Consider the following 461,373-nt stretch of genomic DNA (forward strand, 5'->3'; position numbering starts at 1 on the left):
TGGGGCTTGTATATCGGCGACGGTTAACGACATTTTCTGGTTAATAAGTGCATAAGTCAGTACCAGGAAAACCACATGGGCTCCAGTAAGGTTCTGGCAACGATCCGGGTAATTACCTACGAATATACCTTACTAATTCCGGCTCGTACTGACCGAATTTCCGGCAAGTATAGCAAGGAATGAGCAGACCGAAAAAAGCCGCTTAGAAAAGGAATGACCATACCATAAACCCTTAATCGATTTCACTTTGTTTATACAACAATTTGCTACAACTTACTGACTGTATACCATCGTTCAATCATCGATGATCAATAATCCAACGCCCCCCGTTCCGCACCCTTCCGTTGTTGCAGAACCTACTCAACCACCCACCAAAGCCCTTGTGCTTGGCGGTGGTTCGCTCAAAGGAGCGTTTCAGGCCGGCGCTACACTGGCTTTGCTTGAAAGCGGATTCGTTCCCGATCGTATTTATGGCATTTCGGTGGGTAGTCTTAACGCTACCTTTCTCGCTAACGAAGCGGCTCGTCAGTATGCCGAGTCTGGACAGGTAGACTGGATTCGGGCTGGTAAGTTTCTGATTGAGTTCTGGATACGAAATATAACCCGGCCGCAGGACGTAGCTGTGATCCGGTCGCGGTTTCGTATGGGCTACAACACGCTGATGAGCCGTTTCGACGGCTTTCTGGACAATGCGCCGATCAAAAATCTCATCCGCAATCACGTTGATCTGGAAACGCTCAGAAATGGCCCGGTAGTACTCAAAGTGGGGGCAGTGGATATTGTGGAGGGCGACATGCTCTACGCCGAAGCCACTGATCCTAACTTTCTGGACTACATCTATGCGAGTAGTGCACTGCCGTTCCTGATGCCGGCCGTTCAGATCGGGGGCGATCACCGGAAAGCCTTTCTCGACGGTGGTCTTCGCGAAGTAGCCCCCCTGCGCGTTGCCATCGAAGACGGCGCTACGGAAATTGTTTGTGTGGCCTGCCACGCCCGTAAGATCTACAACGAAAAGTTCAACTACCGGAACTTGCTGAACCTGGCCGACCGAATTAAAGACATAACGGTCAATCAACTGGTTAACAACGACATTGCCTGGGCCGAACGCTTCGCCGAACGCGAGCAGCTCCACGGGCGGCAAATGCACCTCACGGTGGTTCGCCCGCACGAACCGCTGTATCTGAATCTAATGAAGTTTACTTCCGACGACATCGGCAGAGTAATCGTGGCCGGCTATCAGGCGGCTACGGACGAACTGAAGCGAAGAGGGGCCGAATCAATGGTGCTCGCCCGCTGAGTATAAGTCGTCAAAATAGTACCCCAAACCCCTTCAGGGGCTTGGGGTAATAGGCAGCACTAATGTAAAACTGTAAAACACACCGTCAATTATGCTGAACCGTACCGACGCTCAGGCTTCGGTTCCGAAGCAGGCCGGCCGCATAGATGGTGTAAATTTTCCCACCGGCCAGCGTTACGTTCGTCGTTGTGGAAGCTGGTGACGAAACCTCTGACGGAATCGTTGCCTGCGTATACACTTGCACGGTATAGTTACCGGCCGGTACGTTTGAATACCGCAGGTTTTGCCCAGATACGTTGCTGTACGCCCGATTCAGGAACGTTGCAGCGCCCTGATTCGTGGTCGGATTGACGAGTCGTATTGAAACCGGGGATACATCCGGTGCAAAGTTAAACACCCGCACCCGGGCCGTATTGGCCGCCGGAGCCGTCAGCGTATCCGTAACCACTACGAACTGCGGTCCACCTAAGTTGGTCGCGTTGGTGGTTGTCGGTCTGGGACGATTTAGTGTATCCGTCACGAACACGGTATAACTCGTATTCGCATTGGCGCTGAAATTGTTCTGGTTGGTCGCTCCGGCCCGGTACACGATGTCGTTGCTGCCCAACACGCCCCCAATCTGGCCAGAAGCCGCCCGTGCCCGTAGCTGGATTGATCCGGCCTGAGCGGGCGCATAAGCGCTCGCACTTTGGCCAAACTGCAGCGACTGTCCCACCTGATTATTCTCAATAAAAAAATTCAGCGCCGGTACACCTGGAGCGGCATTTACAAACAGAAAACGCGCCTGGTTGGTCGAAGGCCCCGTTGCAGGCTGCGGATCCGGATAATCGGTATCCTGGCACGCCGTAAACAGCGCCGTCGACAGGAACGCGACTGTTATTACGACGCTCAATTGATTCCATGTATATTTCATGCGGTATCGTATCGTTTGATTACCTGTTGCGCCATTAGAAAATGTACCGTAAGCCCAGTTGAAGCTGCCAGCGCGAACTCAAGGTCAGGTTGTTGGTGAACGAGCTGGTCAGCGCCTGACCCGGCGAAACCTCCGTAAACGTGTAGATGGGCCGTCCCGTCGTGGCTGTCGTGTTGGTATTCGGCGTTTCGTAGCCTACGAAGTTCAGCAGGTTAGTCCGCTGGATTGACTGTGCGAGGCCCAGATTAGAGCTAACCAGGTTCAGCAGGTTAACCACCTCGGCCGAGAACTGAAGCGTATGCCGACGATCACCGGCCCGGACGTAGAAATCCTGTAGCAAACGGAAGTTAACCAGATTTTGCCACGGCAGGAAAGCGCCATTTCGCTCGGCATATTGCCCCCGGCGCTTGCTCAGATACGGGTCCTGCTCAATGTACGCATTCAACTGATCCCAGATTTGCTGCGGTGTACGGGTATCCTGCGCGTTGGTCGTCACCAGCACGATCTCGTTCTGATTACGCGGTACGTAGATCAGGTCATTGTTGCTGATACCGTCGCTGTTTGGGTTACCGCCATATACGTACGAGAAGTTACCCGTCGACTGCCCGGTATACGTCAGCGCAACCGTAGTAGCCAGGTTATTCAGGTACTCGAAGCGGTATTGCAGATAACCGACCACGCGATGCGGCACCAGGTTATTCGAGTAAGACAGGTTCGGCTGGTTGGGGCTCGTGACAATGGCCTGGCCCGTGTATAAACTACCCGCCGTTGATGCCGACTGAGCGTTTACGTCTTTCGAGTCTGTGAAGGTATACGCCAGTGACGCTTCCAGACCGCGCGTTAGTCGCTTTTGAATCTGTGCCGTTAAACTGATCGAATACCCACGCTGGATATTGTCCAGCACCAGTGCCTGCACGATTCGATCGTTGATCCGACGGTCGAAGGGCGGATTTACGTTTGCCACCCCGGCTGCATTACCAAATACCGGCCGACCATCGCCCGCCAGCGTACCGACCGGATCCGCCAGGTTTGCGTCCCGGATATACACGGCGTTGATATCCTTAGAATAAATAGCGTCCAGCGTAATAATCCAGTTTCCGGGTAGCGTCTTGTCAATGCCTAAGCTTGAACGCCACACCTGCGGAAACTTGAAATCACGCGTCGTAGCATTGATCGTAAATGTTTGTGCCAGCGGGTCTCCCGGACGGCCCACCAATTCAGGCACATAGGCGTTTGAATTAGGCGTGAAGCTGATGCCATTGGTAAACGTATTGGCCTGACCTTGTTGCAATACGGTTCCAAAGAATACCCCGTTGTTGCTCACCTGATTCGACAGCCACACGAAGGGAACGCGACCGGTGAAAACACCCGTACCACCCCGTATCTGCAGCGAACGATTACCTAACACATCCCAGTTAAAACCAATCCGGGGCGAAAACAGGAAGTTTGTTTTAGGTAGCTGGCTGACAAAAATTTGCTCTCCACGTGCAAATCCTTCTGGCCGGTTCGAAAGCGAGTCTATATAGCGGTTTTCCAGCAGTTTACTGTCGTTATACGTTGGAATGTCAAGGCGTAGACCAGCGGTAAGGCGAAAATTCTTGGCTACGTTAAAAACATCTTGTACGTAAAAACCCAACTGGGCTGCGTTGAACTCGGCCACTGGAACCGGCGTCCCCGGAACGGCTGAATATTGTAGTGCATACTGCGTGGGGGCATTGGCCTGCGTTGGATTCGTTGCGTTTGCAATGAAATCCTGAACACTATTGTATTGATAAACACCCCGAATTTGAGGAGTAAAGCCGTTATAAAAGTGGTAAAATTCATTAGCCGTACCAACCGAAACGGTGTGCTTACCCAGAAAGATGTCAAACTTGTCGTTCAACTGCACGACATCCTGATTCAGCACGTTGTTGGGCGTAAACGGTTCCGCCCCAAACGTAGTCAGCGTGTTGCCATTCGGCCCGACAATATCGACCGTCGGGAAACTGGGCGTTGGCACACCGCCCCCGCCTTCGCGGAAGTCGCGGAAAGCGGTATAACCTAACTGCAAATTGTTAGCGAATTTATTGCCGAACGTTGAGTTCAACTCGCCAATAATCGAGCGCAGGTTCTGGTTGATCCGATACCAGGAGTACGAAAACGGCAGCGCGTTGACATTGTTCTGCCGACCACCCGGAGGAGCCGACGTAAACCCACCGGAGTTGCTGGGTGGTACGTCGCTGAACGAATTTAACTGGTTATACCGTACGGTCAGCTTGTGCTTATCGCTGATGTTCCAGTCGATTTTGACGAGGAACTTCAGGCTTTGGTTGAGCTGATCGAAGTTATCAAGGGACCCCGGGTCAAACGTCCAGCTTTTGCCGTTGTTGGGCGTAACGAGAAAGTCACGTAGTGTCCGTAGTTGCTCCGCCTGTTGCGTTTGCTGCGTTGGGCGACCCTGTGAATCAGTGCTGCCGATTGGAAACAGAACGGCCGGGTTGGCCTGGCGCTGCTGCTCAACGTTTGCGAAAAAGAACAGCTTGTTTTTGATGATTGGGCCACCCAACCGAGCCCCGACGTTATAGAAACTGAAGTTGCCCTGCGGCTGCTCCTGCCCTTCGACCCGGCGCCCGACAAAGCTCTGGTTCCGGTAGAAACCGTAGGCCGACCCCTCGAACCGGTTGGTACCACTACGGGTTACGGCGTTCACCCCGGCCCCTGTAAATGAACCCTGGCTCACATCGTAGGGCGAAATCGATACGTTCAACTGGTCAATAGCGTCGATGCTCACCGGCGTCGTACCCGACTGCCCACCCGGCAGTGCCGTCAGACCAAACACGTTGTTGGCCGTTGAGCCGTCGATCGAAAAGTTATTATACAGGCTCGAACGACCGCCAAACGAAAAGCCAGGCCCGGCCTGGGGTGTCAGGGTACTCAAGTCCGTGAAGTTCCGGTTAAGCGCCGGTAACCGTTCGAAGTTCTCGCGACGCAGGTTCGTTGATACGCCCGTCCGCTCAGAGTCGATGACCCCACCCCGCTGTGAGGTTACCACCACTTCTGACAGCTGCTGACCTTCTTCTGCCAGGGTAAAATTGGCTGATATTGGCGTATTCAACTCAACAAACGCAATTTCCCGTATTTGCTCCTGGTAGCCGACGTAGGTGACCGTAATCCGGTACGGTCCTCCAACGCGAACGGCCGGTAAGTTGTAGCGGCCCTGCGCATTGGTTGTCGTACCATATCGGGTTCCGGATGGAACAAAAACGGCCACCACTGTAGCTCCGGGCAATTCCTCCCCTTTCTGATCAGTTACTACTCCATTGATTGATGAAGTTGTCACCCCTTGCCCCATGACCATACTGCTACATAGTACAGCCGGCAGCATACTGCCAAACAACACCAAGACCGTTCGAAAACGCCGTAATTTTTTGTACATAACCGATACGTTTAGTTGTTAAACAGATCGACAGAGTCTGATTCAAATGACAACTGATGCAGTTTTTATGTTTATTATTCTTATTCTATAGAATAACTTACATCCAGATTCTCAAACGCTCCTAACAGCCTTAAGGTCATTTAGATGCTTATTGTTTACGACAAGGTTTCTTAACTTATGGAGAGGGGGTAAGTTTTTGTCAACATGTTCTGTGACCTAACTATGTTAATAAATTAAATCATTGATTACTAATTGCTTCTTAAGTACGTGTAGTGTTGTTAGTATAACCAATAAACCACCCTTCATATAGCCTTAGCGCGTATCAAAAAAAGAAGCCCGCCGGAGTTAACCAGCGGGCTTCTTTTCTACGTGGAATATACTTAGTTGAAGATATACCGCAGACCAAGTTGTCCTTGCCAAACCGCATTAACGTTTACGTTAGGCGTGAAAGAATCCCGCAGCAGGATAGTTCTGCTCTGGTTGCCTTCAGTGATCTGCTGGGTCGCTAACCGGTAGGTTGGAACACCGGCCGAATTGAGTCCGGCAAACGCTAATGGGCTAAACGTAGTTGCTTGATTTCCAACACCAGCCGCGTTGTTAATCAAGTTACCTATGTTAAGAATGTCGGCACGCAACTGAATAGTATTCCGTTTGCCTTTTGAACCAACGGCAATGTAAAACTCCTGAATAAACGTAAAGTCGATACGGGTCAACCAAGGGAATTGCCCACCATTACGCTCAGCATACTGGCCACGACGAGTACTCAGATAATCGTTTCCGTTTATGAAAGCATCAAACGCAGCTTGTTGTTGCTCTGGTGAATAGGTAACAGAAGAAGGACCTGTTCCTACAACCAAAGGTACAAATGTCAGATCTGAAGCTCTATTGGGTACGAAGAGCAAGTCATTACTCGTCTGGCCGTCACCGTTCAGATCCTGATTAAATGTGTACGAGATTTTAGAACCACTATTTGATACTACGCCCAGCGTGAACGTTGACGAACCGCCGATTTTACGACCATAGTTTAACCGGTAATTCAGCAACCCGACTATACGGTGACGAAGGTCGTTGTCTGAAAACGTAAGTGGCAGATAGTTCTGACCAACCGTTGTGGGCACGTTGGCCTGCACTGTGCTGCCTACGAAAGCAATATCCCGTGCCTGTCCGTAGGTATACGATACAAATCCACCAACACCGCGCGTTGCTGGTCGCTCCAATTTAACTGTGGCGATGTACGAATTGCCCTTGTCTGTATTTTTCAGCACGAAGGCATTACCAATTTGCGGATTATAGTAACGAGCAGCATTGATAGCAGCCGTGCCGCTTACACCAGAAGCCGGGAAGCGTGGGCGATTGTCAGGCCCTGCAAACGTACGATCTGGAGCTTTCAGGTTAGCATCGATGTAACGAAGCGCATTCAACGTCTTGTTGTAGATGAATTCAACCGTACCAATGAAGCCACCGGGTAGTTTCTGATCAACGGCGATGTTGGTCTTCCAGATTTGTGGATATTTTAAATCGCTATCCGAAGCGTTGACCGCATAACCCGTCAAACTAGCTGGATTAGTCGCTGCGGGCAGGATACCAGCGGGCAGCTTACTTGGATCTGTAACAAACGGAACCCGTGTATTTGTCAGGTTAAACACAGCAGTGTTTACGCCATTGTTACCCAACTGGTTTGAAACGAGTACTTCAGGAATCCGTGACACAAAGAAACCTGAGCCACCACGAATCTGTGTAGACTTGTCACCTTTTACGTCCCAGTTAAAACCAAGGCGGGGCGACAGCAGTAAACGTGTTTTTGGAAATACGCCCGTACTGATTTTATAAGGATTGTTATCCTCATCGCGCCACGTTAAACTTTCCACGAGTGGGTTGTTAAAAGCCGATGCGTTCGAATTATCGTAGGCAAAAACATCCCCACGTAAGCCCAATGTCAGCTTAAAGTTGGGCGTCGCCTGATACTCGTCCTGAATATAAGCACTGTACAAGTCACGATCCAGACGCTGTAGCGGTTCAGCCCCACCAGGCAGAAGCGAATAACGCAGATTGTAGCGGTTTACGACAACAGGAGATGTGGTACTACCTGGGTTACTGATTGACGCCAACGCAGCCGCTTTGAAATCAGCAATCGAGTTGTACACATACACACCATTAGACGACGGGAAGAATACGTTATTGGAGGTAAAATGCTCGTACACAAGGCCAGCCGTCAACGTGTGCTTACCAGCAAAGTAGCTAAAGTTGTTGGTGACGTTGAACGTCGAATAATTTAGCTTATTGTTCGGCGTGAAGGGATCAAATCCGATTGACGTGTATGTACTGCCGTTTTGCAGAATGTCGATCGTTGGAAAAATATCAGTCTTGTAGGTCCGGTCTTCAATTTGCTTATTGTACGTAACAATCAGATCATTAGCAAATTTACTACCGAAGTTAGACGTCAATTCAGCAGCAATTGAGCGCGTATTGTCGGCAATGATATAGCCAGTGTTCTCGGGAGATATGGCTTCTACCCGGTTCGTACGGTTACCATTACCGGCCGTATTGCTACTGTTACTGTCACTAATCCGTTGCCCTGATTCTGAATTGTGGTGTGAATAACGAACCGACAGTTTGTGACGATCATTGATGTTATAATCAAGACGAATCAATCCTTTCGTACTCGTTACGTCATTATTGAAGTTATCATACGCACCCAGACTACGACCAAAATTCGTTTGCATGAACTGGTCCAGGTCCGCAATGTCCGAATACAAAACACGCGAGATATTTCCCTGCGCTCCGTCATTACGGTTCAGTGACCACGTAAGGGCGGGTGTACTACTTGTGAAGCGCTCCCCGTTGATGAAGAAGAACAATTTATTCTTAACAATGGGGCCACCCAGCCGGAAGCCGTATGTGTCTTCGCTGATGTTTGGCGCCGGCGTGATGGTTATCCCGTCGACTTTCTTACCAACCAGGCTATTGCCACGGGTCAGACCGTATAAAGAACCAGAAAACTCATTTGTACCTGAGCGCGTCACCGCGTTGATACCTGCGCCGGTAAAACCCGACTGGCGAACATCGAACGGCGCTACGTTAACCTGTATCTGGTCAAGTGCATCCAGAGAAACGGCTGTTGTACCCGTCCGGCCACCGGCTTGCGCTGAACTACCCAAACCGAAACCGTTATTAAATACGGAACCGTCGATAGTAATGTTATTAAAGCGCGTATCCTGTCCAGCAAACGATTGACCGTTACCGTAAGGATTGTAACGGGTGATATCATTAATGGTACGACCAATTGTCGGCGTCGTATTGATTGTTTCCCGGCCGTAAGAAATTGCAGCCCCCGTGCGTTCAGAGCTGAAAATATCGCTCCGACTTGTTGACACTACGACTTCACTGAGGTTGGTACCTTCTTCAATCAGCTTGAAATTAACATCAGCAGTAGTACCAAGGTTGGCCGTAACGTTGTTTGTTACCTGCTCCTTAAATCCTACGTACGTTACGGTGATCGTGTAGGGTCCACCTACCCGAACGTTTGGCAAATTGTAAAAACCTGACCCGTTTGTAACGGTACCGTAGCGACTACCTGACGGCGTGTGTACAGCTACGACAGTAGCCCCAGGCAATCCCTCACCTTTCTGGTCTGTTACGAAACCGTTAATCGACGCAGAAGTAACCTGCGCTACGGCTACGCTACTTCCCAACACGGCCAACAGCATACTGCAAAACAACACCAGAGCTGCTCGCAATTGCAGTAGATTTTTGTACATAGATTTGGTTGGTTTTATTAAGTTTAGTTTGGAGAGTGTTTGTTAGGTTACGGTCCAAAACGGCCGCAAAGATGACACTTTTTCTTGTCACTGCAACGTACTCTCTCTTAAAAAAATACTATCCTGAACAGCGCATTAGCCAAATATCCCAGAATAAGTAAATTTCAAGCCATTTAGGTACTATTCGGTAATGTTAAGTTTTTGTTAAGTCATTTGAAGGCCGCTCTATGTCCCCTAAGTACATTCGAACCATTCGGCTCATTTGTGCGTAATTAGAAAGTTTACAGGCGATCCTTTGTTACTTTTATGCCACTATGATATTGACTGAGACAACTCCCATCCGACTTACGCAATACAGTCACGGAGCCGGTTGTGGCTGCAAAATATCTCCCAAGATTCTGGATCAGATATTACACACGAATGCCACGGCTTTCCAGCCACGCTACGAAAAACTGCTGGTCGGCAATGATTCCCGTGATGATGCGGCCGTGTTGGACCTTGGCAATGGCGAAGCTGTCATCAGCACCACCGATTTTTTCATGCCTATTGTCGACGATCCATTCGATTTTGGTCGGATCGCTTCGGCCAACGCCATCAGCGACGTGTATGCTATGGGGGGCGAACCCATCATGGCTATCGCGATTCTGGGCTGGCCGCTCGACAAATTGCCGCCCCACGTAGCGGGTCAGGTGCTGGAAGGTAGCCGGGCCATTTGCCTGGAAGCTGGCATTCCACTGGCCGGTGGTCACAGCATCGACTCGCCAGAGCCCATTTTTGGCCTGGCCGTTACGGGTAAAGTCCGACTTGACCATCTTAAACAGAACAATACGGCTACCAACGGCTGTCAGCTTTACCTGACCAAGCCGCTCGGTGTTGGTATCCTGACCACCGCGCAGAAAAAAGGCATCCTCAAGCCTGAACACGCTGACCTGGCCCCGGCGCAGATGGCCCAGCTCAATCGCTTTGGCGCAGTATTGGGTCGCCTGCCCTACGTTAAGGCCCTGACCGACGTAACGGGCTTTGGGCTACTCGGTCATCTTACGGAAATGGCTGAAGGCAGCGGCCTTAGCGCCATTGTTACTTTCGACGCCGTGCCGAAATTGCCGACCATTGAGGAGTATCTGGCTCAGAAAAGCTTTCCCGGCGGTACGGTCCGTAACTGGGATAGTTATGGCCATAAAATTGCAGAACTGACTGAAATCCAGCGGTACGTACTCGCAGATCCTCAGACATCAGGTGGCCTGCTCATCGCCGTCGATCCGGGCAGCACGACCGAATTTGAGCGTGTTGCTGCCGAGAACGATTTGGTACTGCAACCGTTCGGCGAACTGGTCGCGAAACGCGAAAAAGTAGTGTATGTGAACTGAAATTAAACGCAGAGGGCGCAAAGACTACGCAGAAAACTCAATTAAAACGCTGCGACCTTTGCGCATTCTTTGCGTCTTTGCGGTTAAACAAAAATGAAACTTTACCACCGTCTGGTCGGTGACACCGGCCCTGCTATTCTTATCCTTCACGGCGTTTTTGGCTCTTCGGACAACTGGCTGACCGTTAGTAAAACCATTGCGGCCCAGGGATACCGTGTTTTCATGCTCGATCAGCGTAATCATGGACAATCGCCCCACAGCGATGATTTCAGTTACCTGCACATGGCCGACGATCTGCGTGAATTCATCACAGATCATGCTATCCAGCAACCGATTATTATTGGTCACTCGATGGGTGGCAAAACGGTGATGCAGTACGCCATGCTGTATCCCGGTACGTTCCAGAAGCTGGTCGTAGTGGACATTGCGCCAAAATTCTACCCGGTTCATCATGCCGAACTCATACGCGGATTGAAGGCCATTGACCTGATGGGCATTACCAGCCGAAATGATGCCGACGCCGTGCTAAGCCAGTATGAACCCTCGCTTCCTGTACGTCAGTTTCTGCTGAAAAATCTGTATCGCAATCAGCAGGGGCAATTCGACTGGCGGCTGAATCTGCCGGTCATCGAGCGGGAACTGCATGGGATTGGTGAAGAGTTGACCAATCCGCGAATCGTCGAAGAGCCGACGCTGTTTATCCGTGGCCGGAAATCGCCCTATATTCTGGATGAGGATATCCCTGCCATCCGTCGAATTTTCCCCAACGTCGCTGTGGAGACCATCGAAGACGCCGGACACTGGGTACAGGCCGAAAAACCGGATGAGTTCGTGGACGTACTGATGAATTTTTTAACCGCAAAGACGCAAAGTTGACCGCAAAGACGCAAAGAAACGTTAGCGAACATTGCGCTTATCTTTGCGTCTTTGCGGTTAAAAACCATGCCGACGCTTTATTTAATTCCTGCTACCCTCGCCGACGACACTGCCGAACAGGTACTGCCTGCGCAAATCCGGGAAGTTATTAGCCAGACCGACGTCTACTTTGTGGAGAACCTCCGGACAGCCCGGCGCTTTATCAGCAGCCTGAAAACCGGCCGCGTGATTGATGAAACCCTCTTTTACGATCTCCATAAGGATACTCCCGAAGCCGAGACCCGGCAACAGTTGCAGGAGCTGACCAAACAACAGCGCAACGCGGGCGTTTTGTCTGAGGCCGGTTGCCCGGGGGTTGCCGATCCAGGCGCCGTGGCCGTAGCCATTGCTCATAAACTGGGCTGGCAGGTGATGCCGCTGGTTGGCCCCTCGTCGATTCTGCTGGCTTTGATGGCGTCGGGCATGAGTGGTCAGTCGTTCGCCTTTCACGGCTACCTGCCTATTGATCGGCATGATCGTTCGCGGGCCTTAAAGCACCTCGATAAAGAAGCGCATCAACGTCGGCAAACCCAGATTTTCATGGAAACGCCCTATCGCAACAACGCCCTCTTTGCCGATGTGCTGGTCAATTGCCAGCCCGACACGCGCTTGTGCGTAGCCTGCAACCTAACGGCCCCCGACGCCTTTATCCGAACGATGACCATCCGCGAATGGAAAAGTCAAACGCCCGATCTACATAAAAAACCGACGGTGTTTCTACTTTTGTGATAATGATTCAGGTCTTCGAATTTTCTCCGTTTAGCGAAAACACCTACGTAGTCGCCGACGACACAACCGGTGAGGCCGTTGTGATCGACCCCGGCTGCTACGATCAGTCCGAAAAAGAAACGCTGAGCCGGTTCATCGACGAGCAAAAACTGACGGTAAAGTATCTGTTGCTTACCCATGCGCATCTCGACCATGTATTCGGCTGTGCCTACGTGAAGCGTAAGTACGGTGTCAAGCTTTACCTACACGAGCAGGACATGGTCATTTTCAACGACGTACCGACCCGGTGCGCCCTCTACGGACTGCGGGGCTACGAACCGACCGACGTGGATGCATTTCTGAAAGAAGGGGATCAGTTCAGGTTTGGAAATATAACACTGGACGTCGTTTTCGTACCCGGTCACGCACCCGGCCACGTTGCGTTTATCAACCATGCCGAACGGTACGTGATTGGGGGCGATACCTTGTTTCGGGGCAGTGTCGGGCGAACGGATTTTCCTTATTCAAACCACGCCGATCTGATGAACAGCATCCGGACTCAGTTATATACGCTTCCTGACGATTATACGGTTTATCCCGGCCACATGGAACCGACGACCGTCGGACACGAGAAACAGACAAATCCGTTTGTGCGGGCATGAGATCACTGCTCAAACACCTGCCCAATGCCATGACCTGCGGCAACCTGCTCTGCGGTTGCATCGGTCTGGTTATGGCCATGCGGGGGTACCTGGACGTATCGGCCTGGCTGATTCTGCTGGCCGGAGCGCTCGATTTCGGCGATGGCTTTGTTGCCCGTATGCTAAAAGTATCGGGGCCGTTCGGTAAAGAACTCGACTCCCTGGCCGATGTCGTTACGTTTGGTGTGCTGCCGGCTACGATCGTCTTTCAACTGATGTGGTTCGAGGGGCTGGGAAACATTTCGTTTCTGGCCTTCCTGATTGCCGTCCTTTCGGCACTACGGCTGGCCAACTTCAACATCGACACCCGCCAGTCCGATCAATTCATTGGTGTTCCAACGCCGGCCAACTCAATTTTTATAGCCGCATTTCCGCTGATGAGCCGCTACCAGCCTTCGTTGGATGCTTACTGGAAAAATGACATTGTGCTGGGTATGATCGTCGGTTTTTCATTTTTGCTCGTGGCCGAATTGCCCCTCCTCGCATTCAAATTCAAGTCCTTTGGCTGGCGCGAAAATCAGGTCAAATACATTTTTTTGATCGTATCGGCGCTGCTCCTGCTATTTTTGCAGTATGCAGCCATTCCGCTGATTGTATTATTATACATCCTAATTTCTGTCATATTTAATGAACGAAAGAGCGAAAGCGTGAGAGAATGATGGTAACAGTTACCTTTTGCTCTTTCGCTCTTTCACTCTTTTGCTTTTCACCCATGAAATACATCGCTGAAATTGACATTATGCCCCAGAAGGAAATTCTGGACCCGCAGGGCAAGGCCGTTAAACTCGGTTTGCATAACCTTCACATGGACACAATCGACAACGTCCGCATTGGAAAGCACATCCGGCTGGAAGTAGAAGCCGATAGTGAAGTTCAGGCCCGCGAAACGGTCGATTCGGCCTGCCGTCAGTTGCTGGCGAACCTCATTATGGAGGAATACTCGTTTTCATTGCATACGGCCTGATTGTCTTTTTTTTCTGTTTACAGGACAGTCGGCCCGGGCTATACAAACCCTGCCAAAAAAAGTGCTATTTTTGCCGACTTTTTGACTTCATCCAATGGAGAAAATGTATTCAGCCATTACTGGGCTAGGCTTCTACGTGCCGGAAACGGTCGTTACGAATGATGATCTGACCCAGTATATGGAGACCTCCGACGCCTGGATTCAGGAACGGACGGGGATTCAGCAACGGCGCTTTTTTACGTACGGCAAGGATACCAATGCCAGTATGGCCACCGCTGCGTCGCGAATGGCGCTCGAACGCGCCGGTATTGATGCCGGTCAGGTCGATCTCATTGTTTATGCCACCATCACGCCCGATTATTATTTCCCCGGCTCAGCGTTTCTGATGCAGCGCGAGCTGGGCCTCGAAGGCATTGGGGTAATTGACATCCGCAACCAGTGCTCAGGTTTTGTGTACGCGCTGTCCATTGCCGACCAGTTTATCAAAACCGGCATGTACCGGACTATTCTGGTAGTAGGGTCGGAAGTGCAGTCTTCGCTGCTCAATAAAAGTACCGAAGGCCGTAACGTCGCCGTTATTTTCGGCGATGGCGCCGGAGCGGCCGTGTTGCAGGCCACTACCGACCCCGAGCATCGTATCCTGTCGACTCATCTGCACGCCGACGGACGCTACGCCGAAGACCTGTACGTGAAAGATCCCGGCAGCAGCCGCGATGGCCGGTGGATTTCGGAAGCTACTATTACCCAGGGTGACTACAACGTGACAATGAACGGCAATGCGGTGTTCAAACACGCTGTGGTACGGTTCATGGAAGTCATCAACGAAAGCCTGAACGCCAACGGCTACCAACCCGACGACCTAGCGCTGCTGGTGCCTCACCAAGCTAATATTCGAATCTCAGAATACGTCCGGCAGCAGATGAATCTACCTGAAGAAAAGGTGTTTAACAACATTCAGTACTACGGCAATACGACTGCCGCTTCGATTCCAATTGCCATGACCGAAGCGTTTGAGCAAGGCCGTATCAAATCCGGCGATTTAATCTGTCTGGCGGCTTTCGGCAGCGGTTTCACCTGGGCCTCAGCATTGATAAAGTGGTGAAAAGGAAGAAAGGGGAGGAAAGGAAAACAGAAAATCCTTTATTCCTCTCCTCCCCTTTCCGCCCTTTCGTCAATACGTCCCGATGGATAACATCACGAGCGTACAGGCTTCAATGGGTTCGATACCCGCTCGCTGAAGATCACGTTCCAATTCGGGATTTTCAGTGCCGGGGTTGAAAATTACCCGGCGGGGTTTCAGCCGCTTGATGTATTCCCCCAGGCCTTGCTGGTTAAGTGACCCAACATACAAGGTTACCGTGTCAACATCGTCCAGTTGGGGTTGTCCCGTCTGGATGGGCCGCCCCTGAATCTGGCCCGCCCGTAAACCAACCAGTTCCACCTCGTGGCCATGTCCAAGCAGACTATGGGCCGCCCGGTTGGCGTAACGGTCCGGATTTTCGCTGGCTCCAATTACTACTGTTTTCTTCATTCCGTATGTATGCTTCTTGCAGTCCTTTCTGACTGCGATCTTCTCTAGACTGTCAACATACGGAAGAGGATTCTGGTTTAAAACAGTTGAACTTGTGTAATCTTTGATTATTTTTCATCGCTTTTTGCGAAATCAACGTATGAAGTATGTAGGTATATACGTTGCCATTCCCACAAAATCAATTGACAATCAGCTAGTTTTTACAAAAAAATATATAACTTTTTTGTTTTACATTTGTTAAACAATTATTCGGTACTGTGATGTACCAGGGCACACAACCACAACCAGCAATGAGCGACAAAAAGAGCCAAAGTTTCTGGAACGAGAAGTGGGTGCCAATCGTCTTCGACGGCGTTGAGAACCCACCTCGCTATGACGTGTCGAATTATGGGCGGGTACGTAGTTTCCAGGCTGGTGCAGAAGGTACGGTCATAAAAGGGTCCGTCATTCAAGGGTATCGGTCGCTGAACATTCGTTCGGGCGGAAAGACATTCAACCGCTACGTGCACAAATTAGTAGCCGAGCATTTCGTTGAACGCGGAACGCCCGATCAAACGTTCGTGATCCACCTTGATCACGATAAGCAAAATAACCACTACCAGAACCTGCGGTGGGTTACAAAGGACGAAATGATTGATCACAACCGGGAAAACCCGAACCTGAAAAACAGGGCTACTCCCCGGCGCACCCGTAACTACAAGCTTACGGAGAGCAAGGTGAAGATCATCAAGAAACTACTGCGTAACGACAAGAATCGGTTGAAGATGATTGCTAAGCAGTTTGGCATTACGCATACCCAACTAAACCGCATTCGGTCCGGTGAAAACTGGAAACACGTGACTATCGACGACGATACGGCATAAAGGCTAGTTATCAAGCCTTTACGACACGGCCGCTTGGATCAAATCCAAGCGGTTTTTTTGTGCCTCTCCAACTCTGTTGATCGTGATTATGTGCCGGTGCCGACGGTTCGTTGTCCGTTCAGCACCATCGACATATTGGCCAGGGGCAACGACAGAAAAAACGATGTCCCAACGCCCTCGGTCGTTTCGAACCAGATGCTTCCGCCGGCATGCTCAACCCCTCGCTTGGCAATGGCCAGACCTAATCCCGACCCCCCTCGCTTGGTGCTGAAATTAGGCAGGAACACTTTCGCCCGGATAGCCTCCGGAATCCCTACGCCGTTGTCGTGAATTTCGATGTGAACGTTATCGTCGTCGGTGTAGAGCTTCAGGTCAATCACTGGCTTGCGTTCAGCCGGAACCGACTGAATCCCGTTGATAAGCAGATTAGTGACAATCCGTCCCATCAGTTGTCGGTCTCCCGTAATCATCACCGGTCCCGGTTCAATCTGCCGCCGGAGGGCAATTCGGTTGTCGTCGGCGTACAGATCAGCCGCCTTGTTGAGCACCCCGGTTACCTCAAAAATTTCGCTTTTAGGCATCGGCATCTTGGCGAAATCAGAAAACGAGGTGGCAATATCGCTGAGGTTGTCGATCTGATCGAGAAGCGAGTCAAACGTCCGCTGAATAACGCGACGCGTAGCCGCATCGCCCGTACCATCCGGCGAGTTCGGCCCTGGAAAGGTTCGCTGCAAATGTTGCAGGGTCAGCTTCATGGGCGTCAACGGATTCTTGATTTCGTGCGCTACCTGCTTGGCCATTTCGCGCCAGGCTGACTGCTTCTCGTTCTGGGCCAGTTCGAGCTTACTTTCCTCCAGCTTCACCAGCATTCGGTTGTACTCCCGAATCAGCAGGCCAATTTCGTCGTCCGACCGCCAGGGCAACGGCTCATTATGCCGGTCGAGGTTCGTTTTACGAATTTTCTGGGTCAATAATTTCAGCGGCTTGGTCAGCACATTCGACGCCAGATACGACAGAATCAGGAAGAACAGGAATAGCCCGGTAAAAATGCTGAGTGCCGACGCAATGACTTCAATGATCTGCCGGTCAAGTTCCGGCCGGGCGTAGAAGTAAGGAACGCTCAGTACACCCAGCAACCGCCCATCGTAGGACTTTATGCCCGTGTAGGCCGTTCGATACTGTTTGTTACCCAGCGATTCGTTCAGGAGTTTTTGATTTTCTTTATCCTCAATGACGTGGATGTAGGCTTCCGGATTAATAAATTTTGAGAGATGACCACTCTCATACATCAGCGGCCGGGTCGCTGCGTATAGCCGTCCTTTTGTATCAAACAGGTTGATGTCGATGTCGGCATCGCGGGCAATCTTGCGCAGTTCTTCTTCCATCGACGCTTTACTACGTCGGCCCTGCAGGTGCTCATCCAGATACGTCAGAAAATTAGCCGCGATATTACGGGTATTGCTGATGTAAGCGTTTTCCTGGTTAGTGATGTAGTTAGCACTAATCACGCTCAGAATACTGACAATCACCAGCAATAACGGCAGAAAGAAAGCTACGTTGAGCAGTATCTGAATACGGGTCGAATAGTTGATGCTGAACTGCGACAAGCCGTAGTTGATGGCATAGGCCACAATGACCATCAGAACAGTTAATACCAGCAGTAGAAACAGGAACGAGAAGTTGGAGAAGATATTCTTAAACGGATAAGCCTCCGACGACACCACCACGACTCGCCCGTTGACGCCACGCTGACCAACATGCCGGTAGCCATTGCCGATCAGCCCGGCGTTGTACAATTCCGGATTAACCAGAAACGACGCCGGCAGTTTTCGCTCGTAGTTATAGCTGCCGGTGCTGTATAATAGCCGGTGCTGGCTGTTATAAATGGCGTAACTGTACTCCTGGGTTTCGGGTCGCTGTATGAACTTGGTGTCCACCAGCAACTCTGGATACACGCTTTTGGGTCGCTCGTTACGGAGTTTGAGATCAAGCACTACGTGCCCGATGGTATCAGCCCCCGCAGCGGTCGGCTGACGGATAACCACAAATCCTACATACTGCTTAATGAACTGGTTACCTACTTCATTGATAAAGTAAATACCCGGATAGGCCGTCCTGTAGTTAGGGCGCTGGTATCGGCTCGTCAGATTATCCAGCCCTGTCCCCAACTGGCTAATATCGAGGGAGCGACCGTTCGCGTCATACGATGCTACGTCGATATCGTATTTATCGAAGTATTTGTCGAGGTAAATATTTTTAACCCGTTGCTGAATACGCTCACGAACCAGCAACGTATCGTTACGAAGCGCCCGGGCAATCTCCGCGTCGCGACCAATCGATTCCAGGGCCTTGTTGAGTAAAAACTCGCCGAACTCGTCATTTTCGGCCAGCAGTTGTGTCCCAAATTCCCTCACCCCGACCAATTGCTTGTGCACCTCCTGCCTATAGACCACATAAGCCGTAGTGAGCGCACAGAAGAAGGCTCCAGAAAACAGATAGACCGACGTTTTGTAGCGGAATGTGTACAGAACACGGGGAAACTGAGCCAGGTAGATGATAAGAAAATACAACCCGTTGATCAGCAGAATCGGCTCCAGCGGTAAACCGAAAATAAACCAGCCGATCACGGTTAACCCCGTCCCGACTCCAAACCAGGTCAGCCCCAACGACCGCTTCCGATTGAACCGTAAAAAGAAACTGGCCAGCAGGTGAGTGAGCAGAAAATAGATGAACGAGACCGTAATAAACACCAGCAGACACGCCAGTTTCAGCATCGAAAACCGGATGCTGAGCGTAATGTCGAGGGTAAATTGTGACTTCTCGTAGATGTTGTTCAGTTCGGTGTAACACGCGTAAAAGACAACGTAGCTGAGCACCACCAGTATCACCGACAGGATGGTTTTGACCCCGCCTGGCAACTGAATCAACAGCGTATAAATTCGGGAGCGGTAGTAGTTATTAACCCAGTAAAAAGCCAGAATAGCCACTACTAAGGCGTTCAGCAACAGGTCGCCCAATGAGGGTACCAGCATCGACGACGCGTAATACTTGGGGTTAAACAGGTCCCACTCTACAAACAGGAACGGAACCCCGAAGTATAGCATCACAGCCCGCAGAATCAGCAGATAGCCGGCCAGCCAAAGAAAACCGACTTCGTACGACCGTCGCCGTTTCAGCCGAATCATCATCTGGATTACGTACAGCCCCAGAAAAATAACGCTGAGTGTGGCCAGAATGACCGTATTGACCGGGGTTGAATGATTCCGGTAGGCATCCACTTTGGGGGGATTCACCGAAAACAGAAAAGTCGAGTTGTTATCGTAGATTGCCTGGCCTCGTTCTCCTTTATTCGTAGTAACGGATTGCGGATCAAGCGCAAACAACTCCGGGTTGTAGCCGGACTGGAGATAGGTGTTCGTATTCCGGTAATACCGATACACATTGATCAGCGAATAAATATCCAGCGAATCACGGCCGGATGTTACGCGCTTGTGGCTGACGATGTATTTACCCTGCTCAAAACTAACCAGTTGCGGCAGCGTAACGGAAGCGATGCGAGGATAATCGGGGATGAATCGATAGTCAGACCAGAACAACAGTTGCGGCTCTTTCAACACATCCGCATTGTGGTAAAAGATGTAGTATGGATACCGGGTTGGCAGATTAAGATCGGCAAACGTAGGCGTAATAACTTCCTTAAGCCGATCGGCAACGGCCTCCAGTTCATCTTTACTGACGCGGAGTTCCTCTTTTACCCGTTGCTGTACCGACAGGATGTACTGCTCGTCGGTAGCGCCAGGTGCGTGTCGTTCAAGCAGCAGGTAACACAGCACCGACAGGCCCAGTGCCAGTGCGGCCAGCCACAGGAAGATATGTCGTTCAATTCGCTTCACAGTCCCCAAGGTGGGTTTGATCAAGAGTTCACAGACCTAAAATCATGCCAAAAAGCAGGTCTGTTAATTTATTTGCCGCTTAACCAGATCGCTTTTCGACCAAAAACAGGCTGGCTCAGCATAAACCCTCAGGATAAGTAGCTGTTACTGAGCGGGCACGGGCTTATCGACCGTGAAGCCGCGGGCTTCTTCGCTGGTTTCGTAGCCAATTTCAGCACCCAGCACGTAGAGCAAATGCTTTCGATCAATAATGATGCGCACCCCTTCGACGTTATATACCTCGTCGGTGGGACCGGGCAGGTCAAAGCCCAGCAACCAGGATGAGCCACACCCTCCTCCGCGGATACCGACCCTCAGACCATATTCGGCGGGTATTTTGTTGGCTTGTAACGTATCGACTATTTGCTGACGCGCTTCAGGACGGAGGTATATCGGATTATCAAGTGATGTCATAACTGAACCTCCGGTCTGATCGCAGAAAGTTGCTGCGTCACCTGTTTCGGTGCCGGACGTTATTTTCAAAGTTACCTAAATTTTTAACAAACCTCATTGTTACTACCTGATGGAATTACTTGGCGATTTTCTGAAGTTGATCGTGCCGGCTGGTCTGGTGTTGTACGGTATGTACCTGACTGTTAAGCTGCTCCTTGAGCGCGATGCCGACCGCCACCGCTTTGAAGTCAAAAATCAATATACCCAAACTGTCGTTCCGATTCGCCTGCAGGCCTACGAACGCATGGTATTATTTTTAGAACGCATCAGCCCCAACAATTTATTGTTACGGCTGAGCGGCAGCGCTACGTCCGTTCTGGAATTTCAGCAGCGACTGCTCCAGGAAATTCGGGATGAATACAACCACAACCTGTCGCAGCAGGTATACATGAGCCAGGCGGTCTGGGACCAGATTCAGGCCGCCATGAACGACGTTATGACGCTCATTAACCAGGCATCGGGTGATACCAGACCTGATGCACCGGCGCTGGAACTTTCCAAACGCGTTTTCGAGCGAATTATTCAGAAAGACAAGCAACCCACGGCCGATGCACTCCGGGCTGTGAAGGAAGAAATTCAGGCTATGTTTATGTAGAACAGCCTTTATTGGCTGTTCTACGCAAAGACCGCTGCCGAAAGTGTCATGGCTTCCTGCCAGGCAGTTTTGTTCAGTGTAATCGATATACCTTCATCGGAGAGCGCTTGTACAATCTCCTCGGTTGGCAGGTTGCCCGTTAACTCATCGGCCGCCATCGGGCAGCCGCCGAACCCCCGCAACGCCCCGTCGATTCGCCGGACACCAGCCCGGACGGCGGCTTTAACTTTTATTGGTGCATCGCTGGGTCGGGCGTGCAGATGTGCCCCAAACTCAACCTCGGGAAACTGCCGAAGCAGGTGTCCGAAAAGGGCTTCAATCTGGGTTGGGGTCGAACTGCCGACCGTATCGGAAGGCGCAATGATTTTTACACCAAGCCGGACAAGTTGTTCGGTAAACTCACCGACCACTTCGGGGCTGTAGGGATCTCCGTACGGATTCCCAAAACCCATAGACAGGTACACAACCAGTTCCTTACTAAGCCGATTGCACAGATCCTGCATGGCCGCTACGTCGTCGAAGGCCTCGGCAATGGATTTGTTGGTGTTCCGCTGCTGAAACGTTTCCGACACCGACAATGGGAACCCCAGATACCGAATGGCGCCATAGCCGGCGGCTTCTTCGGCTCCTCGTTGGTTGGCGACAATAGCCAGTAGTTTCGTCTGCGTTTTCGTCAGATCAAGGCCGGCCAGGACCTCGGCCGTATCGCGCATTTGCGGAATAGCTTTAGGCGAAACAAAGCTGCCAAAATCGAGGGTATCAAACCCAACGCGCAGCAGGCTGTTGAGGTACCGGATTTTAAGGTCAGTCGGCACGAAATGGCTTAACCCCTGCATGGCGTCGCGGGGACATTCAACGAGTTTCATACCGTGGGCGCGTTAGAAAAGCCAGTCCCAGCATAACCACCGCGCAAATACCCAGTCCACCGGCTTCGCGGGCCAGTTCGATGTTCACCGTCTTCATCCCCATTTCGTCCAGCAGAAACCCTTCAAACACCGGCGGCCACTGGTAATAGGCTGCCACGAGGTAGATCACGGCCATCAGCCCGAAGAACCACGGACGACCTACTCCGGCAAAGGCCATGAAACAGGCGACGGCCGCAAATCCGTAGATTGGAACCCAGATTTCCGGATCGGGGTCATTATACTGAAACGCAGCAAACAGCAGAAACAGCAGAGCGAAAATAATCGACAGAATTTTACGCATTGTGGGTATAGGGTTAATCAGTTACAAGGGTCAGCTTGCAGCACCGACAGGGTTTATTGGCAGTAACTCGTAATGGCATTGACGGCGTCGCCATATCCCAGCGCCTGCGCCTGTTTCAGACTCAGGCATCCTTCATCCCGTCGGTTTTGCAGGATCTGAGCGAGCCCCAGGGCATAAAAGGCTTTACCAAACTTGGAATCGGCCTTCACGGCCTGTTCAAAATCGGCGGTGGCCCCAGTCAGGTCTTTCTGCTGGTAGCGCAGATTTCCCCGGTTATAGAGGGCCTGGGCATTTTCCGGATTCAACGTAATGGCCTGCGTAAAATCGGTCAGCGCGGGCTGAATCTGCCCCTGAGCGGCAAATAACTGCCCGCGGTTCAGGTATACATCAGACCCGGCCTGCTTACTCGTATCAGGCAACAGCCGAATAGCATCCGAATAGTCTTTTAACGCGCTGGAAAGATTGTTCTGGGCCACTTTCAACAACGCCCGATTGTAGTACGGCCGATACGAATTGGGTTGCAGTTGGATGGCCTTGTCGTAGTCCTGGGCCGCGTTTGTATAATCTTTCAGTTCAAAATAGGCCACCCCACGGGTATTAAACGCTTCGGCATTATCAGCATCGGCTTCGATAGCCTGGTTCAATACCTGCACAGCCTCCCGAAACTTACCATCTTTCATCAGATTTCGGCCTTGTTCTACGTATGTATCCGACGACGTGCAGGCCAGCGGTAAAACCAGTAAGCACCAAATTACTATGCGTATTCCGGTTACGTTTCGGCTTCTCAAAAAATCAACTTCAATCATGCTCAGTAAATCAATTCTTCACAAAAGTAGCCGTTCCCCCTTTACGTTTCGGTAAAATCTGCGTAATATTGCAGTGGCAAATCGGTGCTACCAGCTCCCGCTGAATCCCCCAGGTCTTGACCGAAGCAAGGGTAGGTGGTCGTAGCGGTGAGACATTGATTTGCCTTTTTTTATTTCCTTTCTTTCCGGAGTTTCTATTCCTCGCCCGTATGGAGCTACCCCAGTTGCTCGACGCTACGTTTCAGCAGACATTTCAATCCAAACCGCTCCTTATTTGTTCTCCCGGCCGGGTCAACCTTATTGGTGAACATACCGACTACAACCAGGGGTTTGTGTTACCTGCAGCCATCGATAAAGCCATTTATCTGGCTGTTGGCCCCCGTCAGGACGACGAACTGCATTTTGTTGCGCATGATCTTGACAAATCGTTCAAGGGTTCGCTTCAATCCCTGAGCCGCACAAAAACGTGGGCCGATTACCTGCTGGGTGTGCTGGCGCAGTTTCAACAGGCCGGTCACCAACTGAGCGGCCTGAACTGCATTTTTGCCGGTACTATCCCGATGGGAGCTGGCTTGTCGTCGTCGGCGGCCCTGGAAAACGCCGTTGGCTTTGCTCTCAACGAACTGTTTGCCCTCGGCCTGGACCGGCTTGATCTGGTCCGGCTTTCGCAGCGGGCCGAGAATGACTTCGTCGGGGTGAAGGTGGGGATTATGGATATGTTTGCCAGCATGATGGGCAAAGCGGATCACGTTATCAAACTGGACTGTCGGTCGCTGGATTATCAATACGCTCCTTTGCGGATGGATGGTTTCCGGGTGGTGCTCTGCGATTCGCGGGTGAAGCACTCACTGGCCTCGTCGGAGTACAATACGCGCCGGGCCGAGTGTGAAAAAGGTGTTCAATTGCTGAAACCGTATTACCCGGAAATCGATAGTTTGCGCGATGTAACGATGGCTATGCTCGACGAACATTTGAAAGATACAGAGCCGCTGATCTATCGCCGATGCGCCTACGTAGTGCAGGAAAACCAGCGTTTGCTGGACGGATACGCTGACCTACAGGCCGGCGACCTGGAAGCGTTCGGGCAGCGCATGTTCGGTTCTCATGAAGGACTGAGCAAGTGGTATGAAGTCAGTTGTCCCGAACTTGATACACTGGTCGATATTGCCCGCGAGCAGCCGGGCGTGTTGGGAGCCCGGATGATGGGGGGCGGTTTTGGCGGCTGCACCATCAACCTGGTTCGGGAAGAGTCGCTTGATAACTTTACGCAGGTTATAACGCAGCAATACAAAGCCAGAACCGGAAAAGAGACGCAAATTCACGTCTGTCGATTAATGGACGGGACACATACCATTTAAGTTAGTAAGTTTGCACGTTGGTAAGCGAATACTCATAGCAAACCTTCCAACGTATTAACTTACGACCAAATCACAAGGAATCATCATGAAATTTTTCATTGACACGGCCAATCTGGCCGACATTCGCGAGGCTCAGGACATGGGCATCCTCGATGGCGTAACGACGAACCCGTCATTGATGGCCAAAGAAGGCATTACGGGCAAAGACAACATTATGTCTCACTACAAGCAGATCTGTGAGATTGTTGAGGGCGACGTAAGCGCTGAGGTTATCAGCACCACCTTCGACGAAATGATTCGGGAAGGCGAAGAACTGGCCGAGCTGAACGAAAATATTGTCGTGAAAGTGCCGATGATCAAAGACGGCGTTAAGGCAATCAAATACTTCACCGAGAAAGGCATCCGCACCAACTGCACGCTGATTTTCTCGGCTGGTCAGGCGCTGCTGGCGGCCAAGGCCGGTGCTACCTACGTATCGCCATTCGTAGGCCGCCTGGACGACATCTCGACGGACGGTATGGCGCTGATCGAGCAGATCGTTACGATCTTCACCAACTACGGCTACACGACCGAAGTACTGGCCGCATCCGTTCGTCACCCGATGCACATCATCCAGTGCGCTGAACTGGGTGCCGACGTTATGACGGCTCCGCTGAGCGTTATCAAAGCGCTGCTGAATCACCCGCTGACCGACAGTGGTCTGGCTAAGTTCCTGGCCGACCACCAGAAGGCTGGTGTTCCGGCGAAATAAAAATACCCGGCCGGCTCGTTAGTAAGCTGACAGGTCTGTGGTTAACCAGAAACCGGTTTGCCAGATCTATCAGTTTACTAACGAGCCGGCCTATTACTTCTTTTTACTGCATGTTTTCCAGCGAACCCGTTCTTACCCTCGATCATGCTGACATCTACCAGGGCCAAAAGCTGGTGCTGGGAGATGTATCGTTTCAGATTGACAAAGGTGATTTTGTGTACCTGATTGGCCGGACGGGCAGCGGTAAATCATCGCTGCTGAAGACGCTGTACGCCGATTTGTGGCTTCAGAACGGAAAAGGGCATATTGCAGGGGTTGCGCTGGACAAAATCAAACCGCGCGACGTACCGTTCCTCCGCCGAAAAATAGGCATCGTGTTTCAGGACTTTCAGCTCTTCTTTGACCGCAACGTGGAGGAAAATCTGAAGTTTGTCCTGAAAGCAACCGGCTGGACGGACAAGAACAAAATGAACACCCGCATGGCCGATGTGCTGATGCAGGTGGGCCTGGGAACAGCTCAGAAGAAAATGCCGCACCAACTCTCCGGTGGTGAGCAGCAACGGGTCGTTATCGCCCGCGCCATGCTGAACGAGCCGCTGATTCTTCTGGCCGACGAACCCACGGGTAACCTCGATCCGGCCGTTTCGGACCAGATTATGAAGGTGTTTCAGGCCATCAACAACGCCGGAACCGCCATCCTTATGGCAACTCACAACTACGATCTCCTGAACAAGTACCCTGCCCGCGTCCTACGCTGCCAGGATGGGCAGGTAGTGGAGTTAAAGGGATAGAAAAGGAGGAAAGGAGCAGGGAGAAAAGGATAAAAGCACTTATTTCCTTTTCTCCCTCCTCCTTTCCTCCCTTCTTTTAAGCCTTAGCCCGCAGGTACGCAAACGGGATAATCATTTCCTCCAGCGATACGCCCCCGTGCTGGAACGTATTGCGGTAGTGGTTCACGTAATAGTTATAGTTGTTTGGATACGCGAAGAAGTAATCTTCCAGCGTGAATACGTAAGCCGTCGAAACGTGTGGCTTCGGCAGGAAGAACCGCTCCGGCTTACGGCCCACAAACAAGTGATTCTCCTCGAAACCCAGGTTTTTCCCCTGTTTATAGCGCAGGTTCGTATTGGTCTCGCGGTAGCCAACAATCTTGGCTGGTTTCTGCACACGGATCATACCGTGGTCCGTCGTGATGATCAGCCGGCCGTTTTTGTCGGCAATCTTACGAAGCAGTTCCAGCAACGGTGAGTGCTGAAACCACGACCGCGTGATCGACCGGTATGCCGACTCATCCGGAGCCAGTTCCTTGATCATGGCCATGTCGGTCCGGGCGTGCGACAGCATATCGACAAAGTTGTAGACAATGACGTTAAGCTGGTTTTGCAACAGATTGTTGAAGTTATCAGCCAGCGACTTGCCCTGGTTGATGTTCAAAATCTTGTGGTACGAAAATTTGATATTCAGCCGGCTCTGATCCAGTTGACGACGTAGGAATTCATCCTCGTGGTTGTTCAGACCTTCTTCGTCGTTGTCGTCGTTAACCCACAGGTCCGGGTGACGTTTTTCCATTTCGCTGGGCATCATCCCCGAGAAAATGGCGTTCCGGGCAAACCCAGTCGTAGTCGGCAGAATGGAGTAGTACGATGATTCCTCCTCAACCGTAAAGAAATCAGTCAGTAGCGGCTCGATTACCTTCCACTGGTCGTAGCGCAGGTTATCGATCAGGATGAAAAACAGGGGCGAGTTCTGATCCAGCAGCGGAAACACCTTCTTGCGCATGAGCTGGTGCGACATAAGCGGGTGGTCGGCTTTTGAATCGTTGAGCCAGTCTTCATAGTTGTCCATCACGAACTTACAGAAGTTGGCGTTGGCTTCGCTTTTCTGCATATTCAGTACCTCAGACATGCTTCGGTCCTGCGCCCCATCGAGTTCCAGTTCCCAGTAGATCAGCTTCTTGTAAATCTCGGCCCACTCCTCAAAGTCAATACGATCATTGTATTGCATGGAAATGTTCCGGAAGTCCTGCTGGTAGCCAATGTTCGTACGTTCGGTCACCAGGCGTTTGTTGTCCAGGATTTTCTTAACCGACAGCAGAATCTGATTAGGGTTAAGGGGCTTGATGAGGTAATCGGCAATTTTCGAGCCGATAGCCTCTTCCATAATATGCTCCTCTTCGCTTTTGGTAATCATCACCACCGGCAGGTTCGGACGCATCTGCTTGATCTGCGAAAGCGTTTCGAGCCCCGTCATACCGGGCATCATTTCATCCAGGAAAACGACGTCGTATTTTTCCTGCTCCACCTTCTCGATCGCATCAGCTCCGCTGTTCACGGGTGTTACGTCGTATCCTTTTCCTTTTAAAAACAGGATATGCGGCTTTAGCAGGTCAATCTCATCGTCGGCCCACAGTATCGAATAGTTTTGCATAAGTTGTCTAGTTTGAACAGATTATTGGTCATTCAACCGATCATACAGATCAGATACGTACCACACTGAGATTAAACTTCAAACGCCCGGTTGTGTTCGGGTGGTTCAGAATTAACAGTTTTTAACAGCAGTGCACGGTCCGTTGGCGGCAGTAAAGCCATTATGCCATGGCGCGCAAAATAAACGAAAAGCCGATAACCGACCGTTTTCTACGTAAAGCCGCCGGATTTTACGTTATTTTTACGTCAAATGCCTGTACACTCGTAAAAGCCACTCTGTTGCCATACTTCATGAAACGAATCCCCTGCCTTATCATCCTTGCCCTGCTGTTGAGCGTTGCTGCGTTGCGCGGTGTGGCTGAGCCGGGTCGAGTCCGATTCAGCATCCCGGCCAGCGCCCAGGATTCGGTTGGCATCGAGAAAAAAGACGGCAAACGCTTCATCGTGCATCGGGTGAACGAAGGCCAGACACTTTATTCCATCGCACGTCGGTACCGCAGTACAGTAGATGCCATCAAGGCGGCCAATCCGAACCTGAACGGAAACGTTCGGTACGGTCAGGTAATTCGTGTACCGCTGTCAGAAGCCTCCATGTCGCGCAAGGAGAAGAAGGCTATCGACAAGGCTATTAAAAAGGATGAAAAGGAGAAGGAACGCAGCGCCAAAACTGAACCGACTCCGTCTAAACCGGCAAAAGCAACCCGTAAGGGCGAAGATCCGGCAAAGGCGGGTATCCATGTAGTCGAGCCAGGTCAGACACTTTACAGCCTGGCGGTCCGCTACGGCGTTTCGCAGGCCGACATCCGGCGCTGGAACGACCTCAACAACGACAACGTATTGATTGGCCAGGCCCTGATTGTTTCCGAGAAAGCGCACCAGTCCCGGATGCCTAGCCCTTCGAATCCGGCCGCAGCCACCCGCACCGATACTCCTGCCAAGACAACCGTAACGCGCCCGGAGGTTTCACGACCTGAGCCCAGAAACGAACCCGAACGTACTGAAACCCCCGTTGCCCGGACCGAGCGCCCGGCCCCCAAACGGACGGAAGAAACGCCGAGCCCTTCGCCCGAGGAGGTCAGGAACGTACCGCTGCCCCGCCCGGCCGACGCTGAAATTCTCTTGCCCCGCCCCGGTAATGACGCACCCATGCCGACCCAGGGCCGACGTATTTCGGAGAACGGTGTAGCTGAGTTGATCGATGGAGCCAGCGATTCCAACAAGTATTTAGCCCTGCACCGGACGGCCCCGGCCGGAACGCTTGTGCAGGTCAGAAATGAGTTCAATAACCAGAGTATCTGGGTAAAAGTAATTGGTAAACTGCCCGACACGGGTATCAATGATAAAATTCTGATCAAGCTTTCGGCCCGGGCTTTTGAGAAACTTTCGCCCCAGGACCGGCGTTTTCGAGCTGAGGTAAGTTACCTCGTTCCCTAACGGTATGAGTCAAGAAACCAAAGAAGAGCGAATTGCCCGGCGGCACCGCGAACGCGAAGCGAAGATGAAAGCAACGCCGGGTTATAAAGTGTTCAACGTTATGTTTACGCTGGCGTATCCGTTTATCGCAGTCTTTACCTTCCTGTTTTCAGGAATACTGGCCTTCTTCTCGGGCATCTCCCGCGCTATGGCGTGGCTGGTGAGCGGAGGCCGGGCGAAATAAGTTACCTGTACCTGTGAGCAGCCCGTCCATCTCTCCTGCTGTCGTCGCATTATTGAACCAAAAGGCCGATCAGTACAATCGGCCTTCGTTTATTGACCGTGACCCGATCAGCATTCCTCACCGGTTCAGTCGTCGGCAGGATATCGAAATCATGGGATTCTGGGCGGCCGTGCTGGCGTGGGGGCAGCGGCCGGTCATTCTCAAAAAAGCAAATGAGCTGATCGATCTGATGGACGGCGCTCCTTATGACTTCGTCCGGAACCACCAGGAAACTGATCTGAAGCGTTTTCTGGCGTTCAAGCACCGAACGTTCAACGCAACGGATGCGCTTTATTTCCTGCATTTTTTTCATAGCTACTATCAGCAGCATGATTCGCTCGAAGATGCGTTTCTGACGAACGGCGTATCGAGTACCGATCAGTCCTTCAAACCGGTAGAGGAAGGTTTGATTGCTTTTCACGACCGCTTCTGTTGCGATCCATACTTTCCAGAACGCACCCGCAAACACATCGCCACACCCGCTCGCAATTCGTCGTGCAAACGCCTGCTGATGTTTTTGCGCTGGATGGTACGCCAGGACGACCGGGGGGTAGATTTCGGCTTGTGGACACGTATCCGATCCAACCAGTTGCTCATTCCCATCGACGTACACGTGAACCGCGTAGCCCGTAGCCTCGGTTTGTTAACCCGTCCGCAAACGGATTGGAAAGCCGTTATTGCACTAACCGAAACCCTTCGTACACTTGACCCTACGGATCCGGTTCGGTACGATTTCGCCTTGTTTGGATTAGGCGTCGAAGGCGAAATGTGACCGGCTGCGCCAGGCCAAGCCTGTTCAGTAGAGTGAGCAAACAAATCGGTAGTTTCTGTACTTATACTCGCTGAACCATCGTGTTAAAACCGTTTCGCCGAACTGAACATGCCGTTTACGATCACCACACAACCCTTTGGCCCTTTGGCCGAGGACACGACCCCGATTACGGAATATTTCATCCAGAATACGGATACCAACGAAGGATTTTCTATTCTCCCGGAAAGGGGCGGTATGCTTCACCGGCTCCTGCTTCGAAAAGGCCAGAATTTATTTTCCATCGTGAAATCTCCTGACTCGCCACAAGCACTGCTGGCCGATGAGCGCTACTCAAGTGCCCTGCTGTTTCCGTTTCCGAGCCGAGTACATCATGGAATCTATTCGTTCGATGGCGAAGCGTATGCGCTGCGAATGAATGAATTCAGGCACGAAAACGCGCTGCATGGCTTTGTGTATAACCAGCCATTTCAGGTTGTTCACCAGGAGGAGACGCCAACGCACGCCAGCCTGACCGTCCGTTACGATTATACGGGTGACCAGCCCGGCTACCCCTTTCCGTTTTCACTGGCGGTTCTGTATGGCCTCGACCGGCCGGAAGGATCAGCGTCGTCGGTACTCCACGTTACCTACCGCGCCGTCAATACCGGTACTACCCGCTGCCCGATTGCCTTTGGCTGGCACCCGTATTTTACACTCAGCGAAGAACCGATCGACCACCTGCGCCTAACCTTACCCACCAATACAGCCATTACGTTGAATGACAACCTGCTGCCGGTCGGACAGGAGCCATTTGCGAACGCAGATGACATTTCGCTGAATGAACGGACGTTTGATACGCCGTTTCTGGTCAACTTTGATGATCAGGAATTTGCGGAAACAACGTTATGGTCGCCAGGATTTGATACTACGTTGCGAATCGGTCAGGATAAATCGTTCCCGTATCTGGTCGTATTTACCCCACCCCGTCGCGACAGTATCGCCATCGAACCCCTGACGGCCAACGTTGATGCGTTTAATACCGGCGAAGGGCTTCAGATTCTCAATCCCGGCGAATCAGCATCGGGAAAAATCTGGGTAGCGTTGAGCTAAGCAGAACTGACGAAAATTGTGACGTAACCATAAAAACCGCCTGTGTTTGTTAGCACAGGCGGTTTTCTTTCAGCCGGTTCGATCCGACCTTTATAACTCGAACGTAATTCCCTGCGCCAGGGGCAGGGTTGTGCCGTAATTGATCGTATTGGTCTGCCGACGCATGTACGCTTTCCAGGCGTCAGAGCCAGACTCACGACCCCCGCCGGTTTCTTTCTCGCCCCCGAAGGCCCCTCCTATCTCAGCTCCCGACGTACCGATGTTAACGTTGGCAATACCGCAGTCGGAGCCAACTACCGACAGGAATCGTTCAGCCTCACGCAGGTTCAGCGTGAAAATTGCCGACGATAAACCCTGAGGGACGCCGTTCTGTAGTTCGATGGCTTCGTCCAGTGTTGTGTACCGAATCAGGTACAAAATGGGCGCAAACGTTTCGCGCTGGACCACCGGCCAGTGGTTCTCGGCTTCGGCAATGCACGGCCGCACGTAGCAGCCTGATTCGAATCCGGGTCCATCCAGTACGCCCGGCTCCACAACAAATCGCCCACCCGCCGACCGGATTTCCTGCACGGCAGCCTGGTAACCCTGGACGGCCTGCCGGTCGATCAACGGCCCAACGTGATAAGACTCGTCTAATGGGCTGCCGATCCGGACCTGTGCGTAGGCGTTGGCCAACCGTTTCTTTACGTCGTCGTATACCGTGTCCTGTACAATCAGTCGGCGCGTAGTAGTGCAGCGCTGCCCTGCCGTACCAACAGCCCCGAACACAATGGCCGGAATGGCCAGATCCAGGTCCGCATGTTCCGTTACAATGATAGCATTGTTACCACCCAGTTCGAGCAGGCTTCGCCCGAGTCGTCCGGCCACGGCCTCCGCTACGGCTTTTCCCATCCGCGTTGATCCCGTAGCCGACACCAGCGCAATCCGTGGGTCGCGGGCCAGCCATTCGCCCGCTTCACGACCACCTGTGATCAGGCACGAAACGCCCTCCGGTACGTCGTTGTTGCGCAGCACTTCCGTGATAATCTGCTGACAGGCCAGCGCCGTCAGCGGTGTTTTTTCCGACGGCTTCCAGATACATACATCTCCGCAAACCCAGGCAATCATGGCGTTCCACGACCAGACCGCCACCGGGAAATTAAAGGCCGAGATGATGCCTACCAGCCCCAGCGGGTGCCACTGCTCCATCATGCGGTGAGCCGGGCGTTCGGAGTGCATTGCCAATCCATACAACTGCCGGGAAAGGCCCACGGCAAAATCGCAGATGTCGATAATCTCCTGTACCTCACCCAGCCCCTCCTGAAGCGATTTACCCATTTCGTAACTGACAAGCGTACCAAGTTCGCGTTTGTATTGCCGGAACTGCTCGCCCATCTGCCGGACCACCTCACCCCGGCGGGGCGCTGGCACGAGACGCCACTCCTGAAAAGCCGCCTGAGCCGTTTCGATCACCCGGTCGTAATCACTACGTGTCGACGGGTACACCCGGGCAATAAGCTGCCCATCGGCGGGTGAAAATGAATCAATGATTTTCTCCGAACGATCCGTCGTAGCGGAATGCCAGAACTGCTGACCTGTACTGGTGCCGGGCTTAACGGACTGCGTCGGCAGAGGAAGAATAGACTGCATACGATATACTAACGATTGGATGAAATGTGGACAAATCTACCGGGCTACGGATAAATAAGCCGCACCCGGCCATAAACTTTTTGGTCTTTTTCCGGTTAAAACAGGGTGTTATCTACCGATAAACGCTCAACGTCAACGTTATGAAAATCAATCAAACCATTAGCCTGTTAGCACTCGGGACGGTGCTATCGACTGTAACCGCAAACGCCCAGACCAACACGGGGTCCGGCACAATTAATAACTCAGCGTCAACGTATCCACAGGGCGCTGTTGTAACAGACTCGCTTCCGAAAGGCCGCAACAACAACGACCGCAATACGGATCGCCGACGCAACCGCCGAAACCAGAACTCGCGGGACAATACATACGGTAACGCGCCCGGCACTCAGGACGACCGCTATCGCCAAAGTTCAAGCGCCAGCGGTACCAGCGTCAACAGCAGCAATACGCAGAATTACAACACCAATAACGCTACGAATCCGCCGACCGGCGTAGGTAGCACACCGTCAACTGCCAACAACCCGGCGGTGGTTCCTGGTCAGCAGATCAGTAATGGGCAGAACAACAGCACCAGCCGCGGCTCAGTAGGCAACAGTTCACAAAGTGTTCCATCGGGCAGTACGGCAACCAGCGGTTCATCATCGGGTAGCACTACCCCGCCCGAAGAATCGATGTCTGGTACGAACAGCAGCACATCCGGTGTTACCACCAATCGTCAGCTAACGACCACCCCGGGAGCAACGGGTACGGGCATGGCTGTCGCGGGTGGCTCAACTGGCAGTAACCCGAACGCAGCGCCCGGCCGGGCCAATAATGAAAGCGTTGGCGATTACGTTGCCTCTGCCCCCGATTATTCGACCTTGCAGAACGCACTGCAATCGACCGATCTCGACAAGACCCTGATGGGTTCGGGTACGTTCACGGTGTTTGCGCCGTCTAACAGTGCATTCAAAAAACTACCGGTCAAGATGCAGAATACGCTCCTGGAAGGTGAGAACATGGCTTCGCTAAAGAAACTGCTGAGTTACCATATGATCGAAGGGACAATGGATGCCAAAGAACTGGCTCGTCAGATCAACGCCGGCAAAGGTAAGGCACAACTCAAAACAATGTCGGGAGGTATGCTGACGGCTCAGATCGGTTCAAATGGTCGTGTCATGCTTACGGATGAACAAGGCAGCGTGGCATACGTTGATGCCGCCGACCAGTACCAGTCAAACGGGATAGTTCATGGAATTGATAAAGTATTGTTACCCAAAGGAGTTGCGGCCACATTTAAGTAAGACCCCGAATTACTGCCGACAGATACGAAGCAGGACAACCAGGCTATCTGTACAAAAATACAGGTCTGGTTGCCCTGCTTTTCTGTCTTTATGAATGACTGACACCCTTGCACCGTTCGTAGTATTGTTTTTTTGATATATTTGAGCCACTTAATCCTTACCGTGTGAAACGACAGTCATCAATGGTTTCTGAAAGCGTTCTGATCGAGAAGCTTAACCAGCGCGATCAACGAGCTTTCCATTGGCTGTACGATCAATACTCGCCGGCTCTCTACGGCGTGGTTCTTCGCATCGTGCGCGACGAAGAACAGGCCCAGGATCTGCTCCAGGACATATTCATTAAAATTTGGAAAAATTTAGACGCTTACGATGCGCAAAAAGGCCGTTTATTTACCTGGATGTTGAACGTAGCCAGAAATACGGCTATTGATGCACTCCGCTCCCGAAAAACGCAACCAGCCAGCGCAATCCGAACCGACGAGGAGAACGTACATATTGTTGACCGTCAGCACAACACTGAACAGCCTAATCCCGAACACATTGGCGTGAAGGAAGTGGTAAGTCAACTGCGTCCCGAACGTCGAGAGCTGATTGACTTGGTTTATTTTAATGGTTATACGCACGAAGAAGCAGCGGAGGCTTTGAACATGCCGCTTGGAACGGTAAAAACCCGGATCCGGGCCGCATTGCAGGAGCTTAAGCAACTATTTAAATCATGAACGTAACGGAGTACATAGCGTCCGGTATTTTAGAATCTTACGTCATGGGTGCAGTAAGCGACCAGGAACGACGTGAGGTCGACTGCCTGTCGTCTATTTACCCAGAAATCAAACAGGAACTCGAGCAACTATCGGCTTCTCTGGAAAACTATGCGCTGCTGCATAGTATCGAACCACCCCCTCAGCTAAAAGCAAGTCTGCTTCAAAAGTTAACCTTTGAAGAACAGGAAGATCGGCCGGAGCCAATTGTTCGGCCAATGCCGGTCGAGCCTACATCGCGCCCTACGTTTCAGGTAACCTGGATTGCCGCGGCTGCTGTGGGGTTACTCCTGTTAACTTTCTCGTTCTTTCTGGTATCCCGGCTGAACAATGAACAACAAACCGTAAGCTCATTACAATCGACTAATAGCAGCCTCCAGACTGAACTTCGGCAGTTGCGCGACCGCCAGCAGCGCGATGAACAGGTACTGGCATTACTGCGGCAGCCCGGCACGCGTACGCTTGAACTCCGAGGCAACGAAAAAGCACCCAACGGGGACATCCTGCTCTATTGGAACCCACAGAACCAACAGGTAGCCGTTGAGGTACGTTCGCTTCCCTCCTTGCAGCCCGACCAGCAATACCAGCTCTGGTCACTGGTGAATGGCAAGCCTATTGACGCGGGTGTATTCGATGGCGGAAACGCAGCCCCTTATTTACAACGCCTGAACCGACCGATTGGTCAGGCTGATGCGTTCGCTATTACGGTGGAGAAGCGCGGTGGTAGCCCTACCCCAACGCTCTCAACGCTCCTGGCCATGACTCCTGTTGGAAGTTGAACTATGGCCAGACTACGTTTGTTGTTTTAGAACAATCACTTGTTAATCACTGCGATTATGTCGAAAAGCATTGCTGTTTTTCTGGTATCCTTATTGCTCATTGGAAGTGGTTTTATAGCCCTTACCAGATTCAACAAACCAACACCCACCCCACAGCACACGGCCGACGAAAAACCGCCCGGAGGTCGTCGGGTTATCAAATCCAACGCCGAGTGGAAAAAAATCCTGACGCCGGACCAGTACGCCGTTCTACGTGAACACGGTACCGAACGCGCTTTCACGAGCCCACTCAATGATGTGCATGAGAAAGGTACATTTTACTGCGCGGCCTGCCATAATCCTCTCTTCAAGACCGACACAAAATTCAACTCCGGTACCGGCTGGCCAAGCTTTTACGCACCAATTGCCAAAAACGCAGTCCGGGAAGAAGTAGACAAAAGCTATGGCATGGTACGCACCGAAGTTCTCTGCAATGTGTGTGGGGGGCACCTGGGTCACGTTTTCGACGATGGTCCCAAGCCAACCGGCCTGCGTTATTGCATGAACGGCGTCGCTATGACATTTGAAAAAAGCAAATAATGAGCTTTCAGGGACGAGTGACCTAAACACTCAGTCTATATAAGAACTATTCTATTTATCAATGGGTTAATGAGAAGCCGGGCCACCTAGCCCGGCTTCTTTATATTACATCGGCCGAAAATGCGTTATATTTGGCGGCCATTCAGGAAGATTAATCAAGTGGGGAAGGGTAGGCAGGCCGCGATGTACAGCGCAATTTATTGCGTAACCTTATCCAGTTTTTACCGAATTAGAAACGCATGAGTGAGTTTAGGGAACGATTCCGCGCCGTCCGACACGCCTATGGAGCGTTTCGGCAACGAATCAGGCAACGCCAGGCTCATCTTGGCCATGTCAGGCGCGGAGTTGGTCGTCGATTATACAAACAAACCGTCCGGATTGCCGGCGAAGAGCGAACGAATGCCGTAGTCAGGTCTTACCGTCAGGCACGCGGTCAACTACGTTCATTTATCCACCGTTACATTGATCCTGACGCGTGGTATTACCCCTACGTCAAGAATTCCATCAACGTTCTTTTATGGCTGGCGTTGTTAACAGGTCTTTATGTTTTCACGCTGAATTACAACTTCCTGTACCTGACCGGCGAGATGCCGAGCGTGGAAGAACTACGTAATCCCAAGCTGAACCAGTCGTCCGAGATTTATTCGCTCGATGGCGTACCCATCGGGAAATTTTACGCCGAGAACCGAACCCCGATCAATTACGAGGATATTCCCAAGCAACTCATTAATGCCCTGATCGCAACGGAAGATGTCCGTTTTTACGACCACGGGGGTGTGGATATGCGCTCGGTCGGCCGGGCCGTAGTGGGTGTGTTGACGGGTCGAAGTAATACTGGTGGCGGCAGTACCATTACGCAGCAGCTTGCCAAAAACCTCTTTAAAACCCGTCGTCAAGCCCAGTCGGGGCTGTTGACGCGCGTTCCTTTCATCAGGACGATCATTTACAAATCAAAGGAATGGTTAATGGCCCTGAAGCTGGAGCGGAACTTTACGAAGGAAGAAATTATCACGTATTACTTCAATACTGTTGATTTCGGCAAAAACGCTTTCGGCTTGAAAACGGCGGCACGGACGTATTTCCGTAAGCAGCCCGATAGTCTGAACATCCAGGAAGGAGCCGTACTGGTTGGCTTGCAGAAGGCAACAACAGCTTACAACCCCGTCAAAAATCCCAAACGCTCGAAGGAACGTCGGAATGTGGTACTGGCGCAGATGGCCAAATACGGGTATCTGACCCGCCAGCAGGCCGACTCGATTAGTAAGCTACCGCTGCTGGTTCGTTATACCCCCGAAAATCCGGCATCGGGTCCGGCCAGTTACCTTAAGAATGCCGTTGAGGATTTTGTTCAGAAATGGGCGGAACAATACAACGAGGAAAACCCCGGTTCTGAAATCAATCTGTATACGGGTGGTCTCAAAATTTACACGACCATCGACTCCCGCATGCAGGAATATGCTGAAGCAGCTACGCAGGAGAAGATGAAACAGCTCCAGCGCACCTTCGATAACCACTGGGGCAACCGCCCACCGTGGACGGACGAAGACGGGCGCGAAATTCCCGGCTTTATCGACTCTGTGGCAAAGCGTACGGAGCGGTACAAATCGCTGGTTCGCCGGTTTCCCAACCAGCCCGACTCCATCAATTACTACATGAAAGTTAAGAAGTATAAGATGCGGGTCTTCAGTTGGAAAAGCAAAACTGGGTACGATTCCACCCAGATGACGCCTTTCGACTCCATCGAGTACTATAAGCATTTTCTGCAAGCCGGCATGGTGGCGATGGACCCGCACACGGGCTACATCCGGGCGTGGGTAGGCGGCCTGGACTACGATTTCTTCAAGTACGATCACGTTAAGCAGGGTAAGCGCCAGCCTGGGTCCACCTTCAAGCCATTCGTCTACACAGCCGCTATCGACGATACGCTCATCAACCTCAGCCCCTGCGACCGGATTCAGGACCGGCCGTTCCGCAAGGAATTTATCAACAGCGAAGGCGAAGAGGACGTTTGGGAACCGCGCAATTCGGTCGGCTACTACACTTATTCGAACATGACCCTTCGCCGGGCGCTGGCCCGTTCCGTCAACTCCATCACGGCCCAGTTAACGGACCGCGTAACGCCGGAGCGAGTGGTTCAGTACGCCAAACGGATGGGAATTAAAAGCCGGCTGGCTCCTGTACCATCCATTGGTCTGGGTTCATCGGATGTATCCTTGTACGAACTGGTTGCTTCGTACTGTACGTTTGTCAACAATGGTCAGTATACCGAACCGCTGATCGTGCAGCGTATTGAAGACAGCGACGGCAAAGAAATTGAAACGTTCACGCCGGAGCGTCGACAGGCCATCAGCCCAGAAACGGCTTTCCTGATGATTCACATGCTCAAAGGAGGCTTACAGGAATCCGGTGGAACATCGCAAAACCTGTGGTCGTTTAACCTGTTCAAGAACCGCCATGAAATGGGTGGTAAAACCGGTACGACATCCAACAACTCGGATGGCTGGTTCGTCGGAGTATCGGATAAGCTGGTTGTTGGGGCCTGGGTTGGGGGCGACGACCGAAGTATCCACTTCCGATCCACTGATTTAGGCGAAGGAGCCAAAACGGCCCTACCCCTGGTCGGTAGTTTTCTTGAAAAGGTGTATGCCGACAGTAAGTTTAAGAACTTACAGGGGCCTTTTCCGAAACCGACGGTGCCTATCACCAAAGAATACCTGAACTGCGGCTATGACCCCTCAGAAGAAGAGGAAAAATCAGACTCGACAGACACATCGTCGGAGAGTATAGGTGACTCTCTCTTTATACCCGCCCCGCCCTTGCCTGACCCCAGTGCATCGCCGGATTCGACCAATACATAACAAAAAAGGCTGCCAATCTCATGGCAGCCTTTTTTGCTGGCTTCCCAGCGATCATAGGAATTTCGTTTACCGGTTGTAAAAGCTATTTTGACGTAGTATCAATTCGCTTTTACACCTGTTGCCGCTTTGATAGCCGCTACTTCCTGAGGATCGATGGGCGTACCATCTGTTCGGAACACTTCATGAAACCAGACAGCCGGCTCCCGACCATTTACATACGGTTTCTGCCAGCTATCCCACGGCAGGAACGTCTGTGTTTTACCGGCCACGAAGCCCCAGTTAATCATACCAACTTTGTGTTTCTTAGCAATGGGCAGGTGCGTCTGAAACTTGCTGTTGGCTCCCCGGGCCATGTACTCCGTGCAGATAACAGGCCGACCGTATTTCTGGAGCGTCGGAATGATTTTTTCCAGTTCATCGGCCGAAGCGTACTGGTGGAATGTGATCACATCAGAGTTGTTAAACTGCACTCTTTCCATAGGCGTCCACTTTTCAGGATTTCCCCAGTCATGATCGCCCGTAAAGATCCAGACGCCTGATGTCAGCGGTTGGCTTGGACTGACTGACCGAACCCACTGGAATACCTGAGGCAGCAGATTCGTCACGATCTCGATTTTGCGCTGCTTGGGCAGTTCGGTCTTGATCGTGTGGTTCTGGCCGTAGCTGTTATCGTTGGCGTTGTCCGGCTCGTTCCACATATCCCACATCAAAATGCGATCATCGTTTTTGAACGCGCTGACGACTCCCTTCACGTAGGCCTCCAGACGCGGGTACTGGGAAACATCCGACAGCGCATCGGCACCGGGGCTCTGCACCCAGCCCGAGTTATGAATACCCGGCACTGGCTCGTGTTGCTTTCCTAACTTGGGAAGCGGGTCCCAGCAGGAATCGAACAGCACCAGCATCGGCCGAATTTTATGCTTTTTGCAGATGTCCAGAAATTGGCTAAGCCGTTTTTTAAATCCTTCGGCGTCCTGTTGCCAGAGCAGATCGTGCAAAAACACGCGCATTGTATTCATGCCGATACTTTCGGCCATGGCTAATTCTTTATCAATCATTTGTGGATCGAATGTTTCGGCCTGAAACATTTCCAATTGATTGATCGCGCTGGCGGGTGCGTAGTTGGCCCCTACCAGAAAGGGTTGCTTTTTGTACCAGGCGTTAGCCTTATCTGCCGACCATCGCCCGGGGGCATCTGTCGTTCCAGTACTCTGCTGAGCGATAGCCACTGTTGAAAACAACAGCAGTATCACAAACGAAATACGTTTCATAAACAATAGGATGAGTTATCTATGTATTATTGATAAAAGCGGAGAAGGTTGCATTTTATCCCTATGCAAACCGACTCTACGTTTAGTTAACCGTTGAAAATTGATACGTTGTGGTCTGTCTGTAGGTCTGCCCCGGCTTCAGGATAGTGCTTGGGTAGGTTGGGTGATTGGGCGAATCAGGATAATGCTGGGCCTCCAGTGCGAAAGCCTCGCGGTAGTTGGTGGCTTTGCCGTATTTACCCGTATCATTACCGGTGAAGAAGTTACCGCCGTAAAACTGTATGGCGGGCTCGGTTGTCAGCACCTCCATTTTGATCCCCGATTTATCGCCCACAATTTCAACCGCCTTCTCAACACCGGCTCCCTTCCGGTTCAGAACAAAATTATGATCGTAGCCACCGCCAAAGGTCAGTTGTTCGTTTTTCTCGTTCACCCGGGCGCCAATAGCGGTTGGCTTCCGGAAGTCGAACGGTGTCCCTTCCACAGAAACCGGTTCGCCCTGCGGAATAAGTCCCTTGTCCACCACCGAGTAGCGATCGGCATTGATCATCAATACGTGATTATTGATGGTTCCGCTCGCTGCACCATTCAGGTTGAAAAAGCCGTGACTGGTTGGGTTGTAGGGCGTCGGTTTGTCGGTAGTAGCCGAGTAGTCAATCTGTAACCCATTGTCGTCGGTCAGTGTGTAGGTTACGTTTGTCGTAACGGTACCAGGAAAACCACCCTCGCCATCCTTTGATACGTAAGTTAGTTGGATCGACTTGTCGTCGGCCTGTTTTACGTCCCAGACCTGGTTGTGAAAGCCCGACGGCCCGCTGTGCAACGTATTGCCGTTGTTGTTGAGTTCGGTCGAGTAGGTTTTGCCGTCGAGCGTGAATTTTCCTTTCGCAATCCGGTTGCCGAATCGACCAACAATCGGTCCGTAGAATGGCTCATTGGCCTTCTGATAGGCCTGAGCCCTAGCAAACCCCGGTACTACGTCGGTCGGCACGCCATTTTTATCCGGCAAAATCAACCCTACGATCCGTGCACCGTAGTTCGTAATCGCCACCTGCATATCTTTATTTTTCAGGATGTGCAGGCTTACTGGTTTACCTTTAATCGTATCGGCAAATGTTGCCGGTTCGGGCAGTTGAGCGGCCGCCATCGCCGTTGTATCGGAAGCCATTGCCGTTTCGGTTGAATCCAGCGCAGCAGATTCGGTTTTGTTAGCTTTCTGGCAACCATTCAGAAACAGCATGGCGGCTACCGCCACTGGAACAAGGGTTCTATACATGGGTATAAGGTTAATGATCTGTTAGTAGTTACTTATCGCCTGTTTGTGAAGCCGACACGGATACGGTTCGCATCGGCCGACCGAAGTTGGGCGTTCCGTCGGTGTTCCAGGTAAAGGGTTGTATATGCGGAGCCCGTTTGTTACCGCAACCATCCGTAGCACTCGGATTAGCGTGGTAGATCATCCAATCCTGCCGCCCGTCCGGCGACCGGAAAAAGCCCCCGTGACCAGGCGCATAGATCCCCTCCTCGAGCGATTGGGTAAAGACCGGCTGTGCGTGTTTACGCCAGTTTCCGGCCTTCAGCAGGCTACCACCCGTATGCGTCAGCAGCCCGTAGCAGTAGTCCAACCAGCAGGCATTGGCGGAGTAAATGATGAAACGGTGCTTGCCGTTCTGCAAAAACTCCGGCCCTTCGTTGACGTAGATCTTCGGTACTTCACCGTTTTTCTGCCACTCCTGCGGCACGTCGCCATGTTTTTCCCAAGCCAGTTCAGGCTGCGAAATCAGAACCCGGTCGCCTTTCATTGTCCAGGGGTTTTTGAGTCGGGCAATGTAAATATTCTGCTGGCCGTTGGTGGCTCCCTCCCAGCCCGACCAGATGGCGTATAATTTACCTTTGTGCTCAAACGTAGAGAGGTCAATGGCCCAGTGGTCGCCGGGGTCAGCCAGTTTTCCTTTCAACGTCCATTCGCCCTCCATAGGGTCGGCCGACGCGTTTTCCAGTACCCAGATACGGTGTCCAATGTTGTTGAGGCTGTCGGCCGCGAAGTACACGTACCACTTTCCGCGCAGGTGATGAATCTCGGGCGCCCACAAATCCCGGGAATACGCCTTACCCTTTGGTGGCGTGTAGATTACTTTCTGCTGAGCCGTAGCCAGATCAGCCATGTTACGTGTTTTCCAGAGCCTGAGATTACTGCCGGTCGTATTCATGTAATAATACCAGCCATCTTTCTGAAACACCCACGGATCTGGGCCCGACGACTTCACGGGGTTGGTAATGGTTCGTTGTGCCAACACCAGTTGGCCAAAGCTGATCAGCACAAACAGCGTGAGCAGGCAGGTTCTCTTCATGTGCAAATAGACGTCCGAACTAAGGCAAAGCAAATGCATTACAAACCGCGGAAAATCGCGCTCAGCATACAGATCGGTTTACCTGTTAGGGAGAAAAGAACAATTCGGCTGATTTTACCCCTTCCGTGACGATTAGAAACTGCCGCGGCCGTTTCCACTCAGCACTGGTGCCGTTCCCGCTCCCGGCGCCGTGAGCGACTCAGTTGCAGTCGTGTTGGGTACCAGACCGGGTGTGGTGCGGTTGCTGCTGCCGAACAACCGGTTAAACGAGCGGGTGTAAAGGAAGCTCAGCCCTCCGCCCGTCGTGATTGAGTTCGAGAGGTTATACTGGTTCAGGATGTTCTGCTGATTCCGGTTGTATACTTTTGCCCGGAAACGGCCATCGGGTGTGATCCAGTACTCCAGCGTCCACTCACCCAGCAAACTGGCCGCGTTGTACTGGCTCTGGCCGTACGTAAATCCGCCGTCGCGGCTGATGCGCAGCCGATCGTTCAGCAGCCGGTACGAGAACCGGAGTTGCAGGTTGTTGAGCAGGTTTTCGTTCTGCGTTCCACTTGTAAAGCCCCCGAACGATACCCCCACATCCAGGTTTTCGTCCAGCGTCGACGCCAGTCGGCTGATCTGGTTAGAGAGCAGTTCACTTACGCTGTTGGCTACGCCGGTGTTCACCTGGTTCTGTTCAAACAGGCTGGTCCCTTCCGGCAGTAACTGGTTGAAGAGTAGTATACTGCTCACCTGCCGGGTCATTTCCTGTTCGTTGCTCTGTATCCGCGACTCGAATGCCGTTACAGCCTGTCGGAAATCCGACGATGCCGGGTATTCTTTTACGTCCAGATCATAGCTGATAGCCGGTAAGCCCAGTTCGCCGTTGAGCTTAATCAGCAAATCAACCGGATACCGACGGCTTTGATCAGCACTCGCGCTTTGGACTGGCAGCAACGGCTTCAGCGAGGTGTACTGCGTATAAGCCGCCGTTACGTCGAGCAGAGCACCGTATGGGTCGCCAGTCCACGTAATGCGGCTGTTGGGCTGAATCTGGAAGCGTTTATTGATGATATTCTGAAACGTGAACGTGTAATCTCCTTCAGTGATCTCGTAATTACCGGTCATCGTGAAGTCACCCTTCGTATCAATCCGCATCCCAAGCCGACCGCGACCGTAGGCTTTGATGATGTCGCCCGTCTGCCGATCCAACTGGATTTCGCAATAGGCATCGGGCGTAATATCAAAATTGAAATCCATCTGAATCCGCGACAGATCAACTGCCGGCTGATTAGTGGCTGCGGCCGTACTGGTCGTGTTTGTGACAGATGAGGGCTGCGACGTACCCTGGCTCCGATTCACGAACCGAATCGTGTTCTCATCAGCCACTGACGTAGCACCATCGAGCGGAATATAGATGCGGGTACCTTTGTTACTGGCCAGATCGGCCTTGATCGTCAGGTTGTCGAGCGGCCCGTATAATTCGGCCTTCCCGGTCACCACCGCCTGACCGTAGAACAGATCATTGTCTTTTACGCCCGTATTGAGAATCTTGAAATTCTTAAAATCAGCATCGAAGCCGAGCGTAAAGTAGCGGAAACCATCGTGATAAACGCCCCCCCGCAACTGCGCTGTGTTGCCCTCCGGATCGTGGAGTGTCAGGCGACGGGCAATGATTTCATTTTCGCCGAAATATACTTTATCCTCGAACGACAGGTCCGCCTTGAGGTAGTCGAACCGGGCTCGGCCACGCTGTACGTCTACTTCTCCGCTTAGGATAGGGTAGCTGGGCGTACCAGTAATAGCAATTGTTCCTTTGGCAGTGCCGCCGATGTTCGAGAACAAATCCTGGGTGAATGGTTCCAGCAGGTTCAGTTCTACGTCGTTCAGCGTAGCTTTGAGATCAAATGAGTTATCTTTTTTCTGGGGTGTATAGGTTCCCCGCAGCGTCATTACATCCGCGCCACTCCGGTTAATACCGGCATCCACGTTTAACCGCTGCCGGGCCTGGTCCCATTCGCCTTTGCCCTGTACATCGCCGATCAGCACTTTGTTATAGGCCAGATCACGCACCGACAATTCGCTTTCCAGAATAGGCGTCTGGTACACATCGCGCACCGACAGAACTCCGTTCAGGACACCGGACATCGACGTATTGAGCAGCGGATTGAGGGATTCGAGCAGGAAATTGCGGGTTTCTAGTTCAAGCCGTTCCAACGAATCGGGGGCCAGTTTCCCCGACGCCAGAATGTATTGGTTCTGGTTCGAGACCATTACGTTCCGGATCGTGTACGTATCGCCAACATTACGAATCAGGCTTTGTGGATTGAGGGTCCAGTCAGCATCCAGTACGCGCACCTTCGACTGGCGGAACGTCAGATCGATAGCATCCCCCTTAAAGCGCAGTTCGCCATTCAGATCGGCCCGGTTCGGCAGCCGCTGCCCTTCCGTATTGGTTGCAACCTGCTCCAGACTGCTCGTGAAATCAATGTGATCGACATCCCACGATGCCTCGACCTGCAGGTTTTTGGTTGGAATTTGCCGGGAAAATTCCTGGCGTTGCGACGACAGCACCGCCGAGGCAAGCACTTCCTGACCGAACGTAAATTTCGACGTAGTCAGATCCAGTTCGCTGGGGCCAAAAGAGATCGTGCCGATCTGAAGCGAATCGGTTTTGACGTCTGCTGTGAAGAACGAAGTATTATCAATCGTAAACTGTCCTTCGAGCCGCGTATTTGGTGCTACAAATACAGAGGGGCTCAGGAACGTCACCAGCGGAGCTATGTTCCGCGCCACCAGCACGTAATCAATACCGTAACGCGGCAGGGGCCGGGCTACCAACGGACGATTTGGCACGGGATTGATGATGCTGATGAACGGGCTGTTCACAGGAGGTACGTAGCCAAACTCCCGCTGCTTGCGTTGATAATACGTTGTCAGTCCGGCCGCATCGCCCGCAAAATACAACTGATATTCTTTTGCCAGCCGGGTCAGGTCATCCACGGCCTGCTGCGGCTGAAAATTACCCTGAAATCGGGCGGTCAGGAAGTCGGAGATCAGGTCGTAGTAGCGCGTAGACTGTTGCGGCTGGGTTTGAATCACCGACGACACTACCGAAACCGTATCGATGTTCAGGTTACGGCCGTTAAGCGTAAGCGTTGCATTCCGGAAGTTGGCTGTACCAACCAGGTTATCGACCGTATTACCCTCCAGCTCAACGTCAAGCGCCGTCTGAACCGCCAGCGAATCGCTTAGGTAACCAAGCGCCCGGAAGTCGGCCTTTCTAACATTTCCCCGAACGTCGAAGCGGTTCTGAGGACCGCGCAGGTCAAACTCCCCATCGAGCATGAACGCCAGGTTGGGGTCGTTTAAACTAAGCTGTCCGTGAAAAAACGCCTTCTGTAGATTACCACGTACGACTACGTTGCGATAATCGTAACCCTGCAAGCCGAAACGCGATAGCCGACTGTCTACATCGATGCTGGCCCGATCAAGTGACAGCCCTGTTCCGACGATGCGTCCCTGCCCATCGATCTGCTGAATCAGTTCGGGTCGGTCGATCAGTTGGCCAACCGCCAGGCGGGTAGCTGTCAGATTTGCCGTGTAAGCTGTCAATGCCGGATTAGCCGCCAGTTTAAGTTTCAGATCGCCCGATACGGCACCGATAGCCGTACGAAAATTACCTTTCGTGACAAAATCATCAAAGGCCCCGGCGAAGGTGGCGTTGAATGTTACGGTCCCCAGTTTCCCAATGGTCTTGTTAAAGCTGGAATCAGGGTAATATTGCCGAATGTCGGCCATGTTGACGAGCGACGGCGTAAAGTTGAAATCGACCGTTATTCGATCCACATCCGGCAACCCCTTAAACGCAATATCACCGGTCAGTTTGCTGCGACCACTCGGGCCAAAGCGAAGATCGGTGCGGCTGAGCCGGAAATCCTTGACCGTACCCAGAAAATTACCGGTCAACAGCCACGTTTCCTTCAGCCCGCGCAGATAACTCGAAAAATACCCCAGGTCCTTCGACTGCACCCGGCTGTTGCGCAAACGCCCCTGCATAACTACGCGGCTGTTAAAATCACTGAAAGCCGATGGTTTGTCGTACAGAAACGTAATGCCTTCGCGGACAATGGAATTGTTGATGTGCGCGTGCAGATCAGCCATTTCCATCTTGGTAGCGCAGTATAGAAAGCGCGTATCAAGTCGACGGATTTTAATGTCCGTATCGCGGTCATACCCACGAAGCCGCTTCATATCCAGCGCAATGGTATCGCCCAGGATCAACAGATCGCGCACGTCGGCGTTGAGGTTCAGCAACCGGAAGTGATTGTAGTCGAAGCTATTGCGATCACGCATGTACGGCTCCCGCGGATCATCAAGCGAGAAAGCGCCCTCCGCCAGCGTCACGTGACCGACCGTAAAGGGAATGTTCTGGTTAGGAATACTGGGCTTGGTCGAATCGGCCAGCAGCTCGTTGATACGGGCAATAAACTCGTCGATATTCAGATCGCCCGTTTTCGGATTTTTTATCAGCCGGACGTCAGGTCGATACAGCACCACTTCGTCGAGGTGAATATTATGCGCCGATGAATCGATCAGGTTACGCAGGTTGTAATCGACCTCCAGCCGCCCAACCTGGATCATATCCCGCTGCTGCCGATCCTGAATCCGGACTCCTTCGAGCGTCAGTGAATCAAACCATTTGATAGATACCCCCTCAATATCGACCGGGAACTGTAGCGTTTTTGAAACGCGATCGGCAACCTCCTGCACCAGCCGCGTCTGAACGGCCGGTAGCTGCAGGAGCAACATGACTCCCACCAACAACCCCACGACCACGATGGTCAGGTAGAGTAGCGTTTTCAGGAATATGTTGACAAATGAGCGCATCAATTATTGGCTAACAGATGGGTAGTATGGGGTTTGTAAGGGTTAGACAACGGAGCCGGGCACTTGGTTTACTCAGGTGGGAACCAATGTCGGCTCTACGCCATTTTGTAAGCATTCCCCACCTGTAACGTAATTTTACCAAATTAATGCCTAATTGCGCATGAACATTTTAGCGATTGAATCATCCTGCGACGAAACATCGGCCGCTGTTTTATCAAACGGCCAATTGCTGTCCAATGTTATTGCCGCGCAGTTGATTCACGAACAATACGGGGGAGTTGTACCGGAACTGGCCTCCCGCGCTCACCAACAGCATATTCTGCCGGTTGTGGAGCGAGCATTAACAGATGCAAATATACCGAAAAACGCGTTATCGGCGGTGGCTTTCACCCGGGGGCCCGGCCTGCTGGGATCGCTGCTTGTCGGCGCTTCGTTTGCCAAAGCGCTTGCCCTGGGACTGAATATTCCGCTGATCGAAGTAAACCACATGCAGGCCCACGTACTGGCCCATTTTATAGAAAACCCCGCTCCGGCGTTCCCGTTTCTGTGCCTGACCGTGAGCGGAGGGCATACGCAGATTGTACTGGTACGTAGCCCACTCGATATGGAAGTTATCGGCCAGACGCAGGACGACGCCGTTGGGGAAGCCTTCGACAAGTCGGCCAAGCTGCTGAATCTCCCCTATCCCGGCGGCCCACTCATCGACCGCTACGCAAAAGACGGGAATTCCTTGGCGTATCGGTTTCCGCTGGGCGAAATGCCCGGTCTCGACTATTCGTTCAGTGGTATCAAAACGGCCATTCTGTATTTCCTGCGAGATCGAACATCAACCAATCCAGCCTTCATTTCGGAAAACATAGCTGATATTTGTGCCAGCATTCAGCACACGCTGGTTCAGATGCTGCTCATTAAACTTAAGCGGGCGAGCCGCGAAACGGGTATCAAGGAAATTGCCATTGCCGGGGGCGTATCGGCCAACAGCGGCCTGCGAACGGCCCTGACTCAACTCGGTACCGAACTGGGCTGGAACGTGTACATTCCGCGTTTCGAATACTGTACCGACAATGCGGCCATGATTGCCAAAGCGGCTCAATTTAAGTTTGAGCAAGGGGATTTCACCTCACAGGAGGTCAGCCCATTACCACGAATGGCTATGTGAGCCAACCCGTATCAGCCACTGACAGAACGCATGTTGACTATTCAGAACCTATACCTCTATCCCATCAAATCGCTCGGCGCGGTTTCGGTCACCGAAGCCATTGTTGACGAAAAAGGCTTCCGGTATGACCGGCGCTACATGCTCGTCGATCCTGCGGGTCAGTTTATTACCCAACGGAGCAACCACCACATGGCTCTGATCGACGTAACACTAGCCGACGACACCATACGGGTCTGGCACCGCGCCCGACCCGACAACGTACTGGAACTGCCAGTAACGCCCCGGCAACCGACCGGAACGATGCTGGTCAACATCTGGGGTAGCCACGGGGTGCAGGCTGTTACGGTCAGCGACGCAGCCGACCGCTGGTTTTCGGAAGCCCTCGATCTGCCCTGCCGACTGGTGTATATGCCGGAAACAACCCGACGCGCAATTGACACCGACTACGCCCACAACGGCGAAGCGGTCAGTTTTGCGGATGGCTATCCGTACCTGTTCATTGGCCAGGCTTCCCTCAATTACCTGAATCAGCAACTGGATGAGCCACTGTCGATGGCGCGGTTCAGGCCGAGCATCGTCGTAGCGGGTAGTACAGCCAATGAGGAAGATGCCTGGGCGCACATTCGCATCGGCGACGTGGATTTTTACGGCGTAAAACCCTGCGCCCGCTGCGTACTGACCACCATCGACCCGGCAACCGGCGAGAAAGGCAAAGAACCCCTGAAAACTCTGGCAACTTACCGGCAGTGGAAACATAAAATTCTGTTCGGCCAGAACGTACTGGTTCGGCCGGACACCACCGGTGTTGTACGGGTTGGGCAATCGATTGATGTCATTAGTCGCCGGGAGCCGTGGCTGTCCCCGCCCGAATCCATTCCTACTGTTTCGTAGATCTTTGAACATTTCGACCTTTACCCTTGTCCTGCTCAAAGAGCCCGGGTTCCCCGCGGCTATCAGATGTTCGTTAAGGTGCCAATTTCTGCTGCTTTGCTTACTCCGCTACGTAACGCCTATTACCTGAGCTTCCCGGTTGTGCTGGGGGCCGTATTGTCGAACCGGATGGCCGCCCGGTTGTCTGACGTAGTGCCGGTTCACTGGGCCACGCCCATTGTGCTGGCGTTGGTGGTCTGGATGATTTACACGATCGATCGGCTCCTCGACGTACAGAAGGTAACGCCTGCTTCGTCCAGCAGTCGGCTGACACCGCGCCACGCTTTTCACCGGCAACACGCCACCGACCTATGGCGCGGTGTGCTGGCAGCCGCTTTGCTGGCATTGATCCTGTGCTTCTTCCTGCCGGGCAGTGTCATTCGGTTTGGGCTCGCTCTGGGGGCTGTCTGTGCAGGGTACGTTTTTATGGTTTTCCGACTCCCGAACCGACATTCAGCCCTCCTGCTGAAAGAACCATTGGTTGCCGTTCTGTTTTCGGCCGGCGTTTGGGGGAGCGTCTGGGTACAGCGCCCAACAGTAAGCGGTGTCGAGATCACCCAAGCCCTTATGTTCACGGTTATTGCCTTTCAGAACCTGATTCTGTTTTCAGTAATGGAACAGTGGGAGCGGCCCGAACAGCCCCAGTTTTCGCTGGCAACGGCCTGGGGCCTGGAGCGCTCCATTACTCTGCTGGGTTGGCTAACGCTCGGCGTTGTATCGACCGGACTGACGCTTTGCTTCATCACCAGCGATCGATTTGCGCAGCGGGCTTCGCTGATGCTGGCCATAATGAGTCTGGTACTGTACGTTATTCAGCGGTTTCCGGCTTATTTTTTGCGCAACGAACGGTATCGCTGGCTCGGAGACGGAGTGTTCTGGCTTCCTGCGCTGGTACTATAAGCTGCAATGCGGTAATGAACTGCTGATTTCGGCCAATGAAGACTCAGCAAGTATCAGAATAGCCCGCCATCTTTGCCCCATGCGAATCGAACACATTGCCGTATGGGTCCGTGACCTGGACACCATGCGAACGTTTTACGAAACATATTTCGGTGCCCAATCCGGCGAAAGATACGTAAACCCCACCAGGCAATTTAGTTCTTATTTCCTGTCTTTTGATGATGGATGTCGGCTGGAATTGATGACTATGCCGGGCATTAACGACCGACTTTCCGACCCACTGATCCAATCCATGGGTCTGACTCATTTTGCCGTATCGGTTGGCAGCGAAAGCGCTGTTGATAAACTGACTGCCCGGCTTCAGGTCGATGGTTATGTTATTGTCGGTCAACCCCGCCGGACCGGCGACGGCTACTACGAAAGCGTGGTACTCGACCCCGAAAACAACCGGATTGAAATTACCAGTTGAAGCACTACGGTCTTTTAGAAAAAAACCGGAGACACCATCTGGGACGCTTGTATACGCTACCCATGAGTGCCTCCGGCGCTGTCTGTTCGTGATGCGTCGCGGCCGACCGCTCAGGGCTGTACGGCCAGTGAGTTGGTCTTAACCTGTTCTTTTACGTCGCGTCGAGTCAGGATGTCGAGCAGAATCTCGGTCATATATTCCCGCTTGTAGAGCACAATGTCATGCCGGTTTTCAGGCAACAGAAACTGTTTAACTTTTGCGTTGACCAGATGTTCCTGCGCAAACGTTACGTTCGTAGGATACACCAGTTCATCACGCTGCCCGTGCAGCATGGTGATACCCGCCTTGATTTTTGGCCAGTCGGGCAAAATTGCCTCCAGTGCCCGTCGGTGTGATAGCTTTTCGTCATTAGCCAGCCGCAACAGGGGTGGAATCAGCCAGCGCAGGGGTGGCTTATCAAGGTAATAACTGATTGGGTATGTATACTCCAGCCCCGGTCCCAGCGCCGACGATACGAAAACGACATGATCGACCAGGTTGGGATTATTCATTGCCAGCCGAGCCGATACCGAGCCGCCGTACGACGAACCTACCAGCATCAGATAAGGTGCATTACGGTAGCGCTCAATTAGAGGCTGCAAAAATTTGGCCTGCCGGATGATCGAAGTTTCCACCCAGCCGAAATCGGAATAGCCATAGCCGGGCCGATCAACCGCAACCAGCCGGGCCCGATTCAGCAGGGTCGTATCCTTGAAAAATTTATTGAAAAACGACAGGGAGCTTGGCGCACCGTGAACAAAAATGACCACCGGCAACGAATCATCAGCCGGCGTTTCAATGAATCGGATAGTACGCCAGGCCGCATCTGGATCATTGGCCCGGGTTGGTACCCGATACCGGTGAATAGTTGGCCGGATTCGCTGTCCTTGAAACTCCTCCGTTAATTCTTCATCAGTCTGCCGGAAATTAACCAGCCAGGACGCTCCCACCCCGCCGACCAGCAGCAACAATAAAACCAGTAACGCCCAGCGAAGGGCACGCTTAAACGATCTCATAACACAATCTTCTGCTCATATAACTACAAATCATCGGCCAAAGGTTTTACCGATCGACTGGAAACGAGCGTATACAGTAAACATTTTACGGAAGGGGGCGTTTCGAGGAAAACAAGTATTGAAACGCTATGAAAGAGAAAGCAGACAGTCCGGCGCAGGTGAGCGAGATTGATGTGAGGCAGCCAAACCGCCAGGATCCGGGTAACACGAGCATTGATTCGTTTGCAACCCGCGATGAAACCAAAGAAGCACTTCAGGCAAATGATGCCGAAAAAATGACGCCCGATGAGGCTAATGAGCTAAGCTCAGATGAAGGCAATGAGTAGAAAACGGTTGAGTAGATGAGCACAGCAATATCACTGTATTGGTCTACTCAGCCTTTACTTCACATTCTACGGCCAGAAAGTGCGTTAACTCGCCCTCCCCGTTGTAAAGCGGATCGATGGCCACCCGGCAAATGTACGATTCGCCGTCTTTCCGGTAATTAAGCAGGTCAGCCTTGACCGATTCTTCCCGCTGCAACGACTCCCGAACACGCCGTAAGGTCCGTGCATCTGTATCAGGTCCCTGTAAAATGCTGGGAGTCTGACCAAGCACTTCACCCGGGATATAGCCCGTCATACTCAGAAAGTTATTACTCGTCCAGAGAATCGTTTTGGCAGGATCGGTCAGCACCAGTGTAAACCCAAGGCGCATGCTTTTCAAATACCCGTTTCGCTGCCGACGACTCATCTGCCAGTCAAAAATATCGCCCAGTTTCCGGAACAGGTCAGCCTCTTTGCGTTTTGCCCGTTCCTGCGCCTGGCTCAACAGAAATACTTCGTACGAAGCAACGGGATACGACCGGCTCCCTTCCTGTCGCGACCGACTGTACACCCGGTTGATTAATTCGACATATGATTCTGACGTGGTCATGATACCCTTCGTTAAGTTGCTATTCTCTTAGAAAGTAAGAACAAGTATTGGACAAAAACAAATCCATTTCCGGCTAAATAGGCTGTTTCCTATTATGAAATTATAAATTTTTTAAGAAGCATAAGCGTATGACAGTCAGGCGAAAAACGTATAGTGTCGCGAAAGTCAGAAAGTTTTTTTCAGAAAAAAGTTGCGCAGCATAACCATTCCGCCTACTTTTGTGCCACGATTTCGGAAACGCAGTCGCACAGTGGTCCGGTAGTTCAGTTGGTTAGAATACCTGCCTGTCACGCAGGGGGTCGCGGGTTCGAGTCCCGTCCGGACCGCAAACGAAGCCACAGAAAAGCCTGTATATCAATGATATACAGGCTTTATTTTTGGTTGTTGTTGACGGATTTGTTGACGGTTTACTTGCCTTTCCTTTGAATTACCTGTACAAGTAATCTTCTAAACTTCTTGGTTCACGGACCTTTGCCTGTTCTTCAGCTTTTTCCCACTTCATTACTTTCTTAGCCTTTGGGGTTGGCTTTCCTCGATAGTGGGTCTTGGCGTAAGGTTTAAGAAGTTCGTTGTATGCCCTTTCAGCTTTAAATGTTGGGCCAAACGTCTTGTCATACCAACGGTATTGCTTAGAATACGTCTGGCTTTCGTACAACGTCCCTTTAAGCGTTTTACGGGACGCAAAGTATTTTCCAGCCTGGTACAAGGTTCGACAGCGTTCGCCCGTTAGTGGGCAAATAAAGTACCATACATGCCCCTTCCTTAAGTTGCTTGGCAGTTGCACTAACTGAACTCTGTAGTTCATCTGCTCTTGGCGGTTGTATGTGTAATCAAACTCAACATACCCGCTTGTTTTGAATAAGCTAACAAGGACGCTTATCTCGCCGGTTGTTTCACCTCGTCGGGTCCATTTGATTGTGCTTGAAGCCTGGTGCTGAGGAACCATCAAGCCAAGCCGTTTCAGGTCAGCTAGAGTCAGCTTCTTTAAGTCGTCGTAATTGTTACGAAGTGTTGGCAGTCGTCCCATAACGCTGTAGTGAAACCTAAATAATTAGAGAAAACCCGGTACTAATCTTGGTTGCTGGCCTTATACAATACTTAGATCTAAAATTCAATACTTTTCTGCCTAGGAGTTTTCGCGGTAAGCTTTCGATAAGCCTCCGAAGCAAGCCCTGCCGTAACTGCCTTCTGAAATGCGTTATCGTTCATAAAACGGGCAAAAATGTCTTCATTCTGATCAATTCGTTCAATGAAGAGCTGTTGGAGCACATTTTTAAAAACCAACTCAAATTTTTCTTCCGGGTTGGTTTCAGCAGCGGTAATGATGTTTTCGTCCAAAACAGCGATTTCCACAATTTGATCAAAGAAATATTGATCAGCCTGATTAAAATCTGTGCCGAATCGTTCGTTGATCTTATCAACCAGCCGTGAAAGCGGAACAGCCTCTTCATGAACCATTCCGGTGCCTACTTCCGTGGGGCCGTCGAGTGGAGAGGGGTAGCTATTCTTAAGGTTGATTGAGCCTTCACTAATTTTCTCCAGTCGATAGTATTCAAGACGTACGGAATCATCAAAGTTATAAGTTGGGGCGCTGTTACGGCGCGGTAGCTTAGGCGACAGATGGCGCAGAAAGATGAATAGCTTTTCGAGGTCGGAATCCTGATACGGTATAATTTGGCTCAGGAAGTTGTACAGATTCCGAAACGCCTGAACTTTGCCCCGCCATAACTCTGCCTCGTCTGGATTGTCCTTTAGTAATTCGGTAAACCGGGTAACAGCCGGGTCTAAGGCGGCATTCATGGCCTGATGATCGGCGGGGCTTTGCTTTTGCTTAGGTTTGAAGTAGATGAAGCTAAACTCCTCAACTTCTTCGGGTTCGTAAATACCCGCAATATTCAATTCCGTTTGAATGCGATAAAGCTGTGCCGGGTCGGCTCCATCGCCCATCACCGCTCCCTGATAATACGCGCCGAATGCCTCCTTGATTTCCTCCCGGTCATTAACAAAATCCAGCACGAACGTATCGTTTTTGAGGGGATGCATCCGGTTCAGGCGCGACAAGGTTTGCACAGCCTGAATACCTGCCAACCGCTTATCGACATACATGGTGTGTAACAAGGGCTGATCAAAACCGGTCTGGTATTTTTCGGCTACGAGCAATACGTGATAGTCAGGGGTAGCGAACGTCTCGGGCAGTTCTTTTTCTTTAACGCCTTTGTTCATACCCTCTTCGGTGTAGGTCACGCCCGGCACTTTGTCATCGTTGACCACCCCCGAGAAGGCCACCAGCGATTTGATGGAATAGCCTTTTGCCCGAATGTACTGATCGAAGCTTTGTTTATACCGAACGGCTTCCAGCCGCGAACCCGTAACGACCATTGCTTTGGCGTGGCCACCAATCTTATGGCGAGTAGCAGCCTGAAAATGCTCCACCATAATTTCGGTTTTCTGAGCAATATTGTGCGGATGCAACCGCAGAAAACGCGCTAAGGCGCGGGCGGCATTTTTGCGCTCAACCTGCGGGTCGTCTTCGGCGGCTTTCACCAGTTTGTAGTATGTAGCGTAGGTGGTATAGTTTTTCAGCACATCGAGAATAAAGCCTTCTTCGATAGCCTGCCGCATGGTGTATTTGTGAAACGATGTCTTGTCTCGTCCGAAAATGGATAGTGTCGGGTGCTTGGGCGTGGCCGTAAAGGCAAAGAAACTGACATTGGGCTGTCGGCCGCGTTTGGCCATATTTCGGTAAAGCTCTTCCAGCGAGTCTGCTCCTTCTTCGGTGGCAATTTCTTTGGCCCGGTTGTAAAGGTCTTCTCCACCCAAAACGCGCTTTAGTTCCGTGGCCGTATCTCCACCCTGCGAACTGTGCGCTTCGTCGATAATAACGGCGCAACGGCGGGTAGGCAGGTCGCCGGTTGACGTCTCTCCGCGCTTTTCGGCCAGCTTTTTGAGTTGGTCTGACACGAACGGGAATTTTTGCAAGGTGGTGATAATGATCGGCACGGCGTTTTCCAAGGCCTCGGCCAATTGGCGCGAGCTTTCGTCAATCTTCTCAACTACGCCCCGCTTGTGCTCAAACTGGTAGATGTTGTCCTGCAACTGTTTGTCGAGCACTACCCGGTCGGTGATGACAATGACCGAATCGAACACCTTGTTGTTGGCCTGATCGTGCAACGACGCCAGCCGGTGTGCCAGCCAAGAAATGGTATTGCTCTTGCCGCTCCCGGCCGAATGTTCGATGAGGTAGTTATGCCCCGGTCCTTCAATTTCCGCGGCCCGCACCAGCGACCGGACAGCCTGTAGCTGATGGTAGCGGGGAAAGATCAACGATTCTTTCTTGATCTTCCGCCCTTCGTCGTTCAGTTTCTCGTCTACCTGTAGGTGAATGAAACGAGCTAGCAAATCTAAAAAGCTGTCGCGCTGCAATACTTCTTCCCAAAGGTAGCCAGTACGGTAGCTACGACCTTTGGGGGCTTCGGGGTTACCAGCATCACCGTTAACGCCTTTATTGAAGGGCAAAAAATGTGTAGCATTACCGGCGAGCCGGGTGGTCATGTACACCAGTTCGGTATCGGCGGCAAAGTGGACGAGCGCTCGGCGTTTAAACTCAAAAATAGGGTCACGCGGGTCGCGGTCCTGTTTGTATTGGGTAATGGCGTCCGTTACGGTCTGTTGGGTAAGCGGGTTCTTCAACTCCACGGTAGCCACCGGAATGCCGTTCAGGCTGATGGTGAGGTCGAGCGAATGGCCGGAGCGAGCCGAATACCGAAGCTGCCGAGTGAGGCCGAGGCAGTTGGCCGCGTAGTTGGCGTCCAGCTCAGGGTTCATGGTGTGGGCGGCTTTGAAGAAGGCTATATGCACCAGCCGCCCGTAGCACTTGAAGCCGTGCCGCAGCGTAGCCAGCGAGCCGTAATCGTCCATCCACTTGCAAAGGTCACGCAGAAGTTGCTCCCCCGTGCGGTCGCCCAACAGGGATTCCAGCTTGCTCCAGGTAATGGGCTGGGTTTGCCGGATAAAGGCCAGCGCGGTTTCGGGGAAAATAGCCCGCTCTTTGTCGAAGCACTGCCGGTCAACAGATTGATAGCCGTGTTGGAGCAAATGGCTCTCGATGACGGTTTCAAAGGCAGCTTCAGAGGTGCGGGCTACATGTGCCATCTTACTTCTTTTTTTGTTGGGCTTGAATGTGTTTCTTCTTTTTGGCGGCTTTCTTTTGTTGACGGGTGTATTCCATCAATGCATGTTTAATAGCCACACAATACTCACGAAACTGCCCGCTTTTGTTACGTTCACAAACTGCCCGAATAGCTTGATCTACTTTTTTGGGTGACAAAGGACTATCGCCGGCTGGACCGAAAATAAACTCTTTGATAGCCCGTTCTCGGTCTTCAATAAGGCTATTATGGTCAAGTTTAAGAACCTCAATAGTTTTTTTTGCCTGATGGTCACCCTTAAAAGGTGCTACTTCTCCTTTCAAGTTGAAGATGAATTTTGGCTCACAATTTTTATGCAGTGGCGATACAAAATCTCTACCATCATCTTCCCACCAATCGCCTTTTTCCTGAGCACCATATCGAAATGGATTTGTCATTCCTTCCTTCGGGAAACAAGCAACCAAGTTATTATAATCCAAATCTGACCCTCTCAATTCAGCACGACAGAGCGTTTCAGGCTTGATATGCTCAATATGCGATGAACTGACAGCAATTCGTCGCATGGTGTATGCGCACAAGCCTCCTTGCTCTTTTATCAGGGTTTCGTGCAAACTGGCTTTTTCGGGGTTCTGTAAACAGCGATAATCTTCGTTATTCAATCCCTCGTTGGCTTTGCACCAGTCAAGATAATTGCGGGGGGCGCCCTGCTTGGTTATGTACTTCATTCTTCATCAAACATTTCAAGACGGGCAATACGAGCTTCTAGCATCGCCCACTCAGGAAGGTCAAAACCTTTATCTTGTCTAAAATTAACCATTGCCTCGCGGGCAATTTCATAGTCGCCCTCGGTTATTAAGTCTTCAACTTGCCTGATGGCTTCAGCAGCCCCCTCGGGTCGTTCATCTGTCTCCATTAGGTTCCGTAGTATCCAGTTAGTATCCATACCTAATGTTCGGTCTGGCCGGATTATCTCGTTATCTTTAATTAACTGAACCTGTTCTGGTTCAACCGCCGGAATAATCTGTGGAGAATGAGTTGTAGCAATAAATTGACAGTTAGGGAATGTGCGGGTTAAATTCTCAACTATAGACCGTTGCCACTTAGGGTGAAGATGTAAATCCAGCTCATCAATGAGAACTACAGCCTCACCCTCTTTCACGGGGTCTTCCAAATCAGGATTGGCTTGAGAGAGACGACGAGCTAAATCAAGTACCAGAGCTAAGACACCCCGCTGTCCATCCGACAACTTTGGAATACGAAGAGACGCTCCATCTTTTGTAATTCTAAAGAATGGAGTTCTATCATTACCTGCTACCTGTAGCTCGCCAAACTCTGGCAAAAACTGCTTTACAACGGATCGGATAACCTCAATGTGCTTCAAAGCTTTCGGCGATTCTTGCCCTAGTGCTTCTTGTGCTTTGAACCACTCAGCTATGGGCTGTAACCTTGACTCTCTTTTTTCAGCTAATGCCCTGTCATATGCGGCTGCTCGACCACTGAGTACGCTACGGCCTGCAATTGTTAGCTCCCTTTCAAAAATTACAGCACGACGGGTTGAAAAGTAAATAGCTAATGGTATCTTTTTATCTGCACTAAAGTTAGCCTCCTTTAAAGAGGGATATAGATCATCCTTGTATTGAACAACGGAAATGCGGTTCTTTAAATCACTTTCATTGGATTTATTAACGTATCGTGGTGACCTTTGAAAGGAATAGCTAAACTGCCTCCCATAAATTTCCAATTCACAAAATAACAGTGTTGCCTTAAAACCTAAATTAATGTCGTCAGGAGTAAGAGTTACCCGTTGATTTGGCATATTTTCAATTTCAGATAAAACCTTCGACAGGCAGACACGCAGAGCGTCCAACACTGTGGTTTTACCCATACCATTTATCCCAACCAGCAAGTTCATACCAGGTTGAAAAGTAAATTCAGCCCTTTTAATACACCTAAGCCCAGCGATTTGTAGTTTCTTAATCCACATAGTCTTTCACTATTCCTATTTGCCCCGTCACCGCTGCTGTTATCAACGCTGACCGACGCTCTTTTAACAGGTCAATGCTATCTTGCGTTGCCATTTGTAGTTTGTCCAACTTACTTAAATCACGCGAAATATAATCAGCAATATTCGTTTGCTCTTTAATTGGCGGAACCGGAAGAGATAGGTTCTTGATAACTTCAACGGATAAGCCTGGTTGAGCCGCAGATATGGAATACTGATTTAAATTCATGATCCTCAGTAATTCGCCAAGCCAAGTAACATTATCATTTCCTAACATTCTGCATACAACTGCATGTTCAGAAGCCCAAAAGTCTCCATAAGCGTAATTTATGTTCCCACACAAAGCTCCCTGTCTTCCTATAAGTACAAACTGACCGGAGTGAGTCTTTTCAGATGTATATCCCCGTAAACCATTACCACCGTATACAGGATACATTCCCTCTTCTGCAATAGATTCTGCGGTAATAAACTCCCCACTTTTTAAGTCGGCCACATATTTTAGTTTTTTCACCTCCCAATGTTCCGGCACTTCCCCCAACCAATCCACGCCCGACGGTTTCAGCTTTACAACCGGGTTAAGTCCCTGCGTAACAGCTTGTGTAATCAATGCCTGTCGCTTTTCGGCTAACACAACCAACAGATTTTTTTTCGCCTGAATCAGGCTGTCGATGTGGGCGGTTTCACGGTCGAGGTAGTTGGCTATTGCTCGCTGATATTCAAGAGTAGGATAATATATATATTGGCTACCAATTGAGTCCCAATCTGCACGTGGCATTTTAGAGCCGAAAGTCATAGCGTCAACAGCTTTGATAAAATCTTCTGATAAGAAAACATATTTGAGGTAAGTTGGCTCAAAATTTACGGGTTTCATCACTAACAATTCCGTTGTACACCGACCTTCAAAATTAGCAACCCAAGTTTTAGCTAAATAAGGACGTAATTTCCCAAAAAGTACATCATTAGGTTTGAACACATTGCAGAGTGACTCACCAATTAGGGTGTTTTCGCCTTGTTCCTCCACTTCTGCTATCAGCCTACCTGTACCCGATTCAATGTGCTCAAGGCCAATATATGGCCGGACGTCTTTATCTCCTTCAGCTCGTTCTCCCCGAAGCTGAACCGCATATTTTAACCTAATCTTCGACGCAGTTCCCTGTATCATCTAACTACCTCCTTCAACAGTTTTAAAATCTGCTCTTCTGCTTTCTTCAGCTTGTCATCAATCACGCTCAATTCCTTTGGCGGCTCGTACTTAAAAAAATACCGGTTGAAATTAATTTCGTATCCTACCTTGTCCTTCGTGCGGTCCATCCAGGCATCCGGTACGTGTGGGTACACCTCCCGCGCAAAGTACCCGTCGATGTCCTGTTTTAGAGGAATGTTCTCAAAGTCTCGCAGGTCGGCATCCGGCTCAAACTCGTTTTTACCTTTCCGCACTGCTTCGGCGGCCGGGTCTTTGGTCGTAAACACATCACGGAAAAGCTTCCATTCTGTAGCTTTCCATTTGGAGCCGCGGTTTTTTAGTAACCTGCGGATGCTTTCTTCTACGGCGTTCCAATCAAATTGAGGTTCGCGGCCCAGCTTTTTATCAATTTCCTGAATGTCGTCCAACAACCAAGGGCAGGCATCCAGGAAGCGGGCTTTGTCGTCGTAAGTCATTTGGTAACGTAACCGAAGCGGACGCTCTACCGTCACGCGGGTATAGCCAAAGTCTTCTTTGTCGAAAATTTTCGAAACTGTACTTGTTTGAAAACGCTCGTATTCTCGTACAATGCTACCAATCTGATCGGGCTCTCCTTCGTTTTTATCTCCAATTTTTCGGCGTTTGTTGCCCAGACTCCGACGCATAGGCACGTAAGTTTCACGGGCATCGAATAACTGTATTTTACCTTGGCGCCAAGGCTTTTTACGGTTAGTTACAATCCAGATGTATGTACCAATACCCGTATTATAAAACATCTGTTCGGGCAAGGCGACCACCGCTTCGAGCCAGTCGTTTTCAATAATCCACTTCCGGATGTTGCTCTCACCCGAACCGGCCCCGCCCGTAAACAAGGGCGAGCCGCTGAAGACCACCGCTAACCGGGAGCCATAGCGTTGGTTGGCTTCGTCTACCGGCTCAAACTTGCTAATCATGTGTTGCAGGAATAGCAAGGCTCCATCGTTTACGCGGGGTAGCCCGGCCCCAAAGCGCCCGGCGAAGCCAAGTTTCTCATGTTCGCGAATAATTTCTTTCTGCTGCTTTTTCCAGTCAACACCAAAGGGTGGGTTGGCAATGAGGTAATCGAATGTAGCATTGGGAAACTGATCCCCATCCTTAAGGTCATTACTTAAGCTATCGCCATACTTGATATTTTCACCCATACCATTATGGCTTACTTCCTTAATAAGCATGTCGGAAGCCGCTGTGGCAAATGCCCTCTTGTTGTAGTCCTGCCCATAGGCGTAAAGTTTGGCCTGTGGGTGATGATCCTTAATGTATCGCTGCGCTTCGGCCAACATCCCGCCCGTGCCGCAAGTGGGGTCCAGCATCCGCCGAACGGTACCCGGTTTGGTCAGAAGTGCATCATCGTGCATGAACAACAGATCAATCATTAGCCGGATGACCTCGCGGGGCGTAAAGTGATCTCCGGCGGTTTCGTTGGCTAATTCGTTGAACCGGCGAATGAGGTTTTCAAACAGCAAGCCCATTTCGATGTTTGATACGTGGCCGGGATGCAAATCCACAATGCTAAACCGCGTAACGACGAGATAGAGTATATTGGCCTCATCCATTTTTTCAATTTCCTTCTCAAACTCGAAGTATTCGAAAATCCGCCGGACATTGGCTGAGAACCCGTTGATATAGCTGACTAAGTCTTTTGCAATCGAATTTGGGGCTCCTCGCAGTTTCTCAAAGTTCAGGGGCGAGTGATTATGAAATTGCTGACCGGATATTTTGTTGAGCATGGCGTCAAGGGCTTCGCCATCAAACCGCTCATGGTAAGTTTCGTATTTGGCCAGTACAGATTCTTTAGTCGATTGAAGTACGCAGTCAAAACGTCGCAGGACCGTCATGGGTAGCATAACCCGTTCGTACTGCGGTGGACGGTAAGGACCGCGTAAAAGGTCGGCGATTTGCCAGATAAAATTACTATGCTCTTGGTGGTTGGCCATTCTATGTACTTCCTTGGGAAGTTAAATGAGAAAAAGTGTTTTAGGTATGCAATATCTTCTTTTTTGCTTTAGCAGCGAATGATGCCCTGTCAGGTAAATAGGTAACACAACAGCTTAGTGGCTGGCAACCAAATACTAATTTATCACCACAAGCATTATTTACTTATACACTACTTCAGTTTGCCATACGCTGAATCCATGATGACCCGATAAGCCATCGTGTCGCCTTGTATAGCTTTTGCCATAATCGCTAGTGTGATTAGCTCTTCTACGCTTAGCTCTGTCAATTCGCCTGTTACTGGGTTGTCGGCTTTTGTTATTAGGTTCAAACAACGCCGTATCAATTTGGCTTTGCCTTTACTGCCTTTTGGTCGGCCGTTCGGGTTTCCGCTTTGCCCTTTCTGAAACCGGGTTTCTATTCCATCTTTAAAAATATCGTCTCGCATACCCTGTTAATAGCCTGTTATTGAACTTCTAGACGGAACGGTTCGCCGGTTTTAGGGTTGACCAAATCAAGTGTTCTAATGAGTTTTTGTAGAACCGGGTTGCGTTGATTCATTCGTTGTAACGTCCGTTCGGTCATGCTTAGCGGCAAAGTCAGAACGCTTGGACAGTCATCAACTTCTATTAGTTGTTCATTTTGTGTATCGGTCGTTGCCGGTGCTTTTGATGCAGTCGGTTCGTCGTTTGACTCAACAGAAATCGTAAAAGGTTGATAATCCCAAAACAGCGGGTATCCGGCATCTGTCAACGCCCAACCTGCTACCGGGTCGCGGTTACGTATCAGATAGTCGGCTAAATCGTAGCCTTTCTTTCGGTCATACTCAGTAGCTCGTTTTTCCAATACGTCCGAAACAGCAAGCCGTTTGCCAATGACAGGCCGTAGCTCCTCAGCTTTCTGGCTCCATTTTTCAAAGCCGTTCAGGTCTGGAAACAGCGTAACAGGGCGTCCGGATAAGGGTAATAGCTTCTCGGTTGTTAAATTGCTTAGACTACCACAAGCTAACCAGATATATTCAGGTAAATAGACGGTTGCCAGAATAGCCGTCTTTTCACTTTCTACGATAGCAATTGGCCGGTTAGTCGGTTGGTCTTTCAGTTGATGTAAGCCAAATAAACATTGGCTTAACTCGAAGTCTGTTAAACGCCCCTGCTTTTTAAGAACGCTATGTACCCAATCTATGTGATTGAAAGGTTGCTTAATACGTTTCAGTGTCAGTGGATCGTACAACATAATTTTACCCGTTCGGATACGGCCGTAGTGGTCAATCTGCCAAAAGACCGTTGCCCCTGGCCAATGCTTTGACGTGCCGATATAAAACCGGCTAATCAGATCGTTCGTGATTTCATCATTGAACAGGCCATACAAGCCGTTGACAAATTCGTTTTGGTCGTAATGATTCAAGCTCTGTTTGAATAGCTCAAAAGGCAGGTACGACGGCGGCAGGCGATCCGGTTGAGGAACTGACTGAACTTTTGCTTTTAGCGTTGAGTACGTTGCCCGGTCTTGTTGGCTCATATCATCACTCTTCCAAATTTTGTTATCCTCAAAGTATTGGCGGGGGGTATAGTGGTAGCCGCAATTTGATTCCCGATTGCAGCGGCCAACGTGATCCGGTAACAGTTCGCCCGTTTCCGTATCTACATATCGGCTCAACTGCCTGGGTTGCTCACAGGCTGGGCAAGTGTGGCGGCTGGCTGGTCCTTTGTAGGGTTGCAGGGTGTAACGGTGCTGATTCATTTTTTTGCAGAATTAACCCCGTTTCCATTTGGAAACTGGAAACGGGGAAACCCATTTTCACGCTTTTAGCCATTTCCAGATTGTACCTTTCTTTTTGGCATCGCCTAACACCTCAGCCGCAATTTCAGCGTAGTTCTTGCCCTGGCTAAACAGTTGCCGGGCTTTGGCTAATTGATCTGCTTTGACGGCGTATTTATTGCCCGTGTTCCCTTCTTTGGGCTTTGGTAGCCGGTAGAATACCCGTAGCGCATGACGTTTCAACGTTTCAACAATTCGTAAGGCATTATCAAAGTCCAGATCATTGCAGGTTAGTACGGCCGTTATTTCGCCCGTCTCAAAGGCTCTGAGCGTTGTAAGAATCGTTGCTACGCGAAACGCAATCAAGCCTAACCGATTTACTGAACCGTCTAAATCTTCACTGACGTATTCTCGAATTTCATCTTTCCATTGCTGGAACAACTGAACAAATTGGCGTTGTTGGTCAGTCGTTAGTTGGATGGTCAACGGCTCAGCCAGTCCCGACAAGTGATCGTAGATTTCGGCAAACTGCTCACCTAATCCGTTGAAGAAAGCCGGATATTCACTTTTTCGGGAATCGAATACGTCCTTGAATTTTGGGTTAGGGGTCAATTCGTAGAAAAGGAACCGGCTGAACAGTCCGTTTTGAACGGTCGGTATTAGGCTTAGTAGCTGATCGAACGTACTGCTAAGGACAACCGATAGTTGAGGGTTTTCAATTTCACAGTACTCTTTACTGGTTCGGCGGTAGTAGGTGATCGGTTCGTGATGAAATGCTTTACGTAACCCGTCACTGTAGTTCCCGTAGTCCTGCTTTACGGTTTCGGCCAACGTATCGCCCTCAGTTTCAAAAATGATACCCCGTCCTTCATTATTGTTGAGCATTTCAAACGCCCCTGTTCGGCTGTTGTTGGCTGGAATGAACAGGACGGTTAATGGCGGTTCGGTTGGCTCAATAGGTTCCTCAACATTGCCGGTCTTATCCTGCTGATAGCGTTTCAGGTCTTTACGATACCGGGTTAGATCGGCTTTGTAATGAGTCAAAGCCTGCTGATATTTTTCCTTCTTACGTCGATGTACAACAGCCCCCAACCAATACGAAAGATTCAGTGAACCTTTACCAGAACCGTAACGGGCTAAGATGTAGCAGTACAGATTAGAACTATAAAACCGGGTATCGTAGAAACCTCGAACGTTGGGCAGCAAACCACTGACAACGCCCAACGAACCCACCAAGAAAACTTCTTTCTCAATTCGATCAGTAAGGATTGAACAGCCATTTTTTAGTAAGTCGGGTAAGTTGTTGTAAATATCCTGGGTGAAGTATTCGGTTTCAGATGTTTCCGTTTCCATTTGGAAACCATTGGCACTTTCAGTTGAATCTGGCTCAGTAGAACCGGGTTCGGCATCCCGTCGCAGATCATCAATTGGTATAGATGTTTCTGGTTGGTTGGCCTGCCAAACATCAAAGTCGAAGTTGGGTCGCTGGGCGGTTGGGCCAATATCGGGTGTACGTTTCAATCTCGTATATTTGTCCCGTGAAGCATCGTTTGTCATAGCCTTGCTTTACTGTTTGAGGTTAGAAATAGGGCTTGTGGGGACAAGCCCGTTTCTATTTTGGTCCTGTTAGATTAGCCCCGTTGATACTTCACAGAATTGATTTCCTTTAAAGCAGCGTCAACGTCTTCAGGACGATACAGCACACGACGACCAACCCGACAACCGCGAATGATTCCGCGTCGGGTATAGTCATCAAGCGTAGGCAGACTAATTTTTAATTTTTTGGCCGTTATTTTACGGGTGTAGTAGTTCTCAATATTAATTAATGAGAACGGGGGAACAGGCGGTCGTTCCTTGAAGAACTGCTCAAGCTCTTGCCGGAACAGTTGCCGGACTTCCGGAATTGATAGTTGGGTGAAAACAACGTTTTCCATTGGCTCAACGGTTTATTGGCGTTTCGTTGAGCCAAATATTTGCTGACAGTAAAGTGTTGTAGTAACTACAAGAAACTACTACAGATTTTTACAATTCATCTAAATCATTATCTATCAATGTAATAGCGCCCTTTAATTTCAGCCGTTCAAACCAACCCCTAACAAACTTCAAATCTTGTTCTCTAAGATTACCAGCCTTCGTAGTAAGTGGGTCGCAGACTAAATCATATATATTTTTTTCATTCTTTCCATTCATAAAATGGATAAAACGGGCAATTTCGGTCTTATCCACATCTTTTAAATTCAACAACTTGAACAAGTAATGCATTGCCAACACTTGCCGGGCGGTTGTGTGATCTTGTGGATGATTGGGTGTATCTGGTTGAGTTTGCTCAGTAAATGTGTATACCTTTCGCTCGTTTATCCGTCTTTCGAGAGCATTGATTACCTTTTCTCCGTCCATCAGTTGCCTACAATGTTCAGGATTTTGGCATCTTTTTTTGTGATCCTCCAACACTTGAACTACTCCTTCAAGGACAAGTTCATAGAAGCGTACGGCTTGATCATCAGTTAGCTCCAAGATAGTATCATCCAACTTGTTAAAATCATCCTTGCTAACCATACCTTGACCCAATTCGTGGGCAAAATATTTAGCATCCTCAATGTAAGCTCGTGGTAATTCATTACTCATATTTAAGCAGCCGTTAAGACATTGTTTATCTGAGATTGTTTATTCCAATGCGTTTTAAGCATTTTAGCGTGTTGCTTAGAATCTACTTTGATGTAGCTCAAAAAGGCTTTTTCTGTCCGGTGGCCAGTAATAGCCCGAATAGTTATCGTAGGAACACCCTGTAGATAAAGATTTGTGGCAAAGCTACGCCGTTGGGTATGGGTACTTACTAACTGCCATTTCTCAAAGACTTCTGCAATGCGCTCTTTACCTCGTTTGCGATTCACGATAACAGGGCCGTCAATCTCAGCCAGCTTTGCAACTTCTTTTAAGTACTCGTTCGCTTTCTGATTGCTTAAAACCCTGGGTAAACGGCCGTCGTACTTTTCAATGATTGATTCAACCGTTGGATGAAGAGGTATGTACACATCATCGTACATCTTCTGGGTACGTATCTTGATATACGCCGTTCCTTCTTCTCGAACAAAATGTTCGGGTCGTAATTCGGCTAAGTCTGAATAACGAAGGCCAACCCAGCAACCTACAACAAACATATCCCGCACCCTTTCAAGCCGGGCGTTTCGGGATAGGTCCAGATTGTACAGCCGGTTAATCTCTTCTTCAGTAAGGTAAATACTGTCTGTATCGTCAACCAGTGTTTTAAACCCTTTCTTCTTGTAGGCTAAGTTTTGATGCAGTTCTTTTTCAGCGGCATCGTTCATCAATGACTTAACTGTCTTAATGTACTTACCCACCGTGTTATTGAAAAAGCCGCAATCTTTTATTAGGTAGTCCGTGAACTGATAGTAGAAATCGAGATTGATCGTATCAAAATCAATATGCTGTTTACGGGCCTTGGCGTAGTTGCGTAGGTGGCTGAGTGTCGTTCGTTTGACTTGTAACGTAGAAGGCTTTTGCAGCGTAGCGTTTTCGTCAATGTACCGTTCGATGAAGTCAAAGAACGTCAGCTTGCCTACTTGCTGTTTTGGAAAGAGAAAGGAAAGAAAGCGTTCCCGCACCTGGTCAACGGTTGGCCGTTGGATACCTTCGTTAATCAAGCTACTGTAAGCATCCTCAGCAGCCTGGCTTATCTGCTCTAACCGATTGTTGAAATCGGTGTAGCCTGGAAAGTATTTTGTTTCCCTTGCCCGTTGGGTTTTCGGATTCCAGTAAAGCGGGTGAATTTTCTTTTCAGTTGGGTAGACCAACCGTTGATTGTTGAAACGAAAAATGAGGTGAACTTTCGTTTCTTCGTCCGCGTCGGGGTCACGCAAGACAAACGAAGTGCTTGCCATTATGTATATATTATTTGTTTGAGGTATTACAAATATAAATAATTCTGTTGACGGATTTGTTGACGGGTTTTCTTTATTTAGATTATTTTTTCTTTGTTTTACTTAGTTCCATTTTAGATATAACTTATTGACTTTCAGACAAAATAAGCATGTTAAAGTAGCATGAAATAATATAAGCGTTGGTCCCGTCCGGACCGCCACTAAAAATCAAAAGGTTACGATATAAAACATCGTAACCTTTTTTTGTTGGTGTACATTTTAGCGTACAAAAGGCGCCTGTAAGCTCTACGTACGCCTTTACTTCCTGTCTTGTACGCTTGATGACCGGCCCTCTTCACTTCAGGGTATTTGCATCGCTTTTGGTCGCTCTTACAGCGTGTAAACGTAGCGCAGACTCAACCCGTGCGATATCAGAATACTGGGTAATCCCGACGGTGCTAAGCCGCATTCATTTAGCAATACCTACCAATAGTACACGTACTAAATGTCTATGCAGGCTTTTGATTGAATTGGGTAATTTTGCTTTATGAAAAAGCTTGAAAGTCTTGACGAGTTTTACCAGCATAATTTTCATCCGATGTCCCAAACACACCAACCGTCCATGGGTCAGGTCAATGTGTTTCGAATGGAAGATGCAATGGCACCGAATGCTAAGCCTATTCCTTATAGCCGACGAGATTTTTACAAGATTACCCTCATTCGTGGTCGAAATGTTTATCACTACGCCGACAAAAGTATCCAGATTGATGGGCCTACGCTTTTGTTCTTCAACCCTCAAGTACCCTATACGTGGCAGCCGCTCTCGGAAAATACAACTGGTTTTTTCTGTATTTTCCGGGAAGCATTCTTCAATGGTCGCTTTAACGCCGGTTTGACAGAGCTGCCTCCGTTCCGACCCGGCAACAAATCGGCCTACCCCCTGAATGACAGTCAGGACGCTGAAGTCAGTACACTATACGAGAAAATTATTGCTGAGATTAATTCAGACTATGCCCTTAAGTATGATCTGGTTCGCAACTACGTTTCCGAATTAATTCATTACGCCCTTAAGCTACAGCCTTCCGAAACACTTCATCAACAATCCAGTGCCCGCTTTCGGTTAACCGCCGTGTTTATCGAACTGCTGGAACGACAGTTTCCGATCGAGTCACCGGATCGGCGGTTTGCCCTACGCTCAGCGAGTGATTTTGCCGAGCAGCTTTCGGTCCATATCAACCATCTCAACCGTTGCGTGCGCGACACAACGGGCAAAACGACCACTGATCATATCGCTGACCGGCTGGCCAGCGAAGCTAAAGCCCTACTTCAGCACACGGATTGGAGCATTGCTCAGATCGGCTACAGTCTGGGGTTCGATGAACCTGCCCACTTTACCTATTTCTTTAAGAAGCGAACCGGCCTATCTCCCTCGGCTTTCCGATCGGTTTGAATTTGGTAAGTATTGGCTTGGATTTGGTAAACCCCTACCTGGTCTGCGCGTCTACTTTTGCAACAGTTAACGGAGCAAATGACTAGACAAACAAATCAGTATGGACAAGCAACAAGTATGGTTTATCACCGGAGCTTCTAAAGGCTTTGGCCTTGAATTAGTCAAACAGTTACTGCAACAGGGGCATCAGGTAGCCGCTACCTCCCGCGATGCAGCCGAGTTACGCCGGGTTGTTACTATTGGATCAGCCAATTTTCTGCCTATGGCGGTTGATTTGACGACCGAAGCCAGTGTTCGTGAAGCAATCCAGGCTACGATTGACCAATTTGGACGAATTGACGTCGTGGTCAATAACGCGGGTTTCGGTCAGTTGGGTAGTCTGGAGGAACTGAGTGACCAAGAAGCGCGGTCGAACTTCGAGGTCAACGTGTTCGGAACCCTGAATGTGATTCGGCAAGTGATGCCCCATTTGCGTAAGCAGCAGTCGGGGCATATCCTCAACTTCTCGTCGATTGCCGGTATCATAGGCAGCTTTCCTGGCTGGGGTATCTATTGCGCTACCAAGTTTGCCGTTGAAGGTTTATCCGAAGCGTTGGCGGCCGAAGCAGCGCCGTTCGGCGTGAAGGTAACTATTGTGGCACCCGGTTATTTCCGAACCAATTTCCTGAAATCTGGCTCCATCCAGTTGGCTAAGGATAAACTGGATGAATACACCCTGGTACGAGAGTCAGAAGCTTACCATGACCAGTTACAACGCGCCAACACACAACCCGGCGATCCGGTCAAGGGAGCATCGGCACTGATTCGAATTGCGGCCGAAGCGAATCCGCCCCTGCACCTGCTACTGGGCGACGATGCCTATAGCTTGGCGGAGATGAAGATCAAGGCATTGCAGGAGGATATGACACAGTGGAAAGCCTTATCGCAGTCTACGGCCGTTGAGGAAACGAGCAAGCCGTAACAGGCTATGAACCTGAGTGTCTCTACCTTACTGTTCGGCAGGAGACACTCAAGGACACATGAAGTTGAGATACTCCTAATACGACCAGATGGCCCACAATCAAAGCAACAGTTGAGTATGAAGCGGCTAAACAGGGATATACAGACGTTTCTCTTCGTAGGTATGACGGCTATCGGTAGCACAATAGTACCGCTTACTGCGCTAGCCCAGGCACGTGCCGTTTCAGACTCCGTGCTTCGGGGTGTCATCGACACCCACGTTCATTCAGAGGAAGAGTATGCTGTTCTGGAGGACGGCTCAATGGACATTATTGAACTGGCCAGACGAGCCAAGGACAAAGGCATGCGTGCCGTCGTTGTCAAATCATTGAAGTTTGAAACGGCTACCCGTGCCTACCTTGCCCGCAAGCAGGTATCGGGTATTGACGTCTTTGGCGGGCTTTCGCTCGATTTGAGCGTGGGAGGTGTTAATCCTGACGCGGTGGAAGCTTTAGCCAAGCTCAAGTTGTCTACAGCTAAGGTCATTTGGATGCCCGTCTTCGATTCCAAAGCCAGCGTGCTGGCAAGCGGTGAAAACCGACACTTTGTCAACATTTCCGAAAACGGTAAGCTGACGTCCAACACAATGGCCACTCTCGACGCCGTTGCCAAGCATGGTTATTCGCTGGCCACTTCGCACTTAGGAGCAGACGAAGCCCTTTTGGTCGTGCGGGCAGCCCGTACCCGCAACATTCCGGTGGTGGTAACCCACGCTGCTCAGCAGCCGGTGTCCATGACGATTGAGCAAATGAAAGAAGTAGTGCGGCTGGGCGGATTCATTGAACACACTGCTTTTGGCCATTTCAAGGGTCCCCAATCCCATTTTTCAATTCCATTCTACAAGAACGCCCGACGGGTAACGGTCGAAGATGTAGTACGCTTAATTCGGGAAATTGGCGTCGAGCAGACTATTTTAGCTACGGACTTAGGACAAGCCTATAGCCCAATCCCACCAGACGGTTTCAAATGGTTTATTTTAAGCCTGAAACGGCTGGGCATCACCGATGCTGAGATGGATATCATGACGCGTCGCAATCCAGCGCGCTTCCTCAGGCTGGATTCATCTGAGTCGCCTGCCAATAAAGTCAACCAGCGGTGATAGCGTTGACGTTGCCCAGTAGGCCTATTTGAGGTTTTCAGGCCCCACATTACGTTATTGCTGACTATTTGTTGCTACGCTTAACACTAATCTTCAATAACGCCCGCGGCCTGTATCCTGGAGAGGATACTTCCCCGATCATACCTCACTAAAGCTGCGAAGATTTGTAATACCAGCGGGTTGGCATACTACTATCAACGCCCAGATCCAGCGCTTTCAAATGGCCATTCTTTTGGACAACCTCATTAAGAAAAAGACCCGGCGCACCGCGCCGGGTCTTTTTCTTAATGAGGTTACTCCTGAGTTTAGGTGATCTTGATATCGTCCTGGCAACAGCGATCTGTTTAGTCTTTCAGGAATCGGCCACCGTACTGCCGCGACGCGGTGCCAACACGCAGCAGGTAGATGCCCTTGCCCAACTGACCAACTGGTATGCTCAGCTCACTGGCGGGCGTGCTGGCCGTATGACGACCCAGCTCGCGACCATTGCCATCAACAATGCTCACCTGCTCAATCAACTCTTCGTTACTCAACCGAACCACCAGTTGATCCGTGGCCGGCGAAGGATACGCCCGCACAAGCACCACCGCTGACTCGGCAGCCGCCACAGCTTCACTTTTCACGCCCTGACGAGCCCCCGACTGACCGCTTTCATAAGCCCCAATGTCGTAGGTCCCACCCTGCGGACGAGCCCTATCGTCAAGGTCCGTCACCACGCCATAGCGGCTTGTGTTCTGGCCGGTATTGATCAAGGGAGAGCCACTAGCTACTCTCAGATCGCCACCTGACGCATTCACAAACTTGGCTTCCCCGGCACTGGCTGAAGTATAGTTGTTCAGTGTAGTGAAACGCACCTTGCTATTGAGCGTGGAAAGGTACTTGTTGCCAGCAACCATCACGACCGCGTTGTTTATGATCGTCGTTGTCTGTGTTTCGTTGTAGAGCTTGATGCCTTCCTCACGGGTTGAAAATATTGTGTTATTGACCAGCGCTACTTCAACGTTGGCCAGCGACCCGGGCCGCTCATCAACGAAGATACCGTTCGAGCCAGTCTCAGCGATGGTGTTGTTATAAATTCGGTTAGGCCCAAGATGACCTACAATGATCAACCCAATGCCCTTGGCTTTCTGGATGGTGTTGTTGTAGAAGCCGCCACTTACACCACCCCCAATCTGCACACCATTGTCCTGGTAAGGATCAAAGGGATCAATGCCCGAGTTATACACCGTGTTGTGGTGCACCTGCGATTCCGGGGCACAGGCATACTGGATGCCCTCACAGCCCGTGTTGACCGTGCGGTTGTAGCTGATCTCCAGCCCATAGATGTTGTGAGGCAGCACTTTCACACTGGCACCGTTACAACTACGACTCTGACCCGAGTTCCAGAACGAGTTGCCAATGTAGAGCCCTTCGCCCTTGACATCATGGACGTAGTTGTGGTGCACCTTCACATTGTACATGGCAAAACTTGACCGCTGGGTGGACACATCGCAGGTGGGGTCGGTCTTGATCATGATGCCGGCAAAGCCCGCGTTGGAGACCTCCAGGTGGTCCACCTCACAATCTGAGCTCTTACCGGTGATGTTCAGCCCGGAGATACCGCTGCCGGTAGCCGAGATGCGGATGCCGTATTCCAGTCCGGGCGTACCGGTTCCGGTGATCTGGAAGTAGCGGCTGCCCTGGATGGCGATGCCGGTGGTAGAACCGGTGGGGTAGTTGACGTCGACCAGGCCGCCACAGTTGACGAACTTGATGGGGTTGTCAGGTGCACCGACGAAATTATTGAGTCGGAGGTAGTTGTACTTGCCGGCCTGGATGCAGACGGTGGCGCCAGGTCCGATCTTGAGGGTTTTGCCGTCGTAGGAACCCGTTTTTGTGATAGTGTAGGTACAATTGCAAACCTGAGCGATTGACATTTGCACGTACATAATGCAAAAGATAGATATAAATATCCTCATAGCCATTAAAAGAAGATAAGTTAGATATTCAATTACAAATATAGTAACAATTCATCTATCAATAGGTTTATTATAGCATGGCATTGTATTTTTTTGATATAAATAGATGTTTATGAGTATGTATTATGTTTATATATGGTATATAATATAGACTTAACAGCTATCATTTAACCAAATGATAATCATCGCACGATTACGGTTTAATTACTATAATTTTGCTATACTCTAATAAACAAAAAGATCTTGACCTTTATAAATATGATAAAAGTTTATATGAAGCAACCCTAGTTAAAAACTAAAAATTTATGCTCAAAAATTGTTTGCCGGAAAAACCAGGTTGCTGAATAACAGGAATTTCTCTTTCAGAAATGGGATGAGGCTCTTCGGATAGGCTTTCGTTCATTATTACTACTGCTCGATAGCAATGCCCACTTACAAGAAAAACCGTGAACTTTTCCTTGTCGGATTGTTGGCACAGCAAGTAGATAAAAAAGTAGACAAATGATACTACGGTTTAGCGCAATTGATCAACAGGGTGAGATTCGTAACTTTTCGTTTCAGGTAGAAAAGCTTGAAGCAGCTTTCGCCTTCCTGACTTATGTAGTCGAACAAGGTCATTCGTTACAAAGAGCCTCTATTCTGGATGGAACTAGTCTGACACGGTTACCCATAGAGGCTTTCGATGGACGGCCTTTCTCAGACGTTCTTGACCAGTTGGAAGCTAGCTGGCAACACGTATTGAACCAACCCTCTGATCAATCAACCCCTTTGTCTAATGACCATTGTATCGTCTACTTCAGTACTGCTGTGAGGCCTTTCAATCAAGCCGACCTGATGGCCTTGCTTGCAAAAAGTCGGCAGCGTAACGCCCAGGTAAACATTACCGGTGTATTGCTGTACGTTCATGGCAGTATTATTCAGGTGCTGGAGGGCGAACAGGCCGTATTGACAGCCTTATTTGACCGCATCAAGCAGGACACCAGACATACTCAGGTCAAAGAGGTGTTCAATAGGCCCGTTCCCCAACGGCTCTTTTCTAACTGGAGTATGGGCTTTGAAACCCTCACGGCCCTGCAGTTAACACAGATCGAAACCACTATCGGCTTAGAATCTAACCCCGCCATTACTTCCCCTCCTCTGTTAGCTACCATCAGCGCGATATGCAAGAACAACCCTACGGAACCGCTTTGAAACTGAGAAAGACCGTAATGAGAAGCATAACTTATTCGCCAACATGCCCTAATACGTACTTAAAATAAGAGTTCTCTTGGTCGATCGTGAGTTGACCTCAATCTTTGCAGTATATCAATTGGCAGTCACTCATCAACTCTCGGTATATTATCCTGTTATGACCAAAACCATCCTTATCACCGGCGGTAGTCGGGGCATTGGGGCGGCTACCGCCCTGTTAGCAGCCGCTAAGGGTTATTCAGTTTGTATTAGTTATCAGCGCAACCACACGGCGGCTGCCGAAATAGTTGACCGCATCCGGGAAGAAGGCGGTCAGGCCTGGGCGTATCAGGCTGATGTAGCCAACGAGGAAGATGTTCTGGCCTTGTTCCAGACGATAGACCGTGAAGTGGGATCGCTGAATGCTTTAGTCAACAACGCTGGCATACTTGAGCAACAATGCCGGGTGGAGGACCTGGACACAGCCCGACTCCAACGAATTCTAATGACTAATGTAGTCGGCACTATCTTGTGCGCACGGGAAGCCGTACGACGGATGTCAACACAACGAGGAGGAACGGGCGGAGCAATCGTCAATGTTTCGTCCATTGCGGCACGAACCGGATCGCCGGGCGAGTACGTTGATTATGCTGCCAGCAAGGGAGCGATCGACAGTTTCACCCGTGGCTTAGCTCAGGAAGTGGCTGGTGAGGGAATTCGGGTCAACGCCGTTCGGCCGGGTTTTATCTATACGGATATTCACGCAAGTGGTGGAGAGCCCGATCGGGTTGACCGTATCAAGGCGAACTTACCCCTTCGACGTGGTGGGCAACCGGCAGAGGTCGCTCAGGCTATCCTATGGCTTTTATCCGAAGACTCATCGTACTCGACTGGTATTTTCATCGATGTGACGGGTGGCCGGTAATAGCTGTTGAAAAACCAGTTGTTCAGAGGCAGTATACTTTTCTGAACCAACCAGCTCATGCTGACGCGATTCCTGTTTTACATTTTGCTAAGCTCAATAAAGAACCGGCCGACCGTAAAATATGTACCGTTAATAATCAGTTTGGTGTATATTTAGGGTGGCAAAGCCAGGACAGACTCCGGTAAAGAACCGCATTCACACGCTTCGCGTACTTGCTCTTCTCCACGTTGACAACCCTGACTAGATCCATTCGTACAAGGCAAACTTTCCGAGTCGTTTATGGATACTGTGGATTGGTTCTCTGATCATTCCTCCGATGAACAATTGTGGCAACGCTTCCGGGATGGAAACCGAGCCGCTTTTGAGCAAATTATTACGTTGAATTACAATAGCTTGTTCCGGTTTGGTACCCGGTTTACCAAAGACGTTGGTCTGATTGAGGATTGTCTCCACGATCTGTTTATTTATCTGTGGGAAAAGCGGCTATCAATCAGCCATACCGATTCCATTCGGAAATACCTGTTCAAATCCTTTCGCCATAAAATGCTCCTTGAACTGCAGCGCGTGTACCGCCGGGGCTGGGTCGATGAGGAAGAAGCCGCGGCACTACCTTCCGAGCAGAATTTTCAGGATGTATTGATGCACCTGGAAAGCGAACAATTGGCCGCTTACCGTGTCAAACAGGCGATCCATCAACTACCGGCCCGCCAGCAGGAAGCGCTGTATCTGCGGTATTTCGAAGGCCTCGATGTCGATCAGATTGCTCATATCATGAGTATCAATCGGCAGTCGGTTTCCAATCATCTGCATAAAGCGCTGACGTTTCTTCGTGACCATTGGGACGACTCAAATCTATCGCTTCTCATTTTGCTGGTTTTCAGTCAGACTATTTAATTCCCTGAAAAAAGTGTAAAAAAAGTTGGCTTCAGGAGGGTATGTAGAGCAACTCAGCTAATTGTCAGTATAAAGGGGCTGACAAATAGCGTTTTTTAATGAAAACATTTCACCATTCCGAGCTACAGGACTTTCTTGAGGATGAGTCGTTTCGAAGCTGGTTAGCGGGAACGGCTGATGCCGATTTAGCCCAGGCATGGGAGCAGTTTCCGCTCCGGTATCCGGATAGAGCCGATGTTTTCTCCAAAGCCCGTGAAACGCTGCTGACGCTCCAGGGCGATACGTTTATTCTGCCTCCGTCGCGGGTTGCCCAAAATATCCGACAGATCATGCTGGATACCCAACCTGTTGTTCAGCCTACCGTGCACTGGTATCAGACGCCTGTCTGGCGGTGGGCCGCTGCCGTACTGCTGGTTGGCGGGCTTTGGCTGGGTTGGCGACTTAAGCACCTCGGGCATGATCCGTCCGCCAAAATTTACCGGCAGCTTGTCGTCGAAGCGCAGACGCCCCTTATCGAAGTAGCGAATACATCAACCCAGCAGCAACTGGTCTTATTGGCTGATGGTAGCTCGGTACTGCTTATGCCCAACAGTCGCGTCAGTTATTCCAAACAGTTCAATCAGTTTGCCAAACGAGAGGTGTATCTGACGGGCGAAGCTTTTTTTGAGGTCGCTAAAAATCCGGAAAAACCATTTTTCGTTTATGCCGACCACCTGATTACTAAAGTACTGGGCACCAGTTTCACGGTTCGGGCGGATGGCAAAAATGAGGTGAATGTTATTGTCAAAACCGGAAAGGTGTCGGTTTTCACCCGATCCGACAAAGAACGGGTCGAAAAACAGCAGTCCCCTCAACTGATTGGTCTGGTGCTGACGCCCAACCAGCGAGTCCACTTTAACCGGGATGAAGGCCGTCTGGTTCGCTCACTGGTAGAGTCGCCGGCGCTGCTGGACATGCCCATTCAGCGGGCCATGTTCGAATTTAATGACACGCCCATCGCTCAGGTGTTTGCGTCGCTGGAAAGGGCATACGGCGTCGAAATCATTTTTGATACCGACGTAATGAAGAACTGCTACCTGACCGCATCGCTGGACGACGACCCTTTGTTTGAGAAGTTAAATATGATCTGCCGAACCCTGGATGCGCAGTATGAGCAGATGGAAGGAAAAATCTTAATTGCCAGTAAAGGATGCCCGTAAAATTACTCAAACCCATTAAGCTAGCCTATGCATTAAACCAAGTCATCTTAACCCCAAAAAAAGAGTCAGCAATGCTGCCACATTACTGACTCCAAGGATATTCCCTCTTCATGCGCTCTGCAAAGCGCCCCTCTGCCAGGGGTAGGGAATTTTATTGCCGATTTAAAACCGACAACCCATTCAAAAGTATGACAATTCGAATACAAATGCAGCACCAGCTGCTTAAAATTATGCGAACCAGTTTATACCTGTTTATTGTAGTGACCGCGTTTGCTACGATGGCACGGGCGCATAACACCTACGGTCAGGAATTACTCAATCGGCGGGTAAGTCTGCAACTGGCGAACCTGACCCTTGAACAGGCGATCAGCCGCATTGGTCAGGAAGCGGATGTGAAGTTCATGTACAACCCCCGCATTCTGCCTTCGCAACGTATCAATTCGCTGTCGTTTACCAATCAAAAACTCTCGGATGTGCTCGATACGGTGCTCGGTCCGGCTTCGATTACGTATGAGGTCGGCGGAAAAACGATCATCCTGAAGCGGGCCGACAACCAATCGCAACCGACCAATCGCGCTGTCGGCCCAAACGCCGACCAACTCGTTCCGCCCATCACCGTCACGGGGCGAGTTCTTGACGAAAAAGGCCTGGGTTTGCCGGGAGCGACGGTACTGCTAAAAGGATCAAATAACATTGGTACAGCAACGGACGCCGACGGCCGCTTCACGCTGAACGTACCGGATGGAAACGGAACGCTGGTGATCTCATCGATCAGCTACACAACGCAGGAAGTTGCCATCAACAACCGGACAACCCTGCCCGATATCCAACTGGCTTCCGACGTAAAATCGTTGAATGAAGTGGTTGTGGTCGGTTATGGTACTCAACGGAAAAAAGATTTGACCGGCGCCGTTTCGGTCGTCAACGTTGCTGAACTCCAGCAGCAACCAACTGCCCAGATTACAAACCAGCTTCAGGGACGGGCATCGGGCGTTACGGTTCTGGGTTCCGGCCAGCCGGGTGAAGCCCCGCAGGTACGTATTCGGGGGCTGAACACGTTCGGAAACAACCAGCCGCTCTACGTAGTGGATGGAGTTCCGACCCAGAACATCAACGATATCAACCCCAACGACGTAGCGACGATGCAGGTGCTGAAAGATGCCGGTTCAGCGTCCATCTACGGGTCTCGGGCCGCCAACGGGGTAATCATCATCACGACCCGGCGTGGTTCGGGTAAGGTAAAGGTGCAGTACGATGCCTACTACGGCATGCAGTTTCCGAAGGGCGGCAACGTATGGGATCTGCTGAATCCGCAGGAAACCGCTCAGTTGAAGTTCAACGCCCTGCGTAATGCTAACCCGAACGCAGTGATCAACGATCCGCTGTATGGTAGCGGTCCGACCCCGGTACTGCCGGATTACATTGCCCCGCAGGGTGCCAAGGAAGGAGATCCGTCGGTAGACCCGTCGAAGTACAACGTTAACCCGAACTACACGAGCGCCGATCAGTACAATTCGTTCTACCGGATCACGCGGGCCAATAAGGCAGGGACGGACTGGTTCCACGAGATTTTCAAACCGGCACCCATTACCAGCCATAACGTGGCCGTCAGTGGCGGTGGCCCGCAGGGCAACTATTTGTTCTCCTTCAACTATTTTAACCAGCAGGGAACGCTGATCAATACGTACTTGAAGCGGTATACGATCCGTTCGAACAGCCAGTACAACATTCGGGAGAATATCCGGGTGGGCGAAAACCTGGCTTTTTCGGTATCCGACAACCCGCGGATCAATGCCTTGCAGGAAGGGAGTGCCATTGGTATGGCTTTCCGTCAGCAACCGATTATTCCAGTCTATGACATCCGGGGCAACTACGCAGGTGGTTACGGGCAGGGGCTGGGTAACGCCAACAACCCGGTTGCCATTCAGCAACGGACCGCCAACAACCGTGGGCAGAGCAACCGCCTGTTCGGAAACATGTATGCCGAAGTTGACTTCCTGAAGGATTTCACGGCTCGGACGAGCTTCGGGGGTGAGTTGTTCATGGGTAACTTCCGGTCGTTCTCGTTTCCGGCCTACGAAAACCAGGAAAATACCACCACTAACTCCTACACGGAAAATACGTTCAGCGGGTATAACTGGACCTGGACCAATACCGTCCAGTACCAGCACACCTTCAATAATACGCACGACGTGAAGGCCGTAGTGGGCACGGAAGCGTACCAGAACCAGGGACGTAACGTCGGCGGGTCGACGCAGGGCTACTTCTCGTTTGATCCCAATTTCACCAACCTCTCGACAGGCTCCGGTACGCCGACAAACTACAGCAGCCGCTATTCAGACGCGCTGTTCTCGCTCATCGGTCGGGTCGATTATGCCTTCAGAGATAAATTCCTGCTGGGGGCAACTATTCGGCGCGACGGCTCATCGCGCTTCCTGAACTACCAGTACGGCTGGTTCCCGGCGGTTAGTGCGGGCTGGCGAATTTCGCAGGAGAGCTTCATGAATGGCCTGACGTGGCTGAATGATCTGAAAATTCGCGGTGGATACGGCGTGATGGGTAACCAGTTGAACGTTGACCCGGCCAACGCGTACACAACCTACGGGGGCGATCGTACCTCGTCGTACTACGCCATTACCGGCTCAAACTCGGCCAACGTACTGGGCTTCCAGCGGACCCGTATCGGTAACCCCGACGCGAAGTGGGAAAAGAACATCAACGCCAACATCGGTTTCGACGCCAGCCTGTGGAAAGGTAAGCTCGACCTGACCGTCGACTACTACCGCAAAGACGTACGTGATCTGCTGTACACGCTTGAGCTGGCCGGTACGGCCGGTTTGGGTACGGCCCCGGCGGTCAACGTAGCCCAGATGCGCAACCAGGGGCTTGACCTGGCTGCTTCGAGCAATTTCAACGTAACGAGCGACCTGAAACTGAACGCAACGCTGACGTTCACGACGTATAACAACAAGATTGTGTCGCTGGCCGAAGGCATCGACTATTTTGATCAGGAAGGTCGCCGGTTCAACGGTAGCTACATCGTCCGCAACGCCGTTGGTCACTCAATCGGCCAGTTCTACGGCTACAAAGTGGCAGGGTTCTGGAATTCGCAGGAGGAGATCAACGCAGCCAATGCACAGGCGCAGCAGGCTACGGGTAATACCGGAGCGGTGTATCAAAGCGACGTAGCGGTTGGTCGCTTCCGCTACGACGACATCAACGGCGACGGACAGATCACAGACGCCGACCGCACGTTCCTGGGTAATCCTAACCCCAAATTCAGCTACGGCCTGAACCTGGGGGCTACGTACAAGCAATTTGACTTCAGCCTTTTCCTCTACGGTACGCAGGGCAACGACATCTGGAACAACGTCAGATGGTGGACCGACTTCAACGCCAACTTCCAGGGGGCCAAGAGCCGGACAGCGCTGTATGATTCGTGGACGCCGGAAAATCGTGATGCCAAAGCACCGATTCAGGAAACGGTGGGTTCGTTCAGCTCGGCCAACGTACCAAACTCGTATTTCGTGGAAAACGGATCGTACCTGCGGGCTAAAAACGCGCAGATCGGCTACACACTGCCGGCGGGTTCACTTAAGAAGCTGGGCGTCGAGCGCCTACGCGTCTACGTGCAGTCGGCCAACCTGTTCACGATCACCAAATACTCGGGGCTCGATCCGGAGATTGGCACCACGGCGAATACCAACAACAGCTCGGGCGGCAGCTTAAACCAGTCGTTTTCGACGACCACCTCGTTCGGTATCGACGAAGGGGTATATCCTAACCAGCGCCAGTTCCTGTTCGGTTTGAATGTGACGTTCTAAGTTTTTATTAAATCAACGATGAAAATACCTCAGTATATAACAGCTCTGGCAATTATGGCGGTCAGCCTGACCGTTTCCTGCCAGGAGAGTCTCGATATTCCGGCTCAGGGAGCGCTGAGCGATCAGGTACTGGCTAACCGCAGTGGTGTTGATGCCCTGCTGGTGGGTGCCTACGCGGCTCTGGACGGTCAGTTTAACAACGGGGGCGCATTAAACCTGGCCGGTGGAAACGCCTGGGAAGCATCGCCCAGCAACTGGACATACGGCAGTATAGCCGGTGGCGAAGCGCATAAGGGCAGCGATGGTAGTGACCAGCCCGCCGTCGATGCAATTGCCAAATTTACGGCGGATGCCAGCAACGGCTATTTCAACAGTAAATGGCGGACCGTTTATGAAGGCGTGAACCGGACGAATTCCGTACTACGTCTGCTTGCCCAGGCCCAGGATGTGAAAGACGCTGACCGGGCCGTTCTGGCGGCACAAGCGCGGTTTTTGCGCGGCCACTACTACTTCGAACTGAAGAAAATGTGGAACAAAGTGCCCTGGATTGATGAGACGATTGATGCCTCAACCGCCAATTCACAGCCGAACACGGAGGACATCTGGCCGAAGATCGAAGCGGATTTCAAATACGCCATGGACAACCTGCCCACTACCCAGTCGGAGATAGGACGGGTAAACAAATGGGCGGCTGCTACGTATCTGGCCAAAACGTACCTCTACGAACATAAATACGCGGAAGCTAAGGCGATATTCGATCAGGTAATCGGTCAGGGGGTAACCAGCAACGGGCTGAAGTACGCGCTGGTCACCAAGTATCACGACAATTTTGATGCGGCCACCGAAAACAACTCGGAATCGGTCTTTTCCATCCAGATGGTAGCCAACGACGGTACCGGTACCATTGCCAGCGCTAACCAGGGGGACATGCTGAACTTCCCGTACGGCAACAGCCCGTTCCGCTGCTGCGGCTTCTTCCAGCCGTCGCAGGATCTGGCCAACTCGTACCGGACTGATGCTAACGGCCTGCCTTTCCTGGATGACTACAACAGCCACCCGGTTAAGAACGATCAGGGCGTTGCGTCGAACCAGCCGTTTACTCCCGATACTGACCCGCTGGACCCTCGCATCGACTGGACAATCGGTCGTCGGGGCATTCCGTATCTCGACTGGGGCAATCACCCGGGTGCCGACTGGATTCGGAGCCCGGGCCAAACCTACGCCGGTCCGTATTCGCCCAAGAAGAACATATACATGCAGGCCACGCAGGATCAATACGCCGATCAGCACTCCTGGGCACCCGGTACTGCGATCAACCAGAACATCATTCGCTTTGCCGACGTACTGCTCATGGCTGCCGAAGCCGAAGCGCAACTGGGCAATCTGGAACAGGCTCAGACCTATGTGAATCAGGTACGTGCCCGGGCGGCCAACCCTGTTAACTTCGTCTATAAGTACGCAAACGAAGCTACTCCTCTGGCGGGTTACACGACCACACCAGCCGCTAACTACAAGATTACGGTGTATCCGGCCGGGCGGTTCGCCAGCCTGGGCAAAGCCGGTGCGTTGAAAGCTATCTATTTTGAACGCAAGCTGGAGCTGGCTATGGAAGGGCATCGGTTCTTCGATCTGGTACGCTGGGGTACGGCCGAACCAACGCTGAACGCGTACTTCGGCTATGAAAGCACCATCACGACCGACATCCGGGGTGGTCATTTTACGGCGGGTAAGAATGATTATTACCCCATTCCGCAGCGGCAGATTGACCTCAGCCGCTCGGCCGGTAAATCATCCTTGACGCAAAACCCGGGTTATAATTAATGTATCTGAACCCTCGAAAAAGAGGCAGTTGACTAGCTGTCTCTTTTTCGAGGGTTTTCTTTGCAAAGACGTTCCTTTCGGTTTGTCTCCTAGTGCTATTCCTAACTCCTACCTTAATGATTAAGCCATTGATAGCCGACGGATCTGATCCGGCTCTTCACTTACGTCATGCACTTGACAAGCGTTATACGCATTGCATTTTACGGAGGCATTTTCGCCATTCTGGGTAGTATTGCCATAAATTGCCAATCGGCGAACCCCCAGGACGAACAGGCGGCAGAAGGTCAGCGGCTAGCCCAGCAATACTGCGGTACCTGCCATCTGCCGGTCGACCCTCAGGCCCTTGACAAACAGACCTGGCACAAGCGCGTTTTGCCCACAATGGCCCCTAAACTAGGGTTGGAAGTCTGGCAAACCAACCATTATTACCAGCCGCCCTCTGCCACAATCTCCCTGAACGACTGGAACAAGCTGGTCGCCTACTACGAGGAGAATGCCCCGGCAAAACCCCGTTCGACTAAACCGCAGAAGTCCTCACCGGACTGGGCTGTTTTTGAGCTGGTCAAGCCCACCACAAAAGCCAACCCCGGTAGCGAAGCCACAACAACGCTGGTCGCCATTGACGCTACGAGCGGTCAGATTTATTCCAGCAGCGAAACGGCCCCTGCTCTAACCGGCTGGAATGCATCCCTCTCCCCCTCACGTCTTGCCGCCTTGCCTTCACCCGCCGTGCAGGCAGTCAGAACCACGACTACTGGTGGTACGTCGGAGCTGGTATTGACCTGCATTGGTACCATGCTGGCAGTTGATCAACCTATCGGCGAGGTCATGGCGCTTAACCTTAATGAGCCAACCCGCCCACCTGTTTCCCTGGCTCGGCAGTTCCCCCGTCCTATCCAGTCCGTTCCGGGCGATTTCAACCGCGATGGCCGTACCGACTGGATCGTTTGCGGGTTTGGTCATAATTCGGGCGGTTTGTATTATCTCAAACAGCGGCCGGACCGGCAGTTCGAGCGGGTCACGATCAAAAACGTACCCGGAGCCACCCAGGTCATTCCCGGCGACTTTAACCGGGACGGCTGGCTGGATTTCATGGCGCTGTTCGCTCATGCCGACGAAGGCATCTGGTTGTTTACCAACAATCAACAAGGTGGTTTTACGGAAGAAAACGTACTACGATTTCCGCCGGTGTACGGGTCAACCAGCTTTCAGATGGTCGACTTTAATCGGGATGGCAAACTCGATATTCTGTACACCTGTGGCGATAACAGTGATTATTCGCGGGTGCTGAAGCCGTTCCATGGTATCTACCTCTTTCTGAACAAAGGCAGCCATCGCTACGAACAAGCTTTTTTCTATCCGCTGAATGGCTGCACAAAAGCCGTGGCGACTGATTTTGATCTGGATGGCGACCTGGACATAGCCGCCATTGCTTTCTTCGCGGATTTAAAAGAAGCCGCTCCGCAAACGTTCATATATCTGGAGCAGCAGAAACCATTAGCGTTTGCTGCGCATGCCGTACCGATTCACGCTTACGGACGATGGCTTTGCATGGATGTCAATGATTGGGATCAGGACCACGATCCGGATATTGTACTGGGCAACTACGCCAAAGGATTCCTCAATGAAGCTGGTTTACGACCAACGTGGAACAGTCACGTACCGCTGATTGTGTTGAGAAACCAGACGCGTAATCCATCGGCAAAAACGCTCGCTGACCTGACAAATCATCAATAAATGAAATCGTCAATGAACACGGAAAACGACAAAGACACGTACCTGCGGCTTTACAACCGGCTGCGGCAGTTGCGGGACGCGTTGGTTGAGTTCTACGGCCTCAACGGCGACCTGAAGCAACTCGATCCGGATAAATACCAACAGTGTCAGAAACAGATCAATGAATTGAATCGCCAATTACGATCGCTGCGGCTGCAATTACTGATGATGAAGGTTGAGCTTCCTTCAGGCTAAAACACCATGCTGTCTCCGTTACGTTTTAAACCTGCTGCCCGGCCATTCGGCCTGTAGATAATCCGACGTTTTCAACCACGATTCTCACATAATTTTCCGGATTGCGGGCCACTCTCTGCTGGTACGCCCGGCATTACGTACCGAGTCAATCTATCTCCTTTACCTAGCTACTCTTCTAAAAAATCACTACGATAACTTCCTTATATTGCTAACATTATAACCCCATTGGTCAATTAACGCCGAATAAAGTATATATTTTTTTGTTATCGTTAATTTATTTATGTTTGTACAACTATCTTATACTAATTCTACCTCGATACTATTCTGTTAACCCTCTACCGTAACTTATGAAGATTGGACAGGTTAGGTTTGCAAACGGCAACTGGGAAGCGGCCTTGCAAGCGGATGAATTTGATCCAGATAAAGCGCATTTAGTACTGGCATTCGGTGGGCGTAGCCTGTTGGATACGCTTAAACCATACCCCTACCTTCGCCAGATATACCCAAACGCTCAGATTGTCATCAACTCAACATCCGGCGAAATCTTTGCCGACCGGGTGCATGATGAAACCGTTGTGGCAACCGCCATTGAGTTTGAGAAGACAACCATTCGAACGAAGCTGGTCGACATCACTAACCATACGGAAAGCTACGAAGCCGGCCGAACCATCGCCGATGCCCTCGACGACGACGAACTGGCAGCTATCCTGCTCATCTCCGACGGCGGCATCGTGAACGGCAGTGACCTTACTGAGGCCATTAATCAACGTTTAAGCAGACCCGTTCCCGTAACGGGCGGTATGGCGGGCGATGCCGATCGTTTTGAGCGTACGCTCGTTGGCCTGAACCAGGAACCTGCCCCCGGCCGGATCGTTGGCATCGGCTTCTACGGGGCGGCCCTGAAAGTGGGGCACGGCTCCATGGGTGGCTGGGACGTATTCGGGCCGGAGCGCGAGGTAACCCAGTCGAATTACAACACGCTATACCAACTGGACAATCGCCTGGCGCTTGACCTTTACAAGGATTATCTCGGTAAATACGCCGATGAACTGCCCGGTACGGCCCTGCTCTTTCCGCTCTCGATTCGTGCCACGAACGATTCGCCCATGCTGGTACGAACCATCCTGACGATCGACGAAAACCAGAAGAGTATGACCTTTGCCGGCGACATCCCGCAGGGGGCCTGTGTGCGCTTCATGCGGGCCAACCTCGATCGGCTGATTGACGCATCGGCCGTGGCTGCTCAGCGGGCCATGCAGCATACCGAATCTCCGCCGGAGCTAGCCCTGCTCATCAGTTGCGTAGGCCGCAAGCTGGTGCTGGGGCAGCGGACCGAAGAAGAAATTGAAGTTGCCCGTGACATTTTCGGTAAGACGCCCATCATGACAGGCTTCTACTCCTATGGCGAGATTGCTCCGGTCGAGCAGGATTTGCGGGGGGAATTGCATAACCAGACCATGACCATCACTACCCTTTCGGAACGCTAAGGCCCCACTATGGACACCCATTCCCTGCACAAGATTTTAAGTCGTCAGATTAACAAGCACCTGACCGAAGACTGCCTCAAGCACGAACGCTTCCAGCAATTTATTCGGGCTGTGAACGATTCCTATCACAATTTCGACCGCGACAAGGAGCTTCTCGAACACTCGGCTACGATGAATGATCGGGAATATGCCAAAATCAACCAGCAGTTGAAAGAGGAAATCAAACAGCGCCAGGAGTCGGTTGAAAAATTGATGCAGGCCATTCGGGCAATTGAAATTCCGGCAGAGGAAGACATACCTGATTTTGCTCCAGACAATACGGTGCCGCTGGTAAACTACCTGCGAAAGCAGATTGAGTACCGCAAAACGATAGAAGCCGAACTCCGCCAGGCCAAAGAAGTGGCCGAAAGCGCAACCCAGGCCAAGTCAGAGTTTCTGTCGATGATGAGCCATGAGATACGGACACCGCTGAACGGAATTGTCGGCATGACGTACCTGATGATGCAGGAAGAGGTACCTGATCCACTCCTCGAAAACCTGAAGACCCTCCAGTTCTCCATCGAACACCTCCAGGCGCTGATCAACGACGTATTGGATTTTAGTAAGATTGAAGCCGGACGAGTAGAGCTGGAAGAGACCCCTTTTAACTTCAAGCATCTGGTTTCGAACATCAAGCGGGCGCAGCAGGCCAAGGCCCACGAAAATGGCAACCGGATTCGGGTTATGATCGACGACGATATTCCGGAAGTCCTCATCGGCGATTCGCTGCGCATCGGGCAGGTGCTGACAAACCTGACGTCGAATGCCATCAAGTTTACGCGCCAGGGAACCATTACCATCGAGTTGGCGCTGCAACACCGAACCGACAAACGGGCCACGATCTACGTATCGGTTCAGGACACGGGTATCGGCATCGCTCCTGACCGCCACGCGGCTATCTTCAATATGTTTACCCAGGCCGACTCAGCCACCACCCGGCAATTCGGCGGAACGGGGTTGGGACTGGTGATTACCAAAAAATTACTGGAACTTTATGGCAGCCGAATCCAGGTCGAAAGCGAACTAGGCAAAGGTGCTCAGTTTTACTTTGAACTGGATCTGGCCATCGGGCACGAGATTACTGAAACCCCGCTGGCTACCGATACGGTTGATACTGAAACCCTGAAGGGCGTACGCATCCTGCTCGTCGAAGATTATCCGGTCAACGTGAAAGTAGCCCTGAAATTTCTGTACAAGTGGGGTATTGACGTCGATACCGCCGAAAACGGCCAGATTGCCCTCGATAAGTTCGTTGGCGGTCGCTACGACATCATTCTGATGGATTTACAGATGCCGGTTATGGATGGCTACACCGCAACCCAGGAGATCCGGAAAGTAAGCAGTACAATTCCGATCATTGCTCTGACGGCCTCGGCCACTTTCAGCAATAAAGACCGGGCCCTGAGCGTAGGGATGAATGATTATCTCACGAAACCTTTCAATCCAAAGGATCTTTTTAATAAAATTGCCCGATACACCCAACGTCAACTGCCGGTCTGACCTCGGGGCTTTTTCATTTTCAGCCATTACTATGTTCACGACACCTACCCCCATAACGCATACCATTGACCACGAACGACTGAACAGACTGCATGGGGGCGACCAACGGCAGATTGTCAACGTACTGACCATTTTCATTGATGAAGTCATGCCTGATTTCGATGATCTTGAGGGCAGTATCCAGCAGGAAATGTGGCCGGACGTAGCCGATAAAGCCCACAAAATCCTACCGTGGATGGGCATGGCCGGTCTGACCTCCCTGGAAAGTGAACTGCGCTCGCTTGAACAACTGGCGAAGACTAACCCGGCACCCGACGTACTGATAAACCACTGGAAACAGTTCAGACAAGCGCTTGGCGAAACGCTCCCCCTTGTTATTCAGGAACGTAACCGGCTCGCCTAGGCAAACACCCCCGGCAACCGATTCCTCAGTAGAAAACATTCTCATCCCACCGTTTTGTGCGCAGAGCCGTCCGGATACGTATCCGGACGGCTTTTGTGCGATTAAGTGGCCTGGTTTTGTGCCCATCTAAGCGCTAAATCGAGTAGATTCGCGCAGCTTTTACCAACAATGACTATGGTTCAGGTTCGTTCGCTTGCCCGCTATCTGGAAGCCTTTGCCCCCCTCGCCTATCAGGAATCGTACGACAATGCCGGATTGATCGTCGGCGACCCCGATATGGAAATAACCGGTGTCCTGGTTGCGCTCGATGCCACCGAAACCGTTATTGACGAAGCCATTGCCAAAGGCTGCAACGTAGTGGTAGCCCACCATCCCATTATTTTCAAGGGGCTTAAGAAACTGAACGGGAAGAACTACGTAGAGCGGACTGTCATTAAAGCCATCCGCAACGATGTAGCCATCTACGCAGCCCACACCAACCTTGACAACGTAGCCGGCGGAGTCAATTTCAAGATTGCCGAAAAGCTGGGATTGCAACACGTTCGCATTCTAGCTCCCAAAACGCAGGTCCTTAGCAAGCTGGTTGTCTTTGTGCCGGACAGTGATCTCGAGGCCGTATTAACTGCGATCTACGACGCCGGGGCGGGTCGAATCGGTACGTATGAACACTGCTCGTTCCGCGTGGGTGGCACCGGTACGTTCAGGCCGCTCGATGGAGCTAACCCAACCGTGGGTGAGATTGGCCTGGACGAAACCGTCGATGAACACCGGCTGGAAGTTATTCTCCCCGCCTACCTCGAAAACAGTGTGGTAGCTGCCATCCAGAAAGCTCATTCCTACGAGGTCCCCGCCTACGATGTTTACCCGCTCAATAATGCCAATCAGGAGGTTGGGTCAGGGGCCGTTGGTGAACTTTCCGAAGCCATGAACTTACCGGACTGGCTGGCGTATCTGAAGCAACAGATGCACCTCAATGTCATTCGTTACACTCCCTGGCGGGGCACGCCGATCAGGCGAATTGCCGTTTGTGGTGGTGTCGGAAGCTTTTTGCTCAACGACGCCGTTCGGGCCGGGGCCGATGTGTTCGTAACGGCGGATTACAAGTACCACGAGTTTTTTGACGCCGACGGCCGGATCGTGATCTGCGACATCGGTCATTACGAGAGCGAAGTTTTCACGAAAGAGCTGATTATTCAGCAATTGTCAAAACATTTCCGTACTTTTGCGGTAATTTTATCTGATACGGTCACTAACCCCGTTCAGTACTTCACGTAGCACCAAATATACTCCGAATGGAACTAACGATTGCGCAAAAGTTAGAGGCTCTTCTGAAACTGCAATCTCTTGATTCTCAATTAGACGAACTCATAAAAATCCGTGGTGGCCTGCCCGAGGAAGTGCGCGACCTGGAAGATGATATTGCCGGTTTTGAAACCCGGATCGGGAAGTTTAACGCCGAAATCAAGACGCTGGAAGAGGAAATTGAGCGCAACCGCATGGTAAAAAAAGACGCTGAAAAGCTGATCACCAAATACAAGGATCAGCAGATGAACGTCCGTAATAACCGCGAGTACGACGCCATTTCAAAAGAGATCGAACTTCAGTCGCTGGAGATCGAACTGGCCGAGAAACGCATCAACGAAGCGTCGTTCCGCATTCGTGGCAAAGAAGAGGAGATCAAAAACACGCAGAACGCCCTCAACGAACGGAAAGAGGATCTGAAAGCCAAGAAGCAGGAACTGGATCAGATCACGTCCGAAAGCCAGGAAGAAGAAAAAGCGCTCAAAGATCAGCGGGAAGAACAGTCTACTCAGATTGAACCGCGGCTGTTGAACTCGTACAACAAAATCCGCGGTAACGCGCTCAATGGACTGGCTGTGGTGATGGTAAAACGCGGAGCCTGCGGTGGCTGCTTCAACGTAGTGCCGCCCCAGCGTCAGGCCGATATCAAAGACAAGAAGAAAATCATTGTTTGCGAACACTGCGGCCGGATTTTCGCCGATGTAGAAGGCGTACCCGAGCCGGCACCGGTTGGCCGCGGTCGGTAAGTCTTTCGACGTAGTAGCACACGGATGATACAGTTTATATCGGATCGGCGCGGATTTACCTCCGTGAGTATCCGTTTGATCTGTATCATCCGTGTGCTTTTTTTTACCCTAACGGCCAACGCACAGGACTTCGTCTGGACACCGGGTTTACAACGGGCTTACTCGGATTGGCAGAAACTCAACGTACAGCCCGCTCGTCGGCTGATGGCGAATGAACCATCCTCGACGAATGGCATCCGGATCTTCGTCGACGACTTTGCCGACATGGTGACGCTCCTTGTGTCCGACGACGACAAAGCGTTTGCAAAAGTCAAAAACCGGGAAGATGCCCGGCTCGACGCCCTGCGAAAGCTCAGCGACCAGTCGCCCTGGCAACGATTCGCGCAGGCCGAAGTACGTTTACACTGGGCATTTGTTAAGCTGAAGTTCGGCAAGGAAGTCAGCGCGTGCTGGGATGTGATTCGGGCGTACCGACTGCTGGTCGACAATCAAAAACGCTTTCCTGACTTTCTGCCAACCTATAAATCGCTGGGTACGCTCCATATCCTGATCGGCTCGGTCCCCGAGAACTACACCTGGGTCACAAATCTGCTTGGCTTACAGGGCACCATCCGGCAAGGTCAGCAGGAGCTGGCCAAAGCGCAGCAGGACCCACTCATGCGCACCGAGGCTCAACTGATCGATCTGCTCGTCCGGGCCTACATTTTGAAGTTTACCGATGCCGACGGACGCAATTTGCAGGAACTGGTGCGCAACAACCCGGACAACCTCCTGATTCATTTCCTGGCCGCTACGACCGAACAGAAGAACGGCCACGGTGCCAAGGCGCTGGCTTACCTGGCGGCTCGCCCGGTTGGGGCCGACTACCTACCTATGCCCATCATAGACAACATATTGGGCGATATTTACCTTCAGCAAGGTCAGTATGGCCGGGCAAGCGACCATCTCCGGCAGTTTCTCCGAATGTATAAGGGTCAGAATTTTCTGAAAGACGCTTATTATAAACTCTTCCTCTGCCACTGGCTCGTCAACCAGGACGATCAGGCCCGATCCTACCTGCAGAAAGTCACTACGGTTGGGCAATTGGTCGTCGAGGCCGACAAAGCCGCACAAAAATTTGCGGACGTGTATTTCAGCAAAGGTTCGTCGCCCAACCAGAAGACATTGATGCGGGCGCGGCTGGCGTCGGACGGAGGCTTCACCGACAGCGCCCTGGCGTATCTGCGGCCTTATTCCGAAGCTCGCTTTACGCTTACCGCCGAAAAGGCAGAGTACAACTATCGCCTGGGCCGTATCCACCAGCACCGGAATGAGCCGGAAGCCGCCATACCGTATCTCAAACGAGCCATCTCGCTGAGCGAAGCGGGTCAGTTGTCGTTCGGAGCGACGGCCTCGCTTCAACTGGGTTATATCTACCAGCAAAAAAATGACCGGGACACCGCCCGGTCGTATTTTCAAAAAGCGCTCCGCTACAAGAATCACGAATACAAAAACAGCGTCGACAACAAGGCGCGGGCGGCTTTGAATAGTTTGTAGTTCGTGGTTTGTGGTTCGTAGTCAGACAACAACTATTAACCACCAACCACTAACTAAAAATCCAACCTTACTCCAGCGCAGCTACACCCGGCAGTGTCTTGCCTTCCATGTATTCCAGCAGAGCACCACCACCGGTCGATACGTAGCTGACGCGGTCGCCGTAGCCGGCCTGGTTCACCGCCGAGGCTGAATCGCCCCCGCCGATCAGCGAGAAAGCCCCGTTCTCTTCGGTGGCTTTCACAACGGCTTCGGCAATGGCGTTCGTTCCTATAGCGAAGTTTGGAAACTCAAACACGCCCATCGGGCCATTCCACAGAATAGTTTTCGATTGCAGAATGACGTCCGAGAAGATCTTAATCGTTTCCGGTCCAATATCCAGCCCCTCCCACTCATCGGGAATGCTGCCGGTTTTCACTACTTCGCGGTTCGCGTCGTTCTTGAAATCGTCGGCAATAACGTTGTCGACCGGCATGTAAATCTTCACGCCTTTTTCCTCAGCTTTTTTCAGCAGGTCCAACGCCAGGTCCTGCTTGTCGGCTTCCAGCAGGGATTTACCGATGCTGCCGCCCTGCGCTTTAGTAAAGGTATACGTCATGCCCCCGCCGATGATGAGGTTATCGACCTTATCAAGCAGTTGCTCAATGATCAGAATTTTGTCTGAGATTTTCGCTCCTCCCATGATCGCCGTGAAAGGCCGCTCGGCATTGTTAAGAATTTTGTCGGCGTTGTCAATCTCGGCCTGCATCACGTAGCCGCAAATACGGTCCTGAAAGAACTGCCCCACAACGGCCGTGGACGCGTGCGCCCGGTGGGCCGTACCGAAAGCGTCATTGACCCAGACGTCACCGCGTTTCGACAGCTTTTCAGCAAACGCTTTATCACCTTTCTCTTCTTCCTTGTAAAAGCGCAGGTTTTCGAGCAACAGGATTTCGCCCGGCTGCAAGGCGGCTGCCTGATCAACGGCCGATTGGCCAATGCAGTCGTCGGCAAACTTCACCTCCCGCCCGAACGTCTCCGACAACGTAGGAACCAGGTGCTTCAGCGAATATTTTTCTTCGGGGCCGCCCTTAGGCCGACCGAGGTGCGACATCAGGATAGCCGATCCACCGTCGTTCAGGATCTTCTGGATGGTCGGGATGGTGGCTTTGATGCGGGTATCATCGGTGATACGGTACTGGTCGTCGAGGGGTACGTTGAAATCGACCCGGACGAGTGCCTTTTTACCGGCGAAATTGTAGGAATCAACCGTTTTCATGCGATGGAAGTATCGTCGTTGGTTTGCGGGGCCAAACTTAGCGGTTTTTCGGTAGATGGGACACTAAAACTAGCAGGTGAAACCATTCTGTTTGGTCGGGTACCATAAAGCGCTGCTTTGTCGGGCGTCTGGGTGGCTTCGTCAACCTTTATTGGCCTGCCCTTGAGGGCCACCGTAGTTTTGACGTATTCATCAAAACCACGAACCCTTATGAACAGAATACCTGGCTTGATGCCCCTGCTGCTCGCGCTTCTTTTGGGCAATGCCCCTCTGGTTGCGCAAAAAAATCCCGATCAGAAAGCCGCCTATTACTACATGCTCCGGACGATGGTGGCTCAATTACAGGGTGGGCACACGGCCGTAATAACACCGGAGGTGTTGAGCCAGAAGAGTAAGCCAACAAAACTATGAGCCAGCAGTCACTTGACTGATATTTCGGGTTGGGTACCGAACGATCGGGGTGTGCCTTACCTCGCTGTAAAGGATTGGCTACACCTGCTTATTGACTGTGCAGAAAATCCTGTTTCAATCCTGCGCACGTCTGCCGTAAAGCTTTGTCAATGGGCTTGCCGTTATACCATGCGCGACCAGCGATGCACAAACCAAGAGGCTCCCAATTCCCCAGATAGCCTCCTGGTTTGTGCGTTTCATGGCCAGCACAGCATAAAAAATGGCGGCTACCCCAATCGGCCCGAACCAGCCCATAAACAGTGCATCTCTGGTTTTTCTTAGCTGAGGTGTCCAGGACCTCAGGAGTAAAATAAAAGGTAGCCGACGCAGCAACAATACGGCTATTGCCAGGGCAACTCCTGCCCAACCCCACTCCCGCCATTGTGCCCAGGGCAGCATCAATCCCAGCAACGTAAAGATAGGGAGGGTAAAAAACTGATTGACTGTTTCCTGAACCCGCTCTTCCTGATGACGTTCATTGGCGTTGGCTGTCCGGTCGAGCGCAACACCAGTCGCGAAAACCGCCAGAATCCCATCGGTACCCAGCAGTTTGGCAGCACCCAGCACCACCAGCGTCAAGGCAAGACTGAACGCCAGAAACGAATGCTGTCCGACCGTTTTCCTGGCTTCGGCCCAGCGGAGCAGATGCCCGGCGGCTACGCCAAGCAGAATACCAAACAGTACGGCGATCCCCACCTCCCACAGCACAGTATGGACCAGCCAATGTTCCCAGACTTCACCCTCCGGTTTTGTCAGGAGCAGAATGGGTAACAGCACAATCGGATAGGCCAGCCCGTCATTGGCCCCCGACTCGGCGGATATCGTATGCCGGACCCGGTCGGGCAGGTTATCCTCCGCTAGTTCACCGGTCACGATCGAACTGGCCACAATGGGATCAGTAGGTGATACGACCGCACCTGCCAACAACGCCACCAGTATCGGCAGATCGAGCAGCCAGTAAGCCAGCAGACTACTCGATAACCACATCAGTGGCATCCCGAGCCCTAATAAAACGCTCAGTGAACGCCAGTGCTGACGCAGGAAGCCCGGGGGCAATCGCAGCGCCACGCCCATCAGCCCGATCGCAATGGTCAGTCGGGCGGCTTGTTCGAGGATCGCTTCTGGCCTCCCCCACTGCTCAGGATGAAGCAGGCCCAGTCCTTCCGGGCTTATTAGTATACCGAACACCAACGCCAGCAGAGGAATCGAAAAAACGGTTGCTCTCAGGGAACGGGCGAATAGCCCCAGCCCCAACACAATACCCCCAATTGCCACCAACGCTACGTTGAATTCATCCATTTCCTGAACGCAGGCTTTTATGATCGTTACAGCCAAAACAGAGGGCGTCCAGGTTTGTTCAGTTCTGCTTTTTCAGACTCGTCACCATTAGTCAATACGTTTCAGCACCTTCACCAGTTGCCGGGAGATCAACGCGTACCCCCTGTCGGACGGATGCAGACCGTCGTACGTCATCCGAATGGATTCAACCGGATACGGGTATTCGTCGGTTTCGGGGTTGAACGGTACGTCTATGAACGTAGGATACGGGTAGTTCACGTATTGGCCTGTCTGCGGATCTTTCAGCCGTTTGAATTTGACTAACTTGCTCATCGCTAACCCTTTGAGGTGGTACAGATCCACAACGGGTATTTTCTCATAACGGCCGATGGAATCAATCGCCGTGGCAAACGACTCAAGTGACTGACCGTTTTTGGGCCGGTACGAACCGTAGGCGTTGTTTTTCAAATTAGCGATGTACACAAAATCCACCCGCTGCATAGGCGTAATGAGGATGATGGGTGCCTGCGGATTCAGGCTCCTGACTTTATCAATGATCTGCCGGAAAGCCCCGTACACGGTTCCATTGCCCGTGTTGGTCTGGTAGTCCTGGAAGCGACCCAATGGCCGACCTCCCCACCAGTCGTTAGTGCCGAGAAAGATTGAATACAGATCGGCTTTCACTAACCCCAGGTTCTCGATTTGCTGCGCGATCCGCACCGCCGTCCAGCCATTATGGCCCTGATTGACGTAGCGAAGATGAGGCAACTTCTCGACCACGCGGGTCATATAGCCTTTGGTGATTCGGTTGCCGGTTTCGTTTTGATGGTCGTTCAGATACGTAATGGAGTCGCCAATAGCCACCCAGGTTAACGCACGGGGCTCGAACGAACCGAACAGGCAGAGTATCGCCACCAGTAGAACCCCTTGTCTTAGTATGGTTTGTTTCATAATTCGGTTGTTGTCATAAAATGGAAACGACCGACCGGTTCTACTGCATGAACGGCTGGATGCCTGAAGCCAGGAGGTAGATCCATTTTCCTACGGCTCCCGGGAACCTCTGGCGGCCAGGATTCAACAGGCTATCCTATAGCGTCACCTTGAAGCGAGAGGAATCTTAACGGAAGAAGAAGGCGACCGGTGGCAGGACGAATAGAATCATTTGGTTATATTGAGCCAATAATTGTCTCTCAATCCGTGCTATGAATTACAAACTGGTCATCTTTGATTTCGACGGCACCCTGGCAAATTCCTTTCCTTTTTTCCTGAATAACATCAACGTTCTGGCCGCGACCTACAATTTCAAGCGGGTCGAACCGGACGACGTTGATACGTTACGAGGTCTGGATGCCCGGCAGATGATCAGTCTGGCCGGCTTACCCGCCTGGAAGATTCCGTTCATCGCCCGGTCGTTCATTCGGTTGATGGCTCGGGATATTGACCAGATTACGTTGTTCGACGGCATCTCCGGGCTGCTGAAGCAGTTGTCGGCCAATGGTGTTCAACTGGCAATTGTTAGTTCCAATTCGAAAGACAATGTCCGGCAGGTGCTGGGTCCTGACAACGCGGCCCTGATCCGATTCTATGAATGCGGAACCGCCCTGTTCGGAAAACAGCGAAAGTTTAGAAAGGTAATTTCGAAAAGTGGTGTAGCGCCATCTGAAACGCTTTGCGTCGGCGATGAACTGCGCGATATTGAAGCCGCCCGACTCGTCAACACCGCTTTTGGTGCCGTTTCCTGGGGTTTCACCAAGCCCGACGCCCTACAGGTGCAGCCGGATATTCTGTTTTTTCAAACCGTTGGGGATATTGCATCGGCCGTGCTGGGAAATCAGTTTGCCGACAAACCGCAAAGGGCATAAACGATAGGGCTACATTGGCTGGGCTTAGTTATACCCTCCACCGGCTCCGCCCCCACCGAATTTCCCCCCGCCAAATTTTACGTTGTCGTGCTGATCGTGGCCCGACGTACCAGCCGCTACCTGAGCGGCCGTAATAACGTCTGAGCTAATCAGAAACTCGTCCGGCGAATCCTCATCCGGAACGTCGGTAAAACCGTATCGGGACGACCGCAGGTAGCGAATACCTCCTACAGCGATGCCAATCAAAAACAGTCCGCAGAGCGTAAGATGTACATTCAACGGCAGGATTCCGACGTAGTACCGGATGGTAGCTACGGCTGCGGCAACACCCAGCACCCCCAGGATGATCAGCATCCGGTTCTTCCGGACGAATCCCTGCCATAGATACCCGATCGGGAGCCCTACCGTCAGCAGCCAGAACAGCCACGGCAGGTCAATCTCCGGCGGTGACATCACCCCCGATCGCCGTAGTGTAGAGCGAATGAGCAACCAGTTCGTTTCGCGCACCACGTAGTAGTTTACACTGACCAGCAGCATAGCCAGCGCCACCCACTGCGTCAGGCTCACGGCATCGTCGTAGTACGCCCGCTGTCGGATCATCCGGGTAGCCTGCATCAACAACCCCGATACCACCATCCCTACAAACGGCAACAGTGTCCGGCCGAAACTGGCTTCCAGCGTCAGATCAAACAGACACGTATACAACACGGCCAGCGCAATAAACGTAATGAGCGTATCGCCGTAGTACCACACTACGGCCGCCAGCAGCGGCAACGCGACCAGACACCACTGCCACAGTGAACCGTCGTCCAGAAACTGGCTGTTGAAACCACCTACCATCAGCGCCGTGGTGGCCATCACCAGGGCGTTATCAACCCCGTTGCGGTAGAACTGCCGTCGCCGAATCAGGACATTGTTCAAGATAGCCAGCCCGATGCCGAAAAGCAGGCAGTACAGACCGAAAATGGATGAGTCATCGATCGAAAGTAACTCAACAAACAGCAGAAACACGCCCCCCGTGGCAATGATGGTGAAGATGAACAAACCAATTTCGAGAAAACCGTTCATGGTTTGAAACCCCACCGGATACGCCTTGCGAACGGCCGTTAGCTGATCGTCCGTCAGCAGGCTCCGCCGGTGCCAGCGTTCGGCCTGGCTGACAACGTTCTTATTTTCAATCCACGTTTCGTTATACGCTCTCATGCAAAACTGATCGCCGTTGATACAGCAGGTATGCGATTAAAACAATGCCTGACACGATGAAATACACGTAGTCGGCCACACTACTTGCGGGATGCAGGTACTTGAAATATAGGTACGTCAGGCCAATGTAGCCGTAGATAGCACTCATCAGCAGAAACAAAAACGACCCGGCCCGATTACGCTGCTCCTGCCGGGCGTAGCGATCGGCCAGCCAGCAGCCCGCAGCCAGTCCGGCTATGAACCACGGCAGAAGTTCGTCAAAATTGAACAGCCCCGCCAGCAGTGCTACCAGCAACAGATTGCCGGCAAAGGTGAGGTGGGTCAGCGTAAAATGCGCTTTAATGCGCTGCCGCTCCAGCACCAACGCTACCGCTATAATCACCAGGGCGAGCCCAATGGCCGAAAAAACCACTCTCTGATCAAAGAAGTTGGTTTTAAAGTAAAAGGTTAGCGGCCGAACCGTCACGCCCACCCAGGAAATGAGCGCCGTGAGGGCCATACTCAGTACGCCCTGGTGGTCAAAGCGATAAGCCAGCGCCAGAAACAGCATGGCTGGTACGAACGTAACCAACCCGTAGCGAGTCCCGAATACGTTGTACTGATATTGCGCGTAGCCTTCGAGCGTCAGAAACAGCAGACAGGCCAGCAAGAGAGCATACGCTCCGAAGGCCGACCGGCTGCTGGCCTGCTCGGTTGTCCAGGGGGGTCGATTAAGCCACGCAAACACAAACGACACGACGCAGGCCGCAGCTATGATCAGCAACAGAATGCCGTGCCCAACGTGATCAAAATTGTCGTATACGAGCAGCCCCAATCCCGAACTTAGCAGCAGAATACCGGCGTAAAGCATGGCACGCAACTCCCAGTGCAGCGAAAACGGCCGAATACGTTCGGTGGCTGCGATGCGCTGACGCTGCTCGTCGTTTAGAATGGACCGTTGGCGTAAGTCGTTCAGCAGGTCATCCGGGGACATAATTGTCTGTTTTTTTGTTGTACTAACGGGTCTTTGGCTGTTGATAAACCAATAACGAGCCAATACCCCTTCATACGTATGGTCGGTCGTCAGCAAGTTATTTTAACCCCTCGCTATTACCTTAACAATTTCCGCTATGTGCTGGATTTTGTAAAACGACTGTACGGCAGTCTGCTCAACGAAGCCGAGTGGAGCTTTGTTCGTCAATTTGACGCCCTGAGCATTGACGCACAGTGTCTTTTTGTCCGGCTGAGCAACCGAAAAGGGCTTTTCTTCCGGATCAACAAGCTACAGTACAATGAGATTACGGACTTGCCGGCGGCCCTGGGCCAATTGTTGCAGCAAGGATTCGCTGAGCGGCTTACTCCGCACCACGAAGTCATGGGCGACGATGCCCTGGGTGTATTTACCAAACCTGAGTTGCTCGAACTGCTCCCCCTCGAGCCCGAAGAGCTTAAACCGTTATCGAAGCAAAAGAAAGAGGAAGTCATTCGGTACGCTCTTCACGAGCTTGATTTTGGTGAAATCGTGACGAGTCTGACCACGCGTGAAACGGTCGTAAAGACAAATTTTGAGGCTGAAGTCATGATGGTGAAGTACCTCTTCTTCGGCAATCGTTCGTCGGACATGACCGAGTTTGTAATCCGCGATCTGGGTATGGTCAACTTTGAACGCTACGACGAGTCGAAGCTCACCGCCCGCTTCCGCACCCGCAAGGAGGTAGAAGATAAGCTGCTTATTTCGCTGACCAACGAAGAATTTTACGAACTGAAAGAAGCCGAAACACCCGCTGAGGATATTTACAACTGGTTTCTGAACTGGAACGAGACCCGCCCCGAACTGACCGAAATTGCGATTCCCGGCTATCAGAAACTGGTTTGCCGCGTTGGGGCATATCTGGAACGCCAGAAACATCCGGACCAGGCCATGGCCGTGTATCAGTTATCGGATCGCGTTCCCGCCCGCGAACGGCGCGTTCGGCTGCTGTTCAAAAACGGCCTGATCGACGAAGCCCTGGCCCTGTGCGACGAGATTGCAACCAGTCCACAAAACGCCGATGAACGTTATTTTGCGCATGACTTCCGGGAAAAGATTCTGAGCGCGGGCGAGAAGAAACGGAGTAAAAAAACCACAACGCGCTTCCTGTCCGATGCCGAGAGCGTGAACATTCCGGCGGCCTACCGACACCATGTCGAAGCAGGCGTAATGAACCATTACCTCGAACAGGACTTCGACGCGGCTTTTACCGAAAACTACCCGTGGCGCGGGCTCTTCGGGCTGGTGTTCTGGGACATTATCTACGATGCCAACGTGCAGGCCATCCACCACCCGCTGCAACGCGCCCCGTCGGATTTTTACCTGCCTGATTTTTACCTGAAGCGCGAAGACCTGCTCCGGAAGCGCCTGGCCGACCTCGACACCAAAGAAGCCTGGCGGTTGCATACTGGCCGGATGTTCAACGCCAAATACGGCATTACAAACGTACTGGTCGACTGGAGCGATGAACTGCTCGGGCTGGTTCACCGGCTTATCGACCTCATCGACGTAGAGCAGTTGCGGCTGATTCTGCTCGAAATGGCCCGCAACGTCCGGGAGCATACCCGCGGTTTTCCGGACCTGCTGATCTGGAATGAACAGGGGCAGTATGAATTTGTGGAAGTTAAATCCCCGACCGATCACCTCGGGCCCCAGCAATTACACTGGTTGCAATTTTTCCAGACCATCGGCGTACCGGGCAAAGTCGTTCGGGTGATCTGGGAAGCTTAACTACCGCAAAGCGTCATCAAATCCGGCCGATACGCAGGAATATAGGAAATTGAACGTCCTGCTCGTCGGCCGTCCACAGCGGTTTCAGCCGGTCGCCCAGCGCCGTTACGGGGTCCTCTTCATTTTCATAGAGGTATTGACGCACCGCCGACCACGTCCTGAGGTAATTCAGAAACCGATCCAGCGACCATGATCGCCGGGCGACAAAGTTGTGGTGTTCTGCCTGATCGAAGGGAAAGGGCAGCGTGGCATACGCTCCGTCGACGTATCGACGCTGAGGGTCCCAATACGGACCAATAACGTTTCGATAGAAATCCAGTATGATCGGGTCCAGTTGCGCCGATACCTGAACCATACCGTAGCCCCATTCGGCAATCGCGGCTCCCGGCTTCGCTACCCGCCGTACCTCTTCATGAAACGCAGGCACATTAAACCAGTGCAGTGCCTGCGCTACGGTAATCAGGTCGAAGGTCTGATCCGAAAACGGTGTCTGTTCGGCCATGCTGACCTGATAGTGTATGTTGGGTTGGTGTACCGCCTGCGCCAGTTGCTTTTCGCTAATGTCGGTAGCTTCTACGCGGTCAAAATAAGCAGCCAGTGCCCCGGCAACCTGTCCATTGCCCGTAGCACAATCCCAGGCCACATTACGCTGAGTTACCCTCGACAGCACAACGTCGTATAAATCAGCGGGATAATCAATCCGGTACTGAGCATACAGGTCAGCATGACCGGAAAAACGATCGACAGGCATCATTTTTTACAAAATTGGATCGCTAATTTTAAACGTTTTCCATTAAATTCTGTCATACAAAGGATTTAGGTAGTAAAAAGCTAAGCTACAATTGGCTTATGTTGTGAATCAGCCTAATTTTGTAGAACTAGATACAACCTGCTTTTCATTGTTTTACCCATTTATTGATTACCCGTTTGTCATGAAAAAAACGTTTGGATTTCTCTTCGCTACGGCTTTGGTGACTGTAGCTTCGTACAATGCCAACGCTCAGGCGTCTACCGACGAAATTCCGGCCGACATGAACGCTCTGATGCAAAAATATACGTGCATTGCCTGCCACCGTCCGAATCAGCGACTGGTTGGCCCGGCCTACAAAGACGTAGCTAAGAAAAACTATACAAACGAAAAAATCGTCGAACTGATCTATAATCCGGTACCGAGCAACTGGCCTGGTTACCCTCCGATGGCTCCAATGAAGCAGGTACCGAAAGAGGATGCCCTAAAACTGGCGACCTGGATCAATTCACTGGATGGTACGCCGGGTGGCGGTGCCAAGAAGCCGGCGGCTAAGAAACCCGCGACCAAGAAATCATAATCTGAGTGTTTCTGTGCCTAGCAAAAAGCCCCGCCATGGCGGGGCTTTTTGCTAGGCTTTGCTTTGTCGCTTCATCGTCGGGCCACGAAAGGGTAACCTGAAAACGTACCTGACAAACCTGTAAACATACTCCTTCCAACCGCCCCATTTGCAGGAATTTTGTGTGGTCTTCAACGCACTTAAATACGACAGGGCAAAACCCCAACCGGTTTTACTTTCCTGCGGCTCAGCCTTTAGAGCACCAGGGTACCCTAAACAAATCAGAAAAAAATAACAACCATGAAAGCCATCATCATTGACGAGCCAGGCGGAATCGACAAACTGATTTATACTGAAATTCCCAGGCCAACTATCAAACCAGATGAAGTACTGGTACAGGTAAAGGCCATCAGCATCAACCCGGTAGACGTAAAAACCCGCGCCGGCAAAGGTACTTACGGCCGCATCAAGCAGGAACGCCCTTTGATAATCGGCTGGGACATTAGCGGTGTAGTAACCGAAGCCGGAAGCGACACGAATTTCAAACCCGGCGACGACGTATTCGGTATGGTCAACTTCCCGGGTCACGGCAAAGCTTACGCGGAGTACGTAGCCGCCCCCGCCAACCAACTGGCCCTGAAACCGTCGGCCATTACCCATGCCGAAGCGGCAGCCGCTACGCTGGCGGCCCTCACTGCCTACCAGGCGCTGCTCACGAAAGCACAGGTGCAGCCGGGACAAACCGTTCTGGTACATGCAGCCGCCGGCGGTGTTGGCCATTTTGCGGTGCAGATAGCCAAACACCTCGGTGCGCATGTAGTGGGGACATCCTCAGCCAAAAACAAAGATGTTGTTATGCGCTTAGGGGCCGATGAGCACATCGACTACCACGGCTACGACTGGGCCAATAGCCCATACGAATTCGATTTCATTCTGGATACCATCGGGGGCGATAACATCGACCGATCGCTGGATGTGGCAAAACCGGGCGGTACCCTTATCAGCATTCCTTCAGGATTGAGTGAAACAGTGACAGAAAAGGCTAAAGCCAGAGGGGTGAATGGTTTTTTCTTCCTGGTGTCGTCTAACGGCGAAGACATGAAGGTGCTTGCCGATTGGCTGGAGCAGGGTATCATTAAATCCCACGTATCGGAACTAGTTGCGTTTGAAGACATGGGGAAAGCCCACGCACAGGTCGAGAGCGGCCGTACTATCGGGAAGGTGATCGTGGCACTGTAAAGCTTTTTCTCAACCAAGCACCTTCTGCCGAGTCCTGTTGTTTATAACCATGCCGGGCAAATCGGCCCTCACAGAAAAAAGCAACCCTGTTCTATGCAGATTGAGCATACCGCACAGCCTTTCACTATTCAGGAAGAAGTGTTGCAGGTCTGGACGAAACGGCCGCATCAGCACAACTTTTTTGAACTCGTTTTCATAAAAAACGGCACGGGAAGTCAATGCATCAACGGCAACATGCTGCCGTACGGGAAAGAAAGTATATTCCTGCTGCCACCCTACGATTGCCATTCCTTTCAGATCAGTTCGCCAACGTCATTTGTCTTTATCCGCTTCAACGCTCTGTTCTTCCAGGAAGACAAACGGCAGATGATGGACTACAGCCAGTGGTTCAAAAACCTGCATTACGTACTGAGCAGTTACAATCGGATGCCCGGCGAAATCATTCGTTCGGCGTCGGACAAGGCGCTGATGGTTAGTCTGATTACCAGCATAGTTCATGAGCAGCAAGAAACGAACCCCTCCGAATCCATCATCCGAACTAATATGGTGGCCATGCTGAACGTACTGGTGCGCAACCTTGAAAACAGCTTTCGGGACAGTCACAAAGCCCAGAATAATCAGACAAAAGACCTTCTGCAATACATTCAATACAATCTGTTCGACAACGATAAGCTGAAGGTCGAAGTTATTGCCAGCGAATTCAACCTGGCACCGACGTACGTGGGCGAATACTTCAAGAAAAAAGTAGGGGAGAACCTAAAGGAATATATTCTGAAAGCCCGGGTGAACGTAGCCCAAAGCCGTCTGCAATATTCCGGACAGAGCATCAAAGAGGTTGCTTACGATCTGGGCTTTACTGATGCCAGCCACCTGACAAAGGTCATCAGGAAATATTATGATGCAGCGAAGCAGCCAATGTGCAGCCTGTAATCATTTACCAGCATAGTACAATCAAAAAGGCCTCATTGAGTAAATGAGGCCTTTTTGATGATGTCTATTCCTTCACTACTACGACAGCTATCGGCCGCTGCTCCGTTGCCGAACGGCTTCGTATAAAACTACCCCCGTTGCAACGGATACGTTCAGCGAACCTACCTCCCCCAGCAATGGTATCCGGACGTGCGTATCGACCATTCGGAGCAACTCGGGTGAGATACCGTCTTCTTCCGAACCCATGATTACGGCCAACGGCCCCGTCATATCAGTTGCGTACAGGTCGCGGTACGTTTTTTCCGTACACGCAATCACCCGAATGCCTGATTCCTGCAAGTACTTCACTGTATCGGCCAGATCGTACTCCCGACAAACAGAGATATGGTTCAAAGCCCCCGAAGAGGTTTTCATCGCGTCGGAGTTGATGGCGGCTGCCCCCCGGCCTGGAATTACGATGCACTGTACCCCGGAACACTCGGCCGTCCGGGCAATAGCTCCAAAATTGCGCACATCTGTAATTCGGTCAAGGAGCAGCAGGAACGGTGTTTCGCCCCGCTCGTGTACATCAGCGATCACGTTGGATAGCTTGACGTAGTGAATTGGTGACACCATGCAGATAACCCCCTGGTGATTTTTGCGCGTCATCCGATCCAGTTTCTCCACCGGTACGCGCTGAATGGTTACGCGATTTTGGAACGCCAGGTTCTGGATGTCGGGGTTACTGAGCCCCTTTTCCATGTACAGCTTGTCGATCTGCTGATCGGACTTCAGCGTTTCGATTACCGACTGTATGCCAAACACCATCTCTTCGGGTGCTGGCTTAAACTGCGGTCGCGGGCCGCCCGGCCGCCCACCTCCAGAACGATTATAGGACTTGCGGTAAGGCTGGTCCCGATCTGGCCTGTCCCGGTCAGGCGTGACCCGGTCAGGCGAGACCCGGTCAGACGTATCGTCAGACCTGTAGTCGCGGTCAGGCCTGTCCCGGTCAGATGATTCCTGATCTGACGGTACGTCTGTCCGATCCTCACCAGAACGGGTCACGCCTGACCGGGTCTCGCCAGACCGGTTTTTATTAAAACGATTTATTCGCGGATTGCGCCGGTTCTCCATGCTTCTACGATCGGGTACCAAATCGGCTGGTACTCGATGTAGCGCACCAGTTCATAATGATCCTCGACAAATTGGTTTGGTTTTTTCGTAAAGGTAAAGGTAATCTCCGACACGTTGGCCCGTCGATTATACACCCATACCTCGCGTTCGCGGTTGCGCTGTACGCGATCGGGCGGACCAAGTACGATGTAAATCATACCTTTGTCGGTTTTCCAGCCCTCCTTATAACTCGTAAACAAGCGGTTAGCTTCTTCTACGCGGTCGAAATACGCTTTAATGGTCCGCTTGGCCACATCCTCATTACCTGACATCAAACTCAGCCAGTACCGATCAAACGCTTTCTTGGTATCCTGCGCCTGATTCAACTCACTAATCTCCGACCCCGTACTCATGTATAGCACGGGCTTGATGAGCTTGTCAGGACGGGTCATTTTCGGGAACCGCTTGTCCGTTACAACCAGCCCAATGCCATAGGCATCGGTAGTATCCTCCATGAAATAGTATAACCCTTCTTTAGGCAAGGTAAACGGCTGGTTGGTCGTAACCCTCAGGGTTGTATCGACATCCAGTGAACGCGATGCCGGGCGCGACGACGTATTCATTGGCGAAGAGGCTGCGTCAAATTCATGCTTGTATCGGAAAACGAACAACGGCTTGCTGTTCCCCTCTACGCTTCGGATCACTACCGTATCGCCCTGGTTAACATAGTTGCGGAGTTGCGGCAATCGTCCATTCTTATCGAAAAGCGCATACCGATCACTCAGTTTCACGGCTCTGAAGCGTACCGGCAGGTCATTACGGGCTTTGGCGCCGGTACTAACTTCGGTCATTTCGGTTAACAGCACTGCACTGGCTACGTCTTTCGGTCGCTTGATGTCAAATGTCAGCGTCAGATGATCGCCGTCACGCACCAGTGTCTGGTCGTTGAGCGGTACGTTGCCATAGCCCAGCCGATCGCGATTGTTATAGTCGGGATACAGTACATAGGCAATCTGGAAGCGGCTCGACAAATCGGATGGATTCGTAACGGGACTGCCGTCGGGTTGCCGGGCCGTCAGATTCAGATACACCCGAACGGACGAACTGTCAATAATCAGGTATTTCCCTTTTACGGACGTAACGGTCCATTCACCTGCGGCTTTGGCGGCATTCTGGGCGGCTGCCGGCGAAGACGATACAGGAGCTACCTGCCGCGAACTGGTCTGTCGGGAACCGGAATCCTGCGGATCGGCCTGTCGACTACCCCCTTTTTCTCTGACGCGTGCATCGTATTCCTGCGTCGGTTTTGTTGTGGAGCAGGCCGACAGCACACTAATCATCACTAAAGCATATAGTAAACGCATAAACAACGATCAATAACGCTATCCTTAAGTTGTTTATATCTAACGAAAAACCGGCGACAGTTTGGTTATTGTCACCTTCATTTTTCTTTAGCTCTGCAAAAGACTAATTTTACTGATTGTTTTGCAAACCAGTTATTAGATAATAGATGCCGACGGACAGTCGTTGGATTTCTGGTCAATACGTTAGCATCCGACATCCCGAATATGTACAAAACCACCGAAATAACCTCGGCCGAAATCGCGTCTGATAATCCTGTTCACCAGCGGCTGCTTTTTCCGTACGTTGAAGCGGCCAATCTGGTCAGCGGAAAAGTGCTTGAGATCGGCTGTGGCTGGGGTCGTGGCCTGCAGCTACTAACGCAGGCCGCCAGTCAGTATACCGGCATTGATAAAAATACTGACCTGATTGCCGCCCTGCGTCAGGAATACCCTCAATCGACGTTCATTGCGGCCAACATTCCTCCGCTTACCGATCTGGCCGATAATACGTTCGATTATATCGTTACCTTCCAGGTTATTGAGCATATCGAAAACGATGACCTGTTTATCAGGGAAGCGCACCGGGTGCTGAAGCCGGGCGGAAAACTCCTGCTGACGACTGTCAACCGAAAATTTTCGCTCACGCGCAATCCGTGGCACGTTCGGGAATACTACGCCGATGAGCTGAAAAACCTGATGGGCAAGTACTTCAGGAGCGTCCAAACGCGGGGTATCCACGGTAACGACAAGGTGATGACGTATTATGAGCAAAATAAAGAATCCGTACGCAAACTGACCCGCTTTGATATTTTCAACCTGCAATACCGCCTGCCACGTCGGCTGCTACAGGTCCCTTACGACCTGATGAACCGACTGAACCGTAACCGGCTGCTGCAACAGGATGGTCTGGCGACCGAGATTCATTACACCGACTATCTGGTCAGCAACGACCCGGCCGGTAGCCTCGATTTCTTCTACGTAGCAACAAAATAACGTGGGCGTTTATCGACCCATGCGCTACGTCGATGGTGTCACCGTAATTACAATCGATTTCGAGGTCGGAGTATGACTTTTATCCGCTATGGAATCGATAGGCACCAGCACGTTCGTTTCGGGGAAGTAAGCGGCTGCGCAGCCACGGGGTATTTTATACGGCACGATGATGAATCGGTGAGCCGTACGCTGCTGATTGTCATAATGGCTGTGCAGATCGATCACCTGCCCGGCCGACAACCCACGGTCGGCTATATCATCGGCATTCAGAAACACGACGCGTCGTTCGCCGTAGATGCCCCGATAGCGGTCGTCGTTGCCATACACGGTTGTGTTGAACTGGTCGTGGCTTCGTACCGTCATCAGGAGCAGTTCGCCCGGCCTCAGGTCGTGGCCAATTGGTGTGTTGACCGAGAAATGAGCTTTACCGTCGGATGTGGTAAATGTGCGCTTACGAGGGCCGTTCGGCAGGTAAAAACCACCCGGTTGCCGTACCCGCTCATTATATTGCTCAAAACCTTCGACGGTCTGCTCAATCAGATTGCGGATATGGTCGTAGTTGCTGACAAGGGCATCCCAGTCGACCGTCGATTTGCCGGCCAGCGTCGCTTTAGCCACCCCAGCTACGATTGCCGGTTCACTCAATAACTGCGGAGACACCGGTTCCACCACACCTTTCGAGAGCTGAACAACCCCGGTGGTGTTTTCCATGCTGACAAACTGCTCGCCGGATGCCTGCCGGTCGATGTCGGAGTGGCCGAGACAGGGCAGAATCAGGGCCGTTTCGCCGTGAATCAGGTGACTGCGATTCAGCTTGGTCGATACGTGTACGGTCAGTTTGCACCGACGCAAAGCCTCCGCCGTGTAGTTGGTATCCGACGTCGCCATCGCAAAGTTGCCGCCCATGCCGAAGAAAACGGTAGCCCGGCCTTCGTGCATGGCCTTGACGGCCGCTACCGTATCATAGCCGTTTTCGCGGGGCGGTTCAAAGTTGAAAACTGTTGCCAGTTTATCCAGAAAGGCCGGTTTTGGCTTCTCATAAATGCCCATTGTCCGGTCGCCCTGTACATTGCTGTGGCCCCGGATCGGCGCGGCTCCTCCACCCTCAATACCAATACTTCCTTTCAGCAACAGAACATTGATCACTTCCCGGATTGTCTCGACGGCGTTACGGTGCTGGGTGAGGCCCATTGCCCAGCAGATAATAATCTTCTTTTTAAACTTCAGAGTATCCACTACAGCCTGCACATCGTCGCGCGACAGGCCCGTCTGGTCGATCAGCTCATCCACATCGTATCGGGCGAGATCGGCAAGGAAAGCCTCGTAGCCAGCGGTTTGCTGCTCAATAAATGGTTTGTCGAGTACCTGTCCCGGCGCTTTCTGCTCCTCCTCCAGCAGCAGTTTCGCAATGGCTTTGAGCAGGGCCAGATCGGTGTTGATGCGTATCTGGAGGTAAATATCGGTCAGTTTCTGTCCGCCCAGCAGCATATCGCGCGGGCTTTGTGGATACTTAAACGCCAGCAGTCCTGTTTCGACCAGCGGGTTAACGGCAATGATCGTGGCACCGTTCCGTTTGGCTTCCTCCAGCGGAGTCAACATACGAGGGGCATTGGTGCCCGGATTCTGGCCCATAATTATGATGACGTCGGCCTTCTCAAAATCGTCATAAACAATCGAAGCCTTGCCTAAACCAATGGTTTCGCCCAGTGCCACGCTGGTTGACTCATGGCACATGTTCGAACAGTCGGGCAGGTTGTTGGTACCAAACATCCGCACGAACAACTGGTACAGAAAGGCCGTTTCGTTGGCCGCTCGGCCGGAGGTATAGAAAATCGCTTCGTCTGGTGATGCCAGCCCGTTCAGCGTATTGCCAATGAGTTGAAACGCTTCGTTCCACTCAATAGGAACGTAATGGGTATCGCCCGGCCGGAGGATCATCGGTTGGGTTAGCCGACCCTGCTGCCCAAGCCAGAAGTCCGTTTTTTGCAGCAATTCCGCCACCGAATACCGCTGGAATAGCACCGGTGACGCCGTGTGCTTGGTCATGATTTCGTCGGCTACAGCTTTGGCCCCGCTCTCGCAGTATTCAGCTACGGACGACCGGTGGCCATCCGGATCGGGCCAGGCGCAGGACGGGCAGTCGTAGCCGTCTTTCTGGTTCAGGTTGACCAGCGCCTTCCAGCCCCGCCCAATGTCGGTACCACGCAGGACGTGCTCAAATGATTTCACAACAGCCGTAAGGCCGGCGGCTTCAGTTTTAGGCTGACCAACGTTCAGCTTACCGGTCAGTTCTTCAGGTGGGGTGTTTTGCTGCATGATAGTAGGCTCAATAGGCAAAGCCTTGGTTCAGGAGTTCCACTAACTGCCTTGTCAGTTGGCCGTTAGTATCTAATTTAGGGTTGAAAATGGTGATCGTGACGCCTACGGACCTTGGGTCAGCAATTACTTTTTGGAGCAGATAAACCCACTCATCAAACGTTAATCCCCCCGGCAACCGGTAGTCAACAGCAGGCATGTTTTCATCGTCCAGTGCATCTACGTCCAGGTGTGTCCAGTATCCATCAAGTTCTGCCTTTTGCAGATAGTGTAAGGCGTTGGTTATGACGTTGCTGATATCCTCTTCCCGAAGCCGTTGCAGATCAAAACAAGTAATGGCTGTATCCTGAATGCGTTGGCTGTGATTCTCCTCCGCTTCGTCCTGATCACGCTGTCCAATATGCACTACGTCCGTATCCAGCACATACGGCTTCCGGTTGTTAATATTGGCAACAATATCCGGCCCGCGTCCCGTCACAATGGCAAGATCCATCGAAGCCACCTCGCCGTTGAGTTCAGCCTCCGGCTGGTAAAAATCAGCGTGGGCATCCACAAACAGCAATCCATACCGCCCGCGTTGTTTGAGAGCAAGCATAGGTCCAGGGAGGATGCTACAGTCGCCCCCCAATACGATCGGAAATTCACCAGCCTCGAGTACTGGGCGTAGCGTATCCGCTAACCGCCGGGCGATCGTAGCGATTCCCTCCCCGTTGAGCAGCTTTGTTTGCGGATCACGCACCGGGTTGTAAGCTATATCATGGGTAGGAACGGATATTGCTTTCCGAAAGGCTTCCGGCATAAAACCGTTTACGCGCAAAGCAGCCGGCAGCAGTTCCACCCCGGTCGTTTTTAACCCAAGGTTCGATGGCACTTCAATGATTCGGTACCGCTTCATCGTTTACGTGTGTCATCAGGTCAATACGTTCCGGAGACGTGTACAGATTGAAACGTTCGTCGCGCAGGAATCCAACGAGCGTCATACCGGCCTCAAACGCCATTTGTACCGCAAGGCTCGATGGTGCGCCTACGGCCGCCAGCAGGGGTACACCCGCCATCCAGCTTTTCTGCACCAGTTCAACCCCAATGCGGCCGCTTAGCAATACACCGTACTGCGTAAGTGGCAGCCAGCCCTTCCAGAAAGCAGCGCCGATCAATTTATCCAGTGCGTTATGCCGACCAATATCTTCGCGGACCAGTAGAAGTTGTCCGGCTTTGTCAAACAGAGCGGCCGCATGAAGCCCACCAGTGTAGGCAAATGCCCGTTGCGCGTCGCGTAACTGATGGGGCAGGGCCAGTAGCTGATCCGCCGATAGTTGAAAGGAAGAAGCAAGCCGCCCGGGAGTCAGTGCCTGTACCGCTTCAATAGTAGCCTTACCGCACAGCCCACAGCTCGACGAGGTAAATGTGTTTCGTTCCAGCCGCTGCCAGTCGACGACTACCGCAGGATTAAGCTCAACACGCAATACGTTTCCCTGTTTAGTTGCGTCCTGAACGCAGTGTCGACAGGAGATAATATCGGCAGGTTGTTGAATGATGCCTTCGGTCAGCAAAAAGCCAAACGCCAGCTCTTCGTCGTGCCCGGGCGTTCGCATCGTTATGGCCAGACTACGCTGTTGCCGGGCATCGACCGGACCAAACCCGAGCCGAATTTCCAGCGGCTCTTCTACAGCCAGCAGATCGGGCGTTTCGGCGACGGTATTACACTGTACCTTATAAACGGTGACGGGAGCGACCAGAGCCATACGTCGGGTGGGGGTTGTTTATAAGATAACGATCTGTGCAGCAAAAAAGATTAGCCTACTAGCCAGATCCGGTCAGCTTCGGCACCCTGCTCAGTCCATTCGACCAGAACACGCTGCGACTCCAGGGTGTTGACGCGCTTGCCGGTATAATCCGGTTTTATGGGCAGATCGCGGTTATACCGCCGGTCGATCAGGACCAGTAACTCCACTTGGCGGGGCCGCCCGAAGGCCGCCATGGCATCCAGTGCCGCCCTGACCATACGCCCTGTAGCCAGTACGTCGTCGATCAGAATAACGCGCTTATCCTCGATCAGAAAGGGCACATGGGTTGTGTTGGGCCGTAGCGGAGAGTCCCGCCGGCGGAAATCGTCGCGGTAGAACGTAGCATCAAGGTAGCCCAGTGGTATATCGCGGCCCATCGCCCGGTTCAGTTCCCGGCTCACCCGTTCGGCAAAGAAGATACCGCGGGGCTGCATACCCAACAAAACGGAGTTGGCAAAATCCTGGTGTTTTTCAATTAGTTCCTGCGTCAGCCGGCTAATGACAATCTCCAGCAGCGGACTGGAAAGGATAAGGCGTTGTTGATTCATGAGGTAAAAATAGTCAATCAGTTAGTCAATTAGTTCGTTCATGTATAGGAAGACAAGTAGCAGGTTCGCGCGGCTTGCGTTGAAAATAGTACGAAGTTTGCGGCAGCTTAGGTACAGATTAACGTATTGACTGGTCTGGTTTATGACTAAATTTTTGATTGTGGGCCTCGGAAACATCGGCCCGGAATATGCGCTCACCCGCCACAACGCCGGTTTTATGGTGCTCGACCGCCTGGCCGCTCAGCATGGTTTTGACTTCTCGATGACTCGCCTGGCCTATACCGCCAAATGGCAGCACAAAGGTCGGCAGTTGTTTTTTGTAAAACCCACTACGTATATGAACCTCAGCGGCCGGGCGGTTCAATACTACATGAAGCAGGAAAACATTCCGATCGAAAACCTGCTGGTTGTCACCGACGATAAAGATTTGCCGTTTGGCAAGTTACGTCTGAAGCCCAAAGGTTCGCCGGGTGGGCATAATGGGTTGCGCAACATTGACGAAGTACTGGCTACTCAGGAATACGGTCGACTTCGGGTCGGAATCGGCAATAATTTCTCGAAAGGTCGTCAGGTAGATTTCGTTTTAGGGCAGTTTCCTGAGGATGAAATGATCCAGTTGCCGGACTATCTGGACCGGGCAGGTAACGCAGTCATTTCATTTTGCACTATGGGAATACAATTTGCTATGAACAATTTTAACCAATAATATAATCTTTTAAAGAACTTTCAAACTTTGCAAATAAATTTTTTATACAAATCAACAACTCTTTGTGTAAAATTTTATTCTGTCAAATTTAAAATTATAGTTTTATATTTTAGATTATATGGAATAATCAATCTAATTTTCAAAATAAAATTCCGTATCGACCCATTACAAGTTTTGCATCCAATGAATTTATAGAGATATTTGTGCGTTCAATAACTGAAAGCAAAATAGAACAAAACAATGAAATCGCGTGTTATCTTTGTGTCGCTGGTTCTTGGATTAGGACTGGCGGCCGAACAGGCAACCGCGGCTACCACCTTCACTGATGATAGCCCGGCAGCAAATAAGCCGGCAACCGCACTGCTGGTCAATGGTACTGAGAAGCAATTTGCTTCCTACGTTGAACAGCGAGTAAGTCGTTTCGCTCGTAAATCTGATTGGCAAAACTACATTAAAGTAGTTTCGTTGTATAACCAGAATCCGGTTGCGGTGTTAAGCCTCAACAAGGCTACCCGGGATTCATTTAACAATGCCGCTAATCAGGTAAATGAGCAACTGGCTAAACGGAGTGATTCCGAAGCCAGCCGCTGGTTGACTCAGGCCAATTACACAACCCGGATGATCAACTTCCTTTGGGATACTGATCGGAGAGCCAGCGAACCACTTGAGCTAGAGTAGTATAAAATTATACCAAATTGCTCAGGTTTTTTGGAACAGAAATGGGTAAAAGTTAGTTTTTCATGTAGAAAAGGTTAAGGGTTTAGGAATAGTCAGTATAGGGTCCTCTGCTTCGATCAGGGGACCTTATCTTTTTTATGGGTATTTTGCCCCATGACTATTCAGGATCTGCGCGAACGCAACCTTATTCTGTTCGAATGCATCAGTGGCAGCAAGGCCTACGGTACCAATCTTCCCACCTCAGATACTGATATTCGGGGCGTCTTTGTGATCCCTCAGGATGATTTGTATGGCCTGCACTACATAGAGCAGGTCAACGACGACCGCAATGATGTAGTGTTTTATGAACTCCGCCGATTTGTGGAGCTGCTCGCTAAAAATAATCCGAACATTCTGGAACTGCTCTGCGCACCCGACGACTGCGTGCTGTATCGCCATCCGCTCATGGATCGGCTGCAACCGGGCGATTTTCTGTCGCGTTTGTGCAAAGACACCTTTGCGGGTTATGCGGTGAGTCAGATCAAAAAAGCCCGCGGTCTCAATAAGAAAATTTTAAATCCGGTACCAAAGGATCGGAAATCGCTGCTTCACTTCTGCTACGTGATGGCCGAACAGAACAACCCGTCATCGGCTTCTCGTCCCCTTCTCGATTACTTAGCCGAACGGCACTGGCATCAGGCGCAATGTGGACTGGTCAGTATTCCACACGCCCGCGACGTGTATGCGCTCTATTACGATACCACCGCTACCCTCAAATTTCCGGGCATTATTAAATACCCCGAAGCCGACGAAGTTTCGCTCAGCAGTGTTCCGAAGAAGATGAATCCATCGGCTTTTCTCTACGTCAACCACGACGGCTACTCAAGTTATTGCAAAGACTACCGGGAGTACTGGGAGTGGGTAGAAAAACGAAACGAAACCCGTTATCAGAACACGCTCGAACACGGCAAAAATTACGATGCCAAGAATATGATGCATACGTTCCGGCTCCTCGACATGGCCGCCGAGATTCTGCAAACCGGTCAGGTGATTGTCCGGCGGCCCAACCGCGACGAGTTGTTACGTATCCGGGCCGGTGCCTACGAATACGACGACCTGATCGCGCAGGCGGAGCAGAAAGTAGCGGCTGTTGAAGCAGCCGCTACCGCAAGTCCCCTACCCGCCCGCCCGGACCTGGTACGTATTGAACACCTACTGATTGAGATACGGAAAGCGTGGTACGCTCAGCTCTAAGAACGTGGGGCTTGCCTCAAGCCTCACCAGTTTACTTCACTTCCGGCATATCGGCGGGGTCAATCAGTAAATAACCAGGGTTGATACGAGCCCCGTGCCAGCGGGCACCAAGGTGCAGGTGTGGCCCTGTGGTTCGTCCGGTAGCCCCAACAACGCCAATTTTCTGGCCTTTCGTGACGGTCTGCTGCGGCTTAACGTCGTAACTTTTCAAATGGAAATATTCGCTGATCAGGCCATTTCCGTGGTCGATGTATACCGAGTTACCACTGAAAAAGTGATTAGCTGCCAGTAGTACCCGCCCGTTTCCAACGCTTAGCACAGGCTTCCCGGCACTGACTTCGTAGTCCTGGCCCGTATGCCGGTCGCGGGGTTGACCGTCGAAGCTGCGACAGGCCCCAAAATTCCCCTGGCCTTTGGGCAGCGGATTGGTCGGCTTACCAACCGGAATATCAAACACGGCCGGGCGCACATCAGCTTTATAAGTTAACAACGGTTCCACAACGGCCATCTCCTTCCGGTGCCGCGTCTGGTTTTCAGTCGATACGTTGACATACTCTTTCTTTGCAAAGTCTTTGATATCTTCCTGAACGCAGGGCTTTTCGGTGACGGTAAGTTTTGCGCTCTCGAGTCGTCCACCGGTTGTCCGGCGCGAGATGGTATACGTACCGGGCTTCATTTCCATATCGACGGGATAATAGCAGGTTCCATTAACAGCCTCCCAGGCCCGCTTTTCAAAGCTGCATCGTTTGCAGTTTCCGGCCCAGCGAGCTACAGCCCCCTGTGCTACGCTTACTGACTTAGGCGCGGCATTCGATGCCTGCTGCGCCTGACTTTCGATGGTGATTAACGTGAGTGTACTTACAACCAGAACGATGGTTTTCATAGCGTTGGTAATTTGTCCGCTATGCTAACTGGAAGTATCCTTAAATGTTCAAACACAAAAAAGCCAGCCCTCAATGCGGGACTGGCTTTCACGTTTTCTTAACCTAAACTAAACTCTATGCTCTTTAGTATCTGTGTCCGTCTGTTCCAGCAGGCTTAGTTGCTGCCGCCACCGGCCCGGTTGCGCTCAGCTTCCGTACTGGTGCTACGCTGGCGGGCAGCTTTTACGTTCTGGTTACCGAAACGGTAGGTGAACGTAGCGCGGGCTACCCGGCTCTCCCAGCGGGATGTTATCCGGAAATCAATGTCCTGGTATTTGGCGTATCCTTTGAACTGATTCAGCCAGAAAGGATCGTTTACGTTCAGTTTCAGCGTACCCTTCTTGTTCAGGATCGTCTTTTGCAGACCGATACTGAAGGCGCCCTGCGGCTGGTAGCGATAAAAACCATATAGCCCCTTTGAGTTGTACCACCCCGCCAATTCGGCCGAGAATCCTTTGCCCAGCGTGAAGGTGTTTGATGAATACAGGTTGTAGGCTACGAAGTCTACGTTGTACTGCGCACCAAGGTAGGGCGAATCGAACTTGTTGTAGAACACCGTAATGTTGTTCTGCATATTCCACCACTTCCGGATCGGCAGCGGGAAACTCATCGTCAGGCTCACGTTATCCTGCGTCGCCAGGTTGTCGGACGTTACGTAGGTAATGTTCTGCTCCGGAATCTGGCCCGGCACTTCGTTTACGATCACGTCCGTGGTCCGGCTGTACGACAGTGACGTCGAGAACGATCCCTTATACACGTGCGTCAACTGGAACGAGTTCGTGAACTGTGGTTTCAGATACGGGTTGCCCTGCTGGTACGTGTACGGGTCGAGGTAGAACCGGAACGGGTTCAAATTCTGGTAATTCGGGCGGTCGATCCGGCGGCTGTACGAGAAGTTCAACACGTTGTTGGTATCGAGTTGGCGCGACAGGAACAGCGTCGGAAACAGGTTGGTATAGTTCCGGTCTACGATGCGGTTCAGCGTTACGGAATTGCCTTTTGAGTGCGTCTGCTCAACCCGCAGACCGAACTGCAAACTCGTTTTCTTGTCCAGCTTACCCGAGTAGTTGGCATACACTGCGTTGATATTTTCCTGGTATTTGAAGCGGTTGCTCTGGTTTTCGTTCAGTACCCAGCGGCCATCGAGCAGATTCTCGAACACCAGGTTATTGTCTGACTGTACGTAGCTGCTCTTGATACCGGTTTCCCATTTTCCTTTCTTCGTCGGGTGCACGTAGTCTGATTTGAACGCCCAGATGTCGATTACCGACGGCATGTCGTTGCGAACGGTTTCGGTTGGTTGCGCTGGCTCATTCTGGGCATTGAGGTACGTCGTCACCAGATTATTATACGAATCACCGTTGTAGCGAGAGTAATCCATGTCGGCAGTTAGCTCGCGGCCTTTGCCGTTGAATTCGTACTTGTAGTTCAGGTTGCCGGTCAGGTTCGTCCATTTGTTCTGCACCGTCACGGCCGTTGTCGGCTTCAGCGTAATTTCACCGGCAGCGTTCCGAATGATGGTGTTATTGACGGCATTGTACTGATTCCAGTCGTTGATAAATCCCGTAGCCAGTACCCCAATCGTGCTTTTCTTACTGATGAAGTAGTCCAGACCAGCGCGGTAGTTATGCCCGTCGAAGCGATTCGGCCGGTACGATTTCTGGTCGAAGTACGTAACCGTGCCGTTAAACGGAATGATACGGTTCAACTCATTTTCCTGAAAGCGCCGGTTGTGGAAGTAGCTGTAGTTACCAAATACGTTGATCTTTCCTTCGCGGTGGTTCAGGTTCAGGCTCGTATTATACTTCTCGAAGCGGCCCATACCCAATCCGGCTACCCACGTACCATTCGTACCGAAGTTTTTGTTCTTCTTCATCTTGATGTTGATGATCCCCGAGTTACCAGCCGCGTCGTACTTAGAGCCGGGATTCGTAATGATCTCAATCTTCTCGATGTTATCGCTCGGCGTATTTTTCAGCAGGTTAGCTACCTCCTGGCCTGACAGGTACGTTTGTTTGCCGTCGATGTAGACGATTACTCCCGACTTCCCTTTTAATTGTATCTGATCGTTCTGGCGGTCGATGGTTACACCAGGCGCTTTTTCGAGTACTTCCAGGGCTGTGTTGCCGCTGGCCACGATGCTGTTTTCAACGTTTACGACCGTACGATCTACCTGCTGTTCAATGAACGGCTTCTTAGCTACGACTTTCACTTCCGACAGGCTTTTGGTTTCGTCAGTCATAGCCAGCGCCGGTACCTCAATTGCCGGATGAGCCTCGTCTACCGAAAACCGCTGGCTGTACGTCTTACGGTAGCCAATCTGCTGCGCAGCTACTACGTATTCGCCAGCGCCTACGTTTTCAAATTCGTATTTACCGCCGGCGTCGCTGACAGCCCCTTTCACCAGAGTAGAGTCTTTCGCCTTCAGCAGCATCATGGTCGTAAATTCAAGAGGTTTACCGGCTACTGTTCCAACCTGTCCGGAAACTTTGCCGCGGGTTGGAATTTGTCCGAATGTGGTTGTTACCGTTACCAGAATAACCGCTAAAAAAGTATATATCGGTTTCATACGTGCTGCTTTGTTAGAGAAAGGTTCTATTAGATCTGCTGCGTAAGTACATTGCAAAAGTAGGTAGTATGCATCACAAAGTACCTGTTCTTACACAAGCGGTCTATTGAGCTGTATGAACGGATTATGCAACGGGCTTATTGATTGATGAAGGGAATGCGAGCTAAAGAGTGAAGTCAGTTGCTCAATGTTGCATACCGCTACAATTATTTTTCAATAAATTTTAAGACCGTTTGCTACAGGTACCAGGTGATAGAAGAGTAGGCGCTGAGGAGGCTTATCCATTGGCATCTTGAAGCCGTTTTCTGATGTCCGCAGGATGTAGAAATCCTGCGGACAATTCATCCTTGGCTTTTGGGCGCTATTGGCAAATTACAATTTGATGCCAGCCGACCAGACGTTCATGTCTGGTCCTTCCCCTGCTCTGAACAGGCTGTTCGGCTCGTAGCGGACAAACAGGCGGGTATGCCGGCAGAAACCAAGTTCGGTAGTCAGGCCCCAGCGCAACGGATTCAGGTTATAGGAGCCGTGGGTTCGGACAGCAGAGCCACTAACCGGCTTCACTTTGGTGTAACTATCGAGTCGCAGCCCGGCGTATGCGCCGACACCCAGCGACAGTCCCGACCGAAACGTTACGTTCAGAATAACCGGCAGGTTGAGTTGCGCCGTGGTTAACTTTGACTTTTTCAGTTCTTCGGCGGCTGGTTCCACAACAAGCTGATTGTCTCGCTCGACCAGCTTGTTCTGCCCGTCAAACATAAAGTTGTTCCAGGCTACCTCGGGTCCCGTAAAAAGCCGGAGCTTGGTGCTACCCTTTACAGCCAGCGGCACCCGGTATTGCCACGATAAAGCGACGAAGCGGGAACCAACCGGCCGAAATTCGTAGTCAGCCGGAACCGAGCCACCCACGTTGTTGAAGCCAACGTAGATGTGGAGATCGTCGGCGATGCGTTCAACAGTTCGCGAGGGTTTTGCTTTAACGTTGATTTCGGCCCTGGTGGTGTCGCTTTGCTGAGCAAAAGCAACGGTTGAAGCAATCAGGAAGGATGCGGTCAGGATGTGTTGTACGGCTTTCATGATTCAGTTGTATTTGTTGTTTACTGTTGTCGGTATGAATACGAAAAGTAAGGGTTTAGGAACGGGTCTCACTGTGTATTCTGACCAGTAGATGATAAGCAGGCCGGGGCTGGTTGCACGGCGTACCTGATTTTTTTTGATGACTCAAAATCATTGTACCGAAACCTGACCTACAATTGAATCTTGAAGATGGGCCTATCGCCTGGGAGCACACCGGCCAAGCAGTAACCGTGCATATTCAGCGAACACAGCAGGGAACATATTGGGGCAGCTACATTGGGGGCGATAACGGTGGACAAGGTGGTGGCACACCTGTTTGGATGTTGGACCAAGCCCCCCTGATCCAGGTGGGGGTGGTGGAGAGCCGATCTATGATGCGGTTCCTAAACAGTTATTAAATGCAAAAAAAGTTAGTAGAGATTATTGTCAAAACAGCAAAACTGTATTTTACAATATGTATCGTGCGCAAGAGACACGACACAAAGAGCAGGTCGCTTTTGTAACAGACAAAGGCATCTTTTGGCTTGATGATAGTGAGAATACAAATACTACCTATTATGTGGGTAAACCTAGTGACTATCCTGTTGGCCCAGATGGAAAGCGTTATTGTAAGTACCCCTAATCTCAGACAGTACCAATTAGAGTTTCTTCGTTTTCAATCACCCTGCTTTTCCACTCTTCGGGCGTGAGATTACCCAATGACTCATGGGGTCTTCTTAGATTATATTCCTCTATCCAATCGCTCGTCAATTGCCGGACCTGTTCAAGGTCAAAAAATAGGTAAGCATCCAAAATAGCCTCCCGGTATAGTCGATTGAACCGTTCAACGTACCCATTTTGCATCGGTTTGCCTGGCTGGATGTATTGAATCTCAATCTTCTCGCCCCTACACCAAAGCTCAAAATCACCCGAAGTAAATTCCGGGCCATTGTCGGTTCGAATGGTCTTGGGCTTTCCTCGTTCTTTTATCACCCGTTCCAACGTTCGGATGATCCTTTTGCTGGAAAGTGAGGTGTCGATCTCAATCGCCAGCACCTCCCTCGTACAATCATCGATGACGTTGAACGTCCGGAATTTACGGTTACCTACCATCGTATCACTCATGAAATCCATACTCCAACTGCTGTTAATTGCGGTCTGTTGTTGCAGCGGATGCTTCACTCGAGTTGGCAGCCTACGCTTCCCCTTACGTTTTCTATTCAGCTTGAGCAGTTTATAAATCCTATACACCTTTTTATGATTCCAGGTCTGGCCAGATCTTCGGATATAGGCAAACAGTTTCCGGAACCCATACGAAGGATGGGCAAAAGCCAAATCCTGCAATACCTCAATCACAGCCGTATCATCCTTCCTGGTGTTATAATAGAATTGCGAACGCGGTAAAGACACTAGCTGACAGGCCCTGCTCACGGGAATAGCGTGCTCCTGAACAATCTCCTCGGCTAATTGCCTTTTGGTGGCAGGGCCCAACCTTTTTTTGTGAACAGATCCTTCAGGATTTGATTGTCCATCGCCAGATCAGCGTACATCTTCTTCAAGCGAGCGTTCTCCTCTTCGAGGTCTTTGAGCCGTTTGACATCGGAAGCTTCCATACCACCATACTTGCTCTTCCAATTATAAAAAGTAGCTTCAGAAATGCCATGTTCGCGGCAAATTTCCTTGGTGGGGATGCCATTCTCCTGCTGCTTAAGGATTTTGACAATTTGGGATTCGGTGAATCGGGTCTTTTTCATGGGAATCAGTTTAAAATTAGCATTTTTCTCTAATTCAAAACTGTCCGAATTTTAGGGATACTTACATTATTTCTATATGAATGGAGAGCTCGCTACCATACAAGCTATTATTCATACTCATCCACCAGGTACGCAACATGATAACATGTCAAGCGATGATGCATTTAATGGTGTGACGTTCAATGTACCTAACTATGCGATAACAAGTGAGGGTGTTTGGAGAGTCAATCCTGGCGGAACGCCCAGTAAGATTGATAACAACAGAAGTAATGCGTACGACTGTATTTTAGCAAAAAATCTTTTCGAGCTAAATTGATATGATAATGTGGACTTCAGTGGCTTTAACTTTTTTAAGCACATTGGTTGATGTTTCTCAACAATTTAACAAAAAAGCAGAGCATACTTTTCAGCCATGCTATATGTCTAAATTTGAGTTGAAAAATAAAGACTTAGATAAATGCCTGAAAAAGTATATTGGCCAAGTAGAAGAGCATGCATTACCTATAGTGGCCATTCAAAGGATGAAGGATACAACCTTTGTCTTTGTAAGTGCTACTATTTCTGCTAATTCAATTAAGGGTGGACTACCGACTTACATAACAACTATTGGCAAGCGCGAGGTTGCTGTTTATAATGGCGGTGAGTCCTTTCTCAAAGGAGAAGAAAAATGTGTAGATAATATGATTAATCATCTTCGCGAATTTTTGCTTGTTGACAAAATTAATGCAAAAAAGGGGTATCCACCTGGCACAGAAGCTATTTATGGATATGACCCTGTCTGGGCAAAAATCACACTAGTAAACAATACAGTTGTAAATGTAACTGACGACGGAGTAGCTCTTCGGGCAATTCCGTATTTCAAACCACACTTATAAAAACAATAAGCAATCATTACCAATGGCTGAAGCTCAGTTATAAAAAAAAGCAGTGGCGGGTAAGCTGTAAAAGCCTACCCGCCACTGCCTGCAAATCGTGACTTATATCCGCGACATCATACTGGTCCGGCGCGAATCGAGCTTCAGAAAGATGAACAGCAGAATGGAGAACGACCAGAGCGATGAACCGCCATAACTAAAGAACGGCAGCGGAATACCGATTACGGGCATCAGGCCGATGGTCATACCGACGTTGACCAGTACGTGGAAGAAAATAATGCCCACCACGCAATAGCCGTATACCCGGGCGAATTTGCTCCGCTGTTTTTCGGCCAGAATGACAATTCGACACAGCAGGCCGACGAACAGCCCAATTACAATGGCACTGCCGATAAAACCATGCTCTTCGCCGATGGTACAGAAAATGAAGTCGGTGCTTTGTTCCGGTACGAAGTCAAACTTTGTCTGCGTACCTTCCAGAAAGCCTTTCCCCTGGAGCCGCCCGGAACCGATGGCAATTTTTGCCTGCGTTACGTTCCAGCCCACGCCCAGGGGATCGATGGTCGGGTCGAGTAACACTTTGATACGGTTGCGCTGGTGTTTTTCCAGCACATTCTCCACCAGAAACTCCGTACTGGTAGCGTAGGCCATAGCCAACATGCCGATACCGCCGATAATCAGCATGTTGCGCGGAGTACGGTTGTAGCGAGGCAACAACAGGATAACCAGTCCGCACAAACCCACCAGTCCAACAAACAGCACCATATTTGGAAGCGCCAGGCCCAAAATCAGCAGGGCAGCCGCGGCAATCACCGTCATCGGAATCCAGCCAGGCAAACCCTCGCGGTAAAGCACCACCAGAAATGACGCAAAAACGAGCATCTGCCCCGCTTCGTGCGACGCCAGAATGAGCAGGCAGGGCAGCACAATCATTCCGCCGATATACAGCAAATCTTTTTGTTTCGTCAGATTGATCGTCGGGCTGTCGAGGTACTTGGCGATGGCCAGTGAGGTAGCCACTTTGGCAAACTCGGCTGGCTGGATTGTAAACGACCCCAGTTTGAACCACGACCGCGACCCGTTGATATTGCTACCGGCTACCAGCACCAGCAACAGCATCAAAATCAAAAAACCGTAGATAATGTACGCAAACGAATCGTAGAAGCGGTGGTGAATAACCAGGACACAGATAACCAGGATCACCGTGGTACCGATCCACATAAGCTGCTTACCGGCGTTAGTCGATAAATCGAACAGGTTGGTATGATCCTCGGGACTATACACGGCCGCGTAGACATTGAGCCAGCCGATCATGACGCAGCCCAGGTACAGAATCAGCGTCAGCCAGTCAATATTGCGGGCGAAGGGATCTGTACGATTCATATTAATTACCACTCGCGACTGCGGGCGCGGTAACCGATTTCGGTTTAGTGTTCGTCATCAGTGGTTTAGCCGAATCCACCGACTTGCGACTCGAATCTTTTTTCGGGGCAGGTACCTTGGTTTTGGGGGCCTGATTAATAGGCGGCAAACTGGCGGTGGCCATTACCCGTTCTTCGAGTTTTTTGGCCTCCGTCCGGCGTTTCAGATACCGTTCAGCCACCAGAGCCGCCACGGATGCGGCAGCGCCCCCACCCCAGCCGGCACGCTCAACGAACACGGCAATTGCAATCTTAGGGTTATTCATCGGAGCAAATCCGACGAAGATGGAGTGGTCATATTTATGGCCGTATTTTGCGTTCTGCGACGTACCCGTCTTTCCACACAGATCAATATTGGTTGTGTTGACGAGAGGGGTCACCGTACCGGCTACCACCGCCCGGCGCATCCCGTCAATGACGGGCAAATAGTATTCCCGTTCGATCCCAATTTCGTGGTGTTTGACGTATTCGGCCGGTACACCAGCGCCCTCTTTCCCGAAACCCTTGATGTAGTGGGGGGTGATGTAGTAGCCACGATTGGCAATAATAGCGGCCAGGTTAGCCAGCTTCAGCGGGCTGATGAGTAACTCACCTTCGCCGATACTGAGCGAATACACGTTAGAAAACTTCCAGCGATTCTGACCACCGTACACCTTATCGTAATAGTTAACCGTGGGCAGATTACCCTTCAGTTCGCTCGGCAGATCGACACCCAGCCGCTGCCCAATACCAAACTTTTCGACCCAGTCGTGCCACTCCTGCAAGCCAATGGCCGAAGCCCGGAACGTGTTCCGTTCGCCGTTGTTGTAGATCATTCGGCGGAATACGTTGTAGAAATAGGGGTTACACGAGTACTGCACGGCTCCGCGCAGGTCCTGCCCTCCGCGGCAGTGGCAGCGCATGGGAGAGCCGCCGTGACCGTAAACAGTATGGGTCGAGAGCGTTCCCTGCTGCTGTGCCACCAGGGCCTGAATAAGCTTGAAAGTTGACCCCGGCCGGTAGCTCGCCATGATTGGTCGGTTAATCAGCGGCTTATGCGGATTTTTCATTAACGCCCGGTAGTTCTTCGAAAAGAACCGGCTCGACAGCATATTTGGATCGTAGCTCGGAGCCGACACCGACACCAGAATTTCGCCCGTCGATGGTTCGATGGCGATTACGCTGCCCACTTTGTTTTGCATCAGGCTATCGGCATACTTCTGAGCTTCCAGATCAATACCGGTAATGAGGTTCTGCCCAGCCACGGCCAGTGTATCAAATGCACCATTCTTCCATGAGCCTTTGTTGACGCCCCGCACATTCTGCATGATGAACTTCACGCCCCGCCGACCCCGAAGCTGTTCTTCATACTGCTCTTCAAGTCCGTTATGTCCAATGTAATCCCCCTGGCGGTAATAGGGAATTTCCTGCTCGTCCAGTTGTTTTTTGGTAACCTCACTGACGTACCCGAGAGCATTGGACAACGTCTGGGCCGGATACGTTCGCATGGAGCTGATGACCGGCTCAAAACCCCGGTAATCAACCAGTGCATCCTGAATGCGGGCAAAATCTTCCTTGGACAACTGCCGTAGAAACAGCGACGGTTTAACCGGCGAGTAGTTTTTAGCCAGCCCCATGATGCTGTCGAATTCCGACAGGGTGATATCCATCATCCGGCAGAAAGCCAATGTATCCGGAATCCTGACTTTTTTGGGCGTGACGTACAGGTCGTAAACGGGCGTATTGTAAACGATCAGCTTCCCGCTTCGATCATAAATCTGTCCGCGGTACGGTATTTCAATAACCCGCTTGATTGAGTTCTTCGACGACCCAAGCGAATAACTATCATCCAGTACCTGCAGGTAAAACAAACGAGTCAAATACGTCAGTCCGACGAGGCAGAAGACGCCGATGATGACATACTTACGATTCTCCAACATGAGAATATATATCCTAAATCCAAGCTACGCAGCTCAATCCCTTACAAAGATAGCAAAAGCAAAGACGAATGGTTCGTGCTGTTTCTTAATGTTAGGGTAATCCAGTAATTCATTCAATACTTGCAATTTACATGGCCAGGACGTTACCAGCCTTTCGCCGTGGTTCTGACCCGGCAGAGGTACATATCGGCGGTGATATAAAGCGTAGACCCATCGTCTCCCCAGGCGCAGTTGGCCGTAGCACCCCCGATGTTGATATGTCCCAGAAATTCTCCCTTTGGTGATAGTACCAATACCCCGCCCGGCCCGGTCGTCCAGATGTTACCGTCGCGGTCAAGTTTCAGGCCATCGAAACCGCCCTGTAGCCCCTGTTTCTTTAATCCGTCGGGGCCAAAAATCATTGTACCCTTACCGATGGCTCCGTCTGCCTGAATGGGGTAAGCCATTATAACGGGCTTCTCAGGGTCTGACTGCGCTACGTAAAGTGTCTTTTCATCAGGAGATAAGGCAATGCCGTTGGGGCGGGTCAGGTCATCGACCAGCCTCGATACGTTGCCGTTGGGCGCTACACGATAGACACCGAATTTGTCAATCTCGCGCGTAGGATCTTTTTCTTTCCTGGGCAGGCCGTACGGTGGATCAGTAAAGTAATAGCTTCCATTGGAATGGGCCACTACGTCGTTAGGGCTGTTAAATCGCTTACCCTCGAACGTATCGGCCAGCGTTTTTTTGCCACCTCCCCCACTAAGCGGCATGGCCGTTACCCGTCGGTCGCCATGCTCACAGGCAATGAGCCGTCCCTGTGCATCAATCGTCAGTCCATTGGAGCCGGGTTCATCGCCGTAGGGGAGCAGGCCGGTATATCCGGAAGGTTTCAGAAACGGCCGACAGCCTTCCTTCTCGGTCCATTTGTATATGGTGTTGGCCGGTACGTCGGAGAACAGCAGGTAGTTGCCGTTTTTGATCCAGACCGGCCCCTCCGACCACTCGAAACCGGTAGCCAGCACGTCAATCTTCGCGTCTTTGGGAATAAGTTTATCGATTCGGGGGTCGGCGCGCACAATCTGACCGATTGTGGGATAATTTGGCGTCTGGGCCGATGCCCCTGCCGCAGCCAGGAGGAAAACCGGAATCAGTAGGTTAGCGTTCATAAGGTCAATTGTAGGAATGTACAACAACATTACAAACGTTTGACCGGCCACGCAAACCACAAAAGTTCTGGCACCGCCAACGCTCAGGGAGGGGCAGTGCCAGATACTGCATTATTAGCTATAAAGTCTATTCGCGCCGGATTAGCCGTCCGGCGTGAAGAGCACGCTTTACCGCCAATACGGCATTTCTGCCTGGGAAAGTACCTGCGTCCGGTTACCGCCGGTGATGTCCAGAATGAACACATTCCGCTGACCGGTGCCGGTATTATCGGTATTGGTAAAAATGACACGCGAACCATTCGGTGAGAATCGCGGATCAAGGTCGTTTGTACCCGTTGGCTTTACGTTGACGTTCTGGTTGTTGACCCGTAAGGTCGACAGATCCACCACATCACCCGTGGCAAGCGTCAGAAGCGTCATTCGCGCATCGAGTTGCCGCCCCTGCTCATTCGAAAAGTTGCTCACGTCGTACGAGAACAGCACCTGCCGACCATCCACTGAAAAGACCGGATTGCTGACCCGACTGGTCGGTCTGCTGAAGACCAGTTCCGGCGTACCTCCATCCGGTGAGAACAACAGGAGTGTATTGTTATAGATGCTGCCGTTCGTCAGTCGCGCTATGATGCGATTGCCGACGCCGGTCCAGTCGCAGCCTGCAAACGCCTGCCCGGGCGCAGCCTGCCCTACCACCCGGAGCCCGGTCCCGTCGGTACGTACAGCATATAATTTATCGTTGCTCGGGTATACTAGTTGCGTTCCATCCGGAGACCAGCAGAACGACAGGTCCGTTGCCGACAACCCCGCGATCGGTACGTTGGTCACCCGGCGCATGTTACTACCGTCGCGATTCATGACGTACAGGTGAAGCTCCGTTTCAGCGTTCGAGATGAACGCAATCTGCTCTCGGTTCGGACTTACAATGGGCCGCCAGTTGCTGCCGACGCTGGTCAACTGAATGGCATCGCGATCCGTGTTCGCCGTAAAAATCTGGTAGCGTCCGTCGATACGTCGGGCAAATACGTAGGCAAAATCCGGGAACGGCACCGTCCGAAACGACCAAACATCGCTGTTGACCATGTTGACGCCGTCTTTGACGATGACCTGCCAGTAGTACGTAGCGTTGTAGGCCAGGTCGTCGACTACCAGCGTATCCTGCCGAACGCCCGTGTACGATCGCGTTGGTGTCGTGCTGCCTTCGCGGAACAGCAATACGTCGTACGTCAGGGTATCTCGGTTAGGGTCAGTTGCTTTCCACCGCAATATTGGCCGGATGGGCACCTGCGTGGCACCGGGTGCCGGACTGGGCTGCGAGGCCGCCGTTGGCGGGCGATTCTGCGCCCGGTCGTTCACCAGCAGCACTGTCACGACGGCAATCAGCGACTGATCGGATTCGACCGTAGCAACCTCGGTACGATACCCTTCTTTCGATACCTGAATAGTGTATTTACCAGCCAGTACGCTGTCAAAGCGAAAGTTACCCGTTGAGTCGGTTTCGGTAATCCGACCAGATGGACTAAGCCGCACCAGCGCATCACTGACCGGCTGGCGGTCGGCGTTGAGCAGTACCTGGCCCCGAATGGACCCAACTTGTCGCGGCTCAACAAATGTATCTTCTTCGCACCCCCATAGGAGTACCAGGCTGGCAAGAATACCAAGCACTACAACCAAATGTCTCATTTATAGCTAATAGATTAGTAGACGGCCTGAGCCGGAATGATTGTGGATGACGTGTTTCAGAACCGGTTTACTTTTTCGGTTTATCGTCTTGGACATGATTTGAGAACCGTAAACCGTAAATCTGCCCCTACTTTTTCGCTGCGTTATCAGGTTTAGGGGACGTAAAACGACCCAGGTTCAACACCAGCCCCAGCGATGCCCGCAGGTAATAGTCATTAAAGCGCCCAGCCGTAATGCCGTCGAGGTCGTCGGTCAGGGGTTGTGCATATTCCAGCGTTGTCCGGATGCTGAAGGCCTTGGCGGGTGTGTACTGAAGCCCGATGCCGCTGTTGATTTTGTAGTAGCGGCTGCCCTGCAACTCGAAGGCTGAATTACCGCGCCGGGAAATCATTCCCGCCCCAACGTAAACAAACGGAGTGGTACGCTGGAACGGCAGCATCCGGAAAAAGAGGTTGGCGTCCAGCGTACTGACGTTCGAACGAAACGTTTCTCGGCTGGCCAACGTACCAACTCCGCCGTTGATCTGAATAGCAACAACCGGCGTAATATGAAAATCGAACGAAGCACCGTAGCCCGTTTCCAGCACCCGCCGACCGTAGTCACCCGAGTACCGCCAAACCGACCCGTAAGGTTGCAGGCACCAGAACGGCGCGTTCATCGCGTACTTCCGCACACCATACACGTCCGTTTCGCTCATCTCGGTCTTTTCCTTGTCGTAAGCATCGAGCAGGGGTTTTGTCTGGGCAGCCGCTTTGTCGCTCACCGTCCAGAGTCCATCCCGAATGCCCTCGATTACCAGCGAATGAACGGCCTTTTCGATGGCTTCCGTTACGGCCATCTGCGCCGGTTCGTTGGTCGTGAAACCCGTTTCGGCCTCCAGCAACCGCTTGAATCGGACGTATCGAAAAATGCCGGCATCGACCGACTGAGACAGAATGGTTTTCGACGTGTAGACCGTTTTAAGAATTTTGCCCGACCGGGTGGCCACCGCCCGCAGGTACACCGTTACACGGTCCTGCCGGTACTGCGTCGAACCACCCGTGGCAAAATATTTCAATCCGGCCCCCCCCGTAATGATGTTGGCATCGTAGGAAACCACGCCCCCTTCGAGGATTACGCCGGCGAACAGCAGCGGTGGCAGGTTCTCGCCGTCTTTGTACTGCGCTACGCTGGAGCGCACGATTTTCCGTTCGTTGAGGAGGTTACCGACGTTTTCACGCTCAATGGGTGTAAACCAGCCGCTTTCTTCCAGCGCCTTCAGCAGAATGTTGGTCGTGCCCTGCGATACGGCAGTTGAGAACGTAGAGCCGACCTCCGATTGCTTGTACTGACCGGTCTGATCGCGGAATTTATATACGGCCGCTACTACCTTTTCCTTGGCGGGTGGCAGTCGGCGGAGTTCAGACGTAATGGCGGTTTCTTCGCCCAGCCGGGCGGCCCGGGGGCGGGTTGGTTGTTGAAAGTACGGACTGCACCCGGTTAGTACCCAGCCCAATGCCGATACTATTACCCAGGGCATAGCTCTTCCCTGTAGGAATGTCATGATGTAATACGAAAAAGATGTGGATAGAAAAGACCCCGCTTAGAAATAAGGAACCGTAACGGTAGTTTCGCCCCCCCGGCCATCCGTGATGCGGATGATGATGCCGTCGGTTCCATTGGTGACATCGACCTGAAAATCACCGAAGCGATACGTTCCCTCCTTGATGTCCTCCTCGCCAAATTGCTGATTAACAAGGCTGGTGGTAATCCGGCTTAATAACTGCCGCTGCAAACTTTCGGCAAAGCTGTTGAGGGTATTCTGGCTGGTATTGGTCGACGTTGTCGTGCGCTGAACGCTGGGGTCTTTAAGCTTATCCTGCGCCTGGGCTGAGCTGAGCATCCAGGCGTAATTGAAGGTGTTACCGCCGAACGAGGGGTTCACCGGGCGGTAGATTAACTGCTGACCGTGGGCCATCATGGGCAGGCCCAGCAGGAGCCAGCAGCTCCACTGTAGAACTCGTTTCATGGATAGAAAATTTAAACTTTATAGCTATTGTTGGCACTTAATTCATCAGAAAATACCGGAGCCTTTCTGGTCTTCGTCGCCCAGTTGCTGCTGGGTGTCCCGGTAACTGATTATGTACTGACGGATCGTTTCGACCGCATTCAGCGCGTACTCTTCGATGATGTCCTGGCGAGCCTGGACGAACTGCTGCCAGAGCAACTGATCGTTGACCGATACGGATACAATGTTGCCGATACCCGATGTAGAGGGCAGCTCATCAATGGTGACCAGAAACACGTCCAGTTCAAAATCGAGGGGTTTTCTGGCCAGTTGGCTCGTGTCGGCCGGGGCCGAGGGCGGAGCATTGACGTAGGCTTTGTAGAACGTTTCGTAGAAATCGCGGCCGATTTTGCTGCGGGTGTTGTCGAGCAGCAGGCTCTCGGCGCCTTCTTCGGTGAGCGTTTCCTCCTTCAGCACCTCGTTCAGATCGCCCAAGCCTTCTACCTCCGGGTCCTGCGCCAGACAGACTCCGCTGACGAGCATCCCCAGCAGAAAGGCTACGAACCGGACGTACTGGCGTTTCATCGGACGTTGGTGATTTGTAACTGCATCCCGCCCGACTGTTCCACTTTGATGGGCACGCCCGTCGCGAACGGATAGCCGTCGCTGGTCAGTCGGTTGCCGTCGCCCCGCTGGGTGATCTCAAGCTGCTCGTTGCTGACCCGTACGTTGCGCAGGTCCAGCGTGTTGCTGTTGCCCAGTTGCCCGAGCGTGAAGGTGTTCTGATCGCCGACCAACTCCAGACCAAGCTGATTGCTGTTCCCGCTTTGCGTAAAGCTCAGGCGGTTACCAGTTCCCGAACCGGACAGGCTTACGCCATTGCCCGCGCCCGTCTGGCTGATGGCAATCTCCGGTGAGCCGCCCGTGGTGGTCTGTCCCGTAAATTGCGACAGCACAGCCTGTGTCTCGTCGGAGAGTTGCGTTCCCGGACGCCACAGAGCTTCCGACTGGGTCTGGACCTGTCCGGATTGCGCCCACGCGCCGAACGGCACGAAAGCGATTAGCCAAAGTAGATTACGTTTCATGGTTTACCCTTGAAGTTTTAGGGTTAAAACGGCCACCGAGCCTGAATTCTGCAACACAAACCCGATGAACCGTTTAACCATCCACACTGGTTACCTGTTTTACGCTTACGGGTTAGCTTGCTGCGACATTACCACGTTCCCGGCTCCGGTCTGGTTCAGCAGCATGATGTTGCTTGATACAGCAGCACCAGTCTGCGTAATATCAGCGGTATTGTTTCCCCCGTTCTGCGTAGCAAACGTATCGACACCACCAAGGCCACCGACTTTGTTACCATTCCCGTTTTGGGTGATGGTTGCAATCTGGTTACCGGTACCCTGATCGATCAAGACGCGGTTAGTAGTGCTGGTAGCACCATTCTGCTGCTTCACGGTAAGCTGATCACCACCGTTCTGCTTGGCCTTGGTTTCATCGCCACCATCCTGCGTGATGTCCACTTTGTTCGAGTTACCCGAAACGTAAAGACCCCGTGCTGAGTTGAGATCAACGGTTGTGCCACCACCGCCACCGGTACCAACTTTGTTACCATCGCCAGTCTGGGTGAGTTTAACCTCGTTCTTGGTAGCCGAGCTTGTTGCATCACTCTGGATGGCTATGTTGGCCTCGTTTACAGTAGTAATGCCACCTGTTTGTGCTATAGTGACCTCGTTATAATCGCCACCAATAAAAAGTCCTCTAGAGGTGTTGTTAATCCCTGATCCCGAGCCATCTTCAGCCTTTCCGACCCAGTTACCAGCGCTACCAGCTTGTGAATCCTGATTAATTATCACTGTATTATTATCTCCATTCACGGCCGCATTAACACGGTTTCGGAATTGTGAACTTGCGTTCTGACCAACCTGAGAGATTAGCACTTTGTTATCTACGCCAGGCGCTCCGGTGGGCGATCCAGCATCCCCGAACACCTGAACACCGGCCCATTGACGGTTACCATTCTGCGTGATAGAGAAATTCGGGTCCGTTGGCGCATTTACCCCTGAATTAGCTGCTCTCAGATTGAAAGTACCGCGGTGATTACCATTCCCTTTCTGATCAATTAAGATATTATTATTGTCATTACCTGTTCCGCGCAATGGCGACATACGAATAAAAGCAATGTTCGCATTACCACTCGCCTGCTTAACATTTATGATATTATTGTTACCAAAGGCTTCAATCTCGTTGGCCTGCTGCCCATTTCCGCTTTGGATAACGGTAGTTCTATTTCCGTTACCAACCTGAATAACCCCTAACGCATCTACCGTTGCCGTATTTGGATCCGTTGCCAGACTAGAGGGAGCGGCTGAGTTGTTATTACCAGTTTGTGAGATGGTAATTTCATTCGACATCCCCTGCTGAGTAGCAACCGCTCTGTTATTGTTTCTCGCTGCTCCTGCTGCACCCTGCGTTACCGAAATCGTGTTGTTTTTCGTTTCAATACCGGTGGCACCATTTTGATACGTGATTACCGTATTGGCGTTGCTACCCGAACCGTACTGAGTAATCGTCGACGTATTGCCTGAACTGTTGTTATTCTGGTTAACAGTCGCCGTATTGAGCGTACCCCGCTGTGTGGTGGTAGCCGTATTACCCGAGCTGACACCAAGTGCACCGGCGTTCTGGTTAGTAGTTGCCGTCTGGCTGGTACCGGTCTGATCGATGGTTAACGTATTACCAGAACTGGCGTTACCCCCGAAAACACCATTTTGGTTGGCCATTGCGGTGTTGCCAGTTCCTCCCTGAGTCACGGTTGCGTTGTTGGTCGAACTGTTGTCCTGTTGCTTAACCGTAGCGGTATGTGAACCACCCCCTGTCTGATCGACTGTCGTCGTGTTATCAACCGAGTTATTGTTCTGATCTACGGTTGCGGTAGAACCGGCTGATCCAGATTGCGTTACCGTCGCACCATTCCCCAGCATACCGGCACCACCACTGCCGTTGTTCTGATTAACCGTTGCGGTGTTGGTGTTGCTGCTTTGCGTAATAGACGCTTCGTTACCCTGGCTGGCTCCGGCAGCACCTCCCTGTTGGTTGACCGTAGCGGTGTTTTTGTTAACAGTTGTTCCAGGAGTACCTCCCGTAAAGCCCTGGTAAATATCAGCTGTGTTGCCCGACGAGTTGTTCGATTGGTTGATAGTACCGGCATTGGCAGTAGTCGAACCACCGTTACCGTTCTGGCGTACCTCGGCGTTGTTGCTTGTGCTACCACCCAACACGCCACCGTTCTGATTGATACTAGCCGTGCTATAGGTGCCCTGCTGCTGCGTTCCGGCAAAGTTCCCTGATCCGGCCGCGCCCCCCTGAGTAGCGCCAGTCCCTGACGTCAAACCACCACTTAAACCGGTAGCGGTACCGTTCTGGTTGATCTCCGACGTATTGTTGGCTCCATTCTGAGTAGCACCCGCCCGGTTACCCTGCGAACCCTCTTTCTGGTTCACTGTTGCCGTATTGGGCCCAGTCGTATTTCCGTTCTGAAACGTACCCGCGTAGTTACCGTAGTTTGTCTGGGCGCCCTGCATCTGCTGAATGTTGGACGTTTGACTATTACTACCAATCTGTTCAGCCTGGGCTTGCTGGCTGGAACCATTCTGGTTAACCGTTGATGTATTTTGCGCGGAAGCCGCGGCTGCCATAAGCAACAGCGCCGACCCGGTTAGTATGATTTTCTTCATAAATAGCAAAATTTACAAGTATGAAAAACCAAGACAAGCCGCCTGCTGATACAGGCGGCTTTTACGAATCAAGCCTATTACGGATTGGGTACGCCAGTCTGGGTAATAGTAGCCGTGTTGCCGGTTCCGTTCTGATAAACGCTGGCAGTATTGGCAGCGCCGTTATTAGTCTGGCTTATAGTCAGCGTGTTATCAACGCCTAATTGCGTAGCGAAAGTGGGGTCTGTGCTGTTCTCGCCAGTCCCTTGAACTACGTTACCATTACCTGTTTGCGTAATTGTAGCCTCGTGCAAATCACCTGCCTGATACAGTTTAGCCGTGTTGGAACTTCCATCCTGAGTAAGTGTAGCGACGTTACCGCTGGCAATATCACCACCAATGGCTTCACCAACTTTGCCCTGTACAATTTCAGCCGTGTTTCCAGAACCGTTGCGCTGATTGATCGTTGCCTGGTTTCCACCATTACCATCATTATAGGCGCTTTGCTGCGTAATTTTGGCTGTGTTAATTCCACTTAGCGTTGCCTCCTGATTAATCGTAGCCGTGTTGTTAGCTGTTTCATAAACCTGATCAATCGTAGCTTGATCTGATCCAGCACCAAACTGGTTAACAAATGCCTGGTTGTCGTGGCTGTTCGTCGTTTGGTTGATTGTAGCAGTGTGCCCGCCGGTTGATTGCTGCACTGCGGCCAGGTTGTTATAAGAAATATTCGTCTGATTAATTGTAGCCGCTCCCGATGCTCCGCTTGCCTGCGAGATGCTGGCTTCATTGCCAATACCCGCACCGCCACTATTATCTATCTGGTTGATAGTTGCTTCAGCGCCACTAGTTAGCTGTGTGATGCTGGCTTCGTTTTCTGTACTGTTATTTGACTGGTTAATCGTTGCTACGTTATCGGAAACGGTTGCGCCTGAGGCTCCCTGATTTACAGTCGCTATGTTAGCAGTTGAACCATTGTTTTGGTTTACAGTCGCTCCATTACCAGTTCCAACGCCATACTGGAAGACTGTTGCCTGGTTCCTTACGCTGTTGGCATTTTGATTAACTGTAGCATCGTTGCTGGAACCATCCTGCAGAATGCCCATGAAGTTACCATCACCGCTGGCGGCAGCATTGTCATCCGCTACTACGTTTGCGTTACCACCACTATTGTTGCTTTGGCTTACGGTTGCGGTATTATCAGTTCCGTTTTGCTGCGTAACACCTGCCCGGTTCGCTTTTGAACCATTGTCTTGGCTGACAGTGATGGTGTTAGTACCACCCGACGCATTCTGGACTGTAACAGCGCGGTTACCGTAGTTTTCGCTACCACCTTCATTTTGACTGATATTCACCACTTGTGAGTTACCAGTTTGAGTTGGGGCAGCCGTCTGTTGCTCACCCACCTGATTAACCGTTGCCTGATTAGACTGGGCGAAGCCCGCTGCTGCGAAGGCCATCAGGGCCACGCCAGTAAGAATAACTTTTTTCACTGTGAATAGAGATTTGAGAGGTTATACAAAAGAATGGAGGACGATAAACGTGAGTGTATTACGGCCGGTTACGCCGTCTAAATGGGCGGGTCTTTCGCGTCGGTTGCGTCTTGGCTGGCTCCGTTTGGCGCAGTTCGATCGTGTTCTCGTTCGTTCCCGACGACTGGTTGATCGTCGCCGATGAATTACCTTCCTGCTGCAACTCGACCGAATTGGGGCCACTGTTGTGCTGGTTGATCGTAGTTTGGGTGTTGGCTCCCACCCGCAGGCTTACCTGGTTTCCTTCGCTGGAGCGGCTTTTCGATTCGGTTGTTTTACTGCTGTCGTCGGTATTATCGCTACTCTGGTTGATTACGATGGAATTACCTGAACCCGACTGCGATACCACTGCCCGGTTACCCGACGAGCCCCCTGACTGGTTGATGGATACGGAGTTCTGCCCAAAGGCGGCTGATACCGAGAGCATGGCGAGTCCCGCCAGTAATGGCTTTTTCATCACTTCGACTGGTTGATCGTAATGGTATTATTCATGCCGTTCTGATACACCTGGGCCATGTGGCCACCCGCCTGATTCAGGAAAAGCTGGTTGCCGCTCCCGATCTGCCGGGCGGAGGCATCGCCGTTCATTCCCATCAGTACGTTATTCCCGCCGGTCTGCGTGATATTGGCCCTGTTGCCGTTGCCGTCCTGGATCAGGCTAAGCTTGTTCTCGGCTGCTTCCTGAATGGCCATTACCTGATTACCGCTACCCATTTGGCTGATGGTCATACGGTTATCATCACCATTCTGCGTTGCATCAATGACATGGTTGCTACCTGTCTGCCCGAGGTTCATGATGTTCCCCTCGTTCTCCGTAATCCGGAACGTTCCCCCCTGCTGTGTGCTGGTGATTCGGTTATTTGTACCGTCCTGAGAAATGGTCAGTGTGTTGCGGCTCTGATTGTAATCGGTGGTCGTCTGCTTTGCATTTACGTCATTCAGACTGCCTTTCTGATCAATTTTAGCCCAGTTTGCATCACCATACTGGCTGTATGTATCACCATTCTGACTAACCGTGGTCTGGTTGTCGTCGCCATCCTGCATGATGTACACCCGCGATTCGTCGATCCGCTCAACCTGATCGTAGGTCGTTACGGTCGCCTTGTTACGGTTCCCTTTCTGATCAATGTAAGCCTCGACACCTGCGCCTAAATGAGTGTGTTGATAAAGTGTAATGATGTTGTCGTCGCCGTCCTGCTTAGCCTTTACGTAGGATTGGCCTCTGGGTTTAGCTACCCCATTCTCTACTACATCACTTCCCGTTTGTGTAATGGTAGCTTTGTTCTGGTTCTTAAGCTGCTCAAGGTCAACACCATTCTGCGTTCCTGTCTGCTGGATATCGGTGTTGTTGCTGGCTCCCTCCTGCTGCACCCTCGAAAAACTAGCGCTCCCATTCTGATTGATAGTAGCTCCATTGGTATTTCCTTTCTGGCTTAGTGCCACCTCATTTTGCTGAGCATAAAGTTGACCTATAGAGCAAATCATCAAAAAGGAAAGCAGAAGTAATTTCATCGTTCGAGTGAGTGTTCATAGAACCGGTTACGGGCGGCTCAAAATCAAATAAACTTATCAGAATAATATTCTATGTTCACCTTTTAGCGTATAGAGACACAAGATTCCGGAACCGGCTAAACCGCTCGTTCGAAATGATGTCAGGCTATGGCAAACTGGGAAAGAAAGTCGCATTACCGCGAAACGCAGTAAGGACTACCGTACGGCCGATGCAGCGCAGAACGGCTATCTACGTACAGGGTAAAGAAAGAACTGGGAAAAGGAATTTTACAAGGCGATGCAAATCGCTGAAGAGGGTGTCGCGATTAAGCGAAGTGGCTTGTGGCCAGTAGTCGGCCGGCAGGCCCGGAGCCAGGGGCAAGACAATCCGGCGGGTAACGGGTTGAGTAAGCATTATAGTAAAGTTGTCAGTGTGGATGTTTTCTTCAGATTAACGTTTCTCGACTAACTCAAATTAGAATCCTGTCGGCCTGCTTTCTGAATTACGCTTCAAATATAATAGCGTTAATTCACTTGTCAAGTCACTCAGTTGGCCTTCTGTTAACCTTAGTAGCGACAAATGACAGTAGTACCAAGATAAAATACAGTGAAGATCTATTGTATATACAAATCTTTATAACCCACTACAGATATACGGTTTGCTAAGTGCGATAACTAATGTTACTTAAAAGTTTTCGATTTCGAAATTTCTTTATTCGCTACTTCTTTATTTTACGGTCATCTGACTGAGTTTCCTCATATTCTATATTCTAGCGAAGTGATTAAACGGTAGCAAAATTTTTACAAATATTCCAGCTATTCTTCTACGTTTATAAAATCAGCCAGTAAACTGTACAGATTAAATTCCTTTTTTCAAATGACATATTCTGTTGTCTCTATAGTATACAATAGAATTAATGAGATTAAACGTTTAGTATGCAGCGTACCGACTAACTTAGGGCGTAACCGCTGCCAATGTATGACACCAATTAATACTAAAACGGCCCTTGTGCTCGGTGCCACCGGCCTTATCGGCGATCGGCTTACCCACCGACTCGTCGATTCAATGGTTTATGAGAAGGTGAAGGTTCTTGTACGTAAATCGTTACCGTGGCAGCACCCTCGACTGCAGGAAATTTTGTTTGACTACGAGCATCCTAACGGCTTGCTCACCCAGGCCGACGATATTTTCTGTTGCCTTGGCACGACCATGAAAAAAGCCGGGTCTAAGGAAGCGTTTCGGAAAGTAGATTACCAGTACCCGCTCACTATCGCTCGTATGGGTCTGGAGAATGGGGCCCGGCAGTTTGCTATTGTCACGGCAATGGGAGCCGACACAAACTCAATGTTCTTCTATAACCGGGTCAAAGGAGAAGTCGAACGTGACCTGACGGCGCTGAACTACCCTACGCTACTCATCTTCCGACCGTCGCTCCTGCTGGGCGATCGATCGGAAAGCCGCCTTGGCGAGCGCTTGGCTGAAGGAGCCATGCGGCTGTTTAACCCACTCATTCCGGCAAAATATAAAGGCGTGAATGCTGATAAGGTAGCCAACGCTATGCTGGCCACTACGCAGCAGGGGCTGACAGGTAAGCATGTGTTTGAATCTGATGCGCTCCAGGCCTATTAAACCGTTGCAGGGACACAGCTTTTACTATGCCCTGCAATGGTTTTTAGCTTTTAGGTTGTAGCGAACCGCTTATTTTTTCAGTCTTTCAGCAAGCATCTTGATAAAATACCCTCCTACTACCGAACGAGCACGAAAATCAATTTGTCGTCCATCGGTCGTTTCGTGCCAGTCGCCAAGTGGAATGCGATCGGGCCCTTCGTTGACAAACCGGATGATAGGCTCAATCAGCGCCCTGAACTCCGCGGGATTATCCGTCATGGTTGCCGTCCAGACAATCCAGTCCGACTTGGTATACGTCCGGCGACTATCCAGCGACAAACCGAATCGCTGCTGTTTGGTCAGGTAGTAAGCTATCTCCTTCTCAATGACCTCACCTGGAAAAATCCGTAATCCCAGCAGCTTATCCCACACCAGATTGTACTTTTGACTCCAGGTACCTGGCTTCTCAAACGTTAGCGAGTAATGGTCGCCATCGTCGGCCAGTTTCATCCATTTACGAGCCAGTACCCGCGCTAACTCCATGTATTCGGCTTCCCGCCAGCTATCTCCAAGACGACCAGCCAGGTACCCATAGCAGGCAATACCCAGAATAGCCTTGGCCGATAGGTTCGCGTTACGGGCGATGTGGCCGGCAAAATCGTCGGTACAAAGCTGATTGGCCGGATCAAAACCGTCGCGGGTCAGGTAATCGACCCAGTTGCTCAAAACCGTCCAGTGCTTACGCGCATAATTGGCATTGCCCTCCACAGCCGCGATGGCCGCTGTCAGAATCAGCATGTTGCCGCACTCCTCAACGGGCATATCTTCCCCATAGGTCTGTCCATTCGCAATGGGGTACGTACCAACGTCGTGTGCCGCGAAGGGCTTGGTCCATCTGCCGCTTTCGGAATAATAAAAGATGGGTTCCATCATACCTTTCAGCAACACGGGATTGTAGAGCAGGAACAACGGTGCTGAAGGGTAGGTAACATCAACCGTACCAATGGACCCATTACTGAAATTCTCTTTTGAAAAGAACAACGGCGTACCGTCGGGGCCGGCCACCAGCTTATGAGCTGCAATGGCCTGCCGGTAGCCCAGCACACACAGATCGGCGTAGGCAGCGCCACCAGCTTTTAAAGCATCGTTATACAACCGCTGATCAAAGGCATCACACTGCACGCGCAGCCGGGTATAATCAGCCTCTGCATCCTGAAGCGCCTGTTCCATAGTCGCCGTTTCAGTATCAGGCTGGCTGTAGCGTCGCCACCAGGCGTTGAGCGGCTGACCAAAGTATTCGATTGACTTGACATCGTCGTATCCAACTAGCAGATGGCGTTCCACAGACCGGGAGCTTATCAATCCCAGATCCATACTCGTAGCCAGCACCGGCAACGTATCACTCACCAGCCGGGGCATCTGTTCGTGCAGATCCGTTACACGTCCGTCGCGCTCAAATTGATTCAGCGCACTGGCTAACGACCCGATTCGTCGGCTGGTTTTCGCTTCAGCCGGTGATGCTACGTAAAGGTAGCCCCAGTCGATGCGTACGTCATCGCCTTTGCGACCCAGAACGTTTTGCTCAACCGTTCCAACCCGCATGAAATCGAGCTTCCCGGCCCGCCCCCGTCGCCACGTTACCAGTTGGTCGGGCGAGTTGACAGCAACTTCGGCAGATACGTCGGTGTACAATTGTACATCGTGATGAGTACCATCCGTTGCCTGAACACGATACGTAACATACTGTACCGGCCTCGACAATACGTCGAGATTATCCATCAGAAGCGGAGCTGTAAACGTTACGGTCAATTCAACGCCCTCAACCACAAACGTATAAATGGACTGCGTAGCCGTGATTCGATGGCTGGTTTGCCGGGCAGTTGGGTAATTGAATAGCCGCTCTTCCATAAGACCTACGTCTACAAAGCCAGGCCCCGATTGTTGCCGACTATGAAAAGCAATCAGGTTCTGGCCTTTCCGTAGCACTTCCGAAGCTTTTAAATTGGTGGGCGTCACTCGATAAGTAGGCGCTGCTCCACCTACTTCGGCCACCGGAACGCCGTTGATGTACAATTCATACGTATCATGTTGAATGGCATTAACCAACAGGCGCCCTTCCGGTACGTTGTGAAGGGTAACCGTACGGCGAACATATATGTCGGATGTATCCCAGCGTGTAAGATCCTTATCGCGGCTTCCGAACACCCCCTGGCCAGTTGTCCATCGGCTATCGTCAAAATCAGGCTGTACCCAGGTGTCGTTTGGTTGCTGGGTTGTCTCATAACGAGCCTCATATGGATTGCGCTGGGCCGACGGAATAATGGTTTCGCCCGCAAAAGACGGATTCCCCATGAAACGATACACACAGCCGTCGACACGAATGAGGCCATTCAATTGATGTGGCCGTCCCGTCCAGTGGCGGGTCGTATCCGTACTGAGTTGATCACCAAACGACCAGATACTTGTGTATGGATCTATGGTGATTAATGGTGTCGCCGGTGGATTGAGGGCTACTGTCGAAACAGCTCGCCCATCAGGAGTTAACATGGCTATTTACAAGTTACGGTTCTACGGTAATACAAAAGTAGTTTCAAGCAAATAACAATTTGCATCTATATAACATATTTTTTTACTATTTTAATATACTCGAAGTGTAATGTGTTGAATGAATGGTTGTAATTGCTGCAATACACAAGAGTTTTATGTAGATAAATTAATTCTATTGAATGCTATGGTACCCAAAAGATTGCTGTCAAATCACAACAAGAAATAGCTACTATATATTTCAAGAACGATTTTCTAAAAGCAGGAAAGATTACAACAGGAATTTGACGAAATTGATGGCTGAATTCTAACTATATCGAACCTAACGCCTTTAGAAACGCATGCAAATCTTAGCCGAAAGCCCGATGGCAGTTGTCATACGGTCGGCAACCCAGCAGGACGGGGATGCGATTTATAACTTTCTCTGTGATTTGGAGGATACAACGCTGAATCCAACAGCGTTTCGGGCTATTTTTCGGCATAACCTAACTAATCCGCTGATTCATTATCTGGTGGCTGATCTAAATAATAAAGTGATTGGTTTCGTCAGTTGTCATGTCCAGTACTTACTGCATCATACAGGTAAAGTGGGTGAAATTCAGGAATTATACGTTCGGCCGGAGTTCCGTGGCCAACGAATTGGTAAACAGCTAATGGCTGCTGTTGATGATCTGGCTCAGCAGCACGGGTTTATCAATCTTGAGGTCACGACCAATCAACATCGAACGGCTACTGTCCAATTTTACGAACAGCTGGCCTTCCACCCTACTCATTGTAAGCTTGTTAAATCGCTTAGCTCCTGATGCGTGTATCATACATCCTGGCTTTTATAACCTACTGTCTGTCATTTTCTGTTATTGCACAACCTTTACAAGTTCAGCACAGCAACGTCCGTCGTGGAAACGTCCGGCGTACCGACGTTAAACTTGAGCGAAAATTGGCCAGCCTGCTGGATGGCTTTCAGGGTGATGTTGGTCTCTACGTACGCCATTTGAGAACTGGCCGAACCGTAGCAATCAACGCCGACACACTTTTCCCAACGGCCAGTACCATAAAAATACCGATACAATGTGGACTATTCGCTAAACTGGCAGCGGGGGAACTAACTTACCAGCAGGAACTTATATACCGCGATTCGCTTCACTACGACGATGGCATTGTAGGGTCCCTGAAAGATGGGGCTAAGATTCCACTTAGCCAGGTAGTCATGCTTATGGAGACTATCAGCGATAATACAGGAAGTCTTTGGTGCCAGGCGCTGGCTGGAGGAGGCCAGACCATTAATACCTGGCTCGACGCAAACGGCTTCCGGCAAACCCGCGTCAACTCCCGGACACCAGGTCGGGAAGCTTACCGAAAGCTATACGGCTGGGGCCAGACAACGCCCCGCGAACTGGCCGAGCTTCTCGTTTATATTCGTGAAGGCCGCGCTATCAGCCCTGATGCCAGCGAACGCATGTACCGCAACCTCAGTCGCCAATACTGGGATGGCGACGCTTTATCCCAGATTCCTCCCGACGTGAAAGTTGCTACAAAAAACGGTGCAGTTAATCAATCCCGCTCGGAGGTGGTTCTGGTTCATGCTCCCCACGGCGAGTACGTTTTTTGTCTGATGACCAAGAACCAGAAAGATGAACGCTGGATACGTAGTAATGAAGGCGCTACGTTGCTCCGTCATGTATCGGCTTTGATCTGGCAGCATTTTGAGCCCCGTTCGACGTGGAAACCGGTTGCGGGCTATGAAAAGTGGTGGTAACAAAAAAGCCCTTCCCGTTGGGAAAGGCTTTCATTTAAAGACGTTACAGGCTTAATTCAGAAAACGAAGCCGAAGCTCGTTCAACTGGCTGCGGATCGAACCGTCGATCTGCTGGTCACCAACTCGTAGAACATAGCCGCCGATCAGTCTCGAATCGATTTTTTCGTCAAGCTCAACCAGTTTACCGCCCGTCATTTCGGCCACCGTCGTTTTGAACCGCTCACGAAGTTCATCTGTCAGGGGAACCGTCGTCACGACTGTAGCCCATTCGATCCCTTTCATTTCGTTGTACAGCCGAATGTATTCATTCGCGATGGCATCCATGATCGCTTCCCGGTTTTTGCGGGTAATGATCTGAAAGAAGGTCATCGACACTGGGTTGACGCGGCTTGCAAACACAGCGTTCAACACGGCATATTTTTTCTCGGTCCGAACGATGGGATTTTTCAGCATGACCATCAAGGGGCGGCTTTCTTCCACCGTACCCTTGAAGAGCATCATGTCTTTATAAACCACATCCGTTAAATTCATTTCCTGGGCCAAATCCAGCAGCGACTTGGCGTACCGAAACGCAACTGTAGATACTGCCATGGCTTAGTTCAGGCGTGAATTAGTTACCAGTTCTTTCACCAGTTGCTCCTGCGACGCTTTATCGCTCAGCTCTTTCCGCAGTACTTTCTCGGCAATATCCAGCGAGAGCATCACCACTTCTTTCTTCATCTGAGCTACCAGTGCCTGCCGTTCGTTCTGCATGCTTTCACGGGCCAGCTCCAGCATACGCTGCCCTTCAGCAGCCGCTTTATCGCGAGCATCAGCCACCATTTTATCAGCGGTTTCTTTAGCACCCCGCAGAATAGTATCGCGCTCAATCCGAGCCTGCGCCAGCAGTTTTTCATTATCGGCCTTCAGAGCCGCCATTTCAGCGCGGGTTTTTTCGGCCAGATCCAATGCGCTCTGGATGTTGTCCTCCCGCTCTTTCAGACTAGCTGTAATGGGTTTCCAGGCAAAGGCACGCAGGATCAGGAAAATACCAAGGAAAATAACTACTTGCCAGAACAACAGGCCAATGTCGGGGGTAAGCAGATCCATACTGTTTTACTGTTTTTATACTAGTTCGCTATATCCAATCTTTTGTTTGGGATGGCCCGTTCGCTGGCTATTCCAAACGAACGGACTCTCACCGATACAGTTGGGTCTGATGCCGTCGCCTAATGCAGACAGCGACCCAAGTGCTGATTCGTTCGCCTAATTACAGGTTGAACGAGATCAGCAGACAAATTACCGCTGCAAACAGGGCAACGGCCTCGATCAGGGCCGCGATGATCAGCATGGCAGTCTGAATACGACCGGCTGCTTCCGGCTGGCGGGCGATACCTTCCATCGCGCTGCCACCGATCCGACCGATACCCATTCCAGCACCAATAGCTGCCAGACCAGCACCGATACCAGCACCCATTACTGCCAGGCCTACGCCGTTACCACTCTCGGCTGCCTGCAACAAAATTGATAGCAACATTGCTAACATGTCAATAAACGATTATATAGTGAAACAAAAGATTGCATTTTCTAGGGCATTAGATACCGGCTACGAGTCGTTAAACTTTTCACCCGAAAACTAACGTCGTTTACCGTCCAGCATCTTAATGATGCGGGTCAGTACCTTCGTAGCCGATTCCATGGTCGGCTTCGTGATGTTCTTCAACGGCACTACCGATGTACATAGACGTCAGCAGGGTGAAGATAAAAGCCTGCAGAAAGGCCACCAGTAATTCAATGCCGTTCATGAACAGGGCAAACACGGTTACCAGCGGGCTGACCGCGAGACCAGTACCGGTACCGCCAAGATTCCGGGCAATGAAAATCAGACCAAGCAAGCTCAGGATAATGATGTGACCTGCCGTAATGTTCGCAAATAACCGGACCATGAGTGAGAACGGTTTCATGAACACGCCGACGATCTCAACCGGAATCATGATCGGCAACAGCGCGATGGGTACACCCGTTGGCTTTATAATGTGGGCCCAGTAATGTTTATTACCGCTGAAATTGGTGATCAGGAATGAAATAACAGCCAGCACGAGCGTTACCGCGATGTTACCCGTCAGGTTGGCCCCCCCCGGCAACAGCCCCAGCAAATTGTTGATCAGAATAAAGAAAAATAAAGTCAGCAGATACGGCAGATAGCGTTCGTATTTCGGACCAATATTCGGCTTGGCAATCTCGTCGCGTACAAAGAGGATGATCGGCTCAAGAAACGACTGAATACCCTTCGGCGCCCGCCCTTTGTTTTTCTCGTATCCGTTACGAACCGAAAAGAAAACAGCCAGCAATATGATGGCACTCAGGAGCAGGGAAGCAACGTTTTTGGTAATGGAAAAATCCCAGACTTTTACACTTTCGTCAATCTCACCGGTAGCCGTTACACGGTGAATGTCGCCCTCGTGCTCTTTATAGCCATTGTAAACCTCATCGTGCATGATGTGTGACGATGAAAACACTTCCAGTCCACGGTCCTGGGTATACAAAATAACTGGTAGCGGAACAGTCAGACCATGAGCCAGTTCCCAGCCATGTTCATCCTTAATGTGGTGCATAATCATGTCGCCCACATTAAATTCGCCGTGCTCAGCACTCTCGTGCGTTTCCTGCGCCTTAACAGCAGGTAACGTACTGACAAACAGGGCAAGGCAAAGACTTATTTTATAGATTAACGAGCGCATCATATATGAAGTACTTTTCGTTTCTACGAATCGCGTCGCAAGTTACGACTAAGGCCGTAGATTTCAAAACAGGTATATAAGATATACAACATCAGAAAATCCACAACGAATGCTTGTCGATTGTCGATACCGCGGTACAAAAATACACCCACAAATCCTGCACACAGCAGTAAACGGGCTACTGTAAAGATCAGGTAAAACTGTACAAACCCCTGACTGCCACGTTGATTACCAATATCCATTAATCGGGACAGCAGATACGACAGGCTGAGAAAGAACAAAAGCATGTAGGGCCAGGCTGTATGCAGCCAGGGGGTGGGTATTGTTCGTTCGGCTACAAAAAATACAATTGCCAGCCCTGCGGTAAAAAGAATGGAACGCAGCATCAATATTTGGGCAACTGGCGAATAAACAGATATAACGAAGCGCCGATAGCGGTTAGTGACAGAACAATCGTCCAGATTGGCCGTTCGTTGCCTTGCCATTCGTCGAGCTTCATACCGCCCCATACTCCCAGTCCGATGGTGCCAAGCATCTGGAAAGCAATGCTGCTGTACTGGGCATACGACGTTGTTTTTTCGGTTGCCTTTTCTATGAGATTCCGCTGGGTCTCATCGTCTGGCTGTTCGGGGTTATTTTCGGTAGTTTCCGCCATGTTCGTCAATCAAGAATCCAAAATTCGTTAATTTGGCATTACGTTCCATACGGTCAGCCCGGCCGCGGTCGTTTGATTAATAAGTGCGTACGTGTATCCGTTTAAATGCCACGTTATTTTACTAACCGCCCCATCCTGCTTCTGACGGCAGTAATCATACTGACCGGGGCGCTGGCTTCTTGTTCTCAATACAGTAATCGACCGGTCAGCAAAGGTTACCATAACCTGACGGCTCACTACAACGCGTATATTATCGCCCGTGATGAGATAGCCGCCATTGAGCAGCAATTGTTTAAAACCCGCCAGGAAAACTATAACCAGCTACTGCCAATTCTGTTACCAGTAGACTCGATGCTGGTGATGCCCATGAAGGCGCAACTCGACGATGCGATCAAGAAAGCGTCTATCATTGCTGAGCGGCATCAGAACAGCAAATGGCTTGATGATGGGTATAATTTGATTGGTAAAGCCCGGCTACTGAAACAGGATCTACCCAACGCCATTGAGGTATTCAAATACGTCAACACAAAAGGGCGGGACGAAAACGACAAGCACACAGCCCTCGTAGGATTGATGCGGGCCTATGTGGAAGCGAGCGACTATACCAACGCGCTGAATGTGGCTGAATACCTGCGTACCCAGCCGCTCAACAAAGAAAATACGCGTGATTTTTACCTGACAAAAGCGTATCTGCACGAACGCAAGGGCGAATATGCGACGGCGGCCGGTATTCTGGAGGCTACATTTCCTCTTCTGAAAAAAGGAGAAGCTACGGCGCGGTTGTATTTGATTGCCGGTCAGTTATATGACCTGATTGGTCAGCCAGCCAAAGCCGCGGAAAACTACCGAAAAGTGATACGTTCCCGGCCTTCGTACGATCAGTCGTTCTACGCCAACCTGTATGCTATTCAGAGCAATGGCCTGATGGGTGATAAAAGCCGCGTAGCCGAAGCGATGGGTTCGTTCGATCGGATGCTTAACGACCGTAAGAACTCGGATCTGAAAGACAAGATTTACTATACCATGGGGCTGCTCGAAGCCCGCAACGGTCGGGTTGACCAGGCCATTACGTACTACAGCCGCTCCATTCAGGCGGCTGGTGGCAATTCAACTCAGGTACCTTACACGTACCTGGAAATGGGCCGGTTGTTTTTCGATAAGAAGTCCGACTACAACAAAGCCAAAATGTATTACGACAGTGCCCTGGCGCTGTTGCCTCAGCAATCGCCGGACTATGCGGCTGTGCTGACCAGAAAACGTACCCTCGACGAATTTGTACGGCACCAGAACACCATTCATACGCAGGATAGTCTGCTTGGGTTGTCGAAGATGAACCCGGCCGCACTGGACAGGCTGCTGGACGACGTAATTACCCGTAAGGAACGCGAGGAGCAGCAGCAAATAGAACTGGCCCGCCAGATCGTCGAACGAGCGTCGGCCGGTAATCTTAATTCGGTGCCCGGGGCTACCAATTCCAACCTGGAACCTGCTCAGCGCTGGATCTTGTATAATCCGGTAGCTTCGAGCCAGGGACGGCAGGAATTTGGATCTCGCTGGGGTAATCGCCCGCTGGAAGACAACTGGCGTCGGAGTAATAAGGAGGCTTCGGAAGCCGTAGCGGGAGCAAACAGTCCGCTCAATGGCGCAACGCCTGCTAATGCCGTCAATCCAAATGCCCCCCTGACTCAGGATGCCGGCAATACGGCAGCAACAGGTCCGGCGGCTGGGCGAAAGGCTCAGAAAGACGCCATGCTGGCCCAGATTCCATTCTCTCCCGAAGCGCAGAATCGGGCTAATCAGCAGATTGAAACTGCATTGTACAACCTCGGAAAGCTGTACAAATTTCAGCTAAACCAGCCTGCTGATGCAATTGCTACGTTTGAACAACTGCTGAGCCGGTATCCCAACACGCTCCAGAAGCCGGAAGTGTACTACCTGCTGCATCTGTCAACTGAACAACTGGCCAAGCAGTCGGGTTGGAAAGATAAGCTGATGGCCGAATTCCCAAATACGTCCTATGCACGATTGGTCGGTAAATCGGCAAATCAGGGCAGCAATGCCGAGTCGCAGGCTCAGCGCGCCTATTCTGAAATTTATGATTTGTACAAAGCTAACAACGTAACCGAAGCCCTGGCTCGGGCCGAGAATGCGCTGAGCAGTTTTTCGGGTACGCAGATTGAAGACAAACTGGCGCTTCTGAGAGTGATTCTGATCGGCCGCGTTCAGGGAGCTGACCCCTACCGACAGGCCTTGTCGGAGTTTATCCGGGACTATCCGTCCAGTTCGCTCCTGCCCCGCGTTAAGGAGCTTCAGGCCGCGGCTGATCAGCCAACGGCTAAGCGTAAGTAAATTTTCGCGGCCATAATTGCCTCGAACCGTAACTTGATCTGTCAACAAAAGTTACGAATAACTATAACTTGTAACAATGTTCGAACTTGCCCCCGGTGCATTCCGGAAGATTATTCGAAACCTCTGGCGTTTTTCACTGCTTGGTCTGGTACTCCTGGTTGTGTACATCCTGGCCGTTCAGTTTAACTTCCTTTGGCTTTTTGGAGGCATGCCCAGCCTGAAAGCCCTCGAAAACCCCAAAAGCGAACTAGCTTCAGAAGTGTATACAGCCGACAATCAGCTGTTGGGTAAATATTATCTCGAAAACCGTACGCCCATCGAAATCACGCAGGTTTCGCCCAACGTGGTTTCGGCTCTGCTGGCAACCGAAGATGCCCGCTTTGTTAAGCACTCCGGCATCGATCCGCGCTCGTTTTTCCGGGTGATCAAGGGTCTGCTGACCGGCGACAGTGGTTCCGGTGGTGGTAGCACGCTGACGCAGCAGGTAGCCAAAAACCTGTTCGATACGCGTGGGGAAGAGCTGAAGGGAACCCTCGGCGACATTCCCATCATTAAAACCGTTATTGCCAAAACCAAAGAATGGATATTATCGATTCGGCTCGAACGCAACTATACGAAGCAGGAGATCATGATGATGTACCTGAACACGGTATCGTTCGGCAACAATACGTTTGGGATTAAAACGGCCGCTAAGACGTACTTTAACAAGGAGCCGTGGAGCCTGAACATCGAAGAAGCAGCTCTGCTGGTCGGGATGCTTCAGAATCCGTCGCGCTATGATCCGCGCATTTTCGAAGACCGTGCCCTCCAGCGCCGGAACGTAGTCCTGAGCCAGATGAACAAATACGGCTTTCTCTCGGCCGAGCAGTTTTATACGTATAAGCTTAAGCCGCTCAAGCTGGATTTCAGCATCGAAAACCAGAATACAGGCATGGGCGCTTACTTCCGATCGGTGATTAAAGATGACATCAAAAGGTGGCTGCAACAGTATAATGAGGAGAATCCCGGTGCTGAACTGGATCTCTACACCAGTGGCCTGAAGATTTACACAACGATCGATTCGCGCATGCAGACGTACGCCGAAGAAGCCGTCATGCAGAATATGCGCGATCAGCAACGCAAATTTTACGAACACTGGCGGGGTCGCAATCCCTGGGTTCGTAAAGATGACCGGACGAACAAATACGTCGAAATCTCGGGTTTCATTGAAACGGTAGCGCGCCGTACTGGCCGATACAAGCAACTTAAGGCGGCTTATGGCGACGATGAGCAGGCGATCTGGCGTGAAATGCGCAAGCCGGTCAAAATGAAGGTGTTTGTGTATGGCGGCCGGCGCAATGAGAAAGACACAACGATGAGCCCGCTGGATTCCATTAAGTACTACAAACGGTTGCTTAATACTGGTTTTATGTCGATGGACCCGCGTTATGGCTACGTCAAAGCCTGGGTGGGTGGTATCAGCTTCAAGTACATGAAGTTCGACCACGTGCGGCAGAGTCGTCGGCAACCGGGTTCTACGTTTAAGCCCTTTGTATACCTGACTGCTCTCGACCAGAGCTTTGTAACGCCCTGTACGCACATTACCGACCAGCCCACTACGTTTGCACCGTATGAAGACGGCGGTGGCCCCCGCTCCTGGACACCCAAAAATTCGACCGGACGATACAGCTACCGGTCTCTGTCACTGCGAGAAGCCCTGGGCCAGTCGATTAATACGGTTAGTGCGCAGTTGATCAAGAAAACAAGAGCCAAAGAGGTTATCAAATACGCACATGACCTGGGTATTACGAGCAAGCTGTACGAAAACCCAACGCTGTGTCTGGGAACCAGCGATGTGTCCGTCTTTGAAATGGTTGGTGCCTATTGTACATTCGCAAACGGAGGTATTCGGGTGAAACCGATGATGATTACGCACATTACCGACAAAAACGGGAACGTACTGAAACGTTTTCATCCCGAAGCCAATCAGGTAATCAGCGCGAACCGGGCCTACGAGATGCTGCACCTCATGCGGGGAGCTGTTGAAGAACCGAATGGAACGGCTCAGCGGCTGCGGTCGCAGTATAAATTAACGGAAGGTGGCAACGAAATTGCCGCTAAAACCGGTACGACGTCAAACTACTCCGACGCCTGGTTCATGGGCATGACACAGCACCTCGTATCGGGCCTGTGGGTTGGTGGCGACGATCGTTCTATCCACTTCCGGACTATCGAACTTGGACAAGGTGGCCGCATGGCCATGCCTGCCTGGGCTATATACATGCAAAAGGTCTACGCCGACCCGACGCTGACACAGTACCGGCCGGAGCCTTTCCGTAAGCCTAACAACTTTAAGATTGACTGTGGTGGCTTCTATATCGATTCGTCGCAACGTTACGTGCCGCCAAAGGTCGTTCCAGAAGAAGACGAAGAAATCTTACAATAATGCCCGGGCCAAGCTCCAGCTTGGTCGTAATAAACGTTAACATGGTCAGGCTGGAGCTTGGCCCAGACGTAATGCGTGTCGTTCTTGCTCCCGATAAATTTCGCGGCTCACTAACGGCTCGGCAAGTTGCCGACGCTATGGCAGAGGGGGTACGGTTAGCGTATCCGAATGCTGATGTAGTTACGTTGCCTTTGGCGGACGGGGGCGAAGGTACGGCCGAGGTGCTAACTGAAGCGACTGGCGGCAACTGGTATACCGCACCGGTTCATGATCCGCTGGGTCGATCCATTAGCGCCGGGTATGGCATCTCGGGCGATGGGCAGGCTACGGCGTTTATTGAAATGGCTCAGGCGTCAGGTTTACGGTTACTGAGTGCAACGGAACGTAATCCGCTTCATGCCAGTAGTGTTGGCACTGGTGAACTGATACAGGCGGCTATCGCTTCGGGAGCCCAGCGCATTATTCTGGGCATTGGCGGAAGTGCAACCAACGACGCCGGAATTGGTATGGCTTCGGCACTGGGCTGGCGTTTCCAGGATGAAAATGGACAGGAACTTCCTCCGACCGGCAGGTCATTAGCCCACATTTCCCGGATTATTCCGCCGACCAATCCCATTCCAGACGGTATTTCAATTTCTGTAGCCTGCGACGTAACCAATCCACTCGCCGGACTTAATGGAGCGGCCTTTATTTATGGTCCTCAGAAAGGGGCAAATCCCTCAATGGTTGCAGAACTGGACAATGGACTGGTTCACTTCGCCAATTTGGTCAAGCAGCAGTTTGGCGTTGATCTGGCAGATGTTGCGGGTGCTGGGGCGGCTGGGGGCTTAGGAGCCGGGGCGATGTTCTTCTTACAGGCTGATCTGAAACCCGGCGTTGACGTAGTATTGGATGCCGTTGCTTTTGAGCAGCACGTTGCCCAGGCTGACCTGGTGATTACCGGCGAAGGAAAGATGGACGAGCAGACGTTACAGGGCAAACTGCTCATGGGTGTTGCCAGCCGGGCACAAAAGGCCAGGGTTCCAACCATTGCGCTTTGCGGTACCCTCGATATTACGCCGGCCGATATGGATACGTTAGGGCTGGTTGCCGCCTTCTCCATTCTAAATCGACCTCAAACACTTGATGAAGCGGTAACGCATGCTTACACGGATCTCCGTCAGGCAACCTTTGCCGCCGTTCGATTGTTTTTTAACGGGGCTTATTGACTTCCATCAGTTCTTCAAAGCACCTAAAAGACCGTTGTCTTTTTGCTAATCTGTATATTCCAGAACGACAGCAGAGAACCTGCATAAATCCGTGAAATCTGTGGCCGAATTTGACTATAAGAAGGAATTGGCGAAAATTCCGCATGAACCGGGGGTTTACCGGTACTTCGACGCATCCGGCGAAGTAATTTATGTCGGTAAAGCCAAAGACCTTAAGAACCGCGTCAGCAGCTATTTTGTCAAGTCGAATCAACATGACCGCAAAACAACCCGGCTGGTCAGTCAGATTCGCAAAATTGAATTTACCATTGTCCATACAGAGTTTGATGCGCTCCTGCTCGAAAATCAACTCATCAAACGCTATCAGCCCAAATTCAATATTCTGTTACGTGATGACAAGACGTATCCGTTTGTATGCGTAACGAACGAGCATTTTCCACGCGTCATCACAACCCGCCGTATCGATCGTAGCCAGGGTACGTTTTATGGCCCCTTCGCGAACCTGAAGCCGATGTACACGGTGCTGGATATGTTCAGCCAGTTGTTCACGATCCGAACCTGTAACTACAACTTGGCGCCGGAGAATATTGAAGCGGGTAAGTTTAAGGTGTGTCTGGAATACCACATCGGCAACTGCAAAGGTCCCTGCGAAGGAAAACAACCGGAAGCTGATTACGATAAGGATATCGAACAGGTGCATCATATTCTGAAGGGCCACTTAAAGCCTGCGCAGGATTATTTTAAAAGCCGGATGATCGAAGCGGCTCAGGATCTTGCGTTTGAGCAGGCGCAGCACTACAAGGAGAAAATGGATCTTCTCCAACGTTTCCAGAGTAAATCGACGGTCGTAAACCCGAAAATTGCCGACGCTGACGTATTTACCATTGCCTCCGATGAAGCCTGCGCCTACATTAATTTCATGAAGGTGGCCAATGGTACCATCATTCAGACGCACACGGTAGAGGTAAAGAAAAAGCTGGACGAAACCGACGCTGATCTGCTTACAATGATGATCATTGAATTTCGCGAGCAATACGGTAGTCAGGCGAAGGAGATTATTTCAAATATTCCGCTCGACGTTGATCTGAAAGCCGAAGTGACTGTACCGCAGATTGGCGACAAAAAGAAACTGCTGGATATGTCGCTGAAGAACGTACTGTACTTCCGGCGCGAACGGCAGGAACGCGCGGCTGCTGAAGCCACGGCCAATGCCAGCAAAAAAGATCGCGTACTGATACGGCTGAAACAGGATCTTCAGTTAAAGAACATCCCTAACCGGATTGAGTGCTTTGATAACTCCAATATTCAGGGTACCAATCCCGTATCAGCAATGGTCTGTTTTATTGGAGGAAAGCCTGCCAATAAGGAATATCGGCATTTTTCGATAAAGACCGTAGTTGGTCCTAATGACTTCGCCAGCATGCACGAGGTTGTGACTCGGCGCTATACCCGGGTACTGGAAGAAGGTACTGATCTGCCCGATCTGATTGTGATCGACGGTGGTAAAGGGCAACTTAGTGCCGCCTGCGACGCGTTGAAGGATCTGGATTTGTACGGCAAAATCCCAATCATTGGCATTGCGAAACGGCTGGAAGAGATCTATTTTCCCGAAGATAGTCTGCCTCTTTATATCGACAAGAAGTCTGAATCGCTGAAATTGATCCAGCGAATTCGTGATGAAGCCCACCGTTTCGCTATTACGTATCACCGCGATAAACGGAGCCGTAATAGTTTGATCAGTGAGTTGGAGAACGTAGAGGGAATTGGCAAGAAAACAGCCGCTAAGTTGCTGAAATACTTTAAAGGCGTAAAGAAGATTCGGGAAGCGCCGATTGACCAGATCGCTGAAGTTGTTGGTAAAGATAAAGCCAATAAGCTGAAACAGTATTTTGAAGCCATGGAGCAGTGACTCTTTACTACTATCAGTTATGCCATAACGAAAAAGGCGGCCATTGGGGCCGCCTTTTTCATAACACAAATTCTTAGTACTCCCAGAGGCTGTGCTCCGTTTCCATCAGTTCCTGCTCCAGTTGGTACGACTTCAGCAAGCCTTCCCGCTCACCACCGTACATACCGATCAGGTCCTTATCTTCCGGATTGGCTACTTTGTAGATCCGTCCGTAGAACAAACGCAGATCGAAGGCATCGGCCAGGTTTTTGTGCTGGGCCTGGTTCTGGGGGTTATACCAGATAAACTTCTTCGGGTCACTACGGAAGAGCTTGTCCAGATCTTTCCACTTGAAATACGCAATAGGTACCTCAAATCCAGCCGGGTTTTTATCAGCAGGAAGAATCAGGCCAACCGATTGAATATCGTAATACAGGCGTGAACGCTTCCGATCAAAAACCCAGTCCTCCTTAATCTCCAGCAGATTGATTTCTTTGGCGAAGAACTCATCACCAGAAAGTGCTGTCGTTGAAGCTAGTGCCGATGAATCAACCTTAGGCTCTTCCACAACCGGCTGGGTTGGCTTAGCCTTACCTTTGCCTTTGCTGTTTTTAGCCGTTGCGGTCGACTTTTTCTTTACTGGAGCCCCCCAGCCATCATCGGCCGGCTCAGGTGCGGCAGCTTTCTTAGGAGCCGGTGCCCCCCAGCCGTCATCAGCCGGCTTTTTGGCATCTTTCTTGGGCGTTCCCCAACCATCATCTTTACCGGCTGCACCTTCTTCTTTAAATCCAGCCGCGATTTCTTCTGCCGACAGACCACCGCCCGAATTAGGCACCAGTAGTTTCTCGTGTATCTTTTCGAGTGGAATCTTCGTCGTCAGGGAGTCAGTCGTATACGCATCAATCAGACCGGCTTTCACCGCTTCGATGAGGTACTTCGAGATCTCATTATTTTTCGAGAACATTGACTGATTCTGTTTCTCCTTCAGGTCAACCCGACGCCAAAGGGTCTTCTTCATCATAATGTCGTTCTCGTTGATGGGCCGAACCGATAAGTCGTTGGTGCCATTGCTGGCCTTTTCCTGCGCCACCGAATCTACACTACCCAAGGCCAGCGTAGCGAACGCCAGCACACCGGCAAACCGAATCGTTCCTGTTTGTTTCATGGCCACTGTCTGTGTTATCAATCTTCTTCTTAACGGATTAGTATCCGCTTTAGTACCTTAATACAACGAAACTTGCTGAAGCGGGCTACCCATCGGGACCTCACTAATTTCGCCCCGGAAATTCTGACGCTGCACACCGTCCACCTGAATTACCAGACGATCGCCCGGTTGAGCTTCAGCCGCTAGTGCCGAGATTGAACCACCACCAGCACCAAGCTGCACCCCCTGTACCCGCCGTGTACCGCGTACAAGGCTGACCGTCATCCCTGACACCCGGAACCGGGCATCATTCGGTGCATAGTTAGCAAAGCTCGGATCAGCCACTGCTCTAACGCTAACACTACGAGCCGCCGTAACCGGTACGCCACGTGGATCCGTAGCCGGACGACCACCGACAACGTATTCCAGGGTCGGGCGCGGTACTCGGTTTACGCGGAAAGGCTCCGTACCAAGCAGGTTACCTCCATTGCTGATATTCAACCGAAGCGAGGCTGCCGAAGGAACAATCGTAATTTTTCCTTTCTCACCAGACTGAATAACCGATCCACCATCAGCCGAAAACGAAGGGTTCCACAAAGCGCCTAACTGTGGGCTCTGAATGCTCAGTTTGTTCTCGCAACCCAGGTACAGCGGAGGCATAGTACCCGTTTCGATCTGATACGATGGCTTGGCAACAAAGTATTCCTGGTTGAAGGTTACCGTCTTGCTTTCGCCATTCGGCTGCTGGTACGAGATGTTACCCGTCAGCACCCGGCGAGCCAGACCATTCTTATCATAAGCGCCACCCTGCGCCGTAAATTCGATGATACCACGGCCATCCTGTACACGTACCGGGCCACCATTCAAGCTCATCCGAGGCTGGATACCCGACGATGAAGCGGCCAGGAACATTTCTCCTTTGAACTTGGTACCCGCCACAACGACTTTTGACTCCATGCTCAGCATCGCCAGAATCTTGTCGAATTTAACGTCCTGTGCACCGACTTTCGTCGCCAGGTAGTTCAACGTTTCGCCTTCAATCCGGCGGATGTCCGATTGACGCTGCGTCAGAACCGCCAAAGCTGCCGGAACCGGCGTTTGGGCAAAGTTCAGTTCCGCAAAATCTTTACGGCGTTGCTCCGGTGAGCGAACCGCAATTGGGTCTTCCTTTCCGTCCAAAGCCAGTGATCCGTATTTTGTTGGCGTATACTTCGACAGGTTCTGAATATACTGATCCAGTTGCTGCTTCAGCTTATACGCTTCGCCGTTACGGTTAGGGCCAACCATAATCCCGGCTACGCCTTCTTCTTCGCTCGGGTTCTTGATGTTACCAGATTCGTCGAGGCCGCCACCGGCTTCGGTAATAATCCGCTCTTTCAGGGCGTCCAGGTCAGCAACAATGGTTGCCGTCATTTTACGAACTTCTTCGGCCTGACGAACAACGGCCAGATCAGCCGCGCGATTACCGGATTTCTCAACCGTTTGCTGAATGCTCGCGAATGTGTTTTGATTGACTTTGTTAGCCGCCCCTGTCGATTGCTCCAAACTGTTATTCAGCAGGATGAATTTCTCCAGCAAAGCCGAACTGACTTGTAAAGCCAGCATAGCGGTCAATACCAGATACATCATCCCGATCATTTTCTGACGGGGTGTCTCTTTTGCGCCTGCCATAAATTATGGTAGAATACTGTAAGTGAAGTTGTTAAGCCTACGGTTTACAGTTTACTGGTTTCTGTTACATTCTCTACGGAACGCTAACCGAACCGAAAACAGTAAACCGCAAACCTATAACGAATAATTATTGACCACGCATGGCCGTCAACATGCTACCATATACGTTGTTCAACGATGCCAGGTTGCCGGTCAGCTTAGCCAGTTCGTTCTTAAACTGTTGCGTATCGCGGCTCGCATCGGCCATGTTTTCCATTGCTGATGTCAGGCTACCATAGAACGCGTTCATGGCTTTCAGGTGCTTGTTCGTGTCCTGAAGCTCCAGTTCATAGACAGCGTTCAGCGCCCCCATGTTTTTCGTTACTTTCTGGAACTGATCGCGGTAGTCTTTAGCATCGGTCGTTGCATCAGCCATTGAGTTCATAGCCGAGATAGCCGTACCATACGACTTGTTCATTTCAGTAATCGACTGAGAGGCTGATTTTACGTTACGAGCGTAGTCGTTAGTAGCCACCGTAGCCTCAGTCAGGTCCGATAGTTTCGATACCGTATCGTTCAGGCTGCGGAAACCCGTACCCAGTTTCTCAAACACATCAGGCGTAACTTTAGCCTGTGCCAGCATCTGATCCATATTGGCTGTCAGGCCGTTGGCCTGCGGAGTTGCCTTGCGCTGAGGCAGCTCACCTTTGTAATCGTCGGCCAACTCAGGATAAACGCGGGTCCAGTCATAATCGTCTGAGACCGCTGGGCGAACGAAACTTTGAATGGCGTAGATGGCAAAAATGACGGCTTCCACAATCAGACCGACCGTAAGCAGCCAACTCAATGAATTAATATGCTGAATCTTTGCCATTGCGCCCAGGACGACAACAGCGGCACCTGCACTGTAAATAGTTGGTATTAAACGATCCCAAAGGAAATTTGCTTTTCCTGCTGCCATGATAAGCGATTGTTGTGTTAAACGGGTAATTGATTTTCGTGTATAGTCAGGGGTATTGTATTAGCGACGACGGCTCCGGCTACCACCACGAGCTGAAGCGGTACGGCCTTCCAGGTTATCCATCACACAACGGAAACCGATGTAAGAACGCTTCTGGTCCTCGTATTCATAGTAGCGAGTACCCGTTTCCAGATAATAGGCAATGTCTTTCCACGAACCACCCCGTACTACCTTGCGCGGCTCATCCTGGTTCTGGTTGTCAGGGTTCATATCCCACACAATGGCGTTCGAGTTGTCAGCATAGGCATCACGGCACCATTCCGCTACGTTACCGGCCATGTTGTAGAGACCGTAATCATTCGGACTATACGCATTGCCAGGCGCAGTGTATGGGTAACCGTCGGCATCGAAGTTACCCCGCTGTGGCTTGAAGTTAGCCAGATAGCAGCCCTTCCCATTGGCTACGTATGGGTTGCCCCACGGATACTTAGCACCTTGTTTACCACCACGGGCAGCCCATTCCCATTCAGCTTCGGAAGGTAACCGGAAACCGAATGACTTGTAGCCACCTTCTTTCGTACGCTGGTCATCAAGGATGTTTGTGCGCCACTTACAAAAGTGCTTTGCAGCCAGCCAGCTAACACCAACTACCGGATACGTATCGAAAGCCGGATGACCGAAGTAGTGTTCTAGCATCGGGTCGCCATTGTGGTAAGTAAAGTCGTTTTTCCAAACAGCTGTATCAGGGTAAAATTTCGCCATGATTTCTTCCTCACCCAGTACGGAAACTGAGTCGGCCAGCAGCGCATTGACGTACTGCCGGTATTCATGGTTCGTAATCTCCGTATCGTCCATGTAGAACGAACTGATCGTTACCTGCCGGTTCATATTGATTTGCGTCGCGGCTACGTCTTCATCGGCCTGACCCATAATGAACGACCCGGACGGTACGAGCACCATTCCGTACGGTGTCGGCTGCTTCCAGCCTTTACGGCCCGTAGCCGTGATTTCACCGTTCGTAACACCTACTTCACCATTCCCTTTGCCGCCTTTACCGCCAAATTTGGACTTAACAAATCCGCAGCCTTGCATTAACAGAATCACTGCCGCGACCATCCCCACCCGGGCTGCATTGACTGTAAACCAGTTGTACTTCATCATTGTATGGCTTTTAAACCTTCTTCTTGTGCGAGACCAGACTAAAAACGAAAATCCGTTTGGATATTGTATGCACTGTTTTTTTTCCTTACAAATTCTTTGGCTTATTCATCAAACGGTTGATTGATATACCGTTTACGACAATACAATGCCACTATTTTCAAAATTACGGTGCCCGATGCAAACTGCCTAACAATAAACAGGCCAAAATGTTAGCCTTTATTAAACGTATATCGAAAGACTCCTGTTTCTTAGCGAATTAGTACCGAAAACGTGGTGTTCGAATAATCGGACGCTTTCGGGCATCGGGTGCAGGCAACGAATAAGCCAGCTGAACTTCATGCGACGTTGGGCTTTTTGCCTCCTGCGAACCAACCACAAAATCAAACGCGTACCCAAAACGGAGGGCGTTATTCGGCAGCAGATGAATACCAAGCATAGCGGTCAATGCATCCTGCAGCCGGTACGAAAGACCACCAAAAAAACGATTATCGTAGGTAGCCAGCAGGTTCACATTAACGGTTGTACCACCAGCTACAGGGGTTGCATACTGCACCAGCACGGAAGGCTGCACATCAAGGTTGTAGCCAACGCCCAGCCGGTAGCCGGCCGTCAGAAATAAAGAGCGATATACTGGATCAGTCGACCGATCGGTCACCAGCGAATACGTCGGCTGATTCAGGTGCTTCGCACTAACCCCTATCCAGTAGTCAGTGGTGTTGTAATAAACACCTACCCCAATATCAGGTCTGGCCTGATTCACACGACCGGTTGGGATGCTTGGATCGCCGGGTTCGCCCGGACGGTACTGCCCACCGTCAAAACCCCGGTTCAACAATCCCCCCTGCACACCAAGTGAAAGCGTTCCATTTTTCAACGCCAGTCGATAAGCGTAGGAAACCTGAACCGCCTGGCTTGTGGTTGGGCCAAACCGGTCGTTGAACGCGTATATGCCCACACCTCCTTTAATCTTAGCCAGTGGTACATTAAACGAGAACAATTGTGTACTCTGTCCGCCACCTTCGTCAATCACTGTGGGCTGATAGCCGGCATATTGCGTGCGATGCGTCAACTGAAACCGGGATACTCCTTCTGATCCGGCAGCACCCGGATTGTAGTACACCGGATTAAACATATACAGACTGAACTGTGGATCAGTCGTCTGTGCTGAAACTGTCAGCGCCGAAACCGTTAGAACAAAAGCAAAAACGTAGAATGTGCGAATCATACAACGGAAGCAAAAAAGCTGGGACCTTCACCAGCGCTTCTATTCCGAAGTCTGGCGGGCTTTGCAGTTTACAAGTAAACGCCGAATGGCACAAATTATTGAACCAAAATAACAAAGGTTGGACGGGCAAAACAGACTTTTCAACCTGCGTTTGCCCGTCCAACCTTTGTATAACGGCGTTCGTTTATTGATTGTTAGCCTTTTTGATGTACAGTTCCAATGCGCCGGTCATTGAGGGTGCATTGGGTAGTGGCGCTTCAATGTCGAGCGTCAGGCCTGCGTCTTTAATCGCTTTGGCAGTTGTTGGTCCAAAAGCAGCCAGCCGGGTACCATTCTGCTTAAAGTCCGGAAAGTTTGTCAGCAGCGACGTAACACCCGATGGGCTGAAAAACGCAATGATATCGTAACTCTGAATATCCAGATCTGACAAATCCGTTGAGACCGTCTCATACATCACGGCCTCCGTAAAATGCAGACCGCTTGTATCCATAAATTCCGGAATGTCGTTCCGCCGGATGTTGGAGCACGGGAACAGAAACTTCTCGTTCTTATGCTTTTTGATCAGGTCGAATAGCTCGGCGGCTGCTTTAGTACCGGCAAAAATCTTCCGCTTCCGGATCACAATGTATTTCTGCAAATAATTAGCTGTTTGTTCAGAAATACAGAAGTACTTCATATCGGCCGGCACTTCGATTCGTCCCTCCTGACAGATGCGGAAGAAATGATCGATTGCATTACGGCTGGTAAAGATGATTGCCGTGTGATCAAGGATGTTGATCTTTTGTCGACGGAAATCTTTATACGAAACGCCTTCGATTTGAATAAACGGCCGGAAATCGATCTGAATGTTGTACTTGCTGGCTAAATCAAAGTAAGGGGATTTATCGTCGGCAGGTCTGGATTGCGTTACCAGAAGCCGGTTTACCTTAGTGAGCCGGTCCTGGACGGATTGCATGCTGGTCTCGTTCATTGAATCTACCTCAATTTCAGTTTTTTGCTTTCAGTTCTCGGTAACCAATTTGCAGAGCAATGGTTGCAAACAAGCGTACAGAAAACTTAATAACTCTCATCACAGTGCGAAGCGAACACCAATGATGAGTGGAATCAATTCAACGATACAAAGGTACGAAAATAAATATAGATTCTTGATAGGCACGCTCCCCCGAATCACAAAGAAGAGAAAGGTCAGCCGGGCAGTGTAGAAAGCCATCAGCGGAAACAGGACCACCCGTTCAGACCACGACGTGCTTGTGGTGTTAAACGCTACAATGGCCAGCAATATGGCAAATCCTGTAAAAAACAGTAATGATGACTGTAATAATTTAAAATAATGAACATTCACAATCTCCCGCAGCTTATACAACCCGCCCACGATTTCCAGTGCTACGTACTTACCTACCAGGGCCATAAAAGCAGCGCCGGATAGCAGAGCAAATTGCCCCAGTAGCGCGTTCAATCGTTGTGTGCCGAACAACAGCGATCGGGATGCAAATACGTCGAGATTGCGGCTTTGCACAAACAGAATGAGGTAAGCGAGTACAAAACTGAGGTTGAGCGTGAATAGTAGATTGGTACCGCTCAGCGGCCGGTTGATCAGAAATGATTCCTCCTGCGCCCGGAGCGACAGTAAATCACGAAGGTTATAGAAGCGCAGAAATGCCCGCCGGTAGAAAGTATACAGAAACGCATGGGTAGCCAACAAAAACAACAGGCCCAAGCCAGCAAAATCATCGTAAACGGAAAATGACCGGGGGCGAAGACTCAGGTTATCATCGCGGAGCACAACCGGTTTCTGCGTTGCCGATTTGGGATACCCAATAAACAGCGACTTATTTTCGACGCCGGGTGCGCCATAGAGGGTAATAAAAATTTCGGAACGGGCTGCGTTGGAACGACGGTAAGCCCGGTACAGGCTATCAATATCAAGCACCTGCCATTGTCCGGCAATCAGTTTGCGCTTGAGGGCTGCGTTGATGAACAGATAACCATCTTCTTTGGTAGAAATGAGGAGCTTGTAGTGACGATTGCTTTCCAGGTCGACATAGGCGCTGACGGCCGTCATGTCGCGGTGCTGCTCGTCAATGTAGGGAACGTAGGCTTTAGCGGCTTCGTCGTATACCTGAAAGTCGTCGCGGTAGTCGTGTACACGGTAATATCGGCCACCTGGTCCAACGCCCTCTCGGTTCTGCGCGAAGCCTACCGTGGCTACGAGTAATAGAATAAGCGAATGAGCGAATCGACCTGCCAGCGCAGGGTTAATAAGCGAATACCAACAGGCCCAGGCTACTTTCTGCTTTACACGGTACCTCATTCGCTCATTCACTAATTCACTCATTCGCTCTTTTTATCTGCCCAGCGCTTTCAGCATGGTGTCGCCGATGAGGGCGGGGGATTCTACGACGTGGATACCGCACTCGCGCATGATCGCCATCTTGGCAGCCGCTGTGTCGTCGGCACCACCCACGATAGCTCCGGCGTGACCCATCCGGCGACCTTTCGGGGCCGTCTGGCCGGCAATAAAACCAACTACGGGTTTGCGGTTCCCATCGGCTTTAATCCAGCGGGCGGCTTCGGCTTCCATACCACCACCGATTTCACCGATCATGACGATTGCTTCCGTATCAGGATCGTTCATGAGCAGTTCAACAGCTTCTTTGGTTGTAGTACCGATGATGGGGTCTCCGCCGATACCGATAGCCGTTGACTGACCCAGACCGGCTTTGGTCAACTGATCAACCGCTTCGTAAGTCAGGGTACCCGACTTCGATACAATACCGATGGTGCCTTTTTTGAAGATAAAGCCCGGCATGATGCCTACTTTGCACTCTTCGGCGGTCATAACGCCTGGGCAGTTCGGACCGATCAGGCGAACCCCCTTGTCGGCAATGTAGTTTTTCACGGCTACCATGTCCTCGGTTGGAATACCTTCGGTGATGCAGATAATGACTTTGATGCCCGCATCGGCAGCTTCCATGATCGCATCGGCGGCAAAGGCCGGTGGCACAAAGATAATCGACACATCAGCGCCCGCTTCATCAACGGCTTGCTGAACGGTGTTGAACACGGGCCGGTCGAGGTGGGTTTGTCCTCCCTTACCGGGCGTTACGCCCCCAACCACGTTGGTGCCATACTCGATCATTTGCTGGGCATGAAAACTACCTTCTGAACCGGTAAAACCCTGGACGATAACTTTGGAGTCTTTGTTGACTAAAACACTCATGATGGTTGTTATGTAGAAGAAGATGCTGGATACTGGACGTTTAACCTTGAATAAACCCGTAGTACAAAGTAGTTCGGGACCAGTGTTTAACGTCCGGCATCAAGCGTCCATCACCTTGTTAAAAGTTGGGCAAAAGTAGCCGAAACTTCGTAAATTACGAGATGATTTTTTCGCACATTCTCTCTGGTTCAGTACTTGCCGGAACAAGCGTAGGGGTATTCTGGCATTTTTTCCAGCGCATGAACTTATACAACCGATTGCTCTGGGGCTTCTTTCTATTATCCATTGCCCTGGCTGCGCTTGTCGGTATTACTATTTTCTGGGGTGACGAAACTATGCAGCGACTCCATCACTCTATGCTGGTTCTATCCGACACCCTTGGCGTTGTTTGCGTCGTGATGGGGGTCTGGTCGCTGCTAAATCGGCAGACCGTCAATACAGCAACCTTCATGGCTACGGTCGTGCTGGGCATATCGCTATTTATCGTATTGCTGTTGCCCGAAGTCAGCGCTTTTACTCCTATTGTTCCTTCATTAGGTATTCTGATCCTGATGCTGCTGGCTGTTTTTGCCCTCCTCCGACGCGACCGGCACGCAATCTGGATCGTACTGGCGGCTATGGCGATGGGACTCGCGACTAAAGCAAACGCGTTTGGTAATTACATCCATCCAACGGATTTTGACCACTACGCCAGCGCACTGGCGCTGTGGTTTTTCGGTAAGGCTACAGAACAGTAAAAACCGCCGTACCACATTTGGTGTTTTAGATCAGCGTCGGTCTCAGCTACGTGCCCAACCGACACCGATCACAAACAGCTATGGATCTATTAGAGTTAGTACACGACCCGGTCAAAGCAGCTAAAGCCGCTCGACTGGTCTACGTAAGCGATACCATGCCGGGTCTGAGACGCCAGTCAGCCGGCGATCATTTTATCTACCTGGATGCCGACGACAATGAAGTAACCGACGAAGCTACGCTGACGCGAATTCGCAGCATGGCCCTACCACCAGCCTGGGAAAACGTCTGGATTTGTGCTAAAGCGAACGGCCATCTGCAAGCAACCGGCATCGATACAAAAGGCCGCAAACAGTACCGGTACCACGCCAAATGGAATGCCGTACGTAGCGAAACTAAATTTTTCCGGATGATCTCATTCGGTGAAAAGCTACCGCAGCTACGGGCACAGATTGCCAAGGACCTTAAGGCCCGCGAACTCACCCGTGATAAAGTGATTGCCATTGCGCTCAGCGTAATGGAGCAAACGCTCATTCGGGTAGGCAACGCTGCGTACGAAAAGGAATATGGTTCGTACGGCCTGACGACTCTCAAGGACCGGCATGTTAAAGCGCAGGGCGATCAGGTTCGGTTTAGTTTCAAAGGCAAGAAAGGCATCTATCACGATATAACCTTGCATGATCGGCGACTGGCCCGACTGGTGAAAGCCTGCCGCGATATTCCGGGTAAGGAACTGTTTCAGTACTATGATGCTCAGGGAAACCGCCACCCGATCGATTCAGGTATGGTTAACGAATATCTGCATACTATCATGGGGGAGGATTTTTCGGCCAAGGATTTTCGCACCTGGGCTGGTACCGTTAACGCCCTCCGGCTGCTGGTCGATCTGGAACCCTGTAGCACCCAGAAAGAACTTAAGAAGAATATCAACACCGTACTGGATGAGGTATCGCAGCGGCTGGGTAACACCCGAACGGTTTGCCGAAAACATTATGTGCATCCGCAGATTCTGGAAGCGTACGAGTGCCAGGACCTCAATCCGTACATCGAACACAAAAACCGTTTCCGCCAGACCAGCCCCTACGGACTCGACAGTGTTGAAAAGCTACTGATGAAGTTTCTGAAGGATCAGGTCAAACAAGTGGTTAAGACGTAGTACGTACCGGGAACTTCCTCAAACTGTAATCATAAAAGGGGCCAGTTGTGTGGCCTCTTTGTGTTATCGTTTGGCTTCTTCTTTGGCTCGCTTGGCCGATTTAGTTTCGGGTGCGTTGTCTTTCCGGAGTTTCATTCCCCGTTTCGTAGCCCAGTCCTCGGCCTGGGCTGTAGCAATGGCGATGGATTTCTGTTCGTCGTTTCCATCAGCCAGCAGGGCGTTGGCAATATCAATTGCTTTGTTCCGTACCGGCGCCATAAAGTTTTTCAACGAGGCCGGATACTCTTTCTTCGTGTAAGGCATGACGTTGAGCGTTAACTAATTGAGTTGTTGAGTGATTGAATCAAGAGTGGGACGACTAATTCAATCACTCAACAACTCAATTAGTTAATTGTTAGCGCAACTCCTGCGAGATCGTACTACTCAACCGTAATAGTTCAATTTCGGCCGCTTTGGCGTTGAACTCCGCGTCGATCAGGCGCGTCTGGGCGTTGATAGCGTTGCGCTGTACGTCCCGAAATTCAACGAAATTTGAATTTCCGATACGGTAACGATCATAGGCAATATCGACGTTCTGGTTTGCCAGTTGATTATTCTGCGCTTCCAGATTAACCAGCGTCAGGCTATTCTGATACGTCTGAAATGTCTGGCTGAGCGTCGATTGCAACTGCAGCCGCTGGTCGCTTTCCTGCGTCCGGGCAATTTGCGTGTTAATCTTGGCATTCTGAATCTGCCGCCGGAGGTTGTACCCATTGAAGATGGGAATCGACGCCTGTAGGTTATACGTCATACCATTGTTCCGGCCAGTACGAATACCAAAACCACCCTGGTTATCAATTCGCTGGTAGTTATACCCGGCTGTGGCCGTAACGAGCGGTAACTGTAAGGCGTTAACCTGCCGGGTGTTAATATCGGCCAATGTCCGGTTAATAACGGCCGCGGCTAGTTGTGGGTTATTTGCCGTCAGGGATTGCTGCAATGGCGCCAATTGCAGGTCATTCCGTACAAGAATGGTATCTCGAACAGTAAATTCAGTCAGAGGATCGCGGACCAGCAACGTATTCAGGAAAATTTTGGCGTTACGAAGGGCCTGTTGCTGCGAGACCAAAGCCGCACTGTCCGTATTATAATCCACCTGAGCACTCAGAAAATCAACTTTCGAGCGGGTTCCGACCTCAAACGTTGCCCGGGCCAGTTCCAGTCGCTCGCGGGAAATGTCGAGTGCCTGACTAAAAGCAATCAGTCGTTGTAGTTGCCGGATCACGTCGTAATACCCAGTTGCCACGTCGGCCATTGTGGCTTCGATATTGGCTCGGGTATTAACTGAGCTAATCTGTAACAATTGACGGAGCTGCTCATACGTGGCTGCTCGGTTAAAACCATTGAAGATGGTATAGTTGGCGTTAATGCCAAAGTTGTTGGTCCGGTTAAAGATCCCTCTTATTTGCTGCGGAGGTCGAAGCGCATCCAGAAACGTTTGCCGAATGGTTTGTATGCTTCCCTGTGAGTTAACATTGCCCGTAATGGTAGGCAGGTATCCCGCATTTCCGCGAGTGTAGTTGTTCCGGGCGACTTCCTCCTGCGACCGGTTAATCTGAAGCTGATAGCTTTGCTCAACAGCAATACTGATCGCCTGAGGCAGCGTCAGCAACTCACCGGATTGCGGAATAGTAGCAATTGTGAACGCACGTTCCTGAGCACGTTGAATTGGATTTTTAGGCTGCTGCGCAATCGCAGTGACTGAGATAAAAAAGAAAAGAATGCAGCAACTGTGAGACTTCATCGAATTGATGTTAGCGGAAAAATCGATCAAAATTACAAGAATCTGGCATTGAACGGTTGACTTACTGACTTTCCTTATATTGCGTACTTTACCCGTTATCCATGAAACGCACACTACCTGCAATTTTAACTATGCTAATCGGCCTGGCCGGTTGTTCTTCCAAAGAAAAAGCAGACGTACTCGTAACTAACGCACTCGTTTACACGGCCGATTCGGCATTCTCGACGGCCAGCGCATTTGTTGTCAAAGACGGTAAGTTTCTTGCGGTAGGATCGGCCGATGAACTTTCCGGAAAATATGACGTCGACAGCACCGTCGATCTGGCTGGTAAACCCGTTTATCCGGGCTTTTATGACCCCCACGCCCATTTTATGGGTCTGGGTCAGGTACTCGATCAGGCTGATCTGGTCGGCGCAGTTTCTTACGACGAGGTTATTGATCGCCTGAAAGCATACGCCCAGAAACACCCCGATGCCCTGTGGATTACGGGTCGGGGCTGGGACCAGAACGACTGGCCGGGTAAGCAGTTTCCGACCAAAGAGAAATTAGACGCAGCCTTTCCCAACATACCTGTTGCACTCATGCGGGTTGACGGACACGCCCTGCTGGTGAATTCCAAAGCCCTACGGCTGGCCAACGTAACGGCCGGCTCAAAACTGTCCGGGGGCGAGGTTCTATTAGCCAACAACGCGCCGACGGGTGTGCTGGTCGATAACGCCATGAATCTCATCAAACGGGTCATTCCAAAACCTACCGAAGAGGACCGGGAACGGATGCTGCTAGCGGCTCAGCGAGTATGTCTGTCACAGGGACTAACGTCGGTGTCGGATGCCGGACTGAACCGTCCCGACATTGAACTCATCGAACGGCTACAGAAAGAAGGTAAACTCAAAATTCGCGACTACATCATGATCAGCCTGGGCGAGCCGAACCTGGAGTATTATCTCAAACGCGGTCCCTTCCAGACCGACCGGCTGACGGTTCAGTCGTTTAAACTATACGCCGATGGTGCACTGGGTTCGCGGGGAGCCTGCCTGCGTCGGCCCTACAGCGACCGTCCCGAAACGGCCGGTTTCTTGTTATTGAATCCCAAGGAACTGGAACGGGTTCTGACGTTATTAGCCAATAGCAAGTTTCAGGCAAATACGCATTGCATCGGCGATTCGGCCAATCATTTGATCCTGGATCTATACGGTAAGTTACTGAAAACGAAGAACGACCGTCGGTGGCGTATTGAACATGCACAGGTTGTTTCGCCGGACGATTTTTACAAATTCGGTCGGTATTCGGTAATTCCATCCATTCAGCCTACGCACGCTACGTCGGATATGTACTGGGCTGGTGACCGCCTGGGGCCGGTACGTGTCAAAGGGGCCTATGCGTTCAAAGACCTCATGAAACAAAACGGCTACCTCATTGCCGGCAGCGACTTCCCGGTTGAGGCCGTGAACCCACTTTTTGGCTTCCATTCGGCCGTGGCCCGGCAGGACGACAAGGATTTCCCGGCCGGTGGGTATCAGATGGAGAACGCCCTGGATCGGCGGTCGGCATTGCTGGCCATGACACGCTGGGCGGCCTACGCCAATTTTGAAGATAAGTTGCGCGGCAGCATTGAACCAGGCAAACAGGCCGACTTTGTGGTATTGGAGCAGGATATTATGAAAGCCGCCAATCCGCAGCTACGTAACGTGAAAGTACAACAAACCTGGATTGGCGGGGAGCGGCTTTTCTGAGCAAGTCCATGACAATAGACAACCCGCACGACAAAGCATTTCGACCAAAACTGGAGAGTTAGCCATGCCACCAGCAGAAGCCTAAATTAATGAAGGTGTTGAGAATGGAATTGAAAGATAGCCTGAGAAAGCCGTTAAGGAATACTTAAGCTTGGTATGATTCCGGAAACCATTTCCACTGCGCTTGAGATCTTCTTGGCGCGACGTTCAAGGGCTTATCAGGAAAATTCAGGCGAATAAATAATAGCTTTCGATCCTATTCCGGCACAACGGCCAACTGACCATGCTACTCAGTTGGCCGTTGTGCTACTGAATTTCCAAAATCCGATAGGTTACGGTATTGAACGTTAGCTCGTCGCCCGGTGCTTTACCCAGCAACTTACTTCCAATCGGTGAGGCCGGCGAAATAGCAAAATAATCAACGCCATCCAGGGTTATCTTTCCGGCACTAATACTCAGGAAGAAAGCCCCCCGACTGGTCGTTACCAGGCTTCCCGGCTGAACAGTTGTGACCGGTTTCTCCACAGAAAGCTGTTCAAGTTCTTTCTTCACTTTCAACGCTTCGGCCAGTTGCTGGGCGTGGCGGTCGCGTTCGATCTGGGCCATTGCCCGGCCGGTTTCGTACTTATCGCCCGCGCTGCTTTTCGATTCGGAATTGGCCGACTCCTGCGCGGCCTCCATAGCTTTCTGAGCGGTCTCGATACGCTGCTCAACGTATGTCTGGCATTGGGCAAACAAGCGTAATTTAACTGTGTACGCGTCAGACATGTTACAGGCTTTTCTTCTTCATTTCTGACACCGCATAGTCGGCCGCCCGGGCTGCCAGCGCCATGAACGTAATCGACGGATTCTGTGTCCCGGTTGACGTCATAGCCGCACCATCCGTTACGAATACGTTCTTGACCAGATGAAGCTGGTTGTGGCTGTTCAGTAGGGACGTTTTCGGATCGCGGCCCATGCGAACGCCCCCCATCTCATGAATATCCAGCCCGGGATTACGCTTGTCGTCAGACGAACTGATGTGCTTACAACCGGCTTTGTCAAGCATTTCGGCTCCCTGCTCCAGGAAATCCTTCATGGATTTTACGTCGTTGTCATCGTAACCGACAGACGTAACCAACTGCGGAATCCCCCAGGGGTCTTTCTGATCTTTACTCAGTCGAACGTGATTATCGTACTTCGGTATGGTTTCGCCCTGCATCATCATGTAGACGTGCCAGCCACCCGGATCGCTGAGTTTATCTTTAAATTCGGCACCGAACCCTTCCATGCCAGCGCCCCGTTGCCAACCCGACCGCGATGCACTGAACGCCACCATGTAGCCGCGCTGAAAGTCCATTTCCTGCTTCTGTACGTTCCGGAAGTTCGGCATAAAAGCCGTCGTCGGCCGACGACCGTAGAAATAACCATCTGGAAAGCCTTCGTACGTAGCGTTCAGACTGCCCCGGTAGTTGTGAAAAGCAACGTAATGACCCAGCATGCCGTTGTCGTTGCCCAGACCGTTAGGAAAACGTTTAGATGTCGAATTCAGTAGGATCAGATTTGTGTTCAGACAGGCAGCGTTGACGAAAATGACGCGGGCATAGTACTCCGTCATCTGCTTCGTATTGGTGTCGATCACCCGAACGCCCGTCGCTTTTCCTTTAACATCGTCGTAGATGATGGAGTGCACCACCGAAAACGGCCGCAGGGTCAGATTGCCGGTTTTAGCCGCCCAGGGCAGCGTCGATGAGTTTGAACTGAAATAGCCACCATAGGGGCAGCCCCGGTAGCATAGGTGCCGCGCCTGACACTGCGCCCGGCCCTGATCGTAGTGAATCTGCTGCGGCTCCGTCAGGTGTGCACACCGGCCGATGATGACGTGTCGATCCTTATAGTTTTCGGCTACGCTTTTCTGAATGTGTTTTTCCAGACAGTTCAACTCCCACGGCTTCAGAAACTCGCCGTCGGGTAAGGTTTCCAGTCCGTCCTTATTGCCGCTGATACCGACAAATTTCTCAACGTGGCTGTACCAGGGCGCAATGTCCTCGTAGCGAATCGGCCAGTCGACGGCAACACCGTCGCGGGCGTTGGCTTCGAAATCGAACCGGCTCCATCGCTGGGTTTGCCGGGCCCAGATCAACGATTTTCCGCCGACCTGATAGCCCCGAATCCAGTCAAACGGCTTTTCCTGAACGTAGGGGTGTTCGGCATCCTTCACAAAAAACTGCTTCGTTCCTTCGTCCAGGGCGTAGCACTTGGTGGCAATCGGGTTTTCCTGATCAAAAGCATCCGGCATTCGGTTGCGGTGTGGAAAATCCCAGGGGTTCAGCGTAGCAGACGGATAATCAACAATGTGTCGTACATCCCGCCCGCGCTCCAGCACAAGGGTTTTCAAGCCTTTTTCGCAGAGTTCTTTAGCAGCCCAGCCCCCGCTGATGCCCGACCCAATCACAATAGCGTCGTAGGATCGAACTGCTTTTGCGTCACCGTTGATGTACATAATAAAAAAAGGATGCTTTTGACACAGAAGAACCGACAAGTTACGATAGAATCTGCACAAAATAATTCACTACTAGATCAATAGATTTTTGCAAACAACCGCCGTCGCTTTTGGCTTAACTAAAGGAAGAATTCAAAGCGACGTTATGGAAACTCAAATTCCACCTCAGCATCAGGACGTTCAGCCGGGTATACAGGCCGAACTGGTCCCTCAGCCCAAAATAATCCGCCCCAGCTACCGCGGAACCGGTAAACTCAAAGGAAAAGTGGCGCTCATTACCGGGGGCGACAGTGGCATTGGTCAGGCTGTAGCCGTGCATTTTGCCCGAGAGGGTGCCGACGTAGCCATTGTCTACACCGAGCGCGAAGAAGTAGACGCCCAGCAAACCAAAGAATTGGTTGAAGCCGAGGGACGCCAGATTCTGCTGATCCCCGGCGACCTCCGCGATCAGGCATTCTGTGAAGAAACCGTGGAAAGAACCGTTGGGAAGTTCGGCAAGCTGAACATCCTGGTTAATAACGCAGCTCTGCAGCTTCAGCATAAGTATTTTGAAGAGATGCAGGACGAAGACCTGGTCAAGACCTTCGAAACCAACATTTACTCGATGTTCCGGGTAACAAAAGCGGCTCTTAAGCACCTCCATGAGGGAGATTCTATTATCAATACAACTTCCGTTACGGCCTACCAGGGGCGCGCCGACCTACCGGAATACTCGTCGACAAAAGGGGCCATTATGGCCTTTACCCGAGCGCTGTCCGATAATCTGGCGCAGAAAAAAATCCGGGTCAATGGCGTAGCACCCGGCCCTATCTGGACACCACTGAATCCGGCTTCGGTGTCGGCCAAAGAGGTAGCTATGTTTGGCAAAGACGTACCCATGAAGCGCCCCGGGCAGCCCGCCGAAGTCGCTCCGGCTTATGTGTATCTGGCCTCAGAAGATGCTTCGTATGTGACCGGGCAGGTCGTTCACCCAAACGGCGGTACAATTGTAAACGGATAAACTTGTCAGTTTTCGGTATACTGTTTCCAGGATGCTGCCTGGTCGTTTAACCGAAAACCGTAAACAGAAAACCTCATTCGTTATGGAACAAATGGAAATGGAGATTCCGGCGCAGAAACAGGACGCACAACCCGGAATTGAATCGCAGATGAACCCGCAGCCGATCTATATCCGCGACGACTATCAGGGATCGGGTAAGCTGCAGGGTAAGCTGGCGCTCATTACCGGGGGCGACAGTGGCATTGGCCGGGCCGTGGCGGTGCATTTTGCCCGCGAGGGTGCCGACGTAGCCATTATCTACCATCCCCGGGAGGAAGAGGACGCTCAGAAAACAAAGCAGTTAATTGAAGCCGAAGGCCGTAAAACACTGCTGCTCCCCGGCGATCTGCGTAGTCTGTCGTTCATCAAAGAGTCAGTTGGTAAGGTCATCAGCGAATTTAAGCGGATCAATATTCTGGTCAATAACGCGGCCGTTCAGTATCCGCAGAAAGAACTGACCGACATCAAGGATGAGGATATGGTCGCTACGTTTGAAACGAACATCCTGGCTATGTTTCGCCTGACGAAAACAGCACTGTATCACATGAATGAGGGTGACTGCATTATCAATACAACCTCTATCACGTCGTACCGGGGCAGCGAAACCCTGCTCGATTACTCCTCGACAAAAGGAGCGATTACGGCCTTTACCCGATCGTTGTCGCAGCACCTGGTTGATCGGGGTATTCGTGTCAACGCAGTGGCTCCAGGCCCCATCTGGACCCCGTTGATTGTGGCATCGTTTGACCCGGATCGTGTGGCCTCGTTTGGCAAGAATACGCCGATGGAACGGCCCGGTCAGCCAGCCGAGGTGGCCCCGGCCTACGTTTTCCTGGCTTCAGAAGATGCTTCCTATATGACTGGGCAGGTCATGCACGTAAACGGCGGGGAAGTCATCAACTCGTAATAAACCCAACGTCGTTCTTACGCAGATATGACGGGGAGTTCGTGGCAATAAACAGCCCTGCATACGTATCTTTACAACCGTCTGGTCTCGTTGGGCCGGGCGGTTTTTTTATGGAAACGATCATCTCGCCTACCCGTCCTGTTCCCGTACATCCTGGCCTGCCTTTCATAGGCAATACGCTCGAATACGTACGCGGTCCACTGCCCTTTCTGAACCGACTTCAGGAGCAGTATGGCCAAAGCCGGGCCGTGCGGATTGCACTGGGCGGTCTGACAACTATCCTTCTCCTCAAGCCGGAGGAAACCCGGTACGTGTTGCAGGAGAACAACCGGAACTATGGTCGTGGACGGTCGTTTGCCGTATTACGGCAGTTTCTGGGTAACGGCCTGCTCACCAGCGAAGGTGATTTCTGGCGACGACAACGGCGCCTGGCGCAACCGGCTTTCCATAAACAAAAACTGGCGATTCTGGCGGAAACCATGATCGACGAGGCCGTTGCCTGGGCCGACCGCCTGCAACAGGCCGACCACAAAGGGCCTGTCAACGTCACCAGCGCTACAATTGATGCTACGCTTCGGATAGTCTCACGCACCCTCTTTGGCAGTGTGTTGACCGACGGCGTCGATAACCTGTCGAATGCACTCGCGTCGCTGAATCATCTGGCGAATAACACGCTGATCAATCCAATACGATTACCCAAATGGATACCTACGCCAAACCAGCGCGCTTTTCGTCGGGCCACCGAAACCGTTGACAGGCTCATTCATCAAATCATTCAAACCCGCCGGGCATCGGCCGAGAGCCACGACGATCTGCTCGATATGTTGCTACGGGCCGAAGACGAAGAAACCAGCGAACGGATGTCGGACCAGCAACTCCGCGACGAAGTAGTCACGCTTTTCATCGCGGGCCATGAGACCACGGCTACGTCGCTGGCCTGGACGCTGCACCTGCTCGCAAACCATCCCGACGTACAGGCACGGGCAAAGGCCGAAGTTGAAACTGTGCTGGCGGAACGTGACCGCCCTTCTCCTGAAGACCTCCGGTCGCTGACGTATCTGATGCAGATCATTCAGGAATCGCTCCGGATGTACCCACCGGCCTGGGCCATGACCCGCCTGTCGCTCGGTCCTGACCAGCTCGGCGACTACGCGATCAAGGCCGGTGACGGCATCCTGCTCAGTCCATACGTACTGCACCACGACCCCGCATCATGGCCGGAACCGGAGCAGTTCAATCCTGATCGGTTTCTGCCCGAACGGGTTAAAGAACGGCACCCCTACGCTTTTCTGCCCTTTGGCGGAGGGCCTCGTCTGTGCATCGGAAATCAGTTTGCCCTGATGGAAATGCAGGTGATGCTGGCCGTTCTTTTACAACGGTTTATCATCAAACCAACTGGCCAACCAATTGACGCTCAACCGCTGATTACGTTGCGTTCTAAGCAGGCAGTTACCGTTTTTCTGAGTTAGACAACAAACGAAATTAGACTTTACCAGGAATTTTTACAGAAACCCGTTCCACGGATTAGATTAAATAACGGTAGATCAGTTGTGTTCTAGCTTGCAGCCCTGAAACGCGTGAAACACAATTGTACCTTTCTTAGCCGCTCTTGACATTGTCATTCGTTTACCCAAACTTAGATAGTCCATTGATGTTCTGATAATTTCTCACTTAAAAAGCGACACAATGAGACTACAGATTAACGCCGTGCACTTTACGGCCGACCGGAGTTTGCTGGATTTCATCCAAGCCAAGTTCAACAAGTTAGATACTTTCCACGACCGTATCATTAGTGGGGAAGTATTTCTTAGATTAGACGGTGCTGACACGCACAAAGTCAAACAAAAAATTGTTGAAATCCGCTTGAGTATTCCCGGCAAGGAGTTATTTGTTAAAGAAAGCGATAAAACCTTCGAAAATGCGACCGACCGGGTGCTGGACGTATTGAAGGATAAACTGGTTCGCTGCAAGCAGAAACGTAGTGATTTTTCGAGCCAGGCTATCGTTGAAGCTAAATCACGAATGAAAGAAGACGAGGTTTTTGAACCCGATGAATTATAAATTCATGCAATGAACAAGCAAAAAGCCCACCTCGCGAGGTGGGCTTTTTGCTGCAATCAGACTTGTCTTACAGACCAAAGGCTTCCTTGACCTTGTCAACGTAATCGAGTTTTTCCCAGGTGAACAGTTCTACTTCAATCTCTTTAGCGCTACCATTCGAACCGAACACTTTCTTCACAATTTCGTTTCGCCGACCCATGTGTCCATAGGCAGCCGTTTCGGAGTAAATCGGGTTGCGGAGTTTCAGGCGCTGCTCAATGGCGTATGGACGCATATCGAACAGCTCTTCGATTTTCTTCGCAATCTCACCATCAGTCATGTCCACCTTGGCCGAGCCATAAGTGTTTACGTACAGGCCACACGGCTTAGCGACACCAATGGCGTATGACACCTGTACCAGCACCTGATCGCACAAACCGGCCGCTACCATATTCTTGGCAATGTGGCGGGTAGCATAGGCCGCCGACCGGTCCACTTTCGAGGGATCTTTGCCGGAGAAAGCACCACCCCCGTGTGCTCCTTTACCGCCGTAGGTATCAACAATAATTTTGCGACCGGTCAAACCCGTATCGCCGTGCGGTCCGCCAATTACGAACTTACCGGTTGGGTTGATGTAGTAGGTAATGGTATCGGTGAACAGGTCCTGGAGTTGCGGCTTCAGTTTGGCCTTTACCCGCGGAATCACGATGTTGATAATATCTTCCCGGATACGGTCCAGCATCGTGGCGTCGTCGGCAAAGTCATCGTGCTGGGTCGATACGACGATGGTATCAATCCGGATGGGCCGATCGTCATCGCTGTATTCAATGGTCACCTGCGACTTGGCGTCGGGGCGCAGATACGACATCAGGTTCGTGTCGTGGTTACGGATATACGACAGTTCCTGCAGGATTTTATGTGCCAGATCGAGCGGCAGCGGCATGAAGTTTTCGGTCTCGTTGGTTGCATAACCGAACATCATTCCCTGGTCACCGGCCCCCTGATCTTCGGGGTTTGTGCGCTCTACGCCCTGGTTAATATCGGGCGACTGTTCATGCAATGCTGAAAAGATACCGCATGAGTTGGCCTCGAACATGTACTCACTCTTGGTATAGCCAATCCGGCGAATTACCTCGCGGGTAATCTTCTGAACGTCGAGGTACGTATCAGTTTTGATCTCCCCGGCCAGTACCACCTGCCCGGTCGTTACAAGGGTCTCGCAGGCTACCTTGCTGGATGGGTCAAACGCCAGAAAGTTATCAATCAAAGCGTCGGAAATCTGATCGGCGACTTTGTCGGGATGTCCTTCAGAGACAGACTCGGAAGTGAATAAATACGGCATCGATACTCGGTTGACTTAGTTTTATCTGCAAAGCTAACGGATTATCGCCACAGGGCCAATAGCTGTCTGGCGGCATTGCCTTCCCTGTTGTTCATTATCAACCTTTTCCCAATTGCCACCTGAGGTGCCGTCGTTGCTTTTAGTAATCGGTATGGCCGGTCGTTCAGTTTCTCCAACAATCGCCCGGATGTGCTTATTAAAGCCATATGCGAAAACTCAACATTCTCATCTGGCATATTCACGGGGCATACCTGACCGCCCTCGCTCAGGCGGAACATAATTGGTACCTACCTCGTAAAGCAGATCAATCGGAAGGGTACATTGGTCGGGGCGTCGGCTCGTCCATGCCCGACTACGTTCGGGAAGTCCCCGCCGATCAGATCAAAAACCTTGATCTGGATCTGATCATTTTTCAGACCCCCAGAAATTATCAGGAAGACCAGTACGAAATTTTGTCGGCTGAGCAGCGGCAATTACCCCGTATTTACCTCCAGCACAATAGCCCCGAACCGCACCCGACGGATTCGCGCCACTGGGCCGCCGATGACCCGAATACGCTGCTGGTTCACGTTACGCACTACAACCGGCTGATGTGGGATAACGGCACAACACCTACAGCCGTGATTGAACACAGTGTGGCGATTGACCCGTCGCTCCGCTACAACGGTAGTCGCCCGGAAGGCATTTTTGTGGTGAATGAGATGAAGCGCCGGGGGCGGATGGCGGGGTATGACCTTTACGAAAGTCTGCGCCAGGACCTGCCTCTCACTACGGTCGGCATGGGGTCGGCCGAGATCGGTGGTATTGGCGAGATTCACTATACGCTGCTTCACCGCCGGGTGGCCGAATACCGGTTTCTGTATAGCCTGATGCGTTATAGCAGCCTGCCCCTGGCCATCATCGAAGCCCTGACGATCGGTATGCCCGTGGTGGCGCTGGCAACAACCGAGTTACCGACAGTCATCGAAAACGGCGTTCACGGATTCATCTCCTGCAACCCCGATGAGCTACGTGAGCACATGCAATTCCTGCTCGACAACCCTGTTGAAGCTCGTCGCATGGGTAATAACGCCCGAAAACTAGCGCAGGAACGGTTCAGCATTGAGCGATTTGTGCAGGACTGGAACCGCGTTTTTGCCGAAGTGGTGGGTCGGCCGGTACCTGCTTAACGTATGGCCGAGGTTGTACGGATGGCGTTACCACCGTACCTGTCCGTCGCCTACGACAACCCACTTTTCCGTAACGAGCTTTTCAAGTGCAAACGGTCCACGGGCATGAAGCTTCTGGGTTGAGATACCGATTTCGGCTCCCAGCCCAAAAACGGCTCCGTCGGTAAAGCGGGTGGACGCATTTGCATACACGGCGGCTGCGTCTACCTCATTCAGAAAGCGCTCGATGATGGATGGATTCTGCGACACAATAGCCTCGGAATGCCGCGACGAATACGTTTGAATATGCGACAACGCATCGTCTGGACCAGACACGACTTTGACAGCGCATTTGTAGTCCAGAAACTCGCGGCCGAAATCTTCGGGTTGGGCGGCCTGTAATTGAGGATAGCCGGCATCGGCCAGAATCGCATGGGCGGTTGTATCGGCAAAAACCTCGACGTTCCACTTCGTAAAATCTGCCGTCAGCATAGGCAGGAATGATTCGGCAATGGTTTCGTCGACCAGTATGCAGTCGAGGGCGTTGCAGACCGACGGCCGCGACACTTTGGCGTTGACCACGATAGTCCGGGCCTTCTCCAGATCAGCCGATGCCTCAACGTAGGTATGGCACACCCCTGCGCCCGTCTCGATTGTCGGCACCAGCGAATTTTTACGCACAAACTGAATCAGCGATTCTGAACCGCGGGGAATGATAATGTCAACGTATCGCGTGGCTGTCAACAGTTCGTTCACAACAGCCCGGTCGGGAGGCAGCAGCGATACGGCCGCTTTCGGTACGTCGAATTCGGTCAGTACCTGCTGAATTAACTCCACTAATTTCCGGTTCGAACAATCGGCCTCCTTCCCTCCTTTCAGCACGCAGGCATTGCCCGAGCGCAGGCACAACGACGCCACATCGATCGTTACGTTCGGCCGCGACTCGTAAATTACCCCCACCACACCCAGCGGCACGGCGACCTTACGTAGTTGCAGTCCCTGGTCGATGGTACGCTCCAGCAACACCGCCCCCGCCGGATCAGGCAACGTAGCAACCGCCCGAAGACTCGCAGCCAAGTCAGCAACCCGGCTTTCGGTTAGTTTCAACCGGTCTTTCTTGGGATCGCTATCCGGCATGCGGTCGAGATCTTTCTGGTTCTCGGCCAGAATTTCGGCTGAATGCGAAGCCAGTACGTCGGCCAGCCGGTTCAATAAGGCCGTTTTCTGCTCACTGCTTAGTCGCCGAACGACAGCAGCGGCCTGTTGCGTGGCCTGGAGGAGAGGGGTTATGGTGTTCATAACTGAAAAAGGAGGAAAAGAAGAAGGGGGAAGAAGGGGAAAAACTTACGACCTTTCGTCGCCTTCCTCCCTCTTGTTCCCTCTCTCCCTACAAAAGTACAATATCATTCGCATTTGCGACTTCAACATTTTGGAGTTGAAGCTGTTGTGTCAGACTATCGGACGAAAGCCGCGCCCGGGCAATGGCAACGGCGTCCTGCTGTTCGTCCAGCACTTCGATCATTTCGCCGGCGGCAAATTCACCCAATATACTTCTAACGCCTACCGCCAGCAGGCTGCGTCGTTGTTGCAGCGCCCGCACAGCGCCCGCGTCGACCTGCAACCGGCCAACCACCAGGCTACCACTGGCCAGCCAGCGGTTTCGGGCCGATAGGGATGTTGGCTGGGGAACAAAATTCGTCCCGGTTTCGCTACGTAATGCTTTCTGAATACTCTCGGGCTCGTTCAATCCAAAAATGACCACGCGAATGCCCATGCGGGTTGCCAGCTTGGCAAACGTCAGTTTTGAAGCCATCCCGCCCAATCCCAGCGATGATTTATCCGTTCGCACAACACCGAATACGGATTCATCAAAAGCGGCTACGTGACGGATAATCTGGTTGTTGGCATCGAGCAACCCGCCGACAGATGTGCAGAGCATCAATACCTCCGCGCCAAAACCGACGGCGATCAGGGTGGCCAGTTCGTCGTTATCCGAAAACTTCAGCTCCCGGTTGCTTACTACGTCATTTTCGTTGGCAATGGGAATGATGCCGTTGGCCCAGAGTTCTTCATACGTCTGCTTAAGTTGCAGAAACTGATCGCGGTTGGCAAAGTGATGCCGTTCGCACAGGCTCTGGGCGATTGAAATGCCGTAGATGGAAAAAAAGCGGGAGTACTGATTCAGCAACAACAGGTTTCCGATAGCCGCGGCTGCTTTGCGCTGGGTAATGTCGCCCCGATAATCACGGATCGATGCCTTCCCAGCCCCCACGGCCCCCGACGATACCAACACGATTCGGTACTGGTCATGCAGGGCCGCAACCTGCCGGGCAATGTCGACCATAACCGGCTCATTGGGCTCGCCGGTAGCTTTTGTGATGGATGCGGTACCAAATTTTAAAACAAGAACAGGCTTTGCCATGCGGCAAAGATAGGAAGTGCGGCTGCGTCGATAAACACGGTTGAGGGTGCTACCAGAAATTTTGGCTAATCGCCGGCATGGTTCTTAAAGAGGTGCTCCAGCACGGGCTCTGTAAAGCGGGCTTTTTTACGCAGCGCCGACTTGAGCAGCCTGATGTACTCAGCTTTTGGTATTTCAACCGCGCCAAACCGCCGAACATTGTCGTTTATAAACTGAGTATCAAGCAATTCGAACTGTTGTTCCTGCAACATCATCATCAGGTAATGAAACGCTACCTTGGAGGCATTACTGACCTGATGGAACATAGACTCGCCAAAAAAAGCAGACCCGAGCGCCACACCATAAAGGCCACCAACCAAACGTCCATCTATATACGTTTCTACACTGTGGGCTAGCCCCATCCGGTGAAGCTCAGTGTAGGCTTCGATGATTTCGTCGGAAATCCAGGTGCTGTCGAAGTCAGAGCGAGGTATGGCGCAGTTACGCATCACTTGCTCAAAATCGGTGTCTACACGTACTTCAAACAGCTTTTTGTTCAGGATTGGCCGCAGCGAATGAGACGGTTTGTAGGAGTGAATCGGAATGACGGCCCGGGGGTCCGGCGCATACCAATAGAGCGTACCGTCCGCGTCGGCCATCGGAAAGATACCGTTGATGTACCCGTAGATGAGGTCGTCGGCGGTTAGTTTGCTCATGAAAGTGCTGGATGGATCTGTACAACAAAGGTATAGAAAAAATTTGGCTAATTTGCAAACTTCACAATTGCATAAAGAACCTGAAAAGCAAACTGATAACAGTCTCACTCACAACATTCTTTCAGGGATACATCAAAGTCACGCTTGCTATATACGTTATCATTTTGATCTAAACTTACGACTAATAACAGGCCCTCAGCGCCTGTCCATCATCTCATCAACCGTAGCCTAAAAGAGCACGAAACGCATTCGTATCAATCCCGTACATTGCCGGTAGTCAACTCACCCTTCCTCGATCATGAATACGCCACAACGCTTAGCTGATCTCGACTTTACGAGCCTCACCAATCGAACGTTTCATCCGTCTCCTGCCGCCTGGGAAGATCAGGTCCTGTATTTTCTGATGCTCGACCGTTTCTCTGACGGTCAGGAACAAAGCTTCGTCGACAACGATGGTCATGTAGTGGCTGGTGGCACTACGCCGTTGTTTCAACTGTCGGATGCAGGAAACGCAACTCAAACGGCTGAGCAGGCGGCTCAATGGCGTGAAGCGGGCATTCGATTCGTAGGTGGTACCCTCAAAGGCCTCCAAAGCAAAATTGGCTACCTGAAGCGGCTTGGTATCACAGCTATCTGGATCAGCCCGATTTTTAAGCAGGTGGCTTCTCAGGAAACGTACCACGGCTATGGTATTCAGAACTTTCTGGATGTTGATCCACGCTTCGGCACCCGCGATGACCTACGAGCAGTTGTCGATACGGCCCATGCTAACGGCATTTACGTTATCCTCGACATTATCTTCAACCATGCTGGGGATGTTTTTGCTTATGCTACCAACGGCCAGCCGGTTTTCAACGGTACTACTTTTCCCGTGGCCGGTTACCGCGACGCAGCCGGTATACCCTCCCTGCCTTTTCGGGAGCTCGATCTTACCCTACATAACAGTGCCTGGCCAGACGGAGCAATCTGGCCGCGTGAGTTTCAGCGACCGGATACGTTCACCCAGAAAGGTAAAATTCAGCACTGGGACAATGATCCGGAGTTTCTGGAGGGCGACTTCGAAAGCTTAAAAGATATTCGGCATGGAACAGGTTCGCTGGATACGTATCAGCCCTCTCCTACCCTCAAAGCCATTGCCGACGTGTATAAGTACTGGATCGCCTATGCTGATCTCGATGGTTTCCGCATTGATACCGTCAAACACATGGAACTGGGCGCAACCCGCTACTTTTCGGCGGTTATCCGGGAGTTTGCGATGGCTATCGGTAAGGAAAATTTTTACCTGATCGGCGAGATCACCGGTGGGCGAAGCCGGGCGTTTACTACCCTCGAACTGACCGGCCTGAACGCAGCCCTGGGTATCGACGATATCCCCGACAAGCTGGAATACCTGGTGAAGGGGTTTCGCAACCCGACCGAGTATTTCGATCTGTTTCGGAATTCGGAGTTGGTCAACAAAGGATCACACACCTGGTTTCGCAACCGGGTTGTTACCCTCTTCGACGATCACGATCAGGTTCGTAAAGGCAACAACAAGGCGCGGTTCTGCGCCGACCCAGGCGCCTATCAGCAAATTGCGGCCGTGATTGCCCTGAACGTACTGACGCTGGGCATCCCGTGTTTGTACTACGGCACCGAACAGGCCTTCGATGGAGCTGGAGGTAATGATCGCTACATTCGGGAGTCGATGTTTGGGGGTGATTTTGGCGCGTTCCGATCGGCGAACCGACACTTCTTTACTGAGAGTAATCCGGCTTACAGGGTCATTGCTCAACTGCTCGCTCTTCGACGGCAGCACATCGCCCTTCGGCGGGGGCGTCAGTATCTACGTCCAATCTCCGGCAATGGCTCACAGTTCGGCCTGCCAATGATGCTGGGTGGCCAGATCCGCTCGGTAGTGCCCTGGTCGCGGCTGTTTAACAACGAGGAGGCCCTGTGCGCTATCAACACCGATCCGCAGAGCGCCCGAACCGCCTGGGTTACCATCGATAATGAACTACACCCAGCCGGCAGCGAGCTAACGTGCCTGTTTTCGACCGATCCGACGCAACTCAACACACGGGTAACGGTTGAGGCCCGAAACGGAAAAGCCGTGAAGCTGACCGTACCGGCGGGCGGGGTTGTGGTATATAAATGAATGAGTCGACGGGTAAGAGGATAAAGGCCGTTCAATCAATACCAGGGCACTTGATCGCCGATTAAACCAAACCCTTTACCGGTTGTCGAACGTTTATAGACAAACGATTTGAAATCAGCCATGAAAAAAGGATTTGTTTTGCTGTTGACACTGGCGTCTTTGCCGTTGTTGTTCAGTCAATGCAGCGTCAATAAACAACTGGCTCAGGCAAAAGCCCTGGGCGACTGTCGTTACTCCATTGCCTCGGCCGACAGTGTGTATCTGGCGGGGGTCGACATTCGGCAGTTCCGCAAAATTGAAGACCTCAATCCAGCTAAGTTCCCGCGTCTGGCGGCTGGCTTGCTCACCCGCAACGTACCGCTCGACGCCCGGATCAACCTCGATATTACGAACCCCACCAACCGGCTGGCAGGCATTGACCAGTTGGAATATAAAATTCTGCTGGCTGGTCAGGAACTGTTCACCGGTTTCCTGAACCAGCGCATTGAAGTACAGCCCGGTGGCGGTCGCGCCCGCGTACCGGTACGTATCAATGCCAATGCCTATCAACTGTTCACTGACCCGAAAACGCGTGATGCTTTTGGCCAGTTGGTGCAGAACCTATCGGGGGCACAGGATACCAAGCCGTCGAAGCTGACGATCAAGATCAAACCGACGCTGGCCTTGGGCAATAAGCAGATCAATTACCCCGGCTACATTACGATTGATCAGGAAGTAACGAACAAAATCCTGCTCGGACAGTAAATTACAACCTCTGCTTTCTTTATCAAATTGCCCGGTAAATGTATCGGGCAATTTGCTTTTACCCGCGTTGCCGAGACGTATTTCTTAAACGACAACCGACCATGAACCGGCTTATTATACCGTTCCTTTTCATTGCCCAGCTTACGTTTGCCCAAAGCAAGCAACGTATTCAGCTCACCCACGACGAAGCGCAGAAACGTGTGTCGGTGACGGTAGATGGCAAACCGTTCACTGCTTACATCTATCCCGGCCCATCCGTGCTGAAGAAGGCGGTGCTGTATCCCATCCTATCGGCCGGCGGCAATCCCATTACCCGCGGATGGCCGATGGATCCGCGTCCGGGCGAACGCGTTGACCACCCGCACCACGTAGGGATGTGGTTCAACTATGGCGACGTGAACGGTCACGACTTCTGGAACAATTCAACCGCCATTGGACCAGAACATAAAGGACCGTTCGGTACGATCGTTCATACGGGCGTGAAAAGCATGAAAAGCGGCAAAGATCAGGGCGAACTGGTCGTTACGGCCGACTGGCTGGATAAAGACGGTAAACCCATGTTGCAGGAAACGACTACGTACCTGTTCCGGGCCGGCGCAAACGACCGTACGATCGATCACATAACCACACTGAAGGCGCTGGATAAAGATGTCGTTTTCAAAGACAACAAAGAGGGTATGATTGCCATCCGCGTAGCACGGGAACTCGAGCATCCGTCGAATAAGCCCGAAGTCTTTACTGATGCCCAGGGTGTGGCTACCAAGGTCCCGGCCCTGAACAATGCGGGGGTAACAGGCAAATACGTTAGCAGCGAAGGCATTGAAGGCGATGCCGTCTGGGGAACGCGCGGCAAGTGGGTCAATCTAACCGGAACCATCAATGCAGAGCCGGTGTCGGTGGTTCTCTTCGACCATCCGCAGAACGTAGGCTATCCAACCTACTGGCACGCTCGCGGATACGGTTTATTTGCTGCCAATCCGCTGGCTCCATCAGTTATGTCAAGCGGCAAAGCCCCTGCGATGAATTATACCCTGCCGGCTGGGCAGTCGGTAACGTTCCGTCACCGGGTGCTGATCACGTCGGGTAATACCACCAATCAGACGGTAAGCGAACAGGCCATGAAATTTGGACGCTGATCCGATTTATCAGCCTGCAATACAAACAAAAGACGCCCGCAAAGGCGTCTTTTGTTTGTGTATGGATAGAATCAGTTAGTTCAGGTGTACTAAAGCCGACCGGTACACGCGCCCTTCGAGCGATTCGACCCAGGCACGGAGGGTCTCATTTTCGGTAGCGGCCCGCTTTAATTCGGTGTCAATCTGACGTAGCAGAAAAAAAAGCTGGTGAACATGCAGCCACTGCTGCTGTAGCCCATCAACATCGTCAACCTCCTTCGCCTGACGACGGGCCTCCTGTGTTAGCTGTCGTAAGCTCATGCGCAGGTGGTATCGTAGAATCATCAGACGGCTGGCCATCGGCAGTTCAGAAGGCGAACGTTCGAGGTGTGAAATACCCTTCGACAGCATGTTGTTGCGTTGCTGCAACTGATCGGAGACAACCATCCAGGCGTGTTCGGCCCGAAGCGATGCATATGTTATGGTTTTCATTCTATTTTAGTACAATACGGTTTGCAAACAAATATACATAAGTCACCAATTATTCCGAGTGCCATTTCTTAGATTAGGCAAATTTTAATCTGCCTAATACCATTTAAACCAACTCTTTGACAAGCATAGTACAATTTGGTTTAATCTGCTTCTAAAAATCGTTAAAGATGGTAATCCCGTATCTTTCCTATATTCGTTCGAGTCTGAAAATGTTAATCATCTCGTTGCAGGTTGCATCTTCACTACCTGAATTTAGAACTGTTTTCCAGGCTTCTGGCTAGCAACGAGCCATCCGAAATGTAGTATGGGCTAATTACGTTGACAGTGTCATAGGCTCAGCCGTTTATCGCAAAGACTGTAATTGGATCTGGAAACCGGCCTGATCGCATTGCGGAACATTTAGTTTCCGTTCCGGCGTTTGATTTATAGCGTGAAAGTCTGAACTTCAAGCATTGAACGTTATACCTGCATATGGACCCTACCTACAAAGCACTCATTGTTTGTACGAATCATACCGACTACCCGACAAAGCCGCACAAGACGGGCCTGTGGTTAAGCGAGGCTACCCATTTTTATGATGAACTGGCCGATCGCAACATTCCGTACGACATCGCGAGCCCGAACGGAGGCTCTGTTCCCATTGATGAGAAGAGCTTCGACCGGCGCGACAATGTCAACGAGAAATGGTACAACGACCCTACGTTCCGCCACAAGTTGGAGCATTCGCTTAAGCTTGAGGATGTCAATCCATCTGACTATCAGATTATTTATTTCACGGGTGGACACGGAACGATGTGGGATTTTCCGAATAACCAGCAGCTACAGGAAATTACCCGGCACATCTATGAGAACGGCGGCATGGTAGCGGCCGTTTGCCACGGCGTTAGCGGTCTACTGAACGTCCAACTGTCCGATGGTTCTCCCCTGATTGATAATCGGCAGATTACCGGTTTTTCCAACATGGAAGAAAAACTGGTGCGGCTTGATGAGGAAGTACCGTTTTTGCTGGAAGATGCCCTGAAGCAAAAGAATGCGCTTTACAGCAAAAGTCTGATTCCGTTCCTACCCTACATTGAAGTGGATGAGCGTATGGTAACAGGGCAAAACCCCCTGTCGGCCAGAAAAGTAGGCCGGAAAGTAATTGAAGAAATGTACGAAAAGTAAGTGGCTGATTTCAAATTCGCCGTTTCAGGTTCCAGGTCTGCATTTAATTTTAGTAGAACCTGGAATCTGAAACGGCAAACGCTTAGACCACCAGATGCGGGAATAATTCACGCAGCGGCTTCAGTTGCTGATCTTTTTCCGACACAATCGGGTCTTTGATTCCCCAGTTGATGTTCAGATCCGGGTCGTTCCAGACGATGCCCGATTCAGCCGCCTTGTTGTAGATGTTCGTGCACTTATAGCTGAAGATGCTGTCCTCCAGCGCCACGAATCCATGCGCAAACCCTTCTGGAATATACGCCATATTAGCCAGCTTCGCATCCAGCAGAAAGGTCTCATACTGCCCGAAGGTAGGAGAATCCTCACGGAGGTCAACGGCGATATCGAGCACCTGCCCCGTGATCACACGTACTAATTTCCCCTGAGCAAACGGCTCATTCTGTAGGTGCAGGCCGCGCAGAACCCCTTTCACCGAAAAAGACTGATTGTCCTGCACAAATTCCATTGGCAAGCCCAGTGATGTGAACAGCGGTTTGTTATACGATTCAAAGAAGTACCCGCGTTCATCGTCAAACACTCGCGGAATCAATTCTATCAGGCCCTCAATAGCCGTTTGCCGGACTTGCATGCCGTAGTTTGGTTAATTACAGTTGGACTCTGTACGCAAATTTATGAAAGCGAACTGCTAGTTCGTAATTTTGACCCGGTTCTATTTATTATGTGGGTGTAACCGGATCGTATGACATACAACGAATTATCGCAGCAAATTTTCCGTAAACAATCGTATTTATGTGTTGGACTGGACACAGACCCACGTAAAATTCCTCACTCACTGCAAAACGAGCCCGATCCGGTTTTCGCTTTTAACCGACAAATTATCGATGCTACGGCCGATCTCGCCGTGGCCTATAAACCTAACATTGCCTTCTACGAAGCCCAGGGCCCAAGGGGTTGGGAGAGCCTGCAAAAAACGCTCGATTACATTCCTGCCGACTGCTTCACGATTGCCGATGCCAAACGGGGCGACATCGGCAATACGTCCGGCTTGTACGCCCGCACGTTTTTTGATCGGTCGGCAGCCGGACTTGATTTCGATTCCGTGACAGTAGCTCCTTACATGGGTCATGATTCCGTAACGCCGTTTCTGGATTATGCCGGTAAGTGGGTTATCCTGCTTGCGCTAACATCGAACCCGGGTAGCGCTGATTTCCAGCGGCAGTCGATCAATGAACAGGAATTGTTTGAAGTGGTGATCGAGACCGCCAAAACCTGGGCCGGTCCTGACCGACTCATGTTTGTTATCGGCGCAACGCAGGCCGACGAATTGAGTCGCATCCGGGAACTGGCACCCGATCATTTTCTGCTTGTACCAGGCGTAGGCGCACAGGGGGGTAACCTTGCCGAGGTATCTAAACGGGGCCTGACGCCCAATGGCGGACTGCTGGTCAATGCTTCGCGCAGCATTTTGTATGCTTCCGGCGGGACCGATTTTGCGGAAAAAGCAAGGGCCGAAGCACAGGCGCTGCAACAGGAAATGGCATCTTATTTGTAAAAGTTTTCGGCACAATCGTACACTTCTACGCCAATGCGCGTATATTTCACCACTCGCGGCATGAAAAGCTCCAACCGTTCACTGACCACCCAAAACAAGATGCCGTCCCGTGCCCGAAGCGTTTCTATATTTTCTCTGGCAATACCAATATTTTGACCGAGCCCACCTAACTACAACCGCCGGCGAAACAGTAGAGGTTTTACAGCCGGGTTTTCGCAACCATAATGCTGGTCCTGATTTTATTAATGCCCGTTTGCTTATCAATGGCGTCGAGTGGATAGGCACGGTTGAAGCTCATTGCCGAACATCCGACTGGCTGGCTCATCGCCATCAACACGATAGGGCCTACGATAACGTCATTCTGCATATCGTCTGGGAGAATGATACGGTTGTTGATCGGGCCAAAGGAGCCCCTTTACCAACGCTGGAACTCGGCCCCCGTACCGATACCAGCCTCTTGACGCGCTACCATCAACTGCACGACTCAGCCGATGCTATTCCCTGTGCTGGTCAGTTCCGGTCTGTGCAACCCCTTCGGCTGACTGCCATGCTCGACAAAGCCATGCTGCAGCGGCTGGAACGAAAAGCCGCCGGTGTCAGAACGTTGTTTGAGCAGTCAGACCAGAACTGGGAAGAAACCGCTTATCGGTTGCTGGCGACCAATTTTGGGTTCAAAGTTAACGCCGATCCTATGGCGCAATTGAGTCGGGCCGTGCCGCTGAAGTCTCTACAAAAACACCGTGATGCATTGATTCAGGTGGAGGCCATCTTGTTTGGTACGGCCGGGCTGCTGGCCAATGTGGAAGAGCCGGACGCTTACACGCAATCGCTTCAACGTGAGTATCGGTTTCTGGCCGTGAAATATAGCCTGGCTGATAAACAGATGCAGGCTCACGAATGGAAATGGGGACGCCTGCGCCCCGCTAACTTTCCAACCCTGCGGTTGGCGCAATTTGCACGTATCGTAACGTATCACGCCAGCTTATTTTCGCTTTTTGTAGGGACCGACGACGTAGCCGGACTTATTCGTTCGTTGCAGTTAGCGCCAGCCGATTACTGGCAAACGCACTATCGTTTTGGCAAGGTTACGGACAAAGCGGCAGCGATACCGGGGCAAACCACTGCTGAGAATATCATCATCAATACGGTAGTACCGCTACTGGCTGCCTATGCCCACCACCGGGGTCAGTCGGCCTACATTGATCGAGCCATTGCCCTGCTGGAGCAGCTTCCTGCCGAGCAAAACCACTTGATGGATGAATGGGACGCACTAGGTTTAGGTATCAGAACGGCCTTTGATTCTCAGGCGGCCATTGAATTATACAATGAGTTCTGTGTAGTGAAGAAATGCCTGAGCTGCCAGATTGGAGCGGCACTCCTGCAAAACCGGGTCGGCTAACACATCTGTAATCATTTCATTCGTTAATCGTTAACTTTAAATCAATTCCACCGTAATCCATGTCAAAATTTACCGCCTTGCAAAAACAGGGTAGATAAGAGTTAGCTAACGCCATTGCTGATTTTATGGAAGCGCAGTAAGAAGCGTTTAAACAGTTAGCGACGAAGGAAGACCTATTGTCACTCAAGCAGGAGTTGCTCAAAGAATTGAGTAAAATGCGAGAGGATGCGGCTAGGACTGAGGCTACATTAGTCAAAGAAATATCAGGTAAATACAACTGGCTCGTAGCTGTGCTGACGGCGCTGTGGTCTTGATTACCTTGATTAACAAATACTTACAAACAAATAAGCCCCGCCAGATTGGCGGGGCTTCGTATATCGCGTGACTTGTTCAGCAATTAGCTGACAACAACATCCTGCTTGGTTGAATCCCATGTTACGCGCTTACCAGTGTGCAGGGCCATGGTCGCCATGATGTTGGCAACAGAGTGGTTAAAGCCTGCTTTCGCTGGCGCATTAGGCTCCTTCCGGCTCCGAACGCACTCCATCCAGTTCCGCATGTGCAACGACGTCATCGGGTCAGCGCCGGTATTAGCCGATGTTTCCACCCGAGCCGCTTCACCCAGCTTCATGGCCGGTAGCAGGTTGGCCTCCATACCCATTTCTTTGGCTGCGTTAGCCTTCAGACCACCTTCGGGCGAGATCGTGTTCGTATCGAGGTTGATCATACCACCGTTTGAGTAGTAGTACTCTTTCGTGCCGCCCGCTTCGTTGTGCATCCGCGACGAATACAAAACCTGGAAACCCTTCGACTTATCGTTGTCCGGGCCGTAATCAAACACAGCCGTGAACGTATCTGGATTCACACGACCATCTTTCCAGACGTACACCCCCCCGTTGGCCACTACGCTACGTGGATGCTCCAGTCCGCTGAACCAGTGAACGGTATCGATCTGGTGCGACATCCACTGCCCCGGAATCCCCGATGAATAGGGGTAGAACAGGCGGTACTCCAGGTATTTGCGTGGGTCCCACTCCACCTTCGGGCGATTCAGCAGGTAGCGATTCCAGTCGGTATCCTCTTTTCTGATTTCGGCAACCAGTTTTGGCCGGCGCCAGCGCCCCGGCTGGTTGACGTTCCAGGTCATTTCAACCATGGAGATATCGCCAAACTTACCCGAACGGATGAAATCGTTAGCCTGGTGGTAGTTCGGTGCACTACGACGCTGCGAACCTACCTGCACAATCTTCTTCGTCTTTTCAACGGCTTTCAGCGCTTTCCGGGCATCTTCGAGCGATTCGGCAAAGGGTTTTTCAACGTACACATCCCGACCCGATTCAACGGCATCAACGCAGTGCAGCGCATGTTGAAAATCAGCCGTACTGATAATTACCGCGTCAACGTCCTTGCGGTCCAGCAGTTCGTCGTTATTACGGGCTTTGAAAAAACTGTCGTCGATCAGACCCTTTCCTTTCAGATATTGTTCTGCTTCGTCGCGACGGCGGTTCCAGATGTCGGATACGCCCACGAATGCGAAGTTCATTTCTTTGTTGTGGTTAGCGAAACTCGGCGCCAGCGAAGCCCGGAACCGATCCGAGAAACCAATGATCCCAACCCGAACACGGTCGTTTGATCCCAGGATGCGGGCATAACTGCCTGCGGAAAAGCTCATGCCCAGGCCGGCTAAGGCCGATTTTTTTATAAACTCTCTGCGGGTATCCATGCGAGAATAGGATTTAGACAGTTAGATTCACTACGTTAGTTGATCAGAAAAGGCATTGGTCTCAAAAGCTTACTGCTTCGTTTCCAACGTCTTTATTTTGATGTTGCGAAAAGAAACCCGGTCGCCGTGGTCCTGCAGCAGGATGTGCCCCTTGGGTGCTTCGCCGAAGCGGCCGTTAGAATTATACGACGGAGCGGCATACTTGCTCATGCCTACCAGCTTCCGAAAGTCTTCGCTGCCCCGTTCGAATTCTACTACTTTTTTGCCGTTGAGCCAATGCTCTACGTGATTGCCACGGGCGAGTACGCGGCCCGTGTTCCACTCGCCGATGGGATTTACCTGCTTATCCTTCGCCGGAATCAGATCGTACAGTGAGCCGACCTTGCGGTTACCGTCGCGGCCCATCTTGGCATCCGGGTGCTTCGCGTCGTCGAGCACCTGAAACTCAAGGCCATAAGCTGACCCCTTGGGCTTTGGCTGCTGCTCCACAACGAAGTATTTTACTCCGCTGTTGGCCCCATCGGTTAGTTTGAAATCAAACATCAGATCGAAGTTGCCGTATTCGTCAACCGTCACGATATCGCCAAAGCTTTGTGATTCCGAGCCGTCTGATTTCTGAATAGTCAACGTACCGTTTTCAACGCCCCAGCCTCTGTCGGGAAACTTGTCTTTGTAAGCACCCCGCCAGCCATTGGTTGTTTTGCCGTCGAACAGCAGTTTCCAGCCATCTTTGCGCTCTTTCGCCGTTAAAGTGTTCGGCGTTTGTGGTTTTTCGGCTGCTACGAACATTAGCAGCAACCCTGATAAAACGAGTCCTTTCATTTGTCGTCAATTGTTGAGTGCTTGACTTACTGAATGGCATGTTTGTTTAACTCACGCATTCAGTATTCTATCAGTCAAAGTCAGATTGGATGGTTGAGGGTTTTTGTGATGTATTCCTTATTGATGGCTGCGCATTGAGCTGCTGTTTTATCCCGCTCCGGCACACCGTCCAGTTCGATAATCCCCCAACCGTTGAACTTAATATCTTTCAGGGCCTGGAACACAGCCGGTACGTTAACGTTACCCCGGCCCAGTTCAACGAACTTGTACGCCTTCGGATTGTCGGGTTTATCGGGCAGCGGACTCATCGTATCCTTCAGGTGCAGCGCATACAGAATGTCCTTGTACTGTTTCACCGCTTTTTCCGGCTCCCCACCGCCCTGTTTATAGTGGGCGATATCCAGCAGCAGTTTTATGTACTTAGGATTCATTGCCTGCACAATTACATCAACCTCTTCGGGCGTTTCGCCCAGTTGATTCATGTGATTGTGGTACGCAGCCTGAATGCCCATGGCCGCCGTTTGCTTACCGATTTCGTTCATGACGGCCGCCAGCCGTTTGAGTTCCTCCGTAGTTGGCATCCGATCTTTAGGCCGGGCGCTGTTGGTCAGTTGAATGGCAGTGCCACCGAGCGCTTTCACAAAGCTTGCGTGGGCGACGTGCATGTCGATCGTGCTCTGTTCCTTGGCAGGATCAATTTCAACGTTGCCGCTGGAAAACATAGCCAGTGTCAGCTTGTACTGATCGAGCAGGGCTTTGAGTTCGGAGGGCTTAGCGCGGTAGGGGCCGAAGGTATTGGCTCGTAGCTGAATACCGTGATAGCCCAGGTTTGCCAGCTCTTCAATCGCTTTGGCGTCGTTGCCACCCCATGTAATAGAGGAATAGGCAATCCGAATCCCTGATTTTTGCGGTGAAGCCAGAGAACCAGCCAGTGAGTCAACTCCGGCGCCAAACGCCAGAGCCGACAGACCAGCCATAGTTAGAAACTGTCTTCTGTTTACAGTTTCCTGTGAAGAGGGTTCGGGAATAGTCAGTGGCGATCGTTTTGCCGACGACTGCGTGCTAAAGTTATTATTTTTCACGGTAAAATGATACTGTTCAAGCCAAAAAATTAACGTTACTTATTGAACGGGCTTATCATACACCCTTTACAGACACTTCACCGAATAAAGGCAATTGGTCAGCACTTTTTACCTATACGGCTAAAAAATGCTGACCAACTAATAAGCTGACCGACTGATAATTAATAGCCTGGGTTCTGCGGATAGGATTGGGGCCCTCCAGCCGTCCGGTCAATCTGGTCCTGCGGAATTGGCCGCAGATTGTGGAATTCTTTTACGTTCGGAGCTCCATCGGGGTTATATTTCTTCACCCGATCAACCAGTATGCCCCAGCGCTTGAGATCAAACCAGCGGTGCATTTCGCCCGCTAGTTCCCGCTCACGCTCCTCGTAAATAAACTCCATTGTTGCCTGCGCTGCCGTGATTTCCATATCCTTTTCTTTACCCGGCCAGGCAGCCCGGCGCCGAACAGCATTGATGAACGGAACAGCTTCGGCAGCTTTACCCTGCTTGATGAGCGCTTCTGCAGCAATCAAGTGTGTTTCGGCCAGGCGGAACATGATGAAGTCGCGGCTGCCAGCCTCATACGTACGGTCAGGGCGCAGCGGATCCAGGAATTTTTGCAGAACCGGGAACAAGTTGGGCCGGTAAAGACTCGGCACAAGTACCTGATACTTCTTGGCGGCTCGCTGCTCCATCGTCCATTCAACCCCAGGGATATAAATCGTAGTATCGCCGGAAGCAAACGTCACTGACTTTTTCGAAGTATCGAACAGGTTGGTGTAGGTGCCGGGGCGATTGCTCAGCCACGTATCTTTAAACGTCTTCTTGTAACGGGAATCAATCGACCGCTTGGCCGGATCGAACACGGTGTTCAGCATGTACGTAGTCGGCATAAAACGCTTGAACGGACGGCCATTCAATACGTCGCGCTGCATACCGGCCTGCACGTCGTATTCCATGCCAAAGTACAGGTGCGTCTGATTTCCGTTGATCGTTACGTTACTGGTAGTCGTGCTATTGAAGCCTGAGCCAATATTCGTGATCGGATCAGACGTATACTGCGTTGCAAAAATTACCTCGTCGTTTATCTCACCGCCCCCCTGCGCAAAAACACTCGAAAAATCAGGCAGCAGCTTGTACGTGTAATTTTTGATTACGTTCTGGGCATACGTAGCGGCTTTATTGAAGTCGTCGGCAGCAGCAGCATCTTTATCAGTTCCTTTGGTCAGGTAGACCTTAGCCAGCAGGTGCTCAGCGGCTCCTTTCGTTACCCGGCCGTACTCAGATGTCGGCGTTCCGAGGTCGGTCAGAGATGATTCCAGATCCGCGATGATCTGCGTATAAATGTCCTTCACCGGCGCTCTGGTAAATTCTTTGGTCGGCACCAGATTACCCTTGGTCAGGAGTGATACCGGTCCAAACATCTGCACCAGAATGAAATAGTGGTGTGCCCGCAGGAACTTTAGTTCGGCTACCCGGCGCTTCTTGATCGTTGCGTCAAGTCCGCTGATACCATCCGCGGCATCGAGGGCTACGTTAATCGTGTTGATACCCTTGTAAAACGCATTCCAGATGTTGTTCGTGATAGACAAACGCCCGTCAATCTGTGACGTGTACTGATTTACAAACTTGAAGCTGCCGTCAGCCCCCATTGTATAGGTATCGGTTCCAAATACCGTCAGCGTCATGGCATCTTCTCGACCGTAGTATTCACGCAGCGACGAATATGCAGCCTTAACGACGGCTTCAAAGCCGGATGGGGTGCTGGCGTACTGACTACCTACCTGCGATACCGGCACTTCTTCCAGCAGGTCCTTACAACCTGTTGTGCTGAGCAGCAATGCGCCCACCACCAGTATGGATTTAGTGAAGGAGCGAATGAGCGAATTATGTTGGTTCATGGTTATTGTATGTTTTTCGTCGACACGATAGAACCTGGATTGGTTTATCGATGACTGTTTAGAATTTCAGGTTAATGCCAAAGGTGGTCTGACGAACGGCCGGTGACTGATCGGCGTTTACATCGCCGTCGGTTTCGCTGTCGATGCCTTTGTATTTCGTACGGTATTCCGAGAAAATAAACGGCTGCTGAATACTTGCGAACACCCGCAGCGAAGAAACGCCCAGCTTCTGCGTAAATTTAGATGGTACGTTATACCCGAAGTTGATATTCCGGATTTTAACGAACGTACCGTCAAAATACAGCAGCGTTGAGCGGAACGGCGGGAACTCCTGGTTCTGGTTTGGCCGGGGAAATTCGTTGGTCGGGTTGTTGGGAGTCCAGTAATCCACGTCCAGGCTGTTGTACCGGCCGGCCAGCGTCAGGAAGTCCTGATGGAACAAGCTCCGGAACATATAGCCAATACGGGCAAACACAAAGAACGACAGGTCAAACCCTTTATACTCGAAGCGGTTGGTGATACCGGCGCTCCACTTCGGCACCTGTGAGCCAAGAATTACCCGGTCAAACGGATCAATCTTGCCATCGCCGTTGGTATCCTGAATCTTGATTTGCCCCGGTACGCTCTGGTACCGCTTTGCCTCTTCAGCTTCTGAGGTTTGCCAGATGCCAATTTTCTTGTAGTCAAAGTAAGCTGTCAGCGGCTGACCAATGAAGCGGGAGTTACCTACGTCGTCTACTTTACCGTTGAACAGCTCCAGGATCGACTCGCGGTTGCGGGTAAACTGGAGGTCGGTTGTCCAGCGGAAACCACCGGTGGCGTCTACGTTCACCGAAGATAACGTCAGTTCGATACCCTGGTTACGGGTTTTACCAACGTTACGTAGTACCCGGTCGAAGCCACTCGTCAGCGGTAACTGATCAAATAGCAGCAGGTCGCGGGTATCGGCGCGGTAATATTCCAGCGAACCGGCCAGCCGGCCTTTGAAGAAGCTATAGTCCAGACCGATGTTTCCGGTCGTGGTGGTTTCCCACTTCAGGTCGGGATTACTGATCGTGAACGGCCGGTACCCGAACGCGCCCACCGTACCGAAGGCATAGGCCGTACGAGCTAACTGAGCCTGTGTCTGATACGGGTCGATGGCTGTACTACCGATCGTACCGTAGCTGGCCCGCAGTTTCAGGTTATCCACCCACGTAACCGTTTTCATGAACGACTCATTGCTGATGTTCCAGCCGACAGCCGCTGAGGGGAAGAAACCGTACTTCGTGTTCTCACCAAACCGTGACGAACCATCGTAGCGGGCGGTCAGCGTCAATAGATACTTGTTGTTGTAGTCGTAGTTGACCCGGCCCATGTAGGAGTTCAGCGTCCATCGGCGTACGTCACTACCAACGCTGTTGATCAGCGAAGCCTGCCCCAGGTTGTAGAATAACTGAGTTTCTGCCGGTACGCCTGTTACACTAATCTGGTTAGTTTCATAATCATCTTTCTGCACTGATTGCAGCGCTGTAAAATTCAGGTTGTGAACCTGATTGAACGTTTTGCTGTACGTCAGGATGTTCTCGAGCGTCCAGTTAAATTGGTACTCGTTGAACGAAAAGGCCGTTGGATCGGCTCCCCGGCGAGCGTTAGTCTGGCTACCTACGAAACGGCCAATGCGCCGGTTAGTAAGGTCAGGTCCAAAATTCACGCGGTAGCGCAGCCCGTCGATGATGTTCCACTCACCGTAGATGCTGTTGAAAAGCCGCATCCGCTTGGTCAGGTCCACCTGAGCCCCCGGAATGATTTCGGCAATCGGGTTCGTCCGCAGCCCGTCCGACGTAGGCAGGAAGATCAGGTTGCCATTGTCGTCGTAGGGCTTACCCAGTGGGTTTTCAGCGTAGGCACCGCCCAGTGGGTTGAAGTTTTCGCCGTTTCGAAGGCTGTATACACCGAGCGTAGAGATCCCCACTTTGATCTTGTTGCTGATCTGATGGTCAATATTCACACGGAAGGTGTAGCGGGTGAAATCCTGATTCTTGACAATGCCGACATCCTTGAAATAGTTGCCTGAAATAGCAAATTGCGTTTTTTCATTACCTCCCTGTACACCAACCTGGTGGCTTTGAATATTACCCTGCCGGAGCAGAAAAGACTGATAGTCAGTAGAACGACCAGTGGCAATACCATCCAGTTCGATCGGCTCAAAAATCTTGACATCTGCATCATTCGTAGCCGGACCGGCCGGATAGTTGCCTACTGCCCGGCGTGATTCGCGCTTATATTCAGCAAATTCGGCACCATTGAATACGTCAATCTGGCCCAGCCGATCGGAGAAACCGTAGTAGCCGTCGTAGCTCACTACCGTTTTGCCCGTCTTACCGCGTTTAGTCGTGATCAGGACAACCCCGTTTGAGCCGCGTGACCCGTAAATTGCCGTAGCCGACGCATCTTTGAGCACCTCCATTGAGGCAATATCATACGGGTTGATATCATCAATACCGCCGGCGAGTGGAATTCCGTCCACTACGTACAGCGGATCGTTACTGGCATTAATTGACCGACGACCTCTAATTCGGACAGTGGGTCCAGCACCTGGTTTGCTACTGTTTTGAACAACGTCAACCCCTGCAGCCCGCCCCTGAAGAGCCTGCCGTGCGTTCGTAATAGGTAGTTCAGCGATTTCTTTTGAGCCCACCGACGAGATAGCTCCCGTCAACTGGCTCTTTTTCTGCGTACCGTAACCAACGACGACGACTTCGCTCAGTGTTTTGTCGTCGGCGGCCAGCGTAATGTCCACTGTTGCCCGGGTACCAATCGTTAGTTCCTGGCTGATAAAACCGACGGACGAAAACACCAGTACTGCGTTGTTGTCCGGAACGCTGATCCGGTACGTACCATTTGCATCGGTTGTTGTTCCGCGGGTTGAGCCTTTAACGGCCACGTTTACGCCGGGCAGTGGCGTGTTGTCTTCACCGGACAATACCCGACCGGAAACCGTGCGGTCCTGAATAATTCGGGTAGGCGTTTTTCCGGGGGAAGTGGCTAGGGCGGGAGCTCCAATCAGCGTGAGGGCAATCAGCGCCATCCAAAGATGACCATTGCGGGTTACCCTGCAATTAGTAGAGATAAGAAACATAGGTATAGAGTAAAGATTAAAGGTAAAACAGCAATTAAATCTACGCTGAGTGCAATCAAAAGGAATTATTCTGTGATTTTTACTTAAAAAATTTGTCTAATAATCATAAAGTTAGCCGTCGACCTGCATGGTAATGCAATCGATACAAACTACTTAAGGGAGCTAAATGAGGGTTTGTCGTCGGTTCGACTAATCCAGATAGACTGGCCGGGGTGCAGGGGTACGGGGTGTACCTGATCGCCTAAAATGAGCCGCAGACGGCCCTGCATCAATTGAACGTGGGTACCATCGGTGTTTTGGGTAACCCGAAAATCAGTTCCGAGCGATTCGGCCGTGAGGTCGTTGGTGTGCACCCGAAACAGGTGAGCCGATGACGTATCATTACGGTGCACAACCGAAAAATCAGCTTCTCCCTGCAGCCACACGGCGTGGGGAGCTTCGTCGGACCATTGGCGAGCGTAACGAATCTGGCTGTTAGGCTGAAGACGTACCGTTGTGCCATCGGGCAATTTCAGGGTACGAACCTGCCCGTCCGACGTCCGGACGGTCTGAATGGCCGATCCGTTGCCATATTGCATCCATAGAGCCCAGCCAATAAAGACCACTACGCCTATGGCAGCCGCTACTGTCCGAAAGAAATACCACCAGCCTACAACCGATCGCACATCGGGCTGAAGCGGCCGGACGTCCTCCATAGTTTGCAGCGATTCGCGGATACGCCCCCACACGGACGATACCTCGTCGGAGGAAAGCGACGGCAACGCGGGTTGACTTCCCGTCTGAATTAGTTCACGGGCGATTTCAACCGTATCGACACACTGAGGATGCTGGGCCAGCCATACCTGCCAAAACGCCACAACCTCCTCGTCGTCGGGGTGTTGCACCCAACGTACAAACAGGTCATCGAGCGCAAATTCCTCAGCGCTATAACTGGCGTACGGTTTCATTAGGTATAAGAAAGCTGATCGCTGTGTTGGGAGAAAAGTGACTGGTCGACTACTTCTACTTGTTTACTTTGAGAGGCCAAACGCTTGCTGAAGGAAGTAGTCAGCCAAATAACTACTTCATAAACAACCACTTTTCAACACAATTCATACAAAACAGGTCACTGAAACTTAGTTGCTGGTCGGATACAATTAATGACAAACGGCACGTCGTTTTCGTACTAATCCGATTCAGAAAGATTTTATTCCGCAACGTGATAATTAATAACCTATAGTTGCGAATATGGTTGAAACTTTACAAAAATAACGAGCATATGCCAGCGACTCTCCATTAAATCGCTGGTCTATGCATCGGCAATGAGGTTTACAGCTTACCGCTCCAATTTAAAATCCTTCACCAAATCTGGCCGCTCGGCACGGTTGGCAACGGTCCAGCCGGTTAAGTACATCCAGCGAGTCATGTTCGTTAATTTCTGGATGTTGATTCGTTCGGGCTCGTCCTTTGGCGTATGGTAGTCGGGGTGGAGCAACGACGTAAAACAGATGGCCGGAATGTTGAGCCGGGCGTAGGGCAGATGATCGCTTCGGAAATACCAGCCCTCCGGATGGTCGGCTCTGTCCCAGAGCGTATCAAGTTTGAATTTAGTTAAACTCTGATTAGCCGCCAACGCACTGTTAACCAGCGCAACCGAATTTAGATGTGGAGGCTGAGAGCCTAGCAAAGCAGCACTGTCGGGGGCGTTACGGCCCATCATTTCACCGTTGAGCACAGCCACAATGGATTCCCGCGGCACCGTCGGGTTTGCCGAATAATAGCGCGACCCAAGCAAGCCACGCTCTTCGGCTCCGTGGAAAACAATCAGCGCCGACCGTTTTGCGGGTTTTTGCGCAAATGCCCGGCCAATGGCCAGCACAGCCGCGCAACCGGTGCCGTTGTCGTCGGCCCCGTTCCAGATAGAATCGCCCGCTACGGCCCGACGAACGCCGTCGTGGTCCTGGTGCGTACTGAACAGGACATATTCGTTTTTCAATTTAGGGTCTGTACCGGGAATTTTGCCGACGATATTAACCGACGGATAATTGAAGCTTTCGACATTGACTACGTTCGTGAACTGTTGGCCGGGCTGTTTGATCCAGTCCAGGACATCGGCCGGTAGCCAGACCGTAGGAGCCTGCGAAAACACCCGTGTATTCGGCCCACCGGGCAGGTCATAGCGTCCGCGTTCCAGCCCGGTTGTCCACCGCTCGAAGTAGAATTGAGCATCTTTGTTCGACACCCAGATTACGGCCAGCGCACCGGCCTTAATGAGCTCGTTGGCCCGGCGTGTCATGGTACCGAACAGAAAGCGCCGATAGCTCAGCTCGGCCGGGGCCGTTCCAGAAAACTCCAGCGCCACAGCTTTGCCCTTAATGTCCACTTTGGCCAGGTCTTCGGGAGTGCCCTGCCCCACAAATACCAACGGCGCATCGACCGAAGCAATGGCCGGTGCCAGAATAAACGCATCCTGACCGTGTGTCAGCTTATGGTTACCAATGCTGAGTCGGCTGGTTTCAGTAATGCGTGTGCGCTGAATATGAAAAAACTGGAAGTACGTCCCATCGTCGCCGGCGGGTTCAAGGCCCATGGCCCGCATCTGTTCGGCGATCCAGACCGAGGCTTTTAGCTCATCGAGCGTTCCGGCTTCGCGGCCCCGGAAGTGATCGCCCGCAATGGCGAACAGGTCCCGCTTGATGTCGGCCTCGCGGATGGCTGCCCGGTTGTCGGCAGGTATGGCACTACGTTGGGCGTAGGTTAGTCCGGTTAGTAGTGTTAGGCTGAAGAGCAGTTGCAGAAAGCGTACTGTATGAGCTGAGGTAAATTTCATAAATCAGAAATGGTACAACAGCACAAGATAACGATTTAAGCGCTATTTCATGGTATTTGTCCTAATTCCTGCCGCTATTGAACGGGGCGATATTGCGTGATACGTACTCCATCGTTAAGCTCTAACAGGGAGTTGCTTAACTTTGTAATGGTTGCGCTATTTGGCTGAGCACACAGGACATAATTACAAGGATTCCGTTCCGAATACCGTAAGAGATTATCCGCCTTCCGAAACTTGCTAGGGAGACAACAAGGATTAATTACCTGTCCATTCTGGCGATAAACAAGTGTACCATCCGGGCGGTACTCTGTATCGTAGAAAGCATCCAAATCGTACACCATCCAGGCATTATCTCCAATCCGCTTCGTTTGATACATATTCCAGCGTTGATACAGTAAGTTATCCGGCCCGATAGCCTGATCTTTCTGACATGCTGAAAGCAGAAAAGCTACGGTTGATAACAAGTAAAATAGTTTCATCTTACGGATAAGGTTTATAGACGTAGTTACCCAAATAAGGGGTTTTCAACACCAGGCTATCTTCAGTTAATGTTACAATCTCCCAGAAGTCTCCCTGCAACTGGCAGTCAACCAAAGTACACTCTTCTCTATTATCAACCTCCGGCACCGGAACTGATTTTACGTCGACGAAGTCCAGTACGTTATCCTTACGTTTGAACCGATTCGGCGAGCAACAAGCCGCATACCGGCCATTAGCACCGTAAAGAATCATACCGTTTGGCCGAAACGTAACGATAGCCCATTCCGAATTTGATACAGCTACCGTCCGGCCATCTGTATTGTCGATTTGCGTCAGTTGCCACGTCCGATACAGCAGATCGTTCGACACCTCCGGCTCAACCGGCTGGTGGCATCCGGCCAGGGCGATTAGTATCCCTAGTCCCATGAGCCAATGTTTCATAACTTTCGCCCGATTTTGAGTAGAAGATCCGCGAATGACTCATTTCGTTGGAATACGTACCATTAACTCCTATGCCTACTTCCCTTCGCATTGCCCTCATCGGCCCTGGTAAAGTTGCCCACCTGCACGCCAAAGCGGTTTTACAAACACCCGATACCAAACTTGTCGCCGTCTACGGCCGGACGTACCAGAAAGCCGAAGATTTCGCCAATCAGTATAACATCCGGGCGTACAGCGATATTTATGATATGGTCGATCGCGAAAACGTGGACGTTTGCGTTGTCTGCACCCCGCACCCCGCCCACCGCGAACCGACCGTTGCGGCCTTCGACGCGGGGGCTCACGTACTGGTCGAGAAGCCGCTGGCGTCGTCACTGGCCGATTGCGATGCGATGCTGGAAGCTTCCCGACGTAATGGGCGGCAACTCGGCACGATCAGCCAACGGCGGTTCTATGCACCTTCGCTGCGGGTTCGAGAGGCCATTGATACGGGCAAGATCGGCAAACCCGTACTCGGTACGGTTCAGATGCTGGGCTGGCGGGATGAAGCCTATTACAAGAGCGATCCGTGGCGCGGCAACTGGGCCGGCGAAGGGGGCGGTGTACTTGTCAATCAGGCACCCCACCAACTGGATCTACTGCTGTGGTACATGGGCGAAGCCGAAGAAGTGTACGGCCTCTGGCGGAACTTGAACCACCCTTACATTGAGGTCGATGATACGGCACTGGCTATCGTCAAGTTCAAAAGTGGGGCCATTGGCAATATTCTGGTGAGCAACAGCCAGAAGCCGGGCATCTACGGCAAGGTGCATATTCACGGCGAAAACGGCGCTACGGTAGGCGTTCAGCCCGATGGAGGAGCCATGTTCATTGCCGGTATGTCGTCGATTCTGGAACCACCCATCAATGATCTGTGGACCGTACCGGGTGAAGAAAATCTGCTGGACCAATTCAAAGCCGAGGATACGGAATCGTTTAACCAAGTCGATGCGTCGACGTACTTCTTTTCGCTGCAACTCGCCGATTTCTGCGACGCCATCCGGAACAACCGGCCTCCGCTGGTTACCGGCGAAGATGGTCGGCGCGTGGTAGAACTGTTCTCTGCGATCTATGAATCGACGCGGACGGGGCTGCCGGTCAAACTTTGACGTAATACCCCAATGGAAATTGAGGCAAGACTCTACGCCGGGCGCGTATCACAGGCGCATCCGGCTCACGTCCGGCGTACCGACCAGCTCATCACCATTCGCTACACCGACGAAACCGGAACGGAGCGGATAGTCGACTGGCCGGTCAGCGCCACCCGACTGGCTGACTGGAGTCCTACCGGGCACACCCGTCTGCAATTCGGGCCGTTTCCACACCAGTACCTCGACATCCCGGCATCGGCTTACGGGGCCTTTATGCAACAAGGCGCTTTACAACCGAAACCCATACGGCCCGGCGTTGCGCTCTATGCGTTTATGATGAGCCGGGTGTTTATGTGGCTGCTCGTCGTGGGCGGTTTCCTGGCCGTAACGGGTTGGCTGATCTACGCCTACGCCCTTCCCTTTTTATCATTACGGGCGGCCCGGCTGGTTCCGATTGAGCAGGAAGTATCGCTGGGAAACGTCATGAGCGAGAACCTGTTCCGAACGAACAGTTTTGCCGTTGATTCCAGCCGAAGCGAAGCCATCAACCAGTACTGGCGGGCCGCGGGTATCCCGACCCGGTTTCCAATTCGGATTGCGGTCGTACAGAGCAAGGAGGTCAATGCGTTTGCCATACCCGGAGGCCAGGTTGTTGTGTATTCGGGTATTTTTGAGCGAATGCAGCACCACGAAGAGCTGGCCGCCCTATTGGCCCACGAAACCGCCCATATCGAGCAGCGGCATACGTTACAGCAATTGATCCGCAGCGTGCTGACCTGGGGTAGTGTGTCCTTGTTGTTCGGTGATATCAGTGGAATTTCGGCTGTCCTGATCGACAATGCCGACAAATTGCTGTCCCTCTCCTATTCCCGTCAGCACGAATCCGAGGCCGATGCGTTTGCGGTCGCCGAACTAGCCCGGTCGGGCATTGATCCCCGGGGAACAACCTGGCTAATGGCGCATTTGCCGACCGAAGGCGATGTGGTCCCGTCGATACTGCGGTCGCACCCACAAACGGCGGCACGTATTGAGGCAACAAAAACGCTGGTAGAGCGAACACCCTACCAGCGCGTTGAGAAGCCGGAACTGAACCGATTGTGGCAGTCGATCAAGTGAGAGCTACACTACGTCAGATGGCCGAATCCGGTATGGCCGGTGCTGGCTGTTGAGTAGGGTTTTGCGGCTGCTGTTGCGGATACCCCTGGGGTTGCTGTTGAGGTTGCTGCTGTGGGTACCCCTGCTGATACCCCGGCACACCGGTTGCATCACCATACGGCCGTTGCCCTGGCCCAATGATATCGACTGATGTAATGTAGTACTTGGTATCGCCGTTCCAGGGTAGCCGAAACAATTTCTCTTCGTAATGCAGTGTGACGCGCTGCCCTGTCCGAACAGCGTCGGTGATCTGCTTGGCCACGGCTTCATCCTTGACAGAAAAGTCGAAGTACTGGGGAGTCAGCGAACCAGTCTCGCCCGAAAAGCCGCCAACGTTCAATACGCCTTCGTACGTTTTAAAGACATAGCCACGACGGCTGAATTTTGAGACCGTACCGGCGCGTTCGCCATCGCTGTAGCTCCAGCCGGTCATTACGTATAAAACACCAAAAACGACAAGCAGGAACAGTAGGAAATATAATAACCCTCGCATGGAATCAGTTAGTTTGTTTGCGGAATGGAACGCACAAATGAACAAAAAATGCGTTGATGTTCGCCAGGATAAACCGCGAACGGGCCGATTTGTTGGCTACGTATGTCTCCGGAGTGTTCCCGTTAGTGCCTCACTTTGCCCGAATGGCAATTACCGGGTCCATTCGGGCGGCCGTGAACGCCGGGAGTATCCCGGAGATTACGCCGATGATGCTCGATACGCCCAGGCCCAGCATAATATTGCCGATTGACAGTTGAATATCCAGGCTACCTAACTGCACAAACGACAGCAGATACACCAGGAAGATGCCGACCAGTCCGCCAACCAGGCTCAGCAGCACAGCCTCAAACAGGAACTGAAACAGGATAAAGTAATTCTTGGCCCCGAGCGATTTCTGGATGCCAATGATGTTGGTGCGCTCCTTCACGGACACAAACATGATGTTGGCAATACCAAAGCCGCCAACCAGAATAGAGAAGCTGCCAATGACCCATCCTGCCAGCGAGAGTACCGCGAAGATGCCGCCGATCGCTTTCACAATGGCTTCCGGGCGGTTAATGGCAAAATTGTCATCCTGAGCTGGTTTCAGGCTTCGCCGGGATCGCATCAGCCCCCGTATTTCGCCTTCCAGATCCTGCAGCCCTTCGTCCTGCTCGTAGCCTTTGACAACGATGGTGATGCTTGGGTTAAACGACTGGAACAGTTTGGCGTATGTACCGTAGGGAATGATACACCGGCGATCGGGTGGAATCCGGCTGAATTCGACCAGACCGGTTCCCCGCTTTTCCTGAACCCCGATGACCACAAAGTTCAGTCCGCCAATCTTGACCGTCTGCCCAATTGGATCCTGGCCGGGGAACAGGGTCTCGCCAATCTCGTACCCAATGATGACTACGTTACGGGCTCCCTCCTGCTCCTGCGGGGTGAAGTAACGGCCCTGCTCAACGGCGACTTCGCTGGTCTGGTTGTATTCGTAGGTTACGCCGAGGATTCGGGCGGAAATACTGCTGTTGGCCCGTTTGACCGTAATGCCATCCCGACCGCTCATGGCCGCCACCGCCCGCGCATTTTCCAGCCGTTCGGCCAGCGCCCGGTAGTCTTTGTAGGTGGGCTCGGGCCACTGAAAATACTTCCACCAACGGTACTCACCGCTGAATTCGAACGGCCACTTTTGTACGTAGATTACGTTGCTGCCCAGAAAATTCAGGCTGCCCCGGATGTTGCGTTCCAGCGAATCGACCAGCGTAAAAACGGCGATAATGGCAAAGATACCGACCGTTACGCCCAGCAATGAGAGCGTCGTACGGAGCAGGTTGGATCGGAGTGCCTGCCAGGCAAACCGAAAACTTTCCAGAACTTGTCGGAGCAATCTCATCTGAACTTTTTTACTGACTGAACGACGCGTGGTACAGCCACATGACAAAAAAAATGCTTTATTCGTTTCAGTCCATATTCTTTCGGACAGAAAGCCAATATGGAAGGATGGATGGCAGGTATCTTAGCGTTGGCAATACATTCTTTCGCTAGACGCTACAACAACCAGTTAGTTAAAAAATAAGTACGTATGGCAGAATCGCGTAGCTTAGTGGATTCAAAACCTAACCAGTAGCCAGTTCCAATTTACGTTAAAATCTGATTTCGTCTTCCCTCATCTTACGGTCGACAGCTCTTACGTAGCCCAACATAGTATGCAACGAATTATCGTTTATTGCTTTTTCTTTCTTTTACTCTTCGGGTGCCGGACCAAAACGCCGACCCGCTCTGCAACCATCCGCGAAAGCCAGGGCGTTTATCAATACACCAACGAAGACCCGCTCGTCAAGCCTTTTTACTCCGACCGGCAGGGGGTTATCGGACGGAACGGCATGGTTGCGTCGGCTCACCCGGAAGCCTCGCAGGTTGGGCTGAACATCCTGAAAGCGGGCGGTAACGCGGTCGATGCGGCCGTGGCGGTCCAGTTTGCACTGGCGGTGGTTTATCCGGCTGCCGGCAACATTGGCGGGGGCGGTTTTATGGTCTACCGCGACCAGGCCGGGCAGACGTTCACCCTCGATTACCGCGAAAAAGCACCGGGTCAGGCCAGCAAAGACATGTACCTCGATTCGGCCAAAAACGTCATTCCAAATCTGAGCATATTGGGTCACCTGGCGAGTGGCGTACCCGGTTCTGTCGATGGGATGGTGCAGGCCCACCAGCGATTCGGCAAACTTTCATGGGCGCAGGTGTTGCAACCAGCCGTCGATCTGGCCGAGAAAGGTTTTGCCCTGACCGAGCGCGATGCCACCGGCCTGAACCGTATTAAAGCTGATCTGCTACGTATTAACCCCGGCAAAACCTATTTTCTGAAAAGCGCAACCCCTACCGACACCACAAGCTGGCACAAAGGAGAACTGCTGATCCAGACTGACCTCGCGGCTACCTTAAAACGCATCCAGGCGCAGGGCCGGGCTGGCTTTTACGAAGGTGAAACGGCGCGGCTGCTGGCTGAGGAGATGAAGCGGGGTGGCGGACTGATTACGGAAGACGATCTGAAAAATTACCACGCTGCCTGGCGCGACCCCATTCGGGCAACGTATAAAAACTACACCGTGCTGACTATGCCGCCCACCTCCAGCGGGGGCGTAGCGCTGGTACAACTCATGCGCCTGACGGAGCCGTATCCGCTTCGGCGCTGGGGCTGGAACCGCGACTCGACCGTCCAGGTCATGATCGAAGCCGAACGACGCGTGTATGCCGACCGGGCCAAATTCCTCGGCGATCCGGACTTTGTTAAAGTACCCGTAGAACAGCTCATCAGCCCTGAGTACCTGCGCAGCCGTTGGGCTGACTTTAGTTTCGCGCATGCTACAGACAGCAAGGCCATAAAAGGGGGTGCTATCCCCGGCTACGAAAGCCTGGAAACCACCCATTTTTCCATCGTTGATAAAGACGGAAACGCCGTATCGATCACCACGACCCTCAACGGCGGCTACGGCAGCCGGGTGGTCATCGGTGGGGCCGGCTTTTTCATGAACAACGAAATGGACGATTTCAGTATCAAGCCGGGCGTACCGAATATGTTCGGGCTGATTGGCAACCAGGCCAACGCCATTGCGCCCAACAAACGGATGCTGTCGTCGATGACCCCAACCATTCTGGAAAAAGACGGAAAGCTGTACATGGTCGTCGGTACGCCGGGCGGGTCAACCATCATTACGTCGGTATACCAGACGATTCTGAACGTAATCGAACACGGCATGACGATGCAACAGGCCGTCAACGCCCTGAAATTTCACCACCAGTGGCTCCCCGACAAGACAATCTTTGAAAACGGCGCGTTCTCCGAAGCAACCATTCAGGCGTTGCAGAACCGCGGCTACGTCCTTGAGAAACTGACCAATACGCTCGGCCGGATGGACTGCATCCTTATTCGCCCGGATGGTTCGTACGAAGGAGCCTCCGATCCACGGGCTGATAATACGGCAAGGGGATATTAAGGAAAGGGAGGAGGACGAAAGGGATAAAGGGGAGCTGACGCGGCAAAATTCCTTTTCCTCCCCTTCGTCCCCTCCTTTTCTTCGCTTAATCCAATACATTCCGCAACTGCTTCGCCTGGTCGCGATGAGAACGATCGTCGGCGAGGAGTTTCTCTGCCAGTTTTTTTACTGCGTCGTTGGGGGCGTTGTCTTCCAGATCCTCAGCGATATCGGCTGCCTGATCGTTTACATCCGCCATTTCCTTCAGATACTCCAGATCGAACGCCGTACCGGTCTGTTTCTTAAGGTCTTCCAGCCGGTCTTTCCCATCGTCCGACAAACCGGCGGGTAGTGTCAGCGTCAGTTGAGAGGCCAGGTTACGAAGTTCCCGTTCGTCCTGCTGGTGCTTCGTCATAACCTGCAGCGCATACCCTTTCACCTGCGGGTTGGCTGCGTTCTGCACCGCCAGCCGACTCATCTCCAGTTCGGTCATTCCCATGCTGGTCAGTTCCACCATGGCCTTGGCCACTTCTTTCGCGTCGGCTTTCGCATCATCGCTGATTGCGCCCGACTGGCTGTCGATCTTCTTCTCGTTTGCCTTTTCGGCCGCGGTTTTGGTATCGCTCGAACAACCGTACGATGTCAGCAGACCGGCTAGGGCAACGTATATTATTGTCTTTTTCATGCCAATACGTTTGGAACTATAACCCCGGTCGTTGGGCGGTTGTTTGGAAGCCGGGTAGTCGGCAATGGCTAAAACTTGCCGTGTGTTTTGGCCGCCTGGAGCAAAACTCGTACGGCGGGATTGTCCACCTGGTCGGCAGCGTCAAACTTGATGTGCCGAAGCAGCCGGCCTGTCCCCCGAAGTAACCCATTTGGATCGGGGAGCTGCGTACCGTAGTGAAAACCGAGGTTGACGCTCGACGAAAGCGGGGCAATATAGCAGATCTCGTCCGACATCCGCGGGCCGGTGCCATACGTAATGGTCCGATAACCTGTCTGAACGGATTCGTGGGCGTCGGGCAGTACGGCGCGTACTAACTCACGGATTTTCAGGGCTATATCACGGACTTCGGGTTTGTAGGTTTCTAAAAAGGTTTCGGGGGTTATCATATCTGGGCAGGATTGAACTGCCCAAAAACTACAAAAGTTGCCAGATTAGGGCAACTATTTTATTCATATTTCTACGGTACCACCTTGTTCTGATTGACCTCCGTTTGCAACAGAACCAGCCAGGCTTCCGGCGTTTTTCCGGCCTTCAGCAACTCTTTAGCGCGCACATGCAGCAGATCAGGCAGGTATTGGCAGCCGTAGCGGGCTTCGTCGAACAGCTCGTCCAGGACGCCGGATGCCCGGTAAGTGGCTACTTCATGGGCGGTGGGTAGGCTTTCCACGCTGCCCAGTTTTCCAAGATCATTCCCACTCAGAATGTTACTGTTGCGAACAGCCGGAGGAATCCGGTCAACGCCAACGCCCGGTCGGGGCCGCCCTACTTCGAACAATGCATCGCCATGAGCCCGGGCGTACCAATCGGCCCCCATCCGGCCAATCAGATCAATCTTATGCGGATCGATCAATCCCTTCTCATTAAAAATATCGTCGTGAAAATGGCCCATTACCACTTCACAAACGATCAGGTGAGCCGCGCCGGGTCCAGTGCCAGTTTCAATGATCTGCTTCACTATGCACTCAAACGACGCGGGCGATTCGGCCACCCTCGGCGGGCGAACTTTCTCGGACGGGAGGGGCGTAAAACCGGATTTTTCGAATTCGTTGATGCCACGTTCGTATTCGGCACTGGCCAGCGACATCTGCTCGACCATGGCGTAGTTTACGACGTTGATCACCACTTCACCTACTTCCTCCAGGTTCAGCAGTGTATGTTTCTTATGCCCATGCCGGTTGATGTTCGGCGCAAAAACAAGCGTTGGCGGATTTGAGCCGAATACGTTGAAAAAACTGAACGGGCTGAGATTCACGTGGCCCTGGGCGTCAAGGGTACTGGCAAACGCGATGGGCCGCGGGCCAATGGCGCCGATGAGGTACCGGTAAAATTCGACTTGCGACAAGTCCTGTGGGTTGATGCTTTTCATGTTTTATTGAACCGCAAAGACGCCAAGCTATCGCCAAGTACGCTACGATCATTTGCGGTCTTTGCGACGGCTTGGCGTCTTTGCGGTTATGAAAAAATTGTACCTTTTACTTCACCCAATTCGACCGTGTGGCCATGTTTCGTTGAGATGCCGCGTATCACCACCGTATCGCCATCCTGCAGGAACGTACGTTTACTGTCAGCAGATTCGTCCAGGCCGGGCAAAACAAGCGGTCGTTCGCCATTCCACGACAGTTCTAATAATGAGCCGTAGGAACCGGGTTCCGTGCCCGAAATGGTACCGGTTGCCAGTACGTCGCCGACGTTCAGGTTGCAGCCGTTGACGGTGTGGTGGGCAACCATCTGGGCAAAACTCCAGTAGAGGTATTGCGCATTGGTCCGGCTAATGACCACGTCGTTCAGCATCACCTCGAGCGTCAGGTCGAAATGCCCTGGCGACGATGCCTGCAAATACGGCAACGGCGTTGGTTCCTGAACCGGACCACCAACCCGAAATGGCTCCAGGTCGTCGAAAGGCACTACCCAGGCCGACATTGACGACCCAAAGTTTTTACCTAGAAATGGCCCCAGCGGCTGATATTCCCAGCGCTGAATATCCCGCGCCGACCAGTCGTTAAACAGCGTTACGCCGAAAATGTAATCTTCGGCTTCCTCGACCGTTACGGACTCACCTAATCTGGAATTACGTCCGATCACCAATCCCAGCTCCAGTTCAAAATCCAGTGCCTGCGAGGACCCAAATTCAGGCGTTCCTTGTTGCAGAAACTGGCCTTTTGGCCAACGAATCGGCGTACCCGACACCACAATGGATGACGACCGGCCGTGATAAGCCACCGGCATGTGTCTGTAGTTCGGCAGCAGTGGGTCCCCATCCGGCCGAAACATCCGCCCTACGTTTTCGGCATGGTGAATGCCCGCGTAAAAATCAGTGTAGTCGCCAATCCGAACCGGGAGGTGCATTGTAGCCCGCGACTCGTGGATTAACACCTGGTCGTGAACGCCCTCAAAAGCGGTCTGTTCGTTACTCAGCAGTTCCTTCACGCGCCGACCTACAGCCTGCCAGACGGGTTTGCCCAGCTCAATGAAATCGTTGAGGACCGGCTTCGCAAAAACGGCAGGATCAACATCCAGTTCGTTGAAATAGCCGAGCAGCCCAACAATCTCGAGGTCAAGGATGTGGTCGTGGTGTTTTACACCCACGCGTGGGCTGGCGATATCGTAGCTAAAAATTCCAAACATGAGGGGGAAAAGAAGAAGGAAAGGAGGAGGGAGGAAAGGACACTCAACAGCACCCCTTTCCTCCCTCCTCTCCTCCTTTTTAGTTTAATCACTAACGTTCGTATAAATCGAATCCATAATCCGCACAAAGTGCTGATAGTCTTCTTCGCTGAGGGTACCCCACCCTTTCCGACGCATGGCCGATACGATAGGCAGTGCTTCTCCGTATTTCAGTTCACCGGCGGTAGTGAGATACAGCAGGAATTTACGGCGGTCGTTATCGGCCATTCGACGTTCGGCCAAGCCTTTCTGACTCAACAAATCGATGATACGCGTAACGGTTGGGGCATCTTTCGTCGTCATCTCGGCCAGTGTATTCTGGCTTATTCCGGGGTTCCGGAACAAATGATCGATCACCACCCACTGGTCGACGGTTAAGTCAAACCCGGCGTCGTTGAATTGCTTCTGAAGCGCATTGCGGATTTTCTTGATCGTTGTATCGATCTTGAAAAAGTAAGCCCGCTGGTCGGAAGGGTGTGTCATTTTAGAGTTTTGTTAGGTTAGGCATTGCTTAACCCCAAAAGTAACAGTTAACTCACTAACAGGCCCTCTAATCGCTCCTCAATTTCGGAAACGGAATAAAAAAGTTGCTCGTATGACTCAATCACAAAATATTGTTCTTGAAAGCGATCGATGATATACGGCGTTTTTAACAGCGTTTCGACGTCGTACGGAATCCGCTGTGGTACGTCGCTTTCGAGTGCATAAACCGTTTCGCCGGGCGACGACAGGATACCGCCACCGTAGATACGCAGCCCGTTGGCTTCCCGGATCAGCCCGAACTCGACGGTATACCAGTAAAGCCTGGAAATCATCTCGATTGCTTCTTCGTGATCCACAAACTTGAGCGCGATACGGCTCAGAGCCGCCAGAAAATCGCAGAACGACTGGTTGGTCAGCACCGGTACGTGCCCGAACGTATCGTGGAACATATCAGGTTCGGGCAGGTAGTCCAACTGATCGCGCCGACGCAGCCAGGTTGTTGCCGGAAACTGCCGATCCGCCATTAACTCGAAAAACTCCCGATTGTCAATCAGGCCCGGTACCGCCACAACTCGCCAGCCCGTCAGGGGCAGCAGCCGTGGGTTCAGGTCAAGCTCAAAATTCGGGATCTTATCATTCGGAAAACCCGTGGCCAGAATCCCGTCCATGTAGGCCTGACTGGCCCGGCCGGGCAAGCGCTCCATCTGCCGTTCGAAAAGCAGCTTCCAAACGGCCTGATCGTCGGGGGTGTATTTTGAATAATTCTGGATCATAAAGGGGAGGGAGGAGAGGGAGGAAGGGGAGAAAAGGGACGAAGGGGAGCCGTCACTTCCCTTTTCTCCCTTTCTTCCCTCTCCTCCCATTCCTCCTTTTTTACAACGTTCCTCTCAGTTCCTGTTCACGCTCGATGGCTTCGAACAACGCTTTGAAATTGCCTTTGCCAAACGATTTCGCGCCTTTTCGCTGGATAATCTCAAAGAATAACGTCGGGCGAGGACAAACCGGTTTGCTGAACAGTTGCAGCAGATACCCTTCGTCGTCGCGGTCGACCAGGATACCCAGCGGACGTAGCGTTTCGATCTCCTCGTCAATCTCACCGACGCGCTCCTTCAGATCGTCGTAGTACGCATCCGGCACTTTCAGAAACTCCACCCCGCGGTCGCGCAGCATGGTCACCGTTTCCACAATGTTGTCGGTTGCTACGGCAATGTGCTGAATACCCGAACCACCGTAGAAATCCAGGTATTCTTCCACCTGCGACCTCTTCTTGCCCTCGGCGGGCTCGTTGATCGGGAATTTAATACGGCCGTTTCCGTTGCTCATAACCTTACTCATCAGCGCCGTGTAATCCGTCGAAATATCGTTATCGTCGAACGAAATAAGCTGTTTGAAGCCCATTACGTCGGCGTAAAAGTTAACCCACTGGTTCATCTCATTCCAGCCGACGTTGCCGACCATGTGGTCGACGTACTTCAACCCGACTTCCGACGGCCGGTAACGCGGATTCCAGGCTTTAAAACCGGGCAGAAACACGCCGTTGTAGTGACTACGCTCGACGAAAATATGCACCGTATCGCCGTACGTATGAATACCCGACCGCACAACGTACCCGTCCTCGTCTTCCACGCGGGCAGGCTGCATGAAGGGTTTCGCACCCCGGCCGGTTGTTTCTTCAAACGCTTTGGTGGCATCGTCGACCCAGAGGGCTACTACCCGCACTCCATCGCCGTGCTGGTCAATGTGCCGGCCGATGTCGGTGCCGCCCACCAGCGGTGACGTCAGCACGATCCGAATTTTATCCTGCACCACTACGTACGATTCGCGGTCGCGCAGACCCGTTTCCAGCCCGGCGTGGGCCAGCGGCTGAAATCCGAAAGCGGTTTGATAATAGTGAGCCGCCTGTTTGGCGTTGCTCACGTACAGTTCGATGTAGTCTGTGCCGTTGAGCGGGAGGAAGTCCGCTACCTGAGGCTCTATGGTTTCTACTGCTTCCATGTTATTTGTTGATGTTATTGTAGGCTGTAGAGACCGGTCCGCCGGTGCGGCAATATTTTGCTGCACCGGCGGACCGGTCTCTACGTTAGCCAGGATTTATAATACTTGCCGTCGTCAAGTTTCATTGCCTGTTCAGTCACCATCAGCGGGCGGAACGTATCCACCATAACGGCGTACTCCTGCGTTTCTTTCTTACCAATGCTACGCTCCATGGCCCCCGGAGCCGGGCCGTGCGGAATACCGCCCGGATGCAGCGTAATATGGCCCTGCGCGATGTCGTTCCGCGACATGAAATCACCGTCGACGTAATAAATCACCTCGTCGGAATCAATGTTCGAGTGGTTATACGGGGCCGGAATGGCCTTCGGATGGTAATCGAACAGCCGTGGCACAAACGAACAGACCACGAACGTATCCGTCTGGAACGTCTGGTGAACCGGTGGTGGCTGGTGAACCCGGCCCGTTATCGGCTCAAAGTTGAAAATCGAGAAGCCGTACGGGAAGTTGTACCCGTCCCAGCCCACTACGTCGAACGGATGACTGGCATACACCAGTGAGTGCAACGAACCCTGCTTCTTGATCTTCATCAGAAAATCACCGAGTTCGTCGTGCGTTTCAAGATCCTGCGGGCGCTTGATGTCGCGTTCGCAGAACGGCGCGTGCTCCAGTAACTGCCCGAAATGATTTCGGTAGCGCTTTGGCGTGTAAATCGGCGAGTGCGATTCGACGTACAGTAGTCTATTGTCGGTCGTGTCGAACTCGATCTGGTAGATCATGCCACGGGGAATGACGAGGTAATCGCCGTATTCGAACGGAATGGTTCCGAGCAGCGTCCGGAGCCGACCCGAGCCTTTGTGAATGAACAGCATCTCGTCGGCGTCGGCGTTCTTGTAGAAATAGTCGGTCAGCGATTGCCGGGGAGCGGCCAGCCCGAAAATCAGGTCGTTATTGATCAGCAGGGGCACCCGACTTTCCAGGTAGTCGTCGGCAGGGGCAATATTGAACCCCACCAGCTTCCGCGCCAGCATATTTTTTTCCACCGCCAGTTTCGGTGTCATGTCGACGCTCTCCAGTACCTCCCGGACCATCGTGGGCCGGTGAATGTGGTACATCAGCGACGACATACCGTCGAAACCGATGGTCCCGAACAGTTGCTCATAGTAAAACGGTCCGTCGCTACGGCTGCCCCCGGGCTTCTCGAACTGCGTGTGCCGCTTGGGTGGTATCTGGCCAAGTGAATGATAAAATGGCATAGCTAATCAACAATAACTGGCCTTGCCAAAGCCGCAACTTTGACAAGGCTGTCGGTTCATTGATGAAATGCAATTAGTTGCTTTAACAATTATTGTTTGGCATACAATTATAAAAACAATAATTATAATATTGAACATTTATGAGAAAATTTTTACCAATAATGTGATTTAATGGCTGTGGGGCCGATCAGATAGCTTTACGTCGCCGTGCATCAAGTTTTCTCTAATTTTGAGCACTCAATTGATTTACTGACCTGATTCATGAAACCTACGCTTCTGATTTTAGCCGCCGGCATGGGCAGCCGCTACGGGGGTATCAAGCAACTCGACCAGTTTGGACCGAACGGCGAAACCATCATTGACTATTCACTTTTCGACGCCATTCGGGCGGGTTTCGGCAAAGTAGTCTTCATCATCCGGGAAGAACTTCGGGCCGATTTTGAGGAAATCTTTCTGCCAAAGCTGAACGGAAAAATTGAGGTGGATTTTGCCATCCAGGCCCTGACCTCCTATGTACCGGCCGAACTGGGCGAAGTGAACCGCACCAAACCCTGGGGAACCGGCCACGCCATGCTGTGCGCCAAAGACCACGTCAGCACGCCGTTTGCGGTTATCAACGCCGACGATTTCTACGGCCTGGAAGCGTTCGAACTGATCAGCAATTTCCTCCGGAATGATACCGACGATCAGCTACATGCGATGGTAGCCTACGAAGTGAAGCGGACTTTATCGGAAAACGGCTCCGTATCGCGGGGCGTTTGTGCCGTTGGGGAAAATGGCAACCTGGCGTCGGTGATCGAGCGGACCAAGATTTACGAAAAAGATGGACGGATCGTGTACGAAGAAGCCGAAGGGTTAACACCAATCTCGCCCGACACACCCGTATCAATGAACTTCTGGGGCTTCAAGCCGTCGGTGTTTCCGCTGGTACAGCGCCAGTTTGAGAGCTACGCCATCGCTAATATCGACTCGCCGAAAGCCGAATTTTACATCCCGACCGTCATGACCAACCTGATTCAGACCAACACGGGCCACTGCAAGGTGTTCCGCAGCCGGTCGGAGTGGTTCGGCGTTACGTATCCCGAAGATAAGCCCACCGTTCAGGCCGAATTGAAACGCCTGCACGACGACGGGAAATACCCGGACAAGTTGTGGTAATCGCTCCTTAAAAAATACCGTCCATCCTAAAAACACGCTCCTACTCAATCGGGCGTGTTTTTTTATTCCTATATTTCATCAACCAGTCTTTGGCTGGAATTACACTAACCAATTTTTATACACCTATGATGCACAATGGTTTACTTAAACCACCCACCGTCCGTGCCGTCTGGATGCTGTGTCTGGCTCTGCTGTTCTGCGCCGAAAGTATGGCGCAGAGTCAGCGCTTTACTTTACGAGGCCGCGTAACTGACGCAAACGGTCAGGCGGTGCCCGGCGTAACGGTCCAGTTACAGGGTACGTCGCTCGGCACCTCCTCCGACGCTGACGGCAATTACCAATTTACACCCAGCGTTGCCCCGGGTACCTACACGCTCAACTTCAGTTCCATCGGCTATGGCGCTACCACGCAATCCGTTTCGCTCGGTTCGCAGGAGACCGTAACGACAAACGTAACCCTGCGCGAAGACGTGGCCAACCTCGACGAAGTGGTAGTGACTGGCTCTACCATCACCACTACCCGGCGCGAACTTGGCAACGCCATCAGCACCATTCGCGGCAATGACCTGGTCCAATCGGGTTCGGGCGGACTGCTCAACTCCCTCCAGGGTAAGGTACCAGGGGCGCAGATTACCCAGAACTCCGGCGACCCGGCCGGCGGCATCACCGTTCGGCTACGGGGGATCAAGTCGCTGTCCGGCGCTTCGGACCCGCTGTATGTCATCGATGGAGTTATTGCCAGCAACAACAGCCAGAACGTATCGCAATTGGCCGTATCGGACCAGGTCGGTATTGCTAATGCCGGTACAAACCGCCTGGCCGACATCAACCCGGCCGACATTGCCAGCATCAACGTCATCAATGGCGCTGCTGCCGCGGCTATCTACGGCTCGCGGGCCATCAACGGCGTTGTACTGATTACGACTAAACGCGGCCAAACCGGAGCACCCCGTATCACGTTCACGGCCAGCGCCAATATCAACGAGCTCCGTAAGAGTGTGCCGCTTGGTACGTACAACAAGCAGTTTGGTTTTGCCGGCCTACGGCTTCACCCTATTGCAGGCATCTCACCGGCGCAGATTGCCGCTAACCCGGGGGTAACGACAGTGGGCATTACTCGCGACGGAGTAATAACGCAGTTGGCGACCAATCTCGTAGATGTGACCCGGTACAACTACTTTGACCAGATTTTCCGCACAGGGTATGGTACCGACAATACGCTTTCCATATCGGGCGGCCGTGAGAACACAACGTACTACGTTTCGTTCGGTTATCTCAGAAACCAGGGTATTATTCGAAACACCGATTTCACCCGCTATAACCTTCGGGCGCGTGTCGACCAGCGATTAACCAACTGGGCCAAACTGTCGGTGGGGTTGAGCTACGTGAACAGCCTGGCTAACGAGAAAGCCAACGGCAACGTATTCTACAGCCCCATCAACTCCGTCAATATCACTAACAACATCTACGACATTACCCAACGCGATGCAGCCGGTAATCTGCAGGCTGTAGAGCCGACGCGCGTGAATCCCCTCTCGACCATCGAGGACATGAACTTCACGCAGGCGGTCAGCCGGACGATTAACGACGTACAACTTAACCTGACGCCGTTGAAGGGGCTTAGTGTCGACGCCATCCTGGGGGTTGATACGTATGGCCAGGTGGGGCGCAGCTACATTCGGCCGTACCCGTATCAGGCCCAGGCGCAGTTGCCGCTCGAACGCTATCCGTTTGGCTATGCAGCAACGGCCAACAATACGGTGCTGCAATTCAACGCCGACGTGAACGCTACGTATCAGCGCGACCTGACCGAAGCCCTCAATCTGAAAGTCATTGCCGGCTTCAGCTACCAGTACAACCAGCAGGACCTGAGTTCGTCGAACGGGCAGAATCTGGCACCGTTTATTGAAACCGTTAGTGGAGCCGCCAGTACAACCGTTCGGGCCGGGTACGGCCTCAGCCGCTTTAACCTGAGCGGTCAGTTCATTCAGGCCACGGTAGGTTACCGCAATCTGGCTTTCCTGACGGGCGCCATCCGGCAGGACCGCTCAACGGTATTCTCGCCATCGGAGACGAATCAGCTATACCCAAAAGTGAGCGGTTCGTTCGTTGTATCCGATCTTGGTTTCTGGAAAAACGCTTCGTTTAACAGCGTTTTCAACAGCCTTAAGCTACGCGGTTCCTACGGCGATGCGGGTGGTCTGACAGCGCTGACCCCCAACGACCGGTTCTATCAATTCCTGCCCATTGCCTATCTCGGCCGCAACACCATTACCCCAAGCCAGACGTTAGCAAACCCGGCCGTTCGGCCCGAACGCATGACTGAACTGGAAGGCGGTGTTGATCTGTCGTTCTTCCAGGACAAAATCAATCTGGGCGTTTCACTGTATAGCCAACGAATCAGGGATTTGACGGTTAACCGGGTACTGGCTCCTACAACGGGCGGTACGGGTATTGTTAACAACGTTGGTGAAATGGAAAACCGCGGGGTTGAAATCCTGCTAGGCATTACACCCGTGAAAACGAAAGATTTTACGTGGGACCTGACGTTTATCTACAACCGGAACCGCAACAAGGTGCTGTCGCTGGCCTCCCCTCGCATTGAACTGGCGAACGTAGCAGGGGCTCCGGTATTCCAGTTGGTTGGTCAGCCGGCCAGTCAGTTCTTCGGTACGTTCTACGCCCGGAACTATGAGACAGGGGATCTACTGCTGTCGCGTCAGGGATTGCCGCAGCAGGAACGGGGTGATACGTACACCGCTACGGCTACCAAACCCATTGAGCAGGTACTGAGTGAAGCCGGTCTCAACATCAACAGCCTACCGGCGGGCTCGTATGAAGTGGCTGGTACGTACTACGTGCCTCGTCGTAATGCCGACAACCAGCCGGATTTAAGCAAACCCGTTCTACGCAAAGTGATCGGCAACCCGAATCCGAAATGGACCGGGTCTATCAGCAGCGAACTGACGTACAAACGGGCCTCGCTCCGTTTCCTGTTTGATGCGGTGTATGGTAACCAGGTGTTCAATGCCGACAAACGCACGCGTGAAAACGTAGGTATTGGTACCCTGGCTGAGCAGGAAATGCGGGGTACGCTCACCCGTGGGTACATCTTTGCCATTGGCCCAATCGAAGAATTCCGGATCGACGACGGCTCGTTTGTCAAACTGCGCGAAGTAGCCCTGAGCTATCAGCTTCCCAGCTTTGTCAAAGGGCTGAGCGGGCTGAACATCTCGCTTATCGGCCGGAACCTGATTTCGTGGGACAACTACAATGGATTCGACCCCGAAACCAACGCAGGCGGCAACTCCGATCTGCTCCGGGGTGTTGACTTCGGCAATGTACCCATACCACGTACCTATCGTTTGCAACTAACAGCGACATTCTAACATGAAAAAATACATCCTTACTACGGCGCTGCTGACGGTACTACTCACCCAGAATGCCTGCCGCGAAGAATACCTGAACCCCAGCATTGCCACGGAACAACAGGTAATTAATTCGACTGATGGCCTCATTACGCTGGCCAACGGACTTGCTTATCGCTACACATTCGGCCGACTCGGTGTTATTTACAATGCCGTAGCCGCCGGTGGATTAACGACCCGTGAATTCCGCGTTCTGAATGCCGGAAACACCGATGAGCAGAACCTGGAATTAGGCTTTCAGAACGTAACCGGCGGCAACGCCGTGGTGCGGAACCTGTGGGCCACGAGTCAGATTGTTCGGTCGAATGCCGACGTCATTCTGGCCAATGCGAGCCGGGTCATTCAGGAGCCTGGTACGCGCAGTGGCGTTGTGGCCTACGCATCGATCTACAAGGCCCTGGCCTTGGGAACGCTGGCGCAGTTCTTCGAGCAAACGCCTATCACGACCGGCACGAACGCCCAGTTTGTACCGCGGGCGCAGGCCTTACAGCAGGCAATCACTCAACTGGAAGCGGCTGCCACGCTGGTGGCCGCAACAGCCCCGTCGGCGTCGTTTAATCAGGCGATTGCGCCGGGGATCGACATTCCCAATACCCTTCAGGCGCTCATTGCCCGATACGCCCTCTTCGCCGGCGACTATGACAAGGCCATTGCTGCGGCTGGTCGCGTCGACCTGACCAGGCGGTCGTTTTTCTCGTTCGATGACAACACCCGCAACCCGGTGTTCGAAACGGCGTTCAGCAACATCAACGTATTTGCGCCCCAGAACGCGACGCTTGGTCTGACCGGCGAACTGGCACCGAATCCGGCCGACAGACGACTGTCGTTTTACCTGCGCAGCAACCCAACGGCCTCACAAAACCTCGGCACTGGCTTTTACACGGCCAACAACGCGCCGATTCCGGTGTACCTGCCGGGCGAAATGCTCCTGATCCGCGCCGAAGCGTACGCTCGAAAAGGCGATCTGGCCAATGCGGTTACCGAGTTGAACAAGGTGCTCACGAAAACGACGGATGCGTGGGGATTAGGCGCGGGGCTACCGGCCTACAGCGGTCCGCAAACGGCGCAGGCTATCCTGACCGAAATTTACCGCAACCGCCTGATCGAACTGGCGTTCCAGGGATTCCGGTTAGAGGACAGCCGACGATTTAACCGCCCCGGACCAGGTACTACGCCGGCGACTAATGCGGAACGGACGCGGAATTTCCTGCCGTATCCGTTCACGGAGCGCGATAATAACACCAATACCCCGTCCGATCCGGCCAACTGATCGGCGGAGGTTTTACGGATTGCCTGAATATATTTGCCATGCCGACCCATTGTCGCTCTAGCCGACCGGGTCGGCATGACTTTTTTCCGCGCATCAACCTCATCCCCGGCACTATGAAAAGGCTGGCGTTCCTGGCCGAACGACTTCCAAACGGGTACCCGTACCGTACGCACCTGCTGCTGGCGTCGGTGGGAGTAGCCATACTAATTGGGGTCATTCAACAGGGTCTTGGCGAACCATCCATGCACGATCTGGCCATCGCCTATGCCCGCACCGGTGCCAACGTGGACGGTATCATCAGCACCTGGCGACAAACAGACAACCGCCTGGTCTGGGCCTGGCTGGAGGTACTGGTCGATATTTTTTTGTTCATTCCGGCCTATACGGCAACGGTAATGGTCTGGTGCTGGTTCTGCGCCCATGAGACGCTCTACGTTCGCAACCCGGCCCATCCTCGGCTTGGTCGGCTCATGAACGTAGCCGGTCGGTTGCTGGCCATTACGATCTGGTTTACGGTGCTGGCCGATCTGCTCGAAAACACGACCATGCTGCAATGGTTGCTTGGTCATGACGGTTTCCTGTCGCCGGGTGCAATGCGTCTTATATGGTGGCTGAAAATAGGGCCTATCGCTACGGCTTTTTGGTATGTAGCCCTCCACCCCATCGCCATCGCCTTTTCGGTCTGGGATACCGTTCGACGCTGGTTGTTTGGCCGCCGGGGGTTTTATACCACCACGCTGACCCGGCTCGTCAGGCACATGATCCGGCGTCGGCAGCAACGGCTGCGGGTAGTCGACGCCGTCAGCGATCGCTGTGAACGCTTCCCACCCAGCCAGGCGACCCTCCGCGACCGATTGACGGGACTTTGGAAAGGTTTTCTGAACGTTCAGATCATCGTGTACTTGCTGGCGGCATCGGCGCTGGTGTTTCAACTCGGGCAGTTCGATGAGATTTTCTACCTCCTTCTGACCCAGAAGCAGGGCATCGGTACTGTATTGTTCAGCACGGGATTATCCTTAGCGTGGTGGAGCCTGACAGTGTACATCTGTAGTAAGGTGATGCTTTACATCCAGCCCAGCTACTACGGTGCATTGAACCCGGCTCATCCTGAGGCAGCCGCCCGGCAGATTGTCCGGTTCCGGAACGAACTCCAGGTACTACGGCTAATGCCACTGATACTGGCCGGCCTGCCGTTTGTCATTGCCATCGTAACGGTGCTGGCTAATTACTATCAACTGCATTTCCCCTGGACGTTCGAACCCATATCGCCGGATGGGTTCGGGCCTGCCGTACGTTTTTACAGCGTGCTTCTTACGTTGGTTTTAATTGCTGTCGGTCTGCTATGGCTGCTACGCCGGTTTGATCGTCGGTTACAGTATACCGACATTGTCCTGTTCGGCTCCGAATCGCCGGTACGGGACTATGCCATGCTGGTCGATCTGGCGCCACGCAGCATTCTGTTCGGCCAGGGAACAGTTGTGGGGCTGCTGATGGTGTTTCTACCCAGCGCGGGCCTCGCATTGGCTCAGGGTATCGGATTGTATGCTGTGGTGCTGTTCTGGCTCTGCGGCTTTGCCTTTCTGATCACCATTCTGTACCAACTCAACCAGCTACCCAGGTATCCGGTTCTGGTCGTTGCAGGACTGCTCGTATTGATATTTTCCCGTTGCAACGATAACACCAGTATCCAGGAGAGTCCGCTGCCGGCACCACCGCGCGAAGCGCTGGAAACGTACTACCGGCGCTGGCTCGACCACCGGCCGCCAACCGGCAAAGGGGATACGCTTCCTTTGCCCGTGGTGGTCGTTGCGACGGCCGGTGGCGGCATCCGCGCTACCAACTGGACCACCGAATGCCTTGTATCCCTCCGCGACAGTATTCCCAATTTCGACCGCTACGTATTCGGTATTAGTGGCGTGTCGGGTGGGGGCGTTGGGGCCGCTACGTACATTGCTTCGCTTAAGGGTTTCATTGAGCCCGATTCAGCGTTCCGGATCCGGCTACGTTCAGTGGTTACGCAAGATCTGATTTCACCGGCGGTGGCTTCGGCGCTGTTTCGCGGGGGCGTCAATAACTTCTCACCGGTCCCCATACCCGACCTCGACCGCAACCGCTGGATTGAAGATGCCTGGCAGAATGCGCTATTCAGCCAGCCACTGGATACGGCCGTGCAACAAACCCTGAGGCAGTCGTTTCTCCGGCTCTGGACACCCGGCAGTACGGGCCTCCCCTGTCTGTTTTTAAATACAACCATTGCCGAAACCGGCCAGAAAGGAATATTGGCCAATGTATCGCTGGGGCAGACATCGGATTCTTTGAACGCGTTTTTCGACGTAGCCGACCTATTCAGTTCCTTCGGACATGATGTTCCTTACAAAACCGCTACGTTTTTGTGCGCCCGTTTTCCCTTCGTAACCAGTGGCGGTAAGGCAACGGGTCCACTGCCCAATATTGAGTCTGGTGCACCTATTACGTACCACATGCTGGACGGCGGCTACGTTGAAAATACGGGGATTGTTACGGCCGTTCAGGTCATTCGTACGTTACAACGGGTAACGCCCGGAGGTCGCTGGCGCGGTCGGCCCGTCCAATATTACCTGCTCTTTCTGCGCAACGGGTCGGTGTCGGAGCAGGCGGCCAATGTCAGCCTGTTCAAATTTGCCAATGAGCCACTCAAGGGGTTCCTGCAAAGCTGGGAACGGGCTGGTGTCGGCCTCGACCAACTCGTGCGTTCGACGCTCAACGGCGAGGCCGGGCAACTGGATTTTCAGTACACGAGTCTGGGGCTGGAAAGTGGCAATCACAACTACCCATTGGGCTGGTATATCTCGCCGACAGCCGCCGATACAATGGGCATTCAGGCCCGCTCAGCGGTAAGCAATGCCCTCAAAGACAACACCTCTGTTCTGAGCCGGTTAAGGCAACGGACCAAGCGGTAATTTAAGACAACTTTAATGGGCGCATAAGTCAACTAGAAAGCCCTTCCAATAAAGCATAAACCACTCACTGCCAAACAGTTAATAATACAACAAACCAACCCCTTTCTCCCTTCCTCCTCTCCTCCTTTCCTGCCTTTCTTCCCCTCCAAGTATTTTCAAAATCCACTTGGTATTCTGGCCGAAAATCGCTAATTTTATCTGCTTAAACAACCACTAAACATGGCCAAATCTGACATGGCACAAGCTACGGCAAATGCTAATGACAACAAATTAAAAGCCCTTCAAACCACGATTGAGAAACTGGACAAAGCCTTCGGGAAAGGCACCGTTATGCGGCTGAGCGAAAGCAAAGTTGTGGACGTTCCGGTAATCTCAACCGGCTCGCTGGGCCTTGACCTGGCATTGGGTATCGGCGGTGTGCCGCGTGGACGGGTCGTTGAAATCTACGGACCGGAATCGTCGGGTAAAACAACGCTGACGATGCACTGCATCGCCGAAGCACAGAAAGCGGGCGGTATGGCGGCCTTCATCGACGCCGAGCACGCTTTCGACCGTGTGTATGCCGAAAAGCTGGGTATTGACACCAACAACCTTTTGATTGCTCAGCCGGACAACGGCGAACAGGCACTCGAAATCGCCGAGCATCTTATCAGCTCCGGTGCTATTGATATCATCGTTATTGACTCCGTTGCTGCCCTTGTCCCCAAAGCTGAGATTGAAGGCGAAATGGGCGAAAGCAAGATGGGTCTACAGGCTCGTCTGATGTCGCAGGCACTGCGGAAACTGACGGGCGTGATCAACAAAACCCAGTGCTGCTGCATTTTCATCAACCAGTTGCGCGAGAAGATCGGTGTGATGTTCGGTAACCCCGAAACCACAACCGGTGGTAACGCCCTGAAGTTCTACGCATCCGTTCGTCTGGACATCCGCCGGATTGGTCAGATCAAGGAAGGTGCCGACAACGTAGTGGGTAACCGCGTGAAGGTAAAAGTCGTGAAGAACAAGCTGGCGGCTCCATTCAAAGTTGTCGAATTTGACATCATGTACGGTCAGGGTATTTCCAAAGTCGGCGAAGTGCTCGACCTGGCTGTTGAGATGGAGATCGTGAAGAAGTCAGGCTCGTGGTTCTCTTACGACGGCAACCGTCTGGCACAGGGCCGCGACGCGGTGAAAGACCTGCTGCTCGATAACCCTGAGCTAATGGCCGACATCGAAAACAAAATTCGTGCGAAGATCAACGAAGACGAAAACGCGCTGCTTGATCCAATCGGCGGCACAGAAGACGACGACGAAGGAGCCATCGAGGATTAATATCCTGATAACCTTTCGACGATTGTGCTTAAAGCAAACAGCCCCGGCCATCTGGCCGGGGCTGTTTGCCTTCGTATCAGGACACTACGTTGATCTTTGTAAGAACGACGTAGCAAGCTTTATCGATTCTCCATCGGAACGAACTCGCGCATGGTAGAGCCCGTGTAAATCTGACGCGGCCTACCAATCGGCTCTTTCTGGGCGCGCATTTCCAGCCACTGAGCAATCCAGCCCGGCAGACGACCGATGGCGAACATCACCGTAAACATATTGGTTGGGATACCGAGCGCCCGGTAAATGATACCCGAATAGAAGTCCACGTTCGGGTATAGTTTCCGCTGAATGAAATAGTCATCGTTCAGAGCGGCTTCTTCCAGTCCTTTGGCAATCTCCAGCACCGGGTCATTCACACCCAGTTTGCTCAATACATCGTCGGCGGCTTTCTTAATAATTTTGGCCCGCGGATCGAAGTTTTTGTACACCCGGTGACCGAAACCAAACAGCCGGAAACCGGTTTGCTTGGCATTTTTAGCCATCTCAACGTATTTGGCCACATCCCCCCCATCGTTGCGAATGTCCTCGAGCATCTCAATCACTTCCTGGTTTGCCCCACCATGCAGCGGTCCCCATAGTGCATTGATGCCCGCCGACACCGACGAGTAGATGTTGGCCCGCGATGAGCCAACGAGCCGTACTGTCGACGTAGAGCAGTTCTGTTCGTGATCAGCGTGAAGAATCAGCAGTACGTTCAACGCATCAGCCACAACCGGATCAACTGTATATTCTTCGACCGGCAGCGCGAACATCATGTGCAGGAAGTTAGGAATATAGTCGAGCGTATTTTTGGGATAGTTGACCGGATGCCCCTGCGACTTCTTGTACGACCAGGTAGCCATCGTCGGCAGTTTGGCCAGTAGCCGAATGATATGCAGGTCGGTTTTATCCTCAGCTTTGTCGTCGTACGAATCGGGGTAGAACGTACTCATCGCACTCACCAGCGACGACAAAACACCCATTGGGTGAGCATTAACCGGAAAGCCTTCAAAGATTTTACGCATGTCTTCGTTCACCAGCGTATGGCGACGAATTGCGTTTTCAAACGTGGTGTACTGTTCGTTGGTGGGCAGTTCACCGTAGATAAGCAGGTACGCTACCTCCAGGAACGACGCCTTGGCAGCCAGCTCTTCAATGGAATAGCCCCGATACCGAAGGATTCCCTGTTCGCCGTCGAGGAAGGTGATGGCGCTCTGCGTGGCACCGGTGTTTTTATAACCTTTATCGAGGGTAACGTAGCCCGTGTGGTCACGGAGGTTCGAGATGTCGATGGCTTTTTCGTGTTCACTTCCCTCTACCGTGGGGAATTGAAACGATTTACCATCAACGGTTAGCTCAGCAGTGTTTGCCATACAGAAAATCAGGGTAGAGTATTCAGAAATAACGGATTATCCGTTGGTTAGAAACCATAAAGCGAATCCAGTGTACCGGTCAACCGGCCCGGCGAATCCATGCCGGGCGAAATTAAACCAAAAACATAAACGACGGATAAAACCATCGCAAAAAAGCCATATCTGGCAGGCATTTATTTTGTAACCCAACAGCTACGCAATAAGTTTACCCTTAACGCTGGTATAGCGTTCCGCCCTTCATAACCAGTCTGATACGTCGGATATCCGCAATAGTCGTTACCGGATTTCCCGTAACAGCCACCAGATCGGCCAGCAGGCCCGGCCGGACACGTCCGCGGTCAGCCAGGTGAAATACATCGGCATTGATCGACGTAGCTGATCGTAATACATCCAGCGGTTTCATCCCATACTGAACCATCATCTCCAGCTCGCGGGCGTTATCGCCGTGGCTAAACACACCTACGTCGCCCCCAGCGCAGATCGTTACCCCCGCATCCAGCGCCTGCCGGAACGTAATCCGCTTTTGCCGAATGCGCTCGGGTTCGGGCTCCTGGCCTTTCTTCCAGCCCCGGTACTGGCTTACGGCATCACCTGCGGCCAGTGTAGGACACAGAGCGGTACTGTGTTGCTTCATCAAGTTGAAAATCTCCGGCGTCCCGACATCACCGTGTTCAACCGTTTCACAACCAGCCAGAATGGCACGGCGCATTCCTTCGGCGCTTGCCGCGTGGGCCACGACGCCCCTCCCGCTGCTTTTGGCTACTTCCACAATCAGTTTCAACTCATCGAGTGTGAACGTCGGGCGAGCTTCTGCCATGAGACCCCACCGGTAATCGGCATACACCTTGATGACATCAGCCCCCTTGCCGATTTGCCGTCGAACAGCCTGGATAAGCGCATCATGTCCATCAGCCTCTTCGGCCCCTTGTGGTACGTTGATGTCGGGACTAAAACCTTTAGGGGCATAGCTACCGGTGGCGATAAGTGCTCGCGTAGCCACGACCATCCGCGGACCGGCAATAATGCCCTGATTGATGGCCTGTTTTAAGCCTACATCATCGTAATCGGCCCCTTCAGTACCCAGATCACGTACCGTCGTGAAACCGGCCAGCAAGGTTTTCTGCGCGTGTACGGTTGCGCGGGCTACCCGCAATGACCGGGCTTCTTTCAACACCTGATCATCCCAGGGTGTTTCGTTGTAGGGGTGCAGCAGTAAATGAGAATGGCCTTCGATCAAACCGGGCATCAACGTAGTGCCTTTCAGATCGATAAGTTCGGCACCAGTTGCACTGACAGAACCCGCCGGCCCGGCAGCCTCGATCTTATCACCTTTTACACGAACCACCCAATTTTCGTGAACGGTTTCGCCATCGAACACCCGATCAGGCCGCAGCAGATACGTCTGGGCCAAGCTCCCGTTTGGTCCTAGCAACTGAATAAACAGGCCAAGCAGGAGCCTGGCCCAGACAGTTAACTTCTTACTCAAAGTCATTATAGATCGCTTTAATGTAAGTCCACTTCCAATCCTGCCAGTGCTTACACAAGCCAGCTTTTACAGGGTTGTTCAACACGTATTGCACGATACGATACAGCTCTTCTTGATTACGCACCAGTCGATCATAGTTTCGGTCTGACCAAAAAGCCCCCTCCCGACTAAGCAAGCGATTACATTTTTTGGCAGAAAAACTTTTCACGCTTTGAACAACCTGCTGTAACGACCGTACTTGATTGCCGGATTTTTCATCGAACAACGTGAACACAACATGAATATGGTTCGACATGATGGTGTAGGCGATTAATTCATAGACTTTTCCGTCCCAATACTGGAAGGCATCGGCTACAACCTTTGCTGCTACATCATCCGCCAGCCATCGTGGTCCAAAATCAGCTTTATCCAGTAGCGCTTCATATTCAGCAAAAAAGTCCCTTTCTAATCGATCCAGGTCAGCGGAGAGTTTCGGTGAATTGGCCAGCACCTGACGTTTCTTCAGCGCATAGTCTTCCGCCAACCGCTTCTTTTCAATCTGAGGCACGGAGCCTGCCAATCGGGTTGTCAGAAAAAAGGTGCCGCCAAGTGGTTGTAAATGAGGAAGTCCTTTGTAAATGTATAAGTCACGGTGCATATATGTCCTGGCCAAGCTCCCGCTTGGCCTTATTGTAACAGATTTTAACAAAGGCCAAGCGGGAGCTTGGCCAGGACTTAACGGCGCTTGGTACTGACCGAATCAAACAAACCCTTACCGAACACCAATACCACCAATCCGGGCAGCAGGATGGCGCCCGCCCGGAAGCCTGAGCCCGTCAGTTTATAAACGCCGGAATTGTATTGCGTGAAGCTTTGAAAGAGGTAAAACGCCGAAGCGGCCAACAATACGGCCATCAATACTATATTCAGCGGCCGGCTTACCCGACTGACGATCCAGCTCAGCAACAAAGCCGCACCCACGACAATGGCGACCGTACTGATCGCACGGGGAAATGTTTCGAGGTAGGTGTAATCAAAGAAAAACACCCCAGCCTGACCAATCAGATTGGGGTGTGATAGCAGCCAGCCGTCAAGAACGACCAGTACCAGCAGAAGAATGTAGAAAAAGGGGTTACGCATAAACCTTAGCAAACGTAATTACTGAATGGCTAAGGTAGCGAATTTTGCGGCTGAGCCGCGTCTAATTCCATTTTTAGAAACTTTCCGGTGTAACTGCCCTTTACCTCGGCCACCTTTTCCGGTGTTCCTTCGGCGATGATTTTACCGCCTTTGTTACCGCCTTCCGGACCAAGGTCGATCAGGTGATCGGACACTTTGATTACGTCCAGATTGTGCTCAATGATCAGGACCGTATTACCCTTGTCGGCCAGTTTATTCAGGACATCAAGCAGGTGCGAAATATCCTGGAAGTGCAGACCCGTGGTCGGTTCGTCCAGAATGTAAAGCGTCTTGCCGGTATCTTTCTTCGACAGTTCTTCGGCCAGTTTGACGCGCTGCGCTTCTCCGCCCGACAACGTAGTGGCGTGTTGACCCAGCGTAATGTAGCCCAGCCCAACGTCGTTCAGCGTCTGAACTTTCCGCAGGATTTTCGGCTGGCTGGCAAAGAACTCTAATGCCTGCTCAACGGTCATATCCAGTACGTCGGCGATGGATTTACCCTTAAACCGTACTTCGAGGGTTTCGCGGTTAAAGCGCTTGCCTTTGCAGGTTTCGCAAACGACATGCACGTCGGGCAGAAACTCCATTTCGATCTTTTTCATACCAGCCCCTTCGCAATCTTCGCAACGGCCCCCTTTCACGTTGAACGAGAAACGCCCCGGTTTGTAGCCACGAATCTTGGCTTCTGGCAGTTCGGCGAACAGCGTCCGGATCTCCGAAAACATGCCCGTATACGTAGCGGGGTTTGAGCGGGGCGTCCGACCAATAGGCGACTGATCGACTTCGATCACCTTGTCCAGATGCTCCAGACCCTCCACCGACTTGAACGCCAGTGGCTCCCGCTTCGACTTGTAGAAATGCCGGTTCAGAATTGGGAACAGCGTTTCGTGAATCAGCGACGACTTGCCGCTGCCCGATACGCCCGTAATCGTCACCATCTTGCCCAGCGGCAGTTTGAGCGTTACGTTCTTGAGGTTATGCCCGGTTGCCCCCTTGATGATCAGAAACTTGCCGCTGCCTTTCCGCCGTTCGGCGGGAATTTCGATGGCCCGCCGACCGCTCAGGTAATCGGCCGTGGTGCTGCCGTTCTGCAGAAACTCGTCGGGTGTACCGATACCGACAACCTGTCCACCGTGCCGACCAGCGCCGGGACCAATGTCCAGAATGTAGTCCGATTCGAGCATCATGTCCTTGTCGTGTTCCACCACCAGTACCGTATTGCCCAGATCGCGCAGGTTCTTCAGCGAGTCGATCAGTTTTACGTTATCGCGCTGGTGCAGACCGATGCTCGGCTCGTCCATAATATAGAGGACACCTACCAGTTGCGTACCAATCTGGGTAGCCAGCCGAATCCGCTGGGCTTCTCCGCCCGAGAGTGTACGTAGCGGTCGGTCGAGGGTGAGGTAATCCAGCCCAATATCGAGCAGGAAGCCGATCCGTTTCCGAATCTCTTTCAGCACTTCCTTAGCAATTACGTTCTGCCGCTCCGACAACCGGCTTTCCAATCCATTGAACCAGGCCGACAACTCCGAAATGTCCATCTGGGCGAGTTCGGAGATATTTTTGCCATCAATGCGGAAATACAGCGACTCCTTTTTCAAGCGGGCACCGTTGCATTCCGGACAGGTCTTAACGACCATGAAGTCTTTAAGCCACTCCTGAATTTTGTCGGTACCGTTTTCCTGCTGGCGTTTCAGGAAGTTGACGATGCCCTCAAATTTGAAGCTGTAATAATCCTCTCCCGGGTATTTCTTCGACGGTACGGCCGCTTCTTCGTCGGTGCCGTACATCAGCGCATGAAGCAGTTCGGGAGGATACTTTTCGACCGGTGTCGTCAGACTGAGTTTGTATTTTTTCAGTATGACTTCAATCTCCTTAAAGAACCAAAGCTCCCGATATTCACCCAGTGGAGCAATAGCTCCTCGACTCACACTCAGCTTTTTATCCGGAATAACTGATTCTTCCGTAATTTCTTCAATGGACCCGAGACCGTTACAAACCGGGCAGGCACCGTAGGGTGAGTTGAACGAAAACGTGTTCGGCGAGGGCTCGTCGTAGCTGATACCCGACTCCGGGTCCATCAGGTTCTGCGAAAAGTAGATCAGTTGTCCCTCCTGATCGAGTGCCTGCATGGCTCCCTTACCCTGCTTCAGGGCCGTTTGTACGGACTGACTCAGGCGATAGCGATCTTCGGGTTTGGGCACAATCCGGTCGATCACGATCTCAATGTCGTGAATTTTATACCGGTCAAGCTGCATTTTCGGTACGATTTCCTGCACTACGCCATCCACCCGAACTTTCGTGTAGCCAGTTTTGGCAATCTGCACGAATAATTCGCGGTAATGTCCCTTACGTCCCTTCACGACCGGAGCCAGCAGAGTCATTTTCTGTCCGGCGTATTGCTGCAGGATAGTATCGATGATCTGGTCCTGGGACTGCCGTTCCATCTTCCGGCCCGTTACGTACGAAAACGCTTCGCCGGCGCGGGCGTAGAGCAGCCGCAGAAAGTCGTAAATCTCGGTCGTGGTTCCGACGGTCGAGCGGGGGTTTTTGGAGGTCGTTTTCTGCTCGATGGAAATCACCGGGCTTAACCCGTTGATTTTGTCCACGTCGGGTCGCTCCATATCGCCGATAAACGAACGGGCGTAGGCCGAAAAGCTCTCCATGTAACGCCGTTGACCTTCGGCGTAAATAGTATCAAACGCCAGCGACGACTTGCCGCTGCCACTGATACCGGTCACGACTACCAGCTTGTTGCGGGGAATCGTGACGTCAATATTTTTCAGGTTATGTTCGCGGGCACCGAGCACTTCAATCTGCTCATAGCCGGTAAGTTCTACGTCCGTGAGTCCAGTATGAGACACGGTAGGCTGATGATCAACGGGCTTGTTTTCTGTCACGTTGCAATATACCGCCGAAGCGGTTGGGTTATTCTTTAGGCTAACAGCAAAACAGCCGGGGTAGTTTCCTGAAAACAGGGCAACTTATGAAGGCTCAGCCAATTCGCTGATTAATTCGTGGGCCGTTCGGGTACGGGTGCCGATGCGTGGAATTCCGTGTAAATTCGCTGCATATACGCATCCAGCAACTGCAACACCCGCGCTTGATCCGACGACTGCACAATAAGTCCTACGTGGTATTCTTTGTTGATACGCCACCAGATTTCCGGATCGTCGAACAGGCTCAGGTCAGGCCACTGCTGCCGGGCCAGCGACACGATCAGACCGGCGTAATTATGCTGTTCTTCCGGCAACTCATACGGCTGATTCAGGGCAAGGGCCGTTTCGAGTCGCGCCCATTCTCGCCAGAGGCTAATCCCCGAAGCCGCTTCAACCATTTCGGCAATGTGTGCGCCACCGACCCGCGATGCCGTTTCCAGAAAGTACAGTTCGCCATCGTGATCACAGCGAATGTATTCGGAATGTGACGCGCTGTGGCGCATACCAAACGCGGCCAGTACCTGATCGTTTATTTCGCGCAGCGCCGTAGTCTCAGCACTATCGAAGGGCAACACCATCGTCCGGAAAATCCCGCCCCCGTGCGCCACCTCCATGGGCGTTGCCAGATACTGACTGGCTCGCGTGAACACCGATTTGCTATCGACCGACAGCGCATCAACGTGATAAACCCGGCCCGGCTTGAATTCTTCAATAAGATAATTATGCCGCAGATCTCCCAGCGAGTGAATCACCTGCCAGGCCTCCTCCAATGAGTAGACTTTGCGAATACCCGTGGCCGAAGCCTCCGTGCGGGGCTTGATGACCCAAGGTGAATCGGTCGTGCGGAGGTATTCCGTAATGCTTTCATCGTGAAACAGGGGGCTGAACCGCGGGATTCGAATACCCGCTTTCTGCGCCCGGAGCCGCATGGCGAGCTTGTCCCGGAAATACCGCGAGGTAGTCTGACCCATACCTGGCACCCGGAACACCTCGCGAATCAGCGCTCCTTTTTCCACGTCAAAATCATCGAGCGCAATGACCCGGTCAATTTTCCGCGACCGCATTACGTGTGCCAGACCCAGAATCATCCGGTCCAGGTTCTCACTCGAATTGCTTTGCGCGGGCAGGTAAAAGGTTTCATCAATGGACTCGAACGGCCACGGGCTGTCGCGTAGTTTTTCATACGTCAGCAGGTATACCGTATTGCCAAGTTCTTTGCAGGTTTTCAGAAACGCTTCGCCTTTAAAGTACGTCGCAACGCACAGGAATGAGAGTTGACTCATAGACAGATGAGGTTATGGTTGGGAATATACAAATTAACTACGCAGGTAGTCAATCAGCAGGCGGATTCCATATCCTGTGGCATTTTTCTGCGAGCCAAATTCGGTGTCGGCAAAGGCCGTTCCGGCAATATCGAGGTGCGCCCAGGCTGGATGTTCATCCGTAAACACTTCCAGAAATTTGGCCGCCGTGATCGCTCCGGCCAGCGGTTTGCCGCTGTAATTTTTCACATCGGCCACGTCTGACTTAATATCCTCCTTGTAAACATCCCAGATCGGTAAGCGCCAGAGCCGTTCGCCGGTCTTGTTGGCGGAAGTCAGCAGATCAGCCGCCAGTTCGTCGTTCTGGGTGAACAGGCCAGCCGCATGGTATCCCAGCGTAGCAATAACACTACCCGTTAATGTGGCCAGATCAATCAGTACGTCGGGCTGGAAATTGCGCACCATATAGCTCAACCCATCGGCTAGAATAACACGTCCTTCGGCGTCGGTGTCAATGATCTCGATGGTTTTCCCGCTGTACGACCCCACTACGTCGCCGGGTTTGGTAGCCCGGCCGTCGACCATGTTTTCGGTAGTAGGCACAATACCGATCAGGTGAACGGGCAGTTGCAGTTTGGCTGCTACGTCGAGCGTTCCTAATACGGCAGCGGCCCCGCCCATGTCGCTTTTCATCAGGTGCATGTTGGCCGATTGCTTGATCGAAATGCCACCCGTATCGAACGTAATCCCCTTGCCGACAAGGCCCACTTTTTTGAGTCCTTCACCGGCCGGTTTGTATTCAGCGATAATAAAGCGGGGAGGCAGGTCGCTGCCACGGTTCACGCTCAGCACTGCCTGTAGGCCCTGCCGCTCCATCTCGTCTTTATCAAACACGGTAACTGAATAGCCGTACCGCTCACCCGACGTTGCAGCCCAGTCGGCCAGGGTCTGCGGAGTAACGTAGTTCGACGGGGCGTTCATCAGGTCAAGGATTTCACGCTGGGTTTCGGCCATGGCTTCGGCCCAGCCCAGAGCGTCGTCGGCGGCTGCCAGTTGATCCTCCGCAACCTGTATGGTTAACTGCCCTGCGTCAGAGTAAAACACCGGTCCTTCGGCTTTGTCCGTCTGATACAAGCGCAGGTCGTAGCCACCCCCCCGAATGCCGAGGACTACGTCTTCAACCACCGCAGCATCGAAGCTGGTTAGATCGACATGAACCGACTGCGGCAACCGATCTTTCTGCCGGAAGCTAAACTCACGGAAGGTTTTCAACCAGTCCATAGAACCCGGCTCCTTACCAAGTCCGAGCAGGTACATTTTTCGGCCATCGGGATGATAGAGCGGCAGGACTTCTTTCGCATTGGCCTTAAAATCGTTCTGCAAAACCGCAGCCGGAATACCGGCGGTTTCCGACAGTGTTGCTAAGGTATCTGATAATGTATCGGTTTGAACAACCGGTACAATGTGTGCTTCTGATGAGGTTTGCCGGGAAACTAATGTGATGTTCATAATTTGAATTCAAGCGCAGAGGAGCAGCGTCTGTAGCATTAACTAAGCAAGTATGCTTAATAATACAACCACTCCAGCGCTTTAGGAAATTCTTTTCCCCATGTTTCTTCATTATGTTCCCCGAGTGGATCAACTGATACCTGTAGCTCAATGGGATACCCGCCGTATTTTTGCTTGACCAGCGCGTTTTCGAACCGCTTGATATTCGGCACCATATACGCCGATTCAGCCTCGCCCCCATACGCATAAATCTTCATTGGCACGGCGGCCTCAAACTTGATCGCATCGAAGTAGATTTTGGGAGTTGTCCAGAGCGCCGGTGAGAACAACATCAGCCGTCCGAATACGTCCGGGTAAACCAGACCGGCATAAATACTGATCAGCCCCCCCAGCGAACTTCCTCCGATACCCGTGCAGCTAGGTTCGGGCAACGTCCGGAACGTTTTGTCGATATATGGTTTGAGTGTCTGCGTGATAAATTGCAGATAGCGGTGCCCACGGCCATCGCCGATCCTGGTTCGCCCGAGGGTATACTCCCGGATGCGCTCCTCCACGCCGTGGTCGATAGTAACGAGCATAACTTCATGATGCCCGCGCCCTGCCAGAATGGCCATTTTCTCTTCTACATTCCAGCTACCGTAGCCAACGCCTTCGCCGATCAGATTCTGACCATCGTGCAGGTATAACACAGGGTAGCGTTTCTCAGGATTAGTGTCGTAATCGTAGGGAAGCAGCACATTCACCCGGCGGGTGGTATCAAGCTGGGGCAGATACACATCGTTACTAATCAGCGTAGGTCTGAGGTCAGGATTGAAGGGCCGACCGTACCAGCGCCAATGCGGTACGTGATTACGCTCAATGCGCTGGTCCCGAATACTGATCCGATTGGGGACCCCGCCACCGGACGCCCCCAATTCGACATGCTCCCAGCCACCTTTGTTATATTTATATTCCAGTTCCTCGGGTAATGGCACCCCGGCTGGCCAGTCGAGTACGTATTCACCCGCTCCAACGGGTTGCATCTGAAACAATTCGGGGGCAGGTGCCCAATCGCAGAAATTACCGGACACAAAAACCGGACGGTCGTCAATAACAGGGGTACTTAATTCAAATCGAAACGCTTTAGGCATAAAGTAATAATCTCAATATCCAATGGGCACGGATTGCTGCCCACTCCACCTTTATAAACACAAACGGACCGTTCACCGTTTCAGAAAACGGCAAACGGTCCGGTATATGAACTTATATTATTTTATTTAGCTTTATCGCCTTCCTGAGCCAGCGCCAGTTTCACGGCTTCGTAGAGGTTCACAACCCCGCCCGTTTTCGACAGCGTTGAGAAATCGACCATTTCATTACTCTCCGGTTTTTTCACCTGGGTTTTGTACGGGACGGCTGACTGCACAATGATCCGCTTCAGATCCGCGTAGGTCAGCTTCGGAAAGTATGATTTCAGCACCGCAGCTACGCCGGCTACGACAGGAGCGGCCATACTCGTTCCATCGCTGTTCTGATACTGGCTACCGGGAACGGTCGAGAATATGGTTTTACCCGGAGCAAACACATCGACTGAGCCTTTGCCGTAGTTAGAAAAACTAGCGGCTAGTTCGTCGCCGGTTGAGCTACTGCTTGCTCCAACCGTAATCATGTTCGGAATCTCCTTGCCGTCCATGAACTTATCGGCCGGGTAACTCGCCGTGGTATCAAGGTTTTTTCCGTCGTTACCGGCTGCGTGTACGAGCAGCACTCCCTTCGACAAAGCGTATCGCTCAGCCTCCTCAACTGCCTGGCGCTGGGGCGAGTAGTCTTTACCAAAGCTCATGTTGATGATCTGAGCGCCGTTATCGACCGCATACCGAATGGCGTTTGCTACGTCCTTGTCGCGCTCGTCACCATCCGGCACGGCCCGAACCCCCATAATCCGAACGGCGTCCGACACGCCCAGAATACCCAGCGAATTGGTGCGATCAGCACCAATGATACCGGCTACGTGCGTACCATGGAAAGGATCAGGCCCCATGATATCAGCGTTTCCGTAGTTACGCTCGTTCACGTTTTCGGGCTGGTCGCCAACCACGGCGCGTCCGTCGAAGTCCGGATTGTAAGCGTATTCGGCCCGGGCTTTCAACTCATCCAGAATTTTGTCCAACTGCCCTTTCATGGCATCGGTATCGGCTACATCCTGTTGTTTCAGCACCCGGTAGATGGCCCCGGCCTGCCGCGACGACGAAGCCGCCTGCCGAAGATCGGTGGTATCGAGGTTCTTTTTCTGAAGAGATGTTTTCAGTTCATCGACAATGGTGGTGTACTGCTCGTAGAACTGCTTGATACCCTGATACTGCGTCTGGTATTCGAGCCGCTTCGACTCAACCTCAGCTTTGGTCTTTACGTACAGATCGTATTCTTTCTGCTGGTCTGGCTTAAGCGAAGCGCGGTTTTTTCCTTCGTACTGAGGTCGTAGTTTTCTGTAGAGACGAGTTACCTCGGCCGTTTCGTACTGAACGTTTTTACCATCCTTCCCACCAATAAAATTCCAGCCGTGGATGTCGTCCACGTAGCCGTTCTTATCATCGTCTTTGCCGTTGCCGGGGATTTCTTTTGGATTGACCCACAGCACCCGACGCAGGTCTTCGTGAGTAGAATCGATGCCCCCGTCGATTACGGCGACTACCACAGGAGTTGGCTTACGGTCTTTCAGAAGTTCGCGGTATGTCCGGTCAGTAGCGATACCCGGTATATTATCTGCTTTGGGATCGCGATGATACCACTGTAGGGTATCCTGCGCCGAAGCTGCCATCGACAGCAGGCAGATCGACGCACTTAAAAGGAGTTTCTTCATATAAAAAGTAAAACAGACCGGCGTCGGAGATGGAAGCTTGACGTTGATTTAATAACCACGCCGGGCCGTCAGTGTTTATTCTGACAAGATACAAAGAAACAGCTAATCGAGTGACTTAAAAAAACTTAAAACTATGCAGCGTGTACTTCGGTGTGTACTACCTGCTTACTTCGCTTTGTGCTGGCTCTCATAATGTTCGCGAAGCAGATCCTCCCCAAAATCGTTGGTCAGATCACGCACCACCGTATGGATGTGATTTGCGTTCGTTTGTGTGTTGTCGTACTCAATCAGAATCGTTGGGCCGTGGATACGGTAGTACCAGCCTTTCCCCTCGCCCAGTTCCGGTGTCAGGTCGCCCGCCCAGGCGAAGCGCAGCTTATCCAATCCGGCTTTTTCCAACCGGGCAAACTGCTGCTTAGCTAGCGTAATGCGGTAGTTGTTGAGGTACACCTGCAGGAGTTCCAGAAAGAGTTTGCGCTGATCGGCCTTCATATCGGTCAGCGTCAGGCCTTCCATCTTTTCGAGTGATGCCTTCCGCTTGTTACTAGTAATGATTTCAGGATATGCCACGGTGCCAATAACCGCCTGCTTGCGCTGTTCATCCGAGAGCGTTTTCAGCAACGCAAAGGCCAGATCGGTTTCCTGTTTCAGCACGCGTTTTCCTTTCTGAGGAACATCGGCCCGCACTTCGCCCGGATTGCTGCCGAAGAAAGTCGGCGTTTGCGCCAGCACCCGTCCCGTCAGCGACAGGAATTGCAGCGAGATGTGGTGCCCTTCAATACGCCAGCTCCACGGCTCGCGGCCGCCCGGTTCGCCAAATACGGTGAAAGAGTAATTCTCCGGATCACGATAGGTATCATTCGGAGGTCGGTTTTCAACCACGCGCAGTACATTCTCCAGGTCCATGATGGCCGTCGCTTTGTCGTATCCCTGATCACTGAGGCCGGTTTTCAACAGGGCCATCGCTGCCTTACGCTGTTCATCGGTCATCTGTTTCAGGGGCAGGCCTTTACGCGTACGCGGCACAAAGTGCCAGTTGAAGCGTTCCTCATTATCAAAAGGATACGTAGCCTGCGCCCGCTGCTCCGGCGTGAGCAGTTGCAGGAAACGCTGGGTAACCGCTGCCATCTCATTTTTAACCTGCTGCTGGGCAGGCTTTGACGGTGCAACCGTCTGTGCGGCAACCTGTGTGGCCAGCAAACAACCAACGACAAAACGAAATGGGCCCATAGTTTTTCTGATTTATCAATGACTAAAGCGGCCCCTGAAATAGATATACTATGTACGTCGATTTTGTTCTGGTGAGTGCCCATGACCTATCATGAAATTGCTAACAAGAGCCCGCTTTTTTTAGTTGTGGAGATAGTTCCACTGTCTCTGCTGACTATGTCAACCCTGCCTCCAAATGAAAACCGCGGCCCGCTCGACCATCTGGCGTTACGCTACCTGCGGCAGGCCCTCAACGATCCTCACCCGCACGACGAACCCTATGTACTGAGTGAAGCCGAACACCGCATTATCCGGCACGTCCGACGGCAAACGCTGGTTGCTGCCGCGCTGATTGGCGTATTGGGTGTGGCTTTAATGTACTTACCACAGTATGGCTGGCCCGAACTGTTTGTCGAACTTCCCTTGTCTTTTTTCGGTCAGACCTATTCGCTCCCTATCACGGCGCTGCTCTACGGACTGATACTGGTTTATCTGGAAATCACTTTACTAATCAGTATCAACCTCCGGGCAACGAAACTGATAATGGCAGCCTGCCAGTTTCCCCGCGCTCATGATGCCCGCTACGACCATCACCTTAAGGACATCGCTATGGCCTCGCACCGACGTCGGCGTTCGACCCGTGTGGTACCGAGGCTGGGCATCGACCCGTATCTGAACCTGCCTCGCTGGGGATTGGCTACGTTTTTCCTGCTGAATATCCTGAAAGCGGTATTCAGTGCTCAGATACTACGGTATGCCCTGAGCCGCCTGTTCAGTCGCGTTCTTCGGCCGGTTATTGATCTGGCTGGCATGCCTATTTATGCATTCTGGAATGCGTATGCGTCGTGGCAGGTGGTCCACGAAGCGCAGATTCGGGTAATGGCCCCAACCACCATACGGGAGTTTGTAGGCGAACTACACGACGAACTGGGGAAAAACGAGCAGTTCCGGTCTATGATTCTCGATGCGTTACAATACATCGCTGTGCTCAAGCGACAATACAATTACGCTCATTTTCTTTTCACGGAAACCCTGCTCGACCGGTTTAATCTTCGCACCAGCACTCCACAACCCGGCGAATTTGCGGAACGCCTGACGCAGGCCCCTCCCGAAGTCCGTCGTGGTTTAGAGCGCCTGCTTGTCTTCGGAGCCGTGGTTGACGGACGCCTGTCATTACTTGAAAAATGGCGGTTTCGGCAATTGCGTAGAAAAGGGCTGCTCACGCATTCACGGGCAGCGATCGGTCGTATGAGTGCTGATTATAACCACGGTCGGGGCCTTTGGGTCTGAAATGCGACTAACTACTCAGCCGTTTTTACAGGAAAGTACCGGGCCATAGCCAGCATGAACAACGACATCATGACTAAGCCTACAGCCGCTAACAGTTGCAGCCACGATCCGCCCGGAACCGCCCACAGCGCCTTGATCAGATCGTCCATGTTTTTCACCCAATCCGGGTCTTTGGCCAGAGCACCTTTCACGAGATACCCGCCAACGCCACCCAAAATGCCACCCACGGTTAGGAAACCGGCAAGACTACTTACCCGCAACATTACCTTCCAGATACGATTCAGCCGATCAATTTTCAAGGCGTTGTACACATTGCCCGACAGCCCTTTGTAAACCTGCATGCCTGCCCAAATTAGCATAACCCCACCGACCAGCATCACAATCCAATCACCCCCTTCGATTTGCAGGAGTTTAGCCACCCAGATCTTCTTACCGTTGCCATCGCTCTTCTCGTTTGTCACTACCAGTTTAAAGGCCGTAACCCCAAGCGACGCGTAGGTGATAGCACTCATCAGGTAGTTGAGCCGGTATAGCCAGCCTCCTACCCCTTTCCCTTTTTTATACGGGTCATTCCAGATTTCGTACAGGCGCCACAACGTATGACCTGCCAGCGATATAACGATCAGCCCGATCAGAATTTTTCCAAATGGGTTTTCTGTTAATTGTTTTAATACCTCATTCCGGTTTGGTTCGGGAGCGCTTAAACCTGCCCTGTATCGGAATATAAACGTGGCAATACTGCCGTAGAAGATGGCTTTTGCTACATAACTTGCCCTGGCCAATAGCTCAACCGCCCGGTTCGATCGCTGGGCAATCTGTTTGTTAACTACCATTCGCTGAATTATTTAACGGCTTAACTGCCCGGAAAGCCTTACCTTTACAGGCTAGTTGATTCTGTAGTTCGATAATGTCCAGCTTGATTAAACCGTTACTCATCATTTGTTGTTATGTTTTCTTTTCATTGCATGCGTTCGCGCAGTTAACCATTTCGTATCCCCTACCCCAACTTGTTATACAGCGTAACCAGCACAATACAGCCCCGCTTTCTATTGCTGGTACGTTTTCTGTCCCTGTTGATCGCATTGAAGCGCGGCTTGTCCCAATCAATTCCTCAACCAGCCGCCCCACCGACTGGAAAGTGGTTCAACAAACGCCCCGGAATGGACTGTATCAGGGTACCATTACGGCCCCCTCTGGCTTGTTTCAATTGGAAGTTCGGGGAATCAGGACGAACAAAACCGTGAGCCAGGCGACGGTATCACGCGTGGGCATCGGTGAAGTGTTTCTGATTGCGGGACAGTCGAATGCAATGGGGCTACCTAAACTTGGGGCAAAAGGAGCCTCCGACCGGGTAGTATCGTTCAATGCCTGGAACCGGTTCTGGAACAAAAACAACGTACTGGAATCCTCGGACAAGCCGTTTCCCGTACCCATGTTCTCCCAACTCGAGGCTAATAACCTAATCTTTCCGACCGGCGAAACAGCCTGGTGCTGGGGTGAACTGGGCGACCAGATTGCCGACCGTTACCACGTACCAGTCGCTTTTTTCAACGTGGCTATTCCGGCTACGGTGGCCGAGAATTGGAGCGCCACGGCCAATGGCATTCCTGCCAAAAACATATTTAACAGTACATACTGGCCGTTTTTACAACCCTACACCAACCTACGGAATGCATTGCAATATTACCATAGTTCGTTCGGCATTCGGGCGATACTATGGCATCATGGCGAGTCAGATGCTGTGCCGCTCCACACAACCAAAGACGATTACTGCCGCTTGGTGCAGGAGTTGATTGATCACAGCCGGGCTGATTTTGCAGCGGATCTGACCTGGGTTATATCCCGGTGTTCTATAACCCCGGCGGGGCCTGTTCCCAATCAGGCTATCCGGGCTGCCCAGGATTCGTTGATAAACAGGGCTGACAACAATGTGTGGGCAGGTCCCGATACGGACACCATCCAGTCGCCACGTCCCGAACACGGTCATTTCGAAAACATCCCAAATGGGGTACAGGGGGTATCTGTTTTTGCCCGCTCCTGGAACAATAGCCTGACCGATAGCTTTTTCGACCGGTCAAAACCTCAGCAACCGCGTCAGTTTATTCAAACAGGCCTGGTGCCGACTGAGCTGTCGGCCGGAGAAACCCTTCGTGTTCCGTTTGCCACAATCGGCTTTGAGAGTTCTCCCGATGTCTCGGTACAGTTGCTCAACGATCGGGGCTGGTACGTAATGGAAGTTGGACAAGGACAAGGATTTGGGCCGGTAGAGGTACACTTGCCTGATACATTGAGTGCTGGAACGTACCGGCTTCGGGTGGTAGCAATTAATCCAGCCATGATCGTTGGAAACCCCACCCCTGCTTTTCGTGTAACCACCCCTGGCAAGTCCGGGCGTTTTTTTGTTGATCAGCAAACCGAGCAGGACAGCGCTTTCTCATACGTTTACTGGCTCACCACCCATGAACCCTCAGGCAGCCGCTTTTTTGTTGAACGTCAGGAAAGGTCAGGATCTTTTCAGACAATCGGCCAGGTAGAAGGTATAGTCGACGGGCAGTTTTCGCATCTGTATTCGTTTGCGGAGCCACTTGACCAGTCCGGTAGCCGTATTTATCGCGTTCGGCTGGAATTGCCCGATGGCTCAGTGCAGTACAGTACTCCGCTCATACTGGCGGTACCCGACGAAGCGTTACCACAACCCCTCGTGTATCCAAACCCGAGCGACGGTACGTCTTTTACCGTTCAGTTACCACGCAGCGGTACGTGGACATTATCATTAACCGATCTCAACGGCCGTATGGTCTGGCATCAAACGCATGAGGTGCGCGCTGACCAGCCGCAAACCGTATGGTTGCCGATGGGGCTTGCCGATGGGCTGTATATTCTGCAATGTCAATGGAATAACCAGCGCCACAGCCAGCGGTTATTGATTCGGCACTGAATCCGCTACTTTCGTAACCCGGACTTCATTGATCCGCTTATCATCGGCCGACAGCACAAGAAACGTAAAGCCAGCGCTGGTTACCTCTTCACCAGCTTTGGGCAACCGGCTGAACAACTCCAGCAGCAGCCCACCCAACGACTCGCTCTCACCCCGAATTCCCTCGAACGTACTGGCGTCCACATTCAGGATTCGACAAACATCAGTTAGGGGGACTTTTCCTTCAAACACCACCGTACGTTCATCTTCCCGCCGATAACCTACAGGGTCTTCCTCATCAAATTCATCGTTGATGTCGCCGAAAATTTCTTCGATTATATCCTCCAGCGTAACGAGCCCACGCGTTCCGCCATACTCATCCACGACAATGGCCATATGAACCCGTCGTTTCTGAAAATCCTGGAGCAGATCGTCCACTTTCTTGGTTTCCGGAATGAAAAACACCGGTCGCAGCAAAGCCTGCCAGCGGAACGAATCATCATTGTGCAGGTGGGGCAGGAGATCCTTAATGTACAGAATTCCCTCAACCTGATCCAGCGACTCATGAAAAACCGGCACCCGGGAATAACCCGACGCATTAATCTGCGCCATCAGTTCCGAAAACGACAGATCGTCTGACACGGCCGAAATGTCGAGCCGGGCGCGCATCACCTGGCGGGCCGTCAGGTTACTGAAATTAACAATGCCCTTAAGAATCTCCCGTTCTTCGGAGGTGGCGTCGGTACCGGTTAATTCAACAGCCTGACTAAGTTCCTCGGCCGAAAGCCGATACCCACGGCGTTGTATTCGTTTATCGACCTGGTTGCTAAGCGTTACGAGCAATTTGGATAACGGCAGAAAGACAAACAGCCCAATCTGAGCCAGCGGAGCTGTACGACGAGCCACAGTCAGATTATTCTGGCTGGCATACACTTTAGGAATTATTTCGCCGAACAGGACAATAGCAATCGTTGTGAGCAGCGTAACACCTACCAGCAACCCAACCGAGGCATGAGTAGCCTGAGAGAACTCCCAGGTCAGGTACGTTACGATAACGACAATGGCAATATTCAGCAGGTTATTGAAGATAACCAGCGAAGCCAGCAACCGTTTGGGGCGGTCGAGCAGGGTGGAAATACGCTGGTATTCAGCCCGGTCACTTTCCCGGCAACGGCCCCGTTCTTCGGGAGATAGAGAAAAGAAAGCAGCTTCAGAAGCTGACACTAAACCGGCCAGCGTCATCAGCAGCAGAATCAATGCCACATACGGGGCATATAAATCAAAATAGGTGCCCCAGCCGTCACCGGCCAGGAGCACCTTTCGAGGAAGAGGATCACTAAGGTCCATGCAACTTAAATCAGGTTCAACAATTGCCCCAGCGGCTTAGAATGGTAAATCATCATCGCCACTGTTGCTTTCGAACGACACCGGGTCGGGCTCCCGCTTGGCTGGTTGCGGGCGGGGTGCGGCCTGCTGACGAGGAGCCGGCTGAGACTGGGGTTGAGGGGTTGGAGCAGCCTGCTGACGCGGCCGTTCCGGCTGCGCGGCCGGGGCCTGCTGATATGATTCCTCCTGACCATCCGGACGGCCACTGCTCAAAAACTGAAAGGTGGTAGCCCGAACACCCAGCGAAAAACGTTCTTTACCATCACGATCGGTGTACGTCTCAGTCCGGAGACGGCCCTCAACGTAAATTTGCTGACCCTTACGAAGGTATTTCTCAACTGTTTTGGCCTGTTCATTCCAAACCTCTACGCGGAACCACTCCGTCTGCTCAACCTGCTCGCCGGTGCGCGTGGTATAACGCTCGTTGGTGGCAACGCTGAAACGGGCTACTACACCTCCTCCATCGAAATAACGGACTTCAGGATCGTTACCCACGTTACCAATTAAAATCACTTTGTTAAGGCTTGCCATGCTAAATTTTTTGTTTGGATTGTCTAAAATGTACGGTGGCTTAAGGAGGATAAAGATACTGAAATGAAACCACTTATCCAAGTGATCGTTGCAAATAGTTAGTGATCAGAACGGGCTTCGGAAGTTCATCAATTTCGGCCGTCAAATACCATTGTAAGCCTGTCGGCAAGGGTGTATCCACGTTGTCGGGCAGCTCAATTTCATAGAACCAGGCCCGAACACGCTGGTGCGAAAGCAACTGCATCATGTCAACGGGAACGCCGGTCTGAACACCCTTTTTCAGTAACGCTGCTATGGGATCGGGAAACGCTAGTCTGGTCAACGGAACGGCCGGTTCTTCGTCTTCAACGAGAAAAAATTCGTACAAATTCTGCCAGATGTCCCGGGCTATTCGCTCCTGCATCGCAACCTTTCCGTTCTGCCTGAATACTATATACGTAAAATAACGTTCCCGAACGGGGGCCTTCTTACTCTTAACCGGCAACAGATGCTGTCGTCCGGTCAGGTAAGCCTGGCACTGCTGCTGGAGTGGACAAAGTAAACAATCAGGTGCAACCGGCGTGCATTGTATAGCCCCAAACTCCATAATGGCCTGATTATACGTAGCCGGATTATCAGCCGCCTGAATAAGCTCTACCGCAAGGGTTGCAAAGGTTTTTTTGGCCTTTGTGGTTGTGATATCCTCAGTGATACCGAACACCCGGGCGAGTACCCGATAAACATTCCCGTCTACAACCGGTACTCGTTCTCCAAAGGCAAATGAAGCAATGGCTGCGGCCGTATACGAACCTATCCCTTTCATTTTCAGTAACTCATCATACGTTTCAGGAAACTTTCCATTCAGTTGAAGGGTTACATAACGGGCAGTCTGGTGCAGGTTTCGGGCCCTGGAGTAATAACCTAATCCCTGCCAGAGTCGAAGCAATTCGCGCTCATCAGCCCGGGCCATGTCCGACACGGTTGGGTAGGCGGCTACAAACCGTTCGTAGTACGGTCGGCCCTGGGCAACCCTGGTCTGCTGAAGAATAATTTCTGAAAGCCAGATTCGATACGGGTCATTTGTGTGTCGCCATGGAAGATCGCGCTTGTGGTGTTCGTACCAACGTTCGAGCGTTTGGGCAAAAACAGGTTTGACCGAAGGGTTATAGTCTGATAGCCAATCCAAAGTAAAAGCAAAATTTGTATTGCCTGGCAGGAAAACTGAGCAATATGACTTTTAAAGTTTAATGGAAAGCCCTACCTTTGTGCTCCCATTTTGGACACCTGATTTTTCAACATTATAGTAAACGTTAAAGTTTTAAAAGTCGTGACGAAAGCAGACGTAATTGCAGAGATTGCCGATAAGACCGGGATCGATAAGGCGGAAGTAACGCATACTCTGGAAACTTTTTTTTCGGTAGTTAAGGACTCGTTAGCCGAGGGGGAGAACATTTATGTGAGAGGGTTCGGTAGCTTCATCAACAAGAAAAGAGCGAAGAAAGTAGCCCGTAATATCTCGAAGAATACCGCTATGGTAATCGACGAGCACTATATTCCAAGCTTTAAGCCCGCCAAGATTTTCGTTGAGCAGGTGAAAACCAGCGATAAAGCGAAAGTCTCGGCTGAGTAATCTGCGGTAGCCCTGCAACGTTTGCGACGCATTTTCATCATGAGTAAATCCATTCTTCTTGTTGTTGTCCTGGCTTCAGCCCTTACAGCAGGTTTGTATTCCCTGCCTAAGGTTGTTGTGCGCGATGAAAACAAGCAGCTGAGTGCAACGGAGGGTGGTGGGCATACGTCGCAAACGTCAGGGGCACGCCAGGCTGACGGAACTAAATCCCAGTCTACGGATGCAGCTACGTCAAACTCAACGATGAATCATGAACAGTCGCTGTCACCTGAGCAACAAAAACAGGTGGCGGGACTACGGGCCAAGTTTCAGGTCTCAGAAACCGCTGCCAAACAGGCAGCCGGTGAACAGTTGATTACGTTTTTCCGTGAAGCCAGTCGTTTCGACAGTGCCGCTTACTACGCTGGCCTGCTGGCCTCCGTCCAGCCCGATGAACGCAATTTGCTGCGGGCGGGCGATCAATATTTTGAAGCGTATACCTACGCGGTAGACGAAGCAAAAACAGCAAGTCTCGGCGAAAAAACACGGGAATTTTATCAAAAAGCGCTCGAAAAAAATCCTAACTTGCTGGCTGCTAAGGCAAACATGGCTATGACGTATGTCAATACCCAGACGCCGATGCAGGGAATCATGTTGCTGCGCGAGGTGTTGCAACAAGATCCGACCAACGAGCTGGCCCTGTTCAATCTGGGCTTGTTGTCGATGCGTTCAGGACAGTACCAAAAAGCGATTGAGCGATTCCGCCAGATCATAGTGGTTAATCCCTCAAGTCGGAAAGCTCAGTTCTACCTGGGTGTTAGCCTGGCGGAGGCTGGTCAGAAAGCTGAAGCATTACGGGTGCTTGGGCAGGTAAAAGAACAAGAGAAAGATCCACAGATACTAGCGGCTATCCGCGAGTATGAGGAACGCTTACAGTAGCTTTCGGTTAAACGTCTGCGGTTTTCAGCTACTCTCATTTTGTGAGCTAGATTCAGCCGAAACCCGTAAATAGTATAACCAGCAAAAAAGGGCTTGCCGAGTGGCTGGCCGTCACTTATTAAACCATTTAAATACGTTTACACAATGCCTTGCGGTAAGAAACGGAAGCGGCATAAAATTGCCACCCACAAGCGGAAAAAGCGGCTCAGAAAGAACCGGCATAAAAAGAAATAGTTTACAGTTCTGTAGTTTACAGTTTTCAGTTATAGAGTTCTGACCGATAACTTCAAACTGAAAACTATAAACTGAAAACTCATCTTGCGGAAGCCTCGTGCCGGTCTGAATGGTCCGAACGTGGCTTCTTTCTTTTTATACAGTCATCTTAACCGTAGATTCATCTTGTGAGTAATGAATTAGTTATCAGTTCTACTCAGAAAGGTGATCGGATTGCACTCTTGCAAAACAAGAGATTGCTGGAGTATCACGAAGAAGAGTTAGACAGCAGCTTCACCGTTGGCGATCTGTACTTAGGAACAGTCAAAAAACTTTCGTCGGGCCTTAACGCGGCTTTTGTTGACGTTGGTCACGAAAAAGACGGTTTTTTGCACTATCAGGACTTGGGGCCGAATGTTAATTCGCTCAACAAGTTTGTCAAAGACATAATCGCCAAGCGCGTCACTACCGGCCGGCTCAACGGTATGAAACTGGAGCCGGAGATCGAAAAAATCGGAAAGATCGATAAGGTACTGACGAAAAATGCTCCGATTCTGGTTCAGGTGGTCAAAGAGCCCATCTCAACCAAAGGCCCGCGCCTTTCCTGCGATATATCCATCGCAGGTCGCTATCTGGTTCTCGTTCCGTTCTCGGACGGCGTTAACCTTTCTAAAAAGATTACCGATCGCGCCGAACGATCGCGCCTGATTCGGCTGATGTCGTCAATCAAGCCGCAAAATTTCGGCATTATCGTCCGGACAGTTGCTCAGGGTAAAGACGTTGAAGAACTCGACCGCGATTTGCAGAACTCGCTCGATAAATGGGAGCAGGCTGTCAAAGTGCTAGCCGAAGCCAAACCCCGGGATCGGGTACTGGGTGAGATGAATCGGGCATCATCCATCCTGCGTGACATGCTGAACGAGTCGTTCGACAGCATTACGGTTGACACTCGGGAGTCGTACGACGAAATCAGAAATTACATTCACACCATTGCGCCCGAAAAAGAGAAAATTGTAAAGCTCTATAACGGGAAAACGAAAGTTTTTGAAGCCCTCGGGCTAGAAAAGCAACTTAAATCTCTATTCGGACGTTCGGTTAGCCTTCCAGGTGGTGGTTATCTGATCATTGAACATACTGAGGCTCTGCACGTTATCGACGTCAATAGCGGCAATAAATCAAACTCAGAGGAAGACCAGGAGGCAACCGCTATCAGCGTAAACCGAGAAGCGGCTAAAGAAATTGCCCGGCAGCTTAGGCTACGCGATATGGGCGGTATTATCGTTGTCGATTTCATCGACATGAAAAAGCAGGAAAATAAAAAGCTCCTGCAGGACATCATGCGCGACGAGATGAAATCGGATCGATCCAAGTTTACAATTCTGCCCCTAACCAAATTTGGGCTGATGCAGATTACGCGTCAGCGAGTCCGGCCCGAGATGAACATTGTTACCCGCGAGGTTTGCCCTACCTGCGGAGGTACCGGTACAATTCAGGCGAGTGTGCTGGTAACGGATGTAATTGAGAATAATCTTGATTATATTTTAACCAGACAAAATGAACGGGGCGTATCCATTGCTGTTCACCCGTTTCTGCATGCCTACTTCACCAAAGGCTTTTACTCACGTCAGATTCAATGGTACGTTAAGTACAAAACTTGGATTAAGCTCGTGAAAGACAGCTCACTTGGCATTGTCAACTTCAAGTTTTACAACAAGTCTGGTGATGAGATTGAGGTAGGTAGCGGGGCTTGACCAAGTAATCAGCGTTTTAATAATTAATCATAAAAAAGCACCTCGCTGGTAGATTGACATCCCAGCGAGGTGCTTTTGCTTTAGAGCGATTAGCACAGAACTTCCATCTCTACTAGTTCGCCGAACATTTCTTCGCCAACGAGGCCTTCAACCGAGTCTACTTCATTTAGGTTTAACAATAGATCGCGAAGATCCTCGGAGATTTCATACGTCTGATAAAGCCGTCTGTCAAACAGAACGGGTGCCTGCTCCAAATCGCATAACGTATAGCGATCCTGATTAAAGGTGGGATGTTCAGGCCGTTTTCTGGACGACGATTGTTTTGGTGTTTCCCGCTCGAGGAATGAATGAATGTAGTTCCATCCTTCCCATTGGCCGGGGTTCTGGATTAACTGAGCCCAGAGCGCATCGTAGAGCTGTTGCATTGCTTCCTGACAATACATTTCCCGGTCGCTGTTTCGGATAGGACGGATCGGGTCAAGGAAGTGTAATACGTTAGATAAATCGGGTTGCCGGTACGTCACCACCGGTACGATCGGTACACCAGCCGCGTGGGATAGATAACCAACTCCTTTGCGAGTCCACACGCGCCGGCTCCCCAGCTTTACTGATAAAAATTTATCAGTTTCGTTTGCTTCCGGAGCCGTTTCGGGGCTACCATCAACGTACACAATCAGCGACTTTCCAGCTTTTAATTCACGCAGAACCGACAGTCCGGCCGATGGATGGCCCGCTTCGATGACCCGGAAAGAATTCTTGCAATTACGCTGTCGACGCAATTCGTCGATGTGCGCAAGTATGTCGTCTCCTTGATGACGGTTTGTATTATTCCCAATCAGCAGCACACAATCTGTGCCACGCCGGAACAATAAACTGGTTAATATTCGGTAAGAACCGAAGTGATAAGTACAGTATATACGCGGGCTATCTTGCCGCAAGGCCCAATCATGCGCACCCCGTAGCTTGATCAGATCGCCGGCAGAGAGGCACTGGTGATCAAACATGGTAAACACCTGTTGCAGTAACAGCTCATGGAACAGGGCCTCGTGCCTACTACGGGGGATGGAGGGCATAATGTTCTCCATATTGGCTGAGAAAGTCGTAAACTTCATCAGGTACCCCCGTTCTTTGTGCAGATCGATTTGCTCGAAGTTTTCCCGGCACCGAGTCAATTCCTGCTTATACAGACGTAATGCGGATGACATGGTAATGCTAGAATAAGGTTGATTAAAGAGAGAAAACGGTTTCGCGGTTGAGGCCGTGGAAGTAAGGCATCGTCTCGCAGCACTCGCCAGGCTTGAGGAACTTCAGCAGGTTGTGGGCTTCTTTCTTGGCAGCAGAGGCAACAGCGTTCTTTTGGTTCTGGACCGGCTTGATAGAGAATTGCTTTTTCATGGGACTTTGTAGCTTTACGATTTGATAGGTGTAACCTGTGACATAAGGGCTATCGCGTCGTCAGAATAGAAGACCAGCCTTGGCGATAACCGGGTGAAATGGATTAGAGAGAGAAAACGGTTTCGCGGTTGAGGCCGTGGAAGTAAGGCATCGTCTCGCAGCACTCGCCAGGCTTGAGGAACTTCAGCAGGTTGTGAGCTTCTTTCTTGGCAGCAGAGGCAACAGCGTTCTTTTGGTTCTGGACCGGCTTGATAGAGAATTGCTTTTTCATGGGACTTTGTAGCTTTACGATTTGATGTTAGTTTCCTTTGTGAGAGCGCATCCGTTGCGCTGTTTGAACATTACAAAGGTCTATGTTTAATAGAGGGGCATCAATCGCAAAAAAGTCTCAATATGAGGTGGTGAAATAGTCAAATATTACCACTATCTTAGTACTGATTTATGCTAAGGGATAATGAAGGAGTTACAGTTACATCGAACATATTTACGTAGGCCAATTAAAAGTATAGCTATCTTAATGGTAGTTGTCCTGTTGGTAGAGACCATGACTTGGTCTCTTGCCTATCCCGTAAAGATGGGGATGGTTGAAAGAGCAGGTGGTTTTCTACAATATTTCGGCTTTTCTCTACGTAGCCTGCTTTTACCCGAAATATTTACACTATATATACTTCTCACTCTTCTTAGTGAATTTCATGTTGTATTTAAGATTAAATCGATAGAAGCTAGTTGGCCAGCTATTGGCCGTTATGAGTTACGATTGCTACCTGTCATTTTACTAGCATTCTTCGTATTTAATCCTGTTACCCAAACAGTCCGTTTTTTACTTGAACGGTTTCCGAACTACTCGTTCTCAAACTACTGGCATACTTACATAGCAAATACGTTCACGTTCGCCACGTATTTCAAGTATCTTATACCGGTACTCCTCATTGGGTATGCCGCCACCAATCTCTCTCTGTTTTCTGATTACCTGCGCCGTCGGCAGGAAGATGAGAACCGAGAAAAAGCTGCTGGTACCATTACTCCTCAGGTTCAGTTATCTCCTCCCGAACCTGCTCCTGCCCTATCTCGTACCTATACCGGTCACTTAAAAGGCCGAAACGCTCATGGGGAATTAGACTTTCCTGTTACGGATGTCTATTTCTTTACCGTTGAGGAGCGGTATTACTATGCAGAATTGTCAAAAGGACGGTATCTGATCAGTAAAACACTCAATGATTTAGAAACCGAGCTGGACCCCTTTCATTTCTTCCGTATCAAGCGCGATTATATTGTCAATAGACGGTCCGTTTTGAACTACGCCTACTGGGAAAACGGCAAATATATCGTGAGGCTTGACACTCCCGACAGGCATGAAATTGTTGTTCCCCGCGCCAGAATGCAGGAATTCAGAGAGTGGCTACAGGGAAGTCAACGCTCTACCTCCGCAGATGAGTCGACTGGCTCACTTGTTTTCGCCTAAAGGTAGTTCTTCACTGATATTCCGTATCGAGGCAGTTGTCTACAGCTTTTCAATTCCAACTTCTGAGCAATTCTAGCTTTATGGTTTACGGCAGTCCGGTAACTAATACCTAACTGATCGGCAATTTCATTGGCTGTGTGACCATTGGCAACCATACGGAGCACTTCACGCTCACGATCAGACAAACGGCTCAACTCATTTCGGGTGCTTTCTGCCATTACTTCTACACCGTAATTTTTAAGTAACGACATAAATCCGCTGCTATAGTAACAACCACCGTTACTTACCGTCTGAAAGCACTTATATAGTTCCTCCAAGCCGTCACTGGCATATAAAAAGCCAAAAAACCCATCTGCATTGCGTTAGCAACTAATCGTAAATCGGGCTTGCTTGTATATAAAATGAACTTAGTCCGCTGATTTGACTCCCGCATTTGCTCAACTATATCAAAACTTCGACGGCCTGAAATTTCAGACTCAAGTATCACACACTCAGGGCGCTTAACCCTGATCTGTTGAAGTGTATCTTCCATTTCAACAGCCCGGCCCACCACATTATATCCCTGCTCTTTCAACAACTGGCTCAACACTTCACAGTTGAACAACTCGGATTGAGCAACAAGGATAGAGAAATCTTTACGTCGAATCGAAAAGTTTTTGCCGGTTGTGCTACGTTCGGCGTCCTGGCCGTTGATCGGTTGATTCATGACAAGTTTTCGGTATCAGGAGATGAATCTAATTACATAACTGATTCTTTTGCAACCTCGTTCGTCTGAAATCACTACAGACATGGATGAAATCACCCAAATATAACACACTAAAATTAGGTGATTTCGTCTGGTCAAATGGTGATTTCACACAAAACAGGTTGTTTTTAACGATTTAGGGCTACTATTTTGGTTCATCGATCAGCAAGTACCATTTGCGAACTTTTGTATGATGAAGCAAGATGAAACGCCGACGTTTGGCTACGAAGCTACACCGGCAGAGATGCAAAACGTGATTCTGGATTGGGTGAAAGCGACTGAGGAGTTCCACCGGCGCTATTCGCAGCTGACCGAAGTGATCAATGCATTGCAGGCTTCGGCTCGGCGACAGCCCACGGCAAACCGGACACGTCTCCGTACGCTTACGGCTTTACGTCAGCATATGAGTGATGTACTCATGACGCTGTTACTTGATATGACCGGCCAAAAACCCGGTCGCTCTGCTCAACCATCCAAGCCTGGCCAGTTGCAATCGCATGCTCGCTTGCTGGAAGAGCTGAACCGCAAAATCGATAAAGAATTGATGCGGTTCACAACAGCACAAGCTTAGTGTTCACCTTCCCCCATGATAAAGGAAGCCCCACACCTATGGGTTGGGGCTTTTGCTTTTTATCCTGAAATAACCGTTCCCAGCAAGCTGGATATCTCCATATCAATACGTTTATAGTGCATAAATTCCACCAATAGCTGGTCGGTTTCATCAGTAGTTTTCCCCACCGATTCGCGTAACTGCTGTTGCAGCGATGCCATCCGTTGTTCAGCCAGCATCTTTTTAATCCGTAATATATTCCGGTAGGCAGCATCAGCCAGAATACCAATCTCTTCTTCCGATGGTACGTAAATCTCATGCTTTATCCACCCTTCGCTGATCTCATAACGAGGTGTAGTCAATGTAATAGCGTGATGCTGAAGATCGTTTTCCTGAGGTACGGTAAAAAAATCATTAGATGTCAAGATTTTCCCCTGGCTGTAAGCCTCTCGGAACAGCGTCAGCATTACGTCATAAGGTGGCGTTTGAAAGTTAACTTCATGTAATTCGCTTAGTATGTAATGGCACAATGTAACTCCCGGCTCCAGCTCTCGCATACCGTGGTTGATCAGTAGCCGAATGCATTCCTCCTCCTGATAGGAAAGAGGAGTTCGAACAGCTTTGCCTCGGTCGGCAGTAGACCGCTGAACGGGCTCTGTCACCTCTTCATTGAAAGATGGCTCAATTCCCGCTTCGTTCAATAAAGCATTGATATCATCGAACGACGGCTCGGCTGGTCCGCCACCGGTTGGTTGCTGACGGCTCTGTCGCTCTTTCTGCCGCTCATAATCCTTTTGAACCTGATCCTGCTGCTTTCGAAGTAGGCGATTACTTTCGGAGATCAGCGTTTGTTCATCAACATGCAGTTGCTGGGCAGTAGTCCGGAAAAATACCTGCCGCTGAAGGGGATCAGGAATTCGGGTAATGCTGCTGACAATTTCCGAAATCACCTCGGCCCGCTTGAAAGGGCTGTCTCCAGCGTCCCGCAACAGCATATCTGTTTTGAACCGGATAAAGTCGTGCGTATTCTGCCGGATGTATGTTTTAAAGGCTTCGGCGCCCACCTGTCGAACGTAACTATCGGGGTCTTCACCGTTAGGGAACGTAACGATACTTACGTTTAAGCCTTCTTCCAATACCATGTCCAGGCCGCGAAGTGCAGCCTTAATTCCTGCAGCATCACCGTCGTATAGTATGGTAACGTTAGGCGTAAATCGACTGATCAGGCGAATCTGTTCGATCGTAAGTGAAGTACCTGACGACGCCACTACGTTTTTGATACCGGCCTGGTGCAGCGATATAACGTCGGTATAGCCTTCGGTTAAATAGCAGACATTTTCCTGACGAATGGCCTGTTTTGCCTGAAAAATACCGTACAGAACCTGGCTTTTATGGTATACTTCGGTTTCGGGAGAGTTAAGGTATTTTGGCTGGTTTTTGTCGGCTTTGAGGATACGGGCACCAAAAGCAATCACACGCCCTGATACATTATGGATTGGAAACATGACCCGGCCACGAAAGCGATCGAACAGTTTATGAGAACCGCCGTCAGCCCCTTCCTTGCTGATCACAAGCCCTGCTTTTTCAAGCAATTCGCGGTTGTATCCCCGTTGCGTAGCCTCCTTCAGCAGTGCGTCCCATTGATCAAAACTATAGCCGAGATCGAACGCTTCGATAGTAGGATTCGAAAACCCTCGCTCACGAAAATAACTCAGCCCAATGCTCTGCCCTTCTTCAGATGTCAGCAAAGCTTCCTGAAAAAACGTTTTGGCAAAATTGAGAACGATAAAGAGGCTTTCGCGTTCGTTCTGCCGAATGACCTCTTCCGGTGTCTGCTCCTGCTCTTCAATTTCAATGCCGTATTTTTTGGCCAAATACCGCAAGGCTTCCCCATAGCCGATATTTTCGACATCCATCACGAATTTTACGGCATCGCCCGCCTTTCCGCAGCCAAAACATTTGTAGATCTGTCGGCTCGGATTAACGTTGAACGATGGCGTCTTTTCGTTGTGAAACGGACAACACGCGATCCAGTTACTGCCTCGCTTCTTGAGTGAAACAAAGTCATTTACAACCTCGACGATGTCGGCCGCCTGACGAATTCGCTCGACGGTTTCTTCAGGTATACGCATGGAGAAAAATTATACCGAACAAAAAATATAGTTTTACCAGAGATGACAAGTTACAATTCCTCCCGAACAACCGCTGAAAAAAGGATCATGGCTCTGGCAACATTTTTGCTCAAATCATTTAAAATAAATGCATTAGATAAAATGCTGTCGGACTTTTTGTCAACCACCAGCAACTATGAAGCACAATTTACTTGATTTTTATTCTCCAACGTCGTCCGGGTCTCGAAATCGCTTAGGGCAATTTGTGGTCTGCTTAGCCCTGATCGTTTTGCAAGCCTGTCAAACACCGACCGACGAGCCCCTGGCTCCCGATGCAACCGGTAAGCCTGCCGATCAATACAATGCCGAGGTGGCCTTGAAGTGGAGTTCTTTAGAGTTGCAACTGGTCCGAACCGCCAGCGGTTTTACTCCACCGGTCGCAGCCCGTGCGTTCGGGTATGCGGGCCTTACCATGTACGAATCGATTGTACCCGGCCTACCTACGCATCGTTCACTCGTAGGTCAGCTTCAGGAGTTTACTACACTCCCTCAACCCGAGGCCAACCAACGATATAATTGGGCTATCAGTGCAAACGCTGCTCAGGCCACCATTCTGAAAAGTCTTTTTGCCAACCTTAATGACGCCGGTAAGGCAAGGGTTGACTCGTTGGAGAACGCTTTGTTTACCCAGCTAAAAGAGACAGATGACGCCATCAACGAGCGCTCCGTTGCCTTCGGGCGGGCCATTGCTGCGGCTATATTTGATTACTCGAAGACCGATGGCGGTCATGAAGGCTACAACCGTAACTTCCCGGCCAACTACGTAGTACCCACCGGACCGGGCCTTTGGCAACCAACCGAGAACGGTCGTAAGATTCCCATGCAACCGTATTGGGGAAAAAACCGAACTTTTCTGAGTGCGGTTACAACCATGACCATCCCATACCCACTGCAAGTTTCTACGGACATAAAATCGCAGTATTTCGCGCAGTACCTGGAAGTCTACACCAAACACAAATCGTTAACCCAGGAAGAGAAGGAGATTGCAGTCTGGTGGGCAGATGATCCCAGCGAAACCTTCACACCGCCCGGCCACTCTTACAACATTGCCCGTATTGTTATTCAAAACTCTAACGCAAACCTGGCCAAAGCCGCCGAGACCCTTGCCCGTACCGGTATTGCCGTTGCAGACGCGTTCGTCATGTGCTGGAAATGTAAATACACGTTCAATAATGAACGCCCCTACACTTATGTCCGGCGCGCAATTGACCCCAATTGGATACCCTTCTGGCCGGCCCCGCCCTTCCCGGGTTATTCGTCGGGCCATGCGACGCAGTCGGCTGCAACAGCTACTGTTCTTACGGGCCTCTATGGCGAACAGTTTGCCTTTACCGACAACTCCCACGTTGGGCGGATACGGGACGCGGTCCGTAATGTTGAGTTTAAAGCGCGTTCCTACAAATCATTCTGGGAAGCAGCCGAGGAGTCAGCCTGGTCGCGGTTCCTGGGTGGAATTCATACCCGGCAGGACAATGATACAGGGTTGCGGGAAGGCCGTAAAATAGGGCAGTTCATTAACGCCCTGAACTGGACAAAATAAGAGGCTAAAAAGCGGAAAGGAGAAGAGGACGCTGTAGAGCAATCCCTTTCTCCTTTCCTGCCACCCAGTCCTTTTCTCCTTTTAATAAGCCCTTACCAGCTTACCTTCCATGAAGTTAACGAAGGATTTATTGACAACCAGGTTACCACCCGGGGTTGGGTAGTTACCGGTAAAGTACCAATCGCCACTATGGTTGGGACAGGCGCGGTGCAGGTTTTCCACCGTCTGATAGACCACGGCTACGTTTGCGTTCAGGTCGGCCGGGGTAATGATCTGGGCCACCTTCCGCGACAGTTCTTCGTGCGTAAACGGTTCGAAAAGCGCTTTAACGTAGTTCTGCTGACTTGCATTACCGGACTCGATTGCCGCTACAGACTGAGCGTACACTTCGTCCATGATATACTCTTGCCCGCGTTCGCGGAGTAACTCAAGAGCTGCCCGGAAGGCCACGAACTCCTTCACCTTCGACATATCAATGCCGTAGCAGTCGGGGAAGCGAATTTGCGGAGCAGACGAGACGATGATAATCTTTTTCGGCCCCAGCCGGTCGAGCATACGAAGGATACTCTTCTCGAGAGTGGTACCACGCACAATAGAGTCGTCGACAACCACTACGTTGTCTTTCCCCTTTTTAATTACCTCAAATGTGGTATCGTACACATGCGACACCATGTCGTCGCGTTGGGAATCATCCGTGATGAACGTACGGAGCTTAACGTCTTTCGACACCAGCTTTTCAATACGAGGCCGGAAAGAAAGCACACGATCCAGATCCTGCTCAAACAGGATGCCTTCCATAATGGCTTTCTTACGTTGCTTATACAGGTACTCTTCTAATCCCTCAACCATACCGAAGAATGCGGTTTCGGCCGTGTTGGGTATGTAAGAGAAGACCGTATTTTCGAGGTCGTAGTTGATTTCCTCAAGAATCTGGGGAACCAGCAGGCGACCCAGTTCTTTCCGTTCGTTGTAGATATCAGGGTCAGTCGCCCGTGAGAAATAGATGCGTTCGAAGCTGCACGACCGCTTTTCAATGGGCTGAATAAATTGATATTCGCCGAACTCACCATATTTATCGATGATCAGCGCATGGCCAGGCTTAACTTCCTGAATCGCGTCATAATCGGCGTTGAAAGCAGCTTTGATAGCCGGCTTTTCGGAAGCAACGACAACAATTTCATCATCGGCGTAGTAATAGGCCGGGCGAATACCAGCCGGATCACGAGCCACAAACGATGCGCCGTAGCCGGTCAGCCCAACCATGGCGTAGCCTCCGTCGAAATCGCGGCATGAACGATGCAGTACCCGCTGGAGGTCAATGTTATCTTCAATGATATCCGACAGGTCCGGGTTCTCGTAGATGCCCTTGAACCGATCAAATACCCGCTGGTTTTCTTCGTCGAGGAAGTGGCCGATTTTTTCCATAACGGTCACGGTGTCCACTTTCTCTTTTGGGTGCTGACCCAGCGAAACGAGCTTATCGAACAGCCCGTCCACATTGGTCATGTTGAAGTTACCGGCCATGACCAGGTTGCGGCTCCGCCAGTTGCTTTGCCGCAGCATCGGGTGACAATTCTCAATCTCATTGGCCCCGTGAGTACCGTAGCGCAGGTGTCCCAGCCAGACCTCGCCGGTGAAAGCTACGTTCTCCTGCAGCCAGCGGGCATCGCGGGCTTTGTCCTTATTCCCCTTGATGGATTTGCGAAATTTCTTGTTTACCTTCTCGAAGATATCCGTAACGGGACGTTGATCAACGGAGCGGTAGCGACTAATGTAGCGGTGGCCGGGCGGAACGTCGATCTTGATATTGGCGATACCAGCGCCATCCTGACCTCGGTTAACCTGCTTTTCCATGAGCAGGTACAGTTTGTTGGCCGCGTAGAGGGGCGTGCCATACTTGTCAATGTAATACTGATACGGTTTACGGAGCCGAATCAGGGCAATTCCGCATTCATGTTTGATGGCGTCGCTCATACCGCAGGCCGTTCGGAAACGTGAGAACCGCTGATGACGTACCAAACGCTGGTTCGCCGAAGCGGTTTGGTTTTAATTTGTTAATAAAATGGTAACGACGCCCGGGGCTGTTTCGTTCAGCGGGGCGCTGAACAAAAGTAAGAAAAGATAGAGATAAGCACCGGTCGGCTTTACAATTTAATCCATGATTCAGCCGCCAGCATCGGCCCTGGATGGCGCACTTTTCACTGTTTGTTTCTATGTCTGTACTCATTCCCAATACAATCCGGTTTACCGGCCGCATCTGGATCGATGCCAATGATACCCGCCTGTTAGGGCCTGGGCGTATTGAACTATTGGAAAAAATAAAGGAGCATGGCTCTATCTCAAAAGCGGCACGAGCCATGAACATGTCATACCGAAAAGCCTGGCGGCTCATCGATGAACTGAACCAGTTTTGCCTGACGCCGGCTGTATTGACTCAGAAAGGGGGCGAAAAAGGGGGAGGAGCCGAGGTGACCGCTACCGGCGACGCCTTAATTATGTACTATCGGGGTCTCGAAAAGCGATTTGCAGATTTCATGGAGCAGGAAAGGCGGGCCTTTGTTTTGTTAGTCAGAACAGGCGTTATATCTTCGCATACATATCGCCTTTGGCTGCTCAACTTTCCTGTATGGCTCCACCGCTACGTATCCTGCTTACTGGTTTTCTTGGACTACCCCAGGTTCTGCTTGGCCAGTTGGTGAGTAATGATACCAGTCAGTTTCACAACCGGGTTTTCCGGCTGGGTGAGGTCACTGTCAGCGGACAACGCAGCACCGATTCGGTCAGCCAGGCAACGATTCGGCATATAGAAGCCTTCAACCGGACGGACGCGGCCCGCGCCCTCAGTCTGCTGCCCGGCGTAACGCTGGCGAGTGTAGGAGCCCGCAACGAATCAGTGGTTTTTGTGCGGGGGTTCGATTTGCGGCAGGTACCAGTCTTCATCGATGGCGTTCCGGTTTACGTACCATACGACGGCTACGTTGATCTGGCCCGCTTCACAACGTTCGACCTGTCTGAAATTAACGTATCCAAAGGGTTTACCTCCGTCGTGTACGGCCCGAATACCCTGGGCGGAGCGATTAATCTCGTGTCGCGCCGACCCCAGCAGCGCCTGGAATTCGACGGGCGGGCGGGCTTGCTCAGCGGACGCGGTCACCGCCTGAATCTGAATATCGGCTCCAACCTGGGAAAGTTCTATGTACAGGGCTCGGCTTCGCAGTTCAAGCAATCGACGTTCCCTCTATCGGCTGATTTTACACCTAAACCGCTGGAAGACGGCGGTGATCGGGACAATGCATTCCGGGATGATGTGAAATACACGCTGAAGGCTGGTTTTACGCCCAATGCCACGGATGAATACGCCATCAGCTATGTAAACCAGCAGGGGGCTAAAGGTACCCCACCCTACGTAGGCAGCGATCCGTTGCAGCGAGCCCGTTTCTGGCGGTGGCCCTATTGGGATAAAGAAAGCTGGTACTTTATCTCCCGAACGGCATTAAGCACCAATAGTTACGTAAAAGCGCGGTTGTACTACGACCGGTTCAAGAACCGGCTGGATGCCTACGACGATGCTACGTACACGACCCAACGGCGGCCGTCGTCGTTCCAGAGTTTTTACAACGACGATACGTACGGCGGTTTGATTGAGTATGGCAATCAACTCACAAAGCAACATAGCCTGCGGGCATCGATCCATTACAAGCAGGATCGGCACCGCGAAAACAACGCCGGTGAACCCGTTCGAACGTTTATCGACAATACGATGTCGATTGGCCTGGAAGATGTGTTTTCGCTGGGTAAAGGCTGGTCGCTGGTTCCGGGCATCAGCCTGAACACCCGGAATAACCTGCGGGCCGAAAATTATGACAGCAATACGAAGCGTGTTACAGACTTTGCGGATAATGATAGCCAGGCCTTCAACGGACAATTGGGCCTGTTCTACGCACCAACCCAATTCCGGCAGCTAAGCCTGACGGCAGCCCGCCAGACGCGTTTTGCCACCATTAAAGACCGCTATTCTTTCCGGCTGGGAGCGGCCATTCCAAATCCGGATCTGAAAGCCGAATCAGCCCTGCACTACGAACTGGCGTATGGCGACCGGATTGCCCGGCTGCTTCAGGTGAAGGCCAGTGTGTTCTACAGCCGGATCACGGATGTTATTCAGCAGGTGAACAACGTACAACCCAACATTTTTCAGCTACAGAACACCGGCGAAGCTGAATTTTACGGCGCTGAATTGTCGATGAACGTACCGATTTCTACCGCTTTCCAAACCGGGGTTCAATACAGCTACCTGGAGCGGAAAAACCTGAGCAACCCGACGATTCAGTTCATTGACGTACCCAACCATAAACTCCTCCTTTACGCCGTGGTGCAACCCATTCGCCGGGTATCGCTGGTCGGTAGTCTCGACTACAACTCTGCCCGATACAGCACCAGCTACGGCATTCGGGCTGCGGCTTACACGCTTGTCAATGCACGGGCGTCTGTGCAGTTGATCCGCTACGTGGCCATCGAAGGGGGTGTCAACAACCTGTTCGACCGGAACTACGCCCTGGTTGAAGGCTTTCCGGAAGCGGGTCGAAACTATTTTGTCAATCTGGTCATCACTAAACGATAAGTCTAAGCCCATTTCTACAATCCATGAGCATCCATCCCCTTTTCACCCGGCTTTTTGTTCTGGTAGCCTTCACAGTTGCAGCGATTACGGTACAGGCTCAGGCCACGCTGACCGTCCAGGGCGAAGTTGAGAAACCCCTGACATTACAGGCCGCTGAGCTGGCAGCCATGCCGCACGTGGACGTAACGGCCAAGGATCATGATGAGAAAAAACACCGCTTTTCAGGCGTTCCATTGGTGGATGTGTTGCGGCAGGCCGGGGTTACGCTTGGAGGCAAGCTGCGGGGACCAAACCTGGGCAAATACGTACTGTTGACGGCAGCCGACGGCTATCAGGTTGTTTTTGCGTTGCCGGAATTAGACCCGGAATTTACGGATCGCCAGATTCTGCTGGTCGATAAGATGGATGGTAAACCGCTACCCACCGACGCAGGGCCGTTCCGCATTGTCGTTCCCGACGAGAAAAAGCACGCCCGCTGGATTCGGCAGGTTACCGCAATTCGGGTGAATAAAGCCAACTGATTGGCTTTGCCAAAGATAAAATAGCACCTCTGCTCCCACTCCCTAAAAACACCTGCCTTCCAGTAAATTACCAGAGTGTATCTATTGGGTTAGCCAATTGGTAGACGCAACTTTAGTTACCGTTGCCGTTCTATCCAATTAGCTAGTTATGAAGATATTATCTATTCTTTTTATTTGCACTGCCCTCCTTTTGGCTGGCTGGTCAACAGCCGTTGCGCAATCAGGTAACCCTCGGTTCAGTTGCAAAACGGACGATACCCAGCTAACCCCCGCCATGATTCAGCTTATGCAGGGGCTGAGTCGCGACACGGCTTCGGGCCGCCGGCCGATTGGCCCCCGACAGGAAGCATTCGTGGCGGTTGATGTTGACAACGAATTATACCGACTTTTTGGGGGCGATGTTCCGGAGATCAAACGATACGTTTACCAGACCATTCAGGCAGCTTCTGCCGTTTTTGAGCGCGAACTAAATATTAAGCTGACCGTCAGCTATTTCCGAATCTGGGACACAACGGACCCGTATACAAAGCGGGATGACCTGAGTCTGCACCTGGCCGACATGAACAAATGGTGGCAGCAGAATCTAGCCTCCGTACCCCGCGATTTCATTCTGGGCTACTCAGCCAAAGAAGATCCGCAGGCATCGGGCATTGCCTATCTCAACGGCACCAGTTTTTCCGAAGCGGCCGTTGTCGGGTACCACCACCCGGGAGCCACCGATCGTAGCATAACCATCATCCATGAGATTGGGCACGTAATGGGGTCACCCCATACAAACAACTGCAACTGGCCCGGCGGACCGATTGATTTCTGCGGCTCCGTCGAAGGTTCCTGTTATACGGGCCCAGTTACTCCCCGCATTGGTACCGTGATGAGTACGTGTCAGACCGTCGGTAACGGCAAGCAGGAGGCCACGTTTGCCCCATTTTGCATTGCCCTGATCCGGAAAAATTCCGATGCTGCCTTATCCGACCAGACAATCGGCCAGGCACCAGCCGTGCCAACGGGTGTTGCTGACGTAACCGCCCAGCGCCCTGACCCCAACCTCGAATGGACTATTACGCCCAGGGCCGAGCAGTATCGATTTCAACTGGCAACGTCGGCTACGTTTGCAGACGGCATCGTAATGGACACCCTGCTGGCTTTCCCACTGTTGCAGCTCAGCAACGTACAAAACCGGACGTATTTCTGGCGCGTCAAATCAATTAATACGCAGGGTGAGAGTAACTGGACGGCCGCAGCTCAACTGACTGTTACGGCTTCGCCGACGCTCCGCCCGCCCAGCCAAAGGTTTCCCGCAGCCAATGCCAGGATGGTTCGTAATGCTGTGGTAAACTGGTTTCCGGCCGAAGAGGCAACCAGCTACGTACTGCAAGCCAACTACAGCCCGACTTTTACCAGCCCGGTCTATTCAAAAACCCTGGCTGCTTCGGCTATGGGGCAGGACTTTACGCAGGATAATTTCGGAACCTGCGCCAACTGTCAGATTTTCTGGCGCATCAAAAGTACCAACGGCGGCACCGAAAGCGCGTGGTCACCGATACGGTCTTTCGTAAAAGCGCCACAGGTTACGTCGGTCTGGCCCGCAGCCAACCGGGCTACGGCCGTAAAGCATCAGTTGGGTATCCCGATTTCCTGGTTTGAGACCAGCGAAGAAGCCAGTACGTCGACCGTTCAACTGGCCACAAATCCCGATTTTACGAACCCGATCTTTACGAAAAGCCTCACCTATAACCAACTGAACGAACCTTCAATCCGAACGCACCTGGTTGTAATGGCCGACTCGTTGCAGCCAAACAGAACGTATTACTTTCGGATTAGGGTCAAAAACCTCGAAACGGGTTACGAAAGCCCCTGGACAACCAGTTCGTTTCAGACCGGACCCGACAACCGGCGGTGGGCGTATGCCAACCCGGCCAACACCGCCCTACCTATGACTGGCCTGAATAATCTCGCGTTTGATGCTGCCGGCACGGCGTACGTTGCGTCAGAGCAGGGATTATACCGCAGTTCAAACGGTCGGCAGTGGTCAGCCGTTACTACCGACAATGTTCCGCCAAACATAGCAGCCATTGCCGTCAACGCTAAGAATCAGGCGTATCTGTTAGCCAACTCGGGTGTTTACCGTCAGACGGGCAGCACCTGGGAACGAATCCCAAATCCGACCGGCACGCCATTACTGACAGGTCAGCTACTGGTTGATGGCAATGGGGTTGTGTACGTTATAGCCAGCCGGGCGGTCTATCGCTACAATGGCAACCAGTGGGCCGCTTACACCCAACCTACCCTGCCGAATTCGTCTATCGGAGAAGCCGTGCTGGATGCCAACAACCACCTATGGCTTACCTACGGACCCAAAATCGGCCTCGGCCATTTTGATGGATCGAAATGGGAAGTTCTGACGACATTACCCATTGAAACTCCGTATTCCATCACGGTCGACCGAACCGGCCAGAGTGTAATTGTTGGAGGGGTAAACGGGATAGCACGGCTGAACCTGGCTGATCAGAGCTGGACCCGCGTTACGTCCAGAGAAATAACCGGCTTCGACAACCGAATCTTTACCCAGATCCGGTTCAACGCCAAAAACAATCCGGTAGTCCTGTCGTCGGATGCCTTTTACTGGTTTGATGGACAAAGCTGGCTGACCGACAACTTTTTAAGCCTTGGCAACCAGAGCACCAGTATGCACATCGGTCCGGACGATCGGATCTGGCTACTGAACAACAGTCATGGACTGAGCCAGTACGAAACCCGCACCATCGTATCCATAGTGGCTAAAACGAATTACTGCCCCGGCGATGCCATGCAGGTTACGTTCACCCCTACTTTTACCCCCAAGTCGAATGTAAAGTACCGCGCTGAACTCTCCGATCCGACCGGCGTTCAGTTCTTCCCCGTCGTTAGTTCGGTTGAAAGCGGCACCGCCACCGTACGGATTCCCGCCACTCAATCAAACGGTACCCGCTACAAGGTGCGACTTATTGCCGAACAGGACGGGATTGACATCTACGGCGACGAAAGCCTGAATTTCATCATTTATCCCATTCCGAGGGCGGGCGTAACGCCCAGTCCAACGGCGGCCGTTTGCGCCGGATCGGTACTTACGCTAAAGGCCGATGCCGACATAGCTGCTACGTTGCAGTGGAGTAAAGACGGCGCAGCCATCACGGGGGCCACAATGGAGAGTCTGACGGTTAATCAGGCCGGCAGCTATACCGTATCGGTGCTGCTTGACGGTTGCCGGGCTACCTCTCCCCCGGTCGCCGTTACGGTGAAAGAAGGGATCACGGCTACCATCACCCCGCAGGGACCGACGCGCGTGTTTGTTCCTAATACGGTTGGCTTAGTTGCCAATGGCGGCAGTGGCTATGCCTATCAATGGTTTAAGGATGGAGCCGCCGTGACGGGTGCTACCAGCGTCAGTTACGCAGCCCCACAAACGGGCCAGTATAGTGTGCTGGTGACAGCGCCCAACGGTTGTACAGCCACCGCCACGGCCGTACAGGTTACCATTGACCTGGTTCTGGCTATTGATCCGACATTGAGCAACCTTGGCAACTGGTCAATAAGCCCTAATCCCGTAGAGCGCACCTGCACCGTTACGTTTCCTTCGGGCGTGGCAGGTGCGATTACACTAACCTTGGTCGATGCAACCGGACGCGCCATTCAACACAAAACGGTAGCGGCTGGTCAGCGGAAAGCGGATCTCAACGTAGGTGAACTTCCGCCGGGAACGTACATCCTGCGGATCTCAACAGACCAGACGGAATCTTATAAGCGACTGTTGAAGCAATGAACCGCCGGGGATCTACCAACCACTGATGAATTGCAGCAGGTAGTCCGGTTTAAGGAAAAAAAGTATAATCGGGACGACAAGCGCCAACGACAGCCACACCGCAACGCGGGGTAACGGCTGAACGGCCGGATCGTGTTCGGCTATTCTCGAACGGAAAAAGAGCAGAAACGGAATCTTCAGGTAATACGCCAGGGAGACGATGGCGTTCAGCAGCCCCAGTACGAACAGGGCCAGCAACCAGCCGTTTCCGGACTGCTGCCAGGCGTCGTATAAAGCCGAGAAAGAAAGCAGCTTGGCCGTGAAGCCAACCGTTGGAGGCAAGCCGGTCAGCGCCAGCATAACAACCGTAAGAGCAACCGAAAGCAGCGGCTGGGAAGCGCCCAGCCCGGCAAACTGGCTGATCGTCAGGCTACCGCCGTTTTGGTGAGCCAACAGATCAATTAAAAAGAAGGCCGCCAGCGGAATAAACAGGTACGTACCGACATAGAACGTAGCGGCTTCAAACCCGGTTTCGCTCAGTGCCACTACCCCAACGAGCAGGAACCCGGCCTGCGCGATGGTTGAATACGCCAGCAGGCGTTTGGCGTCGGTTTGCCAGAGAGCCGACAGGTTGCCCAACGTAATGCCGGCCAGGGCCAGTACGGCAAGGGGTGTTTGCAAAGTCAGCAGCGACGCTCCACCTTCGGTTGGCTCCATAGGAAGCGTGGTAACCACCCGCATGATTACCAGCAAGGCAGCCGCTTTCGGCCCGACCGAAAAGAACGCGGCTACCGGTACCGGCGCAGCCTGGTATGCATCGGGCGTCCAGATGTGAAACGGCACCCCTGATAACTTGAATAACAATCCCGCCAGCGTAAGCAGGCTCGCCACCGCTACTACGGCCGGCTCGTTCTGCGTCAGACCAACGCCAAATGCATCAGCGGTGATGTCGAGCGTACCGGTGATGCCGTACAGCAGCGACATGCCGTACAGCATCACGGCCGAGCTGACCGCCCCGAATAGCAGGTATTTTATTCCTCCCTCCGATGCGCTACGGTCGGCGGTCAGGGCAGTCAGGAGGTAAGAACAGATAGAAACTAACTCGATACTGAGATAGATCGAGAGCAGGTTCACCGACATAGTCATCAGGAACAGGCCCAGTACTGTAGCGACCAGAAGCGAGTACCATTCAATAGGCAACCGTGTAGACCGCTCTCCCCCCCTTTCTCCTACCCTAACAGAAGGGAGCGTCTTCATAGAGGAGCCCCCCCTCTCCTCGCCGAGGAGAAGGGCCGGGGGTGAGGTAGAATCCCGGGACGTCGCCCATTCAAAACCAACTACCAGCGCGGCTCCCAGCGTTATCAGCACTTGAAAAAAAACAGCCTGACTGTCGATAAAGAGTAACCGAAGAAACAGAAAACCACGCGTCGGCAGCAGCACCGCCCACAGCCCGGCTATGACAAGAGCCACAAGACTCAAACCCGCCAGCCATTGACGGACTCGACCGGCTGAACGCTTACGGACCAGCAGTTCGGCAATCAGTAGCCCGCAGAAAGCGATGGATAGCCAGATAACTGGCCCAAAGCCACCAAGGCTGCTTAGTATATCCTGAAGTTGTTCGCTTAACGACAAAATGATGAAAATTAATCAATGAGTCTGTCGGCAAAGATACAATCTACCAACAGACTCACTCATGCCAGCCAGCAACCTGTTTTGGCCACTTTAAAGAATACCGTCCTGCTGAGGTTGCCCTTCGTAACCCCGCAGTTGAACAGGCTCCTGCGTCCTGCGCAGCCGTATGTTCAGAAATTCTACGAGCAGCGAGAACGCAATGGCAAAGTACAGGTACCCTTTCGGGACGGACCCGATAGGCTGATTGAAGATAACGACCTCCGAAAGGTGCGCGCCCTCAGCCACCAGCATAAAACCGATCATGATCAGGAAAGCCAGTCCCAGCATCTGAATAGTCGGGTGTTCGTTGACAAACCGGCCGACGGGCCCGGCAAAGAACATCATAATCAGAATCGACAGCACCACGGCAATCATCATGACCGTAACGTTCTGCGTCAGGCCTATAGCCGTCAGGATGGAGTCAATCGAAAAGACGATATTGGTGAGCGCAATCTGGGTTACGACACTGGAAATCGTCGCTTTGCCTTTCGTTGCCGCTCCGGTGTGTTCGTCGGATGCGCCCTCCAGTTTATGGTGAATTTCAGACGTAGCTTTATAAAGCAGAAACAGACCACCGGCAAACAAAATCAGGCTCTGGCCGGTGAAAGCCGCCTGAAACCAGCCGGCGTCGAGGTGTGTGAAGGGCTTACTGAGCGAAATAACGAACGAAATGGCTAACAGAAGCGCTAACCGGAACGCCATAGCCAGAATCAACCCGATATTTCGAGCTTTTGCCTGATCTTGCCGGGCCAGTTTGTTGGCAGCAATGGAAATGAAGATGATGTTGTCGATACCCAGAACTATCTCCAGAAAGGTCAGGGTAAGAAGGCTGATGATGGATTGGGCAGTAAAAAGCTCGCTCATAGTTGCTTGAATGATGGGCCGAAATTACCCGCTTCAGCAGACGTCTGCAACTGATTGTGCAAGAAAGAACCCACGAATGGACGAAAGGTTTAGCCGTGGCCTGAATGGTGAGTATCAGGAAAGGAATAGCTTTCCAGTAACATATTACCGGTAAACTGCGTTATGAAGGGAGATTTATCTCAACACTCGACGCACTTCCGGTTCTTTGCTGACTGGATTACTACACGAACGTGAACAAGACGCTTGTCCGCATCCTGATTGGTCTGCTCGCCCTCATCCTGCTGGTTGTGGGTTTTGTGGCATTGGTGGCCACAACTCCCTGGGGGCAACGCTTCGTTACAAATCAGGTCAATAACTACCTGGCTAAGAAAATTCAGTCTCCCTTCCGGATTGGTCGGATCACGTACCATATACCCGATTGGATTGAACTGGAAGATGTGTATTTCCAGACGCCTAAAGGCGACACGCTCCTGTCGGGTGGCAGCATGCGGATTGACCTCGACATGTGGGGTCTCCTCAATAATCGCATTGAACTAAACCAGATTGCCCTCGAACGCATACGCCTGAATGTGTATCGGACCCTACCAGATACTACGTTTAATTTTCAGTATATCATCGATGCGTTTGATACCGGCCCGACCGATTCGACAACGGTGCGCGATACGGCTGCAGCTCCGCTGGACATCAATATTTCGGACGTATTGCTGAAAGACGTTCGGATTCGGTACCGAGACGATGTGGTTGGGGCCGACGTAAACGCGTATGTCGATAGCCTGATGGCTTCCTTTGATGAAACAAACATCAGCCGCTCACGGTATCACCTCGCAAGCGTAGCCATCGATGGCCTCAATGCGTACACCCGGCTCTATCAGGGTTTGCCGACGCCCGACACGCCTGATTCCGATCCGTCTGATACGCTTGATATTGGCCTTGGTAAATGGCAGATCAACCGGGTTAAATGGGACGTGCGCGTCGAGACCGCCGATTTCCGGACAAAGGGCAGCATTGGTCGGCTGGCCATGGAATCTGATTATTTTTACCTGAACGGTTCCAAAGTGGGCATCCGGTCGCTGGACCTGGAAGACGCCGATATTGCGGCCGTTCTGACCAAAACGACCCGAAAACCAACATCTGGTACCGCTACTACAGCCTCATCAACACCATCCACACCCGGCGAATCCACGCCGGGCTGGCAGGCGAAACTGGGAACCGTTCGCTTTGCCAACAACAGGCTGCGTTTTGACGACGAAAATGCGCCACGTCAACCCACGGGCCTCGACTACAGCCATCTCGACCTCCAAAATCTGGGCATCAACGGTCGTTTTCTGACGTATCAGGACCTTGGTGCCGCCGGTCAGCGCATCAGCGGGCAAATCCGCAACGGGCGCTTCCGTTCGTCAAGTGGTTTTGTGCTGCAAAACCTGGGAGCCGACGTATCGTATACTGACAAGACAACCTCCCTGACCCGGCTCATCGTTCAGACGCCCCAGACGGTGCTACGCGATCAACTGGTGCTGCGTTACGATTCGCTGGGGCAACTGACTAATCCCCGCTTTGCCAGCCGCGTCAGCGTACGGCTTAACCTTCAGCAAAGTCAACTGGCTGTAAGTGACATTCTGCAACTGGCACCGTTTCTGGCCGATACGCCACCGTTTGCAGGTAACCGTGGTGCGATTATCCGCGCCAATGCTCAGGCGACCGGTACGTTGGCGTCCCTGTACATTCCTCGCTTTGACCTGAGTATGCTGGCCGGTACGCAGATTCGCGCCCGTGGTCGGCTTACCAACGTTACCGACCCGAACCGGCTGGGGCTGGACGTCGAAATCGTAGAAGCGACCACCCGCACCACCGACATCAACCAGTTGGCCCCGAAAGGGTCCATTCCATCGTCTATTTCGCTGCCGCCCCAGCTACTCCTCACCGGCCGACTGAACGGCGAACTGAATAATCTGGTGGTGGATGCCAATCTGCAAACGCCCTGGGGGAAGGCCGGTTTTGATGGAAAACTGGCGGGCTTTGTGACCGGTAAGAATCAGTCGTATGCCGGTACACTGGATCTACAGAACTTTCAGGTCGGTCGGTGGACCAACCAGACCGCTACGATTGGCTCAGTAACCGGCCGGGCTACGGTCGATGGCACTGGTATCGACGTTAATACCCTCAGCACCCGTTTCAACCTGAACATCCAGTCGGCCGAACTGAACGGATATCGTTACCAAAACCTGGATGCAGTCGGCCGGTTAACCAACGGTAATCTGACGGTGGAGGGTGGTCTGAACGATCCGAACGCAAAGGTTCGGCTCAACACCCAGGTCGGTCTGAAGGGCGAATACCCCAGCGTAGCCGGCGAAGTAGCTATTCAGGAGTTGAACTTACAGCAGTTAAAACTTTACAACGACCCATTGTCGCTCCAGGGTCGGTTGTTGCTGAATCTGACTTCAACCAACCCTACTAAACCGGTCGGTACCGTATCGGCCAGCGATGCCGTGGTTACACTACAGGGGAAAAACTATCCGGTCGATTCCCTCTATGCCCGGTTCACGGCCGATAGTTTGACCAAAGGGGTAGTGGCCACGATACCCGGTGCCCGGCTCAGGCTGAACGGCCAGTTTGAATACGCCCAGTTGTACGACATCATTGCGGGTGAACTCAGCCAGTACATTGCCGTGCCGGCCCTGACGTACACCCGGATTCCGCCCCCGCATGACTTCACGATTGGTCTGACGGCGTACCAGAACCCGTTGTTACGAGCGTTCGTACCGGCCCTGACCCGGCTGGACACCGTGCGCCTGACGGCCTATCTGGACAGTAATCAGGATACCACATTTTCGGCCACACTCCAAACGGGCGTCATTGAATACGACACGACCGTCGTGAATGGCGTAAACCTGGCGCTTCGGGGCAGTGGTAATCGACTACGGGTGAATGGCCAGATCAACAGCATGCAGGTAAGCGGCTTCAATCTTCAGGAAACCGACCTGACAGGTACGGCTGCCAACAACCAGTTGCAGTTTGCGGTCGTCAATAAAGACTCGTCCGGCAGGGATAGGCATGGCCTGGCTGGGGAGCTAAGCATCATCGATAGTACTAACTACCGGCTACAGCTCGACCGACGGGGATTGCTCACGAACTACCAGCAATGGACCATTGACACCAGCGGCTACCTCCAGTACGGTGACGACGGCGTGCGGATCAGCAATTTCCGAATTGAGGACGGCGAGCAATTTCTGGAGTTGAGCAACACGGAGTCGTACGGCAATGCCCCGATTCGGGTAACAGCCCACCGCATTGAACTGGCAAACCTGGCCCGGCTTGCTGAACAGGATACGACCCTGGCCAGTGGCGAACTCAACGGGACCGTAGTGGTGCGGGATTATATTGGCGAAGACAACAACCTGGCGTTTATCGGGTCAATCTACGTAGACAGTCTGCGGGCCGTTGGGCAACCCATCGGCAACCTGACCGCCCGGTTCCGCAACACCAGCGAAGGCCGGATCGACGTGAACACCGTTTTGGCTGGCCCCTACAACGACGCAACCATAACGGGCTACTACAATCCTGAGAATGCCCGCGAAGCGCTGAATCTGGCAATTAACCTGCAACGACTGGACGCCCGAACCATCGAAGCGTTCAGCTTTGGTGAACTTCGGCAGGCCCGGGGTAAGCTGACCGGTCAGTTCACCGTAGCGGGGGCTACCGACAATCCGCAACTCGATGGCAGCGTGGCCTTCGATTCGGTGGCGTTCAACATTAAGCAACTGAATGCCACTTACCGCATCGATCAGGAAAAACTGACGCTCAGCGGACAGACCATTACGTTGAATGACTTCAACATACGCGATACGCTCGGCCGGACCCTGACAACGGACGGGACAGTCACACTCAAAAACCTGCCCGACGTAGCCTATAACCTGCGCGTTCGGGCCGACCGGTTCCAGGTGTTGAACGCGTCCCGTAAGGATAATGATTATGCCTACGGTAATGCCTCCGTCAGCGCGGATGTCCGCATTCGGGGGTCGGGTACGACGCCCGCTATTACGGGTACGATCCGGCTCGAAGATGGCAGTGAGGTATCCGTTGTGCTGCCCGACGAAAGTATGGACGTAAGCGAATCGCGCCAGATCGTTACGTTTATTGATCATAGTGATTCACTGACGCTCAGCAAATACCTGATCCGGACCAAGCAGGATACCATCTCGCCCCGACTGACATTCGAGCAGTTGAGCAACGCCAACATTTCGCTCAATCTGGAAGCCACCGACAAGTCGGAACTGACGATCGTCATCGATGAACTGAACGGCGATAACCTGCGGGCGCGGGGCAATGCCCGGCTCAACGTGGGGATCAATGCCGCGGGGCAGATTACCGTACTGGGCCGCTACGACGTAACGGAGGGAGAATACTCGCTGACGTATGAAGTGCTAAAACGCCAGTTTGAGATTCAGAAAGGGAGCTACATCCAGTTTACCGGCGACCCACTCAAGGCTGATGTCAACATCACGGCTGTATATCAGGTATCAACGGCTCCATCTGACCTGATCGGCAGCGAATCGACAACTACGGGTACTAATACCCAGCGAAAATTGCCATTCAACGTAGTATTAACCATCAGCGACAACATTACAACGCCCAAGCTGAACTTCGACATCCGGCTGGCGGGGAACAATACCAACAGCGACGCCAGCTCCAATAGCCCATTGGGTACAGCTATTGAAAACAAACTGAAAACCCTGCGGCAGGATGAATCGCAGATTAACAAACAGGTTTTTGCCTTGCTGATTCTGAGCCGGTTCCTGCCCGAAAACGTATCGGATTTCTTCTCGGGTGGTACCGGTGGCGGACTGGGTACGCAGGCCGAAGGACTGGCCCGCAACAGCGTCAGCAAACTCCTGTCCGATCAGTTAGGCCGGTTTGCATCGGGGATTCTTAAAGGGTTTGATGTAGACTTCAACCTGCTTTCGCAAACGGGAGCCGCTAACACCGGCGGCACGACGAACGGCGCACGTACGGATCTGAACGTTGGTCTGTCGCGGAGCTTCCTGGAAGGACGGCTGACGGTGACGGTTGGCCGTAATTTCGTGTTGGAAAACCAGGCCGGCAGCGCAACTCGCAACCCTAACGAGGTATTCGACAATGTGTCGGTCAACTATAACCTCAGCCGCGATGGGCGCTACGTACTCCGGGGTTACCGGCGCAATGATTACCAGGCCGTATTGGATGGATATGTGATCGAGACGGGCGTCGGTTTCGTCATTACGGTCGATTACGACGTCCTGAGCGACATTTTTAAACGGTCGCCCGGCGCAACGACACTCAACAATGTAAACTGATGCATACTGAGCTTCTTTACAAAATACAGTATGGCACCACACGGTCGCTGCTAAAAGCAGCCTTTGGATTGCTGCTGGGTATGTACTGCCTGTCCGGCTGTAACGTTGCCAAACGCCTGCCCGCCAACGAACGGCTATACATGGGCACTGATTTTAAAATCAATGCCGATTCAACCGTATCAGGCGATGAGGTCAGCACGATTGAAGATCAGTTGGCTACGCTGGCGCGGCCAAAACCCAACGCTCAATTATTCGGGTTTCCCTACAAGGTTGCGCTCTATTACTGGATTGGTGAACCCAAGAAAGAAAACGGTTTTCGGGCATGGTTCCGGCGTAAGCTCGGGGCTCCTCCCGTGTTTGCCAGTGCAAAAGCGCTCGGTTCCAACTCGACTATTTTTGCTGCTACGCTCGAAAACCAGGGTTACTTCGGCTCAACGGCCAGCGGTACCCTGCAGGAAGAGGGCTACAAAGCCCGGGCTCTGTACCAAGTCAATGTAGCGCCCCGGTATTACATCGATTCGGTTGGGTTTCTGGTCGACTCAACACCTGTTCGGAAAGCGTTGCGGGCGTCCTCAAACCGGACTGTCATAAAAAAAGGGCAACCCTACAATTTTGATAATATCAAGCTCGAACGCGAACGTATTAGCCAGGCCCTTAAGCAACGAGGGTATTACTATTTTCAGCCCGACTTTATTGCCGTGCTGGCTGACAACGACACGGCCCGGCACCAGACTGATCTGTATTTTGCCGTAAAGCCCGAAATTCCAGAGGCCGCCCAGCAACCCTACTACATCCGGAATGTGTACATCTACCCAAACTATAGCCTGAGCACATTAAGGGCCGACACAAACCGCGCGGAAGCCTACCAGACCAACGAGCGCTTCAACGTTGTAGATTCATCGCGAAACTATGATCCGCGATTATTCCGTAGCGTGGTGGCTGTGCGGCCAGGACGCCTGTATAACAGTCGGGCGCAGGACCTGACCCTTTCACGGTTTATCAACCTCGGTACGTTTAAATTTGTCCGCAACCGCTTCGCACCGGTGCAGCAGGGCGATACGTCGATGCTTGACGTTCACTATTACCTGACACCCGCCCCGGAAAAATCCATACGACTGGAGTTAGCCGCAACATCGCGTTCCAACAACTTCAACGGTACTGGCTTAACGGGTACCTGGCAGCATCGAAATTTCTTTAAACGTGCTGAACAGCTTACAATCAATGCCAACGCTGGTATTGAATTTCAGGTTAATTCAGGTGGACGTGGTTTAACTAACTACCGCTATGGAGCTGATGCCATCTTAAGCTTTCCGCGACTTGTTAATCCCTTAATTCGATTCCGATATGACCGACGTCAGATTCTTCCCAAAACAAATCTGACCCTCGGGTATGAGAAGGTAATTCGGGGTAATCTCTACAACCTGAGTTCTTTCCGTACTTCTTTTGGCTATGCGTGGCGTCAGAACCAGCAGGTTGAGCACTCCTTCTCGCCATTCAATGTCACTTATACAAGGCCATCTAATATTAGCCTGGCCTTTATTGACTCAGCCATTAACAATTCGCTTGTATTCAGCCAGTTAGTAAATATCAGGCGTTCGGAGCAATTAATTCTGAGCACACTATACACGTTCAACTTCAACTCACCGGTACGTACCAATCGACCAACTACGTTCCGGTTGACTACCAACGCCGAAATTTCGGGTAATGTCGCCAATCTACTGTTCAATCGCCGAAACGAGGAAGGCGATAAGGTCATTTTTGATGTTCCGTTCGCACAATACGCCCGGCTTGACGCTGATGCCCGCGTTTATCGTCGGCTTGGCTCGAATCTGACCTGGGCCAATCGCATTTTTGCCGGGCTCGGCATTACCTACGGTAACTCAGAAGCCCTCCCGCTCCCCCTGGTCAGGCAGTATTTTGTGGGCGGCAGCAACAGCATACGTGCGTTCAGACCAAGAGCCATCGGACCGGGTCTCTACACGCGCGATACCATTCGCAACATTCCATTATATCAGGATGGCGGGGGCGACATCCGGCTGGAAGCCAACACGGAACTACGTCTCAAACTCAATCAATACATTGAGCTGGCTACGTTCGTCGATGCCGGTAACGTATGGTCGTATTCCGACATTGGAACCTTCGGTCCGGAAGCAAAATTTCCCGGCTGGAATTTTGCTGACCAACTCGCCGTAGGTACCGGAGTTGGCCTGCGCATCGACCTGTCCTACTTCCTGCTGCGTTTCGACCTGGCAACCCCTCTGCGCAAACCGTATGAAGTGGACGGCAGCAAGTGGGTCATTGACCAGATCAACTTCCGCGACCGCAACTGGCGTCAGGAAAATCTGGTGTTCAACATTGGTGTGGGCTATCCATTCTGACGGGATTCCAGCACCGGGCGCAGTACTTGCCAGACCGTATTGGCGACAATCTTGTGGCCAGCGGGCGTGGGGTGAATGCCGTCGGGTAGGTTCAGTTTCGGGATGCCGCCTACCCCTTCGAGCAGGAACGGAATCAGAATGGCGTCGTTCTTCGTCGCTAATTCCTTGAACAGATCGCGGAACTCGCGGGTATAGTCGGTTCCCATGTTCGGCGGAATCTGCATCCCGGCCAGCACAATTGTAGCCTCGGGGCTTTTCCGGCGGACCGTATCCATAATGGCCTGTAGATTCTTACGGGTTGAGGCCAGGGGCAGCCCGCGCAGCCCGTCGTTGCCACCCAGTTCCAGTACGAACACATCGACCGGCTGGCGCAGTACCCAACTGATCCGGCTCAAGCCCCCGGCCGTCGTTTCGCCACTGAGTCCGGCATTAACAACGTCGTAGTTCAAACCGGCCGAGTCGATTTTCTGCTCCACCAGAGCCGGAAACGCCTGCGACGGCTCAACGCCATAGCCAGCCGTCAGGCTATTGCCATAAAAAATGATCGTGTTTTTCTTACTCGCCGGAGTGGCCGGTTTCCCGGCGGTTGAACTGGCAGTGTTTGTCTCTTTCTGCGACTGATTCGACTGGTCGGACGAGCCACAGGCCCATACCGCTAAGAGTAGCATCCAGCCGCTTATCACAGAATACAGTGTTTGTGACGTTAAGGAGAACTTCATTGGTTATCTGTCAGTTTGCTTAGTTAAACGCAGAAGTAAGAACATAACGCAGCGTAAACAAAGACCTGCTCAATGTGCCCTGCGTTTAAACAAAGTAGTATCTACTGAAATTTGTTCCATGAGCATCCTGCGCGTCGAAAATCTGAGCAAGACCTACCAAAGCGGAGGCCGTAGCCTCACTGTGTTGGATAACGTAAGTTTTACGCTGCAACCGGGCGATACGTTCTCGATCGTTGGCCCGTCGGGAAGCGGCAAAACAACCCTGCTTGGTCTATGTGCCGGGCTGGATCGGGCATCTTCGGGCAGCGTCTATCTGAACGAAATTCAGTTGGACAACCTGAGCGAAGACCAGCGGGCGGCCGTCCGGAACCAGTACGTCGGTTTTATTTTCCAGAACTTCCAGTTGCTGCCCACCCTGACGGCCCTCGAAAACGTAATGGTCCCACTCGAACTCCGGGGAGAAAAAGGAGCAGCCCGCACAGCCCAGGAATTGCTGGAGCGGGTTGGCCTGGGGCAGCGCGGCCACCATTACCCTACGCAGCTTTCGGGTGGTGAACAGCAGCGGGTGTCGCTGGCGCGGGCCTTTGCCAACCGGCCGAAGTTGCTCTTCGCCGATGAACCTACCGGCAACCTTGATGCCGACACCAGCGCAACCGTAGTCGACCTGCTGTTTGAGCTCAACCGCGAAGCCGGCACTACACTCGTACTCGTCACCCACGACCTCGAACTGGCGTCGCGTACGCAGCGCGTCATCCGCATCAAAGGCGGTACGGTCATCTCGGATACCAAACCGGAACGGCTTACGGTATAAGGTTTTCTGTTTACGGTTTACAGTGGCTCCGCAACGGTGCGCCAGCAGAAAACAGTCAATCGTAAACAGAAAACCGTAAACCACAAACTACAAACATCATGACTCCATCTACCAGTACCCAGGACAGGCCACTGGTTAAAGCGCCCAAAACCGATCCGAACTGGCTTTGGCGAATGGCCTGGCGCGACAGTCGCCGGAGTCGGCAGCGGTTGTTTCTATTTATGTCGGCTATTGTGCTGGGCATCGCAGCCCTCGTGGCTATTAATTCGTTCGGCGATAACCTGGCCCGGAGCATCGACGAGCAGTCGCGCGAGCTACTGGGTGCCGATCTGACACTCTCGTGGAACCGCCCCCCATCGAAAAAAACGCAGCAGTGGCTTAGAACCATAGGACAGGATCGGTCCTACGAAGTATCGTTTCCGTCGCTGGTATCGATTCCCCGTACCGGTGGCATTCGGCTGGCGCAGGTCAAAGGTCTGACCGGCAATTTTCCTTACTACGGCGATTGGGAAGTAACGCCTGCGGCTGGCATTCAGGCATTCCGAAAGGCCAACGAACGCGTAGCTCTGGTCGATGATGCCCTGCTGGTTCAGCTTGGCGCGCAGCCCGGCGACTCCGTGAAGGTTGGTAACCTATCATTTCGCATCGCGGGCCGGGTTATGAAAACCCCAGGCCAAGCCGCCATTACTTCGACCGTTGCGCCGACTGTTTTTATTCCCAATACGTTCATGAATCAGACCGGTTTGTTACAGCGCGGCAGCCGGGTCAATTACCGATATTATTACCAGTTTCCGCCGAGTACCGACGTCAGTGCGTACGTCAAAACCATTTCGGCGCGGCTTGACAAGGAAGGCATCAACTACGACACCATTGCCGAACGCCAACGGCAGACCGGCCGCGCCTTTGCCGACCTTACTCAGTACCTTAGTCTGGTGGCATTTGTAGCCTTGTTGCTGGGTTGCGTGGGCGTGGCGAGCGCGGTACAGTTGTATGTCAAAGAGAAAGTCGCGTCGGTCGCCATTCTTCGCACATTGGGGGCCAGCGGACGGCAGGGGCTGCAAATTTACCTCATTCAAACGGCGTTGATGGGCCTGATTGGAGCCGTCATCGGGGCTATAGTCGGGTCGGTAGTGCAGCTTGTTCTACCCCAGATCTTTGGCAATTTTCTGCCGGTCGAAGTCGATACGGTCGTGTCGTGGTCGGCGGTACTGGCGGGCGTCGGAACGGGTCTGCTGATTTCGGTGCTGTTTGCGCTGCTGCCCTTGCTGGCTATCCGTAACGTATCGCCCCTGCGCACGCTCCGCACCTCCTACGAAGACGACCTGAGTGGGCGCGATCCGCTGCGCTGGCTGGTGTACGGTCTGATTCTGCTGTTCATTATGGGCTTTTCGTACCTGCAAACGCAGGAATGGAAGCTCGCCATTGGGTTTACGGTCGGTCTGGCGGTTGCGTTCGGCGTCCTGACGGCGCTCGGCCTGGCCCTGATCTGGCTCGTCCGGCGCTTCTTCCCGGTATCGTGGAGTTACGTCTGGCGGCAGAGTCTGGCAAACCTTTACCGCCCTAATAACCAGACGTTGATTCTGGTGACAGCTATTGGCCTCGGTGCTTTCCTGATCGCTACGTTATCATTGACGCAGGGACTGCTGCTCAGCCGCGTCGAATTATCGGCCAGCGGTAACCAGCCCAACATGGTGTTGTTTGATATTCAGAACGAACAGCTTGCCGGCGTTCAGTCGCTGGTAAAACAGCAGAAACTACCGGTATTGCAAGAGGTGCCGGTCGTAACCATGCGCCTGAACGACATCAACGGCCGTACTGCCGAAACCGTTCGGAAAGATACATCCATCAAGATTCCGGACTGGGCATTTACCCGCGAGTACCGCGTCACCTACCGCGATACGCTCATCAGTTCGGAAAGGCTGGGCACCGGCAAAGCACCTTACCAGGACAATGGGGCCGTCTATGTTTCGCTTGAAAAGCCTTATTTCGACCGGCTGAAACTGAAGCTGGGCGACACCCTTAACTTCAACGTCCAGGGGGCTCCGATTCAAACGATTGTAGGCGGCACCCGCGAAGTAGACTGGAACCGGGTACAGCCAAACTTCCTGGTGGTTTTCCCGGCGGGCGTTCTGGAGAAGGCTCCCCAGTTCCACGTGGTTATGACCCGCGTCCCGAACAACGAAACGTCGGCCGCTTTGCAACGGCGACTGGTCGCTCAGTTTCCGAACGTATCGGCCATCGATCTCGGGCTGGTGTTGAAAACCATCGACGAGATTCTGGACCAGATTTCGTTCGTGATCCGGTTCATGGCCCTGTTCAGCATCCTGACCGGTCTGCTGGTGCTGGGCAGTTCGGTAGTGATCAGCAAGTACCAGCGGCTCCGCGAGAGTGTGTTGCTCCGTACGTTAGGGGCCAACCGCAACCAGATACTGCTCATTACGGCCCTCGAATACGGTCTGCTGGGCCTGCTGGCTGCCCTTTCGGGTATTCTGTTGTCGCTGTTCGGTACCTGGGCGCTGGCACAGTACGTGTTTGAAGTCCCTTTCCGCCCGACCACCCTGCCACTCGTTATTGTCGCCGGCGTCGTTACGCTGCTGACGGTTGCGATCGGCGTCTTCAACAGCCGCGAAGTGCTGGTCCGTCCGCCGTTGGACGTACTGCGCAGCGAGGGATAAACGAGTTATAGATACGCATGGCGCAGGCCGTATGGTTGCTGAACGGCAATGGTATGGCTTGCGCCATGCGTTTTTTATGGTATGAGTTGGCCGATGTTTTGTGATACTGTATGTACCAACAAGGACTCACCTTTTCCAGCGTGGCCTGAATTATGATCTAAAGTAGCCATTCAAGGCAGCCGTACGACTGAATCTGAATACCTTTGGGTACAACAAGCCACCATCCCCTATGACGTTTTCCCTCGACCGATCCATCGAACTCCTCGAACGAACGCCGAACGTTTTTAAAATTATGCTACTGGGTCTGTCGGCCGACTGGACGGCGACCAACGAAGGCGGTGATACGTGGAGTCCGTATGATGTGCTCGGCCATCTGATCCACGGCGAACGCACCGACTGGATACCAAGAGCTGAAGTCATTCTTGCCGAAAACGCCGATAAGACCTTCACCCCGTTCGACCGGTTTGCCCAGTTTGAAGAAAGTATGGGGAAGTCGTTAGCTCAATTGCTGGATGAGTTTGCGGCCGTACGTAGCCAGAACCTCGACCGGCTCCGCGCTTTCAACCTCACTGACCAGGATCTGGACAAAAAAGGTGTTCATCCCGCTTTAGGCGAGGTGACGCTGTCTCAACTATTAGCTACGTGGGTCGTACACGACCTGAACCACATTGCCCAGATTTCCCGGGTTATGGCGTATCAGTACAAAAACGAAGTAGGCCCCTGGATTGAATACCTGCGTATCCTCAACTCATAGCCGGATGGCGACTAAACACAACAGTATCGATTAAAACTGTGAATCATGGGCATACCTAACAGAACTCTGTCGGATTATCAGCAAGCCTGGGAAAAGCTGGTTGATAAAGGGTTTTCTAATTATGAATCCATGACGCCTGCCGAACGAATCTGGTTCAACTTACAAACCTTACTGGACACGGTTGACAATGGTGGCCTTATTAGTCATTATTACAACACCGATGCTGACCGAAACAGAGAAACTATCGAGGATTTGATCGTTTTTGGATTTCCAGAGTTAGCTGATTTGCTTCTGTCGATAAATGCATGGTTCCCGGGTGGACATCCGTCACTGGACATCGAAGAAAGAAACGATGCTATTTCCAACTGGGCCGAAGGTCAGTATGATAGTTTGCTCGAAGAATTTGACAACAGGTTTTATGCTATGGAAACAGCACTTGAATCAGCGTTAGTGAACCACATTGAACAGAAGGGGTTGAATTGAGAAAGGCACACAATCGTCAATGGATACACTTACAGTAAGGCAGGGCTACAGACGAGGTGAGGTTTCTAAAAATGGCTCTGGAAAAAACGGGCGCTATTACATTGACTTCATTGTTTCAGGCCAGTCTCTCGAAGAGCTTCTGGATCAGCCCTCTGCGGATCGAATTGGCATATTGGGCTGGATACCCAACCCCGATTATGAACGTAAAAAAATCAACGAGTTCTTGGGTCTTGAGGAGCCAGAATTAGCCACTGGACGAACCAGTTTTTACGTATGCCCCCTGTGTGGTGATATAGGCTGCGGGGCTATAACCGCAAAAATCGAGGTGACCGACGAGACAGTGACCTGGAAAGAGTTTGGCTATGAAACGGATTATTCTGAGCCCGATTTAACTCCCTATCAATCCGTTGGACCGTTTGTGTTTAACAAAACCGACTACGTCAAAACGCTCGAAGCACTTAAGGTAGATTGAAGGACTAGTACGACTTACCGTATATGATGACGACCAAACCCAACACCATCGACGAATACATTGCTCTGTTTCCTGCCAACGTTCAGACGGTTTTGCAGCAGGTACGGGCAACCATTCGGAAAGCGGCTCCGGAAGCGCAGGAAACCATCAAATACGCCATGCCGACCTACGTCCTCAACGGTAACCTGGTGTACTTCGCGGCTTTTCAGCACCACATCGGATTTTACGCTACGCCCACCGGCAACGAAGCGTTTAAAGAAGATCTGTCGGGGTATAAAACCGGCAAAGGTTCCATTCAATTTCCGCTGAGTCAGCCCATGCCGCTCGACCTGATCACCAAAATCGTTACGTTCAGAGTGCATCAAAATCAGGAATGGGCGATGGCGAAGAAAAAAGGAAAGCAGTCCGCCTAGGACTTTCGATCGGTACGTGCGAAACGATATTTGCCTACATTTACCAGGTACTCCGTCTGCGCTCAACGTCCTATGCATCGATCCTGGCAACTTACGATCTGGCTATTTCTGGTGTTATCCGGCTTCCACTTAGTACGTGCCCAGTCAACACCAGAACGTACTTATAAACCCAGCCGGATCGAGGTTCAGATTCTGGATGCAACGACCAAACGGCCAACACCAGCCCGCATCCGGATTACGCAGAACGGCCGGGTCGTGCCGCTACTACCCACCGAAGCGGTAGCGGTCATGTATGGCCTGTGGGACCACGAAGATGGATATGCCTACCAGCCCGACAGTTCGTTTTACGTAGCTGGAAAATTTACCCTCAACCTGCCGCCCGGTACGTATCAACTGGCGCTTTCGCGGGGAAACGAATACCTGCGGCAGCAACAGGAACTGGTAGTAAGGCCGGGCGGTGCGGTCCGAAAAACGTATACCCTTCAGCGGTGGGTCAACATGGCCACCCGCAACTGGTATTCCACCGACGGGCATATTCACATTCGCCGGTCGCCCCGCGAGAATCCGCTGATCATGACCTGGCTCCAGGCGGAAGACGTTAACGTTGGGGCGTTGCTTCGGATGGGCGATTTCTGGGAAACGTACTACCCGCAATACGCCTACGGTGAGAAAGGCAACTACCAACAGGGTAACTACCTCCTGACGACCGGCCAGGAAGACCCCCGAACGCCCGAACTCGGTCACGCCTTTGCCATCGGTGCCAGCAACCGGGTTCGCCAACGCGACCGGTATTATTTTTTCGATGAGGTATTTGACAAGATACATCAGTTGGGAGGCCTCACAGGCTACGCCCACCAGGCCGAAACCTTCCATGGCTACCGGGGGCTGATTCTCGACGGCCTGCGCGGTAAAGTTGATGCGCTCGAACTCCTGCAATTCTGCGTTGATGAGCAGCCGCTGCATACCGAGCACTATTACCACATGCTCGACCTCGGTATTCCCTTAACGGCTACGGCCGGCTCCGACTTTCCGTGGTGCGGTCAGGATCATGGGCACGGACCACCCGAACGGACCTCACGCATTGGTAACGCCCGATTCTATACGTTCATAAATGGCCCATTAACGTACCAGAACTGGCGAAAGGCCGTGCAGACCGGTCATACGTTCGTCTCGAGCGGCCCCATCCTCGATTTCAGCGCCACAACCGCCGATCGACGCAAAGCCATTCCCGGCGACCAGCTGGATCTGAAACGTACGGATAAGCTTACCGTCACCGTTCATGCCTATGGCCATGCCGACCAGGTTCCGTTGAGCGCCCTGGAGGTAGTCAGCCACGGCAATGTAATTGGGCGTATTACACCCACCGACGCCGGGCAGTCAGCGGCTCATCTGTCGCTCGACGTATCGCTCGAATCCATCCAGCGGGGCCAGTGGATTGCCGCCCGCTGCTACGCGGGTCCTGGTCAGGCGGCTCATACAACACCCATCTACGTCACGGTTGACGGGGGCAGTTTCCATAATCCCGAAACGGCCCCCCGCTATCTGGATCTGTGCGAGAAATACCTTACAGAAATTGAACAGGCATTGACCGGCCCCCGCCCCGAAACCGAGCTTCAGGCCTGGAAGTACCGCGACGGTCTACAGACACGCATCGTCGAGGTGCGCCGGATTCTCGATGATCTCCGAAAGAAATACAAGACCCCGTAACTACCGCGCCAAATACCCACCGTCAATCGGGTAATATGAGCCCGTCACAAACGACGACTTATCCGACGAAAGCCAGAGCACCAGCTCCGCTACCTCCTCTGCCCGGCCCAGCCGCCCAATTGGGTGCAGCGCAATCAGCATTTGTTTCTGATCCTCGGGAAGCGCATTCAGCAGCGGGGTTTCGATGTACCCCGGCCCAACAGCATTGATACGTATCCCCTTTGCAGCGTATTCGAGTGCCGCCGTTTGGGTTAGTCCGACCACTGCGTGTTTGGCCGCTACGTAGCCCGGTGAGTTGGGCGTACCAACTGCCCCCAGAATAGACGCCATGTTGACGACAACTCCATTTCCCTGCTGTTGCATGGCCTGGAGTTCATACTTCATGCAGAAGAAAACACTGTTGAGGTTTATGTTGATGATCTTCTGCCAGCCCTCCAGTGAGTAGTCGGCCGTCATATTCAGTTCCCCGCCAATACCTGCATTATTACAGGCAATATCCAGCCGTCCAAACTGCGAAGTCGCTTCCGTAACGAGTTGTTCGCACTGGGCCGGATCGCCCACGTCGGCCCGGACAAAATGTCCTTTCACACCCATACTGCTGACCTGATCAGCCACCGCCTGTCCCTTCTCCACATCGACATCAGAGACAAGAACATTGGCACCCTCCTGCGCATACAGCAAAGCGATAGCTTTACCAATGCCCGATGCCCCGCCTGTTACGAGGGCCGTCTTTCCGGCTAATGTAGCTTCCATACCAGTTCGTTTTGGGTAAAACAAGCCCATACTTGAAATGTTGGTGATCTCTCATACCAATTAGGTAGTTTCCCGGGCAGGTCTTCCCGCAAAATCCCCTGATTTGAAAAACCCGTAGGATCGCGCTAAAACCAGTCGGTCGGCTGTGCGATTTTTGCATTACCAAAAACTCGTAATCGACCTCTTTTTATCATGGAAAAGCAATTCTGGTTCAAATCGTGGGAGTTAGAAGGCCACTACACCAGTTTTCACCGCAAAGACATCCACCCCTACGCCCTGAAACATCTGCCCCCGCACATGCTGGAAGGCAGATCGGTATTTGTACCCCTGTGCGGCAAAACCCTCGATATGCTGTACTTCAGCAAATTTGCCCGCTGTGTCATTGGCGTAGAAATCGTTGAGAAAGCGATCCTGCAGTTTTTTGAGGAAAACGAATTAACCTACCAGCGGTTTGGCGACCGGTTTATCTCCGGCAACATCACCATCTTTTGCCGGGATATGTTTTCATTAACTGCCGAACACCTTGGCCCCATCGACATCGTATACGACCGGGCTTCGCTGGTGGCGCTGCCCTACGCCATGCGGATGCGATACCTGCAAACGCTGGAGTCACTCACATCGGTAGGTACCCTCCTGTTTTTGAATACGCTCGAATACGAACCAACGCTGGCATCACCGCCGTTCAGCATCAGTCCCGACGAGGTAGCCTCGTACTTTCCCAACTACCTGATTCAGCACGTTGAGCAGCCGGTATTACCCAACCACGGTATGGTGCGTAAATTCAATCTGTCGTTTCTGATTGAGCACGGGTTTACCATGCATAAACTTTACGATGCGCCAACCGAGCTTCATACACAAGCTATTGTCAATTCGGTGTTAGTCTAGCCAGGATCGGAGAAGCGGCCCAATCTGTGCCATGTAACTTATCTACACTATATAATCTGACGTTTACTAAGAAAAAAGGCAGCTTTCTTGCAGAAGCTGCCTTTTTTCTTAGCTTTCATCCGCCCTTACAGCCTAAACGGCTGTCAAAGGCCTTTCACCATGAATTTAATTTTAAAATAAAGCCAATTCGGAAACAATTTGTTCTTCAATAAGTTGCTGATTTATTACCTAAAAACGCCGTTTGATAACACTGAAGGCTTAAATTTAACATTTTTTGCAATAAACCATAAGTTATTTATTGGTAGCTAATTGATAATGAGTTATATTGCAGCGCCTTCGCTTTTAACCTAGACGTAACGATGAGCCAATCAAATTCCGACACCTCGTCCATGCAAACCAGTTGTAACGATCCGGTTGCTGTTTTTGACTCGCTGATGGAACAGTATGTAGTGGCGGTTTCGGAACGGATGACGCCCACCCGGAAAGCAGAACGGGATGGCCTGAATAAACTGATGTCGCTCGTACGGCAACCAGGCCGTCGTCCTCACTAATCAGCTATCACTGCAATACGGTTTCTTATTACACGACCCGTAGCCAGCCATGCCTAATCAGATCGGAAACAAAATGATCTGGTGTATCTACGCGAAGTGTTAATCCGCCACTCGCCCGCTCAAATCGGGTTGCAACATGGCTCATGTAAGCATGCAAAGACAAGGCAGTTGGCATGTCGCTCAGCATACGAAACTGCTCTATAACTTCTACAGACGACCTTGCCTGAATTTGATTGATTTCATTTGATAACTGATTCTGCATATCTAGGTCCCTTCACACCAAACATTTTTACCTCTCATATTGCCTCTGGTCTGATTTTTAGCTACCGGCATCCTGCGCAGGGCACACCTGTAACGCTAACCAGCTATAAATACTTAATTATCAGACAATATTATGGGGATTTTATGGACTAAAAAAATAAAACACTATTCTATACTTTATTTTCACTTCAATATACACGAAAACTTTTTGTTACCAAATTAACATTAATTAAAATTTTTATGACCCGATGCGGGGTTACCTTTATTTTGCCTGTGCGTTTGTGGTTTGCTTCGGTAGAGATGTGTATTCAGTGATACGGAAAACCTCCTGCCGTACTACGTCGAAGGTGCGGGTCACCTGATCCTGCATCTTTGTAGCCTCGGCGGTTGATCCGGCCAAACCCGCACTGCTAAGCACATTTAATCCCGTTACAGGTCGGGCTACGAGTAAGCCGTATCCTTTCTCGCTTCCGTTGGGCACTACGAGCCGCGAAAAATTCCAGCCGCTCAGCGCTGTTTGTTTCATACGCTCTTCGGCCAATCGCTTCATGGAAGCCACCAGTCCCATCCAGCCTGCACCAGCGTCGCGCAGCCGCATCAGGTCAAGTACAACCAATGGCGTTTTGTCGGGCGCAAAATCCGCATTGAAGGCGGCATCGACGGTCTCCCAGATTTCCATCTTGACAACCGGAGCCGTAGCCCGATCGCGTTTCTGTAGGTCAGCCATACGGGTCTTCACGCTGTCGCCGTACAATCTCGCCATGGCAGCCGGGGACGCTCCTTTGATACTCATCTCCCGGGAAACAATGACAGTTACGTAATCATACTCAGTCGGGTTGGTGTTCGAACTCATCTGCTTTGCGAGCATATACCAGCCAATCAGATTGCCTTCGTCCACGGCAGCCTGGTTGATAGCCCGCCATTCACGCTCCACCGGCAGCGCATCCTGGATTGTCAGCCCGGGCGACAACTTATGATAGATCAGGTAGGTGTATGCTTTGGGCGATGATTTGGCCGCCTGACCTGAGCAGATATGGGTTGCTAAGGCTACCAGCAGAAAGACAGACAGCCGGGCGAATGACGTGAACATGGTGCTGAAGGGACTAGTTTCTCACCTAAAGCCTGCTTTTGGGCATACTTTACCTATTGGAACAGCCGGAATAATTCGACCAGACAACGTATACGTCATATCGTTCATATATCTACTCCGGCCAAATGCAGAAATCAGCATACGTTAAAACAAGTCTCGTTGTCGTCAGTTATACGTTTTGTGTTGCTCCAGCGCATAGACTTTATTAAACAATGCTGGTCTAAATGGCCATCTCATCATTTCCCATTATCTTTAGAAGTTTGTTATCAACTGCTTATTCAAGCCTCTTGCTGATCTTGCTGGCCCTGTCTATAGCACTTTTTAACGTTATGGTTTTGCCTGTTGCCTTTATTTCATGCTGATGACGTTGCCAAATAATTCTTCGCAGGAAGAACTGATCCCTTTGGCCGACGACCTGCCGATTATCATCTGGATGACTCGGCCGGATGCCTACTGCTATTACCTGAATCAGCGCTGGTACGACTACACCGGCCAAAGCCCTGAGAACGCCTTAGGCCTGGGCTGGCTGACGGTTGTTCACCCCGACGATGCCCAGCTATCGGGCGATATCTTTCTGGAGGCTAACCGAAATCAGAAACCGTTTTCGTTCAATTACCGGCTCCGGGCTGCCGACGGTACGTACCGCTGGATGAAAGACACGGGTCGCCCGCGGTTTGATCAGCAAGGCACGTTCATGGGCTACGTAGGCTCGGTGGTCGATATACACGAACTGAAGATGACCCAGGAACGCCTGCGGCTGGCGGTTGAATCTACGGAGCTGGGAACCTGGGATTTTTATCCGCACACGGGCGAATTGATCTGGTCGGAGCGCTGCAAGGAACTGTTTGGCCTGCCCCCCGACGCCTACGTTGACTACTCCGTTTTTTTGCAGGGTATCCATCCCGACGACCGCGCCCGGACAGACGCCGTTGTGCAATCGGTATTGCAACCCGGCAACGAGGGCTTTTATGACATTGAATACCGAACGGTGGGCGTAGTGGATGGGCAACTGCGCTGGGTTCGGGCCATCGGTCAGGCTTATTTCGGCGACGACGGTACGGCCAGCCGATTTATCGGTGCCATTCTCGACATTACCCAAAGCAAACTGGCCAACGAACTGCTGGAGCAGCGGGTAGCCGATCAGACCCACCAGTTGCAGGTAGCCAACGCCGAACTCCAGCGATCAAACAGCAGCTTGCAATCGTTCGCCTACATTGCCAGCCACGATCTGCAGGAGCCGCTGCGGAAGATCCAATCATTCGGCGACATGCTCAAAAACCAGTATGCCGACCAATTGAGCGACGGGGTTGTTTACCTGGAACGGATGCAATCGGCGGCCGGCCGGATGTCGGCGCTCATCCGGGATCTACTGACGTTCTCGCGCGTCTCCGTCCGGCAGGACGATACAACACTGGTCTCCCTCAGCGAAATCGTCGGCACTGTGCTGTCGGATCTGGATCTGGCTATTCAGGAGTCGAACGCAACCGTAACGGTTTCTCCTTTACCGACACTCGAAGGGGACCGATCGCAGTTGAGCCAGCTCTTTCAGAACCTGCTCAGCAACGCCCTGAAGTTTCACCGGCCGGGGGAGTCGCCGATCGTTCGCATCAGTACCAAACAGATTCGGGACGCTGAACTCCCTTCGTCCGTGAAGCCCACCCGGCCTAGCAGTACGTATCACCGCATCGACGTATCGGACAACGGCATTGGGTTCGACGCCAAGTACATAGATCGCATCTTTCAGGTCTTTCAACGGCTCCACACCCGCAATCAATACGAGGGTACGGGCATTGGCCTGGCCATTTGTGAGAAAGTGGCAGCTAACCACGGCGGGGCCATCACGGCTACGAGCGAACCCAACCAGGGTGCTACATTTAGCGTATACCTGCCCGCCTGATTTGTTTTGGGCTCAAGACGGTGACCATTAACTCACCTTCAGAATATCTTTCCAGCGGGTTGTGTAGCAGGGCGATAGCCATTGCTGTTTCATTTTCCAGGCCGGACTGTAGCCCTGGACAGCCAGGCGCACTTTATCCCGGCCATGCCGGTAATTAAGCTGATCGACGACCTGTGCTAAGCGGGCCAGTTTCGGGTCGGGGCCGTTCGTAAACAGGGCTTCCTGCCGAAAGTCATCATCGACCAGATCGTTGAGAATAACCCCTACTTTCTGATACCGATAGCCGGGCTTATAAATGCAATCAAGAGCCGCCAGGGCGTAACGGCTCAGGTCGACCGGGCTGGTGGTCGGATGCGGTAGCGTTACCGACCGACTGTTGGCGTAGTATTTAGCCGGTTCGCCATTGGCCGATCTGGCGTGCCGGTTCGTATGCAGGAACACCGTAATGACGCCTGCTGCGGAGCCCTGTCGCCGGAGTTTTTCCGACGCGCGGGCGAGGTGCGTAGTCAGAGCCTCGCGGATTAGTTTCAGATCAGGAATCATATCTCCAAACGAGGGGGCCGTGCAGATGCTTTTTTTAGGGCCAGGGTCGGTCTCCAGCAGTTTGCAACGTTGTCCCCGCAGTTCGTACGCCAGCCGCAGGCCATTGACGGTCATAACGTCCCGAATCCAGTCGTCGGGAGCCTGCCGTAGATCCCAGGCAGTTTTTATTCCCAGCCGTTTCAGCTTCGATGCGTAGCGGGACCCGACGCCCCAGAGCAAACTTACGTCAAGTTCTTCCAATGCTTCCTGAATGTCCTCTTCCGTCGCCAGCACGACTACTCCCTGCACGGCTTTTGCACTCTTGGCATATAAGTTGGCTACTTTGCTCAGCGTTTTGGTAGGGCCTATGCCGATGCTGACCGGAATGCGAAGCCACTGCGTAATTTTGGCGCGCATGTGCCGCGCCAGGCCCTCCAGGTCAGGATAGACGGAACCGTAGCCGTCCAGGTCCAGAAAAGCCTCATCAATGCTGTTTACTTCCACATTCTCAACAAAGCGTCCCAGCAGGCTCATCAGCCGCGCCGACGTATCGCCGTAGAGGGTGTAATTGGACGAAAACACCCTGACATCCGCGGCTTTAATCAGCTCTGTCTGCTGAAAAAACGGGTTTGCCATTTTGATACCCAGATCCTTAGCTTCCTGCGAGCGGGCCACAATGGCCCCATCGTTGTTGCTGAGTACAATCACCGGTTTTCCGTTCAGGGCGGGGTTGAAGCTACGCTCCACCGAGCAGTAGAAGTTGTTGGCATCGACCAGAGCGATCATAGTTTGAGCAGTTTACCAATGCGGAACGTAGCCACCCCAAAAACCTGAAAAGCATCGCCGGGCTGCACGTAGATCGGCGCATAGGCCGGATTCGACGGCTCCAGGATCTTAAGTTCCCCCCGAAACCGGATGCGCTTGAGGGTATGGCCGTCTTCAACCCAGGCTACCACAATCCGCCCATCCGCCGGTTCAATCGATGAATCGACCACGATCCAGTCGCCTTCGCAGATGGAATCGCCGGCCATACTATCGTTGATGGCGTGGACGAAATACGTAGTATCCGGATTGTAGACACAGAGATCATTTAGGTCGCAGACCCGTTCCGTATAGGCATCTGCCGGACTGGGAAAACCGCAGGGTATGTAAGCCTCGAAGAACGGCAGTTGATACCTGCGCTGCACGGTTCCCTTTATGATGTTCTCTGGTTTAAGACGGTCGTTATCCTCAAGCATACAGCACACAAACGGTCTAAGTCAATACATGACCGCTATATTATATTTTTGTATCGTATAACACAACTATATTATATCAAATGTGTTTAACGTGAATTAACTCAGCCTTATCCCACCGAGTCACCTGACAGGCGATTCGACAGTGATAAGGCTGATTATCACACGCTTATTCTGAAAAACTTAGTTCGCTACAATCAGGCGCTTAACCAGTTGCTTCGTAGCCGTCTGCCACTTCACCAGGTAGGCACCGGGCGCAAGTCGGTCCAGTTCAAGCGTGTACTCGTTCCGACCAATCTGGGTCTGGATCGACTGGTTATGAACCGGCAGCCCCGCCGAGTTCAGCACCGTCAGGGTACCGTCCTGCGCTTCATCCGTTACGATCTGTATCGTCACCGGGCCGGTTACCGGGTTCGGACTCAGGGTCATCGTCCCTTCAATCGGCAACTCCGACGATGCCGAAAGCCGGGCAGATCCATTCGGGGTTTCAATACGGACGTTATCCACGTAAATCTGGTTAGCCCCCGATGCCTGCGACTGAACAGTCATGCGCTTGATTTTGGCCGGATTGCCCAACTGCGCCATCGTGATTATGACCTCCTGCCAGGCGTTCGGCGTAGGCTGGAAGCTCACCGTCCGGCTGACTCCACTTTCGTTCTCGGCATTGGTCGTCACGGCGATGGTTTTGTTCGTCGTCGCGTAGATCCAGAACCGGATGGTCGTCTGGGGCGTCGGAATCAGGTGCGTGTTGCGGAACAGCGACCAGCCACCCCAGCCATCGGTATAGCTCAACGACGCCGACTTCTGCCCTACCTTCACCGGATTCGTGTTCGCATAGCCCGATTTGAGCGACCACGACCATTCCTGCCAGCCGGGGTTCAGGGCTTCGTCGTAAATCATGTCAACCGTCGATGAGCCGGGGCAGAACGTAGTCGTCGCGCTTGTCGGTACGCTGTTGGCCACCCCGCTTCCAGCCGCATCTTTGGCTTTCACCGCAAAGGTATACGCCGTACCGCACGTCAGGCCCGTCACGTCCAGCGACGTAGTTGTTACGTTACCGTTCAGCAGATTACCGTCCTGGTATACCTCATAAGCGCTCGTATTTCCGGAAGGTGCTGTCCAGTTCAGCCGCAGGCTGGTTGTCGCTACGTTGCTGACCGACAGGCTGAAGGATGGCTCCAGACGAATGTTATCGAGGTAAATCAGGTTCGTACCCGGTGCCTGTGACTGAATCGTCAGGCGCTTGATCCTGGCCGGATTGCCCAACTGCGCCATGGTCAGTACCACTTCCTGCCAGGCGTTAGCTGTGGGCTGAAACGATACGTACGGGCTTTGGCCGGTTTCGTTTTCGGTGTTGATACTCACGCCAATGGTCTTGTTTGTTGTCGCGTAGATCCAGAACCGGACGGCCGTTTGGGGGGTGGTGATGAAGTGATTATCCCGAATAACGGACCAACCACCCCAGCCGTCGTTGTAGGTTACCGCCAACGCCTGTTGCCCCACTTTCACGGGGTTCGTGCTGGCATAGTTGCGATCAATCGACCACGACCACTCCTTCCAACCCGCGTTCAGAGTCTCATCGTACACCACATCGCTGCCGGACGGGGGGCAGGCTGGCGTCGTTGCACTGACGGCTGCACTTTGCGCCGATTTGTTGCCCGATGCGTCCTTTGCCAGTACCGTGAACGTGTAGACAGTACCGCACACCAGATTGCTCACGGCCAGCGACGTACCGGTTACGTTACTGTTCAGCAGCGTACCATTCTGATACACCTCGTACGCCGTTACGCCAACGTTGTCGGTCGAAGCCGTCCAGGTCAGGGTCAGGCCTGTAGCCGTTACGTTATTTGCTGCTAGATTGGTCGGTACGGTCGGTGCTTCGCTGTCGGCGCAGGCCGAGGTCGTTACGCTCCGCGGACTGCTTTGGGCCGATTTGTTACCGGAACCGTCTTTAGCCAGCACCGTGAACGTATAAGCCGTGTTGCAGGTCAGCCCCGTTACGTTCAGCGACGTACCCGATACAGTGCCGTTGAGCAGCGTTCCGTTCTGATATACCTCATAGCCCGAAACGCCTATATCGTCGGTGGCGGCTGTCCAGGTCAGCGTCAGACCCGTGGCCGATACGTTGCTGCCGGCCAGGTTTGTGGGTACGGTCGGGGCCTGTGTGTCGGTACAGGGTGCCGACATTACGTAGATCGTGTTGCTGTTGGGCGATACGTTTCCGGCGGCATCCTTCGCCCGCACCGTGAAATTGTACGAGGTGTTGCAGGTTAACCCCGTTACGTCGAATGAGGTGCCCGTTACGTTGCCGTTGATTACGGTGCTACCCTGCAGGACTTCATAGGCCGTTACGCCGATGTTGTCCGTTGAAGCTCCCCAGTTCAGGCGCAGACTGGTTGCTGCTACGTTACTCGTCGTCAGGCTCGTCGGGGCGGTTGGGGCCTGCGTGTCGGGCGTTACGTCACCGGCAACGAGCCGTACATCGTCGATGATGAAGCTCTGGGTTCCGCCCGAACCATCGGCAAACGAAATCCGCTGAAACTGCGCTGGATTACCCCATTCGCTCCACGGAATCCGGACAAGCGTCCAGGTGTTGGGCTCGGCCGAGATCCGGTAGAAATCAGCGGTCGGGCCGGTATCAACCTGGCTCATCGTTACGCGCACGGGTTTGTCGGTGCCGTAGAACCAGAACTGTACGCCACCGGGGTAATTGGCCGTATTCAGCACTTCGTTGTTGCGCAAACTCAGTGCTCCCCAGGCCACCGTTACGTTCACCTTCAGTGACTTCTCGCCGAGCTTCACGGGGTTTGTATTCGCAAAATCCTGCGTGCTGTTCCACGACCAGTTGGCGAACGTATTCTTCAGCGCATCGCCGTAGATGACGTAGTCGTTTGCGCTGGGTGCGGGGGTGTTCACCGTCACGGCATTACTCGAATTGGAGCGGTTCGCCGAGAAATCGATGGCCTTCACGGTAAACACGTAGCTACTGTTCGGCGACAGCGTCTCGATGTTGATGAACGTCTGGGGCGTTTCGGCAATCTTGCTCCCGTTCTGGTAAATCTCGTAGGCCGTCACCGCCCGGTTATCCACCGACCCGTTCCACGCCAGCTTCACCGAATACGGCGACAAATCCGACGCGACCAGATTGGTTGGAGCCGTTGGTGGTTCCGTATCGGTCGGGTCCGACGTAGGCGTCATCAGGCGACTCAGCAAGGCCACGTACGGAGCCTGGTTGTAAATGGCCACTTCGGTGAAAATCCACGAATTCTCCGGGAACCCCGCATTCCAGTCGCGGTAGCGCTTCTGCAACGGTTCGTTCCGGATGTAGCCCTGAGTACCATCGTACTGATCCATGTTGTTGGGCCCACCCGTCAGGTAACCTGGTGCAGGGCCTTTCGGCGAGGTCAGGGCGTTGTCCCAGGCAGTGCCGTCGGCAAACCAGGTGTGGTAAATTTCGTTCTGCGAGTTTTCGGCCCCGTAGGCGTACATATTCGACAGCATCACCTTGCCCTGGGCGTTCACCCCGTGGAACCAGTGCAGGTACTCAGCCGCAACCTCGCGGTACAGCGCCTTGCTGCCGGCATTGATGTTGAAATCAACGAAATCCATGTTGGCCACGCCGGCATTGCCGCGCACCTGGTTGCTGCCCCAGTGATACTGGGCGTCGGCCATGTGGGCGCGGTAGAGGTCCGTGCGAGCGTTGTAGTCGTTGATTGACAGCACACTGTTCTGCTGGCTCTTCAGGCTCCGGATAGCCGACGCCACCGAAGGCGTAGCGGCCGGATTAGCGGCATATCGCAGCAGTGCCGTATGCACGTGCATGCTGTACGGCCCCCACCACTCATTGGCAATCGGCTGAATCTGGGCGTAGTATCTATCAACGAGCGCCTTGTATTCGGCCTTACCCGTGGCTTCGAACAGGTAGATAGCCGCAACCACCGCCGACTGCAACTGAAGGTCAGGACGACGGTCTGAGTCTCCTGATTTGATATTGCCATCGTCGCAGTCGGTCTGGAAGACGGTAAACTCCTGGGTTGTCTGCCGGGCTCGTGCAAACGCCCGTTCAGCCCGGGCAATCAGGTCCTGCGCGTAGGTGCTCAGTGCCGGAATGGTTCGAAATACAGCCCCTCCTACAGCAAACATAGCCGCCCCCGACAAGGTCGACGACGTACATTCGGGCAGGTAGTAGCGGGGCCGGGTATCGGCGCTGGGCGGGTTGGTTTCGTTGTAGTTGTCTACGCCAACCTTCAGCAGCAAGCCGTCGGTACCGGTAGCGTCCTGCATCCGCTTCATGAAGTCAAGCTCCCACTTCACTTCGTCCAGAATGTCCGGAATGCCGTTACCGGACTCCGGAATATTGAAGTTATCGCCGAACACCGACGGATTCAGCCGGTACGACTCCAGCAGAATAGCCACCGGTTCTTCGGCGAAGGTCACGTACTTGTTCATGTCGCCGGCGTCCATCCAGCCACCCGATACGTCGCGGGCGGTGAGGGGGTCCGTTTTGGCGTGTCGGCTCCGGGCCTCCCGATCCTGGCCTGGTCCTTCGTGCGTAGCGCCATCGGCCCATTTCAGATCGGTATAGGGCGGCTGCTTGGCGAAATTGATCCGCTGATAGAAGTACGTCCGGACGGCCGCTTTCAGGACCTCGTTGTAGACGTTGTCGCCGATCTCGAATCGGTACGAGCCCACGTTGTTGCCTACGTCGAAGACGTAGTACGACCCCGGCGTGTTGACCTGCGAGAAGTCGAACCACCAGCCTTTATCGCCGGACGAAGCCTGGGTAACACCGTCTTTCCAGGCCTGGATGGTACCGGTGAACACGACGGCATCGTCCGTCCATCGGCGGACCTGATACTGGTTGGCTCCTGCGCTGGCATTGAAAGGCTGGTTGGCATTGGAGCCGACCTGAGGATTTACGATAACCGCCACTTTGCGGGCATTCTGCAGGTAGCCAAACTGATCGACCCGAATGGCTCCGGTTGTGGAAGGTGGGGCAGCCAGGCTGCGATACATCGTCAGCAGCCAAACTAACGTGCATAAGAAATACTGTTTCATAAAAGTTACTCCCGTGCCCCATCGGGTAATTTTAGAGTTACACATATGCTCTTTCAGGGCTTAAAAGCGCGAGCAAACATAGAGGGAGGAGGTGCCGAGTGCAGACCTGTTCGGTGCCAATCGTCAGAAACAGCGATTGAGTTGGTAGAATTACCTTGTAGAATCGCCGGGGGTATGGCGTATGGACTGTTTGTGAATGGGGTGCTACTGGATACCCCTATATACCCCCAACCCCCTTCAGGGGGCTTAGCGCTGCTAATGTCAAGATTCTGAACTAAGCGGTGCTAAGCCCCCTCCAGGGGGTTGGGGGTATACACAAAAGCTATTTAGGAAACACTATAAGTCCTTTACAAAGCGGACGGGCTACGGCGGGTCAGTTGCTTGCTGGTCCGCACAAAATGCGAGAAATCGGTGTAGCCAACCGTATCAAAGGCGAAGGTGCTGCCATGCGCCCGGTAGCACTTTAGGGCGTGTTTGAAACGGATCAGTTGCTGGCAATACTTCGGTGAATAGCCGACAATGCTGGTAAAATGCCGGTGGAGCGAACTGTACGACACGCCCAGGTTCCGGCAGAGCGTGTAGAGGTGATCGTCGCCGGGGGTATCGACCGTATCAAAGCGGTTGATCACCCGCTGAATCAGCTCGTACCGCCAGTTGTCGTGGGCCGTCCCGACCAGCGGCAGCAACGCCGATTCGGCCACCTGCACCCGCTGGGTGAAGGTCTGCGCGCGTTGAATCTGTTCGGTAAAGCCGGGTAATCGGAGCAGATCGGTCAACGTAGTAAACTGATTGGCCAGCTCAGGTCCGGCCCCCTTCGTCAGTTGCCCCACAGCGCCCGGCTTCAGCTTGATGTAAAAATCGTGGACGCCAACCGGGTATGTGTTGACTAACGCATCGCTCAGTGCGCCAAACAGGTTCGTTCCGCTGACGACCGTCTGGCTGCCTGTCGTCGTATTATGCGACCGCCAGCCGATGCCGCTCAAACTGACGTTGATGACACTCGTTACGTTCGGCAGGGTGTTCAGCAGGACCGGCTGGGCGTTCTGACCGGTGAGGTTAATCTCGAAATAGTAGGCAACCAGCGACTGCAGCGGTCGGCTGGGGTACGCAATCCGGAAATACGAAGCGGTTTCTTCCTCAAAGAGAACGCGGCCCTGCTGCATGGTAAACCTAACCCTGGTGCTTACTGCCCAAAGTTAGGTACCAATCAGCCGATATAGCAACTCAAGGCCAATTCCCGTTATCAGCAGTCGTTCTTTTTTGTTCTGCAACAACTGCTGCGTCCAGTCGACGTACCCGCCGTCGCCGATCTCAATCACCTGGCCGTTTACATCAATATCAATCTTGTATTGCAGCCCTTTGTAGTAGTTGTTCTCGCCAATGGCGTCGGTATAAGCTTCGACAACCACATCCGGACGCTGTTCGGCGACGTAGGCCCGAAGCTGTTCCACAAATGCAATCGGGTCGGAATAGCCTTTGCGGGCCGTGAGCCTGAATTTCAGCTTGTCGATACGTAGCTGATCGCGAAAAAACGCCGTCATCGCCACGATATGCCCGGTCAGGGCTTCTTTTTCGAATTGGAAACTACCCGTATCGCGCCCGGACGTAACCAGACAGGCCACCTTGAAGTGAGGCCGGAAGCCGGGAATTTTCGGTACGGGGGGCGTCCGCAGGTGCCGGTGAATGGTGCTGAAATGCAGCCGGTCGGTGGGCTGCTCGGGTTGCCAGCCGCCACTGTGCTTCAAATCGGCAATGTGCAGGGCCAGGGCGTTGGTCGCGTCAGCCATTACTTCCGTCTGCCGACCGGCCGACAGTACTTTCTTCTGGTCGGCTGTTGCCACGACGGAGCAGCTACCCAGCGCCGATACGGGTGAAAGCTCGATGGGCTTGAATCCGAACTGGCTGAACGTTTCATACGCGATGGTTTCCAGCCTGCGTAAGGCCAGCACATCGACGTCGGCCGGCTGCACGAAGCGGTTGCCCCGGTAGCTTTTCAGCAGATCGGGCGCCGACAGTTGGGCGGCCTTGCGGCTGAACAGGTCCAGCAGTACCGAGTTCAGTTCCGAACTGCTCAGCTCATTCGCCAGCACATCAATCAGATCAGGCTGATCGACGCGGGCCAGAATCTTTTCAACAATTGATGCATCCATGGCCTAGTGTGTTCGTAGCAGACCGTAGCGGTGCTCGTCCAGCAACACGCCGTTTTTAAAAACTGCCTTCGGCGAAATGCCCTCCAGTTGAAAGCCGTTTTTGGCCAGCACCCGCATGGATGCCGGGTTAGACGAAAAGATACCGGCAAAGATGCGTACCAGTTCGGGCTGCTCGCTGAACCCAATCGCGACGATCTGCCGAATGGCCTCCGTAGCGATACCCTTGCCCCAATACGGCTCGCCCAGCCAATAGCCAATCTCGGCGCTGCGTCGGTACACATCGGGCTGCGGCACCAGCCCGATCGTTCCCGCGAACTCCGGCCCGTACCAGATGCCAAGTACCAGCCCGAACTGACCGGCCAGAGCACTGTTTATAAACGCTGTTGCATCGTCCAGTGAATACAGGTGCGGAAACATATCCCGAAGCTGCTGCCAGACCTTGGCATTATTTGCCAGTTCGGCCATGCGCGGAGCTACACTCAAGTCGAGCGGCTGTAGTCGTATCTCGTCGTTCATCGCCATTCGTCATAAAGAGCAACAAAGATGCACAGCCGGTTAGAAACGACAGGTGTAAAAATCTACCAAGTTTTGCGCCATCTGTTCGGGTACTGTTATTTTTACTCTTGATCTACTGTGCTTTACGGCCTCCTCGGCTTTACCAAATCAATAAAAAGCCAAACCGGTTATGCGAGTATGCTGGCCTTCCTCCTGTCAATCCTTTTACCCCTGCTGCCAATCCGTGATACGCTGCCCGCTCGCCAGCCATCGGCCTATACGTCGGCACCGGATTCGACGCCCGTCGCCAGAATCACCCCAGCGATCAACCTCGATTTTCGGAATTCATTTCTGGAACGACAGCACGTCAACGTATGGGGCGTAAACGCGGGGATTGAATTTGGTCCCAAACGGCATCAGCTAACCCTTGGCTACTACTGGCTAACCTACGCTACGTACCTGCGACTAATCGACTGGCGACGTACGGCCGCCCGGCGGATCAATCTGGACTACTACACCCGTACGGACCTGTGGTTTCTGAGTTTGCTGTACTGGTGGAACCTGACCAATAACCAACACTGGATGGTGAGCCTGCCCGTCGAAGTAGGGGGCGGGATCGCCTACGCAATGCCCCACGATCTGCGACGGGACGTACAGATCGACCGTACCCGGCGCGACTTCTTCGTGCCTGTGCAGGTGGGTGCCTATACCCAGTGGAAAGCCACGCGCTGGATTGGATTCAGCGTTCAGCTGGGGTATAGGTACTCGATCTTTCAAACCGACATTGACCAGCATTTCAACGGCGTGTACTACAGCGTCGGTCTGACGGTTTACCCGGCGCTGGCAACCGATTTCTGGCGGCTCCTGACCCGAAAAGACCGCATCTCCCCCTTCCACCCTCCCCACCCCCGATCAGCGGCCCCTCTGTAAGCGTAGCAAGTTTGTTTGATTGGGTTAACCGTTTACGAAAAAGATGTTTCCGAGCGTAGCTTTTGGCGCGTTTCGCAAAATAAACCTCTATATTTCAATAGTTTGCATTCACGACCTATGTCTACATTATTGTTAACGTTCGCCAACAGTGATACAGATAAGCTGAAAACACTGACCGATGAGTACACCGGTGTAATCAATGCCTTACAGGACCGGCAGAAACGGGGAGACTTTACAGTTATTTCAAGGCCTTTGGCTACTCGCGAGCAAATCTTGACTGACATTCAGGCCTGGGAACAGGATATTGAACTGTTCCTATTCAGTGGTCATGCTGACCGCGACCGCCTGTTATTTGAAGATGGTACTGGTAGCTCAGATGGTATAGCAGCCCTTCTTGGCCGATGTCCTAATTTGAAAATAGTTGTTTTGAATGGCTGTTCCACATTAGGACAGGTTAAGGAGCTGAGCCGCAATAACATCCCGATTGTAGTAGCAACAAGCTCACCCATTAGTGATCAGAAAGCCACCCAGTTCTCCATTGCGCTATTTACTAATCTAGCCATACACAAGCTGTCGTTTAGCATGGCATTTGACCGGGCTATTGATACGGCTCGGGTTTATGGATTATCACACAGTGAAGAGTTATCGCGTGGTGGTATCGTGAGTAGCCAGCATGCTGGCAGCGACAAGGCTGTATGGGGAGTATACTATCACGAGAAAGATGAAATATTGGTCAAAACGTGGCGTCTTCCGACAAAAGACCTGACACCCGACGAAGGCCTGGAGAAGGTTAATGATAAGCTAAGAATCGCTCTCACAAAAGTCGCTAAGAGGTACAGTATCACGCCGACACCCAATGCGGCTCTGGAACGATTTCCATTTGTCATTAACGAGCCTATTCGCTGTTTAATAGCCGTCAAAGCTGAAACACAGGATGCCATTCAGTTCTATGACACACCTTCCTGGGAGCGATTCCAGATGCTGTTATACGCCTATCGGTCGGTTATCAATTTGACAACATTTGCCTTATTAGCCGAAGTATGGGGCAGACGTTTGCAGATTCACCCGGTTACAGATCTGCCCGACGAATATCAGGAGGCCATTAAGACCACCCTGTTTACCCCAAATACTTCAGATACCCACTTGTCGAATCTGGCCTTGATGCAGATCCTGATAAAGGTTGTTATGGACTCTCGTACGAACTTGACCACCGAAAACCTTGGTGACGAACCCCGGGCCAAAAAGACAAGCGATTTTATCAATGAATTAAGCACCTTATCAGAAGACCTGAATCAGGTTGAAATTAAAAAGTCAATTCAAGATTTAGAATCGAAAATTACCAATCAAGACGAGTTAAAACCCTACTTCGCATCTGCTTCGGAAACGCTTAACTTATGTCTCGAAGCTGAAACTAGTTTTGCGTTGGTTCTGCTTGCCTTCGGCTTCTGGGCAAAATACAGCTTGACGTCCATTAAGAACATCGAACTACTGAAATTCAAACATCTGAAAGATCCAAGTTATCTCCATCAATTGGTGCCTTTGCAGATTGGCTACGTCATTTCCAGAAGGGATGATGAGCGCCATTTGATTGATAATGCGCTTGAATCAACGTCAATCATTCTACATCCGCACGGAGAATGGCAGAAAGGCGGTTTGAATCTATCGCCATTCATCATTGATAAGAACGCGTTGCTCCGGGTAGCCAAATCAGAAGTCTATTATTTAATGTCCTATTCGGCTGCTATGAACGATCTGATATGTTACAGAAAAGTAAGTTCGTATCATGAAATCTGGACTGTTCTTGCTGCTAAGAAGTCAGTAAGTGAAAAGTTTTCGCTGGACGAAGACGAGGATGAAGACGAAGAAGACATGCTGGCAGACTATCACTCGTTGCTGAAAGATCAGCTTTCCGCATTTGCACTGTCGGTTCTCAAACTTCACCTGGAATAAACTATGAGAAGTCCATTCAGATTTCTGGACCCGTATACCTTAGCCGATAAGGAAACCTTCTTCGGGCGCGACAAGGAAATTCAGCAGCTTTACCGGCAAATTCAGCGTACACGCCTGCTGATATTATACGGCTTGTCGGGAACGGGTAAAACCAGTCTGATTCAATGCGGCCTAGCCGGGAAATTTGCCGGTCCCGACTGGTTGCCCATTTGGGTTCGTCGCCAGACAAATATCAACGAATCCGTTCAGGCCGCTATCAGGCGAATACTACCCGAAGCCGAAGACTCCTCCTTGTCGATCCAGATTAGAAGACTCTATCAGCATTTTCTACGCCCTGTTTATCTGATTTTTGATCAATTTGAAGAGTTATTTATTCTGGGTTCCCCCGATGAACAGACTCAGTTCATTGTTAACCTGAAGACAATTCTGGAGGAGCAGTTACCCTGTACGGTACTGATTGTAATCCGTGAAGAATACCTGGGGCGGTTGTATCCTTTCGAGAAAGCGATTCATACCCTGTTTGACTTCCGGCTGCGCGTGGAGCCTATGGATTACGCTAACGTGAAAAAAGTCCTGAAAAGCTCCTTTGCGAAGTTTAATATTTCGTACGGGAACCCACCTGACGATACGCGCCTGGATGATGTTATTCAGAATGTGAGCCTGCAGCGCTCAGGTATTGAGCTTCCGTATCTACAGGTTTTCCTGGACCAGTTATACCGGGAGGATTTTAAGCGAACCTATCCCGGCCTTGAGCTGTCAGCCGATCAGCAGTGGCCACCTATAGAAATCACCAAAGATGAAGTTCGTGAATTTGGTACGATTGATCAGGTACTAAACCGGTATCTGGACGAACAGATTGAGCGCATCCAGAAAGAACTTATAAAGCAGCAAACCGACCTCCCGACGAATACGGTCAGGGCGGTGCTGGATGGATTTGTGACGGATGATGAAACCAAACGACCGGTACGCTATAACCGCGTAAACGGATTAATTGAAATGGAAACCAGTGAACGAAATTTCTTTCCCCGAATTAGCGATTCCTTACTGAATACCTGCCTGAACGAACTGGAGCGAGCCAAGCTGATCCGTTGTGAACCGGAAACCATAGAACTAGCCCACGACAGCCTGGCAAAGATTATCCACAACCGTCGTCCGGACCAACAGCGGGAACATAATAACATGATACGCCAGATTCGAATGGCTATGGTGACATACCCACAAACCGGTGATTATCTGACCCGTAACCAGGTGGCTAAATTTGAAGATGTTCTGCCTAAACTATTACCCGAAGAAGTTGCATTTTATAATAAAAGCAAAGAGTTCAGAGATGCCGAAGAATACCAGGAATTAGCAAAGGAAAAAAAGCGCAATGCCAAATTGCGGAACAGGATGATAGCAGCAGTTGTAGCGGGCAGTATCGCCCTCTTTTTATTTCTTCTCAGCATTGTGTTCGCGCTTATAGGTGACGAAGCAATGGAAAAGCAACAGCGCCTTATCGACGCATTTTATTTTTATGGAGATCGCTATGCGCTTGCTCTCAAAAAAGATGAAGATAATAACAAGAAATATGGGTTCATCAACAAAGATGGCGACACGCTGATCAGTTATAAATATGATGAAGCCTATATTTTCGATGACTATGATGGCTACGCCCGCGTTAAACGTGATAATGTAAAGTATTTATTAGACACGCTGAAAAATGAGCATTTATTAGCGCTGGAAATTAAAGCATTAACTGATACTATTACCGCTCTGGATCTTCATGAAAGAGAATTAAGCAGCATTCACGAATCTGTTTTCAGTCACCCTTTACTCAAAATAGTCTTACTATACTCGAACGAGATACAACAACTACCTCCTCAGATTGGCAAATTGGTAAATCTTCAAACTCTTGATCTATCTTTTAACAAGCTCACCAGCGTACCTGATGAACTAGGTGAGTTGAGCGATTTACAAAGTCTTGTACTGAACAGCAACCAACTTGAAAGCTTGCCTGAAAGGCTGGGCGAACTGAGCAACCTGCGGGAGTTGTATTTAGGAGACAACAAACTTAAAAGCTTATCTGCCGGGTTGGGCCAGCTAACTAACCTGAAAAGACTATATATTTATCATAATCAGCTTACACGTTTGCCAGCTGAGTTAAGCAAACTGATCAACCTGGAGGAGCTGTCTTTAGGAGGCAATAAACTCAAAAATTTATCTGTTGAACTAGATCAACTGACCAACCTACGAATACTTGATCTAAGTGCTAATCAGCTTACGGGCTGGCCAACTAAGCTAAGCAAGCTGAGCAACCTGCGGGAGTTATACTTAGGAGACAACCAACTTAAAAGCTTACCTGCCGAGCTGGGGCAACTAACCAACCTACAAATACTTGATCTAAGCGGTAATCAGCTTACGGGTTGGCCTGATGAATTAAGTAATCTTAGTAATATGACTTATTTAAATCTAAAAGGAACGAAGCTTTCAGAAGAAACAATTACAAAAATTAAACGTCAGTTTCCTGACTGCGAGGTTGAATATTAGCGCCATGTTTTATCGATCAGCAATAATGATCTGAGCGCAGAGTAGTATCACCCGGGGCATTGTAGCTAATTATTCAGCTAAACTAGCTATCATAAACTACCACCGTATTTTACTAAAACATTAGGCCCCGCCCTTTATTGAAGGACGGGGCCTGGGAAGATAAAGGTTATGCCTGCAAGTTACTGCTTCTCAACAGAAACCTGCACGGTATAATCCTCCAGTTTAACTTCTTTGCCAGCTTCCGGGTAGGGCAATACGTCCTTGAGGGTCAGCCGGTAGGTCTGGTTGTTGACTGTAAATAGGGTTTCAACGGGCTTTTCAGGGTAAGCAGGCAAGGTTACGTCAACCTGCTGCGTGGCCCCTGCTGCGCTGGCTTCAAACTGGACCTTTACGGCACCGGCCGTAATGCAGCGCGCGTTTATGGGGCAGCGGCTGTCGGCGATCTGTGCGACTTTCAAATCAACTGAGCTGCCGGCCAGGCGAACACTCTTCTGATAAGCTACTTTCTGCTCTGTCGATTGAGTAGGTGCCACGGCGGTTTGCTGGCTGCAGGATGCCATCAACCCCAGGAAGGCTAAACTTAAAAACGCATTTTTCATAAACTAGTACTTGTAATGGTTACTCCTGCATGATTCCTCGGCAAGGAAAACCGTTGTAACGGCAAAACCGCTACGTCGTCAACCCAAGCGCTGGTTTTACGTAACCACTTGTCCATCAAGACTCAAATCAACCCACCTTCTCCGATATTTTTTTGGCGTATGCCCGTTTTGTTTGATGCTGGACGCTGGCCCCCTAACCGGTATCGCCAACCGGTACGTAGTCCCTCGACCGTCCTTCAGGTGGTCGGGGGTAGTTACTATCTGTCGGCAAAGCGGTATTATTGTCCACTACGGGCAGTTTCGCCACAGGCTCGATGGACTAACAGCTACCATGAAAGAGAAAATTCTACCCGTTCTGCACATTGATGACTTTGCAGAGGCTCCCCGACGCGGCCCCGACGTGTATGTGCAGTTGTTTCGAGAACACGTAGCGCAGTATCAGTTTATCCGTACACCCCACCGCCACGATTTTTACCTGCTGGTACTTTTCACCCGGGGGCAGGGCACCCACACGATTGACTTCGTCGATTACCCCATTCAGCCGGGCAGCGTATTTTTCATGTCGCCCGCGCAGGTACATACCTGGACCTACTCCGACGACACAGACGGTTACCTCATTTTTTTCAACGCAGCCTTTTATCTGGTCGACTACCCCGCCCGGAAGCTGTTTGACTTTCCGCTGTTTCACGCGCTGGCTACGCCCCCCGTCGACTATCTATCAACGGAAAACGCGGCCGATATCAGCGACTTGTTTGTACGGGTGTATCAGGAAACGATTGGCAGCAACTACCGCCGGGAGGATATTATCCGCTCGTACCTGAATATTCTGCTGGTGAAGCTCAGCGGTTTTCTGCTCACCCGCCAGTCGGATCGGCTCACGGTACATACTCAAAGCCAGATCCAGCAACTGGAGCGGCTCGTCGAAGCGCATTACCTCAATCACAAGACCGTGCGGGAATACGCCGACCTGATGGCCCTCTCGGAAAAGCAACTGTACACCATTTGCCAGACGGCCCTCGGTAAATCCCTGCAAAAGATCATTCAGGAGCGGCTGTTGCTCGAAGCCAAACGATTGCTTGTCCACACCGACCTTTCTGTGGCCCAGGTGGCCGACCGGCTGAACTTTCAGGATCACTCCTACTTCAACCGCTTTTTCCGCAAGGCAGCCGGGGTTACTCCCGAACAGTTTCGGCGCGAGTATCAATAGGAGTCGGCTGTGGAATCTCGGTTAACGCTTAGACTTGTTCGGCAGGCTGATGCGGTGCCGATCGGGCTTCACAAAAATGGTCAGCCACGTCCGGCGGGCCATCCGGAAAAAGTAAGGCGTCAGCAGAACCAGTGTAGGCAGCAGACCGATCAGGTAATACTCGAGTTCAATATTGAGCCAGAGCACCGCTACGAAAAAGGTTGCCAGCGTCCAGATCGTGAAGAAGGCATAGCTGACAAACATGGAGGCCCAGTAGAAACCCGGCTCGGGGGTAAAATTCAGGCCACACTGCGGGCAGTGGTCATGCATCTCGTCGAAATGTCGGCTGAAGGCCGTGTTGGTCACGAAGAAATCGCCCTGATGACAACGCGGACATTTGTTGAAGACAATGCTGTATAATCGGCTGTTGGTAGACATGGCATTTATGTGTTCAGGACGGCCACAACCCGCACCAAAAGCTGTCTGGCGCGGGCTAACCGCCATCACAAAGGTAGCCCTGCGCCCAGCCTATCCCCAGGACAAATCAGCCAATGTATGGCACAAATCGGCCGGGTAAGGCGGCCCGGTTCCCGGCCGAAAGCCATAAGTAGCCTGTGTACCCTGAAAAACCTTGATGAATCGAATCACAGTGTGGCTTGGTCTGCCGACCGCACCAGATGCCCACGTTGATAGGCATCAACCCATCACAGCATGGTTGTAGGACAGACGTAGTCAGTCAGCGGGAGCTTTCCGGTTTGCTTAATGGCCGCAAGGCCGCCCGTAATGTCAATCAGGTTATCGAATCCGCGCGCCCTGAGGATGGAGATAGCCACCATGGAGCGGTAGCCACCCGCGCAGTGAACGTAGTACGTTGTAGCACGGTTGATGCTGGCCATGTTCTCGTTGAGGTAATCCAAAGGCAGGTTCTGGGTCCCTACTACGTGCTCAGAGTCGTATTCGCTTTTACGGCGAACGTCCAGCACGGACAGATTCGGGTGCTGGTGGAACAACTCGGCAAAGGCATCGGCTGATATGGACGGGATCGTATCAATGTCTCGGCCAGCGGCCTGCCAGGCAGCAAACCCACCGTTCAGGTACCCAATGCAGTTATCGTAGCCGACCCGCGCCAGGCGTACAATGGCTTCTTCTTCTTTCCCTTCGGGCGCTACTAACAAAATAGGCTGCTTTAAGTCCGGAATCAGCGTGCCAACCCACCCGGCAAACTGCCCTTCCAGACCAATGTTAACGGCATTGGGAATGAAGCCTTTTGCAAACGCCTGCGCCTGACGTACATCCAGAATCAGCGCATGTTCTTCGCTGGCTGCGGCTTCAAAAGCCGCCGGCGTAAGCGCCTGTTTACCCTGCCGGATCACCGCATCAACGCTATTGTATCCCAGTTTGTTGAGCACCGCGTTTTTAGGAAAATACTGCGGTGGGGGCGTTAGGCCGGTCGTCACTTCCTGGATAAATTCTTCCTTGCTGCGGGTGCGTAAGGCATAGTTGAACCGTTTCTGATTGCCCAGCGTATCGAAGGTTTCCCGGCTCATGTTCTTGCCGCAGGCCGACCCCGCCCCGTGACCCGGATACACAATCACATCGTCGGGCAGGGTCATGATTTTCGTGTGCAGACTGTCGTAGAGATAACCCGCCAGATCCTCGCGGGATAAATCGGATTTAACCGCCAGGTCGGGCCGGCCAACGTCCCCGATGAACAGGGTATCGCCGGTAAAAATGGCCGTTTCCTTGCCGGTTTCGTCGATCAGCAGATACGTGGCTGATTCTATCGTGTGACCCGGCGTATGCAACACCCGGATCGTTAGCTGACCAACCCGAAACTCCTCGCCGTCGCTGGCTACGTGGGCCTGATAACCCGGCTGGGCCGTAGGGCCGAAAACAATGGTAGCCCCGGTTTTTGCCGCCAGGTCGAGGTGACCGGACACAAAGTCAGCGTGAAAATGCGTTTCAAAAACGTACTTTATGGTAGCTCCGTCGGCAGCCGCCCGATCCAGATACGGTTTGGTTTCGCGAAGGGGATCGATGATGGCGGCTTCGCCTTCTGACTCAATGTAGTAAGCGGCTTCGGCCAGACAGCCGGTATAAATCTGATCGACTTTCATGATTTAACGAGTGTTAAATTGATAAGCCAAAATTGGTAGTCAGCCGAAAGCCGTTCCGTGATATTTGTTACACACGCACGATGATTCTGCTCAGCTTAGTGCGGTAGCCTGTGGCGAAAATAGCCGTAGACCCACGTACCCGCTATGGCGCTCAGCAACGTGGTCAGCACAACGACGTATCCGCTGCCAATCTGGGCAAACAATGGTCCCGGACAAGCGCCGGTAATGGCCCAGCCTAATCCGAACAGCAGGCCACCATAAATTTGCCCACGGTTAAAGGGCTTCGGCCGAAAGGTCACTTCTTCCCCCGACAGAGTCTTGATATTGTATTTCCTGATGAGCCAGACCGAGAGCATGCCGACCAGGATGGCTGACCCGATGACCCCGTACATATGAAAACTCTGTAACCGAAACATCTCCTGGATGCGAAACCATGAAATGATTTCGGCTTTTACGAAGACAATGCCAAACAGAACGCCCACCACTACATAGTTCAGGTTGGCGGTCCAGCTCTCCGTTTTTTTCATATTGTTGGGCGCGTCGCATACCAGCGATTCAGTTGATTCCTGCACGTGTTGCATGATAGATAGCTTAGATTAATGTCATTAGATAGGGCAGAATCAGGTGCGTCATGGCGAAACCGCCAATCATAAAACAGGCCGTAGCGACCAACGACGGCCATTGCAGGGTTGATAGTCCCATGATGGCGTGGCCCGATGTGCAGCCCCCTGCCCAGCGTGTTCCAAACCCAACCAGAAAGCCCCCCAAGACGAAAAACAGGAGTCCTTTGAGCGTGAATAGATAGGCCGGATCAAACAAGTCAGCGGGCATCAGACCCGAGAAATCACGAATCCCTAAAGCCCGTAAATCCGTGACCGTAGCGGCTGAGAGCTGAAACGCATTGGGATTGGTCAGGAACTGGGCCGACAGCATCCCGCCTATTGTTATGCCGGCCACGAAGAATAAATTCCAGACTTCTTTTCTCCAGTTGTACTGAAAGAACGGGATGTTGGCGGGCAGGCAGGCCGCGCAGATATGCCGCAAAGACGACGAGATCCCGAACGATTTGTTGCCAATCAGCAACAGGGCAGGCACCGTAAGGCCAATCAACGGCCCGGCTACGTACCAGGGCCAGGGCTTACGGATCAACTCGATAAATTCCATTTAACTTATTCTATAGATTATACTTAATAACCACATACACCGACGATACATTCATTCGGATCGTAACCAATGAGTGATAAGCGCCCGATCCTATGCTGTGGTTACACAAAGCTCCTCACCCGCGCTCCGCTTTTCTGTGATATTTGTCACGCAGCCCGATTTCAGGACAGATTGTTATACATACGTATTGACAACAGCCCCCATCCAGATGTTGGGTGGGGGCTGTTGTCAATATGCCAGGAACGGGTAATATGACTGGTCAGCGGAGTTAGGTTGGTATCTTGGTTTGGGTAGGTTGGTAATCCACAAAAAAGTTGATCCAGGTACGGCGGGCCAGCCGAAAGAAAAAGGGAGTCAGCAGGACCAGCGCGGGTATAAGACCAATCAGGTAATACGTTAAGTCGACGCTGAGCAGTACGTTAAACAAGACAAACGTACTGATTATGAACGCGACGTAGAAGGCGTAGCTGACATACATGGCTCCGAAAAAGAACCCCGGCTCCGGCTCGAATCGCAGATCGCAATGGCTGCACCGGTGATGCATTTTATCGAATCGCCGGAGATCATAAGCCGTGTTTGTTATAAAGAAGCTTCCCTCCTGGCACCGTGGGCATTTATTGAAAAGAATGCTGTATAGTTTGGTCCCTTTTAGCATGGCGTTGTCTCGTTACGTGTGCGAAGTGAGCGTTGATCCGATCAGGTCTTTGCAAAAGTAGCCCGGTTTTCAGGGAGAGTCAGTGACGTTTGTCACGGTACGGGCTGGTATTGGTCATGCAGGCGTTACGGTTCTTTCCCGGCAGTAGCTACAGAATAGTTTCTTTCACGAGAATGTAAACGCCCATCATCAGCACAAACCAGCCGAACGCTTTCTTCAGCTTTTGCCCTGGCACAAACCGCGACAGATACGAACCAACGAAAATGCCGACCACGGAAAGCGCCGTAAATTCGAGGAGAAACGGCCAGTCGATGGGTATGTTCGACAGATCACCGAGAAAACCGATCAGCGATTTGGCCGCAATGATCAGCAGCGACGTCCCCACGGCCATCTTCATGGGCAGTCGGGCCAATACGACCAAAGCCGGTATGATCAGGAATCCGCCCCCGGCCCCGACAATACCGGTAAGCGTACCGACCAGCGCTCCTTCCAGCGCAATGACAGGGTAATTGAACCGCAACGATTCTGCCTGGCCCGCAGCCTGATTCCGTCGGTCGCGGATCATGGACAACGAAGCCGCCAGCATCACCAGCGCAAAAAACAGCATGATGGCTACGTTTCTGCCGAGGGAAAAGCTGTCTGACATCAGCACCGGGTCCGGTATGGCCGGCATGATGTATCGCCGGGTCAGGAAAACGGCCACAAAGGAAGGGATGGCGAACACGACGGCGGCCCGGTAGTTAACCAGCGCTTTCCGCATGTAACTGACCGAGCCGATCAGGGAGGTCGTACCGACCACAAACAGCGAATAGGCCGACGAGACAAGGGGATTAATCCCCATCAGATACACCAAGACTGGTAACGTCAGGATGCTTCCACCTCCGCCAATCAGCCCGAGGCTGACACCGATAAGAATGGACGCAGAAAAGCCAAGGAATTGAATCGTATTCATGCTTGCCGAACTTTTCAGCAAAGCAATCCTACACCGAAGCGCTTTTCCGTGATAATTGTTACACAGGCCAGCGGACTAGAGCATCTCGATTCGGTTGCGGGCGAGTTTTAGTTTGCCCATCTTTTCCAATTGCTTCAGTAAACGCGAAATAACCTCGCGGGACGTAGCCATTTCACTGGCAATCTCCTCGTGTGTGATGGTCAGGGTCGTGCACTGACAGGACCGGGTTTTCTTGTCCAGATACGCCAGCAGCCGCTCATCGAGCTTGTGAAAAGCAATGCTGTCGATTGTCCTGAGCATGTCGTCGAACCGCTTCTGATACACCTGAAAAACAAATTGCTTCCACGATGAATAGGTACACATCCATTCCTCAACCTTTTCAATGGGAATGGTAATCAGCCGGGTCTTCTCTTCGGCCACCGCCGTAACCTCGCTCGGTTTACGATCCAGACAACACGTCAGCGACAGCGCACAGGAATCCAGTCCGCCCAGGTAATACAGTAAGGCTTCACGGCCTTCCGCATCGGCCCGCAGAATTTTTACGGAGCCGCTCAGCAGAATCGGGACGCTCCGGACGTAGCCGCCAGGACGCATCAGGTACTGCCCTTCGTCTAACTCCACGTAATTGCCTACGCGGGCCAGCTCTTCGATCAGGGCCGGCTCGAACCGCCCAACGAACAGCCGTTGTAATTGAGAAACGTCTTTTATCATTATAGTATATCACACAAGAAGCCTCCGGCAATAAAGGGAGGCTGTACTTACGACTGGCAATCAGCGGCTTTTATTACCGATGACTCACCCGGGTCCGGCGGCACGTCTGGATGCCGAAGGGTACGTACAACGGGCAAACGCTGACAAGGCTGGTCACTAAAAATACCCCAGCCAGCACTAAGCCGACAATACCCCAAACACCGGTGACCGTACCAGTAAAAAACAGGATAAGTAGTGCAATAGCAACAACAAACCGGATAATCCGATCGGCGGAACCCATGTTCTTTTTCATGGCTAAACGTTTTTACGGCTAAAAAAGCAGTTCAGGAAATGCTTATCTGTGACAATTGTTACAGACTACCCATTCTAGGAGCGGGTCCTGCAAAAGTCCTCTGCCCCGACTCGCCGACAAACGACCTACTTCAGAACGGGCGATGAATTATATCACGCAATCGCCTGACAACCATCATAACCGAGGCTGAATTCCTGTATGACCTTTGCGAAAGCATTCTTCGGATGCGCTGGTAGAGAATTGCATACTTAACCCGTATTCAGTCATGACGTTCGAACCTGCGACCCAATCGGTAGCCTTCGTGCTTCCCCTGTACTTCTATAAGGCTGAACTGACCTTCAGCCGACTGAACGACACCTTCGACGATGTGCAAATCCGGGTTACGCCCGGCAACCTACCCCGCTACGTTGTCTCAACGGCTCAACTGGCCAAAGGCATCTGGCACGCCCGCCTGAACTGGTCGGATGGCCAGCAGTCGTATCATGAAGAGAAGGAGATTATTGTTGGATGAACGGCCGGTCAGAGCCGACAACTTCCCGTCAAAAACCAATTAAGCCATGATACCAACCACAATGAAAGCGGCTGTGGCTCACGCCTACGGCCAACCCCTCCGTATTGAGCAAGTACCCGTACCGGAAGTCAGTTCGGGGCGCATTCTGGTGAAAGTGGCCGCGTGTGGCGTATGCCATACCGATCTGCACGCCATCAATGGCGACTGGCCGGTTAAAGCGACACTCCCCCTGATTCCAGGCCACGAAGGCGTTGGTACCGTCGTAGCGGTTGGTACCGGGGTCACCCAGGTTCGCGAAGGCGACCGGGTTGGAATTCCCTGGTTGTATACAGCCTGTGGCCATTGTGAGCAGTGCTGCTCGGGCTGGGAGACCCTGTGCCCGGAGCAACAGAACACGGGGTATTCTGTACAGGGCAGCTACGCCGAGTACGTCCTGGCCGACCCGAATTTTGTGGGCCATATACCCGATACGTTATCGTTTCAGCAAGCCGCGCCCATTCTCTGCGCCGGGGTAACGGTCTACAAAGGTTTAAAGGAAACGGAGGTAAAACCCGGCCAATGGGTGGTCATCTCCGGTGTGGGTGGTCTGGGTCACCTGGCCGTGCAATACGCCAAAGCCATGGGTATGCACGTAGCGGCCGTAGATATTCAGGCGGAAAAGCTAAAGCTAGCCCAGGAGGTTGGGGCGGATCTGGTTATCAATGCGGCAAAGGAGAATCCGGTAACTGTAATTCAGCAGAGGATCAAAGGGGCTCATGGCGTGCTGGTCACGGCCGTTTCCCGTTCGGCATTTGCGCAGGGGGTGGGTATGTTACGACGCCGGGGTACCCTGTCGCTGGTCGGTTTGCCCCCAGGCGATTTCAACCTGAATATTTTCGACGTAGTCCTGACGCGCAAAACCATCCGGGGATCGATTGTTGGCACCCGGCAGGATTTAACCGAAAGCCTGGCTTTTGCTGCGGAAGGCAAAGTAAAAGTGCATTACCACTGCGATCAGTTAGACAACATCAACCAGGTATTGACCGATATGGCCGCCGGCCGTATTGACGGTCGCGTTGTCTTAAACCTTAGCTGATTCTCCATCCAGTTGAGTATGTTAATAAGTCAGCTCAACTATTCATTACGTTAAGGCAAGTAAAGGCATTTGCGTGTTCAGGACGGCCACAACCCGCACCAAAAGCTGTCTAGTGCGGGTTAACCGCCAACACAAAGGTAGCCCTGCGGCCAGCCTATCCCCAGGACAAATCAGCCAATGTGTGGCACAAATAGGATGGGTAAGAGATCCGGGATTCTCCGATTGCAGTAACTAGTTTTTAGGGAGCTGGTATATATATAGGAATCTCGTTCCACATTGTCCGAATTTTAGGTGAACTTACCCCTTCGTTCGGCCAACAAGCGTTTAGCAACCGGTGCAAGCCCTAATTAATGCTTGATTTAGTTTGTAGTGCTAGTTATGGACGGTAGAGTTCTTGATAAAGCTAAACACTTCCCAAAACGAACTGCTTTTCAAACTTACTCACGTATTAAAAAGTTGACAATCGAGTCAAACTTCTATTGTTTTATACAAAAACAAGCGTAAGCAATTTTAGCTATGATTTCTTGAAAGGGTACGCTGGGTTACTTAAGGTATACCCACGTTCATTGTATTAAAAGCTAATTCCTAATTTTTCAAAAAGTATTCTGTTGCGATTTTTGGCATCCTTCAAAACTTTTTGGTAAGACAATACTTCTATATATGCATTATATTGCCTATTAAAGTAGAAATACCCCATTCCATCTGGTGTGACGTTGAAGTCTTTAGATTTAAGTATATCAATCAGTTTCGGATTAAAATCACATATTACATATGCGTAAAATGGCACTCTGTCTTTTTCAGACATTTGTATGTACTTATTACGCCGGTCTTTTGCCTTACCACTCCTTAATTTACCTATATAATCAACAACTTGATCTGCTGGATTACTTTTTGAGTCCTTATCACTATAATCATTCCTTTCAGGCTTCTTAAATTCAACCAAAATAAATGAATTAAAAGGAGCCTCTTCGTCCACGAACGCAAAAGTACTATTGAAGATGAATAAGTCAGGCCGATCAGTAGAATCAACATCATTTATGACTGGCATATCAGATATTGGCTTATCCGATGCAAGATAAAAGTGGTAAGCAAGCCGTTCATCAATCAGCCATAAGTTTTGTTGTTCATATTTAACATCGTCTGATTCCTTTCTTATCGGAAAGAATAATTCATGAATCGTTCTTTCGCTATAAAATTTGTCGCTTTCTTCACCCAAAAACTTATTAAGTAAATCTATAATAGATTTTCTGTGTATAACATATTTAACCAAATTTGCTTTTCCCACATCATTCGCTTGCTTAATGTATTTTTCATACGCTAATTGATAATCCTCGATGCTATTATACTCGTGCCCATTTAAAACTTCATTTGCTAACATCTTAGTTTCCAATTCGAGCTTTTGCTGAATTCTAAATAATTCAACATCTAGTTTATCTCCGTTTAAAGTAGCTGGCAGTTTTTTTACTTCTTCTTCTTTATATTTTAGAACATATTTAAATTGTGGCGAAGATTGTGCTACATGCCTTTTTACTGCTTCTATTTTTTCTTGTCGAAGTATATCAAGTGGAACTCGTAGTATTTCCTCAAGCTGTTTCGTTAGTTGAGATTTTATTTCGTCAAAAGTTATAGATGAGTAGCTTAAACTTGGCGAATGATAGGATGACTCATCTTCCGGGAAATCAAATTTAGTCCTTTCATTTCCCACATGCTTGTCTAAATAATCTGCTGTAATATATACCTTAAGATACAAATTGTCATTTGTAGGTAGAAATACATTACTAGTAAGGTCAGGCATATATCTACTGAGGCTCTCATTTACTACATCTCTACAATTACCGCAATAGTGAGTCCACGCGATTTATGCAAGGCTTAAGTTACGGACGCACTAATCCAACTGTTGGCAAATCACTTGACAAGGATATGGATCGAGAATAGATTTTTAGTCACGATCGGGTTCGATATTCCGATCTTTTGACTTGGATGGTGTATTCTGATCTTTTGGGGGTCGGTTTCCAGTAAGCCAAGGTGGCAGTCGTTCTTTTAAGCGTTCAGCTGTATATTGTTCACGGCCTGCTTTAAGCCCAGCTAATCGAGCCCCTTCTCCTTGGACTTTGGCTAGTTGTTAAGCCAACTCTGGCATATGCTGAGCAATCATATAGCCTTCGTTGAAACCTTTCAGGTAATCAGGATCAACCTTGTTTTCGTCTTCCATGGCTAAAAGGTATTTTTCGCGTTCTGTTCCAGATAGGAATTGATTGACTCCCGGTCGTAGAGAATGATTTTCTTTTGCGGCTGAGAAAATCGAATTTTTCCTTCGTCCCGCAGTTTCTGCAAGGTCGTTTTAGATTTAATATTGAGAAGCAGCATAGCCTGCTCATCCGAAATCCACTTATTTTTCTCATGGCCATTCTTCTCCCTCAACCGATCAACGACCTGCTCAACTAAAGCATAAAAGGCTTTATCTTCAAGACAAATAATTTCCATCAGATATTTTATATGTGAGAAGTTGTGATATTTCTCTCCACTCGCTTTTTTCCCAAGAGTAAATAAATGCCACCTTTGTCAAAATATCAATATATGTACAACCGTATTTTTTAATATTATTAGTTTTTGCATTTTGAGCAAGACGTAAAATTAGCTTAATAAGAGAATCTTCCTGGCTAAATTTGAGCTTATTAAAAGCCTCAATAAAATATCCACATTCCATCATTACTTCAACAATATTATTATAATTTACATTTTCTCCACTATAAAACAAATCTTTATCTTTGACTAAGCTAAACGCTTCATCAATTAATAATTTTGCTAAATAATTATTCCCAGCGCTACTCTGAGCTCTGATTACACTTATAAGTGCATCTATCATTTGCTCTTCCCAATCATAAGTACTTTTAGGTTTAATCGATTTTAATTCATCTAAGTACTTTGTAGCAATATTTACATTTCCTATAGAAGATAATACTTTAATAGCTTCAACATAAATAAATGGTATTTTATTCTCGTTTAATATATGCTCTATGTAGCTATAATTACCTATATGAGCGCATTCTTTTATTATTTCGATTAATATAATATTTAACCATTCAGCATTATTGCCATATTTTTTTATTAGACTGTGAGTCTTTGCTAATCCATCACTTTTATTTATATAATTTACCCATATAGCAAAAGATTTATTATAATATTGGGTTGTATCTTTTGAACTTCTTTTGTCGAAATTATAAAAATATTTCTCTATCAAATCAGGTTTATTTTGCCTTATAAGTTCTTTAATTAAATCAAGCAAAACTTTACTACGGTCATGTTTGTTGTGTACAATGTCTTCTAGTGATGATTGTAATTTATTTATTTTAGATTCATCAGAAAGTTCATCGTCGCAAGTTATTTGATGATAGAGAATTCCTGATTTCTCAGTAATATTAAAAAAATCAAGCAAAGTAAATAATCCGTCTTTGGTTAAATGATTTTTAGCTTTATATATGCTTTCAATTATATCTGTTTCTTCAATTGAGTTATTATATATATATATATATCTACAAAATATAAGCAATTCAACTGCCGATATATATTCCTGATGGCGTAATAACTCTACCACTACTCTTTTAATATCATGCTCAAATTTCCCTAAATCTTGAAAATTAAGCATATAGTTATGTGGATTTTTTGTTTCATTACGAGAAATTTCCTCTCTTTCTGTAGAAATAAGTTTATAAAGAGTTTTTACAGCCAATGACAATATCGCTAATGAACGCTTATCATTATAAATAAATAATGTATGCGAGATATTACAACACAGCTCAATATAATTTTTATAATCAGGAAGATTTCTTAGCTCATCAAAGGATTCTTGATATTTTTCTTCAGCCTCTATAAATAACTTTTGTTTAGCTAGCCCTATAGAAATACACAATAATGCATCAACCTTATTTTTTGAACTCTTAATTTTATTTGAAAGTTGTACGGCTAATTCAAATTGCTTTTTCTCTACCAGTTCGGCAATTACAATAACCTGAAACCATGTTTCATTGAGAAATGGAGGAGTACTAACCAATAAGATTGCTCTCTCGTAGAAGCCAACCTGAACCATTGAACGCAATAATTCTGCAGTTGCTTGATGGACGGCATATGAGTAATTAATTTGATTTATATAATCTTCCGCTCTATCAAAAGCATTATGGGCCTCAACAGTCATATTGATTTGGACATATACCTGAGCAAGATCCATAAGGGCGTATGAGCGCAATTCTTCAGCGGTCCAGTCATCATGATGAGGCCCCCATGCTGGAATTAAATCTATAATTAATTCAATCTGCTTTATGATTTCATAAGCATAATTATTTAGCTGATTTTCAATAAAATATATAGCCAGTTGACACATTGTCCTGGCTAGCTTTAAGTCAACTTCTTGGTTTAATATACTTTCAACTTTATCATATTGCTTTTTTTTAGCATATGGAAGCACAAGTTCTAGGCTAAGCCCTGGTTTTCTCCATTTTGAGGTAATTTTATTGATGATTGACTGCGCTTTACTTATTTGATCTAATTGGGCATATTTTTTTACTAAATCTGAATAATAATTCTCTTGATCATATTTATCTTCCTCAGAAATTAATTTTATAGCTTTTTTAAGTTGGCCGGAAGTAATATAAAGATTTATTAGAAGTCTTTTTAAATTATCTGTTTTGCTCTCAATTTGCCGACTGTTAATTAGAGACTCGGCTAAATCCAATTGGCCACAGGAAATAAGAATTTTCACAAATTCATCGACTGCCTGGTAATAATCTTGGTCATTCTTTAATTCTTTAATATTATTTAAGATATCTTCTTCGAGTTCTTTTATTTCAGCCGTTCTAACTCCATCTCGTTTATAAAGTGCTCTATATATTCTCATTAATCCAAGTAGATTTTCACCTTGAGGAACGCTTGCGCCTCTAATTCCTGATTTTTCAGCTGATAATTGATTCCCACTTAAAATATTAGGACGTGCTCTAGTATGATTAAGAGCTTCAGTCTCCTTACCTAACCATACTAGTGCTTCTAAAGCGTTATAATTATACCGCCCCATTCGATGGTAAACTGTAAATCGAGCAGCATGAACAGTAAATAACTTAGTAATATCTTGAAAATTACTCGTTGAATTACTCCTTTGAATAACCTGGTTCAAATCAGAAAGGAAAGATAAATCCCCACTAAATCTTTTTGCCTTAGCGTTTAGCCAATCAGGCGCATCCAATAAAAGTTTATGAATCTTTTCATATTGTTTTGATTCCAAAAGATGCCAGACAAGATTATTTAACGTATACTCGTCAGAGATTAAAGCAGCTTGGTACAATTTGGCCATAAGTCCAGCTTAATTAAGAGAATATGAAACCATATAAACAATTATATTTAGATCATAACAATTTTAATTTTTATTATTTCTAGTCTCTGTAAAGAGTATCCCATAAGGCATCTGATATTTGTTTATGAGCAGCTGGTAAATCAATTTTTTCGTCAAGTATCTCTTGTTTTGCAGCAACAAAATCAAAAAAACTTGCATGATACAAGCGATATTTCCTTTGAGTACTGTTTATATCATAACTTTCGTACAAAAACTGTTGCCACTCATTAATTACTGACCGAATACGGCTTTTATTATCCACTTTTGAAAATGCGCGGATTTGATCGATTGAGACTGGTTCTTTAACTACTGTTAAAGCCACTAAGACCGGTAGTTTATAGCTAAACCATATATTTTCATCTTTTTCACGAAGTCTTCGCCAATGGTCTTCGTAATAATTCTGCAAACCAGTTGGAATTGTTGCAATATCTTGTTTTTCGTATACTCCCGACTCAATTTCAGGTAATACGTAACGTAAATAAATAAAATTACCTTGACTTTTTTGCGTTAGGTATTCAATAAATATATTACTATTGATTTTTTGATTTTTAATATAAAGCTGTATACCTGGTTTTGAAATTTGTAAGCTTAAATATTGGCGTATATCGGCAATATTACCCTCTCCATCCTGTTCTATATCTAACACATCATGTTCACTCTCTGTTCGAATAGATAGTGCTATTTTTCTGGTAGTAGCAATGATAAAAATATTCTTTGGAAGAATAAGAGGTAAATAAAGTGTATTTGCTCCATAAGAGAGATTTTGGCTATCAACTTCATCTAATGCATCTACTACTATTACACACTTACTTTTTATTAATTTTTCTGATACTTCGCTTAGGAGCTTGCCAAGAAATCCAGAATCATTCGTTGCCTCTGGAGGAAGAACTGAGTATTGCAAATCATAAACAGCAATTAATTGAGCACAAATATTTTTGATAAAATCACTTGCTTTATTAATTCCCTCAGCGCGTACATTAAAATGATGGATATAGCCTTCTTCCTTTACTAATTGAGCTAATAGGGCGGATTTGCCAATACCAGGATCTCCACGTATAAAAAAGTAACCGCAAGAGTTATTTTGCAAAAATTTATTAATTGCATCAAATATGAATCGTCTACCGGTAAATCCTCGTGATTTTTCCTCAATCAATCTAGTGAAATCTCTAATTTGATCACGGATGCTAAATGTTGATTTAGCGAATAAAGTAGTTAATTCCCCAAACCGTGTATCCATAAGTGATGCTAGACCACTAAGAACACTTTCTATATTAATAAGGGACTGCGCTAATCCTGATGTATTAGCAGAAATTGTATACAGGGATTTTGTATCAAAAACAGGACGAAATACATCTGTTGCATGTAACTCAACTTCTAAATAGTAAAGTAATGAATTCACTTCTTCAATAAAATTAGGCAACAAAATATAGGTATTAAGCCTTTCTTTCCATTTTCTAGCAATAACTTCTACATTTGGCTTTCTTTCAAATCTTATAAGTTGACTTAATTCAAGCGCGACTTCTTGATCACTCAGTATTCCGTCTTCTTGTATTAAAGCCTTTGAGAAAAACAATTTTTCTCCAGTTGAGTATCGTTGAATAGCGGTTCCTAGAGCTTTCTTATAAGCGTTTTTAGCAGGGTCCCCTTTGAGCTTTTTGAACAAATCTTCGGTAATATTCCCAGCTAAAGCTTGCAAAAAGGCATCTGCAGCTTTGGTAAGAATAGTAGTTACTAAAGTTATCATATAGAATTATTTTTTTCTGCTAAGTATATATTAGTTCATTTGGTAAATTATCTAGGCTTGTGAAATAAAAGAAATTTGTCGTATTCCCTCCGAGTTTTCTGCTGCTGGCTCCACATTGCGAAACAACCCTTGTTTAAAACTAGACCGCCCAAAACTGCGTTCAACGGATTAACAATTCTTTCCGTATACAATGCCACGATGTTATACTCCGTTGGTGATCCAGTTTTAATTGGAAGTCAAGGTCACCTACCGGTACTCAATTTGCGTCATAAACTTAAACGACTAATGAGGGTGCTCCGAATCTTATTCAACCAACTACTCATCCATCGTTAGACTCCTAAATCTATTCGCATTCAACTCTCCTCAGCGAAGTTTATCATTGAATCACTCAATGTAGACATTCTGAGTCGGTTTATTTAGTTAGATCCAGTTTAGAATTACTATCTGATTATCACACCGATTCTTCAAAGTGTGAATGATAAGCACAAGGCCGTTATTACTTCTCAGCCTCGTCGATTTGCCAGAGCGTTCCATTAACCAGTCCAAAAGTAGAGTGACGCGCTGGGCAAGTAGAGCATAATCTACTTCGATAAATAAAGCCTCTCGTTGAGCGTCCGAAATTTTCGACCGTCTGTTAGGCTGTCAGACGTAAAGCCCAACTACCAGCCTTGGTTACAAGCTGTCGCTTTTAGCAAGAGCTGTCATATAGCCTATTGAACACGCTCAGTCGGTACAAGCATCTAACTCGCTGATGATTGCCGTTTAATTAGGCTAATGTAATACTTATAAGTTTTGAATTAATTCAATGGTCGATAATAATTCTTGTGCAAATCTTGTGCAAATAAAAAAGCACTTACGATTTTTACGTCGTAAGTGCTTGATTTTTAGGTGGGAGTTGAGGGATTCGAACCCCCGACCCTCTGCTTGTAAGGCAGATGCTCTGAACCAACTGAGCTAAACTCCCTTTTCTTAGTTTTGCCCCGCCTGACCGTTGTCGTTTGGGACTGCAAATATAGGGGGCGCAAACGCCTTTTTGCAAGCAAAACCCCGAAAAAAAGTGAAATAATTTATAAGCTATTGATAGCCAATCGGCTCCTACTCAAAATTCAGGTACAGCGTTACGGTATGCGTCGTCAGTTTGCTGATGCCTACGCTGGCCGCGTTGTTGCCCGGCCGATACAGATTCACCAGACCGTGCGAAAAGCGGAGTTCGGGCGCAAATTTGAAGAACTCAAAAAACTGCTCGAAGCCCACCCCGTACTCGACCGCAACGTCCATCGTGCCCGTGCTGAGCCGGCTGGTGCCCTGATCGCCCCGGCGAACGTTGGTCTCGATGGCAAACGAGCCCCCGCCCAGCAGGTACATCCGGCTGTTGTTCCGTCGCTCGGACTTATACTTGAGCAGCAGCGGAAAATCCAGCCAGGTCGATTCGCGGACTTCTTTGCGCTGCGTACCGCCGGGATAGTCGTAGAGTACCTCACGGCTGTAGAGCGATACGGCCGGGGTCAGGCGCAGATCGAACCGGTCGTTCAGGAACGTATTGATCACAAAACCCACCCGGAAACTGGCTTTGTTGGGCGAATAGATCCGATAGGCCGAGTCCCGGGCCGTAACGAACGCCGGACTGTACCGAACGCTGAACCGTGTAACGGGGGCGGCAAAGAAAAAACCGTAGTGAATGACCTTGTCGTCGTAGCGCTCGAGGTGCTTACGGATATACTTGTATTCCTGGGCTAACGAATGGCCACTGAACAACACCCAGACGAGCGCCGTTACTGCGACTTTTGACCGATGTAGATTGACGCAACGCCGAAAGTAAGCGGTATCCATTGAGTGTTTGTGAATCCGGCTGCTTCAAAAATACGCAGGAAGTCCGGACCATCGGGAAACGCCTGTACCGATTCGGGCAGGTACGTATACGCCGATGAGTCCTTACTGACTACGCGTCCAATGAGCGGCAGAATAGTTCGGGAATAAAAACGGTACACTTGTTTAAACGGAAACTGGCGCGGATTCGAAAATTCCAGTACCAGACACACACCCCCTGCGCGGGTCACGCGGTGCATGTCGGTGAGGCCCTTCAGCAGATTCTCGAAATTCCGCACACCAAACGAAACGATGACAGCATCGAATTCATTGTCTGTAAACGGCAATCGTTCCGAATCGCCCGACCGCATTTCGATAATCTGGTCCACCCCGCGCTTCTTCATCTTCTCCCGCCCGATGGACAGCATGCCTTCCGAAATGTCGACCCCAACGATTTTCTTCGGTTTCAGGGCCAGCGCTTCGAGGGCGAAGTCGCCGGTTCCGGTGGCGATGTCGAGGATGGTCTGGGGGGCATACGGCTTCAGTTGCCGAATGGCTTTTTTACGCCACAGAATATCAATCCCCCCACTCAGTACGTGGTTCAGCAGGTCATATTTCGGCGAGATATTGTCGAACATCTCGGCAACCTGCTCGCGCTTGCTGGTGGATTTATCTTTATACGGTACAACGGCCATTGTAAAAGAGCGAATTAGTGAATGAGCGAAAGAGCGAAATCGAACCGCATTGTCGGATCATCACCGAAGCGGAGTGAATGAACAGCTTCTATTAACTCTTTCACTCATTCGCTCTTTCACTCTTTGGCAAAGTTAGCCAGATAACGGGGTGTTTGTTCGGAAAGTTTGGCATTCGCGGTTGTATTCTGTAGTTTTCAGTTGGTTTCCATATACGCTGATGAAGAGTAAACTCCACTCGCTCCTTTTTCTTGGCCTGCTCACCGGTACGTCCCTGCGTCCGGTGCAGGATGATCCCCTGCTGCAAAAAGCCCGTCAGATTCACCAGCGGGTGCTGACGCTCGATACCCACGCCGATGCCCCGATTATGATGCAGAAGCCGGGTTTTGACGTCGGTGTGGCCCACGACACCAAACGCGACCAGTCGCAGATCGACTTTCCGCGCATGAAGCAGGGCCGTATGGACGCCATGTTTTTTGCCGTCTATACGTCGCAGGGGCCACGCACGCCCGAGGGTCACGCCAACGCCAAGGCATCGGCGCTCCGGCAGTTTGAGCTTATCCACGAAGCAGTCAAAAAGCATGCCGATCAGGCCGAGCTGGCCACCACCCCGGCCGATGCCTACCGGATCGAGAAGGCAGGCAAACGGGCTGTTTTCATCGGCATGGAAAACGGGTACCCCATCGGCGACGATCTGTCGATGCTCAGGAAATACTACGACCTGGGCTGCCGCTACGTAACGCTGACGCACTTTGCCAATAACCTCATCGGCGACTCGTCAACCGATCCGGACGGACCGCTGCACAACGGCCTGAGCGATTTTGGAAAGAAGGTAGTTGTTGAAATGAACCGGCTCGGCATCCTGATTGACGTATCGCACGTAGCCGACAAAACGTTCTACGACGCCCTGGCCCTGTCAAAAGCGCCCGTCATCGCGTCGCACTCGAACGCCCGGGCTCTGTGCGATTTCCCGCGCAACATGACCGACGACATGATTCGGGCCATTGCCGCCAGGGGGGGCGTGGTGCAGGTGAATTTCGTGAGCGATTACCTCCGCAAACCGTCGGATGCGCACCGGGCCGCCAAAACGAAGATTCGCATGGCGCGGGTTGGCCGGGAAATGACGCCGGAACTGGAAGCCCGCATTACCGCCCAGAGCGATTCGGTATCGAAGGTATATGCATCCGAGCGCGCCAGCCTGTCGGACATTGCTGATCATATCGATCACATCGTAAAAATCGCCGGTATCGATCACGTCGGCATCGGCAGTGACTTCGACGGCGGTGGGGGCGTCAACGGGCTTGAAGACGTCAGCCAGATCGAGAACCTGACCGTCGAACTACTCCGCCGGAAGTACTCGGAAGACGACATTCGCAAGATCTGGGGCGGCAATCTGCTACGGGTGTTGGGTAAAGCGAAGGCCCTTTAGGTAGGTACAAATGGATGCACTACTGACAACCCTGAAGCGTCGCAATACCGTCCTCTATTGGTTCGGCTTGTTTAACCTGCTGGGCTGTCTGGTCTGCGCCGGACTGGCTCTGACCACAACGCAGCAGATTTTAGGGCTAAACGCATTCATCAAACCCGCCAAATTCTTTATTTCGATTGCCTTATTCAGCTGGACAATGGCGTGGTTTACGGGGCTGCTCCCCCAACGGCGCAAAGTTGCCGTGTATAGCTGGGTGATTGTGACAACGCTCACCTTCGAAATGCTTATTATCACCGGCCAGGCCGCGCTGGGAAAATTGTCGCATTTCAACGTTACATCGTTTGTCGACGCCCGACTATTCGACGTAATGGGTCTTGCCATTACGGTCCTTACAATCTGGACAGGCTACATAGGCTATCTCTTCTTTAACCTTACGTCGGCCGCCATTCAACCGGGCTATCTCTGGGGTATCCGGTTAGGGATTTTGTTATTTGTCATTTTCGCTTTCGAGGGATTTCTCATGGCCCTTAGGCTGAGTCATACGGTGGGAGCCGCCGACGGAGGGCCCGGCCTGCCCGTTCTGAACTGGAGTGTACGCTACGGCGATCTACGCGTGGCTCACTTCTTCGGGATGCACGCCCTGCAGCTTCTTCCGCTTCTGGGCTATTACGTAACCCGCCGACCGTTCCAGATCATTGCCCTGGCAACGGTTTATTTTCTGGGGGTATCTTTTTTGCTGATGCAGGCTTTGGCAGGCAGGCCGCTCCTATCCTGGCTTTGATGGGCAGTTGACGGTATAAATGGCGCTACACCCGCTTTTGGAAACGTACGCTTTCTTCCATTCACTGATGGTGGCGTGGCACAACTAACCAGTACATCCGTTCGATGAATCGCTCCGAATTTCTGAAAACCTCGGCCCTGGCCATTGCCGGCACTACGCTGGTAACGGACGCATCGGCCATTACGCCGTTTATCACCCGTCGCCCTCCGCAAAAATACCGTACCGCCCTGATCGGCTCCGGCTGGTGGGGTACCAACATCCTGCGGTGTGCTATGCAGGCCGGCGAATCAAAAGTTGTGGCGCTCTGCGATGTCGATCAGCGGCAGCTCCAGAAAGCCAATGATGAAGTAGCGAAGTTTACCAGCGACCGGCCAAAACTGTACAAAGATTTCCGCGAGATGCTGTCGGCCGAAAAGCCGGAGATTGTCATCGTAGCCACCCCCGATCACTGGCACCCGCTCATTGCCATAGCGGCTATGCAGGCCGGTGCGCACGTGTACGTCGAGAAGCCGATCGGGCATACGATCAATGAAGGCAAAGCTATGGTCAAGGCCGCCCGGCAAACTGGTAAGGTCTGCCAGGTCGGTACGCACCGGCGTATTTCGCCCCACAACGTATCGGGCATGGAGTTTCTGAAGTCGGGTAAAGCCGGGAAAATCGGCATGGCGCGGGCGTTCGTCCACTACGGGGGTGGGCCGGGTAAACGCGTTCCCAACGCCGAGCCGCCCAAAGAACTGGACTGGAATATGTGGTGTGGCCCAGCCCCGCTGAACGAGTACAACCCGACCATGCACCCGCGTGGTTTCCGCGGGTATCTGGATTACGCCAACGGCACCCTCGGCGACTGGGGTATTCACTGGCTCGACCAGGTTCTGTGGTGGACCGACGAAACGCACCCGCGCAAGGTGTACTCAACCGGTGGCCGGGCGATCCGGCAGGACAATACCGATGCACCCGACCACCAGGTAGCTACGTATGAGTTTGAAGACTTCACGGTGGTGTGGGAACACCGGCAGTTTGCGGGCAACAACGCCGAGAAAACCCACCCCAGACAGGCCGTCGGGGTTTATTTCTACGGCACCGAGGGTACGTTCCACATGGGCTGGCTCGACGGCTGGACCTTCTACCCGACTGATCCGAACAAGCCGGTACTGCACGAAGACGCCAAACTGAATCAGCCCGACGACCAGAACATTGCACAGCTCTGGGCCAACTTCCTTGACGCGATCAAGACCGGCAAGCGCCCCGTCAGCGACATTGAAATTGGCCACCGCTCGACTAACATGGCCCTGCTGGGTATGCTGTCGCTGAAGCTCGGCCGCAGTGTGGAGTGGGACGGAGATAAAATCCTGAACGATCCGGAGGCCAACAAGCTCCTCAGCCGGGCATACCGGGGCGAATGGCAGTATCCGGTTTAGAGTAATTGTACCTGACTACGTAGACGTATAAACGGCAAGACCTCCGCGCATCTCGTGCGGAGGTCTTGCCGTTTGAAAGTGGGCCAGCCAGGACTCGAACCTGGGACTTACTGATTATGAGTCAGGCACTCTAACCAACTGAGTTACAAGCCCGTACTGAACTATTTTTCAAATTCAGTGATGCGAATTTACGATTTTTTTGCATAGCCCTAAAGGATTTTCGCTAAAAAACGTGTTTATGCTGTGTACCACTCCGGTATCTTTGTCTGATGTCAGCGCCCAACAAGAAGAAAATCCTGAACGATCCCGTTTACGGATTCATTACCATCCCGACTGATTTGCTGTTCGATTTGGTTGAACACCCGTACTTTCAACGGCTCCGGCGTATCAAGCAAATGGGTCTGGCCGACTATATCTACCCGGGCGCGCTGCATACCCGTTTTCACCATGCCTTGGGAGCCATGCACCTGATGGGCCAGGCCATGCAAACCCTGCAAAGCAAAGGGCACCGTATCAGCGACGCGGAGTGTGAAGCAGCCCAGATCGCCATTTTGCTGCATGACATCGGTCACGGGCCGTTTTCGCACGTGCTGGAATGCTGCCTGCTCAACAATGTGTCGCACGAGGATATTTCGCTGATCCTGATGCATGAGCTGAACCGGCAGTTTGACGGGCGCTTATCATTGGCCATTCGGATGTTCGACGGTACGTACGAACGCCCTTTTTTCCACCAGTTAACCTCAAGCCAACTGGACATGGACCGAATGGATTATCTCAACCGCGACGGCTACTATACGGGCGTAGCTGAGGGGGCGATCGGTGCTGACCGTATCATCAAGATGCTCGACCTCGTCGACGATCAGTTGGTGGTTGAAGAAAAGGGCGTGCTCAGCATCGAGAATTTCCTGAACGCCCGTCGGCTGATGTACTGGCAGGTATATCTGCACAAAACCTCAATCTGCTGCGAGTCCATGCTGGTACAGATTCTGCGCCGGGCGCGTTTCCTGATCCGGCAGGGCGAACGGGTTTTTGCACCCGATTCGTTCTTTCTGTTTCTGCGCGACAGCGTGACGATGGATGCATTCCGGTCGGACCGTCAGTATCTGAAAGCGTTTACACAACTGGACGACTACGATATCTGGTCGTGCATCAAGCAGTGGAGTATGCACGACGACGCCGTATTGTCCACCCTGTGTGAGATGCTGCTGAACCGCCGTCTGTTCAAAATTATACTGTCAACGGAACCGTTTGCCGGGGAACTGGTCCGCGAGCTGGAAGATCAACTGCACCAGTCGGGGCTATCCGACGATGAACTGTCGTACTTTTTAGTAGAGGGACAAGCGACCAACGCGGCTTATATGCCCTCCGGCGACCGCATCAACATTAAGCGTAAATCGGGTAAGGTAATTGACATCGCCGACGCATCCGATCTTTCTAATATTCACGTATTGACCAACATCGTTCGCCGGTACTACGTTTGCTGGGCCAAAGACCTGAAGGGGATAGGTAAATCTGTTAGCTGGTGACCTGGCGAATTACCTCATTGCAGCAACTGACAACGGCTTTGTTTACTCCCTTGCCCCTTACAGACTTACCAATTAATTGTTGGACTACTATTTTCGATCATCTTATCCAAAAAGTGCAATTTGTTACCTACCTTAGCGCCCAAATTGCCCGATAACCAAGGGCGTTTTGCGACGGCCGTTATACGTATATGGAGTTTACAGTCAAGCAGATTGCTACGCTGCTAGGGGGTGAGGTAGAAGGAAACGACGCACTAACAATCAGCAAATTAGCAAAGATAGAAGAAGGCAGACCGGGTGATATTTCGTTTCTGTCGAATCTTAAATATGAGCCGCATCTTTACACGACCCAGGCGTCGGCGGTCATTGTCGACCGGTCGTTTCAGCCCAAAAAGCCGGTGTCGGCGGCCCTTATCTTTGTAGAAAATTCCTATTCAGCCTTCACGCGCCTGCTGGAAGAATACCACCAGCGGCTGAATTATGCCCGCGTGGGTGTGGAGCAGCCCTCCTACGCCGGAGACGGGGCTCAGTTTGGCGAACAGGTGTACCGGGGGGCGTTTTCGTACGTTGGGCGCAATTGTCACATTGGCCACAACGTCAAGATTTACCCGCACGTCTACATCGGCGATAACGTACGTATTGGCGATAACAGCATCATTCATACCGGTGTCCGCATTCTCAGCAACTGCGTGATCGGGAAATACTGCACCATCCATCCCAACGCCGTTATCGGCAGCGATGGGTTTGGCTTCGCGCCCCAGCCGGATGGTACCTATAAAACCATTCCGCAACTGGGCAACGTCATTCTGGAAGACTTTGTCAGCGTCGGGGCGAACACCACCATCGACTGCGCCACGATGGGTTCGACCATCATCCGGCAGGGCGTTAAGCTGGACAATCTCATTCAGATTGGCCACAACGTTGAGATTGGCCGCAACACCGTCATTGCGGCCCAGACGGGCGTTTCAGGCTCGACTAAAATCGGCGAAAACTGTATTATTGCGGGTCAGGTCGGAATTGTCGGACACATTACCATTGCCAACAACACCAGCGTCGGCGCACAGTCGGGGGTGTCTAAATCCATTCAGGAAGCAGGTCTCAAACTCAGCGGCTCACCCGCCTTTGACCTGAAAGATAACCTGCGTTCGACGGCCATTTACCGACGCTTGCCCGACCTCGAACGGCGACTGATTGAACAGGAAAAGAAAACTAACGATACGTCAGACAGCCGGTAGATCAATTCGTCAGAACGCAGCACGTTGCCTGTTTATGACCGATCCCCTGGCCGACCAACCATAATGAATACAAAGCAGCAGACGATCCAGAAAGCCGTTTCCGTTTCGGGGGTAGGGCTTCATACGGGCGTGCAGGCCACGATGACATTCCTGCCGGCACCGACCAATCATGGCTACAAGTTTCAGCGTACTGACCTGGAAGGCCAGCCGATTGTTGATGCCGATGTCGATAACGTAGTCGATCTTTCGCGCGGCACCACCATTGAACAGAGCGGAGCGCGCATTCACACCGTAGAGCACACCCTGGCCGCACTGGTAGGACTACAGATCGATAACGTACTGATTCAGCTCGATGGTCCCGAACCGCCCATCATGGACGGCAGTTCGATTCAGTTCGTTGAGGCCCTGCGCGAAGCGGGTATCGAAGAGCAGAACGCCACCCGGAATTACTTCGAAGTCAACGAGTACGTTCACTACCGCAACGCGGAGAAGGACATTGAACTGGCCGCTCTGCCGCTCAACGACTACCGGCTGACGGTCATGGTTGACTATAACTCGCGGGTAATCAGCAGCCAGCACGCGTACCTGAACGACATCAGCCAGTTTCCCGAACAGATCGCTATGTGCCGGACGTTCGTGTTTCTGCACGAACTGGAAACGCTGTATAAGCAGAACCTGATCAAAGGCGGAGACCTGAGCAACGCCATCGTGATCGTTGATCGCGAGGTGAACGAAGGCGAACTGGACTACCTGGCCGAACTGCTGCACAAGCCGAAAGTGAGCGTCAACAAAAAGGAAGGCATCCTGAACACGACTGAGCTGCATTTCACCAACGAGATGGCCCGTCATAAGCTGCTCGATGTTGTCGGTGATCTGGCCCTGATCGGCCGACCGATCAAAGCGCAGATTCTGGCGGCCCGACCCGGCCACGCAGCCAACGTCGCGTTTGCGAAGAAGATCAAGAAGCTGATTCAGAAAAATGCAGCTAATCAGGTTCCGCAATACGATCCAAAGCAGCCGCCCGTTCTGGATATAAGCCAGATATCGAACTTGCTGGCCCACCGCTATCCGTTCCAGATGATCGACAAGATCATTGCGCTGGACGAAAACAGTGTTGTTGGCATCAAGAACGTGACCATGAACGAACAGTATTTCATGGGCCACTTCCCAGGAAATCCGGTAATGCCGGGTGTGCTGCAACTGGAAGCGATGGCGCAAACGGGTGGAATTCTTGTACTGAGCAGCGTACCGGACCCCGAAAATTACTGGCCCTACCTGATTGGTATTGAGAACTGTCGTTTCCGCCGAAACGTTGTCCCGGGCGATACGATCATTTTCCGCTGCGAGTTCACGTCGCCCATGAAGCGGGGCATCGTGAAAATGCAGGGCCGCGGCTATGTTGGCGGTCAGTTAGTCTGCGAAGCGGATATGATCGCGAGTTTGGTAAAGAAAAAATAGTTTACGGATTACGGCTTACGGTTTACAGTTTTTGGTAAGGTTCCTGAACGGCGCCCCATCACCGAATACTGGAACCTGTAAACCGTGAACTGAAACTGATAACCGAGAAGATGATTCAACCATTAGCATACATTCACCCGGAGGCTAAAATTGCGCAGAACGTTGTTATTGAGCCGTTTGCCATTATCCATAAAGACGTTGAGATTCAGGAAGGGACGTGGATTGGCTCGCACGCCGTTATCAACGAGGGCGCTCGTATCGGCAAAAACTGCCGTATTTACCCGGGGGCGGTGATTTCATCCATTCCGCAGGATTTAAAATTTAAGGGGGAATACACCCGCACGTTCATCGGCGACAACACGACCATTCGGGAATACGCCACCATCAGCCGGGGTACGGAAGAGCATTGGAAAACTGAAATTGGCGCTAACTGCCTGATTATGGCCTACGCGCACGTTGCCCACGACTGCCGTATTGGCGATCACTGCATTCTGACTAACAACGTACAGATGGCCGGCCACGTCCATATGGGTGACTGGGCCATCATTGGCGGCTCCAGCTCGGTGCTTCAGTTTACCAAGATCGGCGCTCATGCGATGGTGTCGGGCGGATCACTGGTTCGGAAAGATGTTCCACCGTACACCAAAGCCGCCCGCGAACCGCTGGCCTACACGGGTATCAACTCGATCGGGCTGCGTCGGCGCGGATACGACAACGAGCAGATTAACCAGATTCAGGAAATCTACCGCTACATCTACCTTCGCGGCCTGAACAATGCCGATGCGCTGACACAAATTGAACTCGAACTGCCGCCTTCCGACGAGCGGGACGAGATTGTTAACTTCATCCGCAGTTCGGAGCGGGGGATCATGAAAGGCCCGTCTAACAGCGAGCGAGAGTAACGAATCATTCAATGGCTTATGGCGGCCGGCGCTCCGGTCTACACTTTTCTGTGGTCAGTACAAACCGGGAAATAACTCGCTCGTCCAGGACCGGATACCGCAGCACAGACCACCGAAAACTGTAAACTGCTCACTGAAGCGCCGACCGCCGTAAACCGACTTCCGCCCATGCAGATCGTTGCCGAACAGGTAGGCAAAAAATACCGGAAAGAATGGATTTTCCGGGGTGTTTCGCTCGAACTGTCGGCCGGCACAAGCTATACGTTTGTGGGTCCGAACGGCAGCGGCAAATCCACCCTTCTGCAACTACTGGCCGGCAGCCTGCCCGCTACGGAAGGCAAACTGACGTACCGGGTCAATGGTCATGCACTCGACCTCGACGACTGGTTTCGGCACGTAGTCGTTGCAGCCCCCTACTTGGAGCTCATCGAAGAACTTACCCTGACCGAGCTGCTGCTTTTCCATCAGACATTCAAACGGTTCAAATCCGGCCTCACGCCCGACCAAATTGCTGACCGGCTGCTGCTGACTCACGCCCGGCACAAAGAGATCAAATATTTCTCGTCGGGCATGAAACAGCGGGTCAAGCTCGGTCTCGCTTTCTTCTCCGAAGCATCGGTCGTGATTCTTGACGAACCCACGGCCAACCTCGACCGGCAGGGCGCTGCCTGGTACCACGAACAGGTCCGGCAGCTTAGCCCCGACCAGCTTTTGCTGATCGGTTCCAACGTACCGGAGGAGTACGATTTCTGTCCCAACATTCTCGATGTAACCCGCTGGAAGTAGCGTATTATTTAGGCCAAATTGACGTTATTTGGATAGCTAATTCCATGCGCTATGCTGCGTTTTTACCCACTCCTTTTCATCGGCTTCCTTATCTCTACGCGCTGTGCGGCCAACGTCGTTTTTGTCCAGAACCGCGGGCAGTGGCCAGCCGGCGTTCTGTTCCGGGCCGATATTCCGGGAGGCTACCTGTTTCTCAAGCAGAATAGCCTGCATTACGTCTTCTACGACAGCAAGGCCGTGGCCGACCACCATGCCAAAGGAGTACCGGTGAGCGACACGATCCGGGCGCACGGCGTAGCGGTCGAACTGGTCGGCAGCCAGACGGTCAACGTACCCGAAGGCCGCCATAAGACCGGTCCCACATTGAATTATTTCCTGAGCAAAAACCCTGACCAATGGGTCGGCGACGCGCCAGCCTTCGGGGAGGTAGTCTACCCAAATATCTACCCAGGCATCGACCTGCGGATCTACGCCTACTACCAGACCCTGAAATATGAATTTATTGTTCAGCCGGGGGCCGACCCGTCGCTCATCAGGCTGGCGTATAAGGGAGCCAACTCGGTACGACTGAACGACGGCCGACTGATCATTGATACGTCGGTGCAATCGTTCAGCGAGAATAAGCCGTACAGCTACGTCAGCCGCGACGGACGGGCAACCGAAGTCGCTGCGGCCTGGCAGTTGTCGGGCAACGTAGCTCAGTTTTCGCTGCCCAGCGGCTACGACCGCACGCAGCAACTTACGCTCGATCCGGAATTGATCTTTTCCAGCTATTCGGGTTCAGTTTCCGACAACTGGGGCCACACCGCTACGTACGACAAAGAGGGAAACCTGTATTCGGCCGGTTCCGTGTTCGGGGGTAATTTTCCGGTGCAGACCGGTGCGTTTCAGGTTAGCTTCGGCGGTACGGTGGATGTATCGGTAATGAAATTCAGCCCCGACGGCTCCAGGCTCCTGTATGCAACGCTGCTGGGTGGCCGGGCCGCCGATCTGCCTCATAGTCTGATCGTGAATAACCAGGGGGACCTTGTCATGATGGGCACTACCTCCTCGCCCGACTTTCCGGTAACAGCCGGTGCGTTTCAAACCAAAACGCAACTGGGTTCGCCCTTCTCGTCTTCATTTACAACAACCACCAGCATTGTTTTTGCGAACGGTAGCGATTTATTCGTATCCATCCTCAGCCCGGATGGCAAGCAACTAAAAGCCAGTACGTTTATGGGCGGCACCGGAAAAGACGGTGTTGGTGCCCGTCGAGCCTCAGATACGGAAGCCGACGGTATTTTTATGCGTAACTACGGCGATGATTTGCGGGGCGAAGTGATCGTTGGGCCCGACGATGATGTCTACGTAGCCAGTCTGACCGAGTCGTATGACTTTCCGGTTGCCCGCTCCCTGCCCGACGGGACTAGTTCTATATCCGAAGCCGTTGTGTTTCGATTGAGCGCCGACTTGTCGCAGCTCCGTTGGGGCAACCGGATCAGTGGCTCTCAGGGTGCTACCAAAGCCTACGGGCTGCGCCTGGCTCCTTCGGGTTCTCTGTACGTTTGTGGCGTTACGACCAGCCCCGACCTGCCCGCCAGTGCCGACGCGTATCAGGCCAAACCCATCCAGGTCTCTCAATTCCTGGCGAATGGATTTGTGGCCCGGTTTGATAACCAGCGGCTTACCCGGCTCACGTACCTGGGAACCGACCGGGAGGATGCAGCCTACCTGATCGACGTTGGCCCGGATGGCAGCCCGCACGTGTTTGGACTGACCCAGGGCCGGTACCCCGTCACGACCGGAACGTATCAGAACGCTGGTAGTGGCCAGTTTGTCCATGCCTTCGATCCGGACTTAAAAACCACCCGCTTCTCGACCGTAATTGGCTCCACCCGATCCGGTCCGGATATATCTCCTACCGCCCTGCTGGTCAACGAGTGTGGTAATATTTACCTGTCGGGCTGGGGGGGGCTGGTTAACAACCGAAACGGCTACAATTCGGCCAGCAACACGAATGGCCTGCCCGTTACGTCCGACGCCTACCAACGCACTACCAACGGCAGCAACTTTTACATCGCCATATTGGAGCAGGGTGCCAAAAGCCTGTTGTACGCTACCTTCATGGGTGGCCTGACAAACACCCGGGGCGACCACGTTGATGGCGGTACGTCGCGGTTCAGTCCGCAGGGAATTATTTACCAGGCTGTTTGCGCCTGCGACGGTACGAGTTTCCCGGCAACGGCCACCGCCTGGTCACGCACCAACCGCAGCAACAACTGCAACAACCTCGCTTTCAAATTCGACGTAGACAAGCTGAAGGCCAATTTTGATACGTACCGGGGCAGCGAAAAAGGCGTGGTAACCGGCTGCACACCCCTGGCGCTGTCGTTTCAGAATACCAGCATCGGTGGTCGGCGGTACGAGTGGCTGGTGGACGGCAAAGTGGTTTCCAGCGACACGGGCCGGGTGAACTACACGTTTGACAAGGCCGGGAAGTACACCGTTACGTTACGGGCTTACAACCCCCTCATCTGCCTGCGCGTAGATTCGGTGAAGCAGACGGTTACGGTCAGCCCCGCCAACTTTCAGGTAAGCCGCGACACGACGATCTGCCCCAACGCGACCGTAACGCTACGAGCCAGCGGAGCCACAAAATACGTCTGGACACCTGCCGACGGACTGAGCAGCACCACCATTGCCTCGCCGGTTGCCGCTCCCAAGCAGACGACGACCTACACCGTTGACATGACGAATGAATTTGGCTGTACCGCCCGCCGGAGCGTTACGGTCCAGGCTGATGCGTCGTTTCAACCCAGCTTTTCAGTGCAGACCAACGGCGACTGCCAGCAGCCAACCCGCCTGACGTTCACCAACAACACGCGTAACGCCGATCAGTACGTATGGGTGATGGGCAACGGCGATACGGTGCGGACCAATGTGCCCGAGAACTACGATTTCGGCAAATCGGGGCAGTACCAGGTTACGCTGATTGCCTACCGCAACGGTTGTGCGCTCAGTACGTCGCTGCCGGTATCGTACGAAGACCTCAAGAACGTCCCGAACGTGATTACGCCCAACGGCGATGGCAAAAATGACGTATTCAACATTGGGTTTACAGGGGCTAAACTCGAAATCTTCAACCGGTGGGGTCGCCGGATTTACCAGGACGACGACTACGCCAACAACTGGGGTAAAGACGTACCGAACGGGCTCTATTATTACCTCATTACAACCCCGAACGGTACGCAATGCAAAGGCTGGCTCCAGGTGATTGAGTAGGCTCAGGTGTACTGCCACGCCCACCAGATCAGCAGTCCCTGCAATGGTAGCCGAGCCCAGAGCAGCCAACGGGGAATTTTACGGAATCGCCCCGACGTAGCCATGTATACATTGGCCGGAAAGACGGCGATCAGCAGCAGAATTAGCCCCCAGGCCGACAGGGTTCGGGTTGCCGGAAACAACAATCCGATCCCCAGCACGACTTCAGCCACGCCACTGAGCATAACCAACTCGTAATGAGCGGGCAGATAAGGGGGCATGATGGCCATGTACATTTTCGGACGAAGGAAGTGGTTTACGCCCGCAGCTACGTAGACGAAGGCCATCAGGTACAAGCTCAGTGATTGCATGAATACCAAACGGACAAGGTCGGCGTTTCGTTTAAACCCTGGTCGGTTACACGGGTCTAATCGACAAACAAGCTAACCTATGAAATCGACTTTGTTTTTTGCGGCCGTAGCCACCGTATTACTGTCCGTCAGCGCACACGCCCAAACCCGGCCGGACGTCCACATCGACAAACCGGGCCATAAGCTTACTGAGCTGAAGGCTGAACAGCGTGCCGAACGAAAAGCCGTTAAAAAAGCCGAACTGGCCAAAATGACCCCGGCCGAACGCAAAGCGTTTAAAGCGGAACGTCGGCAGAAAAAGCAGGCTAAACTCAACGCCATGACACCCGAACAACGTGAGCGGTACGAGGAACGTCGTCGCGAGAAAAAAGCAGGGAAGTAACATATTTACGGTATTCGGTTTGGTACGGAATGTTGACCAGACAGCATTTACCAAAAACCGAATACCGTAACCTGTAAACGGTTCTCTTTTACTCCACTACGTGCCCGATAAATCCGGCACCGTTGTCAAGGATCAGACCGCCCCGCCGGAAGCCGAGTCCGCAGGCTTCACCCGCGAAGAACACACCGGCCTGGTACGAATGGCCGCTTCGGTCGGTGGGTAGTTCGGCGTATTCCTGATAGATTCGGGGATAATCGCCGTATTCTCCTTCCACCGCCTGACGCTCACGACCGTCGGCATCAACGATTCGGACATTGGCGCCCTCCCGGCCGAACAGCACCTTTTCGACGTAGGCTTTGCCGGTTAATGGTGTGGTTTCGGTTTGAAGTAGCAACGGATGGTTGGGAAACAACTCCCACAGGATTTTCAGGATGTATTTGGACTGGAACAGCAGCGTATAGGCCGGATTCAGCACCACGACCAGCCGCCGACGTACGGCCTCGGTCAGGATTCGGGCCAGTTCGGGCTCCTCCTCACCAATGTACTCCCAAGGTACCAGCTTGAACCAGTAATCCATTCGTTCAAACTGACCATTCTGAGGATTCTGCCGGAAGATACCCTGATCGGCCGAAAACTCGACGTTATCGATAAAGTCGTACTGCACACCGAAGCCAGCTTCGCGGGCAGCCTCACCAATCAGCGCTACGTTGCTGTCGTCTTCCGGAAAACCGCGCATGGCCGACAGCAACAGGTACGGTTCCAGGTCATTGTTGAGCCGACGTAACTCGCGGAACTGCTCGGTCAGGGTTTCAAAAACGCTGTTGAACTGACTGCTTTCGTCGAGACCATTGGCCCGCAGGTGGGCGTATTGCACCACGGCCGTTTCGGGCAGGCAGGTCGCCGTATCGGCGTTAAATTCCAGCAGTTTGATCGGCCGACCGTCGATACCACCCGCGAAATCGAAGCGGCCATAGAGGTGCAGGTTCCGGTCGTCGTCCCACGACAGTTTGATCAGTTCGATCAGGTTAGCCGGAATGCCCAGTTCAGCAAACCGGTTGTTATCAATGACGTGCTGCCCGGCCTCAACCAGCATATCGAACAGCTCATTGGCGGCTTCGTAATACGCATCGGCTTCATCGGGACGAACAACAACGACTTCGTTGGTCAGGTAAGGCAACGTATCGGTGCCGAGCATCCAGTCCCAGCCAAGGTTCCGGAGCTGGGCATCAGGTGAGGTAGTGAGTGGTTTTAGCGTGATCATACGTGTGGTTTTATCCACCAGGTCTGAAGATGTACCCGGCTGAACGGTAGGTCTTTCAACTTCCCGGCTTATATGTCCAGCCAAAATTATCGGATTCCATGACCCGCAACTTATTTTTCCTATTCCTTGTCCTTTTTACGTTCACAAGTGCTTCGGCTCAGCCACGTAATGGAGCTAAATCACCCGTTCCCATCATCTTCGACACGGATATGGGTCCCGATTATGACGACGTGGGGGCTATAACGCTCCTGCACGCCCTCGCCGACAGCGGCCAGGCTCGGATTCTTGCCACCATTGCCAGCACCAAATACCCGAAAGTAACGCAGGTTATTGATGTGCTGAATACGTACTTCGGCCGACCTAACCTCCCGATTGGCGTACCTAAAGGCGCGGCCGTAACGGACAAAGATACTCAGCACTGGTCCGATACGTTGGTGGCCAAATACCCGCATTCGGTGCGATCGAACAACGAAGTACCCGATGCCGTGGCATTGTACCGCCAGATACTGGCCAAACAGCCTGACCAAAGCGTAACCATCGTGACGGTTGGCTTCCTGACCAACCTGGCGAATTTGCTGAACTCTAAGCCGGATCAGTATTCTAATCTGTCGGGCCGGGAACTGGTAACGCGGAAGGTGAAGCAACTGGTCAGTATGGCGGGTAAGTTTCCTTCGGGCCGGGAGTACAACGTGTTCAAGGATACACCCGCGTCGAAAGTCGTGTTCAATACCTGGCCGACGCCGGTGCTGCTGAGCGGCTTCGAGATTGGTGAGCAAATCAAGACGGGTCTGCCGCTGACGAAAAACAAAGCGATTCGCAACAGCCCCGTGAAAGATGTGTTTCGGATCTGTCTGCCTATGGCGAAGGAAGATAACAACGGCCGTATGAGCTGGGACCAGACGGCTGTGCTGGTGGCGATCAAAGGGCCGGCACCGTACTACACGGTCAGCTCCGGTCGCATGACCGTCAACAACGACGGCTCCAATACCTGGACGTCAACCGGTAAGGGCCACCAGCATCTGGTGGTGAAAATGCCGGTACCGCAGGTTCAGGCGAAGATCAATCAACTGATGCAGCACCAGCCGGTGAAGCGGTAGCTTTGTTTCTGGCCGGGCTTCACACCGTCGCTACGTTCGACTGCGCCGAGGTTAGTCCAGCCTGCTGCATGAACGACGCCAGCAGTTGCTGATACGTATCGACTTCTTCCTGGCAATATGCCTCCGTCCAGCCCAGTTCCGCGGCCATGAGGTCGGCCACCTGCGGAGCCAGGTCGCTGGTCAGTTGCCAGTCGGCCAGTTCGAGCCGCCAGCGCCGGGCCAGTACGTCGCGCAGCGTAACGGCCATTTCCTCGCGCACCTGATACACAACCTCAGCCGCAATGAAGGGTTGCCTTTCGGTCAGACGTTCCGTCAGACCGGGCTGCGACCGACTCAGTTCGGCTACTCGCTCAGCCCGGTTGCCGTAGGTCTTAACCAGATGTTGGGCCACCTCGGGGGGTAAGCCATACTGGTTGTGAAGCGACTGCCAGTTCTCGAATTGATAGCCTTCCCCACCGACCAGGTAATGCGTATCCGTTGTGCATGGAGCAGTCGTATTGAGCAACTCACCCGCCCGGTCAATAACGTCCTGGGCCATCAAGCGATACGTTGTCCATTTACCGCCCAGGAGACTGAGCAGGTTCGAGCGCGGATCATGTTCAACTTCGTGATCCCGCAGCAACGTTTTGGTCGTGGTCCGATTCGACGTAATGAGCGGCCGGATGCCACCAAAGCCAGCTTCGACCTCCGACCGGTCGGGCGTTTTGGCCAGGTATGGCCGGAGCGTATCGAGAAGATAATCCACTTCCTTCGGCTCCAGCACTGGCTCGCGGTTCAGATCTGTATAATCGTCGTCCGTCGTCCCAACAAACACCTTGTCGCCGAACGGAATGGCAAATACGACGCGACCATCGGCCGTTTTCGGGATCAACATAGCTGAGTCGCTTTGCAGCACATCGCGCGGCAGCACAATATGAACCCCTTTGCTGGGCCGGATGCGGGATTCGAGCAGGGGGTTTGCCAGGTGCCGGATACTGTCGGCATACGGGCCGGTGCAGTTCAGAAAGAGTTTGGCCTGTATGGTAAACGTTTCGCCCGACAACTGGTCTTCTACCTCGGCAGCCACCAGCCGACCGGCATGGTCATGGGCAAATCCACGCACCGCAACGTAATTCGCAACGGACGCTCCGGCCTCGTCGGCACTATGGGCCAGGGCCAGCGCGTAACGGGCATCGTCGAACTGACCGTCATAATACAACACGGCGCTATGGAGCCGGGGCGTCAAGGTCGGCATTTTGGCCAGCGCCTTGTCGCGGCTCAGCCAACGACCTTTGGGGAACGAGTCATGGCTGGCAAAAAAATCGTAGAGCGTCAGACCAATTGTAATATAAACAGCCTCAAACCAGCTAAAAACGGGTGTCAGCAAAGCCAGCGGATGGGCCAGATGCGGAGCGTTTCGCAGCACCGTCCGGCGTTCGGCCAGGCCATGACGGACCTGCCGAAGCTGGGCCAGATCCAGATTTTTGACGGCCTGTTCCAGATACCGCACTCCACCATGGATCAGCTTGGTCGAGCGCGACGAAGTTTCGCCCGCGATATCTCCTTTGTCAATCAGCGCGACCCGGTAGCCACGCAGGGCCGCGTCAAGGGCAGCCCCGGCTCCACTGGCTCCGGCTCCAATCACACAGATGTCAAACGATTCGTGCCGCAGCCGTTCCAGGTTGTGTCGACGATTCATGCTTGGTAACGTAGTTCGTTAGGGTAACAGGCCGCCCGGCGTATTAAGTTCTGTTTCACAATTCCTTAATCGCCTACAGTAGTCTACAGCTAAGGTAGTAAATAACCGGGCAACTACGAAGAAAATCCCCGGCTGCGGCTACCGCCGAAGAAACCACTACGGCCACCGCTGGGCCGCGAGCTGGTCACCCGCGACGACCGGACCGATTCACGAATGGAATTTGTACGGTCGTAAAGGCCACGATTGGCGTATATACCCGACGCGTATCGACGCTCATCGTCGCGGTAGCGCGGGGCCGTTGAGCGACCAATCATGTAGCCCAAACCACCCCACAACAGGGCGTTGGCCAGGCCATTGCTGTGGTGTGAACCGTAGGTGGCCGGGTTGTTAAAATATTGGCTTGTTGAGGGGTCGTTCTGCACGAGTCGGCGAGCAGCTTCGACGCTCAGCGTATCGCGGTGACCGTCGTAGTAATTCACGATAGCACCGGCCTTACCAGGATCAACCTGCTGCTCGTCTGTGATTTTAAAGTTACCGGGAGCCGTTTCGGTAATATACGTACGAACGCCCTGCCGAAAGCTATCGGTCTGTTCGGTGGTAGCGGCTTCGGAGTCAGATTGGTTATTACCACAACTTTGAAGCAGTACGCTGCCGTTCAGCAACGCGATACTGAGCGTTGTACTGAGGGTTATATCTTTCACCCGGCGAATGATCGCGTGTTGGCGGAGCGGAGTCATAGTCTAGATCAATGATTTATCTACTAAACTACCGCGTAGGCCGTTGGGTTACAAGTCGATTGGGATAAGCTGCCTGTGGGCCCTACCAGCGGTTCTCAGAACGGACGCTGGCGATTGGCAAACAGGATCGATACCCCGGCCGTCAGTGTAACGGAACTGATCAGTTGGTCGCTGCTGTAAAAACCACTTTGCGCCCGGCCATTGCCCGTTTGCGCCGTTGAGGTCAGGTTATCGAAGCGGAAGTTGGCGCGGGTATAATCGCTGTTAACGTTGAAGGAAACGCTGCGGCCGACACGGTAGCGCAGGGTTACACCCCCACCAAACGACGTGGCCGTACTGCTGCCGCCTGTCGTTTTCACCCACATCGGCGTCTGGTCAACGGTCCCTTCCAGCGAGGTGCTGGGGCAGGTTGCCGAAGCCCGGCCCGCCATTACCCGCGCATCCAGCGATAGCAGGCCGTTGAAGGGAATATGTACGTAAGGTCCGCCCATCAGCGTTGATACGGCCCAGTTACCGGCTTTAGCCGACCATTGATCCCCGTCATTCATGACCAGGGCGTTCAGTAAAGAACTCGCTTTGAGGGCGTTGCTGTGCTGTTCAAAACGGGCCGTCAAGCCAACTGGCCCCAGAAACTGATACCCTACTGCTACGTTAGCCGCTACGCCCTGAATAGCCATACCGGCCCGCGGGTCCGATACGGTCTGGCATCCAAAATCCCCGACCGGTAGGCTCGTTCCGGCGGCTAAGGTGATGAAGCCTTTTTTCGGCTGGTGTGCCAGGATAAACGCTCTCTGGGCAAACGACACGGTAGCCAGGCCAGCCGCGAGCGCAGTCAGAAAAATTCGTTTCATTTCGTAACGGGTTAGTAATGAATCTGGTAAAATCAATTGCAAGCTATCTCGAACAAAATCAATGCCACTTTTATACAACGGATTGTAATTTTAGCCGATATGGCCAGTGGTTTATCTGTTGACGCTGTGATTGGATACATCGCCGATCGACAATCGACCGGTGACCGCTGGTTTCCGGCGGGGTTGTTTCCCGCGTACCGCAGCAACGCTACCCTGCACTACCGACGCCCCGATACGAACGTCTTTTTTACGGCCATCACGGTTTTTACGCTGCAACAGCTACGGCAGTACGTATCCCCAACGGCACAGCAACTAATCGACCAGATTAGGCAACGGGCCGTGCGTACGTATCCGCTTTTTCAGAATAAGGACGGCCTGCTAACCTATAATTTCTGGCCGACGCGCCCATCGCAGCATTTTTCCAACGGCTACGTTTTTCGCCACTTTGATCATTTCCGCATTCCGGACGACATCGATGATACGGCTATGGTGTACCTGACCACCAACCCGACGCCGGAGGAAGTGGCCTGGCTACAAACCAAACTGAGCCAGCATGCCAACCTGAGTCAGCGCATGATCCGGAACACCTACGGAGACTACCAGCCTCTGCGGGCGTATTCAACCTGGTTTGGCAAGAATATGGGTATCGACTTCGACGCCTGTGCGATGAGCAATATTGTGTATTGCCTGCTTCAATACGACCGCCCCCGCGACCAGCATGTAACGGATACGTTGACCTTCCTACGCTCGGTGGTGGAAACAGGCCGGTACCAAACAGAGCCGTTTCGGTGCGCTCCGCACTACGCCCGAACCTCACTCATCATCTACCACCTGGCGCGGCTGATGGCAGCTTTCCAACTGCCCGAGCTGGAACCGATTCGGGCACGACTAATCACGGATGCGCAGTACTTGTTCGATAAGGCAACGAACCGGCTGGAGCAGGTGCTACTGGCTACGTCCCTGCTCCGGCTGGGTCAGACAAACCTTCCTACCATAAACCTGGAACGTATTGAACGGGAATTTGAAGGGTTCAACTTTTTCATCGCCGGACTTCTGACGGCCTATGAGCACCCGCTGCTGCGCCGACTGGCCGACCGACCGCTGGTGCATATGCGCTGGCAGTGTGCGGCTCATTGCTGGGCACTGGTGGCGGAATATATGATCGCTGAACGACTGGGTAGAAGCTAGTACGTCTTGGTCATATCGTCCGGAATAGCCAGCACGTAGTTAGCCAGGTCGCGGCTTTCGTTGGCAGGCTTATCGGGATTAGGGGACTCCACCGACGAAAGCGTCAGGATTTTCAGGTTCGGGCGCTGCTGACGCAGGTACCAGACGATGCCTTCAAAATTCTTCGAGTGATAATCACCATTGAGATGTAGCAGGGTTTGGCCCGGCTTCAGGTTTTGCAGGATAAAATGGGCCATAGTTGCATCTTTGATCGCTTGTGCCCGGGCAAAATTGGCGGCCTGGTCCGACGAACCGCCGTGTGGATTTGCCTGGGCGCTCGATGCCGAACCGGAACTACCGCCGTGGGCCGAACCTCCCATCATATCCAGCATGGCTTTATAGCCCGGCAAAGTCAGGTCGACGGTTAGGGGCAGCGGAGCCATCTGGCGCTTTGTATCGGCCGGCAGCGTATCGAGTGCAGCCAGTCCCTGCCGCGCCACCAAACTGGCGTAGCGACGCGGTACGTTGGTGGCTACGAACGGAATCTTATTCTCACGAGCGAAATTAGCCAACGGCTGATAGTCAGTATCGTAGTTAGGCCAGAGACGGGCTTGATTCGCAAACTCCTTACCAGTTGTCCGGCCCTGCACGTAGTCGCTGAGAGCCTGCTGGTTGTCCGTTTCAAACATCTCAGCGCCGAGCACCAGCGCACCTTTTTTCTCCGCATACAGGTCTTTGGTCAGTTGGAGTTCGAGCCAATGACAGATCGGATTATTATGCAATTCGCCGAACAGCACCACATCCGCTTCGGCCGCCTGCCGCAGTAGCCGGGTATAGGTTGTCGGCTTCAGTTTTTGGTCGTAAAGTCGGTAGGCAGGCTTATCGGACCGAAATGCGAAAACCAGCAGGCAGAGAAGCAGCAGAGCAAGGCGCATACGTACTGTTTTTTTACAAAACAACGTCCTGACGGATAGGTTCGTGCCGTACGTAAATTACGAAAATGAAAAATCCCCCGACTTATGCCGGGGGATTTTTATGTATGCTCAGCAAACTGGAAGGTTTACAATTCCCGAACCCAGATGTTCCGGAAACCAACCGGGTTGCCGTGGTCCTGAAGAATGAGGGGGCCTTTGCCGTGCGCCTGGACTTTCGGGTAACCGATGTACTCGGTCGTTCCTTTGATAGCTACGTGGTTCTGCACGAGAATACCGTTCAGCAGTACCGTTACATAGGCCGGCTCTACCATCAGACCAGCTTTGTTGAAGCGCGGAGCCATGTAAATAATGTCGTAGCTCTGCCACTCGCCCGGCTTACGGCTGGGGTTTGCCAGCGGAATCGCCTGTTTGTAGATCGAGCCAACCATTCCGTTCACATAGGTCGGGTTGTTGTAGTTGTCAAGTACCTGAAGTTCGTACCGGCCTTGCAGGAAGATACCGCTGTTGCCCCGACCCTGGCCGTTGCCTTCAACTTTCGAGGGTGTCTGAAACTCAATGTGGAGCTGCATATCGCCGAACTCCTGTTTGGTGCGGGCCGACGACGACGTCGACGAGTACAGCACTCCATCACGAACGGGCCATTGCAGCGGAGCTGTGCTGGCCGTTGGCGTGTAGCCTTTATTGGCCACCCAATTGTCAGCATTCTTACCATCAAATAATACAATGGCGTCGGAGGGGGGTGTCGTACCGGCTGTATTGGCAGAATACACACCCGGCGTTACAACCGGAGGAACGGGCTCCCAGATTTCGGTCGACTGGGGCGTTTGCTTATTCGGTTCAGTTTGGGCGATGGCCACCTGCACACAGGCTGCGCCAACCAGGCCAAGGGTTAGAGTACGCGCAAAAAACACGGTCTTCATGCGAATAACTGGAATTTGATACATGCTTAAGGAAAACGTTCAAAGATAGAGTAAATGCCGGTACCGCCCCGTTTCTATTGAAAAAATGGTAAATTTAAGCCCTAAAATATTGTTCTGTTCATGGTAAAACAATCCCTTAGGTCGTTCACTCGCTGGGTGCTGAGCGCCGGCTGGACACTCGGTACCGGTCTGGCTTTCGCGCAACCAAACCCAACGGCCACCACCTCATTACCACTTACCGATTTAAGCGCTTTTAAATCACCAACGGCCAACTGGCGCATCGTTGGGGGCGTCCGCGCCGACTTGAAAAAAGATAATAGCCTGACTACCGAAAAAGGAACGGGCATTCTGGTTACTCTCCCGGAGAAGCAGCAAACCGGCCAGCAATACAATCTGCTGACTAACGTGCAACATGGCGACCTGGATCTGGAACTGGACTACATGATCGCCCGAAATTCCAATTCGGGGGTTTATCTCCAGGGTCGCTACGAAGTGCAGTTATTCGATAGCTGGGGGGTTAAGGCACCCCGCGCCATCGACAACGGTTCTATCTACGAACGTTGGGACGAGAAGCGCCCCGAAGGGCAGAACGGCTATGAAGGGCACCCCGCCCGCCAGAACGCCAGCCGGGCACCCGGCCTGTGGCAGCACCTGAAGATCTCATTTCAGGCGCCCCGTTTCAGCGCCAACGGACAGAAAACGGAAAACGCCCGGATGCTTCGCGTCGAACTAAACGGCGTTACCATCCACGAAAACGTTGAACTGTCGGGACCGACGCGGGCATCGATGGCCAACGACGAGGTGGCGCTTGGCCCGCTGATGTTCCAGGGCGACCACGGCCCGGTAGCGTTCCGGAACATCCGGTACGTTATCTACGATAAGCCTCGCCCCGAACTGGTCGATCTGAAATACACTGTTTACAAAGGCAATTTTCAGAAGGCCGATCCCGCTGATTTCGGCGGCATCGCACCTGAGTCTGAAGGTCTGTCGCCTATCCTGACGGCTTCGGTTAGCCGCCTGCCAAACGATTTTCTCATTCGCTACTCGGGTACGTTGCGGGTTAAGCAACCGGGCGAATACACCTTCAATCTGGGCGCTGCGGGTGGCCGTGGTACGTTAAAAATTAACAACCAGACGGTTGTTACGCCCAACAGTCGGTCGGCCAACGGGAAAGCAACCCTACCCGCCGGCGATATGCCGTTTGAGCTGACATATACAAAATTTGTCGAGTGGGCACAGCCGTCCCTTGGTCTGGCGGTAGCCGGACCGGGCGTTCGTGAATTCACCATCAGCGCTACCGAAGCCGGTGGTGGTGGCGATGTTGACCCAATTATTGTAGAGGCTCAGACGAACACCATCCTGCGCAGCTTCATGGACATTCCGGGCATCAACACCAACGCAGTGAACTCGTCCCGGCTTAACGGCCAGCCAGCCTTCCGGGTCGTTCATGCGGTGTCCGTAGGTAGCCCCGAACAGGTTCATTACACCTACGATCTGGACCGGGGTGCCCTGGTACAGGTGTGGCGGGGTGATTTCCTCGACGCTACACCGATGTGGCACGAGCGGGGCGATGGTTCATCGCGGCCGATGGGCATGGTGCAGCGCATGGGTATGCCGGTGCTGTTCCTGACTAAATTATCGTCAACGGAGGCTAACTGGCCTTCCGACACGACCGGCAGCAACTACCGGTCAAAAGGATATATGCTGGACGAAAACGACCGGCCAACGTTCCGCTACCTGAGCTACGGCGCTACGGTCGAAGATAAGACCCGGGTACTGGACAACAGCCAGGGCATTCGCCGGGACGTAACGATTCAGAACCCGGCGAGTGGTCTGTACGCCCGGATCGCCAGTGGTACGACCATTAATCCGCTCGAAACCGGCATGTACGTCATCGACGGGCAAGCCTACGTTCGGGTCGACGACGGGGGTGGTGCTTCACCCATCGTTCGGCCAACCAGCAATGGTCAGGAACTGATTATTCCGATTAAATCCGGCAAGCTGAGTTATTCCATACTCTTCTAAAGACCTCAACATCACAGTATGAAACGGATACATAACTACCTGCTCGTTGCGGCCGGCATGCTAACCCTGGCAACCCAGCCATTGCGGGCGCAGGAATCGCCTAAAGAGGAGGATTTCTTCAAAATTATGAAGGTGACGGCCCCCGAGGGTACGTTGCTCGAAGTGGGCGGTCTGACCGTACTGCCGAACGGCGATCTGGGCGTTGCTACCCGCCGGGGTGACATCTGGATCGTGGAAAACCCAACCAGTCGCCGACCGTACTTCCGCAAGTTCGCATCGGGTCTGCACGAAATTCTTGGCCTGACCTACAAAGACGGAGCCCTCTACTGCGCCCAGCGCGGTGAGCTGACCAAATTGGTCGATTCCAACAAGGACGGTAAAGCCGACGTAATCGAAACGGTGTTTGCCTGGCCCCTGTCAGGTCACTACCACGAGTACAGTTTCGGGCCGAAGATTGCCCCCGACGGTTCGTTTTTCGTGACGGGCAACGTAGCGTTCGGTAACGAAGAGTGGTGGCGCGGTGAAAGCCGGGTACCCTGGCGCGGCTGGACCATGAAGATTCACGAAAACGGTACGATGGAGCCGTGGGCAACCGGTATGCGTTCGCCCTGCGGACTGGGCATCTACGACGGTGAACTATTCTACGCCGACAACCAGGGCGACTGGATGGGATCGGGCGGTATCGTTCACGTCAAGAAAGGCGCGTTCGTTGGTCACCCGGCGGGTCTGCGCTGGACAGGAACCGCCAATTCCCCCGTCAAGCTGACGGCCGAGCAGTTCAATGCTCAGATCGATGAACGGCGTCGCCGGGACGAAAACGGTCGGGCCATCAAACCTGAAAACATTGTGAACGAGACGCCGAATCTGCTGTATCAGATGAAAGACAAGTTCCCGGGCACCAACGTTCAAACACCGGCCGTGTGGCTCCCTCATGGTATTCTGGGGATTTCCAACTCTGAAATTCTTGAAATTCCACAGGGCGCATTCGGGCCGTTCGCGGGTCAGTTGCTGGTGGGCGATCAGGGCATGAGTAAGATTTCGCGCGTGTTCATGGAAAAAGTAAACGGCGAGTATCAGGGTGGCGCTATTGATTTCCGGAATGGTTTCCAGTCTGGTGTGCTGCGCATGGCCTGGGCAAAGGATGGCTCGCTGATGGTCGGCGAAACCAACCGGGGCTGGGGTTCGGCCGGCGAAGCCAACGAAGGCTTGCAGCGTTTGGTGTGGAATGGTATCGTACCGTTTGAGATGCGCACTGTAAAAGCTATGCCCGACGGCTTCGAGGTTGAGTTCACCAAACCCGTTGACCGCAAAACAGCCGAAGATCTGGCGTCGTACCGCGTTGAAAGCTTTATTTACAAGTATCACTCGGTATACGGTAGTCCGACCATCAACAAGGAAGCGTTGCCAATCAAAGGCGTGAAGGTATCGGAAGATGGAATGAAAGCCCGCTTGATCGTGGACAACCTACGTCGGTACTACGTCCACCAGTTGACCCTCGACGGCGTACGGGCTACGGAAGGATCGTATTCGCTGGTTCACCCGATTGCGTACTACACGCTGAATAACATTCCCGAGGGTCAGAAACTGGCCATGACCGAGGTCAGTACGCGGAACTCAGCTACACCCGTTACTACCCCCGCGGCAACTGCCGCACCGGCCGCCGGCAAGAAAGCGGCTCCGGCTAAAGCGGGCGCTAAGCCAGCCACAACGGGCGGTAAGCCCAAGCTGAAGGAAGGTCAGGCCGTTACGATGGCCAAAGCGCCTACCTATGAGGAAGTGAAAGGTTTGCTGAGTCGCTATACCTGCCTGGCCTGCCACAATACCGACAAACGGCAGGTAGGGCCGGCCTACAAGGACGTAGCGAAGCGCCGGTACACCAACGACCAGATTGTCGATTTGATCTACAATCCCAAGCCACAGAACTGGCCGGACTACGCCACCGAAATGCCGCCGATGCCGCAGGTGCCGAAAGCCGATGCGCTGAAGATAGCAGCCTGGATCAACTCGCTGGGATCAAATGGTGCAGCAAGCCAGTCAGCCGAGGTTGACAAGCCATAAGCAAAACGATTCCGTTAGACAACCCGATCGCGTCAGTGGTCGGGTTTTTTCTTGTCCAATTTTTGCGGGAATGATACCGTTAGATTATCTAAAAATAAAATGTCGTTTACATAGTTGACTAATTAATAAAAGCTCATATATATTTGACAAACATCGATCCTACGCCATGATCCGCTTTTGTTTGCTCCTATCCGCCTGCCTGACCCTCCTTGCTTCAAGTTCGTTCGCCCAGCAGGTCGCTTTTGAAAAAGGAAGCTGGAATGATATGCTGGCCCGGGCCAAAGCCGAAAACAAGCTCATATTCGTCGATGTCTATGCAACCTGGTGCGGCCCATGCAAAATGCTGGATCGATTTGTTTTTACCGACAAAAAGGTAGCCAAAACCTTTAATACGTTCTTTCTGAACTATAAAGTTGACGCCGAGCGGGGCGAAGGCCGGACCATCGCTCAAAACTATAGGGTGCAGGCCTATCCTACGGCGTTGTTCGTGGATGGGAATGGCCAATTGATTGATTCGTGGGTCGGTTCCAAATCGGCGTATGAATTTGAGCAGGAAGGCCAGCGGGTATTCCGAAAAACCCCGGCAGGCATGACCTTATCGCTATGCGACGCACAATTCCGGGAAGGAAATCGGCAAAGCTCTTTTATGTCCATGTACCTTCGGCTGCGTCGATCTGTTGGTCTGGAAACCGCTTCGCTGCTGAACGACTACGTCAAAAACCTGCCGATTGATTCGCTATCGACACCGGCCATTACGTCGTTGCTCCTGGCACACACGACAACCTGCCGGGGAGCGGCTTTCGAAACCCTTTTCAGCCGGAGGCAGGAAACTCGGTTTCGCAGGGCCGTTGACGTTATTCTCAGCAACGATGTAAATGCCGCCGGTCAGCAACGCGACAAAAAACTGCTGGAATCAGTCTGCCAACTGGTGGACCAACTGGAAACCCCTGAAAACGCAGCGTTCTCGAACGCGACGCATTACCTGACGTATTATGCAACGGCCGAAGACTGGAAAGCCTACGCCGACCAAGCCGATGCATTTACCGCCCGCCATCTGCTGCCAACCCTGACGACGGACTTTAAACAGCAAAACCTCGCTTCTTTTGAAAAGAATTACTATTTGCTGTGTAACATTGGGTTTTACTACGCGCAAAACATAAAGGACGATACCCGACTCAGAAACGTTCTGAGCTGGCTTGGTACTAGCAATGAGATTCTTTCGACTTCGCTGAACACCAGCCTCCAGGCGTGGCTGCGCTACCGGCTGGGCGAACGCGAAGAAGCTATACAGCTTCAGCAGAAAGCAATCGACATAGCCAGGGCTGCGGGCGATGATACAAGCAGTTACGAAGCCACACTGCAGAAAATGCAGAAACGCCGAGCCATTTAACGGCACCACGTCCGTGCAAGACCCCGACTATCGGGGTCTTTTTTTAGGCAGCGTCGGATTGGCCAGGCAGTTCTGCACTACGCCTGCCGGCTGGCCAGCCGTTCCCGGATCTCATCCACTTTCTGCGTTCTGAACTCCGCGAACAACGGAGCATGATACCGGTCCAGTTTATTCAGGATCAGAAACGCAACCCGCATCTCCTCATCCGTCAGCACGCCGTTCATCAACAAATCGGTCACGCTGAGCATATCCGGCATGCAGTCGTGAATCCACTGCACGCCTTTGTCAGTAATTTTTACCTGCTTCGACCGGGCATCGACCGGGTCCGGAAACTCCTCGACGAGCCCGTGTTTCAACAGGCGATTGATGACATTGGTGCCGGTCGTAAATTCAGAAATATTGGCATTGATCAATTCGCCTTTGCGCATTCCTCCTTCAAAATGCAGCGTAGCCAGATACGCAAAATCCTCGCCGTTATCGACCGGCAGGTGCTGCATCACTTTGCGCGTGTAAAAACTGGTGTACTTATTGACACGAGCCACCACAACAACTAATGCATCCGAAGGCCGCATGCCAGTGGGTATTTCGTCACTGGTTTCATTCACTGCCTGTCGGAATGTATCGACTTTACGCTCTCGCAAATAATACCGGCAAAAGTCTTCAATACTGTCTCCCGCGTTTGTCTGCTCAAACAGTTCCCACGCCTTAACTAACTCAATAACCGGGTTTTTCCTATACGCCATTTTCGTACTAACCTTAATTCAACTACCAAACTAAAACAAATTTAAAACAATTACTACCAATTAGTTGTATTTATTACCAATATGAAATATTATTGCATCATAAATTTCAAAATGGTAGTATATGATCGCTCAGCTTATCAACGCAAACAAACTGTACCGTACTGGCGACCAAACGATTACGGCCCTGTCTACGACTTCGTTACAGTTAAACGAAGGCGAGTTACTTCTGATCATTGGCCCTTCCGGATCAGGAAAAACTACCCTGCTCTCCTTACTCGGTTGCCTGATTAATCCAACCGAGGGTAAGTTACTTATCGCGCATCAGGACGTGAATCAGTTGTCGGCCCGGGAGATGGCCACGCTACGGCTGAACACCATTGGCTTTGTTTTTCAGCAGTTCAATCTGCTGGCCCCGCTAACGGCCGAGCAGAACGTGGCCTTTCCGCTGAAAATGCAACGGCTTCCGGCAGCCGAAATCAACCGGCGTACACTGGAAGCGCTCGAAAAAGTCAGGATGACCCACCGGCGGAAAAACCTGCCCAGGACCCTGTCTGGTGGTGAACAGCAACGTATTGCCATTGCGCGGGCGTTGGTAACTGACCCCAAACTTGTTCTCTGCGACGAACCAACGGCATCGCTGGACAAGGACTCGCTCGACGTAGTCATGGAGGAACTGAAAAACCTGACGCTGACCGGTAAATCAGTCGCCGTAGTGACCCACGACCCCCGGCTTCAACGCTACGCCGACCGGGCCGTACAGGTTAAAAACGGGGTGGTGTCGCAGCTCGGCAACCAACCGGCCGACCTCATGGACTAGTATTTTTTATGCAAACACATCATACAACTAACGTCATGCAGTGCAATTTTCAAACCGTAGGCGCATTGCTGGTAGCATCGGCCGTGCTTCTCAATGTAACTTCCTGCAGCGAATCGAACGGTAAGGAAGAATCGGCAGCCAAGCCTGATTCCGTACAAACGCCGGTGGCTGTCAATCGGGTAATGGGCGTGGCCCGCATCGAACCTGAGGACGGCATTCTGAACATTACGGCCGGTACCAGCGGCAAAGTTCTGAACGTATTGATCGACGAGAATCAGGCTGTACAAAGCGGCCAATCGCTCATTAACGTAGAGGTCGCCGTCGAAACAGCTCAACTAACCCAGGCCCAGAGCAAAATAGCGACCCAGCAGGCCAGTATCCAGGCCAGACAAGCCCGGCTGAATGGCCTGAACGTAGATTGGCAGAAGGCTCGGGATACCTACGAACGTAACCTGAAGCTCGTTGAGGCCAAAGCCCAGACGAAACAGGCGCTCGACGAGAGCAAAGCCGCGCTGGACCGGCTGGCTACCGACGTAGCCTCGGCCAAAGCCGACGTACTGGAAGCCACAAACCGGCTACATGAACTGCGGGCCGACATCAACTACTACCGCACCGTAGTGAGTCAGAAAAAGGTTACAACAGTGCAGGCAGGCAAAATTCTGAAGGTCAACGTCAATCCCGGCGACTACGTAACCGACGACACCCAGATTGCTGAATTTGCTGCGGCCGGGCCGTTGGTGGCGAAAACCGAAGTAGACGAGCTCTACGCTGATCGGGTCAGAACAGGGCAACGGGCGGCCATCATCTCGCAGACAACCGGCGATACGCTGGCGGGGGGAACGGTCAGCTTCACGGCCGACTACCTCCGCCGGAAATCGCTCTTTACCGATCAGAATACCGAGCAGGAAGACCGGCGCGTACGCGAAGTACACATCCGGCTGGAACCAGGCCGTACTCCGCTCATCGGTAGTCGCGTCGACTGCCTGATTCTGCTGCAATAAGCTCATTCGTACGAACCTAAATTGTACATTCAGATGTTTCAGGACGCATTTCGATTTATCTGGTACGACAAGGCCAAGATGTTCGGCATTCTGTTCGGCATCATTCTGTCGGTCTTTCTCATCGGTCAGCAGGTAGGTATCTGTTTCAGCCTGCTCGATGGACTCATTTCGCTGGCTCGCTACAATGCCCAATACATCTGGGTTGTCAGCGACAAAACCCAGCAGGTCGGCGAACTGCCGCTGATCGACATGCGGATTGGCCGGGAGCTCGTATCCATTCCGGGTGTCCGGCGGGTCAATCCGATGGTTGTTACGGGCGGCAGCGCTAAATTTATGGACGGTACCAAAGCCGCACTGACGCTGATCGGCACACAGGCACCTACGTTTGCCGGTGGCCCGTGGAATCTGGTCAAAGGCAATCCGTTCAAGCTGTTACAGGAAGGAGCCGTCACGATTGATGAACTGGACGCGGCTACGCTGAACAACTCCCGGCTCGGCGACCGCTTCGAATTAAACGGACAGCGGGTTGTGGTAGTGGGCCAGACGCGCGGGGCCCGGGGCCTGGGCGTGGCTTATGGCTTCACAACGATCGAACGCGCCCGACGATTGGGTAACGTATCACCCAATCAGGCATCGGCCTTTCTGGTTGAATGGCATTCAGACGTACCGGCCCGGCAGGTAGTCGATGCCATCAACGCCGAGATTCCCGGCATCCGGGCGTGGGAAGGGCAGGCATTCGTAGACAAAACGCTTCAGTACGTGGCCACGACGAGCGGCATTGTGGCGTCGTTCGGACTGCTGGTTGTCTTTGCCGTCATCACCGGCTTTGCCATCGTTGGCCTGACGATGTTTTCCGCCGTCAATGACCGGCTGCGCGACTACGGCACCGTGAAAGCCATCGGCGGTAGCAACGGCGTCATTCGTCGGCTCATCCTGATGCAGGCCACCATCTTTGCCGTTGTCGGCTTTCTGATCGCGTATTTGCTCCTTTATCTGTTCGTACAGGCCACGCGGGATAATCTGAACATTCAGCTCACCCCGACGCTAACGGCTTCTCTGGTCGGGGTCACATTCTTTATCTCGATCATCAGCAGTCTGTTCGCCATGCGCAAAATTACCCGACTCGAACCGGTACAAATCTTCCGAATCTAATTCATCAGCCTTCATGAAAGCGTTTTATTTTTTCCATCTGATGATGGCCTGGCTGCTTGTGCCCTTACTGAGCCAGGCGCAGCCTTCGTCCGGCCAGCCACTGATGCTGTCGCTGAACGACGCCATCCGCATTGGCCTGAAAAACAGCCTCGACATCCAGTCGCAGCAACTGACTGTTCAGATCGCCGACAACACCACCCGGAAAGATCGCAGCCAGTGGTTGCCTCAGCTTGACGGAACGGCTAACTTACGCTACAACACCCAGCTTCAGTCGACGGTACTGCCCGAGGGTTTCTTCGGCAGCACCACGCCCCAACTGGTGCAGTTTGGTACCAAGTTTTACAACCAGCTTGCGCTAGATGCCACTCAGCGAATCATCAATCCCACCCTCCGGCGCGACATTCGGATCGACCAGAAAACGGTTGAATCGGAGCGGGAAGGTCTTCGCCAGACCGAAGCCGACACCCGACTTCAAATTTCGGAAGCGTATTATGCCGCCCTCCTGCGTAAACAGGAAGTAGCGCTGGCCGAAAAATCGCTGGCCCGTTCCCGCAATTCCCTCGAAGCAACGGAAGCCAAACTACGGCTCGGTACCATTCAGGAAGATGACCTGAACCGCGTGAAGCTGGACGTACAGAACGCCGACATCAAACGACGCCGGGCCGAAAAGAACCTCCTGCTGAGTTATCAGAAACTCGCACAGGTGCTGAACCTGAGCGAACAGCAGCCGCTGAACGTAACCGACAGCCTGACCACCGCAACGGACGAAGCCAATGAGCAGGCTGATTTTGTGCAGTTGGTCAGCAACCGGCCGGAGGTACGTAAAGCGTTGCTGGATACCGAGCTGGCCCGACTCCGCTACAACCGGGCCGCGCAGGGCCAGTCGCCCACGTTGTCAGCTTACGCCAACTACTCGACGCTGTACCAGCGGAACAACCTCGATCTGTTCGGACGGCGGGCGTGGACACCGTTCAACTACGTGGGCCTGCAACTGAACGTACCCCTATTTGACCGGTACGCGACCCGGTTCAGTAAGCAGGAATTCGCGCTACGACAGCAGGTAAGCACCCACAATCTGGAGAAGCAGAAACGAACCGCCTACTACGACCTGCAATCGGCCCAGACCGATCTGCAAAACGCCCGGCTGAACCTGCAATACGCCCGTGAGAACTACCAGTTGGCTAATCAGGTCTACCAGGTCAATCAGGCAAAATATCGGCTGGGTACCCTTCTGTACAACGACCTGCTGAACATTGAGAAATCGCTGGAGGAAGCCGAAACCAACCTGCTAACCAGTACGTACGACCTGTTGTTGGCCAAAGTCAGGTGGCAGAAAGCGAGCAATCAGTTTTAAAGGAAAAAACGGGGCTGCAATAAGGGATATGCTGTAGCGTTGCGAAATTAGCGGTCACATTACCGTTGATTCACCTTGATTTTATGGCCCGTCCTTCGTTTTTCTTACTATGTCTGCTGCTCCTTTCACTGACGGCCCCGGCTCAGTCGCGTCGACGCCAGTTGACGGAGCAGCAGAACAACGCCCCCGTCCCGGTCGTTCCGGCTCCGCAGGCTCGTTTGCTGGAAAGCATCACCCTCGGTAGTTCGTTGCTCAACCGGGCGGTTCGCTATTCCATTTACTTACCGCCAGATTACTACGTATCGAATCGCCGGTATCCGGTTGTGTATCTGCTGCACGGTTATTCTGACAACGAAACCAGCTGGATCCAGTTTGGAGAAACCGACCGGATTGTTGATGAGAAAATTAAGTCCGGCGAACTGCCGCCGATGATCATCGTCATGCCTGACGCGGGCGTTACGTGGTACATGAACGATTACCAGAGCATGTATCGCTACGAGGACATGTTCGTTCAGGAGTTGATTCCACGTATTGATTCGGCCTACCGCACCCGCACCCAGCGCGAATATCGGGCCGTATCCGGCTTATCGATGGGTGGCCACGGTTCGTTGCTGCTGGCAATGCACCATCCCGATCTGTTCGGCTCCTGCGCAGCCCTGAGCGCGGCCGTATTCACCGAGGAAACGATTGCTACCATGCCCGATGACCGCTACAACGACCGGTTCGCGTCATTGCTGAGCGGGCCCGTTAAAGGTGAAGAACGCTTAACCGCTCACTGGAAACGTAACAGTCCGCTGGTCCTTGCCCGATCAGCACCGGAGGGCGATTTGAAGCGTGTCCGCTGGTATATCGACTGTGGCGACGACGACGGGCTCTCAGCGGCTAATGCCCAGTTGCACATCGAACTGCTGAAACGCAGGATTGAGCATGAATACCGCGTTCGCGACGGTGGGCACACCTGGGCGTACTGGCGAACGGGCCTGCCGGAAGCCCTGACGTTCATTGCCAAAAGTTTCCACCGGTAAACATCGCCAAACCCCGCTACAGAAGTCATGTAAGCGGGGTTTGTTCTTATGGACGTATCGCAAAATAAAATACTACTCCTACAGACTTATCTTACAATATATTTTAATTTTTTTATTCATTTCAAAAAACTGTATGTCTGCTCATCTCGTATGTCTGTGGTAAATTGGGTAATTATCACAGACAATGCATATAGTACGTACTACAGCAAAAGGTATTGGCTGGAGCTTACTGCTTAGCTTTCTGGCGCTGGTCATATGGGCCAACTGGGAAGAGAAACCGCTTCATGCTAAAGTAAAGCCCATCAGCATGGCGATCTTCAATGCGGGGGATTTAGAGACAACCGCAGCCGCCACGGAACTTGATCAGCGTCTGGAACAACTGCCGGGCGTTACGGCCTGCACGGCCAATCCGGAAAGCAGACTGGTGGCCGTTACCTACGACCCCGATCAGTTGACGGAAGCTGATTTGAAACGCCACATTCAGCAGCGCTTCAAACACGTAGCGAAACCTTCCTTTGAATCAGTGGAGCCATCGGGTCCGCAGTGCCCCATCCCGGCCGAATACATTCAGAAACTTGAGCAATTCAAATATGCTTTAAACTTCCGATAAACCGCATCTTCCGGAAGTCTGCCAACGACAACATACTCTATATGTTCGTTTAGTTTCCACGTTTCATTTCTCTACAATCATGCAAAAAAAGGTTCTTGCCATCGCGATGATCGCGATGAGTAGCTTCGCTTTTGTCTCTTGCAACAAGGACGACGATCAACCAGCGGCTCCTCAAACCCTTTATGAGCGCCTGGGCGGCAAAAATGCGATCTCTGCCGTAGTTGACCAATTCATCGCAAACGTAGCCGCTGATCCCAAGATGAAGCGTACGTTCCAGCCTTTGCTGGACGACGTAGCGAAGGGTAATACGGCCCGCGTTACGTCCCTGCGCAACAACCTCATCGACCAGATTGGCCAGGCAAGTGGTGGTCCTGAAAAATACATGGGTAAGGACATGGTCACAGCGCACAAAGGCATGAAAATCACCGACGACGAGTTTAATTCACTCGTAGCGGACCTGGTAGCCTCGCTGAACAAATTCAGCGTACCCTCAAAGGAGCAGGGCGAACTGCTGTCGGTGCTGGGTGGACTGAAAGGTCAGATTGTTAACCAGTAATCACCTCTTTTGGTCATGGGTCATCAGGGCTACGCGGTCCTGATGACCGTATTAACTCCTATTTCTTACCGGTTTCCGTTTGTACTCACCCGTATGCGTTTTCATCTCAAAGCCATCAGTCTATCCCACCGAACGGCTCCGCTGGACGTCCGCGAGCGTTTTGCACTCAACGAAGCTGAAACGAAGCTGTTCCTGCAAACCATTCGGGAGTTGTGTGGTATTGATGAATGGCTGGTTGTATCGACCTGCAACCGAACCGAGGTCTATTACGTAGCGGAAAACGATTACAGCGAACAGGTAGCGAAACTGCTTTGCTTTCAGAAAGGCGTATCGTATTTAACGTACTCAGCCTGCTTTCGGTACCTGACTAATCCCGATGAGGCCATTCTGCACCTGTTCAACGTATCGGTTGGACTGGAATCGAAGGTCGTAGGCGATTTGCAGATTACGCACCAGATCAGGCAGGCGTATCAATGGGCCGTCGATGTTGACACCGTTGGGCCTTTTCTGCACCGGCTCCTGCACACGATCTTCTTCGCCAGCAAGCGGGTGGCTCAGGAAACCAGCTTCCGCGAAGGAGCGGCTTCTGTGTCATACGCCACCGTTGATCTGATCGAAACGCTGACCCAAGCCTTGATTCAGCCTCGTATTCTGCTGATTGGTCTGGGCGACATTGGACAGGACGTTTTCAAAAACCTCCTCGATGCCAATCTGGGTTCGATTACGATTACTAACCGAACCCGCGCAAAAGCAGACGCCCTGGCCGAAAAACACAATGTCCGGGTGGCTCCCTTCGACGCACTTATCGATGAGATTCAACGGGCCGACGTCGTTGTATCGTCCGTGCAGAAAAGCGAGCCATTGATCACCAAGACCTCGGTGCAGTCTTTCAACCTGACCTCTTACAAATACTTCATTGACCTTTCGGTGCCGCGCAGCATTGACCCCGCGATTGAAGACGTACCGGGTCTTGAGTTGTACAACATCGATACGCTACGTTCCAGCGCCGACGCTGCCTTGCAAAAACGGTTGGCTGCCATTCCCCAGGTTGAGCAAATCGTCCGGGAAGCGATCGATGGCTTCAATGAATGGACCGGCGAAATGAGCCTCTCCCCTACCATCCAGCGCTTCAAAGACGCCCTTGAACAGATCCGCAAAGAGGAACTGGCACGGCATCTCAAGCATCTGTCGGCCGATGAAGCCAGCCGAGTTGACAAAATCACGTCGGGGATTATTCAGAAAATCATCAAGCAGCCGGTGCTGCAACTTAAGGCGGCCTGCAAACGTGGGGAAGCCAACGCCCTCGCCGATGTACTTCAGGAGTTGTTCGCCCTGGATAGGCCACTTCATGCCTCCTCTACGCTTAGCTAGGCGTCATTGCTTTCTGAACGGCACGACCGCTTCGGTGTCATCCCACGCCAGCAGCATATCCTCCCCGCCCGCCTGGGGTTGGAACTCAATGGTAAACTGCTCGAGCGGTGGGTTACGTTTGCGGTTAGTAACCAGTACCCGAAGTACATCTTTTGACGAATCGTACTGCGTGCCCCACTGGCCGGTCTGGCCGTTGAAGATCATGATCCACCCGCCTTTGAACGGAATTGACCAGAGCGAATACGTCCCGGCCTTGAGCGGCTTACCACCTATTGTCACATCCTGACCGAGTTTTATGAGCGTGGCTTCGTTTGCCCCCGTCCGCCATACTTCTTCGTATGGAACCAGCCCACCAAATATGTCGCGGCCTTTTTTATACGGCCGACAGTAATCGACCCGGATTGCAAAGCCGTTTTGATTGACCTCGGCTACAGCTTCGGGGCTGCTTTGTTTCGTAAATAAGCGAAATCCTACAAAAGCAATTATTAACACGGCAGCGGTGATGCCCAGAATCCGTAGTGTACGTCGCATCGATCAGTTTCGGTTAGTAGAGATGGCACCTGCAAGTTACTTGTCTCGCCCCTGAAACAAGTAATGGTGCTAAAAGAAAGAGGGTGTAACAACCACGGCTGTTATACCCTCTTATTCCGTTACCTAGTACGTTTTATATCTACACCTTCTCGGCCTTCAGCTTATCGCGTAGCTGAAACAGCTCATCGCGTAGGCGGGCCGCTTCGAGGAAGTCGAGTTCTTTGGCGGCTTTCTCCATTTTCGTCTGCGTTTCCTTGATAAGCTGCTCCAGATCACCCTTGCCCATGTACTGCACCACAGGATCGGCAGCAATCCGGATTTCTTCAGGCTCAATATAGAACTGCTTCGTCTGCACCTTGGAGTCAGCTACTTTGGTCTGACCCATAATCGCTTCGCGGGATTTCAGTACGGTTGTGGGCGTAATGCCGTGTTCTTCGTTGTATTCCATCTGAATCGCCCGGCGACGGTTGGTTTCGTCTATGGCTTTCTGCATGGAGCCTGTAATCGTATCGGCATACATCAGGACCTTACCGTTGGCGTTCCGGGCGGCCCGGCCAATCGTCTGAATCAGCGAACGAATGTCGCGCAGGAAGCCTTCTTTGTCGGCGTCCATGATCGCCACCAGCGATACTTCGGGCAAGTCAAGACCTTCGCGGAGCAGGTTAACCCCCACCAATACGTCGAAATTTCCCAGACGTAGATCGCGCAGGATTTCAACTCGATCCAGCGTCTTCACTTCGGAGTGAATGTAGCGCGTTTTAATGCCCACGCGGTCGAGGTATTTACTCAGTTCCTCGGCCATCCGCTTCGTAAGCGTCGTTACCAGTACGCGTTCGTTCCGCTTGATGCGCGCGTCGATCTCTTCCAGCAGGTCGTCGATCTGGTTGAGGCTTGGCCGTACTTCAATTTCCGGGTCGAGCAGGCCCGTCGGGCGGATCAACTGCTCAACCACCACGCCCTCGCTCTTGCGGAGTTCGTAATCGGCAGGCGTTGCCGACACGAAAACCGTTTGCCCGGCCAGGTCTTCAAACTCTTGGAATGTCAGCGGGCGGTTATCCATCGCCGACGGAAGCCGGAAACCGTAGTCAACCAGCGCCGTCTTCCGCGACCGGTCGCCACCCCACATGGCCCGAATCTGCGGAATGGTTACGTGGCTTTCGTCAACCACCAGCAGGTAATCGTCCGGGAAGTAATCCAGCAGGCAGAACGGCCGTTGGCCGGGTAATCGCCGGTCGAAGTAGCGCGAGTAGTTCTCGATGCCGGAGCAATAGCCCAGCTCGCGCATCATTTCGAGATCAAACTCGGTACGTTCCTTAATCCGTTGCGCTTCCTGTTCGCGGAATTCGTGCTCGAAATACCGAATCTGTGCGACCAGATCGTCCTGTATCTCGTGGATGGCGCCGTTCAGCGTCTCCCGGCCCGTCACGAACAGGTTGGCCGGGAAGATAGTCACCAGTCGCTCGTCCGAGATTTTCTTCCCCGTCGATGGGTCAATCCGCTGGATCGTTTCGATCTCGTCGCCGAAGAAGATGACGCGGTAGGCAAAATCAGCGTAGGCCACGAATACATCGACCGTATCGCCTTTTACGCGGAAGTTACCCCGCTGAAATTCACCTTCGGTCCGGCTGTATAGAATCTCGACCAGCTTATGCAGAAACTGATTCCGGCTCATCCGTTCGCCTACCCCAATCCGAACAACGTTGTTTTTGAACTCTTCGGGGTTACCCATACCGTAGATACACGACACTGAGGCCACCACCAGCACATCGCGTCGGCCGCTCATCAATGCCGACGTTGCCGACAGCCGCAGCTTGTCGATTTCCTCGTTGATGGCCAGGTCTTTCTCGATGTACGTATTGGTGGTCGCGATGTAGGCTTCCGGCTGGTAATAATCGTAGTAGCTGATAAAATATTCGACGGCATTTTCGGGAAAGAATTGCTTGAATTCGCCGTAAAGCTGAGCCGCCAGGGTTTTGTTGTGACTCAGAACGAGCGTCGGGCGGTTCAGTTCCGCCACTACGTTGGCGACTGTGAATGTTTTGCCGGACCCCGTCACGCCCAGCAAAACCTGGGCGGGTTCGCCCTCTTTAATACCGTTAACCAACTGCGTAATCGCCTTGGGCTGGTCGCCCGTTGGTTGAAACTCGGAGGTTAGTTTAAAGTTCATTAGCGGGTGTTGTCGAATCAGGCTAAGATACGAAAAAACGGCCATATGGACAAGGTGGATTTAGAAAAACCGGGTTTGACATAAAGACGATTGCAACCGATTAAGCGTAATTGAGAGTATATTTGTTCACTGTTTAAATTCGATGTATTGATGAATCAATCCCTCCTCAGCCGTATTACGATCAATCCTAATATTGGTCATGGCAAACCGACTATTCGGAATAAAAGGTATCTGGTTGAGTCGATGCTGGAGTATCTGGCAGGGGGAGATACCATCGATGATTTACTGCAAACATTTCCTGATCTGGAGCGTGAAGACCTCCAGGCCTGTCTTCTCTTTGCCGTTGAAACTATACACCTGAAAAGTGCCAACCTGGCTGCCGCAGCATGAAGTTTATCATTGATGCGCAGTTGCCGCCTACGCTTAAACACTTTTTTCAGCATCGTGGGTACGACACCATTCATACGTTGGACTTGCCTCTCCAAAACGATACGCCAGACCAGGAAGTATGTCGCATTGCGACAAGTGAGAATCGTATAGTAGTTACCAAGGATGTCGACTTCTACTATTCTTTCTAAACTGGTATTGGTCAAAACAGGTAATATGAACACCAGAGCATTAGTTGACCTGTTTGCGAAATCCTTCGATCGATTAATATCCTTTTGACCAATCACGATTTCATAATTATTAGCCAGGACGGTATTAGTCAGGATACGTAGTGTTTTACTTACACCAGCGCCTGCACGAGCAACAACACTAGAAACGTAGTCAGGCTCATGAGCAGAGACATAACACTGTAGGTTCGTAACGTAACGGTTGTATCGAGTTGACCAAAGCGCGACACGACCCAGAAATACGCATCGTTCGCGTGTGAGAGCGTCATTGACCCGGCTCCCATCGCAGCCAGTACCAGCAGGCGGTCCCAGTCGGTCTGTACACCCAGGTGTCCCAGCAGCGGCTGCACCAGCGAGGCCACCGATATGACCGCTACCGTCGATGAACCCTGCGCCGTTTTGAACAACACCGTCAGCAGGAACGGTAGCCACAAATTGGCCCCGATACGTCCGGCCCCCGACTGTTGGGCAAAACCGGTCAGGTACGTTTCCAGACCAATGTGTTTAATGACCTCCCCGAAAGCACCACCAGCACCGATGATAATCAGGATAGGACCGGCCTTTACAATGGCGTCTTCCAAAGCCGTGTTCAGCAGGGCTTTATCTAGCTTCTGAAACAGGCTCAGCGCAATTGCAATCCCAACCGACAACGCAACGAGCGGATCACCCGCAAAATTAACAGTCGCAGTTAGCCAGGCTGGGTAGGTCGTCGGATTTAACAATACGATAGGCTTTACGGCAATCAGGGCAATCGGAATCAGGATGGCGAGAAACGACAGCAGCACCGAAGGCATGGCGACATCGGCATCCGGCGCTACGTGGGCTGTTGTTATGGGTAACGTCACGGCCTCAGTCCGGCTGTCGGCCAGTTTCGCCCAAGCGTACGCAACAACCGTCGGCGGAATGGCCAGAACGCTGCCGAGCAGAATCATCCGGCCAATATCGGCGTTCAGGATGCCGACGGCAGCCGTAATGCCCGGATGCGGAGGCACCAGGCAGTGCAGTCCGTAGAGCGATCCGGCCAGGCATAACACCAGCCGGACATGACTGTGCCCCAGTCGCTGAATAAGGGCAATGACCAGGCCGCTCAGCACAATGAAACCTGAATCGCAGAAGATGGGGAGACCGATCACGAACCCCATGAGCGTAACGGCCAGCGGAGTGCGGTGTTGGCCGACGCGGTTGAGCAGAAACGTAGCGATGCTTAGGGTCGCGTTCGTACGGTCGAGGAGGCTGCCCAGAATGGTACCAAACACGATCAGGAGCCCAATCTTGCCCATCGTCTCCCCAAAACCGGTCCGAATGTAGCCCATGACTTGTTCAGGCTTCATACCGGCCAGCAACCCAACGCCAGCCGATAGAACAATCAGTACCAGAAACGTATGCAGTTTGACACGAGAACTCAGCAGGATAATGGCCGCGATGCTGCCCAGCAGCAACCAGATGGGATTCATGAATAGCAAGTGGGGTTAGGTCATAGCAATATACAGCATTGACCCGTAGCGGCAAGAACCACCGGGCCGACACTGTTGTTATCTGCTTGCTGGTGAGCCCATCATCAACTCGTCAGTCCCTTTGCCATGAATCATGGAACACGAACCGAATCGTTTCAGGACATAATCCGGGGCGACAAACCCGTACTGGTTGATTTTTATGCCGACTGGTGCGGTCCCTGCAAGATGCAGGCCCCAACGCTCAAGCAACTGGCCGACCGCATTGGCGACAAGCTGCGCATCCTCAAAATTGATATTGATCGCAGTCGGGCAGCCGCCCAGCAGTACCAGATCCAGAGCGTTCCGACCCTGATTCTTTTTAAAGAAGGCAAGATCATCTGGCGGCAGTCAGGCGTACAGCCACTGCAACGACTGGAAGCGATGGTTAAACCCTATGCAGGCTGAACACGCACAACCGGGCGGCTCTGTTCTATCATTTTACCAAACAAAAACTACAGGCATTGTCTTATTAAAGGTATCCAGCCGCGCTGTTCGTGGAGCGGTTGGTAGCAGTTTTAGTATTAACATAGCTACGTGGTACGATGAATGATAACCAGAAACAAGGTTTAGACGATGTGCGGCTGGATATCCAGTCTGTAAACTTTACCGTCGACGAAGATTTTCGGGATCGGGTGCTTCAGGCGCTGGCCAAACTCCGGCACTACTATAGTGGGGATGTCATTACGGCCGAAGTGTACATGCGTGTGGAGGCCCACCAACAGAACGATAAATCACTACGTATCAAATACGGGGTGCCGGGCAGCGATGTCGTTGCAGACGAAGACGGCGAAAACTGGGATCACCTGCTGAACAACGTAACGGCTAAACTCAAACGCCAGTTAGACAAGCGGTTTGGAAACTCTCAGAACCGCTACCGGAATCAATAAAAAACGTTTTGTGGCCTGCTGTGATAGCAGGCCACAAAACGTAATAGTTTTTTCGTCAGACGATTTCTCTTACTCACTTTGCCTGCTGCGCTAACCCAAAGTCCTTCAGGTTTGTCAGGGCAACTACGTTGATGATCTTCCAGCGGCCGTCAAGTTTCTCCAGCACCCGCGACTCCTTCGAGGTCGTCTTTCCGTGGCTGTCCAGCAGGGTCTGGTCGTAGGTCACAAACGCCATGCTGCCATTCTGATGGATGGTATAGTTCGCGTTCTGCACAGTTACCTTATCCGTCAATTTAGAACTCTTAAACTGGTTGGCAAACTGCTTTTCGAGGTTATTCCAGCCTTTGATCAGCATAAAATCACCTCCGTACAAATTAGCCGCAAAATGAACGTAGGGTTTGTGTGCCCAGGCACCCGCCCATCTTGCCTTATCGCGCTTAAAAAATCCTTCGGTCTCATCACGAAGCACTTGTTTGATAGCTTCCTGATCCGACTGAGCTAAACTACCCGTAACCGTGCCGAGCCAAACGGCAACTCCTAACAGAACGATTTTCATGGCCGAGAACGTTTAGTCCTCAATTAAGGTAGAGTATTTAATAGCAATAAACAAGTATTATTTTGTATTATTAGCAAATACTACGTTATGCATGCCGGCCCTAAAAACCGTTGGCTACCTCAATGGGTTGTGATACTACTCAACAAACTTGAAAAACGTCATGCGCTCACTCGTGCTCCTTCTTTTCATAAGTGGCTCGGCCCTGTCAACGGGTTTTGCCCAAAGTGATACGGTTAAAGCGAATCGGCCGGTCCGCTCCGCCCAGACTCATACGCCGATTCCCGGCGTTGACGCCCCGCTATCCGCCCCAGGTACGCTGCTCCAGTCGCCCCCGAACCCAAACGAAGCCGCTACGATTCAGCAGCAGCAGGGCAACCGGAAAACAGCCCCGCCGAGCGATCCGCGGGCTTTTGGTGTATCTATTCCCTTGGGTAAGACGAAGCGGGATACGTTACGGTAATGATTTGTGGAATACTTTAAAACAGAAAGCCCTGGTTTCAGGGCTTTCTGTTTTAAACTTATAAATAGTACGGTACTACGATCCACACATCTCGCAGCCCTCCGGATCGTCCAGTGAGCAGGTCATGGCGGCATAGTTCTGCTCAACATCGGATACCATCGGCAGCGGCTCCGGCTTGGGCTGCATGACGGCATGCTCCTTCGCGTACTGTACGTAGTCGAGGGGCTTTTCTACCGGTGCCGTTTCGGCCAGGGCCGGCTCCAGTTGCGGTTCGGCCTGCGGCTGAACGACGGTAAACTTAACGGCATCGGCAGCGGCCTTCGTGCGGAGGTAATACATACCCGTTTTCAGACCAGCTTTCCAGGCGTAGAAGTGCATCGATGTCAGCTTACCGAAGTTCGCATCCTGAATGTGGATGTTCAGCGACTGCGACTGGCAGATGTACGCACCACGGTCGGCGGCCATATCGATGATGTGCTTCTGCTTGATCTCCCACACCGTCTTATACAGATCCTTGATGTGCTGCGGAATACCCGGAATCGCCTGCACGGAGCCGTTCGCCAGAATCAGGTTGTTCTTCATGGCATCATTCCACAAGCCCAGCTTCACGAGGTCTTTCAGCAGGTGTTTGTTCACAACCACAAATTCGCCCGACAGCACGCGCCGGGTGTAGATGTTACTCGTGTACGGCTCGAAACACTCGTTATTGCCCAGAATCTGGCTCGTCGACGCGGTCGGCATGGGAGCCAGCAGCAGTGAGTTACGCACACCGTGCTCAACTACGTCTTTACGCAGCGCTTCCCAATTCCAGCGGTTAGATTTTGGCGTCACGCCCCACATGTCGAACTGGAAGATACCCTGCGAAATCGGTGAACCTTTCCAGGTTTCGTACGGACCATACGTCTTCGCTTCTTCCATCGACGCCGTCATGGCTCCGAAGTAGATCGTTTCGAAGATGTCCTCGTTCAGGCGACGCGCTTCCTCCGATTCAAACGGCATCCGCAGCATGATGAACGCATCGGCCAGTCCCTGCACACCCAGACCGATCGGCCGGTGGCGCATGTTCGACCGCCGAGCTTCCTCAACCGGGTAATAGTTCAGATCGATAATCTTGTTCAGGTTTTTAGTCGCCACCTTCGTGATTTCGAACAGCTTCTGGTGGTCGAACCGCAGCACGCCATCCGGGTCGCGCTTGATGAACTTCGGCAGGGCAATCGACGCGAGGTTACACACAGCCACTTCGTCGGGCGAGGTATACTCGATAATTTCCGTGCAGAGGTTCGACGACTTGATGGTGCCGAGGTTTTTCTGGTTCGACTTCCGGTTGGCCGCATCCTTGTAGAGCATATACGGCGTACCGGTTTCGGTCTGTGATTCCAGAATTTCGTACCATAGGTCCTGGGCTTTCACCGTCCGGCGAGCCCGGCCTTCGCGCTCGTAGCGGGTATACAGCTCTTCGAACTCGTCGCCGTAGCAGTCAGCCAGACCCGGGCACTCGTGTGGGCAGAACAGCGACCAAACGTCATTGGCTTCCACGCGCTTCATGAACAGATCGGGCGTCCAGAGTGCGTAGAACAGATCACGGGCACGTAGTTCTTCTTTACCGTGGTTCTTTTTCAGGTCCAGGAATTCGAAGATATCGGCGTGCCAGGGCTCCAGATACACGGCAAACGAACCTTTGCGCTTGCCACCGCCCTGATCAACGTAGCGGGCCGTATCGTTGAAGACACGCAGCATCGGCACGATACCGTTCGACGTACCGTTGGTGCCTTTGATGTACGTACCGGTAGCCCGTACGTTGTGAATGCTCAAACCAATCCCCCCCGCCGACTGCGAGATTTTGGCGGTCTGCTTCAACGTATCGTAAATTCCCTCAATCGAGTCATCTTTCATCGTCAGCAGGAAGCACGACGACATCTGCGGCTTCGGCGTACCCGCGTTGAACAGCGTCGGGGTAGCGTGCGTAAACCACTTCTCAGACAGCAGATTGTATGTTTCAATGGCCGCTTCCACATCCTCCATGTGAATACCCACTGCCACACGCATCAGCATGTGCTGCGGCCGTTCGGCGATCTTGCCGTCGATTTTCAGCAGATACGATTTTTCCAGCGTTTTATAGCCGAAATAGTCGTAACCGTAATCGCGGTCGTAGATAATGGTTGAATCGAGCAGAGCCGCGTGTTTGCGAACCACCTCATACACTTCTTTCGAAATGAGTGATGCGTTTTCGCCGGTTTTCGGATCCTCGTAGGTGTACAAGCGTTTGATGGTACTCGAGAACGACTTGTTCGTCTCTTTGTGCAAGTTCGAGATGGCAATCCGGGCCGCCAGGATCGCGTAATCCGGGTGCTTGGTCGTCATCGATGCCGCTGTCTCGGCCGCGAGGTTGTCGAGCTCGGTCGTTTTGACACCATCGTACAACCCGTTGACCACTTTCATGGCCACTTCGACAGGCTGGACGTAGGTAGAATCAAGACCGTAACACAACTTCTCGATACGAGCGGTAATCTTGTCGAACTTGACCGACTCCCGACGGCCATCACGTTTGACTACATACATAATCGTGTGGGGGTTAGCTGGTTATATTGTCGTAATATTGAATGCGGGACTTAGATGCGCTCTTAAAGTTCTGATGATTTAGACGGAAAAACAATCGGCTTAGTTCAGCCGTTTTGGCCAAACTTTGAAAAGTTAAACTCTACTCAACAGGTTAAGGAATTGTTAAGCACTACAGCTTAGCGACTTACCCTGCCATCGTCATCGACGAACACCGAAAAATAATAGAGCGAAATTTTTTCTGAATGGGCATAGCTTTTGACAGCCCTAGTGAGGATGTACAATCGTAATTAAATATATGAAACATTACCCACAGTAACAAGTTAAATCGGCCTTATTTCTAGCCAACGGTTACGATTTATACGTTTGATAATCAGCCACAAAAAGAACCTGTCAAATCACTTGCGTAACCCCACGAAACACGCTACCTTTGCAATCCTTTTCGGACGGAAACCGAAAAGATGACAAGAAACTGAAAGCAATACCATGAAAAAGGGCATTCACCCGGAGTACCGCGAGGTGGTATTCCACGACCTGTCGAGCGACTACAAGTTTGTGACGCGTTCGACGGTTCAGACCAAAGATACAATCGAGTTCGAAGGCCAAACCTATCCGCTCGTTAAGATTGAAGTTAGCTCGCAGTCGCACCCGTTCTACACCGGGAAGAACGTACTGCTCGATACGGCCGGCCGCGTGGACAAGTTCCGCAAGCGCTACGGCATGAAGTAAGCCAGTTTTACCCCAACAAAAAAGCGCCCCGCCGGAATCCGGGCGGGGCTTTTTGTTGATGGGTTACCTCAGAACCCTTCGTTCTGCTTCAGCGCCCGGTTATTGTCGATCTCGCGCTGCGGAATCGGCAACAACAGGTTCTTCGCCGTAAACGTCTTGTTGAAGACCGTCTTATGGCCTACAAAGTCATCCCAGTTCTTGGTCAGGTCGTTGCGCACTTTCCGCGTCCGGATCATGTCGAACCACATCTTGTCTTCGTAGCAAAGCTCAAAGTACCGCTCTGCCCAGACCGCCTTTTCGAACTCATCGACGTTGGTCGTCGTAACGGCCGGCAGCAGCGCCCGCGCCCGGATGTCGTTCAGCGCTTTCAGAGCCTGTGCATTTGGCTTACCCTCGGCCCGGTTTGACGCTTCAGCATACATCAGCATAACATCGGGTAACCGATAGATCGTGAAGTTGATATTCGCCTTGGCGTCATTGTCGATGGCCTGCTTGTCGAAATACTTGTAGATGTAGTAGCCACCCAGGTCCAGCCGCTCCCGACGGGGATCGCCCAGCGGATAATCAGACGGGTGCCCCTTGTAGAACGTGTAGAAAAACTGCTTTTCCTGCGCCCGCTTGTCGCCTTTCTCGAAGCTTTCGACGAACTCCTTCCGGGGCGTCAGGCCACCGTATTCGTCGGAGTAGGCTGCGATACCGCGCAGGGTCGGCAACGTAACGGGGGTCATGGTGTTGTTGCGGATGTCTTTCTCGTGCTGCACCTGGAAGATGAACTCACCCTGGTTCCGGTTGGCCGGGTTGATCATGTCCGTATACTCCTTGAAAAGCGTGTACGTACCGTTGTCGAGCAGTTCTTTAGACCGCTTCGCCGACTCGGCGTAGTACTGGTTGCCAGCCCGGACCGGGTAGCCGGCGTAGGTCAGATAGACGTCGGCCAGCAGCGCCTTGATCGCGCCCATCGACGCCCGCCCAGCTACGTCCCGCCAGGGCAGCGTTGACTTCTCGGCTTCGAGCAGGTCCGGAATGATGATCTCGTCGTAGATCTCCTTGGCCGGTGAGCGGGCCGTCTGTACATCGGCCAGGTTTGTGATCAGCGAGGTAATTTTCGGTATATCGCCGAACATCCGCACCAGTTGGAAGTAGTACAACGCCCGCACGAACTTAGCCTCAGCGATCATGTTCGTCTTCGTCGCTGCGGGCAGGGTAGTAAACTCCCCAATCTTCTGAATGGCCAGATTGGCGCGGGCGATGCCCGAATACATCCCCGACCACCAGTTATCGATGTAGAACGCCCGGGCATCGTACTCAAGATCATAGAACTTAAAGGCCTCGGTCTGGGAGTTTCCGTCGGCCTTACCCGTCACGAATTCCAGTAGCGACGCGTTGTTGCCGCCCCAGCCGCCACCTCCGTTGTTCCAGGTGGTAATGTTCGAATAGGCTCCGTCGACGAACGCCCGGGCAATCTCGGGGCTCGATACGTTCGACGATGTAGTCAATGAACCGGTGGGCACTTCTTCCAGGAAATCATTGCAGGACGACAGCGCCAGACCAACGGCAGTTACTGTATAAAACAGGTGTTTTTTCATAATGGTAGAGGGTTGACGTTTGACGTCCGGCAGCCAGCTACCGGGCGACAAACGTCGATCGTCAAACTAAAGTTAGAACGTCATATTCAGGCCCAGGTTGAACGTACGCGGACGCGGATACTGGAAGAACTCCATATTCTGCGTCAACTGATTACCGAAGCCGGTCAGTGCTTCCGGATCGTAGCCGGAGTAGTTGCTGACCAGGAAGAAGTTCTGCGCACTGGCGTACACGCGCAGCCGCTGGAAGTTCACCTTCCCGAAGCTGGTCGGCAGGGAATAACCCAGCACGATGTTCTGACCGCGGATAAATGACCCGTCTTCTACCCACCAGTCGTCCATGTGCGTATCGTAGCCGGCGTTATAGTGCCGGATCTGGGCGATCATGGTGTTCTGGTTTTCGGGCGTCCAGGCGTTCAGCACCGACCGGGAACTGCTGGCAATGGCCTGACGGTCCTCAACCGAGTGCTTGGTCGCGTTCAGCGTGTTGACACCCATCACAAACCGGATATCAAACGACAGATCGAACTTGCCCAACTGGAACGTGTTGTTGATGTTCATGTTCCACTTTGGGTACTGCCGCCCAATGATGGTTTCATCGGCCGCGTCGATTTTTCCGTCGTTGTTCAGATCAGCCCATTTGATGTCGCCCGGCAGGCGGTTGTAACGGGCCGCCAGATCAGCCTCTGCCATGCTGAACGTACCCAGTCGCTTGTAGCCCCAGAACGATCCGATTGGCTCGCCAACGCGCAGGATGTTCGTCTGGCCCAGGAACCACGGACCGGGGAAGATGTCGTCGTTGTTGACGCCCAGCTTCAGAATTTTACTCTCGTTGGCCGAAAACGCAATATTGGTTGACCAGTTGAACCGCTCCGTTGCAATGTTGCGGGTGTTCAGGGACACTTCGAAGCCCCTGTTCTCCACGGAACCAATGTTCTGCGTTACCCCACCCAAACCCGTCGACCAGGGGATAGGCGCGTTCAGCAGCAAATCTTTAGTGATCTTCTGGTAGTAGTCCATCGTCAGGTTAACGCGGTTGTTGAACAGGCCGATGTCGGCACCGATGTCAAGCTGATTGGTGTATTCCCACCGCAGATCCGGGTTCCCGAATGAACTCCGCCAGATACCCGTTTGCCGGTTACCGCCGAGCAGTACCGTACCCGTACCGAGGAATTGCTGCGATGCGTACTGGCCAATCTCCTGGTTACCGGTTTTACCGTAGCTGGCCCGCAGTTTCAGCGACGTCAACCACGACGTTGATTTCAGGAAACTTTCCTCCGTTACGTTCCAGGCAACGGCCGCCGAGGGGAAGAACGCGTATTTGTTATTCACCCCAAACTTCGATGACCCGTCGTAACGCCCCGTAAACGTAACCAGGTACTTGTCTTTGTAGCTGTAGTTCAAGCGGGCAAAGTAGGAATTCAATGTCCACTGCTGGTCGGTCGACGACGGTGTTCGCAACGTAGTACCGACCCCAAGGTTATGCCATCCCCAGAAATCATCGATGAAGTTTTCGGCGGCTGCGAAATACTGTTCCCAGTAGCGTTTCTGCCACGACAGACCAGCCAGTCCCGTAACGGTATGGACCTGATTGAACGTTTTGTTATAGTTCAGGTAGTTCTCGAACTGCCAGTAGTATTCCTGGTTGCTCCAGATGTCGGCCACCCCTTTCTGGTCGGCCGACAAGGCGTTCAGATCGCGTCCGGAGTAGTAGTTGTTTTTTTCGTATTTCAGTTCGTAGCTGAAATTGGTCCGCAGCGACAGATCAGGCGTAAAGGTCAGCAGGGAATAAATCTGGCCCAGTACCTGCGTCTTGGGGTTGAACCGCTGCCGCTGCTCGGTAATCCGAACCGGATTTTCCCCCCCTTCCATACCTGGCCAGTCTTTGTTCCGTCCCCAGTTGCCGTCGGGGTACTTAACCGGCAGGATCGGCAGCGCTTCCATGACCATCCGCGGTACGTTCAGACCACCCGAAGCATCGTCTACCTCGCGTTGCTGGGTTTTATTCAGGAAGATACTTCCGCCCAGCTTCAGCCACTTCCGTACGTCGTTGTCGAGGGTAAACTTGGCCGAATAGCGTTTGAACCAGGAGTTGCGCATCAAACCGCCCTGGTCGGTGTAGCCCAATGACAGGCTGTACGTTGTTTTTTCGCTGCCGCCCCGTACCCCCAGTTCGTGGTTCTGCGCGAAAGCCGGTCTGTAAATTTCGCGCTCCCAGTCGGTGTTATACAGGGGCCGTCCGTTGGCGTCAAACAGATTTGGGAAATCCTTCGGATCATTCCGCACGTATTTGCCATCGGCGAAGCCTTGTGGGTCGTATTTCTGCGCGTTGTCAAAAGCCGTGTTGTAGACCGACATGAACTCGTCGGCGCTCAACGTACCGAGGTATTTGGCCGGGGTGATGTACGACCCCCACGTATCGAAGGATACCTGCGTCTGGCCCGATTTACCGCGTTTGGTTGTGATAATGATGACGCCGTTAGCGCCCCGGGCACCGTAGATAGCCGTTGCCGACGCATCTTTCAGGACCTCGACAGATTCAATATCGTTCGGATTGATCAGGTTAGCGTTTGATACGCCGATGATACCGTCCACGACGTAGAGCGGATCGAGGTTTGAGTTGATGGAGCCAACCCCGCGAATCCGTACCCGGGGCTGATAACCCGGCGCTGATGAGTTCACCGACACATCGACCCCCGGTAGTCGTCCCTGCAGCGATTGAGCTACGTTCACGGCCTGACGGTCGAGCAACCGATCCCCTTTGATTTGGGACACCGAGCCGGTCAGATCGCTTTTCCGGACCGTACCATACCCGATCACGACGACTTCGTCGAGGTTGCGGTTGTCGGATTGCATCGTTACGTCGAGTACTTCGCGGTTACCCACGGCAACTTCCTGCCGCGTATAGCCAATGGAACTGAACACCAGGGTCGCGTTACCATCCTGTACATCAATCTGGTAAGCACCGTTCGCATCGGTGGTAGAACCCCGACTGGAACCCTTCTCGACTACGTTGACACCCGGCAGGCCCATTCCGGATGCATCGCGGACGACCCCGCGTACACGAAAGGCTTTTGGCGAGTTACCATCGGCATAAGTCGAATACGTTACTGTTAATAATAAACAAAGAGTAATCAGCCAACGTAATTTTTCCGTGACTACTACCCGCGAGCAGGATAAAAACCTTTTCATAGAGGAGTAAGGAAATGGTTAAAAGTAGAAAATAGACGTGCAACCGCTCCATTAGAAGCGTTTCGAAGGTTGCCTGAAGGAGGCATTGTGCGACTTTAAACTGAATCAGCCAGTAACCAGATGTAGGTATTGTTTCATGCGTTTTTCATAAGTGGTTCAGGAATAAATAGCCATAAAACTCAATAGATAGTACAAAAAGCCACTTATACGTATTACGTTACTTATGATAAGCTCCAATTTTTAAATTTTTTTAATAATAAAATACAAGTTTATAAATACATACTTTAAGTAATTTTCACAGAGTATAAATACAAAGCCCACAGGTTTTAAATTTAAAATTCATGTTTATCTATCTTATTTATAGATATTTCTCATAAAAGAAAAGGTCCTGGTGTACGCACCAGGACCTTCAAAAAATAATGATGTAAATTACTTAGTTAGGATAACCCGGATTCTGAGTCTTAAGATTCGGGTTATTCAGCATTTCCTGTCGGGGCAGCGGAAGCAGTAAATGCTTTTCCTGCAGCCTTATGTTCTGGGTCTGGTTGATAATGTGCCCAACAAAGTCGTCAAAGCGTTTCGTTTGTTGGTTAAATACCTTCCGCAGACGAACCATGTCGAACCAGGTAATTTGCTCGTAGCACAGTTCATACCAGCGCTCCCGCCAAACGGCTTCCCGGAAGCTGGCTTGGTTGAGCGTACCCAGAGCCGGGGTCGTTAGCTTGGCGCGGTCACGAATGCGCTTCAGGGCGTCGTACGCAGCCTGGGTTGGGCCGCCCACTTCGTTCTGCGCTTCAGCATAAATCAGCAGCGTCTCGGCGAAGCGAATTTGCGGTACGTTCAGGTTGTTCAAACGCGTACCGGGCGAGTTCCGTGTTCCGTTCGACGTCCGGTTGAAGTGTTTGAATACATAGGGGGCTCCCAGGTTAAACGGCTCTCCGGTCCCATTGAGGAAGTAGGTCGTGTAGAACCACCCTTCCTGGTCCTTCGTCCGGAGGTCGCCGGCTTCAAACGAATCGTAGAACGAACGTGTCGGAACTGAGCTACCCGTACCCGTTGGGCCGTTGAAGTTAATGGGCTTGAAGTTGGCGTAGAAGTTGTCCATCGGATTACCCGCCACTACCGCATTGTACTGAATCATGTACAGGTGCTCGGTCCGGTTCTTCAGGCTCTCGCGGTGCACGTCCTCATACGTCGGGAACAGGTTGATCGTTGAGGGGTTGGCATTGGCGTAGGTGATCACTTCCAGCGCCTTGTCGGCCGCCAGTTTATAGTGCGTTGCGCCTTTGCTCAGGGGGAAGCCCGCCATGGTCAGGTACACCTTAGCCAACTGCGTTTTCACGGCTGCCAGGTTAACCCGTCCGCTCACGTCCATCCAGGGCAACCCGGCATTTTCGGCTGCGGTCAAATCCTCAATGATCAGTTTATACACTTCTTCCTGCGACGTCCGTGATGGCAGGAAATCGGCGGAGCCAGCCGTTTGCGGCTTCGTAATCAACGGAATATCGCCCCACAGCCGAACGGCCGTAAAGTATGCCGTTGCACGCAGGAACCGTGCTTCACCCAAAATTTTCGTTTTCTGGGCTTCGGGCATCGGCGTGATAGCCGGCACCCGGTCGAGCAACTGGTTCGCCTGGGCAATAACCCGGTACAGACCATTCCAGTAGTTAACGATGTGAATCGTATTCCCATCGTGCGACACGCTGTACAGGTTGTTTAGATCCGAGTTCTGCGCCGTTTCGGTCGTCGACGTACCAGTCATGGCTTCCAGCAACTGCCAGTTGGTCGAGAAGATACCGGCGCCACCACCAATGAACCGCGTATCGGCATAAACGGCTGCCAGAGCCGCTTCCGCGTGGTCAGGGATGGTATAGAAGCTATCAGACGTCAGGTTAGAAGGTGCCTGCTCATCCAGGAAATCGGAGCAACCGACGGGCCCGAGCAATACGGCTCCGCACAGTAGCGCCTTACTAAGGTTTTTTACAATTGTATGTTTCATAATACACGTAATTCAGTTGAGTGGGTTTAGGATTAAAGCGTTACCTGTAAGCCCAGCAGATACGTAGTGGGTTTCGGATAGTTGTGCCAGATCATACCCTGCGAGAAGGCACTGCTGCCATCGCCCTGGTTGGTCGGGGTAACTTCCGGATCGCCGATGATGGCGGGGTCATCAACCAACAGGAAGAAGTTCTGCACAGTACCATATACCCGCAGGCGACTCAGTTTCCAGCGGTTAGTTAGCTGGCTGGGGATTGTGTAACCCAGCAGTACGTTCCGACCACGCAGGAACGATCCATCTCTAATCCAGTGGCTGTCTACGTTGGTTACGTAGCCCGCACGCGTCTCCCGAATTTCAGCAATAGGTGTGTTCTGGTTCTGTGGCGTCCAAGCGTTCAACACTGATGTGTAGCTGTTGGCGATGGCCTGGCGGTCTTCACTCGGGTGCAGGTTCATCAGCATGACGTCGTTGCCGTACATGAATTGCAGATCGAGCATAGCATCGAAGTTGCGGAACCGGAAGTTGTTGATCACGGCCCCCCAGCCTTTCGGGCTACCGTTACCGATGATGCTACGGTCAGCGTCGTTGATAACTTTGTCACCGTTCACGTCCAGGTACTTGATGTCGCCCGGCAGAATCGTCAGACCGTTCCGGTAGCTGGTGAACTTGGCGGCTTCTTCACGCTCCGCTTCGCTCCAGGTTCCCAGACGGGTCAGGCCCCAGAATGAACCAACCGGCTCGCCTACACGAATGATGTTGGTCGGGTTGGTGAAGTTCGGACCACCCACGCCGAAAATATCCGACGGAGTTGCCAGAGCCAGTACTTTGTTGCGGTTCAGCGACAGGTTAAACGCGGTGCTCCAGGTGAAACCACCCCGGTCGACGTTGATGGTGTTCAGGTTAAATTCAAACCCTTTGTTTTCCATCGAGCCTACGTTGCGCCGGATGGTAGCGTATCCGCTCGATTGCGGCACGGGTGCATCCAACAGCATGTCGGTAGTTTTCCGGTAGTAGTAGTCAGCTTCCAGCGTGATGCGGCCTTTGAACAAGCCAAGTTCTACGCCCACATCAGTCTGAGCCGTTTTTTCCCACCGCAGATCCGGGTTGGCCAGACGGCTGATACCCGTACCGCCAATCCGCGTATCGTTGTAGATGGCTGAGTAGTTTGAGCTCAGCAACGCCAGCGATGTATACGGCGGAATTTCGGAGTTACCCGTCAGACCGTAGCTGGTCCGCAGTTTCAGGTTCGAAACGATTGGGTTAGTTTTCAGGAAGTTTTCTTCCGACACCCGCCATGCCAACGCGGCTGAGGGGAAGAACGCGAACTTGTGGTTTTCCCCGAACTTCGACGAGCCATCGGCCCGACCCGTTACCGTAAGCAGGTATTTGTTCTTCAAACCGTAGTTAATCCGACCGAAGTACGAGTTAAAGGCAAACCGCGACGCCCCCGATGACACCTGGGGGTTTGTAGCCCCTGCGCCCAGGTTATTAAACCCAAAGTAGTCGGTAGCGAAGTTATTAACGCTGGCCCCCATCGCAAAGACGTTCGTTTCCTGCCATGAGATACCGGCCAGGGCCGTAATGTCGTGGTCAGCACCAATCTGCTTGTTATACGTCAGGTAGTTCTCCAACGACCAGAAGCTTTCTTTCCGGTTGCTGGTCGACGCGTTACCGTTACCACCAATGTTCAGCGTACGGGTCTGCGACTGGTTGTTTTCCTGCGTCAGGATGTTAACGCCCAGTACGGTGCGCATCTCCAGGCCTTTGGCAAACGTAATGTTCGAGTACAGGCTACCCAGCGTCGTCTGAGTGTTCAGAATGTACTTCCGGCCCATCAGGCGGTGTACCGAACTGAACGTACCCTCAGCACTTGGATAATCGCGGTTATTGGCGTAGGTACCATCGGCGTACTTAACCGGCAGGAACGGGAAGTCTTCTACAGCCTGACGAGCCACAGCATCGTTAATATCGACCAGGTTTTCTGTCTGGCTATTGTAGCTCAGCGTACCACCAATTTTCAGCCATTTTTTCACCTGATCGTCGATGGTGAATCGGCCTGAGTAGCGGGTCATGTACGAGGTCTTGATCAGGCCCTGATCGTCGCGGTAGCCAAGCGACAGCGAATACTGCGTCCGCTCATTACCACCACTGAAACCTAGCTGATGGTTCTGCGACAGCTTGTTCTGAGTCGTTTCTTTGAACCAGTCCGTGTCATACAACGGATTCAGATTGGCATCGAACACGCCCGGAAACTTAGCCGAGTAGTCCTTACGCCGTTGAATCGGGTCCAGCGACTTATACTTGCCTTCTGCCCAGCCCTTCGGGTCATACTTGGCAATGTTTGCATACGCCAGATCTTCGACAGCCAGATACTGCCGGGCATTTAACACACGCGGCCGGTTAGGGCCGATCGTATTTACGCTGAAATCCGCGTTGTAGGTCACCTGCCCTTCGCCGGCTTTCCCTTTCTTGGTCGTTACGAGGATAACGCCGTTGGCACCCCGTGCCCCGTAGATAGCCGTTGACGATGCGTCTTTCAGTACCTCAATGGATACGATGTCGTTCGGGTTGATGTAATCGATTGCGTTTGTGAACTGGTTCTGGTTACCCTGCGGCAGCATCACCCCGTCAACTACGTAGAGCGGGTTATTCGAGGAGTTGATCGAGCTGAAACCCCGAATCCGAACGGTAGTCCGACCGCCGGGACGACCTGAGTTATTGTTGACCTGCACACCCGGCAGACGTCCCGCCAGCGCCTGGTTCAACGACGGAGACGGACGCTCCAGAAGCTGATCTGCCTTTACGGTACCCACTGCACCGGTCAAGTCCGACTTCTTGGTGGTACCGTAACCGATCACGACGACTTCGTCGAGGCTGCGTTCGTCGCTTTTCATTGAAACGTCAATGACTTCCCGATTCCCGACGGCTACTTCCTGACTGATGTAACCGATTGAACTGAACACAAGCGTAGCATTACCGCTTTGTACTTCGAGCTGATAGGCTCCGTTGGCATCGGTCGTAGAACCACGGGTAGAGCCTTTTTCAACTACGTTAACGCCGGGCAAACCGGCTCCGCTGGCATCACGAACGGTACCACGTACCCGAAAGACGACCGCCGGATCGTTGCCGGCATAAGTGGTTTGCAGAAGAAACAGGCACAAGCCAAGCAACAAAAGAGGTTGCACCCTGGCCTTGGCCCAAAGCTGGGAGGTAGAGAGTTTCATAAAATTAGTCAAGTAGGTTCGAAAAAATAGGCGTACAATCGCTTTTAAGAAAGCGTTCAAGCATTAAGCGGACAGAATAAATGGCGGAAGAGACCGCAGGAGAACTGATTACTGTAGGGGCAGTAAAGCACTGCTTCATAGGCTAATTGTGATGGTTTAATTATAGCCAACCTGACAAATCAGGCTGATTACGGGGTAAAAAGACATAGCCACAGACTACCTACTCATGATTATTTTTAATTACTTAAGTTAGTATAGCTAAGTAGTTCTTGCACACCAGCCCTTGTGTTGATGGTTCTCAGAGAGGTGTTTACTTTTACGTTATGACGTATATTCAAACCGATACCTACCGCATTCGTAGCGCTGAACTCGATGCAAACGGCCGCCTGAGCGTTCCGGCGTTAATGAATATGATGCAGGAATCGGCCAACCGTAATGCACTCGATTACAGCATTGGTATTGCAGATCTGGCACAGCATAGTTTTGGATGGATGCTGATGCGGCTGCGGATCAGCCTGTATCAGTATCCGCTCTACGGCCAGTCCATCCGAATAACAACGTACCCTACAGCCGTCGATAAGTATTTTATCTACCGTGATTTCAATATCATGACCGAAGACGGCACCCAACTGGCCGACGCATCCAGTACGTGGCTTACATTCTCGATGGAGCGCCGAACGATGGTGCCGCTACCCGAGTTTATTCGCCAGATCACCCTGCCAACCAACATTAATCCGCAGTTGAAACTGTTGCCTAAACCGGATTTTCTGCCGCCCGACGGGGAACCCGCCAAATCCATTGATGTTGGTTGGTTTGATATTGATCAGAATCAGCATACCAACAACGTAGCGTATGTGCAATGGTTACTGGAAACGGTGAATGATACCACGCTGCAAATGAAACAATTGTCGGAATTAGATGTATTTTTCCGCACCGAAAGCCACTGGCACGATCGCCTGCAAATCCGGTCACGGCCGGAGTCGTCGGAGTCGTGGCTGCACGGAATAAGGCACGCCACCACGGGCAAAGATGTGTTGCTGGCCCGCAGCCGGTGGCGAGGTAGTTTTTAGTTTGTTGTTTGAGGTGTGTGGTTTGTAGTTCGTTGTTAATAGCTACTCAGCGTCGAACCACACACCACACACTTCAAACAACAAACATCTAACTTGTTACAGAATATGACCGCATCACCAACTCAAACCAAGACGTTAGCCGCCGTTCTCGATGGCCTGATGCGCCGGTACCGGGAGCGCGTTCCCGACGTGCAGGGCATTTTTGACGCTATGCTCAATGAGGGCATTATCCAGTCGCCCGAGGAGATTGAAAACGACCACATTGCGTTTCGAACGATGGGGGTTCCAAACCTGGGCATTGCCTCGTTCGAGAAGATATTTCTGCATTACGGATACGAGAAACGTGATGAATACAATTTCACCGAAAAGAAACTGACGGCCTACTGGTATGCGCCCCCCGAGCCGCAGTTTCCCCGCATCTTCGCCAGTGAACTGCGGGTGCCGGAACTCTCGGATACGGCCCAGCAAATAATTCATCGCTATACCGACACCGTCACGAGCGATCCGGTCGATGCGCTTGACCTGGACGATGCCGGGGCCGTTGATCAGTTTCTGCACCAGCCCTTATGGACAACGCCGACGCTAAGCGATTATCAGACCCTGCTGGCCGAAAGCGAATATGCGGCCTGGGTAATCTACAACCGGTATTACCTGAACCACTTTACCATCAGCGTACACAACCTGAAACCCGGCTATAGCACCATCGACGAGTTTGTGGCGTTTCTGGAGCGCCGGGGCTTCCGACTCAATTCGGCGGGCGGCACCATCAAGGTCAGCCCGGACGGGGATCTGCGGCAGTCGTCAACCGTTGCGCAGATGATTGATGCCGAGTTCGCTGGGGGAGAAACATTCCGGATTGCCGGCTCTTACGTCGAATTTGCCGAACGGCGCGTCCTGCCCCCCTTCCGGCACCTGCCCGCAGATCAGGTTCGGCGCGAACACCGTCGCGAAGGATTTGAGACAGGTAATGCCGACAAGATTTTTGAAAGTACATTCACCACCCAGACAGGGAAATAGGTTTATGTTTCAAGTTCCCGGTTTGAAGTCAACTGGTTAACCTCGAACCGGGAACTTGCCCCTGCTACTGTACCAAATCCTGCCATGAAAAAGACAATATTACTCTTATTTACCGGGCTGCTATCGGCCTCGGTGGCCCTGGCGCAAAAAGCCGCACCGGTAGGCCTAGAATTATACAGTTTCCGCAATCAGTTTGCGAAAGACGTACCCGGCACGATGGCCAAAGTAAAGCAAATGGGCTTCCGCGAGGTCGAAGTGGCTGGTACGTATGGCCTCAGCCCGGCCGAATTTCGGAAGCTACTTGACCAGAACGGATTAAAAGCCATTGGCATAGGGGCCAGCTTCGAGGACCTCGACAACAACGTACCGAAGGTAATTGCCGAAGCCAAAGCTCTCGGAGCCAAATACGTCGTCTGCTTCTGGATTCCTCATCCTGGCGATACGTTCACCATCCAGGATGCTGACCGGGCCGTTGATGTATTCAATACGGCCGGGCGGCTGCTGACCGACAATGGTTTGTCGCTCTGCTACCACCTCCATGGCTATGAATTCCAGACGTACCAGAACGGCACCTTTTTCGACTATCTGGTTGAGAATTTTGACCCCAAGCTGGTCAACTTCGAGATGGACGTATTCTGGGTGGCACAGCCGGGTAAAGACCCCGTAGCCTTGTTGCAGAAATACCCGAAACGGTTTCCACTCATGCACCTCAAAGACCGTAAGCCGGGTACTCCGCCGAGTAATAGCGGTCACGCCGACGTAGAGTCGAACGTAGCGCTGGGGCAGGGCGACATCGGTATTGCCGCTATCATGAAACAGGCGAAGAAATCGGGCGTGAAGCACTTTTTCATTGAAGACGAGTCGTCGCGTTCGATGGAGCAGATGCCCCAGAGTCTGGCGTTCCTGTCGAGTTTGAAATAGACCAGGCTACGACCAACAAAACGCCCGACCGTAGTGTTACGGTCGGGCGTTTTGTGTCGGGATATCTATATTTTTCTGGCTACAATTTCCAGCCGGGTTCCCTGCTCGGATACATCAATATTGATATTCCGTCCATCGGCCGTACCCAGCTTGACGTTATCCTGATAGAGTTCGAATGTATTACCAGTCTGACGAAGCTCAATTTCGCCAAGATCTGTTTCGTCGGGTTGTTGCCCGGTGACGCGTAGCGTGAGCCTCATTGTAACGGCGTTAGGCTTTCCTGAAACGTTCGTAGCAACTAATGAGCCTGAAATTGAATTACTTCCTTGTGTGATCGGAAGGTTGAGCTCAAAACTATCGGGAGTACCGTCAGACAAAGCCAGGCGCGTTACCTCATAATTGCCGGCTACCTGCTGCGGCTCAGGATCGCTATCTTTTTTACAGGCCGTGAACGCTACTGTAAAAAACAGCAGAAAAAGAAGATTTCTCATGAGAAAGGAGTCTTATAGTGCATCGGTAAATAAAGCAGTTTAAAGCTAATCTTTTCATATTTTATCGCGTCAATGGCACTGCTGATTGACTTACCGGTCATAGTTGGCCCGGAATCGGTTCAGATCCGGCCGAAAAGGCCGCTTGCGTTTAACTTCATAGTCGTAGATGATTCGGCCCAGATTCCCCATAAACGGCATACCAACTGAGTCGTATTCATACTTGTCGTCGTTGAAGATACCGTCCTCATTCACATAGATTACCGCCGACAGCAAGAACTCCACGTTCTTGTCGAAATCGACAATATACGCATTGTCGATCATGTATCCGTAGGCATCGCCCACCTTGTTGAAAATCCGGACGCCGTTCATCAGCGGTGTTTTCTGATCGCCCGCCAGCAGAAATTTACAATAGCTGTCGTAGTACGTCGAATCGTAGCGTGGATACGTGGTTTCTCGCGGCAACTGCGACAGGTACTGGTATAGAAACTGGTAATCGTCGGCCGTAAGATTGAAGCGTCGTTTGGGCGGTACATCGTCGGGGAAGAGAACCGCTTTCAGCATTTCCTGCTGCTCTTCCAGGGCAAAAAAGTTTTTGTCCGTAAAATCAAACGGCTGCCGAACCAGCGAATCCCGAATCATGTAACCCGTTCCACGTTTGATAGACGTAGCGGGCCGGAAGGTCTGCGAACAGGTTTTGGCAGGCTGTTCCAGCAGCGTCCGCTCACCATCAACGAAACTCACTGGATTGGTATGGCGGTTTTGCTCGACCGTAAACGGCACTGACAACCGATGCACAATCCGCACATCCCGGTAGCCTTTGCGGTGGAGCCGCTCGTTTATATCACACTGTCCGATAAATTCATAAAGCCGGTTAAACGCGTCATTATCGCTGACAAGCAGGATCTTTTTGGCGTAATGCGCCACCGACGGCAGACCGTTTGGTGCGGTGGTATCGCGCTGCACCATCGTCTGCCCATTGCCAGCCGCCTGGGTCAGCATGGTAGCGTTTTTATCGATCTTTATTTCGTTCAGTTTTTCCAGTGCCAGCAATACGGCGGGGAGCTTAACCGTACTGGCCGGATAGAAATACCGGTCTTTATCGACACGGTAGCGAAAACTGCGGAATGTCGGGCGATTCTGCTGGTCGCGGTTAATCTGCGTGTATAGAATCTGAACATCATATTTGGCAGGATTGCGAAGAACCGGCCCAAACAGCTCAGGGTTTTTGCGAAGCAGATCGTCGAGAAACCTGTCGGTCTTCTGGGCTGAGGTTGTAAACGCAGAGGTCGCAAAGAGTAAGCAGAGAACGCAGCGTTTACGCAGCGCCCTCTGCGCTTTTTCTCTGCTCTCGCTGCGTTTAACGAATAAATTCATTGACGTGTCCAGCTAAACGTTCTATGTCTTCAGATTCGTGGAAAGCACTGATAACGACGCGGGTATTAGCCCGATCGGCTGCGGTAGGATACGCGAATGAATACAGAAAAATACCTTTCTCCAACAGATACGGGTATAGTTCGTCGCGCTCGGTGTAAAAAACCGGATAGCCGGGGGCGTGCGTAAACAAACCGGTAGGCAGAAGTAACTCCTCGGCCAGTGCTACGTTACGTTGCAGTTTTTGCCACCCTTGCTGATACAGTTCATCACCCTTCAGGTAAGCACTCAGATAAGCCGGTGGTATGGGCGAACAACCGCCAAAAAATGGCGTCCGCCGGATAGACCCGAGTGTATTCGCATCTCCCAGAATAACCCCACCGGGCAGGCCCATAGCCTTCGCCAGCGACGCCGTAACGACCAGTCGAATCGATGGGATCTGAGGAATCTGCCGCCAGATACCACTTCCCTCCTCGCCGATTACCCCCAACCCATGCGAATCGTCCACAACCAGCGTAATCGGCTGTTCGGCAGGCAATTGCCTTACCCAATCAAACAAATACGCCTGCGACCGAACAGCGTCCAGCGAATTAAGCACGATGGCCACCCGGTCGGCGGTTGCCACAACATTGGGGAGTTGATCAGCCCACTCCGCAAACGAAACCGCGGGCGGGATCAGGTCAGGCTCGTGCCAGAGGGCGGGGTGCGTGTGGGGGCCGTACACGAATTCGTACCGTTGCGCCCGTAAGTAATTGACTACGGCCTGTCCAGCCATCATACCCGAGGAAAGCGTCAGGGCCGTTTCGGCTCCGACAAAAGCGGCCAACTTTGCTTCGGCATCCTGATAGACCTGCAACTGTAAATTTCCGTTGCGCGAGCTGCCGAAGGAGGTGCCGTAGCAGCCAATACTCTCCGTCAACAACTGTTGAAAAGCAATGCTTTGCGGTAAGCCGAGGTACGAGGTGCCGCTAAAAAAAAGGTAGTGTCGTCCTTCATGCCGGATGGTTCGGCCAGGCAGATGATCAACGGTGAATGTAGTACTCATTGGCTAAATATACGGCCCGCTCAGGCATGAATCAGTTTTACCCCGGTGCCATTTTCTGAAGAATAAACCACCCGACCGTTATCGAACGTAACACCCGTTGCCGGATCGTTGGCGATCAGCAGTGCGCCGTCCAGATCGGCGTAGTCGAGTAGGGGCAGCAGTTGCGCAATGGCCGAAATGCCCACGCTTGATTCGGTCATACAACCAACCATCACGCGCAGCCCCAGTTCCCGAGCGCGGGCGATCATCCGGCGGGCAGGCGTCAGACCGCCACATTTAGTGAGCTTGATATTGACACCGTGGAAGTACCCTGCGCAGCGGTCAACGTCGCTCTCGACAATGCAGCTTTCATCGGCAATGATGGGCAACACACTTTGCTGATAAACCTGCCGGGCTCCGTCCCAGTCGGCCGCAGGCAATGGCTGTTCAATGAACTCGACATCCAGCCCACTCAACACCTGCGCTTTCTGAATCGTATCATCTGCCGTCCAGCCACAATTGGCATCCACCCGGAAGCGGGCATTTGTGTGTTTACGGAGTTCCGCTACGGTCTGGAGGTCTGTCTCGGGTCGGCCCAGCTTGATTTTATACAAGGGCCAGGGCCATTCTTCCAGCTTCTGCACCATCCGCTCGGGCGTATCGAGCCCAATGGTATAGTTGGTCAGCGGACTACGAGCCGGATCGAGGTTCCAGAGTTGATACAACGGCTTTCCCTGCCGTTTTGCCCACAAGTCCCAGGCCGCCTGGTCAAGGGCACAAAGCGCAAACGGATTGTCCATCAGAAACGGCTGCATATCGGTCCAGAACTGCGCCGGGTCGGTGAAGGTATATGCTTCGATTTGCTCCTGAATGGCCGACAGCGCCGAAACCATCCCGTCGAGGGTAACCCCATAGTATCGGGTCGCCGTAGCCTCGCCAAACCCCCGAAACGTATCGTCGCGGAGTTCAACCACCAGCGAAGGCTGTACGTCGCGGCTGTCGTGGGCGATGGTAAAGGTATGTTTCAGACGTAGATCGAAGCGGTGAAAAAGCAACTGCATAGCTGACGAATAGGCAGCATTTTGATGTGGCTGCACACACCGCAAATAACCACACGAACGCATTACAAATGAGTATTCTTACCATTTTTTTAATCGCCAAACATCCAAAGCTTTCGTTCATGCGTAGGTTTTGGCGTTGATCGATCACACTTCATTACATATTTCACCATCTTAATAACAACAACATGAAATTAGGTAACGTAATGGGCGCTTTGTTTGTAGCTGCCCTGTCGCTGGGTACGGCAATGGCCCAGGAAAAGACCGTCACAGTAGGTGGCGCACCGATGTATCCGTCAAAGAATATTGTTGATAATGCCGTTAATTCAAAAGATCACACGACACTAGTAGCTGCCGTGAAAGCGGCCGAGCTGGTCGAGACGCTGCAGGGTGCGGGGCCGTTCACAGTATTTGCGCCAACCAACAAAGCGTTCGACAAACTGCCGAAGGGTACTGTTGAAACCCTGCTGAAGCCTGAGAACAAGAGCCAGTTGCAGGGCGTACTGACTTACCACGTGGTGCCGGGTCGCATTAGCGCCGAAGATCTGATGAAAATGATTAAGGACGGCAACGGCAAGGCTACGCTGAAAACGGCTGCCGGTGGTACGCTGACCGCGACAATGAAGGGCAAGAAAGTGGAAATCGTTGACGAAAACGGTGGTATGTCGACCGTAACAATCGCCGACGTATTCCAATCCAACGGTGTGATTCACGTAGTAGATACGGTGCTGCTGCCGAAAGCCTAAGGCGAGTAATTACAGACAAAACGCCCGGCGAGTTGGCCGGGCGTTTTTGTTCTGAATACGTCATTTATAACCGCCCGGCGGTTCCTCTGAGATCGACCAGGCCGTGGCGGAGGGCCTCCAGCACCATGCCGACCCGGCTTTTTACATTCATCTTCTGAAATAGCGACTCCCGGTAGCCATCCACCGTTCGGGGGGCAACGCACATTTTGTCGGCAATTTCAACGTAAGTCAGATCACTGCACGAAAGCTGCAGAAACTTGGCTTCGCGGTCGTTGAGTGTAATGGTATTTACCGTATCAGCCCCCGGACCATGCAGGCTGCGGACTAACCGCTCGGTCAGAAACTCCGAGTAGTGGGCGCCTTTGGTTCTGACGTCCTCCAGGGCGCGCCGGAACTCAGATGGCCGGCTGCCTTTCAACAGATAGCCGCTAACACCGTAGCGGATCATCCGGGTAACATCCTCATCACGATCGGACATTGACAAAGCCAGGATCTTTATCTCCGGGTAATGCTCCCGGAGGTACTTCGCCGTTTCAAACCCATCCATTTCGGGCATACTGATATCCAGCAGCAGAATATCCGGAATTTGCTTACGTTTCAAATGATTGATTAAGTCACGACCGTTCGCAGCTACGAACAGCATCTCGTAACCATCTATTTTTTCGATCAGTTCGGATAGGGCCTGGGCCATCAACAGATGGTCGTCGGCAATGGCAATGGTCGTAGGCATGGATTGAACAGGCTATGAGTGTTACTGCCTGAAAAGTAGCCGGTTACCACGCAAGACGCAATACCCAGATTTAGGTATTTTTTAGACGGCAGCCTGTTTCGGTAACACTATGTCAACTCGCGTTTGCTGCCCCGGCTCACTGCTGATGGTGCACGTACCACCAAGCAAACGAGCCCGCTGCTGAAGATTACGCAGCCCTGACCCCACTGTGTTGGCTGTTCGGGTACTTACTTCGTTTACATCGAAGCCTTTACCATCGTCGGTGATAATGAGTTCAAAGTGGTCGGACTGGTAACTGGTTGTGACCATGATAGCCTGCCCACCTGAATGTTTGATGGCATTATTGAGTGATTCCTGCGTCATGCGAAACAGAATTGTTTCGGCTTCTTCGCCAAGCGGATAGGGTGTACCGGCTACGTGCAGATACGTTCGGAAGCGGCCGGTACGTTCGATACGTTCCAGTTCGAGTGCCAGACTTTGCCGAAGCCCAAACCGCCGGACCGTATCGCTATCGAGCGTTTTTGAGAGCGCCCGGACATCCTGAATGGTGGTACGAACAACGTTAATGGTTTGCTCAATAGCATGGCGGTGCTCACTTTGTTCAAGCTCTTCATCGAGGCCGTTTAAATGCAGCATGGCTACGGATAGGAGCTGACCGATGTGGTCGTGAAGTTCGCGGCCAACTTGCTGGAGAGTCTGGTTTTGTATTTCGATTTGAGATTGTAGAATTTCGCGTTTAAATTGTTCTATGATAGCCTTTTTCTCACTTACATTTTGTTGTCGACGACGGTGGTAATAAATAATAAATCCGGCTCCAAAAACCACCATTGTTAGCAAAGCAATGCTACCTGTAACTAAAACAACTAGTATATCGTCAACCCGATCGGTAGTCATAGTCCCTGAAGTAGTTCAGCGTATGAGTAGCAATAACTACTAAATAAAAGATATAATAGAAAGCATATCCTGTATAATAGATCTGCGGTCCCATAGCTAATTTGTACTCGACAAAATAATTAAATGTTCCTAATATGAATAGATTACCAGTGAAGTATATAAGTATGCTTATAATAACCCAAAATGTACGATCATGTTCGGGACGATAATCATCTTCTTGCTGTAACAATTTTTTAAAATATACAAAGCACCAGTACACAACTAGCAAGCACTCCGCAATAAAGGCAATTGAATTATTCACCTCAATAGGCTCCCACATTAATTCACAAATAACGACAAATAGAAAATAAGTAAGTATAGACCACAATACTAGTAAGCTTAAGCTCTTTGAAGCAAACGTTTTAAAAAATATTAAGCTTAAGCACAAATATTCTATCGGTGTGAGTAAATGATAAATAAACAAATTGTTTTGATGAAGCTCATAATTAATATAATCAGCGAATATTTCAGCAGTAAAATGACTAGCAGTTAGCCAAATTAAAGGTTTTAGATTATAAGGAATCTTATCATATTTAACAACAAGAATAACTAACGCTATTAATAATAGCATTAAATATAATTGATCGGCCAAGCCAAGCTTAAAGAATAAACTAACCATATTTCGTGACTAGTCTATAAAGTATTCTTAGCTTTCTTTAACATTGAGTTTTGTCTTACCTATTGTTGTTGGGCAATTTGGATAACGGCAGGCAAGATTAAAATTTGCTAAGTCAGGATCTACAACTAAAGTGTTAGCATTCTCGTTGAATATGGTAATGTACGTAAAAGTACCTTCTTGTTTTTTGACTGGAGCGGCTATTAACGTTATATCAGATTTGCTATCACTGCTTGTCTTTTTGGCTAAGAATATTCTGATACCATCGTATCCACCGTCTAACACTTGCATGATAGCATCTCTAGTTAAAACTGCTGCTAAAAACATGTCATCATTTTCCTCTGCTCTATCCTTCAAGTAATCAAAGTAATGATCCAACTGTTGCTTAACCTCTCCGATAGAGATACACTGCTTTGAATCCCCAATATTGTTGATATGCTTCATAAGTATTTCGGTTTATTATTTAAGACCATAGCGAACATAATTATTTAAAAGCTTTGAGTCAATACCTAAAAAAGAATAACCGTTAATATAGACTACGATTCTGTTCTAGCACAACCACTTAAGTCTTATACTTCACACTAGATTTGTAAATACGGGAAATTTCCCGTATCCCTCTCCGTTAAAAACCACCCTCAAAACCAGCCATTCTCACCTGTTCCGCCGAGAGCCGGGCCTCTACCTTTGTCATGCTGCCGGAAAGTAACGCAGCACCAATTACACTATCAAGATTCCGGTTTTTATGAAAGGTAGACTATTCCCTGTATCAACCAACGCCCAGGCCTTTGTTCAAAAGCTTGAAGACAAGATGCAGGCCGTCCTGGCTGAGGTCGAGCAAAGCGAGATGTACCAACTCATTGCCGAGCCTGATACCGACCCGCGCCTGGTCGCTGCTATTATTAAGTACATTCTGTTAGAAGTTTACTCATACGGTCCGCATGTTACTGAGGCTACGTTCATGGCTATCAGCCGGTTGCCTAAAAATCGGCCGGACTTGATGAAGCCGCTCATCCTGCACGACCTCTCTGAAGTTGACCACGGCGAAATGGCCCTGAAAGATTTTGTGAAGCTTGGTGGCGATGAGCAATGGGCACGTACCCGCCGAATGACGCCTGAATCGCTGGCGATGGCTGCTACGTGCCGGATGATCGGCCAGTTCGAGAATCCGTTTGCTTACCTCGGCTACATGCACCTGTTCGAGGGTTTGACACCCATCCTGACCGAGCGGGCCCAGGGCTTCCTGGCTGCCAAAGGTTTCCCCAAAGAAGCACAGGCGTTCATTGACGAACATGCGACAGAGGACATCGGCCACGCCCAGTTGATGAACAACATGATCGCCCGCATCGTGACTGAGTACCCGGAAGCCGAAGCAGCCATCGAATACGGTTTTGACTGCTTTGCGGCTGTTTATCCACTACCAATCTGGAAAGCCGCTTTGCAGCACGCCCAGGCCGAACTGACTACCGACGCTTACGCAACGGTTTAATTCAAAATTTCTTCTACTCCACACCATGAACCTTTCCCTGATTGCGCCGGCGTCGGGCTTCGTGCCCGACGCGCTGGCGCACCACTTCCTGCCCGATCCGGAACCGGCCATTGCTGACATACAACGCTTCCGAGGACGTATCTATGCACAGGACAGTGCCATTCCGCTGTCCGCACTCGATTCGTTGGGACGGCACCGCTCGGAGGTTGATTACCGATCGTGGCACATTGTGGCCCGCGATGCGCAGGGACAAATTAGTGGTGTACTACGGTTACCAATCTACCCGATAGATACGCCCATCGAATCGTTACTCCTAAATCAGACACTGGAACGTATGCAACCTGAGCAACGGCATCTGTACCGCTACGTACTCCAGCGTTTCATTGACCGGTCGGTTACAGCAGGATATCCCTGTGTAGCAGAACCGGGCGGCTGGGCTGTTGACAGAACCCGCTGTGGACGTCAGACCGGCATCAACTTAGTAACGACCGGTTGGGCGATCGGCGAGTATTACGGCCATTACGTTGCGGCTTCGACCGTAACGGTCAAGCACCACGCAGCCGACCTGCTCAAGCTCATGGGCGGCTTTAACGAACTCGCCGGTACGCCCAACGCCCGCTTTCACGATCCATATTTCCGGTGTGATATTGAGCTGGTGTTTTTCTATTCAGATAAGGTGAGTGGGCGGTTTGGGGAGATGGTGGAGAAGATAAAAGAAGACCTTTTGAAAAGCCAGTCCTTTGTTACCTTGTAAACTTACATTTTCGACAAATACAATATCAGAAGCTATTTGACTAGCGTATATGCTGATCGTAATATAACATAGACCTATATAGCCATGAGAAAACCACCTCTGTTCAGAATACTTCACTGGCTTCTATTAATGACCGTTTTTCCTACATTCCAATCTTGTAAGCAAGACGTTAAAGAGCCCATTGATCGATTTCAGAAAAGTACCGCTTTGGCTACGGTTGCCATCAGTGGATATTACAAGGAGCTTAATCCTTATGAAAGGGAGATTTATCTTCAAAATATATTATTTGATACTACAAAACAGGTCTTACGAATGGAGGGAGGTGTTCCTACGCCCTTAAAAAAAGATCCTTTTGATCAAAAAGTAATACAAGCTCGTTTGGCTATGATCAAACAACTGGCCAATTACGCAGAAAAGCTATCAACCCTTGCTGGTAACGATGCCCCTCAACGCTTTACTACTAATGTAACCACCCTAGCAAGTAGTCTTACCTCACTCAGCGGAACTTTCTCTCAACTCACTAGTAGTGGTGATGCTTCGGCGAATGATTACGTAGGACCTATTTCAACTTTAGTGGGAGTACTCGGTAATGTCATTATTCAGAAGCGACGAGATGTTGCCCTACGCACTGCTATTATTAACGGTGACGCTCCGTTTACAAGGATATTAGATTTCTTGGAAAGAGATCTAGATAAATACGTGAGCGATTTGCGAAAAGTTGGCGATGATCAAAAGCAGGCTAACATTGAAGCTTTCTATAATCATCACAAAGCTAAACTTAGCTTGGAACAACGTAGAGAGTTATTGAAAGAACTAAACCAAGCTGCGGAGGTCAAAAGAATTACATTTAGCACTAAACCTTCTGACGTAGTAAAAGCTATGCGGCAAACCCATAAAGCGTTGGTAAGCACAGCGAATAGCCCCACAATAATGAATACCGGTTTAATACTAAGTACAATTGATAATTATGAAAACCAAGTACAAACTTTAATCGACGCTGTCTTACAGTTAAAAGAGAACCATAAACAAAATTAAGATTATGGCAAAAGTAGATACTGAGCAACTTGTACGTTGCATAAACAATTGTTTTGACCTGGCAGGTGATGATAGACTATCACTTAATCGCCGAAGTGAAATGTTAGCTTTAGGTAAACGACTTCGAGGATCACTTCTAAATCTGCTCACTGCTGAATTTTCAGAAGACTTAACTGAAGTTGAAGAGGCTAATCAGCAATTAGAGGAGGTTAATGAACAGCTTTCAAACGTGGAAGCCGCCATAAACAAAATTGCCGAAACGGTGGAGCTAATCAACGACTTAGTCGAGCAACTTGATAACTTGTTAAAGTTTGCAGTAAATTTCTTTTGAACTATACATGCCAAGCCCGGTTGTAGCGCTTCTAAAATAGATAAAAGCTTACCGGACTTGGCATAATGTTAGCGTTGAAGCTCAATTAAAATATCTTCTCAATACCCCAACACCGGCGCTAACCACCGTTCCACGTCATCAACGCTCATGTTCTTGCGGTGGGCGTAGTCCATCACCTGATCTTTAGTGATTTTACCAACCGCAAAATACTTTGATTCCGGGTGGCTGAAGTAGAAACCACTGACCGACGAAGCCGGGTACATGGCGAAGCTTTCGGTCAGCTCAATACCAACCTGACCGGCATCCAGCAGCTCGAATAGGGTCGCCTTTTCGGTGTGGTCGGGGCAGGCGGGGTAGCCCGGTGCCGGACGAATGCCCCGGTACTCCTCTTTAATCAGGTCTTCGTTGGTTAGCTGCTCGTCGGTGGCGTAGGGCCAGAACTCTTTGCGGACGCGCTCGTGCATCAACTCGGCGAAGGCTTCAGCCAGCCGGTCAGCAAGCGCCTTGACCATAATGCTGTTGTAGTCGTCGTGATCGCGCTCGTATTTTTCGAGCAGGGCTTCAATACCAACGCCGGCCGTAACGGCAAATGCTCCGATGTAGTCTTCGCGACCGCTTTCCAACGGCGCAATGAAGTCAGACAGGCAAAAATTGGGTAAGCCCGGCGCTTTCTGATTCTGTTGCCGCAGGAAGTGCAGCACGGCTTTGGTATCGTAAATGAGTGCTCCGGCGTTGTTAATCGCCATCACCGACTGCTCGGCTGTCGGTTTACTCATCTTGTACTCAATATGCCGGTGGCTGCCATGCCGTTCGCAGGGGATATCCCGCACGATCTCTTCAAAGTCATGCAGCAATACGTCGTCGTCGGCTGAGTTGGCGGGGTAGAAACCAACTACGGCCTTCGCCCTCAACAGCTTCTGATCAATAATCTCCTGCAACAACTGGTTCGCGTCGTCGAATAATTTCTTAGCCTCCGTTCCTACCGTAGCATCATCGAAAATTTTGGGGTACCTGCCGTGTAACTGCCACGTCTGGAAGAACGGTGTCCAGTCGATGTACTTCGCGATGTCGGCCAACGGGTAATCATGAAAATACTGATTACCCAAAAACGCGGGTTTCACTGGTTCAAAATCAGACCAGTTGATAGCTGTGCGGTTGTCGCGGGCCTTATCGATGGTCAGTAAGTTCTTTTCTTTCTGCCGCTTGGCGTGGTCTTCCCTCAGTTTCACGTATTCCGCTTTAATCTCCTGGAAGATCTGCTCTCTGGTACCTTTCGTTTCGCTCACCAACCGACCGGCCACCGGTACGCTCCGGCTGGCGTCCAGTACATGAATAACTGGTCCGGAGTAATGCGGATCGATCTTAACGGCCGTGTGAATCCGCGACGTAGTGGCGCCACCGATCAGCAACGGAATCGTAAAGCCCTGCCGCTCCATTTCCTTCGCCACACCAACCATTTCGTCCAGCGACGGCGTAATCAGACCACTCAGACCAATGATGTCGACGTTGTGCCTCCGGGCTTCGTCCAGAATCTTCTGTGTCGGCACCATTACGCCGAGGTCGATGATTTCGTAGTTGTTGCAGCCCAGCACGACGCCGACAATGTTTTTGCCAATGTCGTGAACGTCGCCTTTCACGGTGGCCAGCAGGATTTTACCCGCCGATTGCCCAGCCCCCGATTTCTCGGCTTCGATGAATGGCGTCAGGTAAGCCACGGCCTTTTTCATCACCCGCGCCGACTTTACCACCTGCGGCAGGAACATCTTGCCTTCGCCAAACAGGTCGCCGACTACGTTCATACCGTCCATGAGTGGTCCTTCAATGACCTGAAGCGGGCGGTCGTATTGCAAACGGGCTTCTTCTACGTCCTGGTCGATGTAGTCGGTAATGCCTTTGATCAACGCGTGCTTCAACCGCTCAGCGGCTGACTCATTACGCCAAGCATTGTCCTGTACCACCTCTTTGCCCTTCGCTTTTACGGTTTCGGCAAACTCAACCAACCGCTCGGTTGCATCGGGTCGGCGGTTCAGCAAGACGTCTTCGCAGCGCTCCAGCAGGTCTTTCGGGATTTCGTCGTACACCGCCAACTGCCCGGCGTTGACGATCCCCATGTCCAGTCCGGCTTTGATGGCGTGATAGAGGAACGCCGAGTGCATCGCTTCCCGAACGGGATCATTGCCCCGGAAGCTGAACGAAATATTGGATACCCCACCGCTCACCTTCGCCAACGGCAGGTTTTCTTTGATCCAGCGCGTAGCATTGATGAAGTCGACGGCGTAGTTGTTATGCTCTTCGATACCGGTCGCGACGGTCAGGATGTTGGGGTCGAAGATGATGTCCTGCGGAGCAAAGCCAACTTTATCGACCAGAATTCGGTACGCCCGTTCGCAGATTTCGATCCGGCGCTCGTACGAATCCGCCTGGCCTACTTCGTCAAACGCCATCACAACCGCAGCGGCACCGTAGCGTCTCACCAGTTGCGCCCGCTCAATGAAAGCCTCCTCGCCTTCTTTTAACGAAATAGAATTGACAATAGCCTTCCCCTGCACGCATTTCAGCCCCGCTTCGATCACCTCCCACTTTGAGGAGTCGATCATGATGGGCACGCGGGCAATGTCCGGCTCGGCAGCAATCAGATTCAGGAAAGTCGTCATGGCCTCCACCGAATCGAGCATGCCTTCGTCCATGTTGATGTCGATGACCTGCGCGCCGTTCTCGACCTGCTGACGGGCCACCGACAAAGCCGCATCGTAGTCGCCAGCCTTGATCATCCGGGCAAACGCCTTTGAACCCGTTACGTTGGTCCGCTCGCCGATGTTGACAAAGTTGGTCTGCTCCGTGATTTTCAGCGGCTCCAGACCACTCAGTTTCTGATAGGGCTTTTGCTCCGGTTTCGGACGGGGCGCGTACTTGGCAACGGCCTGCGCAATAGCCCGAATGTGGTCCGGCGTTGACCCGCAGCAGCCACCGACAATATTCACGAACCCATCCTGCACAAAACCTTCAATCTGGGCAGCCATTTCATCGGGCGACTGGTCGTATTCACCCATTTCGTTCGGCAAACCGGCATTTGGGTACGCCGACGTAAAGAATGGAGACTCTTTTGCCAGGGTCTGCACGTAGGGCCGCAGTAACTCAGCCCCCATGGCGCAGTTCAGACCGATGCTAAGCAGTGGCAAATGCGATACGGAGTACAAAAAAGCCTCGGTTGTCTGCCCCGACAACGTCCGTCCCGACGCATCGGTGATGGTTCCCGAAATCATGATCGGCAGCGGTTTCCGACCTTTATCCGCAAAGTACTTATCGATAGCAAACAGAGCCGCCTTGGCGTTCAGCGTATCGGTAATGGTCTCAACCAGCAGCACATCCGCTCCGCCCTCGACCAACCCTGCAACCTGGGTATAAAAAGCCTCGACCAACTGATCGAAGGTAATAGCGCGGTACCCCGGATTGTTCACGTCGGGCGACATGGACGCCAGTCGGGTGGTTGGCCCCATCGCACCGGCCACGAACCGTGGTTTGTCGGGCGTCTGGCGGGTTACGTCATCAGCCACTTCCTTCGCAATCTTCGCCGACTGGTAATTCAGCTCATACACCAGATCCTCCATGTAGTAGTCGGCCTGAGCGACCCACGTACCGCTGAAGGTATTGGTTTCGATGATGTCGGCACCGGCATCCAGATATTGCCGGTGAATTTCCTGAATGATGTGGGGCTGAGTGATCGACAAGAGGTCGTTGTTGCCTTTCACATCGTGTGGAAAATCCTTGAATCGCTCACCCCGATAATCAGCTTCGGTCAGTTGATAGCGTTGGATCATCGTTCCCATGGCGCCGTCGAGAACGAGAATGCGTTGTTGCAGGAGGTCGGTAATCGATTTCAAGCGTGTATTATGTTAGCAGGTATCGTCTTAACAGGCATCATACCTGTATTCGTTTCACTCGTTAAAAAAGGGGCTTATCAGAAAACAGGAGAAGGCAGCAAATCAGCTAACTTATCTGTCCCCGCAGCGAACTGGGGTGGAACGTGGCACCGTTTCCGTTTCGCCGGTCGGTTGCCAAGACATCGTTGGGTCCATTCCCTCCGTCTTTCTGGATAAGCAATCATACAAAGGTACTGCATTCAGCCTTTATACCAAAAAACCGTTACTTTTGGCGCGTTACTTAATTAGCGAAAGAGTGAAAGAGTGAAAGAGCGAACGCTTTGCAGAAATCTGTTTGTTCTTTCACTCTTTTACTCTTTCACTCTTTCACTCTTTGGATAAATGAAACTTGCTGCCATCGACATTGGCTCCAACGCAGCCCGCTTACAAATCTCAACGGTTTTACACGTAGACGATATCACTAGCTTTAAGCGCGTTGAATACGTGCGTTTTCCGTTGCGGCTGGGCCACGACGTTTTTACCTTCGGCGAACTGACGCCCGAAAGTGAAGCCCGCACGACCAAACTGATGCAGGTGTACAAACTGCTGATGGAACTGCATGAGGTAGAAGGCTATATGGCCTGCGCTACGTCGGCTATGCGCGAATCGAAAAACGGCCCTGAGGTTGTTCACCGCATCGAAGCCGCTACGGGTATCAAAATTCACATCATCGACGGTCAGAAAGAAGCCGAACTGATCAACAACGTAGTGGTTCAGGCGCTGGACGACCGGCAATATCTGCACATTGATGTAGGCGGTGGCAGCACTGAACTGAACGTATACCTGAACCGGCAGAAAACGGCATCCCGGTCGTTCAAGATCGGCTCCGTACGACTGCTGGAGGGTAAAGAAACCAAAGGAGCCTGGCACAAGATTGAGGACTGGGTAGAAGAACACGTCGATGCCTCCAGAGAACTCATTGCGGTGGGAACCGGTGGCAACATCAGCAAGCTCTTTAATCTGGCCGCCAAAACCAGCGAATTGAGTACATCACTGGCCGAGATCGAGCGTATTCGCAACTACATTGCCGGTTTCAATCTCGACGACCGGATCAACAAACTTCGCCTGAATGCCGACCGGGCCGATGTGATCGTTCCGGCCGCCGACATCTACATATCAGTGATGAAATGGGCCGGAGCCAGCGAAATCACGGTTCCTGATGTGGGGCTGAAAGATGGCATCATTCAGTTAGTTTATTCGCAACTGGCCAAAAAGAAACGCCTGCCGCTGTAGCCCGTCAAAACGCTTGTGACACCGTACGTAATTGTAAAGCAGTATAACCCACAGCTTTGGGATATCCCGGTTTATGCCCAACCGGGTTTTCTCTTTAATGAGGGTACGCACCTCCGCCAGCAGGAAGGCGGCTTCCATTTGATAACGGCGCTCAATCAGGTTACCCGGCAAGCGGAAGCCCGGTGCGCTTTATTCACGCGGGCGGAGCAGGTTGTCAGTCCCGGGGCGGCTCCGTTCGGGTCTGTAGAATTTACCAAAGCTCTGCCCGAAGCCGTACTCGACGGACTTGTGCAGACGATCCAGGAAACGGCTCAGGAATCTGGTCTTCGCACGCTCCGACTTGTTAACTATCCGCATTGTTACGCCCCTGAACAAGCCAGCCGGTTGGCCGATACGTTACTAGCCCAGGGCTTTCGGTTGATCGGCGCTGACCAGAATCAGTTTTTACCCGTAGGAGCGGGTTCGTTCGAGCGGGCCATCGACCCATCGGAACGTCGGCGGCTGATGAAATGCCGCCGGGCCGGTTTTCGATTCGGTCATTGGGAGTGCCCGGCGATTGACGAGGTACTATCGTTTCTGCAAACAACCCGCCAGCAACAGGGCTACCGGCTCACGATCCAGCCCGAACGGCTAACCCATCTGCTGGCTACCTTTCCCGACCAGTTTCCGGTGTTTGCCGTTTGGGATGGCGATTGTCTGGCGGCTCTGGCAGTAGCCGTGCGGGTACGTGCCGACATCCTGTATAATTTCCTGCCTGCTTCGCACTCTGACTACCGGACGTACAGCCCGATGGTGATGCTCACCGACGGCTTGTTCGCCTATTGCCAGCACCACCAGATACGGTTGCTTGATCTGGGCATTTCGGTGGACAGCGACCGGCAGCCGAAGCTTAGCCTGATGCGTTTCAAGCGTAACCTGGGAGCCTTGGATTCGCCCAAACTTGTCTTTGAGAAAGCCCTATGACCCTTGGGCGGCTCGTGTCGATCTGCCTTTTTTTTCGTTATTTTGTGTAAAAAAGAGGTACTTACTACGTGCCGCCTGAATGATTGAATCTCTTTATACTTCGGTAAGTCGATTCATAAGCGAGTTTTTTGCGTCGCTGTTATCGCTGGTCAAAGTGGCCATCCGTGCCCGACACGCCACTCGTTTGCCACCGAGCGAACTACCCACCTGTTCGGTGTTGGGCAACGGTCCTTCTTTGAACGAATCCCTGGAGAAACACTTTGCTTTTATCAAATCTACGGAGATCGTTTGCGTCAATAACTTCGCCCACGCGGAGGTTTTTACCCGTCTGCAACCGCAGCACTACGTCATTTCCGATCCGAATTACTTTGTCTTTACAGAGCAGACAACCGACCGCGAGGACATCCGGCAGACCATCAACATTTTTCGGGAACGTGTCGACTGGCCTATGACGCTCTACGTGCCCCATTTTGCCAAAGGCTCGTACGTAATCCGGCAGATTGAACGCGATAACAGCCCCATTCGGGTCATTTACTTCAACTACACCGTTGTCGATGGTTTCCGATGGTTGAAGTACTGGCTGTACGCAAACGGCCTGGGTATACCGCAGTCGCAGACGGTGATCATTGCCGCGCTGGCTCTGATGATCAACCGAAAATTCAGGACTATTTACCTGTTTGGAGCTGATACATCGTGGCATGAACAGATCCGGCTGAATGACCAGAATCAGTTGCTGATCAAGCAGATTCATTTCTACGACAAGCCGAAAGATGTACGTCACGAACCGGTCTACGCCGATGCTGAGCGGAAACGCACTTTTTCAATGGCCTCACAGTTTCTATCGTTACACAAGGCGTTTCGCGGGTACGAGAACCTGCGGGATTACGCCGACTACCGTGGCGTTACGATTCTGAACGCGAGTGCTAAAAGTTACATTGATGCCTTTGAGCGGATTATCCCCGACCAGGTTGCCCCGAACCAGGTAGTTATTCGTGAAAATTAACCTGTCGGGATGATACGTGGTGGTCTGTACAGAACGTCTGACCACCACGTATCATCCCGACAGCAATCTCTAAAACATGCTTGATTTAACAGGAAAATCGATTCTCATTACCGGTGGTACCGGCTCATTCGGCAAGAAGTTCGTTGAGATGGTATACCAGCGTTATCCCAATATTCGCCGGCTGGTGGTGTACTCTCGCGATGAATTGAAGCAGTTCGAAATGTCGCAGCATTACCCACAGTCAACCTACAAATCCATCCGGTTCTTCATTGGCGACGTACGCGACGGCGAGCGCCTGAAGCGGGCCTGCGAGGGTGTCGACATCATCGTTCACGCAGCGGCCCTGAAACAAGTGCCTGCGGCTGAATACAACCCGATGGAGTGCATCAAAACCAACGTATTCGGGGCCGAGAACGTAATCAACGCAGCCCTGGACAACGGCGTTCAGCGCGTCGTAGCGCTTTCCACCGATAAAGCAGCGGCCCCGATTAATCTGTACGGTGCCACTAAGCTCTGCTCAGACAAGCTATTTGTGGCCGCCAACAACATGAAGGGTAGCCGCGATCTGCGTTTTTCGGTCGTGCGCTACGGCAACGTAATCGGCTCGCGGGGGTCCGTAGTACCGTTCTTTCTGGACAAGCGTAAGGAGGGGGTTTTGCCTATTACACACCCCGATATGACACGGTTTAATATCTCGCTGGAAGAAGGCGTTGAGATGGTGCTGTATGCACTCGAAAACGCCTGGGGCGGGGAGATTTTTGTTCCCAAGATTCCATCGTACCGCATCACTGAAGTAGCCACGGCCATCGCACCTGACGCCAGACAGGAGATCATTGGGGTTCGGCCGGGCGAGAAGCTTCACGAAGAGATGATTACGGAAACCGACTCGCTGAACACCGTAGAAACCGACAAGTATTACGTTATCACACCATCGACCCCGACGTGGAGCGTTGATGAGTATTTAAAAGCCTTCAACGGCAGGCGCGTCGAAATGGGTTTCAAATACAATTCAGGTACGAACACCGACTGGCTCAACGTTGGTCAGATTCGGGAGCAGATCCGGCTGCACGTTGACCCGGCGTTTGCGGTGTAAGGTGGGCGAAACTCCACCAGATTAAGTGACATTAAAAGCGGGTTGCCACCCGCCTTACTGATGAACAACCCCATCCCATACGGCCGCCAGCACATTACGGACGAGGACATTGCCGCCGTCGTTGAGGTGCTGCGGTCGCCTTATCTGACGCAGGGGCCGGCCATCGGCCAGTTCGAGCAGGCCTTTGCTAACTACATTGGGGCAAAATACGCCGTCGCGGTGGCCAATGGTACGGCGGCCCTGCACCTGTGCTGCCTGGCACTAGGCGTTACCGAAGGAACAAAAGTTATTACCACCCCAATTACGTTCTCTGCTTCGGCAAACTGCGTACGCTACTGTGGCGGTGAGGTGCATTTTGCGGATGTTAATCCAGAAACTATTCTCCTTGATGTAAACGCCGTACGTGCCCTGCTGGAACAACATCCGAAAGGGACATTCTCAGGCATTATACCAGTCGATTTTGCAGGCTACCCGGTCGATATGGCTGCATTTCGCGAACTGGCCGACGAGTACGGTCTGTGGCTTCTGGAAGATAGCTGCCACGCGCCGGGTGGGTCGTTCACGGACCAACACGGCGTTGTTCATCGCTGCGGGGATAGCTCGCTGGCCGAACTGGCTATTTTTAGCTTTCACCCTGTCAAGCATATTGCGGCCGGTGAGGGAGGCATGATTACAACGAACGACGAGGAGTTGTATAATCACCTGCTTCGGCTCCGTACGCACGGCATCACCAGCAAACCAGAGCAACTGCTTGAACCGTCGCCCGGCGGCTGGTACATGGAGTTACAGGAGCTTGGCTATAATTACCGGCTGACGGATATGCAGGCAGCCCTGGGCCTCAGTCAGCTAAGCCGGGTCGATGCGATGATGGAACGCCGTCGCGAACTGGCCACCCGCTACGATGCCGCTTTTGCCGGAATGTCGGTGCAGACGATCATTCCACCGGCTGGCGTTGGGCACGCGTATCACCTGTACGTGATTCAGGTCGACGACCGCAAAGGGCTGTATGATTTTCTGCGGGCGAGGAATATTTATGCGCAGGTTCACTACATTCCGGTGCATACCATGCCGTACTATCGCCAGTTCGGCTGGAAGCCCGCCGACTTTCCAAATGCCGAGCGGTATTACGATCGTTGCCTGAGTTTACCCATGTTCCCAACGCTGACGAACGAGGAGCAGGATTACGTGATTGAGTCGGTGCTTGAGTTTATCAACGCGCCTAACTGATTTTTATGCAAGCCGTTGCTACGTCATCTGCTGCACAAACCCGGTCGATCTCGCCGTGGCTTTGGTACGGACTGGCCGCATTGCCAGTTTTGTATTACATCGTCGTAGTGGTTGGGTATGCCTACAACATGCCGTACATGGACGACTACCCGTCCATTGTCGATCTGTTGCTAAGGTGGCAGGATGCCGACTGGCCAGAGCGGGGTCGGCTGCTGCTGGAACAAAACAATTTCCATCGGGTCGTTTTTCTCAAGCTAATTTCGCTGGCTAACTACGCGCTGACGGGGGCGGTCAATTTTACTTTTCTGCAATGGGTGGGCAACGTAGCGTGGCTGCTGATCGGCTGGTTGCTGTGGCGGTCGCCTATTCCAACAACCGGCGAATTAACCAATACGTCGGAGCGTCGTCCGCTGGAGAAACGAATCCTTACGTTTCTACCGGCCATTTACTTCCTGTTTCAGTTTCAGTTCTGGAACAATGCTTTCTGGAGCATGGCGGCTATCTGTAACCTCTGGGTGCATGCCTGGGCGTTGCTTAGTTTTTACCTGGTTGCCCGACAACGGATTGGCTGGGCCTTGGTTGCCGGTGCCCTTTCACTTTTTACAGTTGGCAATGGGATTGTGGTGCTGCCGTTGCTGATCGCAGGCTTGCTGCTCAACCGGCGATGGCGACAAGCCACGGTAGCCATTGTGGTTAGTGCCGTTTTGTACGCTGTCTACTTTTCAGGCTACCAGAATCCATCCGGAGCCGGATTAGCGTCGCTGCTGTCGGTAGAACGTATCATTCACTTTATACAGCTTGACACAGCCTTTCTGGGCGCTACGTTTTATCATCCATCAGTGGCGTGGCTCAGTCAGGTTGTCGGCTGGCTAACTATCGGCTGGGCGCTTTATCTGGTACTGACTCGCTACGACCGCCAGAATCCGACGCTGTTCTGGATGGTGATTTTTCTCCATCTGACCGGGTTGATGCTGGCCCTCAACCGCATCGAAAACTCCGTTGATGTGGTGTTTGCGTCGCGATACCGGCAGGTTCCGGCCTTGATGCTGGCCGTCACGTACCTGACCCTCGCCGACGTAGTGACCAGCAAACGAGTAATGGCCTGGAAGTGGCTTTTTCCGATGGCATTGCTGGCGGCAGTCGGCATCAATGTCGTGTCGAACGTAACGTATTTCTCGAAGATTGTCCGATTCCGGGAGTTAAAGCAGACGGATCAACTGCTCTGGCAACAGTACGGTATCGTTAGAGGGTGCAGCCCACTATACCAGCCAGCCCGACGACTGAGTCAGTTGGCGGCTACGGACGCGTTTCGGCCAACGCCCTTAACACTCGACGAACTGGCTTCTCAGGAAGTGTCGCTGCCTAATCCGACGCCAACAGCCAACCAGTTGAGTTATCAGATAGACCTCAACCGGCACGATGGCCCGTATCTGGTCGTGAGCGGCTTTGCAAAAATTGCAGGCCAGAAGGCCAATTTTAACGATACGTATCTTGCGGTGCAAACGCCCACCGGCTGGCGATTCTTTACTACGTTGTTCCATCAGCGGCTGGACAAGGAGGATTCGCTCAACGACAAAGACACAGGCTTTACGGCCATTGTTCCGGCATCAGTGGTGGGTTCGTCGGCACACCTGGGGTTGTTTGTACGGTCGGGGGGTAAAACGGCATTTCAAGTAATAAATTAACCCAGTCACTCCTGACCCGGTCAGGAGTGACCCGGTCAGGCGTGACCCGGTCAGGCGTGATTTAATCTTGGGAGAGGGTCTAACGTACTTCGGTCAGACGTACCGTCAGACCTAGTCACTCAAGGTCTGACGGTACGTCTGACCGTCTCAACAGCCAGAACCCCTTTAGGTAGAGTATCGGTAATGAAACGCATGAGCAACATCGCCATCATCACGGCCCGCGGAGGCAGTAAACGGATTCCTCGCAAAGTTATCCGGCCGTTTCTAGGCAAACCCATTATGCTTTACTCCATCGAAACGGCTTTGCAATCGGGCCTGTTCGACGAGGTGATGGTATCGACTGAAGATGACGAGATTGCCGAGCTGGCGCAGCGACATGGCGCTTCAGTCCCCTTTCGTCGGAGCGCGAAAACGGCGGATGATTTCGCCACCACCGCCGATGTGCTGAATGAAGTTATCACCGCCTACGAACAGCGGGGGCAGACGTTTACTAATGCCTGTTGCCTTTACCCTACCGCGCCGTTTGTGACGCCTGCTTTACTCCGGCAGGCTTTTGATAGATTGCAAACGGGTGGATTTGACTGCGTTTTTCCAATACAATGCTTTAGCTTTCCGGTGCAGCGGGCTGTAACCTTTACCGACGACCGCCTGACGTGGCTTCAACCCGAACACGCCCTGACGCGGTCGCAGGATTTGCAACCCGCCTACCACGATGCCGGTCAGTTTTACTTTTTCAATGTAGCAGCTTTTCGACAAAAGGGGCGATTATTGACTGATAATACCAGTGGCCTTGTTATTTCCGAAATGCAGGCTCAGGATATAGATAACGAAGAGGATTGGCAGGTAGCAGAGTTTAAATATCAACTATTGTCCCTCTAGCAGGCAACAGTCAGACGCGTAGTCCAGGAAGATCAGCGAAGCTCATGCGGTCAGACGTACCGTCAGACCGAGTCACGCCAGACCGAAACGTACGTTCTCCTGGCAGGCGACGGTCCGACGTATTGGTTAATTCGCCCGATAGAGGAACCGGCAATTCGGTCTGACGGTACGTCTGACCGCTCTGCTCCAAATGAACTAAAGAAGAATGCCTAAAAAGATCCTTTTCCGCGCCGATGGTAACGCTCAGATTGGTCTGGGGCACGTTATGCGATGCCTGGCTTTGGCCGAAATGCTGGGCGATGCGTATGAGCGTCGTTTTGCCATTGTGCAGCCAGCCCCTGAGGTAGCCAAACGAATCGAGGAGAAAGGTGTGACGGTAGTGCCCTTACCTGGTTATGAGTTAAACGATTTTCTCGCGGTTGCCGCCCCCGACGACGTAACCGTACTCGACGGCTATGCGTTTGATGAAGCCTACCAGCGAGCGGTTCGCGCTAAGGTCGGCAAGCTGGTTTATATCGACGATCTGGTAACGGGTCATCAGGTAGCGGATGTTCTGATCAACCATACCGGTGCCATCACGGAATACGATTACGACGCCGAAGCGTACACACAGTTTTTGCTCGGGCCCCACTACGCCCTGCTTCGGTCGGAGTTTTTCGCCGACTTTGCAGCACCTCCTACCAAAGGACCAATCTTCGTCAGCTTAGGCGGGGCTGACCCACAAAACGTCTCGATAAAGGTGTTGGACGCCCTTCGCATTGCCTTTCACCAGATTGGTCAATCGTGGCGCGTTCGTTTGGTCATCGGCCCGTTTCATCCGGATCGAGCCAGCATCGAAGCGTACCAGGACAAGCTGAAGCACCTAACCATTTTGTCAAACTTAACGGCCGGGCAAATGGTGACTGAAGTCCAGAAATGTAGACTGGCCATCACGGCCTGTAGTACCATCGCCTACGAAGTGTGTGCTACCAACCGCCCGCTGCTAGCCATCCAGACGGCCGACAATCAGGAACGGCTGGCTCATTTTCTGGAATCGGAGCAACTGGCTCATGTGGCACCTGCGCACACCGATGTTGACCAGTTAGCGTACAGAATTGAGGTAAGCTTATTGTATCCTGATTCAATTGCGCATACGTTGCAAAACCAGCGTTATTACTTCGACCGGAAGACACCCGAACGCTTCCGGGCTTTATTTGACCGCTTATGCTCACCTACCGCGTAGCCACTGCCGAGGACTCTCAGCTTTACTTTGACTGGGCCAACGAGCCGGATACCCGTCGGCAATCATTCAACTCGGCTCCTATCTCGCTGGAAACCCATGCAGCCTGGTTTTCGCGCAAACTGATCGACGCTAACGCGCTGCTCCTGGTATTTAGCAATGAAGTGGGGGAACCGGTCGGGCAGGTTCGATTTGAGCGAAAGCCAGTCGCCGATATGCCCGACGAAATTATCATCGGCGTATCGGTCGATGCGCGGTTCCGGGGAAGAGGGCTGGCCAGCCAGTTAATCAGACAGGGCTGCGACGCGTGCCGTGAGCAGTGGGGAGCCGTAGCCATTCATGCCTACATTAAACCTGATAACCAGGCATCTATCCGATCGTTTGAGAAGGGCGGGTTCACATTCTCGCACGAAAGCGGTAAATTTGGTGTTCCAAGCTTAGTTTACGTATTACCTGCATGAGCCAAGACCAACCGATTCAGGTTGCCGATTATACCATCAGTCCGTCGCACCGGCCTTTCATTATCGCCGAGATGTCGGGGAACCATAACCAGTCGCTCGAGCGGGCGCTGGAGATCGTAGACGCTGTGGCCGATGCCGGTGCCCACGCCCTGAAACTACAGACCTACACACCTGATACGATTACGTTTAATGGTCAGTCGGAGGAGTTTTACATCCGCGACGCGAAATCGCTGTGGGCCGACAAGAACCTCTACAAGCTGTACCAGGAAGCCTACACTCCCTGGGAGTGGCACAAGCCCATTTTCGACCACGCAAAAAAGCGCGGCATGGTTGCCTTTAGCTCGCCCTTCGATACCACAGCCGTTGACTTTCTGGAGTCGCTCGACGTACCGCTCTACAAGATTGCGTCCTTCGAAAACACCGACCATATTCTGCTCAAGCGCATTGCCCAGACCGGCAAGCCCGTTATCATGAGTACCGGCGTATCGACCGTTGCAGATCTCGATGAATCGGTGAAGGTATTACGCGACAACGGCTGTACCGATCTGGTCCTGCTCAAATGTACCAGTACATACCCCGCTACGCCCGAAACCACGAACCTGCTGACCATTCCGCACATGCGCCAGTTGTTCGACGTACCGGTGGGTCTGTCCGACCATACGATGGGCATTGGTGCGGCCGTAGCTGCCGTGGCGCTGGGGGCCGTCGTAATTGAAAAACACGTAACGCTACGCCGGGCCGACGGTGGTGTTGATTCGGCCTTTTCACTGGAGCCGGATGAGTTAAAAAATCTGGTTGTTGAAACGGAACGGGCGTTTCTGGCGATGGGTCAGGTCAGTTACACCATGACGCCGAAAGAGCAGAAAAGCCTGCAATTCAAGCGGTCGCTGTACGTTGTGAAGAATATAAAAGCCGGAGAGCCATTCACGGCCGAAAACGTTCGTAGCATCCGACCAGCCAACGGCCTGCACACCCGTTACTACGATGATATTTTAGGCCAGATTGCTTCGCAGGATATTGAAGCCGGAACGGCGCTGCGGTGGGGACTAGTTGAAAAGAGTGAATCGGACCGCCGAAGCGGAGTGAAAGAGTAAAAGAGCGAAAGTGGCCCTCAAAGCGAAAGGCCGGGATTAGAATCTCTCGCTCTTTCACTCTTTCGTTTTTTCACTCTTTCGCTTTCACTCATTCGCCCTTTCACTCTTTACCCATGGGCATTATTAAACGCCAAACCATTCAGGGTACCATTTTTACGTACGCGGGTATCGTCGTCGGGTTTGTGACGATGGGCCTGCTGCTGCCCAAAGTACTTACGCCGGACCAGAACGGCCTGATAGGGTTGCTAATTGCCCTCTCAATTATCCTCACGCAGTTTTCGAACCTGGGAATCAATGGGGCTGGTGGCCGCTATTTCCCTTATTTCCGAAACTACGATCAGGGGCACGGCGGCTTTCTGCTCCTGGCGTCGGGCGTGTCGCTGCTGGGTTTTGGGCTAAGCGTACTGATTCTGTGGTCATTCCGACCGTATATCGTGGCCGAAAACGCGGAGAAGTCGGCGCTGTTTGTGCAGTACTATTACCTGCTGATACCGCTGACGTTTTTCACGCTGTTTTTCAATCTGTTCGACAACTACGCCAAACTACTATACGACAGCGTTACGGGTACGTTTCTTCAGCAGTTTCTGCAACGGTTCCTGTTGCTGCTGGCTGTACTGATCTACTGGGCAGGCTGGATTACGTTCCCCACCCTCCTGGTTTTATGGATGGGGTCGTATTTTGCGCAAATGGCCCTGATGGTCGTTAAAGTCGTGCGCGACGGCCACTTCACGCTTGACCCAAAGCACCTGCAATTGCCCCCCGATCTGCGCCGGGAACTGTTTCGCTACGCGTCCCTGACACTGCTGACCGGGCTGTCGTCGCAGGTCATTCTGCACATCGACAAGTACCTCGTCAACGACGCGCTGGGCCTCGCTCAAACTGGTATCTACAGCATCAGTGCCAACTTCGGAACGGTCATTGCCGCTCCGGCCACAATGCTTTACAAAGTGTCGAGCGTGGTGATTGCCGATTCGTGGAAAGCCAACGATCTGAACAACATTGCCAGCATCTACCGCAAAAGCTGCCTGAGTCAACTGGTGATCGGAACGCTCGTATTCGTCGGGATTGCCGCCAACCTGCCCAGCGTATTCGAAATTCTGCCGAAAGGCTATGAAGCCGGCTATTACGTTATTCTCTGGATTGGCCTAGGCAAGCTGATCGATATGGCAACCGGCGTCAACGGCACCATTCTGGCTACATCGCGCTACTACGCGTATGATTCACTGTTTTTCATCCTAATGGTAGCCGTCACCATTGCCACGACCCGGGCGCTGATCCCCGTTTTCGGCCTGGAAGGTGCGGCCATCGGCGCGGCCATCGCTACGGCCCTGTTCAATGCCGCTCGCACAGCGTTCGTCTGGTATAAATTCGGTCTGCAACCGTTTACCTGGCGTAACCTTGCCGTCCTTGGCGTTGGGTTGCTTGTGTGGGCCGTAGCTGTTCAGGCACCATATCTGTCCGGAAATTTCTGGCTTATTGGCACCGACGTAGCGCTACGGTCGGGGTTCATCGTCGTGGCTTTTGTCGGGCTGGTCTATGTCCTGAAGATTTCGCCCGATATTAATCAACTGCTGACGGGTGCCTGGCTGAAACGTCGGGGAAAATCGGTCAGTTCATGAGGCAACTTTGCGTAACTTTGGCCGTTGCCTGCTGTACGTTCTGCTTGTGAAGACATTATTCTCCTTTTTATTTACCGACGCCTACCGGCTACTCAGCAACCCCAATGGGCGAAAATTCCTGTGGTTACTCCTGACATCGGCTGGTACCCGGCGCAACCAGACCACTACCCTGACCTACGACGGACTGCGCTTTCAGACGCCCGACAGCCTGATGTTTTTCTGGCAGGTGAAAGAGATTTTTGTGGATGAGAGCTATGCTTTCCCAGCTACCTCGTCGGAGCCGGTTATCATCGATTGCGGGTCCAACATTGGCACCAGCGTCGTATATTTCAGCCGCTACTATCCGAAAGCCCGGATCATTGCCTTTGAAGCCGATGCCGCAACCGCCCGAACGCTACGCTATAACCTGACGGCCAATGGCGTAGCCAATGTTGAGGTTATTGAAAAAGCTGTCTGGACCGACAACGAGGGCGTCGATTTTGGCAGCGCGGGCGACGACGTTTCGTCGGTTTACGTAGCAACCAACGTGAACCACGTACCATCGGTCCGCTTCCGCGACGTATTGAAGCAATACCCCCGGATCGATATGCTGAAAATCGACATCGAAGGGGCCGAGAACCCCGTACTGGCCGACTGCCGATATGCACTTGGCCATGTGCAGAACCTGTTCATCGAGTACCATGCGTACATCGGTCAGCCACAGACCCTCCCGGAACTGCTCGACATCCTAAAAGACAGCGGCTTCCGATATTATATTGATACGGCCCAGCACCGTACGAAACCACTTGTCAACCGGCAGTACCGGGGCAATACCGTTATGGACCTGCAATTGACTATTTTTGCGTACAGATGACGGACGGTGTTCGGTTTTCAGTTTACGACGGTCGGCGTCCCGGTTCTCGGAGGCCACACACCAACGGATCGTAAACCGAATGCCGTAAACCGACTACTCGTAAACTCAATGATTGATAAGATTCTAAGCCGTCCCGAGTTTCGCGATCAACCACCCGTGCTGGTGGACATTGGCGCATCGGGGCAATTACATACCCGCTGGAAAGCCTTCGCGAAACACTCGGTTTGCATTGCGTTCGATGCCGACGACCGCGATTTCGGCTACGTCGAAAGTGAATCCAGCCATTTCCGGAAGCTGTACACGTTTAATCATATTGTAACGGAGACAGACACGGAAACGGCGGACTTTTACCTGACTGCGTCCCCCCACTGCTCCAGCCTGCTGAAACCCCGGCCCGATCTGATTCAGGAGTACGCCTTTGCACCGAAGTTTGAACTAACGAAGGTCGTTCAGCTCAAAACCCGCAGCCTGCACTCCACGCTTCAGGAATTGAACATTGGTCAGGTCGACTGGTTCAAGACCGATTCGCAGGGCATCGATCTGCGCCTGTTTCGCGACCTCGGCGAGGATCGCACCCGGCGTGTGCTGACGGCGGAATTTGAGCCCGGCATCGCGTCCGTGTACGACGGCGAAGACAAGCTGTTCCGCATTTTGCAGTTCATGGACGAAACCAATAACCACTGGCTGGCCGAACTGCTGCCGAAAGGTTCTCCACGCATTACGCCCGCCCTATTGGACAGCTTTACCACCAATCCGCTTCTGAAAAAGTTTGTGTTGTTTTCACAGAAGAACAGCGCGCTTTGGGGGGAGATGACGTACATCAACCGTTTCGCCGACGAAGCCATGCTGACGCAGCGAAACCTGCTGCTGGGCTGGGTATTTGCTACCACCCTCGCGCAGCACGGGTTCGCCCTGATCCTGACGCAAAAAGCCAAAGCCCGTTTCAACGATCCTATTTTTGACGAGATGGAGCGCTACTCCCGCCGACGTATCTGGGGCCGCGTGTGGCAGATCGGTTTCTGGCCGGAGGTAGTTAAGAAGTTTGATAAACTATTGGGCCGGTGAGAGTTACGCTGCTCAGCACGTACCACCTCAGCGGTGGCGCGGGCGTAGCCGCAACACGGCTGCACCACGCGCTGAATCAGTACGGTCAGGTGGATAGTACGCTGTTGGTAGGTATCCCCAATCGACTGGAAAAACACCGCTCCGACGCGGATGTTACGTATCTGGCCAATAATCTGCTGGCGGAGCAGACAGCTTACCTGCGCTTTGTGGCCGAACGGTTATACTTTCTGCCCTTCGAGCACGACCCGTCCGTTCGCTTTCAGTTTTCACCGGCGGTGGTTGGGGCCGACGTCAGTTTTCATCCGGCCGTACAACAGGCCGATGTGCTGCATCTGCACTGGGTCAACTTCGGCTTCCTGTCTCTTCGCAGTTTTCATCAACTCATTGATTTGGGCAAACCTATCGTCTGGACGCTCCACGACATGTGGGCGTTTACGGGTGGGTGTCACTACAGCCGGGGTTGCGATCATTTTCAGACGCATTGCCGCCAATGCCCGTACCTGAAGCGTCCGGGCGAGCGCGATCTGTCGTACCGGATATTTGAACAGAAACGTAAGTTGTTCGACCGGGGGAACATTCATCTCGTGTCGCCGAGCCATTGGCTACGGGAAGAAACGTACCAGAGTGCGCTACTGAGTGATTTTCCGCATACGGTGATTCCGAACCCCATCGACCTCAATACGTTTCGGCCAATCGACCGAACGGCCGCAAACGCCCGGCTTGAGTTACCGAACAACGGTTCGCTACGACTCCTCTTCGGCAGTGCCAGCGTTACTGATCCGCGCAAAGGCTTTCGGTACTTTGCCGAAGCCCTGAACCGCCTGCATGAGCAGCAGCCAACGGCTGCGATTGAGATACTGGTGTTTGGTAAAGGACGTAGCTATCTGTTCAACGAACAGCCGTATCCCATCCGGCATCTGGGTGTATTGACGACAGAAGACGACATCGTTGCCGCCTACAATGCCGCCGACGCCATGGTGGTGCCCTCGCTGGAGGATAACCTGCCGAACACCATTGTTGAAGCGCTGGCCTGCGGAACCCCGATTATTGGATTCCAGACGGGCGGTATACCCGAAATGATCGATCATCAGCAGAACGGCTATCTCGCAACCGTTCGATCAGCCGACGAACTGGCCAACGGGCTTACCTTTATCGTGAACCACCCAAACCAGGCCGAACTACGCCAGCACGCCCGACAAACCGCCGAAACCCGTTACGCAGCCGATATCGTTGCAGGGCAGTATGTTGAACTGTATCAAAAATTAAAGAGCGAAAGAGTGAGAGAGTGAAAGAGCGCAAAAGCTGGCTCACTCTTTCACTCCTTCGCTCTTTCACTCTTTAAAAATGCCAACCGTATCCATCATCACCATCACCTACAACGCCGAGCGCTTTCTGGAACGTACCATCCAGAGCATTGTGGCGCAGCAGGCGATGGACTATGAATATCTGATTATCGATGGCGCGTCGAAAGACGGGACGCTGGATATTATCCGTCGCTACGAACCGCATGTTACCCGCTGGGTTTCCGAGCCCGACAAAGGGCTCTACGACGCGATGAACAAAGGCCTGCGCATGGCTACCGGCGACTACGTCTGGTTTATGAACGCGGGCGACGAAATTCACGATCCGCAAACCCTACCCCGGCTGCTCGAACGTATCGGCGCAACAGCCGCCGAAGTATACTACAGCGATGCCTTATTTGTACAGGACGACGGAACAGCGGTAGGCCTGCGGAGCCAGATAACACCTCACTCGTTACCGCACCATCTGACCTGGCCCGATATGGCACTCGGCATGAAAGTTTGCCATCAGGCGTTCATTGCCAGGCGCGCCATTGCCCCGGAGTATCCAACCGATAACCTCAGCGCCGACCTCGACTGGGAAATCCGCTGCCTGAAGCTCGCCCGACGCATTGAGTTCTTACCGTTCGTTCTGTGCAGATACCTTGTCGGTGGTCTGTCCGTACAGCAGCACCGCCGATCACTTACCGATCGATTTAAGGTTTTGGTCCATCATTTCGGGCTAATTGCAACTGTATTCAATCACGGCCGGATTGTGTGGCGATCCATTCGTTTTAAAATGCAGGCTGATCTTTGACCAGTCACATTCCAATTTATGAACAATTGTAAAAATTGTATTAAGCTGAAAGGATAATTGCAAGTTCTTTGCCTTTTGACCGATAATGCGGATAAATTTGCGGGCCTTATTCCGATAAACCCTTGTTTATTTTGTTCAATTCCCACAAAAAATAGACTTAACCAATGAAAAGAATTGCTGTTTTTACCTCTGGTGGCGACGCGCCGGGTATGAACGCCTGCATCCGGGCTGTTGTTCGGGGGGCGGTCTATTACGGCCTGGAAGTGTTCGGAATTCGCCGGGGGTACAGCGGAATGATAAATGGCGACATTTTTCAGATGAATTCGCACTCGGTCAGTAACATCGTTCAGCGCGGAGGTACCATTCTGAAATCGGCCCGCAGTAAAGAGTTTATGACTCCCGAAGGTCGCCGAAAAGCATTTGAACAACTACAGAAATTCGGTATCGAGGGGCTTGTCGCTATTGGCGGAAACGGTACGTTTACGGGAGCTACCATCTTTTACGATGAGTACGGCATTCCAACCGTCGGCGCACCCGGAACGATTGATAATGACCTCTACGGCACCGATTATACGATTGGATTCGACACGGCTGTTAATACCGCCCTCGAAGCTATCGACAAAATCCGCGACACGGCCGACTCCCACGACCGGATCTTCTTCATTGAAGTGATGGGCCGCGACTCCGGCTACATTGCCATTCAGTCGGGTATTGCCGGTGGTGCCGAACTCGTCATGGTTCCGGAAGTACTGACCCCCATCTCGGAAGTAGTTGAAACGCTGAAAGCAGGCTGGAGCCGGCAGAAAGCCTCGTCTATCATTGTTGTAGCCGAAGGTGAAGAAGAAGGCAACGCCATCGAAGTGTCCGAAAAGATTCGTCGGCAGGTTCAGTCCGACATTGATATGCGCGTAACCACCCTGGGTCATATCCAGCGCGGAGGTATTCCAACCGCCTATGACCGGATTCTGGCAAGCCGTCTGGGTTTGGGTGCGTTAGAAGGTCTGATGAACGGGCAAAAGAACGTAATGGCAGGAATCGTCAACAACGAGCTTGTCTATACGCCGTTCCGCGATACGATCCGCCTGCCGAAGCCGATCAACGAAGACCTGCTCCGCATGGTGAAGATACTATCGGTTTAGGGAAGAAAGGGAAGAGGGGGAGGAAAGGGACAAAGGGGAAGTTGCCTTAAGTCCTTTCCTCCCCTTCTTCCCCCTCCTCCCTTTTCTCCTTTTCATACATACCCCACCACCTTATAGACAACCAGACCGATAATTTCCCGTAGTAAATAGAAACTATCGGCGAACGCCTGCTCGTGTGGCAGCAGCAGCTCACCCGGAACGAATGACCGGTAGCCACTCAGGAAGTTAGCCGGAAACGGTACTACCTGAACACCTTCTTTCTGGAAGCAGGCCACCGACCGGCGCATGTGCGAGGCCGACGTAACGAGTATGCACCGATTGGTCCGAAACCGTTCACGGAGCAACTTCGCCGAGAATTGAGCGTTTTCGTGGGTATTGCGTGATTTGTCTTCCAGTAGGATGTCTTCTGGTTTAACGCCTACCATGCGCAGGAATTCGGCCGTCATCTGGCCTTCGTCGTTGACATCAATCGTTTGAAACGGCAATCGGCCCTGTCCGCCACTGATGACAATTTTCTGAACCGCTCCTGTTTTGTAGAGGTAAAACGCCTGTTGCGCCCGATCGGCCTCGCGACCCAGTAACGGGCGGCCGACTTCGGGCTGTTCGGTTACGTTCATCATGCCGCCGGTCAGCACGACCGCAATGTGCGGCCCTGGCGTTTGGTTCGCTTCACGAATAGCGGTCACCGACACGGGCTTATACTCCCAAAGTAGTGCCAGTTCATTGATCAGGAACGAATTACCGAACAGCCAGAACGTAACGAAACCAGCCCAGATCGCCCGGCGACGGCGCACAGGGTTTCGGGCGAGCAGCGCTATTACCAAAGCGGTAAATAACCAGCCGGCGGGTGTCAGCAGGTAATTGAGGGTTTTCGAGAGGAAGTAAAACATTACGTATGCGAAGAAGGGCGGCCCGTTCGTTGAAGGTTGTAGGTATCAATGATGCAAGTCCGTCAAATCTGCTAATTTTGTAGGTATTTCAGCCGCGAAGATACGCACCGACCGTATGAAAAAACTCCTCCTGACCGCGTTGTTCGGTTTGTTGTTTACGCCCGCCCTGCTGGCTCAATCGACCGAAGGCTTCCGGATTGTCAGCCGCATCAAAGGCGTTAAAGATACCACCTGCGTACTGGCGCACTATTTTGGCGCTGGCCAGTACATTCCTAAAGACACCGCCCGCGCCGATGCCAATGGCAATCTGGTCTTTGAAGGCAAGAAACGGCTGCCAGAAGGGCTGTTTATCGTCGTTACGCCCAAGAACCGTTACATCGAACTGCTCATCGCCGACGACCAGGATTTCTCGTTCGAAACCGATACCGCAAATGTGATCAAAAACATGAAGGTAACCGGCTCGAAAGAAAACGAGCTGTTCTATACATACCAGCAGGAGCTCGGCAAACTCTACGATGAAGCGCAGGTAATTAGTGCTGAAAAAAAGCTTCACAACGACGCTACGTCAGCGGCTATGGCGAACGAAAAAATGGCGGTTCTTCAGAAGAAAGCGCAGACGTACCGCGAACAGTTTCTGAAGGAAAATGCCAGCAGCTTTGCCGTAAAGATCTTAAAAGCCACCGCCGACCCGGAAGTACCACCTGCCCCCAAAGCCAGCAACGGCCGCCCGGATTCAGTTTGGGTGTTCAACTACTACAAGTCCCATTTCTGGGACGATTATGATTTCAGCGACGAGCGGTTCGTACGATCGCCGGTGTTGCAGCGCAAGCTCGATCGGTACATCAAGGAACTGACCGTTCAGACCACCGATTCGCTCATTAAGGAAGCCGATTACCTGGTCAGCAAAGCTCGGGCTGGTAAGAACAAGGAAACCATTTCGTACACGATCTGGTACATCACGAGCCAGTATGAGCAACCCAAGATCATGGGCACCGATGGCCTGTTTGTCCACATGTTCGAGAAGTACTACGCTACTGGTATCATGCCCGTAACGGATACGTCGACGATCCGGCGCATCGGCGAACGCGTGGCTACGCTCAAGCCTACGCTGGTCGGCAAAGTGTTACCAACACCCAGCGTCAGTGATACGCTCCGGAAGCCCGTTGCCCTGAACAACATCAAAGCTGATTATACCGTCGTATATTTCTACGATCCACACTGCGGCCACTGCCGGGAGAGCGCACCGAAATTGAAGAAGTTCTCAGACGACTACAAAGGGAAGGGCGTTGCCGTAGTTGCTATTGCTGTTGAACAGAGCCCCGAAGAATGGAAGAAATTTATCCGGGAGTTCAAGCTGAACAACGTAACGCACGGCTATGATTACTCGCTGCGGACCAACTACCGGCAGCAGTACGATGTCTGGACAACCCCGACGGTATACGTTCTCGACAAGAACAAAAAGATCATTGCCCGCAAGCTACCGGTTGAGCAAATTGAGGATTTCATTCAGTTTAACCAGAAACAACAGGCGCAGACTACCAGGAAACCTGCCGTAGCCCCCGCCAACGCCAAGGCAAGTGTGAAGAAATAAAGGAGAAAAGGAGGAAGGGGAGAAGGAAGTGACCAGCGGTTGTTCCTTTTCTCCTTTTCTCCCCTTCCTCCTTTTCTCCTCTTTTATTTCATCTTCGTGCGTTTCACTAAATACGCCGTCAGGATCTGGTCGAAGCCCTGGGCGATGTCGGCTTCAATGAAATCAATTTTGTACTGCCCGCAGCGGAGCTTCAACTCCTGAAAATACTGCTTTACGGCCTGCTGGTACGTTTCGCGAATCTGACCCGGCTGTAGCTTCACCTTCTCCCCGGTTTCCAGGTCAATGAATTCATACGGCCGCTCGTCGAATGCAAATTCTTCCTCCGTCTTTTTATCGGTTACGTGAAAGAGCAGCACTTCGTGCAGATTATGCCGCAAGTGCTGGAGTGCCGAAAACAGCGAATCCGCTTTTTCCGTGTTGTCGAACATATCGCTGAACAGCACCACCAACGACCGCTTGTTGATTTTTTCGGCAACCTGATGAATAACATCGGCGGCCGATGTTTTACGGAGTGGTTTGGGCTGCACCATCAACTGGTCCAACTGAGTGAACAGCTTGTGCACGTGCGACGGCGTCGACTTAACGGGGGTTTGCAGATCGATCGTATCCGCAAACGTAGTCAGGCTCACGGCGTCTTTCTGACGTTGCAGCAGATACGCCAGACAGGCGGCTGCCATCACACTGAAGGTCATTTTACCGTAGTTCGACTCAGGATAATACATCGACGACGACGTATCGATCAGCAGGTGGCAGCGCAGGTTTGTTTCTTCCTCGTAGCGTTTAACGAACAGCTTTTCGGTTTTGCCGTACACTTTCCAGTCGATATGCCGGGTTGTTTCGCCGGTGTTATAGAGTCGGTGTTCCGCAAATTCGACCGAGAAACCGTGAAACGGTGATTTATGCAGGCCCGTGATGAAGCCTTCGACCAATTGACGGGCCAGAAACTCGACGTTTCCGAACGAACGTACCTGGCTCAGGTTGAGGGATTGTTTCATAATCTGTACCGGACCAGCGGTCCGCTCTATACGCTCTGTACCGTTGCTAACGAAGGAATTTACCTAAACGTACCTTTTTCTGATAAGATCAACTGAAAACAAAGATATGAACAGCGGACCGTGAGGAGCCGTGTGAGGGAAAACTTTCACGCACGGTTCTGAAGACCAGCCGCCGAGTCGCCCCGGCGGCTGAGTTTAATTTATACAATCGACCCGCCGACGCGGTATGTCTAGCTATTCGAAGGGCAAAGGCAATTCTGGTCTACGGCTACCCGGTGGCTACGGGAGCCGACGACAATACCACGACATATTTGGCAAGATTGCGGTTTACTTTGTCATCGTTTGGGATGAGTAGAAGCATAAAGCAACTTCAGGAAATGTCACGAATCAGAATTTTTCTTTACGGGATTCTCAGGAAGCGATCCTCAATGAATTTATCAAGTGCTTTTAGGCGAAGCCTTCTCCATTTCAGCTCAAAAAGCTCAAATGTGTTATACTAATATAAGTTAATGACTGCGCTACCAGTGCGGCTTAATGCTGAATCGAACTGTCGAAGCCGTCAGAATAAGTTAAACTAAAAAGCACCCGTCAACCTATTCAAGTTATCACGGGGATGCAAAATTATACTCGCACAATCAAACGATTTCAGGTTAAAAACTGAGCCAAAAGCTTCTTAACCATGACTGTAAGAAAGCTCAGCAAGCGGTACATGTTACCGATTGGATCCTGTGAGCTGGTTTACCGCTTGGTGCTTATCCGTATCCGATAATCCGCTCGTAACGCTTTTAAACTACGGAACAAAACGTTATACACCGATTGAGGTGAGATCTGCATTATTTGCCGAATCTCGCTATACGTTTTGGCTTCAAAAAAATAAAGCTGTACCATCTGTTGTTGACGACGAGGCAGCGTACGTAAGGCCCGCTCGATGAGTGCTACCTGAAGTTGTTCTTCTTCTACGTTGACATAGTCCTCTTCGGAAGACGGGCACATAGGGTGCATTTCATGGGTCACTTCGCTAGACATCTGTTGTTTATTTAGGCGTCGAACGATGGAATGGCGCAGGGCATTGGCCAGGTAATAGCCGGCAGGAGCCTTGGCATTAAGCGTTTGCCGGGATTGCCAGATGGTTAAAAATAAGTCCTGGATGGTGTCTTCAACTAACTCGGCATCATTCGTTAAGCGCAGCGCGTACCGCTTTAGCGCCGGATAGAAACGTACATAAAGCTGGCCAAAGGCGGTCTTGTCTCCTGACAAGGTTTGCTGCCAAAGGGCTTTATCCGACGCCGAAGCATGCAAGGAAAGGTTCCGGTTCATAAAAAGATAAGGGGGAGTTTTACGAGGGCCTATGATCGGGTCGTACGTTATAGGTGTATGCCTCAGATTAATTCGTTCGTCCACGATTGGCGTACCAATCACCAAAACTTTTTCGGGCTGGAAGTGGCATCTCTCGGCCTATATACCAGGGATTAAACCGATGGTTGACCAGCCACGGAAACTGCCGAAGTGTCCAGCGACCGAACCGGCCAGCCAGACGATACAGCCGCGGACTGGTCAGGAGCCAGCTTAACCCATTCATACTGGCCGTCTTACTAGCCGGCGCCAAGCCTGCTGCCACAATAACCTGCCGCCATTTCCAGAGTTGCTTGTCCAGATCAATCTTGACGGGACAGACATGGGTACATGATCCGCACAGGGTAGAGGCAAATGGCAGGTCAGCATGTTTTTTCAGGTCCAGATTGGGGGATAGCACCGAGCCGATTGGCCCAGCTATGGCGGTGTGGTAGCTGTGGCCGCCACTACGCCGGTAAACTGGACATGTGTTGAAGCAAGCCCCGCAGCGGATGCACTTGAGCGATGATCGAAAGTCAGCGCGTCCCAACTGGTGACTGCGGCCGTTGTCCACCAGGATGATGTGCATCCGCTGACCCGGCCGGGGTTTGGCAAAGTGGCTGGAGTACGCCGTAATGGGCTGCCCCGTGGCGCTGCGGGTCAGTAAGCGCAGAAAAACGCCCAGGTGCTCTTGAGCTGGAATCACTTTTTCAATGCCCATGCACGCGATGTGCACATCAGCCAGGTGAGCCCCCAGATCAGCATTCCCCTCATTGGTACACACCACAAAGGCCCCGGTTTGGGCAACGGCGAAGTTAACCCCGGTTATAGCCACGTTTGCGTGCACGAACTTCTCCCGCAGGTGCTGACGAGCTATTTCGGTCAATGCTTTAGGGTCAATTATCCCGGCTGGCACGCCCAGATGTTGATGAAATGTCTGGCCAACATCTTCTTTTTTAAGATGAATGGCGGGCAGTACAATGTGGCTGGGTGGTTCCTGGCGTAGCTGGACAATCCGCTCGCCCAGATCCGTGTCTACAACCTCAATGCCCTGCTTGATGAGGAACGGATTGAGGTGACACTCTTCCGTGAGCATCGACTTGCTCTTGACGATACGCGCTGCGCCATATTCCCGTAAAATAGCCAGCACAATCTGATTATGTTCATTCGCATCAGCCGCCCAATGTACTTCTACGCCGTTCCGGTGGGCACTTTGCTCAAACTGCTCCAGATACTGGTCTAGCTTGGATAAGGTATGTTCTTTAATCTGGGACGCCAGCTCGCGCAGGTGTTCCCATTCCGGCAGACCATGAGCCGCTTTATCGCGTTTCTGGCGAATCCACCAAAGGGTTTCGTCGTGCCAGTTCGTGCGTTGCGTGTCAGCTACGAACTGCCGGGCGGCCGCTGCGTGATCAAGCTGGTTCATAGGCGTTCAGGACTTGAGCGATGTGCAGTACATCGGTGTTACTTTTCCTCCGGCGGAGTATTCCCTGCAGGTGCATCAGACAGGACATGTCGCTACCAACGATATAGTCTACGTTATTGGCCAGGTGCTCATCAACTCGATCCTGACCCATTTTGACCGAAACGGCTTCTTCAGTGACGCAGAACGTACCGCCAAACCCACAGCATTCGTCGGGGCGCTCGGGATAAACCAGTTCCAGTCCATCGACTAAACTCAACAGTTGTATGGGTTTTGAAAAAGCCGGTTCGTTTTGCTCCGACATCGACGCGAGCCGTAACCCCCGCAGCCCGTGACAGCTACTATGCAAGCCAATCCGGTGGGGAAACGACGCTGCCAGCGACTTAACGCGCAGTACATCCGTCAGAAATTCACACACTTCATAAATGCGGCTCCCGTGTGCAGCCGGCAGATGCTCCCTGAGATGAACTGTGCAGGAACCTGACGGTGTAACAACGTACTCAAATGAACTGAATATACGCTGAACGTTCATTTCGCATCCGCTGGCCAGATGTTCGTACCCAGCGTTAGCCATCGGCTGACCACAACACGTCTGTTCAGTTGGATACGTGACCGCGCAGCCCAGCTTTTCAAGTAACTCCAAAGTAGCTACCCCAACCTGAGGGAAGAACTGATCGACGTAACAAGGAACAAACAGAGCGACGTTCATGGGATAGGACAATCTAGTCTTGGGAAAGAACAACGAGAATGCTGCTGCAAATTGGGGTAACAGGCGTCGCATCTGTACTACCGAATTAGCCATCTTTTCCCATATTTTAGCAACTATTACGTACTTTGTCAGACAACATTGCCAATTGTTGATTATGAAGCCTCAACTGCTCGCGGTTCCGCATCAACCAGCACACTCCTTCAGCGTTCGCCGGGATGTGGTGTTATATTTCTACAATCGGTGGCATTACCACGCCGATGTTGAATTAGTATATATTGAGCAGGGTAGCGGTACGCAGTTTGTTGGCGACCGGATTCAGCCCTTTTCGGCAGGCGACGTTTTACTGATCGGCTCTAATCTGCCTCATTACTGGCGCTGCGATGATGCCTATTTTAATGAAGGCAGCTCGTTGCGGGCCGTTGCGACGGTCGTGCATTTTAAAGAAGCGTGTTTGGGTGATTCGTTTCTGGAGTTGCCCGAAAGTCTCGAGGTCAAAAACCTGCTTGAAACAGCCAAGCTGGGAATGCGACTAGACGGGGCGTTGCGGGTCGCGGTTGCAGAGAAACTGCGGCACTTACTGGAGGCCAGGGGGCTGGAGCGTATCATTTTGTTGCTGTCCATTCTGCACTTGATTGCTGACTCTACCGAAAAGAGCCTATTGACGAGCGCCAACCCGTTTCGCATATCGGCTGAAACCGATACGGACCGTATCAATCGGATTCTGCAATACTCCTTAAAAAATTACCACCGGCCGATCTCCCTGGAGGAGATCGCCGAAGTGGCGACGATGAGTCCCAATTCATTCTGCCGGTACTTTAAATCACATAACCGAAAAACCTATACCCAGTTTCTGACCGAGTTACGGGTAGGGCGAGCTTGTAGCCTGTTGATCGAGAACAAAATCAGTATAGCTCAAGTGTGCTACGAGAGTGGCTTCAACTCCTTCTCTAACTTCAACAAGTACTTCAAGACCGTTATGGGCGTAAGTCCTTTAAAATATCAGCAACAGTACGTAGCTAAATAAAACTAGCCGTTTAACTGGTCCGCGGCACTTTGTATACTGATTCATGCTAATAAGGTGGAAAATTCGGCTAACGCATAGGAAGATGGATGGCAAAGACTTACCGTATTTTGGCCTTGAAAAACGATAACCCTTCTTTAAATAATGAAACGTTGTAAGATAAACTGGCTGGTGATCTGGGCGTTGGTCCATACACTTGCTTTATCCGTGAACGCTCAATCTACATCGGCCCGTTCGGGATCAGCAGACGGCCCGTATCAACCGACTTGGCCCTCGATTGACAGCCGGCCGGTACCCGCCTGGTTTGAAGATGCCAAGTTTGGTATCTTTATCCACTGGGGCGTCTATTCGGTGCCCGCTTACAGCCCAACCGCCCGGGATAAGGTAGGTATTTACGATCGTTACGCCGAACACTATTGGCGCCGACTGCTCAACCCCAGCAAAACCCAGTCCTTCTTCATCGATTTTCATAACCGCAATTACGGTCCCGGTTTCAAATACCAGGATTTCGCAAAAGACTTCAACGCCGAGATGTTTCAGCCCGACGAGTGGGCGAACCTGTTTCAGCAGGCGGGAGCTAAATACGTCGTGCTGACGTCCAAACACCACGAAGGCTTTGCGCTATGGCCATCCAAACTATCCTGGAACTGGAATGCCATGGACGTAGGACCGCACCGCGATCTGCTGGGCGATCTGACTAAAGCCGTGCGTGATAAAGACCTGAAAATGGGCTACTATTATTCGTTGCTCGAATGGTACCATCCGCTCTACAAGAAAGAGACGATCAACCAATACATTGAGGAACACATGTTTCCGCAGATGAAGGAACTGGTGACGACCTACAAACCCGACGTGTTCTGGACGGATGGCGAGTGGGATTATACCTCCGATGTACTGAGAAGTCCGCAGTTTCTGGCCTGGCTCTACAATGATTCGCCGGTGAAAGACCGTGTTGTCGTCAATGACCGCTGGGGCAAAGAAACGCGCAGCAAGCACGGCGGTTTCTTTACCACAGAATACGATCTGATTCACGAAGGCGATTCACAGGGCGTCAAATTTGAGCGGCCCTGGGAAGAGTGCCGGGGCATTGCGGGTTCGTTCGGTTATAATCGCAACGAGATTCTGGAAGACTATTCATCGTCGGAAGAGCTGGTGCATATTCTGATCAACAAAGTGGCGAGGGGCGGTAACCTGCTGCTAAACGTTGGTCCTACGGCCGATGGGCGGATTCCGGTCATCATGCAGCAACGCCTGACAGATATGGGAACGTGGCTGAAAGTCAACGGCGAAGGTATTTACGGCACCCGCAAGTGGGATGCTGCCCCCAGGATTGACAAGAACACCACTACGTATTTCACCCGGAAAGGCAACGACCTGTATCTGATTACGACCAAATGGCAGGATAGCTTCTCGGTAGACGGCGTCAGTTCGGGCACGAAAGTACGTCTGCTGGGCTACAACGGAGCGGTGAAAGCGTCGGCCAAAGGCGGTAAGCTGACGATTAGTGCGCCCCCGGTAACCCCTGCTACGGTTCCCTGTGCGTATGCCTGGGTGTATAAGCTGGAGAAAGCCCTATAAGCTCATGAGCCGGTACGTGCGTCTGTCGAATCCACTCAGGATGCTCGGCTGCCTTGTTTAGGTGTGGCTGGTCAGCCAGTCGGCGCGGGCTCAGTACTATGAAGCCGCCATACAACCGTTGCGCGATGAGCAGTTCCAATCGGCCCGATGATGTTGAACTTACTGAACAGTTGACGGGGGTATTCGACAAAACTTGAAATCAAGCTATCTACGAAGGTAAGCGAAAAGAGAAACTAATGGGTGGGGTTATTCAACGAGACTGTTTCCCGCGCCCTACCACCTGACGCTTACCCGTAACGCGGTCAGATGAATAGCTTATCTGGCAGGCAACGACGGACCTGGAAAGTGGGCTCAGGCAATTTACTATCTACCGGGATGGTATGCCAGTGGATTCGATAATGGGTCAAAAATCGAACTTCGGAGACGCCCCATGCCCCGGTAGGTGACTTTCACCCATAGGTTGCCCGCCGGTACGCCTGATAGGCAATCGAAAAAGAAAGGCGAGTGAGAAAAGATAAATTCGTTGCTTAGCGCCAATAGACAACTGCAAGAAGCTATTTGAGTTAGCTGTTTTTGAACTAGCAATGGTCGCCAGTAAGCACTTTGTTATGTGCAGCAACATTACAGTTCCGACCTGACGACCACCCAGTGGCAAGGTATCGCAGCGACGAACCGTCGAAAAACGCATTCGTGTCCAACGTAAATGCATTTGGTCGCTCAAACGCACTGTGGGAGCGATCTTCTATTTGACTAAAAACGGCATCATTTAGCGGGATTTGCCCGAGGGGCTCCCGCCCTGGCAGACAGTCTACCTCTACTTTCGTAAGTGGAGTGCTAATGATACGTGGTTGTTGATTGCCAATGAGTTGAGTATGCTTCATCGCCACAAAGCAGGTAAGAGGTCCCTGCTTACAACGGCCATTATTGACGCCTAAATTAAGTGAAGAACTAGGCGACCGCTACTGAGCAGGCTGGTTTTGATGGTGGTAAACTTATCAAGGATCGCAAAAGCTTTCTGATCGTAAACACGATGGGCCATGTGCTGTGGACTCACGTGCGTCCTGCTAATGTGGCCGATGGGAAAGCGGGGGTGGTTTGTTGGGAAGAAGATGAACATGTCAATCCGTTGCTGGACGATCTGGTATGATGGCTGCAGATAAGACGTTTGGTGGTTATTTTAAGGAGCCGTTAGAGACCCTTTAGAACATGCGGGTACTAACTTCTAAAGAGTTTATTAACAACGAATCGGCGGACAGCAAGCTAGTTATTCACAAGTGGCCGGCCTGCCGGTGCGGCTGGGTCGTTGAGCGCACTATCAGTTGGGTAGGCAACAATCGGGGTTTGGCCAAAGGCTACGAACAGGCGCTGCTTTCAGCCCGTAGTTTCGTCTGGCTTGCTCACATTCGACGCATCATTAAACGAGCTCTTCGCTAACTCAAACAACTCCTAAAAATGATTATTAATTTTCAAGTCGGATATCGTTTACGAAAAGGAGGGTTAATTTCAACAAAATGCATCTTATAGTTCTGATTGTCAATAAATTATATTGACATTTTGTAGTATAAGAACCGTTCATGTAAACGTACCTTTCAGGGACAAACTACACACGGTAACGCTCATAAACAAAAAACCGAACCGTCTGGTAAGCTCTGCCAGGAATTGCACCAAATGGGCAGCGAGTTACCAAACGGTTCGGTCGGAGTAGCCCGACGGGGCTTCAGTTAAAAGCGGTTAACCGGTTCCAGCATAGGCTGAAACGCTGCGGGGGTAGTGAAAACCGCGGTTTCGGGTGCTAACGCAAGCAGATTGCTTTTGTTGACGACCCGGAGAGAAACATTGGCAACGCCCTTCGAGATCATGCCAAGTGCCTGAGCGGCCGCGTGCGAAAGATCAATAATGCGGCCTTTTGAAAATGGTCCCCGATCATTGATTCGTACAATTACGGAGCGGTTGTTGTCTAGATTCGTGACTTCAACCAATGTATTGAACGGTAGCGAACGGTGCGCGCCGGCGAGGACATCGTGCCGGACACGTTCTCCACCGGCCGTACGACGACCGGTGAACTTTTTGGAGTAAAACGACGCCTTACCCTTCTGTATGAGACCCGGTAGGGCCTCTGTCGGTTTCATGTTGCTGAAAAACAACATTAGGGACATGATAAAACTCATACAGTTTTTGGTTACGTGAAACAAATAAAAAGAGGGTTTCCCGATTGTTATCCTTCAGCCCTTCTTCCCCAAAAAGTGCAATTCCTATTTAACAAAGATAAACGGTAGAAGCCTTAGAACCAAGGAATTGCCCAAAAAACTGTGTAAAGCGTTCCACAACTCTACTGATTTTCGGGGATTTTTCACCTCAAAATTTATTTAATAGGATTCCTTTGGTTCTGATACTAATGACCGTATTTTAGCGTTTGCATTGCCACTTAAAATCACTGATTGTGGAAGAAAGAGAACGGGAAAAAATCTACTCGAAACGAGTTCGGGCGGGGAAGCGGACGTATTTTTTCGACGTCAAATCGACCCGCGCCAATGACTATTACCTGACCATTACGGAAAGCCGTAGACATCCACAAGGTGACGGGTTTGTGTACGAGAAACATAAAATGTTCCTCTACAAAGAAGACTTCGACAAATTTGTGGAAGCGCTGCAGGAAACCGTTGATCATATTAAAACGGAACTGATGCCCGACGTTGATTTCGCGCAGTTTGCGCAGCGTGAGCGCGATGAACTTGACGATTTCGCCAGCGAATTAAAGTGGGAATAATCCAGCATTGATGCAGCACAAACGTCTACTCTTTCCATCCATCAGTTAGTCTTACCTCCGGACCTGCGACTTATATTGCGCAGCCAGATCATTAGCCTCGGCACCTGCCGGAGGCTTTTTTTGTTGTAGATTCGCACAAAAAATATGTCGTGAATTGTCAATGCGTACGTGAGCCGATTATTTATTCGCTCATTCACTCATTCACTCATTCACAATTCAATTATGGGACTACAATGTGGAATCGTGGGCTTACCGAACGTCGGCAAGTCTACTTTGTTCAATGCCATTTCAAGCGGGAAGGCCGAAGCCGCTAATTACCCGTTCTGCACCATAGAGCCGAACGTCGGCGTTGTGACCGTTCCCGATGAGCGGCTCGATACGCTGGAAAGTTTAGTAAAACCCCAGCGGGTTGTCCCGACGATCATTGAATTCGTCGACATTGCCGGTCTAGTGAAAGGGGCCAGCCAGGGAGCTGGTCTCGGCAACAAGTTCCTGGCCAATATCCGCGAGGTAGATGCTATCGTTCACGTAATCCGCTGCTTCGAAGATGAGAACATTGTTCACGTCGAGGGTCGCGTTGATCCGGTGTTCGACAAGGAGATCATCGATGCTGAGCTTCAGTTGAAAGACCTGGAGTCGGTCGATAAGAAAATTCAGCGGATCGATAAGGCCGCCCGCGTTGGTGATGCCAAAGCCAAAGTTGAACTTGAAATCCTGAAACTGTACAAAGCTGCCCTTGAGCAGGGAAAAAGCGCCCGGACGGTGCAGGTGTCACCCGAAGAGCAACTAGCCGCCATCGGTGACCTGTCGTTACTGACGGTGAAGCCGGTGATCTACGTAGCAAACGTAGACGAAGGCTCCCTGCCGGACGGTAATCAATATTCCGAAAAGCTCAGGGAAGCCGTTAAGGACGAAGGGGCCGAAGTGATTGTGATCAGTGCAGGAATCGAGTCGCAGATCGCCGAGATGGAAGACCCCGAAGAACGGCAGTTGTTCCTGGCCGAATACGGTCTCGACGAATCCGGACTGAGTAAACTGATCAAAGCGTCGTACCGGCTGCTTGGGCTGATCACGTACTTTACCGCCGGCGAGAAGGAAGTTCGGGCCTGGACCATTCACCGCGGCTGGAAGGCTCCGCAGGCGGCCGGGGTTATCCACTCCGATTTTGAGAGGAAGTTTATTCGGGCGCAGGTTATCAAGCTTCCTGACTACGTTCAATATAAAAATGAAGCGGGCGTGCGGGAAGCCGGTAAACTATCCGTCGAAGGCAAAGAATACGTTGTGCAGGACGGCGATATTATGGAGTTCCTGCACGGAGCTTAATCATGAAAGAGGGCGGCTGAAAAGCCGCTTTTTTTGTTTCTTCCAGCAGTTAGTCTAACAGACGATAGATCTTATTCTGGATAATCTATATTCAGTAATTATATATCAAAATTATACAATAATAACCTATAAAATTATGTCAAAATCGGTGATAACCGTATAAAATATTTAATTGTACGCAATAAACTACTTAGCCTACATTTACAGTATAGATTAAATCATTCACCATTCGTATGAACGGATACTCAACGCAAACACTCTTCCTCTTTTCAGCCAGATGCAAACAGTTTTATTCATTATGGTGCCTATCCCTAGTCACTATAACGCAAACTATGGCCTAGCCAACTGGTTACAGCAACACAACTACCGAATCGTTTACGCCGGTACCCCTTCCCTAAAGCAGCACGTCGAAGAACAGGGTTTCGACTTTAAAGAACTAACCTACCTGATCGAATACTTTCCGGCGGGAATCCGCACAAAGCTGCACCATCTATGGCGCAGTCTCCGCGACTCAAGCCATCTGCGAACTCGTTACCGAGACTATCGAACAACCCTCCAGTCCCTTCAGGCTTTGTGCGATCAGGTGCGCCCGGATTATATTCTGATTGACGAGCACCTGAGTTACTACTATTACCTGCTTCACGACAAAGCCCCCAACGTATTTTTCATTCATTCCAAGCCACCCACCCAACCCCTGCCGGCCATCCCACCGTTGGAATACGCGGTGCCCTTACAGAACAACCTGCTCGGACGACTACGTGCGTGGGCTATGTGGCAACCGTATCTGCTCCGTCGCCATATCGGGCGACTACAACGGCGAGCTATTTTCCTAGGCAAAAACGACATGTACTTTGTGGAGCGCCATGCCCGCCGAAATGGGCTGGATCCGTCAACCATAGCCATGCGTAACAACGCCCTGTATGACCTGGTCAAAGGCGTACAGCGCCTGCATATTGTGCCCCGCTGCCTGGAATATCCCTGGTATAAACCTGCCCCGAACGAGCATTTCTTCCGTCGGCCGTACGAGCGCCACGATGCCCGTTTTGCTTCTACCAACTGGCAATCCATCGAACCTATTTTAGATAAAAGGGCCAGAGAAGGCCATAGGCTGCTCTACGTATCGCTGGGTACGCTGAGCAAGAAGCACGCTGATTTATGCGTACACTTTCTAAACCAGGTCATTGAAGCCGTTAGGCCCCTCCACGGTGTGCAGGTTATTATGGTGACGAATAAGCTGGACATCCACCCTACCGAAAACACCCCACCCCACGTGCATCTGATGCCCAGCGTACCGCAGCAGCGATTACTGCTTTACTGCGATCTGATGCTTACGCATGGCGGTATGAATTCCGTTACCGAATGCCTGGTTGCCGGTGTACCCATGCTGGTATATCCCCTTAATCTAACCAGCGATCAACCAGGCAATGCAGCCCGCGTCCGATTTCACGGTTTAGGGCTAGCCGGAACCCTGCGCCGGGCCTCCAGTATGCGCCTTCGTCAGCAGATCGAAGCATTACTCGGCGACCCTGCTTACCACGAGCGCGTAGAATTGCTCGGGCAGCAATTCGCAGCCGAAATACGCGAGCAGGAACGAAGTATCCTGCCCGTATTCGGCTATCAGCCAACGCCTTCGCTTACCAGCCCCCACCCCGTTACTGCCGACTAATACGCGCTGTAGACAGCAACTCTTCCTCTTTAAACCAATCTGTTTCTATACGTTATGATTTATTTTAACAGCCTACCCCAATGGGTACAGGCTCACCGGTTCGCGTACGACCCCAGCAACGTACCGGCTGAACTCCTGTGCAAACTTCGCACCCGTCTGGCTCGTTTTCAGGAGTCGAAGCCGGAGGTCTCGATTATCATCCCGGCCTACAACGAAGAAGAAAGCCTGCTCAACATGCTTTCTTCGCTGGCTCGCCAGAAAACACTGTATCCAACTGAACTGATTGTCGCCAACAACAACTCGAAAGACCACACGCAGGACCTCCTCGATCAAGTTGGGGTTCGCACCTTGCAGGTAACCGATCAGGGAGCCGCCTTTGCCCGTCAGGCCGCTCTGCAGGCAGCGAAGGGGCGATTCATCGTCAATGCCGACGCCGACTGCTTGTATCCGCCAACCTGGATAAACGCACTCATCGAACCGCTGCATAATCGTGTCACATCCTGCACCTACGGTACGTATTCGTTTTTGCCCAGCGCCGTTAATTCACGCAAAGCGCTGTGTATCCATGAAACAGCGGCTCAGCTTATATTCCGGCTCCGTCGGCTTCGGGGGTATGAATGCGTTAATGTGATGGGCTTTAATTTCGCTTTCCGACGAGACGATGCATTATCCGTTGGCGGATTCAATACGTCGTTCCGGCGTGGCATCGACGCTGCCAGCGACGACGGCTGGATGGCGATGACCCTTTCAGCAAAAGGCCAGATCAGGCAGGTAAAAAGAGACGCCTACGTCTGGACCAGTGACCGTCTGCTGGTCAAAGATGGCGGAGTACCAAAAGCATTCGCAAAGCGGTTGACGAATGAACTACGACGGGCAAGCCGCTACCTGCGCCCGGCGGATCTGCCCGTTGCGAAGCCATCTGCCACGTAGTGATTACTCACTTTCGCTTATTCACCCCCACCCGTACGTAGCCAACCAGTTGATCGGCACGCGCTGCGGGTGGGCGGTGATATACGAACACCTCATAATCATTCTCTGTGGCGGAGTAATCCCCCTCTATCAGCGACTCGTCGGTTTTGGGCGGATTACTCGTCGTCTGCATAGCGTAGTTATAATTGTATACGCCCTGTTTCAGCAGAATAGCCGCCCGGTAGGCGTTCAGCGCCGGATCGTAGGTCATCCGGTTGCGGTCGTTCAGAAGCCATAGGTTAAACGCGCCGTTGACGTATACATCGACGCCGGGCTGCTCGTTAATCCGGAGCGTAAAAACGGTTTCGATGTAATCGCCGTTGATCGCACCATTACCCGTTTCGCGATTATCGATAATGTACTGGCCGTTAAAATCATCACTCTGAATATAAGCCCCCCGGCTCCGGGGTTGATCGGCCAGCACATACGCAATGTTCCGGTCGGGTCGGCGGTCGATGCGGTCGATATAGTTGGACCGCGACAGCACCGTTCGCGTATCAAAGAATCGATACTCATTTCCTCCAGGCATGGTATTGCTCAGGTCGACGAGCCGGTATTCCAGCACCTGGTCAAACGCCCGTACGTTGGTAGGCCGCAGTCCCCGGATCACCTTATCGTCGCGGTAGTTCTGCCGTATTACCACCCGAAAGTCATCCTGGGGCGAAATGACCTGGTACCCTTTGTAGCTGACCGTCATGTCGATCTGCTGATCCGTAAACTGCCGGGCCGGGTCGGTCGAAAAGCGGATGCCGGCCGCCACAACCAGCCGGTTCTGGTACGTAATGAACCGCCGGGTGAAGATGGTGTTGTTCCGGTTGCGCTCGTCATATACAACCAGTACATAGTTACCCGGTAGTTTTACCCGCGGCAAGGTTAATCGGTAGTGATAATACGGAATCTTCGTATTGATCGACACCTGGTAATCCGTGATGGCATTATCGTTGTATTCGTACGTAAATTCGATATCATTCAGAACAGACTGCTGCCAGTCGGCATTGCAATGAAGCAGTCGGGCGCGGAACGAACGGTAGTTGGCCGTCAGATCGTCAAATTCCAACTGAAGGGGCGTTCCATCATCGAGCGAAACGACCGGCGGATTCAGCGTTTCGGAGGGCGTATCGACCGTACTGCCCACCTGTGGGTACAACAATACCGTGCGAATCTGTGGATCGTAAATCTGATCGATGGTCCGAACTTGTTGCCCAACCGCCGGAATGGTCAGCAGGCTGGTAAAAAAAAAGAGTAGTCGATAAATAGTCATTCGAAGCGGAAATCGAAACGCACGGTAAGTTAACGAACGTCCGGCGCTATAGTTACACAAAACTAGTTAGTTTGCATTTTTATCAGTTGTCCGCCATTATGGTTGAATACAATCCTAAAGACTGGATCCGGTTTATTCTGGCTTACAACCGGGCCGACACCGTCCGGAAGCTGTTGCCTGCGCTGATGGGTATTGGCGTTTATGCGCTGATTGTTGTGATCCTCATCGACAAGCTGGACCTAACCGAGAATGCCCACCTCAAGAACGTATCGCTGGTGCACACACTGCTCAGTTTCGTTATCTCCATGCTGCTGGTATTCCGGACCAACACTGCCTACGATCGCTGGTGGGAAGGCCGCAAACTCTGGGGTTCGCTGGTCAACAACAGCCGCAACCTGGCTATCAAGATCGATCAGTTAATTGGTCCGGAACAGAGCGAAGCCCGACAGTTCTTTCAGGTCATGATTCCTAATTTTGCGTTTGCTCTCAAGAATCACCTGCGTCAGGTAGTAGCCGAAGCTGAATTCACGAATAGCGATACGTTCCGGTTCACAGACCTGCGTCGGCATGAACACATTCCTCAGCAAATTTCGCTGGCTATTTTCGGCAAGATCAACGAACTCCAGCGGCAGGGCGTTTTGCAGCTCGAACACCTGCTGGTGCTCAATGCCGAAGCGCAGTCGCTTATGGACATCTGCGGAGCCTGCGAGCGTATCCGGAATACGCCCATTCCGTACTCCTACAGCTCGTTCATCAAGAAATTCATTGTGATTTACTGCTTCACACTCCCCATAGGTTACGTATCAAATTTACATTACCTGGTGGTTCCGTTCGTGGTGTTTGTTTTCTACGTATTGGCGAGTCTGGAAATCATTGCGGAAGAAATTGAAAATCCGTTTGGAACCGACGCCAACGACCTGCCCACCGAGGACATTTGTCAGGGTATCCGCAAAACCGTTCTGCAAGCCTTGTCGGCACCGGCTCCTGCTGCCATTCAATCGCCGAAGGATTGATAATCAGCGAGGAGGATTGGGAATATGGCGAATGATTCCCTATTTTGTAGTCCATACGCCATCGCCTTTTCTCCATGATCATGACCACCCTGAAGGCCTGTCCGAACTGTTCGGCGGACCTGGAGACTACGTATCAGTTTTGTCCGCAATGCGGCCAGAATGCCCACATTCACCGCTTCAACCTGCCGCACATTTTTCACGAAATCTTTCACGCGCTGACCCACGCCGACAAGGGTGTGCTTCATTTGCTGAAAGAACTGGCAATCCGGCCGGGTATTGTGGCCCGCGAGTATGTGCTGGAAGGAAAACGGAAGAAGTATATTAACCCGTTTACATTTCTGGTGCTGATGCTGGGGATTACGCTGTTCGTGAACTCCATCTTCCATCCCTACACCCGCGAGAGCAGCACTCAACCTACGTCGGCCACGCAAAGCGCTGAACCGGCCGAGGTACGACAGATGCGGGCAAAGTTTATGGAGCGTCGGAAGAACTTCCAGACCTTTGTTGAGAAACGGAATAACTTGGTCATTTTTCTGGCTATTCCCCTGTTCGCGCTGGTGTACTGGCTCTTTTTTCTGCACTCAGGCATCAACTACGCCGAACATTTTGTCGCTCAGGTATTCTTCTCCGGCTTCTACTCACTGCTGACGCTGGCACTGCTGGCCCCTTTGAAAACTTACATGACGCAACCAAATCAGTTTGCGGCACTACAGCTACTGCTGCAATTTCTGTTTCTAAGCTTTGCGTACTACCAGTTTATGGGGCCAGACCGTTCGTGGCGACTAGCCAAAGCCAGTCTGGCAACCTTACTGGCTTTAGTAGTCTGGGTCATTTTTTCGTTTGGAGCCGGGTACTTATACATCCGGTACGGCGGCTAGCTGTCAGGCCAGCTTTTTTTCCCACTCTTCGGCTTCCAGCATGGCGGTTTCCCACTGCGCCTGAAGCTGATCCAGTTGTTGGGTCAGTCGCTGGTATTCTTCGTTTTTCTTCTGTAGAGCCCCATTATCGCCGTAGGTTGTCGGATCGGCCAGTTCGGCTTCCAGCTTTTTTTTGCGGCTTTCCAGTTCGCTGATGCGGGATTCGGCTTCTTCGGCCTGCTGCGTCAGTTTCTTCAGCGTGCGCTGCCATTCCTTCCGTTCGTCGTCTGTAGCCTGGGGCTTGGGAGTCGGAGCCTGGGGTTTGGGAGCGGCCACCGGCTGGCTGTTACCCTTGGCCCCCTGTCCTGCGCCCTCGGCCTTACGCTCTTCCAGCCACCACTCGTATTCGTCGTACGTACCGGGGTATTCTTTGATCTGCTCGTCTTCGATGTACCAGATTTTGTTGGCAATCTGCGAAACGAAATACCGGTCGTGGGAAACGACGATGTACGTACCTTCATACTGCTCCAGCGCCTGAATCAGGATGTTCACCGACTGCATGTCGAGGTGGTTGGTCGGCTCGTCAAGCAGCAGGAAGTTGGCCTGCGACAACAGCACCTTAGCCAGCGCAACCCGCGACTTTTCGCCCCCGGACAGCACCTTGATTTTCTTGAAGACCTCATCGCCCGAAAACAGGAAACAGCCGAGTACGCCCCGCAATTCACCTTCGCTTTTGGTGGGGTTGGCGTGTTTTAGCTCTTCCAGCATGTTATCCTCAATGTTCAGCGATTCGAGCTGGTGCTGGGCGTAGAAGCTGAACGATACGTTATGCCCCAGTTGTCGGCGTCCCTCGTTCAGTGGCTCCGTACCGGCAATAATCCGCAGCAGCGTGGATTTACCGCGACCATTGGCACCGATCAGCGCTACCTTATCGCCCCGTTCAAGCCGGATGTCGGCGTGGGTCATGATACGTTTGGGACCGTAATGCTTTGTAATGTCTTCAAGATGCAGGATATGACGCCCTGGCTGAGTCGAAAACTGAAATTTGAAGTTTACCCGAGCCGTCTCATCAATCACTGCATCGACTAGTTCCATACGGGCCAGTTGCTTCACCCGGCTCTGTGCCTGCTTGGCTTTAGTGGCCTTTGCTTTGAATCGCTCGATAAATCGCTCCGTCTGCCGGATTTTGGCCTGCTGGTTTTCGTAAGCTCCTCGCTGTATTTCGTTACGCAGGGCTTTCTCCTCCAGATAGAACGAATAGTTGCCGGGGTAGTAGTTGAGTTTAGCACCCGATACCTCCACCGTTACGTCGATGACATTATCGAGAAACTCGCGGTCGTGCGAGACTACCAATACGGCCCCTTCATAGGTCTGAATGTATTTCTCCACCCACTGAATCGACGGCAGGTCAAGGTGGTTGGTCGGCTCGTCAAGCATCAGCAATGACGGTTTCTGCAAAAGCAGTTTGGCCAGCATCACCCGCATCCGCCAGCCCCCCGAAAACTGTTTTAATGGTTTTTCCAGATCGTCGGTGGAGAAACCAAGCCCTTCCAGAATTTCTTCCGCCCGCGACTGGATGGTGTACCCGTCGAGGGCGTCGAATTCCTCCTGGGCTTTACCAAGCTTATCGACCAGATCGTCGGTGTAGTTGGTTTCCATCTGGTGCAGCAGCTTGTCGATTTGCTTCTGGAGCTTGTTCTGCCGCTCAAACGCCTGCATCGCCACGGCCAGAATTGACTCGTCGGTCTGGTACGACAGCAGGTCCTGATTCAGGAAACCGATGGTAACGTCGCCGGCTTTGGAGATCGTACCACCGTCAGGCTGGTACTCGCCGTTGATAATCCGCAGCAGAGTGGATTTACCCGTACCGTTGAGGCCAATCAGACCGATTTTCTGGTTTGGTTTGATGTGCAGCGACGCGTTCTCATACAACGCCCGGCTGCCGAGGTAATACGACAGGTTGGTAATGGAAATCATAGCGCAAATTTACCAAAAATAGAACGGAACGTTGCGTTATTTAATTCCACTGGCGTATATTTGCACCCGCTTCATCGCAATTGCCTCCTTAGCTCAGCTGGTAGAGCGACGCATTCGTAATGCGTAGGTCGCAGGTTCGAATCCCGTAGGAGGCTCATTTTTTGAATCAGGGTTAATCAGTTTTTGAGCATTTACGCTCTTAATCAACTGGTTAACCCTTTTTACTTTATCATACCTTACGATAAAGAATAAGGTTTTATACAGTTTATTCGTCCCCTCCTTCGTCCCCCGTACCGAATTAATTAGTACATTGGTAGTGACCAAACCAGTTATTTCAAATGCGTACCATCACCGATCAGGCTATCAAATGCCTGTTGAAAGATGCCCGTTCGGCTGGCCCAACCCCCATTTACCTCGTTTATCGCTACGAATACACCCGGTTTAAGGTATCAACCGGCCAATCAATCGCGCCTGATCTGTGGGATACGACCAACGGCCGGGCGCGTACTGACGTAAAGAACCGGGCCGTACTGCGAGACAACGAAACGATAAACGCTCACCTCGACCGCCAACGCTCGGCCCTACGTACGGTTCTGAACCGGCTGCAACTGGCAGGGGTACCAATCACGAACGACCTCATCAAGCAGTATTTTGACAAAGAGGTAGGCCGGAAGGAAAAGAAGGTAGCCGTTCAGGATGCTAAAGAGTCGTTTACAGCCTATATCGTTCGGTTTGTAGAGGAGGCAAAAGCCGGGAAACGATTGAACGCTAAAGAGGCCAAATATGCGCCTTATACGTTGGCCGGGTACATGAAACTAAAGCGCATTCTGGAGAACTACCAGGCCGCAACCGGCAACCCGATTGACTACGACGCCTACACCCTCGCCTATTACGATGCCTTTAAGTTATGGCTGACTAATCGGGGGCTAACGCTCAACTACGTCGGTACGCTGCTGAAAGACCTGAAAGTAATGCTCAAGCAGTCACATCACGACGGAATGCATGAAAACACGATATACCAACATCCAAAGTTCAAGAAACTGGTCGAGGACGTGGATAATGTTTATCTGACCGACGATGAACTAACCGCACTCTTTACCCTAAACCTGTCGGCAAACGCACGGCTCGACCGGGTTAGAGATTTGTTTCTGATCGGAGCGTATACCGGCCTGCGTTTTTCCGATTTCAGCGACCTACGGCCCGAGAATATCACGCATAACGGCCGTATTTTGACCCGTAAGGCACTCAAAACAAACGGGCGGGTTTCCATACCCCTTAACCCAAATGTACTGTCCATACTGGCTAAATACGACGGCGTTCCCCCGCGCACCATCACCAACCAGAAGATGAACGACTACATCAAAGAATTGTGTCGGCTGGCTGGTATCGTGGAAAAGGTAGAGGTGAGTCGTACTGTTGGCGGCAGTCGTCAAACTCGTTACCTAGACAAGTGCGAGCTGGTTACTACCCACACCGCTCGCCGGTCATTTGCCACCAATGCCTATTTAGCCGGCGTGCCGACCGTGGCCATTATGAAATGTACCGGCCACAAGTCAGAAACAGTCTTTCTGCGGTACATCAAAATCAGTCCGGAACAAAACGCCTTACTGCTGCTCAATCATCCGCATTTCGGAGGAATACACGATACTCAAAACAGCCAGATCATACCAATGAATAAAGTAGCCTGATCAGGCTCAGCAACGATCTGATAAACTATACATCACAGAAATTTTATGGAAGCAATTGAAACAGCGGCATTACAAAAGATTGACGAAGCTCGCGATTACATTGTAAAGTATGCATGCGAATTACCAGGTTTATTATCGGGTATTAATTTACCGATTCCGAGTTCACGAGACGAAAATATTGGTAAAACGGAATGTAGCAAAGCAGAATACAAAGCAATCACAGGGCTACAGTTTAGGCAGGATGTGCTACATGGACTTTCAATGAAAATAGCCTGCGAGGTCAATTGCATTATAGAAGATGTTTGTCTAGAAATTAATGAGAACGCAATCCGGATGCTGGGTAAGGAGCGTCGAAAAGCTTACGCGGCTAAATGCGAAAATGCGTTTAATTCTTTTTCAGAAGCTAGAAGTAGGCTATACGTACATTCTGGGGACCTCGTAAAAAATCTTGAGAATAATAGCCAATTACCTCAGATCATAACTCTAAATGAAGATCAAGGTAAGTTTATTCCGATTGGTGATACTAAATATGGTAAGAAAGTAAGTGAAATAGTAAATGAGGTGTTATCCGATGCACAACTAGCGACTGAAATACTCGAAGAGCAGTTCATAAAACTTAAACATAGTATTGAAAAGAACCTACCCGTCAAACTTAAAGACGAACTAGCCGAAGATATATCAACCAACTACTCAACGACAAACCAAAGCGCTGAAGAGAGTCAAAAAATAACTGATGAAAAGGGAACCATTACAGATATCTTAAGTGGCGCTAGTACCGAAAAAGAACCCGATAATGGAGTTGATAAAAACAAACTTATTTGGAATTGTAAACCAGCTATTGCGGGTTTCATCATTTCAGAACTTATTAGAGCTGGATATATTGAACCCCCTATAACAAACGGCGAATTGAGTCTTACTAAGTTGGCAAACATTTGTAATAGTTCATTCCGCTTCACCAAGTATAACCCTAGTCCTAATAGCTGGCGCAATGTTGTAGATACAGAACGGAATACATTATCTGAAGCTAACCGCACTAAATTAACATTACCAGACCTTGATCAATTATCTTGACTTTATCTCCAAGACTACTGTCATGACAGTAGTATGATAGTTAGCACCTATTAAGTTTCGAGAAGTTTGCTGAAACAATCAGAACAATATATCCATGTTTCAGCACACAATTCAGGTTTCTTCTCTCACTCCTGACCAGTTCGGCGAATTGGTAGAGGCTCGCGCCTACAGTGGCACGATGCGAGCCCTGGCCGATTACAAACCTGCCAAGGACCCAGATTTGCCCCCATTATCCACCAGAAAGCAGACTGCTAAATTTTTAGGGGTTTCCCTTGTGACTCTAAATGATTGGTCTAAAGACACTGAGGACCGCCCGGCCATTCTTACTCCTCTGAAAATAAGTGGAAGAGTTCGATACCCTCGTGAAAGAGTACTAGCTGCGTTGCGGGATGTACGGAGATATAAAAAATCATAGTCATGGCTGCTATGTTCGACCTCCCCCAGCCATCCACCGCGACGCCCATTTTAGCGACATCGATCGCCAGAGAAATCCGTGCAGTAGGTGGACGAGTCTGGTTGATTCAAAAAACTGAATTTGGACTAATCCTTCGCTGCGAGATTGGGGCACGACAGCTGCGTCTCGTCCTTCAATCTCTGACGGAACCCGCTGCCGCAGTACATCAAGAGAAAGGTGTCGTCAGTCATTTGGTACACGATTTGGACGGGTTGCGCCTTTTACTACGAGTTATCGCTGATTAACGCCCCATGATAGATTGTAAAACTCTTCCGGCTTCTTTCGTCGGCAGGTCGGGCCAGTTTTATGTTCGAGTACCGCGGGTAGACGGTGGGTTTTGGCCCCAAACGGCAGTTTATTCCTCCGTCAAAAGTTACGACCAGCGAAGTGAGCGGCCCATTTACATTGACATTTCGGAGGCATCAGAGGATTTTCTAAAAGAACAAAAAATTTACCAAGATAGCCTGACAACGACCCCGCCAGCTTGCGAGCCTGACCGGGATGAGACCGACCTAGGCCTCACTCCGCAGCGCCTGCTCTGGCAGGAGCGGTTTAAAACTCACTTAACGCGACATGACACCAAAAGTTAGCATTTTCGAAAATGTTGCACCCGCATCCTATAAGGGTGATTACCCAGCTAGTGCCGTGCTGGTGGTAATGCGTTCAAGGTTCGAGCATGAAACCAAACTCCTGCGTACGTTTTCCGATGCAGAAGCAGCCCAAGCGTACAAAGCGGGTAAGCGCGATAGCGAAGGTCGGTTAGTTGAGCCAGGACATTTCTGGGGTGTCACCTGGTCCGGCACGTTCAAAGGCGGGAAGAAGGCGCAGGATCTGGAGCAGCATAGCGGATTGATCTGCATGGACGTGGACGGCTTGAACGGGGATCAAGTGACTAAACTCTTCAACCAACTTTGTACCGATGTATTCACTCACATCACGTTTGTGAGCCCCTCAGGAAACGGAATAAAATGGGTTGTAAAGATTGACATCAACCACGTTGATGAACACAAACTGTTTTTTCGGCAGCTTTCCGATTACTTACATGACAGTTATGGACTGACACGAAAACAAGATGTTACAAAGGGTACAAAGCCACAGATTGACGCCAGTGGTTGCAACGTGGACCGGCTATGTTTTTTGCCCTATGCACCCGACGCTTATTATAATCCCAAAAGTGAGGTGATTCCCCTGCTGGAGGAGTATTGTCTACCACCTCAGCCTACACACGAAGAACCAGGAGGCCGACTGAAAAAGCAGGCCCTTCCGGAAGATGATACCTACTGCCGTATCAACGAATACTTAACGCGGCTTCATCACACTAACACTGACCTGACGGCGAACTACGAAGATTGGGTCAAGATAGGGTTGGCCTTCGCTAGTTTAGGGGAAGAAGGCCGGTCTGGCTTTCACGAAGCCAGTCGGCTGCACCCAAAATATAGCTATCAGGAAACAGAAGCCAAGTTTAGTGAACTGCTACGTAACCGCAGTGGACAAGTCAACATTGGTACCTTCTTTCACATGGTTGATGAGGTACTAGGTAAACCGCATTCATGGCCACAAAAGGAGGGCTCTGCAAGATACGAACAGACAACAGACGATGATAGACAGGAAGATTGGCCAGAACCCGAACTCTTAACAACACCACTTTTGTCGGTTTTGTCAGTACCCCCCTCTAGCATTCCTGAAAAATTACGGCCGTGGTTAACCGATATAGCGAATCGAATGAAGTGCCCGCTGGACTATGTAGCCTCAGCCGCAATCGTAATGATTTCTTCTCTGATTGGGACCCGGCTCGCCATTAAACCTAAACAGAAAGATAACTGGACGGTAGTACCTAATCTGTGGGGGGCCGTTATCGGAGACCCTTCCACGAAGAAAACGCCCTCAGTTAGTGAGGTTTTTAAACCCCTAAAGCAGCTGGCCCGGCAAGCCGCTGAGGACCACAAGCAACGCCTGCAGGAATACGAGGCTCAACACCTTCAATACGAAATGCAGAAAAAAATTTATCAAAAGCAGGAGCAAGACCGGCTAAGTGGGAAGCCAGTCAAAACCTTCATTGCTTACCCCACAGAACCCCAAAAGCCAACCGAAAAACGGTACTGGAGTAACGACGTCACCGTTGAAAAGTTGGCTGAATTACTTAATGATAACCCAACCGGGTTGCTCATCGAGCGTGACGAACTGACGGGGCTACTCGCAGGGTGGGACCGATTGGGCCGGGAACAGGACCGGGCGTTTTACCTGGAGGCCTGGAACGGTTACGGACTATATACGTCAGATCGGATTGGCCGAGGTACTATACACGTCCCCCATTTATGCGTTAGCTTATTCGGAGGCATACAACCGGCGAAGCTTTTAGGGTATCTACAGGCCGCTACCGGCTTCGATAATGATGGCTTCGTACAACGTCTGCAGCTAGCCGTTTATCCGGACAAGCCCCAGTGGGAATATACGGATGAATATCCCGATAAACAGGCCCGTGATATAGCCTACAAGGTAGTTCAACAACTTGCCATTAGTGATCTAACCAAGTACGGATATGAGGCTGACGAATACAATCGGTACCCGTACACGCATTTCGACAACGAAGCTCAGGAGATATTCAAAGAGTGGTATATCAATTGGGAAACCAACGTACTTCCCAATGAAACGGGGCTTTTGCTGGAACACTTTGCAAAATACCCCTCTCTAATTGCTAGCGTGGCCCTTATTTTTCATCTGATTTCCTGTGTGGAAGAGGATTCGTCAACGGCATCGTCTAAATTAGTTTCGGCTCAGGCCGTTCGAATGGCAGTGAACTGGTGCATTTATCTGCAAAGCCATGCTCGGCGTATCTATGGGCTGCTGGATACGGCTAGCATTGAATCGGCCAAAGAACTGCTCAAACACCTGAAAGCGGGTGACTTAAGCGACGGGTTCAAAGCCCGCGATGTACAACGGAAGGGGTGGATGCACCTGACTAGCGCCGAGGCAGTGGAGGCCGCATTACAAGAGCTAGTCAATCGGCAATGGTTAAAAGAAATTGTTGCAACCTATAATAAGACAGGCAGACCAGAGGCTCCATCTTACAAAATACACCCTAAAATTTTATTGAAAACGCGTGGTTGACCCACTGACTAAACTGACGAAAATACTTTTGTCGGTTTTGTCAGTGCAATACTGAAAGATGTAAGCAAAAAGGCTGTGTATCACAGAAGCTAATATTTAAATGTTACAAAAATGCATCCAGAGCTTATTGACAAAACCGACAAAACTATATTTGCAGATTATGACTGGAGTCCGGTAGTGGACCTACATTTTAGAACGAATCGTTCAGGCCAGCACCCGCTACTGCCGCCTTACCTGGAGGTAATTCGCCGGATTGGCCAGCCCTATCACCACCACAAGTTTTGGGGAATCAAAGCCCGCTCGGACAAGGGACATTTTCTGTTCTATACCGATCTGAACCGTACTCCAGGCTTACGGAATACCCACCACGAGTTTTTATCTCTTGACAACCAGCCCTTCATGCTCCTCATCCGGCAGAACAGCCAGGACATAACCCCCTATCAACCTCTCCGGTTGCTGCTAGTGCCGGCCCCTGAGAAAACCTTGGCCTTTCTTAAAGCCCGCGATCGATTAGCCCAGTTGCCTCGTCTACGGTTACCCTGCTTCCCTCAGTGGGCCATCGCCTTGCAGCAGAGCAAAGCCGCCCGTAAGGAGTCGAGCATCTTTCTGTAAATAAACCATGCTGTGACAGGTAAGCTTCATGAGTGACCTCCCACTAGACGGTCACGTCAGCTTAGAAGCGAGCAGAGGCTGACAGTAATTTGGCTCTACAATCGTTTATCAGTCAACAGTAACCTATATCTACTTCTATACTGAGAACGCTAACCGTTCAGTCTCATTCCATGAACGGTTACTGAGCGAATCATTTCATTTGTGTTATGAATGTAAAGCGTTTAAGTACTTCCGATCTCCAGTTCTGATTTTAAGCTTTTCCACATTGAGGTTTTCGTTGACTGGATTCATCTAACCTGGCAAGTTGTTCGAGTCCTACGCTGATGTTATTATGAGCCGAAGCGAGCCGGGGGCAGCAAATCTTCAACCATTAAGCAATTTGCTCCGCTATTTTGGCCTCATTGATTCCTACCCACTAAAACGGTGGCCGACTATAATATGCATGTGCTACGAAATAGAGGTACCCTTAAAAGTGTAGAAATTTATACACTAGTAAACGAATAATCGTTTTGAGCCAATTCCTATCTTATTGATTTACAATATAATAAGAACCGTATGTTGAGTTGAGTATTCACACTTTAGTATATTTACCTTTTATAAATATGTGAAAAGTTGATCTCTTTCAGAACACAAGCTAGCGACTTACTAAATTCAATACGTCTTAATTGAGCTAAAACAGAACAAGCAGCCACTAATTGATTGAACTGCGTTTTACCGTCAGCCTTGCTCTGAACTACTCCCTACCCGAGCCGAGCCGAGGCCGGGCGTTTTTGACCTCCCCCGCTACCTGCGCCTAATAATGACATAGGGTACCCATCACACCGTTAATCATTGTCCCAACAGAAGGAATTTATTTTGAAACGGGTAGCACTACCAACCTGATTGGTAGCTAACAGGCTTGGTACTGGCACAAGGCGAGAGAAGAGTGGTAAGCTAGCTTAAATATATGTACCTCGATTATAGTAAATTAAAAAACCGATTAAACTCGTGCCGTCAAACCTGACAATTCTTTTCCTGATCTGCTATACGATGAATCCTTGCAGTAGACAAAAGCGTGGACAAGTTTCTTTACTATCGATTAACATGGTTAAATTAGCGTATCAGTTGGACGGTACCTGAATACCTACTTAGCCGTTGAGGATCAAACTGTACGTCAAGATGATAAGCAAACACCCCAGCCGGCGCGATTTGCCCATTGATAGTCCCATCCCAGAGGGGGTCTCCGCTGCTTAGCTCAAACTCCTTTCGATTATAGACTACTTCGCCCCAACGATTAAAGATCGTCAGGTTCATAATCGTTACCCTAGCTGGCCTGAAATGAATCGTCCAGTTATTGTTCAACCCATCCTGATTAGGACTAAAAGCCGAAGGCATACTTACCGAAGCACTACAATCCTCTTCAACCTGTGCCATCGTCTTTGTGATGCACCCCAGAGCATCTTTCACGTACACCGCATATCGATCGGCCTTTAAACGAGCAAAGAAGGGCTGATTCTGAAAGTAAACAGAATCCAGCGAATACATCATGGCTGAGGCAGCCCTTGCATACATCGTCAACTCGCCGGTCTGTTCACCACACGCGGTTTGGGACGTTCGTACCGAATCGATGGTGGGCGATTGACTTGGGGCTATAGGTATAGTCACCCCACTGGTACAACCGACCGAATCTTTGACAATCGCTCGGTATGTACCCGATCGTAAGTTCGTAAATGAGCCGTTAGGCTGAAAAGTGGTGCTATCCAAACTGTAGCCAAGCGGCTTTACACCACCGGTTACCGTTAGACTGATGGCTCCGTTGGCCCCCCCGCAGGAGGTGACTACTACGTTCACCGCAGCAATACTCGGAAGGGGCGGTTGAATAAGCTCAAGCGCTTGGGTACTGCTACAGCTATTGGCATCTCTGACGGTGAGTAAGTACTTCGCTGGGGTAAGGTTCTTAAACACGGGCTGACTGGAGAAGTTAATTCCGTCCAGGGAGTAGGTTAATGAACCTTCCCCACGAGCTGTTACGATCACCTCTCCGTTTGCTTTGCCACAACTGGGCAGCTGGAGTTGAACACGCAAGATTTGCGGGGCTTGTGACGCCACGATGTTAATCAGGGCGCTGGCGGGCGAACTACAGCCATCGGCGTTGGTTACCATATAGGAGTATCCTCCCTGGCCAACCTCTTTGTCGGTATACGTCGTGCCACTGGTGGCCGAAGGGATGAGCCCCCCGGGCGTTCGGGTTAAGACGTAATTACCTGATGCGGGCAAGCCTGTCAGGCTGATTGTACCCGTTGTGGCTCCACAGCCAGGTTGTATCAGAGCCCCTAAGCCCGGCGCATCCGGTGGGCCTTTAACGGTAACGGTGCCGCCCGAGGTAACCGGGCAGGCGGACGAGGTACGACTAGAAATCGTGTAAGTGCCCGTCGGCACGTTGGTAAATGTTGGGTTGGTTTGATACGTAGAGCCGTTGATCGAATACTGATAGGCCTGCCCATCGCTGGTGTTACCAACCGGTGAGGTAAAGGTGATGGTACCGTTCGTGCCGCTACAGGCCGGCGTGACACTGGCTGCCACCGGATTGGAAACGGCCCCTGGTTTGACCACTTCGTTCACCGCCCATGCCCATAAATTACCCCAGAACTTGTCGGTATCATTGGTGGGGTCAATTACCGGCCCTTCGCTCATAGTGTTGCCGACAATCGTAAAAAAGTCGGTGTCGGCAATCAATACATCACGCGTAGCGGAGGCAAAGATGATCGTCGGCTTATCGTCTGCATTGGTGGCAATAACGGTCGAAAAGCAATCGGTGGAAAAGTAGCCTTGTGAGGTTCCGCCCTGTGTCATCGATGTGGCCTCCCCGAATACACCCGTAAACAACTTGGTGACCGAATCCCCTGGCCGTACAGTAGTCGGATCCGTATTCCCTTCCCGTAAAGTATACCCATAGTAAGCGGTGACTGGGTAGTTCGCCGGCTGTTCAGCCAGGATAACCACCTTACCGGGTTGAGCGGACCAGGCCTTAATCGCTATTTGTTCGGCTTGGGTGACTGGAAATGATCCGCCAAAGGTGGGTCCAATGAACAGAATGTCAAACGGTGCTAGTGAGGTGGCGGTGATGGACCCCGATGCGGTGAATGTGTGCGTGATGCTCAGTGAATACGGCACTTTGCCGCCCGGTCCGAAGTTCGCCGTATTTGTTAGTTTAGGCAGGGCCGTCTTGATCATGGTTGCGCCATTGAGCGTATACCCCTTGTCATCTGAACCGGCATCCAACCGGCTATGGTGAATACTGGCTACTTTGATTGTTTGGGCTGAACTGACGGAAATGGCTAGCCCCATCAGGAGTTGGGCGAGGAGAAGTCGTAGCATGGATTCGCGTGGATAACAAGGCACAAAATACTAAATAAATGCTTTTTGGCCAGCCCGCTAATAATACTATCTTGCTCGCAGACGCTCAGTTTTTTGCTCTAGCAAAGATCATCCGCTAGCCGTAATTTCGATTGCTGCGGGGGTAAAACACGGCCCTTGTGTAACGCGATTCGTTGTGAGGGGAATTTAGCTGAAAGTGTTTTTAGGCTGGTAAACTCAGTAAAGTTCGCTTAGCGCTATCACGCTGAGCTGATAAAGGTGTTTGTCGCTTTATGGGCTGATTAGGTTGTCGATGAGGAGCGGACTCAGTGAAAAGCCCTTTCAGATACGGGAATTTCCCCCTGTTAAAGCCTCATGTACGTCAATAGATTTGGGCTATTAAATTTATCAAAACGGACTTTTATACTGAATACGTAAAAACAGCTTTGTATACCCTTTTTTCACCACTAAATTCTGTACCCTTGAAAACATATACTTTCCTTCCCCTAGTTACATGGCTCACACTAACGGTTCTAATGCAAGCGTGTAAAAAAGAACCTGCAACCGAATTGCCACTGGATGTTGTCCAATACAAGAAAGCCATGCACTTTCGTAACCAATATGATGAAGCTGATACAGCGACAATCAGACGGCTGTTTGGTAGCCAAGCGGCCTTGGATCATCTTAACCCTAAGCGCCGATTAGCCAGTATAGCGCTTTCAATAGACGAACTGACAGATGCTAGCTTTCAAAAATTTTTTAATAACAAAGTGCCTGACTTTTCATTGATTGAGCCTGACTCAGGTCGCTTTGATGGATATAGGCTCCACGTAGGTGTTGAGAAGAATGGTTCTGAGTCAAAACATGTATACCTGCTTACTTTTGGTAAGATACAGTTTGAGTCGAATACTAATGCTGACTTTCGTCATCCCACCGCTTATTTACAGGACAGTTTACAGTTTGGCATCTATCGCCTTAACAGAATTCGGTTAAACTTTGATGCTTTACCGAATAAATTACATCTTTCTTGTCGTCCAGACTGTCAAGGTGACGAGTTACTATAACTATGCTGGTGATACTTAAACTGTTTTATGTAACGTCTGCAGTCGTCGGCTTAGTTTGCTTCAGGCAGATAAACTTAGCCCCCATTAGGGCATTGGTTATCTATTGGGTGTTTATGGTGTCGGTTGATCTTGGTTTAGAACAGTTAGGCGAAGATCAAACAGTAGTGATTGAGCTTTTCTATTGTTTAATACATACTATAGCCTTCGCTGTTTATGTATACATATTCAACCAAAATGCCCCCAAAAAATCCTTTCGCTACATCACTCAACTAATAATGCTCGGTGTAGTGGGGCTATTTGCCGTTTACCAAATAGTATTCAACTTAGATGATTTAACCGCCTCTGACGATGTCTTTCTGATACAGGGGCCATGTGCACTTTTCGTTGTCTTATTATATTTCAGAGATATTCTTTTCGGTAAAGAAGTACTTATTCTGATAGAAGAGCCTTTGTTTTGGATAGCTACCGGTATTCTTTTTTACACGACCGGAAATCTGATTGCGACCGGCTTCTTTCACCAGATATATGCCTCTGCAAAGTATTTAGCGTTAGCTCTTTATCAACTTAATTATGTGTTAAACATTGTTATGAGTATTGCTTTTGGAGCTGCTTTTGTCTTGTCTACCCAGAGGCTCAAGACCCATATAGATGGATATTAATTTTCTGCCAGTAATAGCTACAGTGGTCTTCTTACTACTCGCAGTGTTCATTACAAGTTTCGCCCTTCTGTTTCAAAAGCGCCAACTTCAAAACTATAAAGAGAAGCAACGTCTTAAAGCAGCTTACGAACAGGAAATTCTTAAGGCGCAGGTTGAGATTCAAAACACGACACTTCAGGAAATTGGCCAGGAGTTGCATGACAACATTGGCCAACTGCTCTCGGTAACCACTCTTTATTTAGGCGCTTTAGAAGAGGCAGTCGATGCGGGTGAAGCCCTGGAACTTGTACAAACGACACGTCAGGTAGTCGACAAAGCTATTAATGACGTACGAGCTTTGTCCAAAAGTCTGGACAGTAGCTTCATCGAGGAGTTCGGCCTGGTTCAAACGCTAACCCATGAGGTAGCCCGGATCCAGAAAGCCCGTCGCTTTACGATTGAGCTATTCACCACTGGTACGCCCGTGTCGTTAGGGGTTCAGCGTGAGATGGTGCTGTTTCGGGTGCTACAGGAGCTATTAAATAACGCGCTGAAACACTCCCAGGCTAAACGGATTCTGTTGAGCGTTCACTACCTACCTACGGCAGCTGAGTTCAGAGTAGAAGATGATGGGATAGGGTTTGACTATGAGCAGGTTTTACAGCAGGAGCTAGGCCAATCAGGGGCCGGCCTACGTAACATCAATCGTCGAGTAGAGCTTATTGGCGGCTTGTGCACCTATCAAACCGCGGCTGGTGGCGGTACCTCAGTCTTGATCAGTCTGCCGCTTTAAGCGGCTTAGTTGTACAATGCTTCCACAAACCCTGCATTCTCACCCAGCGAAAGCGGCTATACATCACCTGAGCGAACGTACTAGTGGTTCGTTTTGGACTTAACCGTCATATTTAATTTAGGCTTAATGCTTCAACGCTGATCAACCTGTAGGTTTGCACAAATACATCCAATCATAGGATGTACGGTGGGATACCCAATGGCCCGACGTGATGCGTCAGGCCATTTTTGTTTTAATGAATTAGTATATGTATTTCTATACCAATGATTCATAAACTATTATATCTGTAACTGGCAAAAAAAAGGGGGAAATTCCCCTGCTGTAACCCTCTGCTTTTAACTTATTTTGTAGAGAGTTATCTTTTCTAGTTGTATCATAAAGGCTAACATTCAATTATCTATCCACATGAAAAAGTTATTACTTGTTGTCCTCACTGTTTTTTGTCAAACTCTTTGGGGCCAAACGATTCAAAACGTAAAAGTGGTAGGGGCTACCACTTCACCTGCTGAAGTTCCACCAGGAGCTACATTTTTAGTTTCCTTCGATGCTAAAAACTTTAAATGTCCAGAGACAAAGTTTAAAATTGACTTCATTCAGACTGGCTCACTTGCGGTAGTTTCTTCATCAACAATAACAGCTTCACCAGCCTCATTGGTGATGCCTTCAAATGCCCCTCAAAATAAACTGTATCAAATAAAAGTTAGCAGTGTACGACCAGCCGAGTGCCGAGTTGATCCCTTGGCAACAGGTAATTTACTAACGGTGCGCGCAGTAGGTCCGGCAACTCCACCTACTCTTCCTGATTCTATAGAAGCTTCACCTGGCGTAGTTACTGTTTTGGGAGTTGATGAAACTAAGTTTAATCCCGCAGAGGTTCAAGTTACTCTAAATCTGACGGGGGCGCAATTTTCTAATGACCCAACCGATTTGTCTACTTACATAAATGGAGATTTTGTTCCAACTAAAAATCTCTCAATAACTCCTAATTCTATTTCCTTCGGGTTGTCGCTCAAAGAAGGGTTTAATAATTTTTTCTTTCATACAGTCGATAAACAGGGATTAGGAATTGAAGGCACATACAAGCTTTGGTCTGGTTCTCAATCATTAGTTGTAAACGCAATAAACCAGGCTAACAATCCGGTCAATGATGCTTCAGTTAAAGTAGTACTTAGCGATGATGAAATAGTGGTTGCTGAAGGAAAGACAGTTAATGGTAGTGTTGTATTTCCTAACATTCCAAATCGAACGCTAATTGTTACAGCTTCCACCTCAGACAACTTATTTGGAGTAGCAGGTACGGTAGGAGGTGCTGGGGTTACTGTCCGGTTAACGCCAATAAAAACTCCTAACCCTATTAATAACAATGATTTTAGTCTTGGTACTCAAGGGTGGGATATAGGTACAGCTCCAGTGACAATCATTCCCCATCAAGAGGCAAATGCACAGCAGTTTAGTATTACTGCCAGTAATCAGGATATGAAGGTGAGTACTGCTGGAGAGGGGCCTCAAAACGTTTCAAGAACTTTTATTACTAAAAAGGGGACCAAGAACGTTACTGTACGCTATCAGTTTATTACGTCTGAAGTACCGGGTGGTTACTTTGGGTCCCAATACAATGACTATTACTCAATTGCTATTCGCAGTGAAAAGGGTAAAGCTAACCAGTCAGAGCAAAAGACAATGAACGGACTAGGTTTGGGTGCTTTTGAATATAGCTCCGGGGCCACCGCTTTTCGTGAACTATCTCTCCCGGTTTCTGTCGAAGGCGATGTTGTGCATATTGATGCCGAGGTAGCTAACGTTGCAGATGGTTTATATGATTCATATATAGTGATTGATTTCGTAGAAGAGCGTCAGGTGACAATCACTAAGAAAAAACTAATAGATCCTGACCGCACTCATACTTTAAGTCATCTAAGTATTGACAACCACTCTTATTTTGAGGGCTTTGTGCCGGTTTATGGACAGATTACAGTAGAAGGGCCAGCAGAAGACAAAATAACATCGTTGCAATTACAAGTTTATCAGGGGCAAACTCTAATAAATTCCGCTAACCTTCATGAAACGGCGCAGTCTATTCTGTTTCAGACATTCGGCGAAGATGAGAAAGTCGAAATTACGACCAATAGGTTGCTGTTTAATCTCCCTTCACGTGCCCCGCTTAATGCTGATGGACAGGTATTACTGAAGTTACGAGTTGAAACAGAGAAAAGTACACAAGCAGTGTCAGTAGATTATGGCTCATTTGCTAATATGATGCTCGCCAGAAACCTACCTCGTTATTCTACTGATGATGATGCCAATGAAGGCGGAGATATGTGGGGCTTGCCTAGTATGATAACTTATGTAAGTTCGTTACCCGCAAACTGGAGTTACAATGACATCAGCAATATGAATGGAAATGTATTTCCTCCCCATGGCTCGCATAGGGACGGATTAGATATAGATGGTTATTTTGCGGGGTATAATGCTCGTAATGCTGCCGTTGCCCAACAATTTATTGATTTCCTCAAAACACCCGCTGGAAGTGATGCTCAAGCAATCTTCGTCGCCTTTGAAAAAACGCCGACTGATACATTTTGGCAAACAATTAAAGATGCAACTGTCAATGGTAGCCCAGTAACCAATATTATTCAACGTGATATGGGACATACAACTCATTTTCACCTTCGAAAGCGGCCAGCGGCTCAAGCCAACTTAGTTGCATTAAATAAAAAAGTACGGGCTCGCCAAGCTGCTCGGCAGCAAGAATCAAGTCAAGTTGTAAATATATATCCTAATCCAGCCAGCTTAAGCCAAAGTAGTATTAATATTAAAGTGAACGCAATTCCTAATGCTATAGTCGAAGCTGAAGTACTCAATTTGTTCGGGTACTCTCTAAAAAAACTGTCGGGACGATCAACTTCTGGAGAGGTCAATTTAATGTTAAATGTTGATAATCGGAGTATTGCACCTGGAATGTACTTAATTAAAATCCATGTTCCAGGCAAGCCGGTCGAAACTAAAAGGCTGGTTGTTACTGATTAATCAAGATGCATAGAATAGATGCGCAGCTTTAAAACAAAGGCTTAGTTCTATCTCTAAGCCTTTGTTTTCTTACTTAAATCAATTTATGTCGCTTTGAGAATATCCTTCCATCTTGTTGTATAACGGGGTGACATCAACTGCTGCTTCATGTGCCACTCAGGGCTATAACCCTGCACGGCCAGCCGTACCTTATCCCGGCCGTGTTTGTAGTTGAGCTGATCCACAACCTTGGCCAGCTTTGCCAGCTTGGGATCAGGGCCCTCGTTAAAGATTCCCTCCTGCTTGAAATCATCCGCTACCAGATCACTGAGCATCACCCCTACCTTCTGATAGCGGTAACCCGGCTTATAGATCGATTCCAGCAAGGCCAGCGCGTAGCGGGCTAGTTCGGTATGACTGGTCGTCGGATGGGGCAACACAGCCGTTCGAGTGCCTGAGTAGTACTTAGCCGGTTCACCGTTGGGGGACTTGAGGTGTTTGTTGGTGTGCAGAAAGACGGTGACTACGCCAGCGGCTGAGTGCTGTTTACGTAGCTTCTCGGTAGCTCGGGCGAGGTGGGTAGTTAGAGCCTCCTGAATCAGCTTACGGTCTGGAATCAGGTCCCCAAACGAAGGGGCCGAGCATATAGCTTTCTTGGCGGGCGTTTCCACCTCCAGCAGTTTACAGCGTTGCCCGCGTAGTTCATAGGCTAACCTCAGCCCGTTTACGGTCATCAGATCACGAATGAAGTCGTCGGGCGCATTACGAAGCTGCCAGGCGGTTTTGACGTCGCACTGTCTGAGCTTTGCGGCCAGACGGCTACCCACACCCCAGAGTTCACTTACGGGTAAGTCTTCCAGAGCCGCCCGTATCTGCTGCTCACCCGACAGCACCACAACACCCCGGGCCGATTCCTGTCGCTTGGCGTAGTAGTTAGCTACCTTGGCCAGTGTCTTGGTCGGTGCCAGTCCAATAGCCACCGGCAGCCGTGTCCATTGGTGGATCTTGGCTTTCATGTGCCGGGCCAGATCGTCCAGATCAGGGTAAACCGATTGGTAACCGTCCAGACTGATAAAAGCCTCATCGATGGAATTGATCTCTACGTGCTCCACAAAGCGATGCAGGGCGCTATAAAAGCGGGTGGACATATCGTGGTAGAGGGCGTAGTTGGAACTGAAGATGCGGACCTGATGAGCGTCCAGTAGCTCTTTGACCATAAAGTAAGGTACGCCCATCTTGATACCAAGCGCTTTAGCCTCATTGGAGCGGGCAATGATAGCCCCGTCGTTGTTGGAAAGCACGACGACGGGAACGCCATTGAGCGAGGGGTTAAAGCTGCGTTCACAGCTCACGTACATATTGTTGACATCGACTAATCCAATCATCGCCTGGCTGGTTTATTACGTGCCTCTCAGCGGTTATCAGACGCATGATGGGCTGCTATTCCGCGATAGTATGGATTTATGCTATATAATACAATTATATTATATAGGAGATTGTTTTATTACGCATAGGAGGGCGTAAAACGATGTAGGTTTGAGATGGCACAATTTGTTTTGAGACCGCTACGGGATGCTCGCACCAGCATAGAGAACTATGCGATGGCAGCGGCTGAGCGGCATATCAACGGAGATCGGCTGCTGCGATCGGGTATTGATTCGCTGGCCGACTTTGCTATTGCTTTATACGAGACGGCCAGGCAGGACTTTATCGCGATGTACGGTGAGGAGTGGGCCTTTGAGCTGGAGACTGTAAACCGGCTAGTTGTGGCGTACGAGGAGAAAACTGGGCAACTTGTGTTACAACCAAATGAGCCGTTGGCAATTATCACAGTTTATTAAGTTAGTATATACAATGTGATGGGCTCTAATCACCATTTAACAAGTATACGCTTGTCAATTAACTGCTTATTAACCTCCATTTTGAATACCCAACTTTACTTTGTAGTAGAACGAAAAGCCAACGAATGTCTCAGTTTATTGCTATCCACTACAATGGTCAGCGACCCACGTTTACTTATACCAACTCTTTAGCAGAGGCTAAAAGCCACCTGGCCGGACTGATTCGGTCGGGACATGTAACCCCCAGCGATGCGCTCGTCATTGTTCGGGCCGAGGATGAGGAAATTCTATACTTTAAGCTAGCAAACAACACCCTGGCCGATCTGGCTATTCGCAAATCAGTCGGAGTAAGCCTAGTTAGGCCGCTGTTGCGGTTGCTGATTCGGCCGTTCGGTTGGTTGGCGCGAAATCTGGCGATCCATCATCGGTGAACGCTACAGTATTCAAGCCGGAAACAGGTATCCGATGGCCTAACAACTGCTTGCGGACGTCGGTTAATCCGCTACTCAGCGAACGTAGTCTATGACCGCTCCACTACATCTATATTTAGTCGACGACGCAGCCGATTTCCGGTACCCCATTCAAGAGTTAGTGAAACAGATGTGATCGGATTGGCCTATGGCGTTTTTGACAGCGAGAAAGCCTTCGGTACTTTTCATAATATTTTACTCTGCCTTCGGATAACGTCAGCCCGGACGGCATATTTTCCTGACCGATCAGCCCCGACATGAATACCAATGACTCTGCTTCCATTCGCTGAAAGCAGCACTGCCCCGGCGCTGCCTGGACCAGTATCACACAAATGATACAGAAAATTAGAATCAATTTTCTGTACCTTACAATCGGCTGTCTGAGTTACAACAAATTTGCGTGTATCAGCCCGAAACATGATGATGGACAATGATTCATCAATACGTGGAGCCCGTGTTGATAGATTTAGGAAGCCGTGTTTCGCTCCTGGATTACCTCTCACACGCAACAGCAAATGCCTTAGTTCAGAACCTGTTCGGGCTTGTTCCACTGCCGGTAGAATGACATTATAACTAGTCAATTTACCTCCGTTGTTCATTCTAAATTTTATGGTACTTGCTGGCAGTTCACTGCCAAAATCTAGGGTAAGTAGCAGATTTTCACTTACTAAAAAGGCTGTTGATTGAGAAATCTGTTTACCAGCTTTATCATAAAATAAAAGTTGGCCCACTGACTCAGATGCTTTCTTTAGTACGCCAGGTGGTAACGTGTCAGCACTGATTGCATCATCGTTTCCTATTATGCCAGGTGTTAGCTTGCCAAATTCTGAAGGCAGGGTTGGCCCACTGCCAGGTCTGCGTTCGGCAAGATATCGTCTAAGACTGTCTTTTACCGATTGATCAGTGATTAAGCCAGCTTCTAACAAAAACTTTAAATTCTCGGCAGCTTTGTCAGGATTGCCAGTTTTAATCATCTCTAATATTCGGGTTTGCTCAGACCGCTGTTTTTCTAGGATCCGTTGCTCACTACCATTGATACTGCTTACTATAGCGTTACCAGCGGCTGCCATTGCTGCTGTTAATATTGCCACTACAACAGGGTTACGCCATGCTGATGTTGTCGCATCATTGGTTTTAAGTTTAAGCTCAGCCTCTTTTACTGCCTGCTCCCGCTCCTTTAAAGTCAACTCTCTATCTCGAAACGCTTTTTCAGTTTCCCACTTTTCTCGCTCCGAAGGTGGGTTTTGTTCCTCTGCCATTGTCAGTTTTGTCTCTAATTAAGATACGTGTTATCTACCTGACAAAAGCTGGATAAACGAAAGGTAGTAGCTATGCTTCCCTAAAGCAACGGGTTTTCCCCGTATCATTCCGCTGTTTTACCAGTTATGGTAGACCGTCCACTCAATTTGTTCTTGAATTAGTTACATGCGGCCCAAAATCAAAAGAGATTGTCCCAAAATTGTAAGCGGGTGTTTATTGAAATGCTCAACATTGCACCACGATTAGGGACACCTCTGATTAGTTACAAATATACTTTCAGAAAAAGGCTGATCAGGCACTTACTTTTTGTAGGTAGCCCCAATTAACCATCGTAACCAAACACCCGATGAAAACACAGTTTTACTTTTATCGCTTGCTCCCTATCTGCATCTCAATCAGCATGATCCTAGTCAGCAGTTGCGGCCGATATATACCGACTGAGATAGAAAACGGCAAATTACTTGGCATCGTCCCGGTTCAATATAGTAAGGGAGCGTATATTGAGGTACGTGCTGTACCCAATACCAGTAGAGGAGAGGTTTTTCGGCAGGCCCGTCGGTGGGCAGCTTTCAATATTGGTGATCCTAAATTAGCCCTATCATTGAGTGATAACGTAACCGGTGACTTGATCACAACCGGCAGTTTACTGCCAACACAAATTACCACCAAGCGCTCAGTTATATTAGTCCCAGGTATTGACTACGCAGCTACCATTGAATGCTACGATAACCAGTATCGGGTTACCTTGACCAACTTTCGCATGAATGGGCAGGTTGGTCCTCACCCTCTGGAGATGCGCCACACCAGCGTGACGATTAAAAAGCAAAAGGAACAGCTCAAATTGCTAGACAAGCGTGCCAAAGGTATACTAGCCGATTTAGCGGAGTTCATTGCTGGCGAAGTCCATCCAGTATCAACTGTAAGTGAGCGATAAGGACAGGTTTTTTCCTTTTGCACCATGACATACGCTCATCGTTTGTTTGCAGGTCTTTTGCTGATTACCCTCTGGCAACCGGCCCCTGCTCAACATTCAGGTCATAGAAAGCACAAGCTAAAGCCTGCTGTAGCCACCGTTCTTATCTGTGGCAGCCGGTCAGCTTATGCCTACCACAGCTATGAATGTCATGGCCTGGCCAGGTGCCGATCCGGAGTAAGCCGGGTTGCAGTAAGCGAAGCAAGGGGGATGGGGTACCGGCCATGTAAGATTTGTTTTTAACTGACTCCGTTTATACGAACATCAAGTTTGTATCAGCAAAAGGATGCCTTAAGATTAATCCATACTTCAGTAATCATATTTTCATTATAACCAATTCGTTATGGTTTACCTTCTACCAGTTAAAGTGTGCCATGTGTGGCGCTTCAAGATTCTTTTTTTGACATTGCTACTGGCTACACTGACCGGATACGCTCAATCAATTCGTTATGTGAAGCCAGGGGGGACGGGCGATGGTTCAAGCTGGCAACAAGCATCCGGTGACCTCCAGGCTATGATTGATGCCACAGGAGTAGAACAGGTCTGGGTGGCTCAGGGCGTATATAAACCAACGTTAGGCACTGATCGAAACCTTTCGTTTCATTTAAAAAGTGGGGTAGCCATTTACGGTGGCTTTGCGGGTGAAGAAAGGTTTTTAGATCAACGCCCGGCTATCACCCTAACCCAGCCTTCGGCTACAACGCTTAGTGGAGATATTGGCGTACCTGGAATCACAACGGATAACAGTAATTCAGTTGTAATGAATCCTGTCTACGTTAACGGGTCCGCTCAGTATGTTGATCAAACAGCCATATTAGACGGTTTTGTTCTAACAGCTGCTGGCTATGGCATATACAATAATGATTATAGTAATCCGACCATTAGTAATTGCCAATTCATAAACTTTAGTGCTACGGCGATAAATAATTCCAGATCGGGTTCAACAATCACCAACTGTTGCTTTATTGCTAACTCAGGGGGGGCTATTAGTACTATTGATGGCGATGTATCAGCTATAAACTGCTTATTTAAGGATAACTCAGCGGAATTTGGTGGCGCTATATGGGGAGGCAGTAGCAGTTATATTCTAACAGGTTGTTCTTTTGAGAATAATTCGGCTAGAAACGCGGGGGGCGCCATTCATATTCAGTACGATGGTGTTGTGCGATTAACCGGCTGCCGTTTCGCGGGAAACACCGCCATCAACCGGGGGGGCGTGATTAACAGCATTCTCTTTAGCAGCACAGAGGCTATTGACTGTAGTTTTACCAATAACACTACAACTGGAAGTGGCGGAGTAGTATATGCCGAAAATGATAGTCGGGTGTTACTAGTCAATAGTACCTTATTGAAAAACACAGCGGCACAGGGGGGCATTGCATATAACAACCGCGCTGAATTAACAATTGAAAACTGTAGCTTCCATCAAAATGTTGCCCAGCAAGGAAGTATTGCTTACAACACTGACTTTGGTAGTGCTGGTTTTACCAACTCAATCATTTGGAACAACGGCGGAGAAAGTACCTTCTTTAACTCAGAGGGCAATATTATGGTCGATCTCTTGACGGAGGTAAATTACTGCCTGTTGGACCCTGCCGTAATTGGATATAGGGGGCAAAACAATTTGACCACTGATCCCCGCTTCGTTGATGCTGCCAATGGTAATCTGCAACTACTGGCCTGCTCACCAGCCATTAATACTGGTACCGGTTCGGGCCGCACAACTACTGATCTGGCAAATTATCCGCGGGTACAGGGAGGACGAATTGATTTAGGCGCCTATGAGTACCAAGGCGTTCCAGGGGAGCTGACCCTAACGGCTTCGGCCACCCCTATTAACATTTGTACGGGTCAGGAAACTAAATTATCGGCTACGGCGAGTGGATTACCGGGGCCAATCATATATAATTGGTACTCACCGTCTGGGGCTACGCTAAGCAATGCTACTACCAACCCAACGACGGCTACGATAACCCAGACAGGCCTTCAAAGCTTTACCGTCACAGCATCGGCCAGCGGCTGTAAGAGCACTACTACTGTCACTGTGACTGGCCTACAAACTCCACAAGCCCCTACACTAACAAGTTCGGTTACGGCTAGTTGCGGCTCACCTTTATCAGTCACCGCTTCCTGTTTGACAGGCAACGTCAGTTGGCAAGCTACTGGGGGCATAGCGGATGGTAATGTTTATACCGTTTCGCAACCAGGAACTTATTCAATCTCCGCTCGGTGTCAAAATACCGAGGGATGTACGAGTCCACCGGCTCCAAGCGTAAGTCTGATTCTCAAACAATTAACTATCACTCAATTTCCCGATAGCCAGACTGCCTGCGTAGGAAGTGACGCCACCTTTGCTGTGCAGGCTTCAGGCCCTCAAGGACTGACTTATGCCTGGTTCAAGAACAGTGCCGATCCTAATCAACCCGTGTTGGCTACGACTCCTAGCTATAATGTCAGCGTCAACGAAGGAAGTAAGGCGGGGCGCTACATCGTCAGAGTGTCAGCCGAGGGCTGTACAAGTCAGCAAGCAGAAGCCCGACTGACGGTTAACCAGCGTCCGGTGGCTCCAGCTCCCACATCCACCAAGCGCCAGTTCTGTGCCAGTGAGAGCCCAGTGGAGCTAAGCCAGTTTATCAACAGGACTAATTCCAGCTACAAACTGCGCTATGCTACGGCTGAAGGACAGACCCTGGCTGGTTCGCAGGTCGTACTCAACCAACCAGGCAACTTTGCCTACCAGGTCAGCCAACTCGACCCCTCAACGGGTTGTGAAAGTGTGCCAACTCGCTTCACCCTGACGGTCAACGCCACTACCCAGCTGGTGAGCGCACCGGCTAATCAGAGTGTATGCTCGGGCAGTGATGTTACCTTATTAGTGCAAGCTTCAGGCAGTAATCTCAAGTACGAGTGGTTCAGAAGTAGCATCAGTAACCAGAATAAACTTGCTGAAAACCCCAGCAAGCAAACAGGCACGAGCACGGCCAGCCTGAAACTGATTAAAGTCAGCCAGTCACAGAGCTACTATGTGCGCATCAGCGGAGACTGTGGAGTGATCTCATCAGGTCCTGTTCAAGTAACAGTACAAGCCTGCGGAGCTCGTCAGGGTATAGCTGAAGCGGGTAGTGGCTTACAAGTCAAGTTGCTAGGTAACCCCGTTGAGGGCAAAAACGTCGAGGTGGAAGTGCGAGGTGTAGCGGGTCAGCTAGTTGAACTGAGACTGGTGGACGCGCAAGGTAAGCTCGTTGCTCAGCAGCGCATCAATCGGGCCGAAGAGTTCGAACGGATAAGTATGCCAGTCGGTCAAGGTGGAGGTATATTCTTTTTGGATGTACATACGGCCCATGAACGTCAACAGATGAAGGTGTTGATTCGGTAAGTCATACATGTCAGCAAGTAGAAGCCCGGCTGCTCAGTCGCCGGGCTTTATCTTTAGTCAGAGATCTAACGACGAATCACGACAAGTTTTTTGTTTTAAACTACAGCTCATTAGCTACGTTATCCATTACTCGCCTGCGTACATCAATAAGCTATGTATTGATTTATCCAGATCGGTATGGCACCATAGACAACGTTGAATAGGGAA

At 51.6% G+C, this 461,373-nt stretch carries 375 protein-coding genes, 4 tRNA genes and 1 riboswitch (1 of these 380 cut by a window edge); of the genes, 192 read left to right on the plus strand and 187 right to left on the minus strand.

Annotation, left to right across the window (positions count from 1 at the left end; translation table 11 throughout):
• A protein-coding gene (locus tag BN8_RS21715; RefSeq protein ID WP_009284093.1) for a polyprenyl synthetase family protein crosses the window boundary here: on the minus strand, nucleotides 1–33 show its 5' portion. The gene continues 942 nt to the left of window position 1, outside the view; the window shows 33 of its 975 coding nt (coding positions 1–33); the start codon lies at nucleotides 31–33; the stop codon falls past the left edge of the window.
• Between the two features lie 271 nt (nucleotides 34–304).
• On the opposite strand from BN8_RS21715, the gene BN8_RS21720 reads away from it, so the two are divergent.
• Complete coding sequence (locus tag BN8_RS21720) at nucleotides 305–1,297, plus strand: patatin-like phospholipase family protein (RefSeq protein WP_009284095.1); 993 nt, start codon at nucleotides 305–307, stop codon at nucleotides 1,295–1,297.
• An 85-nt stretch (nucleotides 1,298–1,382) separates the two neighbouring features.
• Here BN8_RS21720 and BN8_RS21725 read toward each other — a convergent pair whose 3' ends face one another.
• The 3 genes from BN8_RS21725 to BN8_RS21735 all read right to left on the minus strand — a co-directional run bounded on the left by BN8_RS21725 (nucleotide 1,383) and on the right by BN8_RS21735 (nucleotide 9,383).
• On the minus strand, nucleotides 1,383–2,210 hold the full coding sequence (locus BN8_RS21725) for a DUF4397 domain-containing protein (protein ID WP_009284096.1): 828 nt from the start codon (nucleotides 2,208–2,210) through the stop codon (nucleotides 1,383–1,385).
• Between the two features lie 34 nt (nucleotides 2,211–2,244).
• Entirely contained in the window at nucleotides 2,245–5,625 is a 3,381-nt protein-coding gene (locus BN8_RS21730; protein ID WP_040006426.1) for a TonB-dependent receptor, read from the minus strand.
• Between the two features lie 380 nt (nucleotides 5,626–6,005).
• Nucleotides 6,006–9,383, minus strand: a complete 3,378-nt coding sequence (locus tag BN8_RS21735; RefSeq protein WP_040006427.1) for a TonB-dependent receptor — start codon at nucleotides 9,381–9,383, stop codon at nucleotides 6,006–6,008.
• A gap of 314 nt (nucleotides 9,384–9,697) precedes the next feature.
• Between BN8_RS21735 and selD the strand changes: the two genes are divergently transcribed.
• From selD to BN8_RS21770, 7 genes are all read left to right on the plus strand, one after another.
• The gene (gene selD / locus BN8_RS21740; RefSeq protein WP_009284099.1) at nucleotides 9,698–10,750 is read left to right on the plus strand and encodes a selenide, water dikinase SelD; all 1,053 of its coding nucleotides are present in this window, start codon (nucleotides 9,698–9,700) and stop codon (nucleotides 10,748–10,750) included.
• 93 nt (nucleotides 10,751–10,843) lie between these two features.
• Complete coding sequence (locus BN8_RS21745) at nucleotides 10,844–11,626, plus strand: alpha/beta fold hydrolase (protein ID WP_009284100.1); 783 nt, start codon at nucleotides 10,844–10,846, stop codon at nucleotides 11,624–11,626.
• A gap of 66 nt (nucleotides 11,627–11,692) precedes the next feature.
• Nucleotides 11,693–12,394 (plus strand): SAM-dependent methyltransferase, encoded by a 702-nt coding sequence (locus BN8_RS21750; RefSeq protein WP_009284101.1) that lies wholly within the window; start codon nucleotides 11,693–11,695, stop codon nucleotides 12,392–12,394.
• A gap of 2 nt (nucleotides 12,395–12,396) precedes the next feature.
• Nucleotides 12,397–13,035 (plus strand): MBL fold metallo-hydrolase, encoded by a 639-nt coding sequence (locus BN8_RS21755; protein ID WP_009284102.1) that lies wholly within the window; start codon nucleotides 12,397–12,399, stop codon nucleotides 13,033–13,035.
• Nucleotides 13,032–13,733, plus strand: coding sequence for a CDP-diacylglycerol--serine O-phosphatidyltransferase (gene pssA, locus BN8_RS21760; protein ID WP_009284103.1), 702 nt, complete (start codon nucleotides 13,032–13,034; stop codon nucleotides 13,731–13,733). Before BN8_RS21755 ends, pssA begins: the two co-directional genes overlap by 4 nt.
• A 53-nt stretch (nucleotides 13,734–13,786) precedes the next feature.
• Nucleotides 13,787–14,038 carry a phosphoribosylformylglycinamidine synthase subunit PurS gene (purS, locus tag BN8_RS21765; RefSeq protein WP_040006428.1) on the plus strand — a complete coding sequence of 84 codons (252 nt, stop codon included), beginning with the start codon at nucleotides 13,787–13,789 and terminating at the stop codon, nucleotides 14,036–14,038.
• A 94-nt stretch (nucleotides 14,039–14,132) separates the two neighbouring features.
• Nucleotides 14,133–15,140 carry a 3-oxoacyl-ACP synthase III family protein gene (locus tag BN8_RS21770; protein WP_009284105.1) on the plus strand — a complete coding sequence of 336 codons (1,008 nt, stop codon included), beginning with the start codon at nucleotides 14,133–14,135 and terminating at the stop codon, nucleotides 15,138–15,140.
• 69 nt (nucleotides 15,141–15,209) lie between these two features.
• Here the strand turns inward: BN8_RS21770 and BN8_RS21775 are convergent, their stop codons facing one another.
• Nucleotides 15,210–15,569, minus strand: coding sequence for a CoA-binding protein (locus tag BN8_RS21775; protein WP_009284106.1), 360 nt, complete (start codon nucleotides 15,567–15,569; stop codon nucleotides 15,210–15,212).
• Nucleotides 15,570–15,859: 290 nt separating this feature from the next.
• Here BN8_RS21775 and BN8_RS21780 point away from each other — a divergent pair, with 290 nt between their 5' ends.
• Complete coding sequence (locus BN8_RS21780; protein WP_040006429.1) at nucleotides 15,860–16,432, plus strand: HNH endonuclease; 573 nt, start codon at nucleotides 15,860–15,862, stop codon at nucleotides 16,430–16,432.
• 86 nt (nucleotides 16,433–16,518) lie between these two features.
• Here BN8_RS21780 and BN8_RS21785 read toward each other — a convergent pair whose 3' ends face one another.
• Together BN8_RS21785 and BN8_RS21790 are read right to left on the minus strand one after the other, a co-directional pair.
• On the minus strand, nucleotides 16,519–20,325 hold the full coding sequence (locus BN8_RS21785; RefSeq protein ID WP_040006430.1) for a sensor histidine kinase: 3,807 nt from the start codon (nucleotides 20,323–20,325) through the stop codon (nucleotides 16,519–16,521).
• A 144-nt stretch (nucleotides 20,326–20,469) separates the two neighbouring features.
• On the minus strand, nucleotides 20,470–20,778 hold the full coding sequence (locus tag BN8_RS21790; RefSeq protein ID WP_009284109.1) for a HesB/IscA family protein: 309 nt from the start codon (nucleotides 20,776–20,778) through the stop codon (nucleotides 20,470–20,472).
• Between the two features lie 109 nt (nucleotides 20,779–20,887).
• Here BN8_RS21790 and BN8_RS21795 point away from each other — a divergent pair, with 109 nt between their 5' ends.
• Nucleotides 20,888–21,412, plus strand: a complete 525-nt coding sequence (locus tag BN8_RS21795; protein WP_009284110.1) for a DUF7935 family protein — start codon at nucleotides 20,888–20,890, stop codon at nucleotides 21,410–21,412.
• Between the two features lie 20 nt (nucleotides 21,413–21,432).
• On the opposite strand, the gene BN8_RS21800 is transcribed toward BN8_RS21795, so the two are convergent.
• Genes BN8_RS21800 through BN8_RS21810 form a run of 3 tightly spaced genes read right to left on the minus strand, consistent with a single transcriptional unit; the run spans nucleotide 21,433 to nucleotide 23,424 of the window.
• Nucleotides 21,433–22,278 (minus strand): hydroxymethylglutaryl-CoA lyase, encoded by an 846-nt coding sequence (locus tag BN8_RS21800; protein ID WP_009284111.1) that lies wholly within the window; start codon nucleotides 22,276–22,278, stop codon nucleotides 21,433–21,435.
• A complete protein-coding gene (locus BN8_RS21805; RefSeq protein WP_009284112.1) occupies nucleotides 22,265–22,618 on the minus strand; it encodes a transmembrane 220 family protein in 354 nt (117 codons plus the stop codon). The genes BN8_RS21800 and BN8_RS21805 overlap by 14 nt, the downstream gene beginning before the upstream one ends.
• 53 nt (nucleotides 22,619–22,671) lie before the next feature.
• Nucleotides 22,672–23,424: a tetratricopeptide repeat protein gene (locus BN8_RS21810; RefSeq protein WP_009284113.1), complete on the minus strand. Its 753-nt coding sequence runs from the start codon at nucleotides 23,422–23,424 to the stop codon at nucleotides 22,672–22,674.
• Nucleotides 23,425–23,633: 209 nt separating this feature from the next.
• Here BN8_RS21810 and BN8_RS21815 point away from each other — a divergent pair, with 209 nt between their 5' ends.
• From BN8_RS21815 to BN8_RS21825, 3 genes are all read left to right on the plus strand, one after another.
• Entirely contained in the window at nucleotides 23,634–24,782 is a 1,149-nt protein-coding gene (locus BN8_RS21815) for a galactokinase (protein WP_009284114.1), read from the plus strand.
• 85 nt (nucleotides 24,783–24,867) lie between these two features.
• The gene (fsa, locus tag BN8_RS21820; protein WP_009284115.1) at nucleotides 24,868–25,533 is read left to right on the plus strand and encodes a fructose-6-phosphate aldolase; all 666 of its coding nucleotides are present in this window, start codon (nucleotides 24,868–24,870) and stop codon (nucleotides 25,531–25,533) included.
• Between the two features lie 110 nt (nucleotides 25,534–25,643).
• On the plus strand, nucleotides 25,644–26,324 hold the full coding sequence (locus BN8_RS21825) for a cell division ATP-binding protein FtsE (RefSeq protein ID WP_009284116.1): 681 nt from the start codon (nucleotides 25,644–25,646) through the stop codon (nucleotides 26,322–26,324).
• A 76-nt stretch (nucleotides 26,325–26,400) separates the two neighbouring features.
• Here the strand turns inward: BN8_RS21825 and porX are convergent, their stop codons facing one another.
• On the minus strand, nucleotides 26,401–27,960 hold the full coding sequence (gene porX / locus BN8_RS21830; RefSeq protein ID WP_009284117.1) for a T9SS response regulator signal transducer PorX: 1,560 nt from the start codon (nucleotides 27,958–27,960) through the stop codon (nucleotides 26,401–26,403).
• 290 nt (nucleotides 27,961–28,250) lie between these two features.
• On the opposite strand from porX, the gene BN8_RS21835 reads away from it, so the two are divergent.
• The 4 genes from BN8_RS21835 to BN8_RS21850 all read left to right on the plus strand — a co-directional run bounded on the left by BN8_RS21835 (nucleotide 28,251) and on the right by BN8_RS21850 (nucleotide 31,516).
• Nucleotides 28,251–29,393: a LysM peptidoglycan-binding domain-containing protein gene (locus tag BN8_RS21835; protein WP_040006713.1), complete on the plus strand. Its 1,143-nt coding sequence runs from the start codon at nucleotides 28,251–28,253 to the stop codon at nucleotides 29,391–29,393.
• A 4-nt stretch (nucleotides 29,394–29,397) separates the two neighbouring features.
• Nucleotides 29,398–29,616 (plus strand): hypothetical protein, encoded by a 219-nt coding sequence (locus tag BN8_RS21840; RefSeq protein ID WP_009284119.1) that lies wholly within the window; start codon nucleotides 29,398–29,400, stop codon nucleotides 29,614–29,616.
• A 52-nt stretch (nucleotides 29,617–29,668) separates the two neighbouring features.
• On the plus strand, nucleotides 29,669–30,427 hold the full coding sequence (locus BN8_RS21845) for a TIGR02757 family protein (RefSeq protein ID WP_229368260.1): 759 nt from the start codon (nucleotides 29,669–29,671) through the stop codon (nucleotides 30,425–30,427).
• 108 nt (nucleotides 30,428–30,535) lie between these two features.
• Nucleotides 30,536–31,516 (plus strand): aldose 1-epimerase, encoded by a 981-nt coding sequence (locus BN8_RS21850; protein ID WP_040006431.1) that lies wholly within the window; start codon nucleotides 30,536–30,538, stop codon nucleotides 31,514–31,516.
• A gap of 90 nt (nucleotides 31,517–31,606) precedes the next feature.
• Here BN8_RS21850 and amaB read toward each other — a convergent pair whose 3' ends face one another.
• Nucleotides 31,607–33,145 carry an L-piperidine-6-carboxylate dehydrogenase gene (gene amaB, locus BN8_RS21855; RefSeq protein ID WP_009284122.1) on the minus strand — a complete coding sequence of 513 codons (1,539 nt, stop codon included), beginning with the start codon at nucleotides 33,143–33,145 and terminating at the stop codon, nucleotides 31,607–31,609.
• A gap of 140 nt (nucleotides 33,146–33,285) precedes the next feature.
• Here amaB and BN8_RS32585 point away from each other — a divergent pair, with 140 nt between their 5' ends.
• The 5 genes from BN8_RS32585 to BN8_RS21880 all read left to right on the plus strand — a co-directional run bounded on the left by BN8_RS32585 (nucleotide 33,286) and on the right by BN8_RS21880 (nucleotide 39,402).
• Nucleotides 33,286–34,428: a fasciclin domain-containing protein gene (locus BN8_RS32585; RefSeq protein WP_009284123.1), complete on the plus strand. Its 1,143-nt coding sequence runs from the start codon at nucleotides 33,286–33,288 to the stop codon at nucleotides 34,426–34,428.
• Between the two features lie 164 nt (nucleotides 34,429–34,592).
• Nucleotides 34,593–35,147, plus strand: a complete 555-nt coding sequence (locus tag BN8_RS21865) for an RNA polymerase sigma factor (RefSeq protein WP_040006432.1) — start codon at nucleotides 34,593–34,595, stop codon at nucleotides 35,145–35,147.
• 44 nt (nucleotides 35,148–35,191) lie between these two features.
• Complete coding sequence (locus BN8_RS21870; RefSeq protein WP_229368262.1) at nucleotides 35,192–35,965, plus strand: anti-sigma factor; 774 nt, start codon at nucleotides 35,192–35,194, stop codon at nucleotides 35,963–35,965.
• 57 nt (nucleotides 35,966–36,022) lie between these two features.
• Nucleotides 36,023–36,544, plus strand: coding sequence for a peptide-methionine (R)-S-oxide reductase MsrB (gene msrB / locus BN8_RS21875; RefSeq protein ID WP_009284126.1), 522 nt, complete (start codon nucleotides 36,023–36,025; stop codon nucleotides 36,542–36,544).
• 239 nt (nucleotides 36,545–36,783) lie between these two features.
• Entirely contained in the window at nucleotides 36,784–39,402 is a 2,619-nt protein-coding gene (locus BN8_RS21880) for a penicillin-binding protein 1A (RefSeq protein WP_009284127.1), read from the plus strand.
• Nucleotides 39,403–39,500: 98 nt separating this feature from the next.
• Here the strand turns inward: BN8_RS21880 and BN8_RS21885 are convergent, their stop codons facing one another.
• The 4 genes from BN8_RS21885 to BN8_RS21900 form a co-directional block, all read right to left on the minus strand.
• The gene (locus tag BN8_RS21885) at nucleotides 39,501–40,673 is read right to left on the minus strand and encodes a cellulase family glycosylhydrolase (protein WP_009284128.1); all 1,173 of its coding nucleotides are present in this window, start codon (nucleotides 40,671–40,673) and stop codon (nucleotides 39,501–39,503) included.
• An 82-nt stretch (nucleotides 40,674–40,755) separates the two neighbouring features.
• Entirely contained in the window at nucleotides 40,756–41,949 is a 1,194-nt protein-coding gene (locus BN8_RS21890; RefSeq protein ID WP_009284129.1) for an aldose epimerase family protein, read from the minus strand.
• Nucleotides 41,950–41,977: 28 nt separating this feature from the next.
• On the minus strand, nucleotides 41,978–43,024 hold the full coding sequence (locus tag BN8_RS21895; RefSeq protein WP_040006433.1) for a glycoside hydrolase family 43 protein: 1,047 nt from the start codon (nucleotides 43,022–43,024) through the stop codon (nucleotides 41,978–41,980).
• A 132-nt stretch (nucleotides 43,025–43,156) separates the two neighbouring features.
• The gene (locus tag BN8_RS21900; protein WP_009284131.1) at nucleotides 43,157–47,896 is read right to left on the minus strand and encodes a translocation/assembly module TamB domain-containing protein; all 4,740 of its coding nucleotides are present in this window, start codon (nucleotides 47,894–47,896) and stop codon (nucleotides 43,157–43,159) included.
• 160 nt (nucleotides 47,897–48,056) lie between these two features.
• Here BN8_RS21900 and tsaD point away from each other — a divergent pair, with 160 nt between their 5' ends.
• The 4 genes from tsaD to BN8_RS21920 all read left to right on the plus strand — a co-directional run bounded on the left by tsaD (nucleotide 48,057) and on the right by BN8_RS21920 (nucleotide 51,354).
• Nucleotides 48,057–49,055 carry a tRNA (adenosine(37)-N6)-threonylcarbamoyltransferase complex transferase subunit TsaD gene (gene tsaD, locus BN8_RS21905; RefSeq protein WP_009284132.1) on the plus strand — a complete coding sequence of 333 codons (999 nt, stop codon included), beginning with the start codon at nucleotides 48,057–48,059 and terminating at the stop codon, nucleotides 49,053–49,055.
• Nucleotides 49,056–49,085: 30 nt separating this feature from the next.
• Nucleotides 49,086–49,946, plus strand: a complete 861-nt coding sequence (locus BN8_RS21910; RefSeq protein WP_009284133.1) for an MOSC domain-containing protein — start codon at nucleotides 49,086–49,088, stop codon at nucleotides 49,944–49,946.
• A 66-nt stretch (nucleotides 49,947–50,012) separates the two neighbouring features.
• Complete coding sequence (locus BN8_RS21915) at nucleotides 50,013–50,885, plus strand: hypothetical protein (RefSeq protein WP_009284134.1); 873 nt, start codon at nucleotides 50,013–50,015, stop codon at nucleotides 50,883–50,885.
• Between the two features lie 79 nt (nucleotides 50,886–50,964).
• On the plus strand, nucleotides 50,965–51,354 hold the full coding sequence (locus BN8_RS21920; protein ID WP_040006434.1) for a VOC family protein: 390 nt from the start codon (nucleotides 50,965–50,967) through the stop codon (nucleotides 51,352–51,354).
• 110 nt (nucleotides 51,355–51,464) lie between these two features.
• On the opposite strand, the gene BN8_RS21925 is transcribed toward BN8_RS21920, so the two are convergent.
• Nucleotides 51,465–52,409 carry an alpha/beta fold hydrolase gene (locus tag BN8_RS21925; protein ID WP_009284136.1) on the minus strand — a complete coding sequence of 315 codons (945 nt, stop codon included), beginning with the start codon at nucleotides 52,407–52,409 and terminating at the stop codon, nucleotides 51,465–51,467.
• Nucleotides 52,410–52,537: 128 nt separating this feature from the next.
• Here BN8_RS21925 and BN8_RS21930 point away from each other — a divergent pair, with 128 nt between their 5' ends.
• Entirely contained in the window at nucleotides 52,538–52,735 is a 198-nt protein-coding gene (locus BN8_RS21930; RefSeq protein ID WP_009284137.1) for a hypothetical protein, read from the plus strand.
• Nucleotides 52,736–52,778: 43 nt separating this feature from the next.
• On the opposite strand, the gene BN8_RS21935 is transcribed toward BN8_RS21930, so the two are convergent.
• Entirely contained in the window at nucleotides 52,779–53,324 is a 546-nt protein-coding gene (locus BN8_RS21935) for a PAS domain-containing protein (RefSeq protein ID WP_009284138.1), read from the minus strand.
• A gap of 252 nt (nucleotides 53,325–53,576) precedes the next feature.
• On the opposite strand from BN8_RS21935, the gene BN8_RS21940 reads away from it, so the two are divergent.
• Nucleotides 53,577–53,650, plus strand: a tRNA-Asp gene (locus BN8_RS21940).
• A 101-nt stretch (nucleotides 53,651–53,751) separates the two neighbouring features.
• Here the strand turns inward: BN8_RS21940 and BN8_RS21945 are convergent.
• The 12 genes from BN8_RS21945 to BN8_RS22000 all read right to left on the minus strand — a co-directional run bounded on the left by BN8_RS21945 (nucleotide 53,752) and on the right by BN8_RS22000 (nucleotide 68,012).
• Nucleotides 53,752–54,351, minus strand: a complete 600-nt coding sequence (locus tag BN8_RS21945; protein ID WP_040006435.1) for a hypothetical protein — start codon at nucleotides 54,349–54,351, stop codon at nucleotides 53,752–53,754.
• 77 nt (nucleotides 54,352–54,428) lie between these two features.
• A complete protein-coding gene (locus BN8_RS21950; protein WP_009284139.1) occupies nucleotides 54,429–57,476 on the minus strand; it encodes a type I restriction endonuclease subunit R in 3,048 nt (1,015 codons plus the stop codon).
• Between the two features lies 1 nt (nucleotide 57,477).
• Nucleotides 57,478–58,197 carry a retron system putative HNH endonuclease gene (locus BN8_RS21955; protein WP_009284140.1) on the minus strand — a complete coding sequence of 240 codons (720 nt, stop codon included), beginning with the start codon at nucleotides 58,195–58,197 and terminating at the stop codon, nucleotides 57,478–57,480.
• Entirely contained in the window at nucleotides 58,194–59,456 is a 1,263-nt protein-coding gene (locus BN8_RS21960) for an AAA family ATPase (protein WP_009284141.1), read from the minus strand. Before BN8_RS21960 ends, BN8_RS21955 begins: the two co-directional genes overlap by 4 nt.
• Nucleotides 59,446–60,636 (minus strand): restriction endonuclease subunit S, encoded by a 1,191-nt coding sequence (locus BN8_RS31985; protein ID WP_009284142.1) that lies wholly within the window; start codon nucleotides 60,634–60,636, stop codon nucleotides 59,446–59,448. Before BN8_RS31985 ends, BN8_RS21960 begins: the two co-directional genes overlap by 11 nt.
• The gene (locus tag BN8_RS21970; protein ID WP_009284143.1) at nucleotides 60,633–62,630 is read right to left on the minus strand and encodes a type I restriction-modification system subunit M; all 1,998 of its coding nucleotides are present in this window, start codon (nucleotides 62,628–62,630) and stop codon (nucleotides 60,633–60,635) included. Before BN8_RS21970 ends, BN8_RS31985 begins: the two co-directional genes overlap by 4 nt.
• Nucleotides 62,631–62,800: 170 nt before the next feature.
• A complete protein-coding gene (locus BN8_RS21975) occupies nucleotides 62,801–63,076 on the minus strand; it encodes a DUF5681 domain-containing protein (RefSeq protein WP_009284144.1) in 276 nt (91 codons plus the stop codon).
• A gap of 17 nt (nucleotides 63,077–63,093) precedes the next feature.
• Nucleotides 63,094–64,371 carry a DUF6371 domain-containing protein gene (locus BN8_RS21980; RefSeq protein WP_040006436.1) on the minus strand — a complete coding sequence of 426 codons (1,278 nt, stop codon included), beginning with the start codon at nucleotides 64,369–64,371 and terminating at the stop codon, nucleotides 63,094–63,096.
• A gap of 57 nt (nucleotides 64,372–64,428) precedes the next feature.
• Nucleotides 64,429–65,910, minus strand: a complete 1,482-nt coding sequence (locus BN8_RS21985; RefSeq protein ID WP_229368265.1) for a DUF3987 domain-containing protein — start codon at nucleotides 65,908–65,910, stop codon at nucleotides 64,429–64,431.
• Between the two features lie 110 nt (nucleotides 65,911–66,020).
• Nucleotides 66,021–66,323 (minus strand): helix-turn-helix domain-containing protein, encoded by a 303-nt coding sequence (locus BN8_RS21990; RefSeq protein ID WP_009284148.1) that lies wholly within the window; start codon nucleotides 66,321–66,323, stop codon nucleotides 66,021–66,023.
• Nucleotides 66,324–66,411: 88 nt separating this feature from the next.
• Nucleotides 66,412–67,014, minus strand: a complete 603-nt coding sequence (locus BN8_RS21995) for a hypothetical protein (protein WP_040006437.1) — start codon at nucleotides 67,012–67,014, stop codon at nucleotides 66,412–66,414.
• 2 nt (nucleotides 67,015–67,016) lie between these two features.
• Nucleotides 67,017–68,012 carry a site-specific integrase gene (locus tag BN8_RS22000; protein WP_229368267.1) on the minus strand — a complete coding sequence of 332 codons (996 nt, stop codon included), beginning with the start codon at nucleotides 68,010–68,012 and terminating at the stop codon, nucleotides 67,017–67,019.
• 802 nt (nucleotides 68,013–68,814) lie between these two features.
• Between BN8_RS22000 and BN8_RS22005 the strand changes: the two genes are divergently transcribed.
• From BN8_RS22005 to BN8_RS22015, 3 genes are all read left to right on the plus strand, one after another.
• The gene (locus tag BN8_RS22005) at nucleotides 68,815–69,717 is read left to right on the plus strand and encodes a helix-turn-helix domain-containing protein (protein WP_009284150.1); all 903 of its coding nucleotides are present in this window, start codon (nucleotides 68,815–68,817) and stop codon (nucleotides 69,715–69,717) included.
• 100 nt (nucleotides 69,718–69,817) lie between these two features.
• Nucleotides 69,818–70,678, plus strand: coding sequence for an oxidoreductase (locus tag BN8_RS22010; protein WP_009284151.1), 861 nt, complete (start codon nucleotides 69,818–69,820; stop codon nucleotides 70,676–70,678).
• A 117-nt stretch (nucleotides 70,679–70,795) separates the two neighbouring features.
• Nucleotides 70,796–71,815: a DUF6282 family protein gene (locus tag BN8_RS22015; protein ID WP_144051792.1), complete on the plus strand. Its 1,020-nt coding sequence runs from the start codon at nucleotides 70,796–70,798 to the stop codon at nucleotides 71,813–71,815.
• A 344-nt stretch (nucleotides 71,816–72,159) separates the two neighbouring features.
• Here BN8_RS22015 and BN8_RS22020 read toward each other — a convergent pair whose 3' ends face one another.
• Nucleotides 72,160–73,743, minus strand: a complete 1,584-nt coding sequence (locus BN8_RS22020; protein WP_040006438.1) for a right-handed parallel beta-helix repeat-containing protein — start codon at nucleotides 73,741–73,743, stop codon at nucleotides 72,160–72,162.
• A gap of 531 nt (nucleotides 73,744–74,274) precedes the next feature.
• On the opposite strand from BN8_RS22020, the gene BN8_RS33780 reads away from it, so the two are divergent.
• The 14 genes from BN8_RS33780 to BN8_RS22090 all read left to right on the plus strand — a co-directional run bounded on the left by BN8_RS33780 (nucleotide 74,275) and on the right by BN8_RS22090 (nucleotide 92,590).
• A complete protein-coding gene (locus BN8_RS33780; RefSeq protein ID WP_009284154.1) occupies nucleotides 74,275–74,964 on the plus strand; it encodes a BLUF domain-containing protein in 690 nt (229 codons plus the stop codon).
• A gap of 157 nt (nucleotides 74,965–75,121) precedes the next feature.
• Entirely contained in the window at nucleotides 75,122–75,868 is a 747-nt protein-coding gene (locus tag BN8_RS22030) for an SDR family oxidoreductase (RefSeq protein WP_009284155.1), read from the plus strand.
• A gap of 279 nt (nucleotides 75,869–76,147) precedes the next feature.
• Entirely contained in the window at nucleotides 76,148–76,762 is a 615-nt protein-coding gene (locus BN8_RS22035) for an RNA polymerase sigma factor (protein WP_009284156.1), read from the plus strand.
• Nucleotides 76,763–76,860: 98 nt separating this feature from the next.
• The gene (locus BN8_RS22040) at nucleotides 76,861–77,961 is read left to right on the plus strand and encodes a FecR family protein (RefSeq protein WP_009284157.1); all 1,101 of its coding nucleotides are present in this window, start codon (nucleotides 76,861–76,863) and stop codon (nucleotides 77,959–77,961) included.
• Nucleotides 77,962–78,191: 230 nt separating this feature from the next.
• A complete protein-coding gene (locus tag BN8_RS22045) occupies nucleotides 78,192–81,785 on the plus strand; it encodes a TonB-dependent receptor (protein WP_229368274.1) in 3,594 nt (1,197 codons plus the stop codon).
• 18 nt (nucleotides 81,786–81,803) lie between these two features.
• Nucleotides 81,804–83,606: a RagB/SusD family nutrient uptake outer membrane protein gene (locus BN8_RS22050; RefSeq protein WP_009284159.1), complete on the plus strand. Its 1,803-nt coding sequence runs from the start codon at nucleotides 81,804–81,806 to the stop codon at nucleotides 83,604–83,606.
• A 168-nt stretch (nucleotides 83,607–83,774) separates the two neighbouring features.
• Nucleotides 83,775–85,343, plus strand: coding sequence for an FG-GAP repeat domain-containing protein (locus BN8_RS22055; protein WP_009284160.1), 1,569 nt, complete (start codon nucleotides 83,775–83,777; stop codon nucleotides 85,341–85,343).
• 12 nt (nucleotides 85,344–85,355) lie between these two features.
• A complete protein-coding gene (locus BN8_RS22060; RefSeq protein WP_144051794.1) occupies nucleotides 85,356–85,577 on the plus strand; it encodes a hypothetical protein in 222 nt (73 codons plus the stop codon).
• A 347-nt stretch (nucleotides 85,578–85,924) separates the two neighbouring features.
• Nucleotides 85,925–87,064, plus strand: a complete 1,140-nt coding sequence (locus BN8_RS22065; protein ID WP_009284162.1) for an FIST signal transduction protein — start codon at nucleotides 85,925–85,927, stop codon at nucleotides 87,062–87,064.
• Nucleotides 87,065–87,073: 9 nt separating this feature from the next.
• Nucleotides 87,074–88,603 carry a response regulator gene (locus BN8_RS22070; protein WP_009284163.1) on the plus strand — a complete coding sequence of 510 codons (1,530 nt, stop codon included), beginning with the start codon at nucleotides 87,074–87,076 and terminating at the stop codon, nucleotides 88,601–88,603.
• Nucleotides 88,604–88,634: 31 nt separating this feature from the next.
• On the plus strand, nucleotides 88,635–89,006 hold the full coding sequence (locus tag BN8_RS22075; RefSeq protein WP_192579084.1) for an Hpt domain-containing protein: 372 nt from the start codon (nucleotides 88,635–88,637) through the stop codon (nucleotides 89,004–89,006).
• A 174-nt stretch (nucleotides 89,007–89,180) separates the two neighbouring features.
• A complete protein-coding gene (locus BN8_RS22080; RefSeq protein ID WP_040006440.1) occupies nucleotides 89,181–90,281 on the plus strand; it encodes a Nif3-like dinuclear metal center hexameric protein in 1,101 nt (366 codons plus the stop codon).
• A 17-nt stretch (nucleotides 90,282–90,298) separates the two neighbouring features.
• Nucleotides 90,299–91,054, plus strand: a complete 756-nt coding sequence (locus BN8_RS22085; protein WP_009284166.1) for a zinc ribbon domain-containing protein — start codon at nucleotides 90,299–90,301, stop codon at nucleotides 91,052–91,054.
• Nucleotides 91,055–91,078: 24 nt separating this feature from the next.
• Nucleotides 91,079–92,590 (plus strand): tetratricopeptide repeat protein, encoded by a 1,512-nt coding sequence (locus BN8_RS22090; RefSeq protein WP_009284167.1) that lies wholly within the window; start codon nucleotides 91,079–91,081, stop codon nucleotides 92,588–92,590.
• A 67-nt stretch (nucleotides 92,591–92,657) separates the two neighbouring features.
• Here the strand turns inward: BN8_RS22090 and BN8_RS22095 are convergent, their stop codons facing one another.
• Nucleotides 92,658–93,845 carry a phosphoglycerate kinase gene (locus tag BN8_RS22095; RefSeq protein WP_009284168.1) on the minus strand — a complete coding sequence of 396 codons (1,188 nt, stop codon included), beginning with the start codon at nucleotides 93,843–93,845 and terminating at the stop codon, nucleotides 92,658–92,660.
• Nucleotides 93,846–94,055: 210 nt separating this feature from the next.
• On the opposite strand from BN8_RS22095, the gene BN8_RS22100 reads away from it, so the two are divergent.
• A complete protein-coding gene (locus tag BN8_RS22100; RefSeq protein ID WP_040006441.1) occupies nucleotides 94,056–94,256 on the plus strand; it encodes a hypothetical protein in 201 nt (66 codons plus the stop codon).
• A 114-nt stretch (nucleotides 94,257–94,370) separates the two neighbouring features.
• Here BN8_RS22100 and BN8_RS22105 read toward each other — a convergent pair whose 3' ends face one another.
• Nucleotides 94,371–95,630: a cation:proton antiporter domain-containing protein gene (locus BN8_RS22105; RefSeq protein WP_202806400.1), complete on the minus strand. Its 1,260-nt coding sequence runs from the start codon at nucleotides 95,628–95,630 to the stop codon at nucleotides 94,371–94,373.
• Between the two features lie 51 nt (nucleotides 95,631–95,681).
• Nucleotides 95,682–96,524, minus strand: coding sequence for an SGNH/GDSL hydrolase family protein (locus tag BN8_RS22110; RefSeq protein ID WP_009284171.1), 843 nt, complete (start codon nucleotides 96,522–96,524; stop codon nucleotides 95,682–95,684).
• Between the two features lie 251 nt (nucleotides 96,525–96,775).
• Here BN8_RS22110 and BN8_RS22115 point away from each other — a divergent pair, with 251 nt between their 5' ends.
• A complete protein-coding gene (locus tag BN8_RS22115) occupies nucleotides 96,776–97,435 on the plus strand; it encodes an HAD hydrolase-like protein (protein WP_009284172.1) in 660 nt (219 codons plus the stop codon).
• 24 nt (nucleotides 97,436–97,459) lie between these two features.
• On the opposite strand, the gene BN8_RS22120 is transcribed toward BN8_RS22115, so the two are convergent.
• Together BN8_RS22120 and BN8_RS22125 are read right to left on the minus strand one after the other, a co-directional pair.
• Nucleotides 97,460–98,638, minus strand: coding sequence for a hypothetical protein (locus tag BN8_RS22120; protein ID WP_009284173.1), 1,179 nt, complete (start codon nucleotides 98,636–98,638; stop codon nucleotides 97,460–97,462).
• Nucleotides 98,625–99,611 (minus strand): DUF2157 domain-containing protein, encoded by a 987-nt coding sequence (locus tag BN8_RS22125; protein WP_009284174.1) that lies wholly within the window; start codon nucleotides 99,609–99,611, stop codon nucleotides 98,625–98,627. The genes BN8_RS22120 and BN8_RS22125 overlap by 14 nt, the downstream gene beginning before the upstream one ends.
• 78 nt (nucleotides 99,612–99,689) lie before the next feature.
• Here BN8_RS22125 and BN8_RS22130 point away from each other — a divergent pair, with 78 nt between their 5' ends.
• Nucleotides 99,690–101,378 (plus strand): VRR-NUC domain-containing protein, encoded by a 1,689-nt coding sequence (locus BN8_RS22130; RefSeq protein ID WP_009284175.1) that lies wholly within the window; start codon nucleotides 99,690–99,692, stop codon nucleotides 101,376–101,378.
• 16 nt (nucleotides 101,379–101,394) lie between these two features.
• Here the strand turns inward: BN8_RS22130 and BN8_RS22135 are convergent, their stop codons facing one another.
• Complete coding sequence (locus BN8_RS22135) at nucleotides 101,395–102,132, minus strand: class I SAM-dependent methyltransferase (RefSeq protein ID WP_009284176.1); 738 nt, start codon at nucleotides 102,130–102,132, stop codon at nucleotides 101,395–101,397.
• Between the two features lie 178 nt (nucleotides 102,133–102,310).
• On the opposite strand from BN8_RS22135, the gene BN8_RS22140 reads away from it, so the two are divergent.
• The 3 genes from BN8_RS22140 to BN8_RS22150 all read left to right on the plus strand — a co-directional run bounded on the left by BN8_RS22140 (nucleotide 102,311) and on the right by BN8_RS22150 (nucleotide 104,854).
• A complete protein-coding gene (locus tag BN8_RS22140; protein WP_009284177.1) occupies nucleotides 102,311–102,706 on the plus strand; it encodes a c-type cytochrome in 396 nt (131 codons plus the stop codon).
• A 279-nt stretch (nucleotides 102,707–102,985) separates the two neighbouring features.
• Nucleotides 102,986–103,924 carry an NADP-dependent oxidoreductase gene (locus BN8_RS22145; protein ID WP_009284178.1) on the plus strand — a complete coding sequence of 313 codons (939 nt, stop codon included), beginning with the start codon at nucleotides 102,986–102,988 and terminating at the stop codon, nucleotides 103,922–103,924.
• Nucleotides 103,925–104,017: 93 nt separating this feature from the next.
• Complete coding sequence (locus BN8_RS22150; RefSeq protein WP_009284179.1) at nucleotides 104,018–104,854, plus strand: AraC family transcriptional regulator; 837 nt, start codon at nucleotides 104,018–104,020, stop codon at nucleotides 104,852–104,854.
• A gap of 87 nt (nucleotides 104,855–104,941) precedes the next feature.
• Here the strand turns inward: BN8_RS22150 and rlmB are convergent, their stop codons facing one another.
• A complete protein-coding gene (gene rlmB / locus BN8_RS22155) occupies nucleotides 104,942–105,661 on the minus strand; it encodes a 23S rRNA (guanosine(2251)-2'-O)-methyltransferase RlmB (RefSeq protein ID WP_051041118.1) in 720 nt (239 codons plus the stop codon).
• A 278-nt stretch (nucleotides 105,662–105,939) separates the two neighbouring features.
• Nucleotides 105,940–107,310 carry a GWxTD domain-containing protein gene (locus tag BN8_RS22160; protein ID WP_009284181.1) on the minus strand — a complete coding sequence of 457 codons (1,371 nt, stop codon included), beginning with the start codon at nucleotides 107,308–107,310 and terminating at the stop codon, nucleotides 105,940–105,942.
• Between the two features lie 204 nt (nucleotides 107,311–107,514).
• Here BN8_RS22160 and BN8_RS22165 point away from each other — a divergent pair, with 204 nt between their 5' ends.
• The gene (locus tag BN8_RS22165; protein WP_009284182.1) at nucleotides 107,515–108,282 is read left to right on the plus strand and encodes a class I SAM-dependent methyltransferase; all 768 of its coding nucleotides are present in this window, start codon (nucleotides 107,515–107,517) and stop codon (nucleotides 108,280–108,282) included.
• Between the two features lie 24 nt (nucleotides 108,283–108,306).
• Here BN8_RS22165 and BN8_RS22170 read toward each other — a convergent pair whose 3' ends face one another.
• Genes BN8_RS22170 through pyrR form a run of 4 tightly spaced genes read right to left on the minus strand, consistent with a single transcriptional unit; the run spans nucleotide 108,307 to nucleotide 112,930 of the window.
• A complete protein-coding gene (locus tag BN8_RS22170) occupies nucleotides 108,307–110,598 on the minus strand; it encodes an FdhF/YdeP family oxidoreductase (protein ID WP_009284183.1) in 2,292 nt (763 codons plus the stop codon).
• 10 nt (nucleotides 110,599–110,608) lie between these two features.
• A complete protein-coding gene (locus tag BN8_RS22175; protein ID WP_009284184.1) occupies nucleotides 110,609–111,493 on the minus strand; it encodes an arginase family protein in 885 nt (294 codons plus the stop codon).
• Nucleotides 111,471–112,340 carry a formate dehydrogenase accessory sulfurtransferase FdhD gene (gene fdhD / locus BN8_RS22180; protein ID WP_009284185.1) on the minus strand — a complete coding sequence of 290 codons (870 nt, stop codon included), beginning with the start codon at nucleotides 112,338–112,340 and terminating at the stop codon, nucleotides 111,471–111,473. The genes BN8_RS22175 and fdhD overlap by 23 nt, the downstream gene beginning before the upstream one ends.
• Before the next feature lie 50 nt (nucleotides 112,341–112,390).
• Complete coding sequence (gene pyrR / locus BN8_RS22185) at nucleotides 112,391–112,930, minus strand: bifunctional pyr operon transcriptional regulator/uracil phosphoribosyltransferase PyrR (protein ID WP_009284186.1); 540 nt, start codon at nucleotides 112,928–112,930, stop codon at nucleotides 112,391–112,393.
• 142 nt (nucleotides 112,931–113,072) lie between these two features.
• On the opposite strand from pyrR, the gene pth reads away from it, so the two are divergent.
• The 3 genes from pth (at nucleotide 113,073) to BN8_RS22200 (ending at nucleotide 115,547) form a co-directional block, all read left to right on the plus strand.
• A complete protein-coding gene (pth, locus tag BN8_RS22190; protein ID WP_009284187.1) occupies nucleotides 113,073–113,636 on the plus strand; it encodes an aminoacyl-tRNA hydrolase in 564 nt (187 codons plus the stop codon).
• 240 nt (nucleotides 113,637–113,876) lie between these two features.
• Nucleotides 113,877–114,314: a hypothetical protein gene (locus BN8_RS22195; protein ID WP_009284188.1), complete on the plus strand. Its 438-nt coding sequence runs from the start codon at nucleotides 113,877–113,879 to the stop codon at nucleotides 114,312–114,314.
• Between the two features lie 153 nt (nucleotides 114,315–114,467).
• Nucleotides 114,468–115,547, plus strand: coding sequence for a nucleotidyltransferase domain-containing protein (locus tag BN8_RS22200; RefSeq protein WP_009284189.1), 1,080 nt, complete (start codon nucleotides 114,468–114,470; stop codon nucleotides 115,545–115,547).
• 31 nt (nucleotides 115,548–115,578) lie between these two features.
• Here BN8_RS22200 and BN8_RS22205 read toward each other — a convergent pair whose 3' ends face one another.
• The 3 genes from BN8_RS22205 to BN8_RS22215 form a co-directional block, all read right to left on the minus strand.
• Nucleotides 115,579–116,430 (minus strand): M23 family metallopeptidase, encoded by an 852-nt coding sequence (locus BN8_RS22205; RefSeq protein WP_009284190.1) that lies wholly within the window; start codon nucleotides 116,428–116,430, stop codon nucleotides 115,579–115,581.
• A 155-nt stretch (nucleotides 116,431–116,585) separates the two neighbouring features.
• On the minus strand, nucleotides 116,586–119,039 hold the full coding sequence (locus BN8_RS22210) for an outer membrane beta-barrel family protein (RefSeq protein WP_009284191.1): 2,454 nt from the start codon (nucleotides 119,037–119,039) through the stop codon (nucleotides 116,586–116,588).
• A gap of 372 nt (nucleotides 119,040–119,411) precedes the next feature.
• On the minus strand, nucleotides 119,412–120,116 hold the full coding sequence (locus BN8_RS22215) for an outer membrane beta-barrel protein (RefSeq protein ID WP_009284192.1): 705 nt from the start codon (nucleotides 120,114–120,116) through the stop codon (nucleotides 119,412–119,414).
• 316 nt (nucleotides 120,117–120,432) lie between these two features.
• Here BN8_RS22215 and BN8_RS32995 point away from each other — a divergent pair, with 316 nt between their 5' ends.
• Nucleotides 120,433–120,738, plus strand: coding sequence for a hypothetical protein (locus BN8_RS32995; RefSeq protein WP_144051795.1), 306 nt, complete (start codon nucleotides 120,433–120,435; stop codon nucleotides 120,736–120,738).
• 2 nt (nucleotides 120,739–120,740) lie between these two features.
• On the opposite strand, the gene BN8_RS22225 is transcribed toward BN8_RS32995, so the two are convergent.
• Nucleotides 120,741–121,849, minus strand: a protein-coding gene (locus tag BN8_RS22225) for an IS3 family transposase (protein ID WP_374755517.1) whose coding sequence is annotated in 2 segments (ribosomal slippage) — nucleotides 120,741–121,588 and nucleotides 121,588–121,849 — 1,110 coding nt in all. Because the reading frame shifts where the segments join, the coding sequence is not laid out codon by codon here.
• Nucleotides 121,850–122,172: 323 nt separating this feature from the next.
• On the opposite strand from BN8_RS22225, the gene BN8_RS22235 reads away from it, so the two are divergent.
• Nucleotides 122,173–122,724: a hypothetical protein gene (locus BN8_RS22235; RefSeq protein WP_144051796.1), complete on the plus strand. Its 552-nt coding sequence runs from the start codon at nucleotides 122,173–122,175 to the stop codon at nucleotides 122,722–122,724.
• 102 nt (nucleotides 122,725–122,826) lie between these two features.
• On the opposite strand, the gene rodA is transcribed toward BN8_RS22235, so the two are convergent.
• The 12 genes from rodA to BN8_RS22295 form a co-directional block, all read right to left on the minus strand.
• Entirely contained in the window at nucleotides 122,827–124,107 is a 1,281-nt protein-coding gene (rodA, locus tag BN8_RS22240) for a rod shape-determining protein RodA (RefSeq protein WP_009284193.1), read from the minus strand.
• Between the two features lies 1 nt (nucleotide 124,108).
• Nucleotides 124,109–126,064 (minus strand): penicillin-binding transpeptidase domain-containing protein, encoded by a 1,956-nt coding sequence (locus BN8_RS22245; protein WP_009284194.1) that lies wholly within the window; start codon nucleotides 126,062–126,064, stop codon nucleotides 124,109–124,111.
• Between the two features lie 143 nt (nucleotides 126,065–126,207).
• Nucleotides 126,208–127,215, minus strand: coding sequence for an SMP-30/gluconolactonase/LRE family protein (locus BN8_RS22250; protein WP_040006723.1), 1,008 nt, complete (start codon nucleotides 127,213–127,215; stop codon nucleotides 126,208–126,210).
• A 168-nt stretch (nucleotides 127,216–127,383) separates the two neighbouring features.
• Nucleotides 127,384–128,892 (minus strand): carboxypeptidase regulatory-like domain-containing protein, encoded by a 1,509-nt coding sequence (locus tag BN8_RS22255; protein WP_009284196.1) that lies wholly within the window; start codon nucleotides 128,890–128,892, stop codon nucleotides 127,384–127,386.
• Nucleotides 128,893–129,019: 127 nt separating this feature from the next.
• Complete coding sequence (locus tag BN8_RS22260) at nucleotides 129,020–130,435, minus strand: CsgG/HfaB family protein (protein ID WP_144051797.1); 1,416 nt, start codon at nucleotides 130,433–130,435, stop codon at nucleotides 129,020–129,022.
• A gap of 39 nt (nucleotides 130,436–130,474) precedes the next feature.
• A complete protein-coding gene (locus BN8_RS22265; protein WP_009284198.1) occupies nucleotides 130,475–130,900 on the minus strand; it encodes a curli production assembly/transport component CsgF in 426 nt (141 codons plus the stop codon).
• Nucleotides 130,901–130,945: 45 nt separating this feature from the next.
• Entirely contained in the window at nucleotides 130,946–131,464 is a 519-nt protein-coding gene (locus BN8_RS22270) for a CsgE family curli-type amyloid fiber assembly protein (protein ID WP_009284199.1), read from the minus strand.
• Nucleotides 131,461–131,964 (minus strand): hypothetical protein, encoded by a 504-nt coding sequence (locus BN8_RS22275; protein WP_009284200.1) that lies wholly within the window; start codon nucleotides 131,962–131,964, stop codon nucleotides 131,461–131,463. Before BN8_RS22275 ends, BN8_RS22270 begins: the two co-directional genes overlap by 4 nt.
• A 105-nt stretch (nucleotides 131,965–132,069) precedes the next feature.
• Entirely contained in the window at nucleotides 132,070–134,613 is a 2,544-nt protein-coding gene (locus BN8_RS31995) for a beta strand repeat-containing protein (protein ID WP_009284201.1), read from the minus strand.
• Between the two features lie 77 nt (nucleotides 134,614–134,690).
• Nucleotides 134,691–136,085 (minus strand): beta strand repeat-containing protein, encoded by a 1,395-nt coding sequence (locus BN8_RS22285; protein ID WP_040006444.1) that lies wholly within the window; start codon nucleotides 136,083–136,085, stop codon nucleotides 134,691–134,693.
• Between the two features lie 58 nt (nucleotides 136,086–136,143).
• Nucleotides 136,144–136,581: a curlin repeat-containing protein gene (locus BN8_RS22290; RefSeq protein ID WP_009284203.1), complete on the minus strand. Its 438-nt coding sequence runs from the start codon at nucleotides 136,579–136,581 to the stop codon at nucleotides 136,144–136,146.
• Nucleotides 136,581–137,636, minus strand: coding sequence for a hypothetical protein (locus BN8_RS22295; RefSeq protein ID WP_009284204.1), 1,056 nt, complete (start codon nucleotides 137,634–137,636; stop codon nucleotides 136,581–136,583). Before BN8_RS22295 ends, BN8_RS22290 begins: the two co-directional genes overlap by 1 nt.
• 958 nt (nucleotides 137,637–138,594) lie before the next feature.
• Between BN8_RS22295 and BN8_RS22300 the strand changes: the two genes are divergently transcribed.
• Entirely contained in the window at nucleotides 138,595–139,245 is a 651-nt protein-coding gene (locus tag BN8_RS22300) for an oxidoreductase (RefSeq protein ID WP_040006445.1), read from the plus strand.
• A 69-nt stretch (nucleotides 139,246–139,314) separates the two neighbouring features.
• Here the strand turns inward: BN8_RS22300 and BN8_RS22305 are convergent, their stop codons facing one another.
• Complete coding sequence (locus tag BN8_RS22305) at nucleotides 139,315–141,771, minus strand: glutaminase family protein (RefSeq protein ID WP_009284206.1); 2,457 nt, start codon at nucleotides 141,769–141,771, stop codon at nucleotides 139,315–139,317.
• A gap of 338 nt (nucleotides 141,772–142,109) precedes the next feature.
• On the opposite strand from BN8_RS22305, the gene BN8_RS22310 reads away from it, so the two are divergent.
• Together BN8_RS22310 and BN8_RS22315 are read left to right on the plus strand one after the other, a co-directional pair.
• Nucleotides 142,110–142,571 carry a GNAT family N-acetyltransferase gene (locus BN8_RS22310; protein WP_009284207.1) on the plus strand — a complete coding sequence of 154 codons (462 nt, stop codon included), beginning with the start codon at nucleotides 142,110–142,112 and terminating at the stop codon, nucleotides 142,569–142,571.
• Nucleotides 142,571–143,524 (plus strand): serine hydrolase, encoded by a 954-nt coding sequence (locus BN8_RS22315; RefSeq protein WP_009284208.1) that lies wholly within the window; start codon nucleotides 142,571–142,573, stop codon nucleotides 143,522–143,524. The genes BN8_RS22310 and BN8_RS22315 overlap by 1 nt, the downstream gene beginning before the upstream one ends.
• A 51-nt stretch (nucleotides 143,525–143,575) precedes the next feature.
• Here BN8_RS22315 and atpH read toward each other — a convergent pair whose 3' ends face one another.
• The 5 genes from atpH to BN8_RS22345 all read right to left on the minus strand — a co-directional run bounded on the left by atpH (nucleotide 143,576) and on the right by BN8_RS22345 (nucleotide 146,899).
• Nucleotides 143,576–144,115 carry an ATP synthase F1 subunit delta gene (gene atpH / locus BN8_RS22320; protein WP_009284209.1) on the minus strand — a complete coding sequence of 180 codons (540 nt, stop codon included), beginning with the start codon at nucleotides 144,113–144,115 and terminating at the stop codon, nucleotides 143,576–143,578.
• Nucleotides 144,116–144,118: 3 nt separating this feature from the next.
• The gene (gene atpF, locus BN8_RS22325; protein ID WP_009284210.1) at nucleotides 144,119–144,613 is read right to left on the minus strand and encodes a F0F1 ATP synthase subunit B; all 495 of its coding nucleotides are present in this window, start codon (nucleotides 144,611–144,613) and stop codon (nucleotides 144,119–144,121) included.
• A gap of 160 nt (nucleotides 144,614–144,773) precedes the next feature.
• On the minus strand, nucleotides 144,774–145,049 hold the full coding sequence (atpE, locus tag BN8_RS22330) for an ATP synthase F0 subunit C (protein WP_009284211.1): 276 nt from the start codon (nucleotides 145,047–145,049) through the stop codon (nucleotides 144,774–144,776).
• A 115-nt stretch (nucleotides 145,050–145,164) separates the two neighbouring features.
• A complete protein-coding gene (atpB, locus tag BN8_RS22335) occupies nucleotides 145,165–146,247 on the minus strand; it encodes a F0F1 ATP synthase subunit A (protein WP_009284212.1) in 1,083 nt (360 codons plus the stop codon).
• A gap of 382 nt (nucleotides 146,248–146,629) precedes the next feature.
• Nucleotides 146,630–146,899 (minus strand): AtpZ/AtpI family protein, encoded by a 270-nt coding sequence (locus BN8_RS22345; protein WP_009284213.1) that lies wholly within the window; start codon nucleotides 146,897–146,899, stop codon nucleotides 146,630–146,632.
• Between the two features lie 105 nt (nucleotides 146,900–147,004).
• On the opposite strand from BN8_RS22345, the gene porW reads away from it, so the two are divergent.
• The 4 genes from porW (at nucleotide 147,005) to uvrC (ending at nucleotide 154,790) form a co-directional block, all read left to right on the plus strand.
• Nucleotides 147,005–149,248 carry a type IX secretion system periplasmic lipoprotein PorW/SprE gene (porW, locus tag BN8_RS22350; RefSeq protein WP_009284214.1) on the plus strand — a complete coding sequence of 748 codons (2,244 nt, stop codon included), beginning with the start codon at nucleotides 147,005–147,007 and terminating at the stop codon, nucleotides 149,246–149,248.
• A gap of 76 nt (nucleotides 149,249–149,324) precedes the next feature.
• On the plus strand, nucleotides 149,325–151,673 hold the full coding sequence (locus BN8_RS22355; RefSeq protein ID WP_009284215.1) for a penicillin-binding protein 1A: 2,349 nt from the start codon (nucleotides 149,325–149,327) through the stop codon (nucleotides 151,671–151,673).
• A gap of 71 nt (nucleotides 151,674–151,744) precedes the next feature.
• Complete coding sequence (locus BN8_RS22360) at nucleotides 151,745–152,881, plus strand: glycerate kinase (protein ID WP_040006731.1); 1,137 nt, start codon at nucleotides 151,745–151,747, stop codon at nucleotides 152,879–152,881.
• Between the two features lie 100 nt (nucleotides 152,882–152,981).
• Complete coding sequence (gene uvrC / locus BN8_RS22365; RefSeq protein ID WP_009284217.1) at nucleotides 152,982–154,790, plus strand: excinuclease ABC subunit UvrC; 1,809 nt, start codon at nucleotides 152,982–152,984, stop codon at nucleotides 154,788–154,790.
• A gap of 73 nt (nucleotides 154,791–154,863) precedes the next feature.
• Here the strand turns inward: uvrC and porN are convergent, their stop codons facing one another.
• The 8 genes from porN to sucD all read right to left on the minus strand — a co-directional run bounded on the left by porN (nucleotide 154,864) and on the right by sucD (nucleotide 164,130).
• Nucleotides 154,864–155,934, minus strand: coding sequence for a type IX secretion system ring subunit PorN/GldN (gene porN / locus BN8_RS22370; RefSeq protein ID WP_009284218.1), 1,071 nt, complete (start codon nucleotides 155,932–155,934; stop codon nucleotides 154,864–154,866).
• Nucleotides 155,935–155,991: 57 nt separating this feature from the next.
• Entirely contained in the window at nucleotides 155,992–157,584 is a 1,593-nt protein-coding gene (porM, locus tag BN8_RS22375; protein ID WP_009284219.1) for a type IX secretion system motor protein PorM/GldM, read from the minus strand.
• A 127-nt stretch (nucleotides 157,585–157,711) separates the two neighbouring features.
• Nucleotides 157,712–158,524 carry a type IX secretion system motor protein PorL/GldL gene (porL, locus tag BN8_RS22380; RefSeq protein WP_009284220.1) on the minus strand — a complete coding sequence of 271 codons (813 nt, stop codon included), beginning with the start codon at nucleotides 158,522–158,524 and terminating at the stop codon, nucleotides 157,712–157,714.
• 60 nt (nucleotides 158,525–158,584) lie between these two features.
• Nucleotides 158,585–159,685, minus strand: a complete 1,101-nt coding sequence (gene porK, locus BN8_RS22385) for a T9SS ring complex lipoprotein PorK/GldK (protein WP_009284221.1) — start codon at nucleotides 159,683–159,685, stop codon at nucleotides 158,585–158,587.
• 256 nt (nucleotides 159,686–159,941) lie between these two features.
• Nucleotides 159,942–160,910: a PorP/SprF family type IX secretion system membrane protein gene (locus BN8_RS22390; protein ID WP_009284222.1), complete on the minus strand. Its 969-nt coding sequence runs from the start codon at nucleotides 160,908–160,910 to the stop codon at nucleotides 159,942–159,944.
• A gap of 184 nt (nucleotides 160,911–161,094) precedes the next feature.
• A complete protein-coding gene (locus BN8_RS22395) occupies nucleotides 161,095–161,880 on the minus strand; it encodes a uroporphyrinogen-III synthase (protein WP_009284223.1) in 786 nt (261 codons plus the stop codon).
• Between the two features lie 99 nt (nucleotides 161,881–161,979).
• Nucleotides 161,980–163,221: a DUF4271 domain-containing protein gene (locus BN8_RS22400; protein WP_009284224.1), complete on the minus strand. Its 1,242-nt coding sequence runs from the start codon at nucleotides 163,219–163,221 to the stop codon at nucleotides 161,980–161,982.
• Between the two features lie 33 nt (nucleotides 163,222–163,254).
• Complete coding sequence (gene sucD / locus BN8_RS22405) at nucleotides 163,255–164,130, minus strand: succinate--CoA ligase subunit alpha (RefSeq protein ID WP_009284225.1); 876 nt, start codon at nucleotides 164,128–164,130, stop codon at nucleotides 163,255–163,257.
• Nucleotides 164,131–164,291: 161 nt separating this feature from the next.
• Here sucD and BN8_RS22410 point away from each other — a divergent pair, with 161 nt between their 5' ends.
• Nucleotides 164,292–164,867, plus strand: a complete 576-nt coding sequence (locus tag BN8_RS22410; protein ID WP_040006738.1) for a DUF6962 family protein — start codon at nucleotides 164,292–164,294, stop codon at nucleotides 164,865–164,867.
• 80 nt (nucleotides 164,868–164,947) lie between these two features.
• Nucleotides 164,948–166,021, plus strand: a complete 1,074-nt coding sequence (locus BN8_RS22415) for a DNA topoisomerase IB (RefSeq protein WP_009284227.1) — start codon at nucleotides 164,948–164,950, stop codon at nucleotides 166,019–166,021.
• A 63-nt stretch (nucleotides 166,022–166,084) separates the two neighbouring features.
• On the opposite strand, the gene BN8_RS22420 is transcribed toward BN8_RS22415, so the two are convergent.
• Together BN8_RS22420 and BN8_RS22425 are read right to left on the minus strand one after the other, a co-directional pair.
• Nucleotides 166,085–166,324, minus strand: a complete 240-nt coding sequence (locus BN8_RS22420) for a DUF2188 domain-containing protein (protein WP_009284228.1) — start codon at nucleotides 166,322–166,324, stop codon at nucleotides 166,085–166,087.
• Between the two features lie 91 nt (nucleotides 166,325–166,415).
• A complete protein-coding gene (locus BN8_RS22425; RefSeq protein ID WP_009284229.1) occupies nucleotides 166,416–167,804 on the minus strand; it encodes a TolC family protein in 1,389 nt (462 codons plus the stop codon).
• 101 nt (nucleotides 167,805–167,905) lie between these two features.
• On the opposite strand from BN8_RS22425, the gene BN8_RS22430 reads away from it, so the two are divergent.
• Entirely contained in the window at nucleotides 167,906–169,537 is a 1,632-nt protein-coding gene (locus tag BN8_RS22430; RefSeq protein ID WP_009284230.1) for an amidohydrolase, read from the plus strand.
• Nucleotides 169,538–169,843: 306 nt separating this feature from the next.
• Here the strand turns inward: BN8_RS22430 and BN8_RS22435 are convergent, their stop codons facing one another.
• Both BN8_RS22435 and BN8_RS22440 read right to left on the minus strand, forming a co-directional pair.
• On the minus strand, nucleotides 169,844–170,305 hold the full coding sequence (locus tag BN8_RS22435) for a GreA/GreB family elongation factor (RefSeq protein WP_009284231.1): 462 nt from the start codon (nucleotides 170,303–170,305) through the stop codon (nucleotides 169,844–169,846).
• A 1-nt stretch (nucleotide 170,306) separates the two neighbouring features.
• Nucleotides 170,307–172,019: a GMC oxidoreductase gene (locus tag BN8_RS22440; RefSeq protein WP_009284232.1), complete on the minus strand. Its 1,713-nt coding sequence runs from the start codon at nucleotides 172,017–172,019 to the stop codon at nucleotides 170,307–170,309.
• A gap of 145 nt (nucleotides 172,020–172,164) precedes the next feature.
• On the opposite strand from BN8_RS22440, the gene BN8_RS22445 reads away from it, so the two are divergent.
• The 4 genes from BN8_RS22445 to BN8_RS22460 all read left to right on the plus strand — a co-directional run bounded on the left by BN8_RS22445 (nucleotide 172,165) and on the right by BN8_RS22460 (nucleotide 176,026).
• Nucleotides 172,165–173,019 carry an SDR family oxidoreductase gene (locus tag BN8_RS22445; RefSeq protein WP_009284233.1) on the plus strand — a complete coding sequence of 285 codons (855 nt, stop codon included), beginning with the start codon at nucleotides 172,165–172,167 and terminating at the stop codon, nucleotides 173,017–173,019.
• Nucleotides 173,020–173,101: 82 nt separating this feature from the next.
• Nucleotides 173,102–173,965, plus strand: a complete 864-nt coding sequence (locus BN8_RS22450; RefSeq protein WP_040006740.1) for an SDR family oxidoreductase — start codon at nucleotides 173,102–173,104, stop codon at nucleotides 173,963–173,965.
• Nucleotides 173,966–174,075: 110 nt separating this feature from the next.
• A complete protein-coding gene (locus BN8_RS22455) occupies nucleotides 174,076–175,434 on the plus strand; it encodes a cytochrome P450 (RefSeq protein WP_009284235.1) in 1,359 nt (452 codons plus the stop codon).
• Nucleotides 175,435–175,651: 217 nt separating this feature from the next.
• Nucleotides 175,652–176,026, plus strand: coding sequence for an HPF/RaiA family ribosome-associated protein (locus BN8_RS22460; protein WP_009284236.1), 375 nt, complete (start codon nucleotides 175,652–175,654; stop codon nucleotides 176,024–176,026).
• Nucleotides 176,027–176,093: 67 nt separating this feature from the next.
• Here BN8_RS22460 and metK read toward each other — a convergent pair whose 3' ends face one another.
• Nucleotides 176,094–177,347: a methionine adenosyltransferase gene (gene metK, locus BN8_RS22465; RefSeq protein WP_009284237.1), complete on the minus strand. Its 1,254-nt coding sequence runs from the start codon at nucleotides 177,345–177,347 to the stop codon at nucleotides 176,094–176,096.
• A 206-nt stretch (nucleotides 177,348–177,553) separates the two neighbouring features.
• Between metK and BN8_RS22470 the strand changes: the two genes are divergently transcribed.
• Nucleotides 177,554–178,516 (plus strand): glycosyltransferase, encoded by a 963-nt coding sequence (locus BN8_RS22470; RefSeq protein ID WP_009284238.1) that lies wholly within the window; start codon nucleotides 177,554–177,556, stop codon nucleotides 178,514–178,516.
• Between the two features lie 27 nt (nucleotides 178,517–178,543).
• Here BN8_RS22470 and BN8_RS22475 read toward each other — a convergent pair whose 3' ends face one another.
• From BN8_RS22475 to aat, 3 genes are all read right to left on the minus strand, one after another.
• Nucleotides 178,544–179,794, minus strand: coding sequence for a glutamate-5-semialdehyde dehydrogenase (locus tag BN8_RS22475; protein WP_009284239.1), 1,251 nt, complete (start codon nucleotides 179,792–179,794; stop codon nucleotides 178,544–178,546).
• 88 nt (nucleotides 179,795–179,882) lie between these two features.
• Nucleotides 179,883–180,917, minus strand: a complete 1,035-nt coding sequence (gene proB / locus BN8_RS22480; RefSeq protein ID WP_009284240.1) for a glutamate 5-kinase — start codon at nucleotides 180,915–180,917, stop codon at nucleotides 179,883–179,885.
• Between the two features lie 65 nt (nucleotides 180,918–180,982).
• The gene (aat, locus tag BN8_RS22485; protein ID WP_009284241.1) at nucleotides 180,983–181,612 is read right to left on the minus strand and encodes a leucyl/phenylalanyl-tRNA--protein transferase; all 630 of its coding nucleotides are present in this window, start codon (nucleotides 181,610–181,612) and stop codon (nucleotides 180,983–180,985) included.
• A 298-nt stretch (nucleotides 181,613–181,910) separates the two neighbouring features.
• Here aat and BN8_RS22490 point away from each other — a divergent pair, with 298 nt between their 5' ends.
• The 3 genes from BN8_RS22490 (at nucleotide 181,911) to BN8_RS22500 (ending at nucleotide 185,629) form a co-directional block, all read left to right on the plus strand.
• A complete protein-coding gene (locus tag BN8_RS22490; RefSeq protein ID WP_009284242.1) occupies nucleotides 181,911–183,749 on the plus strand; it encodes an alpha-amylase family glycosyl hydrolase in 1,839 nt (612 codons plus the stop codon).
• Nucleotides 183,750–183,869: 120 nt separating this feature from the next.
• Nucleotides 183,870–184,493, plus strand: a complete 624-nt coding sequence (locus BN8_RS22495; RefSeq protein ID WP_009284243.1) for an LEA/WHy family protein — start codon at nucleotides 183,870–183,872, stop codon at nucleotides 184,491–184,493.
• Nucleotides 184,494–184,594: 101 nt separating this feature from the next.
• Nucleotides 184,595–185,629 carry a DUF6807 domain-containing protein gene (locus BN8_RS22500; RefSeq protein ID WP_051041119.1) on the plus strand — a complete coding sequence of 345 codons (1,035 nt, stop codon included), beginning with the start codon at nucleotides 184,595–184,597 and terminating at the stop codon, nucleotides 185,627–185,629.
• A gap of 75 nt (nucleotides 185,630–185,704) precedes the next feature.
• Here the strand turns inward: BN8_RS22500 and BN8_RS22505 are convergent, their stop codons facing one another.
• Nucleotides 185,705–186,100 (minus strand): hypothetical protein, encoded by a 396-nt coding sequence (locus BN8_RS22505; protein ID WP_009284245.1) that lies wholly within the window; start codon nucleotides 186,098–186,100, stop codon nucleotides 185,705–185,707.
• Nucleotides 186,101–186,571: 471 nt separating this feature from the next.
• Here BN8_RS22505 and BN8_RS22510 point away from each other — a divergent pair, with 471 nt between their 5' ends.
• A complete protein-coding gene (locus BN8_RS22510) occupies nucleotides 186,572–187,264 on the plus strand; it encodes a type 1 glutamine amidotransferase domain-containing protein (protein ID WP_009284246.1) in 693 nt (230 codons plus the stop codon).
• Nucleotides 187,265–187,346: 82 nt separating this feature from the next.
• Here the strand turns inward: BN8_RS22510 and rfbC are convergent, their stop codons facing one another.
• Nucleotides 187,347–187,892 (minus strand): dTDP-4-dehydrorhamnose 3,5-epimerase, encoded by a 546-nt coding sequence (gene rfbC / locus BN8_RS22515; RefSeq protein WP_009284247.1) that lies wholly within the window; start codon nucleotides 187,890–187,892, stop codon nucleotides 187,347–187,349.
• Between the two features lie 111 nt (nucleotides 187,893–188,003).
• On the opposite strand from rfbC, the gene pyrF reads away from it, so the two are divergent.
• Both pyrF and BN8_RS22525 read left to right on the plus strand, forming a co-directional pair.
• Nucleotides 188,004–188,816: an orotidine-5'-phosphate decarboxylase gene (pyrF, locus tag BN8_RS22520; RefSeq protein ID WP_009284248.1), complete on the plus strand. Its 813-nt coding sequence runs from the start codon at nucleotides 188,004–188,006 to the stop codon at nucleotides 188,814–188,816.
• Between the two features lie 109 nt (nucleotides 188,817–188,925).
• Complete coding sequence (locus tag BN8_RS22525; protein WP_009284250.1) at nucleotides 188,926–190,215, plus strand: DUF2851 family protein; 1,290 nt, start codon at nucleotides 188,926–188,928, stop codon at nucleotides 190,213–190,215.
• A gap of 397 nt (nucleotides 190,216–190,612) precedes the next feature.
• Here the strand turns inward: BN8_RS22525 and BN8_RS22530 are convergent, their stop codons facing one another.
• The 8 genes from BN8_RS22530 to BN8_RS22570 form a co-directional block, all read right to left on the minus strand.
• A complete protein-coding gene (locus tag BN8_RS22530) occupies nucleotides 190,613–191,938 on the minus strand; it encodes a Gfo/Idh/MocA family protein (RefSeq protein ID WP_009284251.1) in 1,326 nt (441 codons plus the stop codon).
• 69 nt (nucleotides 191,939–192,007) lie between these two features.
• Nucleotides 192,008–192,760 (minus strand): 3-keto-disaccharide hydrolase, encoded by a 753-nt coding sequence (locus BN8_RS22535; protein ID WP_040006448.1) that lies wholly within the window; start codon nucleotides 192,758–192,760, stop codon nucleotides 192,008–192,010.
• Between the two features lie 80 nt (nucleotides 192,761–192,840).
• Entirely contained in the window at nucleotides 192,841–193,737 is an 897-nt protein-coding gene (locus BN8_RS22540) for a sugar phosphate isomerase/epimerase family protein (RefSeq protein ID WP_009284253.1), read from the minus strand.
• Between the two features lie 266 nt (nucleotides 193,738–194,003).
• The gene (locus tag BN8_RS22545) at nucleotides 194,004–195,725 is read right to left on the minus strand and encodes a RagB/SusD family nutrient uptake outer membrane protein (protein ID WP_009284254.1); all 1,722 of its coding nucleotides are present in this window, start codon (nucleotides 195,723–195,725) and stop codon (nucleotides 194,004–194,006) included.
• A 58-nt stretch (nucleotides 195,726–195,783) separates the two neighbouring features.
• Nucleotides 195,784–198,846, minus strand: a complete 3,063-nt coding sequence (locus BN8_RS22550) for a SusC/RagA family TonB-linked outer membrane protein (RefSeq protein WP_009284255.1) — start codon at nucleotides 198,844–198,846, stop codon at nucleotides 195,784–195,786.
• Between the two features lie 149 nt (nucleotides 198,847–198,995).
• Nucleotides 198,996–199,793: a FecR family protein gene (locus BN8_RS22555; RefSeq protein WP_009284256.1), complete on the minus strand. Its 798-nt coding sequence runs from the start codon at nucleotides 199,791–199,793 to the stop codon at nucleotides 198,996–198,998.
• A 368-nt stretch (nucleotides 199,794–200,161) separates the two neighbouring features.
• Nucleotides 200,162–201,655: a M28 family peptidase gene (locus BN8_RS22560; protein WP_009284257.1), complete on the minus strand. Its 1,494-nt coding sequence runs from the start codon at nucleotides 201,653–201,655 to the stop codon at nucleotides 200,162–200,164.
• Nucleotides 201,656–202,135: 480 nt separating this feature from the next.
• A complete protein-coding gene (locus tag BN8_RS22570; RefSeq protein ID WP_009284259.1) occupies nucleotides 202,136–202,576 on the minus strand; it encodes a hypothetical protein in 441 nt (146 codons plus the stop codon).
• Nucleotides 202,577–202,647: 71 nt separating this feature from the next.
• Between BN8_RS22570 and BN8_RS22575 the strand changes: the two genes are divergently transcribed.
• Both BN8_RS22575 and BN8_RS22580 read left to right on the plus strand, forming a co-directional pair.
• Nucleotides 202,648–203,724, plus strand: a complete 1,077-nt coding sequence (locus BN8_RS22575; RefSeq protein WP_009284260.1) for a Gfo/Idh/MocA family protein — start codon at nucleotides 202,648–202,650, stop codon at nucleotides 203,722–203,724.
• A 12-nt stretch (nucleotides 203,725–203,736) separates the two neighbouring features.
• Nucleotides 203,737–204,822, plus strand: coding sequence for a M48 family metallopeptidase (locus tag BN8_RS22580; protein ID WP_009284261.1), 1,086 nt, complete (start codon nucleotides 203,737–203,739; stop codon nucleotides 204,820–204,822).
• A gap of 13 nt (nucleotides 204,823–204,835) precedes the next feature.
• On the opposite strand, the gene BN8_RS22585 is transcribed toward BN8_RS22580, so the two are convergent.
• Both BN8_RS22585 and BN8_RS22590 read right to left on the minus strand, forming a co-directional pair.
• On the minus strand, nucleotides 204,836–205,354 hold the full coding sequence (locus tag BN8_RS22585) for a DUF8785 domain-containing protein (protein WP_040006449.1): 519 nt from the start codon (nucleotides 205,352–205,354) through the stop codon (nucleotides 204,836–204,838).
• 130 nt (nucleotides 205,355–205,484) lie between these two features.
• A complete protein-coding gene (locus BN8_RS22590) occupies nucleotides 205,485–206,729 on the minus strand; it encodes an ABC transporter permease (protein ID WP_009284263.1) in 1,245 nt (414 codons plus the stop codon).
• A gap of 313 nt (nucleotides 206,730–207,042) precedes the next feature.
• On the opposite strand from BN8_RS22590, the gene ggt reads away from it, so the two are divergent.
• Entirely contained in the window at nucleotides 207,043–208,830 is a 1,788-nt protein-coding gene (ggt, locus tag BN8_RS22595; RefSeq protein WP_009284264.1) for a gamma-glutamyltransferase, read from the plus strand.
• 85 nt (nucleotides 208,831–208,915) lie between these two features.
• On the opposite strand, the gene BN8_RS22600 is transcribed toward ggt, so the two are convergent.
• The 8 genes from BN8_RS22600 to BN8_RS22635 all read right to left on the minus strand — a co-directional run bounded on the left by BN8_RS22600 (nucleotide 208,916) and on the right by BN8_RS22635 (nucleotide 215,931).
• Nucleotides 208,916–209,494: a DUF4142 domain-containing protein gene (locus tag BN8_RS22600; protein ID WP_009284265.1), complete on the minus strand. Its 579-nt coding sequence runs from the start codon at nucleotides 209,492–209,494 to the stop codon at nucleotides 208,916–208,918.
• Nucleotides 209,495–209,562: 68 nt separating this feature from the next.
• Nucleotides 209,563–209,922, minus strand: coding sequence for a DUF1801 domain-containing protein (locus tag BN8_RS32000; protein WP_009284266.1), 360 nt, complete (start codon nucleotides 209,920–209,922; stop codon nucleotides 209,563–209,565).
• A gap of 71 nt (nucleotides 209,923–209,993) precedes the next feature.
• Entirely contained in the window at nucleotides 209,994–210,902 is a 909-nt protein-coding gene (locus BN8_RS22610) for a flavin reductase family protein (RefSeq protein ID WP_009284267.1), read from the minus strand.
• Nucleotides 210,903–210,988: 86 nt separating this feature from the next.
• Nucleotides 210,989–212,161, minus strand: a complete 1,173-nt coding sequence (fahA, locus tag BN8_RS22615; RefSeq protein ID WP_009284268.1) for a fumarylacetoacetase — start codon at nucleotides 212,159–212,161, stop codon at nucleotides 210,989–210,991.
• A gap of 84 nt (nucleotides 212,162–212,245) precedes the next feature.
• Nucleotides 212,246–212,683: a MarR family winged helix-turn-helix transcriptional regulator gene (locus tag BN8_RS22620; RefSeq protein ID WP_009284269.1), complete on the minus strand. Its 438-nt coding sequence runs from the start codon at nucleotides 212,681–212,683 to the stop codon at nucleotides 212,246–212,248.
• Between the two features lie 47 nt (nucleotides 212,684–212,730).
• Nucleotides 212,731–213,546: a phenylalanine 4-monooxygenase gene (gene phhA / locus BN8_RS22625; protein ID WP_374755535.1), complete on the minus strand. Its 816-nt coding sequence runs from the start codon at nucleotides 213,544–213,546 to the stop codon at nucleotides 212,731–212,733.
• Nucleotides 213,547–213,556: 10 nt separating this feature from the next.
• Nucleotides 213,557–214,678 (minus strand): 4-hydroxyphenylpyruvate dioxygenase, encoded by a 1,122-nt coding sequence (hppD, locus tag BN8_RS22630; protein ID WP_009284271.1) that lies wholly within the window; start codon nucleotides 214,676–214,678, stop codon nucleotides 213,557–213,559.
• A gap of 80 nt (nucleotides 214,679–214,758) precedes the next feature.
• Nucleotides 214,759–215,931 carry a homogentisate 1,2-dioxygenase gene (locus BN8_RS22635; protein ID WP_009284272.1) on the minus strand — a complete coding sequence of 391 codons (1,173 nt, stop codon included), beginning with the start codon at nucleotides 215,929–215,931 and terminating at the stop codon, nucleotides 214,759–214,761.
• A gap of 261 nt (nucleotides 215,932–216,192) precedes the next feature.
• On the opposite strand from BN8_RS22635, the gene BN8_RS22640 reads away from it, so the two are divergent.
• The 5 genes from BN8_RS22640 to recA all read left to right on the plus strand — a co-directional run bounded on the left by BN8_RS22640 (nucleotide 216,193) and on the right by recA (nucleotide 226,037).
• Nucleotides 216,193–217,089 (plus strand): nucleotidyltransferase family protein, encoded by an 897-nt coding sequence (locus BN8_RS22640; RefSeq protein ID WP_009284273.1) that lies wholly within the window; start codon nucleotides 216,193–216,195, stop codon nucleotides 217,087–217,089.
• 125 nt (nucleotides 217,090–217,214) lie between these two features.
• Nucleotides 217,215–220,478 (plus strand): SusC/RagA family TonB-linked outer membrane protein, encoded by a 3,264-nt coding sequence (locus tag BN8_RS22645; RefSeq protein ID WP_009284274.1) that lies wholly within the window; start codon nucleotides 217,215–217,217, stop codon nucleotides 220,476–220,478.
• A gap of 1 nt (nucleotide 220,479) precedes the next feature.
• On the plus strand, nucleotides 220,480–221,787 hold the full coding sequence (locus BN8_RS22650; RefSeq protein ID WP_009284275.1) for a RagB/SusD family nutrient uptake outer membrane protein: 1,308 nt from the start codon (nucleotides 220,480–220,482) through the stop codon (nucleotides 221,785–221,787).
• A 113-nt stretch (nucleotides 221,788–221,900) separates the two neighbouring features.
• Nucleotides 221,901–224,726: a hypothetical protein gene (locus BN8_RS22655; protein ID WP_040006451.1), complete on the plus strand. Its 2,826-nt coding sequence runs from the start codon at nucleotides 221,901–221,903 to the stop codon at nucleotides 224,724–224,726.
• A 219-nt stretch (nucleotides 224,727–224,945) separates the two neighbouring features.
• Nucleotides 224,946–226,037 carry a recombinase RecA gene (recA, locus tag BN8_RS22660; RefSeq protein WP_009284277.1) on the plus strand — a complete coding sequence of 364 codons (1,092 nt, stop codon included), beginning with the start codon at nucleotides 224,946–224,948 and terminating at the stop codon, nucleotides 226,035–226,037.
• A gap of 119 nt (nucleotides 226,038–226,156) precedes the next feature.
• On the opposite strand, the gene BN8_RS22665 is transcribed toward recA, so the two are convergent.
• The 10 genes from BN8_RS22665 to BN8_RS22710 form a co-directional block, all read right to left on the minus strand.
• A complete protein-coding gene (locus tag BN8_RS22665) occupies nucleotides 226,157–227,443 on the minus strand; it encodes a citrate synthase (RefSeq protein WP_009284278.1) in 1,287 nt (428 codons plus the stop codon).
• A 211-nt stretch (nucleotides 227,444–227,654) separates the two neighbouring features.
• On the minus strand, nucleotides 227,655–228,935 hold the full coding sequence (locus BN8_RS22670; protein WP_009284280.1) for a metal-dependent hydrolase family protein: 1,281 nt from the start codon (nucleotides 228,933–228,935) through the stop codon (nucleotides 227,655–227,657).
• Nucleotides 228,922–229,566: a transposase gene (locus tag BN8_RS22675; protein ID WP_009284281.1), complete on the minus strand. Its 645-nt coding sequence runs from the start codon at nucleotides 229,564–229,566 to the stop codon at nucleotides 228,922–228,924. The genes BN8_RS22670 and BN8_RS22675 overlap by 14 nt, the downstream gene beginning before the upstream one ends.
• Before the next feature lie 77 nt (nucleotides 229,567–229,643).
• Nucleotides 229,644–230,048, minus strand: a complete 405-nt coding sequence (locus tag BN8_RS22680) for a hypothetical protein (RefSeq protein ID WP_009284282.1) — start codon at nucleotides 230,046–230,048, stop codon at nucleotides 229,644–229,646.
• Between the two features lie 29 nt (nucleotides 230,049–230,077).
• A complete protein-coding gene (gene uvrA / locus BN8_RS22685; protein WP_040006746.1) occupies nucleotides 230,078–232,951 on the minus strand; it encodes an excinuclease ABC subunit UvrA in 2,874 nt (957 codons plus the stop codon).
• Nucleotides 232,952–233,097: 146 nt separating this feature from the next.
• Nucleotides 233,098–234,309 (minus strand): ATP-grasp domain-containing protein, encoded by a 1,212-nt coding sequence (locus BN8_RS22690; RefSeq protein ID WP_009284284.1) that lies wholly within the window; start codon nucleotides 234,307–234,309, stop codon nucleotides 233,098–233,100.
• A gap of 33 nt (nucleotides 234,310–234,342) precedes the next feature.
• Nucleotides 234,343–235,797, minus strand: coding sequence for a leucyl aminopeptidase family protein (locus tag BN8_RS22695; protein ID WP_009284285.1), 1,455 nt, complete (start codon nucleotides 235,795–235,797; stop codon nucleotides 234,343–234,345).
• A 56-nt stretch (nucleotides 235,798–235,853) separates the two neighbouring features.
• Nucleotides 235,854–236,927, minus strand: coding sequence for an alpha/beta hydrolase (locus tag BN8_RS22700; RefSeq protein ID WP_009284286.1), 1,074 nt, complete (start codon nucleotides 236,925–236,927; stop codon nucleotides 235,854–235,856).
• Between the two features lie 122 nt (nucleotides 236,928–237,049).
• Entirely contained in the window at nucleotides 237,050–238,636 is a 1,587-nt protein-coding gene (locus tag BN8_RS22705) for a S8 family serine peptidase (protein WP_009284287.1), read from the minus strand.
• A 165-nt stretch (nucleotides 238,637–238,801) separates the two neighbouring features.
• Nucleotides 238,802–239,866, minus strand: a complete 1,065-nt coding sequence (locus BN8_RS22710) for a DUF3500 domain-containing protein (protein ID WP_040006452.1) — start codon at nucleotides 239,864–239,866, stop codon at nucleotides 238,802–238,804.
• Between the two features lie 156 nt (nucleotides 239,867–240,022).
• Between BN8_RS22710 and BN8_RS22715 the strand changes: the two genes are divergently transcribed.
• Nucleotides 240,023–241,135: an LBF_2804 family protein gene (locus tag BN8_RS22715; RefSeq protein ID WP_051041121.1), complete on the plus strand. Its 1,113-nt coding sequence runs from the start codon at nucleotides 240,023–240,025 to the stop codon at nucleotides 241,133–241,135.
• An 11-nt stretch (nucleotides 241,136–241,146) separates the two neighbouring features.
• Here the strand turns inward: BN8_RS22715 and BN8_RS22720 are convergent, their stop codons facing one another.
• Complete coding sequence (locus BN8_RS22720) at nucleotides 241,147–241,968, minus strand: DUF1206 domain-containing protein (protein ID WP_009284290.1); 822 nt, start codon at nucleotides 241,966–241,968, stop codon at nucleotides 241,147–241,149.
• A gap of 128 nt (nucleotides 241,969–242,096) precedes the next feature.
• On the opposite strand from BN8_RS22720, the gene BN8_RS22725 reads away from it, so the two are divergent.
• Complete coding sequence (locus BN8_RS22725) at nucleotides 242,097–244,073, plus strand: T9SS type A sorting domain-containing protein (RefSeq protein WP_051041122.1); 1,977 nt, start codon at nucleotides 242,097–242,099, stop codon at nucleotides 244,071–244,073.
• Here the strand turns inward: BN8_RS22725 and gldE are convergent.
• The 3 genes from gldE to mutY form a co-directional block, all read right to left on the minus strand.
• Complete coding sequence (gene gldE / locus BN8_RS22730; RefSeq protein WP_009284292.1) at nucleotides 244,056–245,399, minus strand: gliding motility-associated protein GldE; 1,344 nt, start codon at nucleotides 245,397–245,399, stop codon at nucleotides 244,056–244,058. The genes BN8_RS22725 and gldE overlap by 18 nt on opposite strands.
• Before the next feature lie 36 nt (nucleotides 245,400–245,435).
• Complete coding sequence (locus tag BN8_RS22735; protein WP_009284293.1) at nucleotides 245,436–245,969, minus strand: single-stranded DNA-binding protein; 534 nt, start codon at nucleotides 245,967–245,969, stop codon at nucleotides 245,436–245,438.
• A gap of 73 nt (nucleotides 245,970–246,042) precedes the next feature.
• Complete coding sequence (mutY, locus tag BN8_RS22740) at nucleotides 246,043–247,134, minus strand: A/G-specific adenine glycosylase (protein WP_009284294.1); 1,092 nt, start codon at nucleotides 247,132–247,134, stop codon at nucleotides 246,043–246,045.
• A 114-nt stretch (nucleotides 247,135–247,248) separates the two neighbouring features.
• On the opposite strand from mutY, the gene BN8_RS22745 reads away from it, so the two are divergent.
• The 3 genes from BN8_RS22745 to BN8_RS22755 all read left to right on the plus strand — a co-directional run bounded on the left by BN8_RS22745 (nucleotide 247,249) and on the right by BN8_RS22755 (nucleotide 250,460).
• On the plus strand, nucleotides 247,249–247,578 hold the full coding sequence (locus tag BN8_RS22745) for an HU family DNA-binding protein (RefSeq protein ID WP_158600217.1): 330 nt from the start codon (nucleotides 247,249–247,251) through the stop codon (nucleotides 247,576–247,578).
• A 39-nt stretch (nucleotides 247,579–247,617) separates the two neighbouring features.
• Nucleotides 247,618–248,496, plus strand: coding sequence for a tetratricopeptide repeat protein (locus BN8_RS22750; protein ID WP_009284296.1), 879 nt, complete (start codon nucleotides 247,618–247,620; stop codon nucleotides 248,494–248,496).
• A gap of 401 nt (nucleotides 248,497–248,897) precedes the next feature.
• On the plus strand, nucleotides 248,898–250,460 hold the full coding sequence (locus BN8_RS22755) for an Rne/Rng family ribonuclease (RefSeq protein WP_009284297.1): 1,563 nt from the start codon (nucleotides 248,898–248,900) through the stop codon (nucleotides 250,458–250,460).
• Nucleotides 250,461–250,549: 89 nt separating this feature from the next.
• Here the strand turns inward: BN8_RS22755 and BN8_RS22760 are convergent, their stop codons facing one another.
• The 3 genes from BN8_RS22760 to BN8_RS33405 all read right to left on the minus strand — a co-directional run bounded on the left by BN8_RS22760 (nucleotide 250,550) and on the right by BN8_RS33405 (nucleotide 252,126).
• Nucleotides 250,550–251,665: a lysophospholipid acyltransferase family protein gene (locus BN8_RS22760; RefSeq protein ID WP_009284298.1), complete on the minus strand. Its 1,116-nt coding sequence runs from the start codon at nucleotides 251,663–251,665 to the stop codon at nucleotides 250,550–250,552.
• 22 nt (nucleotides 251,666–251,687) lie between these two features.
• Complete coding sequence (locus tag BN8_RS33400; protein WP_009284299.1) at nucleotides 251,688–251,855, minus strand: hypothetical protein; 168 nt, start codon at nucleotides 251,853–251,855, stop codon at nucleotides 251,688–251,690.
• A gap of 103 nt (nucleotides 251,856–251,958) precedes the next feature.
• Nucleotides 251,959–252,126 carry a hypothetical protein gene (locus BN8_RS33405; protein WP_009284299.1) on the minus strand — a complete coding sequence of 56 codons (168 nt, stop codon included), beginning with the start codon at nucleotides 252,124–252,126 and terminating at the stop codon, nucleotides 251,959–251,961.
• Between the two features lie 273 nt (nucleotides 252,127–252,399).
• Between BN8_RS33405 and BN8_RS22765 the strand changes: the two genes are divergently transcribed.
• The gene (locus BN8_RS22765) at nucleotides 252,400–253,317 is read left to right on the plus strand and encodes a LytTR family DNA-binding domain-containing protein (protein ID WP_229368278.1); all 918 of its coding nucleotides are present in this window, start codon (nucleotides 252,400–252,402) and stop codon (nucleotides 253,315–253,317) included.
• Here the strand turns inward: BN8_RS22765 and BN8_RS33680 are convergent.
• Both BN8_RS33680 and BN8_RS33685 read right to left on the minus strand, forming a co-directional pair.
• Nucleotides 253,314–253,568: a helix-turn-helix domain-containing protein gene (locus tag BN8_RS33680; protein ID WP_229368281.1), complete on the minus strand. Its 255-nt coding sequence runs from the start codon at nucleotides 253,566–253,568 to the stop codon at nucleotides 253,314–253,316. The two genes, BN8_RS22765 and BN8_RS33680, sit on opposite strands and share 4 nt — an antisense overlap.
• Nucleotides 253,569–253,600: 32 nt before the next feature.
• Nucleotides 253,601–254,023 (minus strand): response regulator, encoded by a 423-nt coding sequence (locus BN8_RS33685; protein WP_009284302.1) that lies wholly within the window; start codon nucleotides 254,021–254,023, stop codon nucleotides 253,601–253,603.
• A 229-nt stretch (nucleotides 254,024–254,252) separates the two neighbouring features.
• On the opposite strand from BN8_RS33685, the gene BN8_RS22775 reads away from it, so the two are divergent.
• A complete protein-coding gene (locus tag BN8_RS22775) occupies nucleotides 254,253–254,633 on the plus strand; it encodes a hypothetical protein (RefSeq protein WP_009284303.1) in 381 nt (126 codons plus the stop codon).
• Nucleotides 254,634–254,692: 59 nt separating this feature from the next.
• On the opposite strand, the gene dnaG is transcribed toward BN8_RS22775, so the two are convergent.
• Complete coding sequence (gene dnaG / locus BN8_RS22780; RefSeq protein WP_009284304.1) at nucleotides 254,693–256,744, minus strand: DNA primase; 2,052 nt, start codon at nucleotides 256,742–256,744, stop codon at nucleotides 254,693–254,695.
• 175 nt (nucleotides 256,745–256,919) lie between these two features.
• Here dnaG and BN8_RS22785 point away from each other — a divergent pair, with 175 nt between their 5' ends.
• Nucleotides 256,920–258,323: a vanadium-dependent haloperoxidase gene (locus BN8_RS22785; RefSeq protein ID WP_009284305.1), complete on the plus strand. Its 1,404-nt coding sequence runs from the start codon at nucleotides 256,920–256,922 to the stop codon at nucleotides 258,321–258,323.
• 81 nt (nucleotides 258,324–258,404) lie between these two features.
• Here BN8_RS22785 and BN8_RS22790 read toward each other — a convergent pair whose 3' ends face one another.
• Nucleotides 258,405–260,297 (minus strand): amidophosphoribosyltransferase, encoded by a 1,893-nt coding sequence (locus BN8_RS22790; RefSeq protein ID WP_009284306.1) that lies wholly within the window; start codon nucleotides 260,295–260,297, stop codon nucleotides 258,405–258,407.
• Between the two features lie 239 nt (nucleotides 260,298–260,536).
• Between BN8_RS22790 and BN8_RS32195 the strand changes: the two genes are divergently transcribed.
• The 4 genes from BN8_RS32195 (at nucleotide 260,537) to BN8_RS22810 (ending at nucleotide 267,261) form a co-directional block, all read left to right on the plus strand.
• Nucleotides 260,537–261,022: a winged helix-turn-helix domain-containing protein gene (locus tag BN8_RS32195; protein WP_083882539.1), complete on the plus strand. Its 486-nt coding sequence runs from the start codon at nucleotides 260,537–260,539 to the stop codon at nucleotides 261,020–261,022.
• Nucleotides 260,950–262,941 (plus strand): TonB-dependent receptor plug domain-containing protein, encoded by a 1,992-nt coding sequence (locus BN8_RS22800; RefSeq protein ID WP_009284308.1) that lies wholly within the window; start codon nucleotides 260,950–260,952, stop codon nucleotides 262,939–262,941. Before BN8_RS32195 ends, BN8_RS22800 begins: the two co-directional genes overlap by 73 nt.
• A 23-nt stretch (nucleotides 262,942–262,964) precedes the next feature.
• Complete coding sequence (locus BN8_RS22805; protein ID WP_009284309.1) at nucleotides 262,965–263,462, plus strand: molybdopterin-dependent oxidoreductase; 498 nt, start codon at nucleotides 262,965–262,967, stop codon at nucleotides 263,460–263,462.
• 274 nt (nucleotides 263,463–263,736) lie between these two features.
• Nucleotides 263,737–267,261 (plus strand): M12 family metallo-peptidase, encoded by a 3,525-nt coding sequence (locus BN8_RS22810; protein WP_229368284.1) that lies wholly within the window; start codon nucleotides 263,737–263,739, stop codon nucleotides 267,259–267,261.
• Between the two features lie 12 nt (nucleotides 267,262–267,273).
• Here the strand turns inward: BN8_RS22810 and BN8_RS22815 are convergent, their stop codons facing one another.
• Nucleotides 267,274–268,872 (minus strand): NADH-quinone oxidoreductase subunit N, encoded by a 1,599-nt coding sequence (locus BN8_RS22815; RefSeq protein ID WP_040006454.1) that lies wholly within the window; start codon nucleotides 268,870–268,872, stop codon nucleotides 267,274–267,276.
• Nucleotides 268,873–268,962: 90 nt separating this feature from the next.
• The gene (locus BN8_RS22820; protein ID WP_009284312.1) at nucleotides 268,963–269,775 is read right to left on the minus strand and encodes a TerC family protein; all 813 of its coding nucleotides are present in this window, start codon (nucleotides 269,773–269,775) and stop codon (nucleotides 268,963–268,965) included.
• 230 nt (nucleotides 269,776–270,005) lie between these two features.
• Between BN8_RS22820 and BN8_RS22825 the strand changes: the two genes are divergently transcribed.
• Nucleotides 270,006–275,105 carry a translocation/assembly module TamB domain-containing protein gene (locus BN8_RS22825; protein ID WP_009284313.1) on the plus strand — a complete coding sequence of 1,700 codons (5,100 nt, stop codon included), beginning with the start codon at nucleotides 270,006–270,008 and terminating at the stop codon, nucleotides 275,103–275,105.
• Complete coding sequence (gene tamL / locus BN8_RS22830; protein WP_009284314.1) at nucleotides 275,105–277,483, plus strand: translocation and assembly module lipoprotein TamL; 2,379 nt, start codon at nucleotides 275,105–275,107, stop codon at nucleotides 277,481–277,483. The genes BN8_RS22825 and tamL overlap by 1 nt, the downstream gene beginning before the upstream one ends.
• On the opposite strand, the gene BN8_RS22835 is transcribed toward tamL, so the two are convergent.
• On the minus strand, nucleotides 277,471–278,202 hold the full coding sequence (locus BN8_RS22835; protein ID WP_040006455.1) for an arylesterase: 732 nt from the start codon (nucleotides 278,200–278,202) through the stop codon (nucleotides 277,471–277,473). The two genes, tamL and BN8_RS22835, sit on opposite strands and share 13 nt — an antisense overlap.
• Nucleotides 278,203–278,320: 118 nt before the next feature.
• Here BN8_RS22835 and BN8_RS22840 point away from each other — a divergent pair, with 118 nt between their 5' ends.
• The 7 genes from BN8_RS22840 (at nucleotide 278,321) to BN8_RS22870 (ending at nucleotide 285,517) form a co-directional block, all read left to right on the plus strand.
• Nucleotides 278,321–279,013 (plus strand): ABC transporter ATP-binding protein, encoded by a 693-nt coding sequence (locus tag BN8_RS22840; RefSeq protein WP_009284316.1) that lies wholly within the window; start codon nucleotides 278,321–278,323, stop codon nucleotides 279,011–279,013.
• Between the two features lie 173 nt (nucleotides 279,014–279,186).
• A complete protein-coding gene (locus BN8_RS22845) occupies nucleotides 279,187–281,688 on the plus strand; it encodes an ABC transporter permease (protein WP_040006756.1) in 2,502 nt (833 codons plus the stop codon).
• A 229-nt stretch (nucleotides 281,689–281,917) separates the two neighbouring features.
• A complete protein-coding gene (locus BN8_RS22850; protein WP_009284318.1) occupies nucleotides 281,918–282,442 on the plus strand; it encodes a DinB family protein in 525 nt (174 codons plus the stop codon).
• A gap of 45 nt (nucleotides 282,443–282,487) precedes the next feature.
• The gene (locus tag BN8_RS22855; protein ID WP_009284319.1) at nucleotides 282,488–282,925 is read left to right on the plus strand and encodes a DMP19 family protein; all 438 of its coding nucleotides are present in this window, start codon (nucleotides 282,488–282,490) and stop codon (nucleotides 282,923–282,925) included.
• Nucleotides 282,926–282,944: 19 nt separating this feature from the next.
• Nucleotides 282,945–283,397 (plus strand): hypothetical protein, encoded by a 453-nt coding sequence (locus BN8_RS22860; protein WP_009284320.1) that lies wholly within the window; start codon nucleotides 282,945–282,947, stop codon nucleotides 283,395–283,397.
• Nucleotides 283,398–283,420: 23 nt separating this feature from the next.
• On the plus strand, nucleotides 283,421–283,810 hold the full coding sequence (locus tag BN8_RS22865; RefSeq protein ID WP_009284321.1) for an iron chaperone: 390 nt from the start codon (nucleotides 283,421–283,423) through the stop codon (nucleotides 283,808–283,810).
• Between the two features lie 72 nt (nucleotides 283,811–283,882).
• Complete coding sequence (locus tag BN8_RS22870) at nucleotides 283,883–285,517, plus strand: CehA/McbA family metallohydrolase (protein WP_009284322.1); 1,635 nt, start codon at nucleotides 283,883–283,885, stop codon at nucleotides 285,515–285,517.
• On the opposite strand, the gene BN8_RS22875 is transcribed toward BN8_RS22870, so the two are convergent.
• Nucleotides 285,518–286,270 carry an SDR family NAD(P)-dependent oxidoreductase gene (locus BN8_RS22875; RefSeq protein ID WP_040006757.1) on the minus strand — a complete coding sequence of 251 codons (753 nt, stop codon included), beginning with the start codon at nucleotides 286,268–286,270 and terminating at the stop codon, nucleotides 285,518–285,520.
• Nucleotides 286,271–286,462: 192 nt separating this feature from the next.
• On the opposite strand from BN8_RS22875, the gene BN8_RS22880 reads away from it, so the two are divergent.
• On the plus strand, nucleotides 286,463–287,155 hold the full coding sequence (locus tag BN8_RS22880) for a class I SAM-dependent methyltransferase (RefSeq protein ID WP_009284324.1): 693 nt from the start codon (nucleotides 286,463–286,465) through the stop codon (nucleotides 287,153–287,155).
• 359 nt (nucleotides 287,156–287,514) lie between these two features.
• Complete coding sequence (locus BN8_RS22885) at nucleotides 287,515–287,706, plus strand: hypothetical protein (RefSeq protein ID WP_040006456.1); 192 nt, start codon at nucleotides 287,515–287,517, stop codon at nucleotides 287,704–287,706.
• A 523-nt stretch (nucleotides 287,707–288,229) separates the two neighbouring features.
• Here the strand turns inward: BN8_RS22885 and BN8_RS22890 are convergent.
• Nucleotides 288,230–289,057 carry a hypothetical protein gene (locus BN8_RS22890; RefSeq protein ID WP_009284328.1) on the minus strand — a complete coding sequence of 276 codons (828 nt, stop codon included), beginning with the start codon at nucleotides 289,055–289,057 and terminating at the stop codon, nucleotides 288,230–288,232.
• Nucleotides 289,058–289,418: 361 nt separating this feature from the next.
• On the opposite strand from BN8_RS22890, the gene BN8_RS22895 reads away from it, so the two are divergent.
• Nucleotides 289,419–290,954 carry a sensor histidine kinase gene (locus tag BN8_RS22895; protein ID WP_192579085.1) on the plus strand — a complete coding sequence of 512 codons (1,536 nt, stop codon included), beginning with the start codon at nucleotides 289,419–289,421 and terminating at the stop codon, nucleotides 290,952–290,954.
• Nucleotides 290,955–290,981: 27 nt separating this feature from the next.
• Here BN8_RS22895 and BN8_RS22900 read toward each other — a convergent pair whose 3' ends face one another.
• The 6 genes from BN8_RS22900 to BN8_RS22925 all read right to left on the minus strand — a co-directional run bounded on the left by BN8_RS22900 (nucleotide 290,982) and on the right by BN8_RS22925 (nucleotide 300,435).
• Nucleotides 290,982–292,262 (minus strand): Y-family DNA polymerase, encoded by a 1,281-nt coding sequence (locus tag BN8_RS22900; RefSeq protein WP_009284330.1) that lies wholly within the window; start codon nucleotides 292,260–292,262, stop codon nucleotides 290,982–290,984.
• Nucleotides 292,259–292,714, minus strand: a complete 456-nt coding sequence (locus tag BN8_RS22905; protein ID WP_009284331.1) for a LexA family protein — start codon at nucleotides 292,712–292,714, stop codon at nucleotides 292,259–292,261. Before BN8_RS22905 ends, BN8_RS22900 begins: the two co-directional genes overlap by 4 nt.
• A 180-nt stretch (nucleotides 292,715–292,894) precedes the next feature.
• Complete coding sequence (locus tag BN8_RS32005) at nucleotides 292,895–297,769, minus strand: glycoside hydrolase family 9 protein (protein WP_009284332.1); 4,875 nt, start codon at nucleotides 297,767–297,769, stop codon at nucleotides 292,895–292,897.
• 347 nt (nucleotides 297,770–298,116) lie between these two features.
• The gene (locus tag BN8_RS32010; RefSeq protein WP_009284333.1) at nucleotides 298,117–298,932 is read right to left on the minus strand and encodes a helix-turn-helix domain-containing protein; all 816 of its coding nucleotides are present in this window, start codon (nucleotides 298,930–298,932) and stop codon (nucleotides 298,117–298,119) included.
• A gap of 33 nt (nucleotides 298,933–298,965) precedes the next feature.
• Nucleotides 298,966–299,919, minus strand: coding sequence for a hypothetical protein (locus tag BN8_RS22920; RefSeq protein ID WP_009284334.1), 954 nt, complete (start codon nucleotides 299,917–299,919; stop codon nucleotides 298,966–298,968).
• A gap of 3 nt (nucleotides 299,920–299,922) precedes the next feature.
• Entirely contained in the window at nucleotides 299,923–300,435 is a 513-nt protein-coding gene (locus BN8_RS22925) for a GNAT family N-acetyltransferase (protein ID WP_229368287.1), read from the minus strand.
• Nucleotides 300,436–300,612: 177 nt separating this feature from the next.
• Here BN8_RS22925 and BN8_RS22930 point away from each other — a divergent pair, with 177 nt between their 5' ends.
• The 3 genes from BN8_RS22930 to BN8_RS32015 all read left to right on the plus strand — a co-directional run bounded on the left by BN8_RS22930 (nucleotide 300,613) and on the right by BN8_RS32015 (nucleotide 305,820).
• The gene (locus tag BN8_RS22930) at nucleotides 300,613–301,344 is read left to right on the plus strand and encodes a hypothetical protein (protein WP_009284336.1); all 732 of its coding nucleotides are present in this window, start codon (nucleotides 300,613–300,615) and stop codon (nucleotides 301,342–301,344) included.
• A gap of 117 nt (nucleotides 301,345–301,461) precedes the next feature.
• Nucleotides 301,462–303,294, plus strand: coding sequence for a CHAT domain-containing protein (locus BN8_RS22935; protein ID WP_009284337.1), 1,833 nt, complete (start codon nucleotides 301,462–301,464; stop codon nucleotides 303,292–303,294).
• A gap of 3 nt (nucleotides 303,295–303,297) precedes the next feature.
• A complete protein-coding gene (locus BN8_RS32015) occupies nucleotides 303,298–305,820 on the plus strand; it encodes an nSTAND1 domain-containing NTPase (RefSeq protein ID WP_009284338.1) in 2,523 nt (840 codons plus the stop codon).
• Nucleotides 305,821–305,999: 179 nt separating this feature from the next.
• On the opposite strand, the gene BN8_RS22945 is transcribed toward BN8_RS32015, so the two are convergent.
• Complete coding sequence (locus BN8_RS22945) at nucleotides 306,000–306,419, minus strand: hypothetical protein (protein ID WP_009284339.1); 420 nt, start codon at nucleotides 306,417–306,419, stop codon at nucleotides 306,000–306,002.
• Nucleotides 306,420–306,594: 175 nt separating this feature from the next.
• Here BN8_RS22945 and BN8_RS22950 point away from each other — a divergent pair, with 175 nt between their 5' ends.
• Entirely contained in the window at nucleotides 306,595–307,626 is a 1,032-nt protein-coding gene (locus tag BN8_RS22950) for a helix-turn-helix domain-containing protein (protein ID WP_009284340.1), read from the plus strand.
• 21 nt (nucleotides 307,627–307,647) lie between these two features.
• Here BN8_RS22950 and BN8_RS22955 read toward each other — a convergent pair whose 3' ends face one another.
• The 8 genes from BN8_RS22955 to BN8_RS22990 form a co-directional block, all read right to left on the minus strand.
• Entirely contained in the window at nucleotides 307,648–308,043 is a 396-nt protein-coding gene (locus BN8_RS22955) for a DUF983 domain-containing protein (protein ID WP_040006458.1), read from the minus strand.
• Nucleotides 308,044–308,309: 266 nt separating this feature from the next.
• Complete coding sequence (locus tag BN8_RS22960) at nucleotides 308,310–309,722, minus strand: MBL fold metallo-hydrolase (RefSeq protein WP_009284342.1); 1,413 nt, start codon at nucleotides 309,720–309,722, stop codon at nucleotides 308,310–308,312.
• A gap of 95 nt (nucleotides 309,723–309,817) precedes the next feature.
• Nucleotides 309,818–310,303 carry a DUF6691 family protein gene (locus BN8_RS22965; protein ID WP_009284343.1) on the minus strand — a complete coding sequence of 162 codons (486 nt, stop codon included), beginning with the start codon at nucleotides 310,301–310,303 and terminating at the stop codon, nucleotides 309,818–309,820.
• Between the two features lie 10 nt (nucleotides 310,304–310,313).
• The gene (locus BN8_RS22970) at nucleotides 310,314–310,886 is read right to left on the minus strand and encodes a YeeE/YedE family protein (RefSeq protein ID WP_009284344.1); all 573 of its coding nucleotides are present in this window, start codon (nucleotides 310,884–310,886) and stop codon (nucleotides 310,314–310,316) included.
• A gap of 268 nt (nucleotides 310,887–311,154) precedes the next feature.
• Nucleotides 311,155–311,541, minus strand: a complete 387-nt coding sequence (locus BN8_RS22975) for a DUF983 domain-containing protein (RefSeq protein ID WP_009284345.1) — start codon at nucleotides 311,539–311,541, stop codon at nucleotides 311,155–311,157.
• 148 nt (nucleotides 311,542–311,689) lie between these two features.
• Nucleotides 311,690–312,493, minus strand: a complete 804-nt coding sequence (locus BN8_RS22980) for a sulfite exporter TauE/SafE family protein (RefSeq protein ID WP_009284347.1) — start codon at nucleotides 312,491–312,493, stop codon at nucleotides 311,690–311,692.
• 75 nt (nucleotides 312,494–312,568) lie between these two features.
• A complete protein-coding gene (locus BN8_RS22985; RefSeq protein WP_009284348.1) occupies nucleotides 312,569–313,204 on the minus strand; it encodes a Crp/Fnr family transcriptional regulator in 636 nt (211 codons plus the stop codon).
• A 73-nt stretch (nucleotides 313,205–313,277) separates the two neighbouring features.
• Nucleotides 313,278–313,496: a YgaP family membrane protein gene (locus BN8_RS22990; RefSeq protein ID WP_009284349.1), complete on the minus strand. Its 219-nt coding sequence runs from the start codon at nucleotides 313,494–313,496 to the stop codon at nucleotides 313,278–313,280.
• Between the two features lie 265 nt (nucleotides 313,497–313,761).
• Here BN8_RS22990 and BN8_RS22995 point away from each other — a divergent pair, with 265 nt between their 5' ends.
• Together BN8_RS22995 and adhP are read left to right on the plus strand one after the other, a co-directional pair.
• A complete protein-coding gene (locus tag BN8_RS22995) occupies nucleotides 313,762–314,007 on the plus strand; it encodes a FixH family protein (protein WP_009284350.1) in 246 nt (81 codons plus the stop codon).
• A gap of 46 nt (nucleotides 314,008–314,053) precedes the next feature.
• Nucleotides 314,054–315,082, plus strand: coding sequence for an alcohol dehydrogenase AdhP (adhP, locus tag BN8_RS23000; protein ID WP_009284351.1), 1,029 nt, complete (start codon nucleotides 314,054–314,056; stop codon nucleotides 315,080–315,082).
• A gap of 571 nt (nucleotides 315,083–315,653) precedes the next feature.
• Here the strand turns inward: adhP and BN8_RS23005 are convergent.
• From BN8_RS23005 to ubiE, 7 genes are all read right to left on the minus strand, one after another.
• On the minus strand, nucleotides 315,654–316,877 hold the full coding sequence (locus BN8_RS23005; protein WP_009284352.1) for a Shedu immune nuclease family protein: 1,224 nt from the start codon (nucleotides 316,875–316,877) through the stop codon (nucleotides 315,654–315,656).
• Nucleotides 316,878–317,296: 419 nt separating this feature from the next.
• Nucleotides 317,297–317,566: a helix-turn-helix domain-containing protein gene (locus tag BN8_RS23010; protein ID WP_009284353.1), complete on the minus strand. Its 270-nt coding sequence runs from the start codon at nucleotides 317,564–317,566 to the stop codon at nucleotides 317,297–317,299.
• The gene (locus BN8_RS23015; protein ID WP_009284354.1) at nucleotides 317,547–320,423 is read right to left on the minus strand and encodes a tetratricopeptide repeat protein; all 2,877 of its coding nucleotides are present in this window, start codon (nucleotides 320,421–320,423) and stop codon (nucleotides 317,547–317,549) included. Before BN8_RS23015 ends, BN8_RS23010 begins: the two co-directional genes overlap by 20 nt.
• Nucleotides 320,424–320,502: 79 nt before the next feature.
• Nucleotides 320,503–322,206, minus strand: coding sequence for a P-loop domain-containing protein (locus BN8_RS23020; protein WP_009284355.1), 1,704 nt, complete (start codon nucleotides 322,204–322,206; stop codon nucleotides 320,503–320,505).
• Between the two features lie 889 nt (nucleotides 322,207–323,095).
• A tRNA-Val gene (locus BN8_RS23025) sits at nucleotides 323,096–323,170 on the minus strand.
• 131 nt (nucleotides 323,171–323,301) lie between these two features.
• The gene (gene porT / locus BN8_RS23030) at nucleotides 323,302–324,036 is read right to left on the minus strand and encodes a type IX secretion/gliding motility protein PorT/SprT (protein ID WP_009284356.1); all 735 of its coding nucleotides are present in this window, start codon (nucleotides 324,034–324,036) and stop codon (nucleotides 323,302–323,304) included.
• Complete coding sequence (ubiE, locus tag BN8_RS23035; protein ID WP_009284357.1) at nucleotides 323,979–324,707, minus strand: bifunctional demethylmenaquinone methyltransferase/2-methoxy-6-polyprenyl-1,4-benzoquinol methylase UbiE; 729 nt, start codon at nucleotides 324,705–324,707, stop codon at nucleotides 323,979–323,981. The genes porT and ubiE overlap by 58 nt, the downstream gene beginning before the upstream one ends.
• A 217-nt stretch (nucleotides 324,708–324,924) precedes the next feature.
• Here ubiE and BN8_RS23040 point away from each other — a divergent pair, with 217 nt between their 5' ends.
• The 3 genes from BN8_RS23040 (at nucleotide 324,925) to BN8_RS23050 (ending at nucleotide 328,332) form a co-directional block, all read left to right on the plus strand.
• Nucleotides 324,925–326,133, plus strand: coding sequence for a dipeptidase (locus BN8_RS23040; RefSeq protein ID WP_009284358.1), 1,209 nt, complete (start codon nucleotides 324,925–324,927; stop codon nucleotides 326,131–326,133).
• A gap of 10 nt (nucleotides 326,134–326,143) precedes the next feature.
• Nucleotides 326,144–326,914, plus strand: a complete 771-nt coding sequence (locus tag BN8_RS23045) for a hypothetical protein (protein ID WP_009284359.1) — start codon at nucleotides 326,144–326,146, stop codon at nucleotides 326,912–326,914.
• A gap of 104 nt (nucleotides 326,915–327,018) precedes the next feature.
• Complete coding sequence (locus BN8_RS23050; protein ID WP_009284360.1) at nucleotides 327,019–328,332, plus strand: Gfo/Idh/MocA family protein; 1,314 nt, start codon at nucleotides 327,019–327,021, stop codon at nucleotides 328,330–328,332.
• A 79-nt stretch (nucleotides 328,333–328,411) separates the two neighbouring features.
• Here the strand turns inward: BN8_RS23050 and BN8_RS23055 are convergent.
• Nucleotides 328,412–328,485, minus strand: a tRNA-Ile gene (locus tag BN8_RS23055).
• Between the two features lie 116 nt (nucleotides 328,486–328,601).
• On the opposite strand from BN8_RS23055, the gene BN8_RS23060 reads away from it, so the two are divergent.
• From BN8_RS23060 to BN8_RS23085, 6 genes are all read left to right on the plus strand, one after another.
• Nucleotides 328,602–329,858 (plus strand): HD domain-containing protein, encoded by a 1,257-nt coding sequence (locus BN8_RS23060; RefSeq protein WP_009284361.1) that lies wholly within the window; start codon nucleotides 328,602–328,604, stop codon nucleotides 329,856–329,858.
• A 188-nt stretch (nucleotides 329,859–330,046) separates the two neighbouring features.
• Entirely contained in the window at nucleotides 330,047–331,090 is a 1,044-nt protein-coding gene (lpxD, locus tag BN8_RS23065; protein ID WP_009284362.1) for a UDP-3-O-(3-hydroxymyristoyl)glucosamine N-acyltransferase, read from the plus strand.
• 63 nt (nucleotides 331,091–331,153) lie between these two features.
• On the plus strand, nucleotides 331,154–332,548 hold the full coding sequence (locus BN8_RS23070) for a bifunctional UDP-3-O-[3-hydroxymyristoyl] N-acetylglucosamine deacetylase/3-hydroxyacyl-ACP dehydratase (RefSeq protein WP_009284363.1): 1,395 nt from the start codon (nucleotides 331,154–331,156) through the stop codon (nucleotides 332,546–332,548).
• Between the two features lie 110 nt (nucleotides 332,549–332,658).
• Complete coding sequence (lpxA, locus tag BN8_RS23075; RefSeq protein ID WP_009284364.1) at nucleotides 332,659–333,450, plus strand: acyl-ACP--UDP-N-acetylglucosamine O-acyltransferase; 792 nt, start codon at nucleotides 332,659–332,661, stop codon at nucleotides 333,448–333,450.
• 168 nt (nucleotides 333,451–333,618) lie between these two features.
• The gene (locus BN8_RS23080; protein WP_009284365.1) at nucleotides 333,619–334,236 is read left to right on the plus strand and encodes an ABC transporter ATP-binding protein; all 618 of its coding nucleotides are present in this window, start codon (nucleotides 333,619–333,621) and stop codon (nucleotides 334,234–334,236) included.
• A 51-nt stretch (nucleotides 334,237–334,287) separates the two neighbouring features.
• The gene (locus BN8_RS23085) at nucleotides 334,288–337,500 is read left to right on the plus strand and encodes a DUF7948 domain-containing protein (RefSeq protein WP_009284366.1); all 3,213 of its coding nucleotides are present in this window, start codon (nucleotides 334,288–334,290) and stop codon (nucleotides 337,498–337,500) included.
• Nucleotides 337,501–337,502: 2 nt separating this feature from the next.
• Here BN8_RS23085 and BN8_RS23090 read toward each other — a convergent pair whose 3' ends face one another.
• Nucleotides 337,503–337,850 carry a DoxX family protein gene (locus BN8_RS23090; RefSeq protein ID WP_009284367.1) on the minus strand — a complete coding sequence of 116 codons (348 nt, stop codon included), beginning with the start codon at nucleotides 337,848–337,850 and terminating at the stop codon, nucleotides 337,503–337,505.
• Nucleotides 337,851–337,929: 79 nt separating this feature from the next.
• Here BN8_RS23090 and BN8_RS23095 point away from each other — a divergent pair, with 79 nt between their 5' ends.
• Nucleotides 337,930–338,232 carry a hypothetical protein gene (locus BN8_RS23095; RefSeq protein WP_009284368.1) on the plus strand — a complete coding sequence of 101 codons (303 nt, stop codon included), beginning with the start codon at nucleotides 337,930–337,932 and terminating at the stop codon, nucleotides 338,230–338,232.
• An 88-nt stretch (nucleotides 338,233–338,320) separates the two neighbouring features.
• Here the strand turns inward: BN8_RS23095 and BN8_RS23100 are convergent, their stop codons facing one another.
• Nucleotides 338,321–339,493 (minus strand): glutathionylspermidine synthase family protein, encoded by a 1,173-nt coding sequence (locus BN8_RS23100; RefSeq protein ID WP_009284369.1) that lies wholly within the window; start codon nucleotides 339,491–339,493, stop codon nucleotides 338,321–338,323.
• 98 nt (nucleotides 339,494–339,591) lie between these two features.
• Between BN8_RS23100 and BN8_RS23105 the strand changes: the two genes are divergently transcribed.
• Nucleotides 339,592–340,590: a nucleoside hydrolase gene (locus tag BN8_RS23105; RefSeq protein WP_009284370.1), complete on the plus strand. Its 999-nt coding sequence runs from the start codon at nucleotides 339,592–339,594 to the stop codon at nucleotides 340,588–340,590.
• A 19-nt stretch (nucleotides 340,591–340,609) separates the two neighbouring features.
• On the opposite strand, the gene BN8_RS23110 is transcribed toward BN8_RS23105, so the two are convergent.
• The 3 genes from BN8_RS23110 to BN8_RS23120 all read right to left on the minus strand — a co-directional run bounded on the left by BN8_RS23110 (nucleotide 340,610) and on the right by BN8_RS23120 (nucleotide 343,856).
• The gene (locus tag BN8_RS23110; RefSeq protein WP_009284371.1) at nucleotides 340,610–342,268 is read right to left on the minus strand and encodes a glycerol-3-phosphate dehydrogenase/oxidase; all 1,659 of its coding nucleotides are present in this window, start codon (nucleotides 342,266–342,268) and stop codon (nucleotides 340,610–340,612) included.
• Between the two features lie 113 nt (nucleotides 342,269–342,381).
• On the minus strand, nucleotides 342,382–343,005 hold the full coding sequence (locus BN8_RS23115; protein WP_009284372.1) for a Cj0371 family chemotaxis-regulating polar lipoprotein: 624 nt from the start codon (nucleotides 343,003–343,005) through the stop codon (nucleotides 342,382–342,384).
• A gap of 95 nt (nucleotides 343,006–343,100) precedes the next feature.
• The gene (locus BN8_RS23120; protein WP_009284373.1) at nucleotides 343,101–343,856 is read right to left on the minus strand and encodes an outer membrane beta-barrel protein; all 756 of its coding nucleotides are present in this window, start codon (nucleotides 343,854–343,856) and stop codon (nucleotides 343,101–343,103) included.
• Nucleotides 343,857–343,955: 99 nt separating this feature from the next.
• Between BN8_RS23120 and BN8_RS23125 the strand changes: the two genes are divergently transcribed.
• A complete protein-coding gene (locus BN8_RS23125; protein ID WP_009284374.1) occupies nucleotides 343,956–345,044 on the plus strand; it encodes a hypothetical protein in 1,089 nt (362 codons plus the stop codon).
• Here BN8_RS23125 and BN8_RS23130 read toward each other — a convergent pair.
• Nucleotides 345,041–345,958 (minus strand): ChaN family lipoprotein, encoded by a 918-nt coding sequence (locus tag BN8_RS23130; protein WP_009284375.1) that lies wholly within the window; start codon nucleotides 345,956–345,958, stop codon nucleotides 345,041–345,043. The genes BN8_RS23125 and BN8_RS23130 overlap by 4 nt on opposite strands.
• 125 nt (nucleotides 345,959–346,083) lie before the next feature.
• Nucleotides 346,084–346,878: a 3-keto-disaccharide hydrolase gene (locus BN8_RS23135; protein WP_083882527.1), complete on the minus strand. Its 795-nt coding sequence runs from the start codon at nucleotides 346,876–346,878 to the stop codon at nucleotides 346,084–346,086.
• 120 nt (nucleotides 346,879–346,998) lie between these two features.
• On the opposite strand from BN8_RS23135, the gene BN8_RS23140 reads away from it, so the two are divergent.
• The 3 genes from BN8_RS23140 (at nucleotide 346,999) to BN8_RS32020 (ending at nucleotide 352,351) form a co-directional block, all read left to right on the plus strand.
• Complete coding sequence (locus BN8_RS23140) at nucleotides 346,999–348,903, plus strand: 3-keto-alpha-glucoside-1,2-lyase-like domain-containing protein (RefSeq protein ID WP_009284377.1); 1,905 nt, start codon at nucleotides 346,999–347,001, stop codon at nucleotides 348,901–348,903.
• Between the two features lie 18 nt (nucleotides 348,904–348,921).
• Nucleotides 348,922–350,961: a membrane protein gene (locus BN8_RS23145; protein WP_009284378.1), complete on the plus strand. Its 2,040-nt coding sequence runs from the start codon at nucleotides 348,922–348,924 to the stop codon at nucleotides 350,959–350,961.
• A gap of 166 nt (nucleotides 350,962–351,127) precedes the next feature.
• Complete coding sequence (locus BN8_RS32020) at nucleotides 351,128–352,351, plus strand: thioredoxin family protein (RefSeq protein ID WP_009284379.1); 1,224 nt, start codon at nucleotides 351,128–351,130, stop codon at nucleotides 352,349–352,351.
• Between the two features lie 77 nt (nucleotides 352,352–352,428).
• Here BN8_RS32020 and BN8_RS23155 read toward each other — a convergent pair whose 3' ends face one another.
• Nucleotides 352,429–353,094 carry a MarR family winged helix-turn-helix transcriptional regulator gene (locus tag BN8_RS23155; protein WP_009284380.1) on the minus strand — a complete coding sequence of 222 codons (666 nt, stop codon included), beginning with the start codon at nucleotides 353,092–353,094 and terminating at the stop codon, nucleotides 352,429–352,431.
• 121 nt (nucleotides 353,095–353,215) lie between these two features.
• Here BN8_RS23155 and BN8_RS23160 point away from each other — a divergent pair, with 121 nt between their 5' ends.
• The 8 genes from BN8_RS23160 to hemA all read left to right on the plus strand — a co-directional run bounded on the left by BN8_RS23160 (nucleotide 353,216) and on the right by hemA (nucleotide 360,980).
• Nucleotides 353,216–353,911 carry an ABC transporter ATP-binding protein gene (locus BN8_RS23160; RefSeq protein ID WP_009284381.1) on the plus strand — a complete coding sequence of 232 codons (696 nt, stop codon included), beginning with the start codon at nucleotides 353,216–353,218 and terminating at the stop codon, nucleotides 353,909–353,911.
• Between the two features lie 35 nt (nucleotides 353,912–353,946).
• A complete protein-coding gene (locus BN8_RS23165) occupies nucleotides 353,947–354,912 on the plus strand; it encodes an HlyD family secretion protein (RefSeq protein WP_040006459.1) in 966 nt (321 codons plus the stop codon).
• 33 nt (nucleotides 354,913–354,945) lie between these two features.
• Nucleotides 354,946–356,064, plus strand: a complete 1,119-nt coding sequence (locus BN8_RS23170; protein ID WP_009284383.1) for an ABC transporter permease — start codon at nucleotides 354,946–354,948, stop codon at nucleotides 356,062–356,064.
• Between the two features lie 13 nt (nucleotides 356,065–356,077).
• The gene (locus BN8_RS23175) at nucleotides 356,078–357,418 is read left to right on the plus strand and encodes a TolC family protein (RefSeq protein WP_009284384.1); all 1,341 of its coding nucleotides are present in this window, start codon (nucleotides 356,078–356,080) and stop codon (nucleotides 357,416–357,418) included.
• Between the two features lie 83 nt (nucleotides 357,419–357,501).
• Entirely contained in the window at nucleotides 357,502–358,443 is a 942-nt protein-coding gene (locus BN8_RS23180) for an alpha/beta hydrolase (RefSeq protein WP_009284385.1), read from the plus strand.
• Between the two features lie 184 nt (nucleotides 358,444–358,627).
• On the plus strand, nucleotides 358,628–359,053 hold the full coding sequence (locus BN8_RS23185) for a heavy-metal-associated domain-containing protein (RefSeq protein ID WP_009284386.1): 426 nt from the start codon (nucleotides 358,628–358,630) through the stop codon (nucleotides 359,051–359,053).
• Between the two features lie 79 nt (nucleotides 359,054–359,132).
• Nucleotides 359,133–359,609: a group I truncated hemoglobin gene (locus tag BN8_RS23190; protein ID WP_009284387.1), complete on the plus strand. Its 477-nt coding sequence runs from the start codon at nucleotides 359,133–359,135 to the stop codon at nucleotides 359,607–359,609.
• 93 nt (nucleotides 359,610–359,702) lie between these two features.
• Nucleotides 359,703–360,980 (plus strand): glutamyl-tRNA reductase, encoded by a 1,278-nt coding sequence (gene hemA / locus BN8_RS23195; protein WP_040006777.1) that lies wholly within the window; start codon nucleotides 359,703–359,705, stop codon nucleotides 360,978–360,980.
• A 3-nt stretch (nucleotides 360,981–360,983) separates the two neighbouring features.
• On the opposite strand, the gene BN8_RS23200 is transcribed toward hemA, so the two are convergent.
• Entirely contained in the window at nucleotides 360,984–361,511 is a 528-nt protein-coding gene (locus BN8_RS23200; protein ID WP_009284389.1) for a DUF2911 domain-containing protein, read from the minus strand.
• 139 nt (nucleotides 361,512–361,650) lie between these two features.
• Nucleotides 361,651–363,678, minus strand: coding sequence for an excinuclease ABC subunit UvrB (gene uvrB, locus BN8_RS23205; protein WP_040006779.1), 2,028 nt, complete (start codon nucleotides 363,676–363,678; stop codon nucleotides 361,651–361,653).
• A 150-nt stretch (nucleotides 363,679–363,828) separates the two neighbouring features.
• Between uvrB and BN8_RS23210 the strand changes: the two genes are divergently transcribed.
• Both BN8_RS23210 and BN8_RS33970 read left to right on the plus strand, forming a co-directional pair.
• On the plus strand, nucleotides 363,829–364,068 hold the full coding sequence (locus tag BN8_RS23210) for a DUF433 domain-containing protein (protein WP_040006460.1): 240 nt from the start codon (nucleotides 363,829–363,831) through the stop codon (nucleotides 364,066–364,068).
• Nucleotides 364,065–364,256 carry a DUF5615 family PIN-like protein gene (locus tag BN8_RS33970; protein ID WP_051041123.1) on the plus strand — a complete coding sequence of 64 codons (192 nt, stop codon included), beginning with the start codon at nucleotides 364,065–364,067 and terminating at the stop codon, nucleotides 364,254–364,256. The genes BN8_RS23210 and BN8_RS33970 overlap by 4 nt, the downstream gene beginning before the upstream one ends.
• 149 nt (nucleotides 364,257–364,405) lie before the next feature.
• Here the strand turns inward: BN8_RS33970 and BN8_RS23220 are convergent, their stop codons facing one another.
• Complete coding sequence (locus tag BN8_RS23220) at nucleotides 364,406–365,746, minus strand: GntP family permease (RefSeq protein ID WP_009284392.1); 1,341 nt, start codon at nucleotides 365,744–365,746, stop codon at nucleotides 364,406–364,408.
• Nucleotides 365,747–365,872: 126 nt separating this feature from the next.
• On the opposite strand from BN8_RS23220, the gene trxA reads away from it, so the two are divergent.
• Both trxA and BN8_RS23230 read left to right on the plus strand, forming a co-directional pair.
• Nucleotides 365,873–366,190, plus strand: a complete 318-nt coding sequence (trxA, locus tag BN8_RS23225) for a thioredoxin (RefSeq protein ID WP_009284393.1) — start codon at nucleotides 365,873–365,875, stop codon at nucleotides 366,188–366,190.
• A 137-nt stretch (nucleotides 366,191–366,327) separates the two neighbouring features.
• Complete coding sequence (locus tag BN8_RS23230) at nucleotides 366,328–366,672, plus strand: HPF/RaiA family ribosome-associated protein (protein WP_009284394.1); 345 nt, start codon at nucleotides 366,328–366,330, stop codon at nucleotides 366,670–366,672.
• Between the two features lie 73 nt (nucleotides 366,673–366,745).
• Here BN8_RS23230 and BN8_RS23235 read toward each other — a convergent pair whose 3' ends face one another.
• Nucleotides 366,746–367,228: a nuclear transport factor 2 family protein gene (locus BN8_RS23235; RefSeq protein WP_009284395.1), complete on the minus strand. Its 483-nt coding sequence runs from the start codon at nucleotides 367,226–367,228 to the stop codon at nucleotides 366,746–366,748.
• A 160-nt stretch (nucleotides 367,229–367,388) separates the two neighbouring features.
• On the opposite strand from BN8_RS23235, the gene BN8_RS23240 reads away from it, so the two are divergent.
• Nucleotides 367,389–367,688, plus strand: coding sequence for a superantigen-like protein SSL4 (locus BN8_RS23240; protein ID WP_040006461.1), 300 nt, complete (start codon nucleotides 367,389–367,391; stop codon nucleotides 367,686–367,688).
• Between the two features lie 75 nt (nucleotides 367,689–367,763).
• Here BN8_RS23240 and BN8_RS23245 read toward each other — a convergent pair whose 3' ends face one another.
• On the minus strand, nucleotides 367,764–370,247 hold the full coding sequence (locus BN8_RS23245) for a ribonucleoside-diphosphate reductase subunit alpha (RefSeq protein ID WP_009284397.1): 2,484 nt from the start codon (nucleotides 370,245–370,247) through the stop codon (nucleotides 367,764–367,766).
• A gap of 483 nt (nucleotides 370,248–370,730) precedes the next feature.
• Between BN8_RS23245 and BN8_RS23250 the strand changes: the two genes are divergently transcribed.
• Nucleotides 370,731–370,973 carry a type B 50S ribosomal protein L31 gene (locus BN8_RS23250; RefSeq protein ID WP_009284398.1) on the plus strand — a complete coding sequence of 81 codons (243 nt, stop codon included), beginning with the start codon at nucleotides 370,731–370,733 and terminating at the stop codon, nucleotides 370,971–370,973.
• A 68-nt stretch (nucleotides 370,974–371,041) separates the two neighbouring features.
• Here the strand turns inward: BN8_RS23250 and BN8_RS23255 are convergent, their stop codons facing one another.
• The 4 genes from BN8_RS23255 to BN8_RS23270 form a co-directional block, all read right to left on the minus strand.
• Nucleotides 371,042–372,559, minus strand: a complete 1,518-nt coding sequence (locus tag BN8_RS23255; RefSeq protein WP_009284399.1) for a RagB/SusD family nutrient uptake outer membrane protein — start codon at nucleotides 372,557–372,559, stop codon at nucleotides 371,042–371,044.
• A 72-nt stretch (nucleotides 372,560–372,631) separates the two neighbouring features.
• A complete protein-coding gene (locus BN8_RS23260; RefSeq protein ID WP_009284400.1) occupies nucleotides 372,632–375,748 on the minus strand; it encodes a SusC/RagA family TonB-linked outer membrane protein in 3,117 nt (1,038 codons plus the stop codon).
• 433 nt (nucleotides 375,749–376,181) lie between these two features.
• Nucleotides 376,182–377,747, minus strand: coding sequence for a RagB/SusD family nutrient uptake outer membrane protein (locus BN8_RS23265; RefSeq protein ID WP_009284401.1), 1,566 nt, complete (start codon nucleotides 377,745–377,747; stop codon nucleotides 376,182–376,184).
• Between the two features lie 32 nt (nucleotides 377,748–377,779).
• On the minus strand, nucleotides 377,780–380,971 hold the full coding sequence (locus BN8_RS23270) for a SusC/RagA family TonB-linked outer membrane protein (protein ID WP_009284402.1): 3,192 nt from the start codon (nucleotides 380,969–380,971) through the stop codon (nucleotides 377,780–377,782).
• 323 nt (nucleotides 380,972–381,294) lie between these two features.
• On the opposite strand from BN8_RS23270, the gene BN8_RS23275 reads away from it, so the two are divergent.
• The 3 genes from BN8_RS23275 (at nucleotide 381,295) to BN8_RS23285 (ending at nucleotide 383,979) form a co-directional block, all read left to right on the plus strand.
• Nucleotides 381,295–382,041, plus strand: coding sequence for an acyl-[acyl-carrier-protein] thioesterase (locus tag BN8_RS23275; protein ID WP_009284403.1), 747 nt, complete (start codon nucleotides 381,295–381,297; stop codon nucleotides 382,039–382,041).
• A gap of 105 nt (nucleotides 382,042–382,146) precedes the next feature.
• Complete coding sequence (locus tag BN8_RS23280; RefSeq protein ID WP_009284404.1) at nucleotides 382,147–383,058, plus strand: DUF1338 domain-containing protein; 912 nt, start codon at nucleotides 382,147–382,149, stop codon at nucleotides 383,056–383,058.
• Between the two features lie 84 nt (nucleotides 383,059–383,142).
• Nucleotides 383,143–383,979: a sugar phosphate isomerase/epimerase family protein gene (locus tag BN8_RS23285; RefSeq protein ID WP_009284405.1), complete on the plus strand. Its 837-nt coding sequence runs from the start codon at nucleotides 383,143–383,145 to the stop codon at nucleotides 383,977–383,979.
• A 65-nt stretch (nucleotides 383,980–384,044) separates the two neighbouring features.
• On the opposite strand, the gene BN8_RS23290 is transcribed toward BN8_RS23285, so the two are convergent.
• The 4 genes from BN8_RS23290 to BN8_RS23305 all read right to left on the minus strand — a co-directional run bounded on the left by BN8_RS23290 (nucleotide 384,045) and on the right by BN8_RS23305 (nucleotide 387,926).
• On the minus strand, nucleotides 384,045–384,470 hold the full coding sequence (locus BN8_RS23290) for a hypothetical protein (protein ID WP_009284406.1): 426 nt from the start codon (nucleotides 384,468–384,470) through the stop codon (nucleotides 384,045–384,047).
• Between the two features lie 90 nt (nucleotides 384,471–384,560).
• A complete protein-coding gene (locus BN8_RS23295) occupies nucleotides 384,561–385,844 on the minus strand; it encodes a serine hydrolase (RefSeq protein ID WP_009284407.1) in 1,284 nt (427 codons plus the stop codon).
• Nucleotides 385,828–386,886, minus strand: a complete 1,059-nt coding sequence (locus BN8_RS23300; RefSeq protein WP_009284408.1) for an aminotransferase class I/II-fold pyridoxal phosphate-dependent enzyme — start codon at nucleotides 386,884–386,886, stop codon at nucleotides 385,828–385,830. Before BN8_RS23300 ends, BN8_RS23295 begins: the two co-directional genes overlap by 17 nt.
• Before the next feature lie 20 nt (nucleotides 386,887–386,906).
• Nucleotides 386,907–387,926: a dipeptide epimerase gene (locus tag BN8_RS23305; RefSeq protein WP_040006462.1), complete on the minus strand. Its 1,020-nt coding sequence runs from the start codon at nucleotides 387,924–387,926 to the stop codon at nucleotides 386,907–386,909.
• A 185-nt stretch (nucleotides 387,927–388,111) separates the two neighbouring features.
• On the opposite strand from BN8_RS23305, the gene BN8_RS23310 reads away from it, so the two are divergent.
• Entirely contained in the window at nucleotides 388,112–388,669 is a 558-nt protein-coding gene (locus BN8_RS23310) for a fasciclin domain-containing protein (protein ID WP_040006463.1), read from the plus strand.
• A gap of 64 nt (nucleotides 388,670–388,733) precedes the next feature.
• Here the strand turns inward: BN8_RS23310 and BN8_RS23315 are convergent, their stop codons facing one another.
• The 3 genes from BN8_RS23315 to BN8_RS23330 form a co-directional block, all read right to left on the minus strand.
• Complete coding sequence (locus BN8_RS23315) at nucleotides 388,734–389,399, minus strand: response regulator transcription factor (protein ID WP_009284411.1); 666 nt, start codon at nucleotides 389,397–389,399, stop codon at nucleotides 388,734–388,736.
• Nucleotides 389,400–389,480: 81 nt separating this feature from the next.
• Nucleotides 389,481–390,203 (minus strand): sensor histidine kinase, encoded by a 723-nt coding sequence (locus BN8_RS23320; protein WP_310589798.1) that lies wholly within the window; start codon nucleotides 390,201–390,203, stop codon nucleotides 389,481–389,483.
• Between the two features lie 775 nt (nucleotides 390,204–390,978).
• Nucleotides 390,979–391,392 carry a hypothetical protein gene (locus BN8_RS23330; RefSeq protein ID WP_040006465.1) on the minus strand — a complete coding sequence of 138 codons (414 nt, stop codon included), beginning with the start codon at nucleotides 391,390–391,392 and terminating at the stop codon, nucleotides 390,979–390,981.
• A gap of 298 nt (nucleotides 391,393–391,690) precedes the next feature.
• Here BN8_RS23330 and BN8_RS23335 point away from each other — a divergent pair, with 298 nt between their 5' ends.
• From BN8_RS23335 to BN8_RS23350, 4 genes are all read left to right on the plus strand, one after another.
• The gene (locus BN8_RS23335) at nucleotides 391,691–392,434 is read left to right on the plus strand and encodes an iron-containing redox enzyme family protein (protein WP_009284413.1); all 744 of its coding nucleotides are present in this window, start codon (nucleotides 391,691–391,693) and stop codon (nucleotides 392,432–392,434) included.
• 25 nt (nucleotides 392,435–392,459) lie between these two features.
• Nucleotides 392,460–393,188, plus strand: coding sequence for a hypothetical protein (locus BN8_RS23340; protein WP_009284414.1), 729 nt, complete (start codon nucleotides 392,460–392,462; stop codon nucleotides 393,186–393,188).
• A gap of 84 nt (nucleotides 393,189–393,272) precedes the next feature.
• Nucleotides 393,273–394,223 carry a hypothetical protein gene (locus tag BN8_RS23345; RefSeq protein ID WP_009284415.1) on the plus strand — a complete coding sequence of 317 codons (951 nt, stop codon included), beginning with the start codon at nucleotides 393,273–393,275 and terminating at the stop codon, nucleotides 394,221–394,223.
• Nucleotides 394,224–394,227: 4 nt separating this feature from the next.
• Nucleotides 394,228–394,554 (plus strand): hypothetical protein, encoded by a 327-nt coding sequence (locus BN8_RS23350; protein WP_040006467.1) that lies wholly within the window; start codon nucleotides 394,228–394,230, stop codon nucleotides 394,552–394,554.
• Between the two features lie 98 nt (nucleotides 394,555–394,652).
• Here the strand turns inward: BN8_RS23350 and metH are convergent, their stop codons facing one another.
• On the minus strand, nucleotides 394,653–398,435 hold the full coding sequence (metH, locus tag BN8_RS23355) for a methionine synthase (protein ID WP_009284416.1): 3,783 nt from the start codon (nucleotides 398,433–398,435) through the stop codon (nucleotides 394,653–394,655).
• A gap of 108 nt (nucleotides 398,436–398,543) precedes the next feature.
• A riboswitch (SAM riboswitch) is annotated at nucleotides 398,544–398,654 on the minus strand.
• Between the two features lie 162 nt (nucleotides 398,655–398,816).
• On the opposite strand from metH, the gene BN8_RS23360 reads away from it, so the two are divergent.
• The 7 genes from BN8_RS23360 (at nucleotide 398,817) to pseF (ending at nucleotide 406,557) form a co-directional block, all read left to right on the plus strand.
• A complete protein-coding gene (locus BN8_RS23360; protein ID WP_009284417.1) occupies nucleotides 398,817–399,707 on the plus strand; it encodes a Ppx/GppA phosphatase family protein in 891 nt (296 codons plus the stop codon).
• Between the two features lie 15 nt (nucleotides 399,708–399,722).
• Nucleotides 399,723–400,670, plus strand: a complete 948-nt coding sequence (locus BN8_RS23365) for a GNAT family N-acetyltransferase (RefSeq protein ID WP_009284418.1) — start codon at nucleotides 399,723–399,725, stop codon at nucleotides 400,668–400,670.
• Nucleotides 400,671–400,749: 79 nt separating this feature from the next.
• The gene (locus BN8_RS23370) at nucleotides 400,750–401,673 is read left to right on the plus strand and encodes a motility associated factor glycosyltransferase family protein (RefSeq protein ID WP_009284419.1); all 924 of its coding nucleotides are present in this window, start codon (nucleotides 400,750–400,752) and stop codon (nucleotides 401,671–401,673) included.
• Nucleotides 401,674–401,749: 76 nt separating this feature from the next.
• The gene (pseB, locus tag BN8_RS23375) at nucleotides 401,750–402,766 is read left to right on the plus strand and encodes a UDP-N-acetylglucosamine 4,6-dehydratase (inverting) (RefSeq protein ID WP_009284420.1); all 1,017 of its coding nucleotides are present in this window, start codon (nucleotides 401,750–401,752) and stop codon (nucleotides 402,764–402,766) included.
• Nucleotides 402,767–402,826: 60 nt separating this feature from the next.
• Nucleotides 402,827–403,993, plus strand: coding sequence for a UDP-4-amino-4,6-dideoxy-N-acetyl-beta-L-altrosamine transaminase (pseC, locus tag BN8_RS23380; protein ID WP_009284421.1), 1,167 nt, complete (start codon nucleotides 402,827–402,829; stop codon nucleotides 403,991–403,993).
• 5 nt (nucleotides 403,994–403,998) lie between these two features.
• Nucleotides 403,999–405,678, plus strand: coding sequence for a hypothetical protein (locus BN8_RS23385; protein WP_009284422.1), 1,680 nt, complete (start codon nucleotides 403,999–404,001; stop codon nucleotides 405,676–405,678).
• A 192-nt stretch (nucleotides 405,679–405,870) separates the two neighbouring features.
• On the plus strand, nucleotides 405,871–406,557 hold the full coding sequence (pseF, locus tag BN8_RS23390; RefSeq protein WP_040006787.1) for a pseudaminic acid cytidylyltransferase: 687 nt from the start codon (nucleotides 405,871–405,873) through the stop codon (nucleotides 406,555–406,557).
• A gap of 10 nt (nucleotides 406,558–406,567) precedes the next feature.
• On the opposite strand, the gene BN8_RS33410 is transcribed toward pseF, so the two are convergent.
• The gene (locus BN8_RS33410) at nucleotides 406,568–406,747 is read right to left on the minus strand and encodes a hypothetical protein (protein WP_192579086.1); all 180 of its coding nucleotides are present in this window, start codon (nucleotides 406,745–406,747) and stop codon (nucleotides 406,568–406,570) included.
• A 15-nt stretch (nucleotides 406,748–406,762) separates the two neighbouring features.
• Between BN8_RS33410 and pseG the strand changes: the two genes are divergently transcribed.
• The 9 genes from pseG to pfkA all read left to right on the plus strand — a co-directional run bounded on the left by pseG (nucleotide 406,763) and on the right by pfkA (nucleotide 416,104).
• Nucleotides 406,763–407,779, plus strand: coding sequence for a UDP-2,4-diacetamido-2,4,6-trideoxy-beta-L-altropyranose hydrolase (gene pseG, locus BN8_RS23395; protein ID WP_009284424.1), 1,017 nt, complete (start codon nucleotides 406,763–406,765; stop codon nucleotides 407,777–407,779).
• Entirely contained in the window at nucleotides 407,761–408,237 is a 477-nt protein-coding gene (locus BN8_RS23400; protein WP_009284425.1) for a GNAT family N-acetyltransferase, read from the plus strand. Before pseG ends, BN8_RS23400 begins: the two co-directional genes overlap by 19 nt.
• Nucleotides 408,234–409,331 carry a pseudaminic acid synthase gene (pseI, locus tag BN8_RS23405; protein WP_009284426.1) on the plus strand — a complete coding sequence of 366 codons (1,098 nt, stop codon included), beginning with the start codon at nucleotides 408,234–408,236 and terminating at the stop codon, nucleotides 409,329–409,331. The genes BN8_RS23400 and pseI overlap by 4 nt, the downstream gene beginning before the upstream one ends.
• 113 nt (nucleotides 409,332–409,444) lie before the next feature.
• The gene (locus BN8_RS23410; RefSeq protein WP_009284427.1) at nucleotides 409,445–410,950 is read left to right on the plus strand and encodes a lipopolysaccharide biosynthesis protein; all 1,506 of its coding nucleotides are present in this window, start codon (nucleotides 409,445–409,447) and stop codon (nucleotides 410,948–410,950) included.
• A gap of 46 nt (nucleotides 410,951–410,996) precedes the next feature.
• Nucleotides 410,997–411,803, plus strand: a complete 807-nt coding sequence (locus BN8_RS23415) for an FkbM family methyltransferase (RefSeq protein ID WP_040006788.1) — start codon at nucleotides 410,997–410,999, stop codon at nucleotides 411,801–411,803.
• 108 nt (nucleotides 411,804–411,911) lie between these two features.
• Nucleotides 411,912–412,868: a hypothetical protein gene (locus BN8_RS23420; protein ID WP_009284429.1), complete on the plus strand. Its 957-nt coding sequence runs from the start codon at nucleotides 411,912–411,914 to the stop codon at nucleotides 412,866–412,868.
• Nucleotides 412,865–414,157 (plus strand): glycosyltransferase family 4 protein, encoded by a 1,293-nt coding sequence (locus BN8_RS23425; RefSeq protein ID WP_009284430.1) that lies wholly within the window; start codon nucleotides 412,865–412,867, stop codon nucleotides 414,155–414,157. Before BN8_RS23420 ends, BN8_RS23425 begins: the two co-directional genes overlap by 4 nt.
• A gap of 55 nt (nucleotides 414,158–414,212) precedes the next feature.
• Entirely contained in the window at nucleotides 414,213–414,965 is a 753-nt protein-coding gene (locus tag BN8_RS23430) for a glycosyltransferase family 2 protein (RefSeq protein WP_009284431.1), read from the plus strand.
• 164 nt (nucleotides 414,966–415,129) lie between these two features.
• A complete protein-coding gene (gene pfkA, locus BN8_RS23435; RefSeq protein ID WP_009284432.1) occupies nucleotides 415,130–416,104 on the plus strand; it encodes a 6-phosphofructokinase in 975 nt (324 codons plus the stop codon).
• A gap of 92 nt (nucleotides 416,105–416,196) precedes the next feature.
• Here pfkA and BN8_RS23440 read toward each other — a convergent pair whose 3' ends face one another.
• Entirely contained in the window at nucleotides 416,197–416,994 is a 798-nt protein-coding gene (locus BN8_RS23440) for a YdcF family protein (protein ID WP_009284433.1), read from the minus strand.
• A 115-nt stretch (nucleotides 416,995–417,109) separates the two neighbouring features.
• Between BN8_RS23440 and BN8_RS23445 the strand changes: the two genes are divergently transcribed.
• Nucleotides 417,110–418,585 (plus strand): TlpA family protein disulfide reductase, encoded by a 1,476-nt coding sequence (locus BN8_RS23445; protein WP_009284434.1) that lies wholly within the window; start codon nucleotides 417,110–417,112, stop codon nucleotides 418,583–418,585.
• A gap of 83 nt (nucleotides 418,586–418,668) precedes the next feature.
• Here BN8_RS23445 and BN8_RS23450 read toward each other — a convergent pair whose 3' ends face one another.
• The 4 genes from BN8_RS23450 to BN8_RS23465 all read right to left on the minus strand — a co-directional run bounded on the left by BN8_RS23450 (nucleotide 418,669) and on the right by BN8_RS23465 (nucleotide 423,044).
• A complete protein-coding gene (locus BN8_RS23450) occupies nucleotides 418,669–419,580 on the minus strand; it encodes a DUF58 domain-containing protein (RefSeq protein ID WP_009284435.1) in 912 nt (303 codons plus the stop codon).
• A 738-nt stretch (nucleotides 419,581–420,318) separates the two neighbouring features.
• Entirely contained in the window at nucleotides 420,319–420,897 is a 579-nt protein-coding gene (locus BN8_RS32025) for an RNA polymerase sigma factor (RefSeq protein ID WP_009284436.1), read from the minus strand.
• A 67-nt stretch (nucleotides 420,898–420,964) separates the two neighbouring features.
• The gene (locus tag BN8_RS23460) at nucleotides 420,965–422,338 is read right to left on the minus strand and encodes a lactate utilization protein B (RefSeq protein WP_009284437.1); all 1,374 of its coding nucleotides are present in this window, start codon (nucleotides 422,336–422,338) and stop codon (nucleotides 420,965–420,967) included.
• Entirely contained in the window at nucleotides 422,325–423,044 is a 720-nt protein-coding gene (locus BN8_RS23465; RefSeq protein WP_040006468.1) for a (Fe-S)-binding protein, read from the minus strand. The genes BN8_RS23460 and BN8_RS23465 overlap by 14 nt, the downstream gene beginning before the upstream one ends.
• A 154-nt stretch (nucleotides 423,045–423,198) precedes the next feature.
• Here BN8_RS23465 and BN8_RS23470 point away from each other — a divergent pair, with 154 nt between their 5' ends.
• From BN8_RS23470 to BN8_RS33690, 3 genes are all read left to right on the plus strand, one after another.
• Nucleotides 423,199–424,068: an AraC family transcriptional regulator gene (locus BN8_RS23470; RefSeq protein WP_009284439.1), complete on the plus strand. Its 870-nt coding sequence runs from the start codon at nucleotides 423,199–423,201 to the stop codon at nucleotides 424,066–424,068.
• Nucleotides 424,069–424,209: 141 nt separating this feature from the next.
• Nucleotides 424,210–425,643 carry an alpha-L-fucosidase gene (locus BN8_RS23475; protein ID WP_009284440.1) on the plus strand — a complete coding sequence of 478 codons (1,434 nt, stop codon included), beginning with the start codon at nucleotides 424,210–424,212 and terminating at the stop codon, nucleotides 425,641–425,643.
• 1,206 nt (nucleotides 425,644–426,849) lie between these two features.
• Nucleotides 426,850–427,077: a hypothetical protein gene (locus BN8_RS33690; RefSeq protein ID WP_009284442.1), complete on the plus strand. Its 228-nt coding sequence runs from the start codon at nucleotides 426,850–426,852 to the stop codon at nucleotides 427,075–427,077.
• Between the two features lie 287 nt (nucleotides 427,078–427,364).
• Here BN8_RS33690 and BN8_RS23495 read toward each other — a convergent pair whose 3' ends face one another.
• Nucleotides 427,365–427,811 carry a septal ring lytic transglycosylase RlpA family protein gene (locus BN8_RS23495; RefSeq protein WP_009284443.1) on the minus strand — a complete coding sequence of 149 codons (447 nt, stop codon included), beginning with the start codon at nucleotides 427,809–427,811 and terminating at the stop codon, nucleotides 427,365–427,367.
• A gap of 272 nt (nucleotides 427,812–428,083) precedes the next feature.
• On the opposite strand from BN8_RS23495, the gene BN8_RS23500 reads away from it, so the two are divergent.
• The 4 genes from BN8_RS23500 (at nucleotide 428,084) to BN8_RS23515 (ending at nucleotide 432,329) form a co-directional block, all read left to right on the plus strand.
• Nucleotides 428,084–428,410 carry a DUF3276 family protein gene (locus BN8_RS23500; RefSeq protein WP_009284444.1) on the plus strand — a complete coding sequence of 109 codons (327 nt, stop codon included), beginning with the start codon at nucleotides 428,084–428,086 and terminating at the stop codon, nucleotides 428,408–428,410.
• A gap of 222 nt (nucleotides 428,411–428,632) precedes the next feature.
• A complete protein-coding gene (ychF, locus tag BN8_RS23505; RefSeq protein WP_009284445.1) occupies nucleotides 428,633–429,733 on the plus strand; it encodes a redox-regulated ATPase YchF in 1,101 nt (366 codons plus the stop codon).
• Between the two features lie 298 nt (nucleotides 429,734–430,031).
• Entirely contained in the window at nucleotides 430,032–431,399 is a 1,368-nt protein-coding gene (locus BN8_RS23510) for a nucleotide disphospho-sugar-binding domain-containing protein (protein WP_192579087.1), read from the plus strand.
• A gap of 54 nt (nucleotides 431,400–431,453) precedes the next feature.
• Nucleotides 431,454–432,329: a glycosyltransferase family 2 protein gene (locus BN8_RS23515; protein WP_009284447.1), complete on the plus strand. Its 876-nt coding sequence runs from the start codon at nucleotides 431,454–431,456 to the stop codon at nucleotides 432,327–432,329.
• A gap of 7 nt (nucleotides 432,330–432,336) precedes the next feature.
• On the opposite strand, the gene BN8_RS23520 is transcribed toward BN8_RS23515, so the two are convergent.
• Nucleotides 432,337–433,629, minus strand: a complete 1,293-nt coding sequence (locus tag BN8_RS23520) for a type IX secretion system plug protein (protein WP_009284448.1) — start codon at nucleotides 433,627–433,629, stop codon at nucleotides 432,337–432,339.
• 98 nt (nucleotides 433,630–433,727) lie between these two features.
• On the opposite strand from BN8_RS23520, the gene BN8_RS23525 reads away from it, so the two are divergent.
• Together BN8_RS23525 and BN8_RS23530 are read left to right on the plus strand one after the other, a co-directional pair.
• Nucleotides 433,728–434,642: a bestrophin family protein gene (locus BN8_RS23525; RefSeq protein ID WP_009284449.1), complete on the plus strand. Its 915-nt coding sequence runs from the start codon at nucleotides 433,728–433,730 to the stop codon at nucleotides 434,640–434,642.
• 80 nt (nucleotides 434,643–434,722) lie between these two features.
• The gene (locus tag BN8_RS23530) at nucleotides 434,723–435,520 is read left to right on the plus strand and encodes a DUF3667 domain-containing protein (RefSeq protein ID WP_229368299.1); all 798 of its coding nucleotides are present in this window, start codon (nucleotides 434,723–434,725) and stop codon (nucleotides 435,518–435,520) included.
• Between the two features lie 3 nt (nucleotides 435,521–435,523).
• On the opposite strand, the gene BN8_RS23535 is transcribed toward BN8_RS23530, so the two are convergent.
• A complete protein-coding gene (locus tag BN8_RS23535; protein WP_009284451.1) occupies nucleotides 435,524–437,476 on the minus strand; it encodes an ABC-F family ATP-binding cassette domain-containing protein in 1,953 nt (650 codons plus the stop codon).
• 82 nt (nucleotides 437,477–437,558) lie between these two features.
• On the opposite strand from BN8_RS23535, the gene BN8_RS23540 reads away from it, so the two are divergent.
• The 5 genes from BN8_RS23540 to BN8_RS23575 all read left to right on the plus strand — a co-directional run bounded on the left by BN8_RS23540 (nucleotide 437,559) and on the right by BN8_RS23575 (nucleotide 444,409).
• Nucleotides 437,559–437,631 (plus strand) — tRNA-Thr (locus tag BN8_RS23540).
• A gap of 183 nt (nucleotides 437,632–437,814) precedes the next feature.
• Nucleotides 437,815–439,164: a site-specific integrase gene (locus BN8_RS23545; RefSeq protein WP_009284452.1), complete on the plus strand. Its 1,350-nt coding sequence runs from the start codon at nucleotides 437,815–437,817 to the stop codon at nucleotides 439,162–439,164.
• A gap of 45 nt (nucleotides 439,165–439,209) precedes the next feature.
• Entirely contained in the window at nucleotides 439,210–440,235 is a 1,026-nt protein-coding gene (locus BN8_RS23550) for a hypothetical protein (protein WP_009284453.1), read from the plus strand.
• A gap of 1,027 nt (nucleotides 440,236–441,262) precedes the next feature.
• Nucleotides 441,263–443,797 (plus strand): DUF3987 domain-containing protein, encoded by a 2,535-nt coding sequence (locus BN8_RS32030; RefSeq protein ID WP_009284454.1) that lies wholly within the window; start codon nucleotides 441,263–441,265, stop codon nucleotides 443,795–443,797.
• Nucleotides 443,798–443,908: 111 nt separating this feature from the next.
• Complete coding sequence (locus BN8_RS23575) at nucleotides 443,909–444,409, plus strand: hypothetical protein (RefSeq protein WP_009284455.1); 501 nt, start codon at nucleotides 443,909–443,911, stop codon at nucleotides 444,407–444,409.
• A 1,092-nt stretch (nucleotides 444,410–445,501) separates the two neighbouring features.
• On the opposite strand, the gene BN8_RS23580 is transcribed toward BN8_RS23575, so the two are convergent.
• A complete protein-coding gene (locus BN8_RS23580; RefSeq protein ID WP_009284456.1) occupies nucleotides 445,502–447,766 on the minus strand; it encodes a T9SS type B sorting domain-containing protein in 2,265 nt (754 codons plus the stop codon).
• 461 nt (nucleotides 447,767–448,227) lie between these two features.
• Between BN8_RS23580 and BN8_RS23585 the strand changes: the two genes are divergently transcribed.
• The 4 genes from BN8_RS23585 to BN8_RS23600 all read left to right on the plus strand — a co-directional run bounded on the left by BN8_RS23585 (nucleotide 448,228) and on the right by BN8_RS23600 (nucleotide 453,267).
• A complete protein-coding gene (locus BN8_RS23585; protein ID WP_192579088.1) occupies nucleotides 448,228–448,809 on the plus strand; it encodes a hypothetical protein in 582 nt (193 codons plus the stop codon).
• A 2-nt stretch (nucleotides 448,810–448,811) separates the two neighbouring features.
• A complete protein-coding gene (locus tag BN8_RS23590) occupies nucleotides 448,812–449,468 on the plus strand; it encodes a hypothetical protein (RefSeq protein WP_009284457.1) in 657 nt (218 codons plus the stop codon).
• Entirely contained in the window at nucleotides 449,458–450,240 is a 783-nt protein-coding gene (locus tag BN8_RS23595) for a sensor histidine kinase (RefSeq protein WP_009284458.1), read from the plus strand. Before BN8_RS23590 ends, BN8_RS23595 begins: the two co-directional genes overlap by 11 nt.
• Before the next feature lie 405 nt (nucleotides 450,241–450,645).
• Nucleotides 450,646–453,267, plus strand: coding sequence for a T9SS type A sorting domain-containing protein (locus tag BN8_RS23600; RefSeq protein ID WP_009284459.1), 2,622 nt, complete (start codon nucleotides 450,646–450,648; stop codon nucleotides 453,265–453,267).
• An 83-nt stretch (nucleotides 453,268–453,350) separates the two neighbouring features.
• Here the strand turns inward: BN8_RS23600 and BN8_RS23605 are convergent, their stop codons facing one another.
• Nucleotides 453,351–454,631, minus strand: coding sequence for a Y-family DNA polymerase (locus BN8_RS23605; protein ID WP_009284460.1), 1,281 nt, complete (start codon nucleotides 454,629–454,631; stop codon nucleotides 453,351–453,353).
• 156 nt (nucleotides 454,632–454,787) lie between these two features.
• On the opposite strand from BN8_RS23605, the gene BN8_RS23610 reads away from it, so the two are divergent.
• Both BN8_RS23610 and BN8_RS23615 read left to right on the plus strand, forming a co-directional pair.
• Entirely contained in the window at nucleotides 454,788–455,087 is a 300-nt protein-coding gene (locus BN8_RS23610; RefSeq protein WP_009284461.1) for a hypothetical protein, read from the plus strand.
• A gap of 125 nt (nucleotides 455,088–455,212) precedes the next feature.
• Nucleotides 455,213–455,518, plus strand: a complete 306-nt coding sequence (locus BN8_RS23615) for a hypothetical protein (RefSeq protein WP_009284462.1) — start codon at nucleotides 455,213–455,215, stop codon at nucleotides 455,516–455,518.
• A gap of 224 nt (nucleotides 455,519–455,742) precedes the next feature.
• Here BN8_RS23615 and BN8_RS32035 read toward each other — a convergent pair whose 3' ends face one another.
• A complete protein-coding gene (locus BN8_RS32035; protein ID WP_009284463.1) occupies nucleotides 455,743–456,816 on the minus strand; it encodes a trypsin-like serine peptidase in 1,074 nt (357 codons plus the stop codon).
• 347 nt (nucleotides 456,817–457,163) lie between these two features.
• Here BN8_RS32035 and BN8_RS32040 point away from each other — a divergent pair, with 347 nt between their 5' ends.
• Together BN8_RS32040 and BN8_RS23630 are read left to right on the plus strand one after the other, a co-directional pair.
• The gene (locus tag BN8_RS32040; RefSeq protein WP_009284464.1) at nucleotides 457,164–457,751 is read left to right on the plus strand and encodes a DUF4468 domain-containing protein; all 588 of its coding nucleotides are present in this window, start codon (nucleotides 457,164–457,166) and stop codon (nucleotides 457,749–457,751) included.
• 382 nt (nucleotides 457,752–458,133) lie between these two features.
• On the plus strand, nucleotides 458,134–461,166 hold the full coding sequence (locus tag BN8_RS23630; RefSeq protein ID WP_040006476.1) for an Ig-like domain-containing protein: 3,033 nt from the start codon (nucleotides 458,134–458,136) through the stop codon (nucleotides 461,164–461,166).
• Nucleotides 461,167–461,373 lie beyond the last annotated feature (207 nt).

The organism is Fibrisoma limi BUZ 3, from assembly GCF_000296815.2.
Taxonomy (GTDB): Bacteria; Bacteroidota; Bacteroidia; order Cytophagales; family Spirosomataceae; genus Fibrisoma; species Fibrisoma limi.

Excerpts from the sequence above, each read along its gene's own strand:
- BN8_RS21720 (WP_009284095.1), top strand. The coding sequence starts at position 305 with ATGATCAATAATCCAACGCCCCCCGTTCCGCACCCTTCCGTTGTTGCA.
- BN8_RS21725 (WP_009284096.1), bottom strand. The coding sequence starts at position 2,210 with ATGAAATATACATGGAATCAATTGAGCGTCGTAATAACAGTCGCGTTC.
- BN8_RS21730 (WP_040006426.1), bottom strand. The coding sequence starts at position 5,625 with ATGTACAAAAAATTACGGCGTTTTCGAACGGTCTTGGTGTTGTTTGGC.
- BN8_RS21735 (WP_040006427.1), bottom strand. The coding sequence starts at position 9,383 with ATGTACAAAAATCTACTGCAATTGCGAGCAGCTCTGGTGTTGTTTTGC.
- selD (WP_009284099.1), top strand. The coding sequence starts at position 9,698 with ATGATATTGACTGAGACAACTCCCATCCGACTTACGCAATACAGTCAC.
- BN8_RS21745 (WP_009284100.1), top strand. The coding sequence starts at position 10,844 with ATGAAACTTTACCACCGTCTGGTCGGTGACACCGGCCCTGCTATTCTT.
- BN8_RS21750 (WP_009284101.1), top strand. The coding sequence starts at position 11,693 with ATGCCGACGCTTTATTTAATTCCTGCTACCCTCGCCGACGACACTGCC.
- BN8_RS21755 (WP_009284102.1), top strand. The coding sequence starts at position 12,397 with ATGATTCAGGTCTTCGAATTTTCTCCGTTTAGCGAAAACACCTACGTA.
- pssA (WP_009284103.1), top strand. The coding sequence starts at position 13,032 with ATGAGATCACTGCTCAAACACCTGCCCAATGCCATGACCTGCGGCAAC.
- purS (WP_040006428.1), top strand. The coding sequence starts at position 13,787 with ATGAAATACATCGCTGAAATTGACATTATGCCCCAGAAGGAAATTCTG.
- BN8_RS21770 (WP_009284105.1), top strand. The coding sequence starts at position 14,133 with ATGGAGAAAATGTATTCAGCCATTACTGGGCTAGGCTTCTACGTGCCG.
- BN8_RS21775 (WP_009284106.1), bottom strand. The coding sequence starts at position 15,569 with ATGAAGAAAACAGTAGTAATTGGAGCCAGCGAAAATCCGGACCGTTAC.
- BN8_RS21780 (WP_040006429.1), top strand. The coding sequence starts at position 15,860 with ATGAGCGACAAAAAGAGCCAAAGTTTCTGGAACGAGAAGTGGGTGCCA.
- BN8_RS21790 (WP_009284109.1), bottom strand. The coding sequence starts at position 20,778 with ATGACATCACTTGATAATCCGATATACCTCCGTCCTGAAGCGCGTCAG.
- BN8_RS21795 (WP_009284110.1), top strand. The coding sequence starts at position 20,888 with ATGGAATTACTTGGCGATTTTCTGAAGTTGATCGTGCCGGCTGGTCTG.
- BN8_RS21800 (WP_009284111.1), bottom strand. The coding sequence starts at position 22,278 with ATGAAACTCGTTGAATGTCCCCGCGACGCCATGCAGGGGTTAAGCCAT.
- BN8_RS21805 (WP_009284112.1), bottom strand. The coding sequence starts at position 22,618 with ATGCGTAAAATTCTGTCGATTATTTTCGCTCTGCTGTTTCTGCTGTTT.
- BN8_RS21810 (WP_009284113.1), bottom strand. The coding sequence starts at position 23,424 with ATGATTGAAGTTGATTTTTTGAGAAGCCGAAACGTAACCGGAATACGC.
- BN8_RS21815 (WP_009284114.1), top strand. The coding sequence starts at position 23,634 with ATGGAGCTACCCCAGTTGCTCGACGCTACGTTTCAGCAGACATTTCAA.
- fsa (WP_009284115.1), top strand. The coding sequence starts at position 24,868 with ATGAAATTTTTCATTGACACGGCCAATCTGGCCGACATTCGCGAGGCT.
- BN8_RS21825 (WP_009284116.1), top strand. The coding sequence starts at position 25,644 with ATGTTTTCCAGCGAACCCGTTCTTACCCTCGATCATGCTGACATCTAC.
- porX (WP_009284117.1), bottom strand. The coding sequence starts at position 27,960 with ATGCAAAACTATTCGATACTGTGGGCCGACGATGAGATTGACCTGCTA.
- BN8_RS21835 (WP_040006713.1), top strand. The coding sequence starts at position 28,251 with ATGAAACGAATCCCCTGCCTTATCATCCTTGCCCTGCTGTTGAGCGTT.
- BN8_RS21840 (WP_009284119.1), top strand. The coding sequence starts at position 29,398 with ATGAGTCAAGAAACCAAAGAAGAGCGAATTGCCCGGCGGCACCGCGAA.
- BN8_RS21850 (WP_040006431.1), top strand. The coding sequence starts at position 30,536 with ATGCCGTTTACGATCACCACACAACCCTTTGGCCCTTTGGCCGAGGAC.
- amaB (WP_009284122.1), bottom strand. The coding sequence starts at position 33,145 with ATGCAGTCTATTCTTCCTCTGCCGACGCAGTCCGTTAAGCCCGGCACC.
- BN8_RS32585 (WP_009284123.1), top strand. The coding sequence starts at position 33,286 with ATGAAAATCAATCAAACCATTAGCCTGTTAGCACTCGGGACGGTGCTA.
- BN8_RS21870 (WP_229368262.1), top strand. The coding sequence starts at position 35,192 with ATGGGTGCAGTAAGCGACCAGGAACGACGTGAGGTCGACTGCCTGTCG.
- msrB (WP_009284126.1), top strand. The coding sequence starts at position 36,023 with ATGTCGAAAAGCATTGCTGTTTTTCTGGTATCCTTATTGCTCATTGGA.
- BN8_RS21880 (WP_009284127.1), top strand. The coding sequence starts at position 36,784 with ATGAGTGAGTTTAGGGAACGATTCCGCGCCGTCCGACACGCCTATGGA.
- BN8_RS21885 (WP_009284128.1), bottom strand. The coding sequence starts at position 40,673 with ATGAAACGTATTTCGTTTGTGATACTGCTGTTGTTTTCAACAGTGGCT.
- BN8_RS21890 (WP_009284129.1), bottom strand. The coding sequence starts at position 41,949 with ATGTATAGAACCCTTGTTCCAGTGGCGGTAGCCGCCATGCTGTTTCTG.
- BN8_RS21895 (WP_040006433.1), bottom strand. The coding sequence starts at position 43,024 with ATGAAGAGAACCTGCCTGCTCACGCTGTTTGTGCTGATCAGCTTTGGC.
- BN8_RS21900 (WP_009284131.1), bottom strand. The coding sequence starts at position 47,896 with ATGCGCTCATTTGTCAACATATTCCTGAAAACGCTACTCTACCTGACC.
- tsaD (WP_009284132.1), top strand. The coding sequence starts at position 48,057 with ATGAACATTTTAGCGATTGAATCATCCTGCGACGAAACATCGGCCGCT.
- BN8_RS21910 (WP_009284133.1), top strand. The coding sequence starts at position 49,086 with ATGTTGACTATTCAGAACCTATACCTCTATCCCATCAAATCGCTCGGC.
- BN8_RS21915 (WP_009284134.1), top strand. The coding sequence starts at position 50,013 with ATGTTCGTTAAGGTGCCAATTTCTGCTGCTTTGCTTACTCCGCTACGT.
- BN8_RS21920 (WP_040006434.1), top strand. The coding sequence starts at position 50,965 with ATGCGAATCGAACACATTGCCGTATGGGTCCGTGACCTGGACACCATG.
- BN8_RS21925 (WP_009284136.1), bottom strand. The coding sequence starts at position 52,409 with ATGAGATCGTTTAAGCGTGCCCTTCGCTGGGCGTTACTGGTTTTATTG.
- BN8_RS21930 (WP_009284137.1), top strand. The coding sequence starts at position 52,538 with ATGAAAGAGAAAGCAGACAGTCCGGCGCAGGTGAGCGAGATTGATGTG.
- BN8_RS21935 (WP_009284138.1), bottom strand. The coding sequence starts at position 53,324 with ATGACCACGTCAGAATCATATGTCGAATTAATCAACCGGGTGTACAGT.
- BN8_RS21945 (WP_040006435.1), bottom strand. The coding sequence starts at position 54,351 with ATGGGACGACTGCCAACACTTCGTAACAATTACGACGACTTAAAGAAG.
- BN8_RS21950 (WP_009284139.1), bottom strand. The coding sequence starts at position 57,476 with ATGGCACATGTAGCCCGCACCTCTGAAGCTGCCTTTGAAACCGTCATC.
- BN8_RS21955 (WP_009284140.1), bottom strand. The coding sequence starts at position 58,197 with ATGAAGTACATAACCAAGCAGGGCGCCCCCCGCAATTATCTTGACTGG.
- BN8_RS21960 (WP_009284141.1), bottom strand. The coding sequence starts at position 59,456 with ATGTGGATTAAGAAACTACAAATCGCTGGGCTTAGGTGTATTAAAAGG.
- BN8_RS31985 (WP_009284142.1), bottom strand. The coding sequence starts at position 60,636 with ATGATACAGGGAACTGCGTCGAAGATTAGGTTAAAATATGCGGTTCAG.
- BN8_RS21970 (WP_009284143.1), bottom strand. The coding sequence starts at position 62,630 with ATGGCCAACCACCAAGAGCATAGTAATTTTATCTGGCAAATCGCCGAC.
- BN8_RS21975 (WP_009284144.1), bottom strand. The coding sequence starts at position 63,076 with ATGCGAGACGATATTTTTAAAGATGGAATAGAAACCCGGTTTCAGAAA.
- BN8_RS21980 (WP_040006436.1), bottom strand. The coding sequence starts at position 64,371 with ATGAATCAGCACCGTTACACCCTGCAACCCTACAAAGGACCAGCCAGC.
- BN8_RS21990 (WP_009284148.1), bottom strand. The coding sequence starts at position 66,323 with ATGGAAAACGTTGTTTTCACCCAACTATCAATTCCGGAAGTCCGGCAA.
- BN8_RS21995 (WP_040006437.1), bottom strand. The coding sequence starts at position 67,014 with ATGAGTAATGAATTACCACGAGCTTACATTGAGGATGCTAAATATTTT.
- BN8_RS22005 (WP_009284150.1), top strand. The coding sequence starts at position 68,815 with ATGAAAAAGCTTGAAAGTCTTGACGAGTTTTACCAGCATAATTTTCAT.
- BN8_RS22010 (WP_009284151.1), top strand. The coding sequence starts at position 69,818 with ATGGACAAGCAACAAGTATGGTTTATCACCGGAGCTTCTAAAGGCTTT.
- BN8_RS22015 (WP_144051792.1), top strand. The coding sequence starts at position 70,796 with ATGAAGCGGCTAAACAGGGATATACAGACGTTTCTCTTCGTAGGTATG.
- BN8_RS22020 (WP_040006438.1), bottom strand. The coding sequence starts at position 73,743 with ATGTACGTGCAAATGTCAATCGCTCAGGTTTGCAATTGTACCTACACT.
- BN8_RS33780 (WP_009284154.1), top strand. The coding sequence starts at position 74,275 with ATGATACTACGGTTTAGCGCAATTGATCAACAGGGTGAGATTCGTAAC.
- BN8_RS22030 (WP_009284155.1), top strand. The coding sequence starts at position 75,122 with ATGACCAAAACCATCCTTATCACCGGCGGTAGTCGGGGCATTGGGGCG.
- BN8_RS22035 (WP_009284156.1), top strand. The coding sequence starts at position 76,148 with ATGGATACTGTGGATTGGTTCTCTGATCATTCCTCCGATGAACAATTG.
- BN8_RS22040 (WP_009284157.1), top strand. The coding sequence starts at position 76,861 with ATGAAAACATTTCACCATTCCGAGCTACAGGACTTTCTTGAGGATGAG.
- BN8_RS22045 (WP_229368274.1), top strand. The coding sequence starts at position 78,192 with ATGCGAACCAGTTTATACCTGTTTATTGTAGTGACCGCGTTTGCTACG.
- BN8_RS22050 (WP_009284159.1), top strand. The coding sequence starts at position 81,804 with ATGAAAATACCTCAGTATATAACAGCTCTGGCAATTATGGCGGTCAGC.
- BN8_RS22055 (WP_009284160.1), top strand. The coding sequence starts at position 83,775 with ATGCACTTGACAAGCGTTATACGCATTGCATTTTACGGAGGCATTTTC.
- BN8_RS22060 (WP_144051794.1), top strand. The coding sequence starts at position 85,356 with ATGAACACGGAAAACGACAAAGACACGTACCTGCGGCTTTACAACCGG.
- BN8_RS22065 (WP_009284162.1), top strand. The coding sequence starts at position 85,925 with ATGAAGATTGGACAGGTTAGGTTTGCAAACGGCAACTGGGAAGCGGCC.
- BN8_RS22070 (WP_009284163.1), top strand. The coding sequence starts at position 87,074 with ATGGACACCCATTCCCTGCACAAGATTTTAAGTCGTCAGATTAACAAG.
- BN8_RS22075 (WP_192579084.1), top strand. The coding sequence starts at position 88,635 with ATGTTCACGACACCTACCCCCATAACGCATACCATTGACCACGAACGA.
- BN8_RS22080 (WP_040006440.1), top strand. The coding sequence starts at position 89,181 with ATGGTTCAGGTTCGTTCGCTTGCCCGCTATCTGGAAGCCTTTGCCCCC.
- BN8_RS22085 (WP_009284166.1), top strand. The coding sequence starts at position 90,299 with ATGGAACTAACGATTGCGCAAAAGTTAGAGGCTCTTCTGAAACTGCAA.
- BN8_RS22090 (WP_009284167.1), top strand. The coding sequence starts at position 91,079 with ATGATACAGTTTATATCGGATCGGCGCGGATTTACCTCCGTGAGTATC.
- BN8_RS22095 (WP_009284168.1), bottom strand. The coding sequence starts at position 93,845 with ATGAAAACGGTTGATTCCTACAATTTCGCCGGTAAAAAGGCACTCGTC.
- BN8_RS22100 (WP_040006441.1), top strand. The coding sequence starts at position 94,056 with ATGAACAGAATACCTGGCTTGATGCCCCTGCTGCTCGCGCTTCTTTTG.
- BN8_RS22110 (WP_009284171.1), bottom strand. The coding sequence starts at position 96,524 with ATGAAACAAACCATACTAAGACAAGGGGTTCTACTGGTGGCGATACTC.
- BN8_RS22115 (WP_009284172.1), top strand. The coding sequence starts at position 96,776 with ATGAATTACAAACTGGTCATCTTTGATTTCGACGGCACCCTGGCAAAT.
- BN8_RS22120 (WP_009284173.1), bottom strand. The coding sequence starts at position 98,638 with ATGAGAGCGTATAACGAAACGTGGATTGAAAATAAGAACGTTGTCAGC.
- BN8_RS22125 (WP_009284174.1), bottom strand. The coding sequence starts at position 99,611 with ATGTCCCCGGATGACCTGCTGAACGACTTACGCCAACGGTCCATTCTA.
- BN8_RS22130 (WP_009284175.1), top strand. The coding sequence starts at position 99,690 with ATGGTCGGTCGTCAGCAAGTTATTTTAACCCCTCGCTATTACCTTAAC.
- BN8_RS22135 (WP_009284176.1), bottom strand. The coding sequence starts at position 102,132 with ATGATGCCTGTCGATCGTTTTTCCGGTCATGCTGACCTGTATGCTCAG.
- BN8_RS22140 (WP_009284177.1), top strand. The coding sequence starts at position 102,311 with ATGAAAAAAACGTTTGGATTTCTCTTCGCTACGGCTTTGGTGACTGTA.
- BN8_RS22145 (WP_009284178.1), top strand. The coding sequence starts at position 102,986 with ATGAAAGCCATCATCATTGACGAGCCAGGCGGAATCGACAAACTGATT.
- BN8_RS22150 (WP_009284179.1), top strand. The coding sequence starts at position 104,018 with ATGCAGATTGAGCATACCGCACAGCCTTTCACTATTCAGGAAGAAGTG.
- rlmB (WP_051041118.1), bottom strand. The coding sequence starts at position 105,661 with ATGGTGTTTGGCATACAGTCGGTAATCGAAACGCTGAAGTCCGATCAG.
- BN8_RS22160 (WP_009284181.1), bottom strand. The coding sequence starts at position 107,310 with ATGCGTTTACTATATGCTTTAGTGATGATTAGTGTGCTGTCGGCCTGC.
- BN8_RS22165 (WP_009284182.1), top strand. The coding sequence starts at position 107,515 with ATGTACAAAACCACCGAAATAACCTCGGCCGAAATCGCGTCTGATAAT.
- BN8_RS22170 (WP_009284183.1), bottom strand. The coding sequence starts at position 110,598 with ATGCAGCAAAACACCCCACCTGAAGAACTGACCGGTAAGCTGAACGTT.
- BN8_RS22175 (WP_009284184.1), bottom strand. The coding sequence starts at position 111,493 with ATGAAGCGGTACCGAATCATTGAAGTGCCATCGAACCTTGGGTTAAAA.
- fdhD (WP_009284185.1), bottom strand. The coding sequence starts at position 112,340 with ATGGCTCTGGTCGCTCCCGTCACCGTTTATAAGGTACAGTGTAATACC.
- pyrR (WP_009284186.1), bottom strand. The coding sequence starts at position 112,930 with ATGAATCAACAACGCCTTATCCTTTCCAGTCCGCTGCTGGAGATTGTC.
- pth (WP_009284187.1), top strand. The coding sequence starts at position 113,073 with ATGACTAAATTTTTGATTGTGGGCCTCGGAAACATCGGCCCGGAATAT.
- BN8_RS22195 (WP_009284188.1), top strand. The coding sequence starts at position 113,877 with ATGAAATCGCGTGTTATCTTTGTGTCGCTGGTTCTTGGATTAGGACTG.
- BN8_RS22200 (WP_009284189.1), top strand. The coding sequence starts at position 114,468 with ATGACTATTCAGGATCTGCGCGAACGCAACCTTATTCTGTTCGAATGC.
- BN8_RS22205 (WP_009284190.1), bottom strand. The coding sequence starts at position 116,430 with ATGAAAACCATCGTTCTGGTTGTAAGTACACTCACGTTAATCACCATC.
- BN8_RS22210 (WP_009284191.1), bottom strand. The coding sequence starts at position 119,039 with ATGAAACCGATATATACTTTTTTAGCGGTTATTCTGGTAACGGTAACA.
- BN8_RS22215 (WP_009284192.1), bottom strand. The coding sequence starts at position 120,116 with ATGAAAGCCGTACAACACATCCTGACCGCATCCTTCCTGATTGCTTCA.
- BN8_RS22235 (WP_144051796.1), top strand. The coding sequence starts at position 122,173 with ATGTGGACTTCAGTGGCTTTAACTTTTTTAAGCACATTGGTTGATGTT.
- rodA (WP_009284193.1), bottom strand. The coding sequence starts at position 124,107 with ATGAATCGTACAGATCCCTTCGCCCGCAATATTGACTGGCTGACGCTG.
- BN8_RS22245 (WP_009284194.1), bottom strand. The coding sequence starts at position 126,064 with ATGTTGGAGAATCGTAAGTATGTCATCATCGGCGTCTTCTGCCTCGTC.
- BN8_RS22250 (WP_040006723.1), bottom strand. The coding sequence starts at position 127,215 with ATGAACGCTAACCTACTGATTCCGGTTTTCCTCCTGGCTGCGGCAGGG.
- BN8_RS22255 (WP_009284196.1), bottom strand. The coding sequence starts at position 128,892 with ATGAGACATTTGGTTGTAGTGCTTGGTATTCTTGCCAGCCTGGTACTC.
- BN8_RS22260 (WP_144051797.1), bottom strand. The coding sequence starts at position 130,435 with ATGACATTCCTACAGGGAAGAGCTATGCCCTGGGTAATAGTATCGGCA.
- BN8_RS22265 (WP_009284198.1), bottom strand. The coding sequence starts at position 130,900 with ATGAAACGAGTTCTACAGTGGAGCTGCTGGCTCCTGCTGGGCCTGCCC.
- BN8_RS22270 (WP_009284199.1), bottom strand. The coding sequence starts at position 131,464 with ATGAAACGCCAGTACGTCCGGTTCGTAGCCTTTCTGCTGGGGATGCTC.
- BN8_RS22275 (WP_009284200.1), bottom strand. The coding sequence starts at position 131,964 with ATGAAACGTAATCTACTTTGGCTAATCGCTTTCGTGCCGTTCGGCGCG.
- BN8_RS31995 (WP_009284201.1), bottom strand. The coding sequence starts at position 134,613 with ATGAAGAAAATCATACTAACCGGGTCGGCGCTGTTGCTTATGGCAGCC.
- BN8_RS22290 (WP_009284203.1), bottom strand. The coding sequence starts at position 136,581 with ATGAAAAAGCCATTACTGGCGGGACTCGCCATGCTCTCGGTATCAGCC.
- BN8_RS22295 (WP_009284204.1), bottom strand. The coding sequence starts at position 137,636 with ATGAAATTACTTCTGCTTTCCTTTTTGATGATTTGCTCTATAGGTCAA.
- BN8_RS22300 (WP_040006445.1), top strand. The coding sequence starts at position 138,595 with ATGACACCAATTAATACTAAAACGGCCCTTGTGCTCGGTGCCACCGGC.
- BN8_RS22305 (WP_009284206.1), bottom strand. The coding sequence starts at position 141,771 with ATGTTAACTCCTGATGGGCGAGCTGTTTCGACAGTAGCCCTCAATCCA.
- BN8_RS22310 (WP_009284207.1), top strand. The coding sequence starts at position 142,110 with ATGCAAATCTTAGCCGAAAGCCCGATGGCAGTTGTCATACGGTCGGCA.
- BN8_RS22315 (WP_009284208.1), top strand. The coding sequence starts at position 142,571 with ATGCGTGTATCATACATCCTGGCTTTTATAACCTACTGTCTGTCATTT.
- atpH (WP_009284209.1), bottom strand. The coding sequence starts at position 144,115 with ATGGCAGTATCTACAGTTGCGTTTCGGTACGCCAAGTCGCTGCTGGAT.
- atpF (WP_009284210.1), bottom strand. The coding sequence starts at position 144,613 with ATGGATCTGCTTACCCCCGACATTGGCCTGTTGTTCTGGCAAGTAGTT.
- atpE (WP_009284211.1), bottom strand. The coding sequence starts at position 145,049 with ATGTTAGCAATGTTGCTATCAATTTTGTTGCAGGCAGCCGAGAGTGGT.
- atpB (WP_009284212.1), bottom strand. The coding sequence starts at position 146,247 with ATGATGCGCTCGTTAATCTATAAAATAAGTCTTTGCCTTGCCCTGTTT.
- BN8_RS22345 (WP_009284213.1), bottom strand. The coding sequence starts at position 146,899 with ATGGCGGAAACTACCGAAAATAACCCCGAACAGCCAGACGATGAGACC.
- porW (WP_009284214.1), top strand. The coding sequence starts at position 147,005 with ATGCCACGTTATTTTACTAACCGCCCCATCCTGCTTCTGACGGCAGTA.
- BN8_RS22355 (WP_009284215.1), top strand. The coding sequence starts at position 149,325 with ATGTTCGAACTTGCCCCCGGTGCATTCCGGAAGATTATTCGAAACCTC.
- BN8_RS22360 (WP_040006731.1), top strand. The coding sequence starts at position 151,745 with ATGCGTGTCGTTCTTGCTCCCGATAAATTTCGCGGCTCACTAACGGCT.
- porN (WP_009284218.1), bottom strand. The coding sequence starts at position 155,934 with ATGAAACAAACAGGAACGATTCGGTTTGCCGGTGTGCTGGCGTTCGCT.
- porM (WP_009284219.1), bottom strand. The coding sequence starts at position 157,584 with ATGGCAGGCGCAAAAGAGACACCCCGTCAGAAAATGATCGGGATGATG.
- porL (WP_009284220.1), bottom strand. The coding sequence starts at position 158,524 with ATGGCAGCAGGAAAAGCAAATTTCCTTTGGGATCGTTTAATACCAACT.
- porK (WP_009284221.1), bottom strand. The coding sequence starts at position 159,685 with ATGATGAAGTACAACTGGTTTACAGTCAATGCAGCCCGGGTGGGGATG.
- BN8_RS22390 (WP_009284222.1), bottom strand. The coding sequence starts at position 160,910 with ATGATTCGCACATTCTACGTTTTTGCTTTTGTTCTAACGGTTTCGGCG.
- BN8_RS22395 (WP_009284223.1), bottom strand. The coding sequence starts at position 161,880 with ATGAACGAGACCAGCATGCAATCCGTCCAGGACCGGCTCACTAAGGTA.
- BN8_RS22400 (WP_009284224.1), bottom strand. The coding sequence starts at position 163,221 with ATGAGGTACCGTGTAAAGCAGAAAGTAGCCTGGGCCTGTTGGTATTCG.
- sucD (WP_009284225.1), bottom strand. The coding sequence starts at position 164,130 with ATGAGTGTTTTAGTCAACAAAGACTCCAAAGTTATCGTCCAGGGTTTT.
- BN8_RS22410 (WP_040006738.1), top strand. The coding sequence starts at position 164,292 with ATGATTTTTTCGCACATTCTCTCTGGTTCAGTACTTGCCGGAACAAGC.
- BN8_RS22415 (WP_009284227.1), top strand. The coding sequence starts at position 164,948 with ATGGATCTATTAGAGTTAGTACACGACCCGGTCAAAGCAGCTAAAGCC.
- BN8_RS22420 (WP_009284228.1), bottom strand. The coding sequence starts at position 166,324 with ATGCCTTACACGAAGAAAGAGTATCCGGCCTCGTTGAAAAACTTTATG.
- BN8_RS22425 (WP_009284229.1), bottom strand. The coding sequence starts at position 167,804 with ATGAAGTCTCACAGTTGCTGCATTCTTTTCTTTTTTATCTCAGTCACT.
- BN8_RS22430 (WP_009284230.1), top strand. The coding sequence starts at position 167,906 with ATGAAACGCACACTACCTGCAATTTTAACTATGCTAATCGGCCTGGCC.
- BN8_RS22435 (WP_009284231.1), bottom strand. The coding sequence starts at position 170,305 with ATGTCTGACGCGTACACAGTTAAATTACGCTTGTTTGCCCAATGCCAG.
- BN8_RS22440 (WP_009284232.1), bottom strand. The coding sequence starts at position 172,019 with ATGTACATCAACGGTGACGCAAAAGCAGTTCGATCCTACGACGCTATT.
- BN8_RS22445 (WP_009284233.1), top strand. The coding sequence starts at position 172,165 with ATGGAAACTCAAATTCCACCTCAGCATCAGGACGTTCAGCCGGGTATA.
- BN8_RS22450 (WP_040006740.1), top strand. The coding sequence starts at position 173,102 with ATGGAACAAATGGAAATGGAGATTCCGGCGCAGAAACAGGACGCACAA.
- BN8_RS22455 (WP_009284235.1), top strand. The coding sequence starts at position 174,076 with ATGGAAACGATCATCTCGCCTACCCGTCCTGTTCCCGTACATCCTGGC.
- BN8_RS22460 (WP_009284236.1), top strand. The coding sequence starts at position 175,652 with ATGAGACTACAGATTAACGCCGTGCACTTTACGGCCGACCGGAGTTTG.
- metK (WP_009284237.1), bottom strand. The coding sequence starts at position 177,347 with ATGCCGTATTTATTCACTTCCGAGTCTGTCTCTGAAGGACATCCCGAC.
- BN8_RS22470 (WP_009284238.1), top strand. The coding sequence starts at position 177,554 with ATGCGAAAACTCAACATTCTCATCTGGCATATTCACGGGGCATACCTG.
- BN8_RS22475 (WP_009284239.1), bottom strand. The coding sequence starts at position 179,794 with ATGAACACCATAACCCCTCTCCTCCAGGCCACGCAACAGGCCGCTGCT.
- proB (WP_009284240.1), bottom strand. The coding sequence starts at position 180,917 with ATGGCAAAGCCTGTTCTTGTTTTAAAATTTGGTACCGCATCCATCACA.
- aat (WP_009284241.1), bottom strand. The coding sequence starts at position 181,612 with ATGAGCAAACTAACCGCCGACGACCTCATCTACGGGTACATCAACGGT.
- BN8_RS22490 (WP_009284242.1), top strand. The coding sequence starts at position 181,911 with ATGAATACGCCACAACGCTTAGCTGATCTCGACTTTACGAGCCTCACC.
- BN8_RS22495 (WP_009284243.1), top strand. The coding sequence starts at position 183,870 with ATGAAAAAAGGATTTGTTTTGCTGTTGACACTGGCGTCTTTGCCGTTG.
- BN8_RS22500 (WP_051041119.1), top strand. The coding sequence starts at position 184,595 with ATGAACCGGCTTATTATACCGTTCCTTTTCATTGCCCAGCTTACGTTT.
- BN8_RS22505 (WP_009284245.1), bottom strand. The coding sequence starts at position 186,100 with ATGAAAACCATAACATATGCATCGCTTCGGGCCGAACACGCCTGGATG.
- BN8_RS22510 (WP_009284246.1), top strand. The coding sequence starts at position 186,572 with ATGGACCCTACCTACAAAGCACTCATTGTTTGTACGAATCATACCGAC.
- rfbC (WP_009284247.1), bottom strand. The coding sequence starts at position 187,892 with ATGCAAGTCCGGCAAACGGCTATTGAGGGCCTGATAGAATTGATTCCG.
- pyrF (WP_009284248.1), top strand. The coding sequence starts at position 188,004 with ATGACATACAACGAATTATCGCAGCAAATTTTCCGTAAACAATCGTAT.
- BN8_RS22530 (WP_009284251.1), bottom strand. The coding sequence starts at position 191,938 with ATGGATACCCGCAGAGAGTTTATAAAAAAATCGGCCTTAGCCGGCCTG.
- BN8_RS22535 (WP_040006448.1), bottom strand. The coding sequence starts at position 192,760 with ATGAAAGGACTCGTTTTATCAGGGTTGCTGCTAATGTTCGTAGCAGCC.
- BN8_RS22540 (WP_009284253.1), bottom strand. The coding sequence starts at position 193,737 with ATGGCTGGTCTGTCGGCTCTGGCGTTTGGCGCCGGAGTTGACTCACTG.
- BN8_RS22545 (WP_009284254.1), bottom strand. The coding sequence starts at position 195,725 with ATGAACCAACATAATTCGCTCATTCGCTCCTTCACTAAATCCATACTG.
- BN8_RS22550 (WP_009284255.1), bottom strand. The coding sequence starts at position 198,846 with ATGTTTCTTATCTCTACTAATTGCAGGGTAACCCGCAATGGTCATCTT.
- BN8_RS22555 (WP_009284256.1), bottom strand. The coding sequence starts at position 199,793 with ATGAAACCGTACGCCAGTTATAGCGCTGAGGAATTTGCGCTCGATGAC.
- BN8_RS22560 (WP_009284257.1), bottom strand. The coding sequence starts at position 201,655 with ATGAAATTTACCTCAGCTCATACAGTACGCTTTCTGCAACTGCTCTTC.
- BN8_RS22570 (WP_009284259.1), bottom strand. The coding sequence starts at position 202,576 with ATGAAACATTGGCTCATGGGACTAGGGATACTAATCGCCCTGGCCGGA.
- BN8_RS22575 (WP_009284260.1), top strand. The coding sequence starts at position 202,648 with ATGCCTACTTCCCTTCGCATTGCCCTCATCGGCCCTGGTAAAGTTGCC.
- BN8_RS22580 (WP_009284261.1), top strand. The coding sequence starts at position 203,737 with ATGGAAATTGAGGCAAGACTCTACGCCGGGCGCGTATCACAGGCGCAT.
- BN8_RS22585 (WP_040006449.1), bottom strand. The coding sequence starts at position 205,354 with ATGCGAGGGTTATTATATTTCCTACTGTTCCTGCTTGTCGTTTTTGGT.
- BN8_RS22590 (WP_009284263.1), bottom strand. The coding sequence starts at position 206,729 with ATGAGATTGCTCCGACAAGTTCTGGAAAGTTTTCGGTTTGCCTGGCAG.
- ggt (WP_009284264.1), top strand. The coding sequence starts at position 207,043 with ATGCAACGAATTATCGTTTATTGCTTTTTCTTTCTTTTACTCTTCGGG.
- BN8_RS22600 (WP_009284265.1), bottom strand. The coding sequence starts at position 209,494 with ATGAAAAAGACAATAATATACGTTGCCCTAGCCGGTCTGCTGACATCG.
- BN8_RS32000 (WP_009284266.1), bottom strand. The coding sequence starts at position 209,922 with ATGATAACCCCCGAAACCTTTTTAGAAACCTACAAACCCGAAGTCCGT.
- BN8_RS22610 (WP_009284267.1), bottom strand. The coding sequence starts at position 210,902 with ATGAAAAGCATCAACCCACAGGACTTGTCGCAAGTCGAATTTTACCGG.
- fahA (WP_009284268.1), bottom strand. The coding sequence starts at position 212,161 with ATGTTTGGAATTTTTAGCTACGATATCGCCAGCCCACGCGTGGGTGTA.
- BN8_RS22620 (WP_009284269.1), bottom strand. The coding sequence starts at position 212,683 with ATGACACACCCTTCCGACCAGCGGGCTTACTTTTTCAAGATCGATACA.
- phhA (WP_374755535.1), bottom strand. The coding sequence starts at position 213,546 with ATGGGAGGAGAGGGAAGAAAGGGAGAAAAGGGAAGTGACGGCTCCCCT.
- hppD (WP_009284271.1), bottom strand. The coding sequence starts at position 214,678 with ATGGAAGCAGTAGAAACCATAGAGCCTCAGGTAGCGGACTTCCTCCCG.
- BN8_RS22635 (WP_009284272.1), bottom strand. The coding sequence starts at position 215,931 with ATGCCATTTTATCATTCACTTGGCCAGATACCACCCAAGCGGCACACG.
- BN8_RS22640 (WP_009284273.1), top strand. The coding sequence starts at position 216,193 with ATGAAACCTACGCTTCTGATTTTAGCCGCCGGCATGGGCAGCCGCTAC.
- BN8_RS22645 (WP_009284274.1), top strand. The coding sequence starts at position 217,215 with ATGATGCACAATGGTTTACTTAAACCACCCACCGTCCGTGCCGTCTGG.
- BN8_RS22650 (WP_009284275.1), top strand. The coding sequence starts at position 220,480 with ATGAAAAAATACATCCTTACTACGGCGCTGCTGACGGTACTACTCACC.
- BN8_RS22655 (WP_040006451.1), top strand. The coding sequence starts at position 221,901 with ATGAAAAGGCTGGCGTTCCTGGCCGAACGACTTCCAAACGGGTACCCG.
- recA (WP_009284277.1), top strand. The coding sequence starts at position 224,946 with ATGGCCAAATCTGACATGGCACAAGCTACGGCAAATGCTAATGACAAC.
- BN8_RS22665 (WP_009284278.1), bottom strand. The coding sequence starts at position 227,443 with ATGGCAAACACTGCTGAGCTAACCGTTGATGGTAAATCGTTTCAATTC.
- BN8_RS22670 (WP_009284280.1), bottom strand. The coding sequence starts at position 228,935 with ATGACTTTGAGTAAGAAGTTAACTGTCTGGGCCAGGCTCCTGCTTGGC.
- BN8_RS22675 (WP_009284281.1), bottom strand. The coding sequence starts at position 229,566 with ATGCACCGTGACTTATACATTTACAAAGGACTTCCTCATTTACAACCA.
- BN8_RS22680 (WP_009284282.1), bottom strand. The coding sequence starts at position 230,048 with ATGCGTAACCCCTTTTTCTACATTCTTCTGCTGGTACTGGTCGTTCTT.
- BN8_RS22690 (WP_009284284.1), bottom strand. The coding sequence starts at position 234,309 with ATGAGTCAACTCTCATTCCTGTGCGTTGCGACGTACTTTAAAGGCGAA.
- BN8_RS22695 (WP_009284285.1), bottom strand. The coding sequence starts at position 235,797 with ATGAACATCACATTAGTTTCCCGGCAAACCTCATCAGAAGCACACATT.
- BN8_RS22700 (WP_009284286.1), bottom strand. The coding sequence starts at position 236,927 with ATGCCTAAAGCGTTTCGATTTGAATTAAGTACCCCTGTTATTGACGAC.
- BN8_RS22705 (WP_009284287.1), bottom strand. The coding sequence starts at position 238,636 with ATGAAGAAACTCCTTTTAAGTGCGTCGATCTGCCTGCTGTCGATGGCA.
- BN8_RS22710 (WP_040006452.1), bottom strand. The coding sequence starts at position 239,866 with ATGGGCCCATTTCGTTTTGTCGTTGGTTGTTTGCTGGCCACACAGGTT.
- BN8_RS22715 (WP_051041121.1), top strand. The coding sequence starts at position 240,023 with ATGTCAACCCTGCCTCCAAATGAAAACCGCGGCCCGCTCGACCATCTG.
- BN8_RS22720 (WP_009284290.1), bottom strand. The coding sequence starts at position 241,968 with ATGGTAGTTAACAAACAGATTGCCCAGCGATCGAACCGGGCGGTTGAG.
- gldE (WP_009284292.1), bottom strand. The coding sequence starts at position 245,399 with ATGGACCTTAGTGATCCTCTTCCTCGAAAGGTGCTCCTGGCCGGTGAC.
- BN8_RS22735 (WP_009284293.1), bottom strand. The coding sequence starts at position 245,969 with ATGGCAAGCCTTAACAAAGTGATTTTAATTGGTAACGTGGGTAACGAT.
- BN8_RS22750 (WP_009284296.1), top strand. The coding sequence starts at position 247,618 with ATGAGTAAATCCATTCTTCTTGTTGTTGTCCTGGCTTCAGCCCTTACA.
- BN8_RS22760 (WP_009284298.1), bottom strand. The coding sequence starts at position 251,665 with ATGTCATCCGCATTACGTCTGTATAAGCAGGAATTGACTCGGTGCCGG.
- BN8_RS33400 (WP_009284299.1), bottom strand. The coding sequence starts at position 251,855 with ATGAAAAAGCAATTCTCTATCAAGCCGGTCCAGAACCAAAAGAACGCT.
- BN8_RS33405 (WP_009284299.1), bottom strand. The coding sequence starts at position 252,126 with ATGAAAAAGCAATTCTCTATCAAGCCGGTCCAGAACCAAAAGAACGCT.
- BN8_RS22765 (WP_229368278.1), top strand. The coding sequence starts at position 252,400 with ATGACTTGGTCTCTTGCCTATCCCGTAAAGATGGGGATGGTTGAAAGA.
- BN8_RS33680 (WP_229368281.1), bottom strand. The coding sequence starts at position 253,568 with ATGTCGTTACTTAAAAATTACGGTGTAGAAGTAATGGCAGAAAGCACC.
- BN8_RS33685 (WP_009284302.1), bottom strand. The coding sequence starts at position 254,023 with ATGAATCAACCGATCAACGGCCAGGACGCCGAACGTAGCACAACCGGC.
- BN8_RS22775 (WP_009284303.1), top strand. The coding sequence starts at position 254,253 with ATGATGAAGCAAGATGAAACGCCGACGTTTGGCTACGAAGCTACACCG.
- dnaG (WP_009284304.1), bottom strand. The coding sequence starts at position 256,744 with ATGCGTATACCTGAAGAAACCGTCGAGCGAATTCGTCAGGCGGCCGAC.
- BN8_RS22785 (WP_009284305.1), top strand. The coding sequence starts at position 256,920 with ATGAAGCACAATTTACTTGATTTTTATTCTCCAACGTCGTCCGGGTCT.
- BN8_RS22790 (WP_009284306.1), bottom strand. The coding sequence starts at position 260,297 with ATGAGCGACGCCATCAAACATGAATGCGGAATTGCCCTGATTCGGCTC.
- BN8_RS32195 (WP_083882539.1), top strand. The coding sequence starts at position 260,537 with ATGTCTGTACTCATTCCCAATACAATCCGGTTTACCGGCCGCATCTGG.
- BN8_RS22800 (WP_009284308.1), top strand. The coding sequence starts at position 260,950 with ATGGCTCCACCGCTACGTATCCTGCTTACTGGTTTTCTTGGACTACCC.
- BN8_RS22805 (WP_009284309.1), top strand. The coding sequence starts at position 262,965 with ATGAGCATCCATCCCCTTTTCACCCGGCTTTTTGTTCTGGTAGCCTTC.
- BN8_RS22810 (WP_229368284.1), top strand. The coding sequence starts at position 263,737 with ATGATTCAGCTTATGCAGGGGCTGAGTCGCGACACGGCTTCGGGCCGC.
- BN8_RS22820 (WP_009284312.1), bottom strand. The coding sequence starts at position 269,775 with ATGAGCGAGCTTTTTACTGCCCAATCCATCATCAGCCTTCTTACCCTG.
- tamL (WP_009284314.1), top strand. The coding sequence starts at position 275,105 with ATGCATACTGAGCTTCTTTACAAAATACAGTATGGCACCACACGGTCG.
- BN8_RS22835 (WP_040006455.1), bottom strand. The coding sequence starts at position 278,202 with ATGAAGTTCTCCTTAACGTCACAAACACTGTATTCTGTGATAAGCGGC.
- BN8_RS22840 (WP_009284316.1), top strand. The coding sequence starts at position 278,321 with ATGAGCATCCTGCGCGTCGAAAATCTGAGCAAGACCTACCAAAGCGGA.
- BN8_RS22845 (WP_040006756.1), top strand. The coding sequence starts at position 279,187 with ATGGCCTGGCGCGACAGTCGCCGGAGTCGGCAGCGGTTGTTTCTATTT.
- BN8_RS22850 (WP_009284318.1), top strand. The coding sequence starts at position 281,918 with ATGACGTTTTCCCTCGACCGATCCATCGAACTCCTCGAACGAACGCCG.
- BN8_RS22855 (WP_009284319.1), top strand. The coding sequence starts at position 282,488 with ATGGGCATACCTAACAGAACTCTGTCGGATTATCAGCAAGCCTGGGAA.
- BN8_RS22860 (WP_009284320.1), top strand. The coding sequence starts at position 282,945 with ATGGATACACTTACAGTAAGGCAGGGCTACAGACGAGGTGAGGTTTCT.
- BN8_RS22865 (WP_009284321.1), top strand. The coding sequence starts at position 283,421 with ATGATGACGACCAAACCCAACACCATCGACGAATACATTGCTCTGTTT.
- BN8_RS22870 (WP_009284322.1), top strand. The coding sequence starts at position 283,883 with ATGCATCGATCCTGGCAACTTACGATCTGGCTATTTCTGGTGTTATCC.
- BN8_RS22875 (WP_040006757.1), bottom strand. The coding sequence starts at position 286,270 with ATGGAAGCTACATTAGCCGGAAAGACGGCCCTCGTAACAGGCGGGGCA.
- BN8_RS22880 (WP_009284324.1), top strand. The coding sequence starts at position 286,463 with ATGGAAAAGCAATTCTGGTTCAAATCGTGGGAGTTAGAAGGCCACTAC.
- BN8_RS22885 (WP_040006456.1), top strand. The coding sequence starts at position 287,515 with ATGAGCCAATCAAATTCCGACACCTCGTCCATGCAAACCAGTTGTAAC.
- BN8_RS22890 (WP_009284328.1), bottom strand. The coding sequence starts at position 289,057 with ATGTTCACGTCATTCGCCCGGCTGTCTGTCTTTCTGCTGGTAGCCTTA.
- BN8_RS22895 (WP_192579085.1), top strand. The coding sequence starts at position 289,419 with ATGACGTTGCCAAATAATTCTTCGCAGGAAGAACTGATCCCTTTGGCC.
- BN8_RS22900 (WP_009284330.1), bottom strand. The coding sequence starts at position 292,262 with ATGATCGCTCTGGTCGATGCCAACAACTTCTACTGCTCGGTGGAGCGT.
- BN8_RS22905 (WP_009284331.1), bottom strand. The coding sequence starts at position 292,714 with ATGCTTGAGGATAACGACCGTCTTAAACCAGAGAACATCATAAAGGGA.
- BN8_RS32005 (WP_009284332.1), bottom strand. The coding sequence starts at position 297,769 with ATGAAACAGTATTTCTTATGCACGTTAGTTTGGCTGCTGACGATGTAT.
- BN8_RS32010 (WP_009284333.1), bottom strand. The coding sequence starts at position 298,932 with ATGCAGCAGGGCCGCGTTCTCTTTGAGGAAGAAACCGCTTCGTATTTC.
- BN8_RS22920 (WP_009284334.1), bottom strand. The coding sequence starts at position 299,919 with ATGGATGCATCAATTGTTGAAAAGATTCTGGCCCGCGTCGATCAGCCT.
- BN8_RS22925 (WP_229368287.1), bottom strand. The coding sequence starts at position 300,435 with ATGAACGACGAGATACGACTACAGCCGCTCGACTTGAGTGTAGCTCCG.
- BN8_RS22930 (WP_009284336.1), top strand. The coding sequence starts at position 300,613 with ATGCTGGCCTTCCTCCTGTCAATCCTTTTACCCCTGCTGCCAATCCGT.
- BN8_RS22935 (WP_009284337.1), top strand. The coding sequence starts at position 301,462 with ATGTCTACATTATTGTTAACGTTCGCCAACAGTGATACAGATAAGCTG.
- BN8_RS32015 (WP_009284338.1), top strand. The coding sequence starts at position 303,298 with ATGAGAAGTCCATTCAGATTTCTGGACCCGTATACCTTAGCCGATAAG.
- BN8_RS22945 (WP_009284339.1), bottom strand. The coding sequence starts at position 306,419 with ATGAAAAATGCGTTTTTAAGTTTAGCCTTCCTGGGGTTGATGGCATCC.
- BN8_RS22950 (WP_009284340.1), top strand. The coding sequence starts at position 306,595 with ATGCTGGACGCTGGCCCCCTAACCGGTATCGCCAACCGGTACGTAGTC.
- BN8_RS22955 (WP_040006458.1), bottom strand. The coding sequence starts at position 308,043 with ATGTCTACCAACAGCCGATTATACAGCATTGTCTTCAACAAATGTCCG.
- BN8_RS22960 (WP_009284342.1), bottom strand. The coding sequence starts at position 309,722 with ATGAAAGTCGATCAGATTTATACCGGCTGTCTGGCCGAAGCCGCTTAC.
- BN8_RS22965 (WP_009284343.1), bottom strand. The coding sequence starts at position 310,303 with ATGCAACACGTGCAGGAATCAACTGAATCGCTGGTATGCGACGCGCCC.
- BN8_RS22970 (WP_009284344.1), bottom strand. The coding sequence starts at position 310,886 with ATGGAATTTATCGAGTTGATCCGTAAGCCCTGGCCCTGGTACGTAGCC.
- BN8_RS22975 (WP_009284345.1), bottom strand. The coding sequence starts at position 311,541 with ATGCTAAAAGGGACCAAACTATACAGCATTCTTTTCAATAAATGCCCA.
- BN8_RS22980 (WP_009284347.1), bottom strand. The coding sequence starts at position 312,493 with ATGAATACGATTCAATTCCTTGGCTTTTCTGCGTCCATTCTTATCGGT.
- BN8_RS22985 (WP_009284348.1), bottom strand. The coding sequence starts at position 313,204 with ATGATAAAAGACGTTTCTCAATTACAACGGCTGTTCGTTGGGCGGTTC.
- BN8_RS22990 (WP_009284349.1), bottom strand. The coding sequence starts at position 313,496 with ATGAAAAAGAACATGGGTTCCGCCGATCGGATTATCCGGTTTGTTGTT.
- BN8_RS22995 (WP_009284350.1), top strand. The coding sequence starts at position 313,762 with ATGACGTTCGAACCTGCGACCCAATCGGTAGCCTTCGTGCTTCCCCTG.
- adhP (WP_009284351.1), top strand. The coding sequence starts at position 314,054 with ATGATACCAACCACAATGAAAGCGGCTGTGGCTCACGCCTACGGCCAA.
- BN8_RS23005 (WP_009284352.1), bottom strand. The coding sequence starts at position 316,877 with ATGCCTGACCTTACTAGTAATGTATTTCTACCTACAAATGACAATTTG.
- BN8_RS23010 (WP_009284353.1), bottom strand. The coding sequence starts at position 317,566 with ATGGAAATTATTTGTCTTGAAGATAAAGCCTTTTATGCTTTAGTTGAG.
- BN8_RS23015 (WP_009284354.1), bottom strand. The coding sequence starts at position 320,423 with ATGGCCAAATTGTACCAAGCTGCTTTAATCTCTGACGAGTATACGTTA.
- BN8_RS23020 (WP_009284355.1), bottom strand. The coding sequence starts at position 322,206 with ATGATAACTTTAGTAACTACTATTCTTACCAAAGCTGCAGATGCCTTT.
- porT (WP_009284356.1), bottom strand. The coding sequence starts at position 324,036 with ATGGATACCGCTTACTTTCGGCGTTGCGTCAATCTACATCGGTCAAAA.
- ubiE (WP_009284357.1), bottom strand. The coding sequence starts at position 324,707 with ATGGCCGTTGTACCGTATAAAGATAAATCCACCAGCAAGCGCGAGCAG.
- BN8_RS23040 (WP_009284358.1), top strand. The coding sequence starts at position 324,925 with ATGAAGAGTAAACTCCACTCGCTCCTTTTTCTTGGCCTGCTCACCGGT.
- BN8_RS23045 (WP_009284359.1), top strand. The coding sequence starts at position 326,144 with ATGGATGCACTACTGACAACCCTGAAGCGTCGCAATACCGTCCTCTAT.
- BN8_RS23050 (WP_009284360.1), top strand. The coding sequence starts at position 327,019 with ATGAATCGCTCCGAATTTCTGAAAACCTCGGCCCTGGCCATTGCCGGC.
- BN8_RS23060 (WP_009284361.1), top strand. The coding sequence starts at position 328,602 with ATGTCAGCGCCCAACAAGAAGAAAATCCTGAACGATCCCGTTTACGGA.
- lpxD (WP_009284362.1), top strand. The coding sequence starts at position 330,047 with ATGGAGTTTACAGTCAAGCAGATTGCTACGCTGCTAGGGGGTGAGGTA.
- BN8_RS23070 (WP_009284363.1), top strand. The coding sequence starts at position 331,154 with ATGAATACAAAGCAGCAGACGATCCAGAAAGCCGTTTCCGTTTCGGGG.
- lpxA (WP_009284364.1), top strand. The coding sequence starts at position 332,659 with ATGATTCAACCATTAGCATACATTCACCCGGAGGCTAAAATTGCGCAG.
- BN8_RS23080 (WP_009284365.1), top strand. The coding sequence starts at position 333,619 with ATGCAGATCGTTGCCGAACAGGTAGGCAAAAAATACCGGAAAGAATGG.
- BN8_RS23085 (WP_009284366.1), top strand. The coding sequence starts at position 334,288 with ATGCTGCGTTTTTACCCACTCCTTTTCATCGGCTTCCTTATCTCTACG.
- BN8_RS23090 (WP_009284367.1), bottom strand. The coding sequence starts at position 337,850 with ATGCAATCACTGAGCTTGTACCTGATGGCCTTCGTCTACGTAGCTGCG.
- BN8_RS23095 (WP_009284368.1), top strand. The coding sequence starts at position 337,930 with ATGAAATCGACTTTGTTTTTTGCGGCCGTAGCCACCGTATTACTGTCC.
- BN8_RS23100 (WP_009284369.1), bottom strand. The coding sequence starts at position 339,493 with ATGATCACGCTAAAACCACTCACTACCTCACCTGATGCCCAGCTCCGG.
- BN8_RS23105 (WP_009284370.1), top strand. The coding sequence starts at position 339,592 with ATGACCCGCAACTTATTTTTCCTATTCCTTGTCCTTTTTACGTTCACA.
- BN8_RS23110 (WP_009284371.1), bottom strand. The coding sequence starts at position 342,268 with ATGAATCGTCGACACAACCTGGAACGGCTGCGGCACGAATCGTTTGAC.
- BN8_RS23115 (WP_009284372.1), bottom strand. The coding sequence starts at position 343,005 with ATGACTCCGCTCCGCCAACACGCGATCATTCGCCGGGTGAAAGATATA.
- BN8_RS23120 (WP_009284373.1), bottom strand. The coding sequence starts at position 343,856 with ATGAAACGAATTTTTCTGACTGCGCTCGCGGCTGGCCTGGCTACCGTG.
- BN8_RS23125 (WP_009284374.1), top strand. The coding sequence starts at position 343,956 with ATGGCCAGTGGTTTATCTGTTGACGCTGTGATTGGATACATCGCCGAT.
- BN8_RS23130 (WP_009284375.1), bottom strand. The coding sequence starts at position 345,958 with ATGCGCCTTGCTCTGCTGCTTCTCTGCCTGCTGGTTTTCGCATTTCGG.
- BN8_RS23135 (WP_083882527.1), bottom strand. The coding sequence starts at position 346,878 with ATGAAGACCGTGTTTTTTGCGCGTACTCTAACCCTTGGCCTGGTTGGC.
- BN8_RS23140 (WP_009284377.1), top strand. The coding sequence starts at position 346,999 with ATGGTAAAACAATCCCTTAGGTCGTTCACTCGCTGGGTGCTGAGCGCC.
- BN8_RS23145 (WP_009284378.1), top strand. The coding sequence starts at position 348,922 with ATGAAACGGATACATAACTACCTGCTCGTTGCGGCCGGCATGCTAACC.
- BN8_RS32020 (WP_009284379.1), top strand. The coding sequence starts at position 351,128 with ATGATCCGCTTTTGTTTGCTCCTATCCGCCTGCCTGACCCTCCTTGCT.
- BN8_RS23155 (WP_009284380.1), bottom strand. The coding sequence starts at position 353,094 with ATGGCGTATAGGAAAAACCCGGTTATTGAGTTAGTTAAGGCGTGGGAA.
- BN8_RS23160 (WP_009284381.1), top strand. The coding sequence starts at position 353,216 with ATGATCGCTCAGCTTATCAACGCAAACAAACTGTACCGTACTGGCGAC.
- BN8_RS23165 (WP_040006459.1), top strand. The coding sequence starts at position 353,947 with ATGCAGTGCAATTTTCAAACCGTAGGCGCATTGCTGGTAGCATCGGCC.
- BN8_RS23170 (WP_009284383.1), top strand. The coding sequence starts at position 354,946 with ATGTTTCAGGACGCATTTCGATTTATCTGGTACGACAAGGCCAAGATG.
- BN8_RS23175 (WP_009284384.1), top strand. The coding sequence starts at position 356,078 with ATGAAAGCGTTTTATTTTTTCCATCTGATGATGGCCTGGCTGCTTGTG.
- BN8_RS23180 (WP_009284385.1), top strand. The coding sequence starts at position 357,502 with ATGGCCCGTCCTTCGTTTTTCTTACTATGTCTGCTGCTCCTTTCACTG.
- BN8_RS23185 (WP_009284386.1), top strand. The coding sequence starts at position 358,628 with ATGCATATAGTACGTACTACAGCAAAAGGTATTGGCTGGAGCTTACTG.
- BN8_RS23190 (WP_009284387.1), top strand. The coding sequence starts at position 359,133 with ATGCAAAAAAAGGTTCTTGCCATCGCGATGATCGCGATGAGTAGCTTC.
- hemA (WP_040006777.1), top strand. The coding sequence starts at position 359,703 with ATGCGTTTTCATCTCAAAGCCATCAGTCTATCCCACCGAACGGCTCCG.
- BN8_RS23200 (WP_009284389.1), bottom strand. The coding sequence starts at position 361,511 with ATGCGACGTACACTACGGATTCTGGGCATCACCGCTGCCGTGTTAATA.
- uvrB (WP_040006779.1), bottom strand. The coding sequence starts at position 363,678 with ATGAACTTTAAACTAACCTCCGAGTTTCAACCAACGGGCGACCAGCCC.
- BN8_RS23210 (WP_040006460.1), top strand. The coding sequence starts at position 363,829 with ATGAATCAATCCCTCCTCAGCCGTATTACGATCAATCCTAATATTGGT.
- BN8_RS33970 (WP_051041123.1), top strand. The coding sequence starts at position 364,065 with ATGAAGTTTATCATTGATGCGCAGTTGCCGCCTACGCTTAAACACTTT.
- BN8_RS23220 (WP_009284392.1), bottom strand. The coding sequence starts at position 365,746 with ATGAATCCCATCTGGTTGCTGCTGGGCAGCATCGCGGCCATTATCCTG.
- trxA (WP_009284393.1), top strand. The coding sequence starts at position 365,873 with ATGAATCATGGAACACGAACCGAATCGTTTCAGGACATAATCCGGGGC.
- BN8_RS23230 (WP_009284394.1), top strand. The coding sequence starts at position 366,328 with ATGAATGATAACCAGAAACAAGGTTTAGACGATGTGCGGCTGGATATC.
- BN8_RS23235 (WP_009284395.1), bottom strand. The coding sequence starts at position 367,228 with ATGAAAATCGTTCTGTTAGGAGTTGCCGTTTGGCTCGGCACGGTTACG.
- BN8_RS23240 (WP_040006461.1), top strand. The coding sequence starts at position 367,389 with ATGCGCTCACTCGTGCTCCTTCTTTTCATAAGTGGCTCGGCCCTGTCA.
- BN8_RS23245 (WP_009284397.1), bottom strand. The coding sequence starts at position 370,247 with ATGTATGTAGTCAAACGTGATGGCCGTCGGGAGTCGGTCAAGTTCGAC.
- BN8_RS23250 (WP_009284398.1), top strand. The coding sequence starts at position 370,731 with ATGAAAAAGGGCATTCACCCGGAGTACCGCGAGGTGGTATTCCACGAC.
- BN8_RS23255 (WP_009284399.1), bottom strand. The coding sequence starts at position 372,559 with ATGAAAAAACACCTGTTTTATACAGTAACTGCCGTTGGTCTGGCGCTG.
- BN8_RS23260 (WP_009284400.1), bottom strand. The coding sequence starts at position 375,748 with ATGAAAAGGTTTTTATCCTGCTCGCGGGTAGTAGTCACGGAAAAATTA.
- BN8_RS23265 (WP_009284401.1), bottom strand. The coding sequence starts at position 377,747 with ATGAAACATACAATTGTAAAAAACCTTAGTAAGGCGCTACTGTGCGGA.
- BN8_RS23270 (WP_009284402.1), bottom strand. The coding sequence starts at position 380,971 with ATGAAACTCTCTACCTCCCAGCTTTGGGCCAAGGCCAGGGTGCAACCT.
- BN8_RS23275 (WP_009284403.1), top strand. The coding sequence starts at position 381,295 with ATGACGTATATTCAAACCGATACCTACCGCATTCGTAGCGCTGAACTC.
- BN8_RS23280 (WP_009284404.1), top strand. The coding sequence starts at position 382,147 with ATGACCGCATCACCAACTCAAACCAAGACGTTAGCCGCCGTTCTCGAT.
- BN8_RS23285 (WP_009284405.1), top strand. The coding sequence starts at position 383,143 with ATGAAAAAGACAATATTACTCTTATTTACCGGGCTGCTATCGGCCTCG.
- BN8_RS23290 (WP_009284406.1), bottom strand. The coding sequence starts at position 384,470 with ATGAGAAATCTTCTTTTTCTGCTGTTTTTTACAGTAGCGTTCACGGCC.
- BN8_RS23295 (WP_009284407.1), bottom strand. The coding sequence starts at position 385,844 with ATGAATTTATTCGTTAAACGCAGCGAGAGCAGAGAAAAAGCGCAGAGG.
- BN8_RS23300 (WP_009284408.1), bottom strand. The coding sequence starts at position 386,886 with ATGAGTACTACATTCACCGTTGATCATCTGCCTGGCCGAACCATCCGG.
- BN8_RS23305 (WP_040006462.1), bottom strand. The coding sequence starts at position 387,926 with ATGCAGTTGCTTTTTCACCGCTTCGATCTACGTCTGAAACATACCTTT.
- BN8_RS23310 (WP_040006463.1), top strand. The coding sequence starts at position 388,112 with ATGAAATTAGGTAACGTAATGGGCGCTTTGTTTGTAGCTGCCCTGTCG.
- BN8_RS23315 (WP_009284411.1), bottom strand. The coding sequence starts at position 389,399 with ATGCCTACGACCATTGCCATTGCCGACGACCATCTGTTGATGGCCCAG.
- BN8_RS23330 (WP_040006465.1), bottom strand. The coding sequence starts at position 391,392 with ATGAAGCATATCAACAATATTGGGGATTCAAAGCAGTGTATCTCTATC.
- BN8_RS23335 (WP_009284413.1), top strand. The coding sequence starts at position 391,691 with ATGAAAGGTAGACTATTCCCTGTATCAACCAACGCCCAGGCCTTTGTT.
- BN8_RS23340 (WP_009284414.1), top strand. The coding sequence starts at position 392,460 with ATGAACCTTTCCCTGATTGCGCCGGCGTCGGGCTTCGTGCCCGACGCG.
- BN8_RS23345 (WP_009284415.1), top strand. The coding sequence starts at position 393,273 with ATGAGAAAACCACCTCTGTTCAGAATACTTCACTGGCTTCTATTAATG.
- BN8_RS23350 (WP_040006467.1), top strand. The coding sequence starts at position 394,228 with ATGGCAAAAGTAGATACTGAGCAACTTGTACGTTGCATAAACAATTGT.
- BN8_RS23360 (WP_009284417.1), top strand. The coding sequence starts at position 398,817 with ATGAAACTTGCTGCCATCGACATTGGCTCCAACGCAGCCCGCTTACAA.
- BN8_RS23370 (WP_009284419.1), top strand. The coding sequence starts at position 400,750 with ATGATTGAATCTCTTTATACTTCGGTAAGTCGATTCATAAGCGAGTTT.
- pseB (WP_009284420.1), top strand. The coding sequence starts at position 401,750 with ATGCTTGATTTAACAGGAAAATCGATTCTCATTACCGGTGGTACCGGC.
- pseC (WP_009284421.1), top strand. The coding sequence starts at position 402,827 with ATGAACAACCCCATCCCATACGGCCGCCAGCACATTACGGACGAGGAC.
- BN8_RS23385 (WP_009284422.1), top strand. The coding sequence starts at position 403,999 with ATGCAAGCCGTTGCTACGTCATCTGCTGCACAAACCCGGTCGATCTCG.
- pseF (WP_040006787.1), top strand. The coding sequence starts at position 405,871 with ATGAGCAACATCGCCATCATCACGGCCCGCGGAGGCAGTAAACGGATT.
- pseG (WP_009284424.1), top strand. The coding sequence starts at position 406,763 with ATGCCTAAAAAGATCCTTTTCCGCGCCGATGGTAACGCTCAGATTGGT.
- BN8_RS23400 (WP_009284425.1), top strand. The coding sequence starts at position 407,761 with ATGCTCACCTACCGCGTAGCCACTGCCGAGGACTCTCAGCTTTACTTT.
- pseI (WP_009284426.1), top strand. The coding sequence starts at position 408,234 with ATGAGCCAAGACCAACCGATTCAGGTTGCCGATTATACCATCAGTCCG.
- BN8_RS23410 (WP_009284427.1), top strand. The coding sequence starts at position 409,445 with ATGGGCATTATTAAACGCCAAACCATTCAGGGTACCATTTTTACGTAC.
- BN8_RS23420 (WP_009284429.1), top strand. The coding sequence starts at position 411,912 with ATGATTGATAAGATTCTAAGCCGTCCCGAGTTTCGCGATCAACCACCC.
- BN8_RS23430 (WP_009284431.1), top strand. The coding sequence starts at position 414,213 with ATGCCAACCGTATCCATCATCACCATCACCTACAACGCCGAGCGCTTT.
- pfkA (WP_009284432.1), top strand. The coding sequence starts at position 415,130 with ATGAAAAGAATTGCTGTTTTTACCTCTGGTGGCGACGCGCCGGGTATG.
- BN8_RS23440 (WP_009284433.1), bottom strand. The coding sequence starts at position 416,994 with ATGTTTTACTTCCTCTCGAAAACCCTCAATTACCTGCTGACACCCGCC.
- BN8_RS23445 (WP_009284434.1), top strand. The coding sequence starts at position 417,110 with ATGAAAAAACTCCTCCTGACCGCGTTGTTCGGTTTGTTGTTTACGCCC.
- BN8_RS23450 (WP_009284435.1), bottom strand. The coding sequence starts at position 419,580 with ATGAAACAATCCCTCAACCTGAGCCAGGTACGTTCGTTCGGAAACGTC.
- BN8_RS32025 (WP_009284436.1), bottom strand. The coding sequence starts at position 420,897 with ATGAACCGGAACCTTTCCTTGCATGCTTCGGCGTCGGATAAAGCCCTT.
- BN8_RS23460 (WP_009284437.1), bottom strand. The coding sequence starts at position 422,338 with ATGAACCAGCTTGATCACGCAGCGGCCGCCCGGCAGTTCGTAGCTGAC.
- BN8_RS23465 (WP_040006468.1), bottom strand. The coding sequence starts at position 423,044 with ATGAACGTCGCTCTGTTTGTTCCTTGTTACGTCGATCAGTTCTTCCCT.
- BN8_RS23470 (WP_009284439.1), top strand. The coding sequence starts at position 423,199 with ATGAAGCCTCAACTGCTCGCGGTTCCGCATCAACCAGCACACTCCTTC.
- BN8_RS23475 (WP_009284440.1), top strand. The coding sequence starts at position 424,210 with ATGAAACGTTGTAAGATAAACTGGCTGGTGATCTGGGCGTTGGTCCAT.
- BN8_RS33690 (WP_009284442.1), top strand. The coding sequence starts at position 426,850 with ATGCGGGTACTAACTTCTAAAGAGTTTATTAACAACGAATCGGCGGAC.
- BN8_RS23495 (WP_009284443.1), bottom strand. The coding sequence starts at position 427,811 with ATGAGTTTTATCATGTCCCTAATGTTGTTTTTCAGCAACATGAAACCG.
- ychF (WP_009284445.1), top strand. The coding sequence starts at position 428,633 with ATGGGACTACAATGTGGAATCGTGGGCTTACCGAACGTCGGCAAGTCT.
- BN8_RS23510 (WP_192579087.1), top strand. The coding sequence starts at position 430,032 with ATGGTGCCTATCCCTAGTCACTATAACGCAAACTATGGCCTAGCCAAC.
- BN8_RS23515 (WP_009284447.1), top strand. The coding sequence starts at position 431,454 with ATGATTTATTTTAACAGCCTACCCCAATGGGTACAGGCTCACCGGTTC.
- BN8_RS23520 (WP_009284448.1), bottom strand. The coding sequence starts at position 433,629 with ATGACTATTTATCGACTACTCTTTTTTTTTACCAGCCTGCTGACCATT.
- BN8_RS23525 (WP_009284449.1), top strand. The coding sequence starts at position 433,728 with ATGGTTGAATACAATCCTAAAGACTGGATCCGGTTTATTCTGGCTTAC.
- BN8_RS23530 (WP_229368299.1), top strand. The coding sequence starts at position 434,723 with ATGACCACCCTGAAGGCCTGTCCGAACTGTTCGGCGGACCTGGAGACT.
- BN8_RS23535 (WP_009284451.1), bottom strand. The coding sequence starts at position 437,476 with ATGATTTCCATTACCAACCTGTCGTATTACCTCGGCAGCCGGGCGTTG.
- BN8_RS23545 (WP_009284452.1), top strand. The coding sequence starts at position 437,815 with ATGCGTACCATCACCGATCAGGCTATCAAATGCCTGTTGAAAGATGCC.
- BN8_RS23550 (WP_009284453.1), top strand. The coding sequence starts at position 439,210 with ATGGAAGCAATTGAAACAGCGGCATTACAAAAGATTGACGAAGCTCGC.
- BN8_RS32030 (WP_009284454.1), top strand. The coding sequence starts at position 441,263 with ATGACACCAAAAGTTAGCATTTTCGAAAATGTTGCACCCGCATCCTAT.
- BN8_RS23575 (WP_009284455.1), top strand. The coding sequence starts at position 443,909 with ATGCATCCAGAGCTTATTGACAAAACCGACAAAACTATATTTGCAGAT.
- BN8_RS23580 (WP_009284456.1), bottom strand. The coding sequence starts at position 447,766 with ATGCTACGACTTCTCCTCGCCCAACTCCTGATGGGGCTAGCCATTTCC.
- BN8_RS23590 (WP_009284457.1), top strand. The coding sequence starts at position 448,812 with ATGCTGGTGATACTTAAACTGTTTTATGTAACGTCTGCAGTCGTCGGC.
- BN8_RS23595 (WP_009284458.1), top strand. The coding sequence starts at position 449,458 with ATGGATATTAATTTTCTGCCAGTAATAGCTACAGTGGTCTTCTTACTA.
- BN8_RS23600 (WP_009284459.1), top strand. The coding sequence starts at position 450,646 with ATGAAAAAGTTATTACTTGTTGTCCTCACTGTTTTTTGTCAAACTCTT.
- BN8_RS23605 (WP_009284460.1), bottom strand. The coding sequence starts at position 454,631 with ATGATTGGATTAGTCGATGTCAACAATATGTACGTGAGCTGTGAACGC.
- BN8_RS23610 (WP_009284461.1), top strand. The coding sequence starts at position 454,788 with ATGGCACAATTTGTTTTGAGACCGCTACGGGATGCTCGCACCAGCATA.
- BN8_RS23615 (WP_009284462.1), top strand. The coding sequence starts at position 455,213 with ATGTCTCAGTTTATTGCTATCCACTACAATGGTCAGCGACCCACGTTT.
- BN8_RS32035 (WP_009284463.1), bottom strand. The coding sequence starts at position 456,816 with ATGGCAGAGGAACAAAACCCACCTTCGGAGCGAGAAAAGTGGGAAACT.
- BN8_RS32040 (WP_009284464.1), top strand. The coding sequence starts at position 457,164 with ATGAAAACACAGTTTTACTTTTATCGCTTGCTCCCTATCTGCATCTCA.
- BN8_RS23630 (WP_040006476.1), top strand. The coding sequence starts at position 458,134 with ATGGTTTACCTTCTACCAGTTAAAGTGTGCCATGTGTGGCGCTTCAAG.